396 protein-coding genes, 22 pseudogenes and 2 riboswitches (1 of these 420 running past the window's edge) are annotated in these 450,606 nt (G+C 71.6%); of the genes and pseudogenes, 190 read left to right on the top strand and 228 right to left on the bottom strand.

Features of this window, described 5'->3' with window-relative positions:
- Both mug and purB read right to left on the bottom strand, forming a co-directional pair.
- A protein-coding gene (gene mug, locus V2W30_RS05390; protein ID WP_338703493.1) for a G/U mismatch-specific DNA glycosylase crosses the window boundary here: on the bottom strand, positions 1-84 show its start. The gene continues 480 nt to the left of window position 1, outside the view; 84 of the gene's 564 nt are visible here — the first part of the coding sequence; the start codon lies at positions 82-84; the stop codon falls past the left edge of the window.
- Positions 81-1,520 (bottom strand): adenylosuccinate lyase, encoded by a 1,440-nt coding sequence (gene purB / locus V2W30_RS05385; protein WP_338694080.1) that lies wholly within the window; start codon positions 1,518-1,520, stop codon positions 81-83. Before purB ends, mug begins: the two co-directional genes overlap by 4 nt.
- A 278-nt stretch (positions 1,521-1,798) precedes the next feature.
- Here purB and V2W30_RS05380 point away from each other — a divergent pair, with 278 nt between their 5' ends.
- The 6 genes from V2W30_RS05380 to mnhG are packed head-to-tail and all read left to right on the top strand — an operon-like array spanning position 1,799 to position 8,135.
- The gene (locus V2W30_RS05380; protein WP_338694078.1) at positions 1,799-4,690 is read left to right on the top strand and encodes a Na+/H+ antiporter subunit A; all 2,892 of its coding nucleotides are present in this window, start codon (positions 1,799-1,801) and stop codon (positions 4,688-4,690) included.
- Complete coding sequence (locus V2W30_RS05375; RefSeq protein ID WP_338694077.1) at positions 4,687-5,262, top strand: Na(+)/H(+) antiporter subunit C; 576 nt, start codon at positions 4,687-4,689, stop codon at positions 5,260-5,262. The genes V2W30_RS05380 and V2W30_RS05375 overlap by 4 nt, the downstream gene beginning before the upstream one ends.
- Positions 5,259-6,896: a Na+/H+ antiporter subunit D gene (locus tag V2W30_RS05370; RefSeq protein ID WP_338694076.1), complete on the top strand. Its 1,638-nt coding sequence runs from the start codon at positions 5,259-5,261 to the stop codon at positions 6,894-6,896. The genes V2W30_RS05375 and V2W30_RS05370 overlap by 4 nt, the downstream gene beginning before the upstream one ends.
- Positions 6,893-7,477 carry a Na+/H+ antiporter subunit E gene (locus V2W30_RS05365; RefSeq protein WP_338694075.1) on the top strand — a complete coding sequence of 195 codons (585 nt, stop codon included), beginning with the start codon at positions 6,893-6,895 and terminating at the stop codon, positions 7,475-7,477. Before V2W30_RS05370 ends, V2W30_RS05365 begins: the two co-directional genes overlap by 4 nt.
- Positions 7,474-7,767, top strand: a complete 294-nt coding sequence (locus V2W30_RS05360; RefSeq protein ID WP_338694074.1) for an MrpF/PhaF family protein — start codon at positions 7,474-7,476, stop codon at positions 7,765-7,767. The genes V2W30_RS05365 and V2W30_RS05360 overlap by 4 nt, the downstream gene beginning before the upstream one ends.
- A complete protein-coding gene (mnhG, locus tag V2W30_RS05355) occupies positions 7,764-8,135 on the top strand; it encodes a monovalent cation/H(+) antiporter subunit G (protein WP_338694072.1) in 372 nt (123 codons plus the stop codon). The genes V2W30_RS05360 and mnhG overlap by 4 nt, the downstream gene beginning before the upstream one ends.
- An 89-nt stretch (positions 8,136-8,224) precedes the next feature.
- Here mnhG and V2W30_RS05350 read toward each other — a convergent pair whose 3' ends face one another.
- Positions 8,225-9,022, bottom strand: a complete 798-nt coding sequence (locus tag V2W30_RS05350) for an SGNH/GDSL hydrolase family protein (protein ID WP_338694070.1) — start codon at positions 9,020-9,022, stop codon at positions 8,225-8,227.
- A 202-nt stretch (positions 9,023-9,224) separates the two neighbouring features.
- Here V2W30_RS05350 and V2W30_RS05345 point away from each other — a divergent pair, with 202 nt between their 5' ends.
- Positions 9,225-9,506 carry a holin gene (locus V2W30_RS05345; protein WP_338694068.1) on the top strand — a complete coding sequence of 94 codons (282 nt, stop codon included), beginning with the start codon at positions 9,225-9,227 and terminating at the stop codon, positions 9,504-9,506.
- A gap of 31 nt (positions 9,507-9,537) precedes the next feature.
- Here V2W30_RS05345 and V2W30_RS05340 read toward each other — a convergent pair whose 3' ends face one another.
- From V2W30_RS05340 to V2W30_RS05315, 6 genes are all read right to left on the bottom strand, one after another.
- Positions 9,538-10,551 carry a hemolysin family protein gene (locus tag V2W30_RS05340; protein WP_338694066.1) on the bottom strand — a complete coding sequence of 338 codons (1,014 nt, stop codon included), beginning with the start codon at positions 10,549-10,551 and terminating at the stop codon, positions 9,538-9,540.
- Positions 10,548-11,903 carry a hemolysin family protein gene (locus V2W30_RS05335; RefSeq protein ID WP_338694064.1) on the bottom strand — a complete coding sequence of 452 codons (1,356 nt, stop codon included), beginning with the start codon at positions 11,901-11,903 and terminating at the stop codon, positions 10,548-10,550. The genes V2W30_RS05340 and V2W30_RS05335 overlap by 4 nt, the downstream gene beginning before the upstream one ends.
- 186 nt (positions 11,904-12,089) lie before the next feature.
- Positions 12,090-12,518, bottom strand: a complete 429-nt coding sequence (locus V2W30_RS05330; protein ID WP_338694063.1) for a GNAT family N-acetyltransferase — start codon at positions 12,516-12,518, stop codon at positions 12,090-12,092.
- A 72-nt stretch (positions 12,519-12,590) separates the two neighbouring features.
- On the bottom strand, positions 12,591-13,460 hold the full coding sequence (locus tag V2W30_RS05325; protein WP_338694061.1) for an LLM class F420-dependent oxidoreductase: 870 nt from the start codon (positions 13,458-13,460) through the stop codon (positions 12,591-12,593).
- A gap of 108 nt (positions 13,461-13,568) precedes the next feature.
- On the bottom strand, positions 13,569-16,133 hold the full coding sequence (locus V2W30_RS05320) for an ABC transporter permease (RefSeq protein WP_338694059.1): 2,565 nt from the start codon (positions 16,131-16,133) through the stop codon (positions 13,569-13,571).
- Between the two features lie 2 nt (positions 16,134-16,135).
- Positions 16,136-16,933 (bottom strand): ABC transporter ATP-binding protein, encoded by a 798-nt coding sequence (locus V2W30_RS05315; protein WP_338694057.1) that lies wholly within the window; start codon positions 16,931-16,933, stop codon positions 16,136-16,138.
- A gap of 106 nt (positions 16,934-17,039) precedes the next feature.
- Between V2W30_RS05315 and V2W30_RS05310 the strand changes: the two genes are divergently transcribed.
- Together V2W30_RS05310 and V2W30_RS05305 are read left to right on the top strand one after the other, a co-directional pair.
- Positions 17,040-17,279, top strand: coding sequence for a toxin-antitoxin system HicB family antitoxin (locus V2W30_RS05310; RefSeq protein ID WP_338694056.1), 240 nt, complete (start codon positions 17,040-17,042; stop codon positions 17,277-17,279).
- Between the two features lie 46 nt (positions 17,280-17,325).
- Entirely contained in the window at positions 17,326-17,664 is a 339-nt protein-coding gene (locus V2W30_RS05305; protein ID WP_338703492.1) for a fic family toxin-antitoxin system, toxin component, read from the top strand.
- A gap of 3 nt (positions 17,665-17,667) precedes the next feature.
- On the opposite strand, the gene V2W30_RS05300 is transcribed toward V2W30_RS05305, so the two are convergent.
- The 4 genes and pseudogenes from V2W30_RS05300 to bioB all read right to left on the bottom strand — a co-directional run bounded on the left by V2W30_RS05300 (position 17,668) and on the right by bioB (position 21,714).
- Positions 17,668-18,354 (bottom strand): class I SAM-dependent methyltransferase, encoded by a 687-nt coding sequence (locus tag V2W30_RS05300; protein WP_338694055.1) that lies wholly within the window; start codon positions 18,352-18,354, stop codon positions 17,668-17,670.
- 163 nt (positions 18,355-18,517) lie between these two features.
- Positions 18,518-19,248: pseudogene (gene bioD, locus V2W30_RS05295) on the bottom strand (dethiobiotin synthase).
- A gap of 5 nt (positions 19,249-19,253) precedes the next feature.
- Entirely contained in the window at positions 19,254-20,531 is a 1,278-nt protein-coding gene (locus tag V2W30_RS05290) for an adenosylmethionine--8-amino-7-oxononanoate transaminase (RefSeq protein ID WP_338694054.1), read from the bottom strand.
- Positions 20,524-21,714, bottom strand: coding sequence for a biotin synthase BioB (gene bioB, locus V2W30_RS05285; protein WP_338694053.1), 1,191 nt, complete (start codon positions 21,712-21,714; stop codon positions 20,524-20,526). Before bioB ends, V2W30_RS05290 begins: the two co-directional genes overlap by 8 nt.
- A gap of 143 nt (positions 21,715-21,857) precedes the next feature.
- On the opposite strand from bioB, the gene V2W30_RS05280 reads away from it, so the two are divergent.
- Complete coding sequence (locus V2W30_RS05280) at positions 21,858-23,036, top strand: 8-amino-7-oxononanoate synthase (RefSeq protein ID WP_338694052.1); 1,179 nt, start codon at positions 21,858-21,860, stop codon at positions 23,034-23,036.
- Here the strand turns inward: V2W30_RS05280 and V2W30_RS05275 are convergent.
- Positions 23,020-23,253 (bottom strand): DUF397 domain-containing protein, encoded by a 234-nt coding sequence (locus tag V2W30_RS05275; RefSeq protein ID WP_338694051.1) that lies wholly within the window; start codon positions 23,251-23,253, stop codon positions 23,020-23,022. The two genes, V2W30_RS05280 and V2W30_RS05275, sit on opposite strands and share 17 nt — an antisense overlap.
- Entirely contained in the window at positions 23,250-24,155 is a 906-nt protein-coding gene (locus V2W30_RS05270; protein WP_338694049.1) for a helix-turn-helix transcriptional regulator, read from the bottom strand. Before V2W30_RS05270 ends, V2W30_RS05275 begins: the two co-directional genes overlap by 4 nt.
- Before the next feature lie 261 nt (positions 24,156-24,416).
- Here V2W30_RS05270 and V2W30_RS05265 point away from each other — a divergent pair, with 261 nt between their 5' ends.
- Complete coding sequence (locus V2W30_RS05265) at positions 24,417-24,875, top strand: ATP-binding protein (RefSeq protein ID WP_338694047.1); 459 nt, start codon at positions 24,417-24,419, stop codon at positions 24,873-24,875.
- Between the two features lie 7 nt (positions 24,876-24,882).
- Here V2W30_RS05265 and V2W30_RS05260 read toward each other — a convergent pair whose 3' ends face one another.
- Positions 24,883-25,803 carry a LysR family transcriptional regulator gene (locus V2W30_RS05260; RefSeq protein ID WP_338694045.1) on the bottom strand — a complete coding sequence of 307 codons (921 nt, stop codon included), beginning with the start codon at positions 25,801-25,803 and terminating at the stop codon, positions 24,883-24,885.
- Positions 25,804-25,938: 135 nt separating this feature from the next.
- On the opposite strand from V2W30_RS05260, the gene V2W30_RS05255 reads away from it, so the two are divergent.
- The gene (locus V2W30_RS05255) at positions 25,939-26,586 is read left to right on the top strand and encodes a LysE family translocator (RefSeq protein WP_338694043.1); all 648 of its coding nucleotides are present in this window, start codon (positions 25,939-25,941) and stop codon (positions 26,584-26,586) included.
- Here the strand turns inward: V2W30_RS05255 and V2W30_RS05250 are convergent.
- The 4 genes from V2W30_RS05250 to V2W30_RS05235 all read right to left on the bottom strand — a co-directional run bounded on the left by V2W30_RS05250 (position 26,525) and on the right by V2W30_RS05235 (position 29,157).
- On the bottom strand, positions 26,525-27,040 hold the full coding sequence (locus V2W30_RS05250; RefSeq protein ID WP_338694041.1) for a DUF6328 family protein: 516 nt from the start codon (positions 27,038-27,040) through the stop codon (positions 26,525-26,527). The two genes, V2W30_RS05255 and V2W30_RS05250, sit on opposite strands and share 62 nt — an antisense overlap.
- A 150-nt stretch (positions 27,041-27,190) precedes the next feature.
- Positions 27,191-27,664 (bottom strand): C40 family peptidase, encoded by a 474-nt coding sequence (locus tag V2W30_RS05245; RefSeq protein ID WP_338694040.1) that lies wholly within the window; start codon positions 27,662-27,664, stop codon positions 27,191-27,193.
- Positions 27,665-27,667: 3 nt separating this feature from the next.
- Positions 27,668-27,802: riboswitch (cyclic di-AMP (ydaO/yuaA leader) on the bottom strand.
- Positions 27,803-28,205: 403 nt separating this feature from the next.
- Entirely contained in the window at positions 28,206-28,514 is a 309-nt protein-coding gene (locus tag V2W30_RS05240) for a hypothetical protein (RefSeq protein WP_338694039.1), read from the bottom strand.
- Positions 28,515-28,521: 7 nt separating this feature from the next.
- A complete protein-coding gene (locus tag V2W30_RS05235; RefSeq protein ID WP_338694038.1) occupies positions 28,522-29,157 on the bottom strand; it encodes an ATP-dependent Clp protease proteolytic subunit in 636 nt (211 codons plus the stop codon).
- A 97-nt stretch (positions 29,158-29,254) separates the two neighbouring features.
- Here V2W30_RS05235 and V2W30_RS05230 point away from each other — a divergent pair, with 97 nt between their 5' ends.
- The gene (locus tag V2W30_RS05230; protein ID WP_338694037.1) at positions 29,255-29,563 is read left to right on the top strand and encodes a type II toxin-antitoxin system Phd/YefM family antitoxin; all 309 of its coding nucleotides are present in this window, start codon (positions 29,255-29,257) and stop codon (positions 29,561-29,563) included.
- A gap of 170 nt (positions 29,564-29,733) precedes the next feature.
- Here the strand turns inward: V2W30_RS05230 and V2W30_RS05225 are convergent, their stop codons facing one another.
- Positions 29,734-30,756: an ABC transporter permease gene (locus tag V2W30_RS05225; protein WP_338694035.1), complete on the bottom strand. Its 1,023-nt coding sequence runs from the start codon at positions 30,754-30,756 to the stop codon at positions 29,734-29,736.
- A gap of 147 nt (positions 30,757-30,903) precedes the next feature.
- On the opposite strand from V2W30_RS05225, the gene V2W30_RS05220 reads away from it, so the two are divergent.
- The 8 genes from V2W30_RS05220 to V2W30_RS05185 all read left to right on the top strand — a co-directional run bounded on the left by V2W30_RS05220 (position 30,904) and on the right by V2W30_RS05185 (position 38,029).
- Positions 30,904-31,524 (top strand): TetR/AcrR family transcriptional regulator, encoded by a 621-nt coding sequence (locus V2W30_RS05220; RefSeq protein ID WP_338694033.1) that lies wholly within the window; start codon positions 30,904-30,906, stop codon positions 31,522-31,524.
- A gap of 198 nt (positions 31,525-31,722) precedes the next feature.
- The gene (locus V2W30_RS05215) at positions 31,723-32,025 is read left to right on the top strand and encodes an urease subunit gamma (protein WP_338694032.1); all 303 of its coding nucleotides are present in this window, start codon (positions 31,723-31,725) and stop codon (positions 32,023-32,025) included.
- Positions 32,026-32,041: 16 nt separating this feature from the next.
- On the top strand, positions 32,042-32,353 hold the full coding sequence (locus V2W30_RS05210; protein WP_338694030.1) for an urease subunit beta: 312 nt from the start codon (positions 32,042-32,044) through the stop codon (positions 32,351-32,353).
- Positions 32,346-34,067 carry an urease subunit alpha gene (locus V2W30_RS05205; RefSeq protein ID WP_338694029.1) on the top strand — a complete coding sequence of 574 codons (1,722 nt, stop codon included), beginning with the start codon at positions 32,346-32,348 and terminating at the stop codon, positions 34,065-34,067. Before V2W30_RS05210 ends, V2W30_RS05205 begins: the two co-directional genes overlap by 8 nt.
- Positions 34,068-34,086: 19 nt before the next feature.
- Positions 34,087-34,761, top strand: a complete 675-nt coding sequence (locus V2W30_RS05200; protein WP_338694028.1) for an urease accessory protein UreF — start codon at positions 34,087-34,089, stop codon at positions 34,759-34,761.
- 50 nt (positions 34,762-34,811) lie between these two features.
- Complete coding sequence (gene ureG, locus V2W30_RS05195) at positions 34,812-35,489, top strand: urease accessory protein UreG (protein WP_338694027.1); 678 nt, start codon at positions 34,812-34,814, stop codon at positions 35,487-35,489.
- Between the two features lie 2 nt (positions 35,490-35,491).
- On the top strand, positions 35,492-36,265 hold the full coding sequence (locus tag V2W30_RS05190) for an urease accessory protein UreD (RefSeq protein WP_338694026.1): 774 nt from the start codon (positions 35,492-35,494) through the stop codon (positions 36,263-36,265).
- A 132-nt stretch (positions 36,266-36,397) separates the two neighbouring features.
- Positions 36,398-38,029: an alpha/beta hydrolase gene (locus V2W30_RS05185; RefSeq protein ID WP_338694025.1), complete on the top strand. Its 1,632-nt coding sequence runs from the start codon at positions 36,398-36,400 to the stop codon at positions 38,027-38,029.
- A gap of 13 nt (positions 38,030-38,042) precedes the next feature.
- Here the strand turns inward: V2W30_RS05185 and V2W30_RS05180 are convergent, their stop codons facing one another.
- Together V2W30_RS05180 and V2W30_RS05175 are read right to left on the bottom strand one after the other, a co-directional pair.
- A complete protein-coding gene (locus tag V2W30_RS05180; RefSeq protein WP_338694024.1) occupies positions 38,043-39,080 on the bottom strand; it encodes an NAD(P)-dependent oxidoreductase in 1,038 nt (345 codons plus the stop codon).
- 62 nt (positions 39,081-39,142) lie between these two features.
- The gene (locus V2W30_RS05175; protein ID WP_338694022.1) at positions 39,143-39,859 is read right to left on the bottom strand and encodes a lysophospholipid acyltransferase family protein; all 717 of its coding nucleotides are present in this window, start codon (positions 39,857-39,859) and stop codon (positions 39,143-39,145) included.
- A gap of 203 nt (positions 39,860-40,062) precedes the next feature.
- On the opposite strand from V2W30_RS05175, the gene V2W30_RS05170 reads away from it, so the two are divergent.
- Positions 40,063-40,458 carry an SSI family serine proteinase inhibitor gene (locus V2W30_RS05170; RefSeq protein ID WP_338694020.1) on the top strand — a complete coding sequence of 132 codons (396 nt, stop codon included), beginning with the start codon at positions 40,063-40,065 and terminating at the stop codon, positions 40,456-40,458.
- A gap of 28 nt (positions 40,459-40,486) precedes the next feature.
- On the opposite strand, the gene V2W30_RS05165 is transcribed toward V2W30_RS05170, so the two are convergent.
- The 5 genes from V2W30_RS05165 to V2W30_RS05145 form a co-directional block, all read right to left on the bottom strand.
- A complete protein-coding gene (locus V2W30_RS05165; protein WP_324768595.1) occupies positions 40,487-40,645 on the bottom strand; it encodes a hypothetical protein in 159 nt (52 codons plus the stop codon).
- A gap of 100 nt (positions 40,646-40,745) precedes the next feature.
- Positions 40,746-41,699 carry a cytochrome c oxidase assembly protein gene (locus tag V2W30_RS05160; protein WP_338694016.1) on the bottom strand — a complete coding sequence of 318 codons (954 nt, stop codon included), beginning with the start codon at positions 41,697-41,699 and terminating at the stop codon, positions 40,746-40,748.
- 158 nt (positions 41,700-41,857) lie between these two features.
- A complete protein-coding gene (locus V2W30_RS05155) occupies positions 41,858-42,883 on the bottom strand; it encodes a 6-phosphofructokinase (RefSeq protein WP_338694015.1) in 1,026 nt (341 codons plus the stop codon).
- Between the two features lie 168 nt (positions 42,884-43,051).
- The gene (locus V2W30_RS05150) at positions 43,052-43,783 is read right to left on the bottom strand and encodes a glutamine amidotransferase (RefSeq protein ID WP_338694014.1); all 732 of its coding nucleotides are present in this window, start codon (positions 43,781-43,783) and stop codon (positions 43,052-43,054) included.
- 41 nt (positions 43,784-43,824) lie between these two features.
- The gene (locus V2W30_RS05145) at positions 43,825-45,063 is read right to left on the bottom strand and encodes a MurT ligase domain-containing protein (protein ID WP_338694013.1); all 1,239 of its coding nucleotides are present in this window, start codon (positions 45,061-45,063) and stop codon (positions 43,825-43,827) included.
- Positions 45,064-45,203: 140 nt separating this feature from the next.
- Here V2W30_RS05145 and def (V2W30_RS05140) point away from each other — a divergent pair, with 140 nt between their 5' ends.
- On the top strand, positions 45,204-45,758 hold the full coding sequence (gene def, locus V2W30_RS05140; RefSeq protein ID WP_338694011.1) for a peptide deformylase: 555 nt from the start codon (positions 45,204-45,206) through the stop codon (positions 45,756-45,758).
- A 12-nt stretch (positions 45,759-45,770) separates the two neighbouring features.
- Here the strand turns inward: def (V2W30_RS05140) and V2W30_RS05135 are convergent, their stop codons facing one another.
- Positions 45,771-46,424 carry a TetR family transcriptional regulator gene (locus V2W30_RS05135; protein WP_338694010.1) on the bottom strand — a complete coding sequence of 218 codons (654 nt, stop codon included), beginning with the start codon at positions 46,422-46,424 and terminating at the stop codon, positions 45,771-45,773.
- Positions 46,425-46,586: 162 nt separating this feature from the next.
- Here V2W30_RS05135 and V2W30_RS05130 point away from each other — a divergent pair, with 162 nt between their 5' ends.
- Positions 46,587-47,813: an acyl-CoA dehydrogenase family protein gene (locus tag V2W30_RS05130; protein WP_338694008.1), complete on the top strand. Its 1,227-nt coding sequence runs from the start codon at positions 46,587-46,589 to the stop codon at positions 47,811-47,813.
- 16 nt (positions 47,814-47,829) lie between these two features.
- Here the strand turns inward: V2W30_RS05130 and V2W30_RS05125 are convergent, their stop codons facing one another.
- From V2W30_RS05125 to V2W30_RS05105, 5 genes are all read right to left on the bottom strand, one after another.
- Entirely contained in the window at positions 47,830-48,366 is a 537-nt protein-coding gene (locus V2W30_RS05125; RefSeq protein ID WP_338694006.1) for a cupin domain-containing protein, read from the bottom strand.
- Positions 48,363-49,583, bottom strand: coding sequence for a cytochrome P450 (locus tag V2W30_RS05120; RefSeq protein WP_338694004.1), 1,221 nt, complete (start codon positions 49,581-49,583; stop codon positions 48,363-48,365). The genes V2W30_RS05125 and V2W30_RS05120 overlap by 4 nt, the downstream gene beginning before the upstream one ends.
- Entirely contained in the window at positions 49,580-50,662 is a 1,083-nt protein-coding gene (locus V2W30_RS05115; protein ID WP_338694002.1) for a type III polyketide synthase, read from the bottom strand. Before V2W30_RS05115 ends, V2W30_RS05120 begins: the two co-directional genes overlap by 4 nt.
- 137 nt (positions 50,663-50,799) lie before the next feature.
- Positions 50,800-52,107, bottom strand: a complete 1,308-nt coding sequence (locus tag V2W30_RS05110; protein ID WP_425244486.1) for an SWF or SNF family helicase — start codon at positions 52,105-52,107, stop codon at positions 50,800-50,802.
- Positions 52,104-54,899, bottom strand: coding sequence for a DEAD/DEAH box helicase (locus V2W30_RS05105; RefSeq protein ID WP_338694000.1), 2,796 nt, complete (start codon positions 54,897-54,899; stop codon positions 52,104-52,106). Before V2W30_RS05105 ends, V2W30_RS05110 begins: the two co-directional genes overlap by 4 nt.
- Positions 54,900-55,246: 347 nt before the next feature.
- Here V2W30_RS05105 and V2W30_RS05100 point away from each other — a divergent pair, with 347 nt between their 5' ends.
- The gene (locus V2W30_RS05100; RefSeq protein WP_338693998.1) at positions 55,247-56,314 is read left to right on the top strand and encodes an acyl-CoA desaturase; all 1,068 of its coding nucleotides are present in this window, start codon (positions 55,247-55,249) and stop codon (positions 56,312-56,314) included.
- Positions 56,315-56,451: 137 nt separating this feature from the next.
- Positions 56,452-56,634, top strand: a complete 183-nt coding sequence (locus V2W30_RS05095; RefSeq protein ID WP_338693996.1) for a hypothetical protein — start codon at positions 56,452-56,454, stop codon at positions 56,632-56,634.
- A 141-nt stretch (positions 56,635-56,775) separates the two neighbouring features.
- On the opposite strand, the gene V2W30_RS05090 is transcribed toward V2W30_RS05095, so the two are convergent.
- From V2W30_RS05090 to V2W30_RS05075, 4 genes are all read right to left on the bottom strand, one after another.
- Entirely contained in the window at positions 56,776-58,152 is a 1,377-nt protein-coding gene (locus V2W30_RS05090; protein WP_338693994.1) for a tannase/feruloyl esterase family alpha/beta hydrolase, read from the bottom strand.
- Between the two features lie 111 nt (positions 58,153-58,263).
- Positions 58,264-59,148 carry a hypothetical protein gene (locus V2W30_RS05085; RefSeq protein WP_338693992.1) on the bottom strand — a complete coding sequence of 295 codons (885 nt, stop codon included), beginning with the start codon at positions 59,146-59,148 and terminating at the stop codon, positions 58,264-58,266.
- Positions 59,149-59,334: 186 nt separating this feature from the next.
- A complete protein-coding gene (locus tag V2W30_RS05080; RefSeq protein ID WP_338693990.1) occupies positions 59,335-59,673 on the bottom strand; it encodes a hypothetical protein in 339 nt (112 codons plus the stop codon).
- 121 nt (positions 59,674-59,794) lie between these two features.
- Positions 59,795-60,328, bottom strand: a complete 534-nt coding sequence (locus V2W30_RS05075) for a PadR family transcriptional regulator (RefSeq protein ID WP_338693988.1) — start codon at positions 60,326-60,328, stop codon at positions 59,795-59,797.
- A 160-nt stretch (positions 60,329-60,488) separates the two neighbouring features.
- Here V2W30_RS05075 and V2W30_RS05070 point away from each other — a divergent pair, with 160 nt between their 5' ends.
- Positions 60,489-61,241, top strand: a complete 753-nt coding sequence (locus V2W30_RS05070) for an alpha/beta hydrolase (protein WP_338693987.1) — start codon at positions 60,489-60,491, stop codon at positions 61,239-61,241.
- Between the two features lie 9 nt (positions 61,242-61,250).
- On the opposite strand, the gene V2W30_RS05065 is transcribed toward V2W30_RS05070, so the two are convergent.
- Positions 61,251-61,850, bottom strand: a complete 600-nt coding sequence (locus tag V2W30_RS05065) for a class I SAM-dependent methyltransferase (protein WP_338693986.1) — start codon at positions 61,848-61,850, stop codon at positions 61,251-61,253.
- A 217-nt stretch (positions 61,851-62,067) separates the two neighbouring features.
- Here V2W30_RS05065 and V2W30_RS05060 point away from each other — a divergent pair, with 217 nt between their 5' ends.
- Genes V2W30_RS05060 through V2W30_RS05040 form a run of 5 tightly spaced genes read left to right on the top strand, consistent with a single transcriptional unit; the run spans position 62,068 to position 66,932 of the window.
- Positions 62,068-62,841 (top strand): MHYT domain-containing protein, encoded by a 774-nt coding sequence (locus tag V2W30_RS05060; RefSeq protein ID WP_338693985.1) that lies wholly within the window; start codon positions 62,068-62,070, stop codon positions 62,839-62,841.
- A 55-nt stretch (positions 62,842-62,896) separates the two neighbouring features.
- Positions 62,897-65,398, top strand: coding sequence for a sensor histidine kinase (locus V2W30_RS05055; protein WP_338693984.1), 2,502 nt, complete (start codon positions 62,897-62,899; stop codon positions 65,396-65,398).
- Positions 65,395-65,832, top strand: a complete 438-nt coding sequence (locus V2W30_RS05050; RefSeq protein ID WP_338693983.1) for a roadblock/LC7 domain-containing protein — start codon at positions 65,395-65,397, stop codon at positions 65,830-65,832. The genes V2W30_RS05055 and V2W30_RS05050 overlap by 4 nt, the downstream gene beginning before the upstream one ends.
- 16 nt (positions 65,833-65,848) lie before the next feature.
- A complete protein-coding gene (locus V2W30_RS05045; RefSeq protein ID WP_338693982.1) occupies positions 65,849-66,346 on the top strand; it encodes a DUF742 domain-containing protein in 498 nt (165 codons plus the stop codon).
- Positions 66,327-66,932, top strand: coding sequence for a GTP-binding protein (locus V2W30_RS05040; protein WP_338693981.1), 606 nt, complete (start codon positions 66,327-66,329; stop codon positions 66,930-66,932). Before V2W30_RS05045 ends, V2W30_RS05040 begins: the two co-directional genes overlap by 20 nt.
- Before the next feature lie 11 nt (positions 66,933-66,943).
- Here the strand turns inward: V2W30_RS05040 and V2W30_RS05035 are convergent, their stop codons facing one another.
- Complete coding sequence (locus V2W30_RS05035) at positions 66,944-67,372, bottom strand: PPOX class F420-dependent oxidoreductase (RefSeq protein ID WP_338693980.1); 429 nt, start codon at positions 67,370-67,372, stop codon at positions 66,944-66,946.
- Between the two features lie 117 nt (positions 67,373-67,489).
- Here V2W30_RS05035 and V2W30_RS05030 point away from each other — a divergent pair, with 117 nt between their 5' ends.
- Positions 67,490-67,903, top strand: a complete 414-nt coding sequence (locus tag V2W30_RS05030; RefSeq protein ID WP_338693979.1) for a roadblock/LC7 domain-containing protein — start codon at positions 67,490-67,492, stop codon at positions 67,901-67,903.
- A gap of 191 nt (positions 67,904-68,094) precedes the next feature.
- A complete protein-coding gene (locus V2W30_RS05025) occupies positions 68,095-69,009 on the top strand; it encodes a DUF6397 family protein (protein ID WP_338693977.1) in 915 nt (304 codons plus the stop codon).
- A 26-nt stretch (positions 69,010-69,035) separates the two neighbouring features.
- Here the strand turns inward: V2W30_RS05025 and V2W30_RS05020 are convergent, their stop codons facing one another.
- From V2W30_RS05020 to V2W30_RS05010, 3 genes are all read right to left on the bottom strand, one after another.
- Positions 69,036-69,551: a tetratricopeptide repeat protein gene (locus V2W30_RS05020; protein WP_338693976.1), complete on the bottom strand. Its 516-nt coding sequence runs from the start codon at positions 69,549-69,551 to the stop codon at positions 69,036-69,038.
- Positions 69,548-70,420, bottom strand: coding sequence for an acyl-CoA thioesterase II (locus tag V2W30_RS05015; protein WP_338693974.1), 873 nt, complete (start codon positions 70,418-70,420; stop codon positions 69,548-69,550). The genes V2W30_RS05020 and V2W30_RS05015 overlap by 4 nt, the downstream gene beginning before the upstream one ends.
- An 82-nt stretch (positions 70,421-70,502) precedes the next feature.
- Positions 70,503-73,016 (bottom strand): DEAD/DEAH box helicase, encoded by a 2,514-nt coding sequence (locus tag V2W30_RS05010; RefSeq protein ID WP_338693973.1) that lies wholly within the window; start codon positions 73,014-73,016, stop codon positions 70,503-70,505.
- A gap of 205 nt (positions 73,017-73,221) precedes the next feature.
- Here V2W30_RS05010 and V2W30_RS05005 point away from each other — a divergent pair, with 205 nt between their 5' ends.
- On the top strand, positions 73,222-74,016 hold the full coding sequence (locus V2W30_RS05005; RefSeq protein ID WP_338693971.1) for a metal-dependent hydrolase: 795 nt from the start codon (positions 73,222-73,224) through the stop codon (positions 74,014-74,016).
- Positions 74,017-74,048: 32 nt separating this feature from the next.
- Here the strand turns inward: V2W30_RS05005 and V2W30_RS05000 are convergent, their stop codons facing one another.
- On the bottom strand, positions 74,049-75,839 hold the full coding sequence (locus tag V2W30_RS05000) for an ABC transporter ATP-binding protein (protein ID WP_338693969.1): 1,791 nt from the start codon (positions 75,837-75,839) through the stop codon (positions 74,049-74,051).
- A complete protein-coding gene (locus tag V2W30_RS04995) occupies positions 75,836-77,650 on the bottom strand; it encodes an ABC transporter ATP-binding protein (RefSeq protein WP_338693967.1) in 1,815 nt (604 codons plus the stop codon). The genes V2W30_RS05000 and V2W30_RS04995 overlap by 4 nt, the downstream gene beginning before the upstream one ends.
- A 192-nt stretch (positions 77,651-77,842) precedes the next feature.
- On the opposite strand from V2W30_RS04995, the gene V2W30_RS04990 reads away from it, so the two are divergent.
- Complete coding sequence (locus V2W30_RS04990) at positions 77,843-78,604, top strand: hypothetical protein (protein WP_425244485.1); 762 nt, start codon at positions 77,843-77,845, stop codon at positions 78,602-78,604.
- 205 nt (positions 78,605-78,809) lie between these two features.
- Here V2W30_RS04990 and V2W30_RS04985 read toward each other — a convergent pair whose 3' ends face one another.
- A complete protein-coding gene (locus tag V2W30_RS04985; RefSeq protein ID WP_338693965.1) occupies positions 78,810-80,327 on the bottom strand; it encodes a glycosyltransferase family 39 protein in 1,518 nt (505 codons plus the stop codon).
- Positions 80,328-80,431: 104 nt separating this feature from the next.
- On the opposite strand from V2W30_RS04985, the gene V2W30_RS04980 reads away from it, so the two are divergent.
- On the top strand, positions 80,432-82,021 hold the full coding sequence (locus tag V2W30_RS04980; RefSeq protein WP_338693964.1) for a peptide-N4-asparagine amidase: 1,590 nt from the start codon (positions 80,432-80,434) through the stop codon (positions 82,019-82,021).
- A 64-nt stretch (positions 82,022-82,085) separates the two neighbouring features.
- Here the strand turns inward: V2W30_RS04980 and V2W30_RS04975 are convergent, their stop codons facing one another.
- The 3 genes from V2W30_RS04975 to V2W30_RS04965 form a co-directional block, all read right to left on the bottom strand.
- Positions 82,086-83,534, bottom strand: coding sequence for a Gfo/Idh/MocA family oxidoreductase (locus V2W30_RS04975; protein WP_338693963.1), 1,449 nt, complete (start codon positions 83,532-83,534; stop codon positions 82,086-82,088).
- 128 nt (positions 83,535-83,662) lie between these two features.
- Positions 83,663-86,587: an FAD-binding and (Fe-S)-binding domain-containing protein gene (locus tag V2W30_RS04970; protein WP_338693962.1), complete on the bottom strand. Its 2,925-nt coding sequence runs from the start codon at positions 86,585-86,587 to the stop codon at positions 83,663-83,665.
- A gap of 19 nt (positions 86,588-86,606) precedes the next feature.
- A complete protein-coding gene (locus V2W30_RS04965) occupies positions 86,607-87,050 on the bottom strand; it encodes a MarR family transcriptional regulator (protein WP_338693961.1) in 444 nt (147 codons plus the stop codon).
- Between the two features lie 124 nt (positions 87,051-87,174).
- On the opposite strand from V2W30_RS04965, the gene V2W30_RS04960 reads away from it, so the two are divergent.
- Both V2W30_RS04960 and mltG read left to right on the top strand, forming a co-directional pair.
- The gene (locus V2W30_RS04960; RefSeq protein ID WP_338693960.1) at positions 87,175-88,989 is read left to right on the top strand and encodes an ABC transporter ATP-binding protein; all 1,815 of its coding nucleotides are present in this window, start codon (positions 87,175-87,177) and stop codon (positions 88,987-88,989) included.
- Between the two features lie 120 nt (positions 88,990-89,109).
- Positions 89,110-89,946 (top strand): endolytic transglycosylase MltG, encoded by an 837-nt coding sequence (mltG, locus tag V2W30_RS04955; RefSeq protein WP_338693959.1) that lies wholly within the window; start codon positions 89,110-89,112, stop codon positions 89,944-89,946.
- Positions 89,947-90,006: 60 nt separating this feature from the next.
- Here mltG and V2W30_RS04950 read toward each other — a convergent pair whose 3' ends face one another.
- The 6 genes from V2W30_RS04950 to V2W30_RS41515 form a co-directional block, all read right to left on the bottom strand.
- Positions 90,007-91,134: an NAD(P)-binding domain-containing protein gene (locus V2W30_RS04950; RefSeq protein WP_425244484.1), complete on the bottom strand. Its 1,128-nt coding sequence runs from the start codon at positions 91,132-91,134 to the stop codon at positions 90,007-90,009.
- A 52-nt stretch (positions 91,135-91,186) separates the two neighbouring features.
- Positions 91,187-92,356, bottom strand: a complete 1,170-nt coding sequence (locus V2W30_RS04945) for an LLM class flavin-dependent oxidoreductase (RefSeq protein WP_338693958.1) — start codon at positions 92,354-92,356, stop codon at positions 91,187-91,189.
- A gap of 4 nt (positions 92,357-92,360) precedes the next feature.
- Positions 92,361-93,392, bottom strand: a complete 1,032-nt coding sequence (locus V2W30_RS04940; protein ID WP_338693956.1) for an ABC transporter substrate-binding protein — start codon at positions 93,390-93,392, stop codon at positions 92,361-92,363.
- 56 nt (positions 93,393-93,448) lie between these two features.
- Positions 93,449-94,222: an ABC transporter ATP-binding protein gene (locus tag V2W30_RS04935; protein ID WP_338693954.1), complete on the bottom strand. Its 774-nt coding sequence runs from the start codon at positions 94,220-94,222 to the stop codon at positions 93,449-93,451.
- Entirely contained in the window at positions 94,195-95,085 is an 891-nt protein-coding gene (locus V2W30_RS04930) for an ABC transporter permease (RefSeq protein WP_338693953.1), read from the bottom strand. The genes V2W30_RS04935 and V2W30_RS04930 overlap by 28 nt, the downstream gene beginning before the upstream one ends.
- Positions 95,086-95,216: 131 nt before the next feature.
- Positions 95,217-95,300, bottom strand: a complete 84-nt coding sequence (locus tag V2W30_RS41515) for a putative leader peptide (protein WP_351373514.1) — start codon at positions 95,298-95,300, stop codon at positions 95,217-95,219.
- 123 nt (positions 95,301-95,423) lie between these two features.
- On the opposite strand from V2W30_RS41515, the gene V2W30_RS04925 reads away from it, so the two are divergent.
- The 3 genes from V2W30_RS04925 (at position 95,424) to V2W30_RS04915 (ending at position 96,752) form a co-directional block, all read left to right on the top strand.
- On the top strand, positions 95,424-95,846 hold the full coding sequence (locus tag V2W30_RS04925; RefSeq protein ID WP_338693951.1) for a secondary thiamine-phosphate synthase enzyme YjbQ: 423 nt from the start codon (positions 95,424-95,426) through the stop codon (positions 95,844-95,846).
- 72 nt (positions 95,847-95,918) lie between these two features.
- Positions 95,919-96,143: a hypothetical protein gene (locus V2W30_RS04920; RefSeq protein ID WP_338693950.1), complete on the top strand. Its 225-nt coding sequence runs from the start codon at positions 95,919-95,921 to the stop codon at positions 96,141-96,143.
- Between the two features lie 99 nt (positions 96,144-96,242).
- On the top strand, positions 96,243-96,752 hold the full coding sequence (locus V2W30_RS04915; protein ID WP_338693948.1) for a hypothetical protein: 510 nt from the start codon (positions 96,243-96,245) through the stop codon (positions 96,750-96,752).
- 217 nt (positions 96,753-96,969) lie between these two features.
- On the opposite strand, the gene V2W30_RS04910 is transcribed toward V2W30_RS04915, so the two are convergent.
- The gene (locus tag V2W30_RS04910; RefSeq protein WP_338693946.1) at positions 96,970-97,893 is read right to left on the bottom strand and encodes an alpha/beta hydrolase; all 924 of its coding nucleotides are present in this window, start codon (positions 97,891-97,893) and stop codon (positions 96,970-96,972) included.
- A gap of 67 nt (positions 97,894-97,960) precedes the next feature.
- Between V2W30_RS04910 and V2W30_RS04905 the strand changes: the two genes are divergently transcribed.
- The 4 genes and pseudogenes from V2W30_RS04905 (at position 97,961) to V2W30_RS04885 (ending at position 104,068) form a co-directional block, all read left to right on the top strand.
- Positions 97,961-98,437 carry a MarR family winged helix-turn-helix transcriptional regulator gene (locus tag V2W30_RS04905; RefSeq protein ID WP_338693945.1) on the top strand — a complete coding sequence of 159 codons (477 nt, stop codon included), beginning with the start codon at positions 97,961-97,963 and terminating at the stop codon, positions 98,435-98,437.
- A gap of 418 nt (positions 98,438-98,855) precedes the next feature.
- On the top strand, positions 98,856-99,353 hold the full coding sequence (locus V2W30_RS04900; RefSeq protein ID WP_338693944.1) for a hypothetical protein: 498 nt from the start codon (positions 98,856-98,858) through the stop codon (positions 99,351-99,353).
- A 131-nt stretch (positions 99,354-99,484) separates the two neighbouring features.
- Positions 99,485-99,646 (top strand): annotated as a pseudogene (locus V2W30_RS04895) (NF041680 family putative transposase); the annotation flags it as partial.
- A gap of 1,122 nt (positions 99,647-100,768) precedes the next feature.
- Positions 100,769-104,068 (top strand): DUF4132 domain-containing protein, encoded by a 3,300-nt coding sequence (locus V2W30_RS04885; protein WP_338693942.1) that lies wholly within the window; start codon positions 100,769-100,771, stop codon positions 104,066-104,068.
- A 102-nt stretch (positions 104,069-104,170) separates the two neighbouring features.
- Here V2W30_RS04885 and V2W30_RS04880 read toward each other — a convergent pair whose 3' ends face one another.
- Together V2W30_RS04880 and V2W30_RS04875 are read right to left on the bottom strand one after the other, a co-directional pair.
- Entirely contained in the window at positions 104,171-105,205 is a 1,035-nt protein-coding gene (locus V2W30_RS04880) for a LacI family DNA-binding transcriptional regulator (protein WP_338693941.1), read from the bottom strand.
- A 32-nt stretch (positions 105,206-105,237) separates the two neighbouring features.
- Positions 105,238-106,284 (bottom strand): LacI family DNA-binding transcriptional regulator, encoded by a 1,047-nt coding sequence (locus tag V2W30_RS04875; RefSeq protein WP_338693939.1) that lies wholly within the window; start codon positions 106,282-106,284, stop codon positions 105,238-105,240.
- Positions 106,285-106,524: 240 nt separating this feature from the next.
- Here V2W30_RS04875 and V2W30_RS04870 point away from each other — a divergent pair, with 240 nt between their 5' ends.
- The 7 genes from V2W30_RS04870 to V2W30_RS04840 all read left to right on the top strand — a co-directional run bounded on the left by V2W30_RS04870 (position 106,525) and on the right by V2W30_RS04840 (position 117,235).
- Positions 106,525-107,838, top strand: a complete 1,314-nt coding sequence (locus V2W30_RS04870; protein ID WP_338693937.1) for an ABC transporter substrate-binding protein — start codon at positions 106,525-106,527, stop codon at positions 107,836-107,838.
- 85 nt (positions 107,839-107,923) lie between these two features.
- Positions 107,924-108,808: a sugar ABC transporter permease gene (locus V2W30_RS04865; RefSeq protein WP_338693935.1), complete on the top strand. Its 885-nt coding sequence runs from the start codon at positions 107,924-107,926 to the stop codon at positions 108,806-108,808.
- Between the two features lie 5 nt (positions 108,809-108,813).
- Positions 108,814-109,722 carry a carbohydrate ABC transporter permease gene (locus V2W30_RS04860; protein WP_338693933.1) on the top strand — a complete coding sequence of 303 codons (909 nt, stop codon included), beginning with the start codon at positions 108,814-108,816 and terminating at the stop codon, positions 109,720-109,722.
- A 49-nt stretch (positions 109,723-109,771) separates the two neighbouring features.
- Positions 109,772-112,363, top strand: coding sequence for a family 78 glycoside hydrolase catalytic domain (locus V2W30_RS04855; RefSeq protein WP_338693931.1), 2,592 nt, complete (start codon positions 109,772-109,774; stop codon positions 112,361-112,363).
- Positions 112,364-112,785: 422 nt separating this feature from the next.
- Positions 112,786-112,926: a hypothetical protein gene (locus tag V2W30_RS04850; protein WP_338693929.1), complete on the top strand. Its 141-nt coding sequence runs from the start codon at positions 112,786-112,788 to the stop codon at positions 112,924-112,926.
- A 453-nt stretch (positions 112,927-113,379) separates the two neighbouring features.
- A complete protein-coding gene (locus tag V2W30_RS04845; RefSeq protein ID WP_338693927.1) occupies positions 113,380-115,854 on the top strand; it encodes a beta-glucosidase H in 2,475 nt (824 codons plus the stop codon).
- Positions 115,855-115,885: 31 nt separating this feature from the next.
- Positions 115,886-117,235, top strand: a complete 1,350-nt coding sequence (locus V2W30_RS04840; RefSeq protein ID WP_338693925.1) for an ABC transporter substrate-binding protein — start codon at positions 115,886-115,888, stop codon at positions 117,233-117,235.
- Between the two features lie 72 nt (positions 117,236-117,307).
- Here the strand turns inward: V2W30_RS04840 and V2W30_RS04835 are convergent, their stop codons facing one another.
- From V2W30_RS04835 to V2W30_RS04805, 7 genes and pseudogenes are all read right to left on the bottom strand, one after another.
- Entirely contained in the window at positions 117,308-118,651 is a 1,344-nt protein-coding gene (locus V2W30_RS04835; RefSeq protein WP_338693923.1) for an MFS transporter, read from the bottom strand.
- 329 nt (positions 118,652-118,980) lie between these two features.
- Positions 118,981-120,188: pseudogene (locus tag V2W30_RS04830) on the bottom strand (IS701 family transposase).
- A 54-nt stretch (positions 120,189-120,242) separates the two neighbouring features.
- Positions 120,243-121,064, bottom strand: a complete 822-nt coding sequence (locus tag V2W30_RS04825) for an IclR family transcriptional regulator (RefSeq protein ID WP_425244483.1) — start codon at positions 121,062-121,064, stop codon at positions 120,243-120,245.
- 81 nt (positions 121,065-121,145) lie between these two features.
- Positions 121,146-121,592, bottom strand: a complete 447-nt coding sequence (locus V2W30_RS04820) for a MarR family winged helix-turn-helix transcriptional regulator (RefSeq protein WP_338693921.1) — start codon at positions 121,590-121,592, stop codon at positions 121,146-121,148.
- A 91-nt stretch (positions 121,593-121,683) separates the two neighbouring features.
- Entirely contained in the window at positions 121,684-122,538 is an 855-nt protein-coding gene (locus V2W30_RS04815) for a fumarylacetoacetate hydrolase family protein (RefSeq protein ID WP_338693919.1), read from the bottom strand.
- Between the two features lie 41 nt (positions 122,539-122,579).
- Positions 122,580-123,617 (bottom strand): cupin domain-containing protein, encoded by a 1,038-nt coding sequence (locus V2W30_RS04810; protein ID WP_338693917.1) that lies wholly within the window; start codon positions 123,615-123,617, stop codon positions 122,580-122,582.
- A 20-nt stretch (positions 123,618-123,637) separates the two neighbouring features.
- The gene (locus V2W30_RS04805) at positions 123,638-124,849 is read right to left on the bottom strand and encodes an FAD-dependent monooxygenase (RefSeq protein ID WP_338693915.1); all 1,212 of its coding nucleotides are present in this window, start codon (positions 124,847-124,849) and stop codon (positions 123,638-123,640) included.
- 776 nt (positions 124,850-125,625) lie between these two features.
- Here V2W30_RS04805 and V2W30_RS04800 point away from each other — a divergent pair.
- Positions 125,626-125,766 (top strand): hypothetical protein, encoded by a 141-nt coding sequence (locus V2W30_RS04800; protein ID WP_338693913.1) that lies wholly within the window; start codon positions 125,626-125,628, stop codon positions 125,764-125,766.
- Positions 125,767-125,914: 148 nt separating this feature from the next.
- Here V2W30_RS04800 and V2W30_RS04795 read toward each other — a convergent pair whose 3' ends face one another.
- Positions 125,915-127,246: a M28 family metallopeptidase gene (locus V2W30_RS04795; RefSeq protein WP_338693911.1), complete on the bottom strand. Its 1,332-nt coding sequence runs from the start codon at positions 127,244-127,246 to the stop codon at positions 125,915-125,917.
- A complete protein-coding gene (locus V2W30_RS04790; RefSeq protein WP_338693909.1) occupies positions 127,243-127,809 on the bottom strand; it encodes a phospholipase A2 in 567 nt (188 codons plus the stop codon). Before V2W30_RS04790 ends, V2W30_RS04795 begins: the two co-directional genes overlap by 4 nt.
- On the opposite strand from V2W30_RS04790, the gene V2W30_RS04785 reads away from it, so the two are divergent.
- The 3 genes from V2W30_RS04785 to V2W30_RS04775 are packed head-to-tail and all read left to right on the top strand — an operon-like array spanning position 127,808 to position 129,386.
- Positions 127,808-128,176 carry a hypothetical protein gene (locus V2W30_RS04785; protein WP_338693907.1) on the top strand — a complete coding sequence of 123 codons (369 nt, stop codon included), beginning with the start codon at positions 127,808-127,810 and terminating at the stop codon, positions 128,174-128,176. The genes V2W30_RS04790 and V2W30_RS04785 overlap by 2 nt on opposite strands.
- A gap of 12 nt (positions 128,177-128,188) precedes the next feature.
- Positions 128,189-128,941, top strand: a complete 753-nt coding sequence (locus V2W30_RS04780; protein WP_338693904.1) for a hypothetical protein — start codon at positions 128,189-128,191, stop codon at positions 128,939-128,941.
- Positions 128,919-129,386 (top strand): RDD family protein, encoded by a 468-nt coding sequence (locus V2W30_RS04775; RefSeq protein WP_338703487.1) that lies wholly within the window; start codon positions 128,919-128,921, stop codon positions 129,384-129,386. The genes V2W30_RS04780 and V2W30_RS04775 overlap by 23 nt, the downstream gene beginning before the upstream one ends.
- An 11-nt stretch (positions 129,387-129,397) precedes the next feature.
- Here V2W30_RS04775 and V2W30_RS04770 read toward each other — a convergent pair whose 3' ends face one another.
- On the bottom strand, positions 129,398-130,801 hold the full coding sequence (locus V2W30_RS04770) for an MFS transporter (RefSeq protein ID WP_338693903.1): 1,404 nt from the start codon (positions 130,799-130,801) through the stop codon (positions 129,398-129,400).
- A 165-nt stretch (positions 130,802-130,966) separates the two neighbouring features.
- On the opposite strand from V2W30_RS04770, the gene V2W30_RS04765 reads away from it, so the two are divergent.
- From V2W30_RS04765 to V2W30_RS04750, 4 genes are all read left to right on the top strand, one after another.
- Positions 130,967-131,389: a DUF7144 family membrane protein gene (locus V2W30_RS04765; RefSeq protein WP_338693901.1), complete on the top strand. Its 423-nt coding sequence runs from the start codon at positions 130,967-130,969 to the stop codon at positions 131,387-131,389.
- Between the two features lie 24 nt (positions 131,390-131,413).
- Positions 131,414-132,469, top strand: coding sequence for a polyphosphate kinase 2 family protein (locus V2W30_RS04760; RefSeq protein ID WP_338693899.1), 1,056 nt, complete (start codon positions 131,414-131,416; stop codon positions 132,467-132,469).
- A gap of 11 nt (positions 132,470-132,480) precedes the next feature.
- Positions 132,481-135,150, top strand: coding sequence for an HAD-IC family P-type ATPase (locus V2W30_RS04755; RefSeq protein WP_338703486.1), 2,670 nt, complete (start codon positions 132,481-132,483; stop codon positions 135,148-135,150).
- A 109-nt stretch (positions 135,151-135,259) separates the two neighbouring features.
- Positions 135,260-136,945, top strand: coding sequence for a SulP family inorganic anion transporter (locus V2W30_RS04750; protein ID WP_338703485.1), 1,686 nt, complete (start codon positions 135,260-135,262; stop codon positions 136,943-136,945).
- A gap of 31 nt (positions 136,946-136,976) precedes the next feature.
- Here V2W30_RS04750 and V2W30_RS04745 read toward each other — a convergent pair whose 3' ends face one another.
- The 3 genes from V2W30_RS04745 to V2W30_RS04735 are packed head-to-tail and all read right to left on the bottom strand — an operon-like array spanning position 136,977 to position 142,622.
- Complete coding sequence (locus tag V2W30_RS04745; RefSeq protein WP_338693897.1) at positions 136,977-138,452, bottom strand: alpha-amylase; 1,476 nt, start codon at positions 138,450-138,452, stop codon at positions 136,977-136,979.
- 5 nt (positions 138,453-138,457) lie between these two features.
- The gene (locus V2W30_RS04740) at positions 138,458-141,139 is read right to left on the bottom strand and encodes an MGH1-like glycoside hydrolase domain-containing protein (RefSeq protein WP_338693896.1); all 2,682 of its coding nucleotides are present in this window, start codon (positions 141,137-141,139) and stop codon (positions 138,458-138,460) included.
- A 40-nt stretch (positions 141,140-141,179) separates the two neighbouring features.
- Positions 141,180-142,622: a hypothetical protein gene (locus V2W30_RS04735; protein WP_338693895.1), complete on the bottom strand. Its 1,443-nt coding sequence runs from the start codon at positions 142,620-142,622 to the stop codon at positions 141,180-141,182.
- A 136-nt stretch (positions 142,623-142,758) separates the two neighbouring features.
- Between V2W30_RS04735 and V2W30_RS04730 the strand changes: the two genes are divergently transcribed.
- The 3 genes from V2W30_RS04730 (at position 142,759) to V2W30_RS04720 (ending at position 146,249) form a co-directional block, all read left to right on the top strand.
- On the top strand, positions 142,759-143,313 hold the full coding sequence (locus V2W30_RS04730) for a DUF1269 domain-containing protein (RefSeq protein WP_338693893.1): 555 nt from the start codon (positions 142,759-142,761) through the stop codon (positions 143,311-143,313).
- The gene (locus V2W30_RS04725) at positions 143,313-143,798 is read left to right on the top strand and encodes a DUF1269 domain-containing protein (protein WP_338693891.1); all 486 of its coding nucleotides are present in this window, start codon (positions 143,313-143,315) and stop codon (positions 143,796-143,798) included. Before V2W30_RS04730 ends, V2W30_RS04725 begins: the two co-directional genes overlap by 1 nt.
- A 174-nt stretch (positions 143,799-143,972) precedes the next feature.
- Positions 143,973-146,249, top strand: a complete 2,277-nt coding sequence (locus V2W30_RS04720) for a LuxR C-terminal-related transcriptional regulator (RefSeq protein ID WP_338693889.1) — start codon at positions 143,973-143,975, stop codon at positions 146,247-146,249.
- Between the two features lie 27 nt (positions 146,250-146,276).
- Here V2W30_RS04720 and V2W30_RS04715 read toward each other — a convergent pair whose 3' ends face one another.
- Both V2W30_RS04715 and V2W30_RS04710 read right to left on the bottom strand, forming a co-directional pair.
- Entirely contained in the window at positions 146,277-146,744 is a 468-nt protein-coding gene (locus V2W30_RS04715; RefSeq protein ID WP_338693887.1) for a response regulator transcription factor, read from the bottom strand.
- A gap of 97 nt (positions 146,745-146,841) precedes the next feature.
- Complete coding sequence (locus V2W30_RS04710; RefSeq protein ID WP_338693885.1) at positions 146,842-147,135, bottom strand: hypothetical protein; 294 nt, start codon at positions 147,133-147,135, stop codon at positions 146,842-146,844.
- 240 nt (positions 147,136-147,375) lie between these two features.
- On the opposite strand from V2W30_RS04710, the gene V2W30_RS04705 reads away from it, so the two are divergent.
- A complete protein-coding gene (locus tag V2W30_RS04705; RefSeq protein WP_338693883.1) occupies positions 147,376-147,837 on the top strand; it encodes a DUF7144 family membrane protein in 462 nt (153 codons plus the stop codon).
- A 37-nt stretch (positions 147,838-147,874) separates the two neighbouring features.
- Here the strand turns inward: V2W30_RS04705 and V2W30_RS04700 are convergent.
- A pseudogene (locus tag V2W30_RS04700) lies at positions 147,875-149,250 on the bottom strand (diacylglycerol/lipid kinase family protein).
- Positions 149,251-149,380: 130 nt separating this feature from the next.
- On the opposite strand from V2W30_RS04700, the gene V2W30_RS04695 reads away from it, so the two are divergent.
- Positions 149,381-150,784 carry a DUF2252 domain-containing protein gene (locus V2W30_RS04695; RefSeq protein WP_338693881.1) on the top strand — a complete coding sequence of 468 codons (1,404 nt, stop codon included), beginning with the start codon at positions 149,381-149,383 and terminating at the stop codon, positions 150,782-150,784.
- Here V2W30_RS04695 and V2W30_RS04690 read toward each other — a convergent pair.
- The 4 genes from V2W30_RS04690 to V2W30_RS04675 form a co-directional block, all read right to left on the bottom strand.
- Positions 150,776-151,615, bottom strand: coding sequence for a YhjD/YihY/BrkB family envelope integrity protein (locus tag V2W30_RS04690; RefSeq protein ID WP_338693879.1), 840 nt, complete (start codon positions 151,613-151,615; stop codon positions 150,776-150,778). The genes V2W30_RS04695 and V2W30_RS04690 overlap by 9 nt on opposite strands.
- 84 nt (positions 151,616-151,699) lie before the next feature.
- Entirely contained in the window at positions 151,700-152,263 is a 564-nt protein-coding gene (locus V2W30_RS04685; RefSeq protein WP_338693877.1) for a PadR family transcriptional regulator, read from the bottom strand.
- Positions 152,264-152,276: 13 nt separating this feature from the next.
- Positions 152,277-152,669 (bottom strand): nuclear transport factor 2 family protein, encoded by a 393-nt coding sequence (locus V2W30_RS04680; RefSeq protein ID WP_338693875.1) that lies wholly within the window; start codon positions 152,667-152,669, stop codon positions 152,277-152,279.
- 86 nt (positions 152,670-152,755) lie between these two features.
- Complete coding sequence (locus V2W30_RS04675; protein ID WP_338693873.1) at positions 152,756-153,739, bottom strand: LuxR family transcriptional regulator; 984 nt, start codon at positions 153,737-153,739, stop codon at positions 152,756-152,758.
- A gap of 215 nt (positions 153,740-153,954) precedes the next feature.
- On the opposite strand from V2W30_RS04675, the gene V2W30_RS04670 reads away from it, so the two are divergent.
- Both V2W30_RS04670 and V2W30_RS04665 read left to right on the top strand, forming a co-directional pair.
- Complete coding sequence (locus tag V2W30_RS04670) at positions 153,955-155,370, top strand: aminopeptidase P family protein (protein WP_338693871.1); 1,416 nt, start codon at positions 153,955-153,957, stop codon at positions 155,368-155,370.
- 183 nt (positions 155,371-155,553) lie between these two features.
- The gene (locus V2W30_RS04665) at positions 155,554-155,973 is read left to right on the top strand and encodes a VOC family protein (RefSeq protein ID WP_338693869.1); all 420 of its coding nucleotides are present in this window, start codon (positions 155,554-155,556) and stop codon (positions 155,971-155,973) included.
- 84 nt (positions 155,974-156,057) lie between these two features.
- Here the strand turns inward: V2W30_RS04665 and V2W30_RS04660 are convergent, their stop codons facing one another.
- Positions 156,058-157,026: a helix-turn-helix transcriptional regulator gene (locus V2W30_RS04660; RefSeq protein WP_425244482.1), complete on the bottom strand. Its 969-nt coding sequence runs from the start codon at positions 157,024-157,026 to the stop codon at positions 156,058-156,060.
- A 126-nt stretch (positions 157,027-157,152) separates the two neighbouring features.
- Between V2W30_RS04660 and V2W30_RS04655 the strand changes: the two genes are divergently transcribed.
- Positions 157,153-157,473: an ANTAR domain-containing protein gene (locus V2W30_RS04655; RefSeq protein ID WP_338693867.1), complete on the top strand. Its 321-nt coding sequence runs from the start codon at positions 157,153-157,155 to the stop codon at positions 157,471-157,473.
- Between the two features lie 12 nt (positions 157,474-157,485).
- On the opposite strand, the gene V2W30_RS04650 is transcribed toward V2W30_RS04655, so the two are convergent.
- A complete protein-coding gene (locus tag V2W30_RS04650; protein ID WP_338693865.1) occupies positions 157,486-158,007 on the bottom strand; it encodes an N-acetyltransferase family protein in 522 nt (173 codons plus the stop codon).
- A gap of 467 nt (positions 158,008-158,474) precedes the next feature.
- On the opposite strand from V2W30_RS04650, the gene V2W30_RS04645 reads away from it, so the two are divergent.
- From V2W30_RS04645 to V2W30_RS41510, 5 genes and pseudogenes are all read left to right on the top strand, one after another.
- Positions 158,475-159,173 carry a VWA domain-containing protein gene (locus tag V2W30_RS04645; protein WP_338693863.1) on the top strand — a complete coding sequence of 233 codons (699 nt, stop codon included), beginning with the start codon at positions 158,475-158,477 and terminating at the stop codon, positions 159,171-159,173.
- Positions 159,174-159,232: 59 nt separating this feature from the next.
- Positions 159,233-159,769, top strand: coding sequence for a hypothetical protein (locus tag V2W30_RS04640; RefSeq protein ID WP_338693861.1), 537 nt, complete (start codon positions 159,233-159,235; stop codon positions 159,767-159,769).
- Between the two features lie 136 nt (positions 159,770-159,905).
- Positions 159,906-160,337 carry a hypothetical protein gene (locus V2W30_RS04635; RefSeq protein ID WP_338693859.1) on the top strand — a complete coding sequence of 144 codons (432 nt, stop codon included), beginning with the start codon at positions 159,906-159,908 and terminating at the stop codon, positions 160,335-160,337.
- Positions 160,316-160,543: an MFS transporter gene (locus V2W30_RS04630; protein ID WP_338693858.1), complete on the top strand. Its 228-nt coding sequence runs from the start codon at positions 160,316-160,318 to the stop codon at positions 160,541-160,543. Before V2W30_RS04635 ends, V2W30_RS04630 begins: the two co-directional genes overlap by 22 nt.
- A pseudogene (locus tag V2W30_RS41510) lies at positions 160,540-160,986 on the top strand (MFS transporter); the annotation flags it as partial. The gene V2W30_RS04630 and the pseudogene V2W30_RS41510, both read left to right, overlap by 4 nt.
- Before the next feature lie 164 nt (positions 160,987-161,150).
- Here the strand turns inward: V2W30_RS41510 and V2W30_RS04620 are convergent.
- The gene (locus V2W30_RS04620; protein WP_338693856.1) at positions 161,151-161,561 is read right to left on the bottom strand and encodes a DUF5997 family protein; all 411 of its coding nucleotides are present in this window, start codon (positions 161,559-161,561) and stop codon (positions 161,151-161,153) included.
- A 57-nt stretch (positions 161,562-161,618) separates the two neighbouring features.
- Here V2W30_RS04620 and V2W30_RS04615 point away from each other — a divergent pair, with 57 nt between their 5' ends.
- Positions 161,619-162,407, top strand: coding sequence for a LysR substrate-binding domain-containing protein (locus V2W30_RS04615; protein ID WP_338693854.1), 789 nt, complete (start codon positions 161,619-161,621; stop codon positions 162,405-162,407).
- A 131-nt stretch (positions 162,408-162,538) separates the two neighbouring features.
- Here the strand turns inward: V2W30_RS04615 and V2W30_RS04610 are convergent, their stop codons facing one another.
- Positions 162,539-163,111 carry a TetR/AcrR family transcriptional regulator gene (locus tag V2W30_RS04610; protein WP_338693852.1) on the bottom strand — a complete coding sequence of 191 codons (573 nt, stop codon included), beginning with the start codon at positions 163,109-163,111 and terminating at the stop codon, positions 162,539-162,541.
- Positions 163,112-163,291: 180 nt separating this feature from the next.
- On the opposite strand from V2W30_RS04610, the gene V2W30_RS04605 reads away from it, so the two are divergent.
- The 4 genes and pseudogenes from V2W30_RS04605 to V2W30_RS04590 all read left to right on the top strand — a co-directional run bounded on the left by V2W30_RS04605 (position 163,292) and on the right by V2W30_RS04590 (position 168,089).
- Positions 163,292-163,858 carry a (2Fe-2S)-binding protein gene (locus V2W30_RS04605; RefSeq protein ID WP_338693850.1) on the top strand — a complete coding sequence of 189 codons (567 nt, stop codon included), beginning with the start codon at positions 163,292-163,294 and terminating at the stop codon, positions 163,856-163,858.
- Positions 163,855-164,847: a xanthine dehydrogenase family protein subunit M gene (locus V2W30_RS04600; RefSeq protein WP_338693848.1), complete on the top strand. Its 993-nt coding sequence runs from the start codon at positions 163,855-163,857 to the stop codon at positions 164,845-164,847. Before V2W30_RS04605 ends, V2W30_RS04600 begins: the two co-directional genes overlap by 4 nt.
- The gene (locus V2W30_RS04595) at positions 164,844-166,973 is read left to right on the top strand and encodes a xanthine dehydrogenase family protein molybdopterin-binding subunit (protein WP_338693847.1); all 2,130 of its coding nucleotides are present in this window, start codon (positions 164,844-164,846) and stop codon (positions 166,971-166,973) included. The genes V2W30_RS04600 and V2W30_RS04595 overlap by 4 nt, the downstream gene beginning before the upstream one ends.
- Positions 166,966-168,089: pseudogene (locus V2W30_RS04590) on the top strand (XdhC family protein). Before V2W30_RS04595 ends, V2W30_RS04590 begins: the two are co-directional and overlap by 8 nt.
- Positions 168,090-168,143: 54 nt before the next feature.
- Here the strand turns inward: V2W30_RS04590 and V2W30_RS04585 are convergent.
- The 4 genes and pseudogenes from V2W30_RS04585 to V2W30_RS04570 all read right to left on the bottom strand — a co-directional run bounded on the left by V2W30_RS04585 (position 168,144) and on the right by V2W30_RS04570 (position 172,167).
- Positions 168,144-169,160, bottom strand: coding sequence for a YihY/virulence factor BrkB family protein (locus V2W30_RS04585; RefSeq protein WP_338693845.1), 1,017 nt, complete (start codon positions 169,158-169,160; stop codon positions 168,144-168,146).
- A complete protein-coding gene (locus tag V2W30_RS04580) occupies positions 169,150-169,338 on the bottom strand; it encodes a hypothetical protein (protein WP_338693843.1) in 189 nt (62 codons plus the stop codon). Before V2W30_RS04580 ends, V2W30_RS04585 begins: the two co-directional genes overlap by 11 nt.
- A 57-nt stretch (positions 169,339-169,395) precedes the next feature.
- Positions 169,396-170,924 (bottom strand): annotated as a pseudogene (locus V2W30_RS04575) (FAD-dependent oxidoreductase).
- A gap of 28 nt (positions 170,925-170,952) precedes the next feature.
- Positions 170,953-172,167: an aromatic acid exporter family protein gene (locus V2W30_RS04570; protein WP_338693841.1), complete on the bottom strand. Its 1,215-nt coding sequence runs from the start codon at positions 172,165-172,167 to the stop codon at positions 170,953-170,955.
- A 116-nt stretch (positions 172,168-172,283) separates the two neighbouring features.
- On the opposite strand from V2W30_RS04570, the gene V2W30_RS04565 reads away from it, so the two are divergent.
- The 3 genes from V2W30_RS04565 (at position 172,284) to V2W30_RS04555 (ending at position 174,269) form a co-directional block, all read left to right on the top strand.
- Positions 172,284-173,306, top strand: coding sequence for an iron-containing redox enzyme family protein (locus V2W30_RS04565; RefSeq protein ID WP_338693839.1), 1,023 nt, complete (start codon positions 172,284-172,286; stop codon positions 173,304-173,306).
- Complete coding sequence (locus V2W30_RS04560; RefSeq protein ID WP_338693837.1) at positions 173,303-173,962, top strand: HemK2/MTQ2 family protein methyltransferase; 660 nt, start codon at positions 173,303-173,305, stop codon at positions 173,960-173,962. Before V2W30_RS04565 ends, V2W30_RS04560 begins: the two co-directional genes overlap by 4 nt.
- Before the next feature lie 130 nt (positions 173,963-174,092).
- Positions 174,093-174,269, top strand: a complete 177-nt coding sequence (locus V2W30_RS04555; RefSeq protein ID WP_338703483.1) for a CDGSH iron-sulfur domain-containing protein — start codon at positions 174,093-174,095, stop codon at positions 174,267-174,269.
- A 24-nt stretch (positions 174,270-174,293) separates the two neighbouring features.
- Here the strand turns inward: V2W30_RS04555 and V2W30_RS04550 are convergent, their stop codons facing one another.
- Positions 174,294-174,983 (bottom strand): HAD family hydrolase, encoded by a 690-nt coding sequence (locus V2W30_RS04550; protein WP_338693836.1) that lies wholly within the window; start codon positions 174,981-174,983, stop codon positions 174,294-174,296.
- 91 nt (positions 174,984-175,074) lie between these two features.
- Between V2W30_RS04550 and V2W30_RS04545 the strand changes: the two genes are divergently transcribed.
- Positions 175,075-176,544, top strand: a complete 1,470-nt coding sequence (locus V2W30_RS04545; RefSeq protein ID WP_338693834.1) for an aminotransferase class I/II-fold pyridoxal phosphate-dependent enzyme — start codon at positions 175,075-175,077, stop codon at positions 176,542-176,544.
- Between the two features lie 39 nt (positions 176,545-176,583).
- On the opposite strand, the gene V2W30_RS04540 is transcribed toward V2W30_RS04545, so the two are convergent.
- The 6 genes from V2W30_RS04540 to V2W30_RS04515 all read right to left on the bottom strand — a co-directional run bounded on the left by V2W30_RS04540 (position 176,584) and on the right by V2W30_RS04515 (position 181,423).
- On the bottom strand, positions 176,584-177,570 hold the full coding sequence (locus tag V2W30_RS04540) for an isopenicillin N synthase family dioxygenase (RefSeq protein ID WP_338693832.1): 987 nt from the start codon (positions 177,568-177,570) through the stop codon (positions 176,584-176,586).
- Between the two features lie 221 nt (positions 177,571-177,791).
- On the bottom strand, positions 177,792-179,108 hold the full coding sequence (locus V2W30_RS04535) for an amidohydrolase family protein (RefSeq protein WP_338693831.1): 1,317 nt from the start codon (positions 179,106-179,108) through the stop codon (positions 177,792-177,794).
- Positions 179,105-179,872, bottom strand: a complete 768-nt coding sequence (locus V2W30_RS04530; RefSeq protein ID WP_338703482.1) for a uracil-xanthine permease family protein — start codon at positions 179,870-179,872, stop codon at positions 179,105-179,107. The genes V2W30_RS04535 and V2W30_RS04530 overlap by 4 nt, the downstream gene beginning before the upstream one ends.
- Positions 179,755-180,441, bottom strand: a complete 687-nt coding sequence (locus tag V2W30_RS04525; protein WP_338693830.1) for a solute carrier family 23 protein — start codon at positions 180,439-180,441, stop codon at positions 179,755-179,757. The genes V2W30_RS04530 and V2W30_RS04525 overlap by 118 nt, the downstream gene beginning before the upstream one ends.
- Positions 180,442-180,621: 180 nt before the next feature.
- Positions 180,622-181,038 carry a VOC family protein gene (locus tag V2W30_RS04520; RefSeq protein ID WP_338693828.1) on the bottom strand — a complete coding sequence of 139 codons (417 nt, stop codon included), beginning with the start codon at positions 181,036-181,038 and terminating at the stop codon, positions 180,622-180,624.
- 37 nt (positions 181,039-181,075) lie between these two features.
- Positions 181,076-181,423 carry a helix-turn-helix transcriptional regulator gene (locus V2W30_RS04515; protein ID WP_425244663.1) on the bottom strand — a complete coding sequence of 116 codons (348 nt, stop codon included), beginning with the start codon at positions 181,421-181,423 and terminating at the stop codon, positions 181,076-181,078.
- A 148-nt stretch (positions 181,424-181,571) separates the two neighbouring features.
- Here V2W30_RS04515 and V2W30_RS04510 point away from each other — a divergent pair, with 148 nt between their 5' ends.
- Together V2W30_RS04510 and V2W30_RS04505 are read left to right on the top strand one after the other, a co-directional pair.
- Positions 181,572-181,997: a VOC family protein gene (locus tag V2W30_RS04510; RefSeq protein ID WP_338693824.1), complete on the top strand. Its 426-nt coding sequence runs from the start codon at positions 181,572-181,574 to the stop codon at positions 181,995-181,997.
- Positions 181,998-182,112: 115 nt separating this feature from the next.
- Complete coding sequence (locus V2W30_RS04505; protein ID WP_338693822.1) at positions 182,113-184,500, top strand: excinuclease ABC subunit UvrA; 2,388 nt, start codon at positions 182,113-182,115, stop codon at positions 184,498-184,500.
- 36 nt (positions 184,501-184,536) lie between these two features.
- On the opposite strand, the pseudogene V2W30_RS04500 reads toward V2W30_RS04505, so the two are convergent.
- The 9 genes and pseudogenes from V2W30_RS04500 to V2W30_RS04460 all read right to left on the bottom strand — a co-directional run bounded on the left by V2W30_RS04500 (position 184,537) and on the right by V2W30_RS04460 (position 191,894).
- A pseudogene (locus V2W30_RS04500) lies at positions 184,537-185,877 on the bottom strand (vWA domain-containing protein).
- Positions 185,874-186,734 carry a MoxR family ATPase gene (locus V2W30_RS04495; protein WP_338703480.1) on the bottom strand — a complete coding sequence of 287 codons (861 nt, stop codon included), beginning with the start codon at positions 186,732-186,734 and terminating at the stop codon, positions 185,874-185,876. The pseudogene V2W30_RS04500 and the gene V2W30_RS04495 overlap by 4 nt, the downstream one beginning before the upstream one ends.
- A gap of 105 nt (positions 186,735-186,839) precedes the next feature.
- On the bottom strand, positions 186,840-187,835 hold the full coding sequence (locus tag V2W30_RS04490; RefSeq protein WP_338693821.1) for a Ppx/GppA family phosphatase: 996 nt from the start codon (positions 187,833-187,835) through the stop codon (positions 186,840-186,842).
- A gap of 58 nt (positions 187,836-187,893) precedes the next feature.
- Positions 187,894-188,601: an HAD family phosphatase gene (locus tag V2W30_RS04485; RefSeq protein WP_338693820.1), complete on the bottom strand. Its 708-nt coding sequence runs from the start codon at positions 188,599-188,601 to the stop codon at positions 187,894-187,896.
- A gap of 34 nt (positions 188,602-188,635) precedes the next feature.
- Positions 188,636-189,121 (bottom strand): Lrp/AsnC family transcriptional regulator, encoded by a 486-nt coding sequence (locus V2W30_RS04480; protein WP_338693818.1) that lies wholly within the window; start codon positions 189,119-189,121, stop codon positions 188,636-188,638.
- A 64-nt stretch (positions 189,122-189,185) separates the two neighbouring features.
- The gene (locus tag V2W30_RS04475) at positions 189,186-189,869 is read right to left on the bottom strand and encodes a hypothetical protein (protein ID WP_338693816.1); all 684 of its coding nucleotides are present in this window, start codon (positions 189,867-189,869) and stop codon (positions 189,186-189,188) included.
- A 29-nt stretch (positions 189,870-189,898) separates the two neighbouring features.
- Positions 189,899-190,834: a 4-hydroxythreonine-4-phosphate dehydrogenase PdxA gene (gene pdxA / locus V2W30_RS04470; RefSeq protein WP_338693814.1), complete on the bottom strand. Its 936-nt coding sequence runs from the start codon at positions 190,832-190,834 to the stop codon at positions 189,899-189,901.
- On the bottom strand, positions 190,831-191,049 hold the full coding sequence (locus V2W30_RS04465; RefSeq protein ID WP_338693813.1) for a nucleotide-binding domain containing protein: 219 nt from the start codon (positions 191,047-191,049) through the stop codon (positions 190,831-190,833). The genes pdxA and V2W30_RS04465 overlap by 4 nt, the downstream gene beginning before the upstream one ends.
- Positions 191,043-191,894, bottom strand: a complete 852-nt coding sequence (locus V2W30_RS04460; RefSeq protein ID WP_338693812.1) for a four-carbon acid sugar kinase family protein — start codon at positions 191,892-191,894, stop codon at positions 191,043-191,045. Before V2W30_RS04460 ends, V2W30_RS04465 begins: the two co-directional genes overlap by 7 nt.
- 159 nt (positions 191,895-192,053) lie before the next feature.
- On the opposite strand from V2W30_RS04460, the gene V2W30_RS04455 reads away from it, so the two are divergent.
- Positions 192,054-192,914: a LysR family transcriptional regulator gene (locus V2W30_RS04455; RefSeq protein WP_338693811.1), complete on the top strand. Its 861-nt coding sequence runs from the start codon at positions 192,054-192,056 to the stop codon at positions 192,912-192,914.
- A gap of 30 nt (positions 192,915-192,944) precedes the next feature.
- On the opposite strand, the gene V2W30_RS04450 is transcribed toward V2W30_RS04455, so the two are convergent.
- From V2W30_RS04450 to V2W30_RS04435, 4 genes and pseudogenes are all read right to left on the bottom strand, one after another.
- On the bottom strand, positions 192,945-193,499 hold the full coding sequence (locus tag V2W30_RS04450) for a flavin reductase family protein (RefSeq protein WP_338693810.1): 555 nt from the start codon (positions 193,497-193,499) through the stop codon (positions 192,945-192,947).
- A gap of 622 nt (positions 193,500-194,121) precedes the next feature.
- Positions 194,122-194,433: pseudogene (locus V2W30_RS41505) on the bottom strand (tetratricopeptide repeat protein); the annotation flags it as partial.
- 1,253 nt (positions 194,434-195,686) lie between these two features.
- Positions 195,687-196,892 (bottom strand): hypothetical protein, encoded by a 1,206-nt coding sequence (locus tag V2W30_RS04440; RefSeq protein WP_338693806.1) that lies wholly within the window; start codon positions 196,890-196,892, stop codon positions 195,687-195,689.
- 553 nt (positions 196,893-197,445) lie between these two features.
- Entirely contained in the window at positions 197,446-198,489 is a 1,044-nt protein-coding gene (locus V2W30_RS04435) for a LacI family DNA-binding transcriptional regulator (RefSeq protein ID WP_338703479.1), read from the bottom strand.
- Between the two features lie 408 nt (positions 198,490-198,897).
- On the opposite strand from V2W30_RS04435, the gene V2W30_RS04430 reads away from it, so the two are divergent.
- From V2W30_RS04430 to V2W30_RS04415, 4 genes are all read left to right on the top strand, one after another.
- The gene (locus V2W30_RS04430) at positions 198,898-200,172 is read left to right on the top strand and encodes an extracellular solute-binding protein (protein WP_338693805.1); all 1,275 of its coding nucleotides are present in this window, start codon (positions 198,898-198,900) and stop codon (positions 200,170-200,172) included.
- Between the two features lie 97 nt (positions 200,173-200,269).
- Positions 200,270-201,262 carry a sugar ABC transporter permease gene (locus V2W30_RS04425; RefSeq protein WP_338693804.1) on the top strand — a complete coding sequence of 331 codons (993 nt, stop codon included), beginning with the start codon at positions 200,270-200,272 and terminating at the stop codon, positions 201,260-201,262.
- 19 nt (positions 201,263-201,281) lie between these two features.
- A complete protein-coding gene (locus V2W30_RS04420) occupies positions 201,282-202,202 on the top strand; it encodes a carbohydrate ABC transporter permease (RefSeq protein ID WP_338693803.1) in 921 nt (306 codons plus the stop codon).
- A 52-nt stretch (positions 202,203-202,254) separates the two neighbouring features.
- Entirely contained in the window at positions 202,255-203,916 is a 1,662-nt protein-coding gene (locus V2W30_RS04415; protein ID WP_338693802.1) for a glycoside hydrolase family 13 protein, read from the top strand.
- 85 nt (positions 203,917-204,001) lie between these two features.
- On the opposite strand, the gene V2W30_RS04410 is transcribed toward V2W30_RS04415, so the two are convergent.
- Positions 204,002-206,080: a carbohydrate-binding module family 20 domain-containing protein gene (locus tag V2W30_RS04410; RefSeq protein WP_338693801.1), complete on the bottom strand. Its 2,079-nt coding sequence runs from the start codon at positions 206,078-206,080 to the stop codon at positions 204,002-204,004.
- A 279-nt stretch (positions 206,081-206,359) separates the two neighbouring features.
- Here V2W30_RS04410 and pulA point away from each other — a divergent pair, with 279 nt between their 5' ends.
- Positions 206,360-211,687 (top strand): pullulanase-type alpha-1,6-glucosidase, encoded by a 5,328-nt coding sequence (pulA, locus tag V2W30_RS04405; protein WP_425244481.1) that lies wholly within the window; start codon positions 206,360-206,362, stop codon positions 211,685-211,687.
- 73 nt (positions 211,688-211,760) lie between these two features.
- On the opposite strand, the gene V2W30_RS04400 is transcribed toward pulA, so the two are convergent.
- A complete protein-coding gene (locus tag V2W30_RS04400) occupies positions 211,761-216,029 on the bottom strand; it encodes a S8 family serine peptidase (RefSeq protein WP_338693800.1) in 4,269 nt (1,422 codons plus the stop codon).
- A gap of 38 nt (positions 216,030-216,067) precedes the next feature.
- Positions 216,068-219,388, bottom strand: a complete 3,321-nt coding sequence (locus V2W30_RS04395) for a S8 family serine peptidase (protein WP_338693799.1) — start codon at positions 219,386-219,388, stop codon at positions 216,068-216,070.
- Between the two features lie 531 nt (positions 219,389-219,919).
- Here V2W30_RS04395 and V2W30_RS04390 point away from each other — a divergent pair.
- On the top strand, positions 219,920-223,993 hold the full coding sequence (locus V2W30_RS04390; RefSeq protein ID WP_338693798.1) for a S8 family serine peptidase: 4,074 nt from the start codon (positions 219,920-219,922) through the stop codon (positions 223,991-223,993).
- Between the two features lie 71 nt (positions 223,994-224,064).
- On the opposite strand, the gene V2W30_RS04385 is transcribed toward V2W30_RS04390, so the two are convergent.
- Complete coding sequence (locus V2W30_RS04385) at positions 224,065-224,868, bottom strand: helix-turn-helix transcriptional regulator (RefSeq protein WP_338693797.1); 804 nt, start codon at positions 224,866-224,868, stop codon at positions 224,065-224,067.
- Positions 224,869-224,978: 110 nt separating this feature from the next.
- Here V2W30_RS04385 and V2W30_RS04380 point away from each other — a divergent pair, with 110 nt between their 5' ends.
- Positions 224,979-225,917: a helix-turn-helix domain-containing protein gene (locus V2W30_RS04380; protein WP_338693796.1), complete on the top strand. Its 939-nt coding sequence runs from the start codon at positions 224,979-224,981 to the stop codon at positions 225,915-225,917.
- Between the two features lie 44 nt (positions 225,918-225,961).
- Here the strand turns inward: V2W30_RS04380 and V2W30_RS04375 are convergent, their stop codons facing one another.
- Both V2W30_RS04375 and V2W30_RS04370 read right to left on the bottom strand, forming a co-directional pair.
- Complete coding sequence (locus V2W30_RS04375; protein WP_338693795.1) at positions 225,962-229,432, bottom strand: S8 family serine peptidase; 3,471 nt, start codon at positions 229,430-229,432, stop codon at positions 225,962-225,964.
- Between the two features lie 300 nt (positions 229,433-229,732).
- The gene (locus V2W30_RS04370) at positions 229,733-230,137 is read right to left on the bottom strand and encodes a nuclear transport factor 2 family protein (RefSeq protein ID WP_338703477.1); all 405 of its coding nucleotides are present in this window, start codon (positions 230,135-230,137) and stop codon (positions 229,733-229,735) included.
- On the opposite strand from V2W30_RS04370, the gene V2W30_RS04365 reads away from it, so the two are divergent.
- Positions 230,132-230,653: a TetR/AcrR family transcriptional regulator gene (locus tag V2W30_RS04365; protein ID WP_338703476.1), complete on the top strand. Its 522-nt coding sequence runs from the start codon at positions 230,132-230,134 to the stop codon at positions 230,651-230,653. The two genes, V2W30_RS04370 and V2W30_RS04365, sit on opposite strands and share 6 nt — an antisense overlap.
- A 195-nt stretch (positions 230,654-230,848) precedes the next feature.
- Here the strand turns inward: V2W30_RS04365 and V2W30_RS04360 are convergent, their stop codons facing one another.
- The 5 genes from V2W30_RS04360 to V2W30_RS04340 form a co-directional block, all read right to left on the bottom strand.
- Complete coding sequence (locus V2W30_RS04360; RefSeq protein WP_425244480.1) at positions 230,849-232,822, bottom strand: NAD-binding protein; 1,974 nt, start codon at positions 232,820-232,822, stop codon at positions 230,849-230,851.
- 79 nt (positions 232,823-232,901) lie between these two features.
- On the bottom strand, positions 232,902-233,705 hold the full coding sequence (locus tag V2W30_RS04355; protein WP_338693794.1) for an IclR family transcriptional regulator: 804 nt from the start codon (positions 233,703-233,705) through the stop codon (positions 232,902-232,904).
- A complete protein-coding gene (locus tag V2W30_RS04350) occupies positions 233,692-234,993 on the bottom strand; it encodes an extracellular solute-binding protein (RefSeq protein ID WP_338693793.1) in 1,302 nt (433 codons plus the stop codon). Before V2W30_RS04350 ends, V2W30_RS04355 begins: the two co-directional genes overlap by 14 nt.
- Before the next feature lie 78 nt (positions 234,994-235,071).
- Positions 235,072-235,992, bottom strand: a complete 921-nt coding sequence (locus tag V2W30_RS04345; protein ID WP_338693792.1) for a carbohydrate ABC transporter permease — start codon at positions 235,990-235,992, stop codon at positions 235,072-235,074.
- The gene (locus V2W30_RS04340) at positions 235,989-236,918 is read right to left on the bottom strand and encodes a sugar ABC transporter permease (RefSeq protein WP_338693791.1); all 930 of its coding nucleotides are present in this window, start codon (positions 236,916-236,918) and stop codon (positions 235,989-235,991) included. Before V2W30_RS04340 ends, V2W30_RS04345 begins: the two co-directional genes overlap by 4 nt.
- A 484-nt stretch (positions 236,919-237,402) precedes the next feature.
- On the opposite strand from V2W30_RS04340, the pseudogene V2W30_RS04335 reads away from it, so the two are divergent.
- Positions 237,403-237,783 (top strand): annotated as a pseudogene (locus V2W30_RS04335) (FUSC family protein); the annotation flags it as partial.
- Positions 237,784-238,064: 281 nt separating this feature from the next.
- Here the strand turns inward: V2W30_RS04335 and V2W30_RS04330 are convergent.
- Positions 238,065-238,798: pseudogene (locus V2W30_RS04330) on the bottom strand (transposase family protein).
- A 233-nt stretch (positions 238,799-239,031) separates the two neighbouring features.
- On the opposite strand from V2W30_RS04330, the gene V2W30_RS04325 reads away from it, so the two are divergent.
- The gene (locus V2W30_RS04325) at positions 239,032-240,234 is read left to right on the top strand and encodes an IS110 family transposase (protein WP_338703474.1); all 1,203 of its coding nucleotides are present in this window, start codon (positions 239,032-239,034) and stop codon (positions 240,232-240,234) included.
- A 408-nt stretch (positions 240,235-240,642) separates the two neighbouring features.
- Here the strand turns inward: V2W30_RS04325 and V2W30_RS04320 are convergent, their stop codons facing one another.
- Both V2W30_RS04320 and V2W30_RS04315 read right to left on the bottom strand, forming a co-directional pair.
- Positions 240,643-241,329, bottom strand: coding sequence for a TetR/AcrR family transcriptional regulator (locus V2W30_RS04320; RefSeq protein WP_338693790.1), 687 nt, complete (start codon positions 241,327-241,329; stop codon positions 240,643-240,645).
- The gene (locus tag V2W30_RS04315) at positions 241,311-242,429 is read right to left on the bottom strand and encodes a globin domain-containing protein (RefSeq protein WP_338693788.1); all 1,119 of its coding nucleotides are present in this window, start codon (positions 242,427-242,429) and stop codon (positions 241,311-241,313) included. The genes V2W30_RS04320 and V2W30_RS04315 overlap by 19 nt, the downstream gene beginning before the upstream one ends.
- 128 nt (positions 242,430-242,557) lie before the next feature.
- Here V2W30_RS04315 and V2W30_RS04310 point away from each other — a divergent pair, with 128 nt between their 5' ends.
- The gene (locus V2W30_RS04310; protein ID WP_338692551.1) at positions 242,558-243,679 is read left to right on the top strand and encodes an IS630 family transposase; all 1,122 of its coding nucleotides are present in this window, start codon (positions 242,558-242,560) and stop codon (positions 243,677-243,679) included.
- A gap of 17 nt (positions 243,680-243,696) precedes the next feature.
- On the opposite strand, the gene V2W30_RS04305 is transcribed toward V2W30_RS04310, so the two are convergent.
- The 4 genes from V2W30_RS04305 to V2W30_RS04290 form a co-directional block, all read right to left on the bottom strand.
- Positions 243,697-244,098, bottom strand: a complete 402-nt coding sequence (locus tag V2W30_RS04305; RefSeq protein WP_338692552.1) for a hypothetical protein — start codon at positions 244,096-244,098, stop codon at positions 243,697-243,699.
- A gap of 478 nt (positions 244,099-244,576) precedes the next feature.
- Entirely contained in the window at positions 244,577-246,217 is a 1,641-nt protein-coding gene (locus V2W30_RS04300) for a nickel transporter (RefSeq protein ID WP_338693786.1), read from the bottom strand.
- Positions 246,214-247,545 carry a hypothetical protein gene (locus V2W30_RS04295; RefSeq protein WP_338693784.1) on the bottom strand — a complete coding sequence of 444 codons (1,332 nt, stop codon included), beginning with the start codon at positions 247,543-247,545 and terminating at the stop codon, positions 246,214-246,216. Before V2W30_RS04295 ends, V2W30_RS04300 begins: the two co-directional genes overlap by 4 nt.
- An 83-nt stretch (positions 247,546-247,628) precedes the next feature.
- Positions 247,629-249,194, bottom strand: coding sequence for a DUF4331 domain-containing protein (locus tag V2W30_RS04290; RefSeq protein WP_338693782.1), 1,566 nt, complete (start codon positions 249,192-249,194; stop codon positions 247,629-247,631).
- Between the two features lie 692 nt (positions 249,195-249,886).
- Here V2W30_RS04290 and V2W30_RS04285 point away from each other — a divergent pair.
- A complete protein-coding gene (locus tag V2W30_RS04285) occupies positions 249,887-250,408 on the top strand; it encodes a polyketide cyclase (protein ID WP_338693780.1) in 522 nt (173 codons plus the stop codon).
- 454 nt (positions 250,409-250,862) lie between these two features.
- Positions 250,863-251,192 (top strand): chaplin, encoded by a 330-nt coding sequence (locus V2W30_RS04280; RefSeq protein ID WP_338693779.1) that lies wholly within the window; start codon positions 250,863-250,865, stop codon positions 251,190-251,192.
- A 914-nt stretch (positions 251,193-252,106) separates the two neighbouring features.
- Here V2W30_RS04280 and V2W30_RS04275 read toward each other — a convergent pair.
- The 3 genes from V2W30_RS04275 to V2W30_RS04265 all read right to left on the bottom strand — a co-directional run bounded on the left by V2W30_RS04275 (position 252,107) and on the right by V2W30_RS04265 (position 253,883).
- Complete coding sequence (locus tag V2W30_RS04275) at positions 252,107-252,754, bottom strand: fasciclin domain-containing protein (protein WP_338693778.1); 648 nt, start codon at positions 252,752-252,754, stop codon at positions 252,107-252,109.
- 133 nt (positions 252,755-252,887) lie between these two features.
- Positions 252,888-253,388: a DUF4383 domain-containing protein gene (locus tag V2W30_RS04270; protein WP_338693777.1), complete on the bottom strand. Its 501-nt coding sequence runs from the start codon at positions 253,386-253,388 to the stop codon at positions 252,888-252,890.
- 42 nt (positions 253,389-253,430) lie between these two features.
- Positions 253,431-253,883, bottom strand: a complete 453-nt coding sequence (locus tag V2W30_RS04265) for a hypothetical protein (RefSeq protein ID WP_338693776.1) — start codon at positions 253,881-253,883, stop codon at positions 253,431-253,433.
- A 290-nt stretch (positions 253,884-254,173) separates the two neighbouring features.
- Here V2W30_RS04265 and V2W30_RS04260 point away from each other — a divergent pair, with 290 nt between their 5' ends.
- On the top strand, positions 254,174-254,755 hold the full coding sequence (locus tag V2W30_RS04260) for a fasciclin domain-containing protein (RefSeq protein ID WP_338693775.1): 582 nt from the start codon (positions 254,174-254,176) through the stop codon (positions 254,753-254,755).
- A 98-nt stretch (positions 254,756-254,853) separates the two neighbouring features.
- Here the strand turns inward: V2W30_RS04260 and V2W30_RS04255 are convergent, their stop codons facing one another.
- The 3 genes from V2W30_RS04255 to V2W30_RS04245 all read right to left on the bottom strand — a co-directional run bounded on the left by V2W30_RS04255 (position 254,854) and on the right by V2W30_RS04245 (position 257,970).
- Positions 254,854-255,603, bottom strand: a complete 750-nt coding sequence (locus V2W30_RS04255; RefSeq protein ID WP_338693773.1) for an anti-sigma factor — start codon at positions 255,601-255,603, stop codon at positions 254,854-254,856.
- Positions 255,600-256,184 carry a sigma-70 family RNA polymerase sigma factor gene (locus V2W30_RS04250; protein ID WP_338693772.1) on the bottom strand — a complete coding sequence of 195 codons (585 nt, stop codon included), beginning with the start codon at positions 256,182-256,184 and terminating at the stop codon, positions 255,600-255,602. Before V2W30_RS04250 ends, V2W30_RS04255 begins: the two co-directional genes overlap by 4 nt.
- 112 nt (positions 256,185-256,296) lie before the next feature.
- Entirely contained in the window at positions 256,297-257,970 is a 1,674-nt protein-coding gene (locus tag V2W30_RS04245; RefSeq protein ID WP_338693771.1) for a sulfite oxidase, read from the bottom strand.
- 1,109 nt (positions 257,971-259,079) lie between these two features.
- On the opposite strand from V2W30_RS04245, the gene V2W30_RS04240 reads away from it, so the two are divergent.
- A complete protein-coding gene (locus V2W30_RS04240) occupies positions 259,080-259,292 on the top strand; it encodes a hypothetical protein (RefSeq protein WP_338693769.1) in 213 nt (70 codons plus the stop codon).
- A 186-nt stretch (positions 259,293-259,478) separates the two neighbouring features.
- On the opposite strand, the pseudogene V2W30_RS04235 reads toward V2W30_RS04240, so the two are convergent.
- Both V2W30_RS04235 and V2W30_RS04230 read right to left on the bottom strand, forming a co-directional pair.
- Positions 259,479-259,865 (bottom strand): annotated as a pseudogene (locus V2W30_RS04235) (helix-turn-helix domain-containing protein); the annotation flags it as partial.
- On the bottom strand, positions 259,862-261,124 hold the full coding sequence (locus V2W30_RS04230) for a beta-ketoacyl-[acyl-carrier-protein] synthase family protein (RefSeq protein WP_338703473.1): 1,263 nt from the start codon (positions 261,122-261,124) through the stop codon (positions 259,862-259,864). The gene V2W30_RS04230 and the pseudogene V2W30_RS04235, both read right to left, overlap by 4 nt.
- Before the next feature lie 65 nt (positions 261,125-261,189).
- Between V2W30_RS04230 and V2W30_RS04225 the strand changes: the two genes are divergently transcribed.
- Positions 261,190-261,807 (top strand): TetR/AcrR family transcriptional regulator C-terminal domain-containing protein, encoded by a 618-nt coding sequence (locus V2W30_RS04225; protein ID WP_338693767.1) that lies wholly within the window; start codon positions 261,190-261,192, stop codon positions 261,805-261,807.
- 143 nt (positions 261,808-261,950) lie between these two features.
- On the opposite strand, the gene V2W30_RS04220 is transcribed toward V2W30_RS04225, so the two are convergent.
- Positions 261,951-262,886, bottom strand: coding sequence for a transposase family protein (locus tag V2W30_RS04220; RefSeq protein ID WP_338693765.1), 936 nt, complete (start codon positions 262,884-262,886; stop codon positions 261,951-261,953).
- 116 nt (positions 262,887-263,002) lie between these two features.
- On the opposite strand from V2W30_RS04220, the gene V2W30_RS04215 reads away from it, so the two are divergent.
- A complete protein-coding gene (locus V2W30_RS04215) occupies positions 263,003-263,308 on the top strand; it encodes a barstar family protein (RefSeq protein ID WP_338693763.1) in 306 nt (101 codons plus the stop codon).
- Here the strand turns inward: V2W30_RS04215 and V2W30_RS04210 are convergent, their stop codons facing one another.
- Both V2W30_RS04210 and V2W30_RS04205 read right to left on the bottom strand, forming a co-directional pair.
- Complete coding sequence (locus V2W30_RS04210) at positions 263,309-263,878, bottom strand: IS5 family transposase (protein WP_425244479.1); 570 nt, start codon at positions 263,876-263,878, stop codon at positions 263,309-263,311.
- A 142-nt stretch (positions 263,879-264,020) separates the two neighbouring features.
- Positions 264,021-264,821 (bottom strand): S1 RNA-binding domain-containing protein, encoded by an 801-nt coding sequence (locus V2W30_RS04205; RefSeq protein WP_338693761.1) that lies wholly within the window; start codon positions 264,819-264,821, stop codon positions 264,021-264,023.
- Between the two features lie 93 nt (positions 264,822-264,914).
- Here V2W30_RS04205 and V2W30_RS04200 point away from each other — a divergent pair, with 93 nt between their 5' ends.
- Positions 264,915-265,319, top strand: coding sequence for a hypothetical protein (locus tag V2W30_RS04200; RefSeq protein WP_338693759.1), 405 nt, complete (start codon positions 264,915-264,917; stop codon positions 265,317-265,319).
- On the opposite strand, the gene V2W30_RS04195 is transcribed toward V2W30_RS04200, so the two are convergent.
- From V2W30_RS04195 to V2W30_RS04185, 3 genes are all read right to left on the bottom strand, one after another.
- Positions 265,284-266,053 (bottom strand): IS5 family transposase gene (locus V2W30_RS04195; RefSeq protein ID WP_338703472.1). Its coding sequence is split into 2 segments (ribosomal slippage): positions 265,284-265,774 and positions 265,774-266,053, totalling 771 coding nucleotides; the frame shifts between segments, so codons are not numbered across the junction. The genes V2W30_RS04200 and V2W30_RS04195 overlap by 36 nt on opposite strands.
- A 167-nt stretch (positions 266,054-266,220) precedes the next feature.
- The gene (locus V2W30_RS04190) at positions 266,221-266,877 is read right to left on the bottom strand and encodes a hypothetical protein (RefSeq protein ID WP_338693757.1); all 657 of its coding nucleotides are present in this window, start codon (positions 266,875-266,877) and stop codon (positions 266,221-266,223) included.
- A gap of 603 nt (positions 266,878-267,480) precedes the next feature.
- Positions 267,481-267,636, bottom strand: coding sequence for a hypothetical protein (locus V2W30_RS04185; RefSeq protein WP_338693755.1), 156 nt, complete (start codon positions 267,634-267,636; stop codon positions 267,481-267,483).
- Between the two features lie 34 nt (positions 267,637-267,670).
- Here V2W30_RS04185 and V2W30_RS04180 point away from each other — a divergent pair, with 34 nt between their 5' ends.
- Together V2W30_RS04180 and V2W30_RS04175 are read left to right on the top strand one after the other, a co-directional pair.
- Positions 267,671-268,225, top strand: coding sequence for an AAA family ATPase (locus tag V2W30_RS04180; RefSeq protein WP_338693754.1), 555 nt, complete (start codon positions 267,671-267,673; stop codon positions 268,223-268,225).
- Between the two features lie 194 nt (positions 268,226-268,419).
- A complete protein-coding gene (locus V2W30_RS04175; RefSeq protein WP_338693752.1) occupies positions 268,420-268,677 on the top strand; it encodes a hypothetical protein in 258 nt (85 codons plus the stop codon).
- Positions 268,678-268,838: 161 nt separating this feature from the next.
- On the opposite strand, the gene V2W30_RS04170 is transcribed toward V2W30_RS04175, so the two are convergent.
- Positions 268,839-269,156 (bottom strand): hypothetical protein, encoded by a 318-nt coding sequence (locus V2W30_RS04170; RefSeq protein WP_338693750.1) that lies wholly within the window; start codon positions 269,154-269,156, stop codon positions 268,839-268,841.
- A gap of 378 nt (positions 269,157-269,534) precedes the next feature.
- Here V2W30_RS04170 and V2W30_RS04165 point away from each other — a divergent pair, with 378 nt between their 5' ends.
- The 3 genes from V2W30_RS04165 to V2W30_RS04155 all read left to right on the top strand — a co-directional run bounded on the left by V2W30_RS04165 (position 269,535) and on the right by V2W30_RS04155 (position 273,960).
- Entirely contained in the window at positions 269,535-269,669 is a 135-nt protein-coding gene (locus V2W30_RS04165; protein ID WP_338693748.1) for a hypothetical protein, read from the top strand.
- A gap of 375 nt (positions 269,670-270,044) precedes the next feature.
- On the top strand, positions 270,045-273,149 hold the full coding sequence (locus tag V2W30_RS04160; protein ID WP_338693746.1) for a hypothetical protein: 3,105 nt from the start codon (positions 270,045-270,047) through the stop codon (positions 273,147-273,149).
- Positions 273,150-273,189: 40 nt separating this feature from the next.
- The gene (locus V2W30_RS04155) at positions 273,190-273,960 is read left to right on the top strand and encodes a transposase family protein (RefSeq protein ID WP_338693547.1); all 771 of its coding nucleotides are present in this window, start codon (positions 273,190-273,192) and stop codon (positions 273,958-273,960) included.
- A 115-nt stretch (positions 273,961-274,075) separates the two neighbouring features.
- Here the strand turns inward: V2W30_RS04155 and V2W30_RS04150 are convergent, their stop codons facing one another.
- Positions 274,076-275,011, bottom strand: coding sequence for a transposase family protein (locus tag V2W30_RS04150; protein ID WP_338693548.1), 936 nt, complete (start codon positions 275,009-275,011; stop codon positions 274,076-274,078).
- A gap of 91 nt (positions 275,012-275,102) precedes the next feature.
- Here V2W30_RS04150 and V2W30_RS04145 point away from each other — a divergent pair.
- The 6 genes and pseudogenes from V2W30_RS04145 (at position 275,103) to V2W30_RS04120 (ending at position 281,223) form a co-directional block, all read left to right on the top strand.
- Positions 275,103-275,959, top strand: a pseudogene (locus V2W30_RS04145) (IS5 family transposase).
- A gap of 359 nt (positions 275,960-276,318) precedes the next feature.
- Entirely contained in the window at positions 276,319-277,083 is a 765-nt protein-coding gene (locus V2W30_RS04140; RefSeq protein WP_338693744.1) for an IclR family transcriptional regulator, read from the top strand.
- Positions 277,084-277,256: 173 nt separating this feature from the next.
- Positions 277,257-278,192 (top strand): PDR/VanB family oxidoreductase, encoded by a 936-nt coding sequence (locus tag V2W30_RS04135; RefSeq protein ID WP_338693742.1) that lies wholly within the window; start codon positions 277,257-277,259, stop codon positions 278,190-278,192.
- Between the two features lie 40 nt (positions 278,193-278,232).
- A complete protein-coding gene (locus V2W30_RS04130; protein WP_338693741.1) occupies positions 278,233-279,450 on the top strand; it encodes a cytochrome P450 in 1,218 nt (405 codons plus the stop codon).
- 55 nt (positions 279,451-279,505) lie between these two features.
- A complete protein-coding gene (locus V2W30_RS04125; RefSeq protein ID WP_338693739.1) occupies positions 279,506-280,591 on the top strand; it encodes an S-(hydroxymethyl)mycothiol dehydrogenase in 1,086 nt (361 codons plus the stop codon).
- Positions 280,591-281,223: an MBL fold metallo-hydrolase gene (locus V2W30_RS04120; RefSeq protein WP_338693738.1), complete on the top strand. Its 633-nt coding sequence runs from the start codon at positions 280,591-280,593 to the stop codon at positions 281,221-281,223. Before V2W30_RS04125 ends, V2W30_RS04120 begins: the two co-directional genes overlap by 1 nt.
- 125 nt (positions 281,224-281,348) lie before the next feature.
- Here V2W30_RS04120 and V2W30_RS04115 read toward each other — a convergent pair whose 3' ends face one another.
- Together V2W30_RS04115 and V2W30_RS04110 are read right to left on the bottom strand one after the other, a co-directional pair.
- Positions 281,349-281,753, bottom strand: a complete 405-nt coding sequence (locus V2W30_RS04115; RefSeq protein WP_338692564.1) for a hypothetical protein — start codon at positions 281,751-281,753, stop codon at positions 281,349-281,351.
- Between the two features lie 17 nt (positions 281,754-281,770).
- Positions 281,771-282,628: an IS5 family transposase gene (locus tag V2W30_RS04110; protein ID WP_338692562.1), complete on the bottom strand. Its 858-nt coding sequence runs from the start codon at positions 282,626-282,628 to the stop codon at positions 281,771-281,773.
- A 243-nt stretch (positions 282,629-282,871) separates the two neighbouring features.
- On the opposite strand from V2W30_RS04110, the pseudogene V2W30_RS04105 reads away from it, so the two are divergent.
- Positions 282,872-283,704: pseudogene (locus tag V2W30_RS04105) on the top strand (IS5 family transposase).
- Between the two features lie 15 nt (positions 283,705-283,719).
- Here V2W30_RS04105 and V2W30_RS04100 read toward each other — a convergent pair.
- On the bottom strand, positions 283,720-285,093 hold the full coding sequence (locus V2W30_RS04100) for a hypothetical protein (RefSeq protein WP_338693736.1): 1,374 nt from the start codon (positions 285,091-285,093) through the stop codon (positions 283,720-283,722).
- A 508-nt stretch (positions 285,094-285,601) separates the two neighbouring features.
- On the opposite strand from V2W30_RS04100, the gene V2W30_RS04095 reads away from it, so the two are divergent.
- On the top strand, positions 285,602-285,787 hold the full coding sequence (locus V2W30_RS04095; RefSeq protein ID WP_338693734.1) for a helix-turn-helix domain-containing protein: 186 nt from the start codon (positions 285,602-285,604) through the stop codon (positions 285,785-285,787).
- 288 nt (positions 285,788-286,075) lie between these two features.
- Positions 286,076-287,548, top strand: coding sequence for an FUSC family protein (locus tag V2W30_RS04090; RefSeq protein ID WP_338703471.1), 1,473 nt, complete (start codon positions 286,076-286,078; stop codon positions 287,546-287,548).
- 26 nt (positions 287,549-287,574) lie between these two features.
- Here the strand turns inward: V2W30_RS04090 and V2W30_RS04085 are convergent, their stop codons facing one another.
- The gene (locus tag V2W30_RS04085) at positions 287,575-288,732 is read right to left on the bottom strand and encodes a tyrosine-type recombinase/integrase (RefSeq protein WP_338693732.1); all 1,158 of its coding nucleotides are present in this window, start codon (positions 288,730-288,732) and stop codon (positions 287,575-287,577) included.
- A gap of 84 nt (positions 288,733-288,816) precedes the next feature.
- Here V2W30_RS04085 and V2W30_RS04080 point away from each other — a divergent pair.
- The 3 genes and pseudogenes from V2W30_RS04080 to V2W30_RS04070 all read left to right on the top strand — a co-directional run.
- A pseudogene (locus tag V2W30_RS04080) lies at positions 288,817-289,956 on the top strand (FUSC family protein); the annotation flags it as partial.
- Positions 289,957-290,576: 620 nt separating this feature from the next.
- The gene (locus tag V2W30_RS04075) at positions 290,577-291,854 is read left to right on the top strand and encodes a nitric oxide synthase oxygenase (RefSeq protein ID WP_338693730.1); all 1,278 of its coding nucleotides are present in this window, start codon (positions 290,577-290,579) and stop codon (positions 291,852-291,854) included.
- Between the two features lie 58 nt (positions 291,855-291,912).
- The gene (locus V2W30_RS04070; RefSeq protein WP_338693728.1) at positions 291,913-292,947 is read left to right on the top strand and encodes a lactonase family protein; all 1,035 of its coding nucleotides are present in this window, start codon (positions 291,913-291,915) and stop codon (positions 292,945-292,947) included.
- Between the two features lie 123 nt (positions 292,948-293,070).
- Here V2W30_RS04070 and V2W30_RS04065 read toward each other — a convergent pair whose 3' ends face one another.
- From V2W30_RS04065 to V2W30_RS04040, 6 genes are all read right to left on the bottom strand, one after another.
- Entirely contained in the window at positions 293,071-294,006 is a 936-nt protein-coding gene (locus V2W30_RS04065) for a hypothetical protein (RefSeq protein ID WP_338693727.1), read from the bottom strand.
- 141 nt (positions 294,007-294,147) lie between these two features.
- Positions 294,148-295,101 carry an N-acetylglucosamine kinase gene (locus V2W30_RS04060; protein WP_338693726.1) on the bottom strand — a complete coding sequence of 318 codons (954 nt, stop codon included), beginning with the start codon at positions 295,099-295,101 and terminating at the stop codon, positions 294,148-294,150.
- Positions 295,098-295,775, bottom strand: a complete 678-nt coding sequence (locus V2W30_RS04055; protein ID WP_338693724.1) for a uracil-DNA glycosylase — start codon at positions 295,773-295,775, stop codon at positions 295,098-295,100. The genes V2W30_RS04060 and V2W30_RS04055 overlap by 4 nt, the downstream gene beginning before the upstream one ends.
- Before the next feature lie 195 nt (positions 295,776-295,970).
- Positions 295,971-297,074, bottom strand: a complete 1,104-nt coding sequence (locus V2W30_RS04050; RefSeq protein WP_338693722.1) for an exo-alpha-sialidase — start codon at positions 297,072-297,074, stop codon at positions 295,971-295,973.
- Positions 297,075-297,316: 242 nt separating this feature from the next.
- Positions 297,317-298,510, bottom strand: coding sequence for a globin domain-containing protein (locus tag V2W30_RS04045; protein WP_338693720.1), 1,194 nt, complete (start codon positions 298,508-298,510; stop codon positions 297,317-297,319).
- Positions 298,511-298,633: 123 nt separating this feature from the next.
- Positions 298,634-299,077 (bottom strand): Rrf2 family transcriptional regulator, encoded by a 444-nt coding sequence (locus tag V2W30_RS04040; protein ID WP_338693718.1) that lies wholly within the window; start codon positions 299,075-299,077, stop codon positions 298,634-298,636.
- 198 nt (positions 299,078-299,275) lie between these two features.
- Between V2W30_RS04040 and V2W30_RS04035 the strand changes: the two genes are divergently transcribed.
- Positions 299,276-300,250, top strand: a complete 975-nt coding sequence (locus tag V2W30_RS04035; RefSeq protein WP_338693716.1) for an arabinan endo-1,5-alpha-L-arabinosidase — start codon at positions 299,276-299,278, stop codon at positions 300,248-300,250.
- Between the two features lie 4 nt (positions 300,251-300,254).
- Here V2W30_RS04035 and V2W30_RS04030 read toward each other — a convergent pair whose 3' ends face one another.
- From V2W30_RS04030 to V2W30_RS04020, 3 genes are all read right to left on the bottom strand, one after another.
- Entirely contained in the window at positions 300,255-301,583 is a 1,329-nt protein-coding gene (locus V2W30_RS04030; RefSeq protein WP_338693714.1) for an amidohydrolase, read from the bottom strand.
- A 174-nt stretch (positions 301,584-301,757) separates the two neighbouring features.
- Positions 301,758-302,255 carry a nucleoside deaminase gene (locus V2W30_RS04025; protein WP_338693713.1) on the bottom strand — a complete coding sequence of 166 codons (498 nt, stop codon included), beginning with the start codon at positions 302,253-302,255 and terminating at the stop codon, positions 301,758-301,760.
- A complete protein-coding gene (locus tag V2W30_RS04020) occupies positions 302,252-303,667 on the bottom strand; it encodes a purine-cytosine permease family protein (RefSeq protein WP_338693711.1) in 1,416 nt (471 codons plus the stop codon). The genes V2W30_RS04025 and V2W30_RS04020 overlap by 4 nt, the downstream gene beginning before the upstream one ends.
- Before the next feature lie 317 nt (positions 303,668-303,984).
- Between V2W30_RS04020 and V2W30_RS04015 the strand changes: the two genes are divergently transcribed.
- A complete protein-coding gene (locus V2W30_RS04015; protein ID WP_338693710.1) occupies positions 303,985-304,812 on the top strand; it encodes a PucR family transcriptional regulator ligand-binding domain-containing protein in 828 nt (275 codons plus the stop codon).
- Positions 304,722-305,552, top strand: coding sequence for a PucR family transcriptional regulator (locus V2W30_RS04010; protein ID WP_338693709.1), 831 nt, complete (start codon positions 304,722-304,724; stop codon positions 305,550-305,552). The genes V2W30_RS04015 and V2W30_RS04010 overlap by 91 nt, the downstream gene beginning before the upstream one ends.
- Before the next feature lie 517 nt (positions 305,553-306,069).
- Here V2W30_RS04010 and V2W30_RS04005 read toward each other — a convergent pair.
- Entirely contained in the window at positions 306,070-307,152 is a 1,083-nt protein-coding gene (locus tag V2W30_RS04005; RefSeq protein ID WP_338693708.1) for an NADH:flavin oxidoreductase/NADH oxidase, read from the bottom strand.
- 178 nt (positions 307,153-307,330) lie between these two features.
- On the opposite strand from V2W30_RS04005, the gene V2W30_RS04000 reads away from it, so the two are divergent.
- Positions 307,331-307,693: a helix-turn-helix transcriptional regulator gene (locus tag V2W30_RS04000; protein WP_338693707.1), complete on the top strand. Its 363-nt coding sequence runs from the start codon at positions 307,331-307,333 to the stop codon at positions 307,691-307,693.
- Here the strand turns inward: V2W30_RS04000 and V2W30_RS03995 are convergent.
- Positions 307,616-308,986, bottom strand: coding sequence for a nucleobase:cation symporter-2 family protein (locus V2W30_RS03995; RefSeq protein ID WP_338693705.1), 1,371 nt, complete (start codon positions 308,984-308,986; stop codon positions 307,616-307,618). The two genes, V2W30_RS04000 and V2W30_RS03995, sit on opposite strands and share 78 nt — an antisense overlap.
- A gap of 122 nt (positions 308,987-309,108) precedes the next feature.
- On the bottom strand, positions 309,109-310,449 hold the full coding sequence (locus V2W30_RS03990) for an NADP oxidoreductase (protein WP_338693703.1): 1,341 nt from the start codon (positions 310,447-310,449) through the stop codon (positions 309,109-309,111).
- Positions 310,450-310,581: 132 nt separating this feature from the next.
- On the opposite strand from V2W30_RS03990, the gene V2W30_RS03985 reads away from it, so the two are divergent.
- Positions 310,582-311,193 (top strand): DUF6214 family protein, encoded by a 612-nt coding sequence (locus tag V2W30_RS03985; protein WP_338693701.1) that lies wholly within the window; start codon positions 310,582-310,584, stop codon positions 311,191-311,193.
- A 12-nt stretch (positions 311,194-311,205) separates the two neighbouring features.
- On the opposite strand, the gene V2W30_RS03980 is transcribed toward V2W30_RS03985, so the two are convergent.
- Positions 311,206-311,874: a DUF305 domain-containing protein gene (locus V2W30_RS03980; RefSeq protein WP_425244478.1), complete on the bottom strand. Its 669-nt coding sequence runs from the start codon at positions 311,872-311,874 to the stop codon at positions 311,206-311,208.
- A 74-nt stretch (positions 311,875-311,948) separates the two neighbouring features.
- On the opposite strand from V2W30_RS03980, the gene V2W30_RS03975 reads away from it, so the two are divergent.
- Entirely contained in the window at positions 311,949-313,454 is a 1,506-nt protein-coding gene (locus V2W30_RS03975) for a hypothetical protein (RefSeq protein WP_338693699.1), read from the top strand.
- Here the strand turns inward: V2W30_RS03975 and V2W30_RS03970 are convergent.
- Positions 313,442-314,152, bottom strand: a complete 711-nt coding sequence (locus V2W30_RS03970) for a helix-turn-helix domain-containing protein (protein ID WP_338693697.1) — start codon at positions 314,150-314,152, stop codon at positions 313,442-313,444. The two genes, V2W30_RS03975 and V2W30_RS03970, sit on opposite strands and share 13 nt — an antisense overlap.
- Before the next feature lie 328 nt (positions 314,153-314,480).
- Here V2W30_RS03970 and V2W30_RS03965 point away from each other — a divergent pair, with 328 nt between their 5' ends.
- Positions 314,481-314,651 carry a hypothetical protein gene (locus tag V2W30_RS03965; RefSeq protein ID WP_338693695.1) on the top strand — a complete coding sequence of 57 codons (171 nt, stop codon included), beginning with the start codon at positions 314,481-314,483 and terminating at the stop codon, positions 314,649-314,651.
- 57 nt (positions 314,652-314,708) lie between these two features.
- Here the strand turns inward: V2W30_RS03965 and V2W30_RS03960 are convergent, their stop codons facing one another.
- Positions 314,709-314,864: a DUF6131 family protein gene (locus tag V2W30_RS03960; RefSeq protein WP_338693693.1), complete on the bottom strand. Its 156-nt coding sequence runs from the start codon at positions 314,862-314,864 to the stop codon at positions 314,709-314,711.
- Positions 314,865-315,041: 177 nt separating this feature from the next.
- Between V2W30_RS03960 and V2W30_RS03955 the strand changes: the two genes are divergently transcribed.
- The gene (locus tag V2W30_RS03955) at positions 315,042-315,446 is read left to right on the top strand and encodes a (4Fe-4S)-binding protein (RefSeq protein ID WP_338693692.1); all 405 of its coding nucleotides are present in this window, start codon (positions 315,042-315,044) and stop codon (positions 315,444-315,446) included.
- 13 nt (positions 315,447-315,459) lie between these two features.
- Here the strand turns inward: V2W30_RS03955 and V2W30_RS03950 are convergent, their stop codons facing one another.
- The 4 genes and pseudogenes from V2W30_RS03950 to V2W30_RS03935 all read right to left on the bottom strand — a co-directional run bounded on the left by V2W30_RS03950 (position 315,460) and on the right by V2W30_RS03935 (position 318,404).
- Positions 315,460-316,155, bottom strand: coding sequence for an HAD-IA family hydrolase (locus tag V2W30_RS03950; protein WP_338693691.1), 696 nt, complete (start codon positions 316,153-316,155; stop codon positions 315,460-315,462).
- A 33-nt stretch (positions 316,156-316,188) separates the two neighbouring features.
- A complete protein-coding gene (locus V2W30_RS03945) occupies positions 316,189-316,872 on the bottom strand; it encodes a phosphatase PAP2 family protein (RefSeq protein ID WP_338693690.1) in 684 nt (227 codons plus the stop codon).
- A 63-nt stretch (positions 316,873-316,935) separates the two neighbouring features.
- A pseudogene (locus V2W30_RS03940) lies at positions 316,936-317,873 on the bottom strand (M56 family metallopeptidase).
- A gap of 124 nt (positions 317,874-317,997) precedes the next feature.
- A pseudogene (locus V2W30_RS03935) lies at positions 317,998-318,404 on the bottom strand (DUF5134 domain-containing protein).
- Between the two features lie 298 nt (positions 318,405-318,702).
- Between V2W30_RS03935 and V2W30_RS03930 the strand changes: the two are divergent.
- Both V2W30_RS03930 and V2W30_RS03925 read left to right on the top strand, forming a co-directional pair.
- Positions 318,703-320,406 carry an FUSC family protein gene (locus V2W30_RS03930; RefSeq protein WP_338693688.1) on the top strand — a complete coding sequence of 568 codons (1,704 nt, stop codon included), beginning with the start codon at positions 318,703-318,705 and terminating at the stop codon, positions 320,404-320,406.
- A 29-nt stretch (positions 320,407-320,435) separates the two neighbouring features.
- The gene (locus V2W30_RS03925; protein ID WP_338693686.1) at positions 320,436-320,978 is read left to right on the top strand and encodes a MarR family transcriptional regulator; all 543 of its coding nucleotides are present in this window, start codon (positions 320,436-320,438) and stop codon (positions 320,976-320,978) included.
- A 7-nt stretch (positions 320,979-320,985) separates the two neighbouring features.
- Here V2W30_RS03925 and V2W30_RS03920 read toward each other — a convergent pair whose 3' ends face one another.
- Positions 320,986-322,416, bottom strand: a complete 1,431-nt coding sequence (locus V2W30_RS03920; protein WP_338693684.1) for an NAD(P)/FAD-dependent oxidoreductase — start codon at positions 322,414-322,416, stop codon at positions 320,986-320,988.
- 149 nt (positions 322,417-322,565) lie between these two features.
- Positions 322,566-322,958, bottom strand: a complete 393-nt coding sequence (locus tag V2W30_RS03915) for a VOC family protein (RefSeq protein ID WP_338693682.1) — start codon at positions 322,956-322,958, stop codon at positions 322,566-322,568.
- 79 nt (positions 322,959-323,037) lie between these two features.
- On the opposite strand from V2W30_RS03915, the gene V2W30_RS03910 reads away from it, so the two are divergent.
- Complete coding sequence (locus V2W30_RS03910; RefSeq protein WP_338693680.1) at positions 323,038-323,568, top strand: GNAT family N-acetyltransferase; 531 nt, start codon at positions 323,038-323,040, stop codon at positions 323,566-323,568.
- Between the two features lie 9 nt (positions 323,569-323,577).
- Here the strand turns inward: V2W30_RS03910 and V2W30_RS03905 are convergent, their stop codons facing one another.
- From V2W30_RS03905 to V2W30_RS03890, 4 genes are all read right to left on the bottom strand, one after another.
- The gene (locus tag V2W30_RS03905) at positions 323,578-324,261 is read right to left on the bottom strand and encodes a glycerophosphodiester phosphodiesterase (RefSeq protein WP_338693678.1); all 684 of its coding nucleotides are present in this window, start codon (positions 324,259-324,261) and stop codon (positions 323,578-323,580) included.
- 40 nt (positions 324,262-324,301) lie between these two features.
- The gene (locus V2W30_RS03900; RefSeq protein WP_338693676.1) at positions 324,302-324,427 is read right to left on the bottom strand and encodes a hypothetical protein; all 126 of its coding nucleotides are present in this window, start codon (positions 324,425-324,427) and stop codon (positions 324,302-324,304) included.
- Between the two features lie 76 nt (positions 324,428-324,503).
- Complete coding sequence (locus tag V2W30_RS03895) at positions 324,504-325,109, bottom strand: PadR family transcriptional regulator (protein ID WP_338693674.1); 606 nt, start codon at positions 325,107-325,109, stop codon at positions 324,504-324,506.
- 42 nt (positions 325,110-325,151) lie between these two features.
- Positions 325,152-325,697, bottom strand: coding sequence for an FABP family protein (locus V2W30_RS03890; RefSeq protein WP_338693673.1), 546 nt, complete (start codon positions 325,695-325,697; stop codon positions 325,152-325,154).
- A gap of 186 nt (positions 325,698-325,883) precedes the next feature.
- Here V2W30_RS03890 and V2W30_RS03885 point away from each other — a divergent pair, with 186 nt between their 5' ends.
- The 7 genes from V2W30_RS03885 (at position 325,884) to V2W30_RS03855 (ending at position 333,034) form a co-directional block, all read left to right on the top strand.
- A complete protein-coding gene (locus V2W30_RS03885) occupies positions 325,884-327,008 on the top strand; it encodes an LLM class flavin-dependent oxidoreductase (RefSeq protein ID WP_338693672.1) in 1,125 nt (374 codons plus the stop codon).
- Positions 327,009-327,335: 327 nt separating this feature from the next.
- A complete protein-coding gene (locus tag V2W30_RS03880) occupies positions 327,336-328,316 on the top strand; it encodes an alpha/beta hydrolase (protein ID WP_338693670.1) in 981 nt (326 codons plus the stop codon).
- Between the two features lie 102 nt (positions 328,317-328,418).
- Complete coding sequence (locus V2W30_RS03875) at positions 328,419-329,828, top strand: DUF6421 family protein (RefSeq protein WP_338693668.1); 1,410 nt, start codon at positions 328,419-328,421, stop codon at positions 329,826-329,828.
- 26 nt (positions 329,829-329,854) lie between these two features.
- A complete protein-coding gene (locus tag V2W30_RS03870) occupies positions 329,855-330,619 on the top strand; it encodes an SDR family NAD(P)-dependent oxidoreductase (protein WP_338693666.1) in 765 nt (254 codons plus the stop codon).
- The gene (locus tag V2W30_RS03865) at positions 330,616-331,686 is read left to right on the top strand and encodes a low specificity L-threonine aldolase (protein ID WP_338693664.1); all 1,071 of its coding nucleotides are present in this window, start codon (positions 330,616-330,618) and stop codon (positions 331,684-331,686) included. The genes V2W30_RS03870 and V2W30_RS03865 overlap by 4 nt, the downstream gene beginning before the upstream one ends.
- A gap of 86 nt (positions 331,687-331,772) precedes the next feature.
- Complete coding sequence (locus V2W30_RS03860) at positions 331,773-332,345, top strand: transglutaminase family protein (RefSeq protein ID WP_338693663.1); 573 nt, start codon at positions 331,773-331,775, stop codon at positions 332,343-332,345.
- Between the two features lie 8 nt (positions 332,346-332,353).
- Positions 332,354-333,034, top strand: a complete 681-nt coding sequence (locus tag V2W30_RS03855; protein WP_338703469.1) for a B3/B4 domain-containing protein — start codon at positions 332,354-332,356, stop codon at positions 333,032-333,034.
- Between the two features lies 1 nt (position 333,035).
- On the opposite strand, the gene V2W30_RS03850 is transcribed toward V2W30_RS03855, so the two are convergent.
- Complete coding sequence (locus tag V2W30_RS03850) at positions 333,036-333,764, bottom strand: lysophospholipid acyltransferase family protein (protein WP_338693662.1); 729 nt, start codon at positions 333,762-333,764, stop codon at positions 333,036-333,038.
- A 259-nt stretch (positions 333,765-334,023) separates the two neighbouring features.
- On the opposite strand from V2W30_RS03850, the gene V2W30_RS03845 reads away from it, so the two are divergent.
- The 5 genes from V2W30_RS03845 to V2W30_RS03825 all read left to right on the top strand — a co-directional run bounded on the left by V2W30_RS03845 (position 334,024) and on the right by V2W30_RS03825 (position 338,555).
- Positions 334,024-334,344 (top strand): thioredoxin family protein, encoded by a 321-nt coding sequence (locus V2W30_RS03845; RefSeq protein ID WP_338693661.1) that lies wholly within the window; start codon positions 334,024-334,026, stop codon positions 334,342-334,344.
- A 199-nt stretch (positions 334,345-334,543) separates the two neighbouring features.
- The gene (locus tag V2W30_RS03840; RefSeq protein WP_338693659.1) at positions 334,544-335,050 is read left to right on the top strand and encodes a flavin reductase family protein; all 507 of its coding nucleotides are present in this window, start codon (positions 334,544-334,546) and stop codon (positions 335,048-335,050) included.
- Positions 335,051-335,275: 225 nt separating this feature from the next.
- Positions 335,276-336,064 carry an electron transfer flavoprotein subunit beta/FixA family protein gene (locus tag V2W30_RS03835; protein ID WP_338693434.1) on the top strand — a complete coding sequence of 263 codons (789 nt, stop codon included), beginning with the start codon at positions 335,276-335,278 and terminating at the stop codon, positions 336,062-336,064.
- A gap of 60 nt (positions 336,065-336,124) precedes the next feature.
- Positions 336,125-337,087, top strand: coding sequence for an electron transfer flavoprotein subunit alpha/FixB family protein (locus tag V2W30_RS03830; protein WP_338693657.1), 963 nt, complete (start codon positions 336,125-336,127; stop codon positions 337,085-337,087).
- 169 nt (positions 337,088-337,256) lie between these two features.
- On the top strand, positions 337,257-338,555 hold the full coding sequence (locus tag V2W30_RS03825) for a DUF6986 family protein (RefSeq protein WP_338703468.1): 1,299 nt from the start codon (positions 337,257-337,259) through the stop codon (positions 338,553-338,555).
- Between the two features lie 108 nt (positions 338,556-338,663).
- Here V2W30_RS03825 and V2W30_RS03820 read toward each other — a convergent pair whose 3' ends face one another.
- Positions 338,664-339,701 carry a LacI family DNA-binding transcriptional regulator gene (locus V2W30_RS03820; protein ID WP_338693655.1) on the bottom strand — a complete coding sequence of 346 codons (1,038 nt, stop codon included), beginning with the start codon at positions 339,699-339,701 and terminating at the stop codon, positions 338,664-338,666.
- A gap of 237 nt (positions 339,702-339,938) precedes the next feature.
- Between V2W30_RS03820 and V2W30_RS03815 the strand changes: the two genes are divergently transcribed.
- Entirely contained in the window at positions 339,939-340,901 is a 963-nt protein-coding gene (locus V2W30_RS03815; RefSeq protein ID WP_338693653.1) for an ROK family protein, read from the top strand.
- Between the two features lie 96 nt (positions 340,902-340,997).
- Here V2W30_RS03815 and V2W30_RS03810 read toward each other — a convergent pair whose 3' ends face one another.
- A complete protein-coding gene (locus tag V2W30_RS03810) occupies positions 340,998-343,031 on the bottom strand; it encodes an NPCBM/NEW2 domain-containing protein (RefSeq protein WP_338693651.1) in 2,034 nt (677 codons plus the stop codon).
- 189 nt (positions 343,032-343,220) lie between these two features.
- Positions 343,221-343,724, bottom strand: a complete 504-nt coding sequence (locus V2W30_RS03805) for an STAS domain-containing protein (RefSeq protein ID WP_338693649.1) — start codon at positions 343,722-343,724, stop codon at positions 343,221-343,223.
- Positions 343,725-344,320: 596 nt separating this feature from the next.
- Here V2W30_RS03805 and V2W30_RS03800 point away from each other — a divergent pair.
- Positions 344,321-344,755 carry an NUDIX hydrolase gene (locus V2W30_RS03800; protein ID WP_338693647.1) on the top strand — a complete coding sequence of 145 codons (435 nt, stop codon included), beginning with the start codon at positions 344,321-344,323 and terminating at the stop codon, positions 344,753-344,755.
- A 49-nt stretch (positions 344,756-344,804) separates the two neighbouring features.
- Here V2W30_RS03800 and V2W30_RS03795 read toward each other — a convergent pair whose 3' ends face one another.
- A complete protein-coding gene (locus V2W30_RS03795) occupies positions 344,805-344,981 on the bottom strand; it encodes a hypothetical protein (protein ID WP_338693645.1) in 177 nt (58 codons plus the stop codon).
- A gap of 133 nt (positions 344,982-345,114) precedes the next feature.
- On the opposite strand from V2W30_RS03795, the gene V2W30_RS03790 reads away from it, so the two are divergent.
- Positions 345,115-346,110, top strand: coding sequence for an NUDIX domain-containing protein (locus V2W30_RS03790; protein ID WP_338693643.1), 996 nt, complete (start codon positions 345,115-345,117; stop codon positions 346,108-346,110).
- On the opposite strand, the gene V2W30_RS03785 is transcribed toward V2W30_RS03790, so the two are convergent.
- Together V2W30_RS03785 and V2W30_RS03780 are read right to left on the bottom strand one after the other, a co-directional pair.
- Entirely contained in the window at positions 346,080-346,829 is a 750-nt protein-coding gene (locus tag V2W30_RS03785; protein ID WP_338693641.1) for an MBL fold metallo-hydrolase, read from the bottom strand. The two genes, V2W30_RS03790 and V2W30_RS03785, sit on opposite strands and share 31 nt — an antisense overlap.
- A 92-nt stretch (positions 346,830-346,921) precedes the next feature.
- On the bottom strand, positions 346,922-348,283 hold the full coding sequence (locus tag V2W30_RS03780; RefSeq protein ID WP_338693639.1) for a dipeptidase: 1,362 nt from the start codon (positions 348,281-348,283) through the stop codon (positions 346,922-346,924).
- A gap of 143 nt (positions 348,284-348,426) precedes the next feature.
- On the opposite strand from V2W30_RS03780, the gene V2W30_RS03775 reads away from it, so the two are divergent.
- Positions 348,427-349,650 carry a geranylgeranyl reductase family protein gene (locus tag V2W30_RS03775; RefSeq protein WP_338693638.1) on the top strand — a complete coding sequence of 408 codons (1,224 nt, stop codon included), beginning with the start codon at positions 348,427-348,429 and terminating at the stop codon, positions 349,648-349,650.
- Positions 349,651-349,723: 73 nt separating this feature from the next.
- Here the strand turns inward: V2W30_RS03775 and V2W30_RS03770 are convergent, their stop codons facing one another.
- A complete protein-coding gene (locus V2W30_RS03770; protein WP_338693637.1) occupies positions 349,724-350,185 on the bottom strand; it encodes a nitroreductase/quinone reductase family protein in 462 nt (153 codons plus the stop codon).
- A 176-nt stretch (positions 350,186-350,361) separates the two neighbouring features.
- Between V2W30_RS03770 and V2W30_RS03765 the strand changes: the two genes are divergently transcribed.
- From V2W30_RS03765 to V2W30_RS03755, 3 genes are all read left to right on the top strand, one after another.
- Positions 350,362-351,093, top strand: coding sequence for a TetR/AcrR family transcriptional regulator (locus V2W30_RS03765; protein ID WP_338693636.1), 732 nt, complete (start codon positions 350,362-350,364; stop codon positions 351,091-351,093).
- A 163-nt stretch (positions 351,094-351,256) separates the two neighbouring features.
- Positions 351,257-352,609: a sensor histidine kinase gene (locus V2W30_RS03760; protein WP_338693635.1), complete on the top strand. Its 1,353-nt coding sequence runs from the start codon at positions 351,257-351,259 to the stop codon at positions 352,607-352,609.
- A complete protein-coding gene (locus tag V2W30_RS03755; RefSeq protein ID WP_338693633.1) occupies positions 352,606-353,271 on the top strand; it encodes a response regulator transcription factor in 666 nt (221 codons plus the stop codon). Before V2W30_RS03760 ends, V2W30_RS03755 begins: the two co-directional genes overlap by 4 nt.
- Positions 353,272-353,538: 267 nt before the next feature.
- Here the strand turns inward: V2W30_RS03755 and V2W30_RS03750 are convergent, their stop codons facing one another.
- Positions 353,539-355,056: an MFS transporter gene (locus V2W30_RS03750; protein ID WP_338693632.1), complete on the bottom strand. Its 1,518-nt coding sequence runs from the start codon at positions 355,054-355,056 to the stop codon at positions 353,539-353,541.
- 87 nt (positions 355,057-355,143) lie between these two features.
- On the opposite strand from V2W30_RS03750, the gene V2W30_RS03745 reads away from it, so the two are divergent.
- Positions 355,144-355,575 (top strand): MarR family transcriptional regulator, encoded by a 432-nt coding sequence (locus tag V2W30_RS03745; protein ID WP_338693631.1) that lies wholly within the window; start codon positions 355,144-355,146, stop codon positions 355,573-355,575.
- Between the two features lie 45 nt (positions 355,576-355,620).
- Here V2W30_RS03745 and V2W30_RS03740 read toward each other — a convergent pair whose 3' ends face one another.
- The 3 genes from V2W30_RS03740 to V2W30_RS03730 all read right to left on the bottom strand — a co-directional run bounded on the left by V2W30_RS03740 (position 355,621) and on the right by V2W30_RS03730 (position 358,527).
- Positions 355,621-356,364, bottom strand: coding sequence for a maleylpyruvate isomerase family mycothiol-dependent enzyme (locus V2W30_RS03740; RefSeq protein ID WP_338693630.1), 744 nt, complete (start codon positions 356,362-356,364; stop codon positions 355,621-355,623).
- A 51-nt stretch (positions 356,365-356,415) separates the two neighbouring features.
- Positions 356,416-357,618 carry an MFS transporter gene (locus V2W30_RS03735; RefSeq protein WP_425244477.1) on the bottom strand — a complete coding sequence of 401 codons (1,203 nt, stop codon included), beginning with the start codon at positions 357,616-357,618 and terminating at the stop codon, positions 356,416-356,418.
- Between the two features lie 129 nt (positions 357,619-357,747).
- A complete protein-coding gene (locus V2W30_RS03730) occupies positions 357,748-358,527 on the bottom strand; it encodes a DeoR/GlpR family DNA-binding transcription regulator (protein ID WP_338693628.1) in 780 nt (259 codons plus the stop codon).
- Positions 358,528-358,681: 154 nt separating this feature from the next.
- Between V2W30_RS03730 and V2W30_RS03725 the strand changes: the two genes are divergently transcribed.
- The 3 genes from V2W30_RS03725 (at position 358,682) to V2W30_RS03715 (ending at position 361,833) form a co-directional block, all read left to right on the top strand.
- Positions 358,682-359,566 (top strand): sugar isomerase, encoded by an 885-nt coding sequence (locus V2W30_RS03725; RefSeq protein ID WP_338693627.1) that lies wholly within the window; start codon positions 358,682-358,684, stop codon positions 359,564-359,566.
- Between the two features lie 43 nt (positions 359,567-359,609).
- On the top strand, positions 359,610-360,461 hold the full coding sequence (locus V2W30_RS03720) for a class II fructose-bisphosphate aldolase (protein WP_338693626.1): 852 nt from the start codon (positions 359,610-359,612) through the stop codon (positions 360,459-360,461).
- A 115-nt stretch (positions 360,462-360,576) separates the two neighbouring features.
- Entirely contained in the window at positions 360,577-361,833 is a 1,257-nt protein-coding gene (locus V2W30_RS03715; protein ID WP_338693624.1) for an ROK family protein, read from the top strand.
- 476 nt (positions 361,834-362,309) lie between these two features.
- Here V2W30_RS03715 and V2W30_RS03710 read toward each other — a convergent pair whose 3' ends face one another.
- The 4 genes from V2W30_RS03710 to V2W30_RS03695 are packed head-to-tail and all read right to left on the bottom strand — an operon-like array spanning position 362,310 to position 364,845.
- Complete coding sequence (locus V2W30_RS03710) at positions 362,310-363,224, bottom strand: phosphotriesterase (RefSeq protein ID WP_338693622.1); 915 nt, start codon at positions 363,222-363,224, stop codon at positions 362,310-362,312.
- On the bottom strand, positions 363,218-363,814 hold the full coding sequence (locus V2W30_RS03705; protein ID WP_338693621.1) for a DUF4865 family protein: 597 nt from the start codon (positions 363,812-363,814) through the stop codon (positions 363,218-363,220). Before V2W30_RS03705 ends, V2W30_RS03710 begins: the two co-directional genes overlap by 7 nt.
- A gap of 16 nt (positions 363,815-363,830) precedes the next feature.
- On the bottom strand, positions 363,831-364,232 hold the full coding sequence (locus tag V2W30_RS03700; RefSeq protein ID WP_338693619.1) for a (R)-mandelonitrile lyase: 402 nt from the start codon (positions 364,230-364,232) through the stop codon (positions 363,831-363,833).
- A 10-nt stretch (positions 364,233-364,242) separates the two neighbouring features.
- Entirely contained in the window at positions 364,243-364,845 is a 603-nt protein-coding gene (locus tag V2W30_RS03695) for a TetR/AcrR family transcriptional regulator (RefSeq protein ID WP_338693617.1), read from the bottom strand.
- 189 nt (positions 364,846-365,034) lie between these two features.
- Between V2W30_RS03695 and V2W30_RS03690 the strand changes: the two genes are divergently transcribed.
- The 3 genes from V2W30_RS03690 to V2W30_RS03680 are packed head-to-tail and all read left to right on the top strand — an operon-like array spanning position 365,035 to position 368,692.
- The gene (locus V2W30_RS03690) at positions 365,035-365,328 is read left to right on the top strand and encodes an SHOCT domain-containing protein (RefSeq protein WP_338703466.1); all 294 of its coding nucleotides are present in this window, start codon (positions 365,035-365,037) and stop codon (positions 365,326-365,328) included.
- Positions 365,325-366,134, top strand: a complete 810-nt coding sequence (locus V2W30_RS03685; protein WP_338693615.1) for an ABC transporter ATP-binding protein — start codon at positions 365,325-365,327, stop codon at positions 366,132-366,134. Before V2W30_RS03690 ends, V2W30_RS03685 begins: the two co-directional genes overlap by 4 nt.
- Positions 366,131-368,692: an ABC transporter permease gene (locus V2W30_RS03680; protein WP_338693614.1), complete on the top strand. Its 2,562-nt coding sequence runs from the start codon at positions 366,131-366,133 to the stop codon at positions 368,690-368,692. The genes V2W30_RS03685 and V2W30_RS03680 overlap by 4 nt, the downstream gene beginning before the upstream one ends.
- A 56-nt stretch (positions 368,693-368,748) precedes the next feature.
- Here V2W30_RS03680 and V2W30_RS03675 read toward each other — a convergent pair whose 3' ends face one another.
- Both V2W30_RS03675 and V2W30_RS03670 read right to left on the bottom strand, forming a co-directional pair.
- A complete protein-coding gene (locus V2W30_RS03675) occupies positions 368,749-369,240 on the bottom strand; it encodes an ATP-binding protein (protein ID WP_338693613.1) in 492 nt (163 codons plus the stop codon).
- Between the two features lie 220 nt (positions 369,241-369,460).
- A complete protein-coding gene (locus tag V2W30_RS03670; protein ID WP_338693612.1) occupies positions 369,461-369,775 on the bottom strand; it encodes a hypothetical protein in 315 nt (104 codons plus the stop codon).
- 373 nt (positions 369,776-370,148) lie between these two features.
- On the opposite strand from V2W30_RS03670, the gene V2W30_RS03665 reads away from it, so the two are divergent.
- Positions 370,149-371,246, top strand: a complete 1,098-nt coding sequence (locus tag V2W30_RS03665; RefSeq protein WP_338703465.1) for a PLP-dependent cysteine synthase family protein — start codon at positions 370,149-370,151, stop codon at positions 371,244-371,246.
- A 205-nt stretch (positions 371,247-371,451) separates the two neighbouring features.
- Here the strand turns inward: V2W30_RS03665 and V2W30_RS03660 are convergent, their stop codons facing one another.
- Both V2W30_RS03660 and V2W30_RS03655 read right to left on the bottom strand, forming a co-directional pair.
- Complete coding sequence (locus V2W30_RS03660; RefSeq protein ID WP_338693610.1) at positions 371,452-371,931, bottom strand: SRPBCC family protein; 480 nt, start codon at positions 371,929-371,931, stop codon at positions 371,452-371,454.
- An 86-nt stretch (positions 371,932-372,017) separates the two neighbouring features.
- A complete protein-coding gene (locus V2W30_RS03655) occupies positions 372,018-372,845 on the bottom strand; it encodes a DeoR/GlpR family DNA-binding transcription regulator (protein ID WP_338693608.1) in 828 nt (275 codons plus the stop codon).
- Between the two features lie 397 nt (positions 372,846-373,242).
- On the opposite strand from V2W30_RS03655, the gene V2W30_RS03650 reads away from it, so the two are divergent.
- On the top strand, positions 373,243-375,507 hold the full coding sequence (locus V2W30_RS03650) for a hypothetical protein (RefSeq protein WP_338703464.1): 2,265 nt from the start codon (positions 373,243-373,245) through the stop codon (positions 375,505-375,507).
- On the opposite strand, the gene V2W30_RS03645 is transcribed toward V2W30_RS03650, so the two are convergent.
- From V2W30_RS03645 to V2W30_RS03630, 4 genes are all read right to left on the bottom strand, one after another.
- Complete coding sequence (locus V2W30_RS03645) at positions 375,477-377,891, bottom strand: right-handed parallel beta-helix repeat-containing protein (RefSeq protein WP_338693606.1); 2,415 nt, start codon at positions 377,889-377,891, stop codon at positions 375,477-375,479. The two genes, V2W30_RS03650 and V2W30_RS03645, sit on opposite strands and share 31 nt — an antisense overlap.
- A 127-nt stretch (positions 377,892-378,018) precedes the next feature.
- Positions 378,019-378,624, bottom strand: a complete 606-nt coding sequence (locus tag V2W30_RS03640) for an Rv1733c family protein (RefSeq protein ID WP_338693605.1) — start codon at positions 378,622-378,624, stop codon at positions 378,019-378,021.
- Between the two features lie 190 nt (positions 378,625-378,814).
- Positions 378,815-379,639: an MOSC domain-containing protein gene (locus tag V2W30_RS03635; RefSeq protein WP_338693603.1), complete on the bottom strand. Its 825-nt coding sequence runs from the start codon at positions 379,637-379,639 to the stop codon at positions 378,815-378,817.
- 63 nt (positions 379,640-379,702) lie between these two features.
- Positions 379,703-380,125 (bottom strand): DUF6643 family protein, encoded by a 423-nt coding sequence (locus tag V2W30_RS03630; protein WP_338693602.1) that lies wholly within the window; start codon positions 380,123-380,125, stop codon positions 379,703-379,705.
- A 281-nt stretch (positions 380,126-380,406) separates the two neighbouring features.
- On the opposite strand from V2W30_RS03630, the gene V2W30_RS03625 reads away from it, so the two are divergent.
- Positions 380,407-381,645 (top strand): TerD family protein, encoded by a 1,239-nt coding sequence (locus V2W30_RS03625; RefSeq protein ID WP_338703462.1) that lies wholly within the window; start codon positions 380,407-380,409, stop codon positions 381,643-381,645.
- Positions 381,646-381,663: 18 nt separating this feature from the next.
- On the opposite strand, the gene V2W30_RS03620 is transcribed toward V2W30_RS03625, so the two are convergent.
- On the bottom strand, positions 381,664-382,839 hold the full coding sequence (locus V2W30_RS03620) for a glycosyltransferase (RefSeq protein WP_338693601.1): 1,176 nt from the start codon (positions 382,837-382,839) through the stop codon (positions 381,664-381,666).
- Between the two features lie 58 nt (positions 382,840-382,897).
- Between V2W30_RS03620 and V2W30_RS03615 the strand changes: the two are divergent.
- Positions 382,898-383,682, top strand: a pseudogene (locus tag V2W30_RS03615) (glutamate racemase).
- Positions 383,683-383,758: 76 nt separating this feature from the next.
- Positions 383,759-384,322, top strand: coding sequence for a hypothetical protein (locus V2W30_RS03610; protein ID WP_338693599.1), 564 nt, complete (start codon positions 383,759-383,761; stop codon positions 384,320-384,322).
- Positions 384,323-384,340: 18 nt separating this feature from the next.
- Here the strand turns inward: V2W30_RS03610 and V2W30_RS03605 are convergent, their stop codons facing one another.
- From V2W30_RS03605 to V2W30_RS03585, 5 genes are all read right to left on the bottom strand, one after another.
- Positions 384,341-385,363 (bottom strand): O-antigen ligase family protein, encoded by a 1,023-nt coding sequence (locus V2W30_RS03605; RefSeq protein WP_425244662.1) that lies wholly within the window; start codon positions 385,361-385,363, stop codon positions 384,341-384,343.
- A 212-nt stretch (positions 385,364-385,575) separates the two neighbouring features.
- Positions 385,576-386,508 (bottom strand): LysR family transcriptional regulator, encoded by a 933-nt coding sequence (locus tag V2W30_RS03600; RefSeq protein WP_338693597.1) that lies wholly within the window; start codon positions 386,506-386,508, stop codon positions 385,576-385,578.
- Between the two features lie 101 nt (positions 386,509-386,609).
- Positions 386,610-388,382 carry a glycoside hydrolase family 3 protein gene (locus V2W30_RS03595; protein WP_338693595.1) on the bottom strand — a complete coding sequence of 591 codons (1,773 nt, stop codon included), beginning with the start codon at positions 388,380-388,382 and terminating at the stop codon, positions 386,610-386,612.
- A gap of 11 nt (positions 388,383-388,393) precedes the next feature.
- Complete coding sequence (locus tag V2W30_RS03590; RefSeq protein WP_338693593.1) at positions 388,394-389,692, bottom strand: MFS transporter; 1,299 nt, start codon at positions 389,690-389,692, stop codon at positions 388,394-388,396.
- 221 nt (positions 389,693-389,913) lie between these two features.
- Positions 389,914-390,366, bottom strand: a complete 453-nt coding sequence (locus tag V2W30_RS03585; protein WP_338693591.1) for a MarR family winged helix-turn-helix transcriptional regulator — start codon at positions 390,364-390,366, stop codon at positions 389,914-389,916.
- Positions 390,367-390,510: 144 nt separating this feature from the next.
- Between V2W30_RS03585 and V2W30_RS03580 the strand changes: the two genes are divergently transcribed.
- Entirely contained in the window at positions 390,511-391,962 is a 1,452-nt protein-coding gene (locus V2W30_RS03580; RefSeq protein WP_338693590.1) for an MFS transporter, read from the top strand.
- Between the two features lie 63 nt (positions 391,963-392,025).
- Here V2W30_RS03580 and V2W30_RS03575 read toward each other — a convergent pair whose 3' ends face one another.
- Positions 392,026-392,805, bottom strand: a complete 780-nt coding sequence (locus V2W30_RS03575) for an SDR family oxidoreductase (protein WP_338693588.1) — start codon at positions 392,803-392,805, stop codon at positions 392,026-392,028.
- Positions 392,806-392,951: 146 nt separating this feature from the next.
- Here V2W30_RS03575 and lnt point away from each other — a divergent pair, with 146 nt between their 5' ends.
- The 3 genes and pseudogenes from lnt (at position 392,952) to V2W30_RS03560 (ending at position 397,091) form a co-directional block, all read left to right on the top strand.
- Positions 392,952-394,553 (top strand): apolipoprotein N-acyltransferase, encoded by a 1,602-nt coding sequence (gene lnt / locus V2W30_RS03570; protein ID WP_338693587.1) that lies wholly within the window; start codon positions 392,952-392,954, stop codon positions 394,551-394,553.
- 57 nt (positions 394,554-394,610) lie between these two features.
- Positions 394,611-395,099 (top strand): NUDIX domain-containing protein, encoded by a 489-nt coding sequence (locus V2W30_RS03565; RefSeq protein ID WP_338693586.1) that lies wholly within the window; start codon positions 394,611-394,613, stop codon positions 395,097-395,099.
- A gap of 52 nt (positions 395,100-395,151) precedes the next feature.
- A pseudogene (locus tag V2W30_RS03560) lies at positions 395,152-397,091 on the top strand (helix-turn-helix domain-containing protein).
- Positions 397,092-397,145: 54 nt separating this feature from the next.
- Here the strand turns inward: V2W30_RS03560 and V2W30_RS03555 are convergent.
- Positions 397,146-398,519, bottom strand: a complete 1,374-nt coding sequence (locus V2W30_RS03555; protein WP_338703460.1) for an MFS transporter — start codon at positions 398,517-398,519, stop codon at positions 397,146-397,148.
- A 277-nt stretch (positions 398,520-398,796) separates the two neighbouring features.
- On the opposite strand from V2W30_RS03555, the gene V2W30_RS03550 reads away from it, so the two are divergent.
- Positions 398,797-401,016: an NADP-dependent isocitrate dehydrogenase gene (locus V2W30_RS03550; RefSeq protein ID WP_338693584.1), complete on the top strand. Its 2,220-nt coding sequence runs from the start codon at positions 398,797-398,799 to the stop codon at positions 401,014-401,016.
- Between the two features lie 98 nt (positions 401,017-401,114).
- A complete protein-coding gene (locus tag V2W30_RS03545) occupies positions 401,115-403,076 on the top strand; it encodes a M13 family metallopeptidase (RefSeq protein ID WP_338693583.1) in 1,962 nt (653 codons plus the stop codon).
- Between the two features lie 59 nt (positions 403,077-403,135).
- Here V2W30_RS03545 and V2W30_RS03540 read toward each other — a convergent pair whose 3' ends face one another.
- The 5 genes from V2W30_RS03540 to V2W30_RS03520 form a co-directional block, all read right to left on the bottom strand.
- On the bottom strand, positions 403,136-403,846 hold the full coding sequence (locus V2W30_RS03540; RefSeq protein WP_338693581.1) for a dienelactone hydrolase family protein: 711 nt from the start codon (positions 403,844-403,846) through the stop codon (positions 403,136-403,138).
- Positions 403,847-403,997: 151 nt separating this feature from the next.
- The gene (locus V2W30_RS03535) at positions 403,998-405,503 is read right to left on the bottom strand and encodes an MFS transporter (RefSeq protein WP_338693579.1); all 1,506 of its coding nucleotides are present in this window, start codon (positions 405,501-405,503) and stop codon (positions 403,998-404,000) included.
- Between the two features lie 201 nt (positions 405,504-405,704).
- Positions 405,705-406,949: a hypothetical protein gene (locus V2W30_RS03530; protein WP_425244476.1), complete on the bottom strand. Its 1,245-nt coding sequence runs from the start codon at positions 406,947-406,949 to the stop codon at positions 405,705-405,707.
- 350 nt (positions 406,950-407,299) lie between these two features.
- Positions 407,300-408,490 carry a CaiB/BaiF CoA-transferase family protein gene (locus tag V2W30_RS03525; protein WP_338693577.1) on the bottom strand — a complete coding sequence of 397 codons (1,191 nt, stop codon included), beginning with the start codon at positions 408,488-408,490 and terminating at the stop codon, positions 407,300-407,302.
- A gap of 77 nt (positions 408,491-408,567) precedes the next feature.
- Positions 408,568-409,683, bottom strand: a complete 1,116-nt coding sequence (locus tag V2W30_RS03520; protein WP_338693575.1) for a HoxN/HupN/NixA family nickel/cobalt transporter — start codon at positions 409,681-409,683, stop codon at positions 408,568-408,570.
- Between the two features lie 31 nt (positions 409,684-409,714).
- A riboswitch (cobalamin riboswitch) is annotated at positions 409,715-409,927 on the bottom strand.
- A gap of 104 nt (positions 409,928-410,031) precedes the next feature.
- Here V2W30_RS03520 and V2W30_RS03515 point away from each other — a divergent pair.
- Complete coding sequence (locus V2W30_RS03515) at positions 410,032-410,382, top strand: metalloregulator ArsR/SmtB family transcription factor (RefSeq protein WP_338693573.1); 351 nt, start codon at positions 410,032-410,034, stop codon at positions 410,380-410,382.
- Positions 410,383-410,404: 22 nt separating this feature from the next.
- Here V2W30_RS03515 and V2W30_RS03510 read toward each other — a convergent pair whose 3' ends face one another.
- The 3 genes from V2W30_RS03510 to rho form a co-directional block, all read right to left on the bottom strand.
- Entirely contained in the window at positions 410,405-410,827 is a 423-nt protein-coding gene (locus V2W30_RS03510; protein ID WP_425244661.1) for an inorganic diphosphatase, read from the bottom strand.
- Between the two features lie 153 nt (positions 410,828-410,980).
- Entirely contained in the window at positions 410,981-411,472 is a 492-nt protein-coding gene (locus V2W30_RS03505) for a GNAT family N-acetyltransferase (RefSeq protein WP_338693569.1), read from the bottom strand.
- A gap of 30 nt (positions 411,473-411,502) precedes the next feature.
- On the bottom strand, positions 411,503-412,660 hold the full coding sequence (rho, locus tag V2W30_RS03500; RefSeq protein WP_338693568.1) for a transcription termination factor Rho: 1,158 nt from the start codon (positions 412,658-412,660) through the stop codon (positions 411,503-411,505).
- A gap of 396 nt (positions 412,661-413,056) precedes the next feature.
- Here rho and V2W30_RS03495 point away from each other — a divergent pair, with 396 nt between their 5' ends.
- Positions 413,057-413,767: a class I SAM-dependent methyltransferase gene (locus V2W30_RS03495; RefSeq protein WP_338693567.1), complete on the top strand. Its 711-nt coding sequence runs from the start codon at positions 413,057-413,059 to the stop codon at positions 413,765-413,767.
- Here the strand turns inward: V2W30_RS03495 and V2W30_RS03490 are convergent.
- The 5 genes and pseudogenes from V2W30_RS03490 to V2W30_RS03470 form a co-directional block, all read right to left on the bottom strand.
- Positions 413,764-414,684: an NAD(P)-dependent oxidoreductase gene (locus V2W30_RS03490; protein WP_338693566.1), complete on the bottom strand. Its 921-nt coding sequence runs from the start codon at positions 414,682-414,684 to the stop codon at positions 413,764-413,766. The genes V2W30_RS03495 and V2W30_RS03490 overlap by 4 nt on opposite strands.
- 98 nt (positions 414,685-414,782) lie before the next feature.
- Complete coding sequence (locus V2W30_RS03485) at positions 414,783-416,102, bottom strand: hypothetical protein (protein ID WP_338703458.1); 1,320 nt, start codon at positions 416,100-416,102, stop codon at positions 414,783-414,785.
- Positions 416,099-416,578 carry a methyltransferase domain-containing protein gene (locus V2W30_RS03480; RefSeq protein ID WP_425244660.1) on the bottom strand — a complete coding sequence of 160 codons (480 nt, stop codon included), beginning with the start codon at positions 416,576-416,578 and terminating at the stop codon, positions 416,099-416,101. Before V2W30_RS03480 ends, V2W30_RS03485 begins: the two co-directional genes overlap by 4 nt.
- Before the next feature lie 216 nt (positions 416,579-416,794).
- Positions 416,795-417,433 (bottom strand): annotated as a pseudogene (locus V2W30_RS03475) (TIGR04282 family arsenosugar biosynthesis glycosyltransferase); the annotation flags it as partial.
- A 5-nt stretch (positions 417,434-417,438) separates the two neighbouring features.
- Positions 417,439-418,095: a glycosyltransferase family 2 protein gene (locus tag V2W30_RS03470; RefSeq protein ID WP_338703456.1), complete on the bottom strand. Its 657-nt coding sequence runs from the start codon at positions 418,093-418,095 to the stop codon at positions 417,439-417,441.
- A 196-nt stretch (positions 418,096-418,291) separates the two neighbouring features.
- Between V2W30_RS03470 and V2W30_RS03465 the strand changes: the two genes are divergently transcribed.
- Genes V2W30_RS03465 through V2W30_RS03455 form a run of 3 tightly spaced genes read left to right on the top strand, consistent with a single transcriptional unit; the run spans position 418,292 to position 421,055 of the window.
- Complete coding sequence (locus V2W30_RS03465) at positions 418,292-419,023, top strand: response regulator transcription factor (RefSeq protein ID WP_338693565.1); 732 nt, start codon at positions 418,292-418,294, stop codon at positions 419,021-419,023.
- Positions 419,016-420,131, top strand: a complete 1,116-nt coding sequence (locus tag V2W30_RS03460; RefSeq protein ID WP_338693564.1) for a HAMP domain-containing sensor histidine kinase — start codon at positions 419,016-419,018, stop codon at positions 420,129-420,131. The genes V2W30_RS03465 and V2W30_RS03460 overlap by 8 nt, the downstream gene beginning before the upstream one ends.
- A gap of 42 nt (positions 420,132-420,173) precedes the next feature.
- Positions 420,174-421,055 (top strand): alpha/beta hydrolase, encoded by an 882-nt coding sequence (locus V2W30_RS03455; protein WP_338693563.1) that lies wholly within the window; start codon positions 420,174-420,176, stop codon positions 421,053-421,055.
- Between the two features lie 11 nt (positions 421,056-421,066).
- On the opposite strand, the gene V2W30_RS03450 is transcribed toward V2W30_RS03455, so the two are convergent.
- Positions 421,067-422,074 (bottom strand): NAD-dependent epimerase/dehydratase family protein, encoded by a 1,008-nt coding sequence (locus tag V2W30_RS03450; RefSeq protein ID WP_338693561.1) that lies wholly within the window; start codon positions 422,072-422,074, stop codon positions 421,067-421,069.
- A gap of 115 nt (positions 422,075-422,189) precedes the next feature.
- Positions 422,190-423,110, bottom strand: a complete 921-nt coding sequence (locus V2W30_RS03445; protein WP_338693560.1) for an oxidoreductase — start codon at positions 423,108-423,110, stop codon at positions 422,190-422,192.
- 93 nt (positions 423,111-423,203) lie between these two features.
- Between V2W30_RS03445 and V2W30_RS03440 the strand changes: the two genes are divergently transcribed.
- Together V2W30_RS03440 and V2W30_RS03435 are read left to right on the top strand one after the other, a co-directional pair.
- On the top strand, positions 423,204-423,815 hold the full coding sequence (locus V2W30_RS03440; RefSeq protein ID WP_338693559.1) for a TetR family transcriptional regulator: 612 nt from the start codon (positions 423,204-423,206) through the stop codon (positions 423,813-423,815).
- A 115-nt stretch (positions 423,816-423,930) separates the two neighbouring features.
- Positions 423,931-424,725, top strand: coding sequence for a VOC family protein (locus V2W30_RS03435; RefSeq protein ID WP_338693558.1), 795 nt, complete (start codon positions 423,931-423,933; stop codon positions 424,723-424,725).
- Positions 424,726-424,739: 14 nt separating this feature from the next.
- Here the strand turns inward: V2W30_RS03435 and def (V2W30_RS03430) are convergent, their stop codons facing one another.
- A complete protein-coding gene (def, locus tag V2W30_RS03430) occupies positions 424,740-425,387 on the bottom strand; it encodes a peptide deformylase (protein WP_338693556.1) in 648 nt (215 codons plus the stop codon).
- A gap of 187 nt (positions 425,388-425,574) precedes the next feature.
- Here def (V2W30_RS03430) and V2W30_RS03425 point away from each other — a divergent pair.
- Positions 425,575-426,299: pseudogene (locus V2W30_RS03425) on the top strand (GNAT family N-acetyltransferase).
- Positions 426,300-426,317: 18 nt separating this feature from the next.
- Here the strand turns inward: V2W30_RS03425 and V2W30_RS03420 are convergent.
- On the bottom strand, positions 426,318-426,773 hold the full coding sequence (locus tag V2W30_RS03420) for a MarR family winged helix-turn-helix transcriptional regulator (protein WP_338693554.1): 456 nt from the start codon (positions 426,771-426,773) through the stop codon (positions 426,318-426,320).
- A 106-nt stretch (positions 426,774-426,879) separates the two neighbouring features.
- Here V2W30_RS03420 and V2W30_RS03415 point away from each other — a divergent pair, with 106 nt between their 5' ends.
- The 4 genes from V2W30_RS03415 to V2W30_RS03400 all read left to right on the top strand — a co-directional run bounded on the left by V2W30_RS03415 (position 426,880) and on the right by V2W30_RS03400 (position 430,897).
- Positions 426,880-427,146, top strand: coding sequence for a hypothetical protein (locus tag V2W30_RS03415; protein ID WP_338693553.1), 267 nt, complete (start codon positions 426,880-426,882; stop codon positions 427,144-427,146).
- A 117-nt stretch (positions 427,147-427,263) separates the two neighbouring features.
- A complete protein-coding gene (locus V2W30_RS03410) occupies positions 427,264-429,279 on the top strand; it encodes an NADPH-dependent 2,4-dienoyl-CoA reductase (RefSeq protein WP_338693551.1) in 2,016 nt (671 codons plus the stop codon).
- A gap of 76 nt (positions 429,280-429,355) precedes the next feature.
- Complete coding sequence (locus V2W30_RS03405) at positions 429,356-429,904, top strand: PadR family transcriptional regulator (protein WP_338693549.1); 549 nt, start codon at positions 429,356-429,358, stop codon at positions 429,902-429,904.
- A gap of 57 nt (positions 429,905-429,961) precedes the next feature.
- Positions 429,962-430,897: a transposase family protein gene (locus V2W30_RS03400; RefSeq protein WP_338693548.1), complete on the top strand. Its 936-nt coding sequence runs from the start codon at positions 429,962-429,964 to the stop codon at positions 430,895-430,897.
- A gap of 116 nt (positions 430,898-431,013) precedes the next feature.
- Here the strand turns inward: V2W30_RS03400 and V2W30_RS03395 are convergent, their stop codons facing one another.
- Both V2W30_RS03395 and V2W30_RS03390 read right to left on the bottom strand, forming a co-directional pair.
- On the bottom strand, positions 431,014-431,784 hold the full coding sequence (locus V2W30_RS03395; RefSeq protein WP_338693547.1) for a transposase family protein: 771 nt from the start codon (positions 431,782-431,784) through the stop codon (positions 431,014-431,016).
- A 111-nt stretch (positions 431,785-431,895) separates the two neighbouring features.
- Positions 431,896-432,999: a Gfo/Idh/MocA family oxidoreductase gene (locus V2W30_RS03390; protein WP_338693545.1), complete on the bottom strand. Its 1,104-nt coding sequence runs from the start codon at positions 432,997-432,999 to the stop codon at positions 431,896-431,898.
- Positions 433,000-433,238: 239 nt separating this feature from the next.
- Between V2W30_RS03390 and V2W30_RS03385 the strand changes: the two genes are divergently transcribed.
- Complete coding sequence (locus V2W30_RS03385) at positions 433,239-433,385, top strand: hypothetical protein (RefSeq protein ID WP_338693543.1); 147 nt, start codon at positions 433,239-433,241, stop codon at positions 433,383-433,385.
- Between the two features lie 452 nt (positions 433,386-433,837).
- Here the strand turns inward: V2W30_RS03385 and V2W30_RS03380 are convergent, their stop codons facing one another.
- Positions 433,838-434,854, bottom strand: a complete 1,017-nt coding sequence (locus V2W30_RS03380) for a fibronectin type III domain-containing protein (RefSeq protein ID WP_338693542.1) — start codon at positions 434,852-434,854, stop codon at positions 433,838-433,840.
- 224 nt (positions 434,855-435,078) lie between these two features.
- On the opposite strand from V2W30_RS03380, the gene V2W30_RS03375 reads away from it, so the two are divergent.
- Entirely contained in the window at positions 435,079-435,792 is a 714-nt protein-coding gene (locus V2W30_RS03375; protein ID WP_338693540.1) for a glycoside hydrolase family 75 protein, read from the top strand.
- A 24-nt stretch (positions 435,793-435,816) separates the two neighbouring features.
- Here the strand turns inward: V2W30_RS03375 and V2W30_RS03370 are convergent, their stop codons facing one another.
- The 7 genes and pseudogenes from V2W30_RS03370 to V2W30_RS03340 all read right to left on the bottom strand — a co-directional run bounded on the left by V2W30_RS03370 (position 435,817) and on the right by V2W30_RS03340 (position 444,132).
- Positions 435,817-437,157, bottom strand: coding sequence for an amidase (locus V2W30_RS03370; RefSeq protein WP_338693539.1), 1,341 nt, complete (start codon positions 437,155-437,157; stop codon positions 435,817-435,819).
- Between the two features lie 55 nt (positions 437,158-437,212).
- Positions 437,213-438,577, bottom strand: a complete 1,365-nt coding sequence (locus V2W30_RS03365; protein ID WP_338693538.1) for an acetamidase/formamidase family protein — start codon at positions 438,575-438,577, stop codon at positions 437,213-437,215.
- Positions 438,578-438,898: 321 nt separating this feature from the next.
- Positions 438,899-439,312 carry a dihydroxyacetone kinase phosphoryl donor subunit DhaM gene (dhaM, locus tag V2W30_RS03360; protein ID WP_338693536.1) on the bottom strand — a complete coding sequence of 138 codons (414 nt, stop codon included), beginning with the start codon at positions 439,310-439,312 and terminating at the stop codon, positions 438,899-438,901.
- Positions 439,313-439,319: 7 nt separating this feature from the next.
- Positions 439,320-439,916 (bottom strand): annotated as a pseudogene (gene dhaL / locus V2W30_RS03355) (dihydroxyacetone kinase subunit DhaL); the annotation flags it as partial.
- A gap of 52 nt (positions 439,917-439,968) precedes the next feature.
- Positions 439,969-440,961 carry a dihydroxyacetone kinase subunit DhaK gene (gene dhaK / locus V2W30_RS03350; RefSeq protein WP_338693535.1) on the bottom strand — a complete coding sequence of 331 codons (993 nt, stop codon included), beginning with the start codon at positions 440,959-440,961 and terminating at the stop codon, positions 439,969-439,971.
- A gap of 529 nt (positions 440,962-441,490) precedes the next feature.
- Positions 441,491-443,083, bottom strand: coding sequence for a Na+/H+ antiporter (locus tag V2W30_RS03345; protein ID WP_338693533.1), 1,593 nt, complete (start codon positions 443,081-443,083; stop codon positions 441,491-441,493).
- Positions 443,084-443,352: 269 nt separating this feature from the next.
- Positions 443,353-444,132: an IclR family transcriptional regulator gene (locus V2W30_RS03340; RefSeq protein WP_338693531.1), complete on the bottom strand. Its 780-nt coding sequence runs from the start codon at positions 444,130-444,132 to the stop codon at positions 443,353-443,355.
- A 45-nt stretch (positions 444,133-444,177) separates the two neighbouring features.
- On the opposite strand from V2W30_RS03340, the gene V2W30_RS41500 reads away from it, so the two are divergent.
- From V2W30_RS41500 to V2W30_RS03310, 7 genes are all read left to right on the top strand, one after another.
- A complete protein-coding gene (locus V2W30_RS41500; RefSeq protein ID WP_425244475.1) occupies positions 444,178-444,456 on the top strand; it encodes a putative leader peptide in 279 nt (92 codons plus the stop codon).
- Between the two features lie 304 nt (positions 444,457-444,760).
- Positions 444,761-445,792 carry an ABC transporter substrate-binding protein gene (locus tag V2W30_RS03335; RefSeq protein WP_338693530.1) on the top strand — a complete coding sequence of 344 codons (1,032 nt, stop codon included), beginning with the start codon at positions 444,761-444,763 and terminating at the stop codon, positions 445,790-445,792.
- A gap of 7 nt (positions 445,793-445,799) precedes the next feature.
- Positions 445,800-446,801, top strand: a complete 1,002-nt coding sequence (locus V2W30_RS03330) for an NrtA/SsuA/CpmA family ABC transporter substrate-binding protein (protein ID WP_338693529.1) — start codon at positions 445,800-445,802, stop codon at positions 446,799-446,801.
- Positions 446,798-447,631: an ABC transporter permease gene (locus tag V2W30_RS03325; protein ID WP_338693528.1), complete on the top strand. Its 834-nt coding sequence runs from the start codon at positions 446,798-446,800 to the stop codon at positions 447,629-447,631. Before V2W30_RS03330 ends, V2W30_RS03325 begins: the two co-directional genes overlap by 4 nt.
- Positions 447,628-448,404: an ABC transporter ATP-binding protein gene (locus tag V2W30_RS03320; protein WP_338693527.1), complete on the top strand. Its 777-nt coding sequence runs from the start codon at positions 447,628-447,630 to the stop codon at positions 448,402-448,404. The genes V2W30_RS03325 and V2W30_RS03320 overlap by 4 nt, the downstream gene beginning before the upstream one ends.
- Entirely contained in the window at positions 448,401-449,264 is an 864-nt protein-coding gene (locus V2W30_RS03315) for an ABC transporter substrate-binding protein (RefSeq protein ID WP_338693526.1), read from the top strand. The genes V2W30_RS03320 and V2W30_RS03315 overlap by 4 nt, the downstream gene beginning before the upstream one ends.
- A gap of 13 nt (positions 449,265-449,277) precedes the next feature.
- Entirely contained in the window at positions 449,278-450,351 is a 1,074-nt protein-coding gene (locus V2W30_RS03310) for an LLM class flavin-dependent oxidoreductase (protein ID WP_338693525.1), read from the top strand.
- The last annotated feature ends 255 nt before the right edge of the window (positions 450,352-450,606 follow it).

The raw sequence follows: 450,606 nt of genomic DNA, 5'->3' as shown, positions 1-450,606 counted from the left end.
CAGCACGGAAAGGCCGCTCGCGACGACGTCCGGAACCAGACGGTCACGAGCGGCCTCCAGGTCCGCGGGGGTCAGCCGGGTCAGAGGATCGCCCCGGGCGTGTAACCGGCCGCCTCCGGGCGCTGCTTCACGATCTCCTCGATCCGGGCGACCACGGTGGCCACCTGGTCGGCGGCGGCGCCCGTGAACGACAGCTTGTCCGCCATCAGCTCGTCGAGCCGCGCACGGTCCAGCGGGATACGGGAGTCGGCGGCCAGCTTGTCGAGGAGTTCGTTGCGCTCGGCGCCCTGCTCGCGCATGGCGAGAGCCGAGGCCACCGCGTTCTCCTTGATCGCCTCGTGCGCCTCCTCGCGGCCGACGCCCGCGCGCACCGAGGCCATGAGCACCTTGGTCGTGGCGAGGAACGGCAGGTAGCGGTCCAGCTCACGGGCGACGACGGCCGGGAACGCGCCGAACTCGTCGAGCACCGTCAAGAAGGTCTCCAGCAGACCGTCGAGCGCGAAGAAGGCGTCCGGCAGGGCCACGCGGCGCACCACGGAGCAGGACACGTCTCCCTCGTTCCACTGGTCGCCCGCCAGCTCCCCGGTCATCGACGCGTAGCCGCGCAGGATCACCATCAGGCCGTTGACGCGCTCGCAGGAGCGGGTGTTCATCTTGTGCGGCATGGCCGACGAGCCGACCTGGCCCGGCTTGAAGCCCTCGGTGACCAGCTCGTGCCCGGCCATCAGACGGATCGTCTTGGCCGTCGACGACGGGGCCGCGGCGAGCTGCACCAGCGCGGTGACGACCTCGTAGTCCAGCGAGCGCGGGTAGACCTGGCCGACCGACGTGAACGCCTGGCCGAAGCCGAGGTGCGCGGCGATCCGGTCCTCGAGCTCCGCGAGCTTCGCGGCGTCGCCGCCCAGCAGGTCGAGCATGTCCTGAGCGGTGCCGACCGGACCCTTGATGCCGCGCAGCGGGTAGCGGTTCAGGAGCTCCTCGACCCGGCCGTACGCGACGAGCAGCTCGTCGGCGGCGGTCGCGAAGCGCTTGCCGAGGGTGGTGGCCTGCGCCGCGACGTTGTGCGAGCGTCCGGCGACGACGAGCTCGCCGTACTCGGCGGCCAGCTTGCCCAGACGCGCGAGGACGGCGACGGAACGGTCGCGGACCAGTTCGAGGGAGAGCCGGATCTGGAGCTGCTCGACGTTCTCCGTCAGGTCGCGGGACGTCATGCCCTTGTGGACCTGCTCGTGCCCGGCGAGCGCGTTGAACTCCTCGATGCGGGCCTTGACGTCGTGCCGGGTGACCTTCTCGCGCTCGGCGATGGAGGCCAGGTCGACCTGGTCGAGGACGCGCTCGTAGTCGGCGATCGCGGCGTCCGGAACCTCGATCCCGAGGTCCTTCTGCGCACGCAGCACGGCGAGCCAGAGGCGACGCTCCAGCTTCACCTTCTCCTCGGGCGACCAGAGGGTGGCGAGCTCGGCGGAGGCATAGCGTCCGGCGAGAACGTTCGGGATACGGGGCTTTGCAGGCGCAGTCACGTGTACGGAGTTTACCGGGCGTCCCTACAGGCTCCGAACCATCCAGGTGATGGAGGAACCTACAGGTCAGAGGCGTCCTCCGCGGGCTCGCGGAGGCGGCCCGGTGGGCGGTCCGTGAGACACGTGTGCGACGGCCGCGGTCGGTGGAGGCGCGCCGGGCAGGGGCGGACCGGCCCCATGGCCATCGTGCCGATCCGCCGGCCGCCGGCTCCTCTCAAGCTCGCCGTTCTTCGGCGCGCCCGGACGATAAGTTCCCTTTCTCCCGTTATGCATGGTCCATGACCGTGTTGGTCCTCGCCCATGTCGTCGTCGCCCTCTGCGCCGCCCCGCTCATCCGCCGTGCGGGCCCGCGCGGCTTCGTCGTCCTCGCGCTGCCACCGGTCGCCGCGCTCGTCTGGGCCCTGTGCCAGTGGGGCACGGTGACGGGCGGCGGGGCGCCGTCCGAGGCGTGGACGTGGATCGCGGCGTACGACGTCGACGTGGCGTTCCGGCTCGACGCCCTCGCGCTCCTGATGGTGCTGCTCGCCGCCGGCATCGGGGCGCTGGTGCTCCTGTACTGCGCCTCCTACTTCGCGCCGGGGACACGGCAGCTCGGGGCCTTCGGCGGGAACCTCCTCGCCTTCGCCGGGGCGATGCTCGGGCTCGTCCTCGCCGACGATCTGATGATCCTGTACCTGTTCTGGGAACTGACGACCGTCCTGTCCTTCCTCCTGATCGGGTTCGACAGCGAGAAGCGCGCGAGCCGCCGCTCCGCTCTCCAGGCACTGACGGTGACGTCCGTGGGCGGGCTCGCCCTGTTCGTCGGGTTCCTGATGCTGGGTCACCTGGCGGGCACCTACCGGATCTCCCGCATCCTGGAGTCGCCGCCCGCCGCGAGCGGCACCCTCTCGGCCGCCCTCGTGCTGATCCTCGTCGGCGCCCTCGCCAAGTCCGCGATCTGGCCGCTGAGCATGTGGCTGCCGAACGCGATGGCCGCGCCCACCCCGGTCAGCGCCTACCTGCACGCGGCGGCGATGGTGAAGGCGGGCGTCTATCTCGTGGCGCGGTTCGCCCCCGCCTTCGCCGACGTCACGCCGTGGCGGCCGCTGCTGCTCACGCTCGGTACGGCGACCATGCTGCTCGGCGGCTGGCGCGCCCTGCGGCTGAACGACCTCAAGCTCGTCCTCGCGTACGGCACCGTCAGCCAGCTCGGCTTCCTGGTCGTGCTCGCGGGGGCCGGCTCGTACGACGCCGGGCTCGCCGCTGTCGCGATGATCCTCGGGCACGCCCTGTTCAAGGCGCCGCTGTTCCTGGTGACCGGGATCGTCGACCACGCGGCGGGGACCCGGGACCTGCGGCGGCTCTCCGGTGTCGGGCGGTCGCTGCCGTGGGTGGGCGCCGTCGCCGTCGTCGCGGGGGCGTCGATGGTCGCCCTGCCGCCGCTCCTCGGGTTCGTGGCGAAGGAGGCCGCGTTCGAGGCGCTGCTGCACGGGAGCGCCGCCGAGCGGTGGGTGCTCGCCCTCGTCGTGATCGGCTCCGCGCTCACCACCGCGTACACGCTGCGCTTCCTGTGGGGTGCCTTCGCGCGCAAGCCGGGCCTGGCCGACACCCCGGTGCACCGGGTCGGCCCCGCCTTTCTCGCGCCGCCCGCGCTGCTCGCCCTCGGCTGCCTGCTGTTCGGCCCGGGGATCGAGTGGGTGGCCGGGCTCTTCGAGGCGTACGCGGCGCAGTACACCGTCCCCGCGCATCCCTACCACCTGGCCCTGTGGCACGGATTCGGATCCGCCCTCGGTCTCTCCGCACTCGCCTGGGCGGGCGGCGCCGCGCTGTTCCTCGGCAGGGCCGGCGTCGTCCGCCTGGGCCGGCGGCTCGCCTGGCCGACGGCGGACGCCGGGTTCGGGCGCACCGTCCTCGGCCTGGAGCGGACCGCGCTCCAGGTGACCGGCGCGGTGCAGAAGGGCTCGCTGCCCGCCTACGTGGCCACCATCCTCAGCGTCATGTGCGCCGGGCTCGTCGCGGTCCTGATCACGGACAGGCCCTGGCGGCACGCGCCCGCGCCCCGTGCCTGGGACACCCCCTGGCAGGCCGGGGTCGCCGTGCTGACCTGCGCGTGTGCCCTGATGTGCCTGGGCGCCCAGCGCCGTATGAAGGCGGCCGTCCTCGCCGGTCTGACCGGCTACGGCACCGCGCTCCTGTACGTCGTCCAAGGGGCGCCCGATCTGGCGCTCACCCAGTTCGGCGTGGAGACCGTCTCGACCGTGGTCCTGGTCCTCGTGCTGCGCCGGCTGCCCGTGCACTTCGGCCGGAACCCGTGGTCGCCGCGCCGGATGGCCAGCCTGGTGCTCGCGTTCGGCAGCAGCCTCGTGGTCGCCTGCGCGGTGTGGCTCGCGGCGGGCGCGCGGACGGCCGATCCCGCCGGATTCGCCATGACGGAGGAGACCGCGCACCACGGTCTGAAGGACGTCGTCGCGACGATCCTCGTGGACTTCCGCGCCTGGGACACGCTCGGTGAGTCGGCCGTCCTCGCGGTCGCCGTCCTCGGGGTGACGAGCCTGCTGTACGTCCACCGCAGACAGGGGCCCGCACCGGGCGCGCCGCCCGCGCTGCCCGGTGGGGTGACGGCCTGGACACTGGAGGCGCCCGCCGTGCAGGTGCCGGTCGAGTTCCGCCAGGCGGCGCCGGAGCGCAGCTGGCTGACGGCCGGGGACACGCTCGCGCCCGAGCACCGCTCGGTCGTCTTCGAGGTCGTCGCGCGGCTCGTGTTCCACCCGATCCTGATGCTGTCGGTGTACCTGCTGCTGTGCGCGGAGAGCCTGCCGGGCGGCGGATTCGTCGGCGGTCTCGTCGCGGGTGTCGCCCTGATGATCCGCTACCTCGCCGGTGGGCGGCACGAGTTGGCGGCCGCGGCCCCGGTGCACCACGGCTTCTTCACCGGCCTCGGCCTCGCCCTGTCGACGGGCGTCGCGATCGCCGGACTCGTGGACGGCACGGTGCTGCACGCCTGGACCTGGCACGGGCATCTGCCGCTGATCGGGGACTGGCACGCGAGCACCGCGGTCCTCTTCGACCTCGGCGTCTACCTGCTGGTGCTCGGCGTCGTCCTGGACGTCGTCCGCGCCCTCGGCTCGAAGATCGACGTACAGACGGAAGCCAAGGCCGGGCTCGCGCTCGCCGGAGAGGCACGCCGGTGACCCTCAGCCTGACCCTGCTGGTCTGCGCCGTCGTCCTGACCGCCGTCGGCGGATTCCTCATCCACACCCGCAACCTGACCCAGGTCCTCATCGGGATCATCATCTGCGGCAACGGCGTCAACCTGTTCGTCCTGACCACCACCGGCCGGGCCGGGCTCCCGCCGCTGCTGTACCCCGGTGTCGCCCACGCCCGCGTCACCGATCCGCTCCCGCAGGCCATCGCCCTCACCGCCGTCGTCATCACCCTCGCCACCACGGCCTTCGTGCTCGCGATGGCGTATCGCAGCAGCCAGCTGACCGGCTCGGACTTCGTGCAGGACGACGTCGAGGACCGGCGCGTCGTGCTGCGCGCGGAGATCGCCGCAGAGCGCGCCGAACTGCGCGAACGGCACCGCGGCGAGGGCCCGCGCGCCTGGCGCGACGAACGCCGCGACCAGCGCAGGCGGCTGCGCGAGCAGCGCGCCTTCCAGGCCCGCGCCCGCGACGCCACCGGTGACCTGTGGGACGACATCCTCGGCGCGGACCCGCCACGACCCCCCATCCCGGCACGGCAGGAGAACGACCCCCGGTGAACGCCCTCGTCCCGCTGCCCGTCGTGCTGCCCCTGGCCGCGTGCGGCCTGAGCCTGTTCGTCGGGCCCCGGCTCCGCCTGCTGCACCGGATGATCGGCGTCGGCGTGCTCGCCGCCGTCCTCGCCGTCGACGTCGTCCTCCTCGTCGAGGCCGACCGCACCGGCCCGCTCGTCGCGAACCTCGGCGACTTCGCGCCGCCGGTCGGCGTCACGCTCGTCGCCGACCGGCTCGCCGCGCTCATGCTGACCGTGTCCGGCGCCGTCACCCTCATCGTGCTGATCTACGCACTCGGCCAGGACATGGCCGACCGCGAGGAGCGCGCCCCGATCGCCGTCTTCCACCCGGCGTATCTGGTGCTGGTCTCGGGCGTCTCGCTCACGTTCCTCGCCGGTGACCTCGTGAACCTGTACGTCGGCTTCGAGATCATGCTGATGGCCAGCTTCGTGCTGCTCACGGTGGGCGGCACCGAACCGCGCCTGCGCGCCGGTTCGACGTACGTGGTCGTCTCCCTCGTCTCGTCCCTCGTCTTCCTCGCGGGCATCGCCGCCGCCTATGCCGCCGCGGGCACCGTCAACTTCGCCCAGCTCGCCGTCCGTCTGCCCGAAGTACCGCTCGGCGTGCGGACGTTGATCGAGGTGCTGCTGCTCACCGTGTTCGGCGTCAAGGCCGCCGCGTTCCCCGTCGCCGCCTGGCTGCCCGACTCCTATCCGACCGCTCCCGCCCCGGTGACGGCGGTCTTCGCGGGACTGCTCACCAAGGTCGGCGTGTACTCGATACTGCGCACCGACACCCTCCTGTTCCCCGGCAACCGGCTCTCCGCCCTGCTGATGGTGATCGCGTTCGCCTCGCTGCTGATCGGCATCCTCGGCGCTGTCGCCCAGACCGACCTCAAACGACTGCTGTCCTTCACCCTCGTCAGCCACATCGGCTTCATGCTGTACGGCATCGCGCTCGGCGGCCGGGGCGGCATCGGCGGCGCCATCGTCTACACGGCGCACCACATCACCGTACAGACGACCCTCTTCCTGGCCGCGGGACTGCTCGAAAAGCGGTATGGGACCACGGAGTTGACCCGGTTGGGCGGAGTGGCCCGCGCGGCGCCGCTGCTGGCCGCGCTGTGGTTCGTGCCCGCGATGAACCTCGCCGGGATCCCGCCGCTGTCCGGCTTCCTCGGCAAGCTCGGCCTGATGCGGGCGGGCGCCGCCGACGGCGGGAGCGACGCGTACATCCTGCTCGGCGCCTGCGCCGTCACCAGCCTGCTCACGCTGTACGTGATGGCGAAGGTGTGGAACCTCGCGTTCTGGCGGGCGGCGCCACCACAACTCCTCCTGGAGGGAAGCGTGTTGGACGATGCCGACGACGACGAGGATGACGAGGACGGCTACGCGCGGGGGGCGGCAGCCGCTCGGGCCGGTCACGCGGGGATGCCCGCCGTCTCCGGATCCGTGGCCCTCGGCTCCTGCGTGCGCACCACCAACCGGGTCCCGCGCGTGATGACCGGTGCGACGATCGCCGCCGTGCTCCTCGGGCTCTCCTACACCGTGCTCGCCACCCCGCTGACCGGTCTGGCCGACCGGGCGGCCGCCGAACTCCTGGCCAGGACCCCTTACGTCGTGGCGGTGCTCGGCAGATGAACTCCCCTGACCAGGAGCCCCGTCGGCGCAGGATCGACCTGCCGCTGATCGTCTGGCTCACCGTGATCTGGATGCTGCTGTGGTCGGTGCCGAACTGGGGCAACCTGATCGGCGGCGTCCTCATCGCCGTCGTCCTGTGCCTCGTCTTCCCGCTGCCCCGGGTCGAACTCGCCCTGCGCCTGCGCCCGTTCGGCATCCTGCGACTCGCCGGCTACCTGCTGTACGACATGGTCGCCGCCAGCCTCGCGGTGAGCCGCCACGCCCTCGCCGGGCGCCGGCCCCCCGCGGCGGTGATCGCCGTCCCGCTGCGCTGCCGTACCGACCTGATGATCGCGGCGACCGCCGTCGCCGTCTCCTGCGTGCCGGGCGGCGCGCTCGTCGAGGTCAACGGCGCCACCGCGACCCTGTACCTGCACACGGTCGACGCCGACGACCCCGCCGTCCTCGACCGGACCCGCGACGACGTGTGGCGCCTGGAGGGACTCGTCGTCCGCGCCTTCGGCACCGGCGCCGAGATCGAGCGGGTCGCGTCCGCTCCCTCCCGCCCTCCGCACCCCCCACGAAAGGACCCGGGCACGTGACCGAGGCCGGCGACATCCTCCTCAACGCCGCTCTGGCGGTGATCCTCCTGGCCGGCGCCCTGCTGCTGATCCGCATCCGGCGCGGCCCCTCGATGCTCGACCGCGCCGTCGCCATCGATGTCGCGGCGGCTCTGATCATCGCGGGCATCGGGGTGCAGGCGGCCTCCACCCGGACCCGCTACTACCTGTCGATCATGCTCGTGATCGCCTTCCTCGGCTTCACCAGCTCGGTCGGCATCGCCCGCTTCATCGCCGTACGCGACCGCCCCGACCCCGAGGAGGGCCCGTGAACACCTGGAACCAGGTGGCCGATCTCGCCGGATCCCTGCTGCTCCTGGCCGGTGCCCTGCTCTGCCTCACGGGCGTCATCGGAATGCTGCGGCTGCCGGACGTCCTCACCCGCTCCAGCGCCGCGACCAATCCGCAGACGCTGGGCATCCTCCTGATCGCCACGGGGGTCGAGCTGCGGCTGCGCTCGTGGGGCGACTTCGGCACGCTCGCCCTGGTCGTCTTCTTCCAGCTCCTGACCAGCCCCGTCGCCGCGCACCTGGTGGCCCGCGTCGCCTACCGCACCGGCCAGACCGGCGACTGCGCCCTGCTCTTCGACGAACTCGCCGACTCGCCGACCATCGGCAGCCGACGCGACACCCCTCGCTGACAGCTGGTACGGGACAGCTGGTACGTGGCACGTGATACCTGACGGGGGCGGCATCACGCGGATCGGCCGCGCGGTCCGCGATCAGCGTCCTACGAGGACGACGCCCGGTCCTGCGTCTCGCCGAAGTACGGCGCCAGCTCGGCCCGCTTCGGGGGACGGCCGTCGCCCGACGAGCGCCCTGTGAGGCGTCGGCCGATCCACGGCACCAGATGCTGCTTGGCGAACCGGACGTCGGCCACGCGCCGCGTCACCCAGCTCGGCGGTACGGCCGGCGGCAGCACGGAGCGCCAGTCGTCCTCCTGCTCGTACCCGAGGGACTGCCACACCGCCTCGGCGACCCGGCGGTGCCCCTCCGGCGTCAGGTGCAGCCGGTCCACGTCCCACAGCCGCTGATCGCCGAGGACCGGAGCCCCGTACAGGTCGACGACCACGGCGTCGTGCCGCGCCGCGAGGTCGTCGATGCAGGTGAAGAGTTCCTCCATGCGCGGCCGGAACCGCTCCATGACCGGACCGTTCCGCCCCGGGCTGCGCATCAGGACCAGCCGCTCGCAGGACGGGGCGAGCCGCTCGACGGCCTCGGTGAGCAGGTCGCGTACGCGGACCATGTCGCACTTGGGGCGCAGGGTGTCGTTCAGGCCGCCCACCAGCGTCACCACGTCGGCCTTCATCGAGGCGGCCACGTCGACCTGCTCGTCGACGATCTGCTGGATGAGCTTTCCGCGCACGGCGAGGTTCGCGTAGCGGAAGCCGGGGCTGCGTGCGGCCATCCGGCCGGCCAGAAGGTCGGCCCAGCCGCGATAGGTGCCGTCGGGCAGCAGGTCCGACATGCCCTCGGTGAAGGAGTCGCCGACCGCGACGAGGCTGGTGTAGTTGGCATTCATCTGCATGGCGCCTGCGATCGTAACCCGACCGCCCCAGCTACGTACGCCGCAGGTCTGGGCAGTGCCCCACGGCGGCGGTATGCCAAAAGCAAGCACCGAAGCACGGCACCGACGTACATACGGAAGCACGGCACCGACGTACATAAGGAAGCACGGCACCGACGTACCGCACAGAAGCGAGGAAGCGCAGGGAACGGGGGAGTACGACATGGGCACCATCTGGACCGTCAGCTTCTGGAAAGCCACCGCCGAGCGCGCGATCAGGACCTTCGCGCAGGCGCTCGCCGCCGTCCTCGTGGCGGGCACGACGAACCTGCTCGACGTGGCCTGGTCCGCGGCGCTCGGCACCGCGGGCCTCGCCACGCTGCTCGCGGTGCTCACCGCGGTCGGCACCGCCGGCATCGGCCCCCACGGCCCGGGGATCATGGAGACCCCCACGCCGCAGGCGGCCCCGGAACCGGCGGCGCCCAGCGGGCAGCCGGCCGTCTGAGCACAGGGCGGCCGGCCGCGCCGCCGAGGCGTCAGACCGGCTGCCCGAACAGCTCCCGCAGCACGTCCTCCATCGTCACCAGACCGGCGAGCCGGCCGTCCGCGCCGAGCACCGCCGCCACATGCGTCCGGCTGCCGCGCATCGCGGTGAGGACGTCGTCGAGCGGCGTCGTCTCCCGCACCCGCGCGATGGACCGCATGTCAGGGATCCGGAACGGCAGATCGCGCGGCGCCGCGTCCAGGGCGTCCTTGACGTGCAGATAGCCGACGATGCGCCGGCCCTCGTCGACGACGGGGAAGCGCGAGAAGCCGGACTCGGCCGACAGCCGCTCCAACTGCTCGGGCGTGACGCCCACGCGCGCGTAGACGACCTTCTCCAGCGGCAGGACGACGTCCTTGACCGGGCGCCGGCCCAGCTCCAGCGCGTCGTGCAGCCGCTCCTGCGCACGGTCGTCGATCAGGCCGGCCGCCGAGGAGTCCTTGACGATCCGGGCGAGCTCGTCGTCCGAGAACGTCGCCGAGACCTCGTCCTTCACCTCGACCCGCAACAGCTTGAGCAGCGCGTTCGCGAAGGCGTTGACCGTGAAGATCACCGGGCGCAGCGCGCGGGCCAGGGCGACGAGCGGCGGTCCGAGCAGCAGCGCCGAGCGCTCCGGCTCGGCGAGCGCGATGTTCTTCGGGACCATCTCGCCGAGGAGCATGTGCAGATACGTGGCCACGGTCAGCGCGATCACGAACGAGATCGGGTGGACCAGACCGTGCGGCACCCCGGCCGCGTCGAACGCGGGCTCCAGCAGGTGCGCGATGGCCGGCTCGGCGACGATGCCGAGCACCAGCGTGCACAGCGTGATGCCGAGCTGGGCCGCGGCGAGCATCGCCGACACGTGCTCCAGACCCCACAGGACGCTGCGCGCCCGGCGGTTCCCGTTCTCCGCGTGGGGCTCGATCTGGCTGCGGCGCACGGAGATCAGGGCGAACTCGGCGCCCACGAAGAAGGCGTTGACGACCAGCGTGAGCAGGCCGATCAGCAATTGGATCGCGGTCATCGGGCCGCCCCCTTCGTCCCGTGGTCCGTATCGGTGTCCGTGTCCGTGCTCGGTGGGGCGTGCAGCAGGACGCGCGCCGCGCGGTGCCCGTGCGCGTCCACGACGTCGAGCCGCCAGCCCACGACCTCGGCGCTGTCACCGACGTCCGGGATGCGGCCCAGCTCGTTCGCGACGAGCCCGGCCAGCGTCTCGTACGGGCCGTCGGGCACCCGCATCCCGACCCGCGCGAGCTGGTCGGTGCGGGCGGCGCCGTCGGCCGAGTACAGGGTGCGGCCCTCCTCGTCGGTGCCGGCGGGCGCGATGTCGGGCGTCTCGTGCGGGTCGTGCTCGTCCCGGACCTCGCCGACGACCTCCTCGACGATGTCCTCCAGGGTGGCGACGCCGGCCGTGCCGCCGTACTCGTCGATCACCACGGCCATCGTGCGCTTGCCGGAGAGCCGGTCGAGCAACCGCTCCACCGTCAGTGTCTCGGGGACGAGCAGCGGCTCGCGCAGCAGGTCGGACACGCGCTTGCGGCCCCGCTCCTCGTCGGGCACGGCGAGGACGTCCTTGATGTGGACGACGCCGACGACCGAGTCGAGGTTGCCGCGGTAGACGGGGAACCGGGACAGGCCGGTGGCGCGCGTCGCGTTCGCCACGTCCTCGCAGGTGGCCTGGAGGTCGAGGGCGACGACCTGGACGCGCGGCGTCATCACGTTCTCCGCGGTCAGGTCGGCCAGGTTCAGCGTCCGCACGAACAGCTCGGCGGTGTCCGCCTCCAGCGCGCCCGCCTTCGCGGAGTGCCGGGCGAGCGCCATGAGCTCCTGCGGGCTGCGCGCGGAGGCCAGCTCCTCGGTGGGCTCGATGCCGAAACGGCGGACGAGCCGGTTCGCGGTGTTGTTCAGATGCGTGATGAACGGGCGGAACGCGGCGCTGAACCAGCGCTGCGGCGTCGCCACCCGCTTGGAGACCGCCAGCGGTGACGAGATCGCCCAGTTCTTCGGGACGAGCTCCCCGACGACCATCAGGAACACGGTCGACAGGGCGGTGCCGATCACCAGCGCGACCGACGAGGACGCCGAGGCGGGCACGCCCAACGACTTCAGCGGCCCGGCGATGAGCTTGCCGATGGACGGCTCGGCGAGCATGCCGACGACGAGGTTGGTGACGGTGATGCCGAGCTGGGCGCCGGACAGCTGGAACGTCAGATTCCGTACGGCTTTGAGGGCGCTGGCGGCGCCGCGCTCACCGCGCTCGACGGCGTCTTCCAGATCGCCGCGCTCGACGGTGGTGAGCGAGAACTCCGCCGCCACGAAGGCGCCGCAGGCCAGCGACAGCAGGACTGCGACGGCGAGCAGGAGTACTTCGGTCATCGGGTCGTCACCTCCGTCCCATGATCAGGCAGGGGCGGCAGGGGTGCGCGCTCGCGGGGACCACGCGGGGGGACTGACCGGGTACTGGGGGGCTCGCCCATGGGCGGACGCTCACACCTTTCGCAGAAGTTCGAGTGACGGACCCATGGTAAAGGATCGGCAAAGCGTCCGGTTCGGCGGCGGTGCTCAGCCGTCGAGCAGCGGCTTCACCCAGCGGCTCCACTGCGGCTCGGGCGCGTATCCGGCGGCCTTCCACGCGTGCCGCGCCCGCTCGTTGCGGTCCAGGACCATGGCGTCGCCACGCCGCCCGCCGAGCGCCACGAACCGCTCCTCCGCCGCGGCCAGCAGCGCCGAACCGATGCCCTGCCGGCGCGTGTCCGGCCGCACCGCGAGCCGGTACAGGTGGCAGCGCCAGCCGTCGAACCCGGCGATGACCGTCCCCAGCAGCTCCCCGTCCCGCTCGGCGAGCAGCAGGGACTCGGGGTCCCGCGCGACCAGGCGCTCCACGCCCGCGCGGTCGTCGCTGATGCTGGTGCCTTCGGCGGACGTCTTCCAGAAGGCGAGGACGGCGTCGAGATCGGCGGGGGCGGCGGACCGGATACGAAGATCGTTCATGGTCCGATCCCACCACTGTCGACCGGCGGGGCGCCGCCGATTTCACATGCCGGACGCGCACCGGGTCACCCTTCATCGCCCTCGCAGCGCCTCGATCACCGGCGCGAGCGCCTCGTGGTGCGGCTCCAGGACGGTGATGTACGAGAACCCGTACCGCTCCCGGCGCTCCAGGAGCTGCGCCGTGATCTCCTCCACCGTGCCGGCGAGCACCAGCGGCGACTCCAGGACGTCCCGCTCGGTCAGGTCCGGCATCCGCTCCAGCCAGGGGCGGGCCGCCGCCGACCGGTCCTCGGTGACGTCCACCAGCTGCACGAGCAGATTCATCTCGGCCGGCTCGGCCCGGTCCTGCGCGAACTTCCGGTACGTCGCCACGCGCCCGTCCAGCTCGTCCGGCGTCAGCGGTTGCAGCCCGCTCGGCCGGTTTGGGGCGGAGCGGGCGCCGGTGAACGCGGCGATGTCGGCGCGCTCGGCGGCGATCCGCAGCATCCGGTCGCCGTTGCCGCCGATCAGCAGCGGCGGGCGCGGCCCCTGCTCCGGGGAGGCCAGGAGCCGGTCCAACTCAGCGATGGTGTGCTCCAGGTGGTCGACGCGACTGCCCGGCGTGCCCCACGGCACACCGGCCTGCTCGAACTCGTCGCGCACATAGCCGGTCCCGAGCCCGAGTTCGAGGCGGCCGCCCGTGAGGGCCTCCGTGGTGGTCACCTCGCGGGCGAGCAGCACCGGGTTCCAGAACGCGCAGTTGAGCACGAACGTGCCGACGCGCGGCCGGGTCGTCGCCTCGGCCGCCGCGACGAGGGCCGGGAACGGGGACGGCATCCCCAGATGGTCCGGGACGAGGATCACGTCGTAGCCGAGCTCCTCGGCCCGGCGGCACTTGGCGCGCCAGGCGTCGCCGGGCGAAGGGCTCAGCATGTTGACGCCGAAACGGAACGGACGCGGCATGAACTCTCCTCGGGACGCGACGGGTTGTCTCCTCCACACATAGTCGAACGCATGCCCGCCCGTCACGCGAAATGGCTCTCGGCGGAATCCCGCCCGCTCTCCTCGTGCCTACTCGTGCGCGATCGCCGCCAGGACGTTCATCCGCGACGCCCGAAGCGCGGGAAGCAGCGCGGCGGCCAGCCCCACGACGACCGAGCCGATCACGACCGCGACGATCGTCGGCCACGGGATCGCCAGCGCCTCCATGCCCTCCAGTGCCAGGACCTGTTGTGCGGCGACCCCCCACACCAGCCCCAGCGCGAGGCCGAGCAGGGCGCCGAACACCGCGATGACCACGGATTCGAGCCGGATCATGCGCCGCAACTGCCGGCGCGCCAGCCCGATCGCGCGCAGCAGCCCGATCTCCCGGGTGCGCTCCACGACCGACAGGGCGAGCGTGTTGACGACGCCGAGCACGGCGATGACGATCGCGAGACCGAGCAGCGCGTACACCAGGTACAGCAGCACGGCGATCTGCCCGTGGATCAAGTCCTTGTAGTCGGCGAGGTCGCGGACCTGCACCTGCGGATACGGGTCGAGCGTCTTCTCCAGGTGGTCGCGCAGGGTGACGGCGGACGTGCCCGGCTTCCCGTTCACGTACACGGCGGAGTCCTGGCCCCCGGGCACGTACGTCACGAGGGTGGACAGGCCCATGTAGAAGCCGCCCGCCATCCCGAAGTCGTTGCCCTCCTGGTCGGTGAGCGCGCCCACCCTGAGCGTGGCGCGGCGCCCGCCGGGGAACTCCACCGGCAGCACGCTGCCCACTCGCACCCGGTGCTGGTCGGCGTACTCCTTCTGGAGCCCGATGCGCCCCGGCGCGAGCGACCGCGCGCTGCCGCCCGCGGCGTACGTGACGTGCGCGACGTCGTCGAGCCGCGGGTCCCAGCCGGCGGCGGTCGTCTTGACGCGCTTGCCGTCCGGCAGCGTCACGGCCACCGGCGCGAAGCGCTGCCGCACGACGAGCCCGACCCCGTCCGTGTCCCGGATCTTCTCGGTGACCTCCTGCGGGAACGGCATGAAGTTGGCGTTCTGCACGGTGAAGTCGGCGCCCAGCGTCCGGTCGATCTGCTGGTCGAACGACTTGCTCATCGACGCGCTCGCCACGGACATCCCCGCGACCAGCGCGAGGCCCACCATCAGCGCCCCCGCGGTCGCCCCGGTGCGCCGGGGGTTGCGCAGCGCGTTGCGCTGGCTCATCCGCCCGACCGATCCGAACACGGCGGGGAAGGCCGCGCCCAGGACGCGGATGACGGGTCGCACCAGCAGCGGCCCGGCGATGACCGTCGCGATCAGGGTCAGGACGATCCCGAGGACGAGCAGCAGCGAGGCGCTCGCGGTCCGCGTCGCCGCGGCGCACCCGAGCAGCGCCCCCGCGCCCGCCACGGCCACCACGGCGCCCACGACGGCCCGTACGGTCAGCGGCCGTCCCACTCCCGCGATCTCCGCGTCGGCGAGCGCCGCCATCGGCGAGACGCGGGCGGCGCGCCGCGACGGCAGATAGGCGGCCACGAACGTGACGCCGATCCCGACCACGTAGGCCGCGACCGGAGTCCCCCAACCCACCACCATCTCGGTGGACTTGAGGTTCATCCCGAAGACGCCCATCACCTTGATCAGGCCCGCGGCGAGCCCGATCCCGAGCCCCAGGCCGATCGTCGAACCGACGAGTCCGAGCAGCACCGCCTCCGTCAGGACGGAGCGCCGCACCTGCCGCCGGTCGGCGCCGAGCGCCCGCAGCAGCCCCAACTCCCGCGTCCGCTGGGCGATCAGCATCGAGAACGTGTTGACGATCAAGAAGATGCCGACCAATGTGGCGATCCCGGCGAACGCCAGCATCACGTACTTGATGATGTCGAGGAACCCGCCCAGGTCCTCGGCCGCCGACTTCGCGTCCTCGTCCGCCGTCTTCAACTCGTACGTTCCACCGAGGCGTTGGGCGATGTTCTTCTTCAGGGCGGCGTCGCTGACCCCGGGCGCCGCGTCGACCTCGATGCTCGTCGCCCGACCGAGCCCGCCGAGCAGCCTGCGCTGCGCGGTCGGCGTGTCCAGGAAGACGAGGGCGGCGCCGGGGTTCGTCGTGCGGAACGTGGCGATGCCGACGACCTCGACCTTGAAGGAGCCGGGCTGCGCCATGACGGTCAGGGTGTCCCCGATCCGTACGTGCTTCTTGTCGGCGGTGTCCGCGTCGAGCAGCGCTTGGTTCCCGCCCCGCGGCGCGTGCCCGGACGTCAGCCGCACCGGACTGCGCTCGGTGGGCTCCCAGTTGGTGGCGATCGTGGGCGCGCCCGTCGTCGGACCGACCGACTCGTTGTGCCGGTCGACGACCGTGATGTTCTCCACCCCGGCGTCGACGTGCGTGTCCGCGACGCCGTCGACCCCCTTGAGGCGTACGGCGAGTGACGCGGGCAGCGTCCGCACCTCGCCCGAGGGCACCGCCTCGTCGAGGTCGTCGTCCTCGGGGCTCACCCGCACGTCCGCCGACGTCGACGCGAACAGCCGGTCGAAGGTGCGCGCCACCGTGTCCGAGAAGATCAGGCTGCCCGCGACGAACGCCACCGACAGGACCACGGCCAGCGCCGACAGCACGAGACGTCCCTTGTGCGCGAGGAAACTCCGCAGCGTCGCCTTCAGCATGGCTACGTCCGCGGGAGGTGCGGGTCGCTCGGGTCGGCAGCGGCGCCGCGCGCGACGTCGAACCGCTTCATCCGCTCCAGGACCGCCTCGGCCGTCGGCTCCCGCATCTCGTCCACGAGGCGCCCGTCACCGAGGAAGAGCACCAGGTCGGCGTGGGCGGCGGCGCCCGGATCGTGCGTCACCATGACCACCGTCTGCCCCAGGTCGTCCACCGCCTCGCGCAGGAACCCGAGGACCTCCAGACCGGCCCGCGAGTCCAGGTTCCCCGTCGGCTCGTCGGCGAAGATCAGCTCGGGGCGTGCCGCGAGCGCCCGCGCGCACGCCACCCGCTGCTGCTGCCCGCCGGACAGCTGCGCGGGCCGGTGCTTCAGCCGGTCCCGCAGTCCCAGCGTGTCGATCACCTGCTCCAGCCACTTCGCGTCCGGGGTCTTGCCGGCGATGTCCATCGGCAGCGTGATGTTCTCGACGGCGTTGAGCGTCGGGATGAGGTTGAACGACTGGAACATGAAGCCGATCCGGTCGCGCCGTAGCCGCGTCAGCTCCCGCTCCTTCAGCCCCGTGATCTCGGTGTCGCCCAGCCACACCTGCCCCGCCGACACCGTGTCGAGCCCTGCCAGGCAGTGCATCAGCGTGGACTTTCCCGAGCCCGAGGGGCCCATCACCGCCGTGAACCTGCCGCGCGCGATGTCCACGTCCACCGCGTCGAGCGCGAGCACCTGGGTCTCCCCGGAGCCGTACGCCTTCGTCAGGCTCCTGGCCCGCGCGGCGACCACATCCGTGACCACATCCGTTCCCCCCACCCCAACTCCCTTACTTTGTAAGTCAGTTGTCCAACGGGTCGGGATCGAGGATAGCCCGCCTCGGCTCGTCTTGCGGGTGCTAGCGCATCGGCGCTAGCGTGGATGTATGGCGAAGACGCAGCTGAACGTGCGGGTGGACGAGGACACGGCCCGCGCCGCGAGGGAGCGCGCGCTGGCCCGTGGCGTGAGCGTGAACCGATACATCGAGGAGCTGGTGCGACGCGACGCCGGCGAGCTCGGCCGGACCTTCGTCGACGCCGCGGCCGACTTCATGAAGCAGTACGAGAGTGTGTTCGCCGAGGAGTTCGGCACGGACCAGGAAGGTCGGCGCCGCCCCGTTGAGTGACGCACCGCAGCCCTCGCACCTCAGCATCGACCTGGCGTGGCTCCTCATGGTCGCGGAGCGGAAGACTCCCGGCGACCCGCAGGTCACCGACTGGGGCGCCCTCGCCGCCGCCGTGGCCCGCCACGACGCGCGGATATTCGACATCGCGGTGTACGACACACCGCACTCCCGCGCCGCGTCACTGCTCCAACTCCTCATCCATGTACCGGCGTTGGAGCGCTCCAACGCGATGTTCGCCTCGGCGGTCGCGTACGCCTACCTCGTCGCCAGCGGCCAGAAGGTCGTCATAGCGCCCGAGCAGGTCCGCGAGCTGGCCCGGCTGGTCAAGGGCGGCGCCGTGAGCATCCACGACATCGAGAAGGAACTCCGCAAGTGGAGCCTGTGAACCTCAGTCGTCCGTGAGCTCAGGGCGCCGCGCCGTACCGAGCACGCAGTACGACGTCGGTACCCGCGGACCGCGCTCCGGCACCAACAGGCTGCGGTACGCGCCGAGTTCGAATCCCGCGTCGCGCAGCGCGCCCAAGGTGTCGTTCCCCGTGCGGCACCCGCCGAACAGCAGCGGCCACACCGTCGCGTCGACCGCCGACTGCACCGCCCGCATGCCGCGCCCCGGCGCCCGCCCGTGCTCGAAGAACCGCACCTCGCCGCCCGGACGCACCACCCTGCGCACCTCCGCGAGCGCCCGCGGCACATCGCGCACGCTGCACAGCACGATGCTCAGGACCACGGCGTCGTACCCCTCGCTCTTCACGGGCAGCGCCTCCGCCGTACCCGGCGCCACGTCGACCGGCACGTCCGCGCGCTGCGCTGCCTCGACCGCCAACTGCCGCAGCTCCCGCTCGGGTTCGATCGCGACGACCTCGGAGACGGAGCGCGGGTAGTACCCGAAGTTCAGCCCGTTGCCCGCGCCGATCTCCAGGACGCGCCCGGTGAGACCGGCGAGCAGCTCGGTGCGGATCGGGCCCATCACAGGCTCCGCCTTCGGACTCATCCGGGCGTAGAACCGCGCGAACAAGGGGTGGTGCACGGCGTCACGCGCCGCTTTACGACCGACGGACGGGATGCGGGCCACCATGGGACCCTCCTTCGTGAGGGGGCGTGCGAGGGTGGGGGAGTCGCAGGGGCAGAGGCGACCGTTCACGCCGATTCTTCCCCGTGCGACCCGTCCCGGACCGGAAGCGGCCCCCCTGTTTCCCCGCGCCGCCGCGCCCCGCGCGCCCCTTCGCGTACCGCCGTGGTCAGCGGTACTCGGGTGGCCGCACCCGTCGCGCGAACTCCGCCGCGTCCCATACGCCACCGAGTTCCGGACCGAGCCAACTCGCCGCCCTGGAGCGGAAGTCGGCGGCGCCGAGCGCGCCCGCCCCGGCCGGGACGGCCCCGACCAGCCCGGCGCCCGCGACGCCCGGCAGATCCCCGACGTTGCACCGCTCCGCGAGCCCCGGCTCGGCGGGCCAGCTGCCGATGACGACCCCCGCCTGCTGAAGGCCGCGGGCCCGCAGGGCCTCCGCCGTCAGCTGGACCGCGTTCAGCGTGCCGAGCCCGGCCTGCGCCACGACCACGACCGGCGCCCCGAGCAGCCGCGCCGCGTCCGCGAGCGTCGACCCCGCCCCGTCGAAGTGCACCAGGAGACCCCCGCGCCCTCGACCAGGACCAGATCGTGCGAGGCCGCCAACTTCCGCGCCGCCTCGGCGACCTGCTCCGGTCGGACGGGATCGAGACCGGCCCGCGCCGCGGCCGTCCCCGGCGCCAGCGGCTCGGGGAAACGCGCCAGCTCGACCGGCGTCACCGCGTCCCCCGCGAGCCGCACCACCTCGTCGACGTCCCCGGGCTCGCCCGGCGCGACCCCGGTCTGCGCGGGCTTGAGCACCGCCACCGAACGTCCGGCCCGCACCGCGACCGCGGCCAGCGCCGCCGTCGTCACCGTCTTGCCGATCTCGGTCCCGGTCCCCGTGACCACCAGTACCGTCATCCCGCTCAGCCCTCCCGCGCGGCCGCGCACACCGCGCGTCCGATCCGTGCCAGATCCTCGTCGCCGGTGATGTACGGCGGCATGGTGTAGACGAGGTCCCGGAACGGGCGCAGCCACACGCCCTCCGCGACCGCCGCCCGGGTCGCCGCCGCCATGTCGATGTCGTGGTCGAGCTGGACGACACCGATCGCGCCGAGGACCCGTACGTCCTGAACTCCATCGATCTCGCTGGCTGGTGACAGGGCGTCATGCAGTCCCGACTCGATCCGTTTGACCTCCGCCCGCCAGTCCTGGCCGAGCAGCAGATCGATCGAGGCGTTGGCGACGGCGGCGGCCAGCGGGTTGCCCATGAACGTCGGCCCGTGGGCGAGCACCGGTACCTCGCCCCGCGAGATCCCGTCGGCGACCCGCGGCGTGCACAGCGTCGCCGCCATCGTCAGATAGCCGCCGGTCAGCGCCTTGCCGACGCACATCACGTCCGGTGTCACCGCCGCGTGCTCCGCCGCGAAAAGTGCGCCCGTGCGCCCGAACCCCGTGGCGATCTCGTCGAAGACGAGCAGCACGTCGTGCGCGTCGCACACCTCGCGCAGCACCCGCAGATACGCGGGGGAGTGGAACCGCATCCCGCCCGCGCCCTGCACCACCGGCTCCACGATCACCGCGGCCAGCTCGTGCGCGTGCCGCTCGACCGTGTCCCGCAGACGCTCCGCGTACGACTCCTCGTACTCCGTCGGCGGCGCGTCCGCGAACACCTGCTCCGCCAGCACCCCCGACCACAGCCCGTGCATCCCGCCCTCCGGGTCGCACACGGACATCGGCTGCCAGGTGTCGCCGTGGTACCCGCCGCGCCAGGTCAGCATCCGGCGCTTCTCGGGCCGGCCGAGCGAGCGCCAGTACTGGAGGCACATCTTCAGGGCGACCTCGACCGACACCGAGCCCGAGTCGGCGAGGAAGACGTGCTCGAGACCCTCCGGCGACATGTCGACAAGGCGCTCGGCGAGCCGGACGGCGGGCTCGTGCGTGAGCCCGCCGAACATGACGTGGCTCATCCGGTCGAGCTGACCGCGCGCCGCGTCGTTGAGCACCGGGTGGTTGTAGCCGTGGATCGCCGACCACCACGACGACATGCCGTCCACCAGCTCGCCGTGCCCGGCGACGCGCAGCTGCACCCCGGCCGCCGACTCGACGACCAGGGGCTGCTGCCGGCCCGGCATGGGCCCGTACGGGTGCCAGACGTGGCGCCGGTCGAGGTCGAGCAGGGCGTCGATGTCGAGCTCAGGCATTGGGAGCGAGATCCGTCCCCGCACCCCGGCGGCGCACGGCGACCAGATCCGTGCGCGCCTCACCCGGCGCGTCCGCGGTCCGTACCGTGTCCGTCCTGACCGCGTCGGACCGTTCGTCGGACCGTGTCCCGTCGGCCGGTGCCTCGTCGGCGGAACCGCACACCGACCCGCAGCCGCCACCCCGGTGCTCCGGCAGCGTCACCTGGTCGGTGCCCTCCACCTCGAACCCGGCGTCCGCGATCATGTCGAGGTCCGCCCGGCCCGCCTGGCCCTCGCTGGTCAGGTAGTCCCCGAGGAAGATCGAGTTGGCGATGTGCAGCGCCAGCGGCTGCATCGAGCGCAGGTGCACCTCGCGGCCGCCCGCGATCCGCACCTCGACGTCCGGGCAGACGAAGCGGACCATGGCCAGAATCCGCAGGCAGCGCTGCGGCGTGAGGTTCCACTCCTTGGCCAGCGGCGTCCCCTCGAAGGGGATCAGGAAGTTGACCGGAACCGAGTCGGGATCGAGCTCACGCAGTCCGAACACGACGTCGACCAGATCCGCGTCGCTCTCGCCCATGCCCGCGATCAGCCCCGAACACGCCGACAGACCGGCCGCGTGAGCCTTCTGCACGGTGTCGACCCGGTCCGCGTAGGTATGCGTCGTGGTGATGTCGCCGTACGTCGCCTCGGACGTGTTCAGGTTGTGGTTGTAGGCGTCCGCGCCCGCGCCGCGCAGCCGCTCCGCCTGCCCGTCGGAGAGCAGACCGAGGCAGGCGCACACCTCGACGTCCTCGTTCTCCGACTTGATCGCGTCGATCGTCCGCGCGACCCGGTCGACGTCCTTGTCCGTCGGTCCGCGCCCGCTCGCCACCAGACAGACGCGCTTGGCGCCGCCCGCGACACCGGCGGCCGCGGCCTTGGACGCCTCCTCCGGCTTGAGCCACGTGTACTTGAGGATCTCCGCCTTCGAGCCCAGCCGCTGGGAACAGTACGAGCAGTCCTCGGGGCACAGCCCCGACTTCAGGTTCACCAGATAGTTCAGCTTCACCCGGCGCCCGAACCACTGGCGGCGCACCTTGCCGGCCGCGGCCACCACGTCGAGCAGTTCGTCGTCGGTCGTCGCCAGCACGGCGAGCGCCTCTTCACGGCTCGGCAACGCGCGCCGAAGCCCCTTGTCCACCAGCGTGTTCAGCAGGTCCATGGAGCCTGATCCTTGCCTATGAAGACGCTCAGAGGAAAGGAGACTTCGTACAAAGGACTGCGTTCGACGTGTGGGTATTGCCACATCCTGACCTTGTGGCGGGACGGTTAGGGTCTGTGCGTTACCTACAAAACGGGGTCCCGATGACTGCACCGTCCACGCCGCCCGCAGCACCGTTCGACTGGATCGAGGAGCAGCGCCGCACGCGCGCGGCGGCGGGTCTCACCCGCACCCTGCGCCCGCGCCCCGCGCACTCCCCGCTGCTCGACCTCGCGGGCAACGACTACCTGGGACTGTCCCGCCACCCCGAGGTCGTCGAGGGGGCCGCCGAGGCGGCACGGCAGTGGGGCGGCGGCGCCACAGGGTCGCGGCTGGTGAGCGGAACCACCGAACTGCACGCTCAACTGGAGCGCGAGCTGGCCGAGTTCTGCGGCTTCGAGGCGGCCCTCGTCCTGTCGTCCGGTTACGCGGCGAATCTCGCGGCCGTCACCGCACTCGCCCCGCACGGCTCACTGATCGTGTCGGACGCGGGCAACCACGCCTCTCTGATCGACGGTTGCCGGCTCGCCCGTGGTGCCACGCAGGTCGTACCGCATGCCGACCCCGAGGCCGTCCGTAAGGCGCTCGGTACCCATGACGGCCCGGCCGTCGTCGTCTCGGACACGGTCTTCTCCGTCGACGGCGACCGTGCGCCGCTCGGGGAACTGGCGTCAGTATGCCGGGAGTTCGGGGCGGGTCTGCTTCTCGACGACGCCCACGGCCTGGGTCTGCTGGGCGACGGCGGGCGCGGCGCCCCGCACGCGGCGGGCCTGGCGGGCGCGGCCGACACCGTGGTCACCGTCACCCTCTCCAAGTCCCTGGGCAGCCAGGGCGGAGCCGTCCTCGGCCCGGCCCACGTCATCGAGCATCTCGTCAACGCCGCCCGTACGTTCATCTTCGACACCGGGCTCGCCCCGGCCGCGGCCGGGGCCGCGCTCGCCGCCCTGCGCGTACTGCGCGGGGAACCGGAGCGCGCGGCGCGCGGCCGGGACGTCGCCCTGACGTTGCATCAACTCCTCACCGGTGCGGGATTCTCAGCCGTACGACCGGACGCCGCCGTCGTCTCCGTGCTCGCGCCCTCGCCCGAGGATGCGGTGAGCTGGGCCGCGGGCTGCCGTGCGGAGGGTCTCGCGGTGGGCTGCTTCCGCCCCCCGTCCGTCCCCGACGGCATCTCGCGACTGCGACTGACCGCCCGTGCCGACCTCACCGACTCGCAGGTCGCCGAGGCCGTACGTGTGATCAGCCGTACGTCTCCCAAGGGCGCGATCAGCGCAGGGAGTTGACGAAGCCCGTCCAGGCGGACGGGGTGAACAGCAGGGCGGGCCCCGCCGTGCGCTTGGAGTCGCGCACGGCCAGCAGGCCGGTGAGGGGCCCCGAGGGCAGGGGGGCCGTCTCGACACAGTTGTTGGCGCCGGTGCTGCGGCTGCTGCGCCGCCAGTGCGCGCCACGGAGGGATGTGCTGGAGGGTACGGACGAAACGTGCCGAGGCAGTGCAGTCATGGTGCCTCCTTACGCAGTGCCGTGGCACGACGGGGTGTCGGCGACTCCGTCTGCCCGGCGAGCTGTGCGATGAATTCCAACGAGTCCTCGGGCGAAAGGGCGTGGAGCACAAGAGCATCGAAGGCGTCCGTGTACGCCTTGAGGTCTTCTTTCCGTTCGAGGTAGAGGCTACTCGTCAAATGGTCGAGAACAACCACATCCAGATCAGATGTGTTCGGAAAAGAGAACACAACGAAAGGGCCTGTGATGCCGATGTGGCTGCCTCCGGAGAACGGCAACACCTGGATTCGGACATTCGGCATATGCGCCGCTGACATCAAGTGCGTCAATTGCCGGGAGAGAATGCCGTTCCCGCCCACCTCGCGACGGAGCACCGCCTCGTCGAGCACCGCGTTCATCTGGAGCGGCGGCCGACCGCGCAGCACGTCCTGTCGCGCGAGCCGCACCTCCACCAGGGCGTCGATGTGCCGTTCCGGCATGCCCGCGAGCACCGAACGCGTCACCGCGCGCGCGTATTCGGGAGTCTGGAGCAGTCCCGGCACGACGCTCGTCTCCAGCGTCCGGATGCGGCAGGCCTGCGACTCCAGACTGATGAAGTCGCTGTAGGTGGGCGGCAGCAGCCCCCGGTAGGCGTGCCACCAGTGGCGTCCGCCCGCGTCCTCGGCGCCGGCCAGAGCGACGACCAGCTCCCGCAGCCGGGGGTCGTTCGCGCCGAAGGCGTCGAGCAGCAGCAGCACGTCCGAGGGCTTCACACCGCTGCGTCCCGTCTCGATGCGGCTCACCTTCGACTGGTGCCAGCCGACCAGGCGGGCGGCCTCACCGCTCGTGAGCCCGGCCGCGACGCGCAACGCGCGCAGTTCCGCGCCGAGTTTGCGGCGGCGTACCGCGGGACCGTACTTCATAGTGACTCCTCGGCTCCTCCGGCCTTGGGCTGGGGCGGCTCTTGAGCAGACGGTAGAGGAACCGGCGTGCGCTCGCCCAAATACGGTCTGTCGTCGCAGAGTTCACCGCTTCGGGCGACAGATATATGCATATCTTGAGGGATCGCCACCCTTGAGGGACATCTAAGTGGCACTCTGGCGCGAAGCAGTAGTCGCGGGCCGAGCGAGAGCGATCCGCCGCAGGCGGACATGCGGCCCCGGCGGGAAAGGGACGACGTCGCCATGGCAGACCACCAGGAAGCATCCGTCACGCTGCCGAGCGATCCCGCCTCGGTGTCCGCCGCCCGCCGGTACGTGAGCAACGTACTGGCGGAATGGGGGATGCCAGGAGACAGCGACGAGGCCGACACCGTCCGTCTGATCGTCTCCGAGCTCGCGACGAACGCGGTGCAGCACACCCTGGGGCAGTCACCCACGTTCACCGTCGACGTCGAGCTCGAACGCGACGAGCGGCTGCGCATCGGCGTCACCGACAGTCACCCCCGCTACCCCAAGCGGCTGCCGGCCGCCGTCCAGCAGGACAACGGGCGGGGCATGGTCATCATCCGCTGCCTCACCGCGGAGTTCGGCGGAAGACTCTCGGTCTCCCCGACGCCCGAGGGCGGCAAGACCGTCTGGATCGCGCTGCCCTGGATCCACGCGTCCAATGGCTCGAACGGACGCCCCACGCAAGCGTGTTGACGCTCCATCAGGCGCCCGTCCGGCCGAAGGCCCCACGCAGGAGGGCCCGGAACCCGTCCACGGCCGGGTTCGTCTCGTCGGCCCGGTGCACCATCGAGATCGTCCGCCGCAGATCGCCCGGTTCGAGGCGTCGTACACCCACCGGTGTCGCCGACATCCGCGCCACCATCTCCGGCACCACCGCCACCCCGAGTCCCGCACTCACCAGCGCGCACACGAGCACATAGCTCGGCGTCGAGACGAGGACCGACGGCGTCGCCCCGACCCGCGCGAGCGCCGACTCGACCCCTTGGCGCGGCGGATGCGTCGGCGCCATGCTGATCAGTGGCTGCCCGGCGAGCTCCCCGAGCGGCAGCCGCGCCGCCCCCGCGGTCCCTGCCGTCAGCGCGTGCCCCGGCGCCGTCACGAGCACCAACTCCTCGACGAGTACGGGCTCCTGGGCCACCGAAGCGGGCACCGCCACCGCGGCGGCGGGCTCGTACGCGTGAGTGAGCGCCACGTCCACCTCCCCGGCGGCCACCGCCGCGATGCCCAGCGGCGGCTCGTACCCGGCGACCGTGAGCTCCACGTCCGGATGCGCGCGACGGAACGCGGTGAGGGCCGGCGGGAGCAGATGCATCCCCGCCGTCGTGAAGGTGCCGAGGCGCAGCCGCCCGCCCGAGAGCCCCGCCAGTTGGGCGAGTTCGTGCCGGGCACGCTCCATCTCGTCGAGCACGCGGCGGGCCGTCGTCACCAGGACCTCACCCGCACCCGTCAGCCGGGCACCCCGGTGGTGGCGTACGAGAAGCGCGGTCCCGGCCTCCCGCTCCAGTTTCGCGAGCTGTTGGGAGAGCGCCGGGACCGTGTAGCCGAGGCGCTGTGCGGCCCGGGTGATCGATCCGGCCTCGGCCACCGCCACCAGGGCGGCGAGCCGCGTCGGGTCGTACATGCGGGTCTCCAGAGGGGCGGCGCGGACGCGAGGGCGGAGCGACCGGAGCGGGCGAGGGGGGTAAAGCAACGCTTTAGGCAGACCCAGAATATTGCACATACCTGCTGAAGGCCCGGCTCGGGCAGGCTGACCGCCATGGACGCTCAACTGGTCGCCTTCACGGGCGTCGCCGCGGGAATGGTCGCTCTGCCCGGCGCCGACTTCACCGTCGTCGTACGCAACTCGCTGGTCTCACGCCGCGCCGGCGTGGCCTGCGCCCTCGGTGTCGCCGGCGGCCTGCTCGTCCACACGGCACTCGCGGTCGCGGGCGTCGCCGCGGTCCTGACCGCCGTGCCCGCCCTCTTCCGGGCCCTCCAGATCGCCGGCGGCGCCTATGTGCTCCACCTCGGCGTCCGCACCCTCCAGTCCGCTGCCCGGCCGCTCGCGGAACGCCCCGGCGCGGACATCGGCACGGAGCTCGGCACGGAAGGGCGCGCGCACACGGGCGGTGCGCTGCGCCAGGGTTTCCTGACCAACACGCTCAATCCGAAGGCGCCGATCACGTTCCTGAGCGTGCTGCCGCAGTTCGTGCCGCAGGGAAGTCCGGCGCTGCCGCGCACGGCCGTCCTGTCGGCGATCGTCGTGGTGCTCGCCCTGCTCTGGTTCCCGGCCGTCGCGCTGCTCGTGGACCGGCTCGGCCGGTGGCTGCGCAGGCCGCGCACCGCCCGCGCCGTGGAGGCCGTCACGGGGAGCGCTCTGGTCCTGCTGGCGGGGGTCCTTCTGCTGGAGTCCCTGTTCGCGTGAGCGCGCGGCGCAGCACCCAGGGCAGCAGTCCCCACAGCGCCGCGCAGACCACGAGGGTGCCGACGCCCGCCGCGATGCCCGCGCCGCGGTCGAGCGTCACGTCGACGACCAGCAGCACCGACCCGGACAGGGCGAGGACGAGCACGCACATGCCGTAGGCCGCGAGCCGCGCCGACACCCGCACGATCTGCGGCTTGGCCCCGAGCTGGAAGAGCACCCGGTGCACGGCCGCGGGCGCCGTCAGGAGGGCCGCCGCCACGACCGCGAGCAGCAGCGTCGTCACGTAGGTGGCGCGCTGTACGGAGTCCAGGGACGGGAAGCGGGGCGTGAACGCGAGCGTCAACAAGAAGGCGAACAGAAACTGCACCCCGGTCTGTACGACCCGGAGTTCCTGGAGCAGCTCACCGAAATTGCGGTCGGCGCGCTCCAACGGGGTCTCGTTGCGCTCGCTCATGTCGCCATGAGTAACCCATAGTGCGGATTTCAATCGAATTTCAATCGAAAGCGACCGCAAGGGATCTTTTATGGCCGTCGGTGGGGCGGGCCTGGCGCCCGGCCCGCCCCACCGACGGCGCGTCGGCACGGTGGCGTGACGGGTCGCGCGTCAGCGCACCCGGCCGTACCAGACGCTCTTCGTCCAGATCTTTTGCAGTCTCACCACGTCACCGGTCTTCGGGGAGTGCCAGATCCGTCCCTTCCCGGCGTAGATCCCGACGTGGTACACGCTCCGGCCCGAGTGGAAGAAGACCAGGTCACCGCGGGTGCGGGAGGACGCGCGGATATGACGCGTCTTGTTGTACTGCTGCGCGGCGGTGCGGGGCAGCTTCTTGCCCGCCCGCTTGAACGAGTAGAGCGTCAGACCCGAGCAGTCGAACCGGTGCGGGCCCGTCGCGCCCCACTTGTAGGGCGATCCCTTCTTGGATGCCGCGACCTGCAGAGCTTTGGTCGAGGCCACCGCCGCCGACGCCTCGGAGGCGGCGCCGGGGACCATGAGTCCCGCGCCGGCCACGGCGAGGGTGAGAGCCGAGGCGGTACCGGCCCTCGTCAGCAGCGACGGAACACGATCGAGCGCAGTCATGCGCAACCCTTCGTCAGCCGCCTGCGAAGGATGACCTGTCGGGTTCGGGCTGGCGAAGATGCCCGGCCGCGTACCGCGGCTTCACCCCAAGGGCCGCTCGGTCACACCTCGGTCGAGGTGAGCCGGCGACCCGTCGTGCCTGGGTCCTCCACTCCTGCCGATGCACTTCTGTCGACCTGACATCCGCGAGGCGGCAGGACTCGGCGTCCGCGCGGACCGCCCCGCCGTGGTGGCGGGGGCTTGTCGTCGGAAGGGATCTTCACGCACTCCTGCCGCGGATTCCGAGCTGAACCGGCGGTAAGTGAGGCTCGTCACGCTTGACCCGTTCAGGTGGACAGTGCGGCTTTCGGTCCCTGGGTGCGAGGCCCGACCACGCTCGCACCAGGGGCGGAACGGTGAATTCCGTTGTCCGCCTACAGTCCTGACGCAACTCTGGACGGCTTCGTGACGGATGAACGTCTACGCCAATCGGGGGTACGCCATCTGGGCCGTTTCGGCCCTGGTGCAGACGGGTCGGGCGGTCGAAGCGCGGTCGGCGACCTCAACTGACAGTTTCTGGCGGCAAAGTGACCCGCTGTGTTCGCCTCTCGCCGTCCAAGACGCGTAGAGCCCGTGTCAGGGTTGCCGCGTGCACCTCGCTCTCTCCGCGCTGGTGCATCAGCGTCAGGGCGTCCCGCAGCGCTGTCGCCCGACTGACGAGCGCCTGCGCCGCACGCAGCCCGCGGTAGGTGTCGTCCCCGCGCGCCGGATTGATCCGCGCGAGCAGATTGACCACCGCCAGATAGGCGTCCACCAGTTCGCACTCGGCGCGGGTCAGCGCGGGCAGCGGCGGCTGTTCGGGTGGGTACATCGGCACGTCACCTCGGGTCCTGAGTGCCGAGGGAGGCCTTGCGGCTCGTCAGGACGTGGTCCACGAGGCCGTACTCCAGGCTCTGCGCGGCAGTCAGCACGGTGTCGCGCTCGATGTCCGCGCCGATCCGCGCCTTCGTCCGGCCCGAGTGCAGTGCGAGCAGACCCTCCAGTTGGTCGCGCACCCGCTCCATCTCACGGGCGGTGATCTCCAGATCGGTGGGCTGGCCCTGGGCCGGCTCGGGCAGGGCGGGCTGGTCGAGGACCACGCGCGACCCCGGGAGCATCATCCGCTTCCCGGGCGCCCCGGCCGCGAGGAGCACCGCGGCGACGGACGCGGCCTGCCCCAGACATGTCGTCTCCACCTCGCACCCGACGTACCGCATCGTGTCGTAGATCGCCGTCATCGCGCTGAACGAGCCGCCGGGGGAGTTGATGTACAGCGAGATCGGCTGGTCGGGCGCGGTGTATTCGAGGTGCATGAACTGCGCCATCACGTCGTTGGCGGACGTGTCGTCGATCGGGGTCCCGAGAAAGACGATGCGTTCTTCGAGCAGCTTCGCGTAGGGGTCGAGCGTGCGCTGCCCCGTAGCCGTGTGCTCCGTGAACTCGGGCAGGACATAGCGGCTGGACGGATTGTTCATGGTGCTCGCGCCTCCTGTGCTCACGACGGCGCCCCGGCCACCGGGACGTCGTTGCTGTAAAAAATGTACAGGACGTACATGACGTACGATGGTGAGCATGGCCTACGAGATTCCGGTGACGCAAGCCAGGGCTGAGCTCGCCGACCTGATCAACCGCGTGGTGTACGGCGGCGAGCGCGTCGTGGTCACCCGCCACGGCAAGCCGCTCGTCGGCCTTGTCTCGGCCGCTGACCTGGAGCGACTCGAAGCCCTCGGGGAGCCGGCCGCCGACCCGGTGGACGAGCCGGTGATCAGTTCCGTCTCCTCCGTCGGCTCCCTCACGTCCGCTCCCGGCGAACGCGGGCGCGGGCAGTTCGGTATCGCGGCGGAGCATCGCGGCCCCGAGGTCCGCCAGGGCGGTGCGTAGAGCCAGAGCCCGTGGAGCCGGGCAGAGCCCGTAGAAACAACCCGTAGGCCCGTAGGCCCGGGGAACCGAGCGGAGCCCGTAGCGACAACCGGCGCCTGTAGAACGCGAAAGGCCGTGCGTCCCCGTCCGCTACAGCGGGGACGCACGGCCGGTCCGTGGTACGCGCGAGGTCAACTCACCGGCTGCGGTGTACGCGTCGGCGACGGTGCCGGGATCGCGTCCGCGGTGCGGCGGGCCCGGCGTCCGCCCGCGAGGACGGCCAGGAGGCCGAGCGCCGCCCACGCGGTGAGGGTCAGGGCGGGCCGCGCGGCCTGCGCTCCGTCGAAGTACGCGACCGAGCGCAGCAGCGCGCCTCCGGCGCCGGGCGGCAGCAACTGGCCGATGGCGCCGACCGGTTCGGGCAACAGCTGGGGCGCCGACGCCACGCCGGAGAACGGGTTGCCGAGCAGCACCATCAGGAGCGCCCCGACGCCGATGCCCGCCGGGCCGACGAGCGCCGCGAGCCCGGCGACCGTCGCGCCCACCGCGAGCGTCGACAGGCCCAACACCCCGGCCTGCGCCCACCAGTTGCCCGTCAGTACGTGGAGCCAGCTGTCGGTGAGGGCCGTCGCCGCGACCCCTACGACCGTCGCCGCCGCCGACAGCGCGAGGGCGGCCCGGAACCCGCGCAACCGCGTCAGGGTGACGATCGCGCCGCCCGCGACCCCGGCGATCGCGAGCGGAAGCACGCTCGAACTCAGCGCGGAGCCGCGGGGATCCGCCGCCGGAGCCGGCACCACGTCGACCGTCGTCACCTTCGCGCCCGGCGGCGCCTGTGCCGTCACGGCCTGTTGCAGCAATTGCGCCACCGTCGGACTTGCCGCCGACGCGGTCAGCAGCTTCGTCCCGTCCGGCCCCGCCACCACCGCTCCGTATACGGTCCGGTCCTCGATCGCGGCGCGGGCGGCGGCCTCGTCGGCGTACCGGTGCAGCTCGAACGCGCCGTCCCGTGCGCCCAGTTGACGCTCCACCGGGCCCGCTGCGGCCGCGGGCCCCGCGACACCGAGCGGCAGGTCGCGCGGCGCCGTGCGGGCGGCCGGCCAGGCGAACGCCCAGAGCGCGAGCGCGGCGAGCAGCGGGACGAGCAGGGCGACGGCGATCATTTTGCCGCCGTGGCGGGGTGGGGCGGTGGAGGGCGCTGAGGGGGCGGACATGGGGTTCTCCAGGGGGGTGGCGTCCGGCGAGGGGGGTGAGGGGGCGCGTGACTCAAAAAGAAGGATCGTTCGTTTTACTAGACGCCGACACTCTCCCGCCGACGCGTCACCTTGTCAAGAATGAATGTTCGTTTTACTTTGACGGGCATGGCCCGCGTATCCCAGGAACACCTCGACGCCCGCCGCCGCCAGATCCTGGACGGCGCCGCCCTCTGCTTCGCCCGCAATGGCTTCCACGCCACGTCGATGCAGGACATCCTGAAGGAGGTGGATCTCTCCGCCGGCGCGGTCTACCGGTACTTCCGCGGCAAGGACGACCTGATCCACGCCATCGTCACGGAGGTGTTCGACGACGTCAGAGCCGCGTTCGAGGGGGCCGGCAAGGAAGCGCCGCTGCCGCTCCCGCACGACCTCGTCTCGGTGGTGGTGGGGCGGATGCTCACGGGGCGTCACGGGCTCCAGGTCGACGGGGTGTCCTACTTCCCGCGTCTGATGGTGCAGGTCTGGACGGAGACGCTGCGCAACGAAGGGCTCGCCGCCGTCTTCCAGGAGGGGTACGCGAAGGTCTGCGAGGTCTGGGTGCGGATCGTCGAGGAGTATCAGGCGGCCGGAATGATGCGCACCGACGTGGCGCCGGAAGTCGTCGCCCGCACGATGATCGCGACCGTGCAGGGGTTCGCCGCCCAGCAGGCGCTCTTCGGTGAGTCCCCTCTCGAAGACCTCAGGCTCGGGCTGCGCGGACTGATGAGTATGCGGGAGGTCAGCTGACGGCAAGGGGGTGGTCAAGTGACGGTTAACCTCGTTGAAACTCCGCCCAACTAGCCTGCGCTGCACGTCACCAGGGGTTTTCGTAGCCGGGGTGCGCAAGATCGCGCGCAATCCTTGTGTGTTACATCTATATCCGTCGTGGTGGCCGCGGCAGTCGGGCCCCGCACGGCCCGGACCGAAGGACTGTGAGGTGGGACCGTGCAGCTGACCCCGCACGAGCAGGAGAGACTGCTCATTCATGTGGCCGCCGACGTGGCCGAGAAGCGTCGGGCCCGGGGTCTGAAGCTCAATCACCCCGAGTCGATCGCACTGATCACCTCGCACATCCTCGAAGGCGCCCGCGACGGCCGCACCGTCGCCGAGCTCATGTCCTCCGGGCGGAAGCTGCTGACCCGCGACGACGTCATGGAAGGCATCCCCGAGATGATCCACGACGTCCAGGTCGAGGCCACCTTCCCGGACGGGACCAAGCTCGTCACCGTCCACGACCCGATCGTCTGACGGGGGAGCGGCAGCCATGATTCCCGGAGAGATCCTCTTCGCCGAGGAGCCCGTCGTCTACAACGCGGGCCGCGAGGTCACCGCCATGACGGTGCTCAACGCCGCCGACCGCCCCATCCAGGTCGGCTCCCACTACCACTTCGCCGAGGCCAATCCCGGCCTCGACTTCGACCGCGCCGCCGCCCGCGGCCTGCGGCTCAACATCGCCGCCGGAACCGCCGTCCGCTTCGAGCCCGGCATCCCCGTCGACGTCGAACTCGTCCCCCTCGCAGGCGACCGGATCGTCACCGGCCTGCGCGGCGAGACCGGAGGTGCCCTCGATGCCTGAGCTGTCCCGCGCCGCCTACGCCGATCTGTTCGGCCCCACCACCGGCGACCGTGTCCGCCTCGCCGACACCGATCTGCTCGTCGAGATCGAGGAGGACCGCTCCGGAGGCCCCGGTCTCTCCGGTGACGAGTCCGTCTTCGGCGGCGGCAAGGTCATCCGCGAGTCCATGGGCCAGTCCCGTGCCACGCGCGCCGAAGGCACCCCGGACACCGTCATCACGGGCGCCCTGATCATCGACCACTGGGGCATCGTCAAGGCCGACATCGGTATACGCGACGGCCGGATCACGGGCATCGGCAAGTCCGGCAACCCGGACACCATGGACGGCGTGCACCCCGATCTTGTCATCGGCCCCGAGACCGAGGTCCTCGCGGGCAACGGGAAGATCGTCACCGCCGGCGGCATCGACACCCACATCCACTTCATCTCGCCGACCATCGTCGACGAGGCCCTCGCCTCGGGCGTGACGACACTCGTCGGCGGCGGCACGGGACCGGCCGAGGGCAGCAAGGCCACCACCATCACCCCCGGCTCCTGGCATCTGGCCCGGATGTTCGCGGCGATGGAGAACAGCCCCGTCAACATCGGGTTCCTCGGCAAGGGCAACACCATGTCGAAGGCGTCCATGCGGGACCAGTTGCGCGCGGGCGTCTGCGGTTTCAAGATCCACGAGGACTGGGGTGCCACCCCCGCCGTGATCTCCGCCTGCCTCGACGTGTGCGAGGAGTCGGGCGCCCAACTGGCCGTCCACTCCGACACGTTGAACGAGGCCGGATTCGTCCAGGACACCTTCGACGCCGTCGGCGGGCGCACCCTGCACGCCTTCCACGTCGAGGGCGCGGGCGGCGGCCACGCCCCGGACATGATCACCGCCGTGCAGCTGCCCAACATGCTGCCGAGCTCCACCAACCCGACCCGGCCGCACACCGTCAACACCGTCGAGGAGCACCTCGACATGCTGATGGTCTGTCACCACCTGAACCCCGCGGTCCCCGAGGACCTCGCGTTCGCGGAGTCCCGCATCCGGCCGACCACCATCGCGGCCGAGGACATCCTGCACGACATGGGCGCCATCTCGATCATGTCGTCCGACTCGCAGGCCATGGGCCGTATCGGCGAGGTCATCATGCGGACCTGGCAGACCGCGCACGTGATGAAGCGCCGCCGCGGTTTCCTCGCGGGCGACACCCGCGCCGACAACGCCCGCGCCCGCCGCTACGTCGCCAAGTACACGATCAACGCGGCGATCGCCCAGGGCATCGAGCACGAGGTCGGTTCCGTCGAGACCGGCAAGCTGGCCGACCTGGTCCTGTGGGACCCGAAGTTCTTCGGCGTGAAGCCGCAGGTCGTCCTCAAGGGCGGACAGATCGCCTACGCGCAGATGGGTGACGCCAACGCCTCCATCCCGACCCCGCAGCCGGTCATGCCCCGCCCGATGTTCGGCGCGTACGGGAAGGCGCCCGCCGCCAACTCGTTCAACTTCGTGACGGAGACGGCCATCGAGGACGGCCTGGTGGACCGGCTCGGCCTCGCGCGGGCCTTCGTGCCCATCCGCTCGACCCGCGGACGCGGCAAGTCGGACATGGTCAACAACGACACCCTGCCGCGCGTCGAGGTCGCCCCCGACTCCTTCGCCGTGACCATCGACGGCGAACTCGTCGAACCCGCGCCCGCCACCGAACTGCCGCTCGCCCAGCGGTACTTCCTCTTCTGAGCGGCTGCGTGCGTACGTCATGACCCGCGCAGCACTGCTCGTCCTGGCCGACGGCCGCTTCCCTGCCGGAGGGCACGCCCACTCCGGCGGGGCGGAGGCCGCCGTCAAGGCGGGACGCGTCACCGGAGGGCCGAGCCTGGAGGAGTTCTGCCGCGGCCGGCTGCACACCTCCGGCGCCGTCTCCGCGGCCCTCGCCGCGGCGGCCGCCCTCGGCGTCGATCCCGTCGCGCTCGACACGGCCGCCGACGCCCGGACCCCCTCCGCGGCGCTGCGCGTCGCGGCCCGCAAACTCGGCCGGCAGCTGATGCGGGCCGCCCGCGCCACCTGGCCGCACCCCGAACTCGACGCCCTGGCAAGGCAGTTCCCCAAGGGAGCGCACCAGCCGGTCGTGCTCGGCCTCGCCGCCCGCGCGGCCGGGCTCGGGCCCGAGGACGCCGCGTACTGCTCCGCGTACGAGGGTGTCAGCGGGCCCGCGACCGCCGTCGTACGTCTGCTGAGCCTCGACCCGTTCGACGCCACCGGGGCTCTGGCGCGACTCGCGCCCGAGGTCGACCAGGTCGTCGTCGCCGCCGTGGACGCGGCGAGACGCGCGCTCGACGAAGGCGTCGACGCGCTGCCCGCCGGATCCGCGCCGCTCCTCGAGATCGGCGCGGAGGCCCATGCCGCCTGGCCCGTGCGGTTGTTCGCTTCCTAGCGGAGCGCCCTGTCGGAGTCACGCCCCCCTGAGACTGGAGCCGTAGAACCATGCATCTCGACCACTCCCACGACGGCCCCGCCGCCGTCTCCGCCGACGCCCGCCGCCCCGACGGCACCCGCCGCGCCCTGCGCATCGGACTCGGCGGACCCGTCGGATCGGGCAAGACCGCGACCGTCGCCGCGCTGTGCCGCGCGCTGCGTGACGAGCTGTCCCTGGCCGTCGTCACCAACGACATCTACACGCGCGAGGACGCCGAGTTCCTGCTGCGCGAGGCCGTCCTGCCGCCCGAGCGGATCACCGCCGTGGAGACCGGGGCCTGCCCGCACACCGCGATCCGGGACGACATCTCCGCCAACCTGGAGGCGGTCGAGGACCTGGAGGACGAGGTCGGGCCGCTCGACCTGATCCTCGTCGAGTCCGGCGGCGACAACCTCACCGCCACCTTCTCCAAGGGCCTCGTCGACGCCCAGGTCTTCGTCATCGACGTCGCGGGCGGCGACGACATCCCGCGCAAGGGCGGTCCGGGCGTCACCACCGCCGACCTGCTCGTCATCAACAAGACCGACCTCGCCCCGTACGTCGGCTCCGACCTCGCCCGGATGGCCGCCGACGCCAAGGACCAGCGGGCCGAACTCCCGGTCGTCCTCCAGTCGTTGCGCTCCGAGGCGGGCGTCGCGGACGTCGCCGCGTGGGTGCGGGCGCAGCTCGCCGCGTGGACCGTATGACCATGGGGGAGGCGCGGGCGGGGGTGCGTTCCACGGCCCGTGTCGAGGCGCGCGGCGACGGACGCGGCGGCACGGCGCTGCCCGTCCTGGAGAGCGAGGGCTCGCTCGCGCTGCGCCGCACCCGGGCCGCCACCGACGCCGAGGCCCGCGTGATGCTCGTCGGTGCCATGAGCGGGCCGCTCGGCGGCGACCACTTCACCGTGGAGGCCCACGCGGAGCCCGGCGCCCACCTGCGTGTCGGCTCCGTCGCGGCGACCCTCGCGCTGCCCGGACAGGCCAAGGGCGAGGCGCGCTACGACGTCCGGCTCACCGTCGCCGAAGGGGCCCGACTCGACTGGCTGCCCGAGCAGTTGATCTCCGCGAACGGCAGTGATCTGCGGGTCACGACCCGCGCCGAGCTCGCCCCCGGCGCCCACCTGGTGCTGCGCGAGGAGCAGGTCCTCGGCCGCGTCGGCGAGCAGCCGGGCCGGCTCACCAGCCGCCTGACCGTGTACCGCGACGGGCGCCCGCTGCTCGACCAGGAGCTGGCCTGCGGCCCCGGCGCGCCCGGCGGCTGGGACGGCCCTGCCGTGCTGGCCGGACACCGCGCCCTCGGGCAACTCGTCGTCGTACGGCCGCGGTTCGCGACGGACAAGCCGTCCGCGGCCCTGCTCGACGAGGCGGGCACCGCCGCGCTCACCCCGCTCGCGGGACCCGCCGTCCTGGTCACTGCGGTCGCCCCCGACGCGCTGCGGTTGCGCCGCACGCTGGACGCGGCACTGCGCCGACTGGCCTGACCCGCTCACCGGGACGAGTTATACCGTTTATCGGATTGGTAAAGAACGTCTGTCATCTCTGTTGTCAGGGACCCTCCACGCGACAGGATCCGCGTACCGATCGTCAACACGATCGACGTAACGCTCGAAACGATGTGCGGGAGGCCTCACTTGAGACGGACTCGACAGGCGAGTCGTGGCAGCCGGAAGGTGGCGATCGGTTCCGCGGGCGCCTTCGCCGCCGCGGCCCTGATAGCGGGAGCGGTCGCCGCCCCCGCCAACGCCGGGACGCCGCAGACCGGCAGCAGCACCCAGAACCGTGAGGCGACGGGCGCCGCGATCGCCGCGGCCAGGGCCGAGAAGGCCGGCATCGACTGGAAGGACTGCCCCGCGGACTGGGGCATCGCCAAGCCCATCCAGTGCGGCTACGTCAGTGTGCCGCTGGACTACGCGAAGCCGTACGGCAAGCAGATCAAGCTCGCCGTCGACCGCATCGGCAGCACCGGCACCAAGGACGAGCGCCAGGGCGCCCTCGTCTACAACCCGGGCGGCCCCGGCGGTTCCGGCATGCGCTTCCCGACGCGCGTGACCAACAAGAACCCGCTGTGGACGAAGACCTCGAAGGCGTACGACTTCGTCGGCTTCGACCCGCGCGGCGTCGGCCACTCCACGCCGATCTCCTGCGTCGACCCGCAGGAGTACGTCAAGGCGCCGAAGGCCGACCCGGTCCCCGACACCGAGGCGGACAAGCTCGCCCAGCGCAAGCTCGCCAAGGAGTACGCGGACGGCTGTTACGAGCGCAGTGGCGAGATGCTGCCGCACATGACGACGCCGAACACCGCGCGCGACCTCGACGTCATCCGTGCCGCGCTCGGCGAGAAGAAGCTGAACTACCTGGGCGTCTCGTACGGCACCTACCTGGGCGCCGTCTACGGCACGCTCTTCCCGGGCCACGTCCGCCGCATGATCGTGGACAGCGTCGTCAACCCGGCCAAGGACAACATCTGGTACCAGGCCAACCTGAACCAGGACATCGCGTTCGAGGGCCGCTGGAAGGACTGGCAGGACTGGGTCGCGAAGAACGACGCCACCTTCCACCTCGGCGACACCCGCGCCAAGGTCCAGGAGCAGTGGCTGACCCTGCGCGCCGCCGCGAAGAAGAGCCCCATCGGCGGGGTCGTCGGCCCGGCCGAGCTGATCTCCTTCTTCCAGAGCGCGCCGTACTACGACTCCTCGTGGGTGCCGGTCGCCCAGGTGTGGAGCAAGTACGTCGCCGGTGACACGCAGGCGCTGGTCGACGCGGCCTCCCCCGACATGTCGGACACCGCGGGCAACGCGTCCTCGGAGAACGGCAACGCGGTCTACACCGCCGTCGAGTGCGCCGACGCCAAGTGGCCGACCAGCTGGTCCAAGTGGGACAAGGACAACACCGCGCTCCACAAGGACTACCCGTTCATGACGTGGGCCAACGCGTGGATGAACCTCCCCTGCGCCACGTGGAAGACCAAGCAGCAGACCCCGATCGACGTGAAGACGGGCAAGGGCCTGCCCTCCGTCCTCATCGTGCAGTCGGAGCGCGACGCCGCCACCCCGTACGAGGGCGCCGTTGAGCTGCACAAGCGCTTCAAGGGCTCCCGCCTGATCACCGAGAAGGACGCGGGCTCGCACGGTGTCACCGGTCTGACCAACCCCTGCATCAACGACCGGGTCGACACGTACCTGCTCACCGGCGCGACCGACAGCAAGGACGTGACGTGCACGCCGCACGCCACCCCCAAGCCGTAGTCGTTCCGTAGACCTACCGGGCCGAGGACGCCAGCCAGGCGTCCTCGGCCGCGTAGTCGAACAGCCCGGTCGTGTAGTTCGCCACCATCGTCGGGAAGCCGTCGACCCAGTCCTGCTCCCGCAGCCGCTGCGACAGCCAGCTCACCGTCTCGGGCAGGGCGTCCGCGTACGTCGTCAGCGGCTTGTAGCCCAGCTCCCGCTCCGCCGCGGACATGTCGAACAGGAACGGGTGCGGCAGCGACCACGGGGTGTTCCCGACCGTCTCGCTCGGCGGGGGACCGTCGATCAGCACCGTCTCCGTCTCGATCCCCATCAGCCCGTCGATCATCGCGCCGATCTCGGCGACGCTGGGACAGTCGGGGTCCGCCGCGTTCAGGACCCGCGCACCGGGCCGCGCCGCGGAGAGCCGCACCAGCTCCGCCACGTTCCGCACGCTCACCGGGTGGAACCGGCTCTCACCGCCGTACGCGAGGACGCGACGGCGCCGCCCGTCGAGGTTCCGCTTCACGAAGTACAGCTCCCGCGGCGTACGGCAGTGCCGGCCGTGGACGGCGGACGCCCGCAGCAGCGTCGTCGGCAGCTTCTCCCCGAGTGCCAGCAGATCCCGCTCCAGCTGGACCTTCCGCCTGCCGTACGTGCCGTCGCCGGGCGCGACCGTCCGGTCGGTCTCCGTCACCGGGCCCGCGTGGAGCGGCCAGCCGTCCGGCTCGTCCTGGGTGTCGAAGCTGCGGCCGCGCTCGTCCTCGTAGACCGCCCCGCTGGAGATCACGACGGCCGAGCCCACGCGACCGGCGAGGTCCGCGAGCTGCTGCCCGTGCCGCCGCTGGAAGGCCACCATGTCCACGACGAGGTCGACGCCGTCCCCGACGAGCGCGGCGAGTGCCGCGTCGTCCTCACGGTCGAGGAGCGCCGTGCGCACCCCCTCGGGCCAGGCCTCGTCCCTGGTGCCGCGCCGTGAGGCCGCCGTCACCTCCCAGCCGTCCTCCGCGAGCGCCCGCACCGCGGGTCGCCCGATCTGTCCTGCCGCCCCGATCACCAATGCCGTCTTCATGGCCCGGACGCTACGGCGATCAAGGACGCCGGGACAGGGTTTTCTGCCCAGCGCAGAGCGGTTCAGCTGAGCGGCATCCGCGGGAACCTGCGCGCCTTCGCCGCCTCGGCCTCCGCCTTGACCAGCGCCGCGTACTTGTCGACGTACTCCTGGCCGGACAGCTCCAGGATCGCGTACATGATCTCGTCCGTGACGGCCCGCAGGATGGCCTTCTCGCCCTCCATCCCCGCGTACCGCGAGAAGTCCAGCGGGCGGCCGAAGCGGATCGTCACCCGCCGCATGTTCGGGATCTTCTGACCGGGCGGCTGGGCCTCGAACGTGCCGATCATCGCGCACGGGATCACCGGCACCTGCGCCTTCAGGGCCATGGCGGCGACGCCCACCTTGCCCTTGTACAGGCGCCCGTCGTGCGAGCGCGTGCCCTCCGGGTAGATGCCGAGCAGTTCGCCGCGGCGCAGCACCCCCAGACCCTCGCGGATCGCGGCCTGTCCCGCCTCCTTGCCCGAGCGGTCGACCGGGATCTGACCGGCGCTGCGGAAGAACGCGGCGGTCAGCCGGCCCTTGATCCCGGGGCCGGTGAAGTACTCGGCCTTCGCCAGGAACGTGATCCGGCGCTTGATGATCGCGGGCATCAGGAAGTGGTCGGAGAACGACAGATGATTGCCCGCGACGATCGCGGCGCCGGAGTCCGGCATGTGTTCCAGACCCTCGATCCTGGGCCGGAACATCAGCCGCAGCAGCGGCCCGAGGAGCACGTACTTGAGCAGTCGGTAGAACATTCCGCTCGCCTTCCCCCATGAGGCTGCACCGAGGAGGTGCGCAGTGCGTGGACCGGGTGCGTGCGCACAGTAGTCAATCGTCGGCGCGGACGCGAGAGCCCGATCGGGCCCTGTCCGGAGCCCGTGCGGCGCGTCCGCTTGGCAGCGGCGGCCGCGGAAGGTGGCCTGTTGCCCCCTGACGTCCAGCCCCGGAGGCCCACGCCATGCGTTCTCTCCCTCTCGCCGCAGCCGCGCTCCTGTCCCTCGCCGTGGCCGCTCCCGCCCACGCGGTCGTCGAGCCGACCCCGCAGCCCGGTTTGTTCCTGACGGTCTCCGGCGACGAGAACACCTGGATCCGGGGCGTGCTGCTGCGCTGCGCGCCCGAGCCGTCGGGGCACCACCCGTACGCGGCTGAGGCGTGCGCCGAGCTGGACGCGGCGGGCGGCGACCTCGACGGACCGCTGACGCCGGAGGGGGCCGCGCGGATCTGCACGAAGGAGTACGCCCCGGTCACCGTCAGCGCCATCGGCTCGCACCGCGGCATGATGGTCGCCTGGCACAAGACGTACGGCAACGCCTGCGAGATGGACGCCGCGACGGGCCACGTCTTCCGCTTCTGACCCCGCCGGCCGCCGGGCGGCCCGCGACTCAGGCGCTCCTGGACGCCACCATCGCCACCGTGATCAGGCCGAGCACGACCCAGCCGAACCACAGCCAGCCGTTGCTCCCCAGCGCCACCGTGTAGGCGGTCACGGCCACCAGACCTCCGACGGTGAACACGCCCATCGTCTTCGTGGATCCGGGCATCACGCACCCTCCTCCCGGCAGCCAGGACGGCGTACGTGCGGTGTGCGGCGCCCGAAGCCGCGGCCAGAAGGCCATAGTCACCCGTGAGGGGGTGGTGGCGCTACTGTCCGCGCGCGTTCAGGGAGGCCAGATAAGCGTTGTACTCCGCCAGCTCCTTGTCGCCGTCCCGGTCCGCGGCGCGGTCCTTGCGCCGCGCCTGCCGGTCGTCCGACTTCTTCCACTGGAACAGCAACGCGAGCAGCACCAGGACCGACGGCACCTCACTGAACGCCCACGCGATGCCGCCGGCCGCCGTCTGATCGGCGAGCGGATCGATGCCGAGGGAGGCCGGCGGATTGTCGAACGTGCCGACCATCGTGGTGCTCGCCATCATCAGCGCGATGCCGAAGAACGCGTGGAACGGCATGCCCGCGAACAGCTCCAGCATGCGCATCACATAGCCGGGACGGTGCGGTCCCGGGTCCACGCCCATGATCGGCCAGAAGAACACCAGGCCCACGGCGAGGAAGTGCACCATCATCCCGAGGTGCCCGATCCTCGACCCCATCAGGAAGTCGAACAACGGCGTGAAATAGAGGGCGTACAGGCTCGCGATGAACAGCGGGATCGTGAACGCGGGATGCGTGATGATCCGCATGTAGCGACTGTGCAGCAGCATCAGGAGCAGCTCGCGCGGACCCTTGTTGCCGCGCTTGGCCGCCACCGGCAGCGCCCGCAGCGCGAGCGTGACCGGCGCGCCCATCAGCAGCAGGATCGGCGACAACATGCTGATGACCATGTGCTGCACCATGTGCACGCTGAACATGACCATGCCGTAGTCGTTCAGCTTGGTGCACATCACCAGACCGATGGTGAGCACACCCACGACGAACGTGAGGGTCCGGGAGAGCGGCCAGGAGTCGCCGCGCCGGGCGAGCCGGACGACGCCCCACCCGTACAGGGCGAGCGCGAGGAGGCAGCCCACGAGGAAGAAGGGGTCGGCCGACCATTCCAGGCCCCGCCCCAGCGTGAACGGCGGCAGATCCATGTTCATGCCGTGCCCGCTGTGATCCATCCGCCGGCTCCTGTTGCTCGTTTCGTACGGATTGTGCGCCACCAGACTAGAACCGCCCCCGGGCGCGGTCGCGGCCGGGGGCGGTTCTCGGCAAAAGGAACCTAAAGAGCGTCGGTTCTCATGAGCGGCGTCACGAGCAGGGGGTCACCGGCGCGGTGTCACAACACGCACTCGGCCTCGGCGTACCGCTCCTCGGGCACGGTCTTCAGCGTCTGCACGGCCTCCGCGAGCGACACCATCACGATGTCGGTGCCGCGCAGCGCGGTCATCTTGCCGAACTCCCCGCGGTGCACCGCCTCGACGGCGTGCCAGCCGAACCGCGTCGCGAGCACCCGGTCGTACGCGGTGGGCGTGCCGCCGCGCTGCACATGGCCGAGGATCACCGGACGCGCCTCCTTGCCGAGGCGCTCCTCCAGCTCGACGGAGAGCTGCCGCGCGATCCCCGCGAAGCGCTCGTGGCCGTAGACGTCCTTGACGCCCTCGTCGAACTCCATCGAACCGGCGCGGGGCTTGGCGCCCTCGGCGGCGACGACGATGGCGAACTTCTTGCCGGCCTCGAACCGCTCGCCGACCTTCGCGGCCAGCTCGTCGATGTCGAAGGGGCGCTCCGGTACGACGATGGCGTGCGCGCCGGCGGCCATGCCCGAGTGGAGGGCGATCCAGCCGGTGTGCCGCCCCATGACCTCGACGATCAGCACGCGCTGGTGCGACTCGGCGGTGGTCTTCAGCCGGTCGAGCGCCTCGGTCGCCACACCGACGGCGGTGTCGAAGCCGAAGGTGACGTCCGTGACGGCGATGTCGTTGTCGATGGTCTTCGGAACGCCCACGATCGGCAGTCCGCTGTCGGACAGCAGACGGGCCGCCTTGAGCGTGCCCTCGCCGCCGATCGGGATGATCGCGTCAAGACCGAGATCGGCGACATGGCCCTTGGCCCGCTCGACGCCGTCCCGCAGATGGGCGGGCTGCACCCGGGAGGAGCCGAGGATGGTGCCGCCGCGGGCGAGGATGCCGCCCACCGCGTCCAGGTCCAGCTTGCGGTAGTCGCATTCGAGCAGGCCCTTCCATCCGTCGTGGAAGCCGATGACCTCGTCGCCGTGGTCGACGACGGCACGGTGCACGACCGAACGGATCACGGCGTTCAGCCCGGGACAGTCGCCGCCTGAGGTGAGGACACCAATACGCATAAGCCCGGGATACCTTTGCAAACGTGGGCCGATGACCGGACCACGTCGTCCGGCTGGATCCCCCGTACCTTATCGGCGCACGGGGGGCCGTCCGTAAGAGGCGTCCGCCAGCTGGACACTCCCGCTCATATGGGCGCGCGAGCGCCCCGAAGGGGCCGGTGAGGACGCTCAGGCGGGCTGCGCGGTCGCGGCGGCGATCCGCTCGTCGCGGAGCGCGTCGTACCAGCGGTCGTCCACCGGGGGCAGCGCGTTCACATCGAGCGCCAGCTTCAGCAGCAGGTCCGCGATCAGCGGATTACGGGCCAGCACGGGACCGTGCATGTACGTGCCGAACACCGTGTCGTTGAAGGCGCCTTCGGTGCCGTCCCCCGTGCCGTTGCCCTTGCCGAGGCGGGTGCGGGCGAACGGCCGCGCCGAGGGGCCGAGGTGCGTGACGCCCTGGTGGTTCTCGAACCCGGTCAGCGGCGGCAGGCCCAACTGCGGGTCGATGTCGGCCAGTACGTCACCGACGCACCGCTCGCCCTCGCCGCGCGTGGAGACGACGTCGAGCAGACCGAGGCCGGGCTCGCGCTCGCCGAGGTCGTTGATGAACTCGTGGCCGAGGATCTGGTACCCGGCGCACACGGAGAACACGATCGCGCCGTTGCCCACCGCGCGCTGGAGGCCGCCGTCACGGCGCAGCCGCTCGGCCGCCAGGCGCTGCGGGCGGTCCTCGCCGCCGCCGATCAGGTAGATGTCACCGGACGTGGGCACCGGCTGGTCGCTGCGCACGTCGTAGCGCTCGACCTGGAGGCGGCGCTGACGCGCGCGGCGCTCCACCACGAGGGCGTTGCCCTGGTCGCCGTAGGTGCTCAGCAGGTCGGGGTAGACCCACACGAGACGCAGGCTGCTGTCGCTCATGCTCATGATCCTTAAGAGGCTTCCTGGTCGTATGGCTCGGGTCAGTTGCCCACGCGGCGGCGGACGTCCTGGAAGGCGGTGTAGTTGGCGATCAGCTCGATGCGTCCGGGCGGGGACATCTGCACCGCCTCGTCGAGCGTCTCGCAGACCCGGAACTCCAGGCCCGCGACCTCGAGCCGGACCGCCAGGTCGAGCTTGCGGTCGCCGATCACGCAGATCGGGTGCCCGGAGAGCCGCGTGTAGTCGACGTCCCACAGCCAGGACGTGTCGGTGCCGTCCGCACCGCGCGCGTTCACCGAAAGGATCACCGGGGTGGGCGGCGGGTCGATCAGAGTGAACGTTTCGAGCCAGCCCGCCGGGTTCTTGGCGAGCAGCAGGCGCAGGTCCCGGTTCAGGAACTGCACGACGTCGTAGCGGCCCGCGACCGCCTGGACCTGGTACATGCGCTCCAGGGCGACCTGCGGCGGAACGCCGAAGCAGGCGGCGACGGCGGCCGAGGTCGCCGCGTTCGCCTTGTTGGCGCGGCCCGGCAGCTGGAGGTGGATCGGCCAGGCGGAGCCGTGCGGGTCCAGGACGTAGTCGCCCTGAAGCGCCCAGCTCGCGGTCGGGCGGCGGAAGCCGCACTCGCCGCAGAACCAGTCGTCGCCGGGGCGCTGCATCACGCCGCCGCACGCCGGGCAGGACCAGGCGTCGTCCTTCCACTCCTGGCCCGCGGCGACCCACACCACGTTCGGCGAGGAGGAGGCGGCCCACACGATGAGCGGGTCGTCGGCGTTCGCGATCACGAGGGACTTCGAACCGGCGAGGCCCTCGCGCCACTTCTCGGCGAGCATGCGGGTCTCGGCGGCGCGGTCGAGCTGGTCGCGCGAGAGGTTGAGCAGCGCGATCGCCTTGGGGTCCGTGTCACGGGCGACACCGGCCAGGTACTTCTCGTCGACCTCGATGACACCGAACTTGGCGTCGGAACCGCCGGCCAGGGCGGAGGTGATGCCCGCGGGCATGTTCGCGCCCAGCGCGTTCGAGACGACCGGGCCGCTGGCGCGCAGGGCCTCGGCGATCAGACGCGTGGTCGTCGTCTTGCCGTTGGTGGCGGAGACGAGCACCACGTCCAGGTGCTGGGCGAGCCGTCCGAGCAGCTCCGGGTCGAGCTTGAGGGCGACCTTGCCGCCGATCACCGATCCGCTGCCGCGTCCTGCCGCGCGCGACACCGCGGCCGCTGCCTTGCCGGCCGTCACGGCCAGCTTGGCCCGCGGAGTCATCGACTCCGAGTTGGCTGCCATCTTCCTGGGTCCTCCTTGCGTACGGCGCCGCGCCTGCCCCCGGCATCGTTTCGGCCTCAGCCTATCGAGAAGGTCTGACAAGCCCGAACTGCGGCACCACCTGCGAAACGGGGTGCTTACCGGACCGTACCCTTACCGCCATGCGACACGGCTCGATCCCGGGCGCCTCAGGGCGCGTACGACCCCTGACCCTGCTCGGTGACCCCGTGCTCCATCAACCGTGCGCGGACGTCACGGACTTCGGCCCTTCGCTCGCGCGGCTGGTGGAGGACATGTTCGCCACCATGTACGCGGCGCAGGGCGTGGGTCTCGCGGCGAACCAAGTGGGCGAGGCGTTGCGGGTGTTCGTCTACGACTGCGAGGACGACGACGATGTACGGCACGTCGGCCACGTCGTGAACCCGCGACTCGTGGCGGCGGACGGCGTGGTGGTGCGCGGTCCCGAGGGCTGTCTGTCGCTGCCGGGTCTGGAGGCCGGCACGCCGCGCTTCGACCACGCGCGCGTGGAGGGGCAGGACGTGCACGGCGACCCGGTGGTCGTCCATGGAACGGGGTGGTTCGCGCGCTGCCTCCAGCACGAGTGCGACCACGTGGAGGGCCGCACGTACACGGACCGGGTCACCGGATGGCGCAGGCGCCGGGTGCTGCGTCAGGCGGCGCGGGCGCCGTGGGCGGCGAACAACGCGGCGCGGTAGCGCCCGCGGGGCTCAGAATCCCGGGCCGCCGGCCTTGTCGCCCGCGGCGGCGAGCCGTCCCCACAGGAGGTCGGCGAGTCCCTGGACCAGTTCGGCCCGCGTGCACGGCCGGTCCCCGAGCCACCAGTCGCCCGCGGCGTGCATCATCCCGACGATCCCGTGCCCCCATACGCGCGCGAGTTGCTGACTCGCGGGCCCGAGGTCCACGCGCTCCTCGATGACCTCGGCCAGTTCCTCGCCCATGCGACGGAGCAGCGGGGCGGAGTGTCGGCCGACGTCGAACCCGGAGTCGCCGGGGGAACCCTCCGCCGGATGCATCAGGAACCGGTAGACCTGCGGCCTGGCCTCGATCGCCGCGAGGTAGGTGTCGAGCGTGGCCTCCACGCGCTCACGCCGCTCGGCGGGGGCGTCGAGAGCGGCCCGCAGCGAGGCGAGCAGCGCGTCCGTGTGGCGGGTGGCGAGGGCCGCGTAGAGGCCGCCCTTGTCGCCGAAGTGCCGGTAGAGGATCGGCTTGGTGATCCCGGCCTCGGCCGCGATCGCGTTCATCGACGCACCCGGGCCGTCCCGGAGCACCACGCGGTCCGCGGCCTCGAGCAGCTCACGCCGCCGGCGCTCGGCCGCGGACCGTTGATCCGCGCGCTGCTCGGTCCGCTGTGTGGTCTCCATGAGGTCTCCCCGCCCGTGCGATTGCTTGACGCACGCGAAAGGTAACACCCGATGGCCATGCGGTATCGAACGCGTACTCGGAGGTTGACATTGCCTACTGGCCAGTAACAGACTCTCGTTACCGCAAGTAACATATGCAGTGTACGCAGCCCTGGAGGGGTTATGGCCGAGTTCACCATGGATCTCAACGACGAGCAGAAAGAAGTCCGTGACTGGCTTCACGGATTTGCCGCCGATGTGATCCGCCCCGCGGCCGCCGAGTGGGACGAACGCGAGGAGACTCCCTGGCCGGTCATCCAGGAAGCGGCCAAGCTCGGAATCTACTCCCTCGACTTCTACGCGCAGCAGTTCTTCGACCCGACCGGCCTCGGTATTCCGATGGCCATGGAGGAGCTGTTCTGGGGCGACGCGGGCATCGCCCTGTCGATCGTCGGTACGGGCCTCGCCGCGGTCGGCGTCCTCGCCAACGGCACCGAGGAGCAGATAGGGACCTGGATCCCGCAGATGTACGGCGACGTGAACGACGTGAAGGTGGCCGCCTTCTGCTCCTCCGAGCCGGACGCCGGTTCCGACGTCGCCTCCATGCGCACGCGTGCCGTGTACGACGAGGCCAAGGATGAGTGGGTCCTCAACGGCACCAAGACGTGGGCGACGAACGGCGGAATCGCCAACGTCCACGTGGTCGTCGCCTCCATCGACCCCGAACTCGGCTCCAAGGGGCACGCCTCCTTCATCGTGCCGCCGAACACTCCGGGACTGTCCCAGGGGCAGAAGTTCAAGAAGCACGGCATCCGCGCCTCGCACACGGCCGAGGTCGTTCTGGAGAACGTCCGGGTCCCCGGCTCCTGCCTGCTCGGCGGCAAGGACAAGCTGGACGAGCGGCTCGCCCGCGCGCGTGAGAAGGCCGCCAAGGGGGGCGAGCGCGTGAAGAACGCCGCGATGGCCACCTTCGAGGCGTCGCGTCCGGCCGTCGGCGCGATGGCGGTGGGCACCGCCCGCGCCGCCTACGAAGAGGCACTGGAGTACGCGAAGACGCGCGAGCAGTTCGGCCGCCCGATCATCGACAACCAGGGCATCGCGTTCCAGCTGGCGGACATGCGCACCCAGATCGACGCCGCGCGCCTCCTGGTGTGGCGTGCCTCGTGGATGGCGACCACGGGCAAGAAGTTCGAGAGCGCCGAGGGCTCCATGTCCAAGCTGTTCGCGAGCGAGACCGCGAAGAAGGTCACCGCGCAGGCGATCCAGATCCTGGGCGGGAACGGGTTCACGCGGGAGTACCCCGTGGAGCGCATGCACCGTGACGCGGCGATCTACACGATCTTCGAGGGCACGAGCGAGATCCAGCGTCTGGTCATCGCCCGCACCCTCGCCGGGATGCCGATCCGCTAGTGAGTGGGCCGCTGCGTCACGGAGTGCCGTGGCGCAGCGGTGTCAGCTGTTCGATGTCGTAGCGGGAGCGGAGTTCCTCGATGGCTCCGTGGTCGGGCGGTCCGTCCGCGGAGAGGATCTCCAGGAGTTCCTCGAAGTAGCGCTCGTGGTCGGGCGGGGGAGAGGCCTGGAAGAACATCTTCGCCGGGGACCCCGTCGGGTTCGCGAACGCGTGCGGGCAACCGGGGGGCACCACGATCACCGTCCCCGGAGTGGCCCGCACGACCCGGTTGCCCGAGAGGGACCGCCAGCGCTGCCAGTGGTCCGCCGTACGCACCCGTGGTTCGAAGGCCAGCACGTCCAGCTCGCCCTCGAGGACGTAGAACAGCTCCTCGCTCCTCGTGTGCACATGGGCGCCCACGTCGAAGCCCGGCGGCACCACCACCTCGAAGCTCGACGCGATACGCGAATGGTTGCCGGTGACCTTGAAGGTGACCTGCTGCGCCGCCGTGCGCACGGTGCGGCCGTGGCCCGGCGGCACCAGGAGCCCCTCGGACGGTGTCAGCGCCGTCATCCGGACGCCGACCAGGTCACCGGCATGGCCTCGGGCCCACGGATCAACGCGCCCTTGCGGAAAGGGACTTGATCCGCGGGCACCGCCAGACGCAGATCCGGGAAGCGGTCCAGCAGGGCGCCCACCAGCAGCTCCGACTCCAGCCGCGCCAGCATGCCGCCCACGCAGTAGTGCGGGCCGAAGCCGAAGGAGACGTGCGGGTTCGGGGCACGGTCGAAGTCGATGCGATCGGGGTCGGGGAACACGTCGGGGTCCCGGTTGGCCGCCAGATACGACACGTACACCGGGTCGCCCTCGCTGATCCGCACCCCCGCGACGTCGACGTCCTCCAGGGCGATCCGGGACAGGCCGACGGCGCTGCGGTGGGGGATGTAGCGCAGGAGTTCGTCGATGGCCTGCGGGCGCAGCGCCGGCTCCGCCCGCAGCCGCTCGGCGAGGTCGGGGCGGGTGAGCAGGATGTAGGCCATGTTGCCGCAGTTGTTCGTGACTGCCTCGCCGCCGATCTGGACGAGCACCGCGAGCCCCACCGCCTCGTCCTCGGTGAGCTCGCCCGCGCCGACCGACGTGCCCAGCAGGGAGGCCACGTCCTCGCCCGTCCCGTCGTCGCGCGAGCGGATCAGCCGCGCGAAGTAGGCCGACATCTCGTTCTTGGCGCGCTCACTGACCTCGGCGCCGTGCGCGGACGAAAGGATCAGCTGCGTCCAGGTGTGCATCAGGTGCCGGTCTGCGGCGGGCACGCCCATCAGTTCGCAGATCACGGCGATGGGGAAGGGCGCGAGGAGACGCTCCGTGAGGTCGGTCGGCGGGCCGTCCCGCAGGACGCCGGTGACCAGTTCGTCCAGCAGCTCCTGCGCGCTGGTGCGCAGCCGCTCCACACCACGCGCGGTGAACGCCGCCGCGACCGAGCGGCGCAGCCGCGTGTGGTCCGGCGGATCGGCGAAGCCGACGGCCCCGGCCTGCGGGATGAAGTGCGGTGCCAGACGCGTGACGTGCCGGCCGACGACGGCCTCACGGCTGAAGCGCGAATCGTTGGTCACCGTGCGCACGTCGTCGTAGCGCGTCACCAGCCAGGCCCAGCCCTCACCGTTCGGCAGCTGGACCCGGGTCACCGGCCCCTCGTCCATCAGCCGGGTCAGGACCGGGTCGAAGTCGACCCCGTGCAGGTCCAGAGCGGGCCACTGGTGGACCGGCGGCCTGGTGGTGGTGTCCTCGGTCATACGGTGGCCTCCGCGAGCGCTGAGCGGTCGTCCGAGCGGCTCCAGCGTCCCAGCGACATCTCGGCGGTGATCCCCGGCCCGAACCCGGCGAGCAGCCCGCGCGCCGTGTCGTGCGGTCCGCCCTCGTCGAACAGCCGGCGCAGCGCGTCGAGGACGACGGCACTGGCGATGTTGCCGTACTCGGTGAGCGTGGCCCTGCTGAACCGGAAGGCGTCCGGCGGGACTTGGAGGAACTTGCTGAGGTCGTCCAGGATGCGCGGGCCGCCCGCGTGAATGATGTAGAAGTCCAGCTCCGAGGCGTTCCAGCCGTGCCGTCCCGCCAGCTCCTGAAGGGCCGGCGCGAGCGGCTCCATCGTGGTCGGCACCCGCTTGTCGAGCATGAAGTGGAACCCGGTGGCGCGGACGTCGTACGCGATCCAGTCCTCGGTCTTCGGGATGAGGTACGAGCCGTTGCGCTCCAGGGTGATGCCGGTGCCGCCGCGTCCGCGGACCACCGCCGCGGCGACGCCGTCGCCGAAGAGGCCGTTCGACAGGAGCGAGCCGACGCCCAGATCGGTGGGCTGGTAGCACAGCGAGCAGAACTCGCAGGCCACGATCAGCGCGTTCGCCTCCGGATACGCGGTGCAGAAGTCGTGCGCCCGGTTCACCGCCGCTCCGCCCGCGGCGCAGCCCAGCTGTGCGATCGGTATCTGGCGGGTGTCGCTGGAGAAGTCCATCGCGTTGATCAGCCACGCGGTCAGCGACGGCATCATGAAGCCGGTGCACGACACGTAGATGATCACGTCGATGTCCGTCGTCCGCAGCCCCGCGTCGTCGAGCGCGCGCCGCACCACGGCGGGCACCCGGGCCTTGGCCTCCGCTTCGTAGAGCGCGTTGCGCTCCGCGAAGCCGGGATGCTTCAGGGTCTCCTCGATGGGTTGCACGATGTGCCGCGTCCGCACGCCGGTGTTCTCGATCAGCCTGAGGGCGAGCGGGAGTTGCGGGTGGTCCGCGTGGTGCGCGCGTGCGAGATCGAGCGTCTCCTCCATGGTGATCACGTGTTCCGGAACGGAGACAGCGGGTCTGCACAAAGTCGCCATGAGCCTGCGCCTTCTGGTTGCCCCCCGGCTGTGAGTGCCTCCCTGGATGAAGGGAGGTCCACCCACGATCGCCCGCCGCGCGCCGTTCGTCCCGTCGGACTACTCCATGCCGGTCGCGGCGGCGGGGTCACACAGTGTTACTCCTCGCCGGATCCCAGGGCCGTGGCCAGCGCGGACGCGGGGTCCGACGCCGCCGGGCCGGCCGGGGCCCAGCGGCCCCGCTCCTTGCGGTAGGGCCACCAGCGGCCGTCACGCCCCAGACGCAGCTGGGCGTCCGCCCCGGAGACGGTCCAGCGACCCCGGGCCGCCTTGAGGACGGGGCGCTCGTCGGCGTCCCAGGCCGCGTCCAGGGCGGCACGCGCGCGTGCCGCCGCGTTCGCGTCGGGCGTCCACTCCTCCTCCAGGACGGCGAGAGCCGCCGCCCCGCCGTGCTCCCAGGCACGCACGGCCAGCGCCAGACCCTCGGCGTCCCGGTCCGAACCGCGGGCGAGCCGGGCGGCGATGTGCGGCTGCGGCCCGGCCGCGGCGAGGCGTACGGAGTCCTGCCGCATCGCGAGCTCCGGCCGGGGCGCGCGTCGGTCGTGCCCGTCGCTCAGCGCCTCCGCGAGGAGCCCGTGGGCCGCGACCGCCGCTCGGGCGGCCAGGAACTCCAGCGCCGCCGGGTCCGTGCCGGTGGGGGCCGGTGTCTCCGTGTCCAGGGACGGCGGCAGGCCGGGCTCCGCGGGCAGCGCGGGCGGGCCGGGCAGCGGCGGCAGTACGAGCGCGGACGCGTAGGCCTCCGCCGCGTCCACGCCCTCGGCCTCCTGGGGTGGCGCGGCGACCGGCTCCGCGCGGGCGGCGCTGCGCATCTGAAGCTCGTCGAGCAGCGCCCCCTCAGCGCGCCCGCGCAGCAGGAGCAGCACGAACGGATCCTGGTCGAGCAGACGGGCCAGCTGGTAGCTCAGGGCCGCCGTGTGCGCACAGTGGTCCCACGCGTCGCAGTCGCAGCGCGCCTCCAGGTCGCCGATGCCCGGCAGGAGTTCGACGCCGGCCGCGGCGGCGTCCTCCACCAGGTGCGGAGGCATGTCGCGGTCGAGCAGCGCCGCGATGTGCCCGGCCCGCTCCACGGCCATGCCCAGGAACCGGTCCCAGTCCTCCTCGCCCAGCGGCTGGAGCAGGACGTCGGAGCGATGCGGAACGCCCCGGTCCACGACGACGGCGGTGATCCGGCCCGGCCGCACGGACACCGCGCCGACCGCACCGGCGCGCGCCAGCCTGCGCCCCGCCTTGAGCTGGGAGAGTTCCAGCGCGGTGTCCTCCAGGGCCTTCAGCCAGGCCTGGCCCCACCAGGTCTGCGCGAACCCGCGCCCGTGCGCGGGCGGCAGCGCCGCGAACGTACGCTCCTCGGCGCCGTGCTCGTCATACATGTCGCTGTCGCCGTCCATGGCTTCGTACATGTCGCTCATCGGGCGCCCCCTCGCAGTTCGACCAGATCGGCCAGCGCGGCATCGCTCAGCTCGGTCAGAGCGGCTTCGCCCGAGCCGAGGACCGCGTCGGCCAACTCCCTTTTGCGCAGCAGCATCTCGGCGATGCGATCCTCGATCGTGCCCTCCGCGATCAGCCGGTGCACCTGCACGGGACGGGTCTGCCCGATCCGGTACGCGCGGTCGGTGGCCTGTGCCTCCACGGCCGGGTTCCACCAGCGGTCGTAGTGCACCACGTGCTCCGCGCGCGTGAGGTTGAGGCCGGTACCCGCCGCCTTCAAAGAGAGCAGGAAGACCGGCACCTCACCGTCCTGGAAGCGCCGCACCATGGTCTCGCGGGTCGCGACCGGTGTGCCTCCGTGGAGGAACTGCGTCGCGATGCCCCGGGCCGCGAGATGGCGCTCCACGAGGCGGGCCATCTGCACGTACTGGGTGAAGACGAGGACGCTCGCGTCCTCCGCCAGGATCGTGTCCAGGAGTTCGTCGAGCAGTTCCAGCTTCCCGGAGCGGCCGGCGATGCGCGGGTTGTCCTCCTTGAGGTACTGCGCCGGGTGGTTGCAGATCTGCTTCAGGGCCGTCAGGAGCTTGACGATCAGGCCGCGCCGCTCGAACCCGTCCGCTCCGGAGATCTCCGCCAGGGTCTCCCGCACCACGGCCTCGTAGAGCCCGGTCTGCTCCTTGGTGAGCGACACCGCGCGGTCGGTCTCCGTCTTGGGCGGCAACTCGGGAGCGATGCCCGGATCCGACTTGCGGCGGCGCAACAGGAAAGGACCCACGAGCTTGGCGAGGCGCTGCGCGGCCGCCGGATCCGTACCGCCCTCGACGGCCTGGGCGTAGCGCGTGCGGAACGTGCCGAGCTTGCCGAGCAGCCCCGGTGTGGTCCAGTCGAGGATCGCCCAGAGCTCGGAGAGGTTGTTCTCCACGGGCGTGCCGGTGAGTGCCACGCGCGCGCGGGCGCCGATGGTGCGCAGTTCCTTGGCCGTCGCCGAGAAGGGGTTCTTCACGTGCTGCGCCTCGTCGGTGACCACCATCCCCCAGGCCACGGAGTTCAGCTGGGCGGCGTCCAGGCGCATGGTGCCGTACGTGGTCAGCACGAACTCGCCGTCGGCCACGTCCGCCAGGGAGCGGCGTCCTCCGTGGAAGCGGCGCACCGGGGTGCCGGGCGCGAACTTCTCGATCTCGCGCTGCCAGTTGCCCATGAGGGACGTCGGGCACACCACGAGCGTCGGGCCGGCGGTCTGGGGTGCCTCCTGCCGGTGCAGGTGCAGCGCGATCAGTGTGATGGTCTTGCCGAGGCCCATGTCGTCGGCGAGGCAGGCGCCGAGGCCCAGGGAGGTCATCCGGGCGAGCCAGCTCAGGCCGCGCAGCTGGTAGTCGCGCAGGTCGGCGGCGAGGGCGGCGGGCTGCCCGACCGGCTCCTGGCCCTCGGGGTCCGCGAGACGGTCCCTGAGCCCCGCCAGCCAGCCCGTGGGGCGCACCTCGACCCGGCGACCGTCGATCTCGGTGGAGCCCGTCAGAACGGCGCTCAGCGCGTCGACCGGCGTGACCTTGCGGTCCTGGTGGGTGCGGGCGCGCCGGGCCTCGGCCGGATCGACCAGCACCCACTGGTCGCGCAGCCGCACCACCGGGCGGTTGGCCTCGGCGAGGCGCTCCAGCTCGGCGCGGCTCAGCTCCTGTCCGCCGAGGGCGAATCGCCAGTCGAAGGCCAACAGGGCGTCCGCGGAGAGGAACGACGGAGCGTCCGAGGCGAGTTTGTCGGGACCGTCGTGGTCGGGCGGCCCGATCACCGCGCGCGCGGTGAACTTCCTCGCCAGTTCTCGCGGCCAGTGCACCTCGACGCCGGCCGCGGACAGCGCCCGCGCGCCCTCGCCGAGCAGGTCGGTGATCTCCTCGTCGGCGAGCTCGACCGCGTCCGGGACCGTGGCCGACAGCAGCGGCGTCAGCGGCGTCCACGCCCGCGCGGCGCGGCGCAGGGCCAGCAGCGCGTCCATCTGGGCCCGCGCCCCGAAGGTCTTGCCGGACGCCCCGGTCCCCGCCCACACCTCGGCCGCGTCCGCGATCAGCGTGGGGTCGCTGACGCTGTGCATCTGAAGCACCGCGCGGAACGGGAGGCGGGTCTCGTCCTCGGTGATCCGCGCGAGTCCGGGCACCTCGACGCGCAAGGAGATGCGTACGCCCGCGTCGTGCCCCGCGGCCACATCGGCCGCCCAGGGCCGGAGTTCGGGCACCCGCTGAGGAGCCCTGGCCGCGAACGCCGGGGACCCCGCGGCGAGCGTGGCGGCGGGCGAGCGCGGCAGCGAGTCGGCCACCGCGTCCAGGAAGGCCCGCACCAGGCGCTCCGGAGTGTGCAACCGCGGCGGCTCGTGACCGTCCAGCGGCACCGCGTGCGCCTCGGGCGGCATCGCGGCGGCCAGCTCCCGCACCCGCTCGACGTCCTCGGGGCGCAGCGGGCCGGCCCGCCACGCGTCGTGATCGCCGTCGCTGACGCCGGGCAACAGGAGCCCGCGCGCAGCGAGTTGGAGGGCGAGCAGCGCGGCCGTGCCCCAGAAAGCCGTCGTCGCGTCGGCCTGCGCGGCGCCGCGCGCGCGGGTGAGCACCGGCAGCGCGGACCGCATCGGCAACGTGACCGCGGGCACGGTCGCCAGTTCCACGCCGTCCTCGCCGGGCAGCGCCAGGGGCAGCTCGACGCGCGTGCCCGCCTCGGGCAGAGGTGGCTCGTCCTCGTCGGGGCGCCAGAAGGCGACGGTGGAGGCGCGCGCCGGGTCGCCGGGCACGAAGACGGCGCAACAGCGGGAGAGTTCGGTCGTCTCGGAGGGGGTGGGTGCGGGGTGCGTGTACTCGGGGATGACGGCTTCCTCGTATTCATCAAATTTGACTACTCGCCCTGAAGGCGCCGAGGGTACACGGATCGAGCCGCCTCGCGGGCGCCTACAAGTAGTGATCCGGGTCACCCGACCCTTAAGGGTGTAGCTAGCACCCCTCTTGCGGCGGGGTTACCCCCTGGAGTGCTCGGGTGGTGGCGCCATGGCTCGCCAAGGCCTCTGATCCGTAGGTTTTTTGACGCCGGGCCGATGTGCAGCCCGCGCCTCGACCCCGCCCCTCCACAGACCGGAGATCCGCCATGTCCTTGGCCGTCGGAGCCGCACCGGACCACGTCGAAGCCGCCGCCGCGCGGCGGCGCCCGCCCGAAGCGGGAAGTGAGTTCACGCCACTGCTGCGCGACGTCAAGGGGCGGGGCCTGCTCGCCCGGCGCACCGGCTGGTACGTGCGCACCATCGTGGTCAACGGCCTCTGTCTGGCCGGCGTCGTCGCAGGGATGGCGTTCATCGGCGCTTCCTGGTGGGTGCTCGCCTTCGCTCCCGTCCTCGCCGTCCTCTGTGCGCGCACCGCGTTCATCGGCCATGACGCGGGCCACGCGCAGATCACCGGCAACCGCTCCGTCAGCCGCCTCATCGGCCTGATCCACGGCAACCTGCTGCTGGGCATGAGTTACGCGTGGTGGAACGACAAGCACAACCGTCACCACGCCAACCCGAACCACATCGAGAAGGACCCCGACGTCGCCGCCGACGTCCTCGTCTTCACCAGTGAGCAGGCCGCCACGCGCGTGGGCTTCCGCGGCTGGCTCACCCGGCATCAAGCATGGCTCTTCTTCCCCCTCACCCTGCTCGAAGGTCTCGCCCTGAAGGTCTCCGGTTTCCAGGACCTGCGTCGCCAGTCCGGACGCGAGCGCCTGGTGGAGGGGGCCTTCCTGGTCGCCCACGTCGTCGGCTACGTCGCCCTGCTGCTGCTCACCATGCCGCTGTCGCACGCCCTCGTGTTCGCGGCACTCCACCAGGCCCTGTTCGGACTGCACCTGGGAATGGCGTTCGCGCCCAACCACAAGGGCATGGAGATGCCCGACCCCGACGGCGACAAGTGGGGCCACCTGCGGCGCCAGGTCCTCACCTCGCGCAACATCAAGGGCGGCCTGCTGACCGACTGGTTCCTCGGCGGTCTCAACTACCAGATCGAGCACCACCTGTTCCCGAGCATGCCCCGGCCCCACCTCAGGCTCGCCCAGCCCCTGGTGAAGGCCCACTGCCGCGATCTCGGCATCCCCTTCGTGGAGACCGGGCTCGTCGACTCCTACCGCCAGGCCCTGCGGCACATGTATGAAGTGGGGGAGCCGCTGCGGGCCGACATCTGATGTGCGCGGGCGTGCGATCTCAGGGACGTCTCAGGGTCGCGCGCCGGAACCGTGGACGTCACGGGCCCGTTTCTCACAGCAGAGGCGGGCCCGCTCCACTCAGCCGAGGGCGAGCCGCCCCGAAGGAGGCCACACACATGTCGAAGAACGCGAAGATCGCTGCGGGAGGCGTGGCGGCCGGGATCATCCTCTTGATCTGGCTGCCGTGGTGGGCGGCCCTGCTCATCGTGCTGGGCGTGCCCACCGCGGCGTACCTGATGCTCGACCCCTCGCAGCGGCGCAGGCTGCGCAGGGTCACGCGCAAGGAGATCGGGCGGTGACGCGGATCCGGCGCGTCCGATCCGACTGAGCTGATCCGATCGACCTGAGGGACGGACCTGATCGTACGGACCTGGTGCGAGGCCTGACGCCGTGGGCCCGATCCGGCCGACCTGGTCCGACGGACAGCCGCCTCGGCGGGGCTAAGAAGTCCGCACCGAGCAGGAGTTGACGACGTCGCCGCTCGCGGGCCGTCCCACGGTGCGGTCCGCGGGCGGTCGCGTGCCGCTCTCCACCCAGCGGGTGAGCGTGTCGAAGGCGTCCCGGTAGCACGGCAGGATCGGCCGCAGCAGGCCCGGATGGCTGTCGTACAGGCCGTCGGTGTGTGTTCCGCCCTGGATCGTGTACGTACGGTGCAGGCGGCCGCGCCCCTGGGCATCGGTCATCCGGGCGTACACGGAGGCGTCCGTGGCGATCGGCAGCAGTGTGTCGAGGTCGCCCTGGAGCGTGAGCAGCGGCTTGCCGACGCGCCCGGTCAGCGCCACGCGCGCGACCGCGCGGTGCACCGGGGCCGGACGGGCCGCGTAGTCGTACGCGGCGTCCGAGGCGCAGGGGGCGAGAATCTCGTCCGTCGTCGAGCCGGTCGACGCCCCGGGGCAGGCGGGGTCATAGGAAGGGTCGAACTCGGCCCGGTACGCCTTCTGCGTGAGGCCCCAGTACACCTTCTGGTGATACGGCCACAGGAACTCCGAGCCGCGCGCGAAACCCGCCGCATACATGTCGTCCGCATCGGCGCCGCCCTGTCCGTACGCCACGGCGGTCGGCAGGGAAGTGAACAGGTTCGGCCCCTCGGCCGTCCACAGCACGCCCTCCCAGTCGACGCCGCCGTCGTACAACTCCGGACGGTTCTCCAACTGCCAGCGCGTCAAGTAGCCCGCGTTCGAGATGCCCGTCATGTAGGTCCGCCGGGGCGCATGGCCGTACCGCAGGGCCACGGCCTTCTTGGCGGCGAGGGTGAGCTGCGTGGTGCGGGCGTTCCACTCGGCGACGGCGTCGCCGGGGCGATCGCCGTCACGGTAGAAGTTCGGGCCCGTGTTGCCCTTGTCGGTGGCGGCGTACGCGTATCCCTGGGCGAGGACCCGGTCGGCGATCGCCACGTCGGTCGCGTACTGCTTGCGGTTGCCCGGCGCCGCGGTCACCACCAGACCCCCGTTCCAGCGGTCGGGCATCCGCAGCACGAACTGGGCGTCGTGGTTCCAGCCGTGAGTGGTGTTGGTGCGCGAGTCGTCGCGGAAATAGCCGTCGATCTGCACGCCGGGCACGCCGGACGCGCGGTGGGTGCCCTGAGCGGTCAGCCCCGCCTGGTCCGCGGTGTCGGTGTACGCGGTGCCGGCGAGGCCGGCGGTCGTCAGATCGTCCAGGCAGGCCCGCCGCTGGAACTCGGCGCCCGGCACGCGCGCGTGCTCCTGGTGCGCGCAGTGCGCGGCGGACGGAGCGTCCGCCTGCGCGGCCTGCGGCCCGGACGCGGCCAGCGCGAGCAGGGCTGTGGCCACCAGGGGGACGTATCTGGGCAGGCGCATCGAGAGGCCTCCTCTACGTGTGGGAAGAGGCCTCATCGTGGAGGCGGAGCCCGCGCGCACCTATGGGTCGGAACCACATGGGAAGCCGACGCCCTATGGGGTGACGGCGGTTCAGGCCGGGCGCACGGCCATCTTGTCGAGGGCTTCCAGGAGGCTCGGCAGTTCGGCGCCCCGACCGACCGGAAGCACTTCGCCCGGTTCGTCGTCGAGCAGGATGAAGGCGATGTCGTCCGTCCGCGCCACCATCGACCAGCCGGGGCCGTCGGCCCGCAGCGTGCGGGCGTCGCCCGAGGCGAAGGCGGAGCGCACACGGCCCAGCGGCGGGGGAGTGTCCAGGTAGGCGCGTGCCTCGCTCAGGACGCGGCGGATGCCCGCGCGAGGGTCGTCCGGTGCCTTCTCCTTCGGCGTGTCGGCGTCGCCCTTGCCGTCCTCGTCGCTCGCGTCGCCGTCCGTGCCCGCCTCGGCGGCTTCGCCGTCCGGCCCGCCGACGAACTGGGAGTCGTCGATCTGATCGCGCCACGTGGCCCACTGGAGCGCTATCTCGTCCGCTCCCAGGCGTCGTTGGGCCGGCCCCCACGTCTGCGTGTCGGGCGGGCTCAGCGGCGACACGTCGCCCGCCTCGGGCTCGGGCTTCGGGTCGTGCGGCTCCGGGACGCCCGGCGCCGAGACGGCGAGCGCGAGCGGCCAGCCCGGGAGCGCGGCGACCATGCTGTTCTCGTTCGGGGACAGCTCGTACTCCATGCCGCAGTCCCAGGAGGCGATGGCCACCGCGACCAGCGACACGTCGTCGACGACCACGGTCCAGCGCGCACCTTGCCCGTCCTGCCCGAGCACCAGGCCGTACCCGTCCGCGAGCGGGGCGAGCCCGAGCGCGGCACACGCCTCCGGATAGTCGTCGCCGAGCACGCTGGGGAACTTCGCTGGAGTGAGCAGCACCGCTGTCAGTACGTACAGCGCGTCGTCCCCGGTGGCGACGTCGTCGTCCGTCCCGGCCATGCCAGCCTCCCCTGAGCTTCGTTCCGTCGGCGTGACCTTAGTCAGTCACGGACGATGTCGTACAGGGGCGATGACCAGGAAAACCCGTCCTTGTGCAGGTCCGCACGGCGTGCGTGGAGAGCTTGTCGACGTCCCGTGGGCACTTTGTGTGGCCGCGGGGCCGGGCCGGACCCGCGCGCGGAGGACTCAGGCGGCCGGCAGACCCAGGAGGCGGCGCGCGACCACCCGAGGTGGCTCGTCCCGCTCCCGCGAGAGGGCGATGAGCGCCCGGCACGCCAACTCGTTGACGCCGAACACGAGGGCGCTCGGCTCCACCCACCCCGCGGCCTCGTCGATGCGCTCCTGATCGTCCTCCACGCACGCAGTGATGTAGGTGGCCGCTGCCTCGAAGAGGTTGTGCGGGCGCCGCTCGCCACCCGGGTGCGACGCCTCGCGTGCGGAGCGCCCCTCCTCACGCAGTCGCTCCTCGCGCCGCGCGACCTTCTTGCGCCAGGTGTTCCATGACTTGCGGACTCTGTCGAACATGCGCCACCGTCCCCCTGTCGACCGCCCACGGCCGTCGTCGTCCCCGCAACGCCCCTCATGTGCCGTGGAGTTGAGCCCATGGTGGCAGAAGAGAGCCGCCACGGTCCCGGTGCGGAGCGGCTCAACAGTCGTCCGATTCCAGGTCCTTGAGGGTGGCTCGGAGCCAGGTGAGCTCGGCGCGGCTGGTGGCGCGCGCGATGGAGAGCACGCCCCGCCTGAACGGATCGTCCAACTCTTCAGCGCGCAGCGGGCGTTCCCCCTCGTAGAAGAAGCTCGCCGGCTCCTCAAGGAAGTCGAGCCGGCGGCGCAGGACGTCGGCCTGCTCCGAGGGGGCCTCCAGGTGGCGCAGGAAGGCCAGCACGGTGAACCAGCGGTTCTCGTCGGTGATGTCGGGCCGCGCGGGCTCGCGCAGCCTGCGCCGCAGCTCCTCGCGGCCCCCGGCGGTGAGGCTCAGGACGTGCCGCGGCGCCGCCACCGTGCCCGGCTGGGTCTCGCGCGCGAGAAGCCCCGCCTTCTCCAGGCGCTTGATCGCCGGATACAGGGTGCTCTCGGCGACCGGCCTCACGTGCCCGGTGAGTGCGGTGATGCGCTTGCGCAACTCGTAGCCGTGCAGGGGAGCGTCGTAGAGGAATCCGAGGATGGCGAGTTCGAGCATGACTCCATTGTGGGTCATGACGACGTTCACGTAGTACATCGGTTACGCAATGCATCGATCACGTACTACATCGGCAGCGGTATGCATCGGTTACGTAGTACTGCGGCGGCGATGTATTGTGGCGTCGAAGTCGAACCGGGGACCGAACAAGGAGGACGCCATGCGGCAGACGCCGTTCGACGCACAGGGGAGCCACATCCGCTGGACCGAGACAGCAGGCGCCGAGCCGGCCCGCGTCTACGTCCACGGCCTGGGCGCGGCCTCGACGGTGTACCACGCGCACATCGCGGCCCGGCCCGAACTGGCCGGTCGCCGCACGCTGTTCGTCGACCTGCCCGGTCACGGCATCAGCGACCGCCCCGCCGACTTCGACTACACCCTGGAGCGTCACGCCGACGCGCTCGCCGCCGCGCTCGACGCGGCGGGGGTGAGCGGGGCGGAGATCATCGGGCACAGCATGGGCGGCTCCGTGGCGATCGTGCTCGCGCACCGCCGGAGCGACCTCGTCTCGCGCCTCGTCGTCACGGAGGGCAACCTCGATCCGTATCCGGGCATCCCTGCGGGCAGCAGCGGAATCGCGTCCTATGAAGAAGACGCCTACGTCTCCGGTGGTGGCCACGCGCGCGTGCTCGCGAAGGTCGGCCCGCTGTGGGCGGCCACCATGCGCCTCGCCGACCCCCTCGCCCTGCACCGCAGCGCGACCGGGCTGGTGCGCGGCACCGAACCCACGATGCGGCGGATGCTGGAGGACCTGAAGGTCGAGCGGGTCTACCTCCAAGGAGCCCGCAGCGGTGAACTCGCGGGGCGGGAGGACCTGATGGCCGCCGGTGTGCACGTAGTCGAGGTGCCCGACGCGGGGCACAACGTCATGTTCGACAACCCGGACGCCTTCGTGGCGGCCGTCGCGGGGTAGCGGGGCGGCTCAGCCCGCGCGCTCCGCCAGCGCAAGGAAGCGCTCGTCCTCGTCGACGTACGAGGTCACGCGCCAGCCCGCACCGGCGAGCAGAGGACGCAGATTGTGCTCGGCCCGCAGGTCGTCCGGGGTGAGCTGCCGTCCGTGACGCGCCGCGAGCGCCGCCCGGCCGATCGGGTGGAAGAGGGCCAGCAGGCCGCCCGGACGGACCACGCGCGCCAACTCGCGCAGATTCTCCGGCGGTTGCGGCAGGTGGGAGATGAGGCCCGCGCCGAACACCGCGTCCAGTACCCCCGTGCCCAACGGCAGTCGGGCCACGTCCGTGAGCAGCAGGTGCCCGTCGCGGTCCCGGCCGGCCCGCACCGCGGCCGCCAGCATCGCCGGGGTCAGGTCGGCTCCCAGCACCGTGCCCGAAGGGCCCACGGCCGTCCTCAGCGCGGGCAGCGCCCGGCCGGTGCCGCAGCCCGCGTCCAGCACCCTGCCGCCCGGCCGCAACCCGAGGGCGTCCACCGCCGCCGCGTAGGCCGGACCGTCGTCGGGGAAGCGGGAGTCCCAGTCGGCGGCACGGGCCGCGAAGAACTCCTGCACACGCGTGGCGTCATCGCTCATGTGCTCCATGATTGCGCAGCCCGCCGACAGCCGGCGATGCACGTGCGGGGGACGCCGGGTCGAAAGGTCCCCATCGGAACCGAAAGCGTCGCATGCGCGTGCGGTGCACACGTTCGACCCTGACGCGATCGTTCTGTTGTGTATCTCTGTCACATTCCACCAGCTTTTGAAATGCGCCCCTACAGTGCGCCCCCGGCGCGGCTAGCGTCCCTGAGCCATGGGACACCTGGACCACGCCGCCTTCGGCTGGCTTACCCCCGTGCTGTCGTACGCGATGGCCTGCATCGGAGCCGCGCTCGGCCTGCGCTGCACCGTGCGGGCCCTGGCCGCCACGGGGCGCACCCGCCGCAACTGGCTCCTCACCGCCGCTTCCGCCCTCGGCACGGGCATCTGGACGATGCACTTCGTGGCGATGCTCGGCTTCGGCGTCACGGGAACCGAGATCCGCTACAACGTGCCCCTGACCATCCTCAGCCTGGTCGTCGCGGTGGTCGTCGTCGGCGCCGGCGTGTTCGCCGTCGGCTACGGCCGTGATCGTGGTCGCGCACTCGCCCTCGGCGGCCTCACCACCGGCCTCGGCGTCGCCAGCATGCACTACCTCGGCATGGCGGCGCTGCGCCTGCACGGCCAGGTCCACTACGACCCCGTGCTCGTCGCCCTGTCGGTGGTGATCGCCGTCGTCGCGGCGACGGCCGCCCTGTGGGCCGGACTCAACATCAAGTCGCCGATCGCCGTCGCCGGCGCCTCCCTCGTCATGGGCGGCGCCGTCAGCAGCATGCACTACACCGGGATGATCGCGGTCAGCGTGACGGTGACGCCCTCCCCGGTCACCCTGCCGGGTGCGACAGCGATGCAGTTCATCTTCCCGCTCGCCGTAGGACTCGGCTCCTACCTCTTCCTGACCTCGGCGTTCGTCGCACTGTCCCCGACCGCGGACGAGCGGGAGGCCTCCGCGTCGGCCCAGCAGCCACTGGAGAGTCTGTCCCGTTGACGGCCACGGGCCGACGGACCTGCCGCGTCACCGCCCCAGAACGATCGAGGAGGCCATGCGCCCGCCCCGCAGAACTCCCAGCTCAGGACCACCGCAGATAGCCGAGTCCCCGACACGCGGCCGACGCGCGCACGCGGGTCCGCCCGCCTACGAGGACGCCCTGGACGACTCGGCCCCGGCCGGGACCACGCCACCCGCGCGCGCGGGTCGGCGCGGCCTTCGCCCGCGCACCGTCCGGGCGAAGATCGTCTCGCTCCTCATGGTGCCGGTCGTGTCGCTGCTCGCGCTGTGGGGCTACGCCACCGTGAGCACCGCTCAGGACGTCGCACGGCTGCGGCAGTTGGAGCGCGTCGACGTCGCGGTGCGCGAGCCCGTGGCCGCTGCCGTGACCGCCCTCCAGGAGGAGCGCGTCGCGGCCGTCGACTACGCCACCGATCCCACGCCCGGCCGGGGTGACGACCTCAAAGGGCTCGCCGCCGTCACCGACCGCGCGGTCGAGCGCCTGCGCCTCGGCAGGCACAACACCGTCGCGGACGGCGCGGACCTGCCGCACGGCGTGGCCGGCCGGCTCACCACCTTCGTCACGGGAGTCGAACGACTGCGGACCGTCCGCACAGCCGTTCTGGAACGCCGTGCCGGCTGGGACACCGCCTACGGGCAGTACACGAAGACCCTCGGCAGCGCCTTCGCCGTCAGCGGATCGCTGACCGGCATCCAGGACTCCGCGCTCGGCTCCGACGCGCGCGTGCTGCTGGAGTTCGGCCGCTCCGCGGAGATGCTCTCCCGTGAGGACGCGCTGCTGTCCAGCGCCCATCTCGCGGGGACCCTGGACGACGAGCGGCTGCGCCTGTTCACCGGCGCCGTCGACACCCGCAGGACTCTCGTCGACACGGCCGCCACCGACCTGCGCGGACCCGAACGAGCCGCCTGGAACCACCTCGTGGAGGGGAGCGCGTACGGCAACGTGCGCGCCGTCGAGGACCGGACGCTCATCGCACCACCGGGCCGCAAGGCCCTCGCGGCGGCGTCCGCGGGGACCTGGGACACGGCACACGCGACCGTGCGCGACGGGATGCGCACCATCGAGACGGACGCGGCGCGCAGTGCCGCGGACCGCGCCGACCCGTTCGGCCGCGGGCTGCTCACCCCCGCGGGAGCGGCCGTCCTGCTCGGCCTCGCCGCCGTGTCCGCCTCGCTGGTGATCTCCGTCCGCATCGGGCGCGGCCTCGTCGTCGAACTCGTCAGTCTGCGCAACACCGCCCTGGCGATCGCTCGCCGCAAACTTCCGCAGGCCATGCGGAAGTTGCGGGCCGGCGAGGAGATCGACGTGCAGGCCGAGGCGCCCCAGGGGCCGCCTGCCGAGGACGAGACGGGACAGGTCTCCGAGGCCCTCACCACGGTGCACCGGGCCGCCCTGCGGGCCGCCGTGGAGCGCGCCGAACTCGCCAGCGGAATCTCCGGCGTCTTCGTCAACCTCGCCCGCCGCAGTCAAGTGCTCGTCCACCGACAGCTCGGCCTCCTTGACAGCATGGAGCGGCGCGCCGACGACCCGAACGAACTGGGGGACCTGTTCCGGCTCGACCACCTCACCACCCGCATGCGGCGCCACGCGGAGAGCCTGATCATCCTCTCCGGAGCCGCACCGGGGCGCGCCTGGCGCATGCCCGTACCGCTCACGAACGTCGTACGGGCCGCGGTCTCCGAGATCGAGGACTACGCGCGCGTGGAGGTACGCCAGCTCACCGACGCCGACGTCATGGGCACCGCGGTCGCCGACCTCACCCACCTGCTCGCCGAACTCGTCGAGAACGCCGCCCAGTTCTCGCCGCCGCACACCAAGGTGCGCATCAGCGGCGAGCCGGTCGGCAACGGCTACGCCATCGAGATCGAGGACCGCGGCCTGGGCATGGGCAAGGAGACCCTCGCCGACGCGAACAACCGCATCGACCACTCCGAGTCCCTCGACCTGTTCGACAGCGACCGGCTCGGCCTCTTCGTGGTGAGCAGGCTCGCCAACCGCCACGAGATCAAGGTGCACCTGCGTACGTCGCCCTACGGAGGCACCACCGCCGTCGTCCTGCTGCCCAAGGCGCTGCTCCACAAGGACAGCGCCCCGGCGACGCCGAGCGACGAGCACCGACCGTCCGAAGAGGAGCGCCGCTACGCGCGCGTGCCCGAGCCCGAAGCAGCGCACATGAACGGCAACCCCGTGCCCGCACCGACACCCCGCCCCGCACTCGCCCCCTCCCGGGGCCCCGACCCCGAGGAGGCGGAGCACCCGCCCGGCGTCACCGCCCTGCGCCTGCGCAGGCCGCCGGCCGACGAGAGCGACGAGGAGCCGCCTGGCGACGGGCTGCCGCGCCGCGTACGCCAGGCCAACCTCGCGCCCCAACTGCGCGAGCGCCCCGAGACACCGACTTCATCCTCGCGCGTCCCGGAGCAGGGCGACCGCACCCCCGAACAGGTCCGGGCCCGTATGACGTCCTTCCGGGACGGCTGGGTCAGAGGCGGCGGACGGCCGCCCGGCAGCGACAGCACTGAAGGAGATCGCACATGATCAAGGAACCGACCACGGGCACGGCCCACGGCTCCGGCGAACTCGACTGGCTCCTCGACGACCTGGTGCTGCGCGTGACCGAACTGCGGCACGCCGTCGTCCTGTCCAACGACGGCCTGGCCGTCGGCGCGTCCGGCGGCCTCGGCCGCGAGGACGCCGAGCATCTGGCCGCCGTCGCCTCCGGCTTCAACAGCCTCGCCAAAGGCACCGGGCGGCACTTCGGCACCGGCGCGGTCCGGCAGACCATGGTCGAGATGGACGACGGCTTCCTCTTCGTCGCCGCCGCGGGGGACGGCTCGTGCCTCGCGGTCCTGAGCACCGTCACCGCCGACATCGGACTCGTCGCCTACGAGATGGCCCGCCTGGTGAAGAGGGTCGGTGAGCACCTCTACACGCCGTCGAGGTTCGCCGGGCACCCGCCCACGGCAGGCTGACGGAACGGTCAGCGGCATGAATGACGACAGGTTCGCAGAAACGTACCGGTACCGGGACACGCACGCTGACGAAGGCGACGCGTACCGGACCGGCGACTACAGAGGCGACGAGGAGCACGTCAGCCCCGAGGACCAGGGCAGCCAGTGGTTCGACCACGAGGCCGGTCCCCTGGTCCGCCCGTACGCGATGACCGGCGGACGCACCACGGCGGGCCCTCAGGGAGCGCACTTCGACCTGATCGCCCTCGTGTCCCTCGACACCGCGGCGCCCGCCGCACACGATGACACCGCCCTGGGCCCCGAGCACCGGTCGATCATCGAACTGTGCCGCCTCGAGACCCAGACGGTCGCCGAACTCGCCGCCGGCACCGACCTGCCCGTGGGCGTGGTCCGGGTGCTGCTCGGCGACCTGTCGGAACTGGGCTGCGTCAAGGTCAGCAGGCCGGTGCCGCCCGCACAGCTACCGGACGAGAAGATCCTGAGAGAAGTCATCGATGGCCTCCGAGCACTCTGAAGGCACCGCCGACGGCACCGCAGCCATGGCGTTGAAGATTCTGGTCGCGGGCGGGTTCGGGGTGGGCAAGACCACCCTGGTCGGCGCCGTCAGCGAGATCCGGCCGCTGCGTACCGAGGAACAGCTCAGCGAGCTGGGCCAGTCCGTGGACGACACGGCCGCCGTGGAACGCAAGACGACCACGACCGTCGCCATGGACTTCGGCCGCATCACCATCAGGTCGGGTCTGTCGCTCTACCTGTTCGGAACACCGGGCCAGGACCGCTTCTGGTTCCTGTGGGACGAACTGTCGCAGGGGTCGCTCGGCGCCGTCGTCCTCGCGGACACCCGACGGCTGGAGGACTGCTTCCCCGCCGTGGACTACTTCGAGCACCGGCGCATCCCGTTCGTCGTGGCGGTCAACTGCTTCACGGGCGCCAGGGCGTACGGAGCGCACGAAGTGGCACGCGCCCTCGACCTCGACCGAGGGACCCCTGTGGTGCTGTGCGACGCCCGCGACAAGGATTCGGGAAAGGAGGTGCTGATCAGGCTGGTCGAGTACGCCGGGCGGATGTACACCGCCCGGCTGCTCGACTCGGTCGGCTGACGCGCCCGGCCTCAGTCGGCCACGTCACCCATGGCCACGACCTTCTCGACCCGTACGCGGACGACGAGTTCGCCCGGCACGGCATTGCGCCGGCCGAACTCCTCGGCGCGGTCCGCTCCCATGTAGCGGCCGCCGATCCGGGTGGCCGAATCCAGCAACTCGGCCGGGTCCTCGCTCAGTTCGGCGCGGCCCTGGATCGTCACGAACGAGAAGGGCGGCCGCTCGTCGTCGACGCACAGCGCCACGCGCCCGTCGCGGGCGAGGTTGCGGCCCTTGACCGTGTCCTTACCGGTGTTGAACACGATGTCGGGGCCGTCCAGGACGAACCAGACGGGCGCGATGTGCGGGCTCCCGTCGGCCCGCACGGTGGACAGCTTGGCGGTGCGGGTCCCCTCGGAGACGAAGGCCCGCCATTCCTCATCGGTCATCTTGTGTGCCATGGGTCCATCCTGCTTGCCCGGACGCCACGTGTGGGGAAGGCTTGCGAGTCAGATCCTCCGGGCAGGGGAGCGATCCTTTCCGGGGCGGGGAGCAACAGGAAGCGGGGATGAAGGATCATGGGGCAGAGCAGAGGACTCGACTGGCTGCTGGACGACCTGACGCAGCGCGTCGAGCACGTGCGGCACGCTCTGGTGCTGTCCAACGACGGCCTGGTGACCGGGGCGAGCACGGGCCTGCGCCGCGAGGACGCCGAGCACCTCGCCGCGGTCTCCTCCGGACTGCACAGCCTGGCCAAGGGGTCGGGGCGGCACTTCGGCGCGGGTGGGGTGCGCCAGACGATGGTCGAGTTCGACGAGGCGGTGCTCTTCGTGACCGCGGCGGGCGACGGCAGCTGCCTGTGCGTCCTCAGCTCGGCCGAGGCCGACATCGGCCAGATCGCGTACGAGATGACGCTGCTGGTCAACCGGGTCGGTGAGCACCTCGGCGTCGGAGCCCGCCAGCCGGAGCGCACCTCGGCGACCGACCTCTGACGCACTGCCCCTCCGTCGCGCTGCCCGTCCGTCGCGCTGCCCCTCTGACCTGCGGATCTTCAGGGCGGGGCGAAGTTATCCACAGGCCCCGACGGGGCGCGGCGGATAGGGCTACGGTTCTCCCGAGCGGTCACGGAGAGTGACTGCGCGTCAGTGATCGACGGGGGAGAACCATCGTGCAAGGCGACATCATGACCAGGCCCCAGGGCGGTGCGGCCCGTGAACTGGGTCTCAAGCGGGGCGAGTTCGAGCTGGCCGTGCGGCTGGGCCGCATTCGCACCGTCGCGGCCGAGGACGGCGGCAGGCGCCGCGTCCCGCGTGAGGAGATCGACCGGATCCGCGAGGCCGAAGGCTTCCCGGACACCCTGCGCGACCAGGTGCGGGTGGTCGGCACCGCCGAGGGCGCCGCGCTCATGGGCATCGCGGCGACCCGCTTCACCCGGCTCGCCCGTGCCGGGATACTGACTCCGGTCAAGTTCTATCTGAACCGGTACAGGTCCCTGGTCTGGCTCTATCTCGCCCAGGAACTGCGGGAGTTCGCGGAGTCGGAGATCAACGCCCCGCTCCTGACGGGCCGCGCGCCGGCCAAGGTGCGGGCCCGGCTCGACGCCGGGCAGGACCTGCGTCCACGCACCTGGCGGGCCCGCCACGCCGGCTGCCTGCTCGGGCTCAGTCGCGATCCGTGGGAGCGGGCCGCCGCGATCACCACCCTCCTGGACCCGACACAGATCGCCGAACTCGTCGAGAGCCCTTACGAGCGCGGTTACTTGCACCGGCTGCGACCCGAGGAGTCCTGGTACGGGGCACCCGGCTCACCCACGGCCCGCGCGGTGGAGCGCATCCTGATCGCCGAGGACCCGGACGAGGTCAGCTGGCTGCGGGCGAACCTGCTGCTGAGCCTGGCGGCGGCACGCCGACTGCGCCCGGCACCGCGCCCCGAATCACCCCCACTCGCACCTGAGCCCGGCCCGCACCCCGAAACCGCGACCGAACCGGCCACTCGGACCGACGCCAAACCCGCCAAACTCGCCAAACCCGTCGAACCCGTCGAACCCGTCGAACCCGCGAGGAGCCTGTGGGGCCGCCTGCTCGGCAGACGCGGCTGACGGCCCGGGCGGTGCGTGGCGCGGGGCTACGCGGTGGGCTCGACGGCGTCCAGGTCCTTGGCGTAGTGCTCGATCGCCGCGCGGTACCCCACGATGTCCGGGTCGGCGCTGGTCTCGGCCAGGACCGACAGGAGCAGGCGCATCCCGTCGTGCGCGCGGCCCGCGTTGTACAGGGCCATCGCCAGGAACGTCCTGAGCGCGTTGTCGTCCGGGAACTCGACGGTCGCGTCGCTCAGGGTCGCCACGGCCTCGGCGAAACGGCCGAGGGTGCGGTAGGTGCTGCCGAGACCGAGAAGGGCGCCGCGCCGGTCGTCCTCCGACAGTTCGGTGCCCGCCAGCGCGGCGACATAGTGCGGCACGGCGGCCGCTTCCAGGCCGAGCGTGTCGTGGACCCACGCCGTCTGGTAAGCGACACGGGCGTCGTCGGGGAAGCGGGTGCGGAGCGCGAGGAGCCGCTCGCGAGCCTCCTCGCGGTGCCCGGTCTCCCGCAGCCGTACGGCCTCGGCGAGCAGCGCGTCACGCTCGTCCACCGTGCCGCTCATCCTTCGAGCTTCCGGAACAGCCCCTCCTGCACCACCGACACCAGCAGACGCCCCTCGATGTCGTAGATACGGCCACGGGCCAACCCCCGACCGCCCGTGGCGATCGGCGACTCCTGGTCGTAGAGGAACCACTCATCGGCACGGAAAGGACGGTGGAACCACATGGCGTGGTCGAGCGAGGCCATGTCGAAACCGCGCGGGCCCCACAGCGGTTCGATCGGCAGACGCACCGCGTCGAGCAGCGTCATGTCGCTCGCGTACGTCAGCGCGCACGTGTGCACGAGCGGATCGTCGCCGAGCGGACTCACGGCACGCATCCATACGGCGCTGCGCGGCTCGGCCGACTCGACCTCCTCGGGGGTCCAGCGCAGTCGGTCCACGTAGCGGATGTCGAAGGGCTGACGTCGCGCCATGCGCTCCAACGCGTCGGGCAGCGCGCCCAGATGGCCCTTGATCTCCTCGGCGATCGTCGGCAGGGATTCCGGATCAGGAACCTCGCGGGCCGGCGGCAACTGGTGCTCGAAGGCCCCCTCTTCGGGCTTGTGGAAGGAAGCGGTGAGATTGAAGATCGTGCGACCCTGCTGCACGGCGGTGACCCGCCGCGTGGTGAACGAGCGACCGTCGCGGACCCGTTCGACCTGGTACACGATGGGCACGCCCGGACGGCCCGGGCGCAGGAAGTACGCGTGCAGCGAGTGCACGGGGCGGTCGCCGTCCGTGGTACGGCCGGCCGCGACCAGGGCCTGGCCCGCGACCTGGCCCCCGAAGACGCGCTGCAAGGACTCGTCCGGGCTGAGGCCGCGGAAGATGTTGACCTCGATCCGCTCCAGGTCGAGCAGGTCGACGAGCCGCTCAGCAGGATTCGTCATGCGTGGATCTCTCTCGTGTGGGCGACCGGAGGACACCGGCGCGTGGACGCGGCCGGACCCGATCGTCCGGCCGGCCCGGAATCTACAACTGACCGACGTTCGTGACCCGCACGACGGCACGGCCCTCGGCGTCGGAGGCGGCGAGGTCGACCTCGGCGCTGATGCCCCAGTCGTGGTCGCCGTTCGGATCGGCGAACGTCTGGCGCACCTTCCACAGGCCGTGCTCCGGATCCTCCTCGATCATGAGCAGCTTCGGGCCGCGCGCGTCCGGTCCGGTGCCGAGGTCCTCGTACTCGTCCCAGTACGCGTCCATGGCCTCGCCCCAGGCGTCGGCGTCCCAGCCCGACTCCCCGTCCATCTCGCCGAGCTCGTCGACATTGTCCAGGGCGGCCAGCTCGACGCGGCGGAACATGGCGTTGCGGACCAGGACGCGGAACGCGCGGGAGTTCGCGGTGACCGGCTTGACCTGGTCGGCCTTCTCCTGGGCCTCCTCGGCGGTCATCACCTCGGGGTTGGCGAGCTGCTCCCACTCGTCCAGGAGACTGGAGTCGACCTGGCGCACCATCTCGCCGAGCCAGGCGATCAGATCCTCCAGGTCCTCCGACTTGAGGTCGTCGGGCACGGTGTGGTCGAGCGTCTTGTACGCGCTCGCCAGGTAGCGCAGGACGATGCCCTCGGTGCGCGCGAGCTCGTAGTAGGAGACGAACTCGGTGAAGGTCATGGCCCGTTCGTACATGTCACGGATCACGGACTTCGGCGACAGCGGGTGGTCGCCGACCCACGGGTGGCTCTTTCGGTACACGTCGTAGGCGTGGAAGAGCAGCTCGTCGAGCGGCTTCGGGTACGAGATGTCCTGGAGGCGCTCCATGCGCTCCTCGTACTCGACCCCGTCCGCCTTCATCAGCGCGACGGCCTCACCGCGGGCCTTGTTCTGCTGGGCGTGCAGGATCTGCCGCGGGTCGTCGAGCGTGGACTCCACGACCGACACCATGTCGAGCGCGTACGACGGCGACTCCTTGTCGAGCAGATCGAACGAGGCGAGGGCGAACGTGGACAGCGGCTGGTTCAGCGCGAAGTCCTGCTGGAGGTCGACCGTGAGGCGCACGATGCGGCCCGTCGGGTCCGGCGTGTCCAGCTTCTCGACGATGCCGCCGTCCAGCAGCGAGCGGTAGATCGCGATGGCCCTGCGGATGTGGCGGAGCTGCTGCTTGCGCGGCTCGTGGTTGTCCTCCAGCAGGTGCCGCATCGCGTCGAAGGCGTTGCCCGGGCGCGCGATGACCGACAGAAGCATCGTGTGGGTGACGCGGAAGCGCGAGGTGAGCGGTTCGGGGTCCGAAGCGATGAGCTTCTCGAAGGTGCCCTCCGTCCACCCGACGAAGCCCTCCGGAGCCTTCTTGCGGACCACCTTGCGGCGCTTCTTGGGGTCGTCCCCGGCCTTCGTGAGGGCCTTCTCGTTCTCGATCACGTGCTCGGGCGCCTGCGCCACCACGAAGCCCGCGGTGTCGAAGCCCGCGCGGCCCGCGCGGCCCGCGATCTGGTGGAACTCACGGGCGCGCAGCGTACGGACACGGGTGCCGTCGTACTTGGTGAGGGCGGTGAACAGCACCGTGCGGATGGGCACGTTGACGCCGACGCCGAGCGTGTCGGTGCCGCAGATCACCTTCAACAGGCCCGCCTGGGCCAGCTTCTCGACGAGGCGCCGGTACTTGGGCAGCATGCCGGCGTGGTGCACGCCGATGCCGTGCCGTACGTAACGGGACAGGTTGCGGCCGAACTTGGTGGTGAACCGGAAGTTGCCGATCAGCTCGGCGATCTTGTCCTTCTCCTCGCGCGTGCACATGTTGATGCTCATCAGCGCCTGCGCGCGCTCGACCGCCTGCGCCTGCGTGAAGTGCACGATGTAGACGGGCGCCTGCCGCGTGTCGAGCAGCTCGGTCAGCGTCTCCGTCAGCGGGGTGAGCCGGTACTCGTAGGAGAGCGGGACGGGGCGGGTCGCCGAGCGGACCACCGACGTGGGGCGGCCCGTGCGCCGGGTCAGGTCCTTCTCGAACATCGCGACGTCGCCGAGCGTCGCCGACATCAGGATGAACTGCGCCTGCGGCAGCTCGAGGATCGGGATCTGCCAGGCCCAGCCGCGGTCTGCCTCCGCGTAGAAGTGGAACTCGTCCATGACGACCTGGCCGATGTCGGCCTGGGCGCCGTCGCGCAGGGCGATGGACGCGAGCACCTCGGCGGTGCAGCAGATCACGGGGGCGTCCGAGTTCACGGACGCGTCGCCGGTCAGCATGCCCACGTTCTCCGTGCCGAAGATCTTGCACAGCTCGAAGAACTTCTCGGAGACCAGCGCCTTGATGGGCGCCGTGTAGAAGGTGACCTCGTCACGGGCGAGCGCCGCGAAGTGCGCCGCCGCCGCGATCATGGACTTGCCGGAGCCGGTGGGCGTCGAGACGATCACGTTCGCCCCCGACACCACCTCGATCAGCGCCTCCTCCTGGTGGGGATAGAGGGTCAGACCCCGTTCCTCGACCCACGACTCGAAGGCGTCGTAGAGGGCGTCCGGGTCGGCGGTCTTCGGGAGCTGATCGATAAGGGTCACGTCACCATCTTGCCTGTCTTCCCACCCGATCCGGCAATCGGATGCCCGTACGAAGATCACGAAGGTTACGCTGGGTCGCCGACCTGGCGTCCGCACGCGGGCAGCTCGCGCGGGCCAACTCGGCCTCGCACCACGGGACATGTCGGTACATCGCACGCTGTCGGCACCACGATCGACACAACAGAAGCAGGGGCGGAACACAGCCATGATGGGACCGGCACACTCACTGTCAGGAGCGGCGGCCTGGCTGGGGGTGGGGGCGGCCGCGGCCGCCGCGGGGCATTCGATGCCATGGCCCGTCGTCCTCGTCGGCGCACTGATCTGCGCGGGAGCCGCCCTCGCCCCCGACCTCGACCACAAGGCGGCGACCATCTCGCGCGCCTTCGGACCGCTCTCCCGCGGCCTGTGCGAGATCGTCGACAAACTCTCGTACGCCGTCTACAAGGCCACCCGCAAACCGGGCGACCCGCGTCGCTCGGGCGGCCACCGCACACTCACCCATACGTGGCTGTGGGCCGTCCTCATCGGTGCGGGCACCTCGGTGGCGGCGATCACCGGCGGCCGGTGGACCGTCCTCGCGATCCTCTTCGTCCACCTGGTCCTCGCGATCGAAGGGCTGCTGTGGCGGGCCGCCCGCGGCTCCAGCAGCGACGTCCTCGTCTGGCTGCTCGCGGCGACGAGCGCCTGGATCCTCGCGGGCGTCCTGGACAAGCCGGGCAACGGCGCGGACTGGCTCTTCACCGACCCCGGCCAGGAGTACCTGTGGCTGGGCCTGCCCATCGTGCTCGGCGCCCTGGTCCACGACATCGGCGACGCGCTCACCGTCTCCGGCTGCCCGGTCCTGTGGCCCATCCCGATCGGCCGCAAGCGCTGGTACCCGATCGGACCGCCCAAGGTCATGCGGTTCCGGGCCGGAAGCTGGATCGAGCTGAAGGTGCTCATGCCGGCCTTCATGCTGCTCGGCGGCGTGGGGTGCGCGGCCGCGCTCAACTTCATCTGAGCCCGGCCGCGCCCCACACCCCGCCGGTGCGGCTATCCGTGCCAGGAGCGCCACAGCGCCGCGTACGCCCCGTCGGCCGCGACCAGATCGTCGTGGCTGCCGAGCTCCCGGATACGGCCCTCCTCGACCACGGCGATCACGTCCGCGTCGTGGGCGGTGTGCAGCCGGTGGGCGATCGCCACGACCGTACGGCCGTCCAGGACGCGGGCGAGCGAGCGCTCCAGGTTCCGCGCCGAGCGCGGATCGAGCAGCGACGTCGCCTCGTCCAGGACCAGCGTGTGCGGATCGGCGAGGACCAGCCGGGCCAGGGCGATCTGCTGGGCCTGCGCCGGGGTGAGCGCCACCCCGCCCGAGCCGACCTCCGTGTCGAGGCCGTCGTCCAGGCCGCGCGCCCAGCCGTCGGCGTCGACCGCGCCGAGCGCCGCCCACAGCTCGCCGTCCTCGGCGCCGGAGCGGGCGAGCCGCAGGTTGTCGCGCAGGGAGCCCACGAAGACGTGGTGCTCCTGGTTGACGAGGGCCACGTGGGACCGCACCCGCTCGGCCTGCATCCGGGACAGCTCCGCCCCGCCGAGCGTGACCTGTCCGGTCCGTGGCGCGTAGATCCCGGCGAGCAGCCGGCCGAGCGTCGACTTGCCCGCACCGGACGGGCCGACCAGGGCGAGCCGGGTGCCCGGCGCGACCTCCAGGGAGACCTCGCGCAGCACGTCGACGCCCTCCCGGTAACCGAAGTGCACCTCGTCCGCGTGGACGTCACGGCCGTCGGGCCGCACCGACGCGTCGCCCGCGTCCGGCTCGATGTCCCGGACGCCGACCAGACGGGCCAGGGACACCTGGGCGACCTGCAACTCGTCGTACCAGCGCAGGATCAGGCCCACCGGGTCCACGAGCATCTGCGCGATCAGCGCCGCCGTGGTCAGCTGACCGACGCCGATCCAGCCCTGGAGGACGAAGACGCCGCCGATCAGGAGGACGGACAGCAGGACCAGGACGTGCACGGCGTTGATCACCGGAAAGAGGACCGAGCGCAGGTAGAGCGTGTAGCGCTCCCATTGCGTCCACTCGAAGACGCGCCGCTCCGACAGCTCCACACGACGGTCGCCGAGTCGGTGCGACTCCACGGTTCGTCCCGCGTCCACGGTCTCGGCGAGGGCCGCCGCGACCGCCGCGTACCCGGCGGCCTCCGAGCGGTACGCCGACGGGGCCCGCTTGAAGTACCAGCGGCAGCCCACGACGAGGACCGGGACGGCGACGAGGATCGCGGGGGCCAGCGGCGGCGCCGTCACCGCGAGCCCGCCGATCAGCAGCCCCGCCCACACGACGCCGATGGACAGCTGGGGCACGGCCTCGCGCATGGCGTTCGCGAGCCGGTCGATGTCCGTGGTGATCCGGGACAGCAGGTCGCCCGTGCCGGCCCGCTCCAGGACGCCCGGCGGAAGCCCGACGGAGCGCACCAGGAAGTCCTCGCGCAGATCCGCCAGCATCCGCTCGCCGAGCATCGCCCCGCGCAGCCGCACCTGCCGTACGAACACGGCCTGGATCACCAGGGCGAGCACGAACAAGCCGATGGTGCTGCCCAGATGCAGGTCGCGCAGCGCGTCGGCGCCGTCCGAGACGTCCTGGACGAGACCGCCGAGCAGGTACGGGCCGACCATCGAGGCGACGACCGAGACCGTGTTCACGCCGATCAGCAGCAGGAAGGCGCGCCGGTGGCGCCGGTACAGCTCGACCACATAGGCGCGGACCGTCGCCGGGGCGCCGATCGGCAGGGTGTGCGCGGTGGTGGGGGCCGCCGGGTCGTAGGCCGGGGGCGCTACGCCGATCATGCCGTCTCCTCCATGTCGATCTCGATCTCGGACTCGAGGGCCGGCCCCGTGGCCGTCTCCTCGTCTGTCTCGCGCGTGACCACGGCGCGGTACCGGGGTTCGGTGCGCACCAGCTCCCGGTGTTCACCGACGGCGGCGACCTCGCCCTCGTACACGAACACCACGCGGTCGGCGCGGTCGAGCACCAGCGGCGACGAGGTGAGGACCACCGTCGTGCGGCCGTGGCGCAGGGCCCGTACGCCCTGGGCGATCCGGGCCTCGGTGTGCGAGTCGACGGCGGACGTCGGCTCGTCGAGCACCAGCGCCTCCGGCGCGGCGACCAGGGAGCGTGCCAGGGCCAGGCGCTGGCGCTGGCCACCGGACAGGGACCGGCCGCGCTCGGTGATCCGGGCGCTCATCGGGTCGTCGTCCAGGGACGCCTGGGTGAGCGCGTCGAGGACATCGGTGCACTGCGCCGCGGCCAAGGCCTCCTCGGGCGGTACGGATCCGTCGGAGGGCACGTCGAGCAGCTCGGCGAGCGTGCCCGAGAGCAGCACCGGGTCCTTGTCCTGGACCAGCACCGCGGTACGCGCCACGCCCAGCGGCAGCTCGTCCAGCGGCACCCCGCCGAGGAGCACCGACGGTTGCGGCTTCTCGCCGCCGTCACCGGCCGACGCGGCGTGCCCGCCGAGCCGGTCGGCGAGCCGGCCCGCCAGGTCCGGGTCGCCGCACACCACCGCGGTGAGCAGGCCCGCCGGGGCGAGCACCCCCGTCGCCGGGTCGTACAGATCGCCGGTCGGCGCGGGCGCGTCCCGCAGCCCGCCCGCCGGCTCGGTGACCCGGCGCAGGGCCAGCACCCTGGCCGCGCGCTGCGCCGACGGGCGCGAGAAGGAGTACGCCATGGCGATCTCCTCGAAGTGCCGCAGCGGGTAGTTGAGAATCATCACCGCGCTGTAGATGGTGACCAGCTCGCCGACGGTGATCCGGCCCTCGCGGGCGAGATGGACGCCGTACCAGACGATCACGATCAGGAGCAGGCCGGGAAGGAGGACCTGGACCGCGGAGATCAGCGACCACATGCGGGCGCTGCGCACGGCGGCACGGCGGACCTCCTGCGAGGCGCGGCGGTAGCGGTCGAGGAAGAGTTCCTCACCGCCGATGCCGCGCAGCACCCGCAGTCCGGCGACGGTGTCGGAGGCGAGCTCGGTGGCCCGGCCCGCCTTCTCCCGCTGCTGGTCCGCGCGCCGGGTGGCGCGGGGGAGCAGCGGAAGCACGGCGAGGGCGAGCACCGGCATGCCGATCGCGACGACGACGCCGAGCGCGGGCTGGTAGATCACGAGGCTCACGCAGACCAGGACGACGGTGAGCGCGGCGGCTGCGAAGCGGGACAGCGCCTCGACGAACCAGCCGATCTTCTCGACGTCGCCGGTGGACACGGCCACCACCTCGCCCGCGGCGACCCGCCGGGTCAGGGCGGCGCCGAGCGAGGCGGCCTTGCGGGCGAGGAGCTGCTGGACCCGGGCCGCCGCCGTGATCCAGTTCGTGACTGCCGAGCGGTGCAGCATCGTGTCGCCGAGGGCGATGGCGACGCCGAGCAGCACGATGAGGCCGCCCGCCGTCGCGAGTCCGGAGCCGGAGCCGTCGACCACGGCCTGGACGGCGTAGCCGACGCCGTACGGAAGGCCCGCCACGGAGCCGAAGTGGAGCAGGCCCCAGGCGAGTGACTTGAGCTGGCCACGGAGCTGGTTCCGGCCGAGCCAGAGCAGGAACCGGGGGCCGGAGCGCGCGTCGGGCACGCCCGGGTCGGGGTACGGAAGGTCGGAGATCTGCATGACGTCCCAGGGCTCGAAAAGGGGAACCGAAGTGGGGGATCTGGAGGGGGAGATTCGGCGGAGCAAACCGTGAAAGGTTCGCGCCCCGGAGGGAGGGGAGGCAAACGGTTTTCCGGTGCGGAGCAAAGATTCGGCCCTGATCGACGGCGGGCGGCGGGCCCGGCCCCGGAGCACGCGACGGGTGGTGCGACCATGGAACGCATGCGTAATGCGGGTGCGGTACGAGCAGGGGTCGCCGCGGCGGCCTGTGGCCTTCTTCTGACGACGGTGGCGGCATGCGGCGCCGACGACGGAGGAAGCGGACAGGACACCTCATCGGGCGCGCGCAGTTCGGCGGACGGCGCACGCAACGACGAGGCGCGCACCGTCGACCTCAAGCGCATCCCCAGTGTGGGCGACCGCTACCAGAAGCAGATCCCGGCCGGCGCGCGGCAGGTCGTCGCGGTCTACGGCGACGGGAAGAACTCGGCGGACTCGACGATCGCGCTGTTCACCAAGTCCGGCGACACCTGGAAGAAGCAGCGCAGCTGGTCCGGGCACAACGGCAAGAAGGGCTGGACGACCGAGCACCGCGAGGGCGACAAGCGCAGCCCCGTCGGCGTGTTCACGCTCAGCGACGCGGGCGGTGTCCTCGCCGACCCGGGGTCCAAGCTCCCGTACACGCAGTCGGCGGCGTTCCAGGCGCCGCACTACTGGGCGAAGTCGCACTGGAACGACTTCGACTACGTCATCGCCATCGACTACAACCGGGTCAAGGGCACCTCGCCGAGCGACCCCACCCGACCCGAGGGCCAGTCCAAGGGCGGCAGCATCTGGCTGCACATGGACCACGGCAGTGGCACGTCCGCCTGCGTGAGCCAGTCGAAGGCGAACATGGAGTACCTGCTCACGACGCTCGACCCGAAGCAGCACCCGGTCGTCGTGATGGGCGACAAGGCCGACCTCAAGGCCTGATCGGCCTGACATGACGTGCTGACCTGACCTGACCTGACCTGACCTGACCTGACCGGCACGGCCGACCTGGCCGACCTGGCCGACCTGGCCGACCTGGCCGACCTGGCCGACCCGGCCGACCCGGCCGACCCGGCCGACCCGGCCGGCATGGTCGGCTTGTTCGGTCCGACCGCCCAGTGCGCTGTTCGCGCACCCGCTCACCCGTTCAGTACGCGTGCCGCAGTGACGGCCACAACGCCGACCACCTCCGTGCCGGGCCCTCGCACAGCACGATCGCCGCGTCCTGTTCCTCGTTGTCGATGTCGTGTCCGTTGTCGACGCGGGTGACGGTGCGGCAGCCGGTGAAGAACCGCTCGATGCCGGAGGCGTCGGCCTGACGGACGAGCAGGACGGGTCCGTCCGCCGTGTCCGGCGGCGGGCCCCAGTCGGCGTAGCTCATGTGGCCCGAGTACGGAGCGGGCAGCCCACGCGCCGGGCCGTACCGGTCCAGAGCGCCCGCCTCACCGTAGTTGCCGGTGAACAGTACGGACGTGGCCCGCCGTTCCCCGGGGATACGTGCCCAGCCGTCCCGCGCCGCGTCGGCCAGTTCGGGCCAGCCGAGTTGCTCGCCCTGCTCCTTGTTGGCGGCCATCGGGGCGGCGAGATCGCCGGGCGGCAGCACGGGCAGCGCGATCACGGCGCAGATCGCGGCGGACACGACGACGGCGCCCACCAGCAGCGCGCGCCGCACCCGCACCCGCACCCGACCCGCCCCGGCCCACCGCAGTGTCGGCTCGCACCCCGCCGCGAGCAGGACGACGAGCAGCGGCACCGTGTAGTACCCCTTGCCGCCGAGCGCGAGCACGATCCCGCACAAGAGTGGATACGCGACCGCGAACGCCCGCGCCCACCGCATGTCCGTCGCCCGCCACAGCCGACGCCATCCGGCGATCCACATGGGGACGAACAGCGGTGAGAGATAGACGAGTTGCTCCGGGACGAGCAGTGCGCGGTTCTCCGCGCCGTCGTCCTCGCTGATGCCGCGCGCCACCGTGAGCTGCGGCCAGTCGTGCGCGGCCTGCCACGCCAGAGTGGGCGAGGCCAGCGCGAGCGCCGTCGCGCATCCGGCGACGAACCAGCCGCCGCGCAGCACGCCGCGCGGCCCCACCGCCCCGATCGCCGTGAGCAGTACGACGACGAGCAGCAGGACCAGGTACTTGTTCTGCACGCCGATCCCCGTGACCGCGCCCACCGCGAGCCACCACCGGCCGTCCCCGGTCCGCAGCACACGCAGCACGAGCCAGCTCACCGTCACCCACACCAGCAGGTCGAACGTCGCCGTGCTCACCATGTGCCCGACCGCGAGGACCTGACCGCCGACCGCCGCGAGCCCGGCCGCCAGGAGTTGGGGCCCACGCCCGCCGCCCAGCTCCCGCGCGATCAGAGCGACGACGACCACGGCCGCGGTGATCGCGAGCGTCGCGCACACCCGCAGTCCGACCAGGCTGTCGCCGAACACGGCGGTCGAGACGCGGGCCAGCAGGGGAGTGAGCGGCGGCTGATCCACGTACCCCCAGGAGAGGTGGTGCGCGGCCGCGCGGAAGTACAACTCGTCGCGGTGGTAGCCGTATCGGGCCGAGAGGAGGGTCAGCGCCAGAGCGTGTCCGACGGCGCCGCACAGCAGCGGCCGCCAGGCCGTGGGCGCGAGCGGCGCCCCGTTCTCCCGCTCGGCATCCACACCCATGGCCCCTGCCTTCCCCCGGTGCGCCGGGAGCGTACTGGTGTCGCGGGTGCCGGTCGAGAGGGACGCCATTGCGCGGCGCGCCGGCACACCGTAGAACACCGCCCATGAGAAGACGCGTCATGTCCATGCTCGTCGGGGTGATCCTCACGGCGGGCCCCCTCCTCGCCGGATCGCCGGCGAGCGCCCAACAGGCCGACGTGCCCGCCGAGTTCGGCACCGACTGGCACGACCCGATCACCGCGACCCCGCCCGTCGAGAAGCCCCGGACCAAGGCCTGCGACGTCACCCTCGCCGCGGCGCAGTTCCGCGACTTCACTCCCTACAAGGGGAGTTACACCCCGCCGAAGGGCTGTGGGGACCGCTGGAGCAAGGTGGTGCTGCGACTCGAAGGCGCCGTGAAGGGACGCCAGTTCGACCGCCTCGGCTATCTCCACATCGGCGGCGTCGAGATCCTGCGCACCTCGACCCCCGAGCCCTCCCCGGACGGCATCGCCTGGAACGTCGCGAAGGACGTCACCCGCTACAGCGACACCCTGCGCACCGAACAGCCCGTCGAGATGCTCATCGGCAACGTCGTCAACGACACCTACACCGGCGTCATCGACGTCAAGGCGACCCTCACCTTCTACGCCGCCGACCGGTCGACTCCCGCCGCGCACGCGCCCGATCGGGTGCTGACCCGTGCCGCGGACAACACCGTGACCACGCCCCGCAACAGCGAACGCATCGTCGCCGAGGTGTACGCCACCGGCTCCGGCGGCGGCTGCGAGGAGTACTGGTACCTGACCGTCCCCACCGCCGCCCCGTACTCCTGCAAGGCGGACCCCGGGCCCTACCGCGAGGTACAGATCACGGTCGACGGTCAACTCGCGGGAATCGCCGCCCCGTTCCCGACCGTGTGGACCGGCGGTTGGTCCAACCCCTTCCTCTGGTACGTGATTCCCGGCCCGCGCGCCTTCGACATCAAGCCCATCGAGTACGACCTCACGCCGTTCGCGGGACTGCTCAACGACGGCCGGCCGCACCGCGTCGAGGTGTCCGTCGTCGGCGTCCCACAGGGGCAGAGCGGCTGGAGCACCCCGGTGAACATCCTGGCCTGGCAGGACGCCGGCCGCTCCCACGTCACCGGCGCGCTCACCGACCACCGGGTCGGAGAACTCTCCAACTCCTCGCTCTACACACCCGGTTCGGGTGAGGAGCGGCACCGCCTCGACACGGACGGCGGGCACAGCCTCAGCGTCAGCGGCTACGTGAACACCTCGCACGGCCGCGTCGCCACCACCGTCAGCCGCACCCTCGCCACCACCTCCGTGCACCAGTGGACCGACGGCGAGAACACCGACGCGCTCACGGCCACGTGGACCGACCGCGAGAGCGTCCGCGTCGACGGGCGCACCACCCGCACCCATCGCACGTACACCATGGACGGCACCACGACGCTCGGCGCGGACGACCGGCTGCGCACCGTGATCGCCCTCGGCGACCGGGACGCGACGAGCACCGGCGGTGCCTGGACCGTCCGCGACGACACGTACACCGGCGACGCGACCTACACGTCGAGCGCCCCGCGCGAGGAACGCCATGCCGTCGGTGTCACGGGGGAGCGCTACCGTGTGCACGGCCCCGGACGCTGCTACGACCGCGAACTCCGCACCGAACAAGGTACGTTGACGATCGACCGTACGCGCTGCTGAGCGGCCGCGGGGCCCGGCACGGCCGGGCCCCGCACCCCTCAGGAGTCACGCCCCTGAGCGGGACTCACTCGGCGGGCTTCTCCGAGTCGACACCGCCGCGCTTCCTGCGCCATTCACCGCGAGTGAAGTCCGGGATCTGCTGCGGCGCGCCGTTCGCCTTGATCGACAGATGGCTCAGCGGCACCGGAGACGTCCAGGTCGCGGCGTCGTACACGTCGAAGTCCGGTACGAGACCGAGTCGCATCGTCTGCATGAGGCGGTACACCATGATGTAGTCCATGCCGCCGTGGCCACCCGGCGGATCGGCGTGCTCCTTCCACAGCCAGTGGTCCCAGTCGGCGTACCGCGCGAAGTCGCCCCACGCGTCGTTCGTCTGGTCGGGTTCGAGATAGATGCGTGCCGGATAGTCCTCGAACACGCCCTTGGTGCCGCCCAGTTGATTGATGCGGGAGTACGGGTGCGGGGTGCTGACGTCGTGTTCCAGACGGATCACCCGGCCCTTCGCCGTCTGGACGAGACTGATCGTCCGGTCCGACTCGACATAGGTCTCCTTCCAACTCGGGTCGTCCTTGGGCATGTTGGCCGCTCGGTACTCGGCCAGACCGAGCGAGGGCGTGCCGAAGCTGGAGATGTGGGTGACGCGATCGCCGCGGTTGATGTCCATGTAGTTGGCGACCGGACCGAACCCGTGATTGGGGTACAGATCCCCGCGCAGCCGCGTGTGCCACAGCCGCCGCCACGGACCCTCGTAGTAGTCGGGGTCGAACATCAGGCCGCGCAGATCATGGTTGTACGCCCCCGCCCCGTGCAGGAGTTGGCCGAACTTGCCCGCGTGCGCCATGCGCAGGACCCGCATCTCGTTGCGGCCGTAGCAGCAGTTCTCCAACTGCATGCAGTGTCTGCGTGTGCGCTCCGAGAGATCCACCAGCTCCCACAACTGGTCGAGCTGGAGCGCGATCGGACACTCGACGCCGACATGCTTGCCGTTGAGCATCGCCGTCTTCGCCATCTCGAAGTGCCAGTCCCACGGCGTCGCCGCGTACACGAAGTCGAGATCGCCGCGCTTGCACAGGTTCTCGAAGTCGTGATCGCCCTTGGTGTACGTCGCCGGAGCCGGCTGGCCCGCGGCCGTCACCTTGGCCGCCGCACGCTCCGTCTTGTCCTTCACCGGGTCGCACAGCGCCACGATGAGGACCCCCGGCATGGCGAGGAACAGGTCGATCATGCTTCCGCCGCGGTTGCCGAGCCCGATGATCCCGACGCGTACCGTGGAGCGCCGCTCGAAGGGCACTCCGGCCATCGTCGCGCCCTGCCGCTCCGGCGCGGCCGCGACGGCACCGGACGAGGTGTCAGCTTGCGCTGCCTGAGCCGTGGGGGAACCGAACGCGGCGATGCCGAGTCCCGCGCCCGCGACGCCCGCGGTGCGCAGGACATCACGCCGCGAGTGACCGCCGTCGGACGGCTCGGGGTTCTCCGGGCCGGGATGCTGCGTCCGGTCGTCGTTGTCGTGCATCGAACCTCCAAGGTGGTGGGTGCGGTGCCGGGCAAACGGCAGCCACCTTGGAGGTGATGACAGTTGGACGCAAGGGACTGAAGGGGCCGAGGAGTTGGACTTCTTTACCGGCCCTTGAAGTGCGCCGGTCAGCGGGCGGGGCGCGTCGCCCGCTCCAGCTCCACGAGGACGGAGTAGTACGAGCGGCCCGTCGCGTGGTCCATGCCGACCTCGCACATCCGGTTGGCCGACAGGTGCGCGTCGTAGGCGCGGGACGTGACCTCCACGGCTTCCTTGCGGGTCGCGGACTCGGTCAACTCCTTGTGGAGCATGCCCCGGTCGCCCGCGAAGGCGCAGCAGCCCGCGTCGTCCGGGACGACCACCTCGTCGGCGCACGCCTCGGCGAGCGCCCTCAACTGCGCGACATCACCCAGGTGTTCCATGGAACAGGTCGGATGGAGGACGGCGGAGCCGATCGTGCGCTCCACCGTGAGGTGCGGCAGCAATTCCTCGGCGGCCCACACCAGGGAGTCCACGATCGTCAGCTCCTTGTGCAACTCCCTGTTGTCGTCGGTGAGATACGGAACCACCTCGTGCGCGATGCCCAGCGTGCACGACGACGCGTCCACGACGAGCGGGAGCCGGCCACCCGCCGTCCAGCCCCAGGCCGCTTCCACGATCCGGTTCGCCATCACCTTGTTGCCGTCGTCGTAGCCCTTGGAGTGCCAGATCGTGGCGCAGCACGTCCCCGCGACGTCCTTCGGGATCCACACCGGTCGTCCCGCGCGCGCGGACACCGCGACGACGGCCTGCGGGAGCGACAGGTCGCCGGGCGTCCCGAAGATGCGATTGACGCACGCCGGGTAGTAGACGGCAGTGGCCCCCACCCGCTCGGTACGGGGCAGCGCACGGGCGGCGGCGCCCGGAATCTCCGGCAGCCACTCCGGTACCAGATCCGGCCGGACCGCCTTGCGCGCCGCGGTCGTCACCCGGGTCAGCAGCCGGTCACTGATCTTGTCGGCGGCCGCCACGGCGAGCCGCGCGGACGCCTCGACGGCCTTGAAGTTCTTCGCGGCGAGCGCCGCGACCTTCTCCTCCCGGGGCGTGTGCCGCGCGTGCCGGAAACTCTTCATGAACGCACCCGTGTCGATGCCGACCGGGCAGGCCAGCTTGCACGTGGAGTCCCCGGCGCAGGTGTCCACCGCGTCGTACCCGTACGCGTCGATCAGCGCGTCCTCGACCGGCGAACCCGAGGGCTGGCGCATCATCTCCCGCCGCAGCACGATCCGCTGGCGCGGGGTCGTCGTCACGTCCTCGCTGGGGCACGTGGGCTCACAGAAGCCGCACTCGATGCACGGGTCCGCGATCGCCTCGACCTTGGGGATGGTCTTCAGGCCGCGCAGATGCGCCTTCGGGTCGCGGTCGAGCACGATACGCGGCGCGAGGACCCCGTCCGGGTCGATGACCTGCTTCGTACGCCACATCAACTCGGTGGCCCTGGGCCCCCATTCGAGCTCCAGGAACGGCGCGATGTTGCGGCCCGTCGCGTGCTCCGCCTTCAGGGAGCCGTCGAACCGCTCCACCGTCAGTCGGCAGAAGTCGTCCATGAACGCCGCGTACCGGTCGACGTCCGTCGGCTCCGCCGCGTCGAACGCGAGCAGGAAGTGCAGGTTCCCGTGCGCCGCGTGACCGGCCACCGCGGCGTCGAACCCGTGCCGCGTCTGAAGCTCGAGGAGCGCCTCGCACGCCTCCGCCAGGCGCGACGGCGGCACCGCGAAGTCCTCCGTGATCAGCGTGGTCCCCGACGGCCGCGAACCGCCGACCGCCGTCACGAACGCCTTGCGCGCCTTCCAGTAGCCCGCGATCGCCTTCGGGTCCCGCGTGAACGCGTTCGTCACCGAGGCGACCGGCGCGACCAGGTCCAGCCCTTCGAGGGCCTGCGACGCCGCCTCCTCATAAGCGGCCTGCGCCTCCTCGTCCGGCGCGCGGAACTCGACGAGCAGCGCCGTCGTCTCCTTCGGCAGGTCGGCCCAGTCCCGCGGCACCCCCTGCACACTGACCGAAGCACGCAGCGTATTGCCGTCCATCAGCTCTACGGCCAGCGCCCCCGCCGCGTTGAAGACGGGCACCGCCGCGGCGGCCGCCGTGAGGGTCGGGAAGAACAGCAGCGCCGTCGACACCTTCCGGTCCAACGGCAGCGTGTCGAAGACGACTTCGGAGATGAACCCGAAGGTGCCCTCCGAGCCGACCATCAGGCCGCGCAGGATCTCCACCGGCGTCGCACCGTCGAGGAACGCGTCGAGCCGGTAGCCGTTCGTGTTCTTGATCTCGTACTTGGCGCGGATCCGGCGGCTGAGCTCCGCGTCCGCCTCGATCTCCCGCTTGATCGCTGACAGCCCCTCGCAGAGCTTCGGTTCGGCGTGCGCCAACTGCGCGTCCGCGTCCGGATCCGCCGTGTCCACGACCGTGCCCGACGGCAGCACGAAGGTCAGCGAGGCGAGCGTGCGGTACGAGTTGCGCGTGGTGCCGGCCGTCATCCCCGACGCGTTGTTCGCCACGACCCCGCCGATGGTGCAGGCGATCGCGCTCGCCGGGTCCGGACCGAGCACCCGGCCGTGCCGGGCCAGCGTCGCGTTGGCCCGCACGATCGTCGTGCCGGGGCCGATCCGGGCCCGCTCGCCGTCGCCGAGCACCTCGACGCCCGACCAGAACTTGCGGACGTCGACCAGGATGTCCTCGCCCTGCGCCTGCCCGTTCAACGAGGTGCCCGCCGCGCGGAAGACGACCTCGCGGCCCTTGCCGTGCGCGTACGACAGCACGGCCGACACATCGTCGATGTCCTCGGCGACCACCACGACCTGCGGCACGAACCGGTACGGGCTCGCGTCCGAGGCGTACCGGACCAGATCCGAGATCTTGGTGAGGACCTTGTCCGCGCCCAGCAGCTCCGTCAGCTCGGAGCGCAGCGGCTCGGCGGTGCCGCCTGCCTGCCGGTCCGTGACCCGGTCGGGCGCCGGGCCCGAGGGGCGGGACGCGGGACGCAGGGCTTGCGGCTTCGGCTCCAGCAGCGGCATGGCCTCTCCTTGCTCGCGGTCAGCACTCCGGGGTGCGGGGGGTCTCGTACAGCGCGTTCAGCAGCACCGTCAGCTGCGCGCGCTGCTCCGCGTCCAACGGTGCCAGGATCTCCTCTGCCGCCGCGCGGCGCGCGCTGCGCAGCTCCCGCAGAGCGGCGCGGCCCTTCTCGGTCAGCTCGATCCGGATGACGCGGCGGTTGGTCGGGTCGGGCACCCGGCGCACCAGATCACCCGCCTCCAGACCGTCGACGGTGCTGGTCACCGCGCGGGGCACCACCTCCAGGCGCTGCGCGAGATCGGCCATCCGCGGCGGTGTCTCGTAGTGCACCAGCGTGCGCAGCAGCCGGGACTGCGCGGGCGTGATCCCGACCGGCTCCAGCTGGCGCTTCTGGATGCGCTGCAAGCGGCGGGTGAGCCGCAGCAACTGCTCGGCGAGGAAGCCGTCGGCGTCCGGGGTACTCATGCGGGGAACAATATCAGGACCACGTGCATTGTGAGTATAGGTAACAATGAGCTATGCTCCTCGAGTCGAGCTCGGCTGCTGTCCGCCGGGCTCGCGACGTACCCTTTTCCTGCCTAGGAGGCCCATGCCCCGCGACGAAATCAACTGGACGCCGCCCCCCGATGCCACGACATTGGGCCAGCCGCGGCAGATCCGCCGCATCCTGTCCCTCTTCCGCCCCTACCGCGGTCGGCTCGCCCTCGTCGGGCTGCTCGTCGCCGCCTCCTCGCTGGTCACGGTCGCGACGCCGTTCCTGCTCAAGGAGATCCTCGACGTCGCCATCCCCGAGGGCCGCACCGGGCTGCTCAGCCTGCTCGCCCTCGGCATGATCGTCAGCGCCGTCGTCACCAGCGTCTTCGGCGTCCTGCAGACCCTGATCTCGACGACCGTCGGCCAGCGCGTCATGCACGACCTGCGCACCGCGGTGTACGGACGCCTGCAGAGCATGTCGCTCGCCTTCTTCACCAAGACCCGCACCGGCGAGGTCCAGTCCCGCATCGCCAACGACATCGGCGGCATGCAGGCGACCGTGACCTCCACCGCGACGTCCCTCGTCTCGAACCTGACGAGCGTCATCGCCACGATCGTCGCCATGGTCGCTCTCGACTGGCGCCTGACGGTCGTCTCCCTCCTTCTGCTGCCGGTCTTCGTGTGGATCGCCCGCCGCGTCGGGCGCGAGCGCAAGAAGATCGCCACGCAGCGCCAGAAGCAGATGGCCGCGATGGCCGCCACCGTCACCGAGTCGCTGTCCGTCAGCGGCATCCTGCTCGGCCGCACCATGGGCCGCGCCGACTCCCTGACCAAGGCGTTCGCCGACGAGTCCGACGAACTGGTCGGCCTGGAAGTCCGGTCGAACATGGCGGGGCGCTGGCGCATGGCGGTCATCAGCATCGTCATGGCCGCGATGCCGGCCGTCATCTACTGGGCGGCCGGCATCGCCTTCCAGATGGGCGGCCCGAGCGTCTCCATCGGCACGCTGGTCGCCTTCGTCTCGCTCCAGCAGGGCCTGTTCCGGCCGACCGTGAGCCTGTTGCAGACCGGCGTCCAGATCCAGACCTCGCTCGCCCTGTTCCAGCGCATCTTCGAGTACCTCGACCTGCCCGTCGACATCACCGAGCGGGAGAACCCGGTCCGGCTCGACACCATCAAGGGCGAGGTCCGCTTCGAGGACGTCGAGTTCCGCTACGACGCCGCGGACCAGCGGCAGCGGCCCATCCTCGACGGTATCGACCTCACCGTCCCCGCCGGCGGCTCCCTCGCCGTCGTCGGCTCCACCGGCTCCGGCAAGTCCACGCTCAGCTACCTGGTACCGCGGCTGTACGACGTCACGGGCGGCCGCGTCACGGTCGACGGGGTCGATGTGCGCGACCTGGACTTCGACACTTTGGCCCGCGCCGTCGGGGTCGTCTCGCAGGAGACGTACCTGTTCCACGCCTCGGTCGCCGAGAACCTCCGGTTCGCCAAGCCCGACGCCACCGACGAGGAGCTGCACGCCGCTGCCAGGGCCGCCCAGATCCACGAGCACATAGCCGCCCTGCCCGACGGGTACGACACCGTGGTCGGCGAGCGCGGCCACCGGTTCTCCGGCGGTGAGAAGCAGCGCCTGGCGATCGCCAGGACCATCCTGCGCGATCCGCCGATCCTCATCCTGGACGAGGCGACCAGCGCCCTCGACACCCGCACCGAGCGGGCCGTCCAGGAAGCCATCGACGCGCTCTCGGCCGATCGCACCACGCTCACCATCGCGCACCGCCTCTCCACCATCCGGGGAGCCGACCAGATAGTGGTCCTGGACTCCGGGCGGATCGCCGAGCGCGGTACCCACGAGGAGCTCCTCGCCCAGGACGGTCGGTACGCGGCGCTCGTCCAGCGCGACGCCCAGCTGGAGCCGGCCGCGTGACCGCGTGAGCGGGCCCGGACCGCACACGCCGTGCGGGGCGCTGGCCCACCCGGGGCCGGTGCGAGTCTCCGACATGAAGATATGCCGGGAATGCCCTGATGTGCGGGTTACCGTTCCCGCATGCTGAACGAGACTCCGCGACGGAGCACCATCCGACTCACGCGCCGCGGGCGCGTCGCCCTGATGGCGACCGGGGCCGTCGTGGCGGCCACCGCCGTCGCGGTGCCACTGGCCCTCGCAGGCGGCGACGAAGGGCGGCCCACAGCACTGACCATCCCGGAAGGGTGGCGCTCGGGCCAGATCTACGCCGCCGTGGACAAGGCGCTCGAACTGCCTGCGGGCAGCACGAAGAAGGCCGTGCCCAAGGCGGGCCTCAAGCTTCCGAGTGACGCGGGTGGCAATCCCGAGGGGTACCTCTTCCCGGCGACGTATCCGCTGACCGACAAGTCGACACCGCAGTCCGTCCTGGCGTACATGGTGAACACGGCCAACAAGAAGTACGGCGGCCCGAACACCACGGCGGGCGCCGACCACGACGCGATGAACCTGTACCAGACGGTCACCATCGCGAGCATCGTCGAGGCCGAGGCGGACAACGCACAGGACATGGCCAAGGTCGCCCGCGTCATCCTCAACCGGCTCGACCACGGCATGCCGCTCCAGATGGACTCCACCATCAACTACGCGCTCGGCCGCTCCACGCTCGCCACCAGCGACAAGGACACCAAGCTCCAGAGTCCGTACAACACGTACGCGCGCATGGGGCTGCCCCCCTCTCCCATCGGCAACCCGGGCGAGCAGGCGCTGAAGGCGGCCATCAGCCCGGCGCAGGGGGACTGGCTGTACTTCGTCACGGTCAAGCCGGGCGACACCCGCTTCACCGCGGACTTCGACGAGCAGCAGCGGAACGTCGCGGAGTTCAACAAGAACCAGGCCAAGGCGGAGAAGTCGGGCTGACCCGGACGACCTCACGGGCGCGGCGCCGGACGTCGCGCCCGCGCACTGTCCGGGCCTGTCTCACACCGCGGGGACGGACACCGGCTCCCCGGCCAGCAGCCGCCGAATCTCCCGCACCGCGGCCCGCCCGGCCCGGTTCGCGCCGATGGTGCTCGCCGATGGGCCGTACCCCACCAGATGCACCCGGGGATCGAGCGCCGCGCGCGTGCCCTCCATCCGGATGCCGCCGCCCGGCTCGCGCAGCCTGAGCGGCGCCAGATGGTCGATCGCCGCCCGGAAGCCGGTGGCCCACAGGATCACATCGGCCTCGACCGTGCGCCCGTCGTCCCAGGCCACACCCGTCGGCGTGATCCGGTCGAACATCGGGAGACGGTCCAGGACCCCGTGCGCGCGGGCCGCGCGGATCGCGTCGTTCACCGCGAGCCCGGTCACCGAGACGACACTCAGCGGCGTCAGCCCCTCCCGCACCCGCTCCTCCACCATCGCGACGGCCGACCGGCCCCAGTCCTCGGTGAACGGCCCCTCGCGGAAGATCGGCGGCCGGCGCGTCACCCAGGTCGTCGCGGCCGCGTACGGAGCGATCTCCATCAGGTGCTGCGTACCGGACGCGCCACCGCCCACCACGACGACCCGCTGCCCGGCGAACTCCTTGGGCCCCGGGTACTGCGCGGTGTGCAACTGCCGCCCGCGGAACGATTCCTGGCCCGGGTAGCGCGGCCAGAACGGCCGGTCCCAGGTGCCCGTCGCGTTGATCAGGGCACGGGTCGACCACACCCCGTCCGACGTCTCGACGCGCAGCCGCCCGTCCTGCCCTTCCCGTACGGCCCGTACGTCGACGGGGCGCCGTACGCGCAGATCGAAGGTCTCCTCGTACGCGGTGAAGTACTCGGCGATGACCTCCGAGGAGGGACGGGCCGGGTCGGCGCCGGTGAGTTCCATGCCCGGCAACGCATGCATGCCGTGAACCTTGCCGTAGGTCAGGGACGGCCAGCGGAACTGCCAGGCGCCGCCCGGCCGGGGTGCGTGGTCGAGAACGACGAAGTCGCGCTCCGGCTCGAATCCGGACCGCCGCAGATGGTGGGCGGCGGACAGACCGGCCTGACCGGCGCCGATGACCACTACGGCCACCGACCGGTGCTGCCCCGCGTCCGTCGCGGCGGCGGTGTCTCGTACCCCGATGTCGTTCACGTTTCTACCAACTCGACCGGGGCCCGAGATCTTCCCGTACGCCGTGCCTGGCTCAGCGCCCGCTCGCGCTCAGCAGCGGCGCACCCCCCTGAGGGGCGACGGACTTCAGCAGTCCGCGCGCCGCCAGTTCCGGGATCACGCCCTCCCCGAACCAGTACGCCTCTTCCAGATGCGGATAGCCGGAGAGCACGAAGTGCTCCACGCCGAGCGCGTGGTACTCCTCGATCCGGTCCGCGACCTCCGCGTGGCTGCCGACCAGCGCCGTACCGGCCCCGCCGCGCACCAGGCCCACGCCCGCCCACAGATTGGGCGAGATCTCCAGCCCCTCGCGCTTGCCGCCGTGCAGCGCGAGCATCCGCTGCTGCCCCACGGACTCGCTGCGCCCGAGCGCGGCCTGCGCCGCGGCGACGGTCTCGGGGGAGAGGTCGTCGAGCAGCCGGTCCGCCGTCGCCCATGCCTCCCGCGACGAGTCGCGGGAGATCGTGTGCAGCCGGATCCCGAACCGGACGGTGCGGCCCTCCCGCTCGGCGAGCGACCGGATCCAGTCGATCTTCTCCTTGACCTGCTGCGGCGGCTCGCCCCACGTCAGATAGACGTCCGTGTGCCGCGCCGCGACCGGCCCGGCCGCGGCCGACGAACCCCCGAAGAAGATCTGCGGCAGCGGGTCCGGCGGCAGCGCCGAGAACCCGGCGTCGACCTGGTAATGCTCACCGGAGAAGTCGTACGGGCTCCGCGCCGTCCCGCCCCACACGCCGCGCACGACCGAGAGGAACTCGTCGGTGCGGGCGTAGCGGCGGTCGTGGTCGAGGTGGTCGCCGTAGCGCCGCTGCTCGGTCGAGTCGCCTCCGGTGACGACGTTGAGCAACAGCCGCCCGTTCGTGAGGCGTTGGTACGTCGAGGCCATCTGCGCGGCGAGCACCGGCGAGATCACGCCGGGCCGGAACGCCACGAGGAACTTCAGCCGCTCGGTGTGCTGGGCGAGCGCGACCGTCGTCAGCCACGCGTCCTCGCACCACGTGCCGGTCGGCGTCAGCACCGCTTCGAAGCCCAACTGCTCGGCCGCCTTGGCTATCTGGACGAGGTAGTCGAGGCTCGGCGCGCGTACTCCGGCGATCGCGCCGCCGGGCGTACGTTCCAGCGCGCCCGCGGAGAAGGCGTGCCGGTCCACGAGGGTGCGGCCGTCGCCGCCGGTCGGCAGGAACCAGTGCAGAGAGACGGTCATGGGGTCATGACTCCTTGCCGTAGGTGCGCGGTGCGGTGGAGGACGGCGGCAGCTCGCCGTTGAAGCGCGTGTCGACGAACGTCGAGAAGTCGACCTTGCGCGGGATCAGCTTGAGCTGGGAGAACGTGTCGGCGATCTGCTGCTCGGAGGCGATCACCGCCTTGTCGACGGCGACGGTCACCCGGGTGCCGTTGGTGCGCTTCACGGCGTCCAGCGCGACCTCGTACGGCAGTCCGGTCTCCTTGGCCCACACCTTCGCCCACTGGTCGGGGTGCTTGTAGACCCAGTTCTGCGCGCGCCGCAGCCGGTCCAGATAGTCCTTGATCGCGGCGGACTTCTTCTTGTCGGCGAGGGCGGCGGGTGCGGCGACCTGGAAGGCGAGCCCGTTGGTGAGCCCGTCGCCGTCGGTCAGCACCCGGCCCTGATCGGCGCGCAGCACCTGCGAGGTGTAGGGGTCCCAGACCGCCCACGCGTCGACCTTGCCGCTGGTGAACGCGGCCAGCGCGTCGGCCGGTTGGAGGTACTTGACCTTGACGTCATCGAGCCCGAGCCCGGCCTTCTTCAGGGACGCGACGAGCTGGTAGTGCGCCGACGAGCCCTGGGCGACGGCGATCGCCTTGCCCTTCAGTTCGGCGGGCTTGCGGAGCGCGGAGTCGTTCGGGACGAGGATCGTGTCGCCCTTCGCCGTGCCGTGGCTCGCCGCGACGACCTTGATCTTCGATCCGGCGCCGGCCGCGAAGACGGGCGGGGTGTTGCCGACGCCGCCGATGTCGACGGCCTTCGCGTTGACGGCTTCGAGGAGCGGTGGACCGGACGTGAACGTCGACCAGCGGATCTTGTAGTCGAGGTCGTCGAGTTCACCGGCGGCCCGCAGCACCGCTTCCGAACCGCCCTTCTGGTCACCGACGTTGAGGGTGAGCGATCCCTTCCCGTCGGTGTCGCCGCCGGTGGTCGTACTGGCGGAGGAGGCGCCGGAGCAGGCGGCGAGGAGCAGGGCGAGGGGGGTGAGCAGGGCGGGCAGGAGGGGGCGTCGCATGTCAAGTCCGTTCAGGGGAGGGTGGTGGGGGAGCGGCGGTGGGGTGGCGGGTGGCTCTAGGCGGCGGGCTGCTTCTCGGCCTCGCTGGGAGCGGTGTCGTCGACGCCCAGGCGCCGCAGCAGTTCCGCGCGCAGTTCGGCGAAGCGCGGGTCGGTGAGATCGCGCGGCCGCTCCAGATCGACGCGGGTCTCGTACGCGATCACGCCGCCGTCCATCACGAGCACCCGGTCGGCGAGGAGCACCGCCTCCTCCACGTCGTGCGTGACCAGCAGCACGGCGCAGCCCCGCCGCTGCCACAGCTCGCCGACCAGCCGCTGCGCCTTGATGCGGGTCAGCGCGTCGAGTGCGCCGAACGGCTCGTCGAGCAGCAGGAGATCGGGTTCGCGTACCAGGGCGCGGGCGAGCGAGGCGCGCTGGGCCTCGCCGCCGGAGAGTGTCTTGGGCCAGGCGCTCGCCCGGTGCGAGAGCCCCACCTCGTCCAACGCCCGCTCCGCGACGTCCCGTTCGGGCTTGCCCGGAAGCCCGAGGAGCACATTGCGCCACACCTTCTTCCACGGCATCAGTCGCGGCGACTGGAACGCGACGGCCTTGCGGCGCGGTACGAGGACGGTGCCCTCGATGTCCCGGTCGAGCCCCGCGAGGATGCGCAGCAGCGTCGACTTGCCGCAGCCGCTCCGCCCGAGTAGGGCGACGAACTCACCGGGCCGCACGTCGAGTCGGAGGTCGTCGATGACGGCACGCCCGTCGAAGGAGCGGGTGAGCCCCTCGACGTGAACGGCGGAACCCGTCGGTACGGCAGGGGTCACCGGCCGGTGAACGTCGGTCGCCATTGCAGCAACAGCCTTTCGAGGGAACGGACGACGAAGTCGGCGAGCAGGCCGAGGAACGCGTAGACGATCAGGCAGACGACGATGACGTCGGTGCGCAGGAAGTCCCGTGCCTGCACCATCAGGAACCCGATGCCGGAGTCGGCGTTGACCTGCTCGGCGAAGACCAGCGCGAGCCAGGCGATACCGAGCGAGTAGCGCAGGCCGGTCATGGCGCCGGGCAGTGCGCCCGGCAGCACGACGTGTCGTACGAGACCCCATCGACCGAGCCCCAACGACTCTCCGGCCTCGATGAGTTGGGAGTCCACGCCACGGATACCGGCGTAGATGTTCAGATACAGCGGGAACGAGACGCCCAGCGTGATGATGGCGATCTTCGGTGCCTCACCGATGCCGAACCAGATGATGAACAGCGGGATCAGCCCGACGAACGGCACGGTCCGCAGCATCTGCACACTGGCGTCGACGAGGTCCTCGCCGACCCGGAAGAGCCCGGACACGAGCGCGAGTCCGGTGCCGACCACCAGGCCGAACAGCAGCCCGACGGCGACGCGTTGCAGGGAGACGCCCATCGCGGAAGGGAGCGACCCGTCGGCGATGAGATCGCGACCGACCCGCGCGATCGTGCCCGGCGACGCGAGCACATCGGCCGTCAACACCCCTGTGGAGCTGAGGAGTTGCCACAGCGCGAGCAGCAGCAGGGGGCCGGAGGTGCGGCGCAGCCAGCGCGGGACGCGGGTGCGGCGGGTGGAGGACGGGACGAGCGGGACGAGTTCGGGACCGGCGTCCGGCGTGTCCGGCGTGCCCGTCTTCTCGGGCAGGCCGGTGGCCGGCGACTCGGGCGGCGGGGCATGACTGATGCTCATGGCACTCCACGGCAGGGGAGGGTGCGCCCCGGCGTCAGCGGGCGTGCGTCAGCGGCACGCCGGCGCGCGTGCATGCCGGAGCGAGAACGGAAAAGAAGGGGGACGTGCGAGAAAGAAGCGCGGGGAAGGCGTCAGTGGCCGCGACGACACGCGGCGGAGGCCACCCGCAGCAGGTCGATGTGACCGCGCGTGGTGAGCAGGACTGAACGCAACATGCCGCAGAACGTAGCCAGGTTGTCGACACGCGGTCAATGGCGTCTCACCGGCTGGACCTTCTGTGTCACCTGTCGGTCGCACGGCGTGCGGCACGCGCGGGACGCGTGGGCGACAATGGCCCCATGCCCGATGCCTTCACGACACGCGTCCTGAACGTCACCACCGGCTCCACCGAGCGGATCGTCGACCTCACCCGCGACTGCGAGTCCTTCCTGCGCGAGGTCGCCGGGGACCGCGACGGCCTCCTCAACATCTTCGTCCCGCACGCCACGGCGGGCATCGCCGTCATCGAGACCGGCGCGGGCAGCGACGACGACCTCCTCGCCGCCCTGCACACCCTCCTCCCCGCCGACAACCGCTGGCAGCACCGCCACGGCTCCCCGGGCCACGGCCGCGACCACGTCCTCCCGGCCCTGGTGCCACCGCACGCGACGCTGCCGGTGGTGGGGGGCGGGCTCGAACTGGGGACGTGGCAGTCGGTGTGTCTGGTGGATACCAACGTTGATAACAACCACCGTCAGGTTCGGTTGAGCTTCCTGGGGTGACCTGGGACGAAGCAAGATCGTCTTAGGGGTGGCCGTCGATCCTCCTTACGCTGCGCGCGACGAGGAGAGGCGATGCACGACACGAACCTGGATGAGGTCGAACGGCCCTACGACGGATGCGGTAAGTGCCTGCTCGGCGTGCGCCGACTGTCGCGGATGAAGGCGGCGACCTCGTCACCGGAGCGGCAGCGCGAGGACATCCTCACGGCCGCTGGGCAGCCCCCTGCGCAGGCCCGCCCTCATCCGGCTCGGGAAGTGATGAGGATCTGTGAAATCGGTCAGGACGCGATTCCGTGATGGTTCTGCCCAACTCAGTGAGGCCGGCAACCGAAAGGTCGTACTCGCGATGGCTGAGGACGATGGCCCAGTCGTCTGGCGCCTTGGGAGAGTGGATGCATGGATCGTGTATCCCCGGAGATGGCTGATGAGGTACGGCTGACGGTTGATGAGTACGCGGCCGTACATACCGCGGTCCGCTCTGCGCTCGGCCCTGCTTGGACCCTGAACTCTCTCTTCGAGGCGTGGGGCGCGCTGGTCGCGGATGTGGAGGAGGGGTACGGGTGGTCGGCGCCGGAGCTTGCCAACGACCTGGAGTGTCGTACAGCCCTGGCCAGGATCTGGCGGCTCTTGCCGCCTCGGGTCCGTGCCATTCGACAGCCTGAACTCGACGGGATCGATGAGCGTTTCCGGAGCTCCACGGTAGGTTGGCCGGGTCAGGGCGACCGGGGTTTGCGCTGGTGGCTGCATCGTGTGCCGCGGCAGATTGAAGCGGAGATCCCGGACCTCAACGCGCAAGGGTGGCCGATGGGTTGGGATGTCCTGCCGTTCCCTCGACCAGGAGCTGTAGAGATCACCGGTACAGGCAAAACGTGCCAGGTGGACGGTCTGAACGCGGAGTTGGGGTGACGCAGCCCGAGCAGCACCGTCCCGTGGGGCCGCTGCGGGTAGAGGTGGATGCCGATGATGTTGAGGACCGTGCCGTGCGGTGAGGCCGGACCTTCCTCCTCGGGTTCGTCTTGAACGGCCCTCGGAGCGAGGTGGCGTGCCGGCCGCCAGGAACAGGAACGCGCGAGACGGGGCCTGGGGTTCGGACCGTGGTCCGTATGAGACCGCCTGCGGAGTTTCAGCCCGCCGACGTGCGTGCCGTGCCCTTGGTGCGGATGTGCTGGCTGAGAAAGAGAGCGGCGCGGTCCAGTGCCTCGTCGGCTTCGTCCAGGGCGCCTGCGAACGCCTGGAAGACATGTGGAACGCCAGCGGTGATGTCCAGGATGACGTCCACTCCGGCTTCCCATGCGCGCGTGGCCATGCGTGTGGAGTCGTCCAGGAGTATTTCGTTGGTGCCCGCCTGCAGAAGCATCGGAGGGAAGCCGGTCAGGTCGGCGAGGGTGGCGGGGCTGAGCATGGGCTGATGCGGTTCCTGTCCCGCAAGGTACATGGCCCCGGTGTGTTCCAGGCCCTCACGCGTGAAGAACGGGTCGATGCCCGCCTTGGTGTCCATGCTCTCGCCTGTCCGGGTCATGTCGAGTCCGGGGGAGAACGCCACGATTGCGGCGGGCATAGGCAGGCCTGCGTCGCGGGCGGCGAGGCAGGTGGTGACGGTGAGGCCACCACCGGCGGAGTCCCCGGCGAACGCGATCGCCGAAGGGTCTTCGCCGCTGTCGAGAAGTGCGCGGTAGGCACTCACTCCATCCTCGATCGCGGCCGGGAAGGGAAACTCAGGGGCGAGCCGGTAATCCAGGGAGAACGCCCTGAACCCTGTTTTGGTCACCAGGTTCCCCGTCAGCGACATCGCCGTCTCCGGTGAACCGACCACGTAAGACCCGCCGTGAAAGTAGAGGATCGTCCCGGCCTTCGGCGTGCCGAGCGGCTCGACGAGCACCGCGGGGCGATCGCCGAGCGTCGCAGTCCGGGTGCGGATCCCGGCCGGGACGATCATTTCCCCCATCATCGCCCTGAACCCGGCGCGGATCTCCTCCACCGACTGAGGGGCCTTTGGCTGCGGTCGTCGGACCATCGCGTCGATCTCCGCGCGCTGCTGCCTGCTCATTGCCGCCTCCATCGAAAGTGCATGCCAAAGAACTATATGCCTAGGAATGTAGATTAGAGTATATGCCATGGCATCTAAGTCAAGCCCTGGCCCGATCGACCTCCCGGGCTTCTTCGCCGATCTCGTCCGCTGCGAGACGCGCCTCTACAACGCGCTGAACGACCGCCTTCGTGAGCGGCACGGGATCGTCGCCTCGCAGTTCGAATCCCTGCGCTTCCTGCGCGACCACCCCGGCTCCCGGGTCGCGGACCTCGCCACCGAATTCGCCATCGGGATTGGCGCGACCAGCAAGGGTATCGACCGCCTGGAGAAGCAGGCATGGGTCGTACGGCGAACCAATCCATCTGATCGCCGCTCGTCACTGCTGGACCTGACCGCCGGAGGCCTGCAACTCGTCGAGGCGGCGGAGGCGACCTTCACCAAAACTCTGGCCGAGCTGACGGCAGACGTCCTGGGCGGCTCCTCGGGACTGGCCGCCGCACAGATCCTCTCGGAGTTGCGCTCTGTACTGGAACGCGACCAGATCGGCCAGCCCACAGGATGACCGGCATGCGCATCCAGTGCGACCGCCCGTAGCCGCGTGATCAGCGTTCGTTACGAGGGTGCATCCCGCGATGCGTGTGCGCGGAGAGGGCTGAACTCCGAATCTCGGGAACGCCAGTGGTGTCGTCGGTGCGGACAGGCGAGGCCCCTGTGGCGAGCACTCTCCGTGCAGGCTGACGGGTAGTCAGATATCCCTGACGCATCGTCACCAATTCGAGATCATCTTGCACTCGCGTTGCACAAGGTGATGAAGAACAGCGATGATCAATGGAGGGTCCCGCACGTGTGTAACACCAGGTCAGAAGGCAATTAGCTTGTTCTTTAACCTCCGTCCGGCCCTGGCAGGGTGGCTGGCGGGCCTGAGCATGAGCGGTTGAATCGGGATGCGCTGTTCTGCAAGGCAGTTGCATACTCGCCGCATGGCCACGCTTTCTGCTCGGTTCCGAGACCCGCGCAGCACCAAGTACGACTTCATCACCTTGATCATGGTGCGGTGCCCCGGTTGTGAGAAGGCCGCCCGTGTCGTTCTGGCGCCCGAAGACGCCAGTCCTGGGGGGATTCTGTTCACGCCGCGGCGCCTGGTCTGTCATGGCTGCGGACTGTCGCGGGTGTGGAGCGGCCGCCTTGTCACGCTCTCTGCCGGCACAGCTCAACCAGCGACGGATCCGTACTTCGGTATGCCGCTGTGGCTCCAGGTCGAGACCCGGCACGGGTGGTTGTGGGCGTACAACCTCGAACTTCTCGACTTGATCCGTCGTTTCGTCCAGGCGTCGCTGCGGGAACGAGCGCCCTGGTACGACACCGGACAGAAGATGACCTTGGTGGCCCGTCTTCCGGTATGGATCAAGAGGGCGAAGAACCGAGACGAGATCCTGCGTGCCGTCAGCCGGATCCACGCCTCACTGGTTGCCGCCTGACCTGCTTACCAGCGTCCGAACGTCACTCGAACCTGATCTCTGCTTCCGCTGTTCGGCGGACGTGCGGGTGGCCTCCGCACGATCATGTGCTCCGACCAAAGAGGCACTTGACCAGCACGAAGGCCGTGAAGGTGAGTCTGCTGCCTGATGCCGTTCCGGCGTAGGCGTTCGCGCACGCGTCACGCTCCCGGGAGGACCTATTCGACTGTCTGACCGCGCGCGGAGACGAACTGCCCGAGCTCGTGGACGCGTTGCTGTACGCGGACGGTCCGGTGGCCTCGCCCGTGGAACTCGACCCCGATTCGTTCACCCGGACTGAATACCCACGAGCCGACGTGCCGGGTGGCGGCCCGTTCATGTTCTTTGAGGCCGCTCTGGGCGAGGAGGACATCGAGGGCATGGCCAAACTCGACCCCGAGGGCGTCGCGGTCCAGAGCTGCACCGCCCACCGGGCGGCGGAGTTTGTGCAGTGGCTGCGTGCTGCTGTTGTCCCTCAGGGGACCGCCATCTCCTTCAACACGGAGTGGGGAATGGAGAGCGATCTCCCGGATGCGGTCGTGCCGACCGCTTCTGAGGCCGACCTGGTTCAGCTCTTCCTTAACAACATCGCACAGATCGATGGGCTGAATTAGCCGGACCGGTGTCCGCACGACGGCAGGCAGCAACGACAGAAGATCATCCTCGCCGTCCCGAAGGAAGTACACAGCGGTCGTGCACAGTCCACGGCTACGCTGACCGTTGTCTCAACTGGGTTTCGCGGACACGAACACGAGCAACACGGACCGTCAGGTCCGGCTGTCGTTCCTCGGATAGTTCCGCGGCATCCGTGAAGAGGAGTGATCTCCGGCCGCACCAAGTGAGGAAAGGTGCCCGGCTCAGGTCAAGGTCAGGTGTGAGCCTTCCCCTCGATCGTGGACACCTGGCCAGCACGCTTCATCCTTGCCGATGAAGACGCATCGGCGGCCCACCTGCGTCCCTGTATCCCGTAAGCGTGGTGCGCGCCTGTCCGCTGGGAGGCGTCGAGCTCTCCCGGCTCCGTTCGTATGGGCCGACTTCCTCCACGGCGGCGACCGGAGCATCCTCGCGCGAGGTCCGAGCGGGGCAGTGTCAGTCGCTCGTCGGCCCGTTGGCCTGCCTCGTACAGCCAAGCGGAGCCCCCGTTGGCCTTCCGGTCGCACACACCTCGCCGGTGCCGGGATCGGTACAGGAGGCGATCTGCGGTGAGGTAGTGCCCTGCACACCTGATGCAGGTCGAAAGCGGGAGCAGCACAGGAGAGTTGATCGTGAGGGGCAGGGGATCCTGCGATGCGGATGTGCCGCTGCCCGGGCGCGACCGTTGTCAGTGCCGAGGTCTAGCGTGATCGCTAACTGCTCATGAGGTCCCCGTGCAACGGGTGACGGGGAGGAACGGCGTCATGCACCAGAAAACTGCCGACGAGGACCGGTTCGAGATGCCCGCTGCCTGGCTGCGGGCCCTGCCCGTGCTCCGGGCCGCCGCGAAGCCGGCCGAGGACGCGGTGGAGAAGGCCGCTCGCCGCTACGCGCAGGAGGCGGCCTGGTTCGAGGAGATGTTCTCCTCCTCCGGCAGCGACCCGGAGCTGGTGAAGGAGGGCCGGGCCCATCGGGAGGGCAGTCCCTCTCCGCTCGGAGCCGCAGTGGAGATCGCCGTTGGCTGGCACTACACGATGGTGGACGTGCTCGTCGACGCCTGCGTGACCGAACACGGCCTGCCGTTCGCCGCCCGTGCCGTCGTGGAGCTGGGATGCGTCAACCCCCATTACATGCAGGCAGGTTCCCGACGGTACGACGCGGCGCTGCGGAGAGCGACCGGTTACCCGACCTACTACGTGCAGGAGACCGCCGCCCGTATCCGGGACCTGCTCGCGGCGGTCGACGAGGAGACCCGACGGCGGACCGTCGAGGCTCTCGCTGGCCACCGGGACAGCGCCGAGCGCCGCATCGTGGTCTCCTACCTGGTACCCGGGGAGCATGCCTGGGTCGACGAGTGCTGCGAGGGCCCGATACCGAACGACTCCGTCCTGCGGCGCATGCTTCTTCTCTCCCTGTACCGGCCGCAGCAGATCGCCCGCATCGGGGAAGAAGCACGACTCGGCTGGAACGGCTGGAACCTCCCGTTGCTCGCCACCCTCGCGAATCGGCTCGGTCCCGCCGTCGGGTCCCTGCTGGAGGACGCGTTCGCCGGAGCCTACGGATCTGACAGACACCGGGATGTCGCGGGCTGGGTCGCCGAACTGCCCACCGACGACGCCTTCCGCCTGTTGCTGAAGAAGGGGGTCGATCGCCATGTCCGCCCCGCCCTGCTCGACGCCATGAACCGCTACCCGCGGCGGGCCCTGCGGCTGCTCTCCGCCGCCGCAGCGGGCGACAGCGAACAGGCTTCCCTCTCCCGGATGTTGCTGCCCCTGCACGTGGTGACTCACCCGGAGCTCACGAAGGAGACGCTGTCCGCCTTGCCCGAGGCGTCCGCGGCCGTCGTCGCCCCGCTGCTGAAGCGGGGCGAACGGGACGCGGAAGCGCCTGCGGAGGCGCTCCCCGCCCTGCTGGTCGCCCCGCCGTGGACCCGGAAGCGCACCGGCCGCAAGGCCCGCGTGGCCCGTGACGTCCTTGGGGCGCCGCAGGCCGAGGTCGACTGGAAGCCCGGGGAGCAGGAGGCCTGGGCGGCCACCGTCGTCGCCGAGACCCCCTGGTGGCGCGAGCACAACTGGTCCCGCGAGATCCAGCAGATGCAGCAGGGGACGTGGCGGGGCGACATCCGCGCCGCCCGCCTTTTCACCACCGGCCCCGAGGACGTCGTACGCCCCCTTCTCGACGCCTTCGCCCCCGAGCACGTCTGGGACACCGAGAACTACCTCAGGCCCGTTGTGGCACGCCACGGTCTGCACGCCCTGCCGATGGTGAGCCGGCTCGCCGCCCGCTACCCGGCCACAGCCTGCGGCCTGCTGCTGCCCTACCGCAGCGTCGAGGTGGCCCGGCAGATGGCCGAGTGGCTGGTACGCCGCCAGTCGCTGAGGCCCACGGTTCTCGCCTGGCTCCGACGCCACGGCCGGGCCGCGGCCGCCCTCCTCGTTCCCGACGCCGTCGGCCCGGCGGGCACGCCCTGCAACCACGCCGAACAGGCCCTGCGGCAACTCGCCGCAGAGTTGGGCGCCGAGGCCGTACGGGGGATCGCCGCCGCCTGTGGCGCGGAGGCCGAGGAGATCGTCGCCGACCTCCTCGCCGGCGATCCGCTGGAGACCGCCCTCCCGGCGAGGATGCCGTCCCCCTGCACCTGGGCCGACCCCGCCCTGTTCCCGCAGATCCGGCTCACCGGCGGCCGCGGTGCCCTGCCCGCCGAAGCCGTCCGCCACGTGACGACCATGCTGCAGATCTCCAAGCCCGGTGACGTCTACCCCGGCCTCGCCACCGTCACCGAGCACTGCGACGCCGACTCCCTCGCCGAGTTCGCCTGGGCTCTCTTCGAGACGTGGCGGTTCCACGGCATGCAGGCCAAGGACAGCTGGGCCCTCCACGCCCTCGGCCTCCTCGGCGACGACGAAACCGTCCGCCGACTCGCCCCCCTCGTGCGTGCCTGGCCCGGTGAGAACGCCCACCACCGCGCCGTCGAGGGCCTCACCGTCCTCGCCGCGATCGGCACCGACACCGCCCTGAGCCATCTGCACGGCATCTCCCAGCGCGTTCCGTTCAAGGCACTCAAGAAGCGAGCCCGGGAGAAGATCGACGAGGTCGCCGAAGGACTCGGCCTCACCACCGACCAGCTCGCCGACCGTCTGGTCCCCGACCTCGGCCTCGCCGACGACGGCAGCACCGTCATCGACTACGGCCCGCGCCGCTTCACCGTCACCTTCGACGAACAGCTCCGCCCCTGTGTCCACGACGAGTCCGGCAAGCTCCGCAAGGCTCTGCCGGCCCCAGGCGTCAAGGACGACCCGGAACTCGCTCCCGCCGAGCGCAAGCGGTTCGCCGCCCTCAAGAAGGAGGTCCGGACCACTGCCTCCGATCAGCTGCGCCGCCTGGAGGCCGCCATGGTCACCGGCCGCTCCTGGACCGCCGCCGAGTTCCGCGAACTGCTCGTCCAACACCCCCTTCTGCGCCACTTGGTGCGCCGCCTGGTCTGGCTCGGCGACGGCGACGGCATGGTGACCTCGTTCCGTGTCGCCGAGGACCTCACCTTCGCCGACGTCCACGACGACGCATGGACCCTGCACGCCGACGCCACCGTGCGCCTCGCCCACCCCCTCCATCTGGGAGACGAACTCGAGGCCTGGGCCGACCTCTTCGCCGACTACGCGATCCTCCAGCCCTTCCCGCAGCTGGGACGCCCTGTGCACGCCTTCACCGATGAGGAGGCCACCGGGCACCGGCTGACCCGCTTCGAGGGCGTCACTGTCCCCGTTGGCAAACTCCTCGGCCTCACCAAGCGCGGCTGGGAACGCGGCACGCCCGAGGACAACGGCGTGGAACGCTGGTTCTCCCGCCCGATCACCCGCGACCGCCACCTCGTCATCGCCCTCGACGAGGGCATCGCCGTCGGCATGGTCGACGAGTTCCCCGACCAGACCCTCGAGACGATATGGATCGACGCCGCCCCCGGCGACTACTGGCCCAACCACACCTACCCGCACCGCCTCGCCGAGATCGACCCTGTCATCGCCTCCGAGATTCTCGCCGACCTGACCGACATCACCGCCAAGTGAGCCCCGCCATGACCACAGTGAGCCACCCGCACCCGCACCGCCTGCAGCGCTCGCCCGCAGAAGTGCGCCACGCTGACGAACTCGCCGAGCTGCGTGCCGGGGCTACTCCTTCGGTCGTGGGGGCATGGTGGACGAGCGGCGCACAACGAGTTCCGGGCGAAGGGTGACCTGCTGGTGAGTGTGCTCGGTGGTGGAAGCGGATGAGGTCTCCTCGATGAGGAGGTTGGCTGCGCGGGTGCCCATGAGGCGGGCTGGGCGTCGCACTGAGGTGAGTGGGACTGCCGCGGCCGCCGCGTGGTCGATGTCGTCGTAGCCGATGAGCGCGATGTCTCGAGGAACGCGGATGCCGGTTTCGAACAGGGCCTGCAACACTCCGGTGGCCAGAAGGTCGTTTGCGCAGAAGATTCCGGTGGGGCGAGCGTGCATGCCCAGAATTCGGGCGGCGGCGTCCCGGCCGGCGGCAAACGTCATCTCTTCGCAGCTGAGGTCGGTGACGGTAGAGGCCGGTAGCCGCGCTTGGGCCAGGGCCTTGAGCGAGCCCCGGCTGCGGGCTTGTATCTGCGGTAGACGGAGCGGACCGCCAACGAACACGATGTTGCGGTGGCCTGCGGCCAAGAGGTGGCCGATCGCCAACTCGCCGCCGAGGACGTCGTCGACAGCTACCGAGCAGGCGTCCCGGCTGGTCTCGTTGTCGTCGATCACTACCAGTGGGATCTGGCTGCGCCGCATCGCAGCGATCGAGCGTCCGGAGGAGTCGGTCGGGGCGATGAGCGCCCCGCGGATGCGGTGTTCGACCAGCAGGGAGGCGTAGCGGGCCTCCTCGGCAGGGTTCCCGGCACTGTTGCAGACCATGACGCCTAGCCCGGCCCGGCGGGCGGCTTGCTCCGCGCCCTGTACCAGTGCGATGCAGAAGGGGTTGGCCAAGTCGTGCACGATGACGGCCATGATGCGGGAGGGGCGCCCGCGTAGCACCCGGGCGGTCTCGCTGCGTACGTAGCCGAGGCGATCGATGGCGGCTTGGACGCGCAGCCGCGTGTCCGCGGCGACCCGTTCGGGCTGGTTGTAGACGTTGGAGACGGTGCCGAGGGAGACGCCGGCCTCACGAGCGACGTCGACCATGCCCACACGTTGCTTCACGAGTGTTTCCTAGGCTTGGTTGCCGCGTCCGTTCAGGAGCTGCCGGAGCGGGCGGCGGTGCTGGCGCGCACCACGAGCCGGGGGGTCATGGTGGCTTGGACGGCGCGGTCGCGTTGGCCCTCGACTCGCTCGATGAGCAGGCGGGCGGCGGTGGCGCCCATGTCGTGCCCGGCTTGGTCGACGCTGGTGAGCTGGACGGTGGCGAGGTCGGCGACAGCGGTGTTGTTGTAGCCGACGATCGAGACATCCTGGGGAACGCGCATGCCGAGCTCATGGGCGGCGCGCCAGACGCCGAGGGCGGCTACATCGGCGCCCGCCATGATGGCGGTGGGCCGTCGGGTGGTCGACGACAGCAAGCTCAGTCCGGCTTTGTGGCCGCCTTCGTCGGAGTAGGCGGACTTGCAGACCTGGGCGTGGCTGAGGAGCCCGTGGCGTTCCATGGCGTGCGTGTAGCCGCGGGTCAGTTCGATCTCAGGGGTCTGCTTCCAGTGGCTGGCACGGGTGCCGGGGGAGGAGACCAGGGCGATGTCACGGTGGCCGAGCTCCACCAAGTGGTCGACCACGAGGCCTGCGCCGGCCGCATCGGCGTCGGCGACTGAATCGTGGTCGTCGCAGGTGTCATGGTGGCCGATGACCACGGTCGGGGTGGTGCGAGCGACGGCGAGGACTTCCTCGCGCGGGGTGCCGGGCGCGATCAGGATCAGGCCGTCCATCTGCCGGTCGACCATCGAGCGGATGACCTTGCCTTGGTCCTGTGCGCCGAAGCCGGCGGCGCCGATCATGACGGTGTAGTCGGACTCGCGCAGCTGGTCGCGTACCCCGTCGAGGATGTCGGCGAAGAAGGTGTTGCGGATGTTGTCGAGCAGCACGCCGATCGTGTAGGTGCGACCGCGCATGCCGCGCGCGGCGGCATGGGGACGGTACTCCAGGGCGGCCATGGAGGCGCGGACTTTCTCCTGCATCACCGCGCTGACCCCATACGCATTGCGGAGCACCTTGGACACCGCCGCCGTGGACACCCCTGCGTGTCGTGCGACGTCGGTGATGGTCACACGCTTCTTCTGTTCCGGCTCCGGCATGCTGCGGGTCCCTCACACTCTCACTCGATGATGTAACGGTCTACACGATTCCTGCCCGTGGGCGCCAGATGTGCGTGGGCTTTCTCCGATGTTACGGCGTCATGTCTTGACGTCCGCGCCAGCGGCGTGCACTGTGGTCGCACTTCGCGTGGAGAACGTTATACACACGCTCTGTCGAGGATCCGCCTCTTCCCGCAGGCCTCGCCGCACCCTCCGTTCAACGATGACTGGGAGCATGCCGTGAACACCGACTCGTCCGCCGCCAGAAGGGCCCGCCTCGCCGGCCTGACCGCGAGCACCGCCGTCCTGGCCCTCTTCACCGCCGCGTGCGGGGGCACCGGGGGCGGATCCACCTCTGCTCCCAAGAACTTCAGCTACCTCACCGTCAACGAGAACGCCACGGTGAAGACCGCGCTGGGCACCTTGTCCAAGGGAGCTTGCGCGGACGAGAACAAGGCGCTGCCGCTGAAGGTCGAAAGCGTGCCTCAGACGGGTCTGGACCAGAAGCTGCAACTGCTGGCCGGACAGAACGCCCTGCCCGTCCAGTTCGCCGCGGGCAACGCCCCTGCCCTGACCGACAAGCTCTACAAGTCCGGCAAGATCGCCGACCTGGAGAAGGAACTCGACAAGCTCGGTGTCCTTGACCAGATCCAGCCGGGAGCGATCTCGACCATCAAGGCCCTGTACGGCGGCAAGATGGAGGTCCTGCCGTACGAGTACAACATCGAGGGGATCTTCTACAACAAGAAGATCTTCGCCAAGGACGGCATCACCGAGCCCGGCACCTGGGCCGAACTGACCGCCGCCGCGGCCAAGCTCGAGACCAAGGGCGTCCAGCCGTTCTCCGCCTCCGGCCAGCAGGGCTGGCCGCTGACCCGCCTCATCAGCGGCTACCTCTACCGCAGCCTCGGCCCCGACGCCCTCCAGGCCGTCAAGGACGGCAAGGCCAAGCTCACCGACCCCCCGTACGTGAAGGCCGCCCAGGAGATAGCCGATCTCGGCAAGAAGGGCTACTTCGGCAAGGGCGTCGGCTCCATCGACTACGACACCGCCATCAACCAGTTCCTCACCGGCAAGGCCGCCATGTTCTACATGGGCAGCTGGGCCCTGACCAACATCGCCGACAAGAAGGCGAACACCGTCGGCGCCGACAACATCGGCTTCATGCCGTTCCCCGCCGTGAGCGGCGGCAAGGGCTCCATCGACCAGTACCCGTCCAACGTCGGCCTCGGCATCACCCTGGGCAAGAACATCGACGCCAAGACCGGCGACTGGGTCACCTGCATCGCCAAGAACTACGGCAGCACCGCCCTGAAGGACCAGGGATCCATCTCGGGCTTCAAGACCAACTCCGAGGTCAAGGACGCCAACGCCGTCGCCGGCAAGGTCCGCAGGACCATCAGCGACTCCCAGCAGAACGTCCTGTGGTTCGAGGCCCTCTTCAGCACCAAGGCCACCACCGTCAGCCAGACCAACGCGGCGAGCCTGGTCAACGGAACCATGAGCCCCCAGCAGTTCATGCAGACCGTGCAGGACGCACTGAAGAGCGAGTGAGGCACACCCACTGACGGTTCAGACCCACCGGGTCCGAACCGTCCCCTCCCGCCCCACCGCCACCCTCACGAAGTGGACTCCACCCATGCACCGCGTACTCGGTGACCGCCGGGCCGTCCTGATCCTGCTCGGCCCCGCCCTGCTCGTCTACTCCCTGATCATGCTCGTCCCGACACTGTGGTCACTGGGATACAGCTTCACCAAGGGCAACACGATCGACGGGTTCACCGGCAACGGCCTGGACAACTTCCACCGCCTGTTCACCGACCCCGACGTCCGCCACGCCTTGTGGTTCACCGCCAAGTACGCGGTCACCGTCACCGTCGGCCAGGTCGTCGCCGGCTACCTCCTGGCCCTGCTGTACGTCTTCTTCCTCAAGAAGGCGTCCGCGCTCATCCGTACCCTCGTCTTCTTCCCGGTCGTGCTGCCCACCGTCGCCGTCGGCCTGCTCTTCAAGAACCTCTTCCAGGTCGGCCCGCAGACCGGCCCGGTCAACTCCCTGCTCAACGCCGTCGGCATCGAATCCATCGACTTCTTCGGCAGCTCAGGACACGCCTTCTGGGTGCTGATCGTGATGGACATCTGGCGGTCCATGGGCTTCTACGCCGTGCTGCTCTTCGCCGGACTCGTCGACATCCCCGACGAGGTCCTCGAATCCGCCCGCCTGGACGGCGCGTCCGGCCTGCGCCTGATCCGCCACATCGTGCTGCCGATGTCCTTCCCGGTGCTCATGTCCTCGCTGATCTTCAGCATCAACGGCACCCTCAAGGCCTTCGACTCGATCATCGCCCTGACCAACGGCGGACCCGGCAACAGCACCTCCCCGCTGACGCTCTACATGTTCCAGACGTCGTTCACCTACAGCGACTACGGCTACGGCAGCACCATCGCCCTGCTGCTCACCGTCGTCTGCCTGATGGTGACCCTGGTCGTCTTCCGTGCCTCGCGGCGCGACCTCACAAAGGACTGAAGCCCATGGCCCTCGACACCACCCACCCCGCCACGGCCACGGGCACCAGCGAACCTCCCGCCGCCCGCGCCCCGCGCCGCACCTCGCGTCCCGGAGGCACCCGCCTCTGGGTCAAGATCGTCATCGCGCTGCTGCTGATCGTCGAGATCTACCCGCTGATCTGGATGTTCCTCACGTCGCTCAAGTCCAACAGCGACTACCTCAACCACTCCACCTGGAGCCTGCCCACCCACTGGGAGTGGGGCAACTACGCGGACGCCTGGACGACCGGAAACATCGGCCTCTACGTCAAGAACAGCGTCCTGGCCGTCGTGCCCGCGCTCGCCCTCATGCTGCTCCTCGGCACCGCCGCCGGCTTCGCCCTCCAGGTCATGGTCTGGAAGGGTCGCAACCTCACCCTGCTGGTCTTCCTCGCGGGCATGATGGTGCCCCCGCAGATGATCCTGCTGCCGCTGTTCACCGTCTACTTCCAGACCGGCCTGTCCGGCACCTTGTGGCCGCTCATCCTCACGTACACCGGCACCGGTCTGCCTCTGACGGTCTTCATGATGGCCACGTACTACCGCAGCGTGCCCCGGGAACTGTTCGAGGCGGCCACCATCGACGGCGCCGGCATCCTGCGCGCGTTCTGGACCATCAGCCTGCCCCTGGTCCGCAACGCCCTCCTCACCGTCGGTCTCGTCCAGTTCTTCTTCATCTGGAACGACCTCCTCATCGCCCTCACCTTCACCAACAACCAGGATCTGCGCACCATCCAGGTCGGCCTGCTCAACTTCACCGGTGACTTCGGCGCCACCCAGTACGGCCCGCTGTTCGCCGCGATCTGCATCAACGTCTTCGGCACGCTCGTGATCTACCTCTTCCTCAACCAGAAGGTGATGAAGGGCCTCACGTCCGGCGCCGTCAAGGGCTGATCACCACCGCCCCTGGTGATCGACGCCCATCTCTTGAAAGGCCCCCTTCGTGACCTCTCTGCCCACCCCCGTCACGTTCGAGCACCTGCGTGACGGACTCGGGACCGGCACCCCCGCCCCCCGACTGTCCTGGCAGCTACCCGACCTCACCACCTCACAGGAGGCGTACGAACTCGAGATCGACCGCGCCGGCACCGTCCACCGCACCGGCCGTATCGACACCGACCACCAACTCCTCGCCCCCTGGCCCACCACACCCCTGAAATCGCGCGAACGCGCCACCGTCCGCGTTCGCGTCTGGACCGCCGGCCACGACGAACCGTCCCCGTGGAGCGCCCCCTCCACCGTCGAAGCCGGACTGCTCACGCCCGCCGACTGGTCCGCCCGGCCCGTCGGCGCCGCCTGGGAGGAGGCCCCCGACACCGACCGCCGTCCCGCCCGCGTCCGCAAGGACTTCACCCTCACCAAGCCCGTCGCCCACGCCCGCCTGTACATCACCGCCCATGGCCTCTACGAAGCCGAGATCAACGGACGGCGCGTCGGCGACGACACCCTCTCGCCCGGCTGGACCGTCTACGGTCAGCGGCTGCGCTACTACACCTACGACGTCACCGACCACCTCACCGACGGCGCCAACACCATCGGCGCCTGGCTCGGCGACGGCTGGTACCGGGGCCGCATCGGCTTCGACGGCGGCACCCGGGACCTCTACGGAACCGACCAGTCCCTGATCGCCCAACTGGAGATCACCCACCTCGACTCCAGCACCACGACCATCGGGACCGACGCCACCTGGCAGGCCGCCCCCAGCCCCATCCTCACCGCCGGCCTGTACGAGGGCGAGACCTACGACGCCCGCCTCGACGAAGCCGCCTGGTCCACCCCGCACCACACCGACACCGCCTGGCAGCCCGTCGCCGTTCACCACCGCGACCCCGCCACCCTGATCGCCCCGCAGACCTCACCCGTGCGCTGCACCCAGGAAATCCGCCCGACCCGCATCACCCGCACCGCCGACGGACGCCATCTGCTCGACTTCGGCCAGAACCTCGTCGGCCGACTGCGGATCACCCCGGACGGTCCCCGCGGAACCCGCATCACCCTGCGCCACGCCGAAGTCCTCCAGGACGGCGAACTCGCCACCCGCCCGCTGCGCGAAGCCGTCTCCATCGACACCCTCGTCCTCGACGGCACGGGCCCGCTCACCTGGGAACCGCGCTTCACCCTGCATGGCTTCCGGTACGCCGAAATCAGCGGCTGGCCGGGCGAGTTGACCGGTCAGGACGTAACGGCACGGGTGTACCACACGGACATGCGGCGCACCGGATGGTTCGAGTGCAGCGACGACCTGATCAACCGCCTCCACGAGAACGTCGTCTGGAGCATGCGCGGCAACTTCGTCGACCTGCCCACCGACTGCCCTCAGCGCGACGAACGCCTCGGCTGGACCGGCGACATCCAGGTCTTCGCCCCCACCGCGAGCTTCCTGTACGACTGCGCCGGCATGCTCGACTCCTGGCTCACCGACGTCGCCGTCGAACAACTCCCCGACGGCACCGTCCCCTGGTACGTCCCCGTCATCCCCGGCGGCCCGCAGTGGACACCGATCCAGCCCGGCGCCGCCTGGGGCGACGTCGCCACCCTCACCCCCTGGGTCCTCTACCAGCGCTTCGGCGACCTCGAACTCCTGCGCCGCCACTTCCCGATGGCCCGCGCCTGGGTCGACCTGCAGACCCGCCTCGCCGGGCCGAACCGCCTGTGGGACCAGGGACAGCAGCTGGGCGACTGGCTCGACCCCGCCGCGCCCCCGGAGGACCCGGCGGCCACCCGCACCGACCGCTACCTCGTCGCCACCGCCTACTTCGCGCACTCCGCGCGCCACCTGGCCCGCGCCGCGGCCGAACTGGGCGAGGCCGACACCGCGCACACCTACCACCTTCTGGCCGACGAGGTGGCCGAGGCGTTCCGCGGTCGCTACCTCCTGCCGTCCGGCCGAATGACCAGCGACAGCGCCACCGCGTACGCGATCGCTCTGGTCTTCGACCTGCTCGGCTCCGAGGAGCAGCGCACACAGGCGGGCAAGCGGCTCGCCGAGCTCGTCGACGAGAACGACGCCAAGATCGCGACCGGCTTCGTCGGTACCCCACTGATCTGCGACGCGCTCACTGACACCGGCCACCTCGACACCGCCTACCGGCTGCTCACCCAGACTGCGTGCCCGTCGTGGCTGTACACCGTGACCATGGGCGCCACCACCATCTGGGAGCGCTGGGACAGCATGCGCCCGGACGGCACCCTCAACCCGGGCGGCATGACCTCCTTCAACCACTACGCCCTCGGCGCCGTCGCCGACTGGCTCCACCGTGTCGTCGCCGGCATCGCGCCGGCCGAACCCGGCTACCGCTCCATCGAGTTCAGGCCCCGCCCCGGGGCGGGACTGACCTGGGCGCGCGCCAGCCACACCACTCCCTACGGTGAGGCCGCGATCGCGTGGGAACTGTCCGCCGGTGTGCTCAGCGCCGCGGTGACTGTGCCCGCGGGCTGTCAGGGCACAGTCGAACTGCCTGGTCGCCCACCGATCCGTGTAGGGCCGGGACGGCACCTCCTCAGCAACGAATCCGCCGGCGACCAAGCGGCCTGAATCTCTCCGCCGCCCAGCAACACAGCCGCCCCGCAAGGGGGGCGGAGATCAGGACGGCGGTGCGTGAGCGAACCTGACCCCGCTCCCCACCGTCCGGTGGGCGTCGCGCTCTCGACAGAGGGGAGAGAGCGCGACGCCCCACCACTGCCGACACGTCAGTCAGGCCGACTTCGACTCGGCCACCGAAAGCCGCACGTTCACCCTGATCGCCTCCGATGAGGCCGTGGTTGTCTTCGGTGCCGCACTCGGCCGCTCCGTCGATGCCCAGGCACCCCACGTCCGGCTTCGCTTCACCCGCACGCCCACGACCGTCGGAGAGGACCTCGGCGTCCTGCTCAGTACGACCGACGGTCTGCCGATGCCGCACGGTGTGGTCGGCGACAGGCCCCGTACCGACCTCTTTCGCGACGACGGGGTCTGTGGTGCCACCGCCGTACGAGGCCGTCCCGCTTCAGGAAGCGCTGTGGTGGCACCCGCTGCACACGCACGACTTCACCCACGTCTGGCTGCGGGAAGCCGCTCAGCGCGTCGCGGTCGAGCTCGACCGACCCGTCGCGTTCTGACCTCTCGCAAGGGCGCGTGCCGTACGTCAGTGGGTGGCGGACCATCTGCTGAGTGAATATCCCTTATCGCCGCGATGGATAGCGTCGTGCGTGGGCTCGGAATTGAAATGCTTCAATGCATCTGCCCTGAACAAGCCCTGGTCAGGGGTGCCGGTCGAGAACTTCCCCGCCGGTGGGTTGACCGGTGGTTCAACGTCCCATAATTTCGCCTGCGTTGACTGAGACGTTTCCTTTTCAGCTATTGCCGGTGCGGAATTGAGTCGTGGGGCGCGACCTCTTCCCGGCGTTACAGGCAGGCTGTGAAACGACTCGGCGCTTCTGAGCGCTGCCGGGCCTACCAGCAGCGGACCCACTCCGGCCATGCCCGGCGCATGCACAACGCCCCTTGATTCGCGGGGGAGTTGCGCGGACGACCGAGGTCAATGGCTGCCACCCCGTTTCGGAGAGCCGCCAGTGAATCGACGTACCTTCCTGTCCGCAGCCACCCTCACGGCCGTCACGGTCGGCATGGCACTCCTCCTCACCGGCCCGGCCGGTGCCGCGACAACCGACACCCCGCAGAGCCGGGCCGACACCCTCCTGGCCAAGATGACCGCAGCGCAGAAGGAAGCGCTCATCCGCTGCGACTTCGCGTCCCTGGCCGGCCTGGGGATCCCCGCCCTCGCCATGGTCGACGCCTCGGCCGGACTGCGCGGCGAGCAGGGCGTCACCGCCTTCCCCGTCCCCCTTGCTCAGGCCGCCTCGTTCGACACGGCGCTGGTCAAGGACATCGGTACCGCGATCGGTGCCGAAGGCCGGGCCAAGGGCTACAACAATCTGCTCGGCCCGACCGTGGACATCACCCGCACCTGGCACTTCGGCCGCCAGGCGGAGGGGATGGGCGAGGACCCGCTCCTCGCCGGGCAGCTCGGCGCAGCCGTCACGCTCGGCATGCAGAGCCAGAACGTCGTGGCCACCGTGAAGCACTTCGCCGCCTACACCCAGGAGACGAACCGCTTCTTCACCGACACCAAGATCTCCGACCGCGCTCTGCGCGAGATATACAGCGGCCCCTTCCGCCGCATCGTGAAGGCCGCCCCCACCACCTCGGTCATGATGGCCTACCCGAAGATCAACGGAATCTTCGCGACCCAGAGCCCGGCCCTGTTCACCCTCCTCAAGAACGACCTGGGCCTGGCCGGTTACACCGTCCCCGACTTCTGGGCCGGCGACGACCAGGTGGCCGCCGCCAAGGCCGGGATGGATCTGGCGGGGCTCGGCCCGGCGGGCGTCAAACTCACCGTCGGACAGCTCACCAACGGGTCGATCAGCACAGAGCGGCTCAACGACGCCGCCCGGCGCATCCTCATCGCCATGTACGCCGCCGGACTGTTCGACAACCCGCTGCCCGTTCCGGCCGACAATGTCAGCACCCAGGCTCACCAGGACCTCGCCCACCGGGCCGCCGTCGCCTCCACCGTCCTGCTCGCCAACCGTAACGGCGCACTTCCGCTGCCCGCCTCCCTCAAGAAGATCGCCGTCATCGGCCCCGCCAACGGCGACACCTACACCGGTATCGCCGGCTCCAGCTACGTCGACCCCGGCACCTGGACCACGCCGCTCCAGGCCGTCCGCGCCCGCGCAGGGAGCATCAGCGTCGTCAGTGCCCAGGGCACCAAGGGCGACATCCCGCTCGCCACCGTGCCCGCCGGCGTCCTGCGCACCGCCACCGGCGCCACCGGAATCGACGTCGCCTACTACGCCGGTGACAAGGCCGACGGCACCCTGCTGACCACCGCCACCGCGCAGACCATCGACTTCACCGTGGCACCCATCGACGGTCTCCCCGCCGTCTGGTCGGCCAAGTGGACCGGCACGCTCGTCCCCACCAGCACGGGACTGCACCGGTTCTCACTGCTGCCGGCCGGGACCGCCGAGCTCACCCTCGACTCGAAGACGGTCGTGTCCGGCACCCGCCACAGCCGCCGCTTCTTCCTGGGCCCCTACGACTATCCCTTGCACGGCACCGCGGAACTGACCGCGGGCCGCGCCGTCCCGATCGAGATCACCTACACCAACGCGCCCGCCGACACCGGCACCTGCGGCCTCACCCTGGGATGGCAGCCCGACTCCCTCATCCCCGCCGCTGTGGACGCCGCCCGAGCAGCGGATGCCGCCATCGTCTTCGTCAACCGCGTCGCCGGTGAGGACATGGACCACGGACAGTTCGGCCTGCCCGGCGATCAGGACCAGCTCATCAGCCAGGTCGCCGCCGTCAACGCCCGCACCATCGTCGTCCTCAACACGGACGGCCCGGTCGCCATGCCGTGGGCCTCCGACGTCGCCGCCGTCCTGCAGGCCTGGTACGGAGGCAGAGGCATGGGAACCGCGCTGGCCGCCGTCCTGTTCGGCGACAGCGACCCCAGCGGCCGCCTGCCCGTGACCTTCCCCAAGGACGCCACCCAGGGACCCGGCACCAGTCAGTCCACCTACCCCGGCGTGAACGGCACTGTCACCTTCGACGAGGGCACCGCCGTCGGCTACCGCTACTACGACGCCAAGGGCCAGACTCCCCGGTACCCCTTCGGTCACGGCCTCTCCTACACCACCTTCGCCCTGGGTTCCCTCGAAGCCGCCTGGGATCCGGCGAAGCAGCAGGCCACCCTCGCCGTGACCGTCACCAACACCGGGTCCCGCGCCGGAACCGACGTCGTCCAGGTCTACGCCACCTTGCCCAGTGGCGCCGCCGCCGAACCGCGGCGCCTGGTCGCGTACCGCAAGGTCACTCTGGCCGCCAAGGCCGGCACCCGCGTCGAACTCGCCGTTCCCGCCGACGACCTGACGGTATGGGCGTCCGGAAAGTGGGCCCTGGCTCCGGGTACCTACACCCTCGCTGTCGGCCACTCGTCTCGCGATCTCACTGCCCAGCGCGCGATCACCATCAACTGATTCCGCTCTTTCCCGCCGGCCCTCGCACCGAGTGCACCTCGGCCGAGGGCCGGCCCGCACGATCCCCGTCGCCCTGCCCCGCCAGGCCCGAACATCCCACTGCCCAGGAGCAGAAACCGTGTCGCGCACCAGCCGCCTGACCAGGAGCGCCATAGCGCTCATCCTCACCGTGACCGCAGCAGGATGCGTTTCCGGGCAGAGCCACGGACCAGACCTCACGATCAAGGCGAACGTCACGGACAAAGTCGCCATGACCTCGGTTGTCCGGGCTTTTCGCACCGCACACCCCGACGTCACCATCGACGTCACGTACGAGGACACCAACGCCCTCCAGAAGACCCTGCCGCGCGACCTGAAAAGCGGCGACGCACCCGACGTCTTCACCGTCTGGCCCGGTAGTGGCAACCCGGCCTCAGCCACCGTACTGTCCGAGAGCAGCTACCTCGACGATCTCGCCCTGCACCGATTCGCCTGGAACCTGCCCGACGACGTCCAGGCCGTGGTCGGCGACCACGGCAGCGTCATGATCGTCCCCTCCAGTTACAGCGCCATCGGCGCCATCTACGCCCAGCAGACCCTCACATCCATCGGCGGCACGGAGCCCACGACGTTCGCCCAGGTGCTCGCCCTGTGCGACAAGGCCCAACAGCACGGCAAGGTGCTCTTCGCCCTTGGCAACAAGACCCCTTGGGTCACCCAGCTCGTCTCCTACGCGCTGGCCGCCGGCACCGTCTACGCCCAGAACCCGTCATTCGCCGACGACATCGCACTGCGCCGTACCAGCTTCGCCAAGTCCGGCTGGCGCGAGGCGCTGGACAAGTATCTGCGGATGGGGGACCGCGGATGCTTCAGCCCCGACCCCCTGGGCACCACGTATGAGGAAAGCCTGGACCAGGTCGCCTCGGGGAAGGCCGTGGCCGTCGTCCAGGTCGCAAGCGCCCTCGCCGAGCTCAGATCCGCAGCCCCCGAACTGAGCTACGTCATGCACGCGCTCCCGGCCGGTGAGGACCCGAAGCGGACCCGCATGCCGGCCGCTGTCTCGGCGGCTTACGGCATCAACGCGCACACGGAGCACGCGAAGACCGCCAAGGAGTTCGTGGACTTCCTGGCCTCCCCGAAAGGACAGAACCTCTACAACAGCAAGGGCACCACGTTGCCGGCGATCCCGAACTCCTCGTTCAAGATCGACCCTGCCGTCGCCGAGGTCGCCCACCGTCAGAAGAACGGCACCACGGTGCCGTTCATGGACCAGACCTGGCCCAACTCCGCAGTGCAGCAGACCCACTTCCAGCAGATTCACGATCTGTTCGCCGGCTCGACAAGCGTCTCCAGCGCACTCAAGGCCATGGACCACGCGTACCGTGACGGCCCGCTCGGCTGACCCGTCACCACCTGAGACGGACCGGGCCCGGTACTCCCCACGTGAGGGAGAGCCGGGCCCGGCGACGTCATATCAGTGTTGGACGGCCGAGGGCTGGGCCGGCGCCGCGAAGCGTGGTGTGCCGGTACGGCTGCGCATCACGAACAGCAACAGGCCCGCCGCGGCGAAGACCACTCCGGTCGACACATACAGAGCCCGCGGTGTCGCCCCGGCATCCAGCAGCCAGCCCGCCGCCGACGGCGCCAGGATCGCGCCCACCCGGCCCACACCGATGGCCGCCCCCACACCGGTGGCACGCAGTTCCGTGGAGTACACCGCCGGGGTGAGCGCGTACAGCCCGGCCACGCAGCCGTTGACGGCGACGCCGATCACGGCGCCCAGACAGAACGCCAGCACCAGTGTGTCGGTCGACGCGGCGAATGCCACTACCAGCGCCCCGGCCGCGAACAGATATCCACGCAGCACACCGGTCAGCGCGAAGCGGGCGGCGAGCGTCCCCAGCAGAGCCGTCCCGAAGATGCCGCCCACATTCAGCAGCGTGCCGCCGGTCAGCCCCTGTGACGAGGACATCCCGGCCTCGACCAGGAGTGTCGGGGTCCAGCTCGTCACGAAGTAGAACGCCGCCATCACCAGGAAGAAGGCGCCCCACAGCACCAGCGTCGAGCGAAGCAGACCACGGCTCAGCAACGCCCGGAAACCGGCCGCCTGCTCCCGGTCACGCACCTCGGGCAGTTCAGTCAGTTCCGCATGCCCCATACGCCGGGCCAGCGCGTTGACCCGCTCCAGCGCGCGGGCCGGCTTCCTGGTGCACAAGAACTCCAGCGACTCCGGCAGGAAGAAGTAGGCGAGGGGAATGACCAGCACGGTGCCGAGGCCGCCCGCCAGGAACACCGACCGCCAGCCGTGATGGTCGATGAGCGCCACCGACGAGAGTCCGCCGACGGTCGCGCCGATGGCGTAGCCGGTCGAATTGAGACTGACGGCGAGCCCGCGCCAGCGCCGGGAGGCGAACTCGCCCGCGATCACGTTGCTGCAGGCGAGAACGGCGCCGATCCCCACTCCGGTCAGCAGTCGTAGGAGCGCCAACTGCTCCCAGTTCTGGCTCGCCGACGACGCCGTCATGCCCACCGCGGCCGTGATCAGACCGGCGAGGATCACCGGCCGCCTGCCGATCCGGTCCGCCCGTGGCGCGATCAGCAGCGCGCCCAGCGCCATCCCGGCCAGGCCGCTGCTCAGCAGCAGGCCCAGCGTGCCCGAGTCCAGCGACCACTGGCCGGAGACGGCCCTGCCGGTGAACGACATCACCAGCACGTCGAATCCGTCGAGCGTGTTGAGCAGTACGCACAGGGCGATGGCCCGCCACTGGAAACGCGACATGGGGCCCTCGTCCAGGGCCTGTCGCCATGCGGCGCTCACCGCATGCTCCGTTCAACGCTGTGGCCCGCGAATGACACATACATGGCAGCACTCCGTTGTCGACTGCGAGGGAGCCGGCCGCGCCCGGGGGAACGGCGTGCGGTGCATGCCTCCCGGCGTCCGGCGCAGTCATGGTCCGGGCAGCCGCGCCACGCGGACAGGCCGTTTTCCGGATGCCGGGAAAGGAATCGTTTCCGGCCTGCGCCGTCTAGTAGGACTTTGTTAGGTGGTGTCGTAGGGCTGCCAGGGTGCGGGTTGGTGGCAGGTGGGGCAGTGTCCTGACCAGGTGGCGAGCGTCTGCTGGAGTTGTGCGAGGGCCTGGTAGAGGGTCAGGCCCCGGCAGGGGCTTTTGGGTCGGTGCGCTGTTCGGTGAGGAAGAGGTGGGCCGCGGTCACCAGGGTGGTGTGGCGGTGCCAGCCGTCCCAGGACCGGCCCTCGAAGTGGTCGAGACCGAGGGCGGTCTTCAGCTCGCGGTAGTCGTGCTCGATGCGCCAGCGGGTCTTGGCGAGGCGGACCAGGACCCGGGGTGGCAGATCGGCGGGCAGGTTGGAGAGCCAGTACCTGACCGGCTCGTCGGCGCCTTTGGGCCACTGGGCGATCAGCCAGCGCAGAGCGATGGTGCCATCGTCGGCGGGCCGGGGACGACGACCGGCCGGACGGACCCGCAGGAACACGAACCGGGCCCGCATCCGGCCCCGCGAGCCGCGTCGCCAGCCGACGGTGACGGCCTGGCCGGGGTCCGCGGCCCGGACGTGCTCGCGCAGGCTGACCGGGCGGGTCCGGTAGCGGGCAAGCGGGCGCGGGCCCAGTCCGCTGTAGGGCGGGGTGACCGGCTCGATATCTGCCGGGTAGGCCGTCAACTCGCCCTTGACCTGCAGCACATAGGCCAGCTGTCGCTCCTCCAGCCCCTGCGGAAGGAGGCGTTGTTGCCGTATCCGGCGTCGGCGGCCACCACCGCGGGCCGCAGGCCGAGCCCGGCCAGCTCGTCGAGCATGTCGAAGGCCAGCTGCCACTTGGGCCGGTGATGCACGTCTGTCGGGATGCGGCAGTGCCGGCGCTGCCGGGCGGCATCAGGCCCGTCCCAGCTCTCGGGCAGGAACAGCCGCCAGGCCAGCGGGCAGGATGCGCGGTCGGTGGCCGCGTGCACGCTCACTGCTACCTGGCAGTTGGCGGTCTTGCCCAGCGGCGGGCAGTACTGCGCGGCGACCGCGGGCGACAGGTCACCGTCCTTGGGGAAACCGGTGTCGTCCACCACCCACACCTCCGGCCGGACCACCGCCATCGCACGGCGGGCCAGCCGCTGCTGGACCGCGTTGGCGGGCCAGGTCGACGAGGTGACGAACTGCTGCAGCCGTTGATGATCGACGCCGAGTCGGCGGGCCATCGGCTGCATCGACTTGCGCCGGCCGTCCAGGAGCAGGCCCCGCAGATACAGTCCGCCCTTGGCCCGCTGGTCCGACCGCACCAACGGCGCGAACACCTCCGCCGCAAAATCCTCCAGCCGGTCACGGCACCCGGCAAGCTCCTCCGGAGTCATACCCCCAGCGAACTACCGAGCCCTGAACCTGACCAGTCACCTAACAAAGTCCTACTAGAAGGCGCCTGCGTGAAGTGCTCGTGAAATGGCGCGACCGCTGGTGCGCACGAGGTCGGCCAGGGCTCCGGTCGGCATCGACCGGTGGCGCACCACCAGCGACAGCGCGGCCACCACCTCGCCGGAGCGGCCGGTGACCGGAGCGGCGACGGAAAGGGTGTCCAGGGACAACTGACGGTCACTGACCGCGTAGCCGCAGGCCCGGGTCCGGGCCAGGACGCGCCGCAGCTGGGCCGGGTCGGTCAGCGTGAACGGCGTGTGGGCTTCCAGCGGTGTCGCCAGGGCGACGTCCTGCACGTGGGCCGGCGCGTGGGCGAGCAGCACCAGCCCGGCGCCGGTCGCGGTGATCCCCAAACGCCCACCGACCCGGGTCAGGGTCGGCACGGCAGCGGATCCGCCGAGCCGTTCCACGAACACCACCTCGGTGCCCTCGCGCACCGCCAACTGAACGTTCTCGCGAGTCGCCTGACACAGATCCTCCAGGTAGGGCAGCGCGGTCTCCCGCAGCCCCTGACCCCGCGGTGCCAGCGCCCCGACTTCCCACAGGCGCAGCCCGATCCGATAGCGGCCTCGCTCGTCACGCTCCAAGGCGCCCCAGGCCAGCAGGTCAGCGAGCATGCGGTGCACCGTCGACACCGGGAGACCCGACCGCCGGGCCAGTTCACTGAGCGACAGATGAGCATGCTGGGCGGAGAACGCCCCCAGAATCTGTAGCGCACGGCCGATGACGGGGCCGGGTCCTGCTGGTGGGGTGTCACGGATCGCCGACGCGGACGCGGGAGGCGACGTCGAGGCGGGGGAGAGGTGTTCGACGGACACGATGCGGCTCCTCGTGCGGGCACGCAGCGGGACGAGGGCGACCTACCGCCCCACGCGCCGATGTCGCGCGATGAGGGGCTGTCAGTCGCCGTCGGCCAGCTCGTCACCCATGAAAGCGATACGACGCAAACTGTCGACGACCAGGTCCCGCTGGTCTTCGGGGAGCAGCTTCAGCAGCTGCTCGTTGATCTGTTCGGCCGGCGGGATCAAAGCAGCCAGCAGATCGCTTCCCGTCGCGGTGAGTTCGAGCACCGTGCGGCGTCGGTCCTCGGTGTCGCGCGCCTGGCTCACGTACCCCTGACCGGTCAGACGGCGCACCATCTGGTTGATCGTGGAGCGGTCCAGCGACGTCAGCCTCCCCAGAGTGCGCTGATCGATGCCCGGCTTATGGGAGAGCGCGTTGAGGACCGCGAACTGCTGGGACGTGATCTCCCGGGACACGTGCTGTGACCACAGGGCCGTGTGCACCTGCTCCGCGCGGCGGATCAGATGCCCGATGTAGTTCTGCAGGTCCAGTGCGCGTGCCACGGTCTCCGTCTTTCTTTGCCGGCGTGGTGCCGCCCGGCGGCGGACTGCCGCTGGGGAGTCTATGGGCGCCACCACGCCGGAGCGGTACCGGCTAGCGTCCGGGGCGCTGCTCGTAGGCCGTCGCTCGAGAGCCGTCGACGCCGACCTCCAAGCGGCCGACCCGTTCGATGTCGACGACGACGTGGTCACCGTGCTTGAGCGGCCCGACACCCGCAGGCGTTCCCGTGGCGATCACATCGCCCGGGTGGAGGGTCATCACGGACGACGTGTAGGCGATCAGCTGGCGGACCCCGAAGATGAGGTCGGCCGTGTTGGTGCGCTGGCGGGTCTCGCCCGCGACGTCGCAGCGCAGTTCGAGCGCGTCCGGGTCGGGAATCTCGTCCGCGCTGACCACCCAGGGTCCGATCGGGGTGAACGTGTCGAACGACTTGCGGGTGGAGCGGTCCTCGCCGGAGCGGACCGTGATGTCCAGTACGCAGGTGTAGCCGAAGACGTGATCCAGCGCGTCGTCGGCACTCACCTTGGCCGCGGTGCGACCGATGACGACGCCCAGCTCGCCTTCCTGGTCGGTGCGCTTGTCGCTGTACGGCAGCACGATGTCCTGGCCGGGGCCGATCACCGACGAGTTGGCCTTGAGGAACACACCGAGATCCGCGATCGACGTCGTGTACTCCATCTCGGCCTTGTGGTCGAGATAGTTGACGGGTGCGCCGACGATCTTGCCAGGTCGGGGGAGAGGCGCCTCCAGCGCGACCTCGGCCAGTGGCAGGCGCGTGCCGACCGCGAGGTCGATCTGCGGCGCCCCGTCCCGCTCGACACGTTCGATGTACTGCTGCAGCGCGCCGGACGGCGAGGACGGCGACGGGGCGAGCTGGTCGGTCACGTCGACGATGTCATCGCCGTCGACGAGCCCGAGCCGTCCCTTGTTGAAGAGCGCGAGGCGCATCAGGGTCTCCTTGGGGAAGAGCGATCGGGGAAGAAGAGGGCTCAGGCGCCGGGGTCGGCGCTCTGACCGCGGTAGAGGCCGAGCGAGCGCATGACGGGCTCGTCGTTGTAGGAGAAGAGCACCGCGTCGTCGGAGCCGGACGTGTTCACATGCCGGTAGGAGGCCCAGCCGGGAATCGCGAACGTGTCGTGCTGGGACCAGTCGAGGCGCACCCCGTCCACGATGGTGGCGCCCGCGCCGCGGACGACGCTGAAGATCTGGGACGTGGTCTGCTGGTGCCCGGCCCCGTCGAAGCCGGGCCGCAGCCGCTGCACGCGGCAGCCGATCGTCGGCATGACCGGCCCGCCGGTCCAGGGGTTGGTGTATTCGAGGACGATCCCGTCCACCGCGCTGCCCTCGGCGCTGTCCGCGATCGCGTCCAGGGCGCGCTGGGTCTCGGCCCATGTGTAGCGCGTGATGGGGGAGTTGGGCCCCTCCGGGGCCAGCCACGTCGGAGTGAGCCGACCGTGCAGGAACTGGCGGCTGCCCGCGTCGTCGGGCCGCGTGACCGGCTGGAGACGCTGCGGGTACTTCTCGTAGAACCCGGCCTCCAGCGCATTGATCAGGGGGTAGTCGAGAGCATCGAGCCAGATCATGGGATCCGTGCCCTCGTGCGTGTGGTCGTGCCAGTGCCATCCCGGAGTCAGCAGCAGGTCCCCGGGAGCCATGAAGACCCGCTCGCCGTTGACGGTGGTCCAGGCGCCGCTGCCTTCCAGGATGAAGCGGAAGGCATTGGAGGTGTGGCGGTGGGCCTGCGCGGTCTCCCCGGGCAGGATGATCTGCAGCCCCGCGTACAGGGTGTTGACCGTGGCCGGAGGGTCGGTGAGGCCGGGGTTGACGAGCATCAGGACACGCCGCTCGGCCTCTTCCAGAGACAGCGTCTGCGAGAAGTGCAGCAGTTGCGGGCGCAGGTTCTGCCAGCTCCACCGGTAGGGCACCGCGCGGCTCTTCGGCTCGGCGGGGAACAGATTCCCGTAGAAGCGCCACAGCGGAGCGGCGCCCAGATTCTCCAGCGCCTTGTAGGCGGGATCGTCGGTCATGGTGGTACTCCTGTCAGGTGTCACAGGGCAGGGACGTCGGCGGTGGCCGGCGTCCACACCCAGGCGATGTCGTCGAAGTCCTCGGGCGAGCGGGCGGACAGCAGCTGGTTGCGCAGGGTGGCTCCCATGCCCTCCAGGTGGCAGATCTCGCCGAAGCGCCGGGCGTTGGTCTGGATGCGCGCGGCGCGCTCTACGCGGGCCTCGGCGTAGGAGGCGAAAGCGGCGTCTGGGTCGGTGTGCTGGGACAGGGCACGGCCGAGCGCCACCGCGTCCTCCAGGGCCTGACACGCGCCCTGGGCCAGGTACTGCAGCATCGGGTGCGCAGCGTCGCCGAGCAGCACGATCCGTCCGTGGACCCAGTTGCTGAGGGGCAGTCGGTCGAACAGCGGCCAGCGTCGCTCGCGGGAGACAAGGGGAAGCGCGTCACGTACCGCCTGACACGTGCCCGCGAAGCGCTCCTCCAGCTCGACTTCGGTGCCCCAGTCGTCCGAGTCCGGCGTGTAGTGGTCGCTCTCGAACACGGCGACCTGGTTGTAGAGCTCGCCGCGGCGCACCGGGTACTGCACCAGATGCATGCGCGGCCCGGCCCACACCATGACCGCCTCGGAGGCGGCGTGCTGGGACATCCGTCCGGACATACGGTCGGTCGGCAGTGCCCCGCGGAAGGCGACGTACCGGGAACAGACGGGATCCCCGTCGCCGACCAGAGCCTGCCGCAGCCGTGAGTGCAGTCCATCCGCCGCGATCACGGCATCGGCCACCAGGACCTCGTGCCCCTCGGCGAAATGCAGCCTGACCTGCGCCGCGTCCTGTTCGGCACGGGTAACGGTGTGCCCGGTGCGCAACGTGATGGCGGGGTGGTCCTCGCAGGCAGCCAGCAAGGCGGCGTGCAGGTCGGTGCGGTGCGTCACCAGATAGGGGTGCCGGAATCGCTGAATGTACGCGTCGCTGCGCAGATCGAGCGAGGTGACCTGGTCACCGGTCAGGGCGTCCATCATGACCAGGCGGGGTGGGGCGACGGCGTGCTTGCGGACGGCGTCCAGCACACCGAGTTCGTCCAGCGCCAGCGAGGCGTTGGGGGCGAGTTGCAGACCTGCCCCTATCTCGCCGAACCGGGCGGCTCGTTCCACGAGCGTGACCTGGTGTCCGGCACGGGCCGTGGCCAGGGCGGCGGCCAGACCGCCGATGCCACCTCCGACTACGACGATGCGGGACGCGGGGACTCTGGGCATTCGGCCTCCTTGAGCGAACGGGTTGGAGGACACGGAGGCGCAAGGAGAGAACATCTCGACAGATAGTCAGTACGCCAACCATTGGTGTGCGGACGATATTAAGGCGGGGTTACTTCCAGGTCAACGGGTGTGATGAAAGCCGGTGGCCCTACGAGTCCCGGAGGAGCGCGACAGTGGATGTCAGCTGCTCGGTGGGTGCGGTTGAACGATGGCAGCCTTTGGATGCGGACCGGGGTGGCTGTGAGCGGTGCGGCGGGAGGCCTGTAGCTCATGGCGGTCGTTATTGGCACCTGTACGACGATGTCCGCGGCCCTGCCCCGACGTGGGCGGAGGTGTGCGGGCGCTCGGCCATGTCGAGCTGGATCAACTCCACTGCCATGGGCGGAGATTCAGCTCGGGATTCTCAGGCAAGTACCTGCTGCTCGACAAGGACGCGTACTGGGTGGACTTCCCCAAGTTCGCGCACTGTGACGCTTCCAAGGTGGCCGTGGCCTGCACGGCTCCTCTGCCTTGACAGGCTGCTGCTCGCTGGTGGGGCCCGGCGCACAGTTCTCGCTGGGCCCCACCAGCCCCAGGACGGACGCGACAGGAAGGAGCGGCAATGCCTGAGAACCTTGAATGGATCGCCGAGGCATGGCGCGGCGCGAACAACCTGAACGCCAGCGACCTCCACCTCACCTGCGCCCGGGGGCTCAGCCCCACCAGCTGGCCGAACGCGTCGCCGCCCATGAGCACGTCGAGGTCGTCCCGCGCTGACCATTCAGGAAGCACACAGCATGGTCGACCTCGCACAGATCTACTGTGTCGGCCGCCGCGGCCAAAGCGGTGACTGGTCGTTCATCGTGGAGTGCGTGGGCAGCGAAGGCTGGGCCCTGGGTCCTGCCATGTCGCACGGCGCCGAGGTGGTCCTCGGATGACCAGGGGCACTGTCGCTCAGGGTGTGGTCGCGCCTCTGTGCCGCGCCTCCGTGTCGGAGCGTCAGCGGTAGGGCGTACGGCGGTTGATCCCACGAGGACGGGCGCGCGGCACACGGTGATCGCTCCGTGTGCCGCGCGCCCGTTCGTGTCAGAAGGTCAGTTTCCAGCTGTCGATGTAGCCGGTGTCCTGTGCTGCCACGTCCTGGACCCGCAGCTTCCACGTCCCGTTGGCGGCCTCGCTCGACGCGTTGACCGTGTAGGTGGCGATCACGTTGTCCGCGGAGTCGCTGGAGCTGGAGTTCTTGAGCCGGTACGCGGAGCCGTCGGGTGCGAGGAGGTCGACGACCAGGTCGCCGCGGTAGGTGTGCTTGATGTCGACGCTCGCCTTGAGCGTGGCGGGCGCGTTGCCGGTGCGGCCGGTGACGGAGACGGACGACGTCACGGCTGCCCCGTTGTCGGGTACGGCCACGTCCGTGGTGTTCTCGAAGACCGTGCCGGAGGGAGGCGGCGTGGTCGCGGCGGACAGACCCCAGACCGCGTAGGCGACGGCGTCGCTGTTCCGGTCGAGCGCCGTGTCGTTGATGTTGGCCGAGGTGTCGCACGACGAGTGGTAGCACCGGTCGAAGGCCAGGCCGGAGGTGCCGCCCCACTTCTGGGCCTGGGCCGCGGTCTTGGTGTAGTCGGCGCCGGAGAAGAGACCGCCGACAGGTATGCCGGCGTTCTTGAACGGGGCGTGGTCGGAGCGGCCGTCGCCCTCCGTCTCGATCTCGGTCGGTATCGAGAGGCCGGCGTAGTAGTCCTTGAACGTCTTCTCGATCGTGGGGTCGTCGTCGTACACGAAGTAGCCGGGGTTGGGCGAGCCGATCATGTCGAAGTTCAGATATCCGGTGATCTTCGCGCGGTCGGCCGCGGCGAGACGGTTGACGTAGTACGTCGATCCGACCATGCCGAGTTCCTCCGCTCCCCACCAGGCGAACCGCAGGTGCTTCGACGGCTGGTAGCCGGCCCGCGAGACGGCGAGGGCCGTCTCCAGGATCGCGGCCGACCCGGAACCGTTGTCGTTGATCCCTGGACCGGCCGTGACGGAGTCGAGGTGCGCGCCGGTCATCAGGACCTGGCTCGCGTCGCCGCCCGGCCAGTCGGCGATCAGGTTGTACCCGGTCGAGCCGTTGGAGGTGAACGTCTGGAGCGTGGTGGTGAATCCGGCGGCGTCCAGTGTGGCCTTCACGTAGTCGATGGAGGCCTTGTAGCCCGCCCTGCCGTGGGCGCGGTTGCCGCCGTTGGCGGTGGCGATGGACTGGAGCTGGGCGAGGTGCGCCTTGACGTTGGCGACCGGGATGTCCGGGGCCGCGAGGGCGGCGGTGGACGCCGGGGTGGTGGACGGGGCCGCGGATGAGGGGACGGTGGGAGCGAGGAGGGCGGCTAGTGCGAGGGACGCCGCTGCTGCCACGGTCGTGCGTCTGGGGAAGGAGAGAGTCATGTGGGGGCTCCGGGTTCCGTACGCGCGAAGGGATCGGGGTGTGGAACTGGCCGTGCGCCCCTCTCCGCGGTGGGCGGGAAGGGGCGCGGTGCGTGCCCGATCGTGGACTCTTGACGGCGCACCGTCAAGACGGAATCCGGGCGGCTGTGTTCGCTCAGCGGACGCGGCCGATATCGGCCCACCAGGATGCCGCCCCGGGCGACCGCGCCGAGCTCGTCGACCGCCTGGTCGTACGCCCAGGCCACGGACGTGCGGGAGGCGGCGCCGACGCCGGAGCGGGCGGCGCGGACCCGCTTGAGGTCCTCGCACAGCACGGTGTCGAGACGCGCCTTGTTGGCGGAGAAGATGCCCGCGGCCTCGCCGGTGCGGTGGCCGAAGGCGTGGCGTGCGCAGGCCGTCCTGAACGGGAAGCCCAAGAGGTTGCCCGGCGGCGTGGAGCGGTAGGCCGTCGACCAGTCGAATCCGTAGGCGCTCCAGGCACTCACCCCCGGCGAGCGATGCCGCCGCCCCGCCGCGCCATGACGCTGGGCCGAAGGTCCGGTCGTGGTCAGGGGGCGGGTCATGGCGTGGAACGTTTCGTTCACGGCACGGAGGCGGGCCACGTCGCCGGTTGTCCTGCGGCGGGTCGGGGGATGCCTCCTGATCGAGGTGCGCGGGGCGATCGGCCCCGCGGCCGAGGCGCATGTCGGGCGGGTGCTGCACGGGGCCATCCGGCCGGGCGGCACCGGCGTGCTCGTCGACTGCCGGCACACTCCGGACCTCGGGCCCAGCGGGCTGAGCGTGATGCGGCTCGCCCGGATCCTCTCGGCGCGCCACGGGCTGGCCTTCGGCTTCGTCGGGGAGACGACGTACGTTCCCGAACTGCCCCGAGGCAAGACGGAGTTGCGCGACTCACCCGGCGCGGAGGATGTCGGGCCCACCGCCGCCTGATTCGGTCGCTGGATGGCCGAGGAGAGTGCGGTGGGCGCGGTGGCCGTGGCCACCCGGTGGGCGCGGGGTGCGCTCGGCGCCCTGGTGAAGGTGCCGAGCCTGGTGCTCCGCCCGCTGGTGGAGGCGGTGCTCGACGGGATGGACCTGGACGCCGTTGTCGCCCGGGTCGACGTGAACCGGATCGCCGACCGGGTGGACGTCGGGCGGATCGCCGCCCGGGTCGATGTGAACGCCATCGCCGCGCGCGTCGACGTGGGTGCCGTCGTCGGCCGCGTCGACGTCGGGGCGATCGTGGAGCGCGTGGACATCGACGCCGTGATCGAGCGGGTGGATGTCGACGCGATCGTCGAGCGGGTGGACGTCGACGCCGTCGTCCGTCGGGTGGACATCGACGCCGTCGCCGAGCGCGTGGACGTCGAGGGGATCATCGAGCGGATCGACGTCAACGCCATCGCCGACCGGATCGACGTCGAGCGCGTCGCCCTGCGGATCGACGTGGACGGGATCGCCGCCCGCGTCGACGTCGACGCCGTCCTCTCCCGGTTCGACCTCGTCGCGCTCAGCCGTGACGTGCTGCGCGACATCGACCTCGGGCGGATCGTGCGCGACACCGGCGGCGGCATGACCGTGGAGGCCGTCGACACGGTACGGCGGCTCGGGCAGCTCGGGGACCGGAGCGTCAACCGGTTCGCCGACCGGCTGCTGCGGCGGGCCGCACCCGCCCTCGACGAAACATCGGGTCCTGCGGTCGGGCAACCGCCGTGAGCGCCGCCAACGGCAGACCGGAACCGCGGCCGGAAGCGGCCGGACTCGTGTCCCGCGGTGTCGCGGCGCTGCTCGACGCGCTGGCCCTCGGCCTGGTCGGCCTCGCCGTCCAGGTCGGCGCCGGCTGTGCGCGGCTGCTCGCCACCGGCCCCCGTTCCAACTGCCGCAGATCCCCCTCTGGCTGTCGGGGCCCGTCGGTTGGGCCGTCGCCGTCACCTACCTGGCGGGCGGCTGGACCGCGCTCGGCGCCTCGCCCGGGTCCCGGTTGATGGGCCTGCGCGTGACGGACCGCGCGGGACGCAGGCTCCGGCTGCCGCGCGCTCTCGCGCGGGCCGCCCTGTGCGTGAGCTTCCCGCTGGGCCTGCTCTGGATTCCGCTCAGCAAGCGGCGCGTGGCCCTCCAGGACCTCGTGGTCCGCAGCGAGGTGTCGTACGACCTCCGCTGACGCCGCGGCCCTCACCCGTGGTGGGTGGGGACCGGCGTGTGGGGCAGCAGCGCCGCCGCGCCGAGGCCGCCGAGCCCGATGACCGCGAGGACCACGAGCGCGGCGGCGTACGGGCCGATGCCGGGGTCCGTCACGAGGATCGTGCCGGCGATCGCGGTCCCCACCGACGAGCCCAGGTTGGAGACACTGCGGGACAGGCCGGAGATCTCCCCCTGGAGGTCCTCGGGGAAGCTGGACTGGACGACGTTGACCGACGGGGTCAGCATCAGCCCCACCCCCAGGCCGATCAGCAGCAGCCCCGGCGTGAAGACCCAGGCGCGCGGGGAGCCGTGGGCCATGGCCAGGAGCACGCCGAGACCGGCCACCGTCACGCCGAATCCCGTCATGATCAGCGTCCGCTGCTCATGGCGTTTCGCGAACCGCTCGGCTCCGAGCGAGCTGATGAGCAGGCCCAGCGTGGACGCGGTGAAGATCACCCCGGTGCCGATGGCGCTGTATCCCCGTACGACCTGGAGGTAGGCCGCGACCACGAACGACACGCCCATGAGCATCAGCCACTGGGTGTGCTGCGTGATCAGCCCGAGGTTGGACGTCCGGTCGCGGAACAGCTCGGTGGGGAGCAGGGGTTGGGCTCCGGCGCGCTCCCTCGCGTGGACCCAGCGGAAGAAGCCGGCCAGGACCAGGGCGCCGACGAGGAGCAGGGCGGCCATGAGCCAGCCGTTGTCGTCCGCCGCGAGGATGCCGAGGACGACGAGGACCAGGCCGGACGCCGACAGGATCGCGCCGACCGTGTCGAAGTCGCGCTCGGGATCCGGTGCCAGGGGGTCGTGCAGGCTCCGGCTGAGCAGGATGACGATCACGACCACCACGGCCTGGAACACGAACGCCGCGCGCCAGCTGACGGCCGACGTGATGAAACCGCCGAGGAGCGGCCCGGTGGCGGCCCCGATCCCGGCCATCGCCATGATCGCCCCGAACGCCCGTGCCCGGGAGGCGACTTCGGTGAACAGCAGGGTCGTCAGGATGTACACCGGCGGGATGAGCAGCGCGGTGCCGATGCCCTCCAGGATCGAGTTGCCGAGGATGAGCACGCCGAGGCCGGGCGCCGCCGCGCTGAGCAGGGCGCCGACCCCGTAGATCGCGAGGCCGACGATCAGGCAGCGCTTGCGGCCGTAACGGTCGCTGAGGATGCCGCCCGGGATCATCAGGGCCGCCATGACCAGCAGGAAGGCGGTGATCGCCGTCTGGACGCCCTGCACGGTCGTGTCCAGGTCCTCGCTGATGTCCTGGATCATCACCGTCATGTTCGAACCGGCGAAGCTGCAGATGAACTGCGCCAGCGCGAGCGGCGCGAGGATGCGGCGTCGCCGGCTGCGGCTGCTTCTGCTGTCTGCCGCGTCTGGGGTGGTTGCCACGTTCATCGCCTCGATTCCACGCGTCGGCCGGACTCCCGACAGACTCCGGGCGGCCTCTGCGGCGGGCGTCACCCCCGGAGGGTGACGACCCGGCGGCGGCGCCGGACCGACACTCGGCGGCACAGCGGTGCAATCGGCACCCTTCTCGACCCTGGGGGTCCTGTCATGGCCACCTCTACCGGTTCGCAGCACGGAGCGGGCACCGCGAAGGCCGCGGCCGCCGCCGGGCTGACGATCTTCGCGGCAGTGATGCTCTTCATCTCCGGATCCATGGACTTCTGCCGCGGCCTGATGGCGGTTCTGGAGGACAAGGTCTTCCTCACCACGCCCGACTACGTCTTCGAGTTCGACCTCACCACCTGGGGCTGGATCCACCTGATCCTCGGCGTGGTCGCGGTCGTCGTCAGCCTCGGCCTCTTCGCCACGATGAAGTGGGCCAGGATCCTCGGCATCGTCCTCGCCGGCCTGCTGATCATCGCCAACTTCCTCTCCATCCCGTACTACCCCCTGTGGTCGCTGACCCTGATCGCGATCGACGGGTTCGTGATCTGGGGGCTGTGCGTGGTCCGGAAGGACACCCTGTACTGACCGCGCACTCACCGAGGCGGGCCCATGAAGGACGGACAGGCGCGTACGAGGGACAAGAGGGCCGAGCGGATCGCCGACTTCATCGCACCCCTGCGGGTCGAGCCCGGGTCGAAGGTGCACCTGTCCAAGGACTTCGACCCCGCCCGCACGACCGGCCCGAAGGACCGGCGGGAGGGGGAGGAGGTGCTCCGCACGGGGGTCGAGCTGCTGGCCGACTACCAGCGCAGGCTGGCCGCCGACGGCAGCCACGGGGTCCTGCTCTGCCTCCAGGGGCTGGACGCCGGCGGCAAGGACGGCATGATCCGCCATGTCATGAGCGGCGTGAACCCGCAGGGCGTGCGCGTGGCCGGCTTCAAGGTGCCCTCGCACGAGGAGCTGGCCCACGACTATCTCTGGCGCTACACCCGTGAACTGCCGCGCCGGGGTGAGATCGGCATCTTCAACCGCTCCCACTACGAGGAGGTCCTGGTGGTACGGGTGCACCCCGAACTCCTCGACCGCCAGGGCCTTCCGGGCCCGGCGAAGGGGCCTGAGAAAGGCTCCAGGAAGGGCTCCGGGAAAGGCTCCGGGAAGGGCGCGAAAAAGCAGGGCCCGCAGCAGGGCGGCAAGGCATTCTGGCGGCGGCGCTACCGCGAGATCAACGACTGGGAGCGCTATCTCACGGACAACGGGTTCAGGGTCGTCAAACTGTTCCTGAACCTGTCCAAGGAGGAGCAGCGCGTCCGCTTCCTCAAGCGGATCGACGTACCGGAGCGCAACTGGAAGTTCTCGGCGGCGGATGCCCGCGAACGCCGACGGTGGGACGACTACCAGCGGGCGTTCGAGGAGATGCTGTCCGCCACGAGCACCCCCTGGGCGCCCTGGTACGTCGTGCCCGCCGACCACAAGTGGTACGCGCGGATCTGCGCGGCCGCCGTCCTGGCCCACACCCTGTGGGACATCGACCCACGCTACCCGGACATCGGCGTCGAGAGCCGCCGTGAACTGCAGCGGGAGAAGCGCACGTTGGAGAAGGAGGCGCCGCCCGGCGCGCCCGCCGACCCGTACGCCGGTAAACACGGCAAGGGGCGGGCGCGGTGACCGCCGCGCCGATGCGCCTGTGGTACGCGCGCTCGGCCGAGGCGGTGGCCGGGGAACTCGGCGTCGACCCCGCGCGGGGACTCGACGCCGCACGGGTGGCGTCGCGGCGGGCCGAGGACGGGCCCAACGCCCTGCCGGAGGAGCGGCCGGTGCCCGCCCTGCGGCGCTTCCTCGGGCAGTTCACCTCGTACATGCAGATCATCCTCGTCGTGTCCGCGGGGGTCTCGTTCGTCATCCAGGAGTGGGCCACCGCCCTGGTGCTGCTCGCGCTGACCGTGCTGAACGCCGTCATCGGGCTGCGCCAGGAGGGCAAGGCGGACAGCGCGATGAACGCCCTCAAGGCGATGACGAAGGCCACCGCGCGGGTGCGCCGTGACGGGCGGGAGGCGGAGATCCCGGCCGAGGACGTGGTCGTCGGGGACGTCGTGCTGCTGACCGCCGGGGACGAGGTGCCCGCGGACGGGCGGATCGTCGCGGCGAGCGCGTTGCAGATCGACGAGTCGGCGCTCACCGGCGAGAGCGTGCCCGTCGCCAAGGACGCCGAACCCGTGCGCGGCGGCGGTGACGTGGGGCCCGCCGATCAGACCGACATGGCGTTCATGACCACTCCGGTGACGCACGGAAGCGGCGTTCTCGTCGTCACGGCGACCGGCGCCGACACCGAACTCGGCCGGATATCGGGCATGTTGACGCGCACCAGGCGCGAGATGTCGCCGCTCACCCGCGAGTTGAACCGGTTGACCCTGTGGATCGTCGGCGCCGCCGGACTCACGATGGCCGTGATGTTCGCACTCGGGCGCGGCCGGGGCGAGGCGTGGGACGTGCTGTTCGTCAGCGCCGTCTCCCTGGCCATCGCCGCGGTTCCTGAGGCGCTGCCGACGGTGACGCAGACGATCCTCTCGCTCGGCGGCCTCGACCTCGCCCGGCACCACGCGATCGTCAAGGACCTGCCGTCCGTGGAGACGCTGGGCTTCACCTCGGCCGTGAACTCCGACAAGACCGGCACCCTGACGATGAACCGGATGACCGTCGTCGAGGTCGTCGACGCCTTCGACCGGTACACGGTCTCGGGCTCCGGCCACGGTCTCGACGGCCGGATCCACCACGCCGCCGGCAGCACCACCGACATCGAGCCCGCGATCCTGCCCTACCTCGTCGCCGGCGACGCCTCACTGGTGGACGGCGAGGTCGTGGGCGACCCCACCGAGGGCGCGCTGCTCGTGCTCGGTCACAAGGCGGGCCTGGACGTGGCCGCCACCCGGGAGCGGTTGCCGCGGATCGCGACGCTGCCGTTCGACCCGGCCTACAAACTCATGGCCACGTTCCACAGGGCCACCGACGGGAGGGGCCGGCCGGTCGTGCGCTGCTTCGTGAAGGGAGCGGCGCCGGCCGTGCTGGGACGCACCACCACGGCCCTGTCCCAGGGCGAACACATCGCGTTCGACGCCGAACTGCGCCGCCGGACCGACGGCGAGGTCGAGCGGATGGAGCGGGCCGGCCGCCGCGTCATGGCCGCCGCCGTCCGCGACCTGGACCCCGAGACGTTCGCCGCGGACGACGATCTCCTCGCCCTGGTGCGCGAGGTGACCGTGACCAGCCTCGTCGGCATGGTCGATCCGCCGCGCCCCGAGTCCCGCGACGCGGTGGCCGCCGCGCAGGCCGCCCACATCCGCGTACGGATGGTGACCGGTGACGACGTGATCACCGGAGCCGCCGTCGCCCAGCAGGTCGGGATCGGTGGGGAGGCCATCCTCGGCGCGGACTTCGCGGCGCTCTCCGAGGACGAGCGGCTCGCCCGGATCGACAGGATCGGCGTGGTGGGGCGGGTGGCGCCCGAGCACAAGGTGCTCCTCGCGGAGACGCTGAAGAAGAAGGGAGACGTGGTCGCCATGACCGGCGACGGCGTCAACGACGCACCCGCCATCAAGGCCGCCGACATCGGCATCGCCATGGGCTCGGGCACGGAGGTCGCCAAGAACGCCGGGCACATGATCCTCTCCGACGACAACTTCGCCACGATCGTCCACGCGGTCGAGCAAGGCCGCAAGATCTACGACAACCTCACCAAGTACATCCGGTTCGTGCTGATCCTGCTCGTCGTGTTCGTGCTGACGTTCCTCGGCGCCGCGCTCTTCGACATCGCGGACGGCGAGCCGTTCAACCCGGCGCAGGTGCTGTGGATCCACTTCTTCGTCAACGCGGCCTTCGGCTTCTCCCTGGGCTTCGACCGGGTCAGCCGCGGGCTGATGGACCGGCGTCCGCGGCCGCGCGGCGAACCGGTGATGACACCCTCGCTGATGCTCACGGTGGGGCTCGTGGGGGCGGCGGTCGCCGTCTGCCTGCTGAGCCTGATCCAGCTCGGCGAGACGCGCTACGACAGCACGCGCGTCGGCAACTCCATCGCGTTCGCGTCGTTCGCCCTGTGTCTGATCGTGGCCGCGGTCGAGTGCCGCAGCCTGACCGGGACCGTGCTCACCGTCGACACGTTCGACAGCAAGCAGCTGAACCGGACGATCCTCGCGGAGTTCGTGCTCGCGATCCTGGTCACGCAGACGGACGTCTTCAACCGGCTGCTCGGCACGGTGCCGCTCGGCGTCGGCCAGTTCGGCTGGGCACTGCTGCCCGCCCTCGCGCTGCTCGCGCTGTGGGAGCTGGGCAAGCTGATCGCCCGGCGGAGGTGAGACGGCGGTGCCCGAAGACCTGACGGGACCGCCCGGACCACCGGGACCGCCCGGACCACCGGGACCGCCGGGACCACCGGAGCCGTCCGGGCCGCCCGGACTCCCCGGGCTGACGACCCTGCGCACCTACCGGCGCTCCTGGCTGGTGAAGGACCTCGTCGCGGGTGTCGTCCTGACGACCCTCCTGGTGCCGCAGGGCATGGCGTACGCCGAGCTGGCCGGGCTGCCGCCGATCACCGGCCTGTACACGTCCGTCCTGTGCCTGCTCGCGTACGCCGTGACGGGCCCCTCGCGCATCCTCGTGCTGGGACCCGACTCGTCGCTCGGCCCCATGATCGCCGCGACGGTCCTCCCGCTGGTCGCCGCGGACGGCGACAGCGCACGCGCCGTCGCGCTCGCCTCCGTACTCGCCCTGATGGTCGGCGCGATCACGATCCTTGCGGGGGTGGCTCGGCTCGGCTTTATCGCCGATCTCATCTCCAAGCCCACGATGATCGGCTACATGAACGGCCTGGCCCTGACCATCCTCGTCGGCCAACTGCCCAAGCTGTTCGGCTTCTCCACGGACGCCGACGGCCTGATCGGCGAGGTCGACGCGTTCGTACGGGGGCTCGCCGACGGGCAGGCGGTGCCGGCGGCGGTCGCCGTGGGCGGCGGCTGCATCGTGCTGATCATGCTGCTGCAACGTCTGCTGCCGAAGGTGCCCGCCGTGCTCGTCATGGTGGTGCTCGCGATCGGCGCGACCGTCGCGTTCGACCTCGGGGAGCACGGGGTGAAGCGGGTCGGCCGGCTGCCCGAGGGGCTGCCGCCGTTCACGGTCCCGGACATCCGCTGGGACGACCTCGCCCCGCTGTGCGCCGGAGCGCTCGGCATCGCCCTGGTGTCCCTGGCCGACACCATCTCCAACGCCAGCGCCTTCGCGCACCGCACCGGACAGGAAGTGCGCGGCAACGACGAGATGATCGCCATCGGCGCGGCCAACGCGGCGGCCGGGCTCTTCCAGGGCTTCCCCGTGAGCACCAGCGGTTCGCGCACCGCCGTCGCCGAACGGGCGGGCGCCCGCACGCAGTTGACCGGGGTCGTGGGCGCCGCGCTGATCCTCCTGATGCTCGTCCTGCTGCCGGGGCTCTTCCGCGACCTGCCGCAGCCCGCGCTCGCCGCCGTCGTCATCACGGCGTCCCTGTCGCTCGCCGACATCGCCGGTACGGCTCGTCTGTGGCGCCGGCGCAAGGCCGAGTTCTGGCTGTGCGTGGCCGCGTTCCTCGGGGTCGCGCTGCTCGGAGTGCTGCCCGGGATCGCCGTCGCCGTCGGCCTGTCCATCCTGAACGTGTTCCGGCGCGCCTGGTGGCCGTACAGCACGGTGCTCGGCCGGGTCCCCGGCGTCGCGGGCTATCACGACGTCCGCTCGCACCCCGGAGCGCAGCGCCTGGACGGACTCGTGGTCGTGCGCTTCGACGCGCCGCTGTTCTTCGCCAACGCCAAGTCGTTCCGCGACGAGGTGCTGCGGGCCGTGCGCGATGTGCCGGCGCCGCGGTGCGTGGTGATCGCGGCCGAGCCGGTGACCGACGTCGACACGACGGCCGCCGACGTGCTCGAGGAGCTCCAGCGGACGCTGCGCGGACGGGGGATCGACCTCGTCTTCGGCGAACTCAAGGACCCGGTGCGGCGCAGGATCGAGCGGTACGGACTGGACCGCGCCTTCGGACCCGAGGCGTTCTTCCCGACCGTGGAGAGCGCCGTCGAGGCCTTCCGCTCCCGCACGGGAGCGGAGTGGGCCGCGACGGACACGCCCTAGCGGACCGCGGCGGCCCCGCGTCCGTCAGGCGTCAGGTGGTCACCGACAGGAGATGCGTCCCCCAGGGCGGCAGGTCGACGTAGATGCCGGCGCCGAGCAGCTCGGCGCCGGAGCGCCCGTACCGGTCGCCGTCGAGGACGTCCGTCAACTCCCAGGTGTCGGGGCCGAGTTCGTCCCACGGAAGCCGGATGCGGCCCTGCGCCTGCTGGTCGGAGAGGTTGACCACCGTCAGGAAGCGGCCCGCGGGGCCCGTCCAGCAGGAGGCGATGAGCTGTCGGGCCGAGTTGTTGTCCGGCCATCCCGCACAGTCGAGCAGACGCCAGCTCCCCGTCCGCATGCCGCTGCGGTGCACGCTCGCGAGCAGCCGCTCGTGGAAGGCGCGCAGCGACACGTCGGCGGGCTCCTCGGGGCGCCGGTCGAGGAAGACCGGCAGCCGGACGCGGCGTCCGGTGAACTGCCCCTCGTGCCAGAGCGTCGCGCCGGGCAGTGTCGCGATCAGCGCCGCCGCGGCCCGCTCCTTGGCGGGGGACAGGGTGTGCGCGGCGCGCGGCTCGTCGTGGTTCTCCAGGAACCGCACGAGACGGCGCTGGAAGTCCACGTCGGCGCTGAGGTGCCCGCGGACGGAGGCGGCGTCCTCGTTGAGGATCCGGTCGTACAGGCGCTTGTCGTAGCAGAAGTCGAACCCCTGCCGTTGCAGGGCCCATTCGAGGTCCCAGTACGCCTCGGCCGTGAAGAGCATCCCCGCGTGCTCGGCGCGCACGGCGGAGATCACCTCGGGCCAGAACTCCTCCTCCGGCGGTGTTCCCGCCCGCTCGCCCCAGGTCCGAGCGAAGACGTCGTTCATCATCAGCATCGCCATGTCGCAGCGCACACCGTCGCAGAACCGTCCGATGTGCCCCAGGATCTGGGCGGTCGCGTGCCGCAACGGCCCTGCGAACGCGTTGAGTTGGACGACGTCCGGCCAGGGCGCGAAGAACGGGTCCCGGCCGCGGGCGAGCACCGAGCGCCCCGCGTCGAGGAAGGCGGCCGGGTCGCGCCGCAGGTCGTCGGCGTCGCCCCGCACGAAGTACTCGGGATGCTCGCCCACCCAGGGGCTGTCCGGCGCCACATGGTTCGGCACGTAGTCGAGCAGCAGCCCGACGCCGCGCCCGTCGAGTTCGGCGCGCGCGGCGACGAGGCCGGTCGCGCCGCCGAGGTCCCCGTCGACCTCGTAGCGGCGGATGCAGTACGGCGACCCCGCGATGTCCCGCTCGACGGCGCCGGGGAGCGCCGCCTCGAAGGCGTCCCGGAGCACCGGGTCGCGCAGGGCGATGGCGCGGCCCTCGGGGCTGCGCTCCCAGACACCCATCAGCCAGACGGCGTCGACCCCGGACGGCGTGACCTCGTCCCACACGTCCTTGGGCACGTCCGCGAGCGAGACGGCGCGGCCGAGTCGCTGCCCCGTCTCGCGCAGCCACACCCGGGTGTTGATCTCGTGGACGACGGGCTGTGCGGGCAATGCGGCCATCGGCGCTACCTCCTCGTGGCCCGGGGCCGGAAGTCGTCCGGACCCAGCGTGCCGAAGATCTTCATCAGGGCGGCCACCAGGCCGGTCCACCCGGTCTGGTGGGAGGCGCCGATGCCCGCGCCGTTGTCGCCGTGGAAGTACTCGTAGAACGTCAGGAGATCGCGCCAGTGCGGGTCGTCCCTGAAGCGGGTCTGGCCGCCGTACACCGGGCGGGCGCCGTCGGCGTCGCGCAGGAAGAGGCCGGTCAGCCGCGTCGAGATCTCCTCTGCGACCTCGAACAGGTTCTTGCGCACCCCCGAGCCCGTCGGGCACTCGACGGTGAGGTCGTCGCCGTAGAAGCCGTACAGGTTGATCAGGCCCCGGATGACGAGCGCGTTCATCGGCAGCCACACCGGGCCGCGCCAGTTGGAGTTGCCGCCGAACATGCCGGTGTCCGACTCGGCCGGCAGGTAGGAGACCGTGAACTGCTCGCCGTGCACCCAGAACGTGTACGGCTGTTCCGCGTGCTGCCGGGACAGGGCCCTGATGCCGTGCGGGCTCAGGAACTCGTCCTCCGAGAGGAGCCGGGACAGGACGCGGACCAGCTTCTTCTCGTCCAGGACCGAGAGCAGCCGCGGACCGCCGGCCGTCCCCGCCTGCGCCGCCGACAGCGACACCGAGAGCGAGGGGTGGCGGGCGGCGAACCGCTGAAGCCGCTCGGTGAGACCGGAGAGCCGGGACAACTGCTGGGGCTGGAAGACGGTGGACGCGCACAGCGGCAGCAGGCCCACCATGGAGCGGACCTTGAGCCGGACCGCCTGCCCGTCGGGCAGCCGGAGCACGTCGTAGAAGAACCCGTCCTCCTCGTCCCACAGTTCGTCCCCCAGGTCCCCGAGCCGGTCCATGGACGCGGCGATCCACAGGTAGTGCTCGACGAACTTCAGGACCAGTCCCTCGTACGCCTCGTTGTGCTCGACGAGCTCCAGGGCGATCTGCAACATCGACTGGCAGTACAGCGCCATCCACGCGGTGCCGTCGGCCTGTTCGAGGGTGCCGCCGGTGGGCAGCGGCGCGCTGCGGTCGAAGACGCCGATGTTGTCGAGGCCGAGGAACCCGCCCTGGAAGACGTTGCGCCCGGTCGGGTCCTTGCGGTTGACCCACCACGTGAAGTTCGTCAGGAGCTTCTGGAAGGTGCGCTCGAGGAACGCGTGGTCGGCCTTGCCGGTCGTCCCCTTCTCCACCGTGTACACGAAGTACGCGGCCCAGGCGTGCACCGGCGGGTTCACGTCGCCGAAGCTCCACTCGTAGGCGGGGATCTGGCCGTTGGGGTGCAAGTACGTGTCCTGGAGGAGCAGTTCGAGCTGCCGCTTGGCGAAGCCGACGTCCACCACGGACAGGGCCACCGCGTGGAACGCGAGGTCCCAGGCCGCGAACCAGGGGTACTCCCACTTGTCCGGCATCGACACGATGTCGTCGCTGACCATGTGGAACCACTCGCGGTTGCGCACCCCCGGGCGCGGCGGGCTCCACGGCGTCAGGTCGTGCTCGGCCAGCCAGGTCTCCAGGTCGAAGGCGTAGTACTGCTTCGACCACAGCATCCCGGCGAGTGCCTGGCGCATCACCCGCGCCTCGTCCTCGCTCGCGCCTATGGGCGTCAACTCCCGGTAGAACGCGTCCGCTTCGGCGATCCGGTCCCGGAACACCGACTCGAAGCCGCGGCCCAGGGAGAGCTGGGAGCCGGCGGGCCCGAGACGCAGCCGCAACGTCTCGGACCCGCCGGCGGTCACGGTGAGCGTGTGGTGGGCCGCCGCCTTGGTGCCTTCGTTCGCCGGATTGACCGCGTCCTGCACGCCCTCGATCACTCGTCGACCGATGCCGTCCTTCACGTACGGCGAGGAGTTCGGGCTGCCGAACAGTCGCTCGCTGTTGGTCTCGTTCTCCGTGAAGAGCAGCTCGGGCGCGCCACCGCACCGCAGGTCGTAGCTGCCGAGCTCCGGATGGTCGGCGCGCACGGTGCGGGTGGAGCGCGGGCCCTCGGCCGCCCGCAGCGAGGGCCGCGGATTCTCCTCGGGGTGCTCGCCCCAGGACCATGTGTTGCGGAACCACAGCGTGGGCAGCACGTGCAGGGTCGCCTCGTCCGGGCCCCGGTTGGCGACGGTGATCCGCATCAGGATGTCGTCGTGGTCCGCCTTGGCGTACTCCACCGTCACGTCGAAGTACCGTTCGTCGTCGAAGACCCCGGTGTCCAGGAGCTCGTACTCGAACTCCTGCCGTGTCCGCGCCCCGTTGACCGCCACCAGCTCCGCGTACGGGTACTCCGCCTGCGGATACTTGTACAGGTACTTCAGAAAGGAGTGGCTCGGCGTGCTGTCGAGGTAGAAGTAGTACTCCTTGACGTCCTCGCCGTGGTTGCCCTCCCCGTTCGTCAGACCGAAGGCGCGCTCCTTGAGGATCGGGTCGCGGCCGTTCCACAGGGCGACGGCCAGGCACAGGCGCTGCTTCTCGTCGCACAGACCGCCGAGGCCGTCCTCGCCCCACCGGTAGGCGCGCGAACGCGCGTGGTCGTGCGGGAAGTACGACCACGCGTCGCCGCCCGGGCTGTAGTCCTCGCGCACCGTGCCCCACTGCCGCTCGCTCAGGTACGGACCCCACAGCTGTGCGCGCCCGCTCCCATCGCCGGTCGGCCCGACGCGCGATTGCGTCTTCATGTGATTCCTCCCAGTACCCCGTACGCCAGTACGCCTTCGGTCAGCCCGGGGCGCCAGTCTCGGCGGCGCCCCGCGGGTCCGCCTCACCTGCCGGGGGTGAGCTCCCCGTACGGGCCCCGAGCGTCACGCCGATCTCGTACGCCGCCAGCAGGACGCCGACGACGAGCAGGCCGGTCCACGACGACAGCAGGATCGAGATCAGCGCCGCGACGACGGCGCCGCCGACCCGCAGCGCGTCCGCGTGCCGGGCGAGCCACGGCCGTACGGACGTGCCCGTGCGGTGCTTGCCGACGCGTTCGCCCGCCTTCGACAGGGAGCGGCCCGTGGCGCGGGCGCCCCGGCCGGCGTACCCGCGCAGCGCGACCGGCAGCCGCCCCGGGCCCACCAGATAAGCGAGCAGGGCGATCCCGATGCCGAGCCACAGCAGTTGGTCGCCCCGCTCGCGCAGCGTCGTGAACACGGTCCACAGCGCCGCGCGCAGCCCGTCGCGGTAGACGCCCTGCGGCATCTGGCCGAGCAACTGGTCCCGTACGGCCCGCAGCACCGCTGTCAGGACGGTGACCGTCACGACCAGCCACAGGCCGAGCTGGAGCAGGGTGCGCCGCCGGTTCGGCGAGACCCACAGCGAGACGGCGAGCAGCACGGGCACGGCGATCAACAGGCCCACGACCGCCCGCTTGAACAGCAGGACGGCTTCCTGCAACTGGCCCAGCTCGTGCCGGTTGTAGAGCCGGATCTGCGCGAAGTCCTCGGGCAGCGACACCCCGAGCGCCTTCTCGATCCGCTCGTGCAGACCGGGCGGGATCTCCCCGGACGACAGGGCCGGCAGATCCAGCTTCTTGTCGAACAGGGACGGCAACCGGTCCTCCAGGGACCCCAGCAGGTTGTTGACCATGGGCAGCAGATTCAGCGTGACCGTGTCGCCCCGCACCCGCACGTTCTCGTTCCGCTTCTCCAGTACGGCGATGATGCGGGCGTGGGCGAACCGGTTCGTCGCCCGCCACAGCTCCTGGAACCGGTCCGTGGCGATCAACCGGGAGATCGAGTCGCGCAGATAGTCGTGCACGGCGCCGGTGACCGGGGCCGCGAGGAACGCGGCCCGGGGCGGCAGCGACTCGGACAGCCGCTGCTCCACGTCGAGTTGGTCGAAGATCTCGTTCGACAGGTACGTGGACACGGCGGCGTTCACCTCGGGGTCCTCCGGCAGCGGGCCCACCGTGGCGATCCACCGGTCCGTGTCCAACGTCGTCCGCGAACCCCACAGGCCCACCACGGACGTCACCGCGAGCACCGCGACCAGGGCGATCAGGACCGCCGCGATCGTGCGCCGGACGACGAACGTGCGGGCACGGCGCCGCCGTTCGGTGCCGGCCCGGTCACGCAGCAACTCGACCTCGGCGCGCAGCCGCTCCAGTTCCGCCTCGGTGCCGGGCTGTGGTGCGGGCACCCCGTCGCCGGGGCCCGGTGTCTGTCCGTCGCTCATGGCGTCGCACCTCCGCCGGTCAGGTTCGCCGGGCCGGCGGCGTGCCGTGCTCACCTGCGGCGGGTGACGCGCCGTACCGCTCGCCGACGCTGTGATGACGGTCGTGACGGTGGAGGTTCCGCCGGAAGGAGGCACCATGACAGGCATCGGACCGGTGCAGCTGCTGACGATCGAGTTCGGGCCCGACGCCAAGTTCGAGGGGCGCATCATCGAGGAGCTGGCGATCCTCGAGGCCAACGGCCAGATCCGGGTGCTCGACATGCTCTTCGTCAGCAAGGAGTCCGGTGGCGGGCTGTTCACCCTCGACGTCCAGGAGGAGGGCATGGGGGAGACGGTCGCCGCCCTGCTCGGCATCTCCAGGGAGCGGCTGCGGGGCGCGGAGGAGGAGTTCCCGAGCCTGGCCGAGGGCAACGCGTTCGGACTGACCATGTCCGAGATCCGGGAGATGGCCGACTCCCTCGACCCCGACACGTCGGCGGCCTTCATCCTGCTCGAGCACGTATGGGCGAAACACCTGCGCACAGCGGTCCGCGACGCCGGTGGAGTGCCCGTCGCGGAGGGCTTCCTCACCGAGGAGGCCCTGGAACCCATCGCCGCCGAACTCGCCGCGGCGGCCGAACGCCTCGGCGAGCCCGCCGGGCCGCCCTCCGCGGCGGACCCGGCACCACGCAACCGTCGAAGGAGGACGTGATGGCAGACCTCGTCGTACTCGGATTCTCGGACAAGGAAAAGGCGGAAGCGGTCCTGCGCCTCGCGGGCGAGATGTCCCGTCAGGAACTGCTGGACCTCGATGACGCCGCGGTGGCCTGGCGGACCATGGACGGCAAGATCCACGTCCATCAGACGCACAGCACCACCGGTGCCGCCGCCGCGGGCGGCGCGCTGTGGGGGTCCCTGTTCGGACTCCTCTTCCTGATGCCCGTGTTCGGCGCCGCGGTGGGCGCGGCCACCGGCGCCGTCGCGGGAAAGCTCACCGACATCGGCATCAACGACGCCTTCGTCAAGGAGACGGCGAGCGCCCTCGAACCGGGCCGCGCGGCGGTCTTCGCCCTCGTCCGCCGCTCCACCCCGGACCGGGTCCGCGACGCCGTACGCCCGTTCAACCCGACCGTGATCCGCACCTCGCTCACCAAGGACAAGGAGGAGGAACTGGTCGCGGCCCTCCAGACGAAGTGAGCGGAGGCGGCAGCCGCCCCGGTGAGCGAGCCGCCCGTACGTGAGCCCCTCCAGTGCGCCGTCTCACGCCGGAACTTCACCCGGGTGAGATGGCGCCTGGCATGTGCCAGCCACGCGCTCCCGGCCCCACACTTGCCTGTGCCGCGCCGCGGCACTGCGAGAGTGAGGTACGTGATGGCCGAGTGGTCAGGCCCCACCCCGGGCGCCGCCCCGGACCGGGAACCGGTCGGCAGCATGCTGGCCCTTCCCGACTGGATCGTGCCCCGCCCCCGGCTGACCGACCAGCTGACCAGGGGGGTGCGCGGCCCGCTCACCGTGGTCGTCGGCCCGGTCGGCGCGGGCAAGACGGCCCTCGCCCTGGAATGGGCGCACACGCGCCGCCCGCCGGGACCGCTGGCCTGGGTCTCCTGCGACGGGCGGGCCGAGCACCCCAGCGTGTTCTGGACGCGCGTCTTCGAGGCGCTGCGCACGGCCGGCGTGGCGGTCCCCGACCCCCTCACGGCCGAGGACGGACCGCCGCTCGTGGCGACCCTCGCGGGCTGCCTGAACCGGCACGGCGAACCGGTCACCCTGGTCCTCGACGACTTCCAGCCCGCGCTCAACTCACCCGTCGCGGACGGCGTCACCAGCCTCCTGCGGCACGCCCCGCAGTCGCTGCGCCTCATGGTGCTCGCCCGCCGCGACCCGCCCCTGCACCTCTACCGAGGGCGCCTCACCAGCGAGGTCACCGAGGTGCGCACGGCCGATCTCGCCTTCGACGACCGGGAGACGGCCGCGCTCCTCGCCCAGCACGGCATCGAGGTGACCAAGCAGACCGTGACCACCCTGCGCCGGCGCGCGGACGGCTGGGCCGCGGGCCTGCGGCTCGCCGCGATGTCCATGGAGAAGCGGCCCGACCCCGACCGCTTCGTCGCGCAGTTCGCCGGCGACGACGAGGCGATCGCCAGCTATCTGGTGGAAGAGGTACTGGACCTCCAGACCTCCGAGATGCGTCAACTGCTCCTGAAGACCAGCGTGTTGGACCGTATCAATGCCGAACTGGCCGCCGAGCTGGCGGGCGACGGAGGGGGCAGGCTGTTCGCCGACCTCGTCCGGGAGAGCTCCTTCCTGCAACCCCTGGGGCACGGCTGGTACCGGTGCCACCAGATGTTCGCCGACGTGCTGCGCACCTGCCTGCGGCACGAGGCGCCGGGACTCGTCGCCCCGCTGCACCGCCGGGCCGCCGCCTGGCTCGGCGAGCACGGACTGCTCGCCGACGCCGTACGGCATCTGCTGGCGGCCGGCGACTGGGACGAGACGGCCCGGCTGGTCGTCCACGGCCTGGCCATCGGGCACGTCCTCGGCCTCGCCCGGGGCAGGCTGCCCGCCGAACTCTTCCGCCAGGTGCCCCAGGAACTGACGGCCGACGAGCCCGAACCGGTCCTGCTCGCGGCGGCCGTCGCCCGCACGCGCCGCGACGACCAGGCGTGCGTCCGGCACCTGGAGCGGTCCGCGCTCCTGCTCGACCAACTGCCGCCGGGCGAGAGCACGCGCGGGGCGCGCTGCCGCCTCGCGCACGCCGTGATCCGCATGGAGCGGCTGCGCTGCCGCGACCCGAGGAAGGCCCAGGCCGCCGCCGCCGAAGCGGAGTCGGCCGGACCGCACCTGTCGCACACGGCACTCGCGGAGCGGCCGGAACTCTCCGCGCTGACACTGGCCGTGCGGGGCAGCGGCGAACTGCGTTCCGGCAGCCTCAAAGCCGCCCAGACCTCGCTCACCGGCGGCCTGAAAGCGGCGAGCGCGGCCGGGAACGGATCGCTGCGCCGCGACTGCCTGGTCGAACTCGCGCTCCTGGAGGCGCTGCGCGGCCGCTTCCGTGCCGCGGACGAACTGGCCTCGCTGGCCACCCAGCCACCACTGCCCGCCTGGTCCGCGGGCGACCCGCACCGCGGCACGCTGCATCTGGTGCGCGCCTGGGTCGCGATGGCGCGCGGCGACGTCCGCCGGGCCCGGCAGGAGGTCGACGCGGGCGCGAACGTGGCGAGCCGTGCGCCCGACACGTTCGTCCTGGAGATGGGCGCGCTGGTCACGCGGCTGGCGGCCATGGTGGAGTCCGGTGGCAGGGGCCACGGGTCCGTCGCGGACGTGGTGGCCGTGTCACGGCTGCCCCGCACCGTGCAGCGGACGGTCGTCCCCACCTGCTCCGGACTGCTGACCCCCGCGCGGCCACGACCGGCGGCCGCCGCTCCGGAACCGGCCGCGCGGCCGCCGGTCCCCGCCGAGCGGCTGAGCGCGCGCGAACGCGATGTGCTGAACCGGCTCGCGCAGATGATGACCACCGAGGAGATCGCGGAGGAGCTCTATCTCTCCGTCAACACGGTGAAGACCCACCTCAAGAGCGTCTACCGCAAGCTCGCCGTGTCGCGCCGTTCGGCCGCCGTCCGCCGCGCCCGCGAACTCCAGCTCCTGTGAGCGGGCTCCGCTCGGCCCGAGAATCCGCTACACCAGCCCCAACTCCCGTGCCCTGCTGACCGCTTCGGCCCGCGAGCGGGCGCCCAGCTTGCGGTACACGGCGCGCGTGTGGCTCTTGACCGTGTTGTACGAGACGTAGAGGCCGTCGGCGATCTGCCGCAGCGGGACCTCCCCGTCGAGCTGCCGCAGAACGGCGAGTTCTCGCACCGTCAGCGGTTGCGCCGCGGGCAGGGCGCGGGACTCGCACGGCACCGGTACCGGTACCGCCGCGAGCGCGGCCGTCGCCTGGTGCACGAGCGCGCCCGCGCTGCGCGCGTCCGCCACATCGCCCGCGACATCCACCAGGACACCGGCCACCCAGACCAGACAGGCCGTCACCGCCTCGTCGGCCGCGGCCCCGTCATGGGCCAGCGACCAGAGACGGCCGTGCAGGACGGAGACGCGCGCGGTGCTCGCCACGTCGTCGGCCGTACGCGGGCACGGGGGTGCGAACATGCCCCTCACCTCCCCATGTGCAGGGCATCACCCCACCACCGTGCTGGTCGTACGGCTCCAGCGGAAGGCCCTGTTCGGCCCGATTGCCCGGGACCTCTCACCATGGGTTCCGGCCACCCTCCCCACCTGCGGCGCCGCTCGGTCCCGGCAGCCGGCGCACCTCCAGGAGCTCCAGACCGAGACCCTGGATGCGGTCGAGGATGCCGTACAGGGCCGCCTGGTCGAGACCGGCGCCGATGAGCACCGTCTCGGTGGGGTGCAGCACGACCGTCAGCTCGGCGAACGCCGAACGGAAGGCCTCCCCGATCCGGCCCCGGATCCGGATCTCGAAGTCGCCGCCTCGGGGAGTTCCGGCCGCCCCGCGTTCCGGACCCGCTGGTGCCCCGTCCATGACGCCACCTCCTGTGCGACCGCGACCCGCCTCCCCGCACGCCATTCTCGGGGCGGGACCACGGAGCGGGGCATCACCTCGGGCGGGTGACGGGCGCCCCGCGACCCCGACTCATCCGCTGCGGGTGAACCCGTGGGGGCCGGGCGGGCGACATGCTCCGACTTCCTCTCCAACGGACTTGATCGAGCGTCAGCGAGCTTGATCGGGCTTCACCCGGCTCTGTCGAGAAGGAGGTTCGACATGTCTGAGCAGATCCCCCCGCAGGCGGCGCGTGCCGGAGTACCCGAGGCGGAACCCCGCGTCAACGCGGTCGCCGTCGGCGGAGTCGTCTTCGCCGTGTGCGTGCTGGCCATCGTGGGCACGTACCACACGATCGCCGGGCTCTCCGCGGTCCTCGGCGACAACTACTACCAGGCCCAGAACGACTACGCGTTCGACTTCGACACCAACATCCGCGGCTGGGTGCAGATGATCTTCGGCGTCGTCATTCTCGGCGCGGCCTTCAGCCTCTTCACCGGCAAGACCTGGGCCCGCGCCGTCGGCATCGTCGTCGCCGGACTCAGCGCGGTGGAGAACTTCTTCTTCACCCCGTACCAGCCGATGTGGTCGGCCATCATCATCGCGCTCGACGTCCTCGTGATCTGGTCGCTGACGATGTACGGGCACCGCGAGGCGCACAAGGTCTACGGAGCGCCGATGTAGCCGGCGCGCTCGCGCCCCGGGCGCCCCTCGGGGTCGTTCAGTGCCAGGTCGTCAGCGCGAGACGGCCGATGTCGCGCCAGTCGAGGCGCGGGCGCTCCCGGTACACGCCGGGCCGGTCGCGCGGCACGACCACCCGGAGGGCGCCCGGCCGCACCTCGATGCGCACCGGGACGTCCATGTGCAGCGCCTCGCCGTCGACGCCGACCGGGATCGACTCCCGGTCGGCGTCGACGTCCACGCGCGTCGCCGTGCGCGCGCTCAGTCCGGTGGAGCGCCGGCCGCGCAACAACCCGGCCGCCTGCGCGGCACTGGTGACCCGTACGCCCACGCAGCCGAGCACCCCGGCGTCGAGGCGGGTGCGCCGGCCGAGCCCCGCGATGTCGTTGCCGCCGTACGGGTTGTTGCTCACCAGCAGAGCCTGCGGATCGGTGATCTCGTGCTCCCCGGCCCGCGCGGTCAGCCGCGCCCCCTGGTGCCGCACGAGGAGATCGGGCAGCAGCTCCAGCGTCGTACGGGTCTTGCCGTCGCGGTAGGCGGGGCTCTGCACGACCTCCGCGTACGCGCCGAACGACACGTTGTTGACGAAGGGGTGGCCGCCCGCCCGGCCGAGGTCGACCCGCAGTTCCACACCGTCGCGCAGGGCGTCGAGCGCCCGCGACGGGTCGCCCCGGTCCAGGCCCAGATCGAGGGCGAAGTGGTTGCGGGTGCCCGCCGGGATCACCAGGAAGGGCAGCCCGAGGTCGGCGGCGACGTCGGCGACCAGCGCCTGGGTGCCGTCCCCGCCGGCGACACCGAGGAGATCGGCGCCGTCGGCCGCGCAGGCGCGGGCCAGCGCCGTCACGTCGATCTGCTCGGGCCCCTCCAGGAGCTCCACCCGCGCACCCAGCTTCTCGGCCTTCTCGCGCAGCCCGAACCGTCGCACCTTGCCGCCGCCCGACCGCGGGTTCATGATCAGCGCGGGCCGGTGGACGAGGGGCGCCGGGGCCTCGGGCATCGCGGGGGCGGGGAGCGGTCCACCAGCGCGGACCGGCCCGTGCCCGCCGCGAGGAGCCAGAGCGCGCCCGACGCGAGCACCACCCACAGCAGATGGGCCCGGCTGTACGCGACCAGGACCCAGACCGGGGCCGCGAGCGCGAGGAGCAGCGCGAGGTAGCGCAGGACGCCCCGCCTGCTCAGCACCCACCAGACGGCCGCGGCGGTGACCACCATCCCCGCGAGCCCCGTGCCGAGCAGGGCGAAGGTGCGCAGCCCCGCGAACACGGCGAGGACCAGCACGGCGGCCGCGGCGGCTGCCAGGGACGCCCGCGCCAGCCACCGGCGCGGCGGTCCCTGGCCCGGTGCCCGTCCGTGCGCGTACCGGTGGCTCCACCCCCGGCCCGGCGTCGTCGGTCCGTGAATCGTCGGTTCTTCCATGGCCGACAGTCTGCGGTGCCGGCGCGCCGATGGACTCACCCCCGGGAGGCGACCTCACACCGACGGGGTGACGTGCGCCCGGTCGGCCGAGCGCACAGTACGTACCCCCAGGCCCCAGGAGGTAGCTGTCATGGCCGAGATGACGAGCCGTCGTCCCACCGCGCGCGAGCGCGCGGACCGCGGACGCGCGGCGCGGTTCCGGGTGCCGCGGTCCGGGCACGCCGAATGGGCCCCCGCCGCCGACCGCTTCGACCCCGTCGATCTCCTGGAGAAGCAGTCGGCGACCAGGCTCCCGGAGCTGGTGCCGATCCGCTACGGCCGCATGCTGGAATCGCCGTTCCGGTTCTTCCGGGGCGCCGCGTCGATCATGGCCGCCGACCTGGCGCACACGCCGAGCACCGGCTTCAGGGCCCAACTGTGCGGCGACGCGCACCTGTTGAACTTCCGGCTGCTCGCCTCGCCGGAACGGCGCCTGATGTTCGACATCAACGACTTCGACGAGACGCTGCCCGGCCCCTGGGAGTGGGACGTCAAACGCCTCGCGACCAGCCTCGTCATCGCGGGCCGCGGCAACGGCTTCGGCCGCTCCGAGCGCGCCCGCGTGGTGCGGGCCGCCGCCCGCTCGTACCGGCGGTCGATGGAGACGTTCGCCGCCATGCGCACCCTCGACGTCTGGTACGCGCGGATCGAGGCCGACGAGCTGTACACCGCCGTGTCCGGGCACCTCGACACGGTGAGCCGTCGGCGCATGTCGCGCGCGCTCACCAAAGCCCGGGGGCGCGACCACCTCCGGGCCCTGGAGAAGCTCGCCCACGTCGTCGACGGCGAGTTGCGCATCGCCCCCGACCCACCCCTGGTCGTCCCGCTCGGCGACCTGCTCCCCGACGTCGAACGCAAGGAACTGGAACAGCAGTTGACCGGCCTCGTCGACCGCTACGCGCGCACGCTCGCCGCCGACCGCCGCGCCCTGCTGACCCAGTACCGGGTCGTCGACATGGCGCGCAAGGTGGTCGGCGTCGGCAGTGTCGGGACGCGCTGCTGGATCATCCTGCTGCTCGGCCGCGACGACCGCGACCCGCTGCTGCTCCAGGCCAAGGAGGCCCAGCCCTCCGTCCTCGCGGACTTCGCGGGCCCGAGCGGGTACGCGAACCAGGGCGAACGCGTCGTCACGGGCCAGCGCCTCATGCAGGTGGCCGGCGACATGTTCCTCGGCTGGGAGCGGGCCGAGGGTCTCGACGGCCGCCCACGCGACTTCTACCTGCGGCAGTTGCACGACTGGAAGGCCATCCCGCAGGCGGACCTGATGACCCCGGAGGTCATGCGGCTGTTCGCCCGGGCGTGCGGCGCGACGCTGGCGCGCGCCCACGCCCGCTCCGGTGACCGGATCGCCATCGCCGCCTACCTGGGCGGCTCCGACACCTTCGACCAGGCCCTCGTCCGTTTCGCCGAGGCCTACGCCGACCAGAACGAGCGCGACCACGCGGCATTGGGCGCCGCCGTACGCGACGGACGGGTGACGGCGGAATCAGCCTGAGCCCGTCTGGGTCTGCGTCTGTGTCTGCCTCTGGGGCGGCGCCGGTGTGCCCAAGTGGCGCCGCACGAATTCCTCCTGGGCCAGCGTGCGCCCGACGGCCACGCCGAACACCACCATGGTGAAGAACAGGATCAGCCACGACAGCACGGTGAACACCGAGCCCAGCGCCCCGTACCGCGCCATGCTCAGTCGCAGCGCGCGTGGCAGCCACAGATCCGACACCGCGCAGAACGAGACCACGCCGACGCCGGTCAGGACGGCCCCCGGCAGCAGCGGCCACCACGGCACTCGCCCGGCGAGCAGCAGATGCTGCGTCCACCACCACATCAGGACCGCCGCCAGGACCTGCAAGGGGAAGCCGATCACCGGGCCCGCGCCGAACGCCCGGTGCAGCGAACCCTGGACGATCAGCATCGCGATCCACACCAGCAGCCACACCGCCCAGCGCCAGACCACGACCCGGATGCCGGCGCGGGGCAGCCGCCAGGACCGCTCGCACAGCCGCTGCAACGCCCGCGTGAACGCCGTGGCCGACAGCAGCGCGACCAGTACGCCCGCCGCACCCCAGCTGTGCAGATCGGAGTCCCCGCCCGCGCTCAGCTTCTCGGCCTGAGCCGCCACGAGCCCGCCCGTTCCGATCAACGTCCGCAAGGAGGCGAGGAGTTCGCGCCGTACCGCGTCCGGACAGAACGACGCCACGGCGATGAGCATCGGCAGCGCGGTCAGGAAGGCCTGGGCCGCGAGGCGGGTGGCCATGTCCAGGATGTTCACGTGGACCAGCTGCTGGGCGACGCGGCCCGTCAGCTGCCGGGCGGCACCGGCGATCGGCATGACGACCTCCCGAGGTACGCGGCTCCCGCAACCCTCGGACGGAAAGGCCCCGCGCACGTCGCCCGCGCCGGGTGACACACGGGCTCAGCTCCGGTCGGCCCGTGCCTCCAGAACCCGCAGCGCCAGCTCGCCCCAGCGGATGTTCTCCCGCTCGAACTCCATGCCCCGCAGCAGGGTGAGGTAGGGCCCGACGGACTCGGCGTCCGCGAGGTACCGCTCCTGCGTGCGGCCGTCGAGGAGCTTCGCGCGCAGCCGCTCGTACCGGGCGAGCTTGGCCCCGGCCTGCTCGACGCGCACGCCGACCGCCTTCCGTACGGCGTCGAGGTCACCGGCGTCCACGCTCTGCACCTTGACGAGGAGCTCGTCGCGGATGGCGGTCGGCCTGCCGGGCGGTTCCTCGGTGTAGGCCCGCACCGCGGCGCGGCCGGCCTCCGTGAGGCTGAACAGGCGCTTGTCCGGGCGGCGTTCCTGGCGCACCACGCGGGCGGTGACCAGGCCGTCGGCCGTCATGCGGTCCAGCTCGCGGTACAGCTGCTGGGGCGTCGCCGTCCAGAAGTTGGCGACCGACGCGTCGAAGCTCTTCGACAGGTCGTACCCGGAGGCCTCGCCCTCCAGGAGGGCGGCCATCACCGCGTGCCGCAGGGCCATCAGTCGGACTCCGTCACTGTTCTGCCGCCTCGCGGGCGATCCGCTCGAACTGGGCGCCCATCGCCTCGGACAGCGCGTGCGCCGCGGACAGCGGGCGGACCATGACGGTGAACTCGTCGATCTTCCCCTCCTCGTCGAAGTGGAGGAAGTCGCAGCCCTGGATCCGGCGGCCCGAGACCGTGGCGCTGAAGACGAAGGCGTGGTCGCGGCCGTCCGGGTTCGCGATCTCGCGCTCGTAGCGGAAGTCCTCGAACACGCGCATCACGCCGCGCAGGATCGCCGCGGTGATCGCCTTGCCGGGATACGGCGTGAAGGCGACCGGGCTGGTGAAGACGACGTTCTCGGCGAGCAGCGCCTCGATGGCGGCCTCGTCGCGCGCCTCGACGGCTGTGCGGAACGCGTGCATGCGATCACCCCTCACGGACTCGGGAACCCGAGGCCGAGTACTGAACTTTTTGAATAGGTGCGTCGGAGAGTACCCCGCACCCTTCGTCAGAGCCAGCCATTGCGCTGTGCCTGAAGAGCCAGCTGGAAACGGTTCGCGGCGCCGAGCCGGGTCATCAGGATCTGGAGGCGACGGAAGAGCGTGCGGCGGCTGATGCCCAGTTCGCGGGCGATCGCGTCGTCGGCGGCACCGCCCGCGAGCAGCCACAGCAGCCGGCGGTCGGCGGGCGCGAGGCCCCCGGGACGGGCCGTGCTGCCGTGGAAGGGCAGGGCACTGCGCCACGACAGCTCGAACAGCGCGATGAGAGCCGAGAGCAGTCCGCACGGCTGCACCACCAGCGTGGTGTGGTGCACGTCGGCCTCCTCGATCGACAGCGACACCAGCGCGTACGCATCGTCGATGATCATGAGCTTGACCGGCACCGACGGCAGCACCCGGGCCTGTTCACCGGCGTTGATGACCGGCTCGATGGCCTCCTTCAGACGGCCCGGGTGCTCCAGCGACTCGCGCGAGTAGACGACCCGCTGGGTCACCCCGCGCGCGAGCGTGGCCAGCGCGTCGTCCGTCGCCTCGGGCAGCGGAAGGTACGGGGGCGACTCCAGCTGCCGGATCTGGTGGCGTGCGCTCGCCCAGGCCTGCCGCGCCCGGGGGCCCAGCGCGTCGCCGGTGATGACCTCGACCGGATGCCCGTCGAGCGCGTCGAGCCGCCGGCGCCGGAACGACTCGAAGGCGCCGCCGACCGCGAGACGCGACTCCTCGACCTCCGCGGCGCGCTGCCGGACGAGCAGATCCAGGGCCGCGGTCGGCGGCACCGGGGCGACCAGCGCGCCGTCCCGACCCGCGGGCCCGGCCAGCCCCGCGTCGACGAGCGCGGCATAGGCCGCGTCCCGCTCCGTGCCGTCGAGACCGGCCGCCTCCGCGATCTCGTCGAGCGGGGCGGGGGCCAGCTCCAGGAGCGTGCGGTAGACCAGGGCCGCCGCGTCGTCGAGTCCCAGAAGCCGCAGCGCGGCGTCGATGCGCGCGTTCGTCATGCGGCGCAGCCGTTGTCGTTCGTCATGAAGGGCATTATCGACCGCTTCGCGTACCGCCGCGTGGCCGATCTGTGCCAGTGGCGCTGATGGGCGTCCGGGCCGGGGATCGCGCGATAGCTTCCCGACAGCATCCGGCGGACGCACGTACGTGGCCGCGCGGATGCGGCCGCGAAGACGCGGGACCAGAGACGCAGGACCAGAGAAAGGTGTACGCCGTGGCGGAAGGCCGGAAGAACGGGCTCTACTCGGGGATCTCCGAGGAGCTGTCCACCCTGATGCGCTCGGGATGGGCCGACACCGAGCGGCACGACCTCACCCCGAGCGAGCAGGCCCCGTACGCGGCCGCGCGCCGCGCCGCGCTCTCGGCGCGCTTCCCGGGCGAGCGCCTCGTGATCCCCTCCGGGAACCTGAAGGTCCGCTCGAACGACGACACGTACCCCTTCCGCGCCTACTCCGGCTACGTCCACATGTCCGGCGACCAGGCCCGCGACGGCGCCGTCGTCCTCGAACCCCGCGCGGACGGCGGGCACGACGCGTACTGCTACCAGCTGCCGCGCGACAGCCGGGACGACAACGAGTTCTGGACCGGTCCGACGGCCGAGCTGTGGATGGGCCGCCGCCGCTCGCTCGCCGAGTCGGAGCGCGTGCTCGGGCTGCCGTGCCGCGACGTGCGCACCGCCGCCGAGGACCTGGCCGCGGGCGCGCAGGCCGCTCCGACCCGTATCGTCCGCGGCGTCGACCCGGCCCTGGAGGCGGCGGTCACCACCGACGCCGAGCGGGACGCCGAGCTGGAGGAGGCGCTCAGCGACCTGCGCGCCGTCAAGGACGAGTGGGAGATCGGCGAGCTGCGCAAGGCCGTCGACGCCACCGTGCGCGGCTTCACCGACGTCGTCGGCGAGCTCTCCAAGGCGGTCGCCTCGTCCGAGCGGTGGATCGAGGGCACCTTCTTCCGCCGGGCGCGACTCGAGGGCAACGCCGTCGGCTACGGCACCATCTGCGCCGCCGGCGAGCACGCCACGATCATGCACTGGACCGAGAACGACGGCCCCGTCCGCCCCGGCGACCTGCTCCTGCTCGACGCCGGCGTGGAGGCGCGCACCCTCTACACCGCCGACGTCACCCGCACCCTCCCGATCGACGGCACGTTCACGCCCGTACAGCGCAAGGTCTACGACGCGGTGTACGCGGCCCAGGAGGCGGGTTTCGCCACCGTCAAGCCGGGCGCCGCCTACTGCGACTTCCACGAGGCGTGCCAGCGCCACCTCGCGGCCCAGCTCGTCGAGTGGGGCTTCATCGAGGGTCCCGCCGAGCGCGCGTACGAACTCGGACTCCAGCGCCGCTTCACGATGGCGGGGACCGGGCACATGCTGGGCCTCGACGTGCACGACTGCGCCCAGGCCCGCACCGAGGAGTACGTCGACGCCGTCCTGGAGCCGGGCATGGTGCTCACCGTCGAGCCCGGTCTGTACTTCCAGAGCGACGACCTGACCGTGCCGCAGGAGTGGCGCGGCATCGGCGTCCGGATCGAGGACGACCTGCTCGTCACCGCCGAGGGACACGAGAACCTGTCCGGCGGCCTGCCCCGGTCGGCGGACGAGGTCGAGGCGTGGATGGCCCGGCACGCGGGCTGACCCGCGCCACCGGGGGAGCCGCGTCGCCCCGGGTCCGCGCGGCGGATGTCGCCGTGCGGACGCGCGGGCGGCGTCGAATAATGCGGAGGACCGGGGTGCGCGGCGGTCCGCGGAGGCGCCCGTCCGCGCCGGATCCGGTCCATGGCGGCCCGGAACGGCCACCCACGGGGAAAGGATCGCGCTGTGGCTGCTCGCCTCAATCCGTACATCGCCTTCAACGGGGACGCCCGCCGGGCCATGGAGTTCTACCAGGAGGTCTTCGGCGGCGAGCTCGCCCTGAACACCTTCGGCTCCGCGGGTGGCGGCGGCGCGCCCGCCGACTTCGCCGACAAGATCATGCACGCGCTCCTGGAGACCCCCGACGGCTTCACGATCATGGCCTCGGACACTCCGCCCGGCATGGACCACACCCCCGGCACCGCCATCTCGGTGAGCGTCAGCGGCGACGACGCGGACGCGCTGCGCGGCTACTGGGAGAAACTCTCCGCCGACGGGACGGTCACCGTGCCGCTGGAGAAGCAGATGTGGGGCGATGTCTTCGGCATGTGCACGGACCGCTTCGGCATCGCCTGGATGGTCGACATCACCGATCAGCAGGCCTGAGAGGGCCGGGCGCCGCCCCGGACCCGCAAGCCCCCGGGACGTCGAGCGTCCCGGGGGCACCGGCGTTCCCGGCCGCCATCGCGGTCAGCGCTCGTTCAGGGTGTGGAGGGGCGGGCGCCCGTAGGCCTCGCGGTAGAGCGTGGCGAAGCGGCCCGAGTGGTGGAACCCCCACATCGCCGCGACCCCGGTGACCGTGGCACCCGTGGACGGATCCGCCGCCAGCAGGTCGTGGTGCGCGTGCGACAGCCGCACCCGCCGCAGATGGGCGAGCGGCGTCGTGTCCAGGTGGCGGCGGAACGCGTACTGCAGCGCGCGCACGGTCACGTGGGCCGCCGCCGCGATGTCCGCGACGGTGAGCGGCTCGCGCGCGTGGTCGTCGATGTGGGCGAGCGCGCGGCGCAGGGTCCCGGTGTGGCTGTCGTTCCGGTCGGTCGCGGTGGGCGCGTGCAGCGCGGTGTTCGGGAACGCGGTCAGCACGCTCGCGGCGAGGTGCTGCGCCGCGGTCGACGTGACCAGCGGCTGTGCGGCCAGCTCGGGAACGGCGAGGACGTGGTCGCGTACGTGGTTGATCGTGTGCCGCAGGTGCAGGGCCGCGGCGTCGGACGTGGGCCGGTGCCCGATGAGCCGGACCGGGCCGCCCTTCGCGTCCGGCGCGGTGGCGGCGACCTGGGACAGCAGGGCGGTGTCCAGCATGGTGATGTTGTAGCGGGCGGAACGGATACGGCCCTGGTACGGAAGGTCGGGCGGCGCGAGGGACACGACGTCCCCCGGGCCGAACGCGTCCTCGACGTCCCGGTAGCCGTGGTCCTCGATCATGCCGTCGTGGACCAGGCAGACGCAGATCCGCCCCAGCGGCGTCACGTCGTACCGCAGGCCGAGGTCGAGGTCGAGCTCGTCGATGCTCACGCCCGGCATGGCCGTGCGGTCGATCAGGGCACGGCCGGAACCCGGCGCTCCGTCGCCGATCCGCATCGACGCGTACGCCTTGCTGAGGAAGTCCTCCGTCACCTCGATGTCGCTGCTCTCGAAGTGCAGGTTCTGCAACGTCTCCATGAAGAAACCTCCATTTCGTTTTCCGTACCGCCTCTACCCTCGCTCTTCGTTCTCAGTGTCGTGCCCGAGCCCCCCGGTGACGGAGATTGGACGAGAGCGTCAGAAAAAGAGAAGGGACGGCCCTGCATGAGGGACGGCGGCGGGCCGGACCAGCGGATCGGTGTGCTGCAGGACGAGGTACGGCAGTTGCACCGCGCCATCGCCTCGCACGCCATCGTGGACCAGGCGATCGGAGTCGTGCTGGTACTCGGCGGACTCGCCCCCGAACAGGGGTGGGACGTCCTGAAAGAGGTGTCGCAGCACACCAACACCAAGCTGCGCGAGATCGCGGGCCAGGTCGTGGCCTGGACCTCCGGCGGCCCGCTCGACAAGGATGTGCGGCACGCGCTGGATGTCGCGCTCGCCCGCGCGAAAGCGGCGGCGCAGCCGCTCGCCCCGCGCGCCTGAAGCGCGGGCGCGTCAGTCGAGCGGGAGCCGCATCAGCGTCAGATCGAGCCAGCGCCCGAACTTCGTACCGACCTCGCGCACCGTGCCCGCGTGCTCGAAACCGTGCCGCTCGTGCAGCCGGATCGACGCCGCGTTCCCCGCCTCGATCCCGGCGATCATCACGTGCAGACCGGCCGCCCGCGCGGAGTCGATCAGCGTGCCGAGCAAGGCGGAGCCGATGCCCGCGCCGTGGTGCCCCTCGGTGACGTACACCGAGTTCTCGACCGTGTGCCGAAAGCCCGAGTACGCCTTCCACGGGCCGTAGACGCCGAATCCCACGACGCCGCCGTCACGCTCCGCCACGAACGCGGAGCCCCGCGCCAGATGCGCGTCGAGCCACTCCGCACCCTCGTCACGGGACTGCGGGGAGTCGGTCCACAGGGCCGTGCCGTGCTCGATGGCGTGATTGCGGATGGCGAGAACGGCGTCCAGGTCGCCAGGCAGCGCCGGGCGGACCGTCACCGCCCGTACCCCGGTCTCGTAAGGAGGATTCATGTCCAGGCATTCGGTGTCAGCAGGCCCCTGAAGTGGGCCTTCGCCCCGCCAACCTACCCAATCCGCGCGCGGAGCCGAACACCGGAGACCGCGGCGCTCTCCGGTGGCCCGTGCCCCCCCCGCATCTACCGTGGCCGGGACACGTCACGAACCTTGAGAGGGAGTCATGGCTTCGTCCGCCCAGCACCTCATCGGCAAGGCCGAGGCAGCGGTGAGCAAGGTGAATGGCACCTCGCACCCTGATGAAGTCCACCGCGCGCTCGCGGCTGCGCGGCTCGCGCTCGCCGCCGGCAAAGAGCGGCGCCCGCCCCGAACCAGAAGGCCCCGAGCGCCGAGCGCGGCGGTCGAGGCCTTCGGCACGGGTCGCGCACCTGAACAAAGCGGGGGGGGGAGCGCAACCGTTCACTCGTCCCGATCGTCATCCCTCCCACCGCCACGCGTCAGCGCCATGCAAGGAGCACGTCCGTATGCCGATCAGTTACCAGAAGGTGCCCGCCGGGCTCGTCAGTCTCGCCAAGACCGCTGCCGTCTCCCTGGAGAAGCAGGGGCTCGGCGGACAACAGGCCGCCGTCTACCTGGTGTTGGACCGGTCCGGGAGCATGCGCCGCTACTACAAGGACGGCAGCATGCAGCACCTCGCCGAGCAGGCCCTCGGCCTGTCCGTGAACCTCGACGACGACGGCGTCGTGCCGACCGTCTTCTTCGACACCGAGGCCCACGAGGCCGTCGACATCAGCCTCGACAACTACCAGGGCCGGATCGGCAAACTCCATGAGCACTACGGGCACATGGGCACCACCAACTACGCGGATGCCATGGAATCCGTCATCGACCACTACCTCGACAGCGACACGAGGCACCCCGCGTTCGTCATCTTCCAGACCGACGGTTCCCCCGACTCCCGCCGTGCCGCCGAACAGACCCTGTGCAAGGCCGCGGAGCTGCCCCTGTTCTGGCAGTTCATCGGGTACGGCGACGACGAGTTCCGGTTCCTGCGCAAGCTCGACGAACTCGCCGTGCCGAAGAAGCGGGCCGTGGACAACGCCGGCTTCTTCGCCGCGGGCAAGGACCCCAAGCTGATCCCCGACGGGGTGCTCTACGACCGGCTCATGGGCGAGTTCCCCGACTGGGTCCGCGCCGCGACCGCCGCCGGGATCATCGACTGAGGCAGCGAAGCCGGACAGAGCCGGACAGAGAGAGCCGGGCACAGACAGGGGGACGTTTCGTGAAGCCGCTTCTCCTCGTCGACGTCGACGGGCCGCTCAACCCGTACGCGGCCGCGCCGAGTCGGCGTCCTGAGGGATATCGGACGCACCGCATGCGGCCCACCGGCTGGCAGGACCCGTGGCAGAAGCCACTCCGTGTCTGGCTCAATCCGAGCCACGGGCCCGCGCTCCAGGACCTGCCGTTCGACCTCGTCTGGTGCACCACCTGGCAGGCCGAAGCCAACGAGTGGATCGGGCCCCACCTCGGACTGCCCGAGCTGCCCGTCATCACATGGCCGGACGGGGCCCGGGAGGAGGAGTCGGGCGGGATCTTCTGGAAGACGCGGCACGTCGTCGCGTGGGCGGCGGGGCGAGCGTTCGCCTGGATCGACGACGAGTTCACCGATCGGGATCGCGGCTACGTCACCGCGCACCACGACGGACCCGCGCTCCTGCACTGGGTCAGCCCGCGCCTCGGCCTGCTCGACACGGACTTCCGCACGCTCGCGGCCTGGGCCGCCGAAGCCGCCGGGCCGGAAGACGACCGGGTCGCCTGACCGGCCCGCCGACAGCGCCGCGGCACGGCCTGGGAGAATCCGGGGACACGTGCGGGCGAGGCCACGCGGATGACGCACGGGGGAATCGAACGGGAAGTGAAGCGGGCGTGTGGATGGCGATCATGAGCGCGGTGTCGTGACGCTCCCGCGTGGCGGCGTCGCCCTGCTCGCCTGCACCGCAGGGATCGCCCTCGCCAACAACTACGCGATCCAGCCCGCCCTCGGCGACGTCGCCCACGACACCGGAACGCGGACGGCCGCGATCGGGCTCGTCACGACGGCCGCGCTGACCGGATGCATCGCCGGGTTCGCCCTGTTGCTGCCGCTCGCCGACCGGGCGGCGCCCCGCCGCCTCGTCGCGGGGCAGCTCGGGCTGCTGGCGAGCGGCCTGGTCCTCGCGGCGGCCGCGCCGGGGCTCGGGGTACTGCTCCTCGCGTATCTCGTCATCGGCGCGGGCGCCTCCGTCAGCGCCATGGCCTCGACGATCGCGGGACGCGGCGTGCCGGGGAGCGGCGCGGCGCGGCCGTCGCGCTCGTCGCCGCCGGAATGTCCGCCGGGATCCTGCTGAGCCGTCTCGTCGGCGGCGCCCTCGCCGACGCGTTCGGCTGGCGCGGCATGCTGCTCGTCTTCGCCGGACTCGTCCTGCTCTGCGCCGCCGGGGCCTGGCTCCGGCTGCCCCGGAGCGGCCCGCACCCACCGGCGGCTACCTCCACACGCTCGCGGCGGCGCCGTCCCTGCTGCGCCGCCATCGCACCCTGCGCCGCGCCACCGTGAACGGCAGCCTCTGGTACTTCGCGTTCAGCCTCGTCTGGGTCGCGCTCACCGTCCGCCTCGCGCAGCCCCCGTACGGGCTCGACGCCGCCGCGATCGGCCTCTACAGTCTCGCCGGCGCGCTCGGGTTCGCCGCGCTGCCGCTGGCCGGGCGACTCGGCGACCGGTTCGGGACGCGCCCGGTGATCTGCGGGAGCATGGCCGTGGCCACCGCCGGGGCCGTCCTGCTGTGCACGGGCCTGGACCGGCCGGTGCTCACCGTGGCCGGGCTCGCCCTCGTCGATGCGGGGTGCTTCACCGCGCAGGCCGCGAACCAGGCCCGCATCCTCGCCGTCGACCCGGCGCGCGGCGGCAGCCTCAGCGGCGTCTACCTGCTCCTGTACTTCCTCGCGGGCGTCGTCGGCTCCGCCCTCGCCGCCCCGCTGCTCACCCTCGGCGGCTGGCCCGCCGCGTCCGGAGCGGTCTGCGCGGCGCTGGCCCTCGCCGGGGTGCTCGGCCTGCGCCGGGACGGGTCCTGGCCGGGGTCGCCGTCGTGGCCGACGGCCGACCGGTGCGCGGGAACGACTGAGCGGCCGGGACACCCGTCCCGGCCGCTCAGTCGTGCGTGCGGTCAGTCCCGCGGGGGCTGCTGCGCCTTGCGCTCAGCCTCCTCGGCGTGCTTCTTCTTGATCCGGACGGTCTCCTTGCGGACGTCCGCCTGCGTGGCCCGCTCCTTCTGGAGCCACTCCGGGTTCTCGTCCCTGAGCTCCTCGATCTGCGCCGTGGTCAGCGCCTCGGTGACCCCGCCGCGGGCCAGGCCCGCGATGGAGATGCCCAGGCGCGAGGCGACGACGGGACGCGGGTGCGGCCCGTCGGCCCGCAGATCGGCGAGCCACTGCGGCGGCTCGGCCTCCAGCGCGGCCAGCTCGGCGCGCGAGACGACGCCCTCCCGGAACTCGGCGGGGGTGGCCTCGAGGTACACACCCAGCTTCTTCGCCGCGGTGGCGGGCTTCATGGTCTGGGTGCTCTGGTGCGACTTCATGGGTCAAGGGTATCCAGCGCGGCGGCCGCCGCCGACCACGGCGGGTAGCCTTGCCGCGTGACAGGCACGGAAGAAACCCCCGCTCAGGCCTCGGGTCCCACGTTTCGGCTCGCGTACGTTCCCGGGGCGACGCCCGCCAAGTGGGTGCGGATCTGGAACGAACGCCTGCCCGACGTCCCGCTGACCCTCGTCCCGGTGGCCGCCGCCGACATCGCCGACGCGCTGCGCGCCGGGGACGCCGACGCGGGCCTGGTGCGCCTGCCCGTCGACCGTACGTTCTTCAGCGCGATCCCCCTCTACACGGAGACCGGCGTCGTCGTCGTCCCCAAGGACCACGTCGTGGCCGCCGTCGAGGAGGTCGTCCTCGCGGACCTCGCGGACGAGATCGTGCAGCACCCGCTGGACGACGTCCTGCCGTGGGAGGGCGCGCTGCCGGGGCAGCCGGCCCTGGAGCGGCCCGCCACCACCGCCGACGCGATCGAACTGGTCGCGGCGGGCGTGGGCGTGCTGGTCGTCCCGCAGTCCCTGGCCCGGCTGCACCACCGCCGTGACCTCACCTACCGGACGGTGACGGACGCGCCGGGCTCGGACGTCGCCCTCGCCTGGCCGCAGGAGCGCACCACCGACCAGGTCGAGGACTTCATCGGCATCGTGCGCGGCCGCACCGTGAACAGCTCGCGCGGCCGCACCACGGCCCCCGAGAAGTCCGAGAAGAAGGCCGCCAAGAAGCCCGTCGCCCGCAAGCCGACCGCCAAGGGCACGGGGCGCCCCAAGCCGGGCGGGCGCGGACAGGGCGGGAAGCCGCAGTCCGGTGGCAAGCGCGGAAAGCCGCGCAAGCGCTCGTAGTCCGCCAGGGCCTGTCCGGCGGACCGTGTCGCGGACGCGAGGTCCGCCGTGCCGCTCCGCGCGCCGGACCCCGCTCGCCGGCGCGGCAGGGCACGGGCCGACGAGCCGTGACCTGATCCGCCGGACAGGTCCTACGTCCTCGCCCGAAGGCCGTCCATCACCAGGTCGAGGAGCCGGCCCGAGCGGGACTGCCAGTCGCCGTGCGGGTCGATCAGCCACAGACCCGCGATGGCGAGCATGAAGTCGTCGGGCGTGACACCGGAACGGATCGTGCCCGCCGCCTCGTTCGCCGCCAGGAGCGTCGTGACCGCCTCGGTGAGCGGACCGTGGGCGAGGCTCTTCATCGTGCCGCGCGCGGTCGTCGCCTCGCGCAGCGCGTCCGCGAGGCCCGCCTTCGCCATCGCGTACTGGGCGAGACGGTCCATCCACTCGCGCAGCGCCACCTCGGGCGGCCGTGTGCGCAGCAACTGGGCCGCCGTGTCGGCGACCTGCTGCACCTCGTACCGGTACACCTCGAGGACCAGCGCCTCCCGGCTCGGGAAGTTGCGGTAGAACGTGCCCTGGCCGACGCATGCCTTCCGGGCGATCAGGCTCAGCGGGGCGTCCGCCGACCGCGTCAGCTCGGCGAGGGCCACCTCGAGAATGCGCTCGCGGTTGCGCTGTGCGTCCGAGCGCAGCGCGGCCTGCTTCTTCTGCTGCGGCACGCGTCCTCCTTCGGCCGTGGCGCGTAAACGTCCTTGCTGAGCGGACAGTTGTCCGTTACGTTCGGGAGCCTGGACCGGACAGTTGTCCATTTGGGGTGCCCCCACCATAGCGGCGCACCCGCTCCCTCCTACGTACAGCGCTGATTCTCCACGCACCAGATACGTGAAAGAAGGCTGCTCATGGCCCCAGCGGGGATCTCCACCTCCAGCGCCATCACCTTGCACATCAACGGAGAGAAGCACACCCTGCCCGTCGACCACCGCACCACGCTGCTCGACGCCCTGCGGGAACGGCTCGACCTGACCGGCACGAAGAAGGGCTGCGACCAGGGCCAGTGCGGCGCCTGCACCGTGCTCATCGACGGCCGCAGGGCCGTGTCCTGTCTGCAACTCGCGGTCGCCGCCGAGGGGCGCGAGATCACCACCATCGAGGGCGTCGCCCAGGACGGCCGACTGCACCCGGTGCAGGAGGCGTTCGTGGAACTCGACGGGTTCCAGTGCGGCTACTGCACGCCGGGGCAGATCTGCTCCGCGCTCGCCGTCATCGAGGAGCACGCGGCGGGCTGGCCGAGCGCGGCCACCGAGGACGTACGGCCCGAGGCCGGGCCGCCACCCCTGACCCCCGAGGAGATCAGGGAACGGATGAGCGGCAACCTGTGCCGCTGCGGCGCCTACACCTCGATCGTGCGGGCCGTCGCACAGGCCGCGTCCCAGGTGGGCGACGACGTCAAGGAGCCGGTGGCGTGAGGGAGTTCGGATACGAGCGGGCGGCCGACGTGACGGGCGCCGTGGCGGTGCTCGGCGCCGACCCCGAGGCCCGGTTCCTCGGCGGCGGCACCAACCTCGTCGACCTGATGAAGTCCGGCATCGAGCGCCCCGCGCTCCTCGTCGACGTACGCGAACTGCCCCTGGACCGCGTCGAGTCGACCGAGGACGGCGGACTGCGCATCGGCGCCACCGTCACCAACAGCGATCTGGCCGCCCACCCCGACGTGCGGCGCCGCTACCCGGCGCTGGCCCAGGCCGTCCTCGCCGGCGCCTCCGGGCAGCTGCGCAACATGGCCACCGTCGGCGGGAACCTGCTCCAGCGCACCCGCTGCGGCTACTTCACCGACGTGAGCAAGCCCTGCAACAAGCGGGAGCCCGGCAGCGGTTGCCCCGCCGTCACCGGTGAACACCGCAACCACGCGATCCTCGGCGCGAGCGAGCACTGCGTGGCCGTGCACCCCTCCGACATGGGCGTCGCGCTCGCCGCGTTCGACGCCGTCGTGCAGTACGAAACCCTCGACGGACCGGGGGAGTTGACGCTGGCCGACTTCTACCGGCCGGTCGGCGACACGCCGCACCTGGAGACCACACTGCCGGCCGGCGCGCTCATCACCTCCGTGACGCTGCCGCCCGCGCCCGTCGCCGTGAACTCCCGCTACCGCAAGGTCCGCGAGCGCGCCTCGTACGCCTTCGCGATCGGCTCCGTGGCCGCCGCCCTCGACGTCCAGGACGGTGTCGTACACGACGTGCGGCTCGCCTTCGGGGCCGTGGCGTCCCGGCCGTGGCGGGCCCGCGCCGCCGAACGGGCGCTGCTCGGCGGGGCCGCCGACGGCGCGGCGTTCGCGGCCGCCGCCGACGCCGAGCTCGCGGCCGCCGCACCGCTCACCCAGAACACGTACAAGGTGCCGCTGCTGCGCAATCTCGTCGTGGCGATGCTCACCGAACTCAGTGAGGAGGCCGGGCGATGACCACCACGGCGAAAGCGGACGCGGTCGGCGTCTCGCACACCCGGATCGAGGGCCGCGAGAAGGTCACCGGCGCCGCCCGGTACGCGAGCGAGATCCCCTTCACGGGGCTCGCGCACGGCTGGCTCGTGCTGTCGACCGTGGCCCGCGGCCGGATCTCCGAGATCGGCGACGAGGCCGTCCTCGGACTGCCCGGCGTCCTGGCCGTCCTGCACCACGGGAACGCGCCGCGCGTCACGATCGACTTCTTCGGCGCGCTCGGCCAGCCCGACCCGATCGTCGCGGTCTTCCAGGACGACCGGGTGCCGCACGCCGGCTGGCCCGTCGCGCTCGTCGTCGCCGAGACGCCCGAGCAGGCGCGCGAGGCGGCCGAGGCGCTCGTCGTGACGTACGAGCGGGAGCCGCACGACGTCACGTTCCGCGCGGACCACCCCGACGTCTACACGCCGCAGGAGTCCGCCGCCGAGAAGGGCGACCTGGAGGCCGAACTCGCCGCGTCCGCCGTGGTGCTCGACGCGTCCTACACCACGCCCGAGCAGCACCACAGCGCCATGGAACCCCATGCCGTGACCGTGCGCTGGGACAGCGGGCGCCTGGAGGTCTTCGACTCCAACCAGGGCAGCAAGTGGATCGCCGACGACCTCGCCCAGATGTTCTCGCTGGACGGCGCCGCCGTCCACGTCCGCTCCGAGCACGTCGGCGGCGCGTTCGGCTCCAAGGGCCTGCGCTCGCACCACGTGGCCGCCGTGATGGCCGCGACCCAGCTCCAGCGGCCCGTACGCGTCGCGCTGACCCGGCGACAGGTCTTCGCGATCACCGGCTACCGCAGCCCCACCGCCCAGCGCGTCAGGCTCGGCGCCGACCCGGACGGCAGGCTGCGCGCCCTCGGGCACGAGAACCGGTCCCTCACCTCGAACCTGCGCGAGTTCGTGGAGGGCAGCGCCGGGTACGCGCGCACTCTGTACGACGCCGTCGCGCACCACACCGTGAACCGGGTCGTGCCGGTCGACGTGGGCACGCCGACATGGATGCGGGCGCCCGGCGAGGCCCCGGGCTCGTACGCCGTGGAGTCGGCTCTCGACGAACTCGCCGAGCGGCTCGGCATGGACCCGATCGCGCTGCGCGTGCGCAACGAACCGGCCGTCGGGCCCGTGTCCGGGCTGCCGTTCGCGAGCCGCAACCTGCTCGCCTGCCTGGAGGACGGCGCCCGCCGCTTCGGCTGGGACGCCCGCGACCCGCGCCCGCGCGTGCGCCGCGAGGGCCGCTGGCTGCTCGGCACCGGCGTCGCCGCCTCCACCTTCCCGGCCGGTGTCGCGCCCACCACGGCGTCCGTCACCGCCGAACCCGACGGCACGTTCACCGTCAAGGTCACCGCCGCCGACGTCGGCACCGGCGCCCGCACCGCGCTCACCCTCGTCGCCGCCGACGCGCTCGACGTGGCCCCCGACCGGGTCCATGTCCGCATCGCCGACAGCGACTTCGGGCCCGCCTGGGTGGCCGGTGGCTCCATGGGCACCCGCTCCTGGGGCTGGGCCGTGATGGCCGCCGCCCGCGAACTGCGCGAACGGCTCGCCCTGGCCGGCGGTGACCTTCCGGCCGACGGCGTCACCGTCCGTACGGACACGACCGCGCTCATGGCGACGCTCGCCGAGAAGGAGCGGTACGCGTACGGCGCCCAGTTCGCCGAGGTCGCGGTCGACGTGACCACCGGCGAGGTACGGGTGCGGCGGATGCTCGGCGTCTTCGCGGCCGGCCGCATCGTGAACCCGCTCACCGCGCGCAGCCAGCTGGTCGGCGGCATGACGTGGGGCATCTCCATGGCGCTGCACGAGGAAGCCGTGCGCGACGAGGCGTCCGGCGGACACGTCGGCGCGGACTTCGCCGGCTACCACGTCGCCGCGCACGCCGACGTCCCCGCCGTCGAGGCGCACTGGGTCGACGACCCCGACCCGGAGGACCCCGTCGGCATCAAGGGCGTCGGCGAGATCGGCATCGTCGGCACGGCCGCCGCCATCGGCAACGCGGTGTGGCACGCCACCGGCGTCCGCCACCGCGACCTGCCGATCAGGCCCGACCGGGTGCTGCTCGCGGAGGCCCGGCGCGCCGAGCGGACCGAGCGGGATGCTTGACCTCGCCGCCGAACTGAGCGAATGGGCCGCGCAGGGCCGGGAGTTCGCCGTCGCCACCGTCGTCTCGGTGAGCGGCAGCGCGCCCCGGCCGCCCGGCGCGGCCCTCGCCGTCGACGCCGCCGGAGCGGTCATCGGCTCCGTCTCCGGCGGCTGCGTCGAGGGCGCCGTGTACGACCTGTGCGTCGAGGCCCTCGGTGACGGGCGGACGCGCAGGGAGCGTTTCGGGTACAGCGACGACGACGCGTTCGCCGTGGGTCTGACCTGCGGCGGTGTCGTCGACGTGCATGTCGTGCCCGTGCTGTCCGGCTCCGTGGGCCGTTCCACGGTGGAGGCGGCGCTCGCTGTCGCCGCGCGCGGCGAGCCGGTCGCCCTCGCCCGCGTGCTCGACGGACCCGGCCGACTGGCCGACGGGGAGGGCTGTTGCTGGTCCGCCCCGACGGCACGTACGAGGGCGGCCTCGGCTCGGCCGACGACGCCGGGCTCGCCGCGCAGACCCGGGCGCTGCTCGACCTCGGGCGGACCGGGGTGTGCGCGGTGCCGGAGAGCTCGGCGCGGTGCGGCGGCGACGTGGAACTCTTCGTGGAGTCGAGCGTGCCGCCCGCGCGGATGATCGTGTTCGGCGCGGTGGACTTCGCGGGCGCGCTGGTCCGGGTCGGCAAACTCCTCGGGTTCCATGTGACGTTGTGCGACGCGCGGGGTGTCTTCGCGACGCGCGCGCGGTTCCCCGAGGCCGACGAGGTCGTCGTCGAATGGCCCGACCGCTATCTGCGCGAGACCGCCACGGACGAGCGGACGGTCCTGTGCGTCCTCACCCACGACGCCAAGTTCGACGTGCCCCTCCTGGAGGTGGCGCTGCGGCTTCCGGTCGCCTACGTCGGGGCGATGGGGTCGCGGCGCACGCACGACGACCGCCTGGACAAGCTGCGCGAAGCGGGCCTGGGGGAGCGGGAGTTGGCGCGGCTTCGCTCTCCGATCGGGCTCGACCTGGGCGGGCGTACACCGGAGGAGACGGCGATCTCGATCGGGGCGGAGATCGTGGCGCTGCGCCGGGGCGGCACGGGCGCCCCGCTGAAGGGCGCGGCGGGACCGATCCACGCCGCTCCGGCAGGACTCTGAGGCGGTCGGGGCGGCGGGGCCTTGCCCCGCCCTCCTCGACCGCCTCGGCCCGGCCTAGTCGCCGTGTTCCGGGAGGCCCTGGCGGCGGCGCAGACGCGGCGGCCACTTCCGGGTGTCGCGGGGTTCCACGTACGGCTCCTCGCCCTCCGGGAGGCCGCCGCTGATGGCGCGCTGGCGGGCCAGCTCGGCGTCGAACTCCAGGCCGAGCAGGATGGCCAGGTTGGAGAGCCACAGCCAGACGAGGAAGATGATGACGCCGGCCAGCGTGCCGTACGTCTTGTTGTACGAGGCGAAGTTCGCGACGTAGAGCGCGAAACCGCCCGAGGCGATCAGCCAGAGCAGGACCGCGACCAGACTGCCGGGACTCAGCCAACGGAAGCCGGGGCCACGGACGTTGGGGGCGCGCCAGAACAGCAGCGCCACCATCAGCACGACCAGGATCAACAGCACCGGCCACTTCGCGATGTTCCACGTCGCGACCGCCGCGTCCCCCACGCCGATCGCGTCCCCCGCGCGTTCCGCCAGCGGGCCGGTGAACACGACGATCGTCGCGCTCACCGCGAGCAGCACCATCAGCGTGATGGTCAGCGCGAGGCGCAGCGGCGTCAGCTTCCACACCGGCCGGCCCTCCGGGGTGTCGTACACCGCGTTCGCCGTGCGGATGAACGCGGCGACGTACCCGGACGCCGACCACACGGCCGCCACCAGACTCAGCGCCGCGACGACCCCGCTGGTGCCGCCGCTGTCCTGCAACTGCCGCACCGAGTCGTCCAGCAGGTCCCGGACCGGCCCCGGTGTGAGATGGCGCAGATTGTCCAGGACCTTGCGGGTCGCCGTCTCACCGGCGACGCCGAGCAGCGACACCAGGACGAGCAGCGCGGGGAAGAGCGACAGGACGCCGTAGTAGGTGAGCGCGGCGGCGCGGTCGGGGAGGTCGTCGTCGAGGAACTCCTTGCCGGTGCGGCGCAGCACCGCGAGCCAGGAGCGCGCGGGCAGATCGGTCGGAGCGTCCGCCTCGGCGTCGGTGTCCCGCCCGACGGGGCGGTCGGGATCGTCCGTGTCACTCGCCATGGGCCTGCTCCTGCGCCTCCTCGTCGGGCGTGAGGGCGTCGCCGCTCTCGCCTCGGCGGCGGTCCTTCTCCTCGCGGTGGCGCGGGTCCGTCTGCGCCCGCTCGAACTCGTCCAGCACGCTCTCCACGGCCGTCCGGGCCTGTGTGTCCTCGTCGTCGTGACGCTTCTCGCGAGTCATGACGCTCCCTCATAGGTCTGTGATGAATGGGGGGTTGGGTGATGCTGTGGGTACGGCTCAGATGTCACGCCGCTCCAGCGGGCGGACCGCGGGGCCCTGCACGACCTGCCCGTCCGGGTCGAACCGGGAGCCGTGGCAGGGGCACTCCCAGGCCCGCTCCGCCGCGTTGAACGCGACCAGGCAGCCCAGGTGGGTGCAGCGCGCGGACACGGCGTGCAGCTTGCCCCGTCGCCGTCGCGGTACACGGCGGTGCGTCCGTCCGATGTGCGCAGTACCGCGCCGCTGTCCGGGGGCAGCCGGTCCGCGGAGTCGACAGCCGGTGACCGCAGCCGGTCGCCGACGAAGTGGGAGGCCACCTCGGCCTGTTGCTTCAGGAGGCGCGGCGCCTCGCGCAGCACGGACCGCACCCGGCGCGGGTCGTACAGCGCCGTCCAGGCGGGCTCCTCGCGGCCCGTGATCAGGGCGGTCAGGAGCGAGCCCGCCATGATGCCGCTGCTCATCCCCCAGCCGCCGAAGCCCGTGGCCACGTACGTGTGGCGGGCCGCCGGGTGCAGCGGCCCGATGAGCGGTGTCGTGTCGCTGGGGAACGTGTCCTGCGTCGCCCAGCGGTAGCGCGGCTCGATGCCGGGGAAGTGCCGCTCGGCCCACGCGGAGAGCCGCGCGAAGCGCCGCGGTGTGTCGCCGGTGCCGGGGGAGAACTTCTCCCCGGTGACGATCAGCAGTCGCTGCCCGTCGGTGTAGCGGGCGGTCCGCACCGACCGGGTGTGGTCCGCGGGCGTGATGTACATGCCGTGCGGATCGCGGTCCGCGTCGATCGGCGCCGCCACCACCAGTTCCCTGCGGGGCGCGAGCCGCGCGAACAGCAGGGCCCGGTCGAAGAGCGGGTAGTGCGTCGCGACGACCACGTCACGGGCGGTCACCCGGGCCCCCGTGGCGGTCGTCAACCGGCACACGTCGCCCTCCTTCAGGCCGGACACCGCCGTCCGCTCGTGCAGCAGGGCGCCCCGGGCCCGCAGGTCGTCGGCGAGGCCCAGCAGGTACTTGCGCGGATGGAACTGGGCCTGACCGGTGACGCGAACGGCCCCCGCGACGTCGAACGGCAGACCCGTGTCCGTCACGAACGACGCCGGGAGCCCCGCCGCGCGCGCCGCCTCGGCCTCGGCCCGCACCGCGTCCAGGTAGTGGCCGCCGGTCGCGTACGTGTACGCGTCGGCGCGCTCCAACTCGCAGTCCGCGCCGATGAGTTCCGCGACCTCCCAGGCGTGCTCGACGGCCTCCGTCTGCGACCGCGCGTACAGCCGGGCCGCCTCGGCGCCCCGGGTGCGCCGCAGTCGCTCGTAGACCAGCGTGTGCAGCACGGACAGCTTGGCCGACGTGTGGCCGGTGACGCCCTCGGCGATCCGCCCGGCCTCCAGGACCGCCACGCTCAGCCCCGCGCGGGTCAGCTCCCACGCGGTGCTCAGCCCGGCGACGCCGGCCCCGATCACCGCGACGTCGACGGTCACGTCCTGCTCCAGCGGCGGATGGCGCGGGCCGGGAGCGGACTCGATCCAGTACGAGCCGGTGACGTGCGCGTTCTCGCTCATGCCCGCCGGGTCCCCCTGAACCTGCTGCTCACGCTTCGTTTTCCGGTACACGTACTGCCCCGTTGCGCCCGTGGGCACCGACCTGAGTCGAGGTGCCGGAGCGGGTGCCCGGGACCCGGGCGTGGTCCGTGGCCGCCGCCAGATCGTCGAGCAGCCGCGTCGTCGCCGCCGTCAGCTCGCCGAGCGCGGCCGAGGGGCCGTGGTCCGGGTCGCCGAGCAGCGCCGCGAGGGAGCGGGCCGCCTCCCGCGCCTCGCCGAGCGCCCGACCGGCGTCCCCGTGGTCCCGCGCCCCGCCGCTGCGCTCCGCGTCCGCCGCGCACGCCTCCCCGGCCGCCCGCAGCAGCGGCGCCAGGGCTACCAGGGCCCGGCCCGGCGGCGCCGCGAAGCGCGAACGCTCCACGGCGGACTCGGCGAGCGAGCGCAGCGCCGTCGCGAGGTGATCGGCGACCCGCGCCCAGGCGAGATCGCCGGGCGGCGGCTCCGGCGCCCGGCGGCGCAACCGGCGGCCCGGGTTGAACCGCAGGCCCTCCGCGGCGCGCCGCCGGGCCGCCCGCAGCCGCGCCACGGTGGAGCCGAGCCGTAGCGCCCGCGCGTGCCACTCCTCCGCGTCCGCCGCGTCGTACCCGGCGTCGATCCCGTCGGCGACGTCGCGCAAGAGCTCCGCGCAGTCCGCAGGCACCCGCGCCCGCAGTCGGCTCACGTCGCCCGTGTGCAGCGGGGGCAGCACGAACGCGTTCACGAGGACGCCGACCACCGCGCCGAGCAGCGTCTCCAGGAGCCGGTGCAGGATCTCCACGGGCGCGTAGCTGCCGTAGGCGAGGACGAACAGGGCGGCCGTCGGCGCGTACCAGCCCTGGTCGCCGAACCGTCCGTACGAGCCGAGCAGCGCCGTCAGCGGCAGCGCGATCGCCAGTGCGGCCATCACGTCCCTGGTCAGCGCCCCCGCCGCCGCGGCGATCAGGGTGGCGGCGGCCACGACCACGAACTGCTGCACCGCCGAACGTACCGAGCGGTACACCGTCCATTGGACGAGAACCACCGCGGTCCAGGGCGCGAGCAGCGCCATCGGGGCGTCCCACCACCAGCCGGCGAGCGCCCAGGCGAGCAGTGCCGCTCCCGCCGCCTTGAGCGCCTGCACGGCCGTCGCCCGTTCGGGCCCGGCGGACGTGACGGCACGGTGGGCGGAAAGGGCGACGGACCGTACCTCCCGAGCCGGGGCCGCGAGCCCCCGTGTACGCGGCATGACGCTGGCCTCCAGGGTCGGCGGGGTGATCGTGGCGGAGCCGGGTTCCCCCCTCGGCTGCGGCTGAAACACCGCAGGTCGGGAGTGGTGTGGGCAGACCCGGGTACTCGGCGGTCATGCGCGATGACCAAGCCGCCTGCGCGGCCACCGAGGAGCGTGACCCGGCCCTGCCGTCCGCGCGGGGGCCGATCTCCGCGGCCGTGCTCGGCTATCTGCGGGACGAGAGACACCTCCTGCCCGAACCCGCCCGCATCGGGGCCGCGGACCCGTTCGGCGACGACGTCCAGCTCGCCCTCTACGCCTGCTACGAGCTTCACTACCGCGGCTTCGCCGGTGTCCCCGACGCACGCGAATGGGACCACGAGCTGCTGCGCGTACGCGGAGAGCTCGAATGGCCGTTCCTGCGGGAGCTGCGCACCCACGCCACCCGCCACGCACACGCGCGCGACGCCCTCGACGAGCTCCTCGTGGAACCGGCGGACGGCGACGGCGTCAGCCACTTCCTGAGCGAGCGCGGAGAGCTGTGGCAGCTGCGCGAGTACGCCGTGCACCGCTCGCTCTACCACCTGAAGGAGGCCGATCCGCACGCCTGGGTGCTGCCGCGACTGCGCGGCCGGGCCAAGGCCGGGATGGCCGCCATCGAGTTCGACGAGTACGGCGGCGGGCGCGCCGACCGCGTCCACGCCCGCCTCTTCGCCGACCTCATGGCCGACCTGGACCTCGACACCGGCTACGGCCACTACCTGGACGCCGGGTCCGCCGAGGCCCTCGCCCTGGTCAACCTGATGTCCCTGTTCGGCCTGCACCGCTCGCTGCGCGGCGCACTCGTCGGGCACTTCGCCGCCGTCGAGATCACCTCGTCGCCCGGCTCACGGCGGCTCGCGAAGGCGCTGCGCCGCGTCGGCGCGGGCGAGCGGGCCGTCTTCTTCTACGACGAGCACGTGGAGGCCGACGCCGTGCACGAACAGGTCGTACGGCACGAGGTCGTCGACGGGCTCCTCGACCAGGAACCGGCCCTGGACGGCGATGTCGCGTTCGGCGCCGACGCGACCGGATGGCTGGAGGACCGGTTCGCGCGGCGCCTTCGCGCGGCCTGGGACGCGGGGGAGTCGTCCCTGCGCACAGGAGGTGCGGCATGACCAGCCCGCTGCTCACCCTGCCCGGCGTCTACGCCCCGCAGCACGACACACAGCTGCTCGCCGCCGAACTGGACCGCGAACCCCTCGCGCCCGGCGCCGAGGTCCTCGACATCGGCACCGGTTCCGGCGCCGTCGCGCTCGCCGCCGCCGGACGGGGCGCGCGCGTCACGGCCGTCGACATCTCCTGGCGGGCCGTGTTCACCGCCCGGCTGAACGCCCGCCTCGCGCGGCTGCCGCTGCGCGTCCTGCGCGGCGACCTCCTCGCACCCGTCGCGGGCCGCACCTTCGACCTCGTCCTCGCCAATCCGCCGTACGTGCCCGCGCCCTCGTCGCGCCTCCCGAGCCGCGGACCGTCCCGTGCCTGGGACGCGGGCCGCGACGGGCGGCTCGTCCTGGACCGGATCTGCCACGGCGCCCCGGCCCTGCTGCGGCCGGGCGGCCGGCTGCTCCTGGTGCACTCGGCGCTGAGCGACCCCGACCGGACGCTGGAGCTCCTCCGGGGGCACGGACTGCACGCCTCGCTGATCCGGCGCCGCTGGGTCCCCTTCGGACCCGTGCTCATCGAGCGTCAACCGTGGCTGCTGGAGCAGGAGCTCCTCGAACCCGAGCAGACGCGGGAAGGGCTGGTGGTCATTCGTGCCGCACGAGCCCACTGACACCGAGCCCACGGACGGCTCGCCCACCTGGACCGAGCCCACGGACACCGAGTCCACGGACGACTCGCCCACGGACAAGGGCCTCACTGATGCCGGTGGGGCCGCCGCGAGCCGCCGCCGCGTCACGCGCATCACGGCCCGACGCGACGACGGGCCCCTCCTGGTGGAGGGACCCGTGGAGATCACCCTGGACGACGGCACCACCGTGTCCTCGGACCGCTTCCTGGTCGCCGTCTGCACCTGCCGTCGCAGCCGCCGCTACCCGTGGTGCGACGCGAGCCACCGCCGGGTACGGCGCCAGGACTGACGAACCTGGCGCACGCCCCCGGGCTCAGTCCGCGAACGGGCTCTCGTCCAGGCGCCGCAGCAGATCCGCCGGGTCGCGGAACAGCGCCCGCGCCCCGGCATCCCGCAGCGCCTCCTCCGGGATGCCGCCGCACAGCAGGCCCACGGGGACGACCCCGGCCCGTGCGGCGGCTTGCATGTCCCACACCGTGTCGCCCACGAACACCGCCCGCTCCGCCGGTACCTCCGCCAGCTCCAGGGCCTGCTCCACCGGATCGGGAGCGGGCTTGCCCGCGTCGACGTCGTCCGCGCTCGCCGTTCCCGCGATCACGTCGTCGGCGTCGATCGCCCGGCGCAGCGCGCCCAGCTCGGCGCCGCCCGCCGACGTGGCGAGCACGATCCGCCGCCCCCGTCCGGCGAGCGTCCGCAGCAGCTCGCCCGCCGACTCGAACGCGGGCAGCCGTTCGAAGTACGTCCCGTACAGCGTCTTGTGCGCGGCGCTGATCGAGGCGTCGGCGTCCCGGTCGCGGTCCTCACCGAGGAGGTGGGCGATCAGATCGTCGCCGCCGAGCCCCACCGAGCGGTGGATGTCGTGCATGTCCACCCGGTGACCGGCCTGCCGGAACGCCTCCCACCAGGCCGTCACATGGAGATGGTTCGTGTCGACGAGCGTGCCGTCGACGTCGAAGAGCGCGGCTCGCGCCGTCTCCCGCTGGTTCTCATCACGGTCGGTCACCGTCTGCTCCTCACGTACGGATCTCCACGAGTACCCCGTACGGCTCGTGGAAACCGCGCATGAACAGGCCCGATGCCGGTACCCGCCCCTCATGGATCACACCGCCGCCCCCGTCCTCGAAGCCCTCGACGCCTACCGGTCGCACGGCCGTCTGGCCTTCACGCCGCCCGGTCACAAGCAGGCCAGGGGCGCCGACGAACAGGCCAGGAGGGTCCTGGGGGACGCCGTCTTCCACTCCGACGTCCTCGCCTCCGGCGGCCTCGACGATCGCCGCACCCGCGGGCACATCCTGGAGCGCGCGGAGGAGCTGATGGCGGACGCGGTCCACGCCGACCACACGTTCTTCACCACGTGCGGCAGCTCCCTGTCGGTGAAGGCCGCGATGCTGTCCGTCGCGGGACCCCACGAGCAGTTCCTCATCGGGCGCGACGCCCACAAGTCCGTGGTGAGCGGGCTGATCCTCTGCGGCATCGACCCCGTCTGGGTCGACCCGCAGTGGGACGCCGAGCGAGGGCTCGCGCACCCGCCGTCCGTCCAGGCGTACGAGGAGGCTTTCGAGCGGCATCCGCGGGCGCGCGGCGCGCTCGTCACCAGCCCGACGCCGTACGGCACCGCCGCCGACCTGGCCGCCCTCGCCGATGTCTGCCACGCGCGCGGCCTTCCGCTCATCGTCGACGAGGCGTGGGGCGCGCACCTGCCGTTCCACCCCGATCTGCCGGCCTGGGCGATGGACGCGGGGGCCGACGTCTGCGTGACCAGCATCCACAAGATGGGCAGCGGCCTCGAACAGGGCTCGGTGTTCCATCTGCGCGGCGACCTCATCGACCCGGCCACCCTCACCTCCCGCGCCGACCTGCTCGGCACCACCAGCCCGTCCGTCCTCATCTACGCCGGACTCGACGGCTGGCGCCGCCAGATGCGGCTCCACGGGCACGAACTCCTCGACGCGGCCCTCGACCTGGCGTACGACGCCCGCAGGGCGATCGAGAAGATCCCCGGCCTGCACGTGTACGGCACCGAGGAGCTCACCGGCCACGGGCGGGCCGCCGCCCTCGACCCGCTGCCGATCACCATCGACGTCCGCGACCTCGGCACCACCGGGTACCGCGTCGCCGACTGGCTGCGCGCCCGCCGCTCGCTCGACGTGCACATCGCCGACCACCGCAGGATCGTCGCCCAACTCACCCACGCCGACTCGGCGGCGACGGTGGCGGCGCTCCTCGACGGGCTGCGCGACGTCGTCGCCCACCGCGACGAACTGCGCGACGCCCCCACGGTGGCCGTCCCCGAGCCCGCCGACCTGCGCCTGGAACAGGCCATGCTGCCCCGCGACGCCTACTTCGGCCCGGTGGAACAGGTGCCCCTCGACCGGTCACCGGGCCGCATCGCGGCGGAGATGGCCACGCCCTACCCGCCCGGCATCCCGACGGTCCTCCCGGGGGAACGCATCAACGAACCCGTCGCGGAGTACCTGCGCACCGGGATCGCGGCGGGCATGAACATCCCGGACGTGGCCGACACCTCACTGCGTACGATCCGCGTGGTCGCGGAGGAGGCCTGAGCGCCGCCCTCCAGGAGCGGCGCTCAGGGGCGCGACCTCCTAGCGGGCGAAGTTCGCCGCGATCCGCTGCTGGATGTAGTCGGCGGCCGTGATCGGGGGATAGCGCCGCTGCGGGCCCTCGATCACCACGTCACGGTCGGCCTGCGCGAAGAACGCGATGCTGTAGCGGGCCGAGCGGTCGTCGTCCGGGCCCGGTGACTTCACCCGGTGGAAGTTCGAGGGCAGCCGGTCGTCGCTCCAGCGCGTCAGCATGTCCCCGATGTTGCAGGTGATGACGGTGTCGGCCGGCTCCACCGGGGTCCACTCCTGTGCCTCGGCCTCCTTGCCGGGGCACACCTGCAACCCGCCCTGCCCGTCCCGCTGGAACAGCAGCGTCAGGCAGTCGAAGTCGGTGTGCGCGCCCGCCCGCCAGATGTCCGCGGGGATCACCGCGTCGTCCGGCACCGCGAAGTAGTGCAGCATCCGCAGCGTCGACTGGTACTGCGGGCTCGCCGGGTCGTGGGCCCGCCCGAAGAACCCCTGCGGCAGCCCCAACTCGCTCGCGAAGCAGTCCAGTACGCGCATCGCGAGATCGCGGCACCGCGCCTCGAACGCGAGCGTGCGCTCCCGGAACCCGGGCAGCGCGTCGTCCGGCCACAGACCGTCCATGTGCGGCCGGGTGACCTGGTACGACTCCTTCTGGTCCGGCGTCCCGATCGACGGGCGGACCTGGGTCATGGACTCCCAGCCCGAGTTGAGGCCCTTCTTCAGGGCGTGTCGCGCCTTGGCCTCCTCGGGCAGGGCGAAGAAGCGGGCGGCGTCCGCGAACGCGCCGTCCACGAAGGGGAGTTCGATGCCGTGGTTCACCAGCTGGAAGAAGCCGATGTCGGTCGCGGCGGCCCACAGCTCCTCGGTGATCTCGGCCTTGCGGTGCTCGAAGTCGGTGAGGTCGATCCTGCGGATCTCCCGGGCGGAGGTCTCCGTCCCGGCCCCGCCCATGCGGGTCTCCTTGTCCAACTCGGCCAGCTCGTACGTCGTGTCGGTCATCGCGGCTGTCGCTCCTCGAAGCGCCTCGGGTGTCCTGACGGGATGCAGTCACCGCCCCTGCGATCCCCACCGCGGACGCTCAGAGGTCCGCGGGGCACGGTCACGGCGGGCCCTCCTGCGGGCCCGGCGCCGTGGGCTGGCGCGGGCCCCGGTGATCTCCGGGGACCCGCACGCGATGCGTCCAGCCTGCCCGGCGTGTGTTACCTCCGGGGATCACGGTGTTACGCGGCCGTAAAGGCCAGCCCGGCGCTCAACTCCTTCGAGGACAGCCGCACATGCTCGCCGTCGCGCACCAGGACCTCCCCGCCGACCATGACCGCCGCCACGGTCCTGCTGCCCGCGCACGTCAGCAGCGTCGCCCCCGGATCCCGTACGGGAAGCACCGCGTAGTCCCGGTCGAAGCGGTGCAGCACCAGGTCCGCCTGCATGCCCGCCTGGACGCCGGCCGGGCGCTCCTCCAGGCCGAGCACCCGGTTCGCGCCGTTCGCGGCGAGCGCGAACATCTCCGGGAAGCCGAACAGATCGGCCTTGCGGTGCGCCGCCCGCTGGAGGTACGCGCCGATGCGCAGCGCCTCCAGGATGTCCTGGGTGTCGTTGCTGGCCGCGCCGTCCACCCCGAGCCCCACCGGCAGCCCCGCGGCGAGCATCTGCGGCACCGGGGCGATCCCGCTGCCGAGCCGCATGTTGCTGAGCGGGTTGTACGAGACGCCCACGCCGTGCCGGGCGAGGGTGGCCCGCCCCGCCGCGTCCAGCTCGACGCAGTGCACGGCGAGCAGCCGGTCCCACAGGAACCCGGCCCGCTCCAGGTACTCCACCGCGCCGACCCCGGCGTGCTCGCGGCACATCGCGTCGTCCGTCGTCGTCTCCAACAGGTGCAGGGAGACCGGGAGTTCGCGTGCGTCGGCGTACGCGCGCACCTCCGCCATGCCCTCCGGGGTCAGGCACCGCGGGTTGGGCACGGCGAGCCCCAGGGACACCCGGCTGCCGTGCGCGGCGGCGATCAGGTCGTCGGTGTGCGCGAGGGCCTCCTTCACCGGCTGCATCAGGCGCGGGTCGAACCCCCACCGGCGGCTGCCGTCGGCGCGGTCGGCGACGCCCCGGCCGAGGACGGCCCGCACCCCGCTGTCCCGCAGCGCCCGCAGCACCGCGTCGTGCACCTCGGGCGACGGGTGCGGCCACATGTGCTCGACGAGTGTCGTGGTGCCGCTGCGCAGCGCCTCCGCCGCGGCCGCCGCCGCCGTCGCGTACGCGCGCTCCGGTGTGAGCCGCGCCGCCTCGTCGCCGACGGCGCTCAGCCACGCGAGCAGCGGAAGCCCTTCGCCGATGCCGCGCAGCCCCGACTGGAAGAGGTGCGTGTGCGTGTTCACGAGACCGGGGGTGAGGTGCCCGCCGGAGCCGTCCAACACGCGCTCCCCGTATGGGAGTTCCCCGTGCGGAACCAGTGCCGTGACGCGTCCGCCGGACAGGTGGACGTCCGTTCCCTCGCGCCAGGTGCCGTCGCTGTAGACGGTGACGTCGGTGATCGTGTCGACGCTCATCCGGACACGTCCTTTCGCGAACGGCGCGGCGCCGTGTGGTGGAACAGCAGGTTCAGGGTGAACGCGACGATGCCGGTGACGGCGATCCCGCTGTCCAGGACCGTGCGCGCGAACGAGGGCAGCGGCGCGTAGAACTCCGGCGCGCCGACCGGGATCATGCCGAGCCCGAAGGCCAGCGCGACCGTCAGCAGATCGCGGGCGTCGGTGAGATCGGCGCGCGCCAGGATCCGCAGCCCGACGGCGCCGACCATGCCGAACATCACCAGCGACACCCCGCCGAGCACCGGGCCCGGCACCGCGGCGACAGCCGCGCCGAGCACCGGCACGAACGCCAGCACCACCATCAACACCCCGGACAGGGCGACGACATGGCGGCTGCGCACCCGCGTCACGCTGACCAGCCCCACCGACTGCCCGAACGTCACGATGGGGAACGAGGCGAGCGCCCCGGACACCACGGTCGCCGCCCCGTCCGCGCGCAGCGCCCGTACGACGGTCGGCGCGTCGTCGCCGCGCCCCACGATCTGTCCGACGGCGAGGGTGTCGCCCACGGACTCCACCATGTTCACCAACTGCACGACGAGCATCGCGACGATCGCCGGCACGACGAACGTGGGCGCCCCGAACGCGGTCGGGTCCGGCGCCGTCACCGCCTTGGCCTCCGTGACCCCCGACCCGTCGAACAGGCCCAGGGGCAGGGCGAGCAGGGTCCCCGCGGCCATCGCCACGAGCACCGAGAAGCGGGCGATCGCGGGCGGCGCCAGCCGCTCGACGAGCACGACGAGCAGCACGGTCGCCGCGGCGAGGGCGAGCCCCGTCCGCCGCTGCCGCCCTGCCCGCCCGTCACCAGGCCGGCCGCCGACGGGACCAGCGAGAACCCGATCACGGCGATCACGGTCCCGGTCACCAGCGGCGGGAACAGGTGCAGCCACCGCCCGAACCACGGCGCGACCGCCACCGTCACCAGGCCCGACACGATCGTGGCCCCGAACACCGCGGCGAGCCCGTGCTCCGCGCCGATGAGGATGGCCGGCGTGATCGCGGTGAACGTCGATCCCATGACGATCGGCAGCCGCGCCCCGAACCACTTGAAGCCCATCGACTGAAGGATCGTCGCGAGACCGCTGACCAGCAGGTTCGCGCTGATCAGCAAGCGGATGCGGTCCTCGGGCAGATGGAGCGCGGTGCCCACGAGCAGCGGCATCGTGGCCATGCCGGCATAGGCGACGAGCAGATGTTGAAGGCTCAGCGGCACGAGTCGGCGCAGCGGCGGCCGTACGTCGACGGGGTGCGGGTCCGGCGCGGGCGCGACGGCATGGGTGACGACAGCCATCGTTCCTCCCTGAAGCTCGGTGGAAAGACGGCTGGTTAGCGCCGGGTCGTCGGGTCAACAGGCAACGGCCCCGCACACACCGGCCGTTGCAGCCATGACCGGTGTGTGGGTGACCGTAGAGACGCGGTGTTTCCGCCGCGTTGCGCGCAGGAAACCGCGCGGGAACCCGGGGGCCGGGCCCTACTTCTTCAGCGTCTGGTTGAAGCGCAGCATGTTCCCCGACGGGTCGCGGAACGCGCAGTCCCGGACGCCGTACGGCTGGTCCATCGGCTCCTGGAGGACCTCGCCGCCCGCGCCGCTGATCCGCTCGAAGGCCGCGTCGACGTCGTCCGTGGTGAAGATGACGCCCCGCAGCAGCCCCTTCGCCATCAGCTCGGCCATGGTCCGACGGTCGTCCGGCGACGCGTTCGGATCGGCGAGCGGCGGTTCGAGGACGATGTTCACGTCCGGCTGCTCGGGCGAGCCGACCGTCACCCAGCGCATGCCCTCGAACCCGACGTCGTTGCGGACCTCGAAGCCGAGCACGTCCCGGTAGAAGGCGAGCGCCTTGTCGTGGTCGTCGACGGCGATGAAGCACGTGGAAAGGTTGATGTCCATGCCGCCCACGCTACGGGCGGCGGACGGCACGCGCTTCTCAGTTCCTGACCGGTCGCGTATGGATTTTCGCGATGCAGGCGGGGATCGGCGCGCCGTCCGCGTGGTCGCGGGCCCGGTAGGCGCTCGGACTCTCCCCGACGAGCTCGGTGAACCGCGAGCTGAACGACCCCAGCGACGTACAACCGACCGCGAAACAGACCTCCGTCACCGTGAGATCGCCCCGGCGCAGCAGCGCCTTCGCCCGCTCGATGCGGCGCGTCATCAGATACGCGTACGGGGTCTCGCCGTACGCGGTGCGGAAGCTGCGGTGGAAGTGGCCCGGAGACATCAGCGCGTCCCGCGCGAGGGCGGGCACGTCGAGCGGCTCGGCGTAGTCGCGGTCCATGCGGTCACGGGCGCGCCGCAGCCGGACGAGGTCGTCGAGGTCCTGCCGCTTTCCCTGGCCAGTCACTTCTCCAGAATCCCACACGCGGGACCGCATCGATCAGGATTCGAGAAGCCCGCGCCGAAGGGCCGCGCCTAGCGTGGCGGCCATGGACACCCACGGCACCGACCTCACCATCCACTGGACCTTCCTCCCGCACGACGACCCGGAGGCGTCGCTCGGCTTCTACCGCGACGTCCTCGGCTTCGAGATCCGCAAGGACGTCGGCTCCGGCGCGATGCGCTGGATCACCGTAGGACCCGCCGGGCAGCCGGGGACGTCGATCGTCCTGGAGCCGCCGGCCCTGGACCCCGGCATCACCGACGACGAGCGCCGCACCATCGTCGAGATGATGGCCAAGGGCAGCTACGCCCGTCTCGTCCTCGCCACCCCCGACCTCGACGCCACCTTCGCCCGGATCGAGGCGGCCGGCGCCGACGTCGTCCAGAAGCCGACCGAGCAGTCGTACGGCATCCGCGACTGCGCCTTCCGCGACCCCGCCGGCAACCTCATCCGCATCAACGAGGCCGCCTGACGCCGCCGGGCGCGGGCACGCCGGGGCGATTCCGCCGTGCCCGCGCCGACGCACCGCAACCCGGCGATACTGCTGCGTGAGCCCGACGCGCCCGACAGATGGAGACGAGACCAGCATGGCCAAGAGGACGACCCGGCCCTCGCCCGAGGCGCACGCCGCCGACAGCCACGACATGATCAGCGTGCACGGCGCGCGCGAGAACAACCTCAAAGACGTCAGCATCGAGATCCCCAAGCGGCGCCTGACCGTCTTCACCGGGGTCTCGGGATCCGGCAAGAGCTCGCTCGTCTTCGACACCATCGCCGCCGAGTCGCAGCGTCTGATCAACGAGACGTACAGCGCCTTCGTGCAGGGCTTCATGCCGACGCTCGCACGCCCCGAGGTCGACGTCCTCGACGGTCTGACCACCGCGATCACCGTCGACCAGCAGCGGATGGGCGCCGACGCGCGCTCCACCGTCGGCACCGCCACCGACGCCAACGCGATGCTCCGCATCCTCTTCAGCCGCCTCGGCAAGCCGTACATCGGCCCGCCCAGCGCCTTCGCCTTCAACGTCGCCTCGGTCAGCGGCGCCGGCGCGATCACCGTCGACCGCGGCGACGGCAAGTCGCGCGCCGAGAAGCGGACCTTCAGCCGCACCGGCGGCATGTGCCCGCGCTGCGAGGGCCGCGGCGCCGTCACCGACTTCGACCTGACGCAGCTCTACGACGACACGAAGTCGCTCAGCGAGGGCGCGCTCACCGTCCCCGGCTACAGCGTCGACGGCTGGTACGGGCGGATCTTCCGCGGCTGCGGCTTCTTCGACCCGGACAAGCCGATCCGCAAGTTCACCAAGCGTGAGCTCCAGGCACTCCTCTACAAGGAACCCACCAAGATCAAGGTCGAGGGCATCAACCTCACCTACGAGGGCCTGATCCCCAAGATCCAGAAGTCGATGCTCTCCAAGGACGTCGACGCGCTCCAGCCGCATGTGCGCGCCTTCGTCGAGCGCGTGGTCACCTTCACCACCTGCCCCGAGTGCGAGGGGACCCGGCTGAGCGAGGGCGCCCGCTCGTCGAAGATCAAGAAGATCAGCATCGCCGACGCCTGCGCCCTGCAGATCAGCGACCTCGCCGAGTGGGTGCGAGGGCTCGACGAGCCCTCGGTCGCGCCCCTCCTGACGAGCCTGGTCGACACCCTCGACTCGTTCGTCGAGATCGGCCTCGGCTACCTCTCCCTGGAGCGCCCCTCGGGCACCCTGTCCGGCGGCGAGGCCCAGCGCGTCAAGATGATCCGCCACCTCGGCTCCTCGCTCACCGACGTCACGTACGTCTTCGACGAGCCGACGACCGGGCTGCACCCGCACGACATCCAGCGCATGAACAACCTGCTGCTCCGCCTGCGCGACAAGGGCAACACCGTCCTCGTCGTCGAGCACAAGCCGGAGACGATCGCGATCGCCGACCACGTCGTCGACCTCGGCCCCGGCGCCGGAGCGGCGGGCGGCAGCGTCTGCTTCGAGGGGACCGTGGAGGGGCTGCGCACCAGCGGCACCGTCACCGGCCGCCACTTCGACGACCGGGCCTCCCTCAAGGAATCCGTGCGTACGTCCTCGGAGGCGCTGGAGATCCGCGGCGCGAGCACCCACAACCTGCGCGACGTCGACGTCGACATCCCGCTCGGCGTGCTCTGCGTCGTCACCGGTGTCGCCGGCTCCGGCAAGAGCTCGCTCGTGCACGGATCGATCCCGGCCGGCGCCGACGTCGTCTCCGTCGACCAGGGCGCGATCCGCGGCTCCCGGCGCAGCAACCCGGCCACCTACACCGGGCTGCTCGACCCCATCCGCAAGGCGTTCGCCAAGGCCAACGGCGTCAAGCCCGCCCTGTTCAGCGCCAACTCCGAGGGCGCCTGCCCCACCTGCAAGGGCGCCGGCGTCGTCTACACCGACCTCGGCATGATGGCGGGCACCTCCACGACCTGCGAGGACTGCGAGGGCAAGCGGTTCGACGCGTCGGTGCTGGAGTACCACTTCGGCGGCCGCGACATCAGCGAGGTCCTCGCGATGTCGGTGGCCGAGGCCGAGGAGTTCTTCGGCGCCGGTGACGCCCGCACCCCGGCCGCGCACAAGATCCTGGAGCGGCTCGCCGACGTCGGCCTCGGCTACCTCACTCTCGGCCAGCCGCTGACCACCCTCTCCGGCGGCGAGCGCCAACGCCTCAAGCTGGCCACGCACATGGGCGAGAAGGGCGGTGTCTACGTCCTCGACGAGCCGACCGCAGGGCTCCATCTGGCCGACGTGGAACAGCTGTTGGGGCTGCTCGACCGGCTCGTCGACGCCGGGAAGTCGGTCATCGTGGTCGAGCACCACCAGGCCGTCATGGCGCACGCCGACTGGATCATCGACCTCGGTCCCGGCGCCGGTCACGACGGCGGACAGATCGTCTTCGAGGGCACCCCCGCCGACCTGGTCGCCGACCGCTCGACCCTGACCGGACAGCACCTGGCCGCCTACGTCGGCGCGTGAACCACCGCTGAGCGGACCCCGCGCGGCGGGGTCCGCTCACACCGGCAGCAGCCGGCCCACCAGCGCGCTCAACTGCCGTGCGTTGCGGCACTCGTACATCTCGACGACGTCCCCGTACAGACCGGCCGCCGAATCCCCGGTGTCCCACTGGCCGCGGGACTCCGGGTTGAGCCAGTGCACCCGGCGGGCCTGGCGGGCGATGCGGCGCAGCGCCGGCAGGTTCGGGTCCTGCTGGTTGTTGCGGGCGTCGCCCAGGACGAACACCGTCGTACGCGGGCCGACCGCCGCGTCGTACCGCTCGACGAACTCGCCGAGCGCCGTGCCGTAGTCGCTGCTCCCGTGCCAGCCGGTGATCGCGGCCTCCTCGGTGATCCGCCCGCCGAGGCCCTCCGGGTCGGCGGTGCCGCGCGCGATGAGGTCGGTCACCTCGTCGATCCGGTTGACGAAGGCGAAGACGCGGACCTTGCTGAACTGGTCGTGCAGCGCCTGGACGAGCAGCATCGTGAAGTTCGCGAAGCCCGCCACCGAGCCCGACACGTCACACAGCAGCACCAGTTCGGGCCGGGCCGGGCGACGCCTGCGCAGCACCGGGCGCATCGGGACACCACCCGTCGACAGCGAGCCGCGCAGGGTGCGCCGCAGGTCGATCTGCCCGCGGGCGGCGCGGCGCCTGCGGGCCGCGAGGCGAGTGGCGAGCTTGCGCGCCAGGGGTGCACGGTCCTGCGCAGCTCGGCCAGTTGCTCCTTGCCCGCGTACAGGAAGAGCGTCCGGTCCGGGGTCTGCACGGGCATCCGCCGGGCGATCTCGTCCCGGCCGCGCGCCTCGGCGACCCGGCGCCGCGCCTCACCGCGCACCTGCTCGCGGAACTCCTCGATGCGCCGCCGGATCTCGTCGGCCTCGATGCGGTCGGTGAACGCCCCCGCCTGGCCGCCGCCCGCCCGGATCCCCGCCATGATCCGGGCGAGGAGCGTCTGCGGGCGCAGCCGGTCCAGGGTCTGCTGCGACGACCAGCCGTTCGCGTCGTAGCCGCCGAGTCCGTCGACGGCCTCGGCCGCCAACCGGGCCATGGCCGCGCGGTCACCCGCGGCCAGCGCGTCGGCGAGGCGCTCGCGCAGATCGTCGCGGTCGACATCGCCCCCGGGGAGTCCGGGGCCCCGATGCCGCGCGGGAAGTACAGCTCGAAGACCGGGTCGAAGACGGGCCGCTGCCCCTGGTCGTGCAGGAGCGCCGCGGCCAGCCCTCGCGCAGGTGCTCACGGTGGTCGAGGCCGAGGGCGGCCACCGCCCGCGCGGCGTCCACGCTCTCGCCCGTGCCGATCCGGATGCCGTGCGCGCGCAGCGCCCGCACCAGGGACGTGACCCGGTCCGCCGTGTTCACACGGCGTCCAGATCGAGCTTGGCCGCGGCCTTGTTCACGTCCTCCTGGTGCTTGAGGACGACGCCGAGCGACGCCCGTACGACCTCCTCGTCGAGCTGGTCCGCGCCCAGCGCGAGCAGCGTCCGCGCCCAGTCGACCGTCTCCGCGACCGACGGCGCCTTGCGCAGGTCCATCGCGCGCAGCGCGCCCACCACCCGGACCAGGGACTGCGCGAGCACCGCGTCGAGCTCCGGCACCTTCAGGGCGACGATGCGCCGCTCCAGCTCCTCGTCGGGGAAGTCGATGTGCAGGAACAGACAGCGGCGGCGCAGCGCCTCCGACAGCTCACGGCTCGCGTTCGACGTCAGCACGACGAACGGGCGGCGCGTCGCCTCGATCGTCCCCAGCTCGGGCACCGTGACCTGGAAGTCGGACAGCACTTCGAGGAGGAGCCCCTCCACCTCCACGTCGGCCTTGTCCATCTCGTCGATGAGCAGGACCTTCGCGTCGGCGCCCCGGATCGCCTCCAGCAGCGGCCGGGTCAGCAGGAACTCCTCGCTGAAGATGTCCGTGCGCGTCTGGTCCCACGTCTCGTCGCGGCCCGCCGTGATCCGCAGCAGCTGCTTGGCGTGGTTCCACTCGTACAGCGCGCGGCTCTCGTCGACGCCCTCGTAGCACTGGAGGCGGATGAGGCGCGCGTCGCTGATCGCGGCGACGGCCTTCGCCAGCTCCGTCTTGCCGACGCCCGCCGGGCCCTCGACGAGCAGCGGCTTGCCGAGCCGGGCGGCCAGGAAGACGGTGGTCGCCACCGCGGGCGAGGCCAGATAGCCGGTGCCGGCCAGGCGTGCGGTGACATCGTCCACGGAAGTGAACAACAGGGCCTCCAGCTCGGTGCGTCGCGAAGACTCCAGCTGATCAGCCCGGTACGGACGCCAGCAAGGGCCCCGGGCCGTTCATGGCGAACGTCACGTGCCGCGGGCCGCTCACGGGGCGCTGCCCGCGAGGCGCAAGGTGGGGGAGGAGTCGGGCGGCAGCTCGTGGGCTCCACGCCACCACTGCGTGTCCCCCTCGATGCGGCGCAACAGGATGCCCTCGCGGATCGCCCAGGGGCACACCGTCAGCTCGCGGATGCCCATCAGCTTCATCGCCGTGTGCCCCACGAGGGCTCCCGCGAGGGACTGGGACGCCCGGGGCGCGGAGATGCCGGGGAGTTCCGCGCGGCGCTCCGTCGGCAGCACCGACAGGTCGGCTATCGCCGTACGCAGTGCCCCGCGGCTCAACCGCCGTGGCACGAACGGGCCGTGGCGTCCCGGCGGGGCCCCGCAGAGCCGGGCCAGCTGGGTGAACGTGCGCGAGGTGGCCGCCGCCGTCAGTGGCCCCTCCCAGCGGATCCGGGCCGCGACGTCCCGCAGTTGGTGGCGCACGTGACGGCGCACGGCCTTCAGCTGGTCATCGGTGGGCGGATCGCAGTCCCGCAGGTGCTCCCGCGTCAGCCGGGCCGCGCCGAGCGGCAGCGAGATCGCGAAGTCCGGCAACCGGCCGCGGCCGAAGGCCACTTCGAGCGAACCGCCGCCGATGTCCAGGACGCCGAGGGGCCCCGCCCGCCAGCCCATCCAGCGGCGCGCGGCGAGGAACGTCAGCTCGGCCTCCACCTCGCCGGGCAGGATCCGCAGCCGTACGCCCGTGCCGTCCTCGACGGCCTTCAGGACCTCGTCGCAGTTGGGCGCGTCCCGCACGATGGCCGTGGCGAAGGCGAACGGCTCGTCGCTACCCCACCGTTCGGCCTCGGCGAACGCCGCCGTGACCGCTTCGACGATCCGGTCCACCGCCCGCGGGCCCAGTCTTCTGTCCCCCTCGACCTCCTCGGCGAGACGCAATCGGCGCTTGGCCGTGTGCACCGGGAGCGGAGCGCCGTCCCGCGCGTCCGCGATCGCGAGCCGTACCGTGTTCGACCCGACATCCACCACACTGATTCGCATGATCGTCCGAGTACCCGAACGAGGGGTCGTCAAAGCCTCGCGGGGCGACGGCCGGGCCTCACGAAGACGGAGCTGATCGTTCCAGCCAGTCGCACGCGGCCCGCGCCGTGAACTCCTCCTGACCCCCCTTGAACAGCAGGTCCGCCGTGGTGAACGACGGGTCGTCCGCCTGCGCCGCCACGTACGGCACCGCGATGCAGCGCATGCCCGCCGCGTGCGCGGCGGCCGCACCGGGCGCCGCGTCCTCCAGCACCACACAGTGCGACGCGGGGCGGCCCAGGCGCCGCGCCGCCTCCAGGAACACGTCCGGCGCGGGCTTGCCGTGGTCGACCTCGTCCGCGGACACGTACAGCGGCAGCTTCGCCAGGAGCCCGGTGCCGCCGAGGATCGCCTCGATGGCCCGCGGCGACGAACCCGACGCGACGATCATCGGTACACCCGCCGCGTGCAGACGGTCGACGAACAGTCCCATCTGCGGAAAGACATGCGTGTCGACGCGCGCGATGTCGAGATAGCGCGTGTTGAGGTCGTCGAGCATCTCGGTGTCCGGCGCGTCGATCCCGTACCGCCGCTTCCACAGCCCGATCGTCTCCTGCGTGGAGATCCCGACGTACGCCTCGTTGTCGGCCCAGGTGTAGTCGGTGACGCCGTAGCGGCCGAGGGTGCCCAGGGTCGCCTTGTAGTAGTTGGGCTCGCTGTCGACGAGGGTGCCGTCGAGGTCGAAGACGACCGCGGTGTCGCCGAAGTGGTGGGAGAGGTCGCTCATGCCTTCCAGCATGCAGGAACCGGAGCCGCGACGATCACCTGCGGTCCTGCGCCGCCGCCCGCCCGATCGCCTCGACCAGCGGCAGCAGGCGGTGCGGGACCCGCTCGCGCAGGGCCACCTCGGTGCGGGTGCGGACCACGCCGGGCACCCGGTTGAGCTGCTGGACGACGTCCTCCAGATGCCCCGCGTCCCGGGCCGCCACCCGGGCGAGCAGGTCGCCGCCGCCGGTGATGGAGTGCGCCTCGATGATCTCCGGTACCCCCGCGAGGGCGTCCGCGACGTCGCCCAGGTGGCCCTGGGTCACCTCGATGTGCACGAACGCCAGGACCGGATGACCGAGCGCCGCGGGCGACAGGGACGGGGCGACGCCCGTGATCACCCCGTCGCGTTCGAGACGGTCGAGCCGCGCCTGGAGCGTGCCCCGGGCGACGCCGAGGATGCGGGCGTACTCGCGGACGCTGGTGCGCGGCTGCTCCAGGAGGAGCCGCAGGATGCGGGTGTCGAGCTGGTCCACGGCCATGGTCGGCGGCCCCTTTCGACGGCGCTGCTCGCGGGAGCGTGATCATGGCGACTGTACCAATGGCTCAGTGGCCGCCGCCGGTCGTGGCCGTCGTGGCCAGGATCGGGGCGAGCTGCGCGGCCAGCGTCGCGGCGTTCGGGTCGACGCTGCCGTCGAAGAGCGCGGAGCCGACCGTGAAGGCGTCCGCTCCGGCGGCGGCGAGCGCCTCGATCTGCGCCGGCCCCGTGATGCCGCCCGCGACGACGAGCCGCCCGGCCGTCGCCGCCCGCGCCGCGCGGACCAGGGCGAGCGGATCGTCGCCGGTGGTCCGGTAGGCGAGCAGGTCGACACCGGCGCACCCCGCCGCCTCGGCCCGGCGGCAGTCTGCGGCGATCTTCCCGGGTGTGCCGCCGAGGCGGGTGGGGTGCCCGATCGGATCGCCGACGAAGGGGAGGTAGGCGATCTCCGAGCCGTCCAGGAGCGGGAGGGTCTCCTCCACCCAGGTGCCGCCCATGAGCCGGTCCACGCCGAGATCGACCGCGGCGCGCGCGGAGTCGAGCGCGGCCTCGCGCCCCGTGCTGACGACCTCCAGATAGCTGGTCGCCCCCAAGTCGCCGATACGGGAGGCCAGTTCCTTCAGCGTCGCGTGGTCGACGCCGATGTCCTTGAAGCCGATGTGGCGGACGCCGGCGTCCGCGACGGCGTCGAGGGCCCGCAGACAGTCCGAGACGGTGCGGTCGGCGCGGGTGAGCATGAGGATGAAGTCCATGGGATGCCTCCGTGTGCCGTGGTGTGCTTTCAGCGGGGGGTCGTCAGCGCGTCGGCGTGGCGCAGCGCCGTGAGGAGGCTCGTGTGGTCGGCGACGCCGCGGCCCGCGAGGTCGAACGCGGTGCCGTGGTCGACGCTCGTGCGCACGAACGGCAGCCCGATGGTGATGTTCACGCCGTGCTCGATGCCCAGGTACTTGACCGGGATGAGCCCCTGGTCGTGGTACTGGGCGACGACCACGTCGAACTCCCCGGCGCGGGCCCGCATGAACACGGTGTCCGCGGGCCACGGCCCGCTCGCGTCGATGCCCTCGGCGCGTGCCGCCCGTACGGCGGGGGCGATGACGTCCAGGTCCTCGCGGCCGAAGAGCCCGTTCTCGCCCGCGTGCGGATTCAGCCCGGCCACGGCGATGCGCGGCGCGGTCTGCCCCGAGCGCCGCAGCGTGCGGTGGGTGAGTCGGATGACGTCGCGTACGCGCTCGACGGTGAGCGCGTCCAGCGCCGACCGCAGCGACTGATGCACCGTCACCAGGACGATCCGCAGCTCGTCGTTGGCCATCATCATCGCGTAGTCGCCGGTTCCGGACAGCTCGGCGAGGATCTCCGTGTGCCCGGGGTGGCCGATCCCGGCGAGACGCAGTGCCTCCTTGTTGATCGGGGCGGTGACCAGCGCACGCGTCTCACCGGCGAGGGTCAGCTCGACACCGCGACGGATGTACGCGTACGAGGCGGCGCCGGCACGGGCGTCCACCTCGCCCCACCGCACGTCGGGCCGCAACCGCGTCTCGGCCACGACGTCGACGTCCTCGGGGAGGCGGACACCGGTCGACGCGGTCGCGCGGGCCAGGACGCCCGGGTCGCCGATCACGGTCACGGGCACCGTCCGCGAAGGATCGGCGCAGGCCTTCACCACGATCTCGGGTCCGATGCCCGCGGGGTCGCCCAGGGTGAGCGCGAGCGGCTTCACGCGGCACCGTCCGGCACGGCGGTCGTCAGGGCGCGGCACAGCCGCGCCAGCGTCCCGTCGTCGCCGAAGCCGCCCGCCTTGATGACCAGCGGGATGCGCGGGGAGCCGGTCAAGAGGCCCTGGGCGACCCCGGGTTCGGGCTCGGCGAGCAGGTCGAATCCGTCGGCGCCGAGCGCGGCGAGCACGGCCGCCGCGGTCTCGCCTCCGGTCAGCACGAGAGCGTCGGCCGTGCCGCCGGTGACGTGGGCGCGGACCTGCTCGGCGAGCCCCGGCAGCAGGCCGCCCGGATCCCGCCGGTCGTCCGGGGTGTGCACCACGCGGACGTACGGGGCGGCCTCGCGGAGCGCGGCGAGCTGACGGCGCGAGGCCGGGTGGGCGCTGCCGACGACGACGAGCGGGGCGGCGACGGGCGGCAGCGGCACGGGCGGCGCGGGGCGAGTCGGCCACCGACGGGCGAGTGCCGCCGCGAGCCCGGGGAGCCCACCCACAGGGCGTCGCCGGGGTGCGGTGCGGCCGCCACGAGCCGGTCGAGGTCGGCGTCGGTCACCGCGTCGCACACGAACACCCCGCCGGCCTCCCGGTCCGGGACCTCCCCCCGGGCCACGAGCACCGCTCCGGGCAGCACCTCCCGCAGGTTCGCGGAGCGCACCGGATGCACCGGATCGCGGCCGAACTCGCTCAGGTGGACCGGGACGTCACCGACGTACTGGATTCCGTCGACGGTGCCGCGGCGCCCGGCGGGGAAGGCGGGCGCGACGATGACGGTACCGCGCCCGGAGCCGCGCCGGGCCGCCTCCGTCTCGGCGGCGAGATGACCGCGGAGCGTGGAGTCCACCGTCTTCATCAGGAGGTCGGCGCCACGGAGCAGGCGCGCGGCGCGCTCCGTGCGGGACGCCGCGACCGCCACCGAGGCGGTACGGGTGGCGAGGTCGACGGCCAGCACGCCGTCCGTGGCCGGTGGCGGCGCGTGCGGCGGCGCCACCACGACGCGCGCCGCACCGAACGGGGCCGCGCCGTCCCCGGCGCTCGTGAGGTCGTCGGCCAGAATCGCGACACGCAAGACGAAGCCCTTCGGAGTGATGGTCGGTGACGGGCTCATCGTGGCGTCGCCCGGTACGACGGGACAAGCGATCGTTTCGCACGGGGGCTGTGAGCGCAGGTCACAGGTGGGAGCCCTGAGTGCGGTGGACGCCCGTGCACCGGTGACTAGAGTTCACCCATGTCCCGGCCCGACCTGCCCCCGCTGAGCACCTTGCGGCCCTTCGAGGCGACCGTCCGGCACGGCAGCATGACGGCCGCCGCGCGCCAACTCCACGTCACGCACGGCGCCGTCAGCCGCCAGGTCCGCAACCTCGAACGGGCCCTCGGCGCCGACCTGTTCGTGCGCGGCACCCGGGAGCTCACCCCCACCCCGCAGGCCCGCGGACTCGCGGCCGTCGTCCGGGACGCGCTCGACCGGATCGAGGACGCCGCCCGGGAGATCGCCCGGCGCCCGCCCACCGGACCGCTCACCCTCTCCTGCGAGCCGACGCTCCTGATGCGCTGGCTCATCCCCCGCCTGCCCGACCTCGCCCGCACGGCCCCCGACCTCACGCTGCACCTGTCCGCCGCGGGCGGACCCGTGGCCTTCGAGCGCGACGGCATCGACGTGGCGATCCGCCGCGACGACTTCCCGTTCCCCGCCGGTACGCACAGCGCCCGCCTGTTCGCCGAGCACGTCGGGCCCGTGCACCGCCCCGGTGGCGTGCCGCCCGACGTGCTGCTGCACACCGCGACCCGGCCCGGCGCGTGGGCCGACTGGCGGGCCAGGACCGGGCAGACACACCCGGCCGGGTCCGAACAGACCCTGGAGCACTTCTCGTTGACCCTCCAGGCCGCCGTGGCCGGAGTGGGCACGGCCATCGGCCCGTACGCCCTGGTCCACGACGACCTGGAGCGCGGTGTGCTCGTGGCGCCGTACGGCTTCGTGCCCGACGGGACCGGCTACCACCTGCTCGCCCGACGGCCCGTGGCCGGCGATCCACGGACGGCGGCGCTGTACTCGTGGCTGATCGCCCAGGCGGCCGAACCCGCACCGTGACCGCGCTCCCGGCGGGCTCGGTGCGGGCTCTCAGACGGCGGGGTCGCACACGCGCGGCAGGTCGACGAACCGGCCGTCGTGGTGCACCAGCGGCCCCGCGTCCGCGCCCCGTCCGGCGCGCACCACGAGCCCGATGACCAGGGCGTGATCGCCGACCGGGCGGCGGCTGACCGGCGTCAGGACGAAGCGCGCGAGGACCCCGTCGAGCGCGGGCAGGCCGAGCGGGTCCCGGTGCCAGGACGTGCCGGGGCCGAACCGCGCCGGGGTCGGCCCCGCGAAGACCCGCGCCACGTCCTCCTGCCCCGCCGCCAGAAGCTGCACCATCACCCAGGTCGCGTCCCGGACCGCGCCCCACGACGTGGAGCGCAGCCCGACCGTGAACGACATCAGCGGCGGGTCGAGGGAGAGCGAGGCCAGCGACGTCACGCAGAAACCGACCGGGCGCTCGCCGCCGACCGTGACGACGGCGACGCCCTTGGCGTGCCGGCGCAGCACGGACCGCACGACGTCGGAACGCTCCGGTTCGGCGGCGGCGCCCGCCGCGGGCGCCACCGTCAGGTGCCGGGTGGTGTCGGTCCGGCTCACGCCGCTCCTCCCGCAGCGCCGAACCGGCGCGGGCACGGATCTCCGCGGCGTGCGGCGACGCGTCGTCGTCCTCGTACGCGGCCAGATGCGCCCGCCAGTCCATGAGCGCGCCCTCCGTGTCGTCGAGCGCGAACCGGCTGACGCCCCGCAGATACAGCAGCTCCGGGTCGGTGACGCCGTCGAGCGCCGCCACCGCGCGGTCCAGGTCGTCCGCCGCGCGCCCGTGCTCGCCGAGGGCCTGGAGCGCCACCGCCCGGTTGGTCCGCAACTCGGCGTCGTCCATGAGCGCGAGCGCCTCGTCGAGGTCGCGGGCCGCCCGCTCCGCGTCCCCCGCGTCGAAGGCGAGCACGGCCCGGTTCGCCCACGCGGCGGCGCACGCCGGGTCCGCGCGCAGCGCCTGCGAGTAGCTGGCGAAGGCCGCTTCTGCGTCACCCAGCTCCGCCTCCAACGCCCCCTGTGCGGTCAGGAGTCGGGCGTTCGCCGGAGCGAGCGACAGGCCGTGGTCGATGTCGGCGCGGGCCGCGTCGAACCCGCCGCGCGACAGCAGCAGATCGGCGCGGTGGATCAGCGAGTCGACATGGTCCGGTTCGAGATCGAGGGCCCGGTCCAGGTCGCGCAGCGCACCCGCGTCGTCGCCCAGTTCCCGCAGCAGATCGGCCCGGTTGAAGTGCGCCTCGTAGAACGGCGGCGTGAGCCGGATCGCCGTCGCGTAGTCCGCGAGCGCCTCCCGGTGGTGCCCGAGGGCGCGGTGCTGCGCGGCCCGCTCGAAGTAGTAGTCCCCGTAGTCCGGGTCGCGGCGGATCACCTCGTCGTAGTCCTCCAGCGAGGCCGTGTGGTCGCGGCGGGCCCCGCGCACCTGCGCCCGGTTGTACAACAGCACCGAGCGGTGCAGGAGTTGCTCGTCCGGGCCGAAGTCGGCGTCGGTGATCGCCATCGCCTCGTCGACCAGCGCGAGGGAGGCGTCCGCGTCGCCGCGGTGCAGCTCCACGAGGGCGCGCGCGTTGCGCATGAACGCCCGCACCAGGACCCGCTTGTGCGGATCGGGGTGCACGTCGGCGATCGAGATCGCGGTGTTCACCCAGGCCAGGGCGAGATCCTCGTCGTGGTCGTCCTTCGGCAGGAAGCGCGTGTAGAGCATCGCCATCAGGTACGCCGTCCCCATGTGGGCGTCCGCCGACGTCGAGCCGCGCCGCATCTCCTCGAAGTACGCGAAGGCGTCCGCGCCGCGTCCCAGGTAGCACAGGCACGCGCCGGCCTTGTGGGTCAGGTTCCAGTACGTACGGCCGGGCTCCTCGTCGGCGAGCAGGGCGCGGCCGCGCAGCGCGAGGTCGACCACGGCCTCGTAGAACCCTTTGGCGAAGCAGGAGTTGACGGCCTCCGCGATGGCGTCGACGCCCGCGCCCCGCGGGTCGGTGCCCCGCTCCAGGTGGTATGGGATCGCGCCGAGCCGCAGCGTCGGCTCGTCCCGGGCGGCGAGGACCGCGGCGCGCGCGGTGTGCCTGCGGGCCCGTTCGGCCGCGGGCAGTGCCGCGTACGCCCGGCGCAGGCGCGGATCGCCGCTGGTGCCGTCGGAGTCGATGAACAGCTGCGCGAGATCCGTGTCGGGCAGCAGCTCCGGGTCGACGCGCGGGATGCGGGGCGTGCGCACGGTGTGCGCGGCGAGCGCCGTGCCCAGCAGGTCGTCGGCGGCCCCCGCGCCGTCCACGACGACGGTCAGGAGCGCCGGGTCGCAGCGGCGCAGCAGCACCGCCACCAGGTCGCGGTCCGTGGGGTCGGCGTCGTCCAGGTCCCGGAAGACGATCGTCACCCCGCCCGGACGCGTCAACCTGGCCCAGTCCATGAGGAGTTCGGCGACGCCGTGCGCGATGCGCAGCGCCCGGGTCGCCGGATAGAAGCGGGTGCGCTCCGTCGCCACGGCGAGCTGGGTGAGGGTCTGCGGCGGTGTCGGCACGATCGCGAGCAGTTCCGGCGCGATGGCCTCCACCTCGGCGGCCCGTGCGGCGGCCACCAACTCGCGATCCCGCGCGACGAGTTCGGGCACCGCCCGGTTGAGCAGGAAGTGCGCGGCGGTGAACGGCCCGCGTAACCGGCGGTGGCAGCGCACCTCCAGGGACGCGGCGGGCGGCGGCCCGGCGTCGGTGGGCCGTGCGGTGGCGTCGAGCCACCGGTGACGGGTCGACAGAGCGGTCATGGCAGGGCTCCTTGCGGTGCGGTGGTGGTCCGGGACCGGGCGCGCTCGCGCCGGTCCCGCAGAGTGACGTGGACGAGCAGGGCGATCTGCGACCCCGACAGGGCGATGAACACGGCCGCGTCGAAGAGCTCCCAGAACGAGGTCTCCGCCCCGCCGAGCCGGTCGACGATCGTCGACCAGAAATGCAGCGCGGTCGGCAGGCCGGCCCAGGCGAGCGAGGCGAGCGAGAACCCGTACCCGGCGACCAGCAGCGGCGCGTACCAGCGGGCCACGGAACGGTCGCGCGGCGAGTACTCCGTGTCGGCCCCGGTGGGCGGGCGGCGCAGTGCCCGGCGCAGTCCGGAGCGCAGCCGGAAACGGGTCGCGTTCTGGAGATCCGTACAACGGGCCGCTGTCGTCACCACGTAATACAGGTCCGTTTCCAAATAGAACAGGAATTGCCAGATGAGGCGCAGGACGCAGGTGAAGGCGACAGCGAGACAGAGTTTGTGAATCCAGGACGGAATACCGTGCCCGTCGAGCGGAATCGAAAGGAGGGTGAGCCCGCAGAACAGGACGACATCCGCCAGCATGCCCGCGCAGAACGGAAGATAGCGTTTCTTGCGTTCGACGCTCAGCAGGGAATCGAGCCGCGTCTCGGCGACCAGGTAGTAGAGCCTGCGCCCGAGCCCGAGCGTCGACGGCAGGCCGAGCCGGCGCCCGGCGAGCGCGTGCGAGCCCTCGTGCACGACGATGCACGGGATGGCGAGCGCGAAGATCGTGACGGGGATCAGCGACACGTAGTCGGTGAAGAACACCTGGTGGTACGTCGGCCGCAGGCCGGGGTCGCGCACCATCGCCGTCACCGCGCCCGCCACGAGCGCGGCGTACGCGAGCCACGCCGGCCAGGAGAACACGGCGCGGCCCAGACGCTGCCAGCGCACCGTGCCCGGCGCGTCGGCCTCCTCGTCGGTACGCAGGAACTCCAGGTCGGCCAGGGTCTCCAGGAAGTCCGCCATGTCGAGCGGCGCCCCGCAGGTGCGCTCGTACCAGGCGCCGACCTCGTCGACGGGCACCCCGTCGGCGAACATCCGCAGCGCCTGCGCCCCTTCCTCGGGGAAGACCGCGTACGAGCCGACGTCGGGCCTGCCGACCATCACGCCGTCGTCCTCGTCGACCATCGTGAGCCGGTGCAGACGCACGGTCCGCGTCAGCTGCGTCATCCGGCACCCCCTCCCGCGGGTGGGAACGGTGGGAAGGAGCCGGGCCCCGAAGGCGGCCCGGCTCCCACCTGTGGACTGGAATTACGCGGCGTCGCCGCAGAGGTAGTAGCAGGCGGTGGTCAGACGGATCGGGCCCGCCTTGCGGACGGAAATCTTCTTCATGGCTTTCCTCCCTCCCGGGGTTCATTGGCCTTGTGCGAATTCCCGGAATCGCTGGTGTGCAGCCAGCATTGGGGTCGCGAAAGGGGCCTGTCAACGAGGAACCGAGTGGTCCGGAAATCAATTCGGGGGCCTCTGTCGAATCGGAATTCGAGCCGCCGTGAACCTGTTTTCGGGCAGGCGTGAGCCGCACTCCGAGCACAGGAAAAAGAACTCAGGAATTACCTGAGGAAAGGTGAGAAAAGATCAGACGGGCGGCGCGGCTGCGGTCGACAGCCGTACCACCCGTCTCAGTGGAGCGTTCTGCGCACTGTCCGTACCTCCCGCACGGCCCCCGTGGTCGCCCGGTGGATGCCGGGCTCGTCGGAGGGTACGGACGGCGGGCCCGCCGCGTTCAGTTCCGGCTCGTGACGCCCACGACACCGGGGCCCGAAGCGGTCGAGCCGCGCACCACGAGCTCCGGCATGAAGACGAACTCGGTGTGCGGGGCCGGCGTGCCGCCGATCTCCTCGAGCACCGCGCGGACCGCCGCCTGGCCCATGGCCTGCACGGGCTTGCGCACCGTGGTCAGCGGCGGATCGGTGAAAGCGATCAGCGGCGAGTCGTCGAAACCGACCACCGAGATGTCGTCGGGCACCTCGTGACCGCGCTGCCGTGCCGCGCGGATCGCACCGAGCGCCATCATGTCGCTGGCGCAGACGATCGCCGTACAACCACGGTCCATCAGATCGGACGCCGCCGCCTGCCCGCCCTCCAACGTGTAGAGCGAGTGCTGGACGAGGTCCCGCTCGATCTCGTCCGGGGTGAGGCCGAACCGGTCCTTCATCGTGCGCACGAACCCCTCGATCTTCCGCTGCACCGGCACGAAACGCTTCGGCCCGACCGCCAGGCCGATGCGGCTGTGCCCGAGCGAGGCCAGGTGCGTGACGGCGAGCTGCATCGCGGCCCGGTCGTCGGGCGAGATGAACGGCGCCTGCACCTTCGGCGAGAACCCGTCGACGAGCACGAACGGCACGCCCTGCGCCCGCAGTTGCTCGTAGCGCTGGGCGTCGGCCGTGGTGTCGGCGTGCAGCCCGGACACGTAGATGATGCCGGTGACGCCCCGGTCGACGAGCATCTCCGTGAGCTCGTCCTCGGTCGAGCCGCCCGGCGTCTGGGTCGCGAGGACCGGGGTGTAGCCCTGCCGGGTCAGCGCCTGCCCGATGATCTGGGCGAGCGCGGGAAAGATCGGGTTCTCCAGCTCCGGCGTGATGAGGCCGACCAGGCCCTCGCTGCGCTGACGCAGCCGCACCGGGCGCTCGTAGCCGAGGACGTCGAGCGCGGCGAGCACCGACTGCCGGGTGGCCGCGGCGACGCCCGGCTTGCCGTTCAGGACCCGGCTGACCGTCGCCTCGCTGACCCCCGCCTGGGCGGCGATGTCGGCCAGGCGCGCGGTCACGGGTGGGGACTGTGCCGGGCGCCGGGAGGCCTGGGCGGGCAGCTGCGTCATCGCGCTCCTCGGGAGAACGGGTCGGTGGAGGCGGCGAACCGCTCTACGGAAAGGCAAGGCTCCCGATGATCCCCCGTGCGAGCGCCCCGTGGCAAGAGCTTGCAGGACTCTTGCAGGACGGCAAACAGCATCGTAATCGGGCATAAGTGCACAGCTTGAGCCGACAGTTACGGGTCACGAAGCGGTAACTCGCCGCCGATCCTGCAAATTTTTTCAGCAAGGTCTTTCGCGCGGCTTGCCGCGCTGTTACGTTCACGTCGCCCGGCGGCCGCAACGGTGCAGTCGGCAAGTCGGCCAGAGGCAGCGGACGGGACCGCTCCTCGCCCACTCACGGGCTTTCACCCTCTAGGAGATCTCATGCGGCGTGGCATAGCGGCCACCGCGATGGTGGCGTCCCTCGCACTTGCGGCGACGGCCTGCGGCGGTAGCGACGACGACAGTGGCAAGGCGTCGGGCCCGGTCACCATCACGTGGTGGGACACGTCGAACGCCACCAACGAGGCGCCCACGTACAAGGCGTTGGTCAAGGACTTCGAGAAGTCCAACCCGGACATCAAGGTCAAGTACGTCAACGTGCCCTTCGACCAGGCGCAGAACAAGTTCGACACCGCGGCCGGCGCCAGCGGTGCCCCGGACGTGCTGCGCGCCGAGGTCGGCTGGACCCCCGCGTTCGCCAAGAAGAGCTACCTGCTGCCGCTCGACGGCACGGAGGCGCTCTCGGAGAAGGGCAAGTTCCAGGAGAGCCTGGTCAAGCAGGCGCAGTTCGAGGGCAAGACCTACGGCGTGCCGCTGGTCACCGACACCCTCGCCCTCGTCTACAACAAGGCCCTCTTCGAGAAGGCCGGCATCACCGAGGCGCCCACCACGTGGGAGCAGCTGAAGGCGGACGCCGCCAAGGTCAAGGCGAAGACCGGCTCCGACGGCTACTGGCAGTCCACGTCCGGCTACTACTCCCAGCCGTTCCTCTTCGGCGAGGGCACCGACACCGTCGACGCCTCCGGCAAGAAGATCACCATCGCCTCCGCCGAGGCCAAGAAGGGCTACACCACCTGGAAGGGCCTCTTCTCCGGCAAGGGCCTGCACAAGGCCGACGCCACCGCCGACGCCTACGCCCACATCCAGGACGCCTTCGTCAACGGCAAGGTCGCCTCGATCATCCAGGGCCCGTGGGAGATCACGAACTTCTACAAGGGCTCGGCGTTCAAGGACAAGTCGAACCTCGGCATCGCCACCGTCCCGGCCGGTTCCGCGGGCAAGGCCGGCGCCCCGACGGGCGGCCACAACCTGTCCGTCTACGCGGGCTCGGACAAGGCCCACCAGACGGCGTCCCTGACGTTCGTCAAGTGGATGACGTCGGCGAAGACGCAGGAGCAGATCGCCCTGAAGAACTCGACGCTGCCCACGCGCTCCGACGCGTACACCGCGAAGGTCACGGCCGACCCGGGCATCGCCGGCTACCAGAAGGTCCTCGCCGCCGCCCAGCCGCGGCCCGAGCTGCCCGAGTACAGCTCGCTGTGGACCCCGATGGACCAGGAGCTGCCGAAGATCGCCACCGGCAAGGAAGACCTGGACAAGGGTCTGGCGAACCTGGAGACGGCGTTCGCCAAGCTGGTCCCGGACTTCACCAAGTGACGTCGGTGACCTCGTAGTCCCAGCCGGTTCGCGCCCCTCGGGGGGAGGGCGCGAACCGGCACCTTCCTGCCGCAGCCCATTTCAGAAGGTGCCCCGCATGACCCTCGCCGTCGACCGACCGGCCGCCACGAGCCGTGAGCCGCGCCCAGGACCGATCCGGCGCCTGAAGGACTCGTACCGCAAGTACTGGTACGCGTACGCGATGATCGCTCCGGTCGTCGTCGTCCTCGGCGTCCTCGTCGGCTACCCCCTGGTGCGGGGCTTCTATCTGACCCTCACCGACGCCAACAGCCTCAACTCCGCCCGCACCATCGGCGTCAACCACATCGACGCCACCTACCAGTTCGTCGGCCTCGACAACTACGCCGACATCCTGTGGGGCCCCGCCTCGTACGACCGCTTCTGGTCGCACTTCATCTGGACCGTCGTGTGGACCGCGGCCTGCGTGGTCCTGCACTACTCCATCGGGCTCGGCCTCGCGCTGCTCCTCAACCAGAAGATGCGCGGCCGCACCTTCTACCGGCTGATGCTGATCCTGCCGTGGGCCGTGCCCACCTTCGTCACCGTCTTCGCGTGGCGGATCATGCTCGCCGACTCCGGGATCATCAACTCGGCGCTCGGCTCCCTGCACCTGCCCCAGCCGTCCTGGCTGGAGGACCCGACGTTCCAGCGGCTCGCCGCGATCCTCGTCAACACCTGGTGCGGCGTGCCGTTCATGATGATCTCGCTGCTCGGCGGGCTCCAGTCCATCGACGCCTCCCTGTACGAGGCCGCCGAGATGGACGGCGCGACCGCCTGGCAGCGCTTCCGCCACATCACCCTGCCGGGCCTGCGGTCGGTCAGCTCGACCGTCGTCCTGCTGGGCGTGATCTGGACGTTCAACCAGTTCGCGATCATCTTCCTGCTGTTCGGCAACACCGCGCCGGACGCGCAGATCCTCGTCACCTGGGCCTACCGGCTCGGCTTCGGCCAGCAGCCGCGTGACTTCGCGCAGTCCGCCTCGTACGGCGTCCTGCTGCTCGCGATCCTGACCGTCTTCACGTCCTTCTACTACCGCTGGTTGAAGCGCAATGAGCAGCTCGCCGTCTGACGCCGCAGGAGCCACCACCATGAGCACCACGACTTCCGTCACCGCGCCGGTCCCCGCGCAGCGCTCCGCCGCACCGGACGCCCCCGCCGCCCCGCGCAAGGTGCGCCGGCGCGGCGAACAGAGCCCGGCGGGCCGGGCGGTCACGCACGGCATCCTCGGCGTGGCCAGCCTCATCGCCCTGTTCCCCATCGTCTGGCTGGTGTACCTGTCGGTCGGTCCGGACAAGGACGACTACCTGCACCCGGGCGGCATCGCGAGCAAGGCGACCCTCGACAACTACGCGTACGTGCTCCAGCACACCGGCTTCTTCGACTGGATGACGTCGACGCTGATCGTGTCGCTGGGCACCACCCTCGTCGGCGTGATGTTCGCCGCGACGACGGGCTACGCGGTCTCCCGCATGCGTTTCCCCGGCTACAAGCCGCTGATGTGGGTGCTGCTGCTCACGCAGGCCTTCCCCATCGCCGTCCTGATCGTGCCGATGTACGAGATCTTCTCGGAACTCGGCCTGGTGGACACGTACCAGGGCCTCGTCCTGGTCAACTGCACCACGATCGTGCCCTACTGCACGTGGCTGATGAAGGGCTACTTCGACACGGTCCCGATGGAGATCGACGAAGCGGGCCGGATCGACGGGCTCAGCCCGTTCGGCACCTTCTACCGGCTGATCCTGCCGCTGGCGAAGCCCGGTATCGCGGTCGCCGCGTTCTACAGCTTCATCACGGCGTTCGCCGAGGTCGCCTTCGCCTCGACGTTCATGCTCGACGACTCGAAGTACACGTTCGCGGTGGGCCTCCAGAGCTTCATCAGCGAGCACGACGCGCAGTGGAACCTCATGGCGGCCACGGCGGTGTTGATCGCCATCCCCGTGACGGCCTTCTTCTACCTTGTCCAGAAGCACCTGGTCACCGGTCTGACGGCCGGCGGCACCAAGGGCTGAACCCCACCTGACGACCGACCAGTTGCCCGCTCCTTCCCGCAGCAAGGACACCATGAGCCAGCACTCCACGGACGAGTCCCCGGCCCGCGCCGCCGCGACCCGCGAGGCCACCGACTGGTGGCGCGACGCGGTCATCTACCAGGTCTACCCGCGCAGCTTCGCCGACAGCAACGGCGACGGCACCGGTGACCTCGAAGGTATCCGCCGCCACCTCCCGCACCTGCGCGACCTCGGCGTCGACGCCGTGTGGCTGAGCCCCTTCTACGCGTCCCCGCAGGCCGACGGTGGCTACGACGTCGCCGACTACCGGGCCGTCGACCCGATGTACGGCACGCTCCTCGACGCCGACGCGGTGATCAGGGACGCGCACGCGCTCGGCCTGCGCATCATCGTCGACCTCGTGCCGAACCACTCCTCCGACCAGCACGAGTGGTTCAAGCGCGCCGTCGCCGACGGGCCAGGATCGCCCCTGCGGGAGCGGTACCACTTCCGCCCCGGCAAGGGCGAGAACGGCGAACTCCCGCCCAACGACTGGGAGTCCATCTTCGGCGGGCCCGCCTGGACCCGGCTGGCCGACGGCGAGTGGTACCTGCACCTCTTCGCGCCCGAGCAGCCCGACCTCAACTGGGAGCACCCGGCCGTCGCCGACGAGTTCCGCTCCATCCTGCGGTTCTGGCTGGACATGGGCGTCGACGGCTTCCGCATCGACGTCGCGCACGGCCTCGTCAAGGCGGAGGGCCTGCCGGACCTCGGCGGCGCCGACCAGCTGAAGCTGCTCGGAAACGATGTCATGCCGTTCTTCGACCAGGACGGCGTCCACGAGATCTACCGCTCGTGGCGCGTGATCCTCGACGAGTACGACGGCGAGCGGGTCTTCGTCGCCGAGGCGTGGACGCCGACGGTGCAGCGCACCGCGAACTACGTCCGCCCCGACGAGCTGCACCAGGCCTTCAACTTCCAGTACCTGGGCGCCCCGTGGGAGGCGGCCGAGCTGCACCAGATCATCGACAGCTCGCTCGACGCCATGCGGCCCGTCGGCGCCCCCGCCACCTGGGTGCTGTCCAACCACGACGTCACCCGGCACGCCACCCGGTACGCCAACCCGCCCGGCGGCACCCAGATCCGCACCCCCGGCGACCGCGAGCTCGGCCTGCGCCGCGCCCGCGCCGCCACCCTCCTGATGCTCGCCCTGCCCGGCTCGGCGTACATCTACCAGGGCGAGGAGCTGGGCCTGCCCGACGTCACGGACCTGCCCGACGAGGTGCGCCAGGACCCGTCGTTCTTCCGCGCCCAGGGCCAGGACGGCTTCCGCGACGGCTGCCGCGTCCCGATCCCGTGGACCCGCACCGGCCCCTCGTACGGCTTCGGTGACGGCGGCAGCTGGCTGCCGCAGCCGGCCACCTGGGGCGAGCTGAGCGTCGAGGCGCAGACCGGCGACCCCGACTCCACCCTGGAGCTGTACCGCGCCGCGCTCGCGACGCGCCGCGCCCACGCCGGCCTCGGCGCCGGTGACAGCGTGAAGTGGCACGACGAGGTCCCCGCCGGACTGCTCTCCTTCGAGCGCCCCGGGTTCGCGTGCACCGTCAACACGACGGGCGAAGCGGTCCGGATCGCCGCGCCCGGCACGGTGCTGCTCTCCTCGGCCCCGGTCACGGTCGAGGACGGTCGCATCGACCTGCCGGCCGACACCACCGTGTGGTGGGAGACGCCGTGACGTCGTCCGCATGAGGACATGAGGACATGAGGACACGGGAAGGGGTCGGTGCAGCGCACCGACCCCTTCCCGCGTGCCCCGCGGACTACTTCCAGGTGTCGTTCGCCGTGTACCCGGCGCTCGACCCCGTCGTGTAGGAGCGGTTGTCACCGGACTCCCACGTGACGTTCCCCGCGGCGTCCTTCTTCACGTACTTGTACGTGAAGGACGTGCCCTTGGGGACGATGACCGACTTGCCCCAGGAGGGGTAGGACGCCGACGACAGCGGGATCGCGTCGACCGGGTTCCAGGAGCCGAGCGAGGGGATCGAACCGACGACGTAGACGTTCGTGCCGGTGACGGTCGTGGCGTTCACGGTGAAGGTGACGTCCGTGGCGCTCGCGTTCGCCACGTTCCAGGAGTTGCTGACCACCGCGGACGACGTTCCCGTCGTGAGCGCCCGGTTGGCGTTCGACTCCCAGGTGACGTTCCCCGCGGCGTCCTTCTTCAGGTACTTGTACTCGATGGACGACGACGCCGGAACGGCGATGTCCTTCTTCCAGACGGGGTAGGCGCCGGAGGACAGCTTCACCGCGTTCGCCGTGTTCCAGGAGCCGAGCGCGGCCACCGAGCCGACGACGTAGACGTCCGTGCCCGAGGGTGTGGACGCGTACTCGTTGAAGGAGGCGGTCACGGTGCCCCCGCCGCCCGAACCCCCGTCTCCGCCACCGCAGTTCACGGTGCACACGTAGGCGCCGTCGTAGAAGGCGACAGCGCCCTTCGCCGGGACTGTCAGCGCGGCCTTGCCGCCCGAGACGGTGACCGTGGTGGCGCCGCCGTCGATGACGTTCTTGTACGTGCCGTCGGCGAGCCCGGTGGTGTACGTGTGGGTGTGCGCGGACGACGAGTTGTTGATCGCGACGAACCCGCCGCTGCCCCGGCCGAAGCCGATCACGTTCGAGGCGGGGGACTGCCAGTGGGCGACGGAGGCGCCCGCGACCGCGTTGTGCCAGGCGACCATCCCGGAGACGGCGGTGTCGCGGTCCAGGCAGGTCCAGCCGCGGGAGCAGTCGGTGTCGCTGACGAAGCCGGAGCTGTTCGGCGGCGCCTCGTCGCTCTGGCCGAAGTTCCAGGCCGCGTAGACCGACGGGCGGCCGTACCCCCGTGCCAGCTGGAAGACGTTGGCGAGGACGGCCGTCGCGCCGTCCTTGTAGCTGAGCGTGTAGCCGTTGCGCTCGGTGTCGTGGTTGGTGACGAACGTGGTGGAGTTCGCCTCGTTCGCCAGACCCCAACTGCTGCCGAACGACGCCAGGTTGGCGATGTCGCCGCCGCCGAACTGCGACTTCATGGCGGCCGCGTACGTGAAGTCGAGGACGTCGCCGTTGGCGTAGTAGTCGCTCAGGGCGGGCGGGTTGCCCGGGTAGACCTCCTGGGTGATGTACGGGGCGTCGCCCGCCTTCGTGGTGTGCAGCGCCCCCACGATGGCGTTCATGTCGGCCGTCGCGATGTGCTTGGCGGCGTCGACGCGGAAGCCGTCCACGCCCAGGTCGATCTGCTTGTCGAGGAAGCCCACGATCTTGGCGCGGACGCCCGGCTCGGAGGTGTCGAGGTCGGGCATGCCGAGCAGCTCGCAGTGCTGCACCTCGTACTGGTCCGACCAGTTGGCGATGGTCTTCGTGCAGTCGTCGCTGTCGCCGGCGTCGTAGTCCGGGGTGTCGTACTTGTTGCCGATGGTGGTGCCCGCGTACCCGGTGCCGGTCTGCGCGGCCGTGTGGTTGATGACGGCGTCCGTGTAGACCTCGATGCCCGCCGCGTGGCAGGTGTCGACCATCGACCTGAAGTCGCTCGCGCTGCCGAACCGGCTGTCCAGGCTGTACGAGTACGGCTGGTAGACGTCCCACCAGTAGTAGTTCGCCTGCTTGAGGGACTCCTCGGGCGGGGCGACCTGGACGGCGCCGTAGCCGGCCGGGTCCAGGACGTCGGTGCACTCCTTGGCGACCGAGGTCCAGTTCCAGGACCAGAGGTTGGCGATCACGTCACCGTTGGGGGCGCCGGTGTCGGCGGTCGCGGCCGACGCGGCGGGGGAGGGCAGCGTGACGAGCCCGCCGAACGCCAGGGCGCCGGCGGCGAGCGCGGTGGCGGCGCGGCGCCTTCGGGGGAGTGATCGGGTGGGGGACGGGCGCATGTGCGGCTCCTGAAAGGTCTTGATGGGGGGGCTTCCGGCCGGTTTCGCCGGGCTCTGGCGCGGGCCGGAACACAGGTAACGCGTCGTGAGCGTGGGGCAGTTGAGAAGGTCACGTCAATGGGTCTGTTGAAAGTTCTTGCTGTGAGTTGCAGGAGTCTTGCAGCAAAGATCCTGCAAGCGATACGGTCACGCGGCGGACCGGTGCCGCCTCCCCGCGTTCCGGTTCCGCGCCCTCGTCTCACCACCCCAAGAGCCCTGACCTCGCGAGGAGTTCACGCCTTGAGCCGCACCCCGAGCCGCATATCTCACAGACGGGCCGCCGCGTACACCGCGGCCGCCGCGCTCCTCTCCTTCTGTGGTCCGCTCGCCCAGCCCCTGGCGGCCCGCGCGGCCGCCCCGCCCGCCCCGCCGTCCGACGCGAAGCTCGCCGCCGCGCCCGCCCGCCACGACCTCACGCGGGAGCAGTACTACTTCGTCCTGCCGGACCGGTTCGCCGACGGCGACCCGTCCAACGACCGCGGCGGCCTGACCGGTTCACGCCTCGCGACGGGCTACGACCCCACCGACAAGGGCTTCTACCAGGGCGGTGACCTCAAGGGCCTCACGAAGAAGCTCGACTACATCCAGGACCTCGGCACCACCGCGATCTGGCTCGCGCCGATCTTCAAGAACAAGCCCGTGCAGGGCGAGGGCAAGGACGCCTCGGCCGGCTACCACGGCTACTGGATCACCGACTTCACCCAGGTCGACCCGCACTTCGGCACGAACGCGGACCTGAAGAACCTCATCGCCAAGGCCCACGCCAAGGGCATGAAGGTCTTCTTCGACGTCATCACGAACCACACCGCCGACACCGTCGACTACACCGAGAAGAAGTACAGCTACCGCCCCAAGGGCGCGTACCCGTACCTCGACTCCGAGGGCCGCCCCTTCGACGACAGCAAGGGCGTCACCGCCGAGGTCGACGAGGACGCGTTCCCGTACACGCCGCGCAACACCGGCGAGATGGTCCCCTCCTGGCTCAACGACCCGACCATGTACCACAACCGGGGCGACTCCACCTGGGAGGGCGAGTCGACCACGTACGGCGACTTCTCCGGCCTCGACGACCTGTGGACCGAGCGTCCCGAGGTCGTCAAGGGCATGGAGGACATCTACGAGAAGTGGGTGCGGGACTTCGCCGTCGACGGCTTCCGCATCGACACGACGAAGCACGTGAACCTGGACTTCTGGACGCAGTGGGCGACGGCGCTCGACACGTACGCCGCCGCGCGCGGCCGCGAGGACTTCTTCATGTTCGGCGAGGTCTACTCCGCCGACACCGACGTGACCTCGCCGTACGTCACCCGGGGCCGCCTCGACGCGACGCTCGACTTCCCGTTCCAGGACGCGGCCCGCGCCTACGCCTCGCAGGGCGCGAGCGCCGACAAGCTCGCCAAGGTCTTCGCCGACGACTACAAGTACGCCACCGACAAGGCGAACGCCTACGAGCAGGTGACGTTCCTCGGCAACCACGACATGGGCCGCATCGGCACCTTCCTCAAGACCGACAACCCGAAGGCCTCCGACGCCGAACTCCTCCGCCGGGACCGGCTCGCCAACGAGCTGATGTTCCTCTCCCGCGGCAACCCCGTCGTCTACTACGGCGACGAACAGGGCTTCACCGGCGCCGGCGGCGACAAGGACGCCCGCCAGACGCTGTTCGCCTCGAAGGTCGCCGACTACCTCGACGACGACGAACTCGGCACCGACCGCACCCACGCCGACGACGCGTACGACACCACGCACCCGCTCTTCAAGACGATCGCCGCGCTCGCCGAGCTCCGCAAGGACAACCCGGCGCTCACCGACGGCACGCAGAAGGAGCTGTACGCGAAGGACTCGGTGTACGCGTTCTCGCGCACCGGAGGCGACCGCGAGTACGTCGTCGCCGTGAACAACGCCGACGAGCCGAAGACCGTCGAGCTGCCCGTCGAGTCCGCGAGGTTCCGCACCCTGTACGGGGGTTCGGGCACCCGGACGGCGACCGGCGGCACCGTCGAGGTCACCGTGCCCGCCCTGTCGTCCCTGGTGCTGCGCGCCGAGAGCAAGCTGCCCGCACCGGCCGCGAAGCCCACGCTCTCCCTGAAGGCGCCGGCCGCCGGAGCCACCGGCACGGTCACCCTCGCCGCCGACCCCGGCGACACCGCCTCCGCCCGTGTCGTCTTCGCCGCGCAGGTCGGCAACGGCACATGGCGCACGCTCGGCTCCGTCGACCATGCCCCGTACCGGATCACGCAGCACGTGGCCGACACGGTCGCGGCCGGCACCGCCCTGCGGTACAAGGCGGTGGTGGTGGACCGCGCCGGACGGACCGCGAGCGCCCTCGCCGACACGACGGCGGGGAAGGCGCCCGCGCCCGAGAAGCCGACGGCCGTCGACCGCGACCACGCCGTCGTCCACTACCGGCGCACCGACGGCGACTACGACGGCTGGAAGCTCACCTCCGAGGGCCAGGCCGCCGAGTTCAGCGGGCGCGACGCCTACGGCGCCTTCGCCTGGGTCAAGGTCCCCGACGGCGCGAGCTCGCTGACGTACACCGTCGAGAAGTCCGGCACGGCCGACGGCGCGCGGCGCACCATCGACCTCGGCAGGACCGGGGAGGTCTGGGTCGAGCAGGGCAAGGACGCCCAGGCGACAACGGCGCCCGACGGGGTGTATCCGCCGCAGGACGAGAAGAAGGCGATCGTCCACGTCCACCGGGCCGACGGCGACTACGACGGCTGGGGTCTGCACACCTGGACCGGAGCCGCGACGCCCACCGACTGGTCCAAGCCGCTCCAGCCCACCGGCGAGGACGCGTACGGCCTGATCTTCGAGGTGCCGCTCGCCGACGGTGCGACGTCCCTCAACTACATCGTCCACAAGGGCGACGAGAAGGACATCGCCACCGACCGCTCCCTCGACTTCGCCACGTACGGCAAGGAGGTGTGGCTGAACTCCGGTGACACCGACTACCTGCTGCCGTCGGTCGGTTCGGGCACCGATCTGGACCTGTCCAAGGCGCAGGCGCAGTGGATCGACGCCGACACCGTCGTCTGGAAGGTGACCGCGACCGCCGCCACCAGCCAGCAGCTCGTGTACGCGCCCGAGGGCGGCATCACGGTCGAGGACGGCGCGCTGAGCAGTGAGGGGCACTGGCTGCGCCTGACGCCGTCGTCGCTGACCGACGCGCAGAAGGCCGCTCATCCGCACCTGAAGGACTATCCGGCGTTCACCGTCGACGCGCGCGACCGCGACCGGGTACGCGACGCGCTCGGCGGCCAGCTCATCGCGACGCAGCGCGCGGCGAACGGCGCCCTCCTCGCGGCCACCGGCGTCCAGATCCCCGGCGTCCTGGACGACCTCTACGGCTCCGCCGCCGAGAAGGCGTCCCTGGGACCCGTCTTCACGAAGGGCAAGGTCACCCTCTCCGTGTGGGCGCCGACCGCCCACACGGTGCGCCTCGACCTCGGCGGCAAGGACGTCGCCATGCGCCGCGACGACGCGAGCGGCGTCTGGTCCGCCACCGGCTCCGCCGCCGCCTGGCGCGGCAAGGAGTACCGGTACGCGGTGACCGTCTGGGCGCCCAGCGTCCAGAAGCTCGTCACGAACAAGGTCACCGACCCGTACTCCGTCGCCCTGACCGCGAACTCGCAGCGCAGCCTGGTCGTCGACCTCGCCGACAAGTCCCTGGCCCCCAGGGGCTGGTCGACCCTGACGAAGCCGAAGGCCGTCGCGATGAAGGACGCGCAGATCCAGGAACTGCACATCCGCGACTACTCGGTGGCCGACACGACCGTCGCGGCGAAGCACCGCGGCGGCTACCTCGCCTTCACCGACTCCGGCAGCGACGGCTCGAAGCACCTGCGGAAACTGGCGGCGTCCGGCACCTCGTACGTGCACCTCCTGCCGGCCTTCGACATCGCCACGATCCCCGAGAAGAAGTCCGAACAGGCCACCCCGGACTGCGACCCGAGCGCCTACGCGGCGGACAGCGAGAAGCAGCAGGAGTGCGTCGCGAAGACGGCCGCGAAGGACGCCTACAACTGGGGCTACGACCCCTACCACTACACGGTGCCCGAGGGCTCGTACGCCGGCGACCCGGACGGGACCGACCGCACCGTCGAGTTCCGCAAGATGGTCAAGTCCCTCAACGACGACGGTCTGCGCGTCGTCATGGACGTCGTCTACAACCACACGGCGGCGGCGGGGCAGGACAAGACGTCCGTGCTCGACCAGATCGTCCCCGGCTACTACCAGCGGCTCCTCGCCGACGGCACCGTGGCCAACTCGACGTGCTGCGCGAACACGGCGCCCGAGAACACGATGATGGGCAAGCTCGTCGTCGACTCCGTCGTCACCTGGGCCAAGGACTACAAGGTCGACGGATTCCGCTTCGACCTGATGGGCCACCACCCCAAGGCCAACATCCTCGCGGTCCGCAAGGCCCTCGACGCGCTGACCCTGGAGAAGGACGGCGTCGACGGCAAGAAGATCATCATCTACGGGGAGGGCTGGAACTTCGGCGAGGTCGCCGACGACGCCCGCTTCGTGCAGGCCACGCAGAAGAACATGGCGGGCACGGGCATCGCCACCTTCTCCGACCGGGCCCGCGACGCGGTCCGCGGCGGCGGCCCCTTCGACGAGGACCCCGGCGTCCAGGGCTTCGCCTCCGGCCTCTACACCGACCCCAACGCGTCCCGGGCGAACGGCACGTCGGACCAGCAGAAGGCGCGGCTCCTGCACTACCAGGACCTCATCAAGGTCGGCCTGTCGGGCAACCTCGCCGCGTACGAGTTCACCGACACCGACGGCAAGAAGGTGAAGGGGTCCCAGGTCGACTACAACGGCGCGGCGGCCGGGTACGCGGACGCGCCGGGTGACGCCCTCGCCTACGCCGACGCGCACGACAACGAGTCCCTGTACGACGCGCTGACGTACAAGCTGCCCGCGGGCACGTCGACCTCCGACCGGGCCCGGATGCAGGTCCTCGCGATGGCCACCGCCTCGCTCTCGCAGGGCCCGGCCCTCTCCCAGGCGGGCAGCGACCTGCTCCGCTCGAAGTCGCTCGACCGCAACTCCTTCGACAGCGGCGACTGGTTCAACGCGATCCGCTGGGACTGCGCCGCGGGCAACGGCTTCGGCCGCGGCCTGCCCCCGGCCGCCGACAACCGGTCCAAGTGGCCTTACGCCAAGCCGTTGTTGGCGTCGGTGAAGGTGCCGGGCTGCGCGCAGATCGACGGCGCGTCGGCCGCGTACCAGGACCTCCTGAAGATCCGCACGGCCGAGCCCGCGTTCCACCTGTCCTCGGCGGCGCAGGTCCAGAAGGCGCTGTCCTTCCCGCTCTCCGGCAAGGAGGAGACGCCGGGCGTCATCACGATGCGCCTGGGCGACCTGGTGATCGTCTTCAACGCCACGCCGACGAGGCAGAAGCAGACGGTCGCGGCCGTCGCGGGTGACGGGTACCGGCTGCACCCGGTGCAGGCCGCCGGCTCCGACGACGCCGTCAAGTCGGCCTCGTACGACAAGGGTTCGGGCACCTTCCAGGTGCCGGCCCGGACGGTGGCGGTGTTCACCGGGAAGTAGCAGGAGCTCGAACGGCCGCGACCCCTGCCCCCTCGATACGGGGGGCAGGGGTCGCGGCCATGCTCGGCCGTGCTCAGTCGGGCAGACCGGCGACGAGGATCTTCGTGTCGCCCCCGTTCTTCAGGTCCATGGCGTAGAAGGCCACTTCATTCCTGTTGTTGAGGCCGATGCCCTCGGTCGGCACCCACAGGGAGGCGTCGACCAAGGCGTGCAGGTCGTACATCCGGCCCTGCGGGTCCCACACCACGGCGGTCGTCGTGTCGGGCGCCGTCTCCGCGGTGCCGGCGATCCAGCCCGCGTCGTTGACCGCGAGCGCCTTCGCGTCGAAGCCGAAGTCCGGCAGCCGGGTCATCGTGCCACCGGGCCGGACGACGAACGCGTCGTCGCCGCTGGAACCGACGATCTCGCCCGAGGCGTTGATGCCGCGCGCGGTGCTGTCGGTCATACCGGGCAGCGTGCCGAGGTCGGTGGCGTGCCCCTCGGCGTCCCAGCGCACGGCGTGCCGCTTGCCGCCCACCGAGGAGTGGCCGACGGCCACCCCCGTGTCGCTGATGGCCAGCGGCTCGGTCAGCGCCCGGTTGTCGGTGAGGTGCTCCAGCTTACGGAAGCCGTCCGCGGCGCTCCACGTGAACGCGTCGTTGACCTGCTGGTTTCCGCCGGTCGCCGGGTTCTTGATGTAGCCGGTGGCATTGCCCACGACCGTGCCCCTCGCGTTCACGGCGAACCCGCGGTCGTACGTGTACGTCTCCCAGTCGGGCAGCGGCAGCGCGGTGAGCGCGCCGTCCTTGTCCCACAGGGCGGCGCGGGTACCGCCGCTGAGGGTCAGCTGACCGGTGGCGTAGCCGCCCGTACGGCTCTGCCCGAGGACGTACCCGTTGCGCGCGCCCCCGTCGTCCATGAGCCTCATGCCGTGCTCGGCGTCCCAGATCATCGGCCGGCTGACCCCGGAGACCTGCCGGGAGCCGCCGATCCGCCCGCCGTCGTCGAAGGAGAAGCCGACCGCGGGCCCGAACGACGACGTGACCGTCGCGGACGGCTGGGTCACCTTGCCGAGCAGCACGTCCGCGCTGCCGAGCGCGGTGCCGTCGGCCGCGGCCAGCGAGAACCGGCCCACCAGACGTGTGCCCGCCGGCGGCGCCGTGTCGGCGACGAGGCGGCCGCCCACCCGGGTCTTCTCGCCCGCGTCGAGCCGCACCGGCTTCTCGTCGTCGACGGTCACCGCGCCGAGCGACGCGGAGAACAGCGTGTCCTGGATGTCGAAGGTGGTGGAGCCCGACGGGACCGAGGTGCCCGCGATGTACAGCGTGTAGTAGCCGGGCTTCGGATCCTCGACCGTCAGCGACTCGCGGGAGCCGCCGTTGGTCGACGACGCGACCAGCGCGCCGGACTGGGCGATCAGATACAGATCGAGATCGGCGTCCGGGTCGGACGCGTGTCCCATCGACACCTCCAGGCGCGTCGCGTCGCGCGGCACCGTCACCGTCTTGCCCGTCATCGCCTGGTCGGTGAGGGTCGGTGTGGCCTGCGACAGGGCACCGAGGGCGCCGCCCGTGGCGTGCGCGGTCACCGGCGCGAACCGGTTGACGGCGGTGAACGCCTTCTCGGCCGGCGCGTGCACCGCGCTCTCGTCGATCACCGACGACGCCGGGTCGAACGTGGCCCCGAGCACGGTCGCGGTCAGCCGGTACGGGTTCTCCAGCCGTGGCGAGGTGCGGCGCGCCTCCACCTCGAACTCCCAGACGCCGGGCATCGGTCGCGCGTACGTGCGCGTCTTCGGGTCGCAGTCGTCGGTGTCGGAGTAGTGCGTGTAACAGCGGCCCGCCCCGGTGTCCTCGACGGGCATGCCCTGCGGGTCGACGGCGAGGAACCGGGTCTGGCTGCCGTCGGCGACCCGCGACAGGTCGACCGTGACGGCCGCGGCGCCCTCGGGCACGGTGACGAAGACCGACCGGGTCGCGTTGCGGTCGACGCTTCCCGCGCCGGACACCGCGTACGACGGCCGGTCGGGCGTGTCGCCGATCACGACGGTCACCGGGACGTACCGGTCGACGCCCGCCGTGTCCGGGTCGTCGACGCGCAGCAGCGCCGAGTGCGCGCCCGCCGACCGGGCCAGCGCGCGGACGGCGACGGTCGCGGGTTCGCCCGCGGTGAGCCGCACCTTCTTCGGGGCGGTGAAGGTGCCGTCGTTGCCGAGCCACGACAGCTCGGCGGTGCCGGTGGTGTCGGCGGTGAGCCGGACGTCGTAGGTACGGGCCCTGCCGAGCTCCTGTCCACCGTCGCCGGCCGCGCACCGGTTGTGGATGCCCGTGCCGGTCCCCGGGGTGGCGAGCAGCCCGGCGAGCGCGGTGCACACGGGGGCCTCGACGGAGTACGCCGTGGGTTCCGCGCCCTTCGCGAGCGTCTTCCACGCCGCCGGTACGTCGAGGAGGCCGGCGCCCTGCGCGTACGCGGGCACGTCGTCGAGGAAGCGGGCCGAACCGGTCAGCGCCGTGCGCAGCGCCGCCGGGGACACCTTCCTGCCGGTCGCGCGCGCCGCCGAGAGGAGCAGCGCGGCGTCGCCCGTGGCCTGCGGCGACGCCATCGACGTCCCGTTGAACATGCCGTATCCGGCGGGCAGTTCGTAGCCGGTCTGCGGCACGCCCTCACCCGCGAGCCACGTCGGGATCGACGACACGGCGGCGCCCGGGGCGACCACCTCGGGCTTCATGCCGCCGTCCTCGCGGGGACCGCGCGCCGAGAACGGGAACAGGCCCTGCCGCGCCGACACCCGCGAGCCGTAATCCGCCCACCAGGTGTCCTTGCTGACGGAGGCGCCGACCGCGAGGACCTTGTCGGAGACCCCCGGGTCGGAGACGGTGTTCATGCCGGGGCCGTCGTTGCCCGCCGACGAGACGATCTGCACGCCGTACTTGTCGATCAGGCGGTTGTAGAGCACGGCCCGCACATTGGCGCCGTCGTTGAGGGCGGGCAGCCCGCCGATCGACAGGTTGACCACGTCGACGCCCTTGTTCACGACGGCGTCGATCATGCCCTCGGCGAGCGCGTACGAGGTACAGCCCGAAGCGAACAGACACACCCGCTCGGAGACGATCCGCGCGCCGGGCGCCGCGCCGTTCATCGTGCCGCCGAACATGCCGTGGCCCGCGGCGATGCCCGCCACATGGGTGGCGTGCGCGCCGGAGACGATGCCGATGTTCACGAAGTCGGCCGTCTTTCCGACGCTGGTGCCGCCGCGCGCGGACAGGTCCACGTCGTCGCGGTGCTCCACGGTGAACGGCATCGACTCGGCGACCGGCGTCCGCGGGTCGTCGGTGCCGAACCGCGCCCACTTCCCGCTCTTCGCGTACGGCTCGACGACGTCCCCGGCACCGAAGGCGTGGTCGAGATCCGCGTCGACCCACACCGTGTGATCCGACGCGCGGTACAGGACGCCGAAGCGGTCCTTGTAGTCGCCGTCACGGTTGACGTCGCCCTCCAGCTCGCTGCCCCAGGTCTCGTCCTCGTCGAAGTACGCGAACTCGTAACTCCCGGACGGAGTGGGCGTCTTGAAGGTGACGCCGCCGTACGTGAAGGCGCCGTTGACGGCGGACACCTTCAGGTTCAGCTGCAACCAGGTCGGGTCGGGGTCGGTGACCGGATCGGTCGCCGTCACCCAGTCCGCGATCTTCGGCTCGCCCGTGGTCGTGGTCCGCAGCGCGGGGTGCGAGGGGTCGACGCCCGTGTCCAGGACGCCGATGGTCACACCGCGGCCGTCCCAGGTGGGGTGATCGGCGGTGAAGTCGGTGGCGCCGGTCTCCCCGGTCGGCAGATACGGATTGTCGGCCGGGGTGTCCTTGCCGGGCGCGGCCGGGGTGTCCCCGTCGGACGCCCCCGCCTTCCGGTCCTTCGCGGCGACCGGCGACGGGTCGGGGATCTTGTACGTCTCGCTCAGGTCGAGGGCGCGTACGGAGGAGAGGGCGGTCAGCGCGGTGACCTTGCCGGTGGGGACGGTGGCCCGCACGTAGCCGAGCTTGTCGGTGAACTCGCCTATGCGGCCGCCGAGTTCGACGACCTTCTCGCGGACCGCCGCGGTGTCGCCCTGGCCGGTGGCGAGCAGCACGGTGACGGTCTTGCGCTTCTTGCTCTCGGCCTTCTGGAGCAGTGTGCGGTCGTGCGTGCCGAGCTTGTCGTGCTTCGTGTGCGGTGTCTTCTTGGGGGAGTCGGTGACGGCCGTGCCGAGCGGGTGCGGCACGGCGGCCGCCTGGGCCGGCGGTGCCACGAGACTCAGCAGGGAGCCGGTCAGGCCGGCCGCGAGCGCGGCGGCGGCCCACCGGCGCCCGGGGCGCGGGATGGAACGGGACATGGGTGCCCTTTCGCGTGTCTGGCGGGGATGCGGTGGGGTCATGGCGTGGTCGAGGTGCTCGGCGCGACACCGAAGGCGCGGGTGATCGTCTGCGTCACCGTGCTGCCGTCGCTCGCCGAGACCTCGGCGCGCAGCGTGGCGAAGGACGCGCCGGCCGGCGGGGTCAGGTCGGCGTGCTCACCGGGTCCCGTGGCGTCGGCCTTGACGGTGACGGACGTCCAGGTCGCGCCGTCGTCCCAGCTGACGTCGAGCCGGGTGCGGCCGACGGTGGCCTCGGCGGCGCCGGGCGCCCGCCGCACCGCGAGGTCGACGCGGGTCGTCGCACCCGGTGCCGCGGAACCGGACGCGTCCAGGTCGCGCGGGGTCAGCCGGACGGCCATGAGCGGCAGGACCGTGCCCGAGCCGTCGTCCGCGGCGGAGTCGAAGCCCCACACCGACCGCACCCGGGTGGACAGCGCGGCGTAGGACTGGGCGCGGGTGAGGTCGGCGCTGAGCGTGTAGCGGCGGCTGCCTGCGGGGACGGTCAGCGTCTTGCCGGAGCCGACCGCGTTCCACGAACTCACCGGCGCGCCGTCGGCGGTGAGGGCGAGGGTGCCGGTGGCGCCCCAGTCGGTGCCGCCGCGGCTGCCGTCACCGTCGACGAACCACGAACTCCCGGTCCACGCCATCGTGTTGCCCGTGCGGCGCAGGGGCGCGGACGGCAGGGCCGGGCCGATCACCGCGGCGGCGAAGTCGAGACGGTCGAGCGCCTTCGGGCCGAACGCCCGCGACGCGGTGGCGAGCGACTGACGCCCGGCGATCGTGACCCGGTCGAGCCAGTCGCCGGTCGTGCGGTAGTCGTGGACGGTCGTCGGGAAGCGGACCGACTGGTCGATGAAGACCGGCAGCAGCGACGCGTGGTCCGGCGCGGCCCCGGCGGTGCCCGCCGCGGGCGCGCCCTGGGCGTGGAAACCGACGCGCACGTCCGTCAGGTCCGCGCGGCGCACCGAGACGGACGGGTCGGAGGGGACGCCGCCGGTCCAGGTCCGGGCCACGTGGTAGAAGAATGGGCTCGGCGCGGACGACGAGGCGCCCTCGGCCGCGAGCACGGCGAACGTCCGGTACGTGGCGTCGTTTGTGCCCTGTGCGTCGAACGGGACCGCGTAGAGCGAGCGGCCCGCGTTCGCACCGGTCGTCACCGCGCTCATCGTGTAGACGCCCTCGCCGGCAGGGACGGCGAGTGCCGCCTGCACGGCCGTGGCCGCGGCCCTGTCGTCGTGGACGTCGGCGCCGACCGGGACGCCGTCGCGCGCGTCCAGGTCGACCGAGGTGTCCGCCAGCGGCGTCACGGTCGCGGCGGCCATCGTGGTGGTCCGCTCGGTGCCGGCACCGGAGGAGATGGTCATGCCGATCCAGTACTGCGCCTCGGGCACGGACGCCGTGCCGGTGCCCCCGGTCAGGCGCACCGGGTAGCGGTCGCCGGTCCAGCGGTTCACCAGCAGCGCGGTGCCGGTGGCGGCGGCGCCGTCGCGCTGGATCGCGCGGACCGTCACCTGGTGCGTGGGGAGCGGGCTGTTGACGCCGAGGACGGTACGGGTCACCGGGGTTCCGGCGTGCGAGGCGGTGAGGATCGCGGACCAGGGGCCGTGCGGCAGCAGCGAGGCGCGGGCGGTGACCTGCGCGGTCGCGGTGCCGTGCGCGGGCACGGTGACGGAGTCCCGGTCGACCGAGAACTGCGCGGCGTTGCCCGGCTGGGCCTTCGGCGACAGCGGCGTGCCGATCGCCAGGTCGAGCGTCGTCTCCTCGTCACCGGTGTTGGTGAAGGTGACGGTGTGCTCGGTGTCCTTGCCCGCCGTGTCCGCCCAGCCCGCGGTCGTCGTCAGGTTGGGCGGAGAGGCGAGGACCTTCTGCTCCACGGCACGGCCCGCGTCGACCCGGCCCGTTCCCTGCTGGTACGGGGAGAGACCCGCGGTCGGGTCGGCGCTGGTCATCAGCGCCGTCTTCAGCTGTTCGCCGCTCCAGTCGGGGTGCGCCTGCGCGAGCAGCGCCGCGGCACCGGACACATGCGGAGTCGCCATCGACGTACCGCTCTTGGCGGTGTGGCCGCCGCCCAGCTTCGCCGCGACGATGCTCACGCCGGGGGCGGTGATGTCGGGCTTGACGGCGTTGTCGGAGGGGCGGGGACCACGGCTGGAGAAGGCGGCCAGCGCGTCGTCGGAGTCGACCGCGCCGACGGCGAGGGCGGAGTCCGCGATGGCCGGGGCGCCGACGGTGGCGGTACCCGACTCGCCGTCGTTGCCGGCCGCGACGACGAACAGTGTCCCTGTGCTCTTCGACAGCTCGTTGATGACGGCGATCGCCGGGTCCGTCTCGTCGGCGGGACCGCCGAGGCTCATGCTGACGACCTTGGCGTGCACGGTGTTCACGGCCCAGTCGATGCCCGCGAGGACGGCGGACGTCTTGCAGTTGCCGCTGCTGTCGCAGACCTTGCCGACGGCCAGTGACGCGTCGGGCGCGACACCGCGGTACGTGCTGTCGACGCCCGCGATGGTGGAGGCCACGTGCGTGCCGTGGCCGTTGTCGTCCTCCGCGCTGCCGGCTCCGGTGAAGTCCGCCGAGACGCTGACGCGGCCCGCCAGGTCCGGGTGGTCGGAGTCGTAGCCGGTGTCGAGGACGGCGACGGTGACGCCCTTGCCGGTGTAGCCGTCCCGCCACGCCTGCGGGGCGTTGATCTGCGGCACGCTCTTGTCCAGCGCCACACGCATGCCGGCGTCGAGCCACACCTTCCGGACGCCGCCCGCGAGGGTGCGGCCGTGGCCGGTCGCGGTGAGGTGCCGCCAGGTGGTGGCGGCGTCGGCGCGGCTGCCGGGCGAGAGGGCGGTCACGCCGAGCCGGGACAGGGTGCGCCCCGGGTGCGCGGCGTCACCGGCGGCGTTGCGGGCCTCGCGTCCGGCGGCGGCGCCCTTGCCGTGCTGCACGAGCATGGCGACGGTGCGCTTCGCGGCGCGCCCCTTCGTGCCGTACCCGGCGTCCAGCAACTCCTGGACGTCGAACAGGCGCGGGTCGATCCGGCCCGCGGCGAGGAGCGGTTCGGCGTCGGCGGGGACGACGCTGACATGCCCGGAGGGCAGCGTGGTGATGCTGAAGCTCTGGCCCGAACGGCCCGGCGCGGGGGTGACGGTGGCGGAACGGACGGTGTCGCCACGCCGCTCCACCGTCACCGTGTCACCGGTGGGCAGCGGCACACCGGCCGTCGTGATCGGGGCGCGGGCCGACGCGGGGGCCCGGTCGGCGGCGGCCGTCGCGTGGACGGCGGTGGCGGGCAGGAACGCGGCGACGGCCGCGAGGGCGGCCGCGGTTGCGGCGGGTCTCGGATGCACGGAGGGGGTCTCCCGGTGCTCGCAGGGGAACGACCCGGCCGATGTTGACAGCGTGCCGCCGGTCAAAGCGGCCTGAGCGGTGGCGACTTGACGACACGACGCATTGTTGCCAGGGGGCGGCGGAGAGCGCCGCCGTGACGCCCGTCCCTGCCCCGGACCGACCGTCGCCGCGTTGGACGGACGAAGAGGATCGGCGTGGCCCGCGTGCACCACCGGGACGGACCGTTGCCGCGTCGTGCGGACGAAGAGGGCCGGCGTGGCCCGCGCGCACCACCGGGACCGACCGTCGCCGCGTCGTACGGACGAAGAGGGCCGGCGTGACGCCCGTCCCTGACCCGCGCCGACCTGTCGCCGGGTCGTGCGGACGAAGAGGACCGGCGTGGCCGTGCGCACCACCCGCGCCGACCCGTCGCCGCGTCGTATTGCCGACACGTCGTAATCCCGCCAGCCTCATCCCTTCCACCCCAACAGCCCCCGAGCTCATGATCGTTCGATTCGTCGGCAGCGGAGCAGCAGAGCGGAGAAGGAATCATGCGGCACGTTCCCGGACGCGGGCGCCCCACCCTTGCGATCGCGGTCACCGTCCTCGCCCTGCTCGCCGGGGCGGCGCCCTCAGCGACAGCCGCACCAGCCGCCCCGGCCGCCCCGAACGCGTCCGCGGCGAGCGCCCGCGACGTGCTCGCCTCGCTCGACGACCAGGAGTTGCGGGCGCTGCACCGTACGGCCTCCCTGAACCTCGGGGGCCTGCACGTCACGGACCGGAAGGCGCTGAAGTCCGCCCAACCCGTGGACGTCATCGTGCAGTTGGACACGCCGCCCGCCCGCACGGCCCGACTGCTCGCCGCCACGCGCGGCCACAGCCTGAGCGCGGACGCCGCCGAAGCGGCCGTGGGCACGGCACAGAAGCGGTTCCGCGGACGCCTCCACGCCATGATGGGCGCGCAGGACGCCACGGTGCGCCGCGCCTACACCCACAGCTTCGACGGGGTGAACGTGCGGCTGCCCGGAAATCGCGTCGCCGACCTCCTCGACCAGGACGGCGTGACGGCGGTCTGGCCCGACACCGAGGTCAAGGCCACCGCCACGACCGAGGCACCCTCAACTCCCGCCACGGAAAAGGAGAATGCCGACGCCCAAGGTCTCGCCCGCCTGCACGACGAGGGCCTCACCGGCAAGGGCGTCAAGGTCGGCATCATCGACACCGGCATCGACTACCGGCACCCTGACCTGAAGGCGGCCTACGCCGGCGGCCACGACTTCGTGGACGACGACGACGATCCGATGGAGACCACGTACGCCGACTGGAAGGCGTCCGGCAAGGCGGAGACCAACTACGGCTCCCCCTACTACACCGAGCACGGCACCCACGTCGCGGGCATCGTCGCCGGACGGGGCGACAGCGGCACGGAGCGCGCCGCGCACGGCGTCGCCCCGGGCGCCTCCGTCTACGCGTACCGGGCGCTCGGCCCGTACGGCATGGGGTACACCAGCGACATCCTCGCCGCGATGGACCGCGCGGCGAAGGACGGCATGGACGTCGTCAACATGTCGCTCGGCGCGACCCTGAACGACCCGCTCACCCCGCAGGCCGTCGCCGCCGACAACCTCGTCCTCGCCGGGATCACCACCGTCATCGCCGCCGGGAACAGCGGCCCCGACGCGAAGACCCTGGGCACGCCGGGCGCCGCCGCCCTGCCCCTCACCGTCGGCGCCCACGACGCGCCGCTGACCCTGCCGTCGTACACGCTCACCGCGGGCGGCTCCGGCGTCGAGGGCCGGCTGCTCGCCCAGCCGTACGGCGACGGCCTCGACCAGCTCACCGACGGCGCCGGCCTCGACGTGGTCGACGTCGCCACCGGCACCGCCGCCGGATACACCGGCAAGGACGTGACCGGCAAGGCCGTCAGGATCGTACGGGGAGCCGTCCCCCTCGACGAGAAGGTGCGCCGCGCGAAGACCAAGGGCGCGGCCGCCGTGCTGCTCGTCAACGACGACGCCGACGAGGGCCACATCCCGTACTACCTCGGCGAGAGCGCCGCCTACGTCCCCACCTTCTCCGTGAGCGCCGCCGACGGACCGGCCCTCACCGGACACGTCACCTTCACCACAGCGGGCACCTTCCGGCTCGGCGGCGAAGGCCTCGCCGACTTCAGCTCGCGCGGCCCGGTCTACGGCACCGGCGCCATCAAGCCCGAGATCACCGCCCCCGGCGTCAGCATCCTGTCCTCCGTGCCCGCCGACACCGTCACCCCCGGAAGCGACGACTACACGTACGCCTACGCCCGGCTCAGCGGCACCTCGATGGCCACCCCGTACGTCGCGGGCGTCGCCGCCCTGATGCTCCAGGACGACCCGGACCGCACCCCGGACGACATCAAGACGGCCCTCATGAACACCGCGCGCCCGCTCCCCGGCGACGTCAGCGTGTTCGAGGCGGGCGCCGGTGCCGTCGACGCCTACGACGCCGTGCACACCACGACCGCGCTCACCGTCCCGGCGACCACCCCGATCACCGAGGACGACGGCACGTTCGGCGAACTCGACCAGCGGACCGGCGCGTTGGACCTCGGGCTGCTGCCCGTGGGTGAGACCACGGATCTCCGGCGCCGTCTGCTTCTGACCAACAAGGCCGCGGCGCCTGCCCGTTACTCGGTCGACGTCGCTTTCACGCGCGGCTCCGGCTCCTCCGGCGACGCGCGGGCCGCCGGGATCCGCCTGACGCCCGACCGGGACACCGTGACCGTCGGCGCCCACGGGAAGGCCACCGTACGCACCGCCCTGCACGTCCCCGACGACGCTCCCGCCGCCTACTACGAGGGTGTCGTCACCCTGACCCCCGCCAAGGGCACGGCACTTCACGTGCTGCGCGTCCCCTTCGGACTGCGCGTCGGGAAGTCCGGGTTCGCCGAGATCGACATGACCAAGCCGGTCATGTCGACGGGCCGGGCCTCCGACGAAGGCTCCGTCGGCGGCGGCGCGGTCACCTTCGACCTGCGGATGGCCGGACAACTGCGCAGCGTCGACGTGTTCCTCGCCGACGCCGACGGCAAGGACCTCGGCTACATCGGCGGCGTCGGCACCGTCGGCCTGACCGAGGGCGTCCTGTACGGCCCGGCCACCGTAGGCGGCTGGTACCTGCCGTTCACCGGGCGCGACGACATGCCTCTCGACCCGCGCGGCCGCTGGGTCGAGGACGGCCACTACAAGCTGCGGATCGTCGGCACCGACGGCTTCGGCCACACCGACACCGCACTGCGCGACATCTACGTCGACGAGCACACCCCGTCGTACGAGGACGCCTACGGGGCGGCCGACCCCGCCCACCCCACGGTCGTCGAACGCCCCGCCGACGCCACGTCGTTCGCCGTCGCCGGCACCCTCAAGGACTCCGAGACCGACGCGATCCGCGCCGCGGGCCTCGACATCGGCCAGGACGACAACGTCCTCTACTACTCCCTCTACAGCCCCCTGGCCCCCAACGGCAGCACCCGGCCCGACGCACAGGGCAGGGTGAGCACCTCCATCGCCCTGCCCAAGGGGCCGCCCACCAACTACGTGAAGCTGTGGCCCACCGACGCCGCGGGCAACATCGGCGCCGTGCGGTCCATCAACCTGATCGCGGACGACAAGGCGTACGTCGTCGGGGACGCGAGCACGGCGCAGGCCCGCGCGGGCGACACGGTGACGTACACCCTGACCGCGCACGACCTGAAGCACTGGAAGAGCTTCTCGTCGCAGATCCGCTACGACGACCGCAACCTGGACGTCGTCGCCGTCGAACCCACCGCCGAACTCGCCGCCCACGACCCGTCCGCGATCCGCTCCACCGACGTGTCGGCCGGGTCCTCCTCGTCGACGACGCTCTCCTTCGACGTCGGTGACACCGACGGACTCACGGCGGACGCCATGCCGCTCGTCACCGTCACGTACAAGGTGAAGGAGGGGGTCTGGGCCGCCTCGGCGGGTCTCGGCACGGGCACCACCTCCGCCGTCGACACCGCCGGGGTGAAGGTGCCCCTGAACATCCAGTTCTACGGCGGCGTACGGAAGTTGAACGCCACCTCCTCCTTCAGCGCGCGCCCCGCCGCGCAGGCCCTGCTGACCAAGGGCTCGGCCTTCGACACGGCCCGCGACTACAGCGCCGACGGCATCGAGGCGAGCCTCACCGCTCCGGACGGCACCCGGCACACGCTGACCGCCGACACGGCGGCCCGGATGGGGGCCGATTCCCTCGCACCGTCCGGGAAGCCGTACCGCTTCACCGTCAAGGTCCCCGGCCACTTCACCTGGAGCGAGGACATCGACCTGGCGGCCCACGTCGACGGCGGCCTCGCGGGCACCGTCGCCCACTCCGAGGCCGCGCTGGTCGCCGGAGACGTCAACGGCGACGACGTCATCGACGTACGGGACGCGGCCCTCGTCCATGCCGCGCGCGGCACCGCGGACCGGGCCGCCGACATCGACCACAACGGCACCGTCGACGCCCGTGACCTGGCCTGGGTCGTGGAGAACTACCTCCGGCAGAACTCCATGACGGACCAAGTGACCGCGCCGGTGCGGAAGGTGCACGGAAAGTCCCTCGCGGACTACGTGCGGCTGATGTGACCGAGGCCGGTGTCCGGAGGGCGGGGACCCGGACACCGGCCTCTCGGATCGTGCGGATTCCCGGCGGCCGGTCAGACCCAGTTGTTGCGCATCGCGTACCACCCGAGCTGGACCCGCGAGGAGACCCCCGCGACGTCCATCAGCGCGCGGACCCGCCGCTGCACCGTCCGGGAGGACGTGCCGAGCTGGTGGGCGGTGGCGGCGTCGGTCAGGCCGGACAGCATCAGTTGCAGGATGCGGCGGTCCGTGGGGCTCAGATCGCCGTCCTCGCGCAGATACGGGCGCGACCGGCGCCACACCGCCTCGAACAACTCCGTGGCCAGCAGCGCCAGCGGCGCCCGCAGGAGCATCGCCCGGCCCGGCTCCACCTGCACCATCGCCGCCTCCCCGTCCGCGACGACCAGCTTGATGAGCGGCTGGTCCACGACCCGCACCTGATGCCCCGAGGCGAGCCGCTCGTCGAGCGCGTGCAGCGCGGCGGGCTCCGCGAGGAAGTCCCGGTCCACGACGACACGGTAGGTGGCGTCGGGGTTGCCGTCCCTGCGGGGGCCGGGAACCACCGGCGCCTCCTCGGCGGGCTCGGGCAGCGTCGTCGGCACCGGCGCCACCGTGTTCGCCCCCGACTGGAAGACGCACAGCGAGGAACGGGCCCCGTACTCCAGCTCGTACAGCCGCGCGGCCTGGGCCTGCCGGCCCTCGCAGAACTCGACGTAGCCGTCGCCGCCCGGGACGGCGGCCGGTTCCCACGCCGCGAGGGCCGCGCTCAACGACGCCTGGGCGCGGGCCAGGTCGGCCCGCAGCCGGGCGGGGGAGAACAGCGGAGCGGCGGCACCGGCCGCCGCACGATCAACAGCATCGGAACGATCGGACGACATGCGTACAGTGTCGCGCCTCCCGTCGCACCCGCCCCGACCGCCCCCACCCGGCCCCCACCTGCGACACTGCGCACGGCACAGCCGCCGAGCGGATGAGGGAGCGGACAGAGGTGGGTCTGGAGGATCTGGGGCTCACGGCGGACGAGGACACCGTCTACCGGGCGCTCGTCGGCGTCCCCGCGGCGAGCGGGGCCGAGATCGCCGCACTGTCCCGGCTGACCCCGCGCCGAGCCGACCCGGCGCTGCGCGTCCTGCTCGACCGCGGACTCGTCACGGCCCACGGCGAGCGCTACACCGTCGCCCACCCGGCCGTCGCCCTCGGCGCCCACCTCGCCGCGCACCGCGAACGCCTGCACCGCGCCGAACTGACCGTCGCCCGCCTCGTCGAGGTCTACCGCACGGCCGCCGTCGACCGCGTCCAGCGCGAACTCGTCGAGATCGTCGAGGGCACCGAAGCGATCGGCACGTGCTACCGCCAGCTCCAACTGTCCGCCCGGCACAGCCTCGACATCCTCTCCGCGGGCGAGCCGCAGGCCGTCACCCCCGACGACAGCGAGGAGGTCACCGCGATGAGCCGCAGCGTCCGGGTGCGCGCCGTCGTCGACCAGGGCTTCCTCACCGAACCCGGGGCCGCGGCCCACCTCCACCAGTCCCTGGCCGACGGCGTCGAGGTCCGCGCCGTCGCCGAGGTGCCGTGCAAACTCATCGTCGCCGACGGCGAGGCGGCGCTGCTGCCCCTCAACGGCCGGGGCGCCTCCGTGGATCCGGCGATGGTGCTGCGCGGCGGCCTCGCCCGGCTCGCCGTCGACCTGTTCACGCAGGTGTGGGAACGCGCCCGCCCCTACCGGGCCCCGGACTCCGGCATCGACGTGCTGGACCTGCACATCCTGCGGCTGCTGCTCGCGGGGCTCACCGACAGCGCCGTCGCCGGCCAGCTGGACCTGTCGGTGCGCACCGTGCAGCGCCGCCTCCAGACACTCATGGCGCGGGCCGGGGTGACCACCCGGATGCAACTCGGGTGGCACGCCCGGCACCACGGCTGGGTGTGACGGGCCGTCCCCTCCGGCCCCCGGCCCGTCACACGTCTGTCAGGTCAGCGCAGGGCGACCGCCCGGACGACGTCCTGCGCGATCGACAGGCCGCCCGGAGCCTGGGCCGTCGCCCGCAGCGACACGGACGCCGCGTCGCGCGGGGTGTCGAGGACCGTCGTCCACCGCCCCTCGGCCGTCCGCTCCAGGTCCGCGTCCCGCCAGGTCGCGCCGTCGTCGTACGACACCTGGAGCGTGGCCGACGTGGCGGCGCGCGCCTCGTCGTACGTGGCCGAGCGCAGCCCCAGTCGCAGGCGCGCGCCCGCCCGGGCCCGGCCCTCCAGATCGGTGTCGACGTCGTACGAGACGTTCAGGAGCGGCACGTCGGCGCGCGCCGTGCCCGACGGCAGCGGCCGGTAGTCGAAGCCCCACGTGGTGGACGTCTTCGTGGACGTCGGCCAGGCCGACGTGGAGCGCTGCCCCGTCGCCGTCAGCCGGTACGAGCCGGCCGTCAGGTTGTACGCGCGGCCCGACTGGGAGTTGGACCCCGCGACCCGGGTGTCGCCCCGGTAGAGCGCGGTCTGCCTGGTCCCGCCCCCGGTGCCGACGTGGTCGTCGGCACCGCCCGACCACATCGCGGCGTTCCAGGAGAAGGTGTTGCTGCTCGTCGCGTACGCCGTGTAGGTGTCCTTGAAGCGCGGTGCCTGCACCGGCGCGAACCACGACCCGTCGTACCGCCGGCCCGCCGTGTACGACGCCGTCTGCCCACGCTCGAAGTAGCCGCCGGCGGCGCCGAGTCCGGTGTGCTGCTCGAACCACGACCCCATGGCGCCGGTGCCGCCGGTGACGTACTCGGTGGTGGTGCGCGACCAGCGCTCGTACGTCTCGACGCCGAGGGCCGGACCCCAGGACGGGACGAAGTACCGGCCGCCGTAGCCCAGCGTGCCGTCCGTCGCGTGGACGTGGTTGTCGACGCGCGCCAGATCGCTGTTGGCGGGCCGGTAGGCGAGCGAGGCGTCAGGGATGACGCCGTCGAACGTCTGCACCAAGTCGTAGGTGTAGTCCGGGTACTGGCGCTGCCGGACGTGGAGCGTCCCCGTGCCCGACGCGGCCTCGCGGATCAGCTGCGCGCCGGTCTCCCGCGCCACGGAGGCGACGGTCAGACCGTCGGCGCCCGAGTAGCTCTGGTTGAGGCGGCCCCGCGTGTCGTTGACGACGATGAGCAGCGCCGCTCCCGCGTCGGCCGCGGCCCGCGCCCGCTCGTTCGCGGTGACCGTGTCGTTCCGGTCGACGATGACGGCCTTCCCGTCCGCGTCGAGCCCCGTGTAGTCGGCCGCCGCGCCCGGTCCGGCGTACACCGTCCGCAAGGTGGAGACGCCGTCGTGGAAGGCGGTGTTCGGCTGCGCCGCGAGCGTGACGTCGCGGCCGCTGCCGGTCTCGGCGTCGAGCGCCTTCTGCCGCAGCCGCCAGTGCAGGAACGCCTTCAGCGAGCCGTCGGCGACCTTCTCGGTCGGTGACAGGTAGACGGAGTCGTACTTGGTGGCCAACTGCCAGGAGGTCGACCAGTCGTGGTCGGCGGCAGCGGCGTAGTCACGGTGGAGACCGAAGACCATCTGGGTGGTCTCGCTCTCCCGCTCGGGCACCACGTACGCCTTGCGCGCCGTGGAGGCGTCCAGGACGGCGGTGGCGTCGGTGTGCGCGGCGCCGAGGGTGACCTCGGGGGCGGCGAGGAACGCCTGGCCGAGGGAGTCGGAGGTGTCGCCCGGGACGTCCATGTACGTCGTCGCCGTGTAGCGGCCCGGCGGCAGGCGCAGCGTCTTCTCGCCCTCGACGGTGACGTACAGGGGGTCCTCGGTGGCGGCGTCGTGGACGACCACCGTCGACGAACCGGCGTGCCCGTCACGGTCCTTCACCTTGAGGGTGAGGTCGTACCTCTCCGCTTCTTTGAAGAGCGCGAAGCCGGTGTGCGCGACGACCCCGCCCGACGCGGCGTCCGTGGCCGTGACCTGCCCGGAGAACGTGGTGCCCGCCTCCACCTTCGACGGGTCGAGCGTCAGGGTCACATCGGCGGTGCCGTGCGCCGGGACCGTCACCGAGGACGCGGAGAGGCGGTAGGCGGCGCTGTCCGTGCCGGTGGCGAGGTCGAGGGTGACGTCGGCGTCGCCGTCGTTGCGGTAGTCGATCGTGCGCGTGGCCGCCTTCGCGTCGGCGTGGGGCCAGTCGTAGGCGGCTGCCGCGACGGACCCGGTCGCCTCGACGGTGGAGTCCACGGCGGCGGCCACGTCGACCCGGCCGGTCCCCACCTCGTACGGCGTCTCGCCGGTCCGGTGCGATGTGGTCATCAGCGCGTTCTTCAGGCGCTCGCCGCTCCAGTCGGGGTGGCGCTGCTTGAGGATCGCGGCGGTGCCCGCGACGAGCGGCGTCGCCATCGACGTCCCGCTCATGGTGCGGTAGAGGCCGCCGGTCCAGCCCGGCACGGACTGCGAGGCGGCGGCCGTCACGTCGACGCCGGGCGCGGAGATGTCCGGCTTCAGGGCGTGGCTCGCGGGCAGCGGGCCCTGGCTGGAGAACTCGGCGCGCTCGTCGTCGCCGTCGACGGCGGCCACGGTCAGCGCGGCCTCGGCGGCGCCCGGGGTGCCGATGGTGCCGGGGTCGTAGGCGTTGCCCGCGGCGATCACGTACAGCGGCCCGCCGTCGGCGGACAGCGCGTCGACGGCCTGCGACATCGGGTCGCTGCCGTCGGACCCCTCGGTGGAGCCGAGGCTCATGGACACGATGTCCGCGCCCTGCGCCTCGGCCCACTCCATACCGGCGATGGAGTACGACTCGTCACCGGTGCCCGCGTCGCCGAGGACCTTGCCGATGAGCAGCCGGGCCCCGGGGGCGGCGCCCTTCTCCTTGCCGTCGGAGGCGGCGCCGGTGCCCGCGACGGTCGAAGCGGTGTGGGTGCCGTGGCCGTTGCCGTCGTCGACGCCCTGTCCGGGCACGAAGGACGCGGACGCGTCGACCTGCCCGACGAGGTCCGGGTGGTCGAGGTCGGCGCCCGTGTCGAGCACGGCGACCTTGACGCCCGTGCCGTCGAAGCCCTTCCGCCAGGCGTCGGTCGCCTTGATCTGCGCCGTGTCGTCGGCGAGGGACGCCTTCACCTTGCCGTCGAGCCACAGCTTGCCGACGCCACCGTCGAGGGTGCGGGGCGCGCTCCCGGGGGCGATGTCCTTCCAGAACGCGTGGGCCTTCGCCTTGTCGGTGCGCAGCGCGGTCGCGTCGATCGACTTCAGGGTGCGCACCGCCTTGGCGCCGCTCGGCGCGGCGGGCGGCCGGGCGGTGCGGCCCGTGGCGGACGCCGTCGCGATCAGCGGGACGGTGTCGGTGTGCGCGTCGTCGTAGCCCATGGCCGCCAGTGCGGTGACGTCGAACAGCCGGGGGTCGAGCCTGCCCGCCGCCAGCAGGGACGTCGCCGTCTCCGGTACGACGTAGGTGTCGTCGCCCTGGGTCGACACCTGCACGCCGTGGTCACCGGCGGGATCGACCGTCACGATGTCGTGGCTGCCGGGCAGGTCGGTGTAGTGGACGAGGTCGCCGGTGACAAGGGTGATGTCGTACGCCGTGCCGGCCGCGGCGGGGTCTCCGCCGCGACCGGCACGGCGCCGGCCCGGCCCGGCACGGCCATGGTCAGGCCCGCGAGCACCAGCGTCAGGGCGGCGGTCCGACCGGGCCGGCGTCTGGATATGGATCTCATGCAGAGGATTTAACGTGCGCCGCGGCGCCCGCACAGCACCCGCCGCTGTCCGATCTCCGCCATGGCGGGAACCGGACACTCCCGTTCAGTCATCCGCCTACCGGAGCGGCAGTGCGACCCCGTGCTCCTCCTCGGGCCGCGGGCCGTGGATGCGCCGCTCGGACGCGGCGATGGCGACGTCGTTGATGCTCGCCTCGCGGCGCCGCATCAGGCCGTGCGCGTCGAACTCCCACAACTCGTTGCCGTAACTGCGCCACCACCGCCCCCGCGCGTCGTGCCACTCGTACTGGAACCGCACGGCGATCCGGTCCCCGTCGAACGACCACAGGCTCTTGCGCAGCGCGTACTCCCGCTCGCGCTCCCACTTGGCCGTCAGGAAGTCCACGATCTCCGCGCGGCCCCGCACGAACGTGTCCCGGTTCCGCCACACCGAGTCCGGCGTGTAGGCCAGGGCCACGCGCCGCGGGTCGCGGGTGTTCCAGGCGTCCTCCGCCGCCTGCACCTTCCGCAGGGCCGTCTCCCGGGTGAACGGGGCGTGCGCGGCGTCGGCATGGACGAGGTCCGCGCCGCGTCCGGACTGCCGCTCAAGCGGATCTACCGTCTTTTCGCCGCGAAGGACGACCTCGTGGTCGCGATGCTCGCGCGCCGCGACATCCGCTGGCGCGGCGACCTCACCGCGTTCGTGGAACAGGTCGAGGACCCGCGCGAGCGCGTCCTCGCCGTCTTCGACCGGCTCGCCCGCTGGTTCGCCGAACCCGGCTTCCGCGGCTGCGCCTGGATCAACATCCACGGCGAACTCGGCTCCACGTCCGAGGCGGTCCTGGCCGAAGTGCGGTCCCACAAGAGGGAGTTCCACGACCAGCTCGCCCGGTGGGCGCGCGCCGCGGGGGTCACCCGCACCGAGCCGCTCTTCCTCCTCGCGGAGGGGGCGATCGTGACCGCGGGCATCACCGGGGACCCGACCGCCGCCGCCCACGCCCGCGAGGCGGCGGCCGTACTGCTCGACAGCGCCCGATAGGGCGGGCAGGACATAGAACTAGGGCCTGTCTCCCAGATCCCTCCGTCCGCCCGAAGGGCGGGCCCTGCGGCGTCTGGTGCGTGCTCTCGGCGTGCCGGGTGCAGGGCCTCGTACTGGATGTACTTGGCCTTGGGCCCGGTGCGGCGAGAGCGCGTGCCAGGCGTCGCGGGGCAGGAGGGATCTGGGAGACAGGCCCTAGGAGTTGGCGACCCGGTCCACCCGCGCCTGCGGACCCAGGAGTTCGGCCAGGCCCTGCCGGGTGGCGGCCACGACCACCCGGTCCGTGGCGCGCAGGACGTACCCGGGGTGCAGCTGCCAGATGAGCGCGGGCGGCGCGGCCGGGGCGTCCTCCTCCCGGGAGGCCGCCAGATCCGGACGCCGCTCACCGGGCGCCGTCGAGTCGATGGCCAGGACCCGCCAGCCCCCGGGCCGGAACGACTCGGCGACCGTCCGCCCCTCCAACTGCGGGTGCCCCGCCACGTCCAGCGCGGCGAACAGCAGCACCTTGCGCTCGACCGGGATCGCGCCCAGGATCTGCCGCCCCATCATCGCCCCGGCGAACGCGGGCGCCGCCATCGAGGAGACGCTGCGACTGCGGGTGAGGGCCAGCGGGTGCGCGGCGCGCAGGGTCCGGTAGACGGCGGTGGCGAACGCGTCGTCGTACAGGCGCAGCGACACCCGCAGGTCGGGCTTCACGGAGCGCGCGTACAGGGCGGCTTCGAGGTTGGTGGTGTCGTGGCTGGTGAGGGCGAGCAGGGCGTGCGCGCGGCGGACCTTGGCGGCCTCCAGGACCCCCTCGTCGCGTACGTCGCCGAGGATGGTCGGCACGCGCAGCCGCCGGGCGAGCGGGATGCCGCGCGCCTCGGGGTTCTCCTCCACGCACACCACGGGGATGCCCAGTTCGTGCAGCCGGGCCAGGACGCGGGTGCCGACCTTGCCGAGGCCGAGGAGCACGATGTGCCCGGACAGGCCGCGCGGCGGACGGCGCAGCGCGGACGCCGAGCGGAACGTGCCGAGGGCTTCCAGGGCCGCGGCGAGCAGCACCGGAAGGAGCAGCAACCCGGCCAGCCCGGTGAGGAGTTGGAGGACCTGCCGGGAGGCGGGCTCGCCGATCGCCGGGTCGTCGATGGCGAACAGATCGAGCAGCGTGACGTACCCGGCGCGCAGCGGGTGCCAGTCCGTCGTCGCCCAGGTGGCGAGCGCAAGGCCGAGCACCACGGCGGCCAGACCCGCGACCGTCCACCGCAGGCGGCGCGAGAACAGTGAACCGAGCGGCAGCCCGCGCCCCGCGAGACCGCGCTGCGGACGGCTCCGCGCCGCATGGGTGACCGTCTCCAGGACGACGGTGCCGCGCCCGGTGGCCGCGGCGACGGTGCGGTCGTCCGGCAGCAGCAGCGGCGCGTCCTGCCCCGAGGCGTCCGAACCCTCGGCGCCCGCGGGATCGTTGGTGGTCGCGGAGAGCAGCGCGAGCGTGCACAGGCCCGGGTCGGTGATCTGCCCGCGGCCCGGCGGCGGACGCTCCGCCGCGCGCAGCAGCAGCCCGTCCGCCTGGACGACCTTGCTGGTCCCTGCCACGGCGGTCGCGGCGAGCGCGGGCGCCGCCGTGTCCGCGTCGGACAGCACGGTGGTGGACGTGTCCAGGGCGTCGAGGTCGAGCCCCGGACTGGCCACCGCGGCGGCCTGGTCGAGCAGGTCGGCCAGATGCTGGCCGAGCCTGCGGTCGTAGAGCCGGATCACCAGGCGCAGCCGGGGGTTGAGCCGGCGGGCGGCGAGCGCGGCACGGATGTTGGTCTCGTCGTCGTCGTGCACCAAGGCCAGCGCGTCGGCCCGCGCCACGCCCGCCCGCGTGAGCGTCTCCTCGTCGAGCACCGGCGCTTCCAGTACGCGCGGGGTCTGCCCGGCGAGCGAGTCCGACGCGCTGGGCGGGGTCCGGTTCATCGCGGCCTGCACCCGGCCGAGCAGCGCCGCCGCCCGCATCCGCCCGACGCCGCCCGGCTCCGGCGCGGACGCCGACGGCGCGGAGGGGACGACGATCGTGACCTGGCTGCGGTACAGCTCGCGCAGTTCGGCCGCGAGCCGCTCGGCCAGCGCGTCGTCGCCGCAGACGATCATGTGGCCGGGCAGGGCGGCGGGGCGGGAATCCTGGTGGGGAAGTGGCACGTGAGCCATGGTGCGTGATGCCCTCGTGCGGCGTCCATCTCCCCACCCGTACGGGCCACTTGCGCGGTGGCCCGTCCCGCCCCTCGGCTCAGCCCGCGCCGAGCGCCTGACTGACCGCGTCGGCGGCCTCCACGACCTCGCGGGCCAGCGTGCCGCGCGCCTCGTCGCCGACGGTGGAGCCGAGGACGGACATCGGCCCCCACAGGGAGACGGCCGCCACGATGTCGCCGAAGGCGTCGCGGACCGGAGCGGCGAGCGAGGCGCGGCCGAGCGCGCGCTCCTCGGCCTCGACGGCGTATCCCGTCCGGCGGACCGCGGCGATCTCCTCGTCGAGCAGGTCGTGGCTGACGGTGGTGAACTCCGTATGTGCCTCCAGGGGTTCGGTGAGCAGCGTGCGCCGCTCCTTGGGGGAGAGGGCGGCCAGCAGACACTTGCCGATGCCCGTGGCGTGCAGCGGCGCGGTGTGTCCGGCCTGGCTCTGCGCCTTGGGGGCCCGGGAGCCCTCGAAGTTGCAGAGGAACATCAGGACGTCGTCGCGGCGGACCGCGACGTTGGCGCCGAGCCCGGTGCGTGCGGCGAGGTCCTGCAGCACGGTGCGGGCGGCGCGGTGGACGGGATGGCGGTTGACGGCCGTCGCGGCCAGCGGCAGGGTGCCGAGGCTGAGGCGGTAGAGGCTGCTGACCGGATCGCGTTCGACGAGGTCGAGGCGTTCGAGCGTGGACAGCAGCCGGGAGGCCGTGGAGGAGCCGAGCCCGGTCAGGTCGGCGATGTCGGAGACGCGCAGTTCGGCGCGCCCGGAGTCGAGCGAGCGCAGCACGGAGATGGCCCGCTCCACGCTCTGGTTCGTCCCGGCACCGCGGTCACCGCCGGGCGAGGGATCAGCGCTTGACAAGGTCGGCGACCTCCTTGCCGGCCTGCTTCATCGCGTCCTTCGGCGACGCCTTGCCGACCAGCGCGGCCTGCACCTGCTTGGCCACCGCCTCCTCGATCTGCGCGTTCTGCGCGAACCGCCAGAAGGGGCTACCGGTCGCCGTCTTGGTGATCTTCTCGGTCCACTCCGTGGTGAACGTGTCCTGCGCGACCTTCGGATCGGCGAGGCCCGCCGTGGTGGACGGCGGCAGGGCAAGGTCCGCGAAGTACTGGGACGTGGTGGCCCGGTCCGAGGTGGTGTGCAGCGCGAACTCCGTCGCCGCGTCCTGCCCCTTGCCCTTCACGACGGCGATGACGCCGCCCCACAGCAGGGCGCGCGGCGAGTCACCGGCGCGCAGCACCGGGCGCGGCACCGGCTGCATCGCCTCGGCCAGCGTCTTGTCCTTGGACTGCGCGGAGGTCACGCCCTTGCCGATGATCGCGTCGTCGTAGAACGCGGCCTTGCCCTGCCCGAACAGGGCGCGCGCGTCGAAGCGGTCCACGTCCGCCGCGATCAGCTTCGCGTCGTGCAGCTTCTTGTACCAGGTGAGCGCGTCGATGGAGGCGTCGTCGCCTATGGTCACCTTGTCGCCGTCCACGAGGGTGCAGCCGAAGGTCTGCATCCACGGGAAGATGTCCTTGAGCTGGGCGACCTTGGTGGCCGCGGCGTAGGGGACGATCCCGCCGCCCAGGCCCTTCAGCTCGCGCAGCGTGGCCTCGAACTCCTCGATGGTCGTGGGGTGTTCCTTGATCCCGGCCTTCTTGAGGAGCTTGGCGTTGGCGATCAGGCCGATCGAGCCGGTGTTCCACGGCAGGCCGTACTGGGTGCCGTCGAACTTGCCGCTGTTCAGCGCCACATCGGTGTAGCCGCCCTTCCCGGCCACGGAGCCGAGGTCGGCGAGCTTGCCCATCTGCGCCACCGTGCCGAGCCACGCCATGTCGAGGTGCACCGCGCCGGTGGTCTCGCCGCCGCCGAGCTTGAGCGTGAGCTGGCTCAGGTACTCGTTGTAGGGGTACGAGACCGTGCGGATCTTCGACTTCTCGGCCTTCTCCCAGGCCGCGATGATCTTCTCGATGGCGGGCTTGGCGGTCGCCTCGTTCAGGGACCAGGAGGAGAAGTCGAAGTTCTTGGACTTCGTGTCGCCCCCGCCGGAGGTGGTGCTGCCGCCGGACGGGGCGCAGGCGCCGAGCGCTCCGGCGCCGGCCACGCCGAGCGCGCCGATGCCGAACATCCGAAGAGCGTTGCGCCGGCTGATGCCAGAGGTGGTCATGGTGTCTCCAGTGCGAGTACGGAAAGAAGCGTGCGAGTACGGAAAGAGAGGAGCGGCGGAGCGAACGAGAGTGGGGGGTCAGCTCTTGACCGAGCCGGCGGTCATCCCGCCGACGAGGTAGCGCTGCAAGAACATGAAGGCGACGACCACGGGGATCGACACGACGAGCGACGCGGCCATCAGCTCGGGCCAGGCGGTCTGGAACTCACCGATGTACGTGGACACGAGGCCGGGCGGCAGCGTCTGCTTCTCCTTGTCGGCCAGCGTCAGCGCGAAGATGAAGTCGTTCCAGCCGCGTACGAAGGCGAAGAGGCCGGCGGCGATCATGCCGGGGGCCGCGAGCGGCGCCACGATCGAGTGCAGCGTCCGCCAGCGCGAGGCGCCGTCGATGGAGGCTGCTTCCAGGAGGGCGTCCGGGATGGTGTCGAAGATGCCCTTCAGCATCCAGACGCACAGCGGCATCGTGAACGTCGTGAACGAGAGCACCAGTGCGGTGTACGTGTTCAGCAGACCGAAGCTGGAGAACACCGTGTAGAGCGTCACCAGAAGCAGCGCCTGCGGGAACATCTGGGACGCGAGCACCAGGTGCATCAGCGAACGGCGGCCGCGGTAGCGGAACTTGGAGAACGAGTAGCCCATGTACGTGGCGACGACCACGCTGAGCACCGCGGTGATCGTCGCGACGATCATCGAGTTGACCAGGTACTTCAGGAGCTGGTCGTTCTCGGCGAGCGCGGAGAAGTTGTGGAAGGTGATCTCGGTGGGGATCAGCTTCGGCGGGAACTGGAAGGCCTGGTCCGTGGGGCTCAGGGCCGTGACGAGCAGCCAGTACACCGGCGCCATCCCGAAGGCGCCGATCACCAGGACCGCCGACCAGGCGGCGACGCGGGAGCGCAGCAGGTCCTTGCGGATCCGGCGTCGCGTCGAGCCGCCGGTGCGCGTGGCCACCGACTTCAGCGGCTCCGTGCCGGACAGGGGGGAGGTGGTCGTGGAGGTCATCGGGCGTCGCCCTTCCGCTCGGTGATCCTGAGGTAGACGGCGACGAGGACGAGGAGCAGCAGCATCCACAGGCCGCCCAGGGCCGTCGCCCGGCCGAGGTCGAAGCCCTTGAAGGCGGACTGGTACACGGCGGTCGCGAAGGTCTCCGTGGCGCCCGCGGGGCCGCCGCCGGTGAGCACGTAGATGGTGTCGAAGTGCTGGAAGTTCCAGATGAATTCGAGGAGCAGCACGATCGAGGCGACGCCGCGGACCTGCGGCCAGGTGACGGCGACGAAGCGGCGCACCGCACCGGCCCCGTCCATCGAGGCGGCCTCGTGCAGCTCCTTCGGCACGGTCTGGAGACCGGCCAGGAGCATCACCATCATCCAGGGGAAGCTGGCCCAGGTCTTGGTGATGATGACGGCGAGCATCGCCGTGCCGGGCTGCCCGAGCCAGGTCACGGACTCGTCGATGATCCCGGTGTCCATGAGGATCCCGTTCAGCACGCCGTAGTTGGCGTTGAAGATCCACATCCAGAGGAACGAGACCACGACACCCGGGATCACCCACGGGAACAGGAAGAGGCCGCGCAGGAAGCCGCTGCCCTTCAGGCCCGTGTTGAGCGCGAGCGCCAGCGCGAAGCCGATGACGAACGGGACGATCGTCGCGCCGACGGTGAAGACCAGCGTCTGCTTGAGGATCGTGAGGAAGTCGCCGTCCAGCCAGTACGTGAAGTTCTCCAGGCCGACGAACTCCCGTCCCGGAAGACGGAGATCCTGCTTGAAGAAGCCGGTGAACAGCGCCGACACCAGCGGGTAGACGATGATCGCCGCGAACAGGGCGAGGCCCGGCGCGGTGAGCAGCAGCGCGAAGGCGCCGTTGGACAGACGCCCGCCGTGCCGCGCGCGGGGACGCGCGGCGGGCTCGGGGGGTGCGGCGGTACTCATTGCTCTGTCCTCTCGGTGAAACTGAGTTGCGGCATGCGGGATCGTTGTCCATATTCCGCAACAGCGTCAACCCTCTTGCACGTTGTATCTGCACTTCTTCTCCAGGAACGCGCCCGGGGACCGCTAGTTTGGGACTGATTCCCGCATGTTGCATGCGAGTTTCGGGCGAGGGTGGATCGCCGTCGCCCCCGCCGAGGGCACGGCCTTCTGTGCGGGCTTCGACCGCTCCATCGCGACCGAGCCGCGGACGCGCCGATCCCGGGCCTCCTGATTCGGTCCGGCCCGGGATGGTCCGTTGGCCCGGTCGTGGCCGAGCCGCGCCGACGCGCACTGGACCATTGGCTCAGGGCTTTCAGCCCCTGTTGAACCATCAGCCCGTCAGGTGCTGAGATGGGCGGGTCGATGGCGCTGCGGATCCCCCGAGGATCTCCGCGGCGCCTTTCTCATGTCCGCGAAGAACCGAGTACGTAAGGGGCGGGGCAAGTTGCTGAAGAGGGCGTTCGTGGCACCGGATCCGGGACGGATGCGGCTGCGGTTCGCGAGCCGAGCCGTCCTCGGCATCGGGCTCGCCGTCGCACTGTGCGGCGCGAGCGGGCACTCACTGGTGGCGGCCATCACCGGCGGCCTCGCCGCGCTGCTGGCCCTGTTCACGGTGGCCGATCCGACGGTGCGCGGCCAGGCCGTGACGACGGCGCTGCTGCCCGTCGTCGGCCTCCCGGTCCTGGCGCTCGCGGCCGGGCTGCACAGCGTGCCGGTCGCCCGCGACCTGGCGTTCCTCGCCGTCGTCGGCGCGGGCGTGTACGCCCGCAGGTTCGGCCCGCGCGGCCACTCGCTCGGCGTCTTCGCGTTCATGATGTTCTTCGCCGTGTCAAGGGCACCGCGTACGCGCTGCCTCGCATAGCAGGTGTTTTAGCTGGTCAGAGTGCAGTTCCGGAAGTTTGGGTGCGTCGCACCTTTGGTCGAGTGTTGTCAGGTGAGCCAGGGTGCATGCTGACGGCTTGCTGACTTTCCTGACGGTCCGTCAACCTCTTGCTGAGATGGGTGCGCGGCCGCGCAGGGTGATCGTCCGGGGCAAGGGATCGACCGCGGCGGTGGCAAGGGCTCTTGAGGGTGCCGGTGGCCCCGTCCAGTGAGCTCTTTCCAACCTCACGCTGATGCGTGGTGAAGGACGAGGACGGCCTTCACGATGTTGGTGACGCGGTTGGTGCCGCAGCGGAGTTTCCGCAGGAGCCGCCAGCCCTTGAGCATGGCCATGGCCTGCTCACCGACACAGCGGATCTTGGCGTGGGTGGTGTTGTGGCGACGCTTCCAATGCTTGAGGCGGCGGCGACGGAACGGGACGCGGACGAGTCTGTCAGCGCCTTGATACGCCCTGTCCGCCCAGCCCTTGAGGCCCGCTGCGGCGAGGGCGTCGAGTATCCCGTGCTGTCGGGCGGCGGTGAGGTCGTGGGTCGAGCCGGGCAGGGCTGGTGAGGCCCAGAGCAGCCGTCCGAACGGATCGGTGAGGACCTGGACGTTCATGCCGTGGCGTTTGTGTTTTCCAGAGTAGTAGGGGTGTCGGCGGCGATGGGATCTATGGGCAGCAGGGTGCCGTCGAGGATGACGAACGCCTTCGTGCGGATGGTCCTCATCGCCTCGGTCAGGGTCGGGGCGAGGGCGGTCAGGACCTCGATGGCTTCACGTATGTAGCGGTAGGCGGTTGCGATCCCGATGCCGAACCTGGCGGCGAGCCGTGCGTAAGTGTCGCCGCACCGCAGGTGGGCCAGGGCGAGCAGGGCCTGCCGTGCCACGGGAAGCCGTCGCCACCGGGTCCCGATGTCCCGGCGCCTGGTTGTCAGTTGTCCGGCCAGGAACCGCAGAGCGCGGGTGGACAAGTCGATCGAGGGCGGGTAGACAGCACGCGGAGCTCCGTAAGTTGTTGGCTGGCCCGGGAGGGCCGGGTGTGGCTTACGCGAAGCTGTCTTCAGTGGCTCGCCAGGAGTGGCCGCCCGGTTCTTCGGGGCGCCCTGGCTGCTGATTGAAATCTGCGATCTTGTCGCTGTTTACGGAGCTGACGGCGGGGTGTTCCTCGGGCCGACGGGCGAGTCTCACGGCACGAGGAGCGAGCGTGGACATCAGCAGGCGGGTCCGGTTATGGGCCGGCATCGACGCGGGCAAGGGCCACCACTGGGGATCGGTGGTGGATGAGACCGGAGCAACCCTATGGTCCAAGAAGATCGACAACGACGAGTCGGCGATCCTGACCGCGATCGGCGAAATCCTCGATCTCGCGGACGAGATCCACTGGGCGGTGGACATCTCCGGCACCACCTCGGCACTTCTGCTGGCACTGCTCGCAGCCCACGGTCAGCAGGCCGTCTATGTGCCCGGTCGCACTGTCAACCGCATGGCTGGGGCCTATCGGGGCGAGGCCAAGACCGACGCCCGTGACGCCTATGTCATCGCTGAAACAGCCCGCCAGCGCCGCGACTTCACCACGATCCTCGTACCTGCACAGCTCGCTGCTGATCTCGCGTTGCTGACCGCGCACCGCACCGACATGGTTGCCGACCGGGTGCGGATGATCAATCGGCTGCGCGACGTCCTCACCGGCGTCTTCCCCGCGCTGGAGCGGGCCTTCGACTACTCCAGCCACAAGGGTGCACTGGTTCTGCTGACCGGCTATCAGACCCCGCAGGCCATCCGCCGCCGCGGCCGGACGCGCCTGTCCGCATGGCTGGCCAACCGCAGCGTACGCAGTTCCGATGCGGTGGCCGCCACGGCGCTGGAGGCTGCCGCAGCCCAGCACACCGTGCTGCCCGGCGAGGACATCGCAGCCCAGATCGTCGCGGACTTGGCCACCGAAGTCCTGGCGCTGGACGACCGGATCAAGCGGACCGATCAACGGATCAAGGCGGCGTTCCGCACGCATCCGCAAGCAGAGATCATCGAGTCCCTGCCGGGGATGGGCCCGATCCTGGGCGCGGATTTCGTCGTCGCAGCAGGGGACCTGGCGTCCTACGCTGACGCCGGCCACCTCGCATCTGCTGCCGGACTGGTACCCGTGCCCCGGGATTCCGGGCGCCGCACGGGCAACCTGCACCGCCCCAAACGCTATAGCCGCCGCCTGCGCCGAGTGTTCTATCTGTCCGCACAGATCAGCATCATGCGAGACGGTCCGAACCGGGACTTCTACCTCAAGAAGCGCGGCGAAGGCTGCAAGCACGTCCAGGCCGTCATCGCCCTGGCCCGCCGACGCGCGAGCGTCCTGTGGGCACTCCTGCGCGACCACCGGGTCTTCACCGCCGCCGCGCCGCAGCTCGCACAGGCAGCTTGACATCGTCATTGAAACTCCTGGCAGACACGGGTGATCTTGGTCGAGAACCCGTCTACCAGGAGCTTCGTCATTGCGCAGGCTTGTCCAACTCGCGGTCAACGCCGCCAGCTTGGAAGAGGCTCGATGATCGACGACGGGTCCGCCATCGCTGGTGGCGGGCCGGCCGTGCCACGAGCCGTACTCCGCCGGGAGGCGCACTATCGCGAGCCTCTCTGGAGCGTCCAGGCGATCGCGTCGATTGCCTGCGGGTGGTTGCGTCCGCGCCCGCCCCGCCTCGGCATCCGTGGGCTTTGGCCTGGGGAGTGAGCCGGTATCGGCCGTGTCGAGGTCCCGCAGCGGTGAACGAGCGGCGGCCGCCATGCTGTGGCCCCGGACAGGGGCCCGGGGCCACAGCATGGGCGGGACGGGTCAAGTGGAGTGTCCCCGTAGGAGACGGATCATGGCGTGGTAGAGCTCCGCACGCGGTGGTGCCTTGGGCAGGGCGACGGGGGGCGCGTCCCTGGTGGCGTAGGCGCGCAGCAGTTGTGCGGTGAGCCGGCGCGAGGCATCGGAGGTCGCGCCTGCCGCGCGCAGGACACCGGAGTTGGCCATCAGCAGGATGGTGAGGTCGCGCTCGCTGAAGTCCTGGCGCAGATGACCGATCTCCTTGGCCTGGGAGATGAGGTCGAGGACATGACGCTCCGCTTCGGCACGTCGGGTCTCCACGGTGCCATCGGGGAATGTGAGGGTCAGGACTTCGAGGAAGGCCGGATCCGAGGCTTGCAAGGTGCAGACGCACTGGACGTAGTCAGTGAAGCCCTGCCAGGGGTCCGGGTTTTTCGAGCAGGTGGTCACGAGGTTGTTGTAGACGTCGACGCGGTCCTTGAACACGGCTTCGATGAGGAGTTCCTTGGTGGCGAAGCGACGGAACAGGGTGGCGTTGCCGACGTCGGCTTCGTGTGCGACAGCTGTCATCGAGACACCGAGCCCTTCGCGGGAGAAGAGGCGGTGGGCCGCCGCCAGGATGCGCTGGCGGTTGCGCTCGGCGTCGGCGCGCAGTGCCTCCGCGGGTTTCGGGCCCGGCGGCAGGTCGGTGGTCACGGTTTGCTGAGCCACAGGTCGGGGCCGAACACCTCGTAGTGGATCGACCGGGGACTCAGGCCGTGGTCGAGCAGGTCCGTGCGGACGGCCTTCATGAAGGCCAGGGGGCCGCACAGGAATGCCGTGGTGTCGGGCGCGGGGGAAAGGCGGGCGATGTCGGTCAGGCCCTCGTTCACATGGACCGCGACGGCGTCCGGGTGGTCGATGTCCTCGTACCACACGTGTAGTGAGGCGTGCGGGAGCCGCTCGGTCAGTTCGACGAGTTCGAGCCGGTGGGCGTGATCGGCGGGGGAGCGGTCCGCGTGGACGACGGTGACGGGTCGGTCGGGCGAGACAGTGGCCAGGTGCTCCAGCATCGCCAGCATGGGGGTGATGCCGATGCCCGCCGAGGCGAGCAGCAACGGGCCGTCACCCTGGTCGAGCAGGAGGTCGCCGAAGGGGAGGGAGACCTGGAGCGTGTCGCCGGGGCGGGCGTGGGCGTGCAGCCACGAGGAGACCTCACCCTCGGGAACGCTGCCGCCGGGGGAGTGCTCCCGCTTGACGGTGATGCGCCAGGTCTTGAGGCCAGGGGCCGAGGAGAGGCTGTACTGCCGTATCTGGTGTGCCCCGTCGGGCAGTTCGACCCGCACGCTGACGTACTGGCCGGGGACGACGGGGCCGGTCGGTGCCCCGTCGGCGCGTCGCAGGACGAGGGAGACCGCGTCGGGGGTCTCCTCGTGGCGGTCGCTGACCTCCATGGTCTGCCAGACGGCACCGTCCTTGACCTGCGCCTGCGCGTACAGGCGCGCCTCCATGGCGATGAGAGCGTTGGCCATGAGCCAGTAGACCTCGTCCCAGGCGGCCGCCACCTCAGGGGTCACGGCGTCACCGAGGACCTGGGCGACGGCTCCCAGAAGGTGGCGGGCGACCAGCGTGTACTGGTTGGAGGTGATGCCGAGCGAGGCGTGCTTGTTCGCGATGCGGCCCAGGACGGCGTCCGGGCGCTCGTCCGGGTGGTCCACCAGCGCGGTCGCGAAGGCGGCGACGGCGCCGGCGAGCGCCTCACGCTGGGCGCCGTTCGCCTGGTTCGCCCGGTTGAACAAGTCGCGCAACAGTTCGGGCCGTTCCTCGAACATGCGGCGGTAGAAGAGTTCGGTGATGGTGCCGAGGGATGCCCCTAGTGCCCTGACCGGGAAGGTTCGCCGGGTTGTTGGTGGTGGCGGTTGGATGTGCGGTGACGTCCGATCCGACCGTTGGGGGTGCGGTGGCTGAGCCTGTTCGGGTGCGCAGACTGACTGACCAGGAAGGGCAGAAGCTGCAGCAGATCGTGCGCCGGGGCAGCACCAGTTCGGTGCGGTACCGGCGGGCGATGATGCTGCTGGCCTCGGCCGGCGGGAACCGGGCACCGGTGATCGCGAAGCTGGTGCAGGCCGACGAGGACACCGTGCGCGATGTGATCCACCGGTTCAACGAGATCGGCCTGGCCTGCCTGGACCCTCGGTGGGCGGGAGGCCGTCCCCGCCTGCTCGATCGTGATGACGAGGACTTCGTCATCCAGACGGCCATCACCCGCCCCACCAAGCTCGGCCAGCCCTTCACCCGCTGGTCGCTGCGCAAGCTCGTCGCCTACCTGCGGAAAGTTCACGGCCGGGTGATCCGCATCGGCCGCGAGGCGTTACGTGGCCTGCTCGCCCGCCGCGGCGTTACCTTCCAGCGCACCAAGACATGGAAGGAGTCGCCGGACCCGGACCGCGAGGCGAAGCTGGACCGGATCGAAGAGGTCCTTCACCGCTTCTCCGACCGGGTTTTCGCCTTCGACGAGTTCGGCCCGCTCGGGATCCGGCCCACCGCCGGCTCGTGCTGGGCCGAACGAAAGCGCCCCGGCCGACTGCCCGCCACATATCACCGCACCCACGGGGTGCGCTATTTCCATGGCTGCTACTCGGTTGGGGACGACCGCCTGTGGGGCGTCAACCGGTGCAAGAAGGGCGCCGCGAACACGCTGGCCGCGCTGAAGTCGATCCGTGCCGCCCGCCCCGACGGCGCACCGATCTACGTGATCCTGGACAACCTGTCTGCCCACAAGGGCGCCGACATCCGCCGCTGGGCGAAGAAGAACAAGGTCGAGCTGTGCTTCACCCCGACCTACGCCTCGTGGGCAAACCCCATAGAGGCCCACTTCGGACCGCTGAGACAGTTCACCATCGCCAACTCCCACCACCCCAACCACATCGTGCAGACCAAGGCTCTGCACGCCTACCTGCGCTGGCGCAACGTCAACGCCCGCCATCGTGACGTCCTGGCCGCCGAACGCAGGGAACGCGCCCGCATCCGCAGCGAGAAGGGCATCCGATGGGGCGGACGCCCGCTCACGATGGCGGCCTGACCAGATGTTCCGGCGGGTCAGACAACCAGCGCCGCGTGCAGCGCATCGAATGCTTCACGAAGTTCCAACGTGGCGATCGGATCGATCTCCATCTGCAAATGACACACGCCGTCGTCGCCGTTGGGAGTCAGACGCACGAAAAAGGCGAAACCGTCCCCGACGGGCTCCGCCTTCAACGTCATCGGATTGCTCCGGCCCGGAGTCACCGCCACCGAAAAGCGTCCACCCGACGGCGCGCGCAGGTGAGAGAGCACGCGGGCCGCGAAGTCCATGACCTCCGCAGCGCTGACATCCGCGGTGAAGTCAGCCGTCAGCCACGAGCACCAATCGGCAGTGACCTGCCAGGTGTCGCCATCGGTCCGAGCCAGTTCCACCCACACGTCGTCGCTGCCGAGGCGTATCCGCGGTAGTTCCATCATCGCCCTCCGACATCCGAGCCTGGGCTCAAGATCCTATGAGGCAGATCTCCCTCATCGGAAGCCATCACGCCATCCACCGCCCGCTCAACCCGGCGAACCTTCCCGGTCAGGGCACTAGCGTCGAGCGTGTTGTTGTTGCACCAGGACATAGGAGTTCCTCATGCGCATCACGTTCGTCCGAGGTGTGGCTGTTGCCGCTCTCACTTGTGCTGTCGCTCTTCCGATGGTCGGCGCCGCGCAGGCGGCGACCCCGGCGCGGAACACGGTCCAGTCGGTTCGGACCCTTCCTGCGGATGACGGGCCGTGGCATCACCACGGCGGCTACTGGGGTCACGATCACTACTACGGAGGGGGCATTGGTCTCGGTATCGGTCTGGGCCTGGGCATCGGGCTTTGACCGTCTGAAGCCGGGATGAGAGGAGCGGGTGGGCCTCTGGGCGAGGGGACCGCCCGCTCTCGTGGCTCCTCGGCCGTCTGCTCACCAGGGGCCGGCGGCAGCGCGGAAGATGAGTCCGATTCCGACGACCGACACGAGTGCGGCTGTTGTGACAGGGCCGAAGCGTGTCATTCGGCGCATGCGCGTCCACCGGGCGGCGTCAGCTTTGCGTAGGCCGTTGTCGATGCCGTCTCGCAGGCGTACCAGCAGGAGCCCGGCGAGGGTGAGCGTACCGGCCATGCCGATGCCGTAGCCGATGACGAGCATGATGCCGAAGGCGGTGCGGCCCAGGGCCGTGGCGCTGAGCAGGACTACGAGGGCGGAGGGACTCGGTACGAGGCCGCCGGCGACGCCCATGCCGATGAGCCCGCTGCGTTTCGCCTTCGGAGCGGTGTGCGTGTGAGCGTGCGGGCGCTTTTTGGTCAGCAGGGCGACGGAGCCTGACGTGGCATGGTTGTGCGGTCCATGGTCGCCTCGGTGGGGGGCAGGGAGCCTGAGACGCGGGCCGTTGTCGCCGGATGTCTCGTGAGAGTGGTCTGGCTCACTCGCCGCGTGGTCGTGGTGGCCGTGGACATGGGGGTGCCTGTGGCTGTGGCCGTGGTGATGATGGTGAGGTGTGTGGCGGTTGAGGAGTGCGGAACGCAGCAGCCACAGGCCGATGCCGGTGATCATGAGTCCGCTGGTGAGGCCGAGCCAGGTGAGAACTGTTTCGCCGGCGAGGTGAGTGGCGAGGGGCAGGGCGAGTCCGAGGGCAAGGACGCCTGCGGTGTGGGTGAAGGTGACGGTGGCGCCGACGGTGAGGGCGTCCCGCGGTGTGCCGCGTTTCCCGGCCAGGTAAGCCGCCATCAGGGTTTTGCCGTGTCCGGGCATGGCGGCGTGGGAGGCGCCCAGCAGCAGTGAGAGCAGGAATGCCAGCAGTCCGACGGGAACGGTCAGTTTCCGGGCACGCAGCAGAGAGTCGAAGGTGTTCTGCACGGTGGACAGGGCTGCGGCGACAGGGCCGGTCGAGGGCATGGCGTCGCGCACCGAGGCCAGGGCCTGTTGGTGGCCAGGCTCTGTGCGCAGATCGGCACTGCGTTGGTTCAGTGGCGACGCCAGGGGGTCTGCGGGGTAGTGCCGCAGTTCGGCGGTCGGCGATTGCGCGGGCGCGTTGGCGGAGGCCAGAGCGAGGCCGTCGGCGCGCGCGGTGATCTCCTGCCACCCCACGCGACGGGTGTCGTACGCCGTGCGCAGGCTGATCGCGGCCGGTGAGCCCAGGTCGGCCGGGGCGGTGAGGTCGCACTGGAGGCGGCTGGTCGGGAGTCCGGCCTCTCCGGGGTGGCGGCTGAAGTCGCTGGAGCCGAGGCGCCATTGCAGCCGGTTCCCGTCCACGGTCGTGACGAGCTGCCGCTCCAGTGTGCGGCAGGTCGTACGTGCGTAGCGCACACGCTCGTTGTCGGTAAGGCGTCCGTCGTGGTCGGTGTCGATGTCGGGGAGTTCCTGGGTAGCGGAGATTTCCGCTCGGTCCACGACGATGCGGGCGTCGACACGTTCCGGTCGCAGGATGAGCCCGGTGTGGTGGTTGACGGTGAAGTTGCCCAGGGGGTGAGCTGCCGCGGAGGGGGCGGTGGCGACGGTCACGGTGCCGAGGCACGCGACGGCCGCCAGCGCGGCTGCAACGGCGCGTGGGGGGATCGGGTTCATCGGGCTCCGTCGATCGTGCTGAGGGTGGCGCGGGCCTCAGGGGCGTGCACGGGGTGGAAGTACGGGTCGATGCTGAGGGCGTGTCGAAGGTCGTCACGGGCCGCCGAGCGATGGCCGAGTGACTGATGGATCATCGCGCGGTGGAACAGGAAGAGGGCGCTGTGGGTGCCGAGTGCCAGGGCCCGGTCGGCCTCGGCGAGGGCCTGCTCGTTCCGGCCGGCGCGGTGCAGGGCCCAGGCATAGGCGTCGTGCACGGCGATGAACGGCCGCGCGGCGACGGCCTGGCGGCCCATGGCGACGGCCGTTCGGGGATCGCCGTGTTCGGCCTCGAAGAGGATCGCGTCCGTGTCGGGCCGTGCCCCGGTCTCCTTTCGCACGGCGTCCTGGGCGCGTAGGACGGCGTACTGGTTCCGCGCCTGATCGGTTCGTCCCAGGGACTGCTGGAGCTCGCCCAGCGCCAGCAGGTAGTGCGGCAACGGTGCGATGGCAATGGCCTTGCTGTAGTCCCGTGCAGCCTGCGTGGTGTCGCCGAGCGCGGTGTGGGCACGAGCGCGTGCCTCCAGCAGCCCGCTGTCGTGAGAAGTCTCCTTCAGTCCTGTCTGTGCCTGATTCAGCGCGGCTTGTGCGTCACCGGTGTCGGCGGCGAGGAGGGAGAGATGGGTGTAGGCGAATGAACGCTCGGCGGGCGAAGCGGCGGCCTTGAGGGAGCGACTCATCAGGGTGCGAGCCTGACGCTCGTCGCCCCGTAGTTCCCACATGTAGGAGGCCCTGGCCAGAGAGGTGCTGTCCGGCCGGAGGTCGACCATGCGCTGGACGGCATCGAACGCCTGCTGATATCTGCCGAGTTGGGTGTAGGCGTCGGCGAGGACACCGTAGGCCGGTGCGCTGTACGGATTCGTCGTGGTTGCTTGGAGCGCCCAGGAGAGTGCTCGCTGGAAGTCGTGCCGGCCTGCGGCGAGTGCCGCCATCGCTGTCTCTGCATGATCGTTTTCGGCCGGTTGCACCTTCAGTGACCGGCGTAGTGCTGACTCGGCTCTGGCATAGGTGGGCGGGTCGGGGTTCTGCCTGGCCTGCTGCACGTATGCCATTCCGAGGGCCGACCAGGCGTCGGGATCTGTGGGGAGTTGGCGCACGCGCTGTTGGAGTGCGGCCAGTGATCCACCGTGCAGGGTGTGGGCGGAAGTTGCGGTTTCTGGGGTGGCGGAGCCCAGTGGCGAGAAGCCCAGAGCCCCGGCGGTGAACAGGGCGGCGCCCAGGGCGATGCAGACGGCCGCACTGCGTAGATGTCTGCGCCGCAGAGGCGTTCGGCGGGAACGGTCGCTGGCCACGAAGACCTCCGGAACAAGGAGTGGACCCCGGCGGGCCAGGCATCATCGTCTGGCCCGCCGGGGGTGGTGTGCGGTGGGAGGGCTCAGGCGGTGGTGCGCTTGCGGCGCATCCGGTAGCCGCCGGCGCCGAGCAGGAGTGCTCCGGCCGCGGTGACGGTCGACGCCTGCGAGGTTTTCAGCGACGACTGCTGGGCGCCAGGGCTTCCCGCGGCCGACTTGTTGACGCTCTTGGTGTTGGGCAGCGCCAGGTAGGGGAATGACGTGCCGAAGGCGGTGTCGTTGGCGTTCACCTTGTCGCCGTCGGCGAGTGCGGGCACAAGCTTGCCGCTCTGCGCTGCGCCTTCGACGCCCTGGAGCGAGATGTCGATGACGTCGTCGCTGAGGCGGCGGCCGTTGGGGAAGCCGCCGAGATCGCCGGCGAGCACCCCGAGCCGGTTGGGCTTGGCGGTGGGAGCCACGGCCATGTTCAGGCGGAGTTCCTCGGCGGGGACGATCCTTCGCTGATCTGCGTCCTTGTTGAGGCGGTGGGCGTTGAGGTCGGCCTTGACGGGGCCGCATGCCTTGCAGATTCCGGTCAGGAAGATCTCGGCGAGGTCGTTGCGCGGGGTAGCGGGCGCCGGTACCCCGTAGACCTTCTGGATCAGCTTGGGCAGGACCGGGTCGAGGACCTTGTCGACGACGGGCTTGACCGTGCGGTCCTGGTCGGGAGAGAGGGAGTTGAAGGCGTCCTTGTACTTGAGGGGGACGACGACCTCGTTGACCAGGGGGTTGCCCAGGCGGGACACCTGGCGCCAGCCGTCGTGGTGGCCGGAGCGGCTGTCGGACACCTGGGCGCCGCGGCGTTCGGTGGTCGACCACACGCCCACGACCGGGTTGCGTGAGCTGTTGCCGCGCAGCGCGAGGGCCTTCTTGGGGATCTGCAGCGCGACGGTGTTCACGTTGTACCCGGCCAGAGTGTCCTGGCCGCGCTCGCTCAGGTTTCCTCCGTACAGGAGGTCGAAGACGCGCAGGTCGGCAAAGAACGGGTCGTCGGCCTGCCCGGCGAAGGCTTTCGCTCCGCCGTTGACCGGGCGTACGGCCTGCGTCCGCAGGGCGCCGTAGTTGGGCATGGAGGCGCTGCCGGTGCGGGAAGGGGCCACCGGGGCGTTGCGCAGCAGGGTGCGGGTGCGGTGCCGGCCGTCGGAGACGGTGAGGTCGTAGGTCTGCCGGAAGTTCAGGTCGGGGTCGGTCGGTGAGGTGACCTGCCCGGTGTTGTAAAGGAACTGTCCGCCCGCGTCGCGTACCTGGTTGCGGAACTTCCAGGTGTAGGTCAGGTCCGGGCGCCCGTCACCGGTGTTGTCGATCTTGATGTGGTAGCGGGCGTCGTCCGCGAAGGCGTAGAAGTTGGGCCCGCCGTTGGGCTCTTCGAAGGGAATCCAGTTTGCGACCAGGGTGACCGTGTCACTGCGGTCGGGGCTGGTGAAGGCGTAGACGTCGGTGTTGTCGGCCCGCGGATCTCCGGCGATCAGGGGCGCCTCGCGGTGGCTGGAGGCGGCGCTGGGGGTCGGCGCGAGGGCCAGCCCGGCCAGACCCGCGGCCAGTGCGCTGGAGCCTAGAACGACAAGCGCCTGGTCGACCACACGTCTGGCCGGCCTCTTGGTACGGGACATGAGCGGAGGTTCCTTCCGTGACAGGACGCCCGTCCGAAGAAGCGGTGCGGCCTGGGGAGTGTGGACGCAGTGCGGGCCGGCCCGTCGCCAACAGCGCGCTGTGGACCTGACGGCCAATCAGAGTCTGACTTCACTGCGAGACATGGGAAATGTCTTGACGGAGAAAAGCACGGGAGCCGCATCGCAAGTGACCATTTCTCGCGGCGCGATTCATGAGTCGCACTTCGGAAACTTCGGGAACCGCAGGTAGGAGGCCCCTGTGCGCGAAGAGTGGACCTCCAGAAGTTATGCAGGGTGCGTACGGGCGTTGCGCCGAAAGAGGGATGAGTGTCGGCGCTCACCCAGGCGCGACTGGCGGTCGGGAGACGTGAAACGTGGCACTGCAACCCCGTTCAACAGGTCGGATGATGCTCGTAGATACCGCATCGAACATGCGCAATTCGTTCTCTTGCCTGAGTGGTGAAGCGTTTCCCCGCGCGGTAGGAAAGTTCGCCGCTGAGCCGATCGAAGGGATTCGGTGACGTGAACCAATCCGGAACGGTATCTGCTCCGTATGTCATAGCCGTCAATGTCTATTGCTGTAGGTGTAGGAATTCTCCACTGCTCCGTAATCGGCGGGCGCGTGCGGTGCCCTGCGAGATTCAGGCGCCCCGGCAGTAGGACGATCGACGGGGGAGTGCAAGGGTGGAGGGATGACAGCTGAACGCTTCGAAGTCACGCGTCACATCGCCGCCTCGCCCTCTGCGGTCTTCGATGTGCTGCGTTCTCCGCAGGGACATGTGAGCTTCGATGTGCTGCGTTCTCCGCAGGGACATGTGAGCATCGACAGCTCGGGCATGCTGCAGTCCGCGCAGGGCGACCCCGTGGGAGCGGTCGGGGACGAGTTCGTTGTGCACATGGACCGGGAGGCGCTGGGTGACCTGCCCGTGGGCCGCTACGACGTGACTGTGATCATCATGCGTTTCGAACGCGACGCCCTGCTGGAATGGACGATCTCGGGCACCATCCAGCCGCCTATCCGTCACTTGTACGGCTACCGGCTCGAACCCTCCGATTCCGCCACGGTCGTCACGTCGTACTACGACTGGAGCAAGATTGATGACAGGTACCGCGAGGCGGGCGTCTTTCCGGTGATCCCGGAGGCTGGCCTGCGCGCGACGCTCGACATCCTCGCGCGTACCGTCGAGAAGTCTCCGGCGGGTGCGACGGGTTGACACCGTTGCAAGAAGGCGGGCAACTCGCGATGACGTCGCCCCGATCCTTGTGACACTGCGGTGAGGCACAGGCAGATCTGGGCGAGTGCGCGGGGTCGGTTCGCGGCGTCGAGGACCGTCAGCAGGGGCGCTCCACTGGGGGATGCCCCATCAAGTCGTACGCGGTGTTCACCAGTTTTCGACGGCCAGGGTGGGCGCGGGTTGGGGTATCGACGTCGCGCTCGTCGAAAGGGCCGTGGAAATACAGCATGCGCCGATGAGTTGTGTCTTCCGGACGCCGGTGGGCCACCGACTTGAAACGGGCGCCGACGGGTGGCATGTAGTCCGGACGGGTGAACTCCAGCCGTGCAGCCAATCCAGCCCTCAGGGACGCTCCGGATGGCCAGTGAGAAGCCAACCGCTTCTCGTCCCCGACCTCAGGGGGAGGGGACCGTGCGGAAGTGTGGAGCGTTTCATGTCTCGTGTGCTGAAGAGTGCGGCGATCGCGGTGGCCATCGGCGGTTCGGTCCTGGCCGGTGCGGGCGCGGCGTCCGCGGACGCCGGAGCTCAGGGCGCCGCTGTGGGGTCGCCCGGGGTGCTGTCCGGCAACGTCCTCCAGGTGCCGGTCCACGTCCCGGTCAACGCCTGCGGCAACACTGTCAACCTCATCGGCCTGCTCAACCCGGCTTTCGGCAACAGCTGCGCCAACGGCTCGGGCAACTGGGGCCATCACGCCTGGGACGAGGGCCACATGGGCCACCACGGCTCGATGAACCACGACGCCGACAGGGGCATGTGGAAGTAGGCCACCGCCCGTAGGTACCGGCGGTCGGCCCGTCAGGGGCCCCTCCGCTGTATCGCGCAACCCGGTGCCGCAGCATCACGCGGCGCCGGGGATGTGGTGCGTATGAATGCTGCATGACGCGCCCTCTGTAGGCCGCTGGACCGGGCCCGTGGTGGGAGACAGGGCGGACTCGTGCGCCCGCCACAGCATGACCGGCCGGAACCATCTGATGATCCGCCAAACCCGCTGCGGACGGTGCCGGCCCGCCTCGACCGGTCTCCGGTGTTCGCGGCGAGTCGGAAAAGGGCTGCATGGTCGTGTGGGCACCATGGATGTCAGGTCTTCGGCGGGGCGGGCCCCGGGGATCGAGGCGGAGGTGTCTGGCTGCGGGGCCTGATGAACTCCGTACAGAGCACGGCAGCGATGGCGGGGCCGGCCTGAAGGATCAGACAGATCCAGCCGCCACCCGCAAGTCAGGCGGGCGCGACAAGGAACGCACCGCCCGTGCCGATGAGCGCGGCCAGTACGGCGGTCGCCATCGTCCACATGACCGACACGCGGGGCCGCCGGTGTCCAGGAGACGCCCCAGGGTGGCCGCCACCACCCCAATGGGTAGGCAGGCCAGCACATTCAGTACGTCCACCCGCGCATTTCCCACTTCAGTTGAACGTGCTGCGAGCTCTCGGCGAGGCCCTGTCCGCAAACCTCTCGGAGATGGCCAGGAGACGAAGAAGGTGGACGAGACGGCCGGCGACTGCGCTTCCGAATCGCCGTCCGCCTCGCCCACCGGACACAACCGTCGGGAGGCTACCGCTCAAGCGGCCCGGAACTGTTCCCCTCTTTTATGCTGCCCCCGATTTCTGTGGGTGACAGCAGGAAGGAGGGGCGCAGGTTTCCCGTCTTCCCTCTGCTCGGCTGTGTCGGCTCGTGGTCCGTCAGCTCTTGGGCATGAGGACGGAGTCGATGATGTAGACGTTGGCGTTGGCGGTCTTGACGTTGCCGCAGACGACGTTGGCGCTGTCGTTGACCTTGTAGTTCTCGCCGGAGCCGGAGGTGGTGAGCTTCGACTTCTCCAGAGTGTCGAAGGATCCGTTCTCCAGGTCGGCGGGGGCGAGCTTCTGGCCGACGACGTGGTAGGTGAGGATCTTGGTGAGCTGGGCCTTGTCGTTGAGGACCTTGTCGAGGTCGGCCTTCGGGATCTTGGCGAAGGCGTCGTTGGTGGGGGCGAAGACAGTGATGTTCTGCGCGTTGTTCAGGGTGTCGACGAGGCCGGCCTTCTTCACCGCGGTGACCAGGGTCGACAGGGCCGGATTGTTGGAGGCGGCGGTGGCGACGGGGTCCTTGGCCATGCCGTCGAAGGAACCGGCGCCGTCCTTGGGTACGGAGGAGCAGGCCGGGCCGAACGGCTCGTCGGCGGTGCTCATGTCGTCGGAGGGGCTGGCCATGTCCGACCCCTCCGACGCGGATGAGGCGCTGTTGGAGGCCTCGTCCTTGGAGTCGCTGTCGGAGCATGCGGTCAGGGCCAGCGGCAGCATGGCCGCGGCGGCGACGACGACGGCGGCACGACGAAGGCGAGTCTGCATGAAAATCCCTCAACGATCGGAACTGTGGAGGCCATCCGCCTCCATCGCCGGGAATCCGGTGCGGTCGCCGCCGCGGATTGGTCGGTTTCCCGAAAGAGTGAAACCAAGGGGAGGAGAGCCCCGTACGCCCTGGTCAGTCCGGGTGCCGGGAGCGCCAGTACGGGTTGTCGTGCGGGAGCCCGCCGCTGACTCTTCCGTACATGCCGCTGGTCATCAGCAGCAGTCCGACGGCGAAGCTGAACAGCACGTTCTGCATGCGGAAGTTGAGAAAGTTGAACCGGCTGTCTAGCGCGAACAGGAACGCGAATCCGGCCAGTAGGAAGCCGATCCCGAGCACCATGTTCACGGTGGACGCGGTGTTCCCGCCGCGGACGGCGGCCGCCAGGAGCACGCCGCCGACCACCAGGGACAGGACGCTCAGGGCCCCGTTGGTGTTGAGGCCGAGGGCGGTGTTGGCGCCGGTGTCGAAGTAGCCGACCCGGCGGATGAGCCCCAGGACGCCGAACGCCACGAGGAACAAGCCCATGATTCCGGCGCTGAACCGGTAGACCCGGCTCAGGCGGTGGTCGACCGGCAGGTGATCGTCGAGCTTCACCCGCGGTCGGGCGTGGGGACCGGCGTGCAGTGTGGTCATGGCGAGAACCTCCTTGCCCCTCCTGGCGGATACGGGCAGCTGTCAGCAGCTGGGCGGCTGCCAGCCGGTGGGCCGGACGTGGGCGGCGCTGATCCAGCCGTGGGCGTCGTTGTCGAAGTACCAGACCGAGGTGCCGTCCGCGTGGCCGCCGTCGGTCTGGCAGAACAGTCGGATGTGTGAACCCGCGGGCAGCGTGGCGGTGGCCCTCGCGTGCACGGTCGGCGCGTCACGGACGTAGACCTCGGTCCGTGCCGTCACGACGGCCGGAGCGATATGGTCGGCATGCCCGTTCCCGGACCAGGACCAGGCCCCGGCCGCGGATACCGTCCAGGACCCCGACCAGGTCCAAGACTCCGACCAGGAGCTGCCGGGCCCCCAGTCGTCCGGGTCCCAGCCGGAGGCGTGGGCGCTGCCGCTGACGGCGAAGCCGGTCAGGGCGAAGGCCCCTGTCAGGGCGGCGGCGCAGGCCCGGGTGCGGATCTTCGATCGGTTCATGGCCAGACTCCTCCTCGGAACACCCCTCCTGTCCCGTGCGCCCGCGGGTCCCGCTGCGAATGGCGCCGCACCGTCGGTGCGCCCTCCATCGGTAATCCGGCACCAGTATCCGCTGCGGATTGCCGAAAGTGACAAAGTTCTCAGAACTGGGCAATCCGAATCTCGCGTGGCGTCGAATTCCTGGTGAGGACGCGAATGACGCGCCGACCCCCGGTAGCCCGCGCTCTCAGCGGCCCCGGGCCGCTCGGGGGCCGGCGGACCTGCTCGCCCGCCGCAAAGGAGTGTTGATCATGACTGCTCATCGTGTAAGCACCCGGATCCTGGTCGGGGCGGCGGCGCTCGCGCTGCCGTTCTCGCTGGCGGCGCTGGCCCCGGCGGCGTCGGCCGACGACATGACAGGCCCCTTCGGGCCAGCCTGCTCCTCCGTCCCCAAGGGCGGTGCAGGTTCCTTCGACGGCATGGCCAAGGACCCGGTGGCGACGGCCGCCTCGAACAACCCGGACCTGTCGACGCTGGTGACGGCGGTGAACAAGGCCGGTCTGGTGGACACGCTGAACAGCGCGAAGGACATCACGGTGTTCGCGCCGACGAACGAGGCGTTCGCGAAGATCCCGAAGGCGGATCTGGACAAGGTCCTCAACGACAAGGCCCAGCTGACCAAGATCCTCACGTATCACGTGGTGGGTGACAAGGTCACGCAGGACAAGCTGGCCGACGGCAGCTTCAAGACGCTGGAGGGCAGCAAGCTGACGACCTCGGGCTCCGGCGAGAAGTTCAAGGTGAACGACAGCGCGAACATTGTCTGCGGCGATGTGCAGACCTCGAACGCCACTGTCCACATCATCGACAGTGTCCTGATGCCCAGGAGCTGACTGTGCGGCGGTACGAAGCGCCGTCGCAGAGAAAAGGGGAGTCAAGGGAGGCACCGAAGGTGCACCCCTTGAACAAGGCCCAGGAAGGGTGGGGTCGATCAGCCTGGCAGCATCAGCAGGGCCACCGGCTGGTTGGTGGGCTGCTTGGAGCCGCCGTCCGGTTCGAGGGTGACGCCCACGCCGGACGCCTTGTTGACGGCACCCGTCATCAGGACGCTCTGGTTCGTCCGGGAGGGGTTCATCAGGCCGGCCGGGCGCATCTGGTCCCCGTCGACGAACCACAGTTGGTACACCTTGCCCTCCGGCGGCTTCGCCATGCCGGAGGCGATGAAGACGGCCTTGTCGCTGTCGTGCGAGACGACCACAGAACCGCGTGCCCCGCCCTTGACGACCGTCGAGGTCACCTTGGCGTCCGGGGCGGCGAGTACGGCGGTGATCTGGTCGGCCTGTTCCTGTGCGGTCTGGGCCTGTTGACGGGCGTTGTCGGCCTGCTGGTGCTGCCACAACGTCGTGCCGCCGAGCGCGGCAGCGGCGGCGACACAGGCGGCGAGCGCCCAGCGCATGGCGTGCCCGCGACGTGCTGTGCGCGACAAACCCGTCACCGCGGAATGAGGGCGCTCCTGCCGCACACCGGCGATCTGCTCCATCACCTGGTCCTTGAGGCGGGGCGGTGGCGGCATTGTGGCCGCGAGCGCCAGCCGTCCAGCGGTCGCCGTCAGCTCACGTACTTCCTGGGCGCAGTCCTCGCACTTGGCGAGGTGCTGCTCGAACGCGACGCGCTCGTCTTCCTCCAGGGCATCCAATGTGTAGGCGCCCGTCAGCGTGTGCAGGTCGGTCGGAGCGGTCATGCGGTCACCCCCAAGCAGTCGCGAAGCCGGATGAGACCGTCACGCAGGCGAGTCTTGATCGTGCCCAACGGGGTGGACAGCGCCTCCGCGACCTCTTTGTAGGTGAGGCCCTGGTAGTACGCCAGCGTCACCGACTGACGCTGGATCTCGCTAAGGGAACGCAGGCAGCGGCGCAGCTGTTCCCGCTCCAACTGCCCCTCCACCTGTTCACTCACCTCGTCGAACTCCGGGACCTGATCGAGCAGCGCGACCCGGTGGTCGCGCGCGGCAGCCGCCTCCACCGAGCGGATCCGGTCCACGGTGCGCCGGTGCGCCAAGGTGAGCACCCAGTTCAGGACCGTGCCCCGATCCGCGCGGTAGCGCGCCGCGGTCCGCCAGAGCTCGACGAACACTTCCTGAGCGACTTCCTCGGACTGGGCATGATCGCGCAGCAGCTTGCACGCGACGCCGAACACGGGCGCAGCCACCGCCTCATAGATGACGGAGAACGCCTCGCGATCCCCCTGCGCGACGAGGGCAAGCTGCTCCTGCAGATCAGGTCCAGGGGCTGGACCGGGCTCGACCGGCCTGGGGTGTGTCATGTGCCGCCTTCCTAACACCGCTGGGCTGTGGCTGAGCAGGTCAAAGACACCAGTAACGCACAGCGTTGCCCTTCCACTCGAATCAGGGCCCGAAGTGCGCTTCGGCCAGGAGTCAGTCGACGGTGACGACGACGGAGTGCCAGCCGGAGGCGCCGTCGGGGATGGTCGGGGTGCGCTTCTCGGTCTGGGTCTCGCCCGTCCGGTCCGTGGCCCGCACAGTCAGGGTGTGGCCGCCCTTGGTGGCCTGCCAGGGGTAGGACCACTGGCGCCAGGTGTCGCGGGTGTCCTCGGTGGCGAGGCGGGTCTCTTCCCAGGGCCCGTCGTCGACGCGGATCTCGACCTTGTCGATGCCGCGGTGCTGGGCCCAGGCGACTCCGGCGACCATGACGGTGCCGGCTTTCGGGCGGGCGAAGGGCTTGGGCGTGTCGACGCGGGACTCGGTCTTGATCGGCGCCTTCTGCGCCCAGTCCCGCTTGACCCAGTACGAGTCGTAGGCGTCGAAGGTGGTCAGCTCGATGTCCTGGATCCATTTGCAGGCCGACACGTAGCCGTAGAGACCGGGCACCAGCATGCGCACAGGGAAACCGTGCTCGAAGGGGAGCGGCTGGCCGTTCATGCCGAGGGCGAGCATCGCGTCGCGGCCGTCCATCACATCCTCGACGGGGCTGCCGATGGTCATCCCGTCCACCGACCGCGCCACCAGTTGGTCGGCGGGCCCGCCCTTCGACGGCGGCTTCACCCCGCACTGCTTGAGCAGGTCGGCCAGGCGGACACCGATCCAGCGGGCGTTGCCGACGTAGGGGCCGCCGACCTCGTTGGAGACGCAGGTCAGGGTGATGTCGCGTTCGATGAGCGGCATCTTCAGCAGGTCGTCGAAGGAGACGGTCAGTTCGCGCTCGACGCCCTTGCCGTGGATACGCAGCTTCCAGCTGGTGGCGTCGACCTTGGGGACAACCAAGGCGGTGTCGACGCGGTAGAAGTCGTTGTTAGGCGTCATGAAGGGGCTGATGTCCTTGATGCGCAGGGCGGCGCCGCGCGGGACCGGGGCCGCCTTCGACGAGGGGGCGGGAATCACCACGTCCTTGCGGGAGGCGACGGCGTTCTGGCCCTGCGAGCCGTTCAACGCCCTGCCCGCGAGCCCGGCACCGGTGGAAGCCGCTGCCGCGGCGGTCGCGGCCAGGATGAACCCGCGCCGGTCCCACCCGGACTCACCTGAGCCGTCGGCGTCATGTACGGGGGCTGTGTCATCCAGTGCCTGCGCCGCGGAGTCTTCCGAAACCGAGCCTGGAGGGACGGTGGCCCGGCCGGCGACGTTCGCCGTGCGTCCTAGGCGGCCGATCAAGTAGTAGAGCAGGCAGGCCCCGACGATGGCGCCCACGGCGGAGGGCAGCGCGTCCGTGATGCTGGTGGAGTCGGGCCTGCTGGTGGCGGCCAGAGCGCCGACGACGCCGAACGCGAGGACACCCAGTGAGCCAATCAGCCGCCACCTTGCGGAGAGGGCCCCGAGCACCAGGGCGAGCACGGTCAGCACGGCCAGGATGCCCAGTTGCAGCACCAGCTTGTCGTTCGTGCCGAACTGCCGGATCGCCCAGTCCTTGACCGCAGGCGGGGTGCGGTCGATCGCCGCCCCGCCCACCGCGATGACCGGACCAGATTCGGGCCGCACTGCCGCGGAGACCAGCTCGGCGACCGCGATGGCCGCGTATCCGGCGAGCAGGCCGCTGAGCGCGCCCAAAGAGAAGCGTTTCATGCCGCGCAGCGGCGTGGGAGTCGAGTCGTCGTCCATGTCCGTGAATCCGTTCTTGCGCTGCGCTTGGATTGGTCGTTCACGCCATTGGGGGATGAAGGGGCATGCGACAGCAGTAGCAGGCAGAGCAGTGCGGTCCCTGATGGCAGCGCCGCCGGGTTGTCGGTATTCCACGGTCTGGAGGGCAGTGTGTGGGGCGAAAGAGTGACGGCTTGTGCGAAGACCAAGCCGCGGGTCACAGGCCGCCGGATTACCGGAGGGCACACGGATCCACACCACACCGCCCGACCAGGTGAGGCAATGGCCGCCGCAGGAAAGCGGTGATACCTGCCGCTTCAGCGGCCAGGTCGACTACTCCAGGGGAGCAGCTGTGAGAGTGCACATCCTGTTCGCATCGTTGATGAGGCGGGTACGGCCCGAGCCTGCGCCTGGTTGCCGGTTCACGGCCCGCGCCTGCCGCGGCAGGAGGAAGCAAGGTGCGTGTGGCCGAGGTGAAATGCGCCCCACGACCTGCCACATGAGCTGCAAGCCGAGCCCGGTGATCCCGCCCGCGGAGCTGAGGGGAGCAGTGTTGAGAGCCATCTCGCACACGCCTCAGGAACCCGCAGACACACACGCCGCTCCTCAGACCGGCCACGGCACGACCAATCCGCCTCCCGGTAGGCCTCCGGAATAGGTGATTCAGAAGAAGCGTAACGCTCCGTGGAATGAGGCCAAGGCAGTGAGCACGGACCAAGTCCTGCGCGCTGCATCCGTGCGCGGGCGTGAGCCGGTAGTTCATGGCAAGTCGGCTGTGCACCGGGACCCCGTGCAGGGCCGATGGCAGTCGCTCCCCGGTCGTCGGCGGTCGGGGAGTACCTGGCCCCGCTTGGTTCGAGGAAGCGGGGCCAGGTCCCAGGGGGAAGAGTCCGGCTGCGGGGTGTGCACTTCCCCGCTCGCTCGTCCGCGCGATGGGTTCCGCAGCTGGTCTCAGCGGAGGCAACGAGCTGCGATCTGCCACGTTCCGCCATGGTCCACCCGTGTTGACGAAATCCTGCACATCTCCGGCCGGTCTTCACGCGGCGGGCACACTCTCAGGCTCGTTTGCGTGTTCCTGTGTGCGCGGAGGTCTAGATGCCTTTGCTGGCCTGCGAACGCATCCTGGAGGTATGGCGAGCGCCCCGATAGTCGTGCACCCGCCACTCGGTACCGGTGGCCGGCGGGTGACCGCGCGCGGACAGATCCTCGGCCTCGCGCAGTCGGACCACGATGTCGTCGAGTTCCTGCGTCGTGCCGGGCTGGAGGCCGGGGAGGGGCTTTTGGATGATCCGGCGTGGGTGAAGTGGCGGGGCGGGCGCGCGCACCACTATGAGGCGGCGTGACCGCCTTCGCGAGCGGCGGCGGTTCGTCGCAGTGTGAGGCGTCGGTGGAGGCCGTCAGTGGTCGCCGGCTGCGCCTTCGTCTTCCTTGCCAAGGCGGGGGAGCCAGGTGAGGGCGAGCAGGGCGGCGTCGTCGTGCGGTTCGCCGTCGGCGTAAGTGCGCACGTCCTGTTCGACCCAGTCGAGAAGACGGTTGGTTCTGCCGTTGGGGTCGATGAACTTCCGTCGGTTCAGACCGAGGATGGCCAGGTGGCGGGTGACCGTACGGCGCGAGATCGCAATCCCGTCGACGGCGAGCTCGTGGGCGATGCGAGTGGCCGACCACTTGTGGGCACGCCTCATCTCCTCAATGCGTGTGACCACGTCGACCGGTGTCGCACTCGGCTGATGATGCGGCGTCGAGCCTCGATCAATCAATCCGAGTTCGCCGTGTCGACGGTGCCGGTTCACCCACTTCGACGCCGTTGCTCGGGAAATCCCCATCTCTGCGGCGACATGCGCGATCGGACGAGTCCTGCAACGCTCGATCAATCGGCGGCGACCCTCCACGGACAATGGTGCGTTCGCGTGGGTCACCGTGTGGTCGAGGCCGTACGGGACGCGTGGTGCCGTGCGCCGGTGACGATGAGGGAGACGTTCTGCCCACCGAAGCCGAAGGAGTTGCTGAGCACCGCCTCCTGGGGGACGTCTCGTCGCTCTGCGACGACATCGAGATCGATGTCGGGACCGACGCCGACCTCGGTGAGGTTGCGGGTCGGCGGGATGACGCCGTGCTCCACACTGAGGACGGCGATGAGGGCCTCGATCGCACCAGCAGCCCCAAAGAGATGACCGAGCGCCGCCTTAGGGGCCGTCACGGTGGCGCGGCCGAATACATCCCCGATCGCGTGCGCCTCGGCGACGTCGCCGACCGGAGTTCCGGTGGCGTGGGCGTTGATGTGGCTGATCCGCTCGGGAGCCAGGCCGGCTTGCGCGAGAGCCTTCCGCATGGCCGAGATCTGACCGGAGCCGTCGGCAGCTGGCGCTGTGATGTGGTGGGCGTCGGCGGCGATGCCGGCGCCCGCGAGCACCGCGTGGACGCGCGCGCCTCGGGCGCTGGCGTGCTCGGTGCTTTCGAGCACCACGACAGCGGCGCCTTCACTGAGGACGAATCCGCTGCGGTCCGCGGCGAACGGCCGTGACGCTGAAGCGGGTTCGGCGGTGTGCCGCGACAGTGCCTGTGCCTGGGCGAAGCCGGCGACAGTGATCGGGGTGATCGCGGCCTCGGTCCCGCCCGCGATGACCACGTCTGCCTCGCCGGCACGGATGAGCCTGGCTCCCAGAGCGATCGCCTCGGCACCCGAAGAGCACGCTGAGACGGGCGTGTAGACCCCGGCCCGTGCACCATATTCGATACTGATCAGCGCCGCCGCCGCATTGGGCATGAGCATCGGGACCGTGCGTGGCGAGACGCGCCGAACCCCGGCCGCCTCCAGTACGTCATCTTCCTTCAACAGCGTCCGTACGCCCCCGATGCCCGTACCGATCACCGATGCAAGCCGGTCCGGGTCCACCTCCGGCGTGCCTGCATCTGCCCAGGCCTCGCCCGCTGCGGCGAAGGCCGCCTGCTGTGAGCGGTCGAGCCGCCTGGCCTGCACCGGCAGCAGCAACTCGGCGGGGTCGATCGCCATCGTGCCCGCGGCGGTATCGGGAAGGCCGACGTCGTTGTGGCCTTGCAGGACGCCGCCGCGGATACCGGACTCGCCGGCAAGCAGGGCGTCCCACGTAGACGCCACGTTTGCGCCGAGTGGCGTGATCGCGCCGAGTCCGGTCACGACGACTTCAGTCCAGGGCATGCCCTTCAACCTTTCTTGTATGCGATACAAGCGAACGCCATTGTTGTATCACATACAATTTGGGCATGGAGAAGAAGCGAACCGAAGCTCGATCAGCCGGCGTCTCGTCGCGCGACCGCGGTCGCGCGACGAGACGCCGGCTGATCGAGGCAACTGCACGGCTCTGCACGGAACGGCCCGGTGCCGAGGTGAGCGTTGCCGAGATCGCGGAAGCGGCAGGCGTCTTCCCCAATCAGGTCACCTACTACTTCGGCTCCAAGGACTTGCTGCTCGTGCACGCCGCCTTTGTCGGCTTGCTGCACGACGCCCGACGGATTGAGCGCATCGGTCGCCAAGCCCCCGACGCGGCGACCTTTCGGCGCAACATCGCCCGCGCCGTACTGGCCATGCCCTCACTCCCGTCAGTCGCGCGAGCACTCGCCGCCGGGATCTCTAGGCCCGAACTCGCCCCCGTGGTCGACCAGCACCTCCAGTTGCTGTTCCGGCAATCCGAGCGCTTCGTGAGCCAACTCATCGACGGTCGGGGCTGGAGGGCCCGTCGACCGCTCGACGTAGAGACCAGGACGTTCTGGAGCACCGCGCTCGGCGCAGTGCTGCTCGTCCGCGCCGGGGCACACGGCAACGTCGCCGACCTGGACCTCGCCGGATCATTGACCATCCATGACGACCCCGAGACCGGCTAGCTCGGCCGAACGGGCCGGCGACGACGATGTGCGCGGTTTCCGCGCAACTGCCCGAGGCCACTCAGAGATCATTTGCGGGACAGCCCTTACGAGCTCGTGCACGGTAGGCGGTGAGACGTCGCGAACTTCGGTGCGACCCAGCTTCACATCTGCCATGTCGGGTTCAGGCCCGCGGTCTGCTGGTGGGACAGCAGGCCGGCGATGGCTTGGACGGTGTCGCTCATGTGCTCGCGGCGGCCGAGGTGGCGGGCCAGGGCCCGCCAGTTCTTCAGATGGGCGATGCCGTGCTCGACACGGATACGTCGTGATGAGTGCGCCTTGCGCTGGCGCTCGTGCATCTCTTCGTACCAGTCCGGGGCGTTCTTCTTGAACTTGCGGTGCGGTGGTGTCACCACCCGACCACCGGTCTGGGCGCCCAGTCCCTGGTAGCCGCCATCAGCCAGGATCTCGACTGCAGGCCCGTCGGCCAAGAGGTTGACCAGCCCTAACTGGCGGGCATGGGTGATGTCCGCGCAGCTTGCGGGACGGGCCGGGCTGCACCACAGCACGCGGCCTTCGCCGTCCGTGACCACCATGGACTTGACGGCGTTCTGCTTGTTCTTGCCGGAGATGAACTTGTCGCGGTCCTTGCGTCCGGCAGCGGGCCGACGGACCCGGATCTCGGTGCCGTCGACGATGCCGGTCGCCCCGCTCGCGCCGAGATGGTCGACAACCTCAGCGAGAGACCGCAGCCGCACGTCGGGGCTGACGGTGCAGCCCCGCTCGGCGAGCAGGGGCCGCACCTCACCGATGGCCCGGGTGACGGTGGAACGGTCCGCTCCGAACCAGCAGGCCAGCACATCATGGGTGACCCCGTGACGAAGATGGACCAGCGTGGCCAGCAGCCGGTCGACGAACACCAGCCGGTACTTCGCGCCTGCGCCCACAGCCCTCTGCCGCGGGCGAGCGGCAAGCCTCGCCTGATGACGCTCATGCCACAACGGTCCGATCTCCTCGACGAGTTCAGCAATCACTCCGGCAGTCAGCCCCGTGATCCGCCGATTGCCGATGATCACCGCGCGCGTCGAGTTCCCCACCACCCGACCATGATCAACCATCCAGGCTCGACGTCTCACCGCCTACCGTGCACGAGCTCGTTAGGCCCTGTCTCTTTGGAGCTCTGACGCCTTGGAAGAGGGCCGATTACTCTGTCGTGATGGCCAAGAGGATTGAGTCGGAGCTGGTGGTTGACCTGCGGGGTAGGCCGATCGAGACGCTCGATGACTTCTGGGACGCCGTGGCTGAGCCTTGCGGACTGCCGGAGTGGTTCGGCCGGAACACGGAAGCCTGGCGGGACACCATCCAGACGCGGGGCATCTCCGAGGTCATCGATAGCTATGACGTGGTGGTCGTGCACGTGGACAAGCGAGGAGTCTTCGCTGCCCGGAACCGTGAGGCCCGAGCCCTGCGAGGCGCCTTTTCGGGGAAGCATTCGCGCCTGGTCGTGCACGAGCTGCTCTGATCACCGCGTCGAGCGAGACCAGATCAGGATGGCTGCCAAGTGCAAAGCAGCCTCGTAGGCCAGGGCGAGGTTGTCCGTGCGCATCGCCAGACCACGCCATTGCTTCAAGCGGTTGATGCACCGTTCGACGGTGTTGCGCTGCGTGTATGCCTCCGCATCGAAACCTGGCGGGCGACCTCCGGCTCGCCCTCTGCGCAGGCGGTGTCCGACCTGGTCGGCAGGCTGCGGGATGACGGCGCGAATGCCCCCCCGCCGTCGGAGATGGTCGCGGATCGCGCGGGAAGAGTACGCGCGGTCCGCGAGGACGGTCTCCGGCCGAGTCCGGGGCCTGCCGAGTCCGCGTCGGGGGATGCGGATCCTGGCCATGACGGCCTCGAATGCGGGAGCATTGTCCGCCTGGCCGGCGGTGACGTAGAAGGCCAACGGCCGTGCCCGGTTGTCGCTGGCCAGATGTACTTTCGTACTCAGGCCGCCACGAGAACGTCCGAGTGCGTGATCGTCGGGTTCTGATCGTCGCGCAGCCCCTTTTGCACAGCCCCAGCCGCGTGCTGATGGGGCCGGCAGATGCACCCAGCTCCACGAGCGTCTCGACGCTGCGGCCACCGTGATCGCGGCCCTCCACCACGACAACGAGGCTCTGCGCGAGCACCTGTCCTCGCGCACAGCTGTGACCTCACTCAACGGGCTGTGGCGGGAATGAACGGACGAGGAGTCAGACGTCGTCGCCAGTCCTGGCTGAGCAGAGTCTGACCCGGTGACGCTGAAGGTCGACCTCGGAGACCCGCACGGTGATCAGTTCACCTTCGCGAACGAGCAGGTCAGGGCTCTCAACAGGCTCCTCGGTCAGGTCCGACAGGTGCAGGAAGCCCTCCACGCTGTCAGCGAGTTGCACGAAGATACCGAACGGGATGATCTTCGTGATCGGACCGCAAATAACCTGGTCAACGTGATCGGCGAATCGAAGGAGCGGGTCTTCCTGCAGGGCCTTCAAGGACACGGTGACCTGTCCCCGGCGCGTCTCGGACGTGATCACCTCCCCGGTGACGCGCTGCCCGACCTCGACGGCCTCGGAGGCGTGGTTGATTCGCGACCACGTCAGGTCGACGACGCGGATGAACCCAGTGCAGAGTCCATCAGGCTCGCCATCCATATGGACGAAGACCCCGAAGTTGTGGACCGCCGACACGGTTCCGGTCAGGATTTGCCCCGGCCGAATGCCGAGCAGGAAGGCTCTCAGTTCGGGGTTCTCGCACGCCCTTGCGGACAGATGCAGCTCTCCACGCCAACGTCCGATCACCTCGGCCTCGATCTCCTGGCCCACCCTGAAGATTTCCGAGGGATGCTCGACACGACGCATCGACAACTCTTGTCGATCGATTCGCCCGACCTCGTCCTCAAAGGTCACGAGGGCATCAGAGCCGTCGAAGCCGACGATGACCGCCTTCTCTACCGGGCCCGGTTGCAGTCGATTGATCAAGGCTTGTAGACGGGGATCGGAGGTGGACTCAGACATGGACGGAGCCTAACGAGCTCGTTAGAACTCCTAACGGAATGACACTTTGGGGTCGGCTCCTCGTCGTGGGATGCCGTCGGGCAGCATGGGGCGATGGACTTGGAACAGCCGTTGCCTCGCGAGCTGAAGGCTGTCGATTCGGCCTCGCTGTTCAGGCTGGAGGAGCGGGCGTGTGACCTCGGCCTGAGTCAACGGTTGGACCCGGCGTGGGTGCGCGCGAATGCGGCGCCTGACGGCACCCACTATCTGTGGCCGGCCCTGTGGCACACCTTGTCCCACCGCCCGGACGTACCACGTCACGTGCGGTGGGAACTGCTGATCACTCTGCGTACGGGAGACCGTGTGCTGAGCCTGCTGGATGTGATCCCCGACGACTTCGCCCCGCTGCCGAAAGTGACCTCACGCGAAGAGGGCATGCAGGTCAGGCGGCTCCTTGACCGTGCTCCTTCGGTGCGGGAATGGCTACTGCGGGAGGGCGAGGGCCCGGGCCGCCTGTGACAGGCGTCGCCAGCAGATGAGTGCGCACCCGAGAGTGAGGAAGGCTTCGTGGATGTCGTCGCGGATCTCCCAGCGGATCCGCAGGCGGCGGAACCAGTGCAGGTGGGCGAAGGCGCGCTCGACGACCCAGCGTTGGGTTCCGAGTCCGGAGCCGTGCTCGGTGCCGCGTCGTGCGATCAGTGGCTTCACACCGAGCGCGCGGACGAGGCGACGGTATTTGTCGTGGTCGTAGCCGCGGTCACCGAGCACGACGTCGGGGCAGTGTCGAGGTCTGCCGCGCTGACCCCGTACGTGCGGCACTGCCTGGAGCAGTGGAATGAGCTGGGTGACGTCGTTGCGGTTGCCGCCGGTCAGGGTGACGGCGAGCGGGATGCCAGTGGCGTCCGTGATCAGGTGGTGCTTGCTGCCCGTCCTGCCCCGGTCAACAGGGCTTCGTCCCGTCTTGGAGCCCCCTTTAACGCCCGGATGTGGGAGCCGTCCACGGCCGCCCGCGAGAAGTCCAGGGCGTCCGCGCTCCGGAGTTTGGCCAAGAGTGCTTCATGGAGCCGGGGCCACACGCCGGCCTCGGTCCACTCGGCCAGGCGGCGCCAGCACGTCATGCCCGAACCGAAGCCGAGCTCCTGCGGCGGGTGTTCCCAGGCGATCCCGGTGTGCAGCACGAACAAGATGCCCTGAAACACCTGCCGGTCCGGATGCCGCTTCCGCCCCGGATGCCGGTACCGACGCTCAACCATCGGCAGCAGCGGCTCGATCACCGCCCACAGCTCGTCATCGACATCCCACGGCTTCCGCCGAGCCACTGCGCACCCCCAGATCAACAGCCTTGGAGTGATCCAACCACCTTGAAGATCATTTCGTTAGGAGTTCTAAGCGGATTGCCGGTGCCCAAGCATGTTTGCGGCTATCCAAGCGGAGACCTCGTCCACGAGATCTCATCGATAGAGTCCAAATAATCGAGGCGTCCAGCGCTGAGCGCGCCTACCTGCACCTCGCTGTACCCGTCACGGTTCCCCCACGGCGCTTCATCCTCCATCGCTGGCCCGATGTCAGCGATCAGATCTTTGCCGAGGAAGATCTGGTGCCCTGGGCGAGGCCAATGCCAGCCGCCGAAGTTGACCCGTTGGAGGGGGGATACGACATCTGGGATCAGCGAGTTGGGTACGGAGGTGCTTGAGCGCCGATGCGGGGCACTGTAGGCGGCGTCGTGCACCGCGTTGTGGACCAAAAATTCTTCAAAACCTTCCGAAGACTTCACCCATGACCCGTCAGATTGCCCCTCCAGTACAACTGTTGGCTCGGCGATATCGAAAGCCCACGCTTGGTCGCCGAAATCTTGCATGAAAATGCAGACTCCGCCTTCGGATTGAATCTGCTCCGGCGGCAGTATTTCTTTCAGCGTGATCAAGTGATCCTGCCACTGTGAAGCAAGCGCATACCATTCCGCGAGGGCCGGTGGAAGCCAGGCGTGCTCCGGCAACGCGGGGCCGGCAGGAAGCGTGGGTGCACCGTGCCACTGCTCAAGAAGAACGCGCAGGTTCACATCAATCGACTCAATCACCGGGAGAACTTTACGCAGTGGCGGTGGCCGTCTGGGAAGTTGCCGTGCGAGGCTGCCGGCATGACGCTTTGTGATAGGCGAAGAGCATTTGCGGCTTCTCCCCACGGATACGGGCAACAGCCGGGTACTGTCTCGCCGACGACTCGCACGGCGGCGCGTGCGTACTCGGCGGCGGCCTCCTGGTGATCGCCGAGCGTTTCGAGGACCTTCGTCGCCCGCTAGTGCAGCGAGCCGACCGGTGGTCCCCAGGTCAGTGCCCAGAACGGAACCTCGTCCCCGCGGCGTGCGCCGTCGGCGAGCAGTTGGTGGGCCTGCCGGGTCTGGGCGATCGCTGCCATGGGTTGCCTGGTCCCGGCGAGCGTGTGGGCGTGCACGCTTCGCAACAAGCCTTGGTCTGGGCGCCGACGTGGCCATTGGCCCGGTTCAGTCCGGTCTCGGCCAGGCTTTGGCTGTGCTCGGGCCGGTGCAGTTCCAGTCTCTTCATCGCCATGGTCCGCATGACGGACCCGTTGTGCTCGCGCACCCCGGACTTGATGGCCGGGGCGTAGGACTGCGGGTAGTAGCCGCGGTGCGAGGGACCGGGTCGCCTGCGTCCTACGCCTTTCAACGGGAGAGGAGCACGCCCCGGCTGGCTGCCGACAGCGTCTGGGCGCGGACCTCGCCGGTGCGGAATCGGCCCCGGCACAGCCGGGCGACACCGCCGCGCAGGTAGGCGATCAGGGCGGTGCGGCCGTGCTGCCCGCCGTGGCGTTCGTCCATCCAGGAGACCGCCGCCACGTTAAAGGTGGCTACGGTGACGCGGGTGAGTGTGGGAACGAATGAGACGCGGCTCGTGGTGGTGCGCGGCAACTCGGCGTCGGGCAAGTCGTCTGTGGCGCAAGGGATCCGGGACCGGTTCGGCCGCGGCCTGGCCCTGGTGGGGCAGGACAATCTGCGGCGGACCGTGCTGCGGGAACGGGATGTACCGGGCGGCAAGAACATCGGGTTGATCGACGCGGTGGCCCGCTACGCCCTGGATGCCGGCTATCACGTGGTGGTCGAGGGGATCCTGTACGCGGACCGGTACGGGGACATGCTCGGGCGTCTGGTGGCCGACCACTGCGGCATCTCCCGCTGCTACTACCTCGATGTCGGGCTGGAGGAGACCTTTGAGCGGCATGCCTCGAAAGCCGATGCGGTGTATCTGGCGCAGGTGAACGAGGGGCACCTGCGGGAGTGGTATCGCGAGCGTGATCTGCTGCCCGGCGCTCTGGAGTGCGTGATCGGTGTCGACAGCCCGCTGGAGGAGACGGTCGAGCGCATCATGACCGAGACCGGGCTCAACCGCCTGCCCACCTCGCGGGACTGAAAGCGTGTTTCGTTCTGGCGAAGGTGTTTGGTAAGCCCGTCGAGGATGATGGCTGGGTGTTGGTCAAGGTAGAGGCAGTGCAGCCGGACCGGTCGGGGCCCATATTCGTCCGAGTGGACTCGGCAGTGGGCACTGCTGTGGTGCTCTGGCGGGGGCCCCAGGCGGTGGGGCGAGAGCACCGCGTCGAGTGGACCGTGGATGAGGACATCGTCTGGACGGAGAACGCCCGGCCAAGCACTGCTGGAACGCCTGGACTGTGGCAAGACGGCGACCGCATCGTCTTGCGTGGCCAGCTGCGTCTCGATGAGGACGGAGGGGCGGCCCTGGACGTGGGCGGCTCGGTGATCCTGTTCGATCTTGCCAACCCGCCTCTGCCGGATGGTGTCGATGGGTCGTGGGTCGAGGTCCGCGTGGCACCGGGCAACGTCACGGTCTGGCCCTACGAGGTCTGACTGTCGGTGGGCGGTCAGGTGTCGCGCCAGTTCTGGGTCGACTTGCGGCTGAGTCGACGGCTTATCAAGCCGACCATGGCCATCTTGGTCATGGCTTCTGCGCGGTGGGGGCAGGTATCTGTTTCGGGTGAGGGGGGTTGCAGATCCAGTCTTGGAGACTCTCAGCTGGCGGGGTGGTCCAGGGAAGCGATGAACCGGCGAGCCTCCATCATGGTCATGCCGGTTTCGTCCTGCACCAGCCTGACGGCCTCAACGCTGTTCTCGTCGGACTGCATCAGCCGGACCCGTGTCACGAGGCTGCCGCCTCCGAACTCGGGTGGTACCTGCTCCTGGAGGAAACGTCGGCTTTCCACGGCGTCGCAGAATCCCTTGGCAGTTTCGAAGGAGAAGCCGGTCAACGATCGCAGTTCCTTGATGACTCTGATCTTGGGTGTCTTCGCCAGCAGATCGGCTATGTGGAGCGGCAGCGAGGGGTTCATGCCGTCAATGTAGTCAGGACGTGAGCAGCGCAGACCAGGTGGGCGTCATCGGACTCACAGGCCAGCCTGCGCTCTGCCCCTCGGCTGGTACCCGCGATCGATCACCCTGTTCGGTTTCCTCACCGATGCCCGAGCGTGAAGGTGGCGAGACATCGGCTCTGTGCCCACAGGGGCAACTGCGCGCCTGGGCGCGCGCTCAGAATCGGCGGTACGCGATGGGCGTGGGTGACCGTCGCGCGTATCCCGGGTCCCAGCAACGTTTGTCGCTCAGCGTTGACAACACCGGGAGTTCGCGGGGAACGGTGTTGACAAGTTCCAGCAACACCCGAGGGGTTGCGGTGGGAGCATGGGGATGCTTCATGTTGCTGGGGGCCGCTCATGACGCCGAAGTCGAGGACCGGTCTGTACGCGGCGATCCGCCGTGACCACCGTGCCGGACTGAGCAAGCGCGCGTTGATGCGCAATTACGGGGTCGGCCATCCCACAGTGCAGCAGGCGCTGACGTCCCCGTGACCGCAGCCGCGGAAGTAGCTCCCGCCTCGGCCGACCAGACTCGATCCGTTCAAGTCGCTGGTGGAGAGATGCTGCGGGCGGATTTGAATGCGCCGCGCAAGCAGCGGCGCACCGCGATCTTCGACCGACTGCTGGAAGCGCATCACGCCGACGGCATCTCCTACGGCATGGTCCGCGCCTACGTCGCGGTGCGCCGGGGCGAGATCCGGACCGAGGTGCGACTGGGCGCCCACTGCTCACCTACTGATCTCCTCCCGGGGGTGGGCATCCAGCGCGATGCGGGTCTGCTCCCCAGGCGGTCTGCGCCGGAGAAGCCGTTACGGCTCCTGCGACGTGCTCGTAGTGTGGGGATGCGCGGGGCTGACCGGAGCTTGAGTGACGGGGGACAAGGTGGGGGCGGGAAGACTGCTGTCGTTCACGGACGCCCTGGATCTGCTGGGGGTGGACTCGGCGCGGATCGCGGCCTTGGACCGTGCCCTGGGGGGCGTGCTGAACGTGGCGACAGGCGGGGTGAGCGGCACGGTGCTGGGCATGGTGTCCGAGCGCGGACGGATCGTGGGCCTCGGCCGGGACGCCCTGCGCAACGCGGGGGGCCGGCTGGGCCGGACGCCCCGCCGTGCCGACCGCACCGATGTGTTGCGCGCGGCCCATACGGTCATCGTCCTCGTGGCCTGGTTCCAGGCGCTGGAGGAGGTGGTGCTGCCGTTCTCCCTGGACGACGTGGAACTGACCCGATCCGAACAGCTCCGGCTCGCCGAGGGGCACGACGCCGACTTCGTCGCGTCGCTGCTTGCGACGGGCCTGCCGTACCCGACCCCGCACACCCCGCCCGAGGAAATCTCGGCGGCGCTCCGGTCCCGGTACGAGCAGTACGCGACCCGGTTCATCGCCTTCCTCCAGGGCCTCGCCATGTGGGAAGCGCTGCCCCCTTACCAACAGGCAGCGGCCCACCTGGAGTTGTCCCGGATGACGTCGGCCGCCCAAGCCAAGTACCAGGGCCTCTTCTCCCAACTGTGCGTCACCGCTCCCGAGTTCGCCTTCTGGGTGACGCAGGCCGAGCACCAGTCCACCCGGGCCGCGGTGCGCCGCGCGCTCGACGGGATCGACGCGCTGCTGGCGGCGACGACCCGTGCCCTCGACCGGCCCGTTGACGTGGCCGACCGGCTCTGCCGGGCGCACACCGCGGCCCTGGACCACCCCGTCCTGGACGCCTCCACCACCCCCGAGGGAGTCAGCGTCCCCTCGCTGGGCGCCCTGTACATCGACCCCGACTTCCGGGTCGCGCAGCCCCAGGGGCGCGCGGGCCCGGCCGACGAGACCTGGTGGGAGCGGCACGCCGTACGGGGCGACCTGACGCGGTACCTGGTGGGCGCCCTGACGAACCCGGTGCTGACCGAGGCGCCGCTCCTCGTCCTCGGCCAGCCCGGCGCCGGCAAGTCGGTGCTGACCCGCGTCCTGGCCGCGCGTCTGCCGGGCGCCGGCTTCTTGCCCGTACGGGTGCCACTGCGCGAGGTACGGGCGGACAGCGACCTCCAGGACCAGATCGAACAGGCCATCAGGATCGCCACCGGCGAACGCACCACATGGCCGGACCTGGTCCGAGCCGCCGGTGGCTCGACCCCTGTCTTGCTCCTCGACAGCTTCGACGAACTCCTCCAGACCACCGGAACACACCACCAGGACTACCTGACGCGGGTCGCACGCTTCCAGCGGCGCGAGAGCGAGCAGGGACGCCCGGTCGTGGTGCTCGTGACGAGCCGGACCGCCGTTGCGGACCGGGCCCGCTTCCCCGAGGGCACGGTCGCCCTCCGCCTCGAGCCGTTCCGTCCGGAACAGGTCAGGACATGGCTCGCCATCTGGAACCGGACCAACGCGTCGGCTGCGCGCCCGCTGTCCTGGCAGACCGTCGCCCGGCACACCGAACTCGCCACCCAGCCGCTGCTGTTGACGATGCTTGCGCTGTACGACGCGACGGAGGGCGGTCTGCCCCGTGAGGACGCCGAGCCGCTGGCCGTCACGGAACTTTACGAGCAGCTCCTGTCATCCTTCGCCCGGCGCGAGGTCGGCAAGGCCACCCGCGGTGCCGTCCCCGACGATGTAACGAGCGACCTCGTTGAACGGGAACTGCACCGTCTGTCGCTCGTCGCCTTCGCCACGGTCAACCGGCGGCGGCAATGGGTGTCCGCCGGCGAACTCGACCAGGACTTGACCGCCCTCCCGCACCGACCCGCCGCCGGCCCGACCGGAACTGGTGCCCTGCTGAAGGAGGGGGAAATCGCTCTGGGGCGCTTCTTCTTCGTGCACCGGGCGCGCTCCCAATGGAGAGAGGAGGACCTGGCGACCTATGAGTTCCTGCACGCCACCTTCGGCGAGTACCTGGCGGTGCGGCTCGCCGTGCGATTGCTCCGGGACCTCGCGGCCTCGAACACGCCAGCCCCGGACGACGAAGCGGACGACGACCTTGCCTACGCCCTGCTCTCGTACGCGTCCCTGGCCTCGCGCCAGATGCTGGGATTCGCCCGGGAGCTGCTGGGCCGCATGTCCGACGGGGAACGGCGGCGGCTGGCGGCACGGCTCGTGCAGGTTCTGTACCGACACCGGACCCGCACAGGCGACGAGCACGCCGCGTACTGTCCGCAGCCGCTGCCGACCTCGTCCCGGCACGGCATCTACGGCTCCAACCTGGTCCTCGTGATCGTCGCCCTCTACGACGCGGCGACCGCCGCCGACCTCTTCCCCGACGCTGCCGACGACGCCGCGGCCGACGCATGGCTGCGGCACTGCCTGCTGTGGCGCGCGTCGATGGACGAGGCGCAGTGGACGGACTTCGCCCTGTCGCTGGAGACCCACCACCGCTGGAACGAGGCAGGCCGACGCCGCCTCGAGATCCGGCTGCGTACCCCTGGCCCGCCCCTCGTCCCGGACCCGCTCGACGCTAACTGGCTGTTCGGGCGCGGCCGCGGGCAGGACGGCTGCTGGCAGCGCACGTACTGGGACGAGCTCTGGCACAAGTCGGCGGTGTCGGGTCCGACGTCGGACGGCATCACCCGCCACGCGCTCGACCCGGTCCTCGCGAACCTGGGCGCGGCGCTGACCACGTTCGTCGCCGTCCCCGGGGAGCGCGCCACGTCCCTCGCCCATGATGCGCTGACCCTGATACTGGCCGACACAACGGATCTGCCGCGGGCCGAGCTGGCCGACCGGTACACCCGGGTCATGCGGGGGATCGCGGAGCTGGGTCCGCGGTATGCGCACCTCGACCGGCTGGTGGACCTCCTGGCGACGGCGCGGGACCGTGACCGGCACCGCCTGCCCGCGGAGGTCCGCCGACCACTCGACCAACTGCTGCGCGAGGAAATGCCGTTGATGGCGCGCTCCTCCGACGACACCGTGTCCGCCGACGTCCGGGACCGCCTGCGACGTGTACTCGACCGCCATTACCCCGGCCTCGTGGACACCGCCCGGCGCCGGTTGTCCTAAAGCGTGTTGCACAAGGCCGTGAACTGGGCATATCCGGTGTATGGCTGGGGTGTTGAGGGCTGAACGGGTGTGGGTGGAGACGTTCACGGGGCTGTCGATGGAGCAGTTCGGGCGGCTGCTGAGGGTGGTCCGTGACCGAGGCGGCAACGGCACGCTGCGGGGCCGTCCGTGGTGTCTGCCGCTGGCCGAACGGGTCTTGATCGTGGCCGTGTACTACCGCACCAACCTGACCATGCGGCAGCTCGGGCCGCTGTTCGGGACCTCTTCCTCGACCGTGTGCCGGGTGATCCAGAAGCTCGGCCCGCTGCTCGCGCTGGAGCCGGTGGCCCGTCCGGCCGACGCGGCGGACCGGTTGTGGATCGTGGACGGCACCCTCATCCCGGTCCGCGACCGGCACGTCGGCTCCTCCTCACGCAACTACCGGTTCTCCGCAAACGTGCAGGTCATTGTGGATGCCGACACCCGTCTCGTGATCGCCGCGGCCCGGCCGGTGCCGGGCACCACCGCGGACGCGCACGCCTGGCGGGCCTCCGGCCTGGCCCAGCACTGCCAGGGCGTGACCATGCTGGCCGACGGCGCCTACCTCAACTGCGGGATGGTCACCCCGCACCGCAAACGCCCCCGACGCGAGCTGCTGGCGGGCGAGGAGGCCGACAACGCCGCCCATCGCACGGTGCGGGCCCGGGTGGAGCATGTGATCGGCCGGATGAAGAACTACAAGATCCTCCGCGACTGCCGGCAGCACGGCGACGGCCTTCACCACGCCGTCCAAGCCGTCGCCCAGATGCACAACCTCGCCCTCGCCTCATGACCAGAGGACTGCCCTCACTAACCCTGACCTGCCCGAACACCGCCTTGTGCAACACGCTTTACGAGCTCGTGCACGGTAGGCGGTGAGACGTCGCGAACTTCGGTGCGACCCAGCTTCACATCTGCCATGTCGGGTTCAGGTCCGCGGTCTGCTGGTGGGACAGCAGGCCGGCGATGGCTTGGACGGTGTCGCTCATGTGCTCGCGGCGGCCGAGGTGGCGGGCCAGGGCCCGCCAGTTCTTCAGATGGGCGATGCCGTGCTCGACACGGATACGTCGTGATGAGTGCGCCTTGCGCTGGCGCTCGTGCATCTCTTCGTACCAGTCCGGGGCGTTCTTCTTGAACTTGCGGTGCGGTGGTGTCACCACCCGGCCACCGGTCTGGGCGCCCAGTCCCTGGTAGCCGGCATCAGCCAGGATCTCGACTGCAGGCCCGTCGGCCAAGAGGTTGACCAGCCCTAACTGGCGGGCATGGGTGATGTCCGCGCAGCTTGCGGGACGGGCCGGGCTGCACCACAGCACGCGGCCTTCGCCGTCCGTGACCACCATGGACTTGACGGCGTTCTGCTTGTTCTTGCCGGAGATGAACTTGTCGCGGTCCTTGCGTCCGGCAGCGGGCCGGCGGACCCGGATCTCGGTGCCGTCGACGATGCCGGTCGCCCCGCTCGCGCCGAGATGGTCGACAACCTCAGCGAGAGACCGCAGCCGCACGTCGGGGCTGACGGTGCAGCCCCGCTCGGCGAGCAGGGGCCGCACCTCACCGATGGCCCGGGTGACGGTGGAACGGTCCGCTCCGAACCAGCAGGCCAGCACATCATGGGTGACCCCGTGACGAAGATGGACCAGCGTGGCCAGCAGCCGGTCGACGAACACCAGCCGGTACTTCGCGCCTGCGCCCACAGCCCTCTGCCGCGGGCGAGCGGCAAGCCTCGCCTGATGACGCTCATGCCACAACGGTCCGATCTCCTCGACGAGTTCAGCAATCACTCCGGCAGTCAGCCCCGTGATCCGCCGATTGCCGATGATCACCGCGCGCGTCGAGTTCCCCACCACCCGACCATGATCAACCATCCAGGCTCGACGTCTCACCGCCTACCGTGCACGAGCTCGTTAGGGCCTGTCTTCAAAGTAGCGGTGCGGGATGATGGGTCTTGTGAGTCGCCGCTATGAACTGACCGATGAGGAATGGGAGTTGTTACGCCCGTTCCTACCGGCGGCATCGTTCGGTCGCCCGCGGGCGGACGACCGGACGATGTTGAACGGGATCGTATGGAAGATCCGTGCGGGCGCCGCCTGGCGGGATGTGCCAGCCCGGTACGGGCCGTGGCAGTCGTTGTACACACGTTTCCGCAGGTGGGCCCTGGACGGCACGTTCACCCGCATGCTTGCCGCGGTCCAGGCCGACCGCGACGCGAACGCGGACGTGGACTGGCTGGTGGCCGTCGACTCCACTGTGGTCCGTGCCCATCAACACGCGGCCGGCGCGAAAAGGGGGGCAGGTCGAGGGACGAACCGGCAGATCACGCCCTCGGTCGATCCCGAGGTGGACTGACCACCAAGATCCATCTTGCCTGTGACGGCCGCGGCCGCCCGCTCTCGTTCACTCTCACTGGCGGTAACCGCAATGACTGCACCCAGTTCGAACAGGTCATGGCGGGTATTCGCGTCGCTCGACTCGGCCCCGGTCGCCCCCGCACTCGCCCCGACCGGGTGGTCGCGGACAAGGGCTACTCGTCCCGGGCCATCCGCACCCATCTGCGCCGACGCGGCATCAAGGCCACCATTCCCGAACGGGTCGACCAACTCGCCGGGCGAGCACGACGCCGTGAACGGCGATGCGGCTTCGACAAGGCTGCCTACCGGCGCCGCAACGTCGTCGAGCGCTGCTTCAACCGCCTCAAGCAATGGCGCGGCATCGCCACCCGATACGACAAGACCGCGACCTCCTTCGAAGCCGCGGTCACCCTCGCATCAACGCTCCTCTGGCTCCACCCACTTTGAAGACACGCCCTAGGCCCGGATGCGGCGGCCACGGAATGACCGGATGACTCTGCTTATCCGGCCGTTTGCCTGGTCGCGTGCGCGACAAATGACGTAGGAGTGGCGTCCATCAGATGAGGGGGACAGATACGGGAGTCCGGCCGGCGATGAGGTCAGGGAGGGGTCTCCTTTGGCGTGCGGCCAAACTCCGGGAAGTGCCGGACATAACGTCACGCGGCAGCGTGACTCGTGCCGCCCTGCCAGGGTGGGCGGGGGTCCGAGTGCTTTCGGATTCATTCCAACGGGTGCAACTGGCCGAGTCGTTCAGCCATGGCACTCTTGTGTTCGGCAGTTCGTAGGACGGCTGGAAGCGGCGCGGCATGAAGCAACCTCACGGCGAGTCGGTACTCTCCCGGGCGACGCGCATCCTGGAGGCGTTCACCCAGGATGCTCCCGCACTGGCCGTCTCTGAGATCGCCCGTCGCACCGGGCTGCACGTGGCGACAGCCTCACGGCTCGTGACCGAACTGGTGGCCCACGGCTTCCTGAGCCGGGACGACGACCGCAAGGTGCGGATTGGGGTCCGCCTGTGGGAACTGGCGACCCGTGCGTCCCCCGCGCTGTCCCTGCGCGACGCGGCCATGCCCTTCATGGAAGGGGTCCACGACGTGGTCGGTCACCATGTGCAGCTGGGTGTCCTCGACGGCGATGATGTGCTCTTCCTGGAGCGGCTCTCCGCGCCGGGAGCAGTGGTCAACTACACCCGCATCGCCGGACGGCTGCCTCTGCACGCCTCCTCCAGCGGCCTGGTGTTCCTCGCCCATGGCTCCGCCGAACTGAGAGAGCGCATCCTCGTCGGCCCCTGTACCGCCTACACCTCCCGCACCCCGGTCTCGCCCTCGCGGCTGCGCGCCCTGCTCGCCGAGATACGGCAACAGGGATACGCCTATTGCCCGGGCTATGTGCACGAGGATGCCCTGGGTATCGCCGCCCCAGTCCGCGGCGACGACGGCTCGGTGGCCGCCGCGCTGGCGGTCATCGTGCCCAACGACGAACACGCCCACGTCGTCGTCCCCGTGGTACGTACCGCGGCTCTCGGCATCTCCAGGGCCCTCGCCGTGCGCGGCTCGACGGGACATGTGTGACGGGGACGCGACAGCCGTATGGCATTCCCGAGAAATTTCTCTCTCGCTGAGTGAGAATCGCGTCGCGGTGTGACTGCGGCCACGCGCATCCTTCCTGCATTCCGATGACGGGAGGCGACAACGTGGTCGTACGCACCCTGACCCCAGCGGGCCCTCAACACAGCACGTCCACCATGATGTTGGAGGTCCGCAGCAAAGACGCCGTCGCCGATGGCGTCGTGTCCCTGACTCTTTCCCGCCCGGACGGCGGACGGCTGCCGGACTGGACGCCCGGCTCACACATCGACCTGATCCTGCCGGACGGGACAACCCGGCAGTACTCGCTGTGTGGCGATCGCTGGGACGCCCACAGCTACCGGATCGCCGTGCTGCGCGAACCGGCGGGACGAGGCGGGTCGGCGTACGTGCACGACCGGCTCGCCCTAGGGAGCCCGGTCGGGGCCGGGGCCCCGCGCAACAACTTCCCGCTGGTTCCGGCCGAGCGGTACCTGTTCATCGCCGGCGGAATCGGCATCACTCCGCTGCTGCCGATGATTCGGCAGGCCGAACTGATGCGCGTGGAATGGCAGTTGCTTTACGGAGGCCGAACCCGCGCGTCCATGGCCTTCCGTGACGAGATGTCCGGCGCCTACGGCGACCGCGTGCGTCTCGTGCCGCAGGACGAGTGCGGGCTGCTGGATCTCGCGACCTGGCTGGCCGAACCCGCCTCGGGAACCAAGGTGTACTGCTGCGGGCCGCCGCCGCTGCTGAACGCCGTGGAGCAGGCATGTACTGCCTGGCCGCCCCACTGTCTGCGCACCGAGCGCTTCGCGGCGGCGAAGCAGACGGAGCCCGTACGGAGCACGCCCTTCGAGGTGGAACTGCGCCGGACCGGCAGCACCGTGACCGTCGAACCCGGCGTCTCGGTCCTCCATGCCGTCCGCCGTGCCGGAGTCGATCTCCTGTCCTCCTGCGAGCAGGGCACCTGCGGAACCTGCCTGACCCCCGTCCTGGAAGGAGTGCCCGACCACCGGGACGCCCTTCTGGCCGAACACGAACGCGCGGCCAACGACTGCATGTTCCCCTGCGTCTCCCGCTCCTGCGGTGACCGCATCGTCCTGGACATCTGAGCCGCCGAGACCTGCTACGCCGTGTACTGGGAGCCGCCGCATGAACGAAACGTCGCACATTGCTGTCACGACCCCCACCAGTGACGCCGACCCGTTCGCCCCGGAAAACCTTGAACATCCGGAACCCCTGCACCAGGCGCTGCGCGCAGCAGGCCCGGTCGTCCACCTCACCCGTTACGACGTCCACGCCCTGGCCCGCTACGAAGAGGTGCACGCTGCGCTCGTCGACTGGCAGACCTTCCAGTCCGCCGCCGGCGTGGGCCTCGCCAACTTCCGCCACGAAAAGCCGTGGCGCCCCCCGAGCCTGCTCCTCGAGGCCGACCCGCCGCACCACGACGCCCCACGGCGCGTCCTGCGCGAGCTTCTCGCCCCGCCCGCCCTGCGTCGGCTGCGGCAGAGCTGGCAGACGACGGCCGACGAACTCGTTGACACCGTACTGACCGGCGACGGCACCCGCTTCGACGCCTTCGAGGAGTTGGCCAAAGCCTTTCCGCTGCGTGTTTTCCCCGACGCCGTCGGCCTGGGAACCGACGGGCGCGACAACCTCCTGCCCTACGGCAACATGGCCTTCAACGCCTTCGGCCCCCGCAACGAACTGGTCGAGGCCGACGCGCCCCGCACGGCCGAGCTGTCGACCTGGGTGGGCGGCCAGTGCACACGCGAGGCGCTCGGCGAGCAGGGGTTCGGCGCGGCCATCTGGGCCGCGGCCGACCGGGGCGACCTCACCCCCGAGCAAGCACCGCTCGTGGTGCGCTCGCTGCTCACCGCCGGCGTAGACACCACCGTCCACGGACTCGCGGCCACCCTCTACGCCTTCGCCACCCACCCCGGCGAGTGGCAGCGGCTGCGTGAGCGGCTGGAGCTGGCGCGGGTCGCGTTCGACGAGGCAGTGCGCTGGCAGTCGCCGGTGCAGACCTTCTTCCGTACCGCCACCACCGACGTCTCGGTGGCCGGCACGGTGATTCCCGAGGGCAGCAAGATTCTCATGTTCCTCGGCGCCGCCAACCGAGATCCCGCCCGCTGGAACAACCCCGATCGCTTCGACCTCACCCGCGATTCCTCGGGCCACGTCGGCTTCGGCATGGGCATCCACCAGTGCGTCGGCCAGCATGTCGCCCGCCTCGAGGCCGAGGCACTGCTGACCGCCCTGGCCCGCCGCATCGAGCACATCGAGCTCGCGGGCGAACCCCGGCGCCACCTCAACAACACACTCCGCTCCTGGGCAGCTCTCCCGGTACGCGTCCGCCCGACCCGGTGACCCCGCGCACCGCCCTCCGCCTTCAGCAGTCGTATCAGGACCGAGAGGATCAGCCATGCCCCAGCACGTACGCGGCGTCGTCGCACATTCCAAGGGCGAACCCGTGCGCGTCGAGACGATCGTCGTGCCCGATCCCGGACCAGGAGAGGTGGTGGTCTCCGTACAGGCCTGCGGGGTCTGTCACACCGACCTGCACTACCGGCAGGGCGGCATCAACGACGACTTCCCCTTCCTCCTCGGCCACGAGGCGGCCGGAATCGTGGAGTCGGTCGGTGCGGGTGTGAGCGAGGTCGCGCCCGGCGACTTTGTCATCCTCAACTGGCGTGCTGTTTGCGGCCGGTGCCGGGCCTGCCGACGCGGACGCCCGCAGTACTGCTTCGACACCCACAACGCCAAACAGAAGATGACCCTCCTGGACGGGGCCGAACTCTCGCCCGCCCTGGGAATAGGCGCGTTTGCAGAGAAGACGCTGGTGGCGGCAGGGCAGTGCACCAAAGTGGATCCTGCGGCCTCGCCTGCCGCCGCAGGGCTGCTCGGGTGCGGTGTGATGGCCGGTATCGGCGCGGCGATCAACACCGGCGGCGTCGGCCGCGGTGACACCGTGGCGGTCATCGGCTGCGGCGGTGTCGGTGACGCGGCCGTCGCCGGCTCCCGTCTCGCGGGCGCGGCGACAATCATCGCCATCGACCTCGACGAGCGGAAACTCGCGACGGCCCGCACCCTGGGCGCTACCCACACCGTGAACGCCAAGGAGACCGATCCGGTAGAAGCAGTAAGGGAGTTGACGGGCGGTCACGGCGCTGACGTCGTCATCGAGGCCGTCGGCCGCCCAGAGACCTACCGGCAGGCGTTCTACGCCCGCGACTTGGCGGGAACCGTCGTCCTTGTCGGTGTCCCGACGCCCGAGATGAAGCTGGAACTGCCGCTCCTGGACGTCTTCGGTCGCGGCGGTGCGCTCAAGTCGAGCTGGTACGGCGACTGCCTGCCCTCCCGCGACTTCCCCATGCTTGTCGACCTCTATCTCCAGGGCCGACTGGACCTGAACGCGTTCGTGACTGAGACGATCTCGCTCGACGACATTGAAGCCGCCTTCGCCCGCATGGACCAAGGCGATGTGCTGCGCTCGGTGGTGATCCTCTGATGCCCGGCGCACGTATCGAACGCGTCGTCACATCAGGGACGTTCAGCCTGGACGGCGATACCTGGGACGTCGAGAACAACGTCTGGATCGTCGGCGACGACCACGAGGTCGTCGTCATCGACGCCGCCCACGACGCTCGCGCCATCAGGGCCACTGTGGGATCCCGGGTGGTGGCGGCCATCGTCTCTACACACGCCCACGACGACCACATCAACGCAGCTCCCAAGCTGGCCGAAGAAACCGACGCCCGGATCCTCCTGCACCTCGACGACCGGTTGCTGTGGAAACACACCCATCCCGGCCGTGATCCGAACGGCTATGTTTCCGACGATCAGCGCATCGAGGTCGCCGGGACCGAACTGCGCGTACTGCACACGCCGGGACACACCCCTGGGGCCGTCTGTCTCTACGCGCCCGCACTCGGCACTGTCTTCACGGGCGACACCCTTTTCGCCGGTGGCCCTGGGGCTACCGGACGGTCCTATTCACATTTCCCCACCATCATCCGCTCGATCCGGGACCGGCTCCTCGTCCTGCCCGCTACTACGCAGGTGCACCCAGGGCATGGGGAGAGCACCACCATTGGTGCTGAAGCCCCATATTTGGCGGATTGGATCGCCCGCGGACATTAGCGAGCTTGTGCGTGGTTGGTGTCCAGGCGTGGCGAAGGAGAGCTCTGTACACCTCGTACTGTTGCGCCAGGCCCATCCTTCGGGAGGTGCCTCTCAGTGGGTGTTCTGTGGGCTTTCGCCGGGTGTCAGTCCGGGGGCGGGGTTGGCTGCGGTAGCTGGAAGAGGCCGGGCTCGGGTTCGGTGAGGATGCCGCGGCTGACCAGGCGTTTCAGTTTGGCGCGGGTGCCTTCGACGTGCCGGGGCTCGGTGCCGGTGTCCAGGGCGAGGCAGACGTCCTTGGGGTGCAGTCCGTCCGCGGTGTTCTCGAAGAGGGCGAGGATCTGGCGGTAGGCCGAGGGCAGCGGGGCGAGGCCGCCGGGAAGGTCCGGGCCGATCTCCAGGATGGTTTCCCGGGTGATCTTCAGTCGCTCCAGAGCCTGTTCGGCGGCCGTGAGTTGGGCGGTGAGCTCGGCGATCTGGGTGCGGAGCCGGTTCGCGAGGTCACGGCCGGCGGCCTCGCGTATCTCGATCTGTTCCAGGAACTCCTGCATGCTCAACTCCCACACGATCATGCCGGTCCGGGCCGGCGGGCCGGTGGCGGGTCCCGCCAGGTGGGAGTGGTGGTGGCGGTGAGCCGGTGGGTCATGACGTCGGTCATCGACCAGCGGATCCAGGACGCCGAACTGGCGGGCAGGGTCTCGTAGTCGCGGGCCAGGCGGCGGTGCAGCATGAGGGTGCCGAAGGTCTGCTCGGCGATCCACCGTTTCGGGGCCGGGGCGAACCCCTTGGTCTGCGGATCCCGGGACACCACCTCGACGTCGATGCCCAGTGACCGGCCGTGCTCGATGACGGCGTTCTTGAACCCGGCATCGACCCAGCTCTTCACCACGCCGGGGTTGTCGGCGGCCACCTTGTCCAGCAGCGTGATCCCGATGGCGTTGTCGTGCACGCTCGCGGCGACCACGATCACCGCGATGAGCAGACCGAGCACATCGGTGGCGATGCCCCGCTTGCGGCCCCGGCTCTTCTTGCCCGGATCCAGGCCGGTCGTCTCCTTCGGGGCGTTGAGCGAGACGTGCACGGTCTGGGAGTCCATCACGACCGCGGACGGGTCCTCGCGCCGGCCTTTCGACTCGCGGACCTGCCAGCGCAGCAGGTCGTGGATGGTCTGGTCGGTGCCGTCGTCGCGCCACAGCCCGAAGTAGTAGTAGACCGCGGTGTAGGGCGGAAGGTCGTGCGGCAGATAGCGCCACTGGCAGCCGACCCGGGCCTGGTACAGGATCGCGTTGACGATCTCCCGCATCTCGTACCGGCCCTCATGGCCGCTGACCGAACGGTGCTGCCCCTTCCAGGCCGTGATGACCGGCCGGATCAACTCCCATGCCTCGTCCGACAGATCGCTCGGGTACGGCTGCCGATCAGCCACGTCTCCAGCACACCGCAGAAGCGGCCAACCGCAACCCCTCAAACCGGACAACCGGCCACGACGACTCGCAGAACACCCACTCAGATGCTCATTGGGACAAGCAGCCCCTACAAGTTGACCGAACTGGAATACCTCACGGGCGTTCGTAGAACGGCGAGGTCGGCGCATTGAGCATCTGATCCCTGGCTGCAGACGCCAGGTGCGGGCCACGCTAGGCCGTGTCGTCAATGTGATCATGGTCAGGTGACGCGTCGCCATGAACTGACGGATGCCGAGTGGGACTTCGTGCAGCCGTTGCTACCCCGGAAGTCGATGGGTCGCCCTCGGCTCGATGACCGGAGGATGCTCAACGGGATCATGTGGAAGTTCCGGGCGGGAGTGGCCTGGCGAGATGTACCCGAGCGGTACGGGTCCTGGGCCAGCCTGCACACCCGCTTCCGCCGCTGGGCGGCGGACGGCACGTTCGACCGGATGCTGAAAAACGCGCAGGCCCGAGCAGATGCTGCCGGGAACATCGACTGGCTGGTGTCGGTCGACTCCAGCATCGTCCGGGCCCACCAGCATGCCGCCGGGGCCCGAAAAGGGGGCATCGCAGCCCAGCGCTGGGCCGTTCCCGAGGCGGGTTGACCAGCAAGATTCATCTGGCCTGTGACGGCCTCGGCCGCCCACTCGCCCTGGTCGTCACTGGCGGCAACACCAACGACTGCACCCAGTTCACCGCCGTGATGGAGGCGATACGTGTGCCACGGCTCGGGCCCGGACGGCCGCGTGTCCGGGCCGATCACGTCTTGGGCGACAAAGGCTACAGCTCCAAGGCCATCCGAGCCTGGCTCCGACGGTGCGGCATCGGACACACCATCCCTGAACGCGCCGACTAGGCCCGAAACCGCCACCGACGCGGCAGCCGAGGAGGCCGCCCGCCCGCTTTCGACAAGCAGGTCTACAAGCGACGCAACGTCGTGGAACGGTGCTTCAATCGCCTGAAGCAGTGGCGCGGGATCGCCACCCGATACGACAAGACCGCCCAGTCCTACGAAGCAGCAGTCACCCTCGCCTCACTCCTGATGTGGGTGTGAAACGAAGGGCAATCCCTAAAAAGGTGGCTCCAGGGAGTACCCGTTCTCGCCAAGAGGGACGGACTTGGGCTTCGGTTCGGCAGCGCGCTGTTCCGCCACTGTGGGGTGGATGGCGATCGCCTCATCCGCGCGCCCTTGCAGGACTAGGACCTCGCACAGTTCCTCGCGTGCCTTAATCGTGCCCAGGGCCCGCAGTTCATCGGCGGCGGCGTCAAGACGGCCGGCCCGCCTGAGGAGGTCGGCCTTGACGATACGGGGATCGGTCCAGGGACGGTCAAGACCAGCCACGGTGATCGCCTCGTCGACGCGGCCGAGGCCGGCCAGGGCCCAGGCCCGCCACCAGTGCTGGAACTCCTCGTGACCGTGGTGGGGCACAACCCTTGGGTGCTCGACCAGATAGAGCAGTTCCTCGGGGCGGTCGAGAAGCGGGTGAACGAGTGGTGCCAGGAGGTTGGAGCAGTCGTACCAGCCGAAGCCGGGGTCCGCGACGACGATCGCGTCGTCCCACCGGCCTTCTGCCAGCAACATCGAGGAAAGCCATGCCCGGTACCCGACCCAGTCGTCGGCGGCGATAGCGTCTCTCATCACGCCCTCGGCCTCCTCGACCCGGCCGTCGCTGCGCAGAGCACCCGCATAGACGTCCAAGACGGTGCGCGCGTCCTGGCCGCCACCCAGTTCGCGCAACTCATCGAGCCGCCCGTGACGTGCCAGCAGTTCGGCATAGGTGATGAGGGTGTTCTGAGCGAGGAAGCGGCGCCCGGCGATGTCCTGGCCGAGGATCCGGATTGCCTCATCAGCACGGCCCGCCCGCTCCAGCACACGAGCCTGCAACTTCTGGGCGTCGGAGAAGGCGTAGTCCCGGTGTGCTTCGCCGCGGGCCTGACGTGCATGGTCTGCGAGCGGGGCGATCAGCTCCAGCACCCGCTCGTCACGGCCCTGCCCATCGGTGATATCCACTAGAACGGACAGGAGCCACGACTTGTCGAGGTGCGGGGCGAGCAGTTCGATGGCCTCGTCGATTCGCCCTGCCTTGCCGAGCACCTCAGCAAGATCACGACACTCGGTCGTGGAGGCCCGGTCGGCTTCCTCCGGGCGTACCAGATCCAAAGCCTCCTTCGTCCTGCCTGCCCGGAGCAGGATCTCGGCCTTCGCATAGAAGGCGGCCCGCCACCCCGTCACGACGAACGGCTCCATCACAGATAGCGCGCGCCCAAAGTCCCCCGCCTGGCACAACTCCTCTACCGCCCCCTCGGCACAAAACCACTCGCCACGATCCACTGCCACCTGGGCAACCAGATTCAGGCGACCGTGCGCCAACAGGAGACGCACCGTTCTCGGGGATAGACCGCGATAGTTGCTCGCCTGCCACGCAAGATCGTCCATATCCATGGTCGGAAGCGTAGAAGCACCCACCGACATGTCACCGAGGCACCGCCCGATCGGTCACCCTCGCCCCCCTCACGACGTGGGCTTGGCCTTTGACGACAACTCCTAGCGGCAGCGTGGCTTGCTTCGGGTGTCGTGCCCCGCTTCGAGGGGGGGCACGACAGGGACGTTCCAGGGACTTTTCAGGGACTTTCACGTCTGTCCCAGGGAGGTTTCAGGGACTTTCCGCCGCGTAAGCAGGGAAGGCCCTGACAGCACTGAAAGAAACGAACGCGCTGGTCAGGGCCTCTTTTCCTAGCACTCGATGATGTTCACCGCGAGCCCGCCCCGCGCCGTCTCCTTGTACTTGACGTACAAGCTCTGCTGCGAAGGAGCTGTCGTCACGATGGGCGGTTGCGTCTACTAGAAAAGTCAAGCCTCACCAAATCGCAGTTCGCCAGGGACATTCCTGCACGAGCGGCTTCGCGCTTGGGACGTCGTAGTGCGATGCGTAATGGTTGAGGGGTAGGGCATGGCCGAAGAGTTCATGGACGTCAAGGAGACGGCGGAGTACCTGAACATGTCGGTTTCCTGGGTCTACCGCGATGCGCCCGTGTTGGGGCTTGTTCCTTACAAGTTCGGGCGGGGGCGCAACGCCAAGATCCAGTTCAGGGTGTCCGAAGTGAAGGCGTGGGTTCGGCAACAGAGGCTGCACTGACCGCGGGGACTTGTTGTGTCTGGTGCCGCGCGAGCGCTCATGCCGGGGAAGTGGTCCGTTGGCACGCTCGCGGCCGACGGGCACCATCACTTCCTGGGCCAATGGCCCAGGATTTTCGGCCTGTGTTGAACCATCAGCCGCCCTAATGCTGAGATGTGCACGTCGATGGCGCTGCGGATCCCCTCGGGGATCTCCGTGGCGCCTTTCTCATGTACGCGCGGCTCAGGCCGACGGAAGGGGCGGGGCATTTTGCTGAAGAGGGCGTTCACGGCGCCGGATCCGGGACGGATGCGGCTGCGGTTCGCGAGCCGGGCCGTGCTCGGGATCGGGCTCGCCGTCGCCGTGTGCGGGGCGGTCGGGCACTCGCTGGTGGCGGCCATCACCGGTGGTCTCGCCGCGCTGCTCGCCCTGTTCACGGTGGCCGACCCGACGGTGCGCGGCCAGGCGGTGACGACCGCGCTGCTGCCGGCCGTCGGCCTCCCGGTGCTCGCCCTGGCCGCCGCGCTGCACGATGTGCCCGTGGCCCGTGACCTGGCGTTCCTCGGCACGGTCGGCGCCGGTGTGTATGCGCGCCGCTGGGGACCGCGCGGGCACTCCCTCGGCGTCTTCGCCTTTATGACCTTCTTCGCCGCCCAGTTCCTGCACACCGTGCCGGGCCAGCTGCCCGAGCTGTATGCGGCAGTGCTGCTGTCGCTGGCCTCCGCCGCAACGGTCCGCTTCGGCGCATGGTGCTACGAGCGGCGACTGCCGCCTGCCGCACCTGTCCCCGCTCCGACCGGCGGGTCGGGCCTGAAGCGGATCACTACACGGCAAGCCGTGCAGGCGACCGTGGGGGCAGGCTTCGCGCTGGCGATCGGGCAGGCGCTGTCCGATCAGCGCTGGTACTGGGCTGTGGGCGCGACGTGGTGGGTGTTCGTAGCCACCGCCTCGCGCGGGGAGACCGTGGTGCGGGGCTTCCGCCGGTTCCTGGGGACGGTGCTCGGTATCGGACTCGGTTACCTGATCGCCGTACCGCTGCACACGCAGCCCATTGCCGCCGCGGTGGTTGTCGCGGTGAGCGTCTTCGGGATCTTCTACACCGCCCACGTCTCGTACACGTGGATGATGCTCGCCGTGACCGTGATGGCCAGCATGCTCTACGGACTCCTTGGCGTTCTTGACCCGGCGCTGCTCGCGCTGCGGGTGGGGGAGACGGCGGTCGGTGCGCTCGGTGCCGTACTGGCGGTACTTCTGGTCCTGCCGGTCAGCACGCATGCGGTCACCGATGCCTGGGTCGAGCGGGCGCTGCGCTGTGTACATGCGTGCACGGCTGAGGCAGCTGCTCGGCTCGCCGGAGACGCAGACGCCGATCCGGTACCGCGCGTTGCCGAGCTCGAGGCGATCCTCGCCCGCGTACGGCTCTCGCTCGCCCCGCTCGTTCACCCGCTGGCTCCGATGAAGGCCCGTAAGTGCCGAGCTCGGCAGGTGCTCGGGCTGCTCGACGACTGCGCGCGCGAGGTGCGCGGCCTCGCGTCGGTCGCCGCCGACCCGGAAGCCTCCCACGACGCCCGACTGGCCGCTGCCTGCTGGCGGGTGGAAGCTGCCGTCGAAGCCCTCACCGATGTGCCAACCGGCAGCATTCGTCAGCAGCTGCACGAAGCGGCGCCGTCGGAGCCTGCGCACGCGGAGCCCGTACTCGCTCACCTGCACGCCTTGGAGCAGGCTCTGCTGGAACTCGCCGTCCCGCTCCGTAGGTCCCACCGGGCGCCGATGAGCGCCTGACGCGCGCAGGCTGCTCATCCTGTGGGTCAGATGCCGGCGTTGAGCAGCCGTGCGGCTCGCCCGATCGACGACGGCATCAGATGACGGTAGATGCGATACGTCACCTCGATGGATTTGTGGCCCATCCACTCCGCCACATCCGTAATCGGAATGCCCATGGCGAGGCAGTTGGAAGCGAAGAAGTGGCGCAGGCTGTACATGGTGTAGCGCGTGGTGATGCCGGCAGCGCCCAGGGTCTTCTGCCATTTGTGGCGGAAAGCGTTTCCGCTGTAGTACGGGCTGCCGCCGACGCCTGCTCCCCCTCGGCCGCCATTGGTCATCAGATATCCGAGTTGGTCCGGGGAATGTGTTTCTGCGTGCCGCATCAAGTGCGCACGCGTCTTCGCGGGCATCGGGGTCTCTCGGAATTCACCCCAGTCGCGATGCTTGAGTGGTGCAGGTATTCGTTGGCGTCCATGGATCTGGTCCGTGATGCGGTAGACGTCCGCTGCGACGAGGCCGTTGATGTTGGTGGCGTGAGCCTCACCGTTCCGCAGGCCGCAGCCCGACATCATCTCCACGACCAGGCGCAAGTCGTCGTCATGGGCGTGCTGCCGGATCAGATTGAGCTCCTCCAGCGTGGGGATCAGGATGTCCTTGCGCTGGTAGTCCGGTGGCGTTGTGTCGAGGAACGGGTCCAGCGACAGTCCACCTCGATGCCGCGCGGAGTTGATGACCAACCGCAGAACCTTGTACGCGTTCGTCTGCGCGGCGCTGCCGACGTCATCGAGCACCATGTCCCCGACGAAGTTGTCGACGGCGTTCGCCGTGAAGGTGCCGACCTTGCGCGACCCGAGACGGGGAATGATGTGCAGCGTCAGCGCTCGCTCGTAGCTCTCGACGCTGTTGTCCTTGAGACCGCGTGCTCGGTGGGCGATCCAGTTGGAGGCGAAGTCCTCCAGGGTCTGGACGCCGATCTTCTCGCCCTCCGAAGGGCCTGCCTTCTGTGATCCCTTCTTCGCCTGATACAGCTCCGTGAGGCGGGTTGTCGCCTTGTCCTGTGTGGCGTAGCCCGACTCCTCTCGCTGCTTGCCGGTCGCGTCCCTGTAGCGAATCTTGTAGGGGTGAGGGCACCGGGTCGGTGCCTTGCAAGGGCACTCCTTGAAGAACGTGCCCATGCCGCGGGCGAGGGTCTTGGTCGCCATGTACTGACTCCGTGCTCGTGCTGACCTTTTGCTGACCCCGGGGGCGTCAGTATGGCGCTGACCTGCGGCCGCGCCTAACGAGCAGCGTTCATGATGTTCTTCGCGACCCAGTTCCTGCACGCCACCCCCGACCGGCTCCCCGAGCTGTACGTGGCCGTACTCCTGTCCCTCGCCACCGCCGCGACCGTCCGGTTCGGCCTGTGGACCTACGAACGGAAACTGCCGGCACCGGTGGCCGTGGCCGCGCCGACCGGGGGCACGGGACTCGCCCGCATCACCACGCGGCAGGCCGTCCAGGCGACCGCCGGGGCGGGCTTCGCGCTCGCCGTCGGGCAGGTCCTGTCCGACCAGCGGTGGTACTGGGCGGTCGGCGCCACCTGGTGGGTGTTCGTGAACACGACCTCGCGCGGCGAGACGCTGGTGCGCGGATTCCGGCGGTTCCTCGGCACGGTGCTCGGCATCGTGCTGGGCTTCGCCGTCGCCGTACCGCTCCACCACGAACCGGTCGTGGCCGCCGTGGTCGTCGCCCTGAGCGTCTTCGGCATCTTCTACACCGCCGCCGTCTCCTACACCTGGATGATGCTCGCGGTCACCGTCATGGCGAGCATGCTCTACGGGCTGCTCGGCGTGCTCGACCCGGCGCTGCTCGCGCTGCGGGTGACCGAGACCGCCGTCGGCGCCCTCGGCGCCGCGCTCGCCGTCCTGCTCGTCCTGCCCGTGACCACGCACTCCGTGACCGACGCCTGGGTCGAGCGGGCGCTGCGCCGCGTGCACGCGTGCACCGCCGAGGCGGCGGCCCGCCTCGCCGGGGACGAGGCCGCCGACCCCGCGCCGCTCGTCGCCGAGCTGGAGCACATCCTCGGCCGCGTACGCCTCTCGCTGGCGCCCCTCGTGCATCCCCTCAGCCCGATGAAGGCCCGCAAGGGACGCGCCCTACAGGTCCTCGCGCTGCTCGACGACTGCGCCCGCGAGGTACGCGGGCTCGCCTCCGTCGCCGCCGACCCGGAGGCCTCGCACGACGCGCGACTCGCCGCCGCCTGCTGGCGCGTGGAGTCCGCCGTCGAGGCCCTCACCGCGCCCGCCCCCTACCGGCGCCGCGTCGACACCGCGCCGCAGGCCGCGGACGCCGAGCCCGTCCTGGCCCACCTGCACGCCCTGGAGCAGGCCCTCGCCGAACTCGCCGTCCCACTGCGCGGCGCACACCGCGCGAGCCTGGGCGCGTGACGCACACGCGCACATCGTCTGACGTGACCACACGCGTACGCCAGCGGACGCGACGCACAGAGCGTGCGCCAGCGGACGTGACGCACAGAGCGCGAGGCACGCGTGAAGCGGGGGACGCGACGCACGGCCCGTCGCACCCAACACGGGCCGCACAGCCCGTCACGCATGGCTTGTGGCGCACGGCCCGTCACGCATGGCTCGTGGCGCATGGCTCGTGACGTACGGCTCGTGGCGCACGGCCCGTCACGAACAGCCCGTCACGCATGGCTCGTGACGCACGGCCCGTCACGAACAGCCCGTCACGAACAGCCCGTCACGCACGGCCCGTCACGCACAGCGCGCCTGAATCGGCGCGCGTGAATCGGGGCGCGGGCAGCGAAGCTCGCGCCCCCACACAGTTCCGCACGCTCCCCGTACGGCCGTGACCGGCCGCCGACCGGTGCCGACTTGTGGTTGTCTCGCATCGGCGTGGACAGCCCGGCCCGCGATGAGGCACGTTCCCCAGGCACGTACAGGGTGGATCAGACCGCCCCAGGGGTAGACCCCGCGCCATTGGACGCCAGGGCACACGGCCGCGCGGGAGCGAGCCGGTGCCGCCGTCGAGCCGTGGGAGGTGCGCCATGCGAAGCGACCTGCGCCGGAACGGGACGCACGAGGCGGAGGGCTGGCTCGCCGCCGCCCCCGACGGGGCCGCCGCCCGGCACGACCGCTGCCCGGTGACCGCCCCTCCCGCCCGCCGCCGCGCCGAAGAGGCCGGGGAGCGGGGCCGCGCCGCCGCCGAGTTCATCACGCAGCACCATGCCGAGGAGCGGCTCGGCGACCCGGCCCGCCGGCTCGCCGAAGTAGCGGCCGAGTTCGCGGCCACCGGCACGTACACGCACACCCCGCAGGAGCTCGTCTTCGGCGCCCGCGTCGCCTGGCGCAACTCCAACCGCTGCATAGGCCGCCTCTACTGGCGCTCCCTGCACGTGCGCGACCTGCGCCACCTCACGACCGCGGAACAGATCGCCGCCGCCTGCGCCGACCATCTGCGCGAGGCCGCGCCCGGCGGCCGGGTCCGCCCCCTGATCACCGTCTTCGGCCAGGACGCGCCGGGCCGCCCGGGACCGCGCATCTGGAACGAGCAGCTCATCCGCTACGCCGGATACACCCGCCGCGACGGGCAGGTCGTCGGTGATCCGCGCGGCGCGGGCCTGACCGCGTACGCCCGGCGGCTGGGCTGGCCCGGCGGCGCCGGCACGCCCTTCGACGTGCTGCCGCTGATCGTCCAGACCGTCCCGCACGAGAAGCCGCGCTGCTTCGAGCTGCCCCCGGACGCGATCCTCGAAGTCCCCCTCCAGCACCCGGAGTTCACCTGGTGGGCCGAGCTCGGCCTGCGCTGGCACGCCGTCCCCGCCCTCGCCAACATGTGCCTGGAGATCGGCGGCGTCTGCTACGGCGCCGCCCCCTTCAACGGCTGGTACATGGGCACCGAGATCGGCGCCCGCAACCTCGCCGACACCGACCGCTACAACCTCCTGCCGCACGTCGCCCACCGGCTCGGCCTCGACACCAGCAGCGACCGCTCCCTCTGGAAGGACCGCGCCCTGATCGAACTCAACCGGTCGGTGCTGCACTCCTTCGACCTCGCGGGCGTCACCGTCACCGACCACCACACCGAGTCCCGCCGCTTCCTCACCCACCTCGACCGCGAGGAGTCCCGCGGCCGGGCCGTCGGCGCCGACTGGTCGTGGATCGTGCCACCGATCTCCGGCTCGGCGACACCGGTCTTCCACCGCACCTACGACGACGTGCAGCACACCCCCGCGTACGTGCACCACCCCGACGCCCACGCGCGGGCCCGCGGGGAGGAGCCCACGGCGGCGCGGCGCCGGACGCCCTGGCCCGATCTGGTCTAGACCCACTGCTACCGTCGGCCGCACGGGCATCGGGCCCGCGGGCCGAAAAGGGGTAGCAGTGAACGGCAGTCAGTCAGGGCGGGTCCACATCGGATCGTTCACGGCGGCGGGCGGCCGCGGCATCGTCACGGCGGACGCCGACCCCGGGAACGGCGCCCTCACGATCCTCGGCGCGACGGACGCGCTGCCCGACCCCTCGTACCTGGCGTTCGCGGGCGGCCTGCTCTACGCGGTCAGCGAGACGCCGGAAGGAGCGGTCGCCGCGTTCCGCACGGACACCGTGCCGCCGACCCTCGCCGCGCCGCCCACGCTGGTCGGCGGCGCGAGCCCCACGCACGTCTCGGTGTGGGGCGGACACGTCCTGACGGCCAACTACGGCTCCGGCAGCGTCACCGCGGTGCGGCTGCGCGCCGACGGCACCCCGGACGCGGCGGGCCGCGACGTGCTGCGGCACACCGGTTCGGGCCCGCACCCGCAGCGCCAGCAGGCTCCGCACGCCCACCAGGTCGTGCCGGACCCGAGCGGCCGCTGGGCCCTCAGCGTCGACCTCGGCACCGACTCGGTCCGCGTCTGCGCCCTCACGGACGGCCGCCTCACCCTGCACCGCGAGGCGCCGCTGCGCCCCGGCTCGGGCCCCCGCCACCTGGCCTTCCACCCGTCGGGCGAGTACGCGTACGTCCTCAACGAACTGGCCCCCACGCTGACGGTCTGCCGCTGGGACGCCACCGAGGGCACCCTCAAGCCGCTGACCGAGACCCCGGTGCTCGTCGGCACGCCGCGCGGCGACGCCTACCCCTCCGAGGTCGTCGTGGCCCCCGACGGCCGCCACCTGTGGACGGCGACCCGCGGCGAGGACGTCATCTCGGTCCTCTCTCTGGACCCGACGGGCGAGACCCCCACCTTGACGGCCACCGTCCCGTGCGGCGGCCACTGGCCCCGAGACCTGGCCCTCGACCCCTCGTCCCGCTTCCTCTACGCGGCGAACGAACGCTCCGGCGACGTCACCTGGTTCACCCTCGACCAGGACACCGGAATCCCCGCCCGAGCCGGTTCGATCCCGGCCCCAGGGGCATCCTGCGTCACGTTCGAGTAGCCATCCCGCCCTGCGGCCGAACAGCTCGCGGGGCGACGACCGAGACCGCGGGGCGAGCCGGCGACAGGAGCGGCAACGACGAGAGGCCCGAGGCGACAGCCCCGGGCCTCTCGTGCGCACCGTTCACCCGCCGGAGGCAACCGGTTGGGGCGTGATCCCCAGCGCCGCCGTGTACTTGCCGAGCGCCAGCTTCCCCATCGCCGGATACGCCCCCAACGGCTCGGCGGCGGCGCACCCCGCATCCTTGGCGGCAGCCTCCAGCACGCTCGGGTCCAGCTCGGGGCCGATCAGGTACGGCGCCAGCGCCAGCTGCTGCGAGCCGGAGCCCCGCAGCTGCTCGGCGACCGCCGTGACCGCGCCCTCCGCGTCGAGCGCGGCGGCCATCACCGGCACGGCGAGGCGCGCGGCGAGCAGCATGCCGGTGATCCCGGCGGCCTGCACCGCCTCCTCACCGCCGACGGTGACGAGGATGATGCCGTCCGCGGCCGTCGCCACGGTGAACAGCCGGGCACGGTCGGCGCGGGCCAGACCGGCCTCCGACAGCCGCACGTGCAGGCCCTCGGCGAGCAGCGGGTGCGGGCCGAGGACGTCGGTCAGCTCGGCGGCGACACGGCTGTCGGTGATGCCCTGCCGGATCTGCCGGATCTGCGCGTTGTCGGGCCCCGCGAGCAGCGGCACGACGACGGCGACCGGCCCCTCGGGCTCCTTGGCCTCGACACCGGCGGCGATCGCCTGCTCGTAGCGGGCGGTGCGCTCCTTCGCGGCGTGCGCGAGCACGGAGGCGAGGGAGGGGAATTCGGCGGACACCGGGAAGTCGGTGGCCTCTCCGTCCACGAAACCGACCCGCGCGTCGAGACCGGGCAGCTCGGAACGGGCGATGCTCACGACCTCGTCGGCGAGCATGCGCGTGGCGGCGCTGGGCGCACCGGGCACGGCGAGGACAAGGGACGGCGCGCCCTCAGGGGCAGCGACGGGTTCCGGGCGACGGTGGCGTCCGGGCTGACGGGGGCGCGGCATTCGTACGGGCAGGCCGGAACCAGGCCCAGTGGGGGAGCTCATGCGGCCGCATGCTACTGGCTCGACGGGCTCCCTTGTTCGGTCAGGGGCCAGCTGAGCGGTATCCGTCCTTGATTGTCCGTTCAGTTACGGATGGTCCAAGTGTCCTGGTCCGCAGGGGTGTGAGGGAGAGATGAGCACGCTCTACGGCACGTACAGGAGCCGCCCGTCGCACGGCAGGCGCAGCTCGTCCGCGGCGAGCGCGCCGGCGATCACCAGGGCCCCGTGGAGGGGGTCACCGGTGGCGCTCACCACCGTGGCGTAGGGGAGTTGCTCCGCGAGTTCCACGCGGAGCGGGTCGAGGAGCGGTTCGCCCATCTTGAACAGGCCGCCGGTGAGCGCGACTTCGCCGCCGTGCGGCGGACAGACGGCGGCGGCCGCCTCGGCGATGTGCCGGGCGGCGTCCCGCAGGATGCCGTCCGCGACCGGGTCGTCGGCGGCGCAGCGTGCCACGTCGGGCGCGAAGGAGGCGAGGGCGGCCGGGCGGTCGGTGCGCGGGTAGATGCGGCTCGGCAGCTCGCCCGCGGGGCCGAACCGTTCCTCGGCGGCGGTGAGCAGCGCCCTGCTGCCGCCGCGCCGTCCGTCGTGCGCGCGCATCGCCGCGTCGAGCCCGGCCCGGCCGATCCACGCGCCGCCGCCGCTGTCGCCGAGCAGGTGCCCCCAGCCGTCGGCCCGACGCCAGCCGTCCAGGCCCGTACCGAGGGCGATCATGCCGGTGCCCGCGGCGACGACCGCGCCGGGCCGCTGCCCGAGCGCGCCCGCGTACGCGGTGACGGCGTCCCCGGCCAACGCGAGCCGCTCGACGCCCAGTTCACGCCGGAACGCGTCCGGCAGCTCGGCCCGCAGGTCGTCGCCCAGCGTCGCCATCCCGGCGGCGCCCACGACCGCGGCGGACAGCGCGGACCCTTCGGACGCGGCCAGCAACTCCCGCGCCATCGGCAGGAGTTGTTCCAGGAGATGTCCGGCGTCGATCCCCGCCGCCGACGTCCGCACCGGTTCCCGCGAGACGGTCATGGTGGCGCGGGTGAGGTCGTCGGTGTCGGCGAGCGTGACCCGCAGGCCCGAGCCTCCCGAGTCCACCCCGAGGACGCGGCTCACGGCAGCCGCCAGTCGATGGGCTGCGCGCCTTGCCGTACGAGAAGGTCGTTGGCCCGGCTGAAGGGGCGCGAGCCGAAGAAGCCGCGGTCCGCCGACATGGGCGAGGGGTGCGGCGACTCGATCGCGGGGTGGTCGCCGAGCATGGGCCGCAGGTTGCGGGCGTCGCGTCCCCAGAGGATGGACACGAGCGGTCCGCCGCGCGCGGCCAGCGCGCGAATCGCCTGCTCGGTGATCGGCTCCCAGCCCTTGTCGCGGTGCTTGCCGGGGCTGCGCGGGGCCGTGGTGAGCGCCCTGTTGAGCAGCAGCACACCCTGCCGCGTCCACGGGGTGAGGTCGCCGTTGGACGGCGGCGGGAGCCCGAGGTCGGAGCCGAGCTCCCTGTAGATGTTGATCAGGCTGCCCGGCAGCGGGCGTACGTCGGGTGCCACCGAGAACGACAGGCCCACCGCGTGCCCCGGCGTGGGGTAGGGGTCCTGTCCGACGATGAGCACCCGCACGTCGTCGAAGGGCTGCTGGAACGCGCGCAGCACGTTCGCCCCCGACGGGAGGTAGGTGCGTCCCGCGGCGATCTCCGCGCGCAGGAAGTCCCCCATCGCGGCGATCTGCCCGGCCACGGGTTCCAGGGCCTTCGCCCAGCCCGCTTCGACGATTTCATGCAAAGGTCGTGGTGCCACGGCGTCACCCTACTGCCGTACACGCGCGGCACTTCAACCGGTGGCGGGTCGTCAGGGCGGCAGCCGGGGCCGTTGCTTCGCCGCGACGTCCCCGACCCACCCCGGAGCGACACGGAGAAGCGCGCCGACACCCAGGGGAGGCGGCCGGCCGGCACCGGCCGCTGATGCCGAGGAGTGTGCGGACCGCCGCCGCTGTCACCCCACCACGGCCGCGCGCACGCACAGCACGTCCGGCAGATGCGACGCCAACTGGCGCCAGGAGTCACCGTCGTCGGCCGACGCGTACACCTCGCCGTTGCGGTTCCCGAAGTAGACACCGGCCGGGTCCGCGTCGTCCGTGCACAGGGCGTCGCGCAGCACCGTGCCGTAGTGGTCGCCCTCCGGCAGGCCCTTCGTGAGGGGTTCCCAGCTCTTGCCCGCGTCCTGGGTACGGAAGACACGACAGCGGCGGTCGGCGGGGACCCGGTCCGCGTCCGCGTTGATCGGGAAGACGTACACCGTGTCGGCGCGGTGCGGGTGCGCCGCCGCCGCGAAGCCGAACGTCGACGGGAGGCCCTCGCCGATGTCGGTCCAGCGGGCGCCGCCGTCATCACTGCGGTACACACCCCAGTGGTTCTGGAGGTACAGCCGGTCGGGGTCGACCGCGTCCCGCGCCACCTTGTGCACGCACTGGCCGAACTCGGGGTCGGGGTCCGGCAGGAACACCGCCGACACCCCGGAGTTCGAGGGCGCCCAGCTCGCGCCGCCGTCCGACGAGCGGAACACGCCCGCCGTCGACACCGCCACCGTCAGCGCCCGGGGATCGCGGGCATCGGTCAGGATCGTGTGCAGGCCCTCCCCGCCGCCGCCCGGCACCCACTGGGACCGCGTCGGGTGCTCCCACAGCGGGCGGCACAGCTCGAACGTCTCGCCGCGGTCCGCCGAGCGGTAGAGCGCCGCCGGCTCCGTGCCCGCGTACACCACGTCCGGTTCGGCCGCGGCCGGGTGGAGCTGCCACACCCGCTCCAGCGAAGTCCCGGTGTCCTTGGGGAACTTGACGGCGGGGGAGGACGGCTCAGTCCAGGTGCGGCCGAGGTCGTCCGAGTGGAAGACGGACGGGCCCCAGTGCGCGCTGTCCCCGCCGACGAGGAGCCTCGGGGTGTCGCCGCGGGTGTCGATGGCGACCGCGTAGACCGCCTGCGCGTTGAAGTACGGACTCTCGTCGAAGTCGAACGTCCAGGCCCCCGAGGACGCGCCACCGCGCCTTCGGCCCAGGAACAGACCCTTGCGTGTGCCCACCGCCAGCAGCACATCAGCCATGCCGAACACCTCCGAAACATCGTTGTCTCTCCAGGTACCGGCCAGTCTGCACCCCACCACTGACAATGGCCGCCGCACCGGCATCACCCCAGGTCACACGGTCTGTCCCGGTGCAGGGTCCCCTCCGGGGGGCAACGCCGTGCGCCGCCCGTTCTCCCGACCGGGCGGCGCACAGGTGCACCGACGTCACCTGGGCCGGCGACCGTTCCCCGATCGCGCGGCCCGACGGCGGGCTCCGGCCGTCACGCGGCCGCCAGCCACAGGTCGGGGCCGAACACCTCGTAGTGGAGGTCGGCCGGGGCGACCCCCTTGGCGAGCAGCTGCTCGCGCACCGCGCGCATGAAGGGCAGCGGACCGCACAGGTAGGCCCGCGTGCCGGGCGCCACCGCGACGTCCGTGAGGTCGACGAGGCCGGAGCGGTGGCCGGCGCCCGCCTGCCGCTCGTACCAGAAGTGCGCTGCGCAGTCCGGGAGTTTGGCGGTGAGCCCCTCGTGGGCGATGCGCAGCGCGTGCGTCGCGGGGGAGCGGTCGGCGTGCACGACCGTGACCGGGCCCTCGTGCCGCGCCGCCACCAGGTCCTCCAGCATGGCCAGCATCGGCGTGCAGCCGATGCCCGCCGAAGCGAGCAGCAGCGGCGCGTCCCCGGCCTCCAGGACCAGATCGCCGTACGGGGCGGAGACGCGCACCCGGTCGCCCTCGCGCAGATGCGTGTGCAGATGGTGCGAGACCTCGCCGTCGGGCGTGCCCGCGGTGCCGGGGACCCGCTTCACCGCGATCGAACGGGTCGCCGCGGACGGCGCGCCGGTCAGGCTGTACTGGCGTATCTGCCGTGCGCCGTCGGCGAGTTCGACCTGGACGGACACGTACTGGCCCGCCTTGAACGCGGGCGCGGGCGCGCCGTCGGCCGGGCGGAGCAGGAAGGAGGCGACCTCGGCGGTCTCCTCGGTGCGGGCGGCGACCTCCCACTCGCGCCACACGTCGCCCTCGGCCACGCCCTGCCCGGCGTACAGCCGTGCCTCGATCGCGATGAGGGCGTTCGCCATCAGCCAGTACACCTCGTCCCATGCCTGCGCCACCTCCGGCGTGACCGCGTCGCCGAGCACCTCGGCGATCGCCGCGAAGAGGTGCTGGCGCACGACCGGGTACTGGTCGGCGCGGACACCGAGCGAGGCGTGCTTGTGCGCGATGCGGTTCAGCATCACGTCGGGCCGGTCGTCCGGGTGGTCCACCAGGTACCCGGCGAACGCCGCGATGGAGCCCGCGAGCGCCTGTCGCTGGGTGCCCGCCGCCTGGTTGCCACGGTTGAAGACGTCGCGGAGCAGCTCGGGGTGGGCGGCGAAGAGCTTCTCGTAGAACAGCCCGGTGATGTCCTCGATGGCGGCTCCGACGGCGGGGAGCGTGGCACGCACGACGGTGGCGGACTGGGCGGTGAGCATCAGCAGGACTCCTTCGAGGATGGACGCTGCGTCGAGATCGTCGTCGAGATCGTCGACGTAATATGCATCTGAGACTCATATTTAACGGTGCGGGTGGGGCGTGGTCGTTCCATGGTGGCGGGATCAGCCCGTCGGGGGCGAGGGCGAAAGGGTCACGAGAAGAGGGCCGGTCGGCGCCTTGACGAGATCGGTGAGGGTGAGCGGGTCGAGCGAGGCGAAGAACGCCTCCTGCGCCTCTCGCAGTGCTCCGCGCAGCCTGCACGCCGACCGCAGCGGGCACGGTGTCGTGCCGTCGCAGTCCACCACGTCCCCCGGGCCTTCGAGTTCCCGTACGAGCCCTCCGATGGAGGCCGCCCGCCCGGCCGCGGTGAGCGCGAGCCCGCCGCCCCGGCCGCGCCGTGCCTCGATCAGGCCCATGTGCTGCAACTTCGCGACCACCTTCGCGGTGTGGGTGTAGGGCACCTCCATGGCGCCCGCGACCTCGCGCGTGGTGGGCAGTTCACCCTCCTCGACCGCGAGGCGCATGAGGACCCGCAGAGCCAGGTCCGTGAATCGCGTCAGCCGCATGGGCGCACGCTATAAATAGTGACATCTGAAATGCAAATTAGGCGTGGTGTCGGTGGGGCGTGCTGAAGCCATTGACGCGGAAGCGCTTCGACTCTACGTTCCCGTCCGAAGTCGCGACCGCCGTTCGAAATCACGGACATGTCATCCCTTCTTCCGTTCCCGTGAGATCGCCCCGCGAGACCCTCGAAGGAGAACCGCGTGAGCCGCCGCACCCACCGCACCAGAACCGCCCTCCTGGCCCTGCCGGCCGCAGCCCTGCTGGCCCTGATCCCGTCGACCGCGTCCGCCTACCCGAACCCCGGCACGGTCACCGGCGCCACCGTCGTCCACGACCCCACCATGGTCCGCACCTCGGGCGGCCGCTACCTCCTCTACGCGACCGGCGGCGGCCTCGGTTACCGCACCTCCACCGACCGGACCGCCTTCAGCGCGGGCAGCGACGCCTTCACCACGAAGCCGTCGTGGTGGTCCTCGTACGCGACCGAGGCATGGGCGCCCGACATCTCCTACCACGGCGGCAAGTACCTGATGTACTACGCCGTCTCGACCTTCGGGTCCAACAAGTCCGCGATAGGCGTGGCCGGTTCGACGACCGGTCTGCCCGGGTCCTGGTCCGACTACGGAGTCGTCTACACGTCCACCACGTCCAGCGACTACAACGCCATCGACCCGAACCTCTTCGTCGACGACAACGGCACGTGGTGGCTGTCGTTCGGCAGTTGGTGGACCGGCCTCAAGATGATCCAGATCGACCCGTCGACCGGCAAGCAGCTCTCCTCGAACACCACCCGCTACTCGCTCGCCTCCCGCCCGACCGGCACCAAGGCCGTCGAGGCCCCGTACATCGTCAAGCGCAACGGCTACTACTACCTCTTCGCCTCGTACGACACGTGCTGCGCGGGCACCAGCTCCACGTACAAGGTCAAGGTCGGCCGCGCCACCAGCGTCACCGGGCCGTACTACGACAAGAGCGGCGTCGCCCTCATGAGCAACGGCGGCACCCCGGTCCTGGAGTCGCACGGCAGCGTCATCGGCCCCGGCGGGCAGTCGGTCATGAACGACACCGACGGCGACCTGATCGTCTACCACTACTACGACGGCGACGACAACGGGACTCCGAAGCTCGGGATCAACCTGCTGAACTGGAGCTCCGGATGGCCCGTCGCCTACTGACCCGCTACGCCAGGGCCGCCCGGCGCCGGAACAGTTCCTCCGCCGCGCTCTGCGCCTCCAGGCGTACCTTCTCCGTGTCCACGCTGAGCACCGTGCCGCCGTCGACGAGGAGTTCACCGTCGACCCACACGTGGGCGACGTCCGCCGAGGACGCGGAGAAGACCAGGTGCGCGACCGCGTTGAAGTCGTCGCCGTGCAGCAGCGGGGTGGTGTGCAGCTTGCGCAGGTCGACGGTGACGACGTCGGCCTTCTTGCCCGCCTCCAGGGAGCCGGTGTCGCCGTCGAGTCCGAGGGCCCGCGCGCCGTCGATGGTGGCCATGGTCAGGATGTCCCACGGGTCGCCCGTCGTCGGGTCGAGGGACGTCACCTTCTGCAACAGCGACGCGAACTTCATCTCCTCCAGCAGGTCCAGGTTGTTGTTCTCCTTCTCCCCGTCGCTGCCGAGCCCGACGGCGATGCCCTTGCGTCGCATCTCGGCGACCCGGGCCGGACCCGACGACAGCTTCATGTTCGAGCAGGGGCAGTGGGCGACGCTCGTCCCGGTCGCGGCGAGCAGGTCGATCTCCCGGTCGTCGAGCCAGACGCAGTGCGCCACCACGGTGCGCGGGCCGAGGATCCCGCGACGGTGGAACTCCTCGATGGGCCGGCGGCCGAACTGCCGTACCGACTCCTCGACTTCCCAGGTCGTCTCCGACGAGTGGGCGTGCAGGCCCGTGTCGAACTCGTCGGCGAGCGCGGCGGCCGCGCGGAAGGCGTCCTCGCTGCAGTAGAAGAGGTGCTCAAGACCCACCCAGGAGCGGACCCGGTCGTCGGCGTACGTGCGGTACTCGGTGAGCAGACGACGGTTCGTTTCGAGTGTCTCGAAGTAGTCGTAGCCGGGCAGGTCGGCGACGTACGGGACGAGGGTCGCGCGGATCCCGACCTGCTCGGCGGCGTGCGCCGACCCCTCCATGTGACGCCACATGTCCATCACGGACGTCGTGCCCGCGCGCAGCGACTCCGTGTAGCAGAGCAGCGAGGCCGCCTGGGCGATCTCGGGGGTGAGCGCCTTGTGGGCCGGGTCGACGTAGTCGCGCAGCCAGTCCCACAGCGACTTCGACTCGGCGGTGCCGCGCAGCAGCCCGGAGTGCAGATGGGTGTTGTGGAGACCGGGGATCACGGCGTGCCCGGTGGCGTCGACGACGCGGGCGTCGGTCCCGGCGAAGGCGTCCGGGTGGCCGATCGCCGTGATGCGGCCGTCCTCGATGAGTACCGAGCCGGGGTCGAGGACGGCGCGTGTGCCGTCGCAGGGGATGACGATGCCGTTGTGGATCAGGGTGCGGGTGCGGGACACGGGGGCAGCTCCTTCAGGTCGAGCAGTCGAAGCAGGTGAAGCAGGTGAAGCAGGTGAAGCGGGAAGCAGGTGAAGCGGTTCAAGCGGCACGAGAAGGCGCGGCAGAGGAGGCGGTTCACGCCCCTGCGGCGATCGAGCGGGCGGAGTCCAGGGCGCGGCCCCGGGGTGGGGACGTCAGTCCCAGAACCCCGCATGCACCCGCGCGGCCTCCGCGTGCAGACACGGCCCCACCACGTCGACCGCCCGCTGCCCCCGCGCCAGCACCTCGCGGCACGGCAGCGCCATCGTCGGGTTCTCCGGATTCGCCCCGGTCAGCGCGAGCAGCTCGTCCTCGCCGAGCGCGTACGCCACGCGCCCGATGCCGCTCCAGTACACGGCGCCGGTGCACATCGCGCACGGCTCCGTCGACGTGTAGAGGGTCGCGCGGGCGAGGTCCTCGGGGCCGTACGCGCGGGTCGCGAGGCGGACCAGGTTCGTCTCGGCGTGCCCGGTCGCGTCCCGCTCGGTGACGACCGTGTTGCCCGCCTCCAGCACCACCTCGCCGTCGAGGACGAGCAGCGCGCCGAACGGGTGGTTGCCACCGGCCCGTGCCGCGGCGGCCGCGGCGATCGCCGCGCGCAGGAAAGCCTCGTCCTCGGCCGTCGGGACGGCGGGGGCGGTCGTGGTCGTCATCGGGTACTCCTCAACTCGTCGGAGAACGTGTCCGGCGAGGTGCCGGACGACGTGTCGGAAACAGGGGGACGTCCGGGCGCGGCCGGGGCCGGGCGCCGCAGTGCCGTCGCGGCCGTGTACGCCGCACCCGCCACCGCGAAGCCGACGAAGAGACCGAACGGCCCGAGCGCGGGATGTGCCGCCGCCAGCGGCCCCGTATAGAGGGACTGGTTCATGAACGGGATCTCGACGGCCAGCGCCAGCGCCACGCACGGCAGACCGGCGCCGAACCGGTGGCCCGGGTCGTACGGGTCCGCGACGTTGCGCCGCCCCCGGCCCCAGTACGCGGCGATCATCACCGCGGCCCACGGCGCCAGCCAGTACCCCGTCATCAGCAGGAAGTCGTTGAGGTGCGTCGCGAAGTCGCCGTGCCCCGCGTACCAGGCGAGCGCCGTGCCGAGCGAGCCGACGACGAGCACCGACACCCAGCGCGGGATCGTGAACCCGGCGACGAGCGCCGCCATCGCCCCCGAGTACAGGTCGATGACCGTCGACGCGAGCGTGGACAGCAGCAGCGAGAGCAGCACGACCGTGCCGAGCGCGTGCGGCAGCAGCCCGCTCACCATGTGGCTCGGGTCGTCGAGCGCGCCCGCCGTGCCGAGCGCCGCGCCCAGCGCCCCGATCCACACCCCGGCGACCGCGCTGCCGCCGCCCGCCGCGAGGAACACCCGCCGCGGCCGGCTCGTGGCGGGCAGATAGCGGCTGTAGTCGGAGGCGTACGCGGACCAGCCGAGGACGCGGGCCGCGGTGACGGCGACGACCAGCAGGAAAGCCGCGGTCGAGCCGTCGGCCGGTGCGACCGGCGCGGCCGCCCGCGCCTCCCCGAACCCGTACACCGACATCACCGCGAAGACGACCACCAGGAGGACGGCGAGGCCCCGCTCCACGGTGTGGATGAGCCGGTAGCCGACCACGGCCACGCCCATCTGCGCCACCGCCATGACCGCGAGCGCGGGTCCGAAGCCCATGCCCGTCAGGTCGCGCAGGATGAAGATGCCGAGCAGCGAGTCGACGACGCACCAGCCGACACCGTTGACGACCGTGAACGCCGCCGACGGCAGATTGCCCAGCCGTCCGAACGGGCCGCGGGACTGCACGAGTTGCAGCACCCCGGTCAGCGGGCCGCGCGTGGAGAACAGACCGACGAGCGCCGAGCTGAGCAGCGTGCCGGTGATGATCGCGAGGACCGCGGGCAGCAGGTCGAGACCGAACACCGAGGTCGCGAGGGCGCCCACGCTGAGCGTCGCAAACTGCACGTTCGCGCCGAACCACAGCGTGAACAGGGACCAGGGCCGGCCGTGCCTGCGGTCGGCGGGCACCGGTTCGGCACCCAACCGCTCGACGGGGAAGGGGCGTTCGGGATCGGCGCGCATGACGGACTCCTCGGGCAGGGGTGACCGAACGGACAGGGCGACCGCACGGGCAGGGGTGACCGAACGGACGAGGCGGTGCGGGGCATGCGGCTCGGAGCGCACTCCCCGGCCGGGACGGCGGCCACGGGGGGTGCGTGGGGTCCAGTGAACCGGTGGCGGGCGCCCGGCGGGACTGCACATCTCTCCAGATGGGAGGGTGTCCGCGGCGAGGGGGCCCGTACTATTCTCCAAACCCCGTGCACACCGGCGTGCATGCCCGTAACACACGCCGCCCGCCGGGTCTCCGGAGCGCCGGGCGCAGTCGAGGAGGCCGACCGGTGCAGCTCACCGAACTGCTCGCGATGTCCCGGCTCGGGCTGACACCCGTCGTCCCGCCGCCCGCCGGCTCCCCGCCCATCCGCGGCGTCTACACCACGGACCTGCCCGATCCCGGCCGCTATCTCGACGGCGGCGAACTCGTCCTGACCAGCACCACCTGGTACCACGAGCCGCGTGACGCCGACGTGTTCGTCGCGGCGCTGTCCGGCGCGGGCGTCGCCGCGCTCGTCGCGGGCACGGCCGGGGTGGGCGTGCTGCCGGACGCGCTCGCCGAGGCCTGCGCCCGGCACGGACTCCCGCTGCTCGCCGTCGGCGACGAGGTGTCGTTCGCCGCCCTCACCGAGACGGTGCTCGCCGCGCTCGACGGCGGCCACCGGCGCATGCCGTCCGCGGGACTGCACCGCGGTCTGGTCGCCAGCGTCGCCTCGGGCGCCGGCCCCGAAGGGCTCGTCGACGTGTTCGCCCGCGCCACCGGCGTGTGGTGCGCCGTCCTGTCGGCGACCGGGCGGCTGCGCGCGGGCGGCGTCCCCGACGTGACGGAGCAGCAGCTCACCCGCGCCCACCGGGACGCGCTCGCCGCGGGCGGCTTCCCTCGGTACGCCCGCTCACCGGCGGCGGCGCGCTCAGCCTGTTCCCCGTGCAGTCGCCCGTCGCGCACCGCCCGCCCGCCGGATACCTCGCCGCGTCGGGCGACTTCCGCGACTGGGCGCCCGGCGTCGCCGACGCCGCGTGGGAGGTGTGCGCCCTGCTCGCGCTCGACCGGGCCGCCGTCCAGGAGCGCCGCCGCATCGAGGCCCGCTTCCTGCGCGAGGCCGTCGATCTGCTGACGGCGGGGAAGGAGGAGCCGGCCCAGGCCCGGCTCGACAGCCTCGGCCTCACCCCCGACACCGCGCGCCGCGCCCTGTACGTGAGCACGACCGGCAGCCCGTACGGACCCGGACTCGCCGCCCTCGTCCTGGAGGACGTCGCCGAGCGCGTCCCCGGCTGCTCGGTGCCGATCGGCCTGGACGACGGCGCGTACCTGATGCTCGTACCGGGACAGCGTCCGGACGACGACCTGGGCGCCGCCGACGCCGCGGAACGCCTCGCGCCGCTGCTCGCCGGAGGCCGGGCGGCACTCGCCACCGGCAGCCCCGCCGTCGGCGCGGCCGCTCTGCGCCGCTCGATCGAGGAGGCCCGGCACGCGCACCGCGTCGCCGCGCTCGGCACCGGCACGGTGCGCAGCGCGGGCAGCGCCGCACTCTCCTCGCACCAACTCCTGCTCGCCGCCGTGCCCGAGGACGTCCGCCGCCTGTACCGGGACCGGCTCATCGGCGTCGTCGAGCGGTACGACGCCGAGCACGGCAGTGATCTCGTGGCCACCCTCGCCGCGTTCCTCGACGCGTCGGGGTCGTGGCAGCGCTGCGCCGAGCAACTCCACGTCCACGTCAACACGTTGCGCTACCGGCTCCAGCGCGTGGAGCAGCTCACCGGGCACGGCCTCGGCACGCTCCGCGACCGCGTCGACTTCCTGCTGGCGCTCGGTATCGACGGCCCCGCACGACCCGCCGCCACCCGCCCGGCGTGAGGCATGCGCCTGCCGGGGCCACGTGGTCGGTCCGGGAGTACGGTCACCGTGGCCGCCGCGGACGTGGGCTCGCGGCGCTGTGGGACGGCCGCCGCCGCACGCGGCGGCGGCCGCCGGTCGCGCGAGGAGCGGATCTCCCCTCGTCAGCTCCTCGCGCGGGGTGTCCTCCGCCGGGAGGGATCGCGGGAGTTCCCTCCGCTCAGGGGAGGACGGCGGCTGGAGGCGCTTGCGTCGGCGACGCGACCCCAGCAGGTCCCTGCGCGGTTCGTCGGCCCCAGGTCGGGCGGACCCGGGCCGGGCGGGTACGGCGCCGGTGTCGACACGACGTCCGCTCCTCCGCCTCGGTCAGGATGGTAAGAGCAATCCACGGTTGATCGGAAGAGCCACTGACCTGGGATTTCCATAGATCTGGGAAGCGTGGCGCACCGGCGTCACCATGGCGGCGGGCGCGTCACGGGCGCGACCGCCGTCCGGGCCGGAGCCACGGCCGGCGGTCCCGCGCCGGGTCACCTCCGGGTCACACGGACCGGTGGTACTGCTCCGGCACATGCACGTCCGCGCCGAGCTCGCGCGCCGCGTGCCGGGCGAAGGACGGGTCGCGCAGCAGCTCGCGGCCGAGCAGGACCGCGTCCGCCTCACCGTTGGCGAGGATCTTCTCCGCCTGGTCGACCTCGGTGATCAGGCCGACGGCGGCGGCCGGGACCCCGGCCTCGTTGCGGACCCGGGCGGCGAAGGGCACCTGGTAGCCGGGGCCGACCGGAATGCGCACACCGGAGGCGTTGCCACCGGTCGACACGTCGATCAGGTCCACTCCGTGGGCCTTGAGCTCACCGGCGAAGCGGACGGTGTCGTCGGCGCTCCAGCCCTCCCCGTCCGCCAGCCAGTCGGTCGCGGAGATCCGGAAGAACAGCGGCAGTTCGTCGGGCCACACGGCGCGCACCGCGTCGACGACCTCCAGGGCGAACCGGGTGCGGTTCTCGTAGGAGCCGCCGTACTCGTCGGTGCGCCGGTTGGAGTGCGGGGAGAGGAACTGGCCGATCAGGTAGCCGTGGGCGCCGTGGATCTCGGCGACCTCGAACCCGGCGTCCAGCGAGCGCTGGGCGGCGTCGGCGAACTGCTGGACGACCTCCTTGATGCCGTCCACGGTCAGCTCGGTCGGCACCGCGTGCCGCTCGTCGAACGCGAGCGCGCTGGGCGCGACCGCCTGCCAGCCGTGCGCGTCGGCGCCGACCGGGCCGCCGCCCTTCCAGGGGCGGTCGGTGGAGGCCTTGCGGCCCGCGTGCCCGAGCTGGATGCCGGGCACCGTGCCCTGCGACTTCAGGAACGACGTGATCCGGCGGAACTCCTCCACCTGCGCGTCGTTCCAGATGCCGAGGTCGTAGGGGGAGATGCGCCCCTCGGGCGAGACACCCGTCGCCTCGACGATGATCAGGCCGGTGCCGCCGGCCGCGCGAGCTCCGTAGTGCTGGAAGTGCCAGTCCGTGGGCGCGCCCGTGAGCGGGCCCTCGGGGGCCGCGCTGTACTGGCACATCGGCGGCATCCAGACGCGGTTCGCAGCGGTCAGCGACCTGAGGGTGTAGGGCTCGAACAGCGCGCTCACGGCGGACTCCATTCGGTACGGTTCGACGTCGCACACGGCCCGGATCGGCCGGTGCGCTCCTTCGTACGATAGGCATCGTAGTACGGCACCTGTCAAACTACGATAGTTCTCGTACAATGAAGCCGGGGCGCAGGAACGCCGCACGGGCCGCACGTGGCCGTACACAAAGGGGAGCCTCATGTCGACCGCAGCACCGCACACCGCCGGAAGCCGCGCCCTGGAGCACCCGGCCCGCGAGGAGATCCGCCTCGAAGCGGTGCTGCACGCGCTGTCCGACCCGATGCGGCTCGCGGTCGTACGCGAGATCGCGGCGTCGCGAGCCGCCGAACTGTCCTGTTCGCAGATCGACCTGCCCGTCACCAAGTCCACCTCCACGCACCACTTCCGGGTGCTGCGTGAGAGCGGGGTGATCGAGCAGGTCTATCGCGGGACGGCGAAGATGAACGGGCTGCGCAGGGCCGACCTAGACGCGCTGTTCCCCGGCCTGCTCGACACCGTTCTCGACGCGGCTGCCCGGCAGGTCCAGCGGCTCGGGGGCTGAACTCTCCTTCTGTGGAAGGTGGTTGAAGAGCAGGTTCAGCGCGATCGCGGTGATGCAGCCCGCGCTGATCCCGCTGTCCATGATCGTCTGGAACCAGTGGGGGAACCGCGCGTAGATGTCCGGCACGCCGACCGGCAGGACGCCGAGCGCGACCGACACGGCGACGATCGTCAGGTTGTGGTTGCCCTGGAAGTCTACCTTGGCGAGGGTGCGCAGACCGCTCGCGGCGACCGTTCCGAACATCACCAGGCCCGCCCCGCCGAGCACCGGCGCCGGGATCGCGGCCACGACCGCGCCGAGCTTCGGCAGCAGGCCGAGCAGGACGAGGATGCCGCCCGCCGTCGCGACGACCCAGCGGGAGCGGACCCGCGTCATGCCGACCAGACCCACGTTCTGCGCGAACGCCGTGTACGGGAACGTGTTGAAGACCCCGCCGAGCAGTGTCGAGAAGCCGTCGGCGCGCAGTCCGTCGCCGAGCGCGCGCGGCGTCACCGGACGCTCGGTGATCTCGCCGACCGCGATGAAGTCGCCGGTGGTCTCGGTCATGGAGACCAGCGCCACGACCAGCATCGACACGATCGCGGCGCCGTGGAACTCGGGCGCCCCGAAGTGGAACGGCGTGCTGATCCCCACCCAGTCCGCGTCCCCGACGCCCCCGAAGTCCGTGAACCCGGCCGGTATCGCGACGAGCATGCCGACGACGATGCCGACGAGCACCGCGATCCGGCTCAGGAACGCGGGCGCGAACCGCTGCACCGCGAGCACCACGACCAGCACGAAGGCGGCGAGCCCGATGTTCTTCGGCTCACCGAAGTCCTTCGCGCCCGCGCCGCCCGCGACCCAGTTGCCCGCCACGGGCAGCAGGGAGACCCCGATGATGAGGATCACCGTGCCGGTCACCAGCGGCGGGAAGAACCGCAACAGCCGTCCGAAGACCGGCGCGAGCAGCATCATCGCGAGCCCCGCGACGATCACCGCCCCGTAGATCGCGGGCAGCCCGCCGCCCGTCGTGCCGATCAGCACCATCGGCGACACGGCGGCGAACGTACAGCCCTGCACGATCGGCAGCCGGATGCCGAACCGCCACACGCCCACGCACTGGATGAGCGTCGCGATGCCGCACACCAGCAGATCGGCGGTGATCAGATACGCGAGGTCGGCGGGCGACAGCTTCATCGCCCCGCCCACGATCAGCGGGACGGCGACCGCGCCCGCATACATCGCGAGGACGTGCTGCAACCCGAACGCGGCCAACTGGCGTGCGGGCGGGACCTGATCCACGGGGTGTGTCATACGTGCTCCAAGGCCTGGAAAGTCACGGGGACTGAGGGAGGCGGCAGCACGAGACCGTAATCCGCTTAAACGGTTTGTTGATTTCGCGTGTGTTGCCGGGACGTGTCGCCGTCGCCGACCGGCTACGACGCGCCCGCCGCGGCCAACAGCCCCGCCCAGTCGGGGATCTTGACCGACCCGCGCCCCAGCGACCGCCCCAGTTCCGCCTCGGCCCGCTCGATCGCCCGCCACCCGTCCCACGCCACGGGCCGCACCCCGGCGGCGACAAGTCCGGCCAGCGGATCCCGCGTCAACTCCTTGTGTACGAGCGCCGGGACGTCGTCGAGCAGGGAGGTCACCGTCTCCTTGGCGCAGGGCCGGTTGGTGCCGATGACGCCGGTCGGGCCGCGCTTGATCCACCCCGCGACGTACTCGCCGGGCGACGGGACCCCGGAGCGCAGCACCCGCCCCGCCGCATGCGGCACCGTCCCCGTCGCGGTGTCGAACGGCAGCCCCTCCAGCGGCACTCCGCGATACCCCACCGACCGGAGCACCAGCTGAGCCCCGATCTCCTGGTACGCCCGCGTGCCGATCACCCCGCCGTGCCCGTCGGGCCGCGTCCGCTCGAACCGCACCCCGGCCACCCGCCCCGCACCCTCCACGAGCTCCACAGGACGCAGGAAGAACCGCAGATGGATCCGGCGCTCCGCGTCCCGCTCCGGCTCGGCGGCCCAGGCGCGCATCACCTCCACGTTCCGCCGGGCGGCCGGGGGCAGCGCCGACGGATCGGTGTACGCGGGGTCCAGCATCAACTCGCTCTCGTCCACGACGACGCGCACCCCGGGAAGCGATCCGAGCTCGCGGAGCTCCTTGGTGGTGAAGCGGGCCTGCGACGGGCCGCGCCGCCCCACCATGTACACGTCCCGCACCTGACTGGCGGCGAGCGTCCCGAGCGCGGCCTGCGGGATGTCGGTGGGCGCGAGTTCGGCGGCGCCGCGGGCCAGCATCCGTGACACGTCCACCGCCACGTTCCCGACGCCGATGGTCACGGCCGTGCGCACGTCGCGTACGAAACCGTCGTCGCGGGCGTCCGGATGCGCGCTGTACCAGGCCACGAAGTCGGTCGCGGACCAGCTGCCGGGCAGGTCCTCGCCGGGCACCCCGAGCCGCCGGTCGGCCGCCGCGCCCACGCAGTAGACGACCGCGTGGTAGAGCTCGAGGAGCTTCGCCGGCGGCAGATCGGGGCCGATCGCGACACCACCCAGGAATCGCACCCGCTCGTCCTCCAGCACGGCGCGCAGGTTGTTCTGGAGCGACTTGATCTTCTCGTGGTCGGGCGCGACGCCGTAGCGCACCAGGCCGTACGGGCAGGGCAGCCGGTCGAGCACGTCGACCCGGACGTCCGGGACGCGGACCTGCTGCACGAGGCTCTGGGCGGTGTAGACCCCGCTCGGCCCCGAACCGATGACGGCGATGTGCGGCACGGGCGGCTCCTTCCGCTGGCGCGCGGCGCTGGTGACCGGCTGCTCTCAGCATGGCACCGCGCGGTGCGGCGGGGGAGTGGTCGTCTGCGCGCCATCAGCAACCAAATGTGATGACAGGGTTACCGTTCGTCCGTGCTGGAGAGTTCATTCTTTGACGTTTCTGATCATTTTCGACCGGAAAGCACCGTCTCTGCGGGGCCGCGGTGGGAGATCCACGGGCCCGACCCGACCACGCGCCGACCGGAGCCCGACCGGGACGCCGCACCGGGGGAGGACTGCCCGCCGCCGTGGTTCCACGTCCGGCTCGCCCTCGGCGACGGCGCCCACGCGGACGTGCTCGCCGTGGTGGCGGACGGCCGCGTCGCGATCGAGGACGTGCGCGTGCAGCCACCGCTCTCCGCCGACGAGTTCGCCGCCCTCGCCCGGTGGATCGAGGGCCCGCTGGAGGAGGCGTGCCGGGGCGCCGCCGAACAACAGGGCCTCCTCCAGGCCGACTTGGGACCCCGCGGTGGCCTCGTCACCGCCGCCGGGGAACCCGCGGGCCGTCGCGCCCGCCCCGCCTGGCCGCGCGGCACGGAGGGCCGCCGCGTCGCCGCCGAGGCCTACCGCGCCGCGCAGGAGGAGGGCCGTGACCCCGTCCTCGCGGTCATGTACGCGACCGGCCACAGCCGGCGCAGGTCGCTGCGGCTGATCTCGGGCGCGCGGGACGCGGGCTTCCTCGCGCCCCGGCACAACAGGCGCTGAGGCGCGCGATGCTCAGGACATGTCCCGCATCCGGCTGATCTCGGTGGTCTGCTGGGCGATCACGTCGTCGGCCATCTCCTCCACCTGCACGTCGTTCCCGTCGCTCTTGACCTCGGTCGCCATGGTCACGGCGCCCTGGTGATGGGTGATCATCAACTTCAGGAACAGGGCGTCGAAAGCCTTGCCATGGGCGGCCCGCAACTTCTTGAGCTGCGCCTCGGTCGCCATGCCCGGCATCGCCTCGTGCGCGGAGTGCCCCGACGCGGACTCCTTGCGGCCGTGGTTCTTCAGCCAGCCGCGCATGGTGTCGATCTCCGGCGCCTGCGCCGCCGAGATACGCTCGGCGAGCCGCTTCACCTGCGTCGACTCGGCCTGTTCCGGGGCGAGTTCGGTCATCACCAGCGCCTGCTCATGATGCTGGATCATCATCTGCGCGTACCGGACGTCCGCCGAGTTGGGCCCCTCGTCGCCGCCCCGCGCCTGCGCGTCCTTCGCCGACAGCGTCTCGGCCGCCTCCCCGGGCTTGCCCGGCGCGATGACCGAAGGCCCGCTCGACGCGGGCGAGTCGGCGCCGTCGGACCCGCCTGCGTCGCACCCGGTCAACCCCAGCGCCGCCGCCATGATCAGCGCGGGAACAGCAACTTTCGTGACGATCACGTTGCCATCTATTGATCTGTGCATGAGGAAGACGATACTCGGGGGATCCGTGAACCGTTCACGTATGTACGACGTCACCGTCAACCAGGGAGACAACAGTGACCCTGTTGCAGAACTCCGCCCGAACGCGTCGCAGACGCCTGGGAGTTGCCACCGCGGCGGCCGGACTGCTCGCCGCGCTGCTCGCCGCGGGCCCCGTGTCGGCGACGCCCGACCCGGGCGACAAGTCCACGGCGCCGAAGAGCGTCTCGCGGAGCGCCGAGGCCGAGGCGCGCGAGGCGATAGCCGCCGGTGAGATACCCGGCAAGGACGAGATCGTCCACTCGGACAACATCGAGCACCTCACCAACATCCCCAAGGACGTGCTCCCCGGCCTCAACACGGACCTCGCGTTCCAGGGGAAGTACGCCTTCGCCGGGAACTACGACGGCTTCCGCATCTACGACCTCAGCGACCCGAAGGCGCCGAAGACCGTCGCCCAGGTCCTGTGCCCCGGCTCCCAGAACGACATCTCCGTCTCCGGGAACCTGCTGTTCCTGTCCACGGACAGCTCCCGGAGTGACAACTCCTGTTCCTCCACCACCCAGCCGGCGACCGAGAAGTCGTCCTGGGAGGGCATGAAGGTCTTCGACATCAGCGACAAGGCGAACCCGAAGTACGTCGCCGCCGTCGAGACCGCCTGCGGCTCGCACACGCACACCCTGGTGCCGCAGAAGAAGAACGTCTACGTGTACGTCTCCTCGTACTCGCCGAGCGCGACGTTCCCCGACTGCCAGCCCCCGCACGACGGCATCTCCGTCATCAAGGTGCCGCGCAAGGCTCCGCAGAAGGCGGCGGTCGTCAACTTCCCCGTCCTGTTCCCCGGTGAGGGCCCGGACGGCGGCGGCAACCCGGGCGGACCCACCAACCCGGGCGTCTCCAAGACCACCGGCTGCCACGACATCACGGTCCTGCCCTCGAAGAACCTGGCGGCCGGAGCGTGCATGGGCGACGGCATCCTGTTCTCCATCGCGGACCCGGAGAACCCGAAGGTCATCGACCAGGTCCAGGACAACGTGAACTTCGCGTTCTGGCACTCGGCGACCTTCAACCAGAAGGCGAACAAGGTCGTCTTCACCGACGAGCTGGGCGGCGGCGGCGCGGCCACCTGCAACGCCACCATCGGCCCGAACCGTGGCGCCGACGGCATCTACGACATCGTCGGCAAGGGCGACAAGAGCAAGCTCGTCTTCAAGAGCTACTTCAAGATCCCGCGCCACCAGGCCGCCACCGAGAACTGCGTCGCGCACAACGGCTCGCTGATCCCGGTCAAGGGCAAGGACATCATGGTCCAGGCCTGGTACCAGGGCGGTATCTCCGTCTGGGACTTCACCGACTCCACCAGCCCCAAGGAGATCGGCTACTTCGAGCGCGGCCCGCTGACCACCGACGCCCTCACCGTGGGTGGCTCCTGGTCGGCGTACTACTACAACGGCTACATCTACTCGAACGACATCGCCAAGGGCTTCGACGTCCTGAAGCTCAGCGACCGGCGCACCGACCCGGCCAAGAAGATCCACCTGAACGAGCTCAACGTCCAGACCCAGCCGGACTACTTCGACTGATCGCCGTCGGCGGCCAGGGGCCGCAGCGGTTCGAAGTAGCGTGAGAAATCGGCCGCACGGCCGTGTTCGGGGTCCCCGCCGGGTGACGCGTCAGCAGCGCCGCCCGGCGGGAAACCCCGCTCCCACGCCAGGTCGTAGCGCTGGAACAGCTCGGCGCGCATGACCGTCGTCGGCATCGGGGCGCCCGGCACGAGCACCGCGAACACGGCGCCCATCAGCACGGCGCGCAGCAGCGGATAGTCCTTGTCGACGTCCAGCGTCCCGTGCCGTACGACGGTGTCGCGCAGCAGCGCCGCGAGCCGCTGCTGCTCGGGGCACTGCACGAACCCCTCGGCCTGGAGGATCCCCGCCATGTGCGTCCGCATCAGGACGGGCTGATCGCGGGCGAGCCCGAGGATCGCGTCGATGGCCCGCGCGAGCCGCTCGTCCCCGTCGCTCTCGGCCGGCCGCGGCTCCCGCTCCAGGGCCTCCTGCAACGTCCGGTTCATCAGCCGGTGCACCGCCGACTGCAACAACTGCCGCTTGCCGGGGAAGTAGTACGAGACCAGACCGCGTGCCGACCCCGCACGGTCCGCGATGTCACCGAGGGTCGTCGCGTCGTATCCCCGCTCCCCGACGAGCTCCAGCGTCGCCTGGAGAAGCCGCTCGCGCGAACGCCGTCGCAATTCCTCATTGACCGATGCGCTGCGGGGGGACATCCTTGACTCCTGCGTTGACTGGCTCGCAGCCAACTATACTCAGCGCGTCCAGGCCGCCCGCCCTCCAGGGCGCGGTGCGCAGGGGCGGAGCGGCCGTATCGGGCGACGCGGGGGATCGTCCGATACGGCCGCCCCATGAACCGGCCTCCGGACGGAGTCGGCGCCGCCCGGAGGCCGGGTTCACCAGCACGGAGAACACCGCGCGCATCCGCACCGCCGAGATCCTCGACCCGTACGAGGCATCCGGAGGCGAATGTTCACCGTGGGCACGGGCAGCATCCCCGACGAGCCCAGGTCAGCCCTCCCCGACCCGAGGACGGGAGACAGGATGAACACCTCTGTGAAGGCCCTCGTGGTCTCCACCACGTCGAGCCTGATCGCGGCCGTCGCCGTCACCACCGCGGGCATCGGCCCGGCATGGGCGTGGTGGACAGCATGGGCAATCCTCGCCGTCGGCACCGTGGCCGTCGTGGTCGCCGACCGCCGGCAGTCCACCTGACGGTCCGGAGCGGCGCCCCGCCACCGCACCATGAAGTGGTGGGGCGCTGACGATGTCCTACCAGTAGTGCTTGCGCCCGCCGACCGCGTGTCCGGCTGCTCCCAGGACCCAGAGCACGGCGCCGACGACCACCAGGACGATGCCGATGGTCCACAGCACCGAGATGCCGGTGATCAGTCCGATGACGAGAAGGATGAGACCGAGAATGAGCATGGCTCCTCCGATCTGGCTTTCTTCGAGTATGCGCCTCTTGGCCGCGCCCGGCTGATCAGAGAGCCGCCTCGCGGACCCGGCGGCTCCGGCGCCGCATGCCTGCGGCGAGCCTCAGCCGTGGCCGCGTTCGATGAGCCTCGCCGCGCGCCCGGCCGGGAGCCTTCTTACAGTGGGGGCGTGACGCGCAAGGCCTACTCGGGACATCTGGTCACCGTCTCCTTCGACGGAGAGCGGTGCCTGCACGCCGCCGCGTGCGTACGCGGGCTGCCGCAGGTCTTCGACACGGAGCGGCGGCCGTGGATCCAGCCCGACGCGGCGCCCGCCGACGAGGTCGCGGAGGTCGTACGGCGCTGCCCCTCCGGCGCGCTGCGCTACGAACTCGTCGACGGCACCGTGGAGGTGCCGCCCGCGGCCACCTCCATCGAGCGCACACCCGACGGACGCCTCGTGATGCGCGGCGACCTGCGGATCCGCACCACGGACGGCGACGAGACCGCGGAGGTCCGGGCCACCCTGTGCGGCTGCGGCCGCAGTGGGAACCAGCCCTATTGCGATCACGCGGGCCCCTGCGGAGCCGCCTGAACCGCGCGGCCCGTCACACCAGGTCGAGCACCGGCCGCAGCGCGTCGGGCCGCTCGTCCACCGGCAGGTGGTCCACGAAGTGCACCGCACAGCCGATCACCGCGGCCCCCGCGTCCGCGCGCCGGTCGTCCCCGACCATCAGGACGTCCCCCGGCGCCGCCCCGAGCGCCTCGCACGCCGTCGCGAACAGCCGCGCGTCGGGCTTCGTCACGCCGTGCCGGTACGACATCACGTACGTGTCCACGTACGGATCGAGGCCGTGCGCCACGAAGACCGGCCGCAGATCCCAGCCGATGTTGCTCACGACCCCGACCGGGACGCCGCGCTCGCGCAGGCCGACGAGGACGTCGAGCGCGTCCGGGTAGGGCCGCCAGGCCGCCGGGTCCATATGGCGGTCGTACAGGGCGTCGTACAGCCGCTCGTCCGGAAGCGGCACGGTGCGGGCGAGGCCCGTGTACGCGGCGCGGTGCCGCGAGGCGTCCACGTCGCGGACCGCGATCAGTTCCGTGAGATGGTCCGGCACGGCGACGTGGTCGGTCGTGCCGCCGGGCAGCGCGCCCGCCTCGTGCAGGCCGCGCGCCGCGCGCTCGAACTCCTCGTCGGACAGCGTCAGTTCACTCGCGTCGAGCACCGCGCGCAGCCAGGACGAGGTGGACTCGATACGGAAGAGGGTCCCGGAGAAGTCGAAGAGCACCGCTTTGATCGCCATACGGTCGATCCTGCGCGGCCCCCAACTCGCAGGTCAAGGGCGCTCGTACGGGCCACGCCACTTCTCGTACGCGGACGTGGACACGGTCACGAGCAGCGCCCCGAGCAGCCAGCCGCCGAGCACGTCCGATGGCCAGTGCACGCCCAGCCACAGCCGGGTCAGGCCCACGCCGAGCACCGAGACCACCGCCACGGCCAGCGCCGTACGCCACAGGGCCCGGCCCGCGCCGGAACGCCGCAGCAGCCACAGGACCAGGCCGCACACGACGGCCGCCGTCATCGCGTGCCCCGAGGGGAACGCCGCGTAGTGCGCCGAGTCCACCGGATCGGGCCACCGCGGCCGCGGCCGGTCCACCACCGCCTTGAGGCCCTGCTGGACGAGGGAGCCGACCAGGCAGGTCGCCGCCAGCCACCCCGCGAGCGCCCACGCGCGCAGCCGCCACACCAGGCCCAGTACGACCACGGTGATCAGCAGGCGCATCGCCCATGGATCCCACACCCAGTCCGTGAGGATCCGGCTGGTCCGTGTGACGCCCGGTTCGTCGACGGCACCCCGGTGCAGCGCGCGCACGATGTCGGTGTCCACCTCCATGAGCGGACTCCAGCGGAGCGCCACCAGGGCGATCAACAGGACGCAGGGGACCGCGAGCGCCGCCGTGAGGGCGGTGCGGGGGCGGTGGCCGGGGCGGGTCGGGGTGTCGAGTCGTGCCGGGTGCATGGGAAGGATCCTCGCCCATCGGCCGTGCTGCGGGCCGGCGGGACTTGGTCGTCGGGACAGGCTCTACCCGAGTGCCCGCAATCCCGGAACGAACGTCACCAGAAGGGGAACCAGTGGGACCAGTGCGGCGGCCGCCGTCAGGCGCAGCCGGCGCGCCGGGGTCAGCCGCGACGGGGGAGCGAGCAACCGGTCCACGCGGTGCGGCAGATGGGCCTGCGGTGTGGGGCACGGCCCGCCGAACACTCCGCGGTCCTCGTTCAGCTCCACCAGGGCCAGCGCGATCGTCAGGCGCCCGAACCGCCGTGACGCCACGTCGTCGGCGGCCAGCTCGACCAGGTGGTGCATCTCGTCGCGGAACGCGGCGAACACCGGGACCTGCGGGAACCCGCCGGCGAGCGCGCCCGAGCAGTGCAGCAGCCAGTCGTGCCGCCAGCGCGCGTGCCCCATCTCGTGGGCGAGCACCGCGTCGAGCTGACGCCCCTTCAAGCGCCGCAACGCGCCTGTGGTGATGACCAGTTGAGGCGTCGTGCCCGGTAGCCACCATGCGTCGGGGCGCTCGCCCTCGAGCACCACGAGCCGGTCGGAGCGGGGCTCCTCGCCGGGCAACAGGGGCGCCCGCACCAGGAGTTCGGCCCGCCGCTGCCTGCGCCGCGCGCGCGACCTGCGCACCTCGCGCACCAGCATCGCCGCCGTCCACACCCCGCCGAGCGCGAGCGTCACGGCGACGGCCGCGGCCCAGCCCCGGTGGCGCGCAGCGCGTACGCCTCCACCACGGCGTGCGGGGCGGGCGCGAAGACATGGCCGCGCACGGCCTGCCACGCGGCCGCCGCGCTGACCGTCATCGACAGCGCGCAGCACATCAGGACGGCCGCCACCACGCACTGCCACACCCACAGAGCGACGATCGGCTCCCGCTCGGGCCAGTCGGCCCGCGCGAGCAACCGCGGGGCGACGACAGCGAGAAGGGTGCCGAGCAGCAACAGCGCTACGGGGACCGTCATGGCCGTCACCCTATGAGCCGCTCGCTGCCCGGCGGTATGGCCCGGGGCGTCAAGTGACGCACGCCACGGTTTCGCGATCTGCTCCACGGGCCCGCGCGTCCCCGTCCCGCGCGGCCGCGTGCCCTCACATCGTGAGCAGCATCGCGAGCATGCCGATCCCCATCGACAGGCGGCAGGCCCGCGCCAGTTCCGGCCGGTCGCCCCAGCCCACGCCCGCCACCGCGCCGCCCGCCGGCTGCGCGACGGGCACCAGGCGCGCCCCCGACCACAGCACGTACCCGGCGAAGTAGACGAGCAGCAGTCCGGTCACGAGCGGGGCGCCCGCCCGCCGCCGTGGTGCGCGTGCGCCGCGGGCCGCACCGCCATCGCCACCGCCATGTAGGCCATCGCGAACGTGCCCACCAGATGGTGCAGATGGTGCGCCCCGCTCCGCGACGCCCACAGCGCGCGCAGCGTGGAGGCCCCGAACACCACGGCGTACAGCAGCCAGGCCCAGTCGGGCGGCGCGACGACCGCGGCCGGGACCGCCATCAGCGCCATGCCGAATCCCATCAGGGCCTCGCCGCCCGCGGTGCGGCGCTGCTCCTCGACGCCGCTGCGCATCCGCAGCAGGCAGTAGGCGCCGGTCGCCGCGCAGAGCGCGACGAGCAGCCAGGCGGCCGACATCGGTCCGTGCACCGGGTCCCCCTTGTCGTCGGCTCCGGTCTCCGTCCCCGGTCTAGATGCCCGGGCGCGCGGGTGCGTAAGGCGGCGCAGGGGAGCACTGGTGGTCGCGCGGGGTGGTGGCGCGTGCATGTTTTACGAGTAAAACACCTGCTAAGGTTTTTGTATGAGCAGCACACCTCCGAGCACCGCACCCCCGTCCCCGCGCTCCCTGTCCGTACGTCGTCTCCCGCTCACCGGCGTGCTGCGCCCGAACAAGCCCGTCGACATCTGGTTCAAGCCCGCCACCAGCGTCGTCGTCGCGACCGCGATCCCCAACCTCACGCTGCTCGCCCTCGGCCGGCTCGATCTGGTCATGTACACGATGGCCGGCAGTCTGTGCGCCCTGTACGGCCACAACCTCCCCTACGCCGCTCGCGCCCGCGCCCTGGCCCGGGTGGTGCTCGGCATGTTCGCGAGCGTCGCCGTCGCCCTGGTCAGCGCCTCGCTCACCTCGTCCGCCGTCATTCTCGTCGCGGTCGGCGCGGTGCTCGCCGCGGCGCAGAAGGCCCTGTGCGACGCGACACGCATCGGTCCGCCGGGGCACCTGATCTTCACGTTCATCAGCTCCGCGTCGCTGTTCGCGCCGCAGACCATCGGGCAGGTGCCGGGGCACCTCGCGCTCATGATCGGCGCCGGCGCCCTCGCCTGGCTCGTGGGCATGGCGCCCGTCCTCGTCCGCCCGTACGGCCCCGAACGCCGCGCCACCGCCCGCGCGCTGAACGCCGCCGCCGCGTACGCCGAGCGGCCCGAGCACGCCCCGGCCCGCGGCGCCGCCGCGGCCGCCGTGCACGCCGCCTGGCAGTCGCTGCTCGCCACCGGCGCCCGCACCGAGGCCCGCCGGGCCCTGGAGCGCCTCGTCGTGCGCGCCGAGGTCGCCATCGCCGCGCCGGGCGACACCGACGTGGCCCAGCTGCGCGGCTGGGCCACCGGCCTGCTCGGCTCCGGCGCCGTGCCGCGGCCCGCCCCGATCGCCGGGATGGACGACGAACTGCTCGGCGTCGAGGCCGAACTCGCCGACGGCAAGCCGTCCCTGTGGCGCCGGATCGGCCCCGGCTCGCCCCTGCTCCCCGTCGCTCTGCGCACGGTGGTCGGCTGCGCCCTCGCCGGGTACGTCTCGCTGGCCCTCGGCATCGGGAAGCCGTACTGGGCCCTGGTCACCGCCGCCTCGCTCTACCAGGCCAACGTGACGCTGACCTGGAGCCGCGGCGTCCAGCGCGTCGTCGGCAACCTCGGCGGCGTGCTCGTCTTCGCCGCCGTCGCCCCCGTGGCGCACCTCAGCCAGGCCGCCCTGGTCCTGTTCTGCCTCGCCTTCAACTTCGGGGCCGAGGCGCTCATCACCCGCAACTACTGGCTCGGCAGCCTCTGCGTCACGCCGATGGCGCTGCTCGTCACCGAGTTCGCCCGGTTCCAGGAGCCCGGTGAGCTGATCACCGACCGCGTCGTGGACACCCTGGTCGGCGCGCTGGTCGGCGTGGTCGCCGCCGTCGCCGTGACGAACCGGCGGGCCGGCGACCAGATCGAGCGGTCCCTGGAGCGCACGACCACCGCGCGCGACGCCGCCGAGCGCACGCTCGCCCTGGCCGCGCCCGGCCACGCCGCCCTGGAGACGGCCCGCCGGACGCTCGTCGGCGCCCTGGTGGAGCTGCGCGCCGCCGCCGACACCGCCGCGGGCGAGTGGTGGCAGCGGGCCCTGCCCGAGGAGCGGGTGCTCGCCGCCGAGCAGGCCGGACACCGTACGCTCGCGGCGACGGTGCGGCGCCAGGCGGCCGGCGCCGTCGGCGACACTGGAGGCAGGACGGCGGAGGAGCCCAGCGCCGCCCACGGATGACGGTCGAGGGAAGGTCCGGTCAGGCAGGCATGAGCACGCAGCGAGACACGGCGGGAGCGGCAGCGCGGCCGCTCGACACCGTGTCGTCCGTCGTCCGGCAGTGGCAGGCCGTGCGGCCGGACATCGACACGGGCCCGATGGAGATCATCGGCCGGATCAACCGGTGCGCCGCGCTGCTCCAGCAGGCGGAGGACGCCCCGCTGCGGTACGCGGGCCTGACCCGCGCCGAGTTCGACCTGCTCGGCACCCTGCGGCGCACCGGCCGCGAACTGACCCCCGGAGACCTCGCCCGCGAGACGTTCTCCTCCGGCGCGGCCGTCACCAAGCGCCTCAAGCAGCTGGAGGCGCGGGGGCTGGTCGCGCGGCGCGGCGACACCCGCGACCGGCGCGTGTCGCACCTCAGCCTCACCGACGAGGGCCGCACCCTCGTCGACGAGATCCTGCCGCGCCAGCTGGCGTACGAGTCGACGGTCCTCGCGGGCCTCGAAGGCGGGCGCGACAGCGAACTCAGCGCCCTGCTGGGCGAGCTGCTGTCGCAACTGGAAGGGCGCCTGGGCGGCCCGCGGGCCTGAGCGCGGCCTAGTGCAGGGGCAGTTCGGGCTTCTCCGGCGCCATCGACCGCCCCGCGACCTCGGCGCTGACCACCTTCTGGATCTCCTCCGGCGACAGATACGCGTCCGTCATCTCGAAGTCCTTGAGGGTGGCGGGCCGGTGCCGCTGGAACCCGGTGCGCACGAAGTCGTCACCGGCGACCGCGTTGAGGCCCCAGTTCGCCGCCGTACGGAACCGGGCCGTCAGCGTGCGCAGCGCCCCCAGGTGGTAGCCGCGCGCGACGATCTGCGCCGGGAGGCCGGTCAGCTGCACGCCCATCGGCTTCGACACGGCCTGGATGCCGCCGAGGTCGACGACGAGCCCGAGGTCCTTGTGGCGGTACGGCGTCAGCGGCGTACCGCGCAGCGCCGCGAGCACATTGCGGGCCGCCGCCCAGCCCTGCCGCATGGCGTGCTGCGCGGTCGGCGGGCACATCGCGTCGCCGCCCTTGACGACGTCCGGCACCGCCGCCGCGTCACCGAGCGCGAACACCCCGTCGAGCCCCGGAACGGTCAGCTCCGGCGTGACGACGAGCCGGCCCCGGTTGGTCTCCGCGCCGAGCGTCGCGATCAGTGGACTCGGTGCGACACCGGCCGTCCAGATCAGCGTGTGGCAGGGCAGTTCCCGCCCGTCGGTCAGCGTCACGGTGTCCTCGGTGGCCTTCGCCACGGACACCCCGAGCGACACGTGCACGCCGCGCCGCTCCAGGATCGCCATCGCCTTGTCGCCGAGCCGCGCGCCCAGCTCGGGCATCAGCTTCGGCGCCACGTCGACGAGATGCCACTTGATGGCGGTCGGATCGAGCCCCGGGTACCGCTTGACCGCGGCCGCCGTCAGGCGCTGGAGGTACGCGGCCGTCTCGGTCCCCGCGTACCCGCCGCCCACGACCACGAACTGGAGCCGCGCCTCCCGCTCGGCCGGGTCCGAGCTGGCCGCCGCGAGGTCCAGCTGCGAGATCACGTGGTCCCGGATCCAGGCGGCCTCGGCGAGCGTCTTCACGCCGACCGCGTACTGGTCGACGCCCGGGATGTCGAACTGCCGGGTGACGCTGCCCGGCGTCAGCACGAGATGGTCGTAGCGTTCGACGGTCGTCTCGCCGTTGATCTTCCGTACGACGACGGCCTTCGCCTTCGGGTCCACGCCGACGGCGCCACCCGGAATGATCGAGGTCCGTCGCAGCATCCGGCGCAGCGGCACGGCCACGGACTGCGGGGTGAGCACGCCGGATGCGACGTGGGGGAGGAGCGGCAGATACAGCTGGTGGTCCATCGGGGAGATCAGCTTGAGGACCGCCTCCCCGGGCTTCAGCGTCTTCTCCAGCTTGTGGGCGCACTCCATCCCGGCGAACCCACCGCCCACGATCAGGATCCTGGGCACGGTCGAGGTTCGGGGAGCGTTCGTGTTCCGGGGAGTGGTCATCTCGGATCTCTCCTGGGCTGGACGGTGTGCGGACAGGCGAGGAGCGTTGCCGGTCATGTGTATCCGGATCGGCGCCGCCGAATCCCGACACTGAGCGCCATCCTCCGGCGTACGGCACGAAGCCGCACGTCAGCGTGGTCCGTATCGGCCTAGATCCCGGGCCGGTATCTGATCGGATGGCGCTCGGGGACCTCGACCAGGACGATCTCGCAGCCGTCCGGATCCGCGATCCACATCTCGACGAGTCCCCACGGCTCCTCGACCGGCTCCCGCAGCACACGCGCACCGCGCGCCACGAGGTCCTCGTGCGCGGCCCGCACGTCCGCCACCTGGAGCCACAGCCGCACCCCGGGCGCCACCGGCCCCTCGGCCCGCCCCGACACCTCCAGGAAGCCACCGCCGAGGAAGTACACCGTGCCCCGCTCCGGCCCGGTGCCGAACTCCCGGTAGACGGCGAGCCCCAGCGTCTCGCCGTAGAACGCGCGCGACCGCTCCGGATCGCCGGGACGGATCAGGACCCTGCTGCTCAGTACGTGAACCATGCCGACGCACAGTAGTGCGGCCGGGTTAACCTCGACGGCGCCGACAGGCCCACAGCCGTACGAGATCGGAGAGCCCTCCATGACCGCCGCCCTGACCTACCGTGATGCCGCCCCGGAGGACGTCGACGTGCTCGTCGCGCTCGTCGAGTCGGCCTACCGCGGGGACTCCAGCCGCACCGGCTGGACCACGGAGGCGGACATCCTGGAGGGGCAGCGGACGGATCCGGAGGGCGTGCTCGACGTCATCAAGGACCCCGACAGCAGGCTGCTCACGGTGGAGCGCGACGGCGAGGTCGTCGCCTGCTGCCAGCTGGAGCACCGCGGTGACCACGCCTACTTCGGGATGTTCGCCGTCAGCCCGGCCCTCCAGGGCGCCGGCCTCGGCAAGGAGATCATCGCGCAGGCGGAGCGCACGGCGGCCGCGACCTGGGGCGTGCGCGAGATGCACATGACGGTGATCTCCGTACGCGAGGAACTCATCGCCTGGTACGAGCGCCGCGGCTACCGCCGTACGGGAAAGATGAGCCCCTTCCCGTACGGCGACGAGCGCTTCGGCATCCCGCAGCGCGCCGACCTTCAGTTCGAGCTGCTGGTCAAGCCGCTGGTCTGAGCGTCCGGCTCACGCGGTGAAGCGGCCGGTGCGCTTGATCTCGGGGTAGTCGGTGGTCGCGCCGTCCAGCCCGAGCGCCCGGACGAGACGCAGGTCGTCCTGGGTGTTCACGACCCAGCCGATGATCCGCAGGTCGGCCTTGCGGGCGTGCTCGACGATCTCCTGCGTCAGGCGCCGGATGTTCAGCACGAGGGTCGTCGCGCCGACGGCCAGCGCCCGCTCGACCACGTCCGTGCCGTAGCGGCTCGCGACGAGCGCGGTGCGCACCCCGGGCACGAGCCGGGCGATCTCCGCGACCGCCTCGTCGTGGAAGGAGATCACCTCGACGCGGTGCACCAGATCGCGGCGCAGCATCACCTCGGCGAGCGCACGGGCCGCCGCCGCGGTCTTGATCTCCGCCTGGAGCGGGGCGCTGACCGCGTCGAGCACCTCCTCGAAGACAGGCACCCGCTCCCCGCGCCCGGCGTCGAGGGTGCGCAGCTCGTCGAGGGTCTTCTCGGCGATCGGCCCCTTGCCGTCGGTGGTGCGGTCGACATCGGCGTCGTGCATGACGACGAGTGCGCCGTCCTTGCTCAGATGCAGATCGAGCTCGATGAGGTCGAGGCCCTCGCGCTGCGCGGCGACGAAGGACCTGAGGGTGTTCTCCGGTTCGACACCCATCACTCCACGGTGCCCGATGGTGAGGAAGTTCAAGGTCGTCTCGCTTCCGTCGACGGCTGCTCGCCCTGGCAGCCTAACGGTGCGACTCGGCGATGGAGCCACTGCGGCGCGAGGGAGTGGAGTCGTCCGCTCTGGCTCCCACCACGCCGAGGATCAGGCCGGTGATGACGGCGGCGACGACGACGGCACGGGTACTCACGGCTGACGCACTCCCAGCGGTACGGGACAGGAACCGGGCCCGTCCTACCCCTGGGGCACCGCCCGCGCGAGCCTCGTCACTCGTCGGTGGGCGCGCCCCGCGATGGGTTGACGGGAGCGGGCGGGAGAGCGTGGAGCTCGGCGAGATCCGCCAACATGCCCTGCGCCAGCTCGACTTCGGACACCAGATGCCGCTCGCTCCAGCGCAGCGCGATCTGCGGATGCGCCCACGCCTCCACCCCGTCGGCCCGCGTCATCGCGTCCCGCACCTGTTTCAACTCGCCCTCGGCGCGCGTCAGATGCTCCTCTACGAGGGCGCGCAGCCGCTCGGGCGTGGCGAGATGCCCGAGCCACACCCGTAGCACCACCGGGTGCCTGAGCGAGACGGCGCCCGCATCGTCGCCGCCCGCCGCCCACCCGGCGAGCGCCGCCCGCCCGTCCTCGGTGATCGCGTACGTCCGCTTCGCCCGCGGCTCCTCGGGCCCCGAGCGCCGCGACGTCACGTACCCGAGTCCTTCGAGCCGGCGCAGTTCCGCGTAGATCTGGCTGAAGGCGGGAGCCCCGTAGAAGAACCGCAGCGACGCGTCCGCCCACTTCTTCAGCTCGTACCCGGTCCGCTCACCCGGGAAGGAGAGCAACCCGAGCACGGCCCAGGCGGTCGGCGGCAACGGCGAGTTCGGCATGGGTCCGCATTGAAGTGAGCGGGGGCCGAGGGCGCAAGAGGCCTACGCGGTCGTGCGCCGCAGCCGCGCGGAGAGGTGATGCTGCGAGGGCTGCCCGACCGCCGCCATGTCGTGCGTGAACGCCAGCGTGTCGGCGTCCTCCCAGGTGTAGCGGCGCCGGGTCGACTCCACGTCCTTGGCGGTCGGCGCGCACGCCACCTGGTGCGTGGCGAGGTCGACGGCGTCCTCGGCCGCGCTGCCGACGGCGATCTCCGCGATGCCCGTGGGCTGCGTGATCAGCGCCTCGACGCGGCCGTCGGGCTGGAGCCGCCACCAGCCGCTCTCGCGCGCGGCGGGACGCACGGGCGTGTCGTCGGCGCCGATCAGCCAGGCCCGCGCCTCGTACCGCAGGAAGGGCCGTCCGTCGTGGCTGAACGTGACCTCCTGGGCGTACGTGAACTCCCCGTCGATCGTGGGGTACTGGCCCCGCCCGCGTCCGCGCCAGGCGCCGAGCAGCCCCAGCACGGGTGCCAGGAGGGCGTGCGGCGCGGGTGTCCCGTCCGGGCGGGTGCTGTCGCGGTACGGGTATTCCGGGGCGAGGTCGAACACGGGTGAGCTCCTGAGCGGGTCGATCGCGGGTGGGTCGGCAGGGCAAGCGTAGGCGCCGAAGCGCGCGGCGCTCCTGCCGCGTCGTGCGGCATCCCTTCCCATCTCTGACGGTTCGTCATATAGCTATCAGTCATATGGAGGTGCCACCACGCGGCCTACGCCACGGACCGACTCCCGGGAGCGCATGTGAAGTTCTCCGTCATCTTCGAGGCCCAGCTCGCCGACCCCACCGTCGAGCGCGAGCACCAGCTCTTCCACGACTGCGTCGAACAGGCCGTCCTCGCCGAGGAGATGGGCTTCGACCGGATCTGGGCGGTCGAGCACCACTCCCTGAAGTGGTACGCGCACATGTCCGCCCCCGAGATCTTCCTGACCTGGGTCGCCGCCCGCACCTCCCGGATCCGCGTCGGGCACGGCGTCGTGTGCATGCCGTTCCTGTTCAACCACCCGGCACGCGTCGCCGAACGCGCGGCCACGCTCGACCTGCTCTCCGCGGGACGCCTCGACCTCGGCGCGGGCCGGGGAGGCACCGTCCAGGAGACCTCCCTGTGCGGCGTCGACAAGGACCGGACCACGCAGGAGGTGGAGGAGGCGCTGCGGATCATCGGCAAGGCCTGGGAGAAGGAGGAACTGGAACACCACGGGCCGCTCCTCGACATCGACCCGCACCCGATCCTGCCCCGGCCCGCGCAGACCCCGCACCCGCCCCTCTTCCTGGCGTGCAGCCGTACGGAGACGTTGCGTCAAGCGGCCGAACTCGGCGTCGGCGCCCTCGTGATGGGCTTCGCGGGGCCCGACTCGATCGCCGAGATGCGCGGCGCGTACGACGCGGCGATCGCCGCCCGCACCCCCGAACGCCTGGTGTCGTCCGTCGTCAACGACCACTTCTCGGTGCTGTGCCCGACGATCGTCCTGGACGACCGCGAGCGCGCCCGCCGCATCGGCATGCGCGGCCAGCGCTTCTTCGCGCAGTCGATCGGGCACTGGTACGGGGGCGCGGGCATCCCCGACGAGGCGGTCGTCGACGGCACGGACGAGGCGGCCGAGATGCGCCGCGCCGCGGAACAGGTCGTGGCCCGCCTCAACGAACAGCACATACCGGTACGCCCCACGGCCACGGCCACGTTCAACGCGGACCACGCGTACGGCACCGCGGCGGACGCCATCGCGTACGTCGAACGCCTCCGGGACGCGGGCGCCGACGAGATCATGTGCCTGATCCAGATGGGCACGGTCCCGCAGGAGGCCTGCCTGGAGACGCTCCGCCAGTGGGGAGAGACGGTGATCCCGCACTTCAGGGACGCGCCTTGAGGTGAAGGCTCGGGGCGGGGAGCGCGAGAGGGGCGGGCGGTGTGCTCATACCGCCCGGCCATGGTGCGCGTGCACGGCCGGCCCCGCCGTGAGGCGCGATCACCATCGGCCCGTCGCACCGCCCCACACCCCTGGTGGCGCGCCGGGCCGCCGAGGCCCCGGCGTCGCAGCCCGGCTCTCCCGTCGCGCGGCGAGCCCCGCCCGAACCCCCGCTCCGCCGGGGCCGACGCCGCTCCCGAGCGCCCGCGTCCCTTCCCTTCTCCGCCTCGCCCCGCCACTCTCCGCCCCAGTCCAGAAGCCACCCGCCGGCCGAGCCCTGGAGGACCCATGACCGATCGCCCGGATCGACTCGACCCCGCAGCCCGTCCCCTCGTCGACGCCATCACCGCCGTGTTCCCGGATCTCGGCGGCACGGTCACCGATGCCGCCGAGGCGCGGCGGATCCTGCGGGCGGCGCCCGCCTCGCCGTTCCCGGTGCCCGTCGTGGGCGGCGTCGAGGACCGGGAGATCCCCGGGCCGCCCGGCGCGCCCGATCTCCCCGTACGGATCTATCTGCCCGACGCGGAAGAGGACAGCGGGACGCGGCCCGTCGTCGTGTTCTTCCACGGCGGCGGCTGGGCCATCTGCGACCTCGACAGTCATGACGGCACCGCGCGCGGGATGTGCCGCGACGCGGGGGCCGTGGTCGTGTCCGTGGACTACCGGCTCGCCCCGGAGTCCCCGTTCCCGGCCGCTGTCGAGGACGCGTACGCCGCCGTGTGCTGGACCGCCGAGCACGCCGCCGAACTCGGCGCGGACCCGGGCGCGTTGAGCGTCGCCGGGGACAGCGCCGGAGGGAACCTCGCCGCCGTCGTCGCCCAGATCGCGCGGGACGCGGGCGGCCCCGCGATCGCCCGGCAGATCCTCGTCTACCCCGCCACCGACGCCCGCCAGAAGTCCGGCTCCTTCGACGCCAACGCCACCGGCTACTTCCTCACCGCCGCCCACTGCGCCTGGTTCCGCGAGCAGTACCTCGGGCCCGAGGGCGACCCGGCCCACCCGCACGTCTCGCCCCTGCTCGCCGACGACCTCGCCGGACTTCCGCCCGCCCACGTCGTCACGGCCGGCTGCGACCCCCTGTGCGACGAGGGCCGCGCGTACGCGAGCGCCCTGCGCGCCGCCGGTGTCACCGTCACCGAGAGCCACTTCCCGCACATGTTCCACGGCTTCTTCGGCTTCCCCGAACTCCTGGACGACGCGCGCCGCGCCCATGCCGATGTGGCGCAAGTCATCGTTTCGAGCGCCCGGGACAGGAAAAACGGCGGTTAAGGAGGGGGTGGCGCAGGATAATTTCCCGAGCCTCCCCTTGTGGTGGAGAACCTCGCACGCATACGGTGTCTTTACGCGAGGTTCTCCTGTGGAGGATGGGACATGACGGAAATTCTTGTGCAGGCGGCTATGGAGGGAATCGTTCCTCCGGCCCAGGTGGCGGGCGACAGGGTGGTGGAGCACCCGGCCTGGCCCGTGCTCAAGGACGCCGTGGAGGAGATCAGGACCTGGCAGAGCAAGGACGGGTCCATCGACCTCGACGCCGAGGGCGCCCCCGCGAGGTCCACCGTCGAGCAGACCGTGGACCGTGTCATAGCGGCCGTGGAGCAGCTCGCCCCGCTGCTGCCGCACGACGCCGCGTACCACGAGGCGCTCGTCCTGGACCTGCGCCGCTGGGCCGACGGCGGCTTCGAGGTGCCCGACTTCCTGGACTCGCTGCTCGCCTTCCAGCCCGCGACCCAGCGCCGGGACGGCCTCCAGCACCTGGTGCTCTTCCCGATGTACACGCAGAACGGCAACCCGGACCGGAACATGGAAGCCGTCGTGCTCCGCATGGTCTGGCCCGACTGGCTGGCCGAGCTGGAGGCCACCCGCTACGACAACCCGCTGTTCTGCGGCATCACCTTCGAGGACTTCACCTCGGGCTACGACACGAACTCGGCGGTCCTCTTCCCCGAGACGATCGCCGTGCGCGAGGCGCCGGAACGGTTCTCCTGGGGTGGCATCTTCTGCGACCGCGAGGCGGCCCGCTTCCGCCGGGTGACCGAGGCCTCCGTCGAGATCCTCGGGCTCGAACTGCCCGACGACATCCGCGAGATGGTCGGCGACCAGGACCGCTGCCAGCAGGCGTTCGTGCTGTGGGACATGGTCCACGACCGCACGCACAGCCACGGCGACCTGCCGTTCGACCCGTTCATGATCAAGCAGCGCCAGCCGTTCTGGATGTACGGCCTCGAAGAGCTGCGCTGCGACCTCACCGCCTTCAAGGAGGCCGTGAAGCTGGAGGCCGACGGCTTCCCGCAGGGCCGTGACGTCCAGTACGCCGTCCTCTTCGACCGCATGTTCCGCTTCCCGGTCACCGGCGAGCGCGTCCGCAACTACGACGGCCTCGGCGGTCAGCTGCTCTTCGCGTACCTGCACAAGCACGACGTCGTCCGCTGGACGGACAACAAGCTGCACATCGACTGGCAGCGTGCCCCCGAGGTGACGAACCAGCTCTGCGCCGAGATCGAGACGCTGTACCGCGACGGCATCGACCGCCCGAAGCTCGTCCACTGGTTCGCCGCGTACGACCTGGTCTCGACGTACCTCGCCCCGCACCCGGGATCGCGCTGGGCCAAGGGCCCCGACGCCCTGGACACCTCGCTGCCGCCGCGCAAGCTCGTGGACGAGGTGCTTCCGGACGAGTTTCCGCTCAGCATGTTCTATGAGGCGCTTTCCAAGAAGCTGAAGAACGTGATCGCCTCCACCAAGGGGATCACCGCGGCGGGCGCCGAGCGGGTGGCCGCGTGAGCAACCCCGTACAGGAGGCGACTGCCATGACCGACACCACCGATGTCACCAAGGACACGCTGGACGGTGCCGTGATCGCGGTCGCCGGAGCGGCGGGCCCGGCCGGGCGCGCCACGCTGCGCCGGCTCGCCGAGGCGGGCGCCACCGTCATCGGCGCCGACGCGGACCCCGAGCGCCTGGCGGCGGCCGTCGACGAGGCGCGCTACGCGCACGGCGGCGCCACCGTCATCGGCGACACCGTCGACCTCCTCGACCTGCACGCCACGCGCGACTGGGCGGGACGCGTCGAGAAGGACTTCGGCCGGGTCGACGGCGTCGTGCACCTCGTCGGCGGCTGGCGCGGCGGCGCCACGTTCGCGGAGACCGACCTCGCCGACTGGGACCTGCTCGAGAAGCTCCTGATCCGCACGGTGCAGCACACCTCGCTCGCCTTCCACGACGCGCTCTCCCGCAGTGACCGCGGCCGCTACCTGCTGATCAGCGCCGCGGGCGCCTCCAAGCCGACCGCGGGCAACGCCGCGTACGCCGCCTCCAAGGCGGCCGCCGAGGCGTGGACGCTCGCCCTCGCCGACGCCTTCCGCAAGGCGGGGGGCGAGGAGGGGCCGCGGCAGGCGGCTGCGATCCTGGTGGTCAAGGCGCTGGTGCACGACGCGATGCGCGCGGAGCGCCCCAACGCGAAGTTCGCGGGCTTCACGGACGTCAAGGAGCTGGCCGAGGCCATCACCGGCGTCTGGGACCGGCCCGCCGCCGACCTGAACGGGACCCGTCTGTGGCTGACCGAGAAGCCGTGAACCCTCCGAAGACCGACGCGCGGCGGCATCACGACCCCACGATCCGGGGCTTCGCCAGCGACAACTACGCGGGAGCCCACCCCGAGGTGATGGCGGCCATCGCCCTCGCCAACGGCGGACACCAGGTCGCGTACGGCGAGGACGACTACACGGCCCATCTCCAGCAGATCATCCGCGGCCACTTCGGCCCGACCGCCGAGGCGTTCCCGGTCTTCAACGGCACGGGTGCCAACGTCGTCGCGCTCCAGGCGGTCACCGACCGCTGGGGCGCGGTGATCTGTGCCGAGTCCGCGCACATCAACGTGGACGAGGGCGGCGCCCCGGAGCGGATGGGCGGACTGAAGCTGCTCACCGTGCCGACGCCGGACGGCAAGCTCACCCCCGAGCTCATCGACCGGCAGGCGTTCGGCTGGGACGACGAGCACCGGGCGATGCCGCAGGTCGTGTCGATCACGCAGTCCACCGAGCTGGGCACGCTGTACACGCCCGACGAGATCCGCGCGATCTGCGACCACGCCCACGAGCGCGACATGGTCGTGCACCTGGACGGCTCGCGGATATCCAACGCGGCCGCGTCGCTGGACGTCCCGATGCGGACGTTCACGAACGCGGTCGGCGTCGACATCCTGTCGCTCGGCGGGACCAAGAACGGCGCGCTGTTCGGCGAGGCCGTCGTCGTCCTCAACCAGGACGCGGTGCGCCACATGAAGCACCTGCGCAAGCTGTCCATGCAGCTCGCGTCCAAGATGCGCTTCGTCTCCGTGCAGTTGGAGGCGCTGCTCGCCAAGGACCTGTGGCTGCGCAACGCCCGGCACGCCAACGAGATGGCGCAGCGCCTGGCCGAGGGGGTCCGTGCCGTCGACGGCGTGGAGATCCTCTACCCCGTGCAGGCCAACGGCGTCTTCGCGCGCCTGCCGCACGACGTCTCCGAGCGCCTGATGAAGAAGTACCGCTTCTACTTCTGGGACGAGACGGCCGGCGACGTCCGCTGGATGTGCGCGTTCGACACCCGCGCGGAGGACGTCGACGGGTTCGTCGCCGCCCTCAAGGAGGAGATGGCGCGGTAGCGTCCACTCGCCCCCGGCTGCATAGATATGCGACCGACCGTAAAGTCATTGACTCGCGGTCGGTCGCATTCCTATGCTCCCGTGCCATGCAGCTGATCCAGAACACCCCTGATCTGTCCGCTTATTTGGCGGCCGACGAAGCCATCGACCACCACCATCCGCTCGTGCGGGAGACCGCCGCGCGCCTCGTGGAAGGCGCGGACGATTCATATGCATACGCGCGCGCCGCCTTCGAGTTCGTACGCGACACCATCCCGCACTCCGCGGACAGCGGCGATCCTCGGGTCACCTGGCGGGCCTCCGACGTGCTGGCGCGGCGCACCGGCATCTGCCACGCGAAAGCCCATGCCCTGGCCGCGCTCCTGCGGGCCGAGGACATCCCGACGGCGCTCTGCTACCAGAAGTTCGACATGCTGCACGGCCTGGTCGCCGTACGGTTCCACGGCGCGTGGCACCGCCTCGACCCGCGGGGAAACAAGCCGGGCGTCGACGCGCAGTTCAGCCTCGACGGGGAGCGGCTCGCCTTCACCCCCGACCCGGAGTCCAATGAAATGGACTACCCAGTGCTGTACGCTGAACCTCACCCGGCGGTCCTCGCAGTCCTGCGGACATCTCCCGATCGACCGCACCTGTGGGAACACCTGCCCAAGGAACTGTGAGAGAGACGATGCAGCTGACCGTCACCGATGAGGTCCGCGCGCTCGCGCCCGGCTTCCACCACATCGCCATCGAGGCGTACGACCTGGTCAACACGCCCAGTACGGACGAGACCTCGGCCCTCCTGGACGACGCCGCGCGGCGCCTCGCCGCACGTCTGGACGGAAGCGCGCCGCACGAGGACCCGCACATGGCCGACTGGCGCGCGGCCTACACGGCCTTCGGCGCGAAGCCGAACCGCACCCGCAACTCCGCCGAGGCGCTCGCGAAGCGGGCCCTGAGCGACGCGGGGCTGCCCCGGATCAACACGCTCGTCGACGTCTACAACGCGATCAGCGTCGCCCACCTGATCCCCGTCGGCGGCGAGGACCTGGACCGGATCCAGGGCGACATGCGGCTCATCCGCGCGAGCGGCACCGAGGACTTCGTGACCGTCGCCTCAGGTGAGCAGGTCGTCGACCACCCGGAAGCGGGCGAGGTCGTCTGGTGCGACGACGAGGGCGTGACGTGCCGCCGCTGGAACTGGCGCCAGGGCCCCCGCACCTGCCTCGACGACACCTCCACGAACGCCCTGTTCCTGCTCGAGGGCATGGGTGAGCACGCGGGGCTGGAGGCGGCGGGCGCCGAACTGGCCGAACTCCTCCAGAAGTTCAGCCCCGGCGCCCGGCTCACCGTGCACCCCGCCGTCTGACTCAGCCGGCCTCGGCGGCCTTGACCTCTTCGGGAGTGGGGGCGGTGCCGCCGAGGTGCGCCGGCATCCACCAGGTGTCGTCCGGCCCCTTGGGGCGCACCGGGTAGGCGCGCTGCGCCGCTTCCAGCAGCTCCTGCACATGACCGCGCAGCCGGCGCGTGATCGCACCCGCGTACTGGTCGGACGGCGCCTCCATGGGCTCGCCGACGCGGATCGTGACCGGAATGTGCTGTCGCTTGAAGTTGCGCGGACGCCCCTTCGTCCACAGCCGCTGCGTGCCCCACAGCGCCATCGGCACCAGCGGCACCCCGGCCTCCTGGGCCAGCCGCACGGCACCCGTCTTGAAGCTCTTCAGCGTGAACGACTCCGAGATCGTCGCCTCGGGGAAGACGCCCACGACCTCACCGGAACGCAGCGACGCCAGCGCGTGCTGGTACGCGTGCTCGCCCTGCGCGCGGTCCACCGGGATGTGCTTCATGCTGCGCATCAGCGGACCGGAGACCTTGTGCCGGAACACCGACTCCTTCGCCATGAAGCGGACCAGGCGCTTCTGCGGCAGGGCAGCGAGGCCGTCGAAGATGAAGTCCAGGTAGCTGATGTGATTGCTGACCAGGACGGCGCCGCCCGAGCGCGGAATGTTCTCCGAGCCCTTGCAGTCGATCTTCAGGTCGAGCGCCTTGAACAGCGTGAGGGCGGCGCCGATGACCGGACGGTAGACGAGCTCTGCCATGGAGGGGGTGGACCCTTCTGAGTGCCGTGGGGAAGCTCTTCCGGAGGCTTCCGGAGGAGCGGGCTCCCTGCGGTAAGTTACGCAGCCGTAGGTTTTCCGGCTTGCGCAGATCGTGCCCCAAGAACGGCTGGGTGACCAGTCCTGGTTCCGGCCGGGCGCGAGATCCTTGTCACGTCACCGGCTTCGTACGCGGGAATCAGCACAGGTGTTTGCGCGCTGCACAAAAAGCGAGGGGTGCGAGAGGGAGCGGAGGAGCAGGGTGACCGTAAGAGAAACGGCGCTCGACGCCGAGCAGTTGGGCGCGGAGCTGGGGGAGCGGGCGACGCTCGTCCAGTTCTCCAGCGCGTTCTGCGCCCCGTGCCGGGCGACCCGGCGCGTCCTCGCGGACGTCGCGGCCATGGTGCCCGGCGTCGCGCACATCGAGATCGACGCCGAGGACCGGCTCGATCTCGTCCGGGCCGTCGGTGTCCTGAAGACTCCCACCGTCCTCGTCCTGGACGGCCGCGGCCGCGAAGTGCGCCGCGCCGCGGGGCAGCCGCGCAGAGCCGATGTCATCGCCGCGCTGGGGCGAGCCGTGTGAGACGCCGTGACGCATCTCCCACATGACGGAACGCACTTGACTGCACGCAGCACGTATCGTCAGTCTGACCGTATGCCCCCGGAAATCCTTCTCTACCAGCGGGTCCACGTGGACCTCGCGCGCTGTTCGAGCGACCGCTGTCCCGGCTCCTGACGCAGCCAAGGACCTCGCTCGAAACCTCCGGCAGAAGGACAACTCCATGACGGCCACGCCCGATCTGCGCTCCGCCCGGCCCGCCTCCCCCGAACTCCTCCGCTCGGTCTTCCGGCAGCACGCCGCCGGTGTCGCCGTGATCACCGCCGCCGGCCAGGCCCCGGTGGGCTTCACCGCCACCTCGCTCACCTCGGTCTCCGCCGAACCCCCCGTCATCTCGTTCGGGATCGGCCTCGGTGCCTCCAGCTGGCCCACCGTCGCCGAGGCCGACCATGTCGGCGTCCACATACTCGGCGAGCACCAGGCCGACCTGGCGGGCACTTTCGCCAAGAGCGGCGCCGACCGCTTCGGCGCCCCCACCCGCTGGTTCGAGGGCCCCGAAGGCGTGCCGATCCTCGACGGCGTCCTCGCCTGGCTCGTGTGCCGCGTGATCGCGCGCGTGCCCGCCGGGGATCACCGGATCGTGCTGGCCGAAGCCGTCTGCGGCGACCCGGCGGGCGCGGGCCGTCCCCTGCTCTACCACCAGGGGCGCTTCAACGCTCTGCGCGACTGAGAGTTCCTGTTCCGGGCGATTACGGAGCGTTGGCAAGGTCACAGTTCAAAGCGCTTGCTTAGTGGGCATGAACTGGGTGTACTGACGAGTAACGTTTCGTTCGGAGCGCGGGCCGCCCCGACCGGAAGAGTCCGCTTCGGCCGCCTATGCTGCCTGCAAGGAAGACGTGGTCAGTTGCAGCAGCTGGGCCGCCCAGTAAAAGACGATTGCAGTAGGAGAGCCGGCGTGAGCTTGAGGATCGTTGTCACCGTGAAGTACGTGCCGGACGCGACGGGGGACCGGCATTTCGCTGATGATCTGACCGTTGACCGGGATGATGTGGACGGTCTGCTGTCGGAGCTGGATGAGTACGCGGTGGAGCAGGCGCTGCAGATCGCGGAGAGTTCGGATGACGAGGTGGAGGTCACCGTGTTGACGGTGGGTCCCGAGGACGCGAAGGACGCGCTGCGTAAGGCGTTGTCGATGGGTGCGGACAAGGCGATCCATGTGGAGGACGACGATCTGCACGGTACGGATGCGATCGGGACGTCGTTGGTGCTGGCGAAGGCGATCGAGAAGGCCGGGTTCGATCTGGTGGTCTCGGGGATGGCGTCGACGGACGGTACGGCGGGGATCGTGCCGGCGCTGGTCGCGGAGCGGCTGGGGGTGGCGCAGGTGACGCTGCTGTCGGAGGTGGCGGTGGCGGACGGTGCGGTGTCGGGGCGCCGGGACGGGGACGCGGCGTCGGAGCGGTTGTCGGCGGCGCTGCCGGCGGTGGTGTCGGTGACGGACCAGTCCGGTGAGGCGCGTTACCCGTCGTTCAAGGGGATCATGGCGGCGAAGAAGAAGCCGGTCCAGGCGTGGGACCTGTCCGATCTCGGGATCGAGGCGGGGGAGGTCGGTCTGGAGGGTGCCTGGACGAAGGTCGAGGCGGCCGCGGAGCGTCCGGCGCGCACGGCGGGCACGATCGTCAAGGACGAGGGTGAGGGCGGTAAGCAGCTCGCCGAGTTCCTCGCGGGCCAGAAGTTCATCTGAGTCCCGGTTCCCTCCTCTCGCCCCCCTTTTTCCTTTGTGATTGCAGGAGATTGAAGTCCCATGGCTGAAGTTCTGGTCTACGTCGACCACGTGGACGGTGCCGTCCGCAAGCCCACTCTGGAGCTGCTGACGCTGGCTCGCCGGCTCGGTGACCCGGTCGCTGTCGCTCTGGGTGCCGGTGCCGGTGCTACGGCGGGGGTGCTGGCCGAGCACGGTGCGGTCAAGGTCCTCACCGATGAGGCGGCCGAGTACGCCGATTACCTTGTGGTGCCGAAGGTGGAGGCGTTGCAGGCGGCGGTCGCCGCGGTGTCTCCGGTGGCGGTGCTGGTGCCCTCGTCGGCGGAGGGCAAGGAGGTCGCCGCGCGGCTGGCGCTGCGTATCACGTCGGGCATCATCACCGACGCGATCGATGTGGAGGCCGGGGAGAGTGGTCCGGTCGCCACGCAGTCGGTGTTCGCGGCGTCGTTCACCACCCGCTCCATTGTGACGACGGGTGTTGCGGTCATCACCGTCAAGCCCAACAGTGCCCCGGTCGAGGCGGCTCCCGCCGCGGGTACCGTGGAGGCGCTGACCGTCACCTTCTCGGCGCAGGCGACGGGTACGAAGGTGACCGGGCGTACGCCGCGTGAGTCGACGGGGCGTCCGGAGCTGACCGAGGCCGCGATCGTGGTCTCCGGCGGCCGTGGTGTGAACGGTGCGGAGAACTTCGCGGTCATCGAGGCCCTGGCGGACTCGCTGGGGGCGGCTGTGGGTGCCTCGCGTGCCGCGGTCGACGCGGGCTGGTACCCGCACTCCAACCAGGTCGGTCAGACCGGTAAGAGTGTCTCGCCGCAGTTGTACATCGCTTCGGGTATCTCGGGGGCGATCCAGCACCGGGCCGGTATGCAGACCTCGAAGACGATCGTCGCGATCAACAAGGACGCCGAGGCCCCGATCTTCGACCTGGTCGACTACGGCGTCGTCGGCGACCTCTTCGACGTCGTGCCCGCCCTCACCGCCGAGGTCAGCACCCGCAAGGGCTGAAGCTCTCCGCACTGCCGGGGCCGCGTGGCGTTCATCGCCGCGCGGCCCCGTCCGCGTACCGGGACCATGGAGGACGACCATTGACGCAGGTCACCCCGCCCCGTTAACTTCGCTATACGGATTGTTGATTCCGTGAAGCGGAAACAGTGAGCGTATGGAGGGTGCACGAATGGGTCAGCAGGAGAAGGTGTCGACGAGCCTCGCGGGCGCGGTCAGCGAGGGCATCAGCGCCTCACTCGCCCCGGTCGACGCGGAACTCGCCCGCCGGTACCCGGGGGACCCCGGCACCCGTCAGCCCGTGCACACGGTCTATGTGCCCGCTGACGCCTTCGACGCGGGCACCGTACGGTCCTGGGGCGACCAGGCCCTCGCGCAGCTCGACGAACACGCCCCGGACGCCGCCTCGTTCGCCGCCGTGCTCGGTCTGAGCGACGAGCTCGCCGAGCCGGTCCACAGCCGCGTCCGCGCGAAGCTGGAGCGCGAGCCGATCGAGGACCTGCGCGTCGACTTCGAGGACGGCTACCGGCCCGCCTCCGCCGCCGACGAGGACGAAGCGGCCGCCCGCGCCGCGCGCCTCATCGCCGAGGCCTACGCGAACGGCACGGCCGCCCCGTACATGGGCATCCGCATGAAGTGCATGGAGGCCGCAGTCCGCGACCGCGGCATCCGCACGCTCGACATCTTCCTGACCGGGCTCATGGAGCACGGCGGTCTGCCGGACGGGCTCGTCCTGACGCTGCCGAAGGTCACGTACCCGGAGCAGGTCACCGCGATGGTGCGGCTCCTGGAGGCCTTCGAGAAGCAGCACGGTCTCGACGCCGGACGGCTCGGGTTCGAGATCCAGATCGAGACGAGCCAGTCGATCCTCGCCGCCGACGGCACCGCCGCCGTGGCCCGCATGATCGGCGCCGCGGAAGGCCGTGCGACCGGACTGCACTACGGCACGTTCGACTACAGCGCCTGCCTCGGCGTCTCCGCCGCGTACCAGGCCAGCGACCACCCGGCCGCCGACTACGCGAAGGCCGTCATGCAGGTCGCCGCCGCCGGTACGGGGGTGCGCGTCTCCGACGGCTCCACGAATGTGCTGCCGGTCGGCTCCACCGCCAAGGTCCACGACGCGTGGCGGCTCCACTTCGGCCTCACCCGCCGCGCCCTCGCCCGCGCCTACTACCAGGGCTGGGACATGCACCCGGGCCACATCCCGACGCGGTACGCGGCCGTGTTCGCCTTCTACCGCGAGGGGTTCGAGGCGGCCGCCGCGCGTCTCGCCGCGTATGCGAACCAGGCCTCCGGCGACATCGCCGACGAGCCCGCCACCGCGAAGGCCCTCGCCGGTTACCTGCTGCGCGGCCTGGACTGCGGCGCGCTCGACATCGCCGAGGTCGCCCGGCTCACCGGGCTCACGCGCGCGGACCTGGAGGGCTACTCCGCGCCCCGCCGGGGCGACCTGACGGTGACGGGCGAGTAGCGCCGGAGCCGGGACAGGGGCCCGCCCCCACACACTTCTGCCCCTTCCCGGGGACGGCCGGGAAGGGGCAGAAGCACGTCACGGACAGACGGTCCGGGACCTCGACGGTCAGTCGGCCGGCGGCAGTTCGCCCGAGCCGCGCTGGATCAGTCGCGTCGGCAGCTCGATCCGCTCGGGCAGCAGCGTCGCCCCGTCCAACTGCCGGAACAGCCGCTCGGCCGCGGTGCGACCCAACTGCGCGGCGTCCTGCGCCACCACCGTCACGCCCGGCTTCAGCAGGTCGCCCAGCTCGATGTCGTCGAAGCCCACCAGGGCGACGGGGCGGTCGAGTTCGGCCAGGACGCGGACCACGGTGACCGTCACACGGTTGTTGCCCGCGAAGATCGCCGTCACCGGGTCGGGGCCCGACAGCATCTCCTCTGCCGCGCGCCGCACCCGCTCCGGATCGGTGACACCGAGGGACATCCAGCGGTCCTCGACCGGTATCCCCGCGTCCTCCATCGCGACCCGGTAGCCGCGCAGTCGCTCGGCCGCCGTGTGGATGCGCGGCTGGTCGCCGATGAAGCCGATCCGGCGGTGGCCGCCCCCGATGAGATGGGCGACGCCGTCGCGCGCGCCGCCGAAGCTGTCCGACAGCACGACGTCCGCGTCGATCTTCCCGGCGGGCCGGTCCACGAACACGGTCGCGACACCCGCCGCGATCTCCGGCTCCAGATAGCGGTGGTCGTCACCGGCGGGGATCACGACCAGGCCGTCGACGCGGCGCGCGCACAGCGCGAGCACCAACTCCTGCTCGCGGTCCGGGTCCTCGGCGCTTGAGCCGTTGATGAGCAGCGCGCCGTGTGCCCGCGCGACCTCCTCGACGGCGCGGCTGAGCGGCCCGTAGAACGGGTCGGCGAGATCCTCGAGGACCAGGCCGATGCTGGCCGTTCGCCCCTTGCGCAGGACCCGCGCGCTGTCGTTGCGCCGGAAGCCCAGCGCCGCGATCGCCTCCTGGACGCGCCGCTCGGTGTCCGGCGTGACCCCCGGCTCGCCGTTCACGACACGGGAGACGGTCTTGAGGCCGACGCCGGCGCGCGCGGCCACGTCCTTCATCGTCGGGCGGTTGCCGTAGCGGTTCTCGGTGCGGCGGGCGGTGCGGTCCACTCTGCGCTGTCCTGTCCTTCGTCGCTGCCGTGCAGCCGGTCACCTGGAAGGGGTGACGGCGACCGTTCGTGAGGGTCATCATGCTGTATGGGCATGTGGCGTCGAGCATAGGGCCTGGACAACGTTGTCAGATGCGGGAGAGACTGTCCATCGCTTTGCTCGAGCTGCTCCGAGCGGTTCCGAGCCGCTCCGGACCGCCCTGAGTTGACCTGCCCTTCCCCGGGAGAACTGACACTGATGCACACGGACCTCGTCGCCGCGCTCGACATCGGCGGCACCAAGATCGCCGGCGCCCTGGTGGACGACCAGGGCCGCATCCTGCGGCGGGCCCAGCGGCCGACGCCCGCGCAGGAGGACGGCGAGACGGTGATGGGCGCGGTGGCGGCGGTGCTCGCCGAGCTGACGGCGTCGCCGATGTGGCCGGACGTGCGGGCCGTGGGCATCGGCAGCGCGGGTCCCGTGGACCGCTCCGCGGGCACGGTCAGCCCGGTCAACGTGCCGGGGTGGCGCGGTTTCCCGCTGGTCGAGCGCGTACGGTCCCTCGCGGGCGGCCTGCCGGTCGAGCTCATCGGCGACGGGGTGGCGATCACGGCGGCGGAGCACTGGCAGGGCGCTGCCCAGGGGCACGACAACGCCCTGTGCATGGTGGTCTCGACGGGCGTCGGCGGCGGCCTCGTCCTGGGCGGCCAGGTGCACCCCGGTCCTACCGGGAACGCGGGACACATCGGCCACATCAGCGTCGACCTCGACGGCGACCTCTGTCCGTGCGGCGCACGCGGCTGCGTCGAGCGCATCGCCAGTGGCCCGAACATCGCCCGGCGCGCGCTGTCCGACGGCTGGCGCCCGGAGGCCGACGGCGACACGTCCGCCGCCGCGGTGGCCCGTGCCGCCCGAGCCGGCGACAAGGCGGCGGTGGCTTCCTTCGAGCGTGCCGCACAGGCGCTCGCGGCCGGGATCGCGGCCACGGCCACGCTCGTCGAGATCGACATCGCCGTGATCGGCGGGGGAGTGGCGAAGGCGGGCGACGTGCTCTTCACGCCGCTGCGCCGCGCCCTGCGCGACTACGCGACGCTCTCGTTCGTCCAGCGCCTCACGGTCGCCCCGGCGTCGACCGGGACGGACGCGGGGCTCGTGGGCGCCGCGGCGGCGGCGTTGCGCAGCGGCTCCGGCGCGGCGGCGGCCCATCGCCTTTCGGCCTGACGCGCAACACGGTCCGCCCGGTGCGTGGGCGGGGACACGGGCTGACCCGATGAGCCCCCGCCCACGTACCTGACACGGATGACGCGGGGCGGCGGCTCAGCAGGTCAGCTGCGCGTCCGCCCAGTCCGCGTGGTCGGAGTCGATGCCGTCACCGCCGTCCGTGACGACGAGCCGCACCAGCTGAGCACCCGTCACATCGGCCGAGATCGCCTGCGCGGCATCGGAGTTGGTGAGTGTGCCGGTCGAGGCCACCTTCCGGCCGTCGGCCCACACCTCGAACGCGACGGTGCCCTTGGCGCCCTTCTCGTCGTCGACACCGACCTGCGCGGTGACCCGTTCACAACTGCGGGCCGTGAAGTACTCGACCGAGCTCTCGGCGTGGACGCCGAGCCCCTTGGCGTAGACGGTTCCGCCGATGGTGATCGGCCTGCCGTCGCCCGCGCCGCTCTCGCCGTTGCTGGTGTTCCGCTCGACCGGCCCCCAGCCGTTGGTCGTCGACAGCCACGGGAGATCGCCGAGGGACGAGGTGCCGGCGGGCGGCGCCGTCGCCACATGGGCGGTCACCGGGACGGTCGTCGTCACCTTCGTGCCCTGCGGGGACCGGTAGGAGGCGCGCAGCGTCAGATCGTACGAGCCCGTGGCCGTGCCCGCGGGGACGGTCACCTTCCACGGGGTGCCGAGGGACCTGCCGCCGGGCACGGAGGCCGCCGTCGTCGCACCGCCCGCGGTGACCTTCCAGCCCGCTCCGGCCGGACCGCTCAGTGACACCGACACGTCACGCGCGGTGGTCCGGCCCAGGTTCGTGAACGTACTGGAGACAGCCGTCGAGTCGCCCGGCTCGACGAACACGGCGTCACCCAGGCCGAGTTCGGCCGCCGGCGGGTACGCGGCGAACTTCGGGTCGGCCGCCACGCGCAGCAGCACCGTGCCGTGCGCGGGGACCGTCGCGGCGAGCGTTCCGGCGGTGTTGACGTTCTGGTGCCGCCACAGGTCGCGGGCGACATACCCGTCCGCCGCGGGCAGGCCGACGGCCTTCGCGGTGGTCGCCACGCGCTGCGCGGAACCCGTCTCGTTGAACAGGGCCACGGCGCGGCTGCCGTCCTTCATCTCCTTCGACACGACCCAGCGGCCGCCCTCCGACGAGACGACGCTGCCCTGCTTGCCCAGCGGGTCCTGGTCGACGGCGATCACATCGCGATTGGAGAGGATGTCGTACGTCGCGTCCGACGCCGTACGCAGATCCGTGCCGATGAGCAGCGGCGCCGCCATCACCGACCACATCGAGAAGTGCGTGCGGTACTCGGTGTCCGTCATGCCGCCGTTGCCGACCTCCAGCATGTCGGGGTCGTTCCAGTGACCGGGTCCGGCGTACGGCGCCAGCGGCAGATTCTGCTTCATCAGCGAGAGCATGGAGCCCCAGCTGTCACTGATGTCGCCGGTGGTGCGCCACAGGTGGCCGACGTCGGACGCCCACTCCCACGGCTTGTTCTGGCCCCACTCGCAGATGCTGTAGACGATGGGCCGCCCGGTGGCGCGCAGCGCGTCGCGCATCGTCGTGTACCGCTGCTTGGCGTCGACGCCCTGGTTGTTGCAGTTGTCGTACTTGAGGTAGTCGACACCCCAGTCGGCGAACTGCTGGGCGTCGCTGTACTCGTGGCCGAGCGCGCCGGGGAATCCGATGGTGCTGCACGTCTTGGTGCCGGCGCTGGTGTAGATGCCGAGCTTGAGGCCCTTGGAGTGGACGTAGTCCGCGACTGCCGTGATCCCGTTCGGGAATCGGGCCGGATCCGGTACCAGCTTGCCGTTCGCGTCCCGCTCGGGCAGCGCCCAGCAGTCGTCCAGATTGACGTACTGGTATCCGGCGTCCTTGAGGCCCTTCTCGACGAACAGGTCGGCGATGCCCTTCACCATGGCCTCGTCGAAGTCCGCGCGGCAGTGCGTGGAGTTCCAGTTGTTGAAGCCCATCGGCGGGGTGAGGGCCAGGCCGTCGTCGACGGCCGGTGCGGGCTCGGCGGGCGCGGCCGCGGCGGCGGGGACGGCCGCAAGGCCGCCGGCGCACAGCAGCGCCGCGGCGACCGTCCCGACGACTCTTCGCCCGACGCCGGTCCTGCGGGTGGGAAGACGACGCATCGTCACGTTCCTCCATACTCCCGGAAACTGTCATGGGTGGAGTGCGCGCTTACGGTAGGCCGTGTTCGAGTCTGTTGGAAGAGGTGCGGACGCGAGGGCGTGATGGCCTGCCGAAGTCGGCCACTGTGCCGGGAGTTGTCGATGCGTCGCTACTGGCGCGTTCGGTTGTGTTGGGTTAGGGAGCCGCGTTCAGCGCAGTGCCTCCTCCACGGTCCCCACCGGCTCCAACACCTCGTCGAGTCGCGCCAGTTGGATGATCCGCAGGGTCAGCCGCCGGTCGCAGACGACCCTCGTGCGGCCACCGCGGTCGCGTGCCCGCCGGTAGGTGCGCAGGAGCAGGGAAATCCCTGAGCAGTCGAAGAAGGTCGTGTCGGTCAGGTCGATCACGACGACGCGGTAGGGGCCTGCCGCCACCGCGTCGAGCAGCGGGGTCATCCGCTGGAACGCCAAGAGGTCTATCTCGCCGCTGAGTTGGACGACGACGCTGTCACCGACCGTGTGGATCACCGGCGGAGAGACCGAGTCGTCGAGGTCCGTGAGATCCACGATGTGGGCGATGTCGCCGAGGGCGCCGAACATGAACTCGCCCGAATCGTAGTCCTGTCGGTTGCTTTCCTGCCGCATCTGTTCCCCCCGGGCGATCAGTGGTCCGGCCCAGGAGAGGGAGCCGAGCGCGCCGCCGCTGTGTCTCATGCGATCGAATCGGGAGGTCACCGGGGGCTGGGGCGCCTGATCGGCCACGTTATCCGCCGTTGCGGTGCCGCGTCGTGCCGTAACGATTCCCGGTACGTCCGTATCACTTGATGCAGTGAATTGGCTGCGAATGCCTTGACTAATGCGAGGTGTGTGCGCTTGGGAGAACCGACCCGGTCCATGACGGGCACGGAGGGTGTGGCGGAACCGGTGGGGCGGCAGGGTGTGTGCGGCGCACACCCCGTGTGAACGATGTGCGGCCACGGACCGCGCGCACACGCTTCTGGCCTGGTTCCTGGTGCGCTTGACTGCGCACCAGGAACACACCGAGGAGGCCCGGCAGGGGCCGGCCGGCGACCGTGGGCAGCGGTATCGCGCGGTCGGCCCGGGACCGCAGGTCACCCCGCACCACCTCCGGTTTCCCCCCGATGCCCGGAGGCCGTAGGGGCGGCGCGGGCCCCCGTGCCCGCTCGGTACGGGTGGCCCGCCTGCCTCGACTTCCCTGGGGGCAGGCGGCTGCCACCGGGGAGTGGATCACGGCTGACTACAGTTCCCCTCACCGCCGCACGGCGGCCGCGAGGGGAAGGGGAACCCACTTGGACACCCATCGGCGCACACGTGTGTCCGCGTACGCACTGGCTCTGCGCGAAGAGCGCGTCCTGCTCGCCCGGCTCGCGGACAGCTCGCCCGTGTTCGCCCCCGGCCTGTGGCATCTGCCCGGTGGCGGCATCGATCACGGCGAGCAGCCCGTCGAGGCCCTGACGCGTGAGCTGTACGAGGAGACCGGCCTGGAGATCGCGGCCGCGCACCTCGTCGACAGCCGGGCGTACAGCATGCGACGGGGCGGCGTGGACTGGCACTTGATCGCGCTCTTCTACGCGGTCGAGCTCACCGGCGACGCGGCGCCCGCGGTCGTCGAGGTGGCGGGGACGACCGAGGCGGTCGAGTGGATCCCGCGGGCCGGACTGGACGAGTCGACGCTGTCGCCCGCCGCGGCCGACGGCCTGCGCCTGATGGCGGCGCGGGCCTGAGAGGGCCGGGCTCGTGGTAGCGGCCGTGAGGTGGCGGGTCGGGATTCGGTCAGGCCGCCTGCACCACGTCGCCGCGCACCGCGGCCGCCCACTCCACGACGAGCACCTCGTACTCCCGGCGCTGCGTCTCGCTCAACCGGCCTCCCGTGCGGGCCATGAGGCCACGGATCTGTTCGTTGAGGTCGTCGGCGGATCGTGCGGGATCAGAGGGTGGAGTGGAGAGCATGTGAAGAGAGTAGTGGGCGGGTCCGACAATCCCCACGCGATATGTGCCGGAGCCGCCCCCGTCATCAGCGTCGGGTTTCCGGGGCAGGGTGTTGCGGGCAAGCCTCAGGGGGCCGACGGAAGAGGGGGGAACCGTGATCGTCTGGGTCAACGGTGCGTCCCGCGCGGGCAAGACGACCGCCGCGCGGGAGTTGATCGACCTGATCCCGAACTGCACGCTGTTCGACCCCGAGGTGATCGACGGCGAACTGGAGCGGTTGCTGCCGCCCAAGCGGCTCGCCGAGGTGAGCGATCACCAGGACCTGCCGATCTGGCGGCGGCTCGTCGTCGACACGGCGGCGGCCCTCCTCGCCGAACTGGGTGGGGTTCTCGTGGTGCCGATGGGGCTGCTGCGCCAGGAGTACCGGGACGAGATCTTCGGGGGGCTCGCCGCGCGACGGATCCCTGTGTGCCATGTGCTCCTTGCTCCAGGGGAAACGATCCTGCGCGACCGTGACCCGGGCGGCGAGGCCCCCGCCGACATCGAGCCCTACCGCGCCGCGCTCGCGGGCTGGCTGACCGCGGACGCCTACCTCGTCGACAACGGCGTCCTGTCCCCGTACGAGACCGCCGTGCGGATCGCCGCCGCCGTGCGCACCGGGGAAGCGGCACCCTGCGACATCGTGCAGACCGCCGAACCGACGGCCGAGACCGTCGCGTCCGGCGTGCTGCTCTTCGACGAGCAGGACCGGGTGCTGCTCGTCGACCCCACGTACAAGCCCGGCTGGGAGTTCCCGGGCGGCGTCGTCGAGCCCGGCGAGGCGCCGGCGCGCGCCGGGATGCGCGAGGTCGCCGAGGAGACCGGCATCCACCTCCGCGAGATACCCGGCCTGTTGGTCGTCGACTGGGAGCCGCCGGTGCCGCCCGGCTACGGCGGGCTGCGGCTGCTCTTCGACGGCGGCCGGCTCGACACCGCCACCGCACGCCAAGTACTCCTTCCCGGGCCCGAGTTGCGGCAGTGGCGGTTCGTGACGGAGAGCGAGGCCGCCGCGCTGCTGCCGCCCGTGCGCTACGAGCGGCTGCGCTGGGCGCTGCGCGCCAGGCGCCGCGGCGCCGCGCACTACTTGGAGGCGGGCGTCCCGGTCGGCTGAGCGGCGGCCGTCCGCAGCACCGTCCCGGCCGCGCCCACCACCGGGTCCCCGTGCCCGAAGCAGGCGATCTCGCTGTCCAGGGCGGCGAGGTGGCGGAAGGACGCGAGCGCCTGCTCCCGGTCCAGGTTGAAGACGCCGAGCATCACCTGGCCGTCCAGCGGCGACACGGCGATCGCGTCGCCCGTGAACAGCACGCCGTGCGCGGGGAGATGGATCCCGATCGACCCGTCGGTGTGTCCGGGCGCGCCGACCACCCGCGCCCCGTCCCCGAAGCCGAGCACATCCCCGTCCGCCAACTCGGCGACGGAAGAGGGAAGTTCGGGGCGCTCGGGCGGGGTCGGCAGCTGCGCGAGGGCCTGCGCGTGGATCGGCCGTTCCCAGTCCTCGAAGACCGGCGGGGGGCCGACCGCCTCGCCGCGTACGAACGGGGCGTCCAGCCGGTGCGCGTACACCTCGGCGCCGCTGAGGCGCGCGAACTCACCGGCGCCGCCCGCGTGATCCTCGTGGAAGTGCGTGAGCACGATCCGCCGTACGTCCTCGGGGGCGTGCCCCCAGTCCCGTACGGCGTCGGCGATCGGCTGCCCCGCGCCCGGGGCGCCCGCGTCGATCAGGGTCAACTCGTCGCCGTCGCGCCAGAGATAGGCCTGGCCGACGGGGAAGCGCAGCAGGCGCAGTCGGGGCGTGAGGTCGACGGTGGCCGTCAGGTCGTAGGTCGTCATGCCGTGACCGTACGAGCGGCGCGGGCGCGACGGCGAACGACTTGGCTCTCGGCAGAGAAACCGGTGGGCGCCCTGCCGAGAGCCGAGCGGTGTCAGTTCGCTGCGGCGTACTTCTGGAGGAACAGCGCCTCCGCGACCGACAGACGCTCCAACTCCTCAGGCGAGACACTCTCGTTGACCGCGTGGATCTGCGCCTCCGGCTCGCTCAGGCCGATGAGGAGGATCTCCGCCTCGGGGTAGAGCGAGGCCAGCGTGTTGCACAGCGGGATCGAGCCGCCCTGCCCCGCGTACTGCATGTCCCGGCCGTCGTACGCCTCGCGCATCGCGTCCGCCAGCGCGGCGTACGCGGGGCTCTGCGTGTTCGCGCGGAACGGCTGGCCCTGGCCGACCTGCTCGACGCTCACCCGGGCGCCCCACGGGGTGTGCGCCTCGATGTGCGCCGACAGGAGCTTGGTCGCCTCGTCGGCGTCCACGCCCGGCGGCACCCGCAGGCTGATCAGCGCGCGGGCACCGGCCTGCACGGACGGCGTCGCGCCGACGACCGGCGGGCAGTCGATGCCGAGGACGGTCACGGCGGGGCGTGCCCAGATGCGGTCGGCGACCGTGCCCGAACCGATGAGCCGTACCCCGTCGAGGACCTTCGCGTCCTTGCGGAACGCCTCCTCCTCGTACTGCAGACCGTCCCAGGCCTCCGACGCGTCGAGACCGTCGATCGTCGTCGAACCGTCCTCGGCGCGCAGCGAGTCGAGGACCCGCACCAGGGCGGCCAGCGCGTCGGGCGCCGCGCCACCGAACTGACCGGAGTGCAGGTTCCCTTCCAGCGTGTCCATCTGTACGCGGATCATGGTCATCCCGCGCAGCGTGGCGGTCGCCGTCGGCAGGCCGACGCGGAAGTTGCCCGCGTCGCCGATGACGATCGTGTCGGCGGTGAGGAGATCCGGGTGCTGCTCGGCGTAGCGCTCCAGGCCGCCGGTGCCCTGCTCCTCCGAACCCTCCGCGATCACCTTGACGTTGACCGGCACTCCACCGTTCGCCTTCAGCGCACGCAGGGCCAGCAGATGGAGGATGACGCCGCCCTTGCAGTCGGCGGTGCCGCGGCCGTACCAGCGGCCGTCCGCACGCTCGGTCAGCTCGAACGGGGGCGTCACCCACGCGGCCTCGTCCAGCGGCGGCTGCACGTCGTAGTGCGCGTACAGCAGGACCGTCGGCGCGCCCGCCGGGCCGGGCAGGAAGCCGTACACCGACTGGGTCCCGTCCGGGGTGTCGAGCAGCGCGACGTCCTGGAAGCCCTCGGCGCGCAACGCGTCCGCGACCCAGTTCGCGGCGCCCTCGCTCTCGCTCTTCGGGTATTGCGCGAAGTCCGCCACCGATGTGAAGGCGACCAGTTCGGTCAGCTCCTCCTTGGCCCGCGGCATGAGCGAGGCGACGGATTCGGCGATCGGATGCGGCGACATGGGCACGCTCCTCGTAGGTGCGACGTTGTGCAGGGTGTGCCGATGATCCTCCCACAGAGGGTCTCGGCGCCGCCCGCCGTAGGATGCGCGGTAAAGGTGCGGCAGGCATGCCCAGGTCGGCGATTCGGGAGCAGTAGACCATCGTGAGCAGCGAGAACTCGGCGGGCGGCAACGAGATGGGTGACGAGGGGTCGGCACAGGTGTGGGACGTCGTCGTCGTGGGCGCGGGACCCGCCGGGGCGTCCGCCGCCTACGCGGCCGCGGTCGCCGGGCGTCGGGTCCTGCTTCTGGAGAAGGCCGAACTGCCCCGCTACAAGACGTGCGGCGGTGGCATCATCGGCCCGTCCCGCGACGCGCTGCCCCCGGGCTTCGACCTGCCGTTCAAGGACCGGATCAACGCGGTGACGTTCTCCCTGAACGGCAAGTACACGCGGACCCGCCGCTCCAAGAGCATGCTGTTCGGGCTGATCAACCGGCCCGAGTTCGACGCCCAGCTCGTCGAGCACGCACAGAAGGCGGGCGCCGAGCTGCGCACCGGCGTCGCGGTCTCCCGCGTCGAGCAGCACGGGTCCGCCGTCCCCGACCGCCGGACGGTCGCCGTGGTCCTCCAGGACGGCGAGACGGTCCTGGCCCGCGCGGTCGTCGGCGCCGACGGCAGCGCCAGCCGCATAGGAGCACACGTCGGGGTCAAGCTCGACCAGGTCGACCTGGGCCTGGAGGCGGAGATCCCGGTGCCCGAGACGGTCGCCGACGACTGGCGCGGGCGCGTCCTCATCGACTGGGGCCCCATTCCCGGCAGTTACGGATGGGTCTTCCCGAAGGACGACACGCTGACGGTGGGAGTCATCTCGGCGCGCGGAGAAGGCGCCGCGACCAAGAGGTACTTGGAGGACTTCATCGGACGTCTCGGCCTCGCCGGGTTCGAACCGTCCGTCTCCTCCGGGCATCTGACGCGCTGCCGCGCCGACGACTCCCCGCTCTCGCGCGGGCGGGTCCTGGTGTGCGGTGACGCGGCGGGGCTGCTCGAACCGTGGACCCGTGAGGGCATCTCGTTCGCGCTGCGGTCGGGACGGCTCGCGGGCGAGTGGGCGGTGCGGATCTCCGAGTCGCACGACGCGGTGGACGCCCGCCGTCAGGCGCTGAACTACGCCTTCGCGATCAAGGCGGGGCTCGGTGTGGAGATGGCCGTCGGCAAGAAGATGCTGAACGTCTTCGAGCGCAAGCCGGGACTGCTGCACGCGGCCCTGACCGGCTTCCGGCCCGCGTGGAACGCGTTCGCGAGGATCACCCGCGGTTCCTCCTCGCTGGGCGAACTGGTGCGGACGCACCCGATGGCCGGGCGGGCGCTGTCACGCTTCGACGGCTGACCGCCGCGGGCCGCGTGGGCCGTGCGGCCTGTGCCGGCAGTGCAGGCAGTGCGGTCCGTGTGGGACCGATGGTTCAGGCGGCCTTCGTCGTGATGCGGAAGACGGGGTGGTCGGGGGCGATCCTGCGGAGCTCCTCGTCGGAGGAGTCCGGGGTCACGCCCTGGAAGAACGCGCCGAGTTCCGCCTTCCACAGCGTGATGTAGGCGCGCAGCACCGGCACCTTGTCGTCGTCGGCGACCTCGATGGCGGTGAACTCCTCGGTCTTCTTCCCCAGGTGCAGTTCGCCGCCGCCGGCCACCCGCATGTTGTGGGTCCACTGGACGTGGCCGCGCGCCGCCACGAGGTACCGCTCGGCGCCGACGGTCAGCGGGTTGACGGGGGTGGTGCGCCACTCGCCGGTCTTGCGGCCCCGCACCGCCATGACCCGAGAGCCGCGGATGCTCAGGCCCCGGCGGGTCAGAAAGGCCATGGCGCGGTTGACGACGTTCACGGTGATCCAGCCGGGCTTCTGCACGTGCGGGGTGGCTGTGGACATCAGATCCTCCTGTGGCAGAGAAGCGAAGAGACGGAAGGGAAGGAAACCGAGAGCGGTGCTCTCGCTTGAGAGCAGTGTGCACCGGATCGGCGATCCAAAGCAAGAGCAGTGCTCTCTTTTGTGTGCGGCGCTCCGAACCGTGGGCACCGATCCGTTCCCGTGCGACACTGGCCCGCATGAGTACGAGCCGCAGCACGCCCCCACGGAGCGCGACCGCGCAAGGTGCCCGCGCCCGCGCCCGGCAGGAGATCACCGCCGCCATCAAGGACGAGGCCCGCAGGCAGCTCGCCGAGGGCGGCGGAGCCAAGCTCTCGCTGCGCGCCGTCGCCCGCGAACTCGGCATGGTCTCCTCGGCCCTGTACCGCTACTTCCCCAGCCGCGACGAGCTGTTGACGGCCCTGATCATCGACGCGTACGACTCGCTCGGCGTCGCCGCCGAACGCGCGGACGCCGCGTTCCGGGAGGCCGGACACGAGGTGACGCCGGCCCGCCGCTGGGTCGCCGTGTGCCAGGCGGTGCGGACCTGGGCGCACGCCCACCCGCAGGAGTACGCGCTCATCTACGGCTCCCCGGTGCCCGGCTACATCGCGCCGTCGAGCACGGTCGAGCCCGCGGCACGCGTCGGCCTGCTGCTCATCCGCATCGTCCGTGAGGCGTACGAGGACAAGGGCGTGGCGCTGCCGCCGCTGCCGGACGGGCTGCGCCCCGAGGCCGAGCGGATCGCCGCCGATCTCGCTCCCGACCTGCCGCCGGCCGTCGTGATCGCGCTGGTCGCCGCGTGGGCGCAGTTGTACGGGCTGGTCGGCTTCGAGCTGTTCGGACAGTTCAACCGGGTCGTGGAGGACCGGAGCCCGTTCTTCGCGCACGCGGTGGCGCAACTCGCCCATGGCGTCGGCCTGGTGAAGTAGACCCGTGCACCGTCGCGCGACGCAGGCCTCCTCCGCGGCGCCCCGCGCCCCCGACGCGACGCCGCGCGCGAGCGGCACGTAGCGGCACGTACTCCCGGGGAGTACGTGTGATCACCTCGCCCGGCTGACGCCCCTGGAGGCCCGCGGCCCTTAGCGTGGCGGCATGGACGAGCAGCAAGGACGCGACGGCGGTGCGCCCGGCCGCGGGCGCGGCGGACCGCCAGGCCCGCTGACCGGCTCCCACCGGTCGTGGCAGGGCCCGCCGTGGTGGCACCAGGGGCCCGGCCGATGGCAGGGCGACGGCGCCCGCCGGTGGCCGTGGCGGTCCACGGTGCTGGTCACCGCGTTCGTCCTGCTGGGTTCCGGTTTCGCGGCGCGCGGGCAGCCGGAGCGGGCCGACCTGGACCTTTTCGCGCGGCTCCTGCTGATCGCCGGGGGCGTGCTGCTGCTGTGGCGGCAGCGCCACCCCGTCGTCGTCGCCTTCGGGACGGCGGTGTGCGCGACCGTGTACCTCGGCGCCGGGTATCCGTACGGTCCCGTGTTCCTGCCGGTGGCGCTCGCGTGCTTCTCGGCGATCGTCGCCGGGCACCGGTGGGCCGCGTGGGCGGCCGCCGGACTGTTCTGGGTGGGGCACCTCGCCGTCGGGCACTGGCTCTACGCGTACCTGCCGCCGTCCGGGGACGGGCCCGCGTCATGGGGGCAGGAGGGGTTCGTCGCCGCGTGGGTGCTGGCGATCGTGGCCGTCGCCGAGCTGGCCCGGGTACGCCGCGAACAGTGGCAGCAGGCACGGGCCGAGCGGGAGCAGGCGGCCCGGCGGCGGGCCGACGAGGAGCGGCTGCGCATCGCGCGCGAACTGCACGACGTACTGGCCCACTCCATCTCCGTGATCAATGTGCAGGCGGGCGTCGGGCTCGCGCTGCTCGACGCGGACCCGGAGCAGGCGCGGACCGCGCTGACCACCATCAAGGAGGCCAGCAAGGAGGCCCTGGGGGAGGTGCGGCAGGTGCTCGACACGCTCAGGGCACCCGGCGACGCGCCACGCGCCCCGGCACCCGGGCTGGGCCGGCTGCCCGAGCTCGTCGAGCAGGCGGCCGGGGCCGGACTCACCGTCGACGTCACCACGGACGGGGAGCGGCCCGCGCTGCCCCCGGGCGCCGATCTCGCCGCGTTCCGGATCGTGCAGGAGGCGCTGACCAATGTCGTGCGGCACTCCGAGTCACGGCGGGCGCGGGTCCGACTCGGCTACGGCAAGCGGGCGTTGACGCTCACCGTCGACGACGACGGGCCCGCCAGTCACGCGGAGGCCGGCGGCAGCGGCAACGGGCTCGCGGGAATGCGCGAGCGTGCCGCCGCCCTCGGTGGCACGATCGAGGCGGGCCCGCGCCCCGACGGCGGGTTCCGGGTCGTCGCCGACCTGCCCTTCACCGAGGCATCGACCGCAACCTCGTCAGCACCCCCGTCACCCCCGTCACCTCCCTCACCCCCGCCACCCCCGTCATCGGAGGCCCCCCGTTGATCCGCGTACTGCTCGCCGACGACCAGTCGCTCGTCCGCGCCGGATTCAAGGCACTCCTGGACGCGCAGGGCGACATCGAGGTCGCGGGCGAGGCATCCGACGGCGACGAAGCGGTGCGTCTGGTCCGGGAGTTGAAGCCGGACGTGGTGCTGATGGACATCCGGATGCCGCTGCTCGACGGGCTCGCCGCGACCCGCCGGATCAGCGGGGAACCGGACCTGGCGGAGGTGAAGGTCGTCATGCTCACCACCTTCGAACTCGACGAGTACGTCTTCGAGGCGATCCGCTCCGGGGCCTCGGGATTCCTCGTCAAGGACACCGAGCCGGAGGAGCTGCTCCGGGCGGTCCGGGCCGTGGTGCACGGCGACGCGCTGCTCTCGCCCGGGGTCACACGGCGGCTCATCGCCGAGTTCGCGGCCCGCTCCAAGGAGCCGTCGGCCGTCGCGTCGCTGTCCGAACTGACCGAGCGGGAGCGGGAGGTGATGGCGCTCGTCGGGATCGGCCTGTCCAACGAGGAGATCGCGCGCCGCCTGGTCGTCAGCCCGCTCACGGCGAAGACCCATGTCAGCCGCACCATGGTGAAACTGGGCGCCCGCGACCGGGCCCAACTGGTCGTCCTCGCCTACGAGTCGGGGCTCGTGCGGCCCGGATGGCTGGGCTGAGTCACAGGCCCTGCCGCCGCGTCCGCCGTCCGAAGCGCCACCGCACCCGTGCCACCCGCACGAAGAAGCCCACGCCCGCGACCGCCGCGCCCCACTCCGAGGAGCCCCGAGGCCGCACCGCCCGCGACGGCGCCGATGAGCACCGGCGGAGCGAACAGCAGGAAGACGGCACCGGCAGGGAGTGCTCCGGTCGCGAGGAGAAGCGGCGCGGGGCCCGCAGGCGAGTGTGTCGCCTGCGGGCCCCGTCCCCCGAACACGCCGCCGTGGTCAGTCCCGTACCGCGACCGGCTCCTCGGCGGCCTGTACCGGCGCGGACTGCACGACCACGAGCGACTCCTGCGGACGCCGGGCGCGCACACCGGTCAGCGTGACCAGCAGGCCCACCAGGGCGACCGCCGTGATCACCACCAGTCCGGGCCGGAAGCTGTCGAGGACCGCCTGCGGCGAGGAGCCCTCGGGGGCGTTCGCCGTGACGACGGCGGTCACCACCGCGAGGAAGATCGCGCCGCCGACCTGCACGGACGTGTTGAGCAGGCCGGAGACCATGCCCTGCTCGTCGTCGTGCACGCCGTTCGTGGCCTGGATGTTGAGCGAGGGGAAGACCAGCGCGCAGGCCGCGCCGATCAGCAGCATCGTGGGCAGGATGACGGCCGCGTAGACCGGGTCGAGGTTGATGCGGAGGAAGAGGGCGTAGCCGACGACCATGAGCGCGAAGCCGACCGCGATCACCCGCGGGGTGCCGAAGCGGTCCACGATCGCGCCGACCTTCGTCGACGACAGCGCCACCAGGGCGCCCGCCGGCAGGAACGCGAGGGCCATGCTCAGCGCCGACCAGCCGAGCAGGGACTGGAGGTAGAGCGTCGCGAGGAACTGGAAGCTCACGTACGAGCCGAAGAAGGTCATGGCGCCGATCTGCGCGCGGATCTGGGTGCCGGAGCGCAGTACGCCGAGCCGGATCAGCGGCCCCGGCGAGCGCCGCTCGATCCGTACGAACACGGCGAACAGGACGGCGACGGCCAGGAACGAGAGCAGCGTGCGGGGCGAGCCCCAGCCGGCCTCGGGTGCCTCGACCACCGTGAAGACCAGCAGCAGCATAGAGAGCGTGCCGGTGATGGCGCCGGGGACGTCGTAACCGCGGTGGTTCTCCTCCTTGGCGCTGTGCGGGATGAGCTTGAGGCCGAGCAGCAGGGCGATCACCGCGATCGGCGCGGGCAGCAGCATGGTCAGGCGCCAGCTCGCCTCCGTCAGCAGGCCGGAGAGGACGAGGCCCATGGAGAAGCCGGTGGCGGCGCAGGTGGTGTAGATGGACAGGGCGCGGTTGCGGACCGGGCCCTCGGCGAACGTGGTCGTGATGATGGACAGGCCGGCCGGCGCGGTGAACGCGGCGCTGAGGCCCTTGATGAAGCGGCTCGCGATGAGCAGCGGTCCGGAGTCGACGAGCCCGCCGAGCAGTGAGGCGAGCGCGAAGACGGCGAGTGCGATCAGGAAGACACGGCGCCGCCCGAGCAGGTCGGCCGCGCGGCCACCGAGGAGCAGCAGGCCGCCGTAGCCCAGGATGTAGCCGCTGACGACCCACTGGAGGGTCGACGTCGACAGGCCGAGTTCCGAGCCGATCGAGGGCAGCGCGACGCCGACCATCGAGACGTCGAGCGCGTCGAGGAACATCGCGGCGCAGAGCACGAGGAGGGTTCCCCACAGACGCGGGGACCAGCGCTCCTGGTGCGCTGCGGAGTGCTCCGGGGACGACGGAGCGGACGCCGGGGCGTCGGTGAGCGGAGAGGTCATGCGGAGCACAGTACATGCACATGCATTGACTGCAAGTGCATTTAATTCCGATGCAACAAACGGCGTCTTTTCTGCTACGGTGCGGTCATGGCGGCACAGAAGTCGGAAGCGGAGCCCTCGTCGGGCCTCGTGGATCAGTGGCGGGACATCCTCGCGGTACACGCGCGCACCATGTGCGAGCTCGATCGCGCGCTGCACCGGCACGGCCTGGGCGCCAGTGACTTCGAAGTGCTCGACGTGCTCGCCGAGGGCGCGCCGGAGGACGGTATCTCCGGCTTCCGGGTGCAGGAGATCGCCGGACAGGTGCACCTCAGCCAGAGCGCCCTGTCCCGTCTGATCGGCCGCCTGGAGAAGGACGGCCTCGTGGAGCGCGGCATGTGCAGCGAGGACCGGCGCGGGGTGCGCGTCTGTCTCACGCCGAAGGGCCGTGACCTGCACGCGCGAGTACGGCCGCTCCAGAGGGCCGTGCTCGGCCGGATGCTGGAGCCGTCCGGCGAATCCGGTGCGGCCGACGCCTGACGGCCCGCGCGACCTGCCGCCTGCGTGCAGGCCCCCTGGCGTGGCTCAGATTCCCGAACGCTCGCGCCACAGTGCGGCGAGCGCGGCGTCACCGCTCACGTCCGGCAGCGGCAGCCGGTTCCACAGCGCCAGGTAGAGCCGGGCCGCGGGGCCCGACACCTCGCAGTCCGCGTCGCCCACCGCGCCGCGCACCGTCACGGGTGGCTCCTCGGTGATCCGCACCGTCCACACGGCGTCGTCCACGTCCGTCGCGCGGACCCGCAGCACCCGCGGCACGTCCGAACGCACCCGGCTGCGCGCCCGCGCGTGGAAGCCGGTCAGCAGTTCGTCGATGCCGTCCGCCCCGAACTCCGCCGAGATCGCCTCCGGTCGGGCCTGCTCGGCGGGGTTCAGCGCCGACCGCGCGTCCACGCTGTGCACGGTCGTCTCGTGGGCCTGGCGCCGCGCCCAGAAGGCGAGCGGTGAAGGGGCGGGCAGGAAGGCCCAGCACTCCAGCCCGGGATCGGCGTTCGTCAGCGTATCGACGAGGTGGCGGTGTCCCTCCCGGAACCATGCGAGCAGCGCGTCGCCGTCGAGGTCGGCCCGCTCGGTCAGCGGGAGCGGCCGCGCGGAGCCCTGCTCGACGTGCGAGGCGGCCCACCGGTGCACCGCGCCCTGATGGCGCAGCAGGTCGCGCACCTGCCAGTCGGGACAGGCTGCCACCTTCGCGTCGACGCCCGCCTCCTCGGCGGCGGCCGCGAGCGACCGGCCCTGCGTGTCGACGATCTGAATGTGCTCGGCGATTTCCATGGGGGCGAGTCTGCCGGGTGGAGCGTGCTCGAACCCAGGGGATTTCACGGGTCACACGGTGGCGGACCGCCGTGTCGCGAACCCGATCGTCGCCGCCACCGCCGCGAGCAGCGCCACGCTCGTCAGCGCCGCGGGCAGCGAGAACCAGTCCGCCATGAAGCCGATCGCCGGCGGGCCGAGCAGCATCCCGCCGTAGCCGAGCGTGGACGCGGCGGCGACGCCGGTCGGGCCCGCGAGCGCCCCGGCCCGCTCGACCGCGACGGGGAAGATGTTCGCGAGCCCGAGCCCCGTGATCGCGAACCCGACGAGGGCGAGCCACGCCCACGGCGCCAGCGAACCGAGCAGCATCCCGGCCGCGCCCGTCGCGCCGCCGAAGACCACCGTCCGTGCCCTGCCGAGCCGTTCGAGCAGCGACGTGCCGCTGAGCCGGCCGATCGTCATGGCGAACGCGAAGCACGAGTAACTGGCGGCGGCGACGCCCGGGTGGGCGTGCAGGTCCTGCTCCATGTGCAGGGCGCTCCAGTCGGCGAGGGCCCCTTCGCCGTACGCCGTGCACAGGGCGATGAGGCCGAAGACCAGGACGAGGCCGCGTACGCGACGGTCGATCGGGCGTGATCCTGCCGGAGTCCGTATACCTTCCGGCGGGCGGGGCGCGGGCGTGCGCAGCAGGGTCGGCGCCGTCACCGCCGTGACCACCAGGCCGATGACCGTGATGCCCAGCAGGTGCCGGGTGGGGGAGAGATGCGCGGCGACGAGGCCGCCGAGGCCGGATCCGACCATGCCGCCGAGGCTGAACGCCGCGTGGAAGCTCGGCATGACCGGGCGGCGCAGGGCGGCGACGAGATCGACGGCCGCGCTGTTCATCGCCACGTTGATACCGCCGTACGCCGCTCCGAACGCCAGCAGGACGAGTCCGAGGGCGAGCGGAGAGTGCGTCAGCGGCGGGAGCAGGACCGTCAGGGGGAGCAGGACGCCGCAGGCCACGGTGACCGCGTGGCTGCCGAAGCGGCGGCACAGCCGCCCGGTCAGCATCATCGTGACGACGGCGCCGGCCGACACCCCGAGCAGGGCGAGCCCGAGTTGGCTCGCGGACGCCCCGGTCTGCTCCTTGATCGCGGGGATGCGGACCACCCAGCCCGCGAAGACGAATCCGTCGAGGGCGAAGAAGACGGTGAGGGCGACGCGCAGGCGGGTCAGGGAGGCGGGGCGTGGGCCGTCGGCGCTGACGGTTCCCAGTTTGTTTAGTAGCGACACAAAGTCAGGTTAGGTGCGGAAAGCGGCGGGGGACAAGGGGGTTGCCGGTGTGCGCCATGGCACACGAAAGGGCGCGCGGTGCCTGCGCACCACGCGCCCTCGCCCGAAGCTCTGCGCGCCGGTCCGGCCTCAGACGGCGACGACCTGAAGCCCCGCCTCCGCGAACCGCGCGAGGGTCTCCTTGTCGGCGGCCGTGTCCGTGACCAGGATGTCCACCTGCTCCACCGCGCAGATCCGGGCGAACGCCCGGTGGCCCAGCTTGCTGGAGTCCGCCGCGACGATCACGCGCTCCGCCCGCTCGCACAGCAGCCGGTTGATCGCGGCCTCCGCCTCGTCGTGCGCGGACGCGCCGTGCGTGACATCGAGACCCACGACGCCGAGCACCGCGGTGTCCAGCGTGATCTGGCTCAGCACCCCGTCGGCGAGCGGACCGATCAACTCGTACGACTGCGCGCGGGCGACGCCGCCGGTCAGCACGATCTTGAACTGGGGCCGTACGGCCAGCTCGTTGGCGATGTTCAGGGCGTTCGTGACGATCGTCAGGGCGGGGGTGCCGGAGGCGAGGTCGGGGCGGACGGCGAGCGCCCGCGCGACCTCGGTCGTGGTCGTGCCGCCGGTCAGGCCCACCGCCTCGCCGGGCGACAGGAGCTCGCCGACGGCCTTGGCGATGCGCTGCTTCTCGGCGGCGCCCAGCGCGGTCTTGTAGCGCAGCGGCAACTCGTAGCTGACGCCGTGCACGACCGCGCCGCCGCGCGTGCGTACCAGCATCTGCTGCTCGGCGAGCTGGTCGAAGTCGCGGCGGATCGTCGCGGCGGACACGCCCAGTTCGCCCGCCGCCTCCTCCACGTCGAGACGGCCGCGCTCGACGAGCAGTTCGAGGAGGGACTTCCACCGGGCGTCGCGGGACATCCGCGGCCTCCAATCGTCGTACGACTCGTCATGTGTCCGCACAGACCCTAGCCCGTGTGCGCGCGAATGCTTGATTGTGATTGAAAGCTCGCTATATCTTGCACGAACAAGCATGCAGTTCTGGGGCGACATCGATCGGGGAGTGGGGCACGGCATGAGCCATGTCGAGAACGAGCTGACCAGCCAGCCGGAGTGCTGGACGCGTGGCGCGGACCTGGCCGCGCGGCACGAGGCGGCGCTGCCGGCCGCGGGGGAGCGGGTCGCGATCGTCGGCTGCGGCACCTCGTGGTTCATGGCCCAGGCCGCGGCCGCGCTGCGCGAACAGGCCGGGCAGGGCGAGACGGACGCCTTCGCCGCGTCGGAGTTCCCGGCCGGGCGCCGCTACGACCGGGTGGTCGCGCTCACCCGCTCCGGCACCACCACCGAGGTCCTCGACCTCCTCGCCGCCCTCAAGGGGACGACACCGACGACCGCGGTCACGGGCGACCCGGACACGCCGATCCGGACGGCCGCCGACGACCTCGTCGTGCTCGACTTCGCCGACGAGAAGTCCGTCGTGCAGACCCGCTTCGCCACGACCGCGCTCACTCTGCTCCGGGCCCACCTCGGCCTGCACACCGAGCAGGCCGTCGCCGACGCGCGCACCGCGCTCGCCGAGCCGCTGCCCGAAGGCCTCGTGGACTGCGACCAGTTCACGTTCCTGGGACGCGGCTGGACGGTCGGCCTCGCCAACGAGGCGGCGCTGAAGATGCGCGAGGCGTCCCTGTCGTGGACCGAGGCGTACCCCGCGATGGAGTACCGCCACGGCCCCATCAGCGTCACCACGTCCGGCACCGCCACCTGGATGCTGGGCGAGGCCCCCGAGGGCCTCGCCGAGGAGGTCGCCGGGACCGGCGCGCTCTGGATCGAGGGCGGCCTCGACCCGCTCGCCGAACTCGTCCGCGCACAGCGCCTCGCCGTCGCCGTCGCGGCCCGCCGCGGCCTCGACCCCGACCAGCCGCGCCACCTCACCCGCTCCGTCATCCTCACCGACAACTGACCGCTGTCGACCAGGACCAGAGAGACCTGAGAAGGGAGAGACCGTGCCCCTCGCCACCACAGGGACGCTCGTCGGTGCCGCGGCGGACCGGCGCGGCGCCGTCGCCGCGTTCAACGTCATCACCCTCGAACACGTCGAGGCAGTCGTCGCGGGCGCCGAGGCCGTCGACGCGCCCGTCATCCTCCAGATCAGCGAGAACGCCGTCCGCTACCGCTACGGCCGCCTCCTGCCGCTGGCCCGCGCGGCCGCGTCCGTCGCCGAGGGGGCGGGCGTCGACGTCGCCCTCCACCTCGACCACGTCCAGAGCGACGACCTGCTGCGGCAGGCCGTCGACGCCGGGTTCAGCTCCGTGATGTACGACGCCGCGCGGCTGCCCTACGACGAGAACCTCGCCGCGACCCGCGCCGCCGCCGACTGGGGGCACGCCAACGGCCTGTGGGTGGAGGCCGAACTGGGCGAGGTCGGCGGCAAGGACGGGGCGGCGCCGCTGGACGCGCATGCCCCGGGCGCCCGCACCGACCCCGGTGAGGCCCGCGCCTACGTCTCCGACGCGGGCGTCGACGCCCTCGCCGTCGCCATCGGCTCCTCGCACGCCATGACCACCCGCACCGCCGCCCTCGACCACGACCTGCTGAAGCGGCTCGCCGACGGCCTCGACGTGCCGCTCGTCCTGCACGGCTCGTCGGGCGTCCCGGACGGCGAACTCACCGAGGCGGTCCGCGGCGGCATCGCCAAGGTCAACGTCGGTACGGCCCTGAACATCGCGATGACCGCCGCCATACGGGAGTTCCTCGCGACGCACCCGGACGCGGTCGACTCCCGCAAGTACCTCACCGTCGGACGCGAGGCGATGACCCGTACGGTCAGCGAGCTGATCGGGGTGGTACGGGGCTGACGCCCGCGGTGCGGCCCCGCGCCCGCCTCCCGGTACCCGGGGTCACCTCCGGGCCGGGGGGCGACGTCGTTCACCGGCTACCATTCCAGACCGTGATCAGGGCGAGGAGTTGCTGATGGGCGGCAGGGCGGCCTCCGGGAGCGGGAACCACACGGCGGGCGACGGTGCCGCGCGGCCACCGCGTCTGGAGCGGGGCCGCAGCGCGCTCGGTCCCGCGCTCGAACTCGTCCACACCGGACGTGCGCCGACCCGCGCCGTACTCACCGCCGAACTGGGGGTGACCCGCGCCACGGCCGGCGCGGTCGCCGCCGAACTGGAGGCCCTCGGCCTCATCCGCATCGACGCGAAGCCGAGCGCCGCCGCGGGTTCCCAGGGCCGTCCCTCGCACCGCCTCTCCGTCGCGGAGGACGGGCCCGTAGCGCTCGCCGCCCAGGTCCACTCGGACGGCTACCGCGCGGCCCTCGTCGGACTCGGCGGGCACATCGTCGCCACCACGCCCGGCTGCGAGATCATCGACCCGGACCCGGCGGACGTGCTGCGCTCCGTGGTCGAAGCGGGCGTCCGGCTCCTGGAGAGCACCGGGCGGCGCTGTGTCGGCGCCGGGCTCGCCGTGCCGTCCGCCGTCGCCGAACCCGACGGCACCGCGCTGAACCCGCTGCACCTGGCCTGGCCGGTCGGCGCCCCGGTCCGCCAGATCTTCGCCGACTGCGTACGCGAAGCGGGGCTGCCCACCCCGGCGTTCGCCGCGAACGACGTCAACCTCGGCGCCCTCGCCGAACACCGGCACGGCGCCGGACGCGGCGCGAGGGACCTGCTCTGCGTCGCCACCGGACACCGCGGTGTGGGCGGCGCCCTGGTGCTCGACGGCCGCCTGCACTCGGGCAGTTCGGGCCTCGCCCTGGAGGTCGGCCACCTCACCGTCAACCCCGAGGGCCGGCCCTGCCACTGCGGCAGCCGCGGGTGTCTCGACGTCGAGGCCGACCCGCTCGCCTTCCTCGCGGAGGCGGGCCGCACCCCCGGCCCCGAGCGCTCCCTCCTGGAACAGGCCCGCGACCTGCTCACCCAGGCCAAGGACGACCCGGGGGTGCGCCGGGCCACCGAGGCCCTCATCGACCGGCTCGGCCTCGGCCTCGCGGGACTGGTCAACATCCTCAACCCGGACCGCATCATCCTCGGCGGACTGCACCGCGCCCTCCTGGACGCCGACCCGGAGCGGCTGCGCGCCGTCGTGGCCGACCGCAGCCTGTGGGGGCGCAGCGGCGGCGTGCCGATCCTGGCGTGCACGCTCGACCACAACAGCCTGGTCGGCGCAGCCGAGTTGGCGTGGCAGCCGGTCCTCGACGATCCGCTGGGCGCGCTCACGGCGGGCTGACCCGGCGGAGCGCTCGCCGCCAGCGGCTGGGCAGGAACTCAGGTCTCCGCCCGGTCTCCAGAGACGCCGGCCGTCAGCCTTTGGGCGACCGGTCTCCGACCGTCAGCCTTCGGGCGACTGGTCTCCGACCGTCAGCCTTCGGGCGGCCGGTCTCTGGCCGTCAGCCTTCGGGCGGCCGGTCTCTGGCCGTCAGCCTTCGGGCGGCCGGTCTCCGACCGCCGGCCTCCGGACGGCCGCCCTTCCAGCCGCTGACCTTGGGACGACCGGTCTCCGACCGCCGGCCTTCGGGCGGCCGGCCTTCCAGCCGCTGACCTTGGGACGACCGGTCTCCGACCGCCGGCCTCCGGACGGCCGGCCTTCCAGCCGCTGACCTCCGGACCGCCGGGCCGCGGAACCGTCCAGTCTCCGGACTGCTGGGCCGTCCGGTCGCCGGGCCCCAGACCGTCCATCCTCAAGGACTCAGCCCACCGGAACCGTCACGCCCACTCCACCGCGAACGCTCGCGCCGGGTTCGCGACCAGTACCCGCCGCACCCCCTCCTCGCCCAGCGACTCCTCCAGGCGCGGCCGCACCCGGCGCAGCAGGTACGGCATGCCGGGCCCACCGCTCACCGAACGCGCCCCGGCGCTCGTCGTGTCGCCGCCGAGCAGCAGTCGGTCCGCGTATCCGCCGGCGGCGAGCGCCGCCATCGCGTCCGGCATCCGCCAGTCGGTGGCGTGGTTGGCCCGCGACGGCCCGTCGAAGGCCAGATAGGCGCCGGACCGCGCGGCCTCCCGGTGCGCCACGACGTCGGGCGACCGATTGAGGTGACCGAGGATCACCCGGTGCGCCGGCACCTCCAACTCCCCGCACAGCAGGTCGAGTACGTCCAGCGCGCCCGTGCCCAGCTCATGGTGGACGGCGATCGGCGCCCCGGTCGCGTGATGCGCCTCGGCCGCCGCCCGCATCGTCCACCGCGCGTGCGTGTCGAGCGCGTGGAACCCTCCGGCGACCTTGATCAGACCCGCCCGTACGCCACTGCCCGCGATGCCCTCCGTGAGCTCGCGCACGAAGACCTCGGCGAGATCGTCGGCCCGCCGCGCGAGCGACTCCGGTGTGTAGTGGGCGGCTTGGTGCAGCCCGGTCGCCGCCACGATCCGCACCCCGGTCGTCGCCGCCAGCGCGGGCAGCTCCGCGGCGCGCCGCCCGAGACCGTACGGCGTCCACTGCACGACGGTCCCGCCGCCCACCGCCGCGTAGGACTCCAACTCCCGCCGCGCGAGGTCCACGTCGTCCAACTCCTGCCCCGGCAGCAGCGGGCTGCGGAAGAAGAGATGGTCGTGCGAGTCGACCACGCCCAACTGCCCCGGATCCAGGTCCCCTTGGACGCTGCGGACGGTCGCGTTCACCACTGCCTCCCCGGAGTCAGTGCGTCGCGCCCGGGATCGGACAGGTGAAGCACCTGGTAGAGGTCGCCGGGTGCTGTCGGCGCCGCGTGGTCCCAGACGGAGAAGCTCACCAGCTCCCAGGTGCGCGGGTCGACGACGGAAGAGGCGTACAACAAGCCGTCCTCGTCGCCGAGTTGGGCGGTCTCCCGAACCGACTCCGCGATCACGTCGGGAAGGTGGTCACCCGCGTGGCAGCCCGCGAGGAGCGGGGTGCGGCGCCGCACGGCGGCCCGTGCGGTACCCGCCCCGGCCGGCCCCTCCGCGTACGCCACGCCCGTCCAGTGCTGGACGACGGGCCGCCCGAAGTCGGCGACCACGCCCTGGAATCCGGGACCCCACAGGAAGGAGTTCATGCCCTGCGGGGTGTGCCACAGGTAGAAGGGCGCGTACTGGTTCACGGGCGAGCCGTCCACGCCGCGCTCCCGCATCAGGTACGCCTTGGCGCCGAGCCCCGGGAAGTCGTCCATCAGGTGACCCTTGGTCCGCACCCGGTCGCGGATGACGCCCATGTCGTAGTCGGCCGGCAACGTGATCTCGTACTGCATCGCCTGCACGGTGTGTCCCTCCGCCTCAGCGCGCCGGGGTGGCGTCGCCGTCGACGACATGGGCGCCCCAGCACGTCGTCGTCCCGTCCTCGGCGGCCTCGACGGTCGCCAGATGCGTCATGAACGTGTGCGGCCCCGCGCCGTGCCAGTGCCATTCGTCCGGCTCGATCCAGACGGTGTCGCCGGCCCGGATCACCTCCACCTCGCCGCCCTCGCGCCGCACGCGGCCCTCGCCCGCCAGGACGTGCAGGACCTGTCCGTGCGGATGGGTGTGCCAGGCGGTGTGCGCGCCGGGAGCGAAGTGCACGCTGAACATCCGCAGCCGGGAGGGGAGTTCGGGTGCGGCGACCTGGTCGAGCCAGACCGTGCCGGTGAAGTTGTCGGCCGGGCCCCGCAGCGATGCGGGGCGGGTGCGCGTGATGTGCACGGGGAAGTCCTCAGTCCTTCGGAAGGTCGGGGGAAGGGGTGCGAGAGGCGGCGGGGGAGGACGGGGAGAGGAGGGAGAGCAGGCCGCGTACGCCCATGTCGAACGCGTCCGTGCTGCCTGCGGCCCGCGCCAGGACGTAACCGCCCTGCACGGTCGCGACGATCGCCGCCGCGACATCGGCCGCCACCAGGTGCGGCGCGAACTCCCCGCCGTCGACGCCCTCTTGGACGACAACCGCGAGCCGGTCCTTGAGGTGGGCGATGGTCGCCTCGACCGGCGCGCGCAGCTCGTCGCTGGCGATCACGTCCGGGTCCATCGTCAGCCGCCCCACCGGGCAGCCGCGCAACACGTCGCGCTCGCGCAGCAGATACGCCTCGATCCGCTCGTACGCGGACCCGCCGGCGTCGAGCAGCCCGTCGATCATGGCCCGCATCTCCTCACCGGTGCGGGTGATCGCGGCGAGTGCGAGATCGCCCTTCCCGGTGAAGTGGTGGTACATGCTGCCCTGGCCGACGCCCGCGCGCTGGAGGATCGCCTTGGGGCTCGTGCCCACATAGCCGCGCTCCCACAACAGCTCACGGGTCGTCTCGATCAGCCGGTCCTGAGTGCTCATGAGCTCACCGTACATACTAGTAGTTACAGACGGCAAGGCCGGGGCCGACGCACGGGGGGAGCAGTCGGCGAGGGCTCCTGTACTCCCGCGGTGGTACGCGCACTGCCGCTGGCCGTACGACGACTCGGACCCCCCGGCGGCGCGACGCTCGACTCATCACACAACGACCCACTTCGGGAGATGAGTCAGATGCAGACCCTCGCGCACTTCGGCGGCGGCGGCCCCGGCCCGTGGATCCTTCTCTTCCCGCTGATCTGGGCGGCCGCGGTGGTCGGCGTCGTCACCCTGCTGCGCCGCACCGTCCGGCGCGGCCGCCGCGGACCGTGGCGCCCCGGCCCCCGCGTGGAGGAGCACTCGCCGATCGCCGTCCTCGGCCGCCGCTTCGCCGCCGGTGAGATCGACGAGGACGAGTACTGGCGCCGGCTGAGCGTCCTGAACGAGGAGTTCGGGCGGCACGCCGACACCAAGGGCGGTGCGGCATGACCACCGCGACGCTCACCGGGACCGCGGCGCGCGTCGAGAACGCCGTCAAGGTGTACGGGGCGGGCGACACCGCCGTCCGTGCCCTCGACGGCGTGAGCGTGGGCTTCCGCGCCGGACGGTTCACCGCGATCATGGGGCCGTCGGGCTCCGGCAAGTCGACCCTCATGCACTGCGCGGCGGGGCTCGACACGCTCAGCGAGGGCGCCGCGTACCTCGGCGACACCGATCTGAGCGCCCTCGACGACAAGCGCCTGACCCTGCTGCGGCGCGACCGCATCGGGTTCGTGTTCCAGGCCTTCAACCTGGTGCCGACGCTCACCGTCGCCGAGAACATCACGCTGTCGATCGACCTCGCGGGCGCCCGGCCCGACCGGGAGTGGCTCGACGCCCTCATCGACGTCGTCGGACTGCGCGACCGGCTGCACCACCGGCCCGCCGAACTCTCCGGCGGCCAGCAGCAACGCGTCGCCGTGGCACGGGCGTTCGCGGGCCGGCCCGACGTCGTCTTCGCCGACGAGCCCACCGGCAACCTCGACTCGCGCTCCGGCGGGGAGGTCCTCGGGCTGCTCGGCGACGCGGCCCGGCGCACCGGCCGCACCGTCGTCATGGTCACCCACGACCCGGTCGCCGCGGCCCACGCCGACGAGGTCGTCTTCCTCGCCGACGGGCGCCTCGTCGACCACATGGAACACCCCACCGCCGACCGGGTCCTCGACCGTATGAAGGCCTTCGACGGCGCCGCGTCGCACTCGCCCGGTCCGTCGGACCCGTCGCGCCCGTCACGACAGGAGGGCGGATCGTCATGAACGCCTCCGCACGCCTCAGTCTGAAGTCGCTTCTCGCGCACAAGCGCCGCTTCGCCGGAACGTTCACCGCCGTCCTGCTCGGCGTCGCGTTCCTCGCCGGCACCCTGGTCATGGGCGACACGCTGCGGGCGAGCTTCGACGCGCTGTTCGCCGGTGCCGGCAGCGGCACGGACGCCGTCGTGCGCAGCACCAACGTCATCACCACGCCCGGTGAGAGCCAGGGCACCCGGCAGCCGGTGCGGGCGTCCCTCGCGGACGACCTGGAGAAGGAGCCGGGCGTGGCCGCCGCCGTGCCCGTCATCCAGGGCGCGGGCCAGCTCGTCGGCGCGAACGGCGAGCCCATCGGCGGCCAGGGCCCGCCGACCCTCGCCGGCAACTGGATCGACGACCCGGACCTCAATGCGTACCAGCTCGCCGATGGGCGGGCGCCGCGCCAGAGCGGTGAGGTCGTCGTCAACCGGGGCGCCGCGAAGACCGGCGACCTGAAGATCGGCGACACCACCACCCTGCGCACCCCCGACCCGGTGAAGGTCACGATCGTCGGCCTCGCGACGTTCGGCGGCGAGGACGGCATGGCCCAGGTCACCTATACCGGCATGACCCGTGCCGACGCGGAGAAGTACCTCACCCCGAAGCCGGGCGAGGCCTCCACCATCCAGGTGCGGGCGGGGCCCGGCATCAGCCAGCGGGAGCTCGTCGACACGCTGAAGGGCGAGCTGCCCGACGGGATCGAGGCCCTCACCGGTCAGGAGTCGGCGCAGGAGAACACCGACATGATCTCCGGCCAGTTCCTGACCCTGTTCACCACCTTCCTCCTCGTGTTCTCCGGCATCGCGCTGCTCGTCGCGACGTTCTCGATCCACAACACCTTCGCGATCGTCGTGGCCCAACGCACCCGGGAGAACGCCCTGTTGCGGGCGCTCGGCGCGTCCCGCCGACAGGTGACCGCGTCGACGCTCGTCGAGGCGAGCGTCGTCGCCGTCCTCGCGTCGGCCGCCGGTCTCGCGGGCGGCATCGGGATCGCCGCCGGATTGCAGGCGCTCTTCCCCGCGATCGGATTCCCCTTCCCTGAAGGGGAGTTGGTGGTCAGTCCGCTGTCCCTGCTGCTGCCGCTGGCCGTCGGTGTCCTGGTCTGCCTGGGCTCGGCCCTGCTGCCCGCCCTGCGCGCGGGGCGCACCGCGCCACTGGCCGCGCTGCGCGAGACCACCGTCGACGCGTCGGGCGCCTCCCGCCGCCGCGCCGTCATCGGCACGGTCCTCGGCCTGGCCGCGCTCGCCATCACCCTGTTCGGTGTCCTCGCCGCTCCGTCCGTCACCCTCGCCGGCATCGGGGGCGTCCTGGTCCTCACGTCGTTCGTCGTCCTCGGACCGGTCGCGTCCACCCGGGCCGTACGGGTCCTCGGCAGCCCGCTCGACACGCTGCGCGGCGTCACCGGCGGACTCGCCCGCCGCAATGCCCTGCGCAGCCCGAAGCGGACCGCCGCCACGGCCGGCGCCCTGATGATCGGCGTCGCGGTGGTCTCCCTGTTCACCGTGTTCGGCGCCTCCCTCAAGGCGACCATGGACCAGACGGTCGACCGGTCCTTCGCGGGCGACGTCGCCGTCTCCACCCCGTCGTTCGGCGCGGGCGGCAGCGGCCTCAGCCCGAAACTCGCCCCCGCCCTCGCCCGGCAGCCCGAGGTCGCCACCGCCGTGGGCCTCGGCAAGGGCGTCGCGGACGTCGACGGCGAGGGGCGTGCCCTCACCGTCACCGACCCGAAGAAGCTCGCATCCGCCTTCGACCTCGGCACGGTCCAGGGCTCCCTGGACGACCTCGGCACGGACGGCCTGGCACTCACCCGGTCCGCGGCCGACGACGAACACCTCGCGCTCGGCGACCCGGTCCGGCTCGCGTTCACCGACGGCACGGAACGAACCTTCACCGTCCGCGCCGTCTACGGCCGCTCCGAACTCGTCGGCGACCACGTCATCACCCGCGAGGCCTGGGCTCCGCACCGCGCACAGGACTCCGACACGCTGATCTCCGTCACCTTCAAGGACGGCGTGAGCGACGCCGACGGCACCGCGGCCGTCGAGAAGGTGGCGGCGGCCTACGGCGACCCCGACGTACAGACGCGCGACGAGTACGCCCAGTCGTCCGCGGCCGGCATCGACATGATGCTCACCCTCGTCTACGCCCTGCTCGCGCTGGCCGTCCTGATCGCGCTGCTCGGCATCGCCAACACCCTGACCCTGGCGGTCCACGAGCGCACCCGCGAACTCGGACTGCTGCGCGCCGTCGGTCAGACCCGGCCCCAGTTGCGGGCCATGGTCCGCTGGGAGTCCGTCCTCGTCGCCGCGTTCGGCACGGTCGGCGGACTCGTCCTCGGCGGATTCCTCGGCTGGGTCCTGGTCAAGGCGTCGGACGGGGCGAGCGACAGCGCCTTCGCGTTCGCGCTGCCGCCCCTGCAACTCGCCGTCGTGGCGCTGGTCGGACTCGCCGCGGGCGCACTGGCGGGCCTGCGACCGGCCCGCAGGGCGGCACGCCTGGACGTCCTGCGCGCCATCGCAACGGAGTGACCCGCGCGCGGACGTCGTACGCGAGGTGACGTACGACAGCGGTGATCACCGCCCGGTCAGCCTGCGACGGCCGACCGGGCGGGAGCGCGTGTCCCGGCGTACGCGGTGGGCGCCGTCGCGTACACGGGGTACGGAGGCAGGGCGACCGCAGGGGAGGGGGCGGGCAGCGTGAACCAGACGACCTTGCCGCCGTCGCCGCTCGGCCTGACCCCCCAGCTCTCGCTGACCGAGGCGACCATCGACAGACCGCGGCCGCACGTCGCGAGCGGATCCGCGTCACGCACCTCAGGCAGCCGGGGGTCGTGGTCGTACACCGAGACCGTCAGCCGGTCCGGGTACAGCTCGATCTCCACGGTGCACATCTTGTCCGGCTCCGCGTGCCGGTGGACGTTGGTCAGTAGCTCGGTGACACCGAGTGCGGCCAGGTCGATCAACGGATCGAGATGCCAGTAGCGCAATTGCGCCGATACGATTCTGCGGACCTGACCGATCCGCGACGGCAGGGCTTGGAGCTCCACCGTGCAATGCCTGCTCGGCTGGCTGATCACGGCTGCGACTCCCCGAATGAGGTCCGGAAGAAGACGAGTACGGATCGAGCGGTACGACCACGCTGTGACAGGACCGCCCGCTGCGTGTGTCCGGCGGGCTGGTTCGCAGCGTCATCGCCGGTAAACCCTGAGTAGTGATGTGTGACCAGAGTGACCCAGGGGGTGCGGGCGTGCAACTTCGACCGCTGCGAAGCGCGGCTGCCGACCGGAAACCGTGGAGCTATGTGGGGCGCGCGGTGGCCCGGCGCACAGCCTCGATGAAACGGCGGGCGGCCGGTGGTCCCGCCTCGCCGGACTGGCCGCCGAGCCGGAGCAGATACCGCCTGCCGTCGACCTCGGCCGTCGCGCGGTCCTCGGAGCCGAACCAGGGCTTGCCCGCCCGGACTTCACCCAGTGGCGCGCTGTCGATCTCACTGCCGTAACTCGTGAGCAGCTCCAGCCTGCCCCCCTTGATCCGGACCTGACCGGCCCGGGTCAGCGAGCGCAGCCGCCGCCCGATCCGCACGCCCGTCGCCGTGAACTCCGGCTCCGCCATGCCGTGTCGCCCCCTCGATGCGTTGGTGCCGTGCAGTCTGCACGCACGTGGCCAGGAGCACCAGTGCCCTTGTGGACGCGGTGTGAAGCATCGGGCGCAATCGGAATGTGCGCCCCCTCGCACGCGCGTTCCCCCGTGCTGCCAGGCGTGCCTTTGAGGCCCTCAAAGGCGTGTTTATGCAGGTGAGAAGCGTGCGGAAGGTGTCTATGATCGAGGCGTCCGGCCGATTGCGGCCGGTGCCGTGCCGGTCCGCCGTGCGCCCTCGTGTCCGGGGCCCCGCCCGGGGCCGACGCTCGGAACGACGTGAAGGAGCCGCGCGGTGAGCACCATCGAACAAGGCCACCCTGTGGGCGACGGCGGAGCCGGCGAACCGATGCCGACGCTCGACGTCGACCACACGGACGCCGACTACCGCGCCTGGCTCAAAGAAGCCGTCCGCAAGGTCCAGGCCGACAGCAACCGCTCGGCCGACACCCACCTGCTGCGCTTCCCCCTCCCTGAGCACTGGGGCATCGACCTCTATCTCAAGGACGAGTCGACGCACCCGACGGGCAGCCTCAAGCACCGCCTGGCCCGCTCCCTCTTCCTGTACGGCCTGTGCAACGGCTGGATCCGCCCGGGGCGCCCGGTGATCGAGGCGTCCAGCGGCTCGACGGCCGTCTCCGAGGCCTACTTCGCGAAGCTGATCGGTGTCCCCTTCATCGCGGTGATGCCGCGTACGACCAGCGCCGAGAAGTGCCGACTGATCGAATTCCACGGCGGGCAGTGCCACTTCGTGGACGACTCCCGGACGATGTACGAGGAATCGGCCGCGCTCGCCGACCGCACCGGCGGCCACTACATGGACCAGTTCACGTACGCGGAGCGGGCCACGGACTGGCGCGGCAACAACAACATCGCCGAGTCGATCTACCGGCAGATGGAGCTGGAGCGCTATCCGCACCCGACGTGGATCGTCGCGACCGCGGGCACCGGAGGCACCTCGGCGACCCTCGCCCGCTATGTGCACTACATGCAGCACGACACCCGCATCTGCGTCGCCGACCCGGAGAACTCCTGCTTCTTCGAGGGCTGGACGACGGACAACTGCGACGCGACGAGCGACTGCGGCTCCCGGATCGAGGGCATCGGCCGCCCGCGCATGGAGCCGAGCTTCGTGCCCGGCGCCATCGACCGGATGATGAAGGTCCCGGACGCGGCGAGCGTCGCGGCGGTCCGCGCCCTGGAGGCCGCCATCGGCCGCAAGGCGGGCGGCTCGACCGGTACGGGCCTGTGGAGCGCCCTCAAGATCGTCGCGGAGATGGTGGCGCAGGGGAGCCGGGGCAGTGTGGTGACCCTGCTGTGCGACCCGGGCGACCGCTACCTGGACAAGTACTACTCCGACGCATGGCTGGAGCAGCAGGGCTTGGACATCCGCCCGTACACGGAGGCGATCGACCTTCTCCTGGAGACGGGCCGGTGGCCGGGCTAGGGCCCGTCCGGCGGACCCGGTCGTATCGGGGATCCGTGCGCGGTCCCGGCGGAGCCTGAACGGCGGGACGACGTGCTCGGCGAGAAGCGCGCCCCTGTGCGTGACCGCGGAGCCATCGCGGATCTGCGTGCTTGTGTGTGACCGCGGAGCCATCGTGGATCTGCGTGCCGGACCGGCGTCCGCTGCAAGAGCCGCCGGAGAGGCCCTAGGCGGGAGTCGAAGCGAGTCGTCGTTCCAGCGCCGCGACCGCGTCGCGGAACGCTCGGCCGAGCCCGGACCGGCCGGCGCGCAGGCCCACCCGGAAGGGCGCGGCCCCGTCCGCCGCGAACGTCCACTGCACCCGCGCCCCGCCGATGGTCGGCGTGATCCGCCACTCCTCCAACAGGGCCCGCATTCCCGGTGCGTTGGTCTCGTCGACCCGGTACGCGTACACCTCGCCGGGCTCGGCCGCGACGATCGTCTCGACGAACCGCGTCCCACCCTTGAGCCGCACCTCGCGCCGCGCCCCGTCGTCCAGCGGCCGTGCCGAGGTCACCGCGGAGAACCACTGCGGCCATCCGGCCACGTCCTCGGCGAGTGCCCGGTACACCGCGTCCGGCGATGCCGACACCTCGCGGGCGAACACGAGTCGTAGCGGAGCGGTCTCGACGAAGTCGAGGCCGACGGGCAGAAGACGGCGTGCCATGAGCGTTCAGCCCCCAAACAGGACGCCCCAACGGGCAAGCTCCACCAGCAGGTTGACCGGTCCCGGTCACCATAGCTGTCGGACCGTCAGATGTCTGTACCGGCCTCGGGCTCACCGGCGACCACGAGCCGCACGTGCTCGGAGATCTCCGCGCGCGCCTCCACCGGCAGCCCCGCGTCCGTCACGAGCGTGTCCACCTGGTCGAGCGAGGCGAACGAACTCAGGCCCACCGTCCCCCACTTGGTGTGGTCGGCGACGACGACCACCCGCCGCGCGGACTGCACGAGCCGCCGGTTCGTCTCCGCCTCCGCCAGGTTCGGCGTGGACAGGCCGGCCTCCGGGCTGATCCCGTGCACGCCGAGGAACAGCACGTCGAAGTGGAGCGTGGCGATGGCCTGGTCGGCGACCGGCCCCACCAGTGAATCGGAGGGCGTGCGCACCCCACCGGTCAGGACCACGGTGGCCGCGCCCTGCCGGGTGCCCGCGCTGCGCTGCGCCGTGTGGAACACGTCGGCGACCCGCACCGAGTTGGTGACGACCGTCAGATCCGGCACGTCGAGCAGCTGCTGCGCCAGGGCATACGTCGTCGTGCCGCCGGACAGGGCGATCGCCGAACCGGGCGCGGCGAGCGGAGCGGCCGCCCGTGCGATGTCTTCCTTGGCGGTCAGCTCCAGGCTCGACTTCGCCTCGAAGCCCGGCTCGTGGGTGCTCGCCTCGACGACCGGCACCGCGCCGCCGTGCACCTTCTCCAGCACGCCCTGCCGGGCCAGCGCGTCCAGATCGCGGCGGACCGTCATGTCGGAGACGCCGAGCTTCCTGGTCAGTTCGTTGACCCGGACACCGCCGCGACGGCGCACCTCGTCGAGGATCAGGGCGCGGCGCTGCTCCGCGAGGAGGTTCTGATTCTCGCTCACGTCCCGTCGGGTCCCTTCGGCTCGTCCTACGTGCCAGCGCATCCGCTGCGCCGTCATCCTCGCACGCCCCACCGACAGGCGTGGCACCGCCCGCGCGGCCGACCAGCGGCGCAGCGGCCGACGGATCGGGGAGATTCCGTGACGAGGGGTGCGCACGGGAGCGCTGAGCCGGGATCCTGGTGGCGTCAAGAACGGGGGACGCATCGATATGGCGCGTGAGAACAACCGCGATCACCACCGCGAGAACCACAGCAACCGCGACAACCGCGACTACGACGGCTACGGCGACGAGCACGACTACGAGTACGACGACCGCGAGAGCGGCGGCGACGCGAGGGCGGACGAGACCGCCCTGGAACTCCTGGTCCATGGAGTCGGCGGCACCACACCACAAGAGATGCTCGACGACCCGCGCACGGTGCGGGTGTCGGGAGACGAGACGGCCGCCGTCTTCCGCCGCGTCGAGGACGCCGACGCGGAGAGCAGACCCGAGGACTACCGCGGCAGACCCGTCCCCGAGGCGTACGTGTGGTGCAACCTCACGTCGGGCAACGGCTCGCGGGCCCTGTGGCTGTTGCTGCTGCCCTTCATGGTCGTCAATCTCGCCCACTGGATGCGCCCCAACGCCCGCCGCGCCCCGCGCACCGTGCGTCTGTACGGCCTCCTGGTCCGCCTGATCGGACTCACCCTGACCGTGCTGTTCGTCGCCGCCGCCTGCGAGGTCGCCCTCGACCTGACGGCGTGGCAGTGCGCGGGCACGGCCGCCTGCGCCGAGCGGCGGGCCTGGCTCGGCTTCCTCTCGGTGGACGCGCACGGCGCCGGCGGCTGGTGGAGCCCGCCCGGCCGCCGCCTCGCCCTCGCCGCGCTCGTCCCCACCGCGCTGACCGCCCTGCTCTGGTACCTCTCACACCGCACATGGAGCGCGTACGAGTCCCAGCGCCCGCTGTCGCACCAGCCCGAGCCCGACGACGGCGACACCGGGCACGCCCTCGGCAAGCCCGGCTTCTGGTACGGGCGCCGCCTGGTGGCCCGGCTGCGCGCCGCGCACACCGCGGCGGGACTGCTCACCGTCGCCGCGGCGGTCGGCACCTCCGCCGCCGGCTTCGACCGGCGCCCCGGCGGCCCCGTCCTCCTCGACGTCCTCGGCCGGGTCCTCGTCGGCGCCCTGATCGTCGGCACGCTCGTCGTCGTCGGCGTCGTCGCCGACCGAGGCCGCACCGAGAGCAAGATCGACGACACCGTCGACCGCACCCTGGTACGCGCCCTGCCGTACGGGGCACTCGCGCTGCTCGCCCTGAGCATGGTGTACGCGGGCTGGTCGCGTCCCGGCTGGCACTCCACCGGCAGGCTGCCCGGGGACATGACGTTCGGCGGGATCACCCTGGCGCAGGGCGCCCTGGTGGTCGCCCTCGCCGTCGTCGCGAAGGCCGTGCACCGCACCGCCCCCGATCACCGCACCGCCCTGCGCGGACTCGGCGGCCCCGCCACCGCGATGCTCGCCTGCGCCCTCGGCGGCGTCATGAGCGGCGGCATCGCCCAGCGGGTCGCCGACTGGCTCGACGGGACCAGCGGCCTCATCAAGGGCCCACCCGTCCTGCTGTCCTGGCAGGCGTCCGTGATCCCGCCCCTCCTGATCATCCTGGCCTTCCTCTGCGCCGCGCTGGCCGTGCGCACCGCCCGCATCAAGAAGCGCGAGACGGCGCGCGTGCCGCGCGAGTACCACCTCGACGACGCGTCCGACTCCGACAGGGAGGCTCCGGACGCCTCCCGTACGTCGCGCATCGCGGGCACGCGCGCGCGTGCCGCCCTCACCGACGAGGCACCCCTGATGATCGGCGTCGTCTCGTCCGTGACGCTGCTCCTCGGCGGACTGGCCGTGGCCGGAGCCTGGGCGACCGGGAAGGTGCCGGGGGCCGCCGCCGAAGGCTCGTACGCGATCGTCCAGGGCGGGGCCGACACCGCGCAGGCGCTCGGCTCCTGGATGATCGGGTTCGGGTTCCTGCTCTTCGTCACCTGGGGCCGGCGCGCCTACAAGGACCCGTCCGCCCGCCGCACCATCGGCATCCTGTGGGACGTGGGCACCTTCTGGCCGCGCGCCGCGCACCCCTTCGCGCCCCCCTGCTACGCCGAGCGCGCCGTCCCCGACCTGACCTGGCGCATGGCCACCTGGACGCGCGCGACCGGCGGACGGCTCGTCCTGTCGGGCCACTCACAGGGAAGCGTGCTCGCGGCGGCCGCCGCCTGGCAGCTGCACCCCTCCGTGCGCAAGCGCGTCGGACTGCTCACCTACGGGTCGCCACTGGAGCGCCTGTACGGGCGCTGGTTCCCGGCGCACTTCGGACCCGCGGCACTGACCGCCCTGCACCGCCAGGTCGACTGCTGGCGCAACCTGCACCGCAGGACCGACCCGATCGGCGGCCCGATCGACCTGCCCGGTGAGTGCGGACCCCAGGTCGACCACAAGGCGCTCCTCGACCCGCTCGCCTACGGCCGCACGGAACAGCACCCGCTGCCCGCGCCCATCCTGGGCCACAGCGACTACCAGGCGGACCCGGTCTTCGCCGAGGAGCGGGCGCGGTTGCTGGCCCGGCTCAAGCCGGACGTCCCGCGGCAGCGGCCCGAGAACGCGCCTCAGGGCAGTACCGGCAGGTCCTCCGGGTAGAGCAGCGTCAGGGCGTCCTTGTCCGGCTCGTCGACCTGGGCGACCCGGCCCGCGTGCCGCTCCACCATCGACTCGAACGTCTGCCGCGCGGTGCGGCCGTTGCCGAACGCCGGGCCCTTCGGGAGCGCCGTGAAGTACTTGAGCAGTGCTTCCGGCGTCCCGGAGGCGAGCCGGTACTCGTGGTCGTCGGCCTGCTGCTCGACGATGCGGAGCAGTTCCTCCGGGAGGTAGTCGGAGAAGGTGATGGTCCGTGAGAACCGGGACGCCACACCGGGGTTGACCGAAAGGAACCGTTCCATCTCGGCCGTGTAACCCGCGACGATCACGACGACCGAGTCCCGCTGATCCTCCATCAGCTTCACCAGCGTGTCGATCGCCTCCCGGCCGAAGTCGCGGCCGGAGTCCTCGGGCGAGAGCGCGTACGCCTCGTCGATGAACAGCACGCCCCCATGGGCCCGTTGGAAGGCCTCCTGGGTGCGGATCGCGGTCGAGCCGATGTGCTCGCCGACCAGGTCGACGCGGGAGACCTCGACGAGGTGGCCCTTGTCCAGGACGCCGAGCGACGCGAGGATCTCGCCGTACAGGCGCGCCACCGTCGTCTTGCCGGTACCGGGGGAACCGGTGAACACCAGGTGGCGTCGCACGGAAGCCGCCTTCAGACCCGCCTCCTGGCGCCTGCGGCCGACCTCGATCATGTCGGTCAGCGCCCGCACCTCGCGCTTGACGCTCTCCAGGCCCACCAGCGCGTCGAGTTCACCGAGCACGGCCTGCGACGTACGCGCGGTCTGCGGCTGCTCCTCCTGGGGCGCGGCGGGCCGCTGGTCGGGGACGGCGCTGAGCAGCCCGACGGTCTGCGTCGCGGTCTGGACGGACGGGACGACCGGCTCCGGAGCGGCACTTGAGCCCGGACGGACGCCGCCGCTCTCGTCGCTCGTGCACTCCTCGACCAGCGGCCCGTCCTCGGCGAACTCGTAACCGCCGCGCGCGCACCGCTCCGTACGGCACTTCTTGAGACTCGTGCGGCAGCCGTCGATGACGTGGAAGCCGTAGCCGCCGCTGCCCGAGACGCGGCAGCCGTGGAAGCTGCCCCGGCCGCCCGCGGACACGTAGAAGCCCGCCTCGGCGGGCGAGGTGACCGTGCAGCGCTCGATCGTGGGGTCGGCGCCCTTGGTGACGATCACGCCGGTCTGTGTCGCGTCCACCGTGCAGTTGGCGAGGGTGCCGCCGCTGCCGTGGTCGCGGAACCAGGCGCCCGTGGCGGCCTCGCGGATGCGGCAGTCGTCGAGCTGGGCTGTCGCGCCGTCGCTCACCGACACCGCCGTGTTGCGGACCTGCGACAGGTCGCTGTCGACGACATCCACGCGCGAGCCGCGGTCGAGCACGAACAGCGCGTCCGGCACGTCGTGCACCCGGCACGCCTCGAGCACGGCGGTCGCGCCGTCGCTGACCCACACCGCCGGGTAGTCGCCCGTGCTGTCGTGGATCTCGCACTGATTGGCGTCCACGCGTGTGCCCGGGTCCCACACCGACAGGCCGTTGCGCCCGAACTGCCGCACCGTGGAACGCGTCAGCGTCAGGACGGACCGCGACCGCAGGTCGATCGCGTTCTCGGGAATGTCATGGATGCGGCAGTCGGCGAGCGTGAGCACCGCGTCCGTGTCGAGCGTGATCCCGTCGGCCGTCGTGCGGTGCACGTCGCAGTCGGTGAGGTGCGCGGTGGCCCGGCCGGTGACCTGCACACCCGAGCCCTTGACCTCGTACACCTCGCAGCCGACGGCCTCCAGACCGCTGTGCTCGCCGGTCACCGACAGGCCCGATCCCGACGTGTGGTGCACCCGGCAGCGCTCCAGGCGCGGATGCGCGCCACCGCGCACGGCCACACCGGCCTGTCCGGCGGCGACGACCTCGCACTCCTCGAAGACGCCGCCCCCGCCGTCGAGCACGGCGATGCCGGCGCCTCCGGCGTTGTCGACGGTGCAGCGCCGCACGGTCGGGCGCGCGCCGCCGCGCACCTCGATGCCGGCCGCGGACCGCGTCACCACGCGCACGTCGACGATCTCCGGCGCGCCCTCCTCGACGAGCAGCGCGGGCGCCGCCGAGTCCTGCCCCTCGATGTGCAGGTCCTGCACCGTGGCGGAGGCGCGGACGGTCAGCGCGACGCCGTCGATCGGCGCGATGCGCACCGAGCCGGGGGAGCCCTCGGGCCCGCGCAGCGTCACCGCGCGCTGGACGACGAGGTTCTCTCTGTAGGTGCCCGGGGCGACGGTCAGCACGTCTCCGTCGCCGGCGGCTTCCAGGGCGGCAGCCAGCGACGCGTACTCACCTGTGCGGCGCCGCCACCGCGATGTGCCGGTGTGCGTCACCTGGACCGTGCCCTGTGCCATGGCGCTGATCTGCCCCCACCTCGTCGTACGCGGGTCGTCCTCGCGCCCTGCCCGGCGCGTGTCCTGCGAAAGGTGGGTCCACCGTAGCGTGCGTGGAGCACGGCAGTTGACCAGAGCGCAGAGCCTGTCAGCTGCCCGTGCCGGTCCTGCCCCAGTCGGGACCGGCGATGTCCCAGGCGTGGTCCCAGCGTGCGTAACGGCGCCGGACCATGCGCCACACGACCAGGCGGCGGGTGCCCTCGACGAGTCCGGTCACGGCGACGGCCGCACCGAATCCGGCGAGCACCGCGTGCGTCGCCGCGGTGGCCCGGTCGAGCGGGCGGCCCACGACCCGGCCCCGGTCGTCGGTCCACAGCGGGAAGGTGTCGCCCGCGCGCGGGGCCTTGAGACCGGCGATGACGCGGTCGCGGTGGGCCGAGCCGTCGGGCGCCGTCCACGTGGCGATCACACGGCTGTGCGCGTCCCGGGCGGTCGAGGTCTCGGGGTCGGGGTCGAGGGGCGGCTGCGCCACCTTCTTCACGACCGTCGCCGTGATCTCGTGGCGCCGGTCGCGCTGCTCCGCCACGGAGCGGTACAGCGCGTCACGGGAGAGCGAGCCCGCGACGATCCCGAGGACCGGCGCGGCCACGACGATGAGGACCAGCGCGATCAGTGCGACCCACGCCTCCGCCAGGTCGGTCCCGCGGCGCAGCGGATTGTGCCGCCAACGCCACAGCCCCATGATCGCTCGCACGGCCTGCACCCCCTTCCGCTCCCGTCATCACCAGATACGGCAGCACCCACACGCGTGCGGGGAGAAGAGAGAGCGATGTCACCCCGCTCGACGATGTCACCCCACGCGGCGCGGACGCCGATGGCTTTCGACACTGCCATTGTCGCTCAACGAGCGCGCCCGCCTGCCGGGTTCCCCTGCGGGGGGACGGTTATGCGAGGACGGTGACCGGATCGCCGATCCGGACGGTGCCGGACGATTCCGGCACCAGGTTCGTGCCGAAACAGAGCTGGTCGCCGAAGCGGCGGTGCCGGGCGAGAGTGCGCAGCGGCTCCTTGCCACGCTCCGCTGTGACCTGGTTCGTCGTCGTCACCACGCAGCGGCCGCTCTTCTTCGTGACACGGAACGTGACCTGGCCGATCGTGAGGCGCGACCAGTCGTCCTCCGCCCACGGCGCGGTGCCCGCGACGACCACATTCGGCCGAAAACGGTTCATGGGCAGCGGGCCCTCGTCGGAGTGATCACCCTGCGCGATCAGGGAGTTGAGGGCGTCGAGGGACGAGAGGGTCGTGAGCAGGAGCGGGTAGCCGTCGGCGAAGCTCACCGTCTCGCCGGGGCGGGCGTACTGCGGGTCGATGGGGCGTGCGGTCGCCGGGTCGTCGAGGTGCATCAGACGTATGTCCGACTCCAGGTACGCGCTCCACCAGGCGTGCGCCGCGGCGTCGGCGGGGACGGCCTCGACCTTGTCCTTCCACACCTCGACGGTGGCCGTCACGGACGGCTCGGGCACCTCGACCGTCAACGGCTCCATGCCTGGCGCGGACACACGGATGCCGCCGCCGGGCAGCTGCTCGGCGGCGGCCAACGCCAGCCGTGGATGCGGGCGTTGCGTGACGATCTTGCTCGCGGTGTCGACCAGCACCCAGCGCCGGTCACCGGCGAGCCCCCAGGGCTCCACGACCGCCTCATGAGGTGCGTGCCCCCGGACCGCCTTGAGCGGGTGGACGTGGATCGAACTGAGTACGGGATGCGACATGGGGCCATCCTGCCAGCAGGCACCGACAGCCCCCGTGCGGGTGGAGCGACGAGCGCGGTCCGGTCAGTAACCGCGGTACTGCTGGCGGTTGTACGGATCCTCGTACGGCGCGGGAGCCGGCCGGGGCGCGGCCGGACGCATCGCCTCGTAGCCGGTACCGGGGGCGGGGCGCTGCGGCTGGGCCTGCGGGCCGGGGTAGCCGCGGGGCGCGGCCGCCTGCTGCGGGATGTAGGCCGTCGGCGCGGCCTGCATCGGGGCGGGCTGCTGGGCCGCGTAGCCGTACTGCGGCGAGGGAGCGGCGGGGAGGGCGGGCAGTGCGGCCGGCAGCGCGGGCAGGTGGTTGCCGGTGTCGTACGCGGAGGGAACCCGGATCGGGGCGATCTGGGGCGTGCCCCGCTCTGCGACGAGGGAGTCGTAGATCGGAGTGTCCGGGAAGGACGGCGCGGAGTAGTAACCGCCGCCATAGGTGGAGCGGGGGGAGGTCATGGCACATAAGTTAAGCCCACGATGTGGTCGTTGGGGAGACCGATAAGAGGGTTCTTTTGCGTGTCGGCAGTGACGGTGTGTCCCCAATGCGAGCGAACTTGGGAAAATCGGTCGTCGTGTCGCGTTGTATTCGTGTAAAGGCCGTGATCCCGACGGGTTACCGACGGTTGCGCGGTGATCTTCGAACGCGGCTCTGGGGTCGTCGCGCTGTCGGGGAATAGGTTGACGGGACCCGTCGAGAAGGCGGCGAAGAACGGTGAACCCTGGGGGCGGACATGAGCATGGCCAAGGGATCCAATGTCGCGGTGCCGGTTCCGGCGGTGCGTGTCGAACTGGGGTGGCGTGCGGGACCCGGGGTTCCCGACGCCGACGCGTCGGCGCTTCTGCTCGCCTCCGGAAAGGTCCGCTCCGACGCGGACTTCGTCTTCTACAACCAGCCCGAGCACACGTCAGGGGCCGTGCGCCACGAAGGCAAGCGCACGGTGGACGGCGCCGTCACCGACACGCTCGCCGTCGATCTCGCCCGCGTGGAGCCGGTGATCGAGAAGGTCGTGCTCGCGGCGTCGGCGGACGGCGGCTCGTTCGGCCGGGTGCCCGGTCTGTACGTCCGGGTCGTGGACGCGGCCACCGGCTCGGAGATCGCCCGGTACGACAGCACCGACGCCACCGTGGAGACCGCCTTCGTCCTCGGCGAGCTGTACCGGCGTCAGGGCGCGTGGAAGTTCCGCGCCGTCGGCCAGGGCTACGACAGCGGCCTCGAAGGGCTCGCCACCGACTACGGGATCACGGTCGACGAACCGCAGCACGCGCCGCCCGCTCCGGCGCCCGCGGCACTGTCCACTCCGGCGCCCGCCGCGCCGCCCGCGCCCGTCGCCGAGCCCGTGCGCCTGACCAAGGTCACGCTCACGAAGTCGGCGCCCACGGTCTCCCTGGCCAAGCAGGGCGGCACCTCCGGGGCACTGCGTGTGAATCTCAACTGGGAAATGCGCAAACAGTTCAGCGGATGGGGGAGCAAGCGCGGCCGGGCGACCGCGATGCACCGCGATCTCGACCTCGACCTGTGCGCCCTCTACGAACTGGCCGACGGGCGCAAGGGAGTCGTCCAGGCCCTGGGCAACGCGTTCGGGGCACTGCGACAGCCCCCGTACATCCATCTCGACGGCGACGACCGCAGCGGCGCCGTCGCGAGCGGCGAGAACCTCACCGTGAATCTCGACCACAAGGACGCGTTCCGCCGCATTCTCATCTTCGTGACGATCTACGAAGGCGCGCGGAGTTTCGCCGACCTCCATGCGACGGTCACGCTGCAACCGCAGAACGGCGCGGCGATCGACTTCTCCCTGGACGAGTGCACCGTCCCGTCGACCGTGTGCGCCCTCGCGCTGATCACGCAGCACGGCGGCGACCTCACGGTGCAGCGTGAGGCCCGCTATCTGGTGCCCGAGCGCGGCGTCAGCCCGCAGCGCACCGTGGATCACGCCTACGGGTGGGGCATGAACTGGACCCCGGGCCGCAAGTAGAGCCGCGCGGGCGGGCGTTCACCGCTGCTCGGGCGCGGCGTCGGGGCGCGCGTACGTACGCCCCTTCCATGCCGCGCCGCGGCCTCTGTAGTGCTGCACCGCGGAATCGACCGTCATCAGGAGGTACAGGAACGCGGTGAAGGGCAGCAGCGGCGCCAGCCACAGGGTCTGCCGGTAGTAGCGCAGCATCGGGATGTACGTCCCGGCCATCACCGCCCAGGCGAGCCCGCCGAGCAGCGCGAGCGGCACACTGTCCGTGACCAGCCCGGCGAACAGCGCGACGGGCGGCACCAGATAGACGAGCGCGAGCCCGAGCACGGTGGCGAGCAGTACCAGCGGGTTGTGCCGCAACTGCGCGTAGGCACTGCGCGACACCATGCGCCACAGGTCGGCGAGGCGCGGATACGGGCGCACGCTGTCGACGTGCTCGGCGAGACCCAGCCAGATGTGACCGCCCGAACCCTTCACGGCCCGCGCGAGCGACACGTCGTCGATGACCGCCTGCCGGATCGAGTCCGGGATCCCGGCCCGCAGCGCCGCCTCGGTGCGCAGCAGGACGCAGCCGCCCGCCGCCGCGGCGGTGCGCGCGCCCTTCTTCGCGATCCTGCGGAACGGGTACAGCTGCGCGAAGAAGTAGACGAACGCCGGGACCACGAGCCGCTCCCAGGCGCTCGCCACCCGCAGCCGCGCCATCTGCGACACCAGATCGAAACCACCGGTACGCGCCGAGGCCACCAACTCCCGCAGGCTGTCCGGCTCATGGGCGATGTCCGCGTCCGTCAGCAGCAGGAACTCGGGCCCGCGCGCGCGGGCCAGCCCGATGCCGTGCCGCACCGCCCACAGCTTCCCCGTCCAGCCGGCGGGCGGCTCGCCGGGGGAGTCGATCGTCAGGGGAAGACCGCCGCACCGCTCGGCCAGCGCGCGCGCCACCTCACCCGTGCCGTCCGAGCTGCCGTCGTCCACGAGGAAGATCTCCGCCCGGCCCGGGTACTCCTGCGCGAGCAGCGACGGCAGGCTGTCGGGCAGCACGGCGGCCTCGTCGCGGGCCGGCACCACGACACACACGTCCGGCCACACCTCGGGCTCGGAACGGGGCGGCAGGCGCGTATCGGTGCGCCAGAAGAACCCCTGGCAGAGCAGCAGCCACAGCCATGCGGCGAGTGAGGCCGCGGTGAACCACACGACGACGTCCATCCGCCGCAGTCTGCCCCACCGACGCCGCGCTGTCGGACCCATCGTCTATGGTTTCGGGGTGAAGATCGCGCTCATGGACTCGGGAATCGGACTGCTCGCGGCGGCCACCGCGGTACGGACCCTGCGGCCGGACGCCGATCTGGTGCTCTCCTCGGACCCCGACCATCTGCCGTGGGGCCCGCGTACTCCGGAAGACATCACCCGGCGCGCCCTCGCCGTCTGCGAGGCCGCCGCCGCGCACGGTCCCGACGCCCTGATCATCGCGTGCAACACGGCGTCGGTCCACGCGCTGCCCGCGGTCCGCGCCCTGCTCGAACCGGCGATCCCCGTCATCGGCACCGTCCCCGCGATCAAGCCCGCCGCCTCCGCCGGCGGCCCCCTCGCCATCTGGGCCACGCCCGCCACCACCGGCAGCCCGTACCAGCGTGCCCTGATCCGTGACTTCGCGGCCGGTGTCGAGGTCACCGAGGTGCCCTGCCCGGGTCTCGCCGACGCCGTGCAGTGGGCCGACGAGGACGGCATCGACCGGGCCATCGCGGCCGCCGCCGCCCTCACTCCGCGTGACGTGAAGGCCGTCGTCCTGGGCTGCACGCACTATGAACTGGTCGCGGAGCGCATCCGCGCGGCGGTGCAGCAGCCCGGCGCCGCCCCCTGGTGCTGCACGGCAGCGCCGGCGCCGTCGCCGCGCAGGCCCTGCGCCGGATCGGCGACCGTCCGCCGTCGGCGCCGGACGCGCGCGGCGCCCTCACCGTGATCCTCAGCGGCCGTGAGGAATCGCTTCCGCAGGCCGCGTTGACGTATGCGGAAGGCCGGTCGTTGCAGGCCGTCAGCCACGCCGGGTGATCAGCGCCACCGGTCCGGAGCAGTCACGCTCCGCGAGCCGGTGCCTTCGCACCGGAACCTGAGTAGGCTCGGGTGCATGAGGGAACACGCCGCCGACGAACACCCCGGGCGACGCTCTTCCGCCCACGCGAGCGACATCTGGACCGGACGCGCGCACAACCGTGGGCAGTGGCTCCTGGCCCTGGGCGGCTTCGCCTGCCTGGCCCTGGGCATCGAGCTGGCCGTCGACAACTCCTGGGCGACCGGCATTGCCGCCCTGGCCATGTCCGTGGTCGGGCTGATCGCCGTGGGCCTGATGGTCCTGTTCGGCACGCTCGCGTTCCTGCACGTCGCGGTGAAGGTCGACCGGGACCACCTCGAGGTGCGGTGCGGGCACGTGGGCCTGCCGCGCCGGCGCATCCCCCTCTCCCATGTCGTCGACGCCGACTTCGCGCCCCGTGTCACGCCCCGCCAGTGGGGCGGCTGGGGCTACCGCTGGCGTCCGGGGATCGGCACCGCCGTGGTCGTCAGGCGGGGCGAGGGCGTGGTGCTCAGCCTCGGCGACGGCCGTAAGTTCACGGTGACCGTGGACGACGCGGAGAGCGCGGTGCGGCACATCCGCGACCTCCTCAAACCCACGGCCGCGGGCCCCGTCCTCTGACGCAGCCCGCCCCGACACTCAGTCGCGGCCGTCCCGGACACCTGCCGGGGCGGCCGCTTCGTCGTGCGACGGGTCGTCCGGGAGCGGTTCGGCGGTGGCGATGCCCGCCAGCAGGCCGACCCCCGCCGTCACGGTCGTGAAGCTCAGCGCGTTTCCGGCGGCGGCCATCGCGGCCACCGACGTCAGGGCCGCGCCCGCGGCGAGCACCACCTGGGTCGACCGGGCGGAGCGCCACAGCGCGTACAGCAGCCAGCAGTAGGCGGCCGCCAGCAGCGCGACGCCGATCACGCCCTGCTCCGCGGCCGCCTGGAGGACGGCGGAGTGCGGCTTGCCGTCGGGCAGCGGGGAGCCGGCGAGCGTGGGGCTCAGCTGCTGGAACCGGCCGGGACCCGAACCGAGCGCCGGGTCGGTCTCGGCCAGGTGCAGCGCGTCGCGCCACAACAGCACGCGGTGCGGGGTGAGTTGGCCTTCCAGGGCGGCGGTCAGGCCGGTCGGCAGGACGTTCCTGGCGAGGCCCACCGCCAGCGCCGCCACCACGGCCGTGACGAGGCCCAGGGCCGCGAGGCCGAGCGCCCTGCGGCGCATGCGGCCCGCGGCGAGCGAGCACAGGACGACGCCGACGCACGCGGCGGTCCCGGCCTCCGAGCCGACGGCGGCGGCGACCACCACGGTCCCGCCCGCCGCGACGTGCAGCGCGATCCGCACCGCCCGGCGCCCCGCCGACCAGGCGGCGCAGCACACCGCCCCCGCCGACAGGGCGAGCAGCGCGGCGGTGGCCCCGGCCCGACCGAGCGGGGCCACGGTGTCGGGCGTGGGCACGGCATGCGGAAGGACCACTACCAGCCAGAGCCCGCCGGCGCCGACGACACACGACGCGGCGACCGGAACGAGCGCTCCGCCGATGCGCCCGCACGCGTAACCGGCGGCCACCGCGAGGACCGCGAGCAGCACGCCCTCGGGCCGGCCCGCCCGTGCGGTCGCTGTGATCAGGCACCAGCCGGCACAGGCGCCGAGTACGGCGATCCCCGCCGCGTCGGACAGCCCGCGCCGCCGCCGGACGCCCGTGGCGCCGCCCCCGTCGTTCCCACCCCGTCGCCCCCGACGACGGGCCCCGTACGTGGTGGCCGGTTCTGGCCGTACGCAGGGGACTCGGGCACACGGTAACGGCTGGTGCGGCGGATTGTGAGTCAGTTGCGCAGGAACGTTTCCACGCCCGTCGCGCAAGGGGTCGGCAGGTGGGCGTGCCGGTCGGGTCACCCGGGCGGTACGGGCGCGTCGGCGTCGAGTGCCGTCGTGCGCAGGGCGGCCGCCACACGCGCCACCGGCCGGCTCACCGGTCCGGGCAGGCGGGCCAGGAGCAGGCGCCGCTGTTCCTGCGGGCCGCCGCGGACGGGCAGGACGCGCACGCCCGGCGGTACGGCCGTGACGAGTGAGGCGGGGACGGTGGTCAGTCCGCACCCCGCGGCGACGAGGTGGAGTTTGGCCAGCCAGTCGCGGGCGGTGAGGACGATCTCGGGCCGCTCGTCCAGACCGGGCCACACCCCCATCAGCCGGTCCTCCCCGGCCGACGGGCCGGCGATCCAGCGCTGCCCCCGCAGGTCCGCCACATCGACGTAGGTGCCGTGTGCGAACGGGTGGGTGGCGGGCACCGCGAGACACAGCGGGCGTTCGACGAGGGTCTGGAGCGTCAGCGGCGGCGACTCGGTGTCGGGCGCGCGGAACGGCGGTGCCGACGCGAGCAGGGCCAGGTCCAGGCTGCCCGCGCGCAGCGCACGCACCAGCGCCGGAGTGGTGCCCTCACGACCGACGACATCGAGGCCGGGGTCGCTCGCGCGCAGCGCGGTCAGAGCGCGGGGCAGCAGGACGGCGCCGGCGCTCGGCACCCAGCCCAGGCGGACCGTCCCGGTCTGCTCGGGCAGGCCGGACAGGTCCCTGGCGGTCGCGGCGATCTCGTCGAGCACGACCGTCGCTCGACGCATGACGACCCGGCCCGCGGGGGTGAGCCGGGCGCCGTCGCGCCGCCGCTCGACGAGTTCCGTGCCGGCCGCCCGCTCGATCGCGGCGATCTGCCGCGACACCGCCGACTGGGTGTAGCCGAGCGACGCCGCGGCCGCGGTGAAGGTTCCCTGTTCGGCCACGGCGCGCAGGACGCGCAGCGCGGTCAGTGACACATCGGTGAAGTCCATGATGGTCGCGCATGCTAGCCGTGCCGGACTTCCGCCGGACGCATGACGCCCGGGTCCCGGGCGTGGCGGCCCTCGGCGCCGCGCGTCATCGCGTCATCGCGTCACAGGGACAGTCCCGCTCCGTACGGGAACAGCGGGTCCTCCGTGTCGTCGGGGACGTCGGGGCGCGAGGCGCGGACGGCGTCCATCGAGCGGGGCAGCTCGAAGGGGAGCCGCCCCTGCGGCGCGGCGCGGCCGAACGCCACGTCCAGGAGTGCGGCGTCGCTCGCGCCGTAGTCGGCGACGAGGGCGGCGGCCCGCTCCGCGATCTCCGGGATGACCGCCGCCCGTTCCAGGGTCACGCAGACGACGGTCGGGACCGTGTCCAGCAGGGCGAGGATCGGCTTCAGCTCCTCGTCCGAGAAGGCCAGGGTGCCGGAGTGGAAGAACGACTCGAAACGGTTCGCGCGCGGTTCGTACGGCGTGCGCAGCCGCAGGACCGCGAGGTCCGCCTCGGCCGGGTCGGTCACCAACGTGCCGTACTCCGCCGCCACTTCGCCCGCCACGTTCTCGACGTACAGCTTGGGGCGTCCGGTCACCGGCAGCGTCGCGCCGGAGTTGGCGAGCAGGGTCAGCGAACGGCGCTGGGCCCGCGCGCCCGCCTCGGCGAAGTCGGCGCGGCCCACCGTCTCGGCGGCCATGTCGGCATCGACGTACGGATCGTCGAAGAGTCCCAGGACGAACTTCTCGCGCAGGATCCGGCGCAGCGACGCGTCCAGTCGGTCCGCGGGGACCCGTCCCGACTCGACGAGCTCGATGATCAGGTCCGTACGGGACTCGCCGCCGAACTGGTCGCAGCCGGCCTCCAGTACGCGGGCCGCGCGCTGGAGTTCGGTCAGTGACTCCAGGCCCCAGGCGCGTGCCTCGTGCGTCTCGCCGAAGATCTCCGCGTCGCTGATCAGGCCCCAGTCGGTGCAGACGATCCCGTCGAAGCCGAGCCGGTCCCTCAACAGCCCCTGAACGACACCCTTGTTGAAGCCGAACCCGACGGCCTCCCAGTCGGTGCCGACCGGCCGCCCGTAGGACGGCATCATCTGCGCGCATCCGGCGGCGATGGCCGCCTTGAAGGGTTCGAGGTGCAGGTCGCGCATGCCGCCGGGGTAGACCTGCTCCTTGCCCCAGGGGAAGTGCGGGTCCTCGCCGTCGAGTTGGGGGCCGCCGCCCGGGAAGTGCTTGACCATCGCGGACACCGACCGCCTGCCCAGTGTGTCGCCCTGGAGCCCGTGGACGTAGGCGCGTACGAGCCGTGAGGTGAGGGCCGCGTCCGAGCCGAAGGTGCCGCTCTGGCGGGACCAGCGCGGCTCCGTGGCCAGGTCGATCTGCGGGTGCAGCGCGACACGGAAGCCGACGGCGAGGTACTCGCGGCGGACCGTGTCGGCGAACTCGTGCACCAGTTTCGGGTCGCGGAGGGCCGCGAGGCCGAGGGGCTCGGGCCAGGCGGAGAAGGCGCCCGCGTTGAAGGACGCGCCGACGTTGTCGGTGAAGGCGTGGCGCGGGTCGGTGGAGAGCGTGACCGGGATGCCGAGCCGGGTGTCGGCGGCCATCGACTGGAGCGTGTTGTGCCAGCGCGCCATGGCACCGGGCTCGTACGTCCCCATCAGGTTGAAATGGGTCAGGAACCGGTCGTGCAGCAGGGACGTGGTGTCCAGCGGGATGACACCGGCGTCGCCCCTCTCGACCGTGGAGCCGTCCGGCCTCATGGCGAGCATGGTGTGGAAGAGCTGGCCGGCCTTCTCGGCGAGCGTCATCCGGGAGAGCAGGTCCTCGACCCGCCGGGGGACGGGCAATTCGGGGTTCTGGTAGTCGTGGCCTTCGTTGCGGACCGTGAACTTCATTGCTGGTGGCCTTACTTGACGCTGCGGATGAACTGGACGGCGAACGCGCCGAGCACGCACGCGACACCGCCGAAGAGGAAGAGGGCGCCGTAGTTCCCGCCCGCGCCGAGTGCGAGGAAGGCCGGGGCCACGATCGGGACGAGCGACTGGGGGAGCGCGTTGCCGATGTTGAGGACACCCATGTCGCGGGCCGCCTGCTCGGGGTCGGGCAGTACGGCGGCGGCGAGGGCCACGTCGACGGAGAGATAGAGCCCCTCGCCGAAACCGAAGACGGCCACGGCGAGCAGGAACATGGGGAACGAGTACGCCGTGGCGAGCAGCGCGAGCCCCACCGCGATGATCAGCGACGCGCCGAGCACGTACGGCTTGCGGCGACCCGAGCGGTCGGAGAGCTGTCCGCCGGCGACCGACCCCACGACGACCGTGGCGACCATGACGAGCGTCCCCAGGAAGAGCTTGTTCGCGACCTGCTCGTCGTCGTAACCGAGGCGGTCCATCAGGAAGTACGCCTGGTACGAGGTGACGCAGGAGATCCCGACGAAGACGAGGAAGCGGCCCGCGAAGTTCCACGCGAAGTCGGGGTGCCTGCGCGGGCTGACCCAGAAGCTGCGCAGGAACTCGCGGAAGCTGTACGGGGCGAACGCGCCGGGGCGGGCCGGGCGGTCCTTCATCACCGCGCAGAGCACGACCACACCGGCGATGCCCAGCAGGCCCGGGATCAGGAAGGCGAGGGCGAGGTGCGCGCTGAAGGCGTTGGCGAGACCGCTGCCCGCGATCATCGACAGGGACGTCATCATGCCGACGGTGCCGGAGACGCGGGCCCGCTGATGCTCGGGAACGAAGTCGGGGATGCTCGCGGTGACGGCGGTCAGGGCCGCGTTGCCGCCGATCTGGGCGAGCGCCCAGCCGAGCATCAGCACCGGGACGCTGCCGCCGAGCGCCACGACGGCGAGACCGAGGAACGCGACGAGGACGCCGCCGAGCAGCCACGGCCTGCGCCGGCCGAAGCGGGACGTGGTGCGGTCGGAGAGGCCGCCCATCACCGGGTTGGCGATCATCGCCAGCACCGCGCCGAGGGAGAGCACCTGGCCGAGGGCGGCGCCCCGGTCGTCCTCGGGGACGATCTGCGCCACGCGCAGGGCGAGGGTCACCATCACCGGGGTGAGCAGGGTGGCCATGACACCGAACTGGGCGAGTGCGAGGCCGAGGACCAGCCGGCCCGGGGCGTTCTCCGGGGGCGCGGGCCGTGCGGGGCTCGCGGAGCCCGGGGGAGACACGGTGCCGGACGCGGAGTCGGGGATGACAGCCATGGCGGCTCTCCTGAGGGGACGGGGGCGGCTTCCTTGCCGCCTGCGTGGCCAGCGTAAACACCAAAAGCGAGTAGGTAGTAGGTTTTGGTGAAGTGGCCTGGATCACACAGCTCGATCACGCCGCTGGATGGCTCGACCGCAGGGTCGGCGCGCACGAGAAGAGCCCGCCCCGGCGGTGCGGGGCGGGCTCGTGTGCGGGTTCGGGTGTGCGGAGGGGATGCTCAGGAGCGCGGCCACGGCTGGCCGCTGAGGCGCTCCACGCTCGTGTTGAACCGTTGCAGGTACTCGGCGAAGGTCTTCACGTCGTCGGGCGACCAGTCCTCGAAGACCGAGTCCAGGTCCTTGATGTGCGCCGCGCGCTCGTCGTCCAGTTCCCGCTCGCCCTGCTCGGTCAGCCGGAACTTGCGGGCCATCCCGCCCTCGGGGTCCGGGATCCGCTCGAGGAGTCCGGCCTTCACCGCGCTCGCGGTCTGGCGGTTGAGCGTGGAGGCGTCGAGCAGGAACGCCTCGCTGAGCTGGCCGATCGACATCGGTCCCTGCACCCGGATGCGGCTCAGCAAGATGTACGCGCTGCGCTCCATGCGGCCCTCGTGATGGCGGCGCTTGGTGCTGCTGAACTGGTGCCTGCCGAGCACCATGTGCTCGAACTCGACCAGGTGCGATGGCTTTTCCATGGGCGTGCGTCCTCCTGGCCCGACCGTATCCCAGGGCCTCGCGGCGCATGAAATATGTGTGATGCATAGAGTATGTATGATGCACATCCTCTCGCGTCGTGAAGCGACGGGGAGCCCCGAACCCAGGAGATTGAGGAGTCCGTCATGGATGCCCCCCAGACGAGCGGCAGGTCGGGCGGCATCGTCGCCACCCTCGCGCTCGCCGGCACCGTCGCAGCGATCATGCAGACACTGGTGACACCGCTCATCGCCGAACTGCCGCAGATCCTCGACACGTCGTCCTCGAACGCGGCGTGGGTGGTCACGGTCACCCTGCTCGTCGCCGGTGTCTGCGTGCCCGTGTCCGGTCGCCTCGGCGACCTCATAGGGAAGCGGCGCACGATGCTCATCTGCGTCGTCCCGCTCATCATCGGCTCGGTGGTGTGCGCGCTCTCGTCGTCCGTCGTCCCGATGATCGTCGGGCGTGGCCTGCAAGGCATGGGGATGGGCATGGTGCCGCTCGGCATCGCGCTGCTGCGCGACGTCGTGCCCACCGAGAAGCTCAGCGGTTCCATCGCGCTGGTCAGCGCCTCCATGGGTATCGGCGGCGCGATCGGCCTGCCGATCGCCGCCGCGGTCGCGCAGTACGCGAACTGGCGGGTGCTGTTCTGGGGCTCGGCGGTGCTCGCCCTGGGGATCGGCGTACTGATCTTCGCCGTCGTACCGGACGTCCCGGCCGGCGCCAAGGGCCAGCGCTTCGACGCCGTCGGCGCCGTCGGCCTCGCCATCGGTCTCGTCTCGCTGCTCCTCGGCATCTCCAAGGGCGCCGACTGGGGCTGGACCTCGGGCACGACGCTCGGCCTGCTCGCCCTCGCCGTCGTCGCGCTGCTCGCCTGGGGCTTCTGGGAGCTGCGCACCCGTGACCCGCTGATCGACCTGCGCACCACCGCCCGCCCGCGCGTGCTCTTCACCAACGCCGCGTCGGTCCTCATCGGCGTCGGCATGTACTCGTTCATGCTGATCGCCCCGCAGCTGCTCCAGTTCCCCGAGGCCACCGGCTACGGGCTCGGGCAGCCGATGCTGGCGGCCGGTCTGTGGATCGCGCCCGGCGGCATCATGATGATGCTGATCTCTCCGCTCGGCGGAAAGCTGATCAACGCCCGCGGCCCGAAGACCGCGCTCATCGCCGGCGCCGTCGTGATCGCCGTCGGCTACGCGGCCGCGCTGCCGCTCATGGGCACGGCCTGGGGCATCATGCTCGCCGGCATCGTCATCAACAGCGGTGTCGCGCTCGCCTACGGCGCCATGCCCGCCCTGATCATGAGCTCCGTGCCGCTGTCGGAGACCGCCGCGGCCAACGGCTTCAACACCCTGATGCGCTCGCTCGGCACGACGATCGGCTCCGCCGTGGTCGGCGTCGTCCTGGCGCAGATGACCGTCGGCATGGGCGGCTACACGATCCCCTCCGAGGGCGGCTTCCGTACCGGCCTGATGATCGGCTGCGGGGTGGCCCTCGCGTCCGCCGCCGTCGCCGCGTTCATCCCGGCGCTGCGCAAGCCGGAAGCGGCCGAGGCCGCGGCACCGGCCGGCGCCGACCCGGCGCGCGCCGGCGCCTGAACCTCCTGCGCCGGGCCGGTCTTCCGGTCCGGCCTTCCGTACCGGCCTTCCGTACCGGGCCGGTCAGACGGTGTAGCCGCCGTCGACCGCGAGATGCTGGCCCGTGATGTAACCGGCCCGGTCGGAGACGAGGAAGGCGACCGCCTCCGCGATGTCCCGCGCGGTCCCGAACCGCCGCAGCGGGATGTTGCGCCGGGTGACGGCGAGAGCCGTCTCGTCCAGGTCGCCGTCCTCGATCAGCCGGGCGGCCATCCCGTCCGTGAGCATGCCGGGCCCCACACAGTTGAACCGCACCCCGTAGCGTCCCTCCTCCGCGGCCAGCGCCCGCACGAGCGCCTCGACCGCGCCCTTCGTACCGGAGGACAGCCCGTCGCGCGCCGGATAGCGGTGGGTCGCGGCCGTCGTGACCGCGACGGCGCTGCCCCGTGACGCGCGCAGCGCGGGCAGCGCGGCGTGCGCGAGGTGGTAGAAGGCGAGGGTGTCGGCGTGCAGCTGCTCCCGGAACCGGGCGGGGGTCACCTCGCTCAGGTGCACCATCGGCACGTGCGGCCCCGACGCGTACACCAGCGTGTGCACGGCGCCGAAAGCGGCGGCGGTCTCCCTGACCACGGCCGAAGCCTCGCGCTCGTCCGCCAGGTCGGCCCGGAGGGCTCGCACCGCGCCGTCCCCGGCGGACAGTTCGGCCGCCAGCTCCCGCGCGGCCGCCGCGTTCGCCCGGTACGTGAACGCGACGGCGCAGCCCCGCCGGGCCAGGGTGCGTACGACCTCGGCGCCGATGCCGCCCGTCCCGCCGGTGACCAACGCGGCGCCCTTCCGGTCGGCGAACTCTTCCTCGAACGGCACCAGGGACTCCTCGTCGGCAGGGGCGGCGATCCGGCACTGCCGTGTGTAGCCGCAGGCACCGAAGAGTGGAAGACCGCGCCGACGCGGGGATCGGAGGCGGTCGACCGGCATGTCGGCGTGACAGAGCCGCGCCGTACACTCCCCGGGTGACCGCCACCGCACCCCCCGTCGCCCCGTCGGGTGAGCCCGCCGCGCAGCCCGCACGCCGCTCCTACCTGCGGCGCCTCGCGCCCGTCGCCCTGGCGGCGGCCGCCGGACTGCTCCTGTACGTCAGCGTGCCGCCCCGCGAACTGCCCTGGCTGGCCCCGTTCTCCTTCGCGCTGCTCGGCCTGGCCGTGCACGGGCGCCGGCTGCGCGCCGGATTCGGCCTCGGCCTCGTCTTCGGCCTGGCCTACCTGGTGCCGCTCCTGTCGTGGACGGGCGTCGACGTCGGACCGCTGCCGTGGCTCGCGCTCGCCGTCGCCGAGGCGCTGGTCCTGTCCCTCGCGGGCCTGGGCATCGCCTACGTGTCGCGGCTCCCGCTGTGGCCCCTGTGGGCGAGCGGCGTGTGGATCGCCGACGAGGCCCTGCGCGCCCGCTTCCCCTTCGGCGGCTTCCCCTGGGGGAAGGTCGCGTTCGGCCAGCCCAGCGGCGTCTTCCTGCCGCTCGCCTCGCTCGGCGGCACCCCGCTGCTCGGCTTCGCCGTGGTGCTGTGCGGCTTCGGTCTCGCCGCGCTCGCGCTGCGCCTCAAGGACGTCCGCGGCACGGACGTACGGGTACTGCGCGACGGCGGCATCCTCGCGGCGGCCGCCTGCACCGTCGCCCCGGTCCTCGCCGGCCTCGCCGCCACGCCCCTCGTGTCGAACGCGGCGCAGGACGGCACCGCGCGCGTGGCGCTCATCCAGGGCAACGTGCCGCGCATGGGCCTCGACTTCAACGCCCAGCGGCGGGCCGTCCTCGACTACCACGTACGCGAGACCATGAAGCTCGCCGCGAAGATCAAGTCCGGTGAGGTGAAGCGGCCCGAGCTGGTGCTGTGGCCGGAGAACTCCTCCGACATCGACCCGTACGTCAACCAGGACGCCTACGACGAGATCCAGAAGGCCGCCGAAGCCGTCGGCGCCCCGATCTCGGTCGGCGCCGTCGTCACCGCCAAGGACGGCTCGCCCCGCAACCGGCTCATCCTGTGGGACCCGAAGACCGGTCCCGGCGCCACCTACGACAAGCGGCACCTCCAGCCGTTCGGCGAGTACATGCCGTACCGCAGCTTCTTCCGGATCTTCAGCAAGGACGTCGACCGGGCCGGCAGCTTCGTGCCCGGCAAGAAGGCCGTGGTCTTCGACATGAACGGGACGAAGGTCGGCAACGTCACCTGCTACGAGGCCGCGTTCGACGACGTCGTGCGCGACCAGGTCCGCGAGGGCGCGCAGATCCTGTCCGTACCGAGCAACAACGCGACGTTCGAGCGCAGCCAGATGACCTACCAGCAGCTCGCCATGGACCGGGTGCGCGCCGTCGAGCACGGCCGCGCCGTGATGGTCCCGGTCACCAGCGGCGTCAGCGCGGTCATCCGTCCCGACGGGTCCGTCGCCCAGAGGACCGGCATGTTCGAGGCCGACACCCTCCTCGCCGACGTCCCCCGGCGGACCTCGCTCACGCTCGCCACGCGCGCGGGCGTCTGGCCCGAGGTGTTCCTGACCGTCATCGGTGCCGGCGGACTCGCGTGGGCCTTCGCCCGCTCGCGCGCCGCACGGCGCCCGCGGGACTGACCGGCCGGACGGAGCGGTCGTAGGGGCCGTTCGGGTCGTACGGATAGGGTCGCGAGCATGGCGACTCCTGAATTCATCCGTACGATCCGTGCCTCGGCGGGACACGAACTGCTCTACCTGCCGGGCGTCACCGCCGTCGTCTTCGACGACGAGGGGCGCGTCCTGCTCGGCCGGCGGGTCGACACCGGCCACTGGGCCCTGCCCGCCGGTATCGCCGAACCGGGCGAGCAGCCCGCCGACGTCGTGACCCGCGAGGTCGAGGAGGAGACCGGCGTCACCTGCGTCGCCGAGCGCGTCGTCCTCGTCCAGGCCCTGAAGCCGATCACGTACCCGAACGGCGACGCCTGCCAGTTCATGGACATCACCTTCCAGTGCCGCGCGCTGAGCACCGAAGCCTGGGTCAACGACGACGAGTCGCTGGAAGTCGGCTGGTTCGACCTGGACGCCCTGCCGCCGCTGGCGGAGCACAGCACGTTCCGGATCAAGCAGGCCACGCAGGACGGGCCGACCTGGTTCCAGGCGAGCACGTCGGCTCCGACGACCTGAGGGGCCACCAGGGCTGGCGGGCCCTGCCGTGCAGCGGGTAATTCTGGGAAACATGTCGCAGCGCCCGTCGCCCCCGCCCGCCACCGTCGCCCCCGAGGCCCCGTTCCTGGAGCTGCTCGCCCGGGGCGCCTCCGCCGACGCGTACGAGCAGCCCGTGCTGCTCGCCCGCGCCGAGGGCGCCACGACCGCGCGGATCGCGGCCCTGGAGCAGGCCAGACGCCTCGCCCTCGGCGTACGGGCGGACATGGAGGGCAGACGGCGGCGCGAGGCCGAGCTGTCCGCGCTGTTCGAGACGGCCCACGACCTCGCGGGCCTGCGCGACCTGGACGCCGTCCTCCAGGCCATCGTGCAGCGGGCCCGCTCGCTCCTGGGCACCGATGTCGCGTACCTGACGCTGAACGACCCGGCCGAGGGCGACACCTACATGCGGGTCACCGAGGGCTCGGTCGCCGCCCGCTTCCAGCAGTTGCGCCTCGGCATGGGCGAAGGGCTCGGCGGACTCGTCGCCCAGACCGCCCGCCCCTACGTCACCGACAACTACGCGCAGGACGTGCGCTTCCAGCACACCCGCACCATCGACGCGGGCGTCCACGACGAAGGACTCGTCGCCATCCTCGGGGTGCCGCTCATGCTGGGCCCGCACGTCATCGGGGTGCTGTTCGCCGCCGACCGGCGCGCGCGGGTCTTCGAGCGCGAGCAGATCGCGCTGCTCGGCTCGTTCGCCGCGCTCGCCGCCGCGGCCATCGACACCGCCAACCTGCTCACCGAGACCCGCGAGGCGCTCGGCGAGCTGGAGCGCGCCAACGAGATCATCCGCGACCGCAGCGGCGTCATCGAGCGCGCCTCCGACGTCCACGACCGGCTCGCCGAACTCGTACTGCGCGGCGGGGGAGTGCACGACGTGGCCCGCGCGGTCTCCCAGGTCCTCGACGGCACCGTGGAGTTCGCCGACGCCGACGCCGCGCCCGGCGACGTCAGGGAGGCCGTCGAGGCCTCCCGCGCCGACGGGCACGCGGTGCGCCACGGCGCCGACTGGGTCGCCGCCGTCGCCGCGGGCGGTGAACTGCTCGGCGCTCTCGTGCTGCGCGGCCACCCCGGCCTCGACCCGGTCGACCAGCGCACCCTGGAGCGCGCCGCCATGGTCACCTCGCTGCTGCTGCTCGCCCGGCGCTCCGCGTCCGAGGCCGAACAGCGGGTCAGGGGCGAGCTCCTCGACGACCTCCTCGACGCCCGCGTCCGCGACCCCGGCTGCTGCGCGAGCGGGCCGCGCGGCTGCACGCCGACCTGGACGCCACGCACGTCGTGCTCGCCGCCCGCCTGGAGTCGGCCGGCGCCGACGCCGAGGAGGAGGCGGACGCGCGGCGCCGCCTGTGGTCGGCGGCGAGCCACCTCGCGGCGACCCGGCACGGCCTCGCGGCCGCACGCGACGGCGGCACCGTCCTGCTCCTGCCGCTGGGTACGGGCGACACCACGTCCGGCACCGCGTCGGAGGTCGCCTGCCAGGTCGCCGAGCGGCTGTCCGCCGCCGTGCACGAGACGGTCACCGTCGGCGCCTCCGACCCGGTGAGCGGCCTGGCCGCCGACAGCGCATCGGCGAGCACCGCGTACGCCGGGGCGCGCCGCTGCCTCGACGCGCTGCGGCTGCTCGGCAGGGCGGGCCAGGGCGCGGCCGCCGACGACTTCGGATTCCTGGGGCTGCTGCTCGCCGACAGCCGCGACATCGCCGGGTTCGTCGGGCGCACCATCGGGGAGGTCGTCACCTACGACGAGCGCCGGGGCACCGATCTCGTACGTACCCTCGACGCCTACTTCGCGTCCGGGACGAGCCCGGCACGGACGAAGGACGCGCTGCATGTCCACGTGAACACGGTCGCCCAGCGCCTGGAGCGGATCGGGCGGCTGCTCGGCGCGGACTGGCAGTCGCCCGCCCGCGCGCTGGAGATCCAACTCGCCCTGCGACTGCACCGGTTGGCGGGCCCGGAACCGCGCTGACCCCGTACGCGTGGGGCGCGCACGGGGTCAGTACGGGGGAGACGGGCAAGCGGGTCAGGCGCGCGCGGCCACGGATTCCGCGTCCGCCGTCTCCTTGCCGTCGAGGTCGGCGAGGTCGCGGTGGCGGGTCTCCTTGGCGACGCCGACGGCCACCAGCGTGATGAGCGCGGCGGCGATCACGTACAGGGCGATCGGCGTGGAGTCGCCGTAGCCCTCCAGCAGCGCCGTCGCGATGAGCGGCGCGGGCGCACCCGCCGCCACCGAGGCGAACTGGGCGCCGATCGAGGCCCCCGAGTACCGCATCCGCGTCGCGAACATCTCGGAGAAGAAGGCCGCCTGCGGGGCGTACATCGCACCGTGCAGGACCAGACCGACGGTCACCGCGAGGATCAGGTTGCCGAAGCCGCCGGTGTCGATCAGGGAGAAGAACGGAAACATCCACAGCCCGATCCCGGCCGCGCCCAGCAGGTACACCGGCCGACGCCCGACCCGGTCCGACAGGGCGCCCCACGCGGGGATCACCGCGAAGTGCACGGCGGACGCGATGAGCACCGCGTTCAGCGCCGTCTGCTTGGAGACACCGGCCGACGTGGTGGCGTACACGAGGATGAACGCGGTGATCACGTAGTAGCTGATGTTCTCCGCCATGCGCGCGCCGATGGCGACCAGGACATCGCGCCAGTGGTGACGCAGCACGGCGACGAGCGGCATCTTCTCGACCACGTCCGTGTCGCTCGCCTTACGGGCCTCGGCCTGGGCCAACGCCTCCTTGAACACCGGCGATTCATCGACAGAGAGACGAATCCACAGACCGACCATCACGAGGACGCCGGAGAGCAGGAACGGGATGCGCCAGCCCCAGGAGACGAAGGCCGCGTCCGAGAGGAGAGCGGTCAGCGCCGAGAGCACACCGGTCGCGAGCAGCTGACCGGCCGGAGCGCCGGTCTGCGGCCAGGAGGCCCAGAACCCGCGGCGCTCCGCGTCGCCGTGCTCGGAGACCAGGAGCACCGCGCCGCCCCACTCGCCGCCGAGGGCGAAGCCCTGGACCAGCCGCAGCGCGGTCAGCAGCACCGGGGCCGCGGCGCCCACCGTGGCGTGCGTCGGCAGCAGCCCTATGGCGAAGGTGGCGCCGCCCATCATCAGCAGACTGACCACGAGAAGCTTCTTGCGCCCGAGCCGGTCGCCGAAGTGCCCGAAGACGAGCGCGCCGATCGGCCGCGCGGCGAACCCGACGGCGTAGGTCAGGAAGGAGAGCAGGGTGCCGACGAGCGGGTCGGAGTCCGGGAAGAACAGCTTGTTGAAGACGAGCGCGGCGGCGGAGCCGTAGAGGAAGAAGTCGTACCACTCGATCGTGGTGCCGATGAGACTCGCGGCCACGATGCGCTTCAGGTGGACGGGGGTCGGCGTAGCGGGTGCCGAGGCGGCCATGGTCACCACTTCCGGGTGGGTCACGGGGACGGGGACGTTGCGATGTGGCCACACCGTAGGAAGACGCTGGTCGGGCGGACATGTGGCGGGAACCCATAGTTCGGGGCCGGGCTGTGCGTCACGCCACCATGAGTGCCGGGACGGGAGGCGGGCGGACCGCGCCGCGATCTTGGGTCCCGGGCCCCTTTCGAATACGGGGCGGTCACGAGATATCTTGATGTCGAGCAATCCGAGAAGCACAGCAGACGACGTGGAAGACGTGGAAGCGGAGTACCCGGTGACTGACTCGACCATTATTTACACGCACACTGACGAGGCCCCGGCCCTCGCGACGTATTCCTTCCTGCCGGTGATCGAGGCCTACGCGTCCACCGCCGGTGTCCGTGTGGAGACCCGCGACATCTCCCTGGCCGGGCGCATCCTCGCGATGTTCCCCGAGTACCTCACCGAGGAGCAGCGCGTCCCGGACGCCCTCGCCGAGCTGGGCGAGCTGGCCAAGACGCCGCAGGCCAACATCATCAAGCTGCCGAACATCTCCGCCTCGATCCCGCAGCTCAAGGCCGCCGTGGCCGAGCTCCAGGAGCAGGGCTACGCGCTGCCCGCGTACCCCGACGAGCCGAAGACGGACGAGGAGCGCGAGATCGGCGCCCGCTACGACAAGGTCAAGGGTTCCGCCGTGAACCCGGTCCTGCGTGAGGGCAACTCGGACCGCCGCGCCCCCGCCTCGGTGAAGAACTACGCCAAGGCCCACCCGCACCGCATGGGCGCCTGGACCCCCGAGTCCAAGACGAACGTCGCCACCATGGGCGTCAACGACTTCCGCTCCACCGAGAAGTCCACCGTCGTCCCGGCCGATGACAAGCTGAAGATCGAGCTCGTCGCCGACAACGGCACCACCACCGTGCTGCGCGAGTCGGTCCCGGTCCTCGCCGGTGAGGTCGTCGACGCCTCCGTGCTGCGCGTCGCCGCCCTGCGCGAGTTCCTGACCGCCCAGGTCGCCCGCGCCAAGGAAGAGGGCGTGCTCTTCTCCGCGCACCTCAAGGCCACGATGATGAAGGTCTCCGACCCGATCATCTTCGGCCACGTGGTCCGTGCCTTCTTCCCGGAGACGTTCGCCCGCTTCGGCGCGGACCTCGCCGCCGCCGGCCTGTCCCCGAACGACGGTCTGGGCGGCATCTACAAGGGCCTGGAGTCGCTGGGCAACGGCGCCGAGATCAAGGCGTCCTTCGAGGCCGAGCTGGCCGCGGGTCCGGCGCTCGCCATGGTCGACTCCGACCGCGGCATCACCAACCTGCACGTCCCGTCCGACGTCATCATCGACGCCTCCATGCCGGCGATGATCCGCACCTCGGGCCACATGTGGGACAAGGACGGCAACGAGGCGGACACCCTCGCCGTCGTCCCGGACTCCTCCTACGCCGGCGTCTACCAGGTCGTCATCGACGACTGCCGCGCCAACGGCGCCTTCGACCCGTCGACCATGGGCTCCGTACCCAACGTCGGCCTCATGGCGCAGAAGGCCGAGGAGTACGGCTCCCACGACAAGACCTTCGAGATCCCCGCCACCGGCACCGTCCGCCTCGTCAACCAGGCCGGCGACGTCGTCCTGGAGCAGGCCGTCGCCGAGGGCGACATCTTCCGCGCCTGCCAGACCAAGGACGCCCCGATCAAGGACTGGGTCAAGCTCGCCGTCACGCGCGCCCGCGCCACCGGTGACCCGGCCGTGTTCTGGCTGGACGAGACCCGCGCCCACGACGCGCAGCTCATCAAGAAGGTCGAGCAGTACCTGCCGGAGTTCGACACCGAGGGCCTGGACATCCGCATCCTCTCCCCGGAGGACGCCACCAAGCTGTCCGTCGAGCGCATCCGCCAGGGCCTGAACACCATCTCGGTGACCGGCAACGTCCTGCGCGACTACCTGACCGACCTCTTCCCCATCCTGGAGCTGGGCACCAGCGCCAAGATGCTGTCGGTCGTCCCGCTGATGAACGGCGGCGGCCTCTTCGAGACCGGCGCCGGCGGCTCCGCCCCGAAGCACGTGCAGCAGCTCGTCAAGGAGAACTACCTGCGCTGGGACTCCCTCGGTGAGTTCCTCGCCCTGGCCGTCTCCTTCGAGCACCTCGCCACCAGCACGGGCAACGCCCACGCGAAGGTCCTCGGCGAGACCCTCGACCGCGCCACCGGCACCTTCCTCAACGAGGACAAGTCGCCGACCCGTCGCGTCGGCGGCATCGACAACCGCGGCAGCCACTTCTTCCTCGCCCTGTACTGGGCGCAGGAGCTGGCCAAGCAGACCGACGACGCCGAGCTCGCCAAGGCGTTCGCCCCGGTCGCCGAGGCGCTCTCGACGAACGAGCAGAAGATCGTCGACGAGCTCATCGCCGTCCAGGGCAGCCCGGCCGACATCGGCGGCTACTTCCAGCCCGACCCGGCCAAGGCCGCCAAGGTCATGCGCCCGTCGCAGACCCTGAACGAGATCCTGGCGACCCTCGCCTGATCCGGTGACCAGCATCGCCCCGCCCGGTCTCGCACCGGGCGGGGCGATGCGTCGTTTCCGCTGCTGTATCACGCCGCTGACCTGGGTAGGCTGCGTCGATGAGCACTCTGGATGACGCACGCCCGGGCATGGACCCGGCGATCCGACCGCAGGACGACCTCTTCGGCCATGTCAACGGCCAGTGGCTGGCGACCGAGCCGATCCCCGAAGACCGCTCCAGCTGGGGCCCCTTCGTGCAGCTCGTGGACGTGGCCGAGCAGCAGGTCAAGGAGATCATTCAGGAGATCGCGGCGGGCGGCCCCACCAGCCTGGAACCCGACGAGGCGCGCAAGATCGCCGACCTGTACGCGTCGTTCATGGACGAGGAGGCGGTGGAGGCCCGCGGGCTCGACCCCGTCCGCCCGCTCCTCGACGAGGTCGCGCACCTCGGTGACCTCACGCAACTGGCCGCCTTCCTCGGCCGCTTCGAGCGCACCGGCGGCTCCGGCCTGTTCGGCGCCTACATCGACAGCGACGACCGGAACTCCGACCGCTACCTCTTCAACATCCTCCAGGGCGGACTCGGCCTGCCCGACGAGTCGTACTACCGCGACGAGAAGTTCGCCGAGACCCGCGAGAAGTACGAGGCGTACCTCACCGAGCTGTTCACGCTCGGCGAGCACACCGACCCGGCCGGCGCCGCGCGCACCGTCCTCGCCCTGGAGACCCGGCTCGCCGAGGGCCACTGGGAGCGGGCCGAGACGCGGGACGTGCAGAAGACGTACAACCTCACGACCTTCGACGAACTCACCGCGCTCGCCCCGGCGTTCGCCTGGCGCGCGTACGTCACCGAGCTCGGCGGCAACGACGACACCCTCGCCCAGTCCTGCGTGCGCCAGCCCTCCTACCTGGCCCACCTGTCGACGGTCCTGAGCGAGGTCCCCATCGAGCAGTGGCGCGACTGGCTGCTCGCGCGCGTGCTGCGCGCCAGCTCCCCGTACCTGCCCTCCGCGTTCGTGCGCACCAACTTCGACTTCTACGGGCGCACGCTCAACGGCACCCCGGAGCTGCGCGCCCGCTGGAAGCGCGCCGTCGCCTTCGTCGAGGGCGCCATCGGCGAGGCCGTCGGCAAGGAGTACGTGGCCCGGCACTTCCCGCCGGCCTCGAAGGCGCTCATGGACGCGCTGGTCGCGAACCTGCTGGAGGCCTACCGGCAGTCCATCGCCGCGCTCGACTGGATGACGGACGAGACCAAGGAGCGGGCGTACGAGAAGCTCGCCACGTTCCGGCCCAAGATCGGCTACCCGGACCGGTTCCGCGACTACTCGGCGCTGACCGTCGTCTCCGACGACCTGCTGGCCAACGCGTACGCCGCCGACGCCTTCGAGCACGACCGGCAGATGGCGAAGATCGGCGCGCCGGTCGACCGCGACGAGTGGTTCATGCTGCCGCAGACCGTGAACGCGTACTACAACCCGGGCACGAACGAGATCTGCTTCCCGGCCGGCATCCTGCAGAAGCCGTTCTTCGCCCCGGACGCCGACCCGGCCGAGAACTACGGCGGGATCGGGGCCGTCATCGGCCACGAGATCGGGCACGGCTTCGACGACCAGGGCGCGCAGTACGACGGCGCGGGCAACCTGAACGACTGGTGGACCGCCGACGACAAGGCCGCGTTCGAGGCCAAGTCGAAGGCGCTCATCAAGCAGTACGACGGCTTCTCGCCGCGCAACCTGCCCGGTGAGTTCGTCAACGGATCGCTGACCGTGGGCGAGAACATCGGCGACCTGGGCGGCCTGACCATCGGGCACACCGCGTACCTGATCGCGCTGGGCGGTGCCGAGGCGCCGACCGAGGGCGAACTCACCGGTTCGCAGCGGCTGTTCATGAACTGGGCCTACTGCTGGCGCACCAAGCGGCGCACGGAGCAGGAGCAGCAGTACCTGACGATCGACCCGCACTCGCCGCCGGAGTTCCGGGCGAACATCGTGCGCAACCTCGACGAGTTCCACGAGGCGTTCGCCACGAAGGCGGGGGACGGGCTGTGGCTCGATCCCGCGGACCGGGTGCGGATCTGGTGACGTGAGGTGACCCGCGGTGGGCCGGGAGGCTGAAGCCTCCCGGCCTACTCGTCCCGGGGTTACTTGATCGTGGCCCTGAGGAACTCGGTGGTGGCCGACCACGCGCGGGCCGACGACTCGGGGTCGTGCACCTCGGGGCGGCCGTCGTTGAAGAACGCGTGGTCCGCCGGGTAGGTACGGAAGTCGGGACGGATGCCCGACCGGCGCTCGATCGTCGCCCGCAGACCGTCGAGCGTCGCCACCGGGATCGTCTCGTCGCGCTCGCCGTAGTGGCCCTGGATCTCGGCCTTGAGCTGCGAGAAGTCCGGGACCTCGCCCTGGATGACACCGTAGAACGGGACGGCCGCGCTCACCCGCGGGTCCTTCGCCGCCAGATACAGGACGAAGCCGCCGCCCATGCAGAAGCCGACGGCGCCGACGGTCCGTGAGGTGACCTCCGGGAGCGCGAGCAGATGGTCCACCGCGCCCGACAGGAGCTCGACCCCGCGGTCCACGGGCAGCTCCCGCATCATGCGGAACGCCTCGGCGGAGTCGTGCGCCACGTTGCCGCCGTAGAGGTCGGGCGCGAGCGCCACGAAGCCCTCGGCCGCGAGGCGGTCGGCCACGTCGGCGATGTGGTCGGTCAGACCCCACCACTCCTGGATGACGATGACGCCGGGCCCGCTGCCCGCGGGCGGCAGCGCCAGATAGCCGTGCGCGGGCGTGCCGTCGCTGTCGAACGTCACGTTCTGGTGGGCCGGACGGCCGGTGGCCTTGGGGGTGTCCGCCACGAGGTGCCTCCTGTGCTGGTCGATCACGTACGTCTGGTGATCGCGTACGCCGATGATCACGCCCCACCATGCCACTGCCCCGCGGACGGCAACGACCGGGGGCCGCCGTCTCCCTGAAGACGGCGGCCCCCGGCCCGGAACGCGGCGGGTGTCACATGTGGACGACCGGTGCCGCGTCGGCGGCCGGCTCGGGCCGGTCGGCCGCGCGCCGGTACAGCAGGAAGGTGAGGACGGCGCCCGCCGCGAAGAAGGCGGCCGACCACCAGAACGCGGTGGTGTAGCTCTCGATCGTGGCCTGCGCCTGCGTCAGCTTGTCCGCCGGGTTGCGACCCGCCATGAAGCTGGTGGCGGCGCTCGCCGCGAGCGTGCTCAGGAGCGCGGTGCCGATCGAACCGCCCACCTGCTGCATGGTGTTGACCGTGGCGGAGGCGACGCCCGCGTCCTCGGCGGCGATCCCGCTGGTGGCGAGGGACATGGCCGGAGGCATCACGGCGCCGAGACCCGCGCCGATCACGAGCAGCGGAGGCAGCACGTCCGTGGCGAAGCTGGAGTCGAGGCCGATCCCGGTCAGCCACACCATGCCGACCGCGGCGAGCGCGAACCCGGCCGGGATGATCACCTTCGGGCCGATCCGGGGCACCAGGACGGTCGTCGAGAGCTGCGCGAGGACCATCAGGGCGGCCATCATCGGCAGGAACGCCACACCGGTCTTCGTCGGGCTGAAGCCGAGGTTCAGCTGGAGGTAGTAGGTGAGGAACAGGAAGACGCCGAACATGCCCGCACCGGTGATCAGCACGGTGATGAACGAGGCGGCGCGGTCCCGGTCGAGCAGGACGCGCATCGGCAGCAGCGGGTGCGCGGCCCGGGTCTGCCACCAGGTGAACGCGGTCAGGAGCAGGGCGCCCGCCACCAGGAAGCCCCAGGTCTGCGGGGAGCTCCAGTCGTGGGTCTCGGCGTTGGAGAAGCCGTAGACGAGGGCGAACAGACCGGACGAGACGAGCAGCGTGCCCGGCAGGTCCAGCTTGGAACCGGCCGCGTCGCGGTGGTTGCTCAGGAGCATCCAGCCGCCCGCGAAGGCCACGACGGCGAAGACGACGTTCACGTACAGCGTCCAGCGCCAGTCGAGGGTGTCGGTCAGGACGCCGCCGAGCAGCAGCCCGACCGCACCGCCCGCGCCGGCGATGGCGCCGTAGACGCTGAACGCCTTGGCGCGTTCCTTGGCCTCGGTGAACGTGGTGTTGAGCAGGGACAGCGCGGCCGGTGCGAGCAGCGCGCCGAAGACGCCCTGGAGCGCGCGGGCCGTCACCAGCATGCCGAAGCTGGTCGACGCGCCGCCGAGCACGGAGGCGCCGGCGAAGCCCGCGACACCGATGAGGAAGGCGGGCTTGCGGCCGAAGAGGTCGGCGATCCGGCCGCCGAGCAGCAGCAGGGAGGCGAAGGCCAGCGCGTACGCGGTGACGATCCACTGCCGGTTGGCGTCCGTGAAGCCCAGGTCCTGCTGAGCGGAGGGCAGGGCGATGTTCACGATGGTCGCGTCGAGCACGACCATGAGCTGGGCGATGCCGACGATGCCGAGAATCCACCAGCGACGGCGGGACTCCCGTGCGTCGGGCGGGGCCGAGGTGCCGGTGGCATCGGCCAGGGTCGTCTGGGACATGGGGCCACTCCAGGGAAGTCGCGGGGAGGAATCTCGTAAGAGAACGAAACGGTTTCGTTCTCGACTCGACGAGCGTACGGCCTGCTAAGCGAAACGGCAACGTTTCGCTGGGGGAGTGACGCAGACAACAGCCCTGGAAAACACGGGTGCCCGGCCTCCCCGAGGGGAGGCCGGGCACCGACGTGCGGCTTCGCGTGGACGTCAGTCCTTCTTCTGGGCCGTCTGGATCGCCGAGATACAGACCGAGATCGCCTGCTGGAGCTCCTCAAGACGCTGCAGCATGTCGTCCTCGATGATCTCGTCGATCTCCTCGACGTCGTCGAAGGTCAGCTCCTCGAAGGCCTTCGTCGCCTTCTGGAGGCTGCTGTAGAACTTCGCGCGCCGCTCCTGCACCCGCAGCTCGGGGTCCTTCTCGACCGTCTCGGCGACGAGGGTGCGCACGGTGTCGTACGCCTCGCGGGCCCACTCGCCCGACTCCTCGTCCTCGTCCAGCTCGTCGATCAGCGACAGGTGGCGCTCGGCCTCCTCGCGCAGCTGCTGCGGGGCCTCGATCGTCTGACCCGCGGGGGTCTTGACCTGGCCCTCCTCCGCGATCTTCCGTACGTACTCCAGCTGGCCGCCGGTCTTGGTCTCCTCGGCGACGGCCTTCTTCAGGTCGTCGGTGCGCACGATGTCGCGGGCCAGGCCCGAGCGCAGCACCGGGTCCTCGCCGAGCCGGTCCATCAGCGCCTTGCGGGCGGCCTCGGCGGTGCCCGGGTCGGCCAGGATCGCGGCCCGCAGCGCCGTCGGGTTCTCCGCGACCTCCAGGGCCTTGGTCGGCCGGATGCCCTCGGCCTCGGCGGCCTCGGTGATCGCCTGGCCGCGCACCGACGTGGCGCTGGAACGGGAGACGTAGTACGACAGCCAGACGTCGGCGTCCGGGAGCTCGATGTCGTCGCCCGGGGCCAGCGCCTCGAACTGCGGGACCAGGCCGTCGTCGGCCGCCCTGTCCCACGCCTTGTAGAAGCGCATGACGCGGTCGGCCGAGCAGCCGGCCAGCGCGGCGAACCGGCGCGCCGAGACCTTGGTCGTCTCGTCGGCGCCCTGCCCGCCGGGGCGCACGCTGCGGGCCACCTTCAGGGCGAAGGTCCAGCCGCCGGTGCGGGCGTAGACGCCGAACTCGCGGGCGTCCCGGGCGACGGCCTCCGGCACTTCGGCGGAGGCGTCGTCCGGCTCGCCGTCGGCCTCGGCTTCGTCCTCGTCGTCCAGGGAAGTCTCGGGGGCCTCGGGGGCCTCGGGGGAGACCTCGGGCGCGGCTTCCGTGGGGGGCTGCCAGAAGTTCTCGTCCGTCTCGGACTGACGCGCCTCCGGAACGTCGGCCGCGGGCGTGGGCTCCGCGACGGGCGTGTCCCCGGCGTTCTCGTCGGACGGGACGGCTGCCTCGGACGAGTCGATGGCTACGGTCACGTAGGTACTCCTGGGTGATCGGGCGCGTGAGGGTTGACGCGATACTTTATCGCTCCGATTGAGGTGTTTTGCGCGCGAGTTGTCGCGGCGCGGCCCGATCCCCGTCCCGACCCCGTGGCCGGGCCCGTCGTTCGAGGCTCCCCCTCCCACGACCGACGGGCCCGACTGCCTCGACCATGCGCCGCGGCGGGAGAGCGTGGGCACGGGAGGCTCTGTTCAGCAGGATCGCAGTGGGCGAGCCGTGTGCGGGTGGGGCCGAGGGGCCCTAGTGGGGGGCCGAACGTCCCTCGTCGGCCACGGGCGGCCCGGAGCGCGCCGCCGACGGTCCCGAGCCGGCCGGAGCCCACGCCCTATACGGCGCCCGCGTCCCGCAGCTCAGCGATCGTGGCCGCCTCGTAGCCCAGGTCCTTCAGGACGGCCTCGGTGTGCTCGCCCACCGACGGGACCGCCTCCATCCGGGGCTCCACGCCCGCGAGGGTCGCCGGCGGCAGCAGCGCGCGGACCGGGCCGCCCGGCGTCGCCACCTCGCGCCAGCGGTCGCGGCCGGACAGGACCGGATGCGCGACGAAGTCGGCCACCGTGTTGAGGCGGGCGTTCGCGACCTTCGCGCGCTCGAGGAGGGCGACGGCCGCGGCCGCGTCGAGTTCCGCGAAACGGGCGGCGACGATCGCGTCGAGCTCGGCGCGCCGGGCGACGCGGGCCGAGTTGCGGTGGAAGCGCGGGTCCGCGGCGAGCGACGCGTCCCCCAGGAACTCCGCGCAGAACGCAGCCCATTCGCGCTCGTTCTGGATCGCGAGGAGGACGGTCTTCCCGTCCGCCGCGTCATAGGGCCCGTACGGCGCGATGGTCGCGTGCGCGGCGCCGACCCGCTGCGGCTGGCCGCCCGAGTACGCGGTGTAGTACGCGGGATAGCCCATCCACTCCGCGAGCGCCTCGAAGAGGGAGACCTCCACCGCGCGTGCCGTGCCCGTCGCCCGCCGCTCGTAGAGCGCGGTGAGGATGCCCGTGAACGCGTACATGCCGGCCGCGATGTCGGCGATCGCGATGCCCACCTTGGCCGGGGCCTCGGGCGTGCCCGTCACCGACACGACGCCCGTCTCGCACTGCACCAGCAGGTCGTACGCCTTGCGGTCCGCCCACGGCCCGTCGGCGCCGTAGCCCGAGATGTCGCAGACCACGAGCGAGGGGTGCAGGCTCGCCAACTCCGTTGCGGACAGGCCGAGTCGGGCCGCCGCACCCGGCGCGAGGTTCTGCACGAAGACGTCGGCCCCGGCGAGCAGGCGGGCCAGTACCTCGCGGCCGCCCGGTGTCTTGACGTCGAGCGTCACCGATTCCTTGGAGCGGTTCAGCCACACGAAGTGGCTGGACTGCCCGTGCACCGTCTCGTCGTAGCCACGCGCGAAGTCGCCCACGCCCGGCCGTTCCACCTTGATGACCCGCGCTCCGAGGTCGGCGAGCTGGCGGGTCGCGAACGGCGCCGCCACCGCCTGCTCCAGGCTGACGACGGTGATGCCCTCGAGGGGCAGGCGGGCGGCGCTCATCGACGGTCCTCCGTGCGGGAAAGGCGTGGTGACGTGCACGCTATGCGACGCGTCCACGTCACCGCACGGCGGCCGGTCTACGCGCTGTCGGCCAGGCGCGCCGACCAGCGCTGCTCGACCTTCGCCAGCCGCCAGTAGACGATCGCCACCGCCCACACCACGACGAACAGGCCGACGATGACGTACCCGACGTTGTCGAGATCGAGCCCGGCGATCCAGCCGGTCACCGCGTCCGACAGATCGAGCTTGTCGTGCAGCACGCCGACGAGTTCGATCGTGCCGATGAAGAACGCGACCGCGATGGACAGACCGGTGATGGTGAGGTTGTAGAACACCTTGCGCACCGGGTTGGAGAACGCCCACTGGTACGCGAAGTTCATGAACGTGCCGTCGAGCGTGTCGAACAGGCTCATTCCCGCGGCGAAGAGCAGCGGCAGGCACAGGATCGCGTACCAGGGCAGCCCGGCCGCCGCGCCGCTGCCCGCCATCACCATCAGCGTCACCTCGGTCGCCGTGTCGAAGCCGAGGCCGAACAGGAAGCCGAGCGGGTACATCTGCCCGGGGCGGGTGATGGACTTGGTGAAGCGGCCGAGGACGCGGTTCATGAACCCCCGGGAATCCAGGTGCTGTTCGAGCTCCTTCTCGTCGTACGAGCCCGCGCGCATCGACCGGAACACCTTGAGGATGCCCAGCAGGGCGACGAGGTTCAGCGCGGCGATGAGGTACAGGAACGAGCCGGAGAAGGTCGTGCCGAGGACCCCGAGCACCTGGTGGGTGCGGGAGTCGTCACTGGTCAGCGTGCCGGCGAGCGCGGTGCCGCCGGCGATCAGCGCGGCCAGCAGGACGACCACGCTGGAGTGGCCGAGCGCGAACCAGAAGCCGACCGAGACCGGGCGCTTGCCGTCGGCCATCAGCTTGCGGGTGGTGTTGTCGATCGCGGCGATGTGGTCGGCGTCGAAGGCGTGCCGCATGCCGAGGGTGTACGCGGTGATGCCCAGGCCGATGCCGAAGGCCTTGTTGTCGACTTCGTAGTGGTTGGGGACGACCAGCAGGAACAGCACGCCGAACGCGACGACGTGCAGGGCCAGGATCACCGCCATCAGACCGGCGGTGCGCAGGGTGTCCTCGCGCCGCCACCGGAAGGCGGAGTCCGGTTCGGCGGGCCGCACAGGAGAGTTTGCGGGCAGGGTCATACGTCGATCACGCTCCAGCACCTCGTGGATCACTTCGTGAGATGCCGTGGCCGGTCTCCTGGCTTACGGGCGTGCGCCGTCGCTCCTGCCTTCCCAGCGGCCTCGCGGCCACCAGTGGCGTGCTGGTGCGGGGCGCTCCGGACCTGCGGTCCGGAACCCGATCACAGTGGCGAGGGCCGCTCCGGACTTGGCCCCTGAGGGGTTGTCACCGGTCTTCCCGAGCACCACGGCCCGTTCACCTTAGGGGCGTTGGTGCGTGACTGCATAGCTGCACACCTGTGCAGGTATGAAAGATCACATCGCGTACCGGGTGGTGGCGGGTGACGCGGCTGTTGAGAGAATCCGGCCATGCATCTCGTTCCGGCCGAGCGGGCCGATCACCGCACCATCGACGGCCACCGGGTCTGCGACGCCGTCGAGGCCATCGGGGACGTCGAGCGGGTGCGGGAGTGGGCCGAGCGGTTCTCGCTCCTCGCCGACCCGCACCGGCTCGCCCTGCTGCTCGCGCTGCGCCGGGTCGGCCCGCTGGCCGTGTCCGATCTGGCGGTGGCCTCCGGGATGAACGGCGCGGCCGTCTCCCAGGCGCTGCGGCTGCTGCGGGCGGCCGGGGTCGTGGCGGGGGAGAAGGCCGGGCGCGTGGTGCGCTACCGGCTGGTGGACGCGGCGGTGGGAGAGCTGGTCGACCGCGCCGCCCCGTGAGGCCAGCCGTTGCGTGGCGGGATCAGGTCCGGCGCTCGCGCGCCCGCCTGATCTCCTCGTACGCCTTCTCGCGGCCCTCCCAGTGCGAGCCCTCCACCGACTTGCCGGGTTCCAGGTCCTTGTACACCTCGAAGAAGTGCGTGATCTCCAGACGGTCGAACTCGGGGATGTCCTCGATGTCCTGGACCGTGGCGTGCCGCGGGTCGTGCGCGGGCACGCACAGGATCTTCTCGTCCGGGCCCTTCTCGTCGCTCATCACGAACATGCCGATGGCCCGGCACTCGATGGTGCAGCCGGGGAACGTCGCGTCGCCGGTCAGCACGAGCGCGTCCAGGGGGTCGCCGTCACCGCCGAGGGTGCCGTCGACGTAGCCGTAGTCCGCGGGGTACTGGGTCGAGGTGAAGAGCATCCGGTCGAGCCGGATCCGGCCGAGCTCGTGGTCCATCTCGTACTTGTTCCTGGACCCCTGCGGGATCTCCACGATCACGTCGAACGCGTCCGAGCGTGTCTGTTCGCCGCCCAATGTGGCCTCCTTGCCGCATGGCTGCCCGCTGTGCTGGACCCGAGTGTGCGCCGTGCGGAGCGAGGGCGGAACCCCTCAGGCGGCGGGTGGAACCGCGAATTCGAGTTCGGGCCTGTCCCAGGCGACGGCCGGCGGGCGCGCGGCCACCGTGCCGGTGCGGTGCGCGCCCATGCTGCGGTAGAAACCCTCGGCGGGCGGATGGGAGACGACGCGTACGCGGTCGAGCCCGGCGGCGCCCGCCTCGCCCCGCATGTGCGCGACGAGCAGCCGCCCGATGCCGAGACCCTGCGCCTGGTCGGCGACGAACATGAGGTCGAGCTCCGGCGGACTGAGGATCAGCGAGTAGAACCCGAGCACCCGGTCGTCGGCCTCGTCGACGGCTACGAAGACACGGTGCGCCTCGATGTAGTCGGGGCCGACCCGGTACCCGTCGACCATCGGCGCGTACGGGCCTTCGTAGGCGCGGGAGCCGCGCACGAGCCGGGTCAGCCGCTTGGCGTCGCGCGCGGTGGCCCGCCGGACGGCCACGGCCGGCCGCCGCCCGGGGCGCGTAATGATCGGGGTCATGGTTCGAGTATTACGCATCGCGGGGTGGGGTCAGGCGCCGGGGACCGTCCGGTGGACCTGACGCAGGAACGCGGCGTTGTCCGGGGTGTGCCGCATCTTGTCGAGCAGCGCTTCGTACGACGCGTGCCCGTCGCGCCCCTGGAGGGCCCGGCGCAGTCCGCGTACGGCGGCCAACTCGTCGGCGGGCACGAGGAGTTCCTCGCGGCGCGTGCCGGAGGGGGTGATGTCGACGGCCGGGTAGACGCGGCGGTCGGAGAGGACGCGGTCCAGGCGCAGCTCCATGTTGCCGGTGCCCTTGAGCTCCTCGAAGAAGTAGTCGTCGGCGCGCGAGCCGGTGTCGACCAGAGCCGTCGCGAGGATGGTCAGGGAGCCCGACTCCTCGGTGTTGCGGGCCGCGCCGAACAGCCGCTTCGGGCCGAGCACCGCGGCGGCGTCCACACCGCCGGACAGGGCGCGGCCGCCGGAGGCCGCCGCGTTGTTGTGGGCGCGGCACAGGCGGGTCAGTGAATCGAGCAGGATCACCACGTCGCGGCCCTGCTCGACGAGGCGCTTGGCGCGCTCCACGGCGAGTTCGGCGAGGGCGATGTGCGCCTTGGCCGGGCGGTCGAACGTGGAGGCGTACACCTCGCCGCGCACGGAGCGGCGCATGTCGGTGACCTCCTCGGGGCGCTCGTCGAGGAGCACCACCATGAGGTGGGTGTCCGGGTGGTGGGTGGCGACCGAGGCCGCGATCTGCTGGAGCAGCACGGTCTTGCCGGTCTTGGGCGGCGCGACGATCAGGCCGCGCTGCCCCTTGCCGACGGGGGCGACCAGGTCGACGACGCGGCCCGCGAGCCCGGAGGACCCTTCGAGACGCAGTCGCTCGGTGGGGTGCAGCGGAGTGAGGTCGGCGAAGCGCGGGCGGTGACGGATCGCGGCGGCGGGTGCGCCGCCGACGGTCTCGACCTGCGCGAGCGTGTGCGGCCTGCCGCACAGTCCGGTCACGAGATCGCCCTTGCGCAGGCCGAGTTGACGGATGAGGGAGGCGGGCACCTGCACGTCGTGGGACGTGGGCGTCAGGTCGGCCGCCCGCAGGAACCCCTGCCCGTTCGCGCCGATGTCGAGGACGCCGGCGGCCGGGACGGGGGCCTTGGTCGTGGTGTCGGGCTTCTGCGGAGCCCGTACCGGGGCTTCGAGTGTGGTGGTCATGGTGATCACAGGTCCTTTCGCGGACGTCGATCCGTACGCGGGCAGAGAAGAAGGTCGATCCGTACGCGGGCAGAGAAGAAGGGGGTGGGATCCGGCGAAGGTCGGGGGCGGAGTCCTGGAGGACGTCACGCCCCGTGGCCGGGGGAGAACTGGTCGTGCAGGGCGGAGAAAGAGCCCGTCAGAACCTGCTGACCAGGGATGACACGCATGGCGACGCCGATGGAAACGCTGGGCGCCCACACGCTGGAGAGAAGGAACCCGAACGGGAACCTGAGGTGGATCCGGCACCGGCGCCTCACAGTGGGCGTACACAAGTGCCACGCAGACCGTACCACCCCACCCCCGGTGCGCGGCAAGAGCGGATTTCGGCGGGCGGCCGACCTATGCTGAGCCGCGATGTTCACACCCCAGGGCCCCACCCTTCGCGAGCTGGCCGTTCAGGCGCTGTCGTCGGTCGAGCGCGGCTACGACCTGCTCGCGCCGAAGTTCGACCAGACGCCCTTCCGCACCCCCGACGCCGTCCTCGACCCGGTCACCCGCGCCCTGCGCGCGTCGGGCCCGTACGAGAACGGGCTCGACCTGTGCTGCGGCACCGGTGCCGGGCTCGGCGTGCTGCGCGAGGTGTGCACGGGGCGGACCGTGGGCGTCGACTTCAGCGCGGGGATGCTCCGGGTCGCCCGGGACGAGGAACCGGACGCCTCGTACGTGCGCGGCGACGCGCTCGCCCTCCCCTTCGGCCCGGCCTTCGACCTCGTCGTCAGCTTCGGCGCGTTCGGGCACTTCGTGCCCGGCCAGTACGCGCGGTTGTTCTCCCAGGTGCGCCAAGTGCTGCGCCCGGGAGGGCGGTTCGCGTTCCCGCTGCCGGCCCCCGCGCGGCCCGGTTCGCTCGCGTACTGGGCGATGCTCGGCTTCGACGGGGCGATGCGGGTGCGCAACGCGCTCTGGCGGCCGCCGTTCGTCATGTACTACCGCCCGTTCATACTCTCCGACGTACGAAGGGAGTTGGACCGCGCGGGCTTCGACGTGACACTGCGGGGGTTGCCCGACCTGGGGAAGCGCCCGGACGGAAGCCCCCGCTGCGGCCTGGTCGTCGCCACGCGCCGCTAGGCGGCGCCTTCCTTGAAACCCTGCCGCCACGACGGGTAGCGGGGCTCCCAGCCGAGCTCCCGCTTCGCCTTCGCGTTCGAGAAGCCGCGGCCCTGCGTCATCATCACCACCGCGACGTCCCCCGCGACGAGCCGGGCCAGCCAGACCGGCACCCGCAGCGGCGGCTTCGCGCCCGCGCAGGACGCCAGGTACGGCAGCCACTCGCTCGCCGGGGCCGGATCGTCGTCGACGATGTCGAACACGCCGCGCACCCGCTTCTCCACGGCGAGGACCGTGGCGCTCGCCGCGTCGTCGAGGTGGATCCACGAGCTGTGTCCGGTACCGCGCCCGACCAGCGGGAACCGCCGTTCGCGGACCAGCGCGACCATGTCGTCGGTCGCGCCGGGACCGTAGAACGCGCCGTAGCGCAGGACCGTGCCGCCGGCCGCGGCGACCGCCGATTCGACGTACCGGATCGACGCCATGCCGGGCTCCGCCACCGTCCCCGTCATCGGGTCGAGCGGGTCCTCCTCGGTCTTGACCCAGCCGCCCTCGCGCAGCCCGTTCCAGCTCGCGTGGCCCTGGGCGACGACATGGCCGACACCGACCGCCTCGGCGGCGGCCAGCAGATGGTCCGTGCCCTCGACGCGCAGCCGGTTCGTGGTCGCGAACCAGCGGTCCATGTGCTTGATGTCGGCCTTGCCGGCGATCGACGTCATCTGGTGGACGATCACATCGGGGGCGGCCTCGGCGACGGCCTGCCCGACCGAGGACGCGTCGAGCCCGTCCATCACGACACCGTCGGCGCCCAGCTCCTTCAGGAGCCCCAGCTTGCCGGCGCTCGTCGTCGTCGCCGTCACCTGATGCCCTCGCGCCACGAGCAGCGGCACCAGCCGCCGGCCGATCGCCCCGCTCCCGCCCGCCACGAACACGCGCATGACCCTCACCTTCCCGAAGCCGTCAGAGGCTGTCCTCCCCTGGGACGGGGTGGGCCGCCGTTCTGTGACATGGCGGCGGGTCCGCGCGGGGGCAGGTCTCACCACCCCGTGAGCAGCAGCGAGTTCAGGGCCGTCGCCAGGACGGCCTGGGCCGTGAGCCAGGCACGGCGGTGCCGGTCGGGGAGCAGAGCCCCGGCCGCGAGCAGCCAGGTCGCGAACGGCAGCCAGATCCGCTCCGTCTCCGCCTTGCTCATGCCCGACAGATCGGCGGCGAGCAGGGCGAGGAGCACCCCGGTGACCAGCAGCGCGAGCCGCCGCTCCGCTCCCTCCCGCTGCCGTACGCGCCCGGGGACGCGCCGCAGTCCCGCGACCGTCGCGGGGCCCACCACCAGCACCGCGCACGCGAGATTCGCCCACACCCAGTAGCCGTACGGCCTGATGCCCCCGGCCCCTTCGTAGTAGCGCTCCACCAACAGCCGGTACGCCTCCCACCAGTTGAACCCGGCCAGCGCGAAGGCGACCGGCACGACGGCGGCGCCCACCGCCATGAGGGGGAGCGGCCGCCACGTCCGGGCGAGCAGCAGCACCGTGCCGATGACCACCGCCAGGAGCGTGAGCCCGTACGAGAGGAAGCAGGTCACGCCGAACAGAACTCCCGCCGCCGGCGCGGCGGTTCGGCTTCCGCGGGTGGCCGCGAGGACCGTGCACGCCACCGTCCACGCGGCGACCGCGGCGAAGTAGCCGTCGGCCGAGGTGCCCACCCACACCGCGGCGGGCGCGAGCACCAGGAACGGCGCCGCCCGCCGCGCCGTCCGCTCATCCGCCAGCGCCCGTACGGCCACCAGCACCGCGACCGCCGCCGAACAGCCCACGGTGATGCACCACACCCCCGCCCAGGCGCCGCCGCCGAGCCCGATCCGGTCGAGCCAGACGAAGGTGAGCGTGGCCCCCGGCGGATGCCCCGCCACATGCGCGGGCCAGTGGTCGGGCGAGCCGATCAGGATGTGCCGGTGGAAGTCCCGCAGCGTCGCCGGGATGTCCCGGAAACGGTCGATGACCTGGAGATATTCGTACGAGGTGGTGAGCCGCCGGGCGATGCCGCGCTGCCAGCCGTCGATGAGGGCGAGGGACCACGTCCAGGCCATGGAGGCGCCCCAGGCGCTCCACAGCAGCCCGCGCCACGGCAGCCGGGCGGCGAGCGGCGGGCCGTAGCCGACGACGAGTCCGGCCACGGCGAGCGCCGCCGGTGTGCCCGGCCCGACATGCGGAGCCCAACGGGCGTACAGAGGAGGCCAGTTGACATGCAGGGTGCCGTAGTGGTGCTCGATGTACGCGCCGACGCCGACGGCGGCGGCCACCAGGAGGGCGGCCGCCGCGACCGCGAGCAGATCCCGGCGCAGGCCGCTGTCCCGACTCATCGGGATGCCCCCGACCGGAGCGCCACGAACCAACGGTCGCCGACCTCCCAGCGGGCGATCGGGCGCCATCCGGTCGCCCGCGCGTGCCGCTCCACGGCCCGGACGCCGAGCCGGGCCCACGGGAAGAGCGCGCCGGTCGCGCCCTGCCCGTCGGCGACGCGTACCTCCACCCGCTCGTCGACGTCCTGCGCCACGGCCTCCACAATCAACAGGCCACCAGGAGAGACCAGGTGGGCGACCCGGGCGAGCAGTGCGCGCGGATCCCCGCCGATGCCCACGTTCCCGTCCATCAGGAGCGCCGTGCCCCACGTCCCCTCGTCGGGAAGGGCGTCGAAGACGGAGCGGCGCAGCGCGGGCCCGCCGAGGCCGCGCGCCCGCTCGACGGCGGCCTCGCTCACGTCCACGCCCAGCGTGCGCCGCCCCACCGCGGCCAGCGCCGCCACCAGCCGGCCGGGGCCGCAGCCGATGTCGAGCACGGCGCCCTCGCAGCGGTGCAGCGCCGACAGATCGGCGGCGTCGGCCCCCGCGCACCAGCGCTCCACCTCCAACGGCAGCAGCCAGCCGTCGGCGCGGCGCAGGAACAGCGGGCCGCGCTCCTGCGCACGGCCTCCGCGTACGGGTCGGCGCACCAGGGCGGGGCGGTGTCCGGTGTCGTCGTGGTCATGCCGCACCCCGCGCGTCGCCGCGGTCGGCGCCCCGGTCAACCGCCGATACTCCGCGGCGAACCGTCCGCCCGGCGCGAGCGCCGCGACCCGCTCGGCATCCTGTGCCGTGTCCACGTCGAGGACGCGCGGCAGGTCCCGTACGCGCAGACCCGCGTCGGTCAGCCGGGCCCGCTGGGCCGCGCCGGTGAACGGCGTCGACATCGGCACGCCGCGCAGCAGCGCCGGGTCCGGTGCCGCGAGGCCGAGCGCCCAGAAGCCGCCGTCCTGCGCCGGACCGAACCAGGCGTCGCAGCCGTCCCACGCGTCCGGCGCGAGCGCGGGCGCCAACAGCTTTGGCAGGGAGGCGAGTTGAGGGGTGTCCATGCCGACGAGCAGCGCGGGGCCGCCCGCCACGTCCGCGAACGCCGCCGCGAGCCGTTCGTCCAGGCCGCCACCGCGTTGTCGTACGACGTCGAAACCGGGCGGCAGCCAGGGGCCCGGCGCCCCTTCGAGGACCAGGACGCGGCGGCGCGCGGGAGCGGCGAGGACGGCGTCGCACGTGTCGCGCAGCGCGGCCTCGGCGAGACCGGCCGCCTCCTCGGGTGTGAACGGCGGGGTCAGGCGCGTCTTCACCCGCCCCGGCACCGGCGCCTTCGCGATCACCAGAAGCGTGGTCACGGAACTCATCGGGGTCATCGGGCCGCCCCCTGCGCGAGCACGGCCCGCATGTCCCGCACGGCGTGCCAGGTGCCACGCCACGTCCCGGTCACCTTCGACTTCCCCGCGCGCGGCCGGTACGGCACGTCGCGCTCCTCCACCCGCCACCCCGCGTCGGCGGCCCGCACCACCATCTGCAACGGGTAGCCGCTGCGCCGGTCGGTGAGCGCGAGCCCGAGCAGGTCCGTGCGGCGTGCGGCGCGCAGCGGGCCCAGGTCGTGCAGGCGCAGACCGGTGCGGCGGCGCACCATGCGGGCGAGCGCGAGATTGCCGGCCCGCGCGTGCGGCGGCCACGCCCCGCGCCCCTGCGGCCTGCGCCGGCCGAGCACCAGATCGGCCTCACCGCGCGCGACCCTGGCGACGAACGGGACGAGCAGCGCCGGGTCGAGGGACGCGTCGCAGTCGCAGAAGCAGACCACGTCCGCGGTCGAGGCGGTCAGGCCCGCGTGGCAGGCGGCGCCGAAGCCGCGCCGCGCCTCGCTCACCACGGTCGCGCCGAGGTCCCGCGCGATCCGGGCGCTGCCGTCCGTGGACCCGTTGTCGACGACGACGGCCCGCCAGCCCGCCGGGATCCGGGAGAGCACCCAGGGCAGGGCGGCCGCCTCGTCCAGGCACGGCAGGACCACGTCCACGGAGACCGGGCCGATGCCGGGCCCGGGGGCATCGTCGGGGGAGTCGGGAGAGGAGGAATCGGGAGAGATCACGGCTCTCACCCTACGAATCGGAAACGGACAATGCGGACTTCATGTCCTTACGAAACAAGGACATCGCCCCGCCCGCACCCCTGTGCCGGGCCCGGCACGCCCCCGGCGGTGCGACGCTGGGGCCATGCACACTCCACCGCCGCAGGGCCGGGTCCTGGTCGTCGACGACGACCCGACCGTCGCCGAGGTCGTCGCGGGGTACCTCGACCGCTCCGGCTACGACGTGGCCCGCGCCGCCGACGGCCCCACCGCGCTCGAACGTGCCGCCGCGCACCGCCCCGACCTCGTCGTCCTCGACCTGATGCTCCCCGGCATGGACGGCCTGGAGGTCTGCCGCAGACTGCGGGCCCGCGGCCCCGTCCCGGTGATCATGCTGACGGCGCGCGGCGACGAGGACGACCGGATCCTCGGCCTGGAGGTGGGCGCGGACGACTACGTGACGAAGCCGTTCAGCCCACGGGAACTCGTCCTGCGCGTCGGCTCCGTGCTCCGCCGCAGCCGCGCCGCGACGGACCGCACCCCTGACGGCCCGCTGTCCGCCGCCGGGCTCACCCTCGACCCGCAGGCGCGCCGCGCCACCCGGGACGGCACCGAACTCGCCTTGACCATAAGGGAGTTCGACCTCCTCGCGTTCCTGCTGCGCCACCCCGGCAAGGCCTTCACCCGTGAGGACCTCATGCGCCACGTATGGGGCTGGGACTTCGGCGACCTGTCCACCGTCACCGTCCACATCCGCCGGCTGCGCGCCAAGGTCGAACCGGACCCGGCGAAGCCCCGCCTCATCCAGACCGTGTGGGGCGTCGGCTACCGCCTGGACGACGGCACGACCGCGGGAGGCGACGCGACCCGTGCGTGACACCCTCCTCATCGCTCTCTACGCGTTCCTCGGCGCCGCCGCCGCGGGCGTGCTCGGCGCGGTGGCCCTGCTCGCGCTGCGCCGCCGCTCCCTGACCGTCTCGCTCACGGTCGTCGCCTCCGTGGCGGTCACCGCGATGCTCGCCGGGACGCTCACCGTGGCCTGGGCGATGTTCCTCAACTCGCACGACCTGGGCGTCGTGACCACCGTCGTCGCGATGGCCGCCGTCGTCTCCCTCGCCACCGCACTGCTCCTCGGCCGCTGGGTCGTGGCCCGCAGCCACGCCCTCACCCTGGCCGCCCGCACCTTCGGCGAGGGCGGCGACTTCGCCGCGCCGCTCGAACCGGCGACCGCCGAACTGGCGGCGCTCACCCGCGAGTTGCAGTCCACCAGCGTCAAACTCGCCGCCTCCCGCGACCGCGAACGCGCCCTGGAGGCCTCCCGCCGCGAACTCGTCTCCTGGATCTCGCACGACCTGCGCACGCCCCTCGCGGGACTGCGCGCCATGTCCGAGGCCCTGGAGGACGGCGTGGCCGCCGACCCGCAGCGCTACCTGCGGCAGATAAGGACCGAGGTCGAGCGGATGAACGGCATGGTCGGCGACCTCTTCGAACTCTCCCGCATCCACGCCGGCGCCCTGGCTCTGTCCCCGCAGCGCATCTCCCTGTACGACCTGGTCGGCGACGCGCTCGCGGGCGCCGACCCGCTCGCCCGCGAACACGGCGTGCGCCTGGAGGGCGACGGCGTGGCGCAACTGCCCGTGGAGGTCGACGCCAAGGAGATGAGCCGCGTCCTCGGCAACCTCCTCGTCAACGCGATCAGGCGGACCCCCGCCGACGGCACGGTCGCCGTCGCGGCCCGCCCCGCGACGGACGGCACCGGCGTCGTCCTGTCCGTGACCGACGGCTGCGGCGGCATCCCCGAGGACGACCTGTCCCGCGTCTTCGACACCGGCTGGCGCGGTACGGACGCGCGCACGCCCCCGTCGGGAGCGGGCCTGGGCCTGGCCATCGTGCGCGGCATCGTGGAGGCCCACCAGGGTCGCACCACCGTCCGCAACGTCCCCGGCGGCTGCCGCTTCGAGGTCACCCTGCCCGCTCCGGGATGACCCGGATGCGGGCCCCTCGGCCCGGTCCGGCAAGATCCCCGTATGCCGATCGTCGACGTATCGCCCGCCGTTTCCCTCGCCTACGACACCTTCGGGGATCCCGCGGACCCGCCCGTGCTGCTCGTCATGGGCTTCGGGGCCCAGCTGATCGCCTGGCACGAGGACTTCTGCCGCGCCCTCGCGGACCGGGGGCGGTACGTGATCCGCTACGACCAGCGCGACTGCGGGCTGTCCACCACGTTCGACGAGCACCCCGTCGACATCGGGCAGTTCATCGCGGCGGTGAGCGCGGGCGACCTCACGGCCGCTCTCGCCATGGCCCCGTACCGCCTCGACGACATGGCCGACGACGGTCTGAACCTGCTGACCGCGCTCGGCATCGACCGCGCCCACGTGGTCGGGGCCTCGATGGGCGGGATGATCGCCCAGATCATGGCCATCGCCCACCCGGAGCGGGTGCTGACGCTGACGTCGATGATGTCCTCGACCGGCGAGAGCGAGTTCGGCCGGACGACCCCCGAGGCGCAGGCGGCGCTCTTCGCCCCGAAGCCGGCCGACCGCGACGGGTACATCGCCGCGGCGGACTCGGGCCTGCTGTGGGCGTCCCGCCGCTACGGCGACACGGCCGCCCTGCGGGACCTCGCGGCGCAGAGCTACGACCGCGCGTACTACCCCGCCGGGACCGGACGCCAGCTCGCGGCGATGGTCCTGAGCGGCTCCCGCGCCGACGCCCTGCGCGAACTGAGGACGCCGACCCTCGTGATCCACGGCCTCGACGACACCCTGATCACCCCCGACGGAGGGGAGCGCACGGCGGCCCTGATCCCCGGCGCGAAGCTCCTGCTGCTTCCCGACATGGGCCACGACCGCCCGCGCGAACTGTGGCCGGAGCTGGTGGACGCCCTGGCGGCACACACGGACTGACGCGCCCGCAGCTACGCCGTCTCGTCCGCGAACTCCTTGAGGCCCTGCGCGAACCCCACCTCGGGCCGCCACCCCAGCTCGGCCCGCAGCCGCGCCGAGTCCGCCGTCACATGGCGCACGTCACCGAGCCGGAACTCTCCGGTCACCACCGGGGGCGGGCCGCCGCAGGCCGACGCGAGGACCTCGGCGAGCTCGCCGACCGTGCGCACCTCGCCGCTGCCCACGTTGTACGCGGTCACCTCGCCGGGCCCCCGCTCCCGCAGCGCCTCCAGCGCCCTCGCGTTGGCCCGCGCCACATCCCGTACGTGGACGAAGTCGCGCCGCTGCGCCCCGTCCTCGAAGACGCGCGGAGCCTCGCCGCGGGCGAGCGCCGAGCGGAAGAAGGAGGCCACTCCGGCGTACGGGGTGTCGCGCGGCATCCCCGGCCCGTACACGTTGTGGTACCGCAGCGCGATGCAGCGCCCGCCCGTGGCGCGGGCCCACGCGGCGGCGAGATGCTCCTGGGCGAGCTTCGTCGTGGCGTACACGTTGCGCGGGTCGAGCGGGGCGTCCTCCGCGACCAGTCCCGGCGTCAGCTCCCCACCGCAGGAGGGGCATCGGGGCTCGAACCGGCCCGCCTCCATATCCGCGACGGCCCGCGGCCCGGGGCGCACGACACCGTGCGCGGGGCACGCGTAGCGGCCCTCGCCGTACACCACCATCGACCCCGCGAGGACGAGATCGCGCACCCCGCGCTCCGCCATCGCGGCCAGCAGCACCGCCGTACCGAGATCGTTGTGCGAGACGTACGCGGGGGCGTCGGCGAAGTCCTTTCCGAGGCCGACCATCGCCGCCTGATGGCAGACCGCGTCCACCCCGTCGAGCGCCGCGCGCACGGCGTCGGGATCGCGGACGTCGGCCGCGCCCCGTCCGCCTCCGGAGGCCGTGTCGAGGACCACGACCTCGTGCCCCCGCCCCGTCAGTTCCGTGACGACCGCCGACCCGATGAACCCGGCTCCGCCGGTGACCAGTACGCGCATACCGGCCACGCTAGGCGCCCGATGCCGCGGATCGGCCGAGGCGGGCGCCCACGTCACGACTCCGTAAGATCCCGACGGTCCCGGTGCCGGTCCGGCCGACCGACCGGGCGCCGGTTCAGCCGACCGACGTCGGGAGCGGGAAGCGGACCCCTGTCAGCTCCTGCGAGACGTCCCACAGGCGCCGCGCCACCTCGGTGTCGAGCGCCCTGGGCGCCGGCTCCACCCGCGTCGGCGCGCCCTTCAGCTCGCCCCGGCCGTCGGGGCCGATGAACTCCCCGCCCCGCACGCCCGGTTCGGTCGCCGCGTACAGCTGTGGCAGTGCGCCCCGCGCGGCCGACTGGGCGAGGGGCCGGGCGAGACAGCCGAAGAGCAGGCGCTGGAGGCCGGTGGCGCCGTTCGTCTGGAGCCGCGTCGCGCTGTAGCCGGGGTGCGCGAGCACGCTGCGCACCGGGCTGCCGGCCGCGGCGAGACGGCGGTGCAGTTCGAGACCGAAGAGCGTGTTGGCGAGCTTCGACCGGTTGTAGAAGCGGGCCGGCGCGTAGCCGCGCTCTCCGGTGAGGTCGTCGAAGTCGATGCGGCCCCGCCGGTGGTTGAGCGAACTCACCGTCACCACGCGGGGATCGGGCCCGTCCAGCGCGTCGAGGAGCAGCCCCGTGAGCGCGAAGTGCCCGAGATGGTTCGTCGCGAACTGCGACTCGTGCCCCTGCGGGCTGAGCGTGCGCGGCGGCGCCAGGATCCCCGCGTTGTTCATGAGGACGTCGACGCGCGGATGATCCGCGCGCAGCCCGGCGGCGAACGCGCGGACCGAGGTGAGGTCGGCGAGATCGAGCCGGCGCACCTCCACCTGCCCGTCCGGCAGCCCCGCGACGGCCGCCCGCCCCTTCTCCGGATCACGCACCGCGAGGACCACGTGTGCGCCCCGGGCCACGAGGGCCCGGACGCTCGCGAGACCGAGGCCGCTGCTCGCCCCGGTGACCACGAACACCCGCTGCGACTGGTCGGACATCTGATCGGCACTCCACCGTTGCTCGTCCATGTGGCACAGCCTGACTTCGATGGCACTTGGTGTCAAGATGCGCCTTGGTGTCAACGAAGGCATGCCGTGTAGGGCGATGTGTACGATGCGGGGGTGAGTACCCGACCCGGCCAGAGCCTGGCCCAGCGCAAGCGGCAGCTCGTCTCGGACGAACTGACCGAGGCGGCCCTGCAACTGCTCGCGCTCAAGGGCTTCGACGCCGTCACCGTCGACGAGATCGTGGCGACCGCGGGCGTGTCCAAGCGGACGTTCTTCCGCTACTTCGCGTCCAAGGAGGACGTCGTCGTCCAGTTCCTGGCCGACATGGGCGCCGACATGCGGGCCGAACTCGCGGAGCGCCCCACCGACGAGCCGCCCGCCCTGGCGCTGCTGCACGCGGTCCGGGTCCCGGTCACCACCTGCGCCGCCGACTCCGAACGGGCGCTGCGCGTCGTCCAGTTGATCCTGCGCACCCCGGCCCTGCTGGCCCGCTTCCTGGAGCGGCAGGCGCAGTGGCGCGACGACCTCGCCGACGAGCTGGCACGGCGCGTCGGCCGCGACGCCGGAACCGACCTGTTCCCGCGGCTGGCGGCAGGCACCGCACTCACCGCGTTCCACGTCGTGCTCCAGCGCTGGAGCGAGAGCGACGCGGCCCAGGACCCGGTGACCCTCCTGGAGGACGCGTTCACGGTCATCGCGCCCTCACTGACCCCGCCGACGGCCTGACCCCGACCCGGAACCCGCCGCCACGTCTCGCGCACCCCGCCCCGCGCGCCTAGCGTGGATCCGTACCCGCCGTGCCCCCGTGTGCCCGGCGACCTTGACGGAAGGGTTCCGCGTCATGCCCGCACTTCCCGAAGGCGCGCCCGTCTGGGCCGACGCCATGTTCCCCGACCTGGAGAAGGCCAAGTCCTTCTACGCCGAGCTGTTCGGCTGGTCCTACGACCCGGGCGCCGAGGAGTACGGCAACTACACGCAGGCGAAGACCGCGGACGGCAAGCACGTCGCCGCGCTGTCCCCGCAGATGCCCGGCATGGAGGGGACCCCGCCCGCCTGGAACCTCTACCTGGCCACCGCGGACGTCGCCGCCGTCGCCGAGCGGATCGCGGGCGCGGGCGGGACGGTGATGATGGAGCCGATGCAGGTCGGCGACTTCGGCACGATGATCACCGCCCAGGACCCGGCGGGAACCGTCTTCAGCGTCTGGCAGCCCGGCTCGCACGAGGGCTTCGAGAAGGTCAACGAGCCGGGCGCCTACTGCTGGGCCGAGATCAACACCAGGAACGCCGCGAAGACCGACGCGTTCTTCACGTCCGTCTTCCCCTACGACGCGAAGAAGATCGCCGACGAGCACGTCGACTTCCACGTCTGGCAGCTCGGCGGACAGCCGTACCTGGGCCGCATGAAGATGACGGACGACTTCCCCGAGCACGTGCCCTCGTACGTGAACGTGTACTTCGTCGTCGAGGACTGCGACGCGGCGGTCGCCACCGTCGAACGTCTCGGCGGCAAGCTGCACTTCGGGCCGATGGACAGCCCCTTCGGCCGGTTCGCCGCCGTCGGCGACTCACAGGGCGCCGCGTTCTCGGTCATCGACGTGTCCGCCGCCCAGGGCGAGATGCCGCAGATGGACTGAGGGTCCGCCGGCGGTCAGTCGGTCCCGGGGAGCGTGAAGCCCAGTTCCCGCGCGGCCAGCCGGGGCGTCGGCTGTGCCCAGCGCTCCACCGCCTGCTGCGTCAACGTGTGGGACAGCGACCGCAGTTCGGCGCGGTCCAGGTACAGCGTGCCGTTCAGGTGGTCCGTCTCGTGCTGCACGATCCGGGCCGGCCAGCCGACGACCTCCTCGTCGACCGCGCGCCCTCGCTCGTCGAGGGCGCGCAGCCGCACCCGCTCGTGCCGGGCGACCACGGCCTGATAGCCCGGGACGCTCAAACATCCCTCGTAGAAGGCCACTTGGCTGCCGCCCGCATCCTCGTACGACGGATTCACCAGGACCCGGAACGGCTGCGGGACGCGCCCGCGGGCCGTGCGCACCTCCTCGGGGACGTTCGCCGCGTCCTCGATCACCGCGAGCCGCAGCGGCACACCGATCTGCGGTGCCGCCAGGCCCACCCCCGGTGCCTTGTGCATCGTGACGCGCATCGCCTCGACGAGGCGGCCGAGCAGCTCGTCGGAGAGCTGGCCGTCGACGGGTTCGGCGGGCCGGCGCAGCACCGGGTCCCCGGCCGCGACGATCGGCAGCGGCAGCTCCCGGGCGAGCAGGGACTCGACGTGATCACTCAGTGACGTGGAGGGCATCGCGCCAGCATGCCAACACCGATCACCGCACGGCAACGCGCGGCCACGTGTTGCGACCTCGTGAACAGACCGCCGAAAGGGGAATGCGCGCCCCCGACCAGGGGGTTCGATCATGTGGTGGCCACGCGGGCAGTGGGCGTGGCGCACCCGTGAGTGAGCACCGAGCGAAGAGATCCGGAAGACGCAGATGACGCAGACGTACGAGGCGGGCGCAGGCCCCGGCACCGCCCCCGAGGCGGCCCACCCGCTCGACAACCCCGCCCACGCCGCGCTGAGCGGCCCGCACGCGCACCTCGCCGAGCGGCGCGGCCGCGTGCTGCGCTACCCCTCGATGTCTCGCCCTGGCTGGCGCTGCCCGACGAGCCGGGCCCCGCGGACTGGGCCGACCTCGCCGCGCTCGCCGGCCCCGGCGCGGACGTGCCGCTGCCCGGCGTGGTCCGCGCGCTGCCGGACGGCTGGGAGCTCGTCCAGGACATCCCGGGCGTGCAGCTCGTCGACGCCGGGGTGGACGCCGCGCACGACCCCGAGGCGATACGGCTCACCGCGGCCGACGTGCCCGAGATGCTCGACCTCGTGGCCCGCACCCGGCCGGGCCCCTTCCTGCCCCGCACCATCGAACTCGGCACCTACCTGGGCATCCGGCGCGAGGGCGCCCTCGTCGCGATGGCGGGGGAGCGGCTGCACCCGCCGGGCTGGACCGAGATCAGCGCCGTCTGCACCGACCCGGACCACCGTGGCCAGGGCCTCGCGGCCCGGCTCGTGCGCGCGGTCGCCGCGGGGATCAGGGAGCGCGGGGAGACCCCGTTCCTGCACACCGGCGCGGGCAACACGAACGCGATCCGCCTGTACGAGTCCCTCGGCTTCGCGCTGCGCCGCACGACCCGCTTCCGCGCGGCCCGCGCGCCCGAGTAGCCTCCCGGCCCCGCGGTCCTAGGCGTCGTACGCGCGGGCGCTCTCGTTGTACCGCTCCAGGTACACGGCGAACCGCGCGAGATCGTCCTCGGACCAGTCGGCGAGGCGCTCGCCGAACATCTGCCGGCGGCTGACCGTCACCTGCGCGAGGATCTCCGCGCCGGCCGCTGTGGGATGCAGCACCTGGACCCGGTGGTCGTCCGGGTCGACCCGCCGCATGACCAGGCCCGCCCGCTCCAGGGCGGAGACCTGGCGGCTGACCGTGGACTTGTCCAGGGCGTAGTGCGCGGCGAGATCGGTGGCGCGGCAGCCGCCCTGTTCGTCGAGATGGCTGAGCAGGGTGAACGAGACGAGCGACAGCTCGGGGTGCATGCGCGCCGCCGTCGCGCGGGCGCGGCGGGCGAAGGACGTCAGTTCTCGCTGAATGGTGTCCACGGCCGACTCGCGATCGGCCGGACGGTCGGGCTCTGCCACGTGCGGTTCCTCTCCGGGTGTGCTCGTTGCACTCTACAACCCCCGAGGTCGGACGGGTATCGCGTCCGGCGGGCGGCTTTCGCCGCCGGGCACTAGCCTCCGATGCATGAGCGAAGAACCGGGCGCCCCCGCCGCGTACACCGTCGTCCTCAAGCCCCGACTCACCGACGCCGCAGGCCACACCGACCACGGCAATCCGCTGCGCTCCGTGCGGGTCACCGCGACCGGCCGCACCGGCGAGTCCGGCTACCCGCGCTACGCGGGGGACGGCGTCCAGGCCGACATCGACCCCCGCACCCGCACCGTCGAGGCGGTGACCTTCGACGGCGAGGAGATCCCGTACGGCTACGTGGCCGAGGTCGACGACGCCTGACCGAGGGCCGCCGGTAAGGCTCCCCTGCGTGGCGCAGGTCTCTTATGCAACTTGTTGCAAAAGGAGTTCGGGGTCGTCTAGAACTACAGACGACGACCGCCTCGCACGGAGGGCTTCATGAGCCGCTACCCGCACCTTCTCGCCCCGCTCGACCTGGGCTTCACCACCCTGCCCAACCGCGTCCTGATGGGCTCGATGCACGTGGGTCTGGAGGAGGCGGAGAACGGCTTCGCGCGCATGGCCGAGTTCTACGCGACCCGCGCCCGCGGCGGCGTCGGCCTCATGGTCACCGGCGGCATCGCCCCCAACGAGGCCGGACGCCCGTGGGGCGGCGGCGCCAAGCTCACCACCGAGGCGGAGGCCGCCCAGCACCGCGAGGTCACGGACGCCGTGCACGCGGCGGGCGGCAAGATCGCGATGCAGATCCTGCACTTCGGCCGGTACGCCTACCACGAGGACCTGGTCGCGCCGAGCCCGATCCAGGCGCCCATCAGCCCCTTCCCGCCGCACGAGCTGACCGACGCCGAGGTCGAGCAGACCGTCGAGGACTTCGCGCGCGCCGCCGAACTCGCCAAGTCGGCCGGGTACGACGGCGTCGAGATCATGGGCTCCGAGGGCTACCTCATCAACGAGTTCATCGTCGCCGCGACCAACCACCGCACCGACCGCTGGGGCGGCAGCTACGAGAACCGCGTCCGCTTCCCGCTGGAGATCGTGCGGCGGGTGCGCGAGCGCGTCGGCAGCGACTTCATCCTCATCTACCGCCTGTCGATGATCGACCTGATCCCCGGCGGCTCGACCCTCGACGAGGTCGTCCACCTCGCCAAGGAGATCGAGGCGGCCGGCGCCACCATCATCAACACCGGCATCGGCTGGCACGAGGCCCGCATCCCCACCATCGCGACCTCCGTGCCGCGTGGCGCGTACACCTGGGTCACCAAGAAGGTCATGGGCGAGGTGAACATCCCGCTCGTCACCACGAACCGCATCAACACCCCGGAGCTCGCCGAGGAGTTGCTCGCCGACGGCGCCGCCGACATGGTGTCCCTGGCCCGGCCGATGCTCGCCGACCCGGACTTCGTGAACAAGGCCGCGGACGACCGCTCCGACACCATCAACACCTGCATCGGCTGCAACCAGGCCTGCCTCGACCACACCTTCAGCGGCAAGATCACCTCCTGCCTGGTCAACCCGCGCGCCTGCCACGAGACCGAGCTGATCCTGGCCCCGACACGCCTGCGCAAGCGCGTCGCGGTCGTCGGCGCGGGCCCCGCCGGCCTCGCCTGCGCGGTCTCCGCCGCCGAGCGCGGCCACGACGTCACGCTCTTCGACGCCGCCGCCGAGATCGGCGGGCAGCTCAATGTCGCCCGCAAGGTCCCCGGCAAGGAGGAGTTCGACGAGACGCTGCGCTACTTCCGCACGCAGCTCGAACTGCGCGACGTCCGGGTCGAGTTGAACACCCGCGTCACGGCGGCCGACCTCGACGCGTACGACGAGGTGGTCGTCGCCACCGGTGTCAGCCCGCGCACCCCCGCCATCGACGGCGTCGACCACCCGAGCGTCGTCGGCTACCTCGACGTCCTGCGCGACGGCGCGCCCGTCGGCGACCGCGTCGCCGTCATCGGCGCCGGCGGCATCGGCTTCGACGTCGCCGAGTACCTCACCGACGGCGGCGAGAAGGCGAGCCAGGACCCGGCCACGTACTTCCGGCTCTGGGGCGTCGACATGGACTACGCCGACCGCGGCGGCCTCACCACGGCCGACCGGCCCGCCCCGCCGCGCCAGGTCCACCTCGTCCAGCGCAAGACCTCCAAGGTCGGCGCCGGGCTCGGCAAGACCACCGGCTGGATCCACCGCACCGAACTGCGCCACCGCGGCGTCACGATGATCGCGGGCGCCACCTACGACCGGATCGACGACGCGGGCCTGCACATCACCGTCGACGGCGAGCGGTCCCTCATCCCCGTCGACACCGTCGTCCTGTGCGCCGGCCAGGAACCGCACCGCTCGCTCTACGACGACCTCGTCACCGCCGGCCGCACCCCGCACCTGATCGGCGGCGCCGACATCGCCGCCGAGCTGGACGCGAAGCGCGCCATCAAGCAGGGCACCGAGGTCGCGGCGGCCCTCTGAGACCGGGCGGTCACGTGTCCGGGCCCGCCGGACACGTGACCGCCCTCCCCCCTTCCGCGAGACATACTCTGGCGACATGTCACTCCCGCACGCGATCCTCACGGCCCTCCTGGAGAAGCCGTCGTCGGGCCTCGAACTGACCCGCAGGTTCGACCGGTCCATCGGCTACTTCTGGTCGGCGACGCACCAGCAGATCTACCGGGAGCTGGGCCGACTGGAGCGCGACGGCCTCATCCGCGCACTCCCCGGCCAGGCACCGGCCCGCGGCCAGAAGAAGAGTTACGAGGTCCTGCCGCAGGGCCGCGCCGAACTGGCCCGCTGGACGGCCGCGCCGCAGGACCCCAAGGCGCTGCGCGACCCCCTGCTGCTGCGGCTGCGCTCCGCCGCCGTCGTCGGCACGGACGGCCTCAGGGACGATCTGCACCGCCATCTCGACCTGCACCGGCGGCAGTTGGCGACCTACCGTGAGATCGACGCACGGGACTTCCCGCCGGAGAAGGATGCCATGGCGGACCGCCTGCAACACGCGGTGCTGCGCGCGGGCATCGACCTGGAGACGTTCTGGGTGCACTGGCTCGAACGGACCCTGGCCGACCTCGACCTCGACGACCCGCCGGCTCCCTAACGAGCTCGTGCACGGTAGGCGGTGAGACGTCGAGCCTGGATGGTTGATCATGGTCGGGTGGTGGGGAACTCGACGCGCGCGGTGATCATCGGCAATCGGCGGATCACGGGGCTGACTGCCGGAGTGATTGCTGAACTCGTCGAGGAGATCGGACCGTTGTGGCATGAGCGTCATCAGGCGAGGCTTGCCGCTCGCCCGCGGCAGAGGGCTGTGGGCGCAGGCGCGAAGTACCGGCTGGTGTTCGTCGACCGGCTGCTGGCCACGCTGGTCCATCTTCGTCACGGGGTCACCCATGATGTGCTGGCCTGCTGGTTCGGAGCGGACCGTTCCACCGTCACCCGGGCCATCGGTGAGGTGCGGCCCCTGCTCGCCGAGCGGGGCTGCACCGTCAGCCCCGACGTGCGGCTGCGGTCTCTCGCTGAGGTTGTCGACCATCTCGGCGCGAGCGGGGCGACCGGCATCGTCGACGGCACCGAGATCCGGGTCCGCCGGCCCGCTGCCGGACGCAAGGACCGCGACAAGTTCATCTCCGGCAAGAACAAGCAGAACGCCGTCAAGTCCATGGTGGTCACGGACGGCGAAGGCCGCGTGCTGTGGTGCAGCCCGGCCCGTCCCGCAAGCTGCGCGGACATCACCCATGCCCGCCAGTTAGGGCTGGTCAACCTCTTGGCCGACGGGCCTGCAGTCGAGATCCTGGCTGATGCCGGCTACCAGGGACTGGGCGCCCAGACCGGTGGCCGGGTGGTGACACCACCGCACCGCAAGTTCAAGAAGAACGCCCCGGACTGGTACGAAGAGATGCACGAGCGCCAGCGCAAGGCGCACTCATCACGACGTATCCGTGTCGAGCACGGCATCGCCCATCTGAAGAACTGGCGGGCCCTGGCCCGCCACCTCGGCCGCCGCGAGCACATGAGCGACACCGTCCAAGCCATCGCCGGCCTGCTGTCCCACCAGCAGACCGCGGACCTGAACCCGACATGGCAGATGTGAAGCTGGGTCGCACCGAAGTTCGCGACGTCTCACCGCCTACCGTGCACGAGCTCGTTAAAGCGTGTTGCACAAGGCGGTGTTCGGGCAGGTCAGGGTTAGTGAGGGCAGTCCTCTGGTCATGAGGCGAGGGCGAGGTTGTGCATCTGGGCGACGGCTTGGACGGCGTGGTGAAGGCCGTCGCCGTGCTGCCGGCAGTCGCGGAGGATCTTGTAGTTCTTCATCCGGCCGATCACATGCTCCACCCGGGCCCGCACCGTGCGATGGGCGGCGTTGTCGGCCTCCTCGCCCGCCAGCAGCTCGCGTCGGGGGCGTTTGCGGTGCGGGGTGACCATCCCGCAGTTGAGGTAGGCGCCGTCGGCCAGCATGGTCACGCCCTGGCAGTGCTGGGCCAGGCCGGAGGCCCGCCAGGCGTGCGCGTCCGCGGTGGTGCCCGGCACCGGCCGGGCCGCGGCGATCACGAGACGGGTGTCGGCATCCACAATGACCTGCACGTTTGCGGAGAACCGGTAGTTGCGTGAGGAGGAGCCGACGTGCCGGTCGCGGACCGGGATGAGGGTGCCGTCCACGATCCACAACCGGTCCGCCGCGTCGGCCGGACGGGCCACCGGCTCCAGCGCGAGCAGCGGGCCGAGCTTCTGGATCACCCGGCACACGGTCGAGGAAGAGGTCCCGAACAGCGGCCCGAGCTGCCGCATGGTCAGGTTGGTGCGGTAGTACACGGCCACGATCAAGACCCGTTCGGCCAGCGGCAGACACCACGGACGGCCCCGCAGCGTGCCGTTGCCGCCTCGGTCACGGACCACCCTCAGCAGCCGCCCGAACTGCTCCATCGACAGCCCCGTGAACGTCTCCACCCACACCCGTTCAGCCCTCAACACCCCAGCCATACACCGGATATGCCCAGTTCACGGCCTTGTGCAACACGCTTTAGGGGCTGTCCCGCGGGTCCCGCCGCGGGCGCGGGGCACCCTGATGCGACCTGATCCGCCGGGCGGCCCCTAGCCGAGCGTCGCCTCCGTCGGATCCCACGCCACCGGCAGCGGCGCGGGCGGCACGAACGGCGTGGGCGGCCCCGTGAACGCGCCGCGCCGGGCCGAGTCCGTCACCGCCGTCATCGTCTCCAGGACGTGCAGCGCCAGCGCGCCCGAGGCCCGCGGCGCCGTCCCCGTACGGATCGACCGCGCCAGGTCGACGACCCCGAGCCCGCGACCGTCCGCGCGCCCCGCGACGGGAAGTTCGGCCCAGTCCGCCGCGCCGTTGGGCCGCAGCCGCAGCGACCCGTCGAACCGGTTCGGGTCGGGCACCGACAGCGTGGCCTCCGTGCCGACGACCTCGAAGTGCAGATGCGGCCGTGCCGCGTCCCAGCTGAAGACGGACGTCGCGGTCGGCCCCGACGCGAAGTCGAGCAGCGCCGACACATGCGTGGGCACGTCGACGGGGAACACCCGGCCGGCCGCGGGCCCCGCCCCGGCCACCCGCTCCGCGCGCGCCCGCCGGGCCGACGCCGCGACCCGCTCGACACCGCCGAACAGCGCCACCAGCGCCGTCAGGTAGTACGGGCCGAGATCGAACAGCGGGCCCGCGCCCGGCTGGTAGAAGAACGCCGGGTCGGGATGCCAGCGTTCGGGCCCGAGCCCGCACACCGCCGTCGACGCCGCGACCGGCGCACCGATGTGCCCCGCGGCGACGGCCCGCAGCGCCGACTGGAGCCCCGCCCCGAGGAACGTGTCGGGCGCGCACCCCACCAGCAGCCCCCGCTCGGCCGCCTCGGCGAGGAGCTTCTCCGCCTCGCCCGGCAGCAGCGCCAGCGGCTTCTCCCCGTACACGTGCCTGCCCGCGCGCAGCGCCTCCCGGGCCACGGCCACGTGCGCCGCCGGCACGGTCAGGTTCACGACGAGCTCGACCTCCGGCAGCGCCAGGACCGTCGCGAGGTCCCCGGCGACCGGCACCCCGTGGGCGCGGGCCGCCGCCTCGGCGCGGGCGATGTCCAGATCGGCGACCGCCACGACCCGTACGTCGGGGAACGCCGCCAGCGTGCGCAGATACTCCGCGCTGATCACACCCGCCCCGACGACGGCGACCCCCACCGGACCTGAACTCACGCTGCCCCCAAGGACGTTCGCGGACGATCACTCGGCTCAGGGGACCGTAAGCGGCGATCGGGCGCGGCCACAAGGGTGCGTCGTACAAGCGACTGCCGCCGCCCACGGGGGGCGACGGCAGTCGGGAGCCGCGGACGCGGAAGGGGTCAGGCGCGCTGACCCGCCCCCGGCGCCGCAGGTACCAGGCACCGCCCACGACGGCCGCGGCGACCAGCGTGCCGCCCGCGGCGAGCGTCAGCGTGCCGAAGTCCTCCGCCGCACCGCCGAGACCGCCGCGCACGCCGCCCATCGGGCTGGACGTCGCCGAGATCGTCGGGCTCGCCGTGACCGTCACCGACTGCGGCCCCACGGTCGAGCCGTCGGAGCACGCGATCACCACCTGGTAGGTGCCCGAAGCGAGCCCCTGCCAGCCGGCGCTCCCGGAACTGAGCGGCGTCTGCCGCCCCTCCGCGAAGTTCGCCTGACCGGGACTGAGCAGCGAGGCGTTGCCGCCGTTCGGGCAGGACGCCGTCGTGGCCCGCACAGTGGAACCACTGCTGGTCACCGTGATCCCCGCGGCGAACGCCGACGGCGCGGCGAACGCCAGGGGCAGCGCGGCCGCCGCCGTGACGGTGAGTCCGCAACGAGCCAGTATCGAAGTAGTACGCATGATGTCCGCTCTCCGGCGGCACGGGAGGCGGTACATCCCTTGCCCCGCCCGAGTAGGCAATGCCCGTGCTACCTGACGCACAGCCAAACTCCGTACGCCGCCGGGCGCATGCGGACGGGAGCCGGGCAGGTGACCGGTTCCATCGTCCGGCCCACCGGAACGCGATCCCGGGCGCTCGGGCGACCGTGCTCACCTGTCCTTCGCCCGCGTGGTCACCGCGCGCTCCGGGGAGAACGCGCCCCACGTCCCGTCAGGAAGCTGCGCGCGGATCTTCACCCGGTGGCGGGCCCCCGCGTCCTTCCCGATGTAGAAGCTGTACTTCGCCGCGCCCTCGGGGGCGCTCTCGCCCCACATGACGGTCGTCGCCTGCCGCCCGTCGACGTAGACCTGGTAGGCGGGGACCTCGCCGCCGGTGCGCGGCGCCGTCCAGGTCAGGTCGAGGTAGTACGCGCCGTCCTCGTCCGAGCGCCGGGCCGTCACGCGGAAGTCGCCGGGCGCCGTGCCGCGTTCGCCGTCCTTGTCCTTCGCCCCCGCCGTCGTGAGCCGCACGGTGGCGCTCGCCGGTGAGACGTGGTCGGCGGCGTCGCGCGCCCGCACGGTGAAGGAGTACGCGGTGCCGGGCCGCAGCCCGGTCAGCAGGGCCCGGGTCTCCTTCCCCGTCACGCTGTGGATCTTCGTGGTGCCCTGGTAGATGTCGTACGAGACCACGCCCCGGTCGTCCGACGACCCGCCCCAGGACAGCGACACGGCCCGCCCGCCGTCCGCCCGGCCACGCAGCCGGGCGGGCCGGGTCGGCGCCGAGCGGTCCTTCGCGACCGCCGCGGGGGTGGTGACCGTGACACCGCGTCCCGCCGGGCCCAGGTCGCCGTCCGTCCCGCGGGCGCGGACCGTGAAGACGTAACGGGACTTCGGGCGCAGCCCGGTGACGTCCACCATGTGCCGGTCGGCGGGGAGCACCTCGACGCGGACCGGGCCCCGGTACACCTCGTACCCGGTGACCGGCGCGCTGCCCGTCGGCCGGTTCCACATCACGTGCACGGACGTGGCGCTGCCGGCCTGCGCCGTCACACCGACCGGGGCGGACAGCGGGGGTCCGTCGGCCGCGTCGTCGCCGCCGGGCAACAGGCCGCACGCGGTGAGTGTCAGCGCGAGCGCGGCGGTGCAGGCCGCGCGGGGGAGCAGAGTGCGTGGGGGGACGCGTCGCACGGGTGTGCCTTCCGCTCGGGGCGAGCCGGTGACCGGCGAACCGGCCCACCGGAATTGGTTCAGACCTGTATGGCACGGGTGACGGGTCCTCATCAAGAGGGCGGAGTGTGCCCGTCCGGCCCCCGAGCGGTGGACGCCACGTCCGAGCGGAACCAGATTGGTGATCCATGTCCGGTAGCCGTCCCCGCATCCTCGCCACCGTCCCCGACCGAAGGCGTCCGTCCGTGCACTCTCGCAAACTCACCCTCGCCGCCGTCTGCGGCGCGGCCCTCCTCGCCCCCGCCGCCCTGCTCCCGACGACCGCGAACGCCGAGGACCCGCTCCGGCCCGCCGCCGCTCCCGCCGCACGGGAAGGCGGCGTCCGGGCCGCCGACCTGCTCGCGGCCGTCAGCGGCTGCCGCGAGATCACCCACGGCCGCTACCGCACCGACGACGGTGCCCGCGCCACCGTCCCGGTGTGCGCCACGCGGGGCGCCGTGCACTGGAAGGCCGACCTGGACGTCGACTGCGACGGCCGCCGCGGTCGCTACTGCAACCGCCGCACCGACCCGCTGTTCCTCGCCACGACGGCCTACCAGCAGTCCGACGGACGGCACTTGAGCGCCGAGAGACTGCCGTACATCGTCGTGCCCGGATCCAGCCGCCGGTGGAACCCGTACCGCTCGGGCGTGCGTGGCGGGACCGTCGGCGCGATCGTCTACCGCGGCAAGGTCCTGTACGCCGTCGTCGGCGACACGGGCCCGACCGACCTCATCGGCGAGGCCTCTTACGCCGCCGCCCGCGCCCTCGGCATCGACCCGGACCCGATCCGTGGCGGCGCCGGGAACGAGGTGACGTACATCCTCTTCCCCGGCACGACCGCCCGCCCCATCGAGAGCCACGCCGCGGCCGTGACCGCCGGGGAGGCGGCGGCCCGCAAGCTCGTACGGGCCCGCTGACGTACGGCCGAGGGCCCGCGGACGTCAGCGCGGCGAAGAGGTGACGCCCACCTCGGCGGCCGCACGGACCGCGAGATCCAGCAGGTGCCGGTCGCTGCCGCGCGGGCCCACCAGGCACAGGCCCACCGGGGCGGTGCGGCTGCGGACGGGGATGCTGACGGCGCAGCGGCCGGACAGGCCGGCGAGGCAGGTGAGCCGGAAGGTCTGGGCCCTGGTCTGTTCGATGACCGGACCGCCGAGCGCCGCCTCGGCGCGGGTGGGGGCCACCGAGGACGCCGAGGGCAGGATCAGGATCTGATCGCCGAGCAGGTCGTCGACGCGGGCGCGGGCCTCGCGCAGGACGGCTTCGGCCGCCGCCAGATCGTCGGACGTGTACGTCGACGCGGTCTCGAACCGGGAGCGGACGTCCGGGTTGAGGGAGTCCCGGTGCCGGGAGACCCAGGGCCCCCACCGGCGCCAGGCCTCCACCCCCTGCTTGGTCTGGAACGCGCGCACCCAGCCGGGCAGCACAGCCGTGTCGAACCGCAGCGTCCGGATGCGCGGCAGATCCGCCGCCCGCCAGTCGGCCACCGCCGCCCGCACCGAAGCGGCCACCTCGGGAGAGGCCACATCGAGGATCTCCTGGGCGAGTACGACACCGGACGGCGCGGGACCGTGAGGTCGGCGGGGCAGCAGCACACGCCCGGCGGCACGCAGGGTGCGGGCGTCGCGGGCGATCCAGCCGACCGTGTCGAAGGAGGGCGCGAGCGGCAGCAGCCCGGCCGTGGAGACCGCCCCATGGCTCGGCCGGATGCCGTACAGGCCCTGGTAGGAGGAGGGGATGCGGATCGATCCGCCGGTGTCGGTGCCGAGCCCGATGTCCGCCAGGCCGAGGGCGACCGCGCTGGCGGGCCCGGAGGTCGAGCCGCCCGAGATGCGGTCGGGAGCGGCCGGGTTGGGCGGCGTGCCGTAGTGGGCGTTGGTGCCGGCCAGGCTGTACGCGAACTCGTCGGTGCGGGCGATCCCGGCGATGTCGGCGCCCGCCGCGAGCAGGGCCGTGACCGCGGTGGCGGTCACGCGCTGCGGCGAACTCTCCGCGAGCCAGGCCGGGTTGCCCGCGCCCACCCGGTGCCCCGCGATCGCGAAGAGGTCCTTGACGGCCACGCTCAGCCCGGACAGCGAACCGTGCACGGTCGCGGGCACCAGCGGGTCGCCGTACTCCCGCCACACCGTCGGATCGGGAGACCCGGCGACGCCGGCGTGCGACGACGGACGCCTGTCCGTTCCCACCGTCGCGGCGGCCGGCGTCGACCGTCCGCCGAGAGAGATTGCCGCTCCGGCCGCCGCCGCGAGTCCCAGGAACGACCGCCGATCCACTGTCCGCACGTGCGCTGCACTCCTCAACCGATGCTTTCCCGTCAGTACGTTCACGTGGCGCTCCCTACTTCCCGAAGTCCCGCTTCCTGATGACCGCGTGGACCCCGGTGGTGCGGTCGACGACCTGGGAGACCTCGAAGTCCGCCGCGGCCGACAGATAGGCGTAGGCGACCGGGCGGGCCATCCCGAGATCGGACTGGAGGAAGTCGAGGGCGTTCACGACGGCGCGGCGCATCGCCGAGTCCAGGTCGGAGAGCTGGCCGGCCGCTCCCCCCGACCCGCCGGAGCCGTCCGGGTCCGAGAGACCGACCGGCAGCCACGCGTCGGCGGTCTCGCCGAACGGGTAGTGGAACGCGACCGACGGCGCGTCCCCCGAGCCCGGCTTGCAGACGGTGAGCCGGAACGTCGTACGGAGCGAACCCTCCAGCGCGGTCAGCGCGACCTCGCCGTTGCCCATCGCGAAATGCGGGTCGCCGGTGTGGAAGAGCGCGCCCTCGGCGTGGACCGGGAGGTAGAAGGTGGAGCCCTCGCCGAGGTGGCGGATGTCGATGTTGCCGCCGCCGAGCGTGGGCGGGATCGAGTTGAGCAGCGGGTCGGTCAGGGACGTCGCGGCGGCGTACGCGGTGCCCATCAGGCCCATGTGCGGATTGAGCGGGAAGGTCACCCGGCCGGGACCGTCCAGGGGCAGGACCGCGTGGTCGTCGGCGCCGTGCGAGCGGATGGGGGTGAACACCGAGACGTTTCCGTACCGTTCGGGGTTCCCGGTCGCCCGTCCGTCCTCGGCGACCGGCGGCATGACCTCGTCGAGCGTGATGCCGTCGGGAGCGCCGCCGCCACGGGTGCGGGCCAGCGCGCCCTTCCCGTGCCGGCTGGAGATGACGCCGTACGGGACGCGGGGCAGCAGCGACAGTGTCTCCACCTTGAGGACGTCGCCGGGTTCGGCCCCCTCCACATGCACCGGGCCGAGGACCACGTGCGGTCCGTCGGTGTCGAAGGAACGGGGCGTGCGCGTGTAGTCGCGGGCCAGCTCGACCGCGTCCTTGAGGACCTGGTCCGTGCGGACGCCGTGCTCCGCGAACCAGGCGACCGGGTCGCGGCCCTGGTCCTCCAGCAGCCCCTCGTGGGACACGGCGTCCACGGTCAGGGTCTCGCCGGACCGCATGCGCAGGACGGGCTCGGCGCCGCGGGCCGGTACGTAGCCCCAGCGGACGGTGTCCGGCGTGGCGCGCAGGTAGTGGTGGCCGTGCACGGGCCCGACGCCCGGTTGCAGGATGCGCTGCGGCCGGGAGACGCCGGAGACCCTGGCGGAGCCGGAGGCCGCCGCGGCGGGAGCCGTGCCCGCGGCCACCGCGCCACCCGCCGCGGCGATTCCCGCGGCGATGCGCAACAGCCCACGCCGCCCGAACCGTGAGGCCAACTCCTCGTGCACGACTGCTTGTTGAGCGGCCGCGGGGGTGAGGGGGGACTCGTCCGGCGTGTGCGCTGCGTGTGCTGTATGCGAAGGGTGCGGCATCGGCGTTCCTCGTCGTCTCGCGGTATACCAGTAACTCGTGAGGCCCTTCCTATGCAGAGCCTGTTACCGCGAGCGGCTGTTGCCGGTTTCCGGTGAGTAACACCAGGGGAGTGCGCCCGAGGGGTGCGGTACGCCACGCGCGACCCATCGCACCGTCCTTCGCGTCCGCTTCATGGCCGAGGGGCGCCGGCCCGCGTGGCCGACGCCCCGAACGACCCCCTGAAGCGGCGGCCGACGTCACTCCTTGTGGTACGTGTACGCCTCCGAGGCCGCCGCGACGACCGCGTCGAGGTCGGCCCCGGCCGACGCGGAGACGACGGCGGCGACCGCGCCCTCCACGAAGGGGGCGTCCACCAGGCGTGTCCCGTCGGGGAGTTCGTCACCCTCGGCGAGCAGCGCCTTCACGGTGAGGACCGCGCTGCCGAGGTCGACGAGGACGGCGACGCCCGAGCCCCGGTCCACCTGCGCGGCCGCGGCCGAGATCAGTTCGCTGCTGGTGCCGAGCCCGCCGTCCTCGGTGCCGCCCGCCGCGGCGACCGGCGCCGTCGCCCCGCCGCCCGCGAGCCCCGCGGCCAGACGCGCCACGGACTCGGCGACGTCTTGGCTGTGCGACACGAGGACGATGCCGACCGCCTTGTCGGGGGCGGTCACGAGCCGTCCCCGCGGCCTCGGCGAGCGCGCCGACGAGCAGCGCCGACGATGTCGCGCCCGGATCCTGATGCCCGATGCTGCGCTCGCCCAGATAGCTGGCCCGCCCCTTGCGCGCCTGCAACGGCGTCGTCGCCTCGGCCCCGTGCTCGGCCGCGGCCCGCGCCGCCGCGAAGTCGCCGCCGTCGAGCGCGTCCACGGCCGGGACGAGCGCGTCCAGCATCGTCTTGTCGCCGGGCGCGGCCCCGCCGAGCGCCGCGACGGCGTCGACCCCGACCCGCAGCGCCTGCGCGAGTTCGGCCTCGCTCACCTCGGCCGCGTCGCCGAGCGCCTTGCCGGTGCGCCGCAGCAACGTCCCGTACAGGGGTCCCGACGCACCGCCCACGGTCGAGATCAACTGCCGTCCGGCGAGGGTGAGTACGGCGCCCGGCGTGTCCGGAGCCTCCTTGTCGAGCATGGCCCGCACCGCCGTGAAGCCGCGTTGCAGGTTGCTGCCGTGGTCGGCGTCACCGATCGGTGAGTCGAGTTCGGTGAGCCGGTCGGCCTCGCGGTCCACGGCGACCGCGGTGGCCGCCATCCAGCGCCGGAAGAAATCGGCGTCGAGCACGTGATCTCCTTGCTTGGTAGTAGAGCCGACAGAGGGGCGACGGGCGCGGGACTCACATGCCCCAGCGCAGCCCCGCCGTGCTGACCGGTGCGTCCCACAGGCGCAGCAGTTCCTCGTCGACCTGGCACAGCGTGACGGAGGCGCCGGCCATGTCGAGCGACGTCACGTAGTTGCCGACGAGGGTGCGGGCCACGGGCACCCTGCGCTCGCCGAGCACCCGCTGCACCTCGGCGTTGAACCCGTACAGCTCCAACAGGGGTGTCGCGCCCATGCCGTTGACGAGTGCGAGCACGGGACCGGTCGGGTTGAGATCGTCGAGAACGGCGTCGACGGCGAAGTCGGCGATCTCTCCCGACGTCATCATCGGACGCCGCTCGCGCCCCGGCTCGCCGTGGATGCCGATGCCCAACTCCAGCTCGCCGGGCGGGAGATCGAAGGTCGGTGACCCCTTCGCGGGCGTGCTGCACGCGCTCAGCGCGACCCCGAAACTCCGCGAACTCTCGTTCACCTGACGGGCGATGGCCTCCACCTGCTCCAGCGGCCTGCCCTCTTCGGCGGCGGCGCCGGCGATCTTCTCCACGAACAGCGTGGCTCCGGTGCCGCGCCGTCCGGCGGTGTAGAGGCTGTCGGTGACGGCGACGTCGTCGTTCACGAGCACCTTGGCGATCCGTACGCCCTCGTCCTCGGCGAGTTCGGCCGCCATGTCGAAGTTGAGCACGTCACCGGTGTAGTTCTTCACGATGAACAGCACGCCCGCTCCGCTGTCCACCGCGGCGGCGGCCCGCACCATCTGATCGGGCACCGGCGACGTGAACACCTCGCCGGGGCAGGCCGCCGACAGCATCCCGGGCCCCACGAACCCCCCGTGCAACGGCTCGTGCCCGGACCCGCCGCCCGACACCAGCCCCACCTTCCCGGCGACGGGCGCGTCCCGCCGCAGGATCACCCGGTTCTCGACGTCGACGTTCAACTCGGGGTGCGCGGCGGCCATGCCGCGCAGTGCGTCGGCGACCACGTTCTCGGCCACGTTGATCAGCATTTTCATTGGTGCCTCCCAGTGACGCTCACAGACGGTGCTCTCAGCTATGTATGACCTGGTCAGGGTGGTCGTGTGGAGTTTTTTGATGTCGTTATGGAGTTCTTTGAGCGTGATGTTCCAAGGCGGCCGACGGTGACCTCGGGCGGCACCGATGCCGAGTCGATGCCGACTTTGCTGACTGGGTGTCAGTCAAGGTCGAGCGGGGTCGGCCGACCCCTGGTCAGTATCGGTGGCGGAAGGGCGTTGAGCACCTCGTGGGACCTGATCGATGCGTCGTGGTCGGCTGCCGCCGGGCGCGACCGGCCGCCGCGCCCCGCCTCGTGAGCCGATGGCCGAAGCCGGGCCGGGGGCGGTGACCGATCCACCGCCCCCGAAGGTCGAGCGTCGAATCCTGCTGCCGTCAGAGCAACCTCTTTGCTCTGATGGGGAGTTGGCGGAAGCGGCGGTCCGTGGGTCGAAGATGGCGTCCCTGCTCGCCGGTGCCGCGCCGACCGGATGGATGATCGCCCCGAGGCCCTTGAGGCCGAGCGTCGGGTCATTCGGCGGTACTGCGGTCGGACAGGCGGATCTCCTCGGTGTCCAGGGCGGCCTGCACGCGGCGCAGCACCGTGTCGTCGATACGGCGTGTGTCGCGGAGCTCGACGACTGTGGCGCGCTTGTGGGCGACGAGGGCCTGGTGCAGGGCCACGTAGTCGCGGTGGTGCAGCAGGGCGGGGTCGGTGTCGGAAGGGGCGCTCGCGCCTCTGGCCCGGACGGCCGCCAGCTTCGTCTCGTACTCCTGACGCATCCGGGCCACGACGGCGGGCTGCGTGCCGAGGTCGGCCGCGAATCGGGGCATGGCGTCGAGTGCTGCCCTGAGGGCGCTGCTCTCGGCCAGGTTCACCTCTTCGTCGACGGTGTTGTCCGGGGGGAATCCGGCCCAGCGCACGGCGACGGGCAGCAGCAGTCCCTGGACCACGAGCGTGACGAGGATGACCCCGGCGGTGACGAAGATGATGACGTCACGGTCGGGGAAGGGATCGCCCGAGTCGAGCGTCTGCGGCACCGAGAGCGCCACCGCGAGCGAGATCGCGCCGCGGAATCCGGCCAGGCCGCTGACGACCCGGGTCCGATGGTCGACGCGTAGCAGACGTTGCTGGGGGCGGCGGTCGAGCGCACGGATCGTGTAGGCGGAGGCGAACAGGAACGCGAAGCGGGTGGCGACGAGGACCAGGCAGACCACGGCTACGGTGACCAGCCCGTCCGTGAGGTCGGCGCGGCTGAGGCTGTGGACGGCGTCGTGGAGTTCCACCCCGACCAGCACGAACAGCGTCCCGTTGATGAGGAAGGTCAGCAGGGGCCAGAACGCCAGCGCCTGGACGCGGTGCGGAGCCCGGATGACGCGTGGGGCGACCTGGCTCATGATGATGCCGCAGGTGACCACGGCCAGGACGCCGGAGGCGTCGATGAGCTCGGCGATCAGGTACGCGGTGAACGGCGCCAGGATCATGACGAGGTTGCCCTGCAGCGGGTCGTCCAGGCGGCGCCGCAGGATCGTGTTGATCCACGCGATCACCGCGCCGACCGCGATGCCACCGCCGTAGGCCAGCAGGAACAGGCCGCCGACGTGGGGGACGCTCAGATGGTCCTCGCCGGCGGTGATGCCGACCGCGAGGCCGAAGACGACGAGGGCTGTTCCGTCGTTGACCAGGCTTTCGGCCTGGAGGATGGTGACCTGGCGGCGTGGCAGGGCGCGGGCCAGGGCGGCGACCGCGGTCGCGTCGGTGGGTGCCACGGCCGCGCCGAGCACCCAGGCGGGGCCCCACGGCAGGCCGAGGGCGTGCCCGGCCGCCGCGACGGCCCAGGCCGTGAGGATCACGAGCAGGGTGCTCAGCAGCACGATGCCGCGCAGGTTGGTGCGGATCTCGCGCAGCGACGTGGTCAGGCTCTCCCAGTACAGGAGCACCGGAAGGAAGAGCAACAGCACGACCTCCGGCGGCAGTTGCTCCCGCCGCACCACCGGGATGAACCCCAGGACCAGTCCCGCGGCGAGGAGCGTCACGGGTGGGGCGATGCCGAAGCGTCGCGCTGCGGCGTTGCCCGCCAGCACGGCCACGCCCATGAGCACGACGAGTTCCAGACCGAGCACGGTGAGTCTCCTGAGGCCGGGCGAGTGGGTGGGCGCCGAATGCCGCTCAGCGCGGAACGAGTCCGAGCGTAGTGTCTCGTGAGGCCACCGGCGGGTCGACGTAACGCGCCCCGCAGCGGCCGTACTTGGCGCGGCAGGCGGCGTCGATCCGGATCGGCGCCGACGGCTGCGGACCTCCGTCGCCCCGCACCGGGACCGACCGCGGTTCGTCGGCGTGCGACAAGGCCGAGGCTCACGTGCTGAACACCCGATCGGCGGCGTCGCGTCGATCAGCCGGACGGCACCGCGGCCGTGCTGCGCTGTGACGGCGGCAGCAGCAGGATCTCCAGTGCCCCCGCGCACGCGCGTGCCTGGTCGACGACCCCGTCGAGACGGTCACCGGCGATGAGGTCGGGCGTGCCGCGTACGGCGAGCGCGAACCGCGCGGAGCCCAGATGGTCGAGGACGGGCACGGCGACGGTCGCGACGCCCTGCGCGGACTCGCCGTCGTTGAGCGCGTACCGCTGCGCGCGCACCCGCTCCAACTCCTCGGCCAGCCGCTCCCGGTCGACGATCGTGCGGTCCGTGAACGCGTGCAGCGGCGGCAGCGACCGCGCCCCCGCTTCGCCGGGGCGTGGCCACGCCAGCAGGACCTTGCCCAGCGCGGTGGAGTGCAGCGGGCGGCGCAGCCCCACCTTCGGGGTGACCGAACCACCGGCCACGATCACCGCGTGCGGGCCACTGCGCAGTGCCAGGTCGGCGGTCGCGCCGGTCCGGCGGGCCAGATCGGCGAGTTCGGGCGACGCCAGGTGCAGCCCGCGCTGGTGGTAGGAGAGCCGCCCGAGTTCCGTCACGGCGGGACCGAGCCGGTAGCGGGCCGTACGCGGGTCCTGTTCGAGGAACTCGGCGTCGAGCAGGGTGCGGGCCAGCCGGTGCGCCGTCGACGTGGACAGACCGAGCCTGCGGGAGATCTCCGAGGCGCTGAGGTCGGGGGCGTTGTCGTGGAAGCAGTGCAGCACGTTCAGTGCCCGCCGCACCGCCTGTGCCCCGGCGACGGGAGTCTGCGCCACGGTGCCGTACCCCTCTCGCTCCCTGTGCTCCTGAGCCCGCTTCGGATGACTGGACCGCTTCGGATCGCTTCGACGTTCCCACATCGCGGCAAGGCGCAGCGCCCCTCGCGGCCTGCTGAAACAGTCTGTTCACGTTCGTTCCCACGTTGTGGGAAGCCCCTTGTCGGCTGGTCGTGGCGCGTGTCAGGCTGCGGTCACGCCGCCGGAACGGGTCCGGCGCGAACCGTCGGAAGGGGCGAAGCGATGCACGCCATGGCCATGCCCCGACTGACCGTGCGCCGCCACGTCGACCTCGGCCGCGTCGCCAGCGCCGTCTGTCGCTGACCTGAGCCGCGAGGCCGCCGCCACGCGCGGCCGTCCCTCGCATCCCCGCCACCGTGTCCGGCGGCCCCGAGCCGCCCCGTGTCGTCGGTCCGTCGGCGCGCAGCTATGACGCGCCCGTCCCGTCCGGCCGCTCGTGACGGCCGCCACGTCGGTCGTCGGCACCCACACACGTGACCCGGACGGCACCCCCGTACCGCCACCTCGACCCGTCGAGGTGCACGCCGGTGCGGGCCGGCGCCCCCGCCTTCGTCCCACCGCGGCAGACACGCGGCGGTGGCACGAGGAGTCCTCCAGGAAGGAACCCATGCCGCACCCACCCCTGCCCGAGACCCTCTGGTTCACCCGTTGTCCCGTGCCCACCGCCACCGGTATCGCCGCCGACCGCCGCTGGCTTGCGGAGGAGTTCGCGCCCGAGGGCATCGCGGTGAGGTCCCTCCAGGACGCCGAGGCCGATGTCGGCGCGGAGATCCGCGGCACGCACTACACCCACGAACTGCCCGCGCTGTTCCGGGAGGGCGGCAACGTGCCCGCCCTGTGGGCTCGTTCACGTGGCGCCGAGACCCGGCTGATCGGGCTGACCTGGATCGAGGAACGCCAGGTGATCCTGGTCCGGCCCGGATCCGGGATCCGGGGCGCCGCCGCCCTGCGCGGGCTGCGGCCGGCGCTGCCCCGCCACTCCGTCCCCATCGACTTCTGGCGGGCCATGGCGGTGCGCGGGTTCGAGGGAGTGCTCGCCTCCGCCGGACTCGGTCTCGACGACACCCGGCCGGTCGACGTGCCCGCCGACGGCCACACCGGGCAGTGGCAGGCCGAACTGGCCGCGCTGGCCCGTGGTGACGTCGACGCCGTGTACGTCAAGGGCGCCGTCGCCGTCGAGGCCGCGCGCCGGGCCGGTGCCGAGGTCGCCGTAGAACTCGACACCCTGCCCGACCGTCGGCACCGCGTGAACAACGGCACCCCGCGCCCCATCACCGTCCACCAGCGGCTGCTCGACGAACACCCCGACCTGGTCGACCGGTTCCTCGCGGTCCTGCTGCGCGCCGCCGACTGGGCCGCCGGGGAGCCGGACGAGGTCGCCCGCATCCTGGGCGCCGAGACGGGCGCAGGGACCGAGGGCGTGCACGGTGCCTACCGCCCCGGCACCCACCGCACCCTGCACCCCGACCTCTCCGCCGAACGCCTCTCCCTGCTCGCCCTCCAGGAGACGGCACTGCGCGGACAGGGCTTCCTGGCCGGACCCGTCGACGTCCACACCTGGGCCGATCCGGAGCCCCTGCGCCGAGCCCGCCGCCGGCTCGCCGAAACCCCGTCCCGACCCCGCTCACTCCAACCGTAGGACTAGCATGCGCGCCTCAAGACTCCTCCCCGCCACCCTCGCGGCCGTCACCGCACTCGTCGCCCTGACCGCCTGCGGCACCTCCGAGGCCGACACCGACGCGGCCTCCACCGCCACGGTCACCGTCCGCATCCCCGACCCCGGCAACTCCGGTGTGCTCGCGGTCGGAAAGAAGGACGGCTCGCTCGCCAAGGCCCTGGCCCGGGTGCACGCCAAGGTCGCCTGGACCGGCAGCGCGGGCCCCTTCGCGCCGGCCGCCCAGGCCCTCAACGCCGACCAGCTCGACATCGCCACCGGCTCCATCACCTCCGGTGTCACCTCGCTCGCCCAGAACCCCGGCTTCAAGTTCTTCACCGCCACCGCGCCGGACGCCGCCGGCGAGGGAATCCTCGTCAAGAACGGCTCCTCGATCAGGTCCGTCAAGGACCTCATCGGCAAGAAGGTCGCCGTCAACCAGGGCGGCACCGGCGAGTACCTGCTGCTGAAGGCCCTGGAGAAGGCGGGCGTCCCCGAGGACAAGGTCGAGCGGGTCTATCTGCGGCCCGACCAGACCGCGGCCGTCTTCAACAGCGGCAAGGTCGCCGCCTGGGCGGTGTGGGCGACGTACTCCGTGGCGGAACTCGGCACCGGCAAGGCGCACTTCCTCACCGACGGTGCCTCCATCGGCTCCGACAACTACAGCCTGAACGCCGTACGCACCGGCTTCGCGGAGAAGCACCCCGAGGTCGTCAAGGCGCTCTACACCTACCTCCACGAGGCCAGCGTCAAGGAGAAGCGGGACCCGGCCGCCTACCTCAACGTCAACACCGACGCCGGTCCCCAGGCGCTGAGCGGCGAGGCCAAGCGCGTACAGATCGAATTCACCGCGCAGGGCGGCACGGTCCAGCCGATCACCGACGCCGACATCACACGGTTCAAGGCGGTCGCCCGCTTCTACGCCGACCACAAGGTCACCCGCACCGAGGTCGATGTCGCCGCCCACCTCATCGACGTCACCGAGCTGTCATGACCGCCGTCCACGACCTCCCCACCGGGAAACGGGCGTTGGTGGCGCCCAGGCCCGTCGCCCGGCGCCCACGCCCGCGCCGGTTCAGGACGGCCGTACGGGCCGTCGGTCCGCTCGCCCTGCTCGTCCTGTGGTGGGTCGCGTCCGCGACCGGCGCCCTCACCCCCGACGTGCTCGCCTCACCCGCCGACGTGGTCCGCGCGGTCGGCGAACTGTGGGGCAACGGCCAGTTGCCCGACGCGCTCGCCACCTCCCTGACCCGCTCCGGCCTCGGCCTGCTGCTCGGCCTCGCGATCGGCCTCACGGCCGGCGTCGTCACCGGCTTCACCCGCCTCGGCGACGAACTGCTCGACTCCACCATGCAGACCCTGCGGACCATCCCCTTCCTGTCCCTCGTCCCGCTGTTCATGGTGTGGTTCGGCATCAACGAGATCGCCAAGATCCTGCTGATCGCCGTCGCCACCACCTTCCCGATGTACGTCTCCACCTCCAGCGGCGTCCGCAACACCGACGCCCGGCTGGTGGAGGCCATGCGCAGCTTCGGCATGAGCCGGTTCGCGATCGTCCGCGAGGTCGTCCTGCCCGGCGCGCTGCCCTCACTGCTCGCCGGACTGCGACTGTCGATGACGCTCAGCGTGATCGCGCTGATCGCCGCCGAGGAGATCAACGCCACCGCCGGCATCGGCTACCTCATGGCCCAGGCGCAGAGCTACGCCCGTACGGACATCCTCGCGGTCTGCATCCTCGTGTACGGGCTGCTCGGCCTGCTCGCCGACGCGTTCGTCCGCCTGCTGGAGCGGGTCCTGATGCCGTGGAGGCAGGCCCGGCGATGACCACCACGACCCCTCGGACCACCGCAACCGATCCCGGCACCGGCACGGCCGCCGGCACCGCCGTCCACGTCCGCTCCCTCGTCAAGGCGTTCGCCGATCAGACCGTCCTCGACGGCCTCGATCTCACCATCGCCAGCGGCGAGTTCGTCGCCCTGCTCGGTGCGAGCGGCAGCGGCAAGACCACCCTGCTCAGGATCCTGGGCGCCCTCGAAGGAGCCGACGCGGGCGAGGTGCTCGTCCCCGAGACGCGCACCATCGTCTTCCAGGAACCACGGCTGATCCCGTCCAAGCGCGTGCTCGCCAACGTCGTCGTCGCCCTGCCGAGGACCGACCCGGACCGTGGGCGCCGCGCCTTGGCCGAGGTCGGCCTGGAGAGCCACGCCCGCGCCTGGCCCGCCACCCTCTCCGGTGGCGAGGCCCAGCGCGTGGCGCTCGCCCGCGCCCTGGTCCGCGAGCCCGAACTCCTGCTCCTGGACGAGCCGTTCGCCGCCCTGGACGCCCTGACCCGGCTGCGCATGCAGGACCTGGTCAGCGAACTGTGCCGGGTCCACCGGCCCGCCGTGCTGCTCGTCACCCACGACGTGGACGAGGCCGTACGGCTCGCCGACCGCGTCTGCGTCCTGCGCGAGGGCCGGCTCATCACGGACGAGACCGTCGACGTCCCGCGCCCGCGCGACCCCGGCGACCCGGCCTTCACCGCCCTGCGCCGCCGCCTGCTGACCGACCTGGGCGTGCCGCCCGCCACCACCACACCACCGGAGCGTTCCGCATGACCATCACCATCGGCGTCCACAACAGCAACCCCACCCTCTACTACCTCTCCCGCCTCGACCACGCCGCCGAGGAGCTCGCCAAGGTGGGGGAGACCGTCGCCTTCCACCCCTACACGGACGGCGTGCGCACCGGCCCGCTCCTGACCGAGGGCGTGATCGACTTCGGCGGCACCGGCTCCACGCCGCCGGTCACCGCCCAGTCGGCCGGTCACGACATCGTCTACGCCGCCGTCTCCGCCCCGCGTCCCGGCCACGGCGCCCTGCTCGTCACCGAGGACAGCCCCGCGCGGACGGTCGCCGACCTCAAGGGCGGCACCGTGCACCTGGCCATCGGCTCCTGGCAGACCCACCTCGTCGCCAAGGCCCTCGACGACGCCGGCCTCTCGTACGCCGACGACATCACCCCCGTACGCGGCGGTGAGGACAGCGAGAAGCTGCTGCGCGAGGGAGCCATCGCCGCCTGGGTCGCCCAGGGCCCGCAGCTCGCGGCCGCCCTGCGCACCCCGGGCGTCCGGATCCTCGTGCGCACCGAAGACGTCATCACCGACCGCTCGGTGTTCTTCACCCGGCGGGAGGTGGCCGAGAAGCGGCCCGAGGTCGTCGAGGCCCTGGTCAAGGCGCTCGGCCGGGCCGACGCCTGGGTACAGGCCCACCCGCGCGAGGCCGCCGCGATCGCCGCCGACCACCAGGGCGGCACCGTCGACGACTGGGAGACCGCCCTGCGCACGCTGCCCTGGAGCATCGAGGACGTCAGCGACGCGTTCCTCGCCGAACAGCAGCAGGCCGCCGACGTCTTCGTCCGCACCGGCTTCATCGAGCGGCCGGTCACGGTCGCCGACGCCGTCGCCCGACAGGTCTGAGGAGACAGCGCACATGGCCTCCGAAGTCCTCTGGTACATCATTCCGCGCGAGGGCGCCTACCCCTGGGAGCCCGAGGGACGCCGCCCGGTCGACCTCGCCTACCTGCAACAGCTCGCCGGCACCGTCGAACGGCTCGGGTTCAGCGGCGCGCTGCTCGCCACCGACCTGCACGACGTCTGGCCGCTGGGCAGCGCCCTCGCCGCCGCCACGAGTCCCCGCTTCCAGCCGCTGCTGGCCGTCCACCCCGGGCTGATCTCCCCGACCCTGCTCGCCAAGATGGCGCTCACCTTCGACACCCTCTTCGGCCCGCGCCTGCGCTTCAACGTCGTCAACGGCTCGACGAAGACCCTGCGCGAGTACGGCCTGGACGTGGAGCACGACGCGCGCTACGACCTGAGCGCCGAGTACTGGTCGATCGTGAAGCGGCTCACCGCCGGCGAGGTCTTCGACCACAAGGGACGCTTCTACGACCTGAAGAACGCCGGCGCCTCCTTCGGTGACCTCCGACCCGTGCAACGCCCGCACGTCCCCCTGTGGTTCGGCGGCTCCTCCGCACCGGGCATCGAGATGGCCGCCGAGCACGTCGACGTCTACCTCACCTGGGGCGAGCCGCCCCACCTGCTGAAGGAGAAGCTGGAACGCGTCCGGGAACGCGCGGCGGCACACGGCCGCACCCTGCGCATCGGCCTGCGTCTGCACCTGATCGTCCGCGACACCGAGGACGAGGCGTGGGCGGCCGCCGACCGGCTGCTCGACGTCACCAGCGACGCGACGTACGCCCGGCAGCTCGGCGACCGTACGGGAGAGGACGGCGTCGGCTGGCAGCGGCAGTTCCGCCAGCACGGCGGCCGGGTCCCGGCCAAGGCCCGTGAACTGGAGGTCCACCCGAACCTGTGGCCGGGCATGAGCCTCTTCCGCCCCGGCCCCGGCACCGCCGTGGTCGGCTCCACCGCCCAGGTGGTCGAGCGCCTCAAGGAGTACGAGGATCTCGGCGTCGACACCTTCATCCTGTCGGGCAACCCGCTCCTGGAGGAGGCGTACCGGGTCGCGGAGACCGTCCTGCCCGCGCTGGGCGTCCGCCCCTGAGGTGCCCGCCGCCGCGGCGTGGTGCTCGTCGGGCCGGACGGATCGGCGTCGACGGATGACGCGGTGGTGTTCGCCCGCGAGAGTGGGAGCGGGTAGGACCGTGGCCGGCGTCGGACGCTCGGCACGCTCATCGCACCCGCGACCTTGCCGAGGGAGCGATGAGCGTGACGATGTTCGGCGCGTACGGGAAGGTGCGCGCGACCGTCAACCAACCCGTTCTTCTCCGCGCACGCCGACGCCCGGCAGATCATCGAC

Source organism: Streptomyces sp. Q6 (assembly GCF_036967205.1).
Lineage (GTDB): Bacteria > Actinomycetota > Actinomycetes > Streptomycetales > Streptomycetaceae > Streptomyces > Streptomyces citrinus.
The sequence above is the reverse complement of the archived record's forward strand: the minus strand, read 5'-3'. Positions and strand labels throughout refer to the sequence as shown.

What these genes read in the sequence shown, in the direction of transcription:
- V2W30_RS05380 (WP_338694078.1), top strand. Translation starts at nt 1,799, where the DNA reads ATGACCGTGTTGGTCCTCGCCCATGTCGTCGTCGCCCTCTGCGCCGCC.
- V2W30_RS05365 (WP_338694075.1), top strand. Translation starts at nt 6,893, where the DNA reads ATGAACTCCCCTGACCAGGAGCCCCGTCGGCGCAGGATCGACCTGCCG.
- V2W30_RS05350 (WP_338694070.1), bottom strand. Translation starts at nt 9,022, where the DNA reads ATGCAGATGAATGCCAACTACACCAGCCTCGTCGCGGTCGGCGACTCC.
- V2W30_RS05345 (WP_338694068.1), top strand. Translation starts at nt 9,225, where the DNA reads ATGGGCACCATCTGGACCGTCAGCTTCTGGAAAGCCACCGCCGAGCGC.
- V2W30_RS05340 (WP_338694066.1), bottom strand. Translation starts at nt 10,551, where the DNA reads ATGACCGCGATCCAATTGCTGATCGGCCTGCTCACGCTGGTCGTCAAC.
- V2W30_RS05335 (WP_338694064.1), bottom strand. Translation starts at nt 11,903, where the DNA reads ATGACCGAAGTACTCCTGCTCGCCGTCGCAGTCCTGCTGTCGCTGGCC.
- V2W30_RS05330 (WP_338694063.1), bottom strand. Translation starts at nt 12,518, where the DNA reads ATGAACGATCTTCGTATCCGGTCCGCCGCCCCCGCCGATCTCGACGCC.
- V2W30_RS05325 (WP_338694061.1), bottom strand. Translation starts at nt 13,460, where the DNA reads ATGCCGCGTCCGTTCCGTTTCGGCGTCAACATGCTGAGCCCTTCGCCC.
- V2W30_RS05320 (WP_338694059.1), bottom strand. Translation starts at nt 16,133, where the DNA reads ATGCTGAAGGCGACGCTGCGGAGTTTCCTCGCGCACAAGGGACGTCTC.
- V2W30_RS05310 (WP_338694056.1), top strand. Translation starts at nt 17,040, where the DNA reads ATGGCGAAGACGCAGCTGAACGTGCGGGTGGACGAGGACACGGCCCGC.
- V2W30_RS05305 (WP_338703492.1), top strand. Translation starts at nt 17,326, where the DNA reads ATGGTCGCGGAGCGGAAGACTCCCGGCGACCCGCAGGTCACCGACTGG.
- V2W30_RS05300 (WP_338694055.1), bottom strand. Translation starts at nt 18,354, where the DNA reads ATGGTGGCCCGCATCCCGTCCGTCGGTCGTAAAGCGGCGCGTGACGCC.
- V2W30_RS05290 (WP_338694054.1), bottom strand. Translation starts at nt 20,531, where the DNA reads ATGCCTGAGCTCGACATCGACGCCCTGCTCGACCTCGACCGGCGCCAC.
- bioB (WP_338694053.1), bottom strand. Translation starts at nt 21,714, where the DNA reads ATGGACCTGCTGAACACGCTGGTGGACAAGGGGCTTCGGCGCGCGTTG.
- V2W30_RS05280 (WP_338694052.1), top strand. Translation starts at nt 21,858, where the DNA reads ATGACTGCACCGTCCACGCCGCCCGCAGCACCGTTCGACTGGATCGAG.
- V2W30_RS05275 (WP_338694051.1), bottom strand. Translation starts at nt 23,253, where the DNA reads ATGACTGCACTGCCTCGGCACGTTTCGTCCGTACCCTCCAGCACATCC.
- V2W30_RS05270 (WP_338694049.1), bottom strand. Translation starts at nt 24,155, where the DNA reads ATGAAGTACGGTCCCGCGGTACGCCGCCGCAAACTCGGCGCGGAACTG.
- V2W30_RS05265 (WP_338694047.1), top strand. Translation starts at nt 24,417, where the DNA reads ATGGCAGACCACCAGGAAGCATCCGTCACGCTGCCGAGCGATCCCGCC.
- V2W30_RS05260 (WP_338694045.1), bottom strand. Translation starts at nt 25,803, where the DNA reads ATGTACGACCCGACGCGGCTCGCCGCCCTGGTGGCGGTGGCCGAGGCC.
- V2W30_RS05255 (WP_338694043.1), top strand. Translation starts at nt 25,939, where the DNA reads ATGGACGCTCAACTGGTCGCCTTCACGGGCGTCGCCGCGGGAATGGTC.
- V2W30_RS05250 (WP_338694041.1), bottom strand. Translation starts at nt 27,040, where the DNA reads ATGAGCGAGCGCAACGAGACCCCGTTGGAGCGCGCCGACCGCAATTTC.
- V2W30_RS05245 (WP_338694040.1), bottom strand. Translation starts at nt 27,664, where the DNA reads ATGACTGCGCTCGATCGTGTTCCGTCGCTGCTGACGAGGGCCGGTACC.
- V2W30_RS05240 (WP_338694039.1), bottom strand. Translation starts at nt 28,514, where the DNA reads ATGTACCCACCCGAACAGCCGCCGCTGCCCGCGCTGACCCGCGCCGAG.
- V2W30_RS05235 (WP_338694038.1), bottom strand. Translation starts at nt 29,157, where the DNA reads ATGAACAATCCGTCCAGCCGCTATGTCCTGCCCGAGTTCACGGAGCAC.
- V2W30_RS05230 (WP_338694037.1), top strand. Translation starts at nt 29,255, where the DNA reads ATGGCCTACGAGATTCCGGTGACGCAAGCCAGGGCTGAGCTCGCCGAC.
- V2W30_RS05225 (WP_338694035.1), bottom strand. Translation starts at nt 30,756, where the DNA reads ATGTCCGCCCCCTCAGCGCCCTCCACCGCCCCACCCCGCCACGGCGGC.
- V2W30_RS05220 (WP_338694033.1), top strand. Translation starts at nt 30,904, where the DNA reads ATGGCCCGCGTATCCCAGGAACACCTCGACGCCCGCCGCCGCCAGATC.
- V2W30_RS05210 (WP_338694030.1), top strand. Translation starts at nt 32,042, where the DNA reads ATGATTCCCGGAGAGATCCTCTTCGCCGAGGAGCCCGTCGTCTACAAC.
- V2W30_RS05205 (WP_338694029.1), top strand. Translation starts at nt 32,346, where the DNA reads ATGCCTGAGCTGTCCCGCGCCGCCTACGCCGATCTGTTCGGCCCCACC.
- V2W30_RS05200 (WP_338694028.1), top strand. Translation starts at nt 34,087, where the DNA reads ATGACCCGCGCAGCACTGCTCGTCCTGGCCGACGGCCGCTTCCCTGCC.
- ureG (WP_338694027.1), top strand. Translation starts at nt 34,812, where the DNA reads ATGCATCTCGACCACTCCCACGACGGCCCCGCCGCCGTCTCCGCCGAC.
- V2W30_RS05190 (WP_338694026.1), top strand. Translation starts at nt 35,492, where the DNA reads ATGGGGGAGGCGCGGGCGGGGGTGCGTTCCACGGCCCGTGTCGAGGCG.
- V2W30_RS05185 (WP_338694025.1), top strand. Translation starts at nt 36,398, where the DNA reads ATGTGCGGGAGGCCTCACTTGAGACGGACTCGACAGGCGAGTCGTGGC.
- V2W30_RS05180 (WP_338694024.1), bottom strand. Translation starts at nt 39,080, where the DNA reads ATGAAGACGGCATTGGTGATCGGGGCGGCAGGACAGATCGGGCGACCC.
- V2W30_RS05175 (WP_338694022.1), bottom strand. Translation starts at nt 39,859, where the DNA reads ATGTTCTACCGACTGCTCAAGTACGTGCTCCTCGGGCCGCTGCTGCGG.
- V2W30_RS05170 (WP_338694020.1), top strand. Translation starts at nt 40,063, where the DNA reads ATGCGTTCTCTCCCTCTCGCCGCAGCCGCGCTCCTGTCCCTCGCCGTG.
- V2W30_RS05165 (WP_324768595.1), bottom strand. Translation starts at nt 40,645, where the DNA reads ATGCCCGGATCCACGAAGACGATGGGCGTGTTCACCGTCGGAGGTCTG.
- V2W30_RS05160 (WP_338694016.1), bottom strand. Translation starts at nt 41,699, where the DNA reads ATGGATCACAGCGGGCACGGCATGAACATGGATCTGCCGCCGTTCACG.
- V2W30_RS05155 (WP_338694015.1), bottom strand. Translation starts at nt 42,883, where the DNA reads ATGCGTATTGGTGTCCTCACCTCAGGCGGCGACTGTCCCGGGCTGAAC.
- V2W30_RS05150 (WP_338694014.1), bottom strand. Translation starts at nt 43,783, where the DNA reads ATGAGCGACAGCAGCCTGCGTCTCGTGTGGGTCTACCCCGACCTGCTG.
- V2W30_RS05145 (WP_338694013.1), bottom strand. Translation starts at nt 45,063, where the DNA reads ATGGCAGCCAACTCGGAGTCGATGACTCCGCGGGCCAAGCTGGCCGTG.
- def (WP_338694011.1), top strand. Translation starts at nt 45,204, where the DNA reads ATGCGACACGGCTCGATCCCGGGCGCCTCAGGGCGCGTACGACCCCTG.
- V2W30_RS05135 (WP_338694010.1), bottom strand. Translation starts at nt 46,424, where the DNA reads ATGGAGACCACACAGCGGACCGAGCAGCGCGCGGATCAACGGTCCGCG.
- V2W30_RS05130 (WP_338694008.1), top strand. Translation starts at nt 46,587, where the DNA reads ATGGCCGAGTTCACCATGGATCTCAACGACGAGCAGAAAGAAGTCCGT.
- V2W30_RS05125 (WP_338694006.1), bottom strand. Translation starts at nt 48,366, where the DNA reads ATGACGGCGCTGACACCGTCCGAGGGGCTCCTGGTGCCGCCGGGCCAC.
- V2W30_RS05120 (WP_338694004.1), bottom strand. Translation starts at nt 49,583, where the DNA reads ATGACCGAGGACACCACCACCAGGCCGCCGGTCCACCAGTGGCCCGCT.
- V2W30_RS05115 (WP_338694002.1), bottom strand. Translation starts at nt 50,662, where the DNA reads ATGGCGACTTTGTGCAGACCCGCTGTCTCCGTTCCGGAACACGTGATC.
- V2W30_RS05110 (WP_425244486.1), bottom strand. Translation starts at nt 52,107, where the DNA reads ATGAGCGACATGTACGAAGCCATGGACGGCGACAGCGACATGTATGAC.
- V2W30_RS05100 (WP_338693998.1), top strand. Translation starts at nt 55,247, where the DNA reads ATGTCCTTGGCCGTCGGAGCCGCACCGGACCACGTCGAAGCCGCCGCC.
- V2W30_RS05095 (WP_338693996.1), top strand. Translation starts at nt 56,452, where the DNA reads ATGTCGAAGAACGCGAAGATCGCTGCGGGAGGCGTGGCGGCCGGGATC.
- V2W30_RS05090 (WP_338693994.1), bottom strand. Translation starts at nt 58,152, where the DNA reads ATGCGCCTGCCCAGATACGTCCCCCTGGTGGCCACAGCCCTGCTCGCG.
- V2W30_RS05085 (WP_338693992.1), bottom strand. Translation starts at nt 59,148, where the DNA reads ATGGCCGGGACGGACGACGACGTCGCCACCGGGGACGACGCGCTGTAC.
- V2W30_RS05080 (WP_338693990.1), bottom strand. Translation starts at nt 59,673, where the DNA reads ATGTTCGACAGAGTCCGCAAGTCATGGAACACCTGGCGCAAGAAGGTC.
- V2W30_RS05075 (WP_338693988.1), bottom strand. Translation starts at nt 60,328, where the DNA reads ATGCTCGAACTCGCCATCCTCGGATTCCTCTACGACGCTCCCCTGCAC.
- V2W30_RS05070 (WP_338693987.1), top strand. Translation starts at nt 60,489, where the DNA reads ATGCGGCAGACGCCGTTCGACGCACAGGGGAGCCACATCCGCTGGACC.
- V2W30_RS05065 (WP_338693986.1), bottom strand. Translation starts at nt 61,850, where the DNA reads ATGAGCGATGACGCCACGCGTGTGCAGGAGTTCTTCGCGGCCCGTGCC.
- V2W30_RS05060 (WP_338693985.1), top strand. Translation starts at nt 62,068, where the DNA reads ATGGGACACCTGGACCACGCCGCCTTCGGCTGGCTTACCCCCGTGCTG.
- V2W30_RS05055 (WP_338693984.1), top strand. Translation starts at nt 62,897, where the DNA reads ATGCGCCCGCCCCGCAGAACTCCCAGCTCAGGACCACCGCAGATAGCC.
- V2W30_RS05050 (WP_338693983.1), top strand. Translation starts at nt 65,395, where the DNA reads ATGATCAAGGAACCGACCACGGGCACGGCCCACGGCTCCGGCGAACTC.
- V2W30_RS05045 (WP_338693982.1), top strand. Translation starts at nt 65,849, where the DNA reads ATGAATGACGACAGGTTCGCAGAAACGTACCGGTACCGGGACACGCAC.
- V2W30_RS05040 (WP_338693981.1), top strand. Translation starts at nt 66,327, where the DNA reads ATGGCCTCCGAGCACTCTGAAGGCACCGCCGACGGCACCGCAGCCATG.
- V2W30_RS05035 (WP_338693980.1), bottom strand. Translation starts at nt 67,372, where the DNA reads ATGGCACACAAGATGACCGATGAGGAATGGCGGGCCTTCGTCTCCGAG.
- V2W30_RS05030 (WP_338693979.1), top strand. Translation starts at nt 67,490, where the DNA reads ATGGGGCAGAGCAGAGGACTCGACTGGCTGCTGGACGACCTGACGCAG.
- V2W30_RS05025 (WP_338693977.1), top strand. Translation starts at nt 68,095, where the DNA reads ATGACCAGGCCCCAGGGCGGTGCGGCCCGTGAACTGGGTCTCAAGCGG.
- V2W30_RS05020 (WP_338693976.1), bottom strand. Translation starts at nt 69,551, where the DNA reads ATGAGCGGCACGGTGGACGAGCGTGACGCGCTGCTCGCCGAGGCCGTA.
- V2W30_RS05015 (WP_338693974.1), bottom strand. Translation starts at nt 70,420, where the DNA reads ATGACGAATCCTGCTGAGCGGCTCGTCGACCTGCTCGACCTGGAGCGG.
- V2W30_RS05005 (WP_338693971.1), top strand. Translation starts at nt 73,222, where the DNA reads ATGATGGGACCGGCACACTCACTGTCAGGAGCGGCGGCCTGGCTGGGG.
- V2W30_RS05000 (WP_338693969.1), bottom strand. Translation starts at nt 75,839, where the DNA reads ATGATCGGCGTAGCGCCCCCGGCCTACGACCCGGCGGCCCCCACCACC.
- V2W30_RS04995 (WP_338693967.1), bottom strand. Translation starts at nt 77,650, where the DNA reads ATGCAGATCTCCGACCTTCCGTACCCCGACCCGGGCGTGCCCGACGCG.
- V2W30_RS04990 (WP_425244485.1), top strand. Translation starts at nt 77,843, where the DNA reads ATGGAACGCATGCGTAATGCGGGTGCGGTACGAGCAGGGGTCGCCGCG.
- V2W30_RS04985 (WP_338693965.1), bottom strand. Translation starts at nt 80,327, where the DNA reads ATGGGTGTGGATGCCGAGCGGGAGAACGGGGCGCCGCTCGCGCCCACG.
- V2W30_RS04980 (WP_338693964.1), top strand. Translation starts at nt 80,432, where the DNA reads ATGAGAAGACGCGTCATGTCCATGCTCGTCGGGGTGATCCTCACGGCG.
- V2W30_RS04975 (WP_338693963.1), bottom strand. Translation starts at nt 83,534, where the DNA reads ATGCACGACAACGACGACCGGACGCAGCATCCCGGCCCGGAGAACCCC.
- V2W30_RS04970 (WP_338693962.1), bottom strand. Translation starts at nt 86,587, where the DNA reads ATGCCGCTGCTGGAGCCGAAGCCGCAAGCCCTGCGTCCCGCGTCCCGC.
- V2W30_RS04965 (WP_338693961.1), bottom strand. Translation starts at nt 87,050, where the DNA reads ATGAGTACCCCGGACGCCGACGGCTTCCTCGCCGAGCAGTTGCTGCGG.
- V2W30_RS04960 (WP_338693960.1), top strand. Translation starts at nt 87,175, where the DNA reads ATGCCCCGCGACGAAATCAACTGGACGCCGCCCCCCGATGCCACGACA.
- mltG (WP_338693959.1), top strand. Translation starts at nt 89,110, where the DNA reads ATGCTGAACGAGACTCCGCGACGGAGCACCATCCGACTCACGCGCCGC.
- V2W30_RS04945 (WP_338693958.1), bottom strand. Translation starts at nt 92,356, where the DNA reads ATGACCGTCTCTCTGCACTGGTTCCTGCCGACCGGCGGCGACGGCCGC.
- V2W30_RS04940 (WP_338693956.1), bottom strand. Translation starts at nt 93,392, where the DNA reads ATGCGACGCCCCCTCCTGCCCGCCCTGCTCACCCCCCTCGCCCTGCTC.
- V2W30_RS04935 (WP_338693954.1), bottom strand. Translation starts at nt 94,222, where the DNA reads ATGGCGACCGACGTTCACCGGCCGGTGACCCCTGCCGTACCGACGGGT.
- V2W30_RS04930 (WP_338693953.1), bottom strand. Translation starts at nt 95,085, where the DNA reads ATGAGCATCAGTCATGCCCCGCCGCCCGAGTCGCCGGCCACCGGCCTG.
- V2W30_RS41515 (WP_351373514.1), bottom strand. Translation starts at nt 95,300, where the DNA reads ATGTTGCGTTCAGTCCTGCTCACCACGCGCGGTCACATCGACCTGCTG.
- V2W30_RS04925 (WP_338693951.1), top strand. Translation starts at nt 95,424, where the DNA reads ATGCCCGATGCCTTCACGACACGCGTCCTGAACGTCACCACCGGCTCC.
- V2W30_RS04920 (WP_338693950.1), top strand. Translation starts at nt 95,919, where the DNA reads ATGCACGACACGAACCTGGATGAGGTCGAACGGCCCTACGACGGATGC.
- V2W30_RS04915 (WP_338693948.1), top strand. Translation starts at nt 96,243, where the DNA reads ATGGATCGTGTATCCCCGGAGATGGCTGATGAGGTACGGCTGACGGTT.
- V2W30_RS04910 (WP_338693946.1), bottom strand. Translation starts at nt 97,893, where the DNA reads ATGAGCAGGCAGCAGCGCGCGGAGATCGACGCGATGGTCCGACGACCG.
- V2W30_RS04905 (WP_338693945.1), top strand. Translation starts at nt 97,961, where the DNA reads ATGGCATCTAAGTCAAGCCCTGGCCCGATCGACCTCCCGGGCTTCTTC.
- V2W30_RS04900 (WP_338693944.1), top strand. Translation starts at nt 98,856, where the DNA reads ATGGCCACGCTTTCTGCTCGGTTCCGAGACCCGCGCAGCACCAAGTAC.
- V2W30_RS04885 (WP_338693942.1), top strand. Translation starts at nt 100,769, where the DNA reads ATGCACCAGAAAACTGCCGACGAGGACCGGTTCGAGATGCCCGCTGCC.
- V2W30_RS04875 (WP_338693939.1), bottom strand. Translation starts at nt 106,284, where the DNA reads ATGCCGGAGCCGGAACAGAAGAAGCGTGTGACCATCACCGACGTCGCA.
- V2W30_RS04865 (WP_338693935.1), top strand. Translation starts at nt 107,924, where the DNA reads ATGCACCGCGTACTCGGTGACCGCCGGGCCGTCCTGATCCTGCTCGGC.
- V2W30_RS04860 (WP_338693933.1), top strand. Translation starts at nt 108,814, where the DNA reads ATGGCCCTCGACACCACCCACCCCGCCACGGCCACGGGCACCAGCGAA.
- V2W30_RS04815 (WP_338693919.1), bottom strand. Translation starts at nt 122,538, where the DNA reads ATGCGCCTCGCGCTCTTCAACAAGGGACGGCTCGGGCTCGTCGACGGC.
- V2W30_RS04810 (WP_338693917.1), bottom strand. Translation starts at nt 123,617, where the DNA reads ATGACCGACGATCCCGCCTACAAGGCGCTGGAGAATCTGGGCGCCGCT.
- V2W30_RS04805 (WP_338693915.1), bottom strand. Translation starts at nt 124,849, where the DNA reads ATGCCCAGAGTCCCCGCGTCCCGCATCGTCGTAGTCGGAGGTGGCATC.
- V2W30_RS04800 (WP_338693913.1), top strand. Translation starts at nt 125,626, where the DNA reads ATGGTCGACCTCGCACAGATCTACTGTGTCGGCCGCCGCGGCCAAAGC.
- V2W30_RS04795 (WP_338693911.1), bottom strand. Translation starts at nt 127,246, where the DNA reads ATGACTCTCTCCTTCCCCAGACGCACGACCGTGGCAGCAGCGGCGTCC.
- V2W30_RS04785 (WP_338693907.1), top strand. Translation starts at nt 127,808, where the DNA reads ATGGCGTGGAACGTTTCGTTCACGGCACGGAGGCGGGCCACGTCGCCG.
- V2W30_RS04790 (WP_338693909.1), bottom strand. Translation starts at nt 127,809, where the DNA reads ATGACCCGCCCCCTGACCACGACCGGACCTTCGGCCCAGCGTCATGGC.
- V2W30_RS04780 (WP_338693904.1), top strand. Translation starts at nt 128,189, where the DNA reads ATGGCCGAGGAGAGTGCGGTGGGCGCGGTGGCCGTGGCCACCCGGTGG.
- V2W30_RS04765 (WP_338693901.1), top strand. Translation starts at nt 130,967, where the DNA reads ATGGCCACCTCTACCGGTTCGCAGCACGGAGCGGGCACCGCGAAGGCC.
- V2W30_RS04760 (WP_338693899.1), top strand. Translation starts at nt 131,414, where the DNA reads ATGAAGGACGGACAGGCGCGTACGAGGGACAAGAGGGCCGAGCGGATC.
- V2W30_RS04755 (WP_338703486.1), top strand. Translation starts at nt 132,481, where the DNA reads ATGCGCCTGTGGTACGCGCGCTCGGCCGAGGCGGTGGCCGGGGAACTC.
- V2W30_RS04745 (WP_338693897.1), bottom strand. Translation starts at nt 138,452, where the DNA reads ATGGCCGCATTGCCCGCACAGCCCGTCGTCCACGAGATCAACACCCGG.
- V2W30_RS04740 (WP_338693896.1), bottom strand. Translation starts at nt 141,139, where the DNA reads ATGAAGACGCAATCGCGCGTCGGGCCGACCGGCGATGGGAGCGGGCGC.
- V2W30_RS04735 (WP_338693895.1), bottom strand. Translation starts at nt 142,622, where the DNA reads ATGAGCGACGGACAGACACCGGGCCCCGGCGACGGGGTGCCCGCACCA.
- V2W30_RS04730 (WP_338693893.1), top strand. Translation starts at nt 142,759, where the DNA reads ATGACAGGCATCGGACCGGTGCAGCTGCTGACGATCGAGTTCGGGCCC.
- V2W30_RS04725 (WP_338693891.1), top strand. Translation starts at nt 143,313, where the DNA reads ATGGCAGACCTCGTCGTACTCGGATTCTCGGACAAGGAAAAGGCGGAA.
- V2W30_RS04720 (WP_338693889.1), top strand. Translation starts at nt 143,973, where the DNA reads ATGGCCGAGTGGTCAGGCCCCACCCCGGGCGCCGCCCCGGACCGGGAA.
- V2W30_RS04715 (WP_338693887.1), bottom strand. Translation starts at nt 146,744, where the DNA reads ATGTTCGCACCCCCGTGCCCGCGTACGGCCGACGACGTGGCGAGCACC.
- V2W30_RS04710 (WP_338693885.1), bottom strand. Translation starts at nt 147,135, where the DNA reads ATGGACGGGGCACCAGCGGGTCCGGAACGCGGGGCGGCCGGAACTCCC.
- V2W30_RS04705 (WP_338693883.1), top strand. Translation starts at nt 147,376, where the DNA reads ATGTCTGAGCAGATCCCCCCGCAGGCGGCGCGTGCCGGAGTACCCGAG.
- V2W30_RS04695 (WP_338693881.1), top strand. Translation starts at nt 149,381, where the DNA reads ATGGCCGAGATGACGAGCCGTCGTCCCACCGCGCGCGAGCGCGCGGAC.
- V2W30_RS04690 (WP_338693879.1), bottom strand. Translation starts at nt 151,615, where the DNA reads ATGCCGATCGCCGGTGCCGCCCGGCAGCTGACGGGCCGCGTCGCCCAG.
- V2W30_RS04685 (WP_338693877.1), bottom strand. Translation starts at nt 152,263, where the DNA reads ATGGCCCTGCGGCACGCGGTGATGGCCGCCCTCCTGGAGGGCGAGGCC.
- V2W30_RS04680 (WP_338693875.1), bottom strand. Translation starts at nt 152,669, where the DNA reads ATGCACGCGTTCCGCACAGCCGTCGAGGCGCGCGACGAGGCCGCCATC.
- V2W30_RS04675 (WP_338693873.1), bottom strand. Translation starts at nt 153,739, where the DNA reads ATGACGAACGCGCGCATCGACGCCGCGCTGCGGCTTCTGGGACTCGAC.
- V2W30_RS04660 (WP_425244482.1), bottom strand. Translation starts at nt 157,026, where the DNA reads ATGGAGACGTTGCAGAACCTGCACTTCGAGAGCAGCGACATCGAGGTG.
- V2W30_RS04655 (WP_338693867.1), top strand. Translation starts at nt 157,153, where the DNA reads ATGAGGGACGGCGGCGGGCCGGACCAGCGGATCGGTGTGCTGCAGGAC.
- V2W30_RS04650 (WP_338693865.1), bottom strand. Translation starts at nt 158,007, where the DNA reads ATGAATCCTCCTTACGAGACCGGGGTACGGGCGGTGACGGTCCGCCCG.
- V2W30_RS04645 (WP_338693863.1), top strand. Translation starts at nt 158,475, where the DNA reads ATGCCGATCAGTTACCAGAAGGTGCCCGCCGGGCTCGTCAGTCTCGCC.
- V2W30_RS04630 (WP_338693858.1), top strand. Translation starts at nt 160,316, where the DNA reads ATGTCCGCCGGGATCCTGCTGAGCCGTCTCGTCGGCGGCGCCCTCGCC.
- V2W30_RS04620 (WP_338693856.1), bottom strand. Translation starts at nt 161,561, where the DNA reads ATGAAGTCGCACCAGAGCACCCAGACCATGAAGCCCGCCACCGCGGCG.
- V2W30_RS04605 (WP_338693850.1), top strand. Translation starts at nt 163,292, where the DNA reads ATGGCCCCAGCGGGGATCTCCACCTCCAGCGCCATCACCTTGCACATC.
- V2W30_RS04595 (WP_338693847.1), top strand. Translation starts at nt 164,844, where the DNA reads ATGACCACCACGGCGAAAGCGGACGCGGTCGGCGTCTCGCACACCCGG.
- V2W30_RS04585 (WP_338693845.1), bottom strand. Translation starts at nt 169,160, where the DNA reads ATGGCGAGTGACACGGACGATCCCGACCGCCCCGTCGGGCGGGACACC.
- V2W30_RS04580 (WP_338693843.1), bottom strand. Translation starts at nt 169,338, where the DNA reads ATGACTCGCGAGAAGCGTCACGACGACGAGGACACACAGGCCCGGACG.
- V2W30_RS04570 (WP_338693841.1), bottom strand. Translation starts at nt 172,167, where the DNA reads ATGCCGCGTACACGGGGGCTCGCGGCCCCGGCTCGGGAGGTACGGTCC.
- V2W30_RS04565 (WP_338693839.1), top strand. Translation starts at nt 172,284, where the DNA reads ATGCGCGATGACCAAGCCGCCTGCGCGGCCACCGAGGAGCGTGACCCG.
- V2W30_RS04560 (WP_338693837.1), top strand. Translation starts at nt 173,303, where the DNA reads ATGACCAGCCCGCTGCTCACCCTGCCCGGCGTCTACGCCCCGCAGCAC.
- V2W30_RS04545 (WP_338693834.1), top strand. Translation starts at nt 175,075, where the DNA reads ATGGATCACACCGCCGCCCCCGTCCTCGAAGCCCTCGACGCCTACCGG.
- V2W30_RS04540 (WP_338693832.1), bottom strand. Translation starts at nt 177,570, where the DNA reads ATGACCGACACGACGTACGAGCTGGCCGAGTTGGACAAGGAGACCCGC.
- V2W30_RS04535 (WP_338693831.1), bottom strand. Translation starts at nt 179,108, where the DNA reads ATGAGCGTCGACACGATCACCGACGTCACCGTCTACAGCGACGGCACC.
- V2W30_RS04525 (WP_338693830.1), bottom strand. Translation starts at nt 180,441, where the DNA reads ATGGCTGTCGTCACCCATGCCGTCGCGCCCGCGCCGGACCCGCACCCC.
- V2W30_RS04520 (WP_338693828.1), bottom strand. Translation starts at nt 181,038, where the DNA reads ATGGACATCAACCTTTCCACGTGCTTCATCGCCGTCGACGACCACGAC.
- V2W30_RS04515 (WP_425244663.1), bottom strand. Translation starts at nt 181,423, where the DNA reads ATGGACCGCGACTACGCCGAGCCGCTCGACGTGCCCGCCCTCGCGCGG.
- V2W30_RS04510 (WP_338693824.1), top strand. Translation starts at nt 181,572, where the DNA reads ATGGACACCCACGGCACCGACCTCACCATCCACTGGACCTTCCTCCCG.
- V2W30_RS04505 (WP_338693822.1), top strand. Translation starts at nt 182,113, where the DNA reads ATGGCCAAGAGGACGACCCGGCCCTCGCCCGAGGCGCACGCCGCCGAC.
- V2W30_RS04490 (WP_338693821.1), bottom strand. Translation starts at nt 187,835, where the DNA reads ATGCGAATCAGTGTGGTGGATGTCGGGTCGAACACGGTACGGCTCGCG.
- V2W30_RS04485 (WP_338693820.1), bottom strand. Translation starts at nt 188,601, where the DNA reads ATGAGCGACCTCTCCCACCACTTCGGCGACACCGCGGTCGTCTTCGAC.
- V2W30_RS04480 (WP_338693818.1), bottom strand. Translation starts at nt 189,121, where the DNA reads ATGGCCGTGGACCAGCTCGACACCCGCATCCTGCGGCTCCTCCTGGAG.
- V2W30_RS04475 (WP_338693816.1), bottom strand. Translation starts at nt 189,869, where the DNA reads ATGGACTTCATCCTCATGCTCACCCGCGCCGACCGCACCGTCTCGGAC.
- V2W30_RS04455 (WP_338693811.1), top strand. Translation starts at nt 192,054, where the DNA reads ATGTCCCGGCCCGACCTGCCCCCGCTGAGCACCTTGCGGCCCTTCGAG.
- V2W30_RS04440 (WP_338693806.1), bottom strand. Translation starts at nt 196,892, where the DNA reads ATGACGCAGCTGACGCGGACCGTGCGTCTGCACCGGCTCACGATGGTC.
- V2W30_RS04430 (WP_338693805.1), top strand. Translation starts at nt 198,898, where the DNA reads ATGCGGCGTGGCATAGCGGCCACCGCGATGGTGGCGTCCCTCGCACTT.
- V2W30_RS04425 (WP_338693804.1), top strand. Translation starts at nt 200,270, where the DNA reads ATGACCCTCGCCGTCGACCGACCGGCCGCCACGAGCCGTGAGCCGCGC.
- V2W30_RS04420 (WP_338693803.1), top strand. Translation starts at nt 201,282, where the DNA reads ATGAGCACCACGACTTCCGTCACCGCGCCGGTCCCCGCGCAGCGCTCC.
- V2W30_RS04415 (WP_338693802.1), top strand. Translation starts at nt 202,255, where the DNA reads ATGAGCCAGCACTCCACGGACGAGTCCCCGGCCCGCGCCGCCGCGACC.
- V2W30_RS04410 (WP_338693801.1), bottom strand. Translation starts at nt 206,080, where the DNA reads ATGCGCCCGTCCCCCACCCGATCACTCCCCCGAAGGCGCCGCGCCGCC.
- V2W30_RS04400 (WP_338693800.1), bottom strand. Translation starts at nt 216,029, where the DNA reads ATGTCCCGTTCCATCCCGCGCCCCGGGCGCCGGTGGGCCGCCGCCGCG.
- V2W30_RS04390 (WP_338693798.1), top strand. Translation starts at nt 219,920, where the DNA reads ATGCGGCACGTTCCCGGACGCGGGCGCCCCACCCTTGCGATCGCGGTC.
- V2W30_RS04385 (WP_338693797.1), bottom strand. Translation starts at nt 224,868, where the DNA reads ATGTCGTCCGATCGTTCCGATGCTGTTGATCGTGCGGCGGCCGGTGCC.
- V2W30_RS04360 (WP_425244480.1), bottom strand. Translation starts at nt 232,822, where the DNA reads ATGGCTCACGTGCCACTTCCCCACCAGGATTCCCGCCCCGCCGCCCTG.
- V2W30_RS04350 (WP_338693793.1), bottom strand. Translation starts at nt 234,993, where the DNA reads ATGACCACCTCTGGCATCAGCCGGCGCAACGCTCTTCGGATGTTCGGC.
- V2W30_RS04345 (WP_338693792.1), bottom strand. Translation starts at nt 235,992, where the DNA reads ATGACCTCCACGACCACCTCCCCCCTGTCCGGCACGGAGCCGCTGAAG.
- V2W30_RS04340 (WP_338693791.1), bottom strand. Translation starts at nt 236,918, where the DNA reads ATGAGTACCGCCGCACCCCCCGAGCCCGCCGCGCGTCCCCGCGCGCGG.
- V2W30_RS04315 (WP_338693788.1), bottom strand. Translation starts at nt 242,429, where the DNA reads ATGTTCGAGGAACGGCCCGAACTGTTGCGCGACTTGTTCAACCGGGCG.
- V2W30_RS04305 (WP_338692552.1), bottom strand. Translation starts at nt 244,098, where the DNA reads ATGATGGAACTACCGCGGATACGCCTCGGCAGCGACGACGTGTGGGTG.
- V2W30_RS04300 (WP_338693786.1), bottom strand. Translation starts at nt 246,217, where the DNA reads ATGAACCCGATCCCCCCACGCGCCGTTGCAGCCGCGCTGGCGGCCGTC.
- V2W30_RS04290 (WP_338693782.1), bottom strand. Translation starts at nt 249,194, where the DNA reads ATGTCCCGTACCAAGAGGCCGGCCAGACGTGTGGTCGACCAGGCGCTT.
- V2W30_RS04285 (WP_338693780.1), top strand. Translation starts at nt 249,887, where the DNA reads ATGACAGCTGAACGCTTCGAAGTCACGCGTCACATCGCCGCCTCGCCC.
- V2W30_RS04280 (WP_338693779.1), top strand. Translation starts at nt 250,863, where the DNA reads ATGTCTCGTGTGCTGAAGAGTGCGGCGATCGCGGTGGCCATCGGCGGT.
- V2W30_RS04275 (WP_338693778.1), bottom strand. Translation starts at nt 252,754, where the DNA reads ATGCAGACTCGCCTTCGTCGTGCCGCCGTCGTCGTCGCCGCCGCGGCC.
- V2W30_RS04270 (WP_338693777.1), bottom strand. Translation starts at nt 253,388, where the DNA reads ATGACCACACTGCACGCCGGTCCCCACGCCCGACCGCGGGTGAAGCTC.
- V2W30_RS04265 (WP_338693776.1), bottom strand. Translation starts at nt 253,883, where the DNA reads ATGAACCGATCGAAGATCCGCACCCGGGCCTGCGCCGCCGCCCTGACA.
- V2W30_RS04260 (WP_338693775.1), top strand. Translation starts at nt 254,174, where the DNA reads ATGACTGCTCATCGTGTAAGCACCCGGATCCTGGTCGGGGCGGCGGCG.
- V2W30_RS04255 (WP_338693773.1), bottom strand. Translation starts at nt 255,603, where the DNA reads ATGACCGCTCCGACCGACCTGCACACGCTGACGGGCGCCTACACATTG.
- V2W30_RS04250 (WP_338693772.1), bottom strand. Translation starts at nt 256,184, where the DNA reads ATGACACACCCCAGGCCGGTCGAGCCCGGTCCAGCCCCTGGACCTGAT.
- V2W30_RS04245 (WP_338693771.1), bottom strand. Translation starts at nt 257,970, where the DNA reads ATGGACGACGACTCGACTCCCACGCCGCTGCGCGGCATGAAACGCTTC.
- V2W30_RS04240 (WP_338693769.1), top strand. Translation starts at nt 259,080, where the DNA reads ATGGCGAGCGCCCCGATAGTCGTGCACCCGCCACTCGGTACCGGTGGC.
- V2W30_RS04230 (WP_338703473.1), bottom strand. Translation starts at nt 261,124, where the DNA reads ATGCCCTGGACTGAAGTCGTCGTGACCGGACTCGGCGCGATCACGCCA.
- V2W30_RS04225 (WP_338693767.1), top strand. Translation starts at nt 261,190, where the DNA reads ATGGAGAAGAAGCGAACCGAAGCTCGATCAGCCGGCGTCTCGTCGCGC.
- V2W30_RS04215 (WP_338693763.1), top strand. Translation starts at nt 263,003, where the DNA reads ATGGCCAAGAGGATTGAGTCGGAGCTGGTGGTTGACCTGCGGGGTAGG.
- V2W30_RS04205 (WP_338693761.1), bottom strand. Translation starts at nt 264,821, where the DNA reads ATGTCTGAGTCCACCTCCGATCCCCGTCTACAAGCCTTGATCAATCGA.
- V2W30_RS04200 (WP_338693759.1), top strand. Translation starts at nt 264,915, where the DNA reads ATGGACTTGGAACAGCCGTTGCCTCGCGAGCTGAAGGCTGTCGATTCG.
- V2W30_RS04185 (WP_338693755.1), bottom strand. Translation starts at nt 267,636, where the DNA reads ATGGACGAACGCCACGGCGGGCAGCACGGCCGCACCGCCCTGATCGCC.
- V2W30_RS04170 (WP_338693750.1), bottom strand. Translation starts at nt 269,156, where the DNA reads ATGAACCCCTCGCTGCCGCTCCACATAGCCGATCTGCTGGCGAAGACA.
- V2W30_RS04165 (WP_338693748.1), top strand. Translation starts at nt 269,535, where the DNA reads ATGACGCCGAAGTCGAGGACCGGTCTGTACGCGGCGATCCGCCGTGAC.
- V2W30_RS04155 (WP_338693547.1), top strand. Translation starts at nt 273,190, where the DNA reads ATGGCTGGGGTGTTGAGGGCTGAACGGGTGTGGGTGGAGACGTTCACG.
- V2W30_RS04140 (WP_338693744.1), top strand. Translation starts at nt 276,319, where the DNA reads ATGAAGCAACCTCACGGCGAGTCGGTACTCTCCCGGGCGACGCGCATC.
- V2W30_RS04135 (WP_338693742.1), top strand. Translation starts at nt 277,257, where the DNA reads ATGATGTTGGAGGTCCGCAGCAAAGACGCCGTCGCCGATGGCGTCGTG.
- V2W30_RS04130 (WP_338693741.1), top strand. Translation starts at nt 278,233, where the DNA reads ATGAACGAAACGTCGCACATTGCTGTCACGACCCCCACCAGTGACGCC.
- V2W30_RS04125 (WP_338693739.1), top strand. Translation starts at nt 279,506, where the DNA reads ATGCCCCAGCACGTACGCGGCGTCGTCGCACATTCCAAGGGCGAACCC.
- V2W30_RS04120 (WP_338693738.1), top strand. Translation starts at nt 280,591, where the DNA reads ATGCCCGGCGCACGTATCGAACGCGTCGTCACATCAGGGACGTTCAGC.
- V2W30_RS04115 (WP_338692564.1), bottom strand. Translation starts at nt 281,753, where the DNA reads ATGCAGGAGTTCCTGGAACAGATCGAGATACGCGAGGCCGCCGGCCGT.
- V2W30_RS04100 (WP_338693736.1), bottom strand. Translation starts at nt 285,093, where the DNA reads ATGGATATGGACGATCTTGCGTGGCAGGCGAGCAACTATCGCGGTCTA.
- V2W30_RS04095 (WP_338693734.1), top strand. Translation starts at nt 285,602, where the DNA reads ATGGCCGAAGAGTTCATGGACGTCAAGGAGACGGCGGAGTACCTGAAC.
- V2W30_RS04090 (WP_338703471.1), top strand. Translation starts at nt 286,076, where the DNA reads ATGCGGCTGCGGTTCGCGAGCCGGGCCGTGCTCGGGATCGGGCTCGCC.
- V2W30_RS04085 (WP_338693732.1), bottom strand. Translation starts at nt 288,732, where the DNA reads ATGGCGACCAAGACCCTCGCCCGCGGCATGGGCACGTTCTTCAAGGAG.
- V2W30_RS04075 (WP_338693730.1), top strand. Translation starts at nt 290,577, where the DNA reads ATGCGAAGCGACCTGCGCCGGAACGGGACGCACGAGGCGGAGGGCTGG.
- V2W30_RS04065 (WP_338693727.1), bottom strand. Translation starts at nt 294,006, where the DNA reads ATGAGCTCCCCCACTGGGCCTGGTTCCGGCCTGCCCGTACGAATGCCG.
- V2W30_RS04050 (WP_338693722.1), bottom strand. Translation starts at nt 297,074, where the DNA reads ATGGCTGATGTGCTGCTGGCGGTGGGCACACGCAAGGGTCTGTTCCTG.
- V2W30_RS04045 (WP_338693720.1), bottom strand. Translation starts at nt 298,510, where the DNA reads ATGCTCACCGCCCAGTCCGCCACCGTCGTGCGTGCCACGCTCCCCGCC.
- V2W30_RS04040 (WP_338693718.1), bottom strand. Translation starts at nt 299,077, where the DNA reads ATGCGGCTGACGCGATTCACGGACCTGGCTCTGCGGGTCCTCATGCGC.
- V2W30_RS04025 (WP_338693713.1), bottom strand. Translation starts at nt 302,255, where the DNA reads ATGACGACCACGACCGCCCCCGCCGTCCCGACGGCCGAGGACGAGGCT.
- V2W30_RS04020 (WP_338693711.1), bottom strand. Translation starts at nt 303,667, where the DNA reads ATGCGCGCCGATCCCGAACGCCCCTTCCCCGTCGAGCGGTTGGGTGCC.
- V2W30_RS04000 (WP_338693707.1), top strand. Translation starts at nt 307,331, where the DNA reads ATGTCGACCGCAGCACCGCACACCGCCGGAAGCCGCGCCCTGGAGCAC.
- V2W30_RS03995 (WP_338693705.1), bottom strand. Translation starts at nt 308,986, where the DNA reads ATGACACACCCCGTGGATCAGGTCCCGCCCGCACGCCAGTTGGCCGCG.
- V2W30_RS03980 (WP_425244478.1), bottom strand. Translation starts at nt 311,874, where the DNA reads ATGCACAGATCAATAGATGGCAACGTGATCGTCACGAAAGTTGCTGTT.
- V2W30_RS03970 (WP_338693697.1), bottom strand. Translation starts at nt 314,152, where the DNA reads ATGTCCCCCCGCAGCGCATCGGTCAATGAGGAATTGCGACGGCGTTCG.
- V2W30_RS03965 (WP_338693695.1), top strand. Translation starts at nt 314,481, where the DNA reads ATGAACACCTCTGTGAAGGCCCTCGTGGTCTCCACCACGTCGAGCCTG.
- V2W30_RS03960 (WP_338693693.1), bottom strand. Translation starts at nt 314,864, where the DNA reads ATGCTCATTCTCGGTCTCATCCTTCTCGTCATCGGACTGATCACCGGC.
- V2W30_RS03950 (WP_338693691.1), bottom strand. Translation starts at nt 316,155, where the DNA reads ATGGCGATCAAAGCGGTGCTCTTCGACTTCTCCGGGACCCTCTTCCGT.
- V2W30_RS03945 (WP_338693690.1), bottom strand. Translation starts at nt 316,872, where the DNA reads ATGCACCCGGCACGACTCGACACCCCGACCCGCCCCGGCCACCGCCCC.
- V2W30_RS03930 (WP_338693688.1), top strand. Translation starts at nt 318,703, where the DNA reads ATGAGCAGCACACCTCCGAGCACCGCACCCCCGTCCCCGCGCTCCCTG.
- V2W30_RS03925 (WP_338693686.1), top strand. Translation starts at nt 320,436, where the DNA reads ATGAGCACGCAGCGAGACACGGCGGGAGCGGCAGCGCGGCCGCTCGAC.
- V2W30_RS03920 (WP_338693684.1), bottom strand. Translation starts at nt 322,416, where the DNA reads ATGACCACTCCCCGGAACACGAACGCTCCCCGAACCTCGACCGTGCCC.
- V2W30_RS03915 (WP_338693682.1), bottom strand. Translation starts at nt 322,958, where the DNA reads ATGGTTCACGTACTGAGCAGCAGGGTCCTGATCCGTCCCGGCGATCCG.
- V2W30_RS03910 (WP_338693680.1), top strand. Translation starts at nt 323,038, where the DNA reads ATGACCGCCGCCCTGACCTACCGTGATGCCGCCCCGGAGGACGTCGAC.
- V2W30_RS03895 (WP_338693674.1), bottom strand. Translation starts at nt 325,109, where the DNA reads ATGCCGAACTCGCCGTTGCCGCCGACCGCCTGGGCCGTGCTCGGGTTG.
- V2W30_RS03880 (WP_338693670.1), top strand. Translation starts at nt 327,336, where the DNA reads ATGACCGATCGCCCGGATCGACTCGACCCCGCAGCCCGTCCCCTCGTC.
- V2W30_RS03875 (WP_338693668.1), top strand. Translation starts at nt 328,419, where the DNA reads ATGACGGAAATTCTTGTGCAGGCGGCTATGGAGGGAATCGTTCCTCCG.
- V2W30_RS03870 (WP_338693666.1), top strand. Translation starts at nt 329,855, where the DNA reads ATGACCGACACCACCGATGTCACCAAGGACACGCTGGACGGTGCCGTG.
- V2W30_RS03860 (WP_338693663.1), top strand. Translation starts at nt 331,773, where the DNA reads ATGCAGCTGATCCAGAACACCCCTGATCTGTCCGCTTATTTGGCGGCC.
- V2W30_RS03855 (WP_338703469.1), top strand. Translation starts at nt 332,354, where the DNA reads ATGCAGCTGACCGTCACCGATGAGGTCCGCGCGCTCGCGCCCGGCTTC.
- V2W30_RS03850 (WP_338693662.1), bottom strand. Translation starts at nt 333,764, where the DNA reads ATGGCAGAGCTCGTCTACCGTCCGGTCATCGGCGCCGCCCTCACGCTG.
- V2W30_RS03840 (WP_338693659.1), top strand. Translation starts at nt 334,544, where the DNA reads ATGACGGCCACGCCCGATCTGCGCTCCGCCCGGCCCGCCTCCCCCGAA.
- V2W30_RS03830 (WP_338693657.1), top strand. Translation starts at nt 336,125, where the DNA reads ATGGCTGAAGTTCTGGTCTACGTCGACCACGTGGACGGTGCCGTCCGC.
- V2W30_RS03825 (WP_338703468.1), top strand. Translation starts at nt 337,257, where the DNA reads ATGGGTCAGCAGGAGAAGGTGTCGACGAGCCTCGCGGGCGCGGTCAGC.
- V2W30_RS03815 (WP_338693653.1), top strand. Translation starts at nt 339,939, where the DNA reads ATGCACACGGACCTCGTCGCCGCGCTCGACATCGGCGGCACCAAGATC.
- V2W30_RS03810 (WP_338693651.1), bottom strand. Translation starts at nt 343,031, where the DNA reads ATGCGTCGTCTTCCCACCCGCAGGACCGGCGTCGGGCGAAGAGTCGTC.
- V2W30_RS03805 (WP_338693649.1), bottom strand. Translation starts at nt 343,724, where the DNA reads ATGAGACACAGCGGCGGCGCGCTCGGCTCCCTCTCCTGGGCCGGACCA.
- V2W30_RS03795 (WP_338693645.1), bottom strand. Translation starts at nt 344,981, where the DNA reads ATGCTCTCCACTCCACCCTCTGATCCCGCACGATCCGCCGACGACCTC.
- V2W30_RS03785 (WP_338693641.1), bottom strand. Translation starts at nt 346,829, where the DNA reads ATGACGACCTACGACCTGACGGCCACCGTCGACCTCACGCCCCGACTG.
- V2W30_RS03780 (WP_338693639.1), bottom strand. Translation starts at nt 348,283, where the DNA reads ATGTCGCCGCATCCGATCGCCGAATCCGTCGCCTCGCTCATGCCGCGG.
- V2W30_RS03770 (WP_338693637.1), bottom strand. Translation starts at nt 350,185, where the DNA reads ATGTCCACAGCCACCCCGCACGTGCAGAAGCCCGGCTGGATCACCGTG.
- V2W30_RS03765 (WP_338693636.1), top strand. Translation starts at nt 350,362, where the DNA reads ATGAGTACGAGCCGCAGCACGCCCCCACGGAGCGCGACCGCGCAAGGT.
- V2W30_RS03760 (WP_338693635.1), top strand. Translation starts at nt 351,257, where the DNA reads ATGGACGAGCAGCAAGGACGCGACGGCGGTGCGCCCGGCCGCGGGCGC.
- V2W30_RS03750 (WP_338693632.1), bottom strand. Translation starts at nt 355,056, where the DNA reads ATGACCTCTCCGCTCACCGACGCCCCGGCGTCCGCTCCGTCGTCCCCG.
- V2W30_RS03745 (WP_338693631.1), top strand. Translation starts at nt 355,144, where the DNA reads ATGGCGGCACAGAAGTCGGAAGCGGAGCCCTCGTCGGGCCTCGTGGAT.
- V2W30_RS03740 (WP_338693630.1), bottom strand. Translation starts at nt 356,364, where the DNA reads ATGGAAATCGCCGAGCACATTCAGATCGTCGACACGCAGGGCCGGTCG.
- V2W30_RS03730 (WP_338693628.1), bottom strand. Translation starts at nt 358,527, where the DNA reads ATGTCCCGCGACGCCCGGTGGAAGTCCCTCCTCGAACTGCTCGTCGAG.
- V2W30_RS03725 (WP_338693627.1), top strand. Translation starts at nt 358,682, where the DNA reads ATGAGCCATGTCGAGAACGAGCTGACCAGCCAGCCGGAGTGCTGGACG.
- V2W30_RS03715 (WP_338693624.1), top strand. Translation starts at nt 360,577, where the DNA reads ATGGGCGGCAGGGCGGCCTCCGGGAGCGGGAACCACACGGCGGGCGAC.
- V2W30_RS03695 (WP_338693617.1), bottom strand. Translation starts at nt 364,845, where the DNA reads ATGAGCACTCAGGACCGGCTGATCGAGACGACCCGTGAGCTGTTGTGG.
- V2W30_RS03690 (WP_338703466.1), top strand. Translation starts at nt 365,035, where the DNA reads ATGCAGACCCTCGCGCACTTCGGCGGCGGCGGCCCCGGCCCGTGGATC.
- V2W30_RS03685 (WP_338693615.1), top strand. Translation starts at nt 365,325, where the DNA reads ATGACCACCGCGACGCTCACCGGGACCGCGGCGCGCGTCGAGAACGCC.
- V2W30_RS03680 (WP_338693614.1), top strand. Translation starts at nt 366,131, where the DNA reads ATGAACGCCTCCGCACGCCTCAGTCTGAAGTCGCTTCTCGCGCACAAG.
- V2W30_RS03670 (WP_338693612.1), bottom strand. Translation starts at nt 369,775, where the DNA reads ATGGCGGAGCCGGAGTTCACGGCGACGGGCGTGCGGATCGGGCGGCGG.
- V2W30_RS03665 (WP_338703465.1), top strand. Translation starts at nt 370,149, where the DNA reads ATGCCGACGCTCGACGTCGACCACACGGACGCCGACTACCGCGCCTGG.
- V2W30_RS03660 (WP_338693610.1), bottom strand. Translation starts at nt 371,931, where the DNA reads ATGGCACGCCGTCTTCTGCCCGTCGGCCTCGACTTCGTCGAGACCGCT.
- V2W30_RS03650 (WP_338703464.1), top strand. Translation starts at nt 373,243, where the DNA reads ATGCTCGACGACCCGCGCACGGTGCGGGTGTCGGGAGACGAGACGGCC.
- V2W30_RS03645 (WP_338693606.1), bottom strand. Translation starts at nt 377,891, where the DNA reads ATGGCACAGGGCACGGTCCAGGTGACGCACACCGGCACATCGCGGTGG.
- V2W30_RS03635 (WP_338693603.1), bottom strand. Translation starts at nt 379,639, where the DNA reads ATGTCGCATCCCGTACTCAGTTCGATCCACGTCCACCCGCTCAAGGCG.
- V2W30_RS03630 (WP_338693602.1), bottom strand. Translation starts at nt 380,125, where the DNA reads ATGACCTCCCCCCGCTCCACCTATGGCGGCGGTTACTACTCCGCGCCG.
- V2W30_RS03625 (WP_338703462.1), top strand. Translation starts at nt 380,407, where the DNA reads ATGGCCAAGGGATCCAATGTCGCGGTGCCGGTTCCGGCGGTGCGTGTC.
- V2W30_RS03620 (WP_338693601.1), bottom strand. Translation starts at nt 382,839, where the DNA reads ATGGACGTCGTCGTGTGGTTCACCGCGGCCTCACTCGCCGCATGGCTG.
- V2W30_RS03610 (WP_338693599.1), top strand. Translation starts at nt 383,759, where the DNA reads ATGAGGGAACACGCCGCCGACGAACACCCCGGGCGACGCTCTTCCGCC.
- V2W30_RS03600 (WP_338693597.1), bottom strand. Translation starts at nt 386,508, where the DNA reads ATGGACTTCACCGATGTGTCACTGACCGCGCTGCGCGTCCTGCGCGCC.
- V2W30_RS03595 (WP_338693595.1), bottom strand. Translation starts at nt 388,382, where the DNA reads ATGAAGTTCACGGTCCGCAACGAAGGCCACGACTACCAGAACCCCGAA.
- V2W30_RS03590 (WP_338693593.1), bottom strand. Translation starts at nt 389,692, where the DNA reads ATGGCTGTCATCCCCGACTCCGCGTCCGGCACCGTGTCTCCCCCGGGC.
- V2W30_RS03585 (WP_338693591.1), bottom strand. Translation starts at nt 390,366, where the DNA reads ATGGAAAAGCCATCGCACCTGGTCGAGTTCGAGCACATGGTGCTCGGC.
- V2W30_RS03580 (WP_338693590.1), top strand. Translation starts at nt 390,511, where the DNA reads ATGGATGCCCCCCAGACGAGCGGCAGGTCGGGCGGCATCGTCGCCACC.
- V2W30_RS03565 (WP_338693586.1), top strand. Translation starts at nt 394,611, where the DNA reads ATGGCGACTCCTGAATTCATCCGTACGATCCGTGCCTCGGCGGGACAC.
- V2W30_RS03555 (WP_338703460.1), bottom strand. Translation starts at nt 398,519, where the DNA reads ATGGCCGCCTCGGCACCCGCTACGCCGACCCCCGTCCACCTGAAGCGC.
- V2W30_RS03545 (WP_338693583.1), top strand. Translation starts at nt 401,115, where the DNA reads ATGAGCACTCTGGATGACGCACGCCCGGGCATGGACCCGGCGATCCGA.
- V2W30_RS03535 (WP_338693579.1), bottom strand. Translation starts at nt 405,503, where the DNA reads ATGTCCCAGACGACCCTGGCCGATGCCACCGGCACCTCGGCCCCGCCC.
- V2W30_RS03525 (WP_338693577.1), bottom strand. Translation starts at nt 408,490, where the DNA reads ATGAGCGCCGCCCGCCTGCCCCTCGAGGGCATCACCGTCGTCAGCCTG.
- V2W30_RS03520 (WP_338693575.1), bottom strand. Translation starts at nt 409,683, where the DNA reads ATGACCCTGCCCGCAAACTCTCCTGTGCGGCCCGCCGAACCGGACTCC.
- V2W30_RS03515 (WP_338693573.1), top strand. Translation starts at nt 410,032, where the DNA reads ATGCATCTCGTTCCGGCCGAGCGGGCCGATCACCGCACCATCGACGGC.
- V2W30_RS03510 (WP_425244661.1), bottom strand. Translation starts at nt 410,827, where the DNA reads ATGGACCACGAGCTCGGCCGGATCCGGCTCGACCGGATGCTCTTCACC.
- V2W30_RS03505 (WP_338693569.1), bottom strand. Translation starts at nt 411,472, where the DNA reads ATGACCCCGATCATTACGCGCCCCGGGCGGCGGCCGGCCGTGGCCGTC.
- rho (WP_338693568.1), bottom strand. Translation starts at nt 412,660, where the DNA reads ATGACCACCACACTCGAAGCCCCGGTACGGGCTCCGCAGAAGCCCGAC.
- V2W30_RS03495 (WP_338693567.1), top strand. Translation starts at nt 413,057, where the DNA reads ATGTTCACACCCCAGGGCCCCACCCTTCGCGAGCTGGCCGTTCAGGCG.
- V2W30_RS03490 (WP_338693566.1), bottom strand. Translation starts at nt 414,684, where the DNA reads ATGCGCGTGTTCGTGGCGGGCGGGAGCGGGGCGATCGGCCGGCGGCTG.
- V2W30_RS03485 (WP_338703458.1), bottom strand. Translation starts at nt 416,102, where the DNA reads ATGAGTCGGGACAGCGGCCTGCGCCGGGATCTGCTCGCGGTCGCGGCG.
- V2W30_RS03465 (WP_338693565.1), top strand. Translation starts at nt 418,292, where the DNA reads ATGCACACTCCACCGCCGCAGGGCCGGGTCCTGGTCGTCGACGACGAC.
- V2W30_RS03455 (WP_338693563.1), top strand. Translation starts at nt 420,174, where the DNA reads ATGCCGATCGTCGACGTATCGCCCGCCGTTTCCCTCGCCTACGACACC.
- V2W30_RS03450 (WP_338693561.1), bottom strand. Translation starts at nt 422,074, where the DNA reads ATGCGCGTACTGGTCACCGGCGGAGCCGGGTTCATCGGGTCGGCGGTC.
- V2W30_RS03445 (WP_338693560.1), bottom strand. Translation starts at nt 423,110, where the DNA reads ATGGACGAGCAACGGTGGAGTGCCGATCAGATGTCCGACCAGTCGCAG.
- V2W30_RS03435 (WP_338693558.1), top strand. Translation starts at nt 423,931, where the DNA reads ATGCCCGCACTTCCCGAAGGCGCGCCCGTCTGGGCCGACGCCATGTTC.
- def (WP_338693556.1), bottom strand. Translation starts at nt 425,387, where the DNA reads ATGCCCTCCACGTCACTGAGTGATCACGTCGAGTCCCTGCTCGCCCGG.
- V2W30_RS03415 (WP_338693553.1), top strand. Translation starts at nt 426,880, where the DNA reads ATGAGCGAAGAACCGGGCGCCCCCGCCGCGTACACCGTCGTCCTCAAG.
- V2W30_RS03410 (WP_338693551.1), top strand. Translation starts at nt 427,264, where the DNA reads ATGAGCCGCTACCCGCACCTTCTCGCCCCGCTCGACCTGGGCTTCACC.
- V2W30_RS03405 (WP_338693549.1), top strand. Translation starts at nt 429,356, where the DNA reads ATGTCACTCCCGCACGCGATCCTCACGGCCCTCCTGGAGAAGCCGTCG.
- V2W30_RS03395 (WP_338693547.1), bottom strand. Translation starts at nt 431,784, where the DNA reads ATGGCTGGGGTGTTGAGGGCTGAACGGGTGTGGGTGGAGACGTTCACG.
- dhaK (WP_338693535.1), bottom strand. Translation starts at nt 440,961, where the DNA reads ATGAAAATGCTGATCAACGTGGCCGAGAACGTGGTCGCCGACGCACTG.
- V2W30_RS41500 (WP_425244475.1), top strand. Translation starts at nt 444,178, where the DNA reads ATGACTGGACCGCTTCGGATCGCTTCGACGTTCCCACATCGCGGCAAG.
- V2W30_RS03335 (WP_338693530.1), top strand. Translation starts at nt 444,761, where the DNA reads ATGCCGCACCCACCCCTGCCCGAGACCCTCTGGTTCACCCGTTGTCCC.
- V2W30_RS03330 (WP_338693529.1), top strand. Translation starts at nt 445,800, where the DNA reads ATGCGCGCCTCAAGACTCCTCCCCGCCACCCTCGCGGCCGTCACCGCA.
- V2W30_RS03325 (WP_338693528.1), top strand. Translation starts at nt 446,798, where the DNA reads ATGACCGCCGTCCACGACCTCCCCACCGGGAAACGGGCGTTGGTGGCG.
- V2W30_RS03320 (WP_338693527.1), top strand. Translation starts at nt 447,628, where the DNA reads ATGACCACCACGACCCCTCGGACCACCGCAACCGATCCCGGCACCGGC.
- V2W30_RS03315 (WP_338693526.1), top strand. Translation starts at nt 448,401, where the DNA reads ATGACCATCACCATCGGCGTCCACAACAGCAACCCCACCCTCTACTAC.
- V2W30_RS03310 (WP_338693525.1), top strand. Translation starts at nt 449,278, where the DNA reads ATGGCCTCCGAAGTCCTCTGGTACATCATTCCGCGCGAGGGCGCCTAC.